A 461373-nucleotide genomic window follows, 5' to 3' on the forward strand; every position below is an offset into this window, starting at 1 on the left:
AAAAAGCTTATCTCGCCAATACAATGCTCCTTTCTTGTTTGAAACGAATGTTGGCGCGGGATTGCCAATTATCGATACAGTAAAAAATCTGATTGCATCTGGCGATAAAGTGCACAAAATACAAGCGGTTTTATCTGGAAGTTTGAACTTTATTTTCAACAATTTTGACGAAAACAATTCTTTCCACGATGTGGTAAAAGAAGCTGGAGTTCAAGGATTCACAGAACCAGATCCAAAAATTGACTTAAGCGGAATCGACGTAGCGCGTAAAATCCTAATTTTAATTCGCGAAAGTGGTTATGAAATGGATATTGACGCCATCGCAAACGAATCGTTCCTGCCAGCAGAATGTTTAGCAACAACAAACAACGAAGATTTCTTCGCATCGTTAATCAAACACGTCGCTCATTTTGAAGATATTTATAAAGAAGCTTTAGCCAAAGATTCAAGATTGAAATACGTAGCGCAATTCGAAAATGGAAAAGCAAGCGTAGGTCTACAATTCATTCCAAAAGATCATCCTTTCTACAATTTAGAAGGAAAAGACAATATCGTGCTTTTCTACACAGATCGTTACGTAGATCAGCCTTTATTGATCAAAGGAGCTGGAGCTGGAGCAGCAGTAACAGCATCAGGAATTTTTGCAGACGTTATTCGTATAGGAAATATTTAAAGGTGCTAAGGTTCTAAGATGCTAAGGTTCTGAGTTTTTTTTTAAAACTAATCTTAGCCTCTTAGAATCTCGAAACCTTAGAAACTAAAAATAAAAAGTTGCTACAGAAACCTTAGAATCTTAGCATCTTAGAACCTCAGAACCTTAAAAATGGAAATTAAACTATTTTGCCCAGCTACAATTGCCAACCTCTCATGCGGATTTGACGTACTTGGACTTTGCTTAGACAATGCGGGCGATGAAATGATTGTTCGAAAAGTCGATCAAAAAGGAGTTCGAATCACTAAAATTGTCGGTGCCGATTTGCCTTTAGAAACCGAGAAAAACGTTTCTGGAGTTGCGGCTTTAGCGATGTTGGAAACTTTGGACAAACTAGACTTCGGATTCGAAATCGAAATTTATAAACATATCAAAGCTGGAAGCGGAATCGGAAGTAGTGCTTGCAAGTTCTGCTGGAGCGGTTTTCGGAATTAATGAATTATTAGGAAGACCTTATTCTCGTAAAGATTTAGTTCAGTTTGCGATGCAGGGCGAGAAATTAGCCAGCGGAAACGCGCATGCCGACAACGTTGCTCCTGCCCTTTTAGGCGGATTTACTTTGGTAAGAAGCTACGCGCCACTTGATATAATCAGAATTGATAGTCCAGAAGAATTGTACGCAACGGTGGTTCACCCGCAAATTGAGTTGAAAACTTCTGACGCTCGTTCGGTTTTAAAACAAAACGTTTCCTTAAAAAGCGCCATCATGCAATGGGGAAATGTAGGCGGATTGGTTGCAGGTCTTTACACCAAAGATTACGAATTAATCGGACGTTCGCTTCATGACGAAATCGTTGAGCCTTTAAGAAGTGTTTTAATTCCAGGTTTCGATCAAATCAAACAAACGGCTTACGAAAACGGCGCTTTAGGTTCTGGAATTTCAGGTTCTGGCCCATCAATTTTCGCTTTAAGCAGAGGAAAAGAAACCGCTGACCAAATCGCAAAAGCCATGAGTGACGTTTACGAAAAAATGAATTTACCGTATGAAATTCACGTTTCAAAGATAAATCCTGATGGTGTCCGCATTTTGTAAAATGTGAGATGTATTAAGTAAGAAGAATTAAATATTAAAAGTTATACATAACGTTTGTCAGGCTGAGCGGAGTCGAAGCCCCGCAAAGTATGGCCCGCAAAGTATAACCGCACAGTTTGTCATCCTGAGGAACGAAGGATCACACAAAGAGTAGACACAAAACATAACCATGCAGTTTGTCATTTCGACGTAAGGAGAAATCTCCACGAGAAGCTCGACAAAGATTGGAATAACGTTACGGAGTTACTTGCGAAGATTTCTCCTTACGTCGAAATGACAAAAATGCTTAAAAATAACTATTGAATAAAAAATATAACCACAAAGCTTTGCGAACTCTGCGTTTTCAAAAGAAACCAATTCCTTGCGTGCTTTGTGGTTAAATAAAAAACAACCAATGAAATACTACAGTTTAAACCATAATGCCCCAAAAGTTTCTTTTCAAGAAGCTGTTATACAAGGATTAGCAACTGACAAAGGATTATATTTCCCAGAAAGCATTACACCGCTTGATCCTTCTTTTTTTGAAAAAATTGAAAGTTTAAGCCACGAAGAAATTGCTTTTGAAGCGATTAAACAATTTGTTGGCGACGAAATCCCTGCAGAAAAGCTAAAAGAAATCATTGCCGAAACTTTAGTTTTTGATTTTCCTGTTGTGAAAGTCGAAGACGGAATCTATTCGTTAGAATTATTTCACGGGCCAACAATGGCTTTTAAAGACGTTGGAGCGCGTTTTATGTCACGTTGTTTGGGCTATTTCAATAAAGACAAAAAAGACGCTAAAAACACGGTTTTAGTAGCTACTTCTGGAGATACAGGCGGAGCCGTTGCAAGCGGATTTCTAGGCGTTGACGGCGTTGATGTTGTCATTTTATATCCGTCTGGAAAAGTGAGCGATATTCAGGAAAAACAATTGACTACTTTGGGGCAAAACATTAAAGCGCTTGAAGTTGACGGTGTTTTTGACGATTGTCAGGATATGGTGAAAAAAGCGTTTTTAGATGAAACTTTGGCGCATAAAAACCTGACCTCAGCAAACTCGATTAATATTGCGCGCTGGTTACCGCAAATGTTTTATTTCTTCTTTGCTTACAAAGCGTTGAAAAGCCAAAACAAACCTTTAGTTTTCTCTTGCCCAAGCGGAAACTTCGGAAATATCTGCGCTGGAATTATGGCAAAGAAATTAGGTTTGCCAATTGAACATTTTGTTGCGTCTACAAACGTAAACGATACCGTGCCAAGATTCTTAGAAAACGGAAAATACGACCCGAAACCTTCTCAAGCAACAATCTCTAACGCCATGGACGTTGGAAACCCAAGTAACTTTATTAGAATTCAGGAACTGTACAATAACGACTTAAAAGCTTTCGAAAAAGACTTTTCTTCTTATAGTTATACTGACGAAGAAACGCTTGAAGCTTTAAAGAAAATCTACAACACAGACGGTTATATCGCAGAACCTCACGGTGCTGTTGGGTATTTAGGTTTGAAAAAAGAACTTGAAAAACACCCTAATGCAATTGGTATTTTCTTAGAAACGGCGCATCCTATTAAATTTTTAGATGTTGTTGAACCTGCTTTAGGAATTACGCTTCCTCTTCCTGCTCAAATTGAGAGTGTTATTAATGAGGAAAAAGTTAGTGTGAAGATTGGGACTTATGAGGAGTTGAAGGCTTTTTTGGGGTAAACAGTTTCTTATAAAAAATTAAAAGCCAAGAACTAGTGAACATAATTCTTGGCTTTTTTTTTTATAAAAAGACTAAAGAAAATTAAGCATCTCTATCTTTAATTTCTTTTATTAATTCTTCCGATTCCCCTATTAATTCCTTAACTAAAAGATGAATTAAAGTGCAAGGATTATGAATAGCATAATTTTCACAGGTATGTGTTGCTATCAACTTTTCAGCCCATTTTATCGCTTGAGTTTGATTACCATATTTTTCCAAAATATTATACATTTCTGTACTATTCTTTTTGTACTCAAACTTTTTTGGCTTCTTGCTTTTTGATTCTTTTGCGATTCTAGCATTTATCTCATCTTCAATCGCTTTTCTATAATCTTCTCTTGACATTGAAGTATTTCTATATTGAAAATGCAATAAATACCAAAGCTCGAAAGCTTCATTAGACCATCCTACTTTAATATCTTGACTATTTGCTAATTGAATTGCTCCGTTAAAATTATCCGGACTAAAACTATCTCGATCAAAAACAGTCCAAACTCTATCATATTTTTGACTTGAGTTTTCTCTTGCCTTAATAGTTCTTTTGACTAAATCTTTTGTATTTGATCCTTCACCTTGTGTATCTATTGTATAAACAAATGACTTTACATTTGATTTGAATGATTTAAAATAATTCGGCTCAGTCTTTTCTCCTTCACAAACTATTAAAAAATAGACCCGTACTTCTTTAGTGTTCTGTTTTCGTTTTTTTCTGTTCTTTTTTGCCTCTTAAGAACAGCATTGTCAATTTTAATAATATTTGCCATATTATATCTCTTGAAAGTTTGAAATATAAGGAATACCGCCGTAACGCCCCATTATATAATCTTTTTCAAAGCTTCTATCTTTTCTTATTGTATTTCCATCTTCATCTTTAAATTCCAATAAAGAATACAAATCAGTAGCTTCACAATTATCTTTTTCCGTAAACCAAATTTGATCTCTTCTAAAAAGTTTTGCACCAAGCAAATTGGTATCATGAGTAGTAAAAACTAGTTGAGCATCATTAGGATTTGTTTCTGGATTATTGAATAATTTAATAATTTCTTGAGTTAAAATGGGGTGCAATTTTGCATCTAATTCATCAATAAACAAATGCAATCCAAGCGAAAGTGCAAAAGCAATATGACCCGAAATATCAAATACCTTATTAGTTCCAGAAGATTCATGTTCAACTAATTTAAATTCACGTTCCCCAACTATTTTTCCATTATCATCAAAAATATTATGAATAGTCTTAATTCGTTTTTTAAAAGTTTCATTAGAGCCCGTTTCAAGATGAAAAGATCGAAAACCTAAATTTAAACTATTTATTAGTTTTTCCACTGTTTCTTGATAAGTGTCAGTCTGATGCATCAAAGAGGTCATAGTAATAGACTTTTCATGCTCTACACCAGATTGTATAAAAATATAAGAGAAAGATCCCATTATTTGCTTACCTATTTCAATATTTAACTGATCTAACAAAGATATAAACAAGCTATTCTCTTTTGTATTTTCAATAAACATTTTTGCCTCCTCGAAAACATCAGCGACCCCGATTCCATCAATATTTCTAATAAAATATAGAGTTTCTTTTTTTGACTTCTCATTTAATATATATAGCCATTCTTCATGAATTCTTTCATTATCAAGCTCGAAACCATACCTATATCTTTTTCCGTATTTAGTGAATAAAATTTCAAAATGACTTGGTAAATTAACTGTTTTATCACTGAGTAAAAAAGGTTTCGCATTTAATTTATCCGTTGAATTTAATTTTGAGGAGTTTCTAACTGTTTCAACCATAAACTCTAGAGCTTTAATAAAATTACTTTTACCACTAGAATTCGCTCCATAAATAACAGCTGAACGTAGTATTTTATATTTCCCTTTTTGTACAACATTATCTTTATATTCCGTAATACTGGAAGCTTCTAAAGTAAATGTTTTTTTTCTTTAAATGACAAAAAATTCCCAACTGTGAATTCTAACAACATAATAGAGGTTTTAATTTGAGAAAATTTCTCAATTTTAAAACAAATGTAATTATTATGATTTAATTACAAACTTATTTTAACAAAACATTCTTCCGATCATTTAAAGAAAGACTTATAATAATGATTGTAACAAATTAGTTCTTTTATCATCTCTCCAAAAACAAATAAAATTTATAGTAGATTTAGATTTTATTGTTCCTAACACAAACATCTCTCTTGTAAACACAAACAAAAAGAGACCTCATTCAAAAGGTCTCTTCTCAATTTAATATATCTTAAAAACGGTTATTTCCCATTCAATAATTTCTCCAAATACTCAACTTTATCTTTTTCAGCTTGCACCAAACGTTCGTAAAGTTCAACCACTTTATCTAAAGGATTAAAAGTACAGTTAGAATTGTAATCACCTGAAGCAATTGCACTATGATCTTGAAAAGTATTTCCAATAATATTAAAAACAGCTTCTTCCGAAAAGTTTTTAATTGCTTCAACAGAAACTCCAAGGGCTTTTGCAATCTCAATTAATCTTTGCTCGTCAACCGTTTCGCTGTTTTCAATATTCGAAACCATCTGCTGACTTATTCCTAAAGCCAATGCTAGTGCATCCTGCTTCATATCTTTAAGCTCTCTGATACGGCTTATATTTCTGCCGATATGTTTTGGTTTTGTTGCTGTACTCATAATTCAAAGATATTTAAAATTCTTAAACAAAAATAAATTCCTGTAAAAAACAAAGTTGTTTTTGTAAGATACTTTTTTCATAATTTATATATTAGCAATCTCGAGAGTAATTACCAATTATTAATCTTATCGTAAAATGGCAGTTTGGCAATATCTTTTAATCGTAGTTCCTAAAAATTCAATCGATAATAATTACGAATGCATTTTTAAAAACAACAAAACAAAATATTTACCAGAGACTGATTCTTTTTGGAAAAATTTTGGTGGTGATATTCCTTCAATCATTTCTGAAATGGATCAAATTATTCCGAAAGCGAATTGGGGAAATGACACTTGTCTAAACTGGAAAGGAAATGGAAATACAGACGAAGATAATGACGCTTGTATTTGTTTAAGCGATAATAAATCGAAAATTGAAAGTTTTCAATTTCGAATTGATTTAAGAAAAGCTTGCAATATTACAGCAGTTTTACAATCAATTCTAAATCTCTGCGAAAAAAATCAATTGGTTTTAATTGATTTAAAAGGTGAAATTTTTCAACCAAATTTAGAGGATATTTTAAAAAGTATTAAAGCCTCAAATGCTACACGATTTTTAAGTGATCCAATACAATTTTTCGAAGATTTAAGTAAAAATAGTTCAGATGAAACCAGAGCATAAACTTATCCTTGAGTTAATAGAATCTTATTTGGAAAAGTATCCAAGTGAGAGATTTGGACAGGCATTGTTCAATCTTAATATTAATGAATTTCAGAAAACAACTGACCCAAGAAATCCAAATTATAATATAAGAGATATTCATGGTGACAATGATTTAGATATTATTGAACGAATTCAAAATCGTTTAGATTTGATTCAATCACGGAAAAACAATTAGTTTCCCCTTCTAGCGCAAGCGTCCCGTTCGTGAACACAAAGAAAAATCAAAAGCCAATCAAAATGAAAAAAAATGTTTATTATGTTTTAGTGTTATTTACAATTAGTTTTTCGAGTATTGCTCAACATTCTTTAAATAGAATTTGGATAACCGATAGTATTTTGCCCGTTCCTGAATCGGTATTATTAGATAAAACAGATCAGATTTTATATACCTCTTTAATGGATGGTTCGCCGGCTGAACGTGACGGAAAAGGAAGCATAGGAAAATTAACTGTCGATGGAAAAATCATTAATTTAAATTGGATATCAGGTTTAAATGCCCCAAAAGGAATGGCAAAATTCAAGAATAAGTTATTTGTAGCCGACCTTACAGAAATTGTAATTATAGATATCAAACAACAAAAAATACTGAAAAAAATAACCGTTGATGCGACCAAAATATTAAACGATGTAACTGTAGATAAAAAAGGAGTTGTTTATGTTTCTGATCCAAAAGTGGGTAAGATTTTCAAATTAGAAAATGATATTGCGACTGTTTACTTAGAAAACCTAAACAAACCTAATGGCCTAAAAGCTATTGATACTGATTTGTATTTTTTAGACAGTGGATCATTATACAAAATGGATCCTAAAAAGAATAAACAACTTTTGGCAGAAGGCATGGATGAAAATACAGATGGAATTGAGCCAATAACAGACAATGCTTTTATTGTGAGCTGTTGGACTGGAATTATTTATTATGTAAATAAAGATGGCTCAAAAGAAATCCTTTCAGATACCAGAAAAGAAGAATATTACACAGCCGATATAGGACTCGACAAGGAGAAAAAAATAATCTATGTCCCTTCTCTTTTCAAGAAAACCATAGCAAGCATATTCGCTTAAATAAAACAATAATAAAAGGCTGTATTTCCTTTTTAAATTATCAATTTTAGAAGCCCAATGAATAATTGAACATGTTTATGACTAATAAACTTTAAAATATTACAAAAAATCTAAATTTTCAATTGCCTCCAGCTTTAGCTGGAGGTTTACTTTTTGAACAAGCTTCGGCTTTAGCCAAAAAACTCAAAAGATTAGGCTAAAGCCATTTTCTAATGTAATTTTGCTTCTCCAGCTAAAGCTGGAGGCAATTCAAATATTTTTCCATTTAAAACTGGAAACCATTTATATTCATAATACGATCAGCTTAACATGATTACAAAAGCAACAATAGAAGACATTCCAGCATTAACTATCTTAATAAACTCAGCATATAGAGGTGAAACTTCTAAAAAAGGCTGGACAACCGAAGCGCATTTACTAGAAGGAAAAAGAACCGACGAACAAGAAATGACCGAAATCTTTCTTGATCCAAAAAATACAATTCTGAAATTTACAGAAAATGACAAAATCATCGGTTCGGTTTTATTGGTTGAAAAAGCTCATCAATTGTATTTAGGAATGCTAACCGTTTCGCCAGAACTTCAAAACAGCGGAATCGGGAAAAAGCTTTTGGCTGAAGCCGAAAATCATGCAAAATCTCTAGGATTGTCAAGTATTATTATGACAGTAATTTCAGTTCGTGAAGAGCTTGTCGCGTGGTATAAACGTCATGGTTATGTAGATACAGGAAAACGTGAAGCTTTCCCTGAGAGTGAAATTCATACGACAGTTTCTGCTGAACCTTTGGAGTTTATTTATTTGGAGAAAAGTATTTAAGTTTTTTTTGCCACGAAGGCGCGAAGACACGAAGTTTTTTAATCTCGCAGAGCCGCAAAGTTTTTTCGATAAAGCTCTCCATACAGTTTGTCTTCCTGAGCGGAGTCGAAGGACCGCCAAGCTATTCAGCAAAGTTTTTCTTCTTTGTCGAGCTACTTATGATCCTTCGACTTCGCTCAGGAGGACAAAAAAAGAGAATAAAATTATTAAAATATTCAATAAATGAACATACAGCTTTTCTCTAAAAAAAACACGAAACCCTCTATTTGGAGTGGCGGATTGACATATGAATATATGATCTATCCAAAAACCGCAATTTATGCCCATAGAGATTTCGCATTTAGAATAAGCAGTGCTACAATTGAAGAAGTACCTTCAGAGTTTACCAAATTTAAAGGCTATCACCGATACTTAGTTATGCTTGATAACATCTTAGAGGTTGAGGTAAACAAAGAAAAAAAGGAATATGGGAAGTATGAAATCATGGAATTTAATTCGAATGATGAGGTAACTTCTTTCACCAAAGGCTCTGATTTTAATTGGATGGTTTCTGAAAAAATATCCTATCATAAACTGGAAATAGCCAATAATAATCAGAATTATAATGCTGAAGTAGCGATTGTATTTTCTTTAGATACAACCGTTATTACAATCAATGAGAAGCCGTACCATTTAGAACCTTATGATTTATTGGTTATTGAAAATCAAAAAAAGGAAAATATAAGCTTTCATTTTTCTAATGAATGCCTTTTTGGGATGTTGGATTTTTAATCGAGTTTTTTTGCCGCGAAGACGCGAAGACTCGAAGTTTTTATATAAAGTTCCCATGCAGTTTGTCATTTCGACGAAGGAGAAATCTTCGCAAGTGGCTCCGCAAAGTATTTCGCCAATCTTTGTAGAGCTTCTCGCGAAGATTTCTCCTTCGTCGAAATGACAAAAATGAGATTAGTGTATTAATCTCTATAAAATCTGCGTGAAATAAAAACTTAGAATCTCAGAATCTTAGCACCTTAGCATCTCCTTTTTATCTTCGATAAAAACTCATGCGAAACACCCAAATACGAAGACAAATTCTTGTTGTTTATCGAAGTTACTTTTTGTGGATAACGTTCTTTAAAATCCAAATAACGTTGTTTTGAGGTTTTATGAAGAACATCCAGAAGTCTTTGCTGAATGGCAACATTGGCACGTTCAATCATGAGAACATGAAACTTAATGAGTTTTGGGATAACGGCAAACAAATACGCTTTTTGCATTTTATTAATGACCACTACTTCGCTGTCTTCAATGGCTTTAATGTTGTACGTGGTCGGCTTTTGATGGTAAAAACTTTCCAGATCGCAAATCCATTCGTTTTCGAACGAGAAGAAAATTACGGTTTCTGTTCCATTTTCATTTACAATGTAGGTTTTGAACGATCCTTTTAAAATAAATCCTTCGTAACTGCTGTTTGAATTCTGGATTTGCAGAAATTGATTCTTTTTGAGTTTGATAATCTCTGCTTTCGAAACAATTATGTCCCATTCTTCATCTGTGAGCGGAATTTTCCTTTCAATGTTTTTTCTTAGTAGGTTGTACATTTTTGTGGTTTTTGTTTAAGGAATAAGTTTGTTTATCGATTCATCATTAATTAGGGGCTTAACCAATGTAATCGATTACGTAAAAATAAGCTATTTGTGCATTTTTGTAAATTTACAAGTGTTAAAAAAATACATTTCGTAGATTTTTTTGTAAAAGTTTGAACTTGTTCAACTTTTTTCCTACAAATAATATTGAGTTTTGCGTTGTCAAACTTTTATAAATAACCAAACTTAATTATGAACTTAAAATCAAAACTTTCAATGTTCGCAGCAAGCATTGATTCTCGGATTTACGGCATGTAATTCTGAAGAAATCGCTTCAAACACAGAAGCAAGTATTCAACCAACAAACGAAACAGCGATTGATGCTTCAGCAACCAATACTACGGCAAAAGTTGGAAATTGCGCTGAGGTTCCAGGATGGGCCTCGCAAAATGGTGGAACAACTGGTGGCGGGTCTTCTGCCGAAACTACAGTTACCACTTACGCTCAGCTGAAATCGGCGATTGAAAACACTTCTGTAAAAGTGATTAAAGTTTCTGGAACAATTACCATTACTACTAGATTGTCTTTTCAAGATCAAACCGGAAAAACAATTTATGGTGCTAGCGGTGCAAAATTGGTTTCAACGAATCAAACTAAAGACGGTTCTGGAATCATAAACATTAAAAGATGTAAAAACATCATTATTAGAAACTTGATTTTTGAAGGTCCAGGTGCTTACGATACAGATGGTTGGGATAATGCAATTTTAGATGACTGCCAAAACGTTTGGGTAGACCATTGCGAATTTAGAGACGGTGTTGACGGAAACTTCGACATCAAAAACAAATCAGATTATATTTCTGTTACATACACTAAATTCCACTATCTAAAAGCGCCAAAAGCCGGAGGTTCTGGCGGAACTGATGATCACCGTTTCTCTAACTTAATTGGTTCTAGCGATGGTGCAACTGCCGACCGCGGTAAATTAAGAATCACTTTTGCAAGATGCTGGTGGGCTCCTGGATGTAAAGAAAGAATGCCTAGAGTTCGTTTTGGACAAGTGCATATTGTAAACAGTTTCTTTAATAGCACTGTAAGCAATAAATGTATTGCGGCGAGGATTTGAAGCAAATATTCGCGTAGAAAGCAATGTTTTTGAAGGGGTAAAAAATCCAATCGATTTAATGACGGGTTATACTGCTGTTACAGCTACTGATAACGTATTTACAAGTGTAACGGGAACTCAGGCTGGAAGCGGTACTGCTTTTACTCCGCCATACTCTATCGTAAAATTGGCTAAAACTGCGGTTAAAGCTGATATTTCTGCAAATGCAGGACCTACTTTAGGAGGTAATGTTTGCGGTTCTTTTTAATTGAATTAGAATAAATAGTAAGTTAGTTTTTAGTTAGAACCACGGATTGCAGTAAATGCAGTTCGTGGTTTTTTATTTTTTATTTTTTATTTTGCCTCGAAAACGCAAAGGCGCAAAGTTTTTCATTTCATATAGTATACCCAAAATTGTCATTTCGACGAAGGAGAAATCTTCTCGAGAAGCTCGACAAAGATTGGCGATATACTTTGTGGAGTTACTTGTGAAGATTTCTCCTTCGTCGAAATGACAAAGTGTATGGAAACTTTATCAAAAAATTTTGCGCCTCTGCGCCTTTGCGATATTTCTTAAAGAATGTCAAACGCACTGCTATGCGCCTCAACAAAAAACTTAGAATCTTAGCATCTTAGAACCTTAGCTACTTTTTAAAGCACCAACTCCTCAAACAATCTCTGAATCGTTTTCTCCAAATCCTGGCTAAAACCTGGATGAGGTCTCGAGGTTTGAATTGCTGAACTTCTAATGGCTGTTAACCATCTAAAACGTTCTGGAATTTCAAATTCGGCGATTGGACCGCCGTCTTTGGCTCCTTTGGCGATTTTTTCTAATGAAGTTAAATTACATTCTAACTGTTCGATGTCGAAATCGGCAGAAAGGGCTTGTATTTTTTCTTTATTTAAATGAAAAAGAACCTTTATAAATCTAGCTTTTTTGCAAAACAAAATGATTCCGATATTCAGGAATTCTTCGCGCTCTACCCTTGGCACAACACGAATCACAGCATATTCGTATAAGTGATTATCTTGCATTTTGCGCCTGATTTACAAATATTTCTGAATTCTCTATTCTTGTCTTTAAAAACTGCAAATAAACATTTCGCAATCCTTCTGGAGTTTCGTCTGCATCTTCCCACTGCAACCAGTCTAGCGGAATCGTATTGACAATTTCTTCTAAAATTTCTGGTGTAAGAATCGCTTTAAACTCAGTATCAACTTCTTTTAACATTGAAGCCTGAGGCAGTAAAACGTGATCTTTAATTAATGCAAACGGACTTTTAGCATGTTGTTCCCAATTGCTCCAAGAATGATGAAAGTACAAACACGCACCATGATCAATCAGCCATAATTCTTTATGCCAAATCAACATATTGGTGTTTCTGAAAGTTCGGTCGACATTGGTTATATAAGCATCTAGCCAAACAATTTGTGATGCTAATTTAGCATCGACAGTTGTTACAACTGGATCAAAAGTAATTGCGCCAGATAAAAAGTGAAGTGCTAAGTTTAAGCCCTGACTTCCTTGCAGTAAATCTTGGATTTCTTCGTCGCCTTCTGTTCTTCCGAAAGCTTCGTCGAGATTTGCGAATACTAATTCTGGCAATTGCAATTTTAAAGCTTTTGCGATTTGTCCGCCAACTAATTCGGCTATTAAAGCTTTTACGCCGTGTCCGGCTCCTCTAAATTTTAATACGTATTTAAAATCGTCATCAGCTTCTGCTAATGCGGGTAAAGAACCGCCTTCGCGCAGTGGCGTGATATAACGCATGACGTTTACTGTTCTAAGATCGAAGTTTTTCATGTTACAAACTTAATGATTTTAACCGCAAAGAGCGCAAAGGTTTACGCAAGGTTCGTAGAGTTTTTTTAATCTCGCAAAGGCGCGAAGTCGCAAAGAATATAAAAACTTTACGGCTTCGCGCCTTTACGAGCAAATTCTTTATCATGTAAAACAATCCTCGCGTTCTTTGCGTAAACCTTTGCGAACTTTGCGGTTAAACTAAACTCAAAAAAGCTTTCCCTAAATACTTAATAATCGTAGAAGCCGTAAAAGATTCATAACCTGTTTTTGGCAAAGCCAGATCTGCTGTTAATCCGTGGAGGTAAACGCCCATTTTGGAAGCATATTTGGGTTCGTAACCTTGTGCTAAAAGACTTGTGAGAATTCGGTTAAGACATCTCCGCTTCCTGCGGTCGCAAGTGCGGCGTTTCCGCTTGTATTTTCGTAAACAGAAGTTCTGTTTATAATGAATGTTGGTGCGCCTTTCATGACGATAATCACTTTGTATTTTTCTGAAAAAGCAATTGTTTTCTGGAATTTCTCGGCTTCTGAATTCCACTTTCCTATCAAACGTTCTAATTCTTTTGGATGAGGTGTTAGAATTGTGTCTTCTGGAACCAATTCTAGCCATGATAAATTTTCTGAGATAATATTTAATGCGTCTGCATCGATAACTAAAGGCGCTTTATTTATTCGCAGAAATTCAAATAAGGCTTTTTGTGTTCCTAGCTCCTTTCCTATTCCTGGACCTATTCCAACGGCTTGCGGGATTAGCGGTAAATGAATGTTGGTAATAAAATTTGTGTTTTCGTCGGTTACGGTCATGACTTCTGGAATAGAGATCTGAAGGATTTGATAACCGCACTTTGGTATAAAAGTCGTTACGAGTCCGCAGCCAGATTTTAGACAAGATTTTGAAGCTAAAACTCCTGCTCCTATTTTGCCATAACTTCCGGCAATAATCACCGCATGACCTTGTGTTCCTTTATGAGTTTTAGGATTTATAGGTTTGTATAATTTTAGAATTTCTTCTTTTGTAATTAAATACGATGATTTCATCTAGACGATTTTATACAATAAAATTACATAAAAAATTGAAATCAAAACTCGTCTTTTGAAACTGATAGTCCTAGCCCTGATAGTAGCGGCATCCTTTTTGTTTTTTCTTTAAAAACAAAAAGATATAGCGGATAGCAGGAAATAGCTCCAAATTATTGCGAAATTTATAATTTAAGGTATTCGAAATCGATATTTTTTGAATAGATTTGCAAAACAATTTTATAAAACAACACAATGAAAAATACTGCGCTTACGCACATACACGAAGGTTTAGGAGCAAAAATGCTTCCTTTTGCTGGTTATAATATGCCTATTACTTATGAAGGGGTTAATGCTGAACACGAAACAGTTCGTAACGGCGTGGGAGTTTTTGACGTTTCGCACATGGGTGAATTTTTGTTAACGGGTCCAAATGCTTTGGCTCTGATTCAAAAAGTGACTTCAAATGATGCTTCTACTTTGACAATTGGAAGAGCGCAATATTCTTGTCTTCCAAATAACGAAGGCGGAATTGTTGACGATTTGATTATTTATAAAATGAAAGAAGAAGAGTATTTACTAGTTGTAAATGCTTCGAATATTGAAAAAGACTGGAACTGGATTTCATCTCACAATGATTTAGGAGTTGACATGAAGAATCTTTCTGATGAATATTCTTTACTAGCGATTCAAGGACCAAAAGCAGTTGAAGCTATGCAGTCTTTGACTTCTGTTGATTTGTCAGCGATTACATATTATCATTTTGAAGTAGCTGATTTTGCTGGATTTAGTGACGTAATTATTTCTGCTACTGGTTATACTGGTTCTGGCGGATTTGAAATCTACTGCAAAAATGCAGATGCTGAAGCAATCTGGAATAAAGTTTTTGAAGCAGGAGCTTCTTTTGGCATTAAGCCGATTGGTCTTGCTGCGCGCGATACTTTACGTTTAGAAATGGGATTCTGCCTTTACGGAAATGATATCAACGACACTACTTCTCCTCTTGAAGCTGGTTTAGGATGGATTACAAAATTTACTAAAGATTTTACGAATTCTGAAGCGCTTAAAAAACAAAAAGAAGCTGGTGTTGCAAGAAAATTAGTTGCTTTTGAAATGCAGGAGCGCGCGGTACCAAGACACGATTATGAAATTGTTGATGGTTCTGGAGCGGTAATCGGAATTGTAACTTCTGGAACAATGTCTCCTTCTATGAATAAAGGAATTGGTTTAGGTTACGTTACAACTGCTAATAGCGCAGTTGACAGCGATATTTTTATTAGAATTAGAAAAAATGATGTTCCTGCTAAAGTGGTAAAATTGCCATTCTACAAGAAATAATTTTTATAGAAATAAATTAAAAAATGCGTTACCAATGTAACGCATTTTTTGTTTGTATAAAAGACTGTTTTAGCCAATGTTCTTCTACTGTTTGTTCGTTTAACGGTTAAATACTTTTAGTTGTCGATATTTCGAAAAAAATACTACAATTTGTAAAAAAATTAGTGTAACTTTAATGATGAACCATGAATTTCATTTATGAAAAAAATTTCACTACTCCTTTTTTTGCTAACATCAACTATATCTATTGGTCAGAACAGCGCAGAAACTTGTGAAATATTAAACAAAATAAATGCGCTCATTCAAGCGGAACATTTAAGACCTAAACCTGTTGATGACAGCCTCTCTGTGTTTGTTTTTGACAATCTTATTAACGAACTGGATCCTTCTCGCAATATTTTTTATAAGAGCGAATACGACGAATTGGCTCAAAAATATCGCTACAATCTTGACGATTTAATCTTAAAAAACGATTGCAGTTTTCTTACTGATATAAAAGCTACTTACATAAATGGTCTTATACGCACTAAGAAAGTTTTAGAAAAAATTCAGACCATGCCAATTGATTATTCTAAAAAAGATACTATACGTTTTTATAAAAAATCTTTTGCTTTTTATTTAAAGAAAGAAGACTTAGAAAAGGTTTGGGTAAAAAAACTGCGTTATCAAATCTTAGACGATATTGCCGAAACAAGTGATAATCTGGATTCTTTAAGAACCAATTTCAAATCGATTGAACAAATTTCTAAAAATCAAATTCTTACAAATGAAATTTGCCGTTTTAGCACCCTAATAGAATCTAATACCAAACAGGAAGAAAAACTATATAATTTCTTCTGCACATACTTTGATCCGCATACGGCTTATTTTAGCGATGATTCTAAAACAAGTTTTGTTGCTTCCTTATCAAAAGAACATTTGTCGCTTGGAATGACAGTAAACCTCAACGAGAAAAACGAAATCATTATTGATGAGGTAGATCCAAACGGTCCTGCGTATCAAACTGGGCAGATAAAAAAAGGCGATCAGATTATTTCTATTTCCAACCAAAAAGAAACGCTTCAGGTTTCTTGCGCTTCATTAGAGTCTATTTCTTCAATGATTTTATCAGAAAACAACAAACAGATTACACTTACTTTAAAACGCAATTCTGGTAAAAGTTTTGATGTTTATATTGAAAAGAAAATGATGAAAGATGAAGAAAATTCTGTTTTTAGTTTCATCATTGGCAAAGACAGCAAAATTGGATATGTTAAAATTCCAAGCTTTTATGCCGACCTTGATGGCACTAGCAGAAAAGGATGTGCAGATGATGTTGCCCGCGAAGTTATAAAACTGCGGCGAGACGACATAAAAGGGCTTGTTATTGATCTTATCGATAATGGCGGCGGTTCTATGGAAGAAGCCATAAAACTTGCTGGAATGTTTGTAGATTATGGTCCGCTTTCGATAGTCGTTGACAATAAAAAAGAGAAATCTGTAATTAATGATCCTTTCAAAGGTGTTATTTACAGAGGACCAATTGTAGTACTAGTTAATAGTAACACGGCTTCGGCAAGCGAATTCTTTTCTTCTATTATGCAAGATTATAATCGAGCTCTTTTGTTAGGAAGCTCTACGCTAGGAAAAGCTACAATGCAGACTATTCTTCCGCTTGACGAGGAAAAAAATACCGATTTCTTAAAAATTACTATTAATAAGTTTTACAGAATTACAGGTAAAAGCCACCAATATATAGGCGTAAAACCAGATGTTGTACTTCCTGAATTTTACGAAGACATCTATCAAAAAGAAAGCGATTTTCCGACCGCTATGAAAAACGATAGTATCGAGCCTTTCTTAAAATACAAAACTTACGTAAAGCGAAATCTAATAGATAAAATTGCAAAAAACAGCGCGCAGAGATTATCTGATAATTACTTTTTTAACAATATCAAAAAGATCAATATTAAAATAGATCAGCTTGTAAATGCTCCAAAATCTGAAATTCCGTTGACATTGGATGCGGTTTTTACACAAAAAAAGACATTAGGTGCACTTTGGACAGAGATCAATACTTTTAATGACGAAAATAATCCGCTTGATGTTTACAATTCTAGTGTTAATCAGTTTCTTTTAGGCGCTTATCCAAATGATAAAACGATTAATCAAGATCAAATGGATAACCTTAAAATAAATCCATACCTCAACGAAGCTGTAAACATCATTAACGAATTTAACGGAGGCATGAAATAGTTTTTTTTTAGATTCTAAGATACTAAGTCTGCTAAGGTTCTAAGTTTTTTTTTACTGCAATCCCGATTGCTATTGTTTATGCGGGATTCACAAAGTTTTTTATATAAAGCTTTGCGTTTTGCAAACCTCACTTTAAAAATAATGTCTTTGCGCATTTTGCGGTTACATTCTACTTAAGCCATTCAACTTGAAATCTGAAACTTGAATCTTAAAAAATCTCAAAAACATTCTATAAAAAAGAATTGTTTTGTTTTTGTAAAAATTTGGAAAACCTTATTTTTGCATCACAAAACTAAAAATTAGAAATGGGAAGAGCGTTCGAATTTAGAAAAGGAAGAAAAATGAAACGTTGGTCTGCAATGGCCAAAACATTTACCAGAATTGGTAAAGATATCGTAATGGCTGTTAAAGAAGGTGGACCAAACCCAGATGCCAATTCTAGATTAAGAGCCGTTATACAAAATGCGAAAGCTGCAAACATGCCTAAAGACAATGTTGAGCGCGCTATTAAAAATGCAAGTAATAAAGACACTGCTAACTATAAAGAAATTTTGTTTGAAGGATACGCTCCTCACGGAATTGCAATCTTAATTGAAACTGCTTCTGATAACAATAACAGAACTGTAGCTAACATTCGTAGTTATTTCAACAAATGCAACGGTACTATGGGAACTCAAGGTTCTGTTGAGTTTATGTTTGACCACACTTGCAACTTCAGAATTGCGAAAGATGGTATCGATGCTGAAGAGTTAGAATTAGAATTAATTGATTTTGGTGCTGAGGAAGTTTTTGAAGACGAAGACGGAATCTTAATCTACGCTCCTTTTGGAAGTTTTGGTGCTTTACAAAAAGAATTAGAAAACAGAGGTCTTGAAATCCTTTCTTCTGGTTTTGAGCGTATTCCGCAAATCACTAAAGAATTAACTGAAGCTCAAATCGCTGACGTTGAGAAATTAATCGAAAAAATAGAAGAAGATGATGACGTAATGAACGTTTATCATACAATGAAAGAAGAATAGTCTTTCTATAAAATATATTTTAAAGCTCTGGATTCTTCGGAGCTTTTTTTTACCATAAACACAAATTCTTAGAAATAATGAATTCTTATTTTAGCAAATTTCAGAATGGAATATTCGCTGTCGTAAAATTAGATGGCAAACTATCTCTTTATTTTGGAGAAAACTCATGGTGGCTTTTAGACGATTGGGAAAATGACATTCTTAATGATAATTATTTTCAAGAAATAGAATCTTTAAAAATTGAATTTGAAAGTATACACAATGCATTTAAAACTGAATATTCCGATTTAGATAAAAGCACTTATCTTCCTAGTTTGTATATCGACTTTGACCATAAGGAACTTTATAATAACTTTTTTGACCAAGCTTTAGAAAATAGAATTATTGAAGGCTGGAAAGGTATTTTTATAGAAAATCAGAATCAATTTTTAGAAATGATTCCTGAAAATTGCAGGTACTGGAAAATATAAAAATTGGAGTTTTTAAAACTTTTTTGTTTCAATTTATTTTGGTTTTAGTTTCAAATAAAAAATTATATTTGCTAATATCAGATGTAAAACCACTTAAATCTTCATTATGCAATCATCAAAATTTATGAAATTTGCTGTAATAGCGCTTGTAATCTTATTTATTGTCATTAGTATTATTAGCTAAAAAAATATAAGTCTTTTGGTTTTCAAAAGACTTTTTTATTTAAACAAATTCTCTAAATGAAACTAATAGAAAACTTCTATTGCATACAATCTGTAAATTTCGCCGACGATACTGAAGGAATAAGTTCAATCAAAACAGAATTAGTAAGACCTTCTATAAAATTATTAGATGTAGAATATTCTGAAAAAAAGACCTCTACAAAAAATTTAGTTGCTAAATCATGTGGAGCTTCTGATGAAGATTTTACTTTAGATGAATTATTGTTTTTATCAAAAACATACGGATTCGAAATTGAAGAAGACGATAATTTAAAAGGATATTATAAAAGCGTTTTAAAAATTCATAAACTGTATGACTGCCCTGGCTATATCACTTTAATGGAACTAGACGGAAAAGAATATTTAAAGATTGAATTCCTTCGTTGGCAATTTGACTGTCAACCTAGAGGCGCGGGAGAAGATATGCTGGGAGAAGATATGCTGGGAGAAGATATGCTGGGAGAAGATATCACCTACATTCTTGGCATTTGGGAATCGCCATTACTGACAGATGAAATAGTTTCTAAAATTAAAGCAAGTAACTAAAAATGATAAAAGTATTAGAAAAAGATTGGGAAATTTTACATAAAAACTTCAGAATAAGGAGAGAAGAATTGTTTCTCATTTTTCCTTACAGAGCAAATTTTGAAGAGATGAAACAGTTACTTCTGGAATCAAAAACAGATTCTGTATTCAATAATCGATTTAATGCAATATTATGGAGATTTCCAATTTCTATGTCTGATAATGAATTTATGAAATTATTGCAATTCTTTTTATTAGAGAATTGGCATCATGATCATGAATTCATAATTAGTTCTTTTCAGGATACTTTTTATGACGATAAAGAGAACATCAAAATTTTAATGCAAGCCTTTTCTTCGCTTCCTGAGTTTTATAAATATGACGAGGCTCTTAAATATCCCTACATCCGTAAAATCATATACGCTATTGGTGCACAACCTGAGCCATACAATATTGAAGCATTAGAAACTATTTCGCAATCTGAAGACGAAGAAATAAAAGCATTAGCATTGCATCAAATTGAAAAGAGAAAACGATTGGGCAGATGGGAAGCAGAAAATGATCAATAATTTTTCATTAGAATTTCAATTGACCTTTTTTAGAATTAAATCATGATGCAGCTCAAAAAGATTACTAGTTTAAACGACTTCAAAATAGAAAACAAAAAAATTGAATTTGTTTATAAAGGCTGGGAAGAACCTAATAGAGGTCAGGAACTTGTCTATTATGCTTTACTGATTGATGGAATAGATAAAACCAAAGAGTTGTTTTCATCAGATACAATTCGATGTGTCTTCAATAAAAAAATTGAAACAGAACATCCTACAAAAAATTTTGCATTTATTCCAAACAACGATTTTCTTTTATTGAATACTTTGGACCTTACTAAAACTAACTTAAAAGTATATTTTAGAGAAAACAGAAACACATTTCAGGACAGTTTGGTCGGAAGTTTCTTTTACCCAGAAAATCATTTATTAATCAATAAAAGAAGTTTGGTTTTGACTGATCTTAGCACTTTAGAAAGTAAAAAAATAAAGTTTAAAGAAGATATAAGTATCGAATGGGCTTTTTTGATTAATGCTACTCAAATTCAAATCATTGAGGCTTTTTCAAACAACTGTTTTGTTTATGATTTAAAAGAAGAGAAAATTATTATGAAAAGAAATATTGTGAATGGATCTCTTTATCCTAATATCTTTAGATGGATTTACAGAGGACAAGAATACCAATCCAATCAATTACAAATGGAACTGATTCAAAAAAAGAGGATAAATCTATTAGTACTTATTTCAAAAATGAATGATATATTAGACAAAATAACATTTCATTACTGAAAATAGATGAAGAATTATTAAAAAAGGACGGATTGTGGACGTCATTAATAGAAGATATTGAGTTTGGTATTGTTGGCTAAAAAATCAAATAATGGGAATATATGCGCATATAATTAAAGATTGGCAGAAACATGATCCTGAAAAAGTTTTTATGGACGCAACAAAAGTGTGTTACACTATAAATGCAATGTTCAATTTTGGCAATGTAAAGATGTTTTTTCCTGATGGAAAACTAAAACACACCTCTGTAGGCATAATTGATGATAAAGTTTCAAGCTCGAAGGCCAATGAAAATCAATTTATATTTAATATTCAAGGTGTTAATGATGAAGATATCGAACTTGGATTAGACAAAGATCTCGATTATTTAGTGCCTAATAAAAGATTATGCAGTCTTGCTTATATTGAAAAAGTAAGAGACAGTAATACAGAATTGATTTTCCGTTTTGCTTATGAATATCTAAAATTAAATCAAGACGAATATTTTTGGTTCGAATGGGATTATGCTTTTAGTTGGAACGATATGATAAAGCTTAAAAAACTTCCTTTCAATAAAAATTGGTGCTTTATAAATCCTGATACTCTTTGATTTAAATTGTATCTTAACAAACACAGAATTATAATGGCACTAAATAATATTGAATTTGAACAATTTAAACAAACTCTGAAAAAAGCAAGTGAGGAGTTGGGAACAAAAGAAATAGTATATTTTTCTGAATGGGCTTATTTTCTTCCAAGTCACACGCTTAAAATGAACGAGGTATCTCTTCCTGAAAAATATGATATTCCAACTGCCTGGGACGGCTTTGGAATTGATGATCTTGATAAATTAGAAAAAATCGGATTTCTAGTAAAGACCTTTGAATGGGAAGAAGAGTCGTTTACGTTCGAAAAAATTATAAAATACCTCATCATAGCACAATGAATTTTAAAAACGAATTAGAAAACTTCAAGTATCTTTTTTTGACGGTTTAAAATTGCATAAAGTAAACGATCAATATAATGATTGGTTAAGTTCTGATGATTATGCTATTTGGAGTAATTCGTATGTCGAATTAAATAATAAAAGAATTTATCTTATTCAGGAAAATGTGAAGGTATTATCTAGCTTAAGATTCTATACTAAGGAAGAGCTCGAATTATTATCTTCAAAATACAATTTTCAAATAAAAGAAAAAGATGGTGTTTATTATGCTTTTACAGAAACTCAAAATTTGAGACAATTTGAAATTTCAGAAAACGATGATCTAATTGTTATTTACTGCACTCATGGAAGTTATGGCCCTGAAAGCATTTTTATTTATGGTGTTTACGAAAAATAGAAAACATCTTATGCATTTTATTTGAACTCATTTTAAACTAAACTTAAATAGCTTAAAAAATCACATTTCGATTATATTTGCAACACCTCAAATTTAAATTAAAATTAAAAATGCAAACATCAAAAATTACCCGAATTGCTGTCGTAGCACTCGTTCTTTTGTTCTTGGTATTGAGTATAATTAGCTGCAGTACACATACTCAAACTTATACACCTGCGCCATCTGGCAAAAAAATACCACCAGGACAAGCTAAAAAAATGAATGGAGATAAAAGTGCCAAAGCTTATGCTCCAGGACAGCAGAAAAAGAGATAAAAACAGACCTTCTGAATTTCAGAAGGTTTTTTTATATGAAAATAATTTTAACTTAGCATTAATGAGAAAACTGTTAGCCTACATTACATTAGTCTTTGCTATTGGTGGATTAATTTCTGAATTAACACATAATTTCAGGGATCTCAAATTAATATATTATAATTTGGATCCAGCCAAATATTATGAAGAAGATAAATTATACATTTATAAGATAGAGAATAATAATTCTTCCAATTCTAGCGGATCTAATTCTTGGTATTATGGTGTTTTAGAAAAGCAAAAAATAAATGAAAATATATACTATTCTAGTTCTTATTTAATGGAAAATACCCTATTAGATAAAAAGGGACAATATTTAAAAGTGTGGTATTGCAAAAATGCAAACAAAACTATATTACGAGACACAAATAAACTACAACCTACAATTTATGTTAATGGCATAATTATTTACATACTGATTTTACTTATAATTCCATGTATGATCTCTGTGCTAAAAAAAAAAGTAAAAATTAATTTTTTCACTCTTGCTTCTGTTTTTTCAATAGCGAAATTCTCAAAACGAAAATGAAGGTACTTCATTAACTATAACAAGATATTTATGCAAACGTGATGATTATTTTTTAGAACCATTTGTAACTTTAATCAAATACGTTCCTTCGGGTAAATCAGTGATATTTGAGCCGTTTGAATCCATTATTTTTCTTCCCTGAGAAAAAACCTCAATATTCTTCCCTCCTCTAGTGTCTATAGATGAAACAGCAACAGGAGACGTAGTTTTTGCAGAAGCACTACCAGTCTTTTTCACAGCACTCGAAACTGGCATTGTTTCAGTTACAGGAGGCGTCGCTGCAGAAGCTTTAGAACTATTATAGGCTTCCAAAACCTGTTCGTCTGTCATGGCTACACTATACAATCTTAAATCATCAATATCTGCATTAATGCTTGTTGAGGTATTTAATCTCCCAAGATTCAAAATATATCCTTTTGCCGAGCGTTGAATTCCTTCAACAGATTTTAATAGCTCACCGTTTCGGTAAATTTTCGAAACATTTCCGTCATATGTAATACTATAAAAATACCAAGTTTCTTTTGCTAATGGCACCGAAACGACAATATTATTTGTATCTCCCCAACCAACCAGACTCACATCTGAATTACCAGAAACTACAGGTTGCTGTATTAACCCAAAATATTGTCCATTTGCCGCTGTACCATACCCAAAAATATAATGAGGAATATTTACTGCATTAAATTTTACCCAAACCGACATTGTTTTTGGTTTATTATCCTGAGGAAGATCTCCTACTACTGTTTGATAAGCTTTATTTGTAAGTCGTAAAGCACTTTTAGGACTTCCCATTCTATCATTTACAAAAAGCGGTGCTCCTAAGAATGAAATAGTATTATCGGTACTGTATAAATTTCCGTTGAAATTAAACTCTTGCACCGGATTTTGTGCATTCGCAGTTAAAAAATTTACAAACATTAAAGTGAGTAATATTTTTTTCATAGTCGTAGCTTTTATCAGAATAGTTTTTAAGGCAAATAGTAAGTACTTGTAAAATCTAAATGTTTTGATTTCACTAGTTTGAAACTTTAGTTTATTATTTTTACAAATTTTGTTAAAACTATAATTAAAATTCAGCATATCCAAACAATTCCTACATACAAATATATAATTCTCACAAAAACACTTTTAAATTTCAAACAGGATATGCTTTTAGAATATTTCATGTTTAAGCCAGTTCAAATTTTTCTGTAGATACCAAATATGACTTGTCATTGAACTTTTTTCATTGAACTGTCATTTGTTTAAAATTATGATAATAAGCAAAAAAAAGTAGCTTTTAAAGATGAGTATGTTTTCCATTAAAAAAAGCCTTCTGAACACAGAAAGCCTTTCTTACTATTCCAAAAACCCAATTGCTTGCGCAATAAAAAACTAACTAACATTTAAAAATAAAGTAAAAAACTATTTATTATTTTGAAGTAATTTTTTTTGACGGAGTACTGGTAATTTTTAATAAATAAGTTCCTTCTGGAAGATCGCTAATATTAGCTGCATTACTTCCTGCAATTTTTTGTCCTTGCGAGTATACTTCAACTGTCTTGATTGCCCCATTAATATCGCTTGAAGTAATAATCGTTTCATTACCTGCTTTTGTTTTTACGGCAGGTTTTATCGTTTTAACTTCTGTAGGTTTTACAACCAATAAATTAACCGCTTTTTCATTCTCATACAATTCTTTTACTTGATCTGGAGATAATGCTACATTATAAATCTTTAAATCGTCTATATCTGCATTGATGCCTATCATAGTATTAATTTCACCTAATCTGAAAATATTACCATTAGTAGATCTTGTCATGCCCTCTAGATACTTCAATAATTTACCATCGCGATACATCTTAGAAGTAGCTCCTTCATAAGTAATAGTGTAATTGTACCAAACGCTCTTTTCAAGAGGTGTAGATACTATAATATCATTAGAAGCGCCCCAAGCCGCCAAACTCAAATCTGAGTTAGAAGTTGTTGTACCTTGCTGTAATAAGCCACAATATTGTGCATTAAAAGCATTTCCGTAACCCCAAATATAATTTGCGTTTGAAATATCATTGAATTTTACCCAAATACTAATTGTTCTAGCACTTTTTCCTTGAGGAAGATTATCAATTACAGCTTCCAAAGCTTTATTATTTAATCGTTGAGCTCCTTTTATAACTCCTGCTCTATCAGTCACAAAATTATCTGAACCAATAAATGAAGTTGTATTTGCGGTATTGTTTAAAGTGCCATTAAAGTTAAATTCCTGAATCGGTGTTTGAGCATTCACATTCAAATAACTTACAAACAACACTGTTAGTAGTAATTTTTTCATAATAGTAGATTTTAGGGATTAAACAACTAGGTTATTTTAATACCGCTAAACTATATTATTACCATATGGAGCTAAAATATTTCCGACAACTTACCTAAATACTCGTTAAAATAACGTTTTTTATGCATTTTGTAGACGAAAAGCATTTTTTAAAATTCATAAATACTCCTAAAAAAATAAAATAAAATCATTACAACCACTAATTTCTTACGTATAAATACGGTATTTTTAATAAAATTAAAAAATTTAACTTTTAAAACAAAGCTCTTAAATACAATGAAAAAAAATGGATATAAAAAAAACTCCATTCGTAAATTTCGAATGGAGTTTCTATATTTTGAAAAGTATTATATTACTTTACGAATTCAATTTTTTGTGCTTCTTCTTCATTAACACTATCAAAGAAACCTTGCTCGTTCATCCAGTCATCGCTGAATACTTTACTCATGTAACGAGAACCATGATCTGGGAAAATAGCAATAATATTACTGTCTTTTGTAAATTCGCCTTCTTCTGCATATTGTTTAATAGCTTGCATTACTGCTCCAGAAGTATATCCAACAAATAAACCTTCTTTTCTAGTGATTTCTCTCGCTGAGTGAGCACTTTCTTCGTCGGTTACTTTCATGAATTTATCAATAATATCAAAATCTGTAGCAGAAGGGATTAAGTTTTTACCAAGACCTTCTATACGATAAGGATAAATTTCTTTGCTATCGAATTCTTTTGTCTCATGGTATTTTTTCAATACAGATCCAAAAGCATCAACTCCTAAGATTCTAATATTTGGATTTTTTTCTTTTAAGAATTTTGCAGTTCCAGAGATAGTTCCTCCTGTTCCGCTGCAAGCAACTAAGTGCGTAATTTGTCCTTTTGTTTGTTCCCAAATCTCTGGACCTGTAGTGTTGTAGTGAGCATCAATATTTAACTGGTTGAAATATTGATTAATGTAGACTGAGCCTTTTGTCTCTTCATGCAAACGTTTTGCTACATTATAATAAGATCTTTCATCATCTGCTGAAACGTGAGCCGGACACACATACACTTTGGCGCCTAAACTTCTCAACATGTCAATTTTATCTTTAGATGATTTTGAGCTCACAGCCAAAATACAATTGTAACCTTTAATAATGCTTACCATTGCTAAACTAAATCCTGTATTACCAGATGTTGTTTCGATAATGGTATCTCCTGGAGATAGAATTCCTTTTCTTTCGGCTTCTTCAATAATATATAGTGCTATTCTATCTTTTGAGGAATGACCTGGGTTGAAAGCTTCTACCTTTGCGTAGAAATTTCCTTCTAACTCTTCGGTAATTTTATTTAGCTTAATAAGAGGGGTGTTTCCTATTAATTCTAAAACATTATTATAAGCAGTTATTTCTTCTTTCATAAAAAAATAGTTAATCAAAGGTCTTTTTTAAATTAACCTTGATAGGTTGCAAATTTAACAAAAAATTTCTAATTAGCTTTTAATTTTTTCTAAATCTAATAAAAAACTAAATTCTTTTGCTAAGTCTTTTAAAGCTTCAAAACGTCCTGAAGCCCCGCCATGACCTGCATCCATGTTTGTATCTAAAAACAAAAGTTTATTATTTGTTTTTAAATCTCGCAATTTTGCTACCCATTTAGCTGGCTCCCAATATTGTACCTGCGAATCGTGCAGACCAGTAGATACATACATGTTTGGATATTCCTGTGCTTTTACGTTATCATAAGGCGAATACGATAACATATAATCGTAATATTTTTTATTGTTTGGGTTCCCCCATTCGTCATATTCTCCAGTTGTAAGCGGAATACTGTCATCCAACATCGTGGTAATTACGTCTACAAAAGGCACCTGAGCGATAACGCCATTATACAATTCAGGAGCTTCATTTACAATCACTCCCATTAAAAGTCCTCCAGCAGATCCTCCCTCCGCATAAAGATGCTCTGGAGAAGTATACTTTTGGTCAATTACAAATTTAGAGCAATCGATGAAATCTGTAAAGGTATTTTTCTTTTTTAACAGTTTTCCATCTTCATACCATTGTCTTCCTAGATCCTCTCCTCCTCTAATATGGGCGATTGCGTAAACAAATCCGCGATCTAAGAGCGATAATCTTGTCGAAGAAAAATAAGTATCCATTGTAATTCCGTACGAACCATATGCGTATAATAACAAAGGATTTTTACCATTTTTCTCTAATCCCTTTCTATAAACCATAGAAATAGGCACTTTTACGCCATCTCTTGCTGTTGCCCAAACTCGTTCTTCTACATAATTGTTTTTATCAAACTTTCCGCCCAAAACCTCTTGCTCTTTTAATATTTCTTTGGTTTTAGTCTTCATATTAAAATCAATTACAGAGGAAGGTGTTGCCAATGATTGGTAACTGTAACGTAAAATATCGGTATCAAAATCAACATTTGTTGTTGTGTACGCATTATACGTTTCACTGCCAAAAGGAAGATAATAATCTGGCTCATCATTCCAAGGCATAATTCTAATATGATTTAATCCGTTTGAGCGCTCTTCAATAACTAAATAGTTTTTAAAAATCTCAATATCTTCCAACAAAACATCTTCTCTGTGCGGAATAAGATCTACCCAATTTTTCTTTCCTGTCTTGTCTTCTGGCGTTTTCATTAACTTAAAATTCGTCGCCTTGTCTTTATTGGTTAAAATATAAAATGAATCTTCATAATGAGAAATACTATATTCTAATCCGCGAACACGTGGCTGAAAAACAGCAAATTCTCCATCTGGATTATTAGAATTCAGAATTCTATATTCGGTAGTTAATGTACTTCCAGAACCAATAACAATATATTTTCTTGATTTTTCTTTACTGATCGATACATTAAAAGTGTCATCTGTTTCATCATAAACCAAAACATCATTTTCTGAACTGGTATTTAATTTATGTCTAAAAACTTTATCTGCTCTTAATGTCACTTCATCCTGTCTCACATAAAATATAGTATTGTTATCGTTTGCCCAAACAGAAGCTCCCGTAACATTTTCTATTTTATCAGCCAAAATTTCTCCGGTTTCTAAGTTTTTAATCTGAATAGTGTAAATTCTTCTTCCTACAATATCTACTCCAAAGCTGGCAAATTTATTATCTGGACTAATGCTTAAACCTCCTAATTTAAAATAAGCATGTCCTTTTGCCATTTCATTACAGTTAAAAAGGATTTCTTCTTCAGCAGAAAGACTTCCTTTTTTTCTTGCAAAAATTGGATAATCCTGACCCGTTTCAAAACGTGTAATATAAAAATAGCCATTGTAGAAATAAGGAACAGAAGAGTCATCTTCCTTAATTCTCCCTTTCATTTCTTCAAATAGACTATCTTTTAAATTTTGTGTATGAGAAGTCATGCTTTCGTAATAAGCATTCTCCTTATTTAAGTAATCGATAACCTCAGAATCTTCTCTGTTGTTAAGCCAGAAATAGTTGTCAATTCTGGTTTCTTTATGTTTTTTTAATGTCTTTGGTATTATTTTAGCCTTTGGGGCCGATATATCATTTTGCATTTATTAAGCATTAATTTTTAAATATGAAGACGCAAAAATAGCACAAACCCAACAGAAGAGAATTAATTTTTTCTTAAATTATTCTATTGAATTAACACAGCAATATACTAATTTTGTCTGGAATAATTTAAAAAATCAAGAAAAATGGACTTAATGGGAATGATGGGCAAACTTAAAGAAACCCAGCAAAAAATTGAAGATACAAAAAAGCGTTTAGATACTGTTTTGATTGATGAACAAAGCGCTGACGGATTATTAAAAGTTACGATTACTGCAAGCAGAAAAATAAAATCACTTTCTATTGATGATTCTCTATTAGAAGACAAAGAACAATTAGAAGATTACTTAATTGTAACATTAAATAAAGCAATAGAAAAAGCCACAAGTGTAAACGAAAGAGAATTAGATGCCGTAGCTAGAATGGATATGCCTTCTATTCCTGGAATGGATAATTTGTTTAAATAAGATTCTAAGATACTAAGGTTCTAAGTTTCTGAGTTTTCTTCTATTGTGAAGGCTTAGAATCTTAGAATCTTAGTTCCTTAGCAACTTTCTCTAAAACTTCGAAAGTGTCTCCAACACATAAGTATGCATCACTTCTTTATAATCTAGATGCGTTACAATTCTGAGCTTATTATGCCCTAAAGAGCTTATTAGTATATTTTTCTGTTTTAATTTCTCAATCAATAATTGATCGCTATAACCTTCTGCCAGCGAAAAAATTAAAATATTAGTTTCTACAGGTTCAATAGCCGCAATCCAAGGTTTTGTGCTTAAGATTTTTGCTATTTCCTTTGCGCGGCGATGATCTTCTGCTAATCTTTCGATATTATGAGCCAAAGCATACAATCCCGCAGCGGCTAAATATCCAACTTGACGCATTCCTCCACCCAATATCTTCCTGATTCTCAACGCTCTGTGAATATCAGCTTTACTTCCAAGCAGTACAGAACCAATTGGGGCGCCTAATCCTTTAGACAAACAAACCGAAATAGTATCGAAAATAGCCCCAAATTCTCTGGGATTCTGTCTTTTAGCTACTAATGCATTCCAAATTCTAGCGCCATCTAAATGAAACTTTAAATTATGAGCATCGCAAACTTTTTTTATTTCTCTTAAATCGTCTAATTCATAACAGGCTCCGCCACCTTTATTGGTTGTATTTTCAACACAAACTAAACTCGTTAACGGGCTATGATAAAACTCTGGATCATTTATTGCCGCTTTTACTTGCGCAGCAGTTATCATTCCGCGGTTTCCGTCTACTAAACAGCAAGAAACACCGCTGTTAAAAGAAACCCCTCCTCCTTCATAATGATAAACGTGTGCATATTTATCAGCAATCAACTGTTCTCCAGGTTGCGTGTGCAGTTTAATTGCAGTCTGATTTGCCATAGTTCCAGACGGAAAGAAAAGACCAGCTTCCATACCAAAAAACTCTGCTGTCCTGTTTTCCAATTCAATCACCGTTGGGTCCTGTTTGTATACATCATCGCCAACATGGGCGTTAAACATATACTGCAGCATTTCATAAGTAGGCTTTGTTATGGTATCGCTGATTAAATTTATTTCCATATTCTAAAAACTATATCTTATTTTTGTATGCAAAATTACGTATTACTTATAGTTATTCTCAGCAAGTTTTGGTAAAATTTAACTCGCTGGTTTCTCTAGACCAAATTAACGTAATAATTCTAAAAAACATATAAAAACCTATTAATTAATTTATGACAACAGCCGAACAAGTAAAAGGTATTGTGGAGCGCCTTGGTGCGTTGAGGAGGTATCTTTGACGTCGATGCTAAACTAATCGAGATTGCAAACGAAGAAGAAAAAACATTCGCTCCAGACTTTTGGAACAATCCAAAAGAAGCAGAAAACATTGTAAAAAATCTTCGAAATAAGAAAAAATGGATTGAAGATTATGATAAAGCAGTAGCACTTACAGAAGAATTACAGCTTGCTTATGATTTTTACAAAGAAGGCGAACTTTCTGTAGATGAATTAGATGAACAATATGAAGCCGCACAAGCACATATTGAAAATATCGAATTCAAAAACATGCTTTCTGACGAAGGTGACAGTTTAAGTGCTGTGGTTCAGATTACAGCAGGTGCTGGAGGAACAGAAAGCTGTGACTGGGCAGGAATGTTAATGCGTATGTACATGATGTGGGGAGAAAGTTATGGTTACAAAATCAAAGAACTTAACTTTCAAGAAGGTGACGTTGCCGGAATTAAAACCGTAACTTTAGAGTTCGAAGGAGATTATTCGTTCGGATATTTAAAAGGAGAAAACGGAGTTCACCGCTTGGTTCGTATTTCACCTTTCGACAGTAACGCTAAACGTCATACTTCTTTCGTGTCAGTTTACGTTTATCCATTAGTTGATGATAGTATCGAAATCGACATTAATCCTGCCGATATCGAAATCACAACCTCTCGTTCTAGTGGGGCGGGTGGACAAAACGTAAATAAAGTGGAGACGAAAGTTCAGTTAGTTCACAAACCTACTGGCATTCAGATTCAATGTTCTGAAACTCGTTCTCAACAAGACAACAGACAGCGTGCCATGCAAATGCTTCGTTCTCAATTGTACGAAATCGAATTAAAGAAACAGCAAGCGCAGCGTGCTGATATTGAGGCTGGAAAAATGAAAATCGAATGGGGTTCGCAAATTCGTAATTATGTAATGCAACCTTATAAATTAGTAAAAGACGTTCGTACAGGTTACGAAACCAGCGATGTTGATGGTGTAATGAACGGAAATATCGATCCTTTCCTTAAAGCCTATCTAATGATGATGGGACAGAAAGAGGAAGAATAATATCAAGTCTCCAGTTTTTTTTTAGTGTCCAGTTTTCTTTCTCAGTCACAATAAACTTGAAACCTGATACTTTAAACTTTAAAACAAAAAAGTTATGATAAAATGGGCAGATGTAATTCATTTTACAAATAAAGGAAATCCAACTCCAGATAAAAGAGTGGAAAAAACGGAAGAAGAATGGAAACAAATTCTAACTCCGGAAGAATTTCAGGTAACACGTTTAAAAGGAACTGAAAGGTCTTTTAGCTCAGAAATGTGCAGTTTATTTGAACCAGGAATTTACGAATGTAAATGTTGTGGCACTTTGTTATTTGATGCCAGCGAAAAGTTCGAATCTGGAACAGGATGGCCATCTTTTACACAACCTGTAAAAGAAAATGCAGTCGGATACCACGCGGATAGATCTCACGGAATGATCCGTGTTGAAGTAACCTGCAATGTCTGCGATTCGCATTTAGGTCACATTTTTCCTGATGGCCCACCTCCTAGTGGGTTACGTTACTGCATTAACGCAGTTTCTTTATCAAAAATTAAAGAATAAAACATAAAAAAGCGGTTCATTAAAATGAATCGCTTTTTTTAAAACCCTAACTATAAATGATTTAACAAAAAAAATGTAAGCTATAACCTAACAATTAAATTATTTGTTTTCTCCACTTAATTTTCAATTATTACAGACAAAAACCCAAGCCATTATTACTCAATTTATTAAAAAACTATCATTAAATTAATACAGTGAGTGTTAATTTTGTAAAAATCAACACCTTATTTTAAATATTTATTAAGAAATGTAAAAAAATAATTAGGTAATTAAAATCTAATTCATTTTATTTGGCAAAAAATAACCTTTTAGTCGATTAAAATTTGTCAATGAGATCCTATTCAATTCAAGAAATTAGTGAAGTTATTAATGGCGTAATTTACGGCAGTACTTCACAAAGCGTAACTGCTACAGAACAATTAGAAAAAGCAACAACTTCGGAAATCTCATTTATCGGAAATAAAAAATACGAAAAATACTGGTCGACATCTAATGCTTCCATTGCAGTTGTAAACGAAGATATTTCAATAGAGCCTGGAGAGAATCGCGCTTTTATAAAAGTAAAAAATGCCGATTTGGCAATGTCACAAATCCTTGCCCTTTTTGCTCCCCCTGCCCCAATCTTTCATAACAATATTCATAAAACAGCCACTATAGACGAAACCGCTATAATTGGTGAAGGTGCTAAAATTGGTGCTGGTCGCTACATTGGCCCAAAAGTAGAAATTGGCGCTAATACCGTAGTTTATCCTAACGTGACCATTTTAGACGAATGCACAATTGGAAGAAACACGATTATCTGGTCTGGAACTGTTATTCGCGAACGTTGTCATATTGGAAGCGAATGCATCATTCATCCAAACGCCACAATTGGTGCAGATGGTTTTGGATTTCGTCCTTGTACAGAAAAAGGATTGGTAAAGATTCCGCAAATTGGAAATGTTATCATAGGAAATGGAGTTGAAATTGGCGCAAATTCTTGTGTTGACCGAGGAAAATTCAGCTCTACAATTCTGGGAGATGGTTGTAAAATTGACAATTTGGTCCAAATTGGACATAATAGCAAATTAGGTAAATTCTGTATTATGGCCGGAAACAGTGGTTTAGCAGGTTCTGTAACCCTAGGAAACGGAGTTATTATTGGCGGAAGCGCTTCTATAAAAGACCACACTACAATTGGAGATGGTGCAATAATTGGTGCCGGATCTGGCGTTACTGGAGATGTTCCTGCAGGAAAAACAATGCTTGGGTACCCTGCCGTTGAAGCTCGTGATGCTTTAAAACAATGGGCTTTGCTTAAACAAATGGTTTGTATTCCTAAAAAAATAATTCAATTCTATTTATAAAAAAACATCCGCTTTTGCGGATGTTTTTTGTTTTATAAAGCTTCACATTCAAAGCCAATAACTTTCATCAGGAAAATTACTTTTTCGATAATACCATCTTTACATTCAAATCTGAGAATATTATCGCAATCTTCAAGATCAAAATTCCATTTTGAATCTGGAAACAAGCGATTCAGTTTTGGCGTAACTTTCTTCACTTTCGAAATGCTGTTAACATTTGTTTTGAATACAAAAATCATGATTTTACTAGTTTTTAATCTTACTTAAAATTTTAGAATCAATATAAAAAGTACCAAAGGGAATTATACAAGCTAAAAGCACTTTCCATGTTGTAGTTGCAAACTTCCAATTCTGCTCTACTCCAACGCTTATTGTATTAAATATAAAAAGTAGAAATAATGCTCCATGAATGGTTCCTATTGGCCTAGTCAGAAATGGCATTTCAAAAATATATTTCATGGGCATTGCTATAAAAAGCAAAATCAAAAGTGAAGTTCCTTCGAGAAATCCAATAATTCGTAAACGTCCAGTATTGGTCTGAAATAAATTTTTCATAATTATCTAAAATAAGGTCGGTTAGCAAGAGGTGAAAATGGCCACGGAATGGCAATAAAAATGATTGTTAAAGCGATAGAAAACCAAATAAGCATGGTTTTAAACTTCTCTTTGTCAGAAAGTTTTCTTTTGGCTAGAGCAGATCCAATTGTTATAAAAATGATCGCTATAAGCATTAATGTAATATGAATAATCCCGAAGAAAGAAGCATCCATATTTTGAACAGCCTCTTTATAATTTCTCCAGAAATATTTCACAATCGGACTTTGCACATATACCAATATGCCGAAAAGAAGCTGAATATGAGCAATTGTGGCCGTCCAGTGCCTGAGGAGATTATCCTTTTTTGTAAAAGGAAGTTTCTGAGAATAGCCTTTGTAAGCAGTAAAAATAGAATACAACAAGCTTACTAATACAAGCCATCTCACAAATGAATGGCCTTCTAAAAGTGTTTGATACATTGTTTTTTGATTTAGACAATGCAAATATATTTAAAAACATACTAACTAGTATGTTTTTAAGAATTAATTTTCTTTCAACCCATTTAAATAACCTTTAAGTCCTTTTAAATAAACCATATATGGAGAACTATCGTTCTGAAGTTTTCCGAAATTTCGTATTCCCCAGTAACCAGATAAGATAAAAAATGCTACTTGTTCGCCAACAACATCTTTACGAATCAAACCTGATTCTTTTCCTTTTTCAATTGAATTGATAATGGTTGCCTTCCACAAATCAACCAATTCAGCTAAAGCCTCACTGAATTTAGTATTCCATGGTGTCATTTCCTGGGTAAGATTTCCGACAGGACAGCCATACTTTACTTGCAGAAAAGGATCTTCGAGCAACAAATACGAAATCATATTATAAAAATCTTCAATTGGATTTTGCGAAACTTCAGTTGGTTTTATAAAGTACTCCTGCATAGTTGGCTTCAGAATTTCTTCAATAATTGCAACTCCCATTTCGTCCTTGGTTTTAAAATGGTAGTAGAAAGCCCCTTTTGTTACTTGAGTTGTCGCAATAATTTCATCAATACTAGTGGTCTGATACCCTTTGGTATAAATCAATTCAAATGCTTTATGTAGAATTGTAAGTCGTGTATTTGTCGCTTTTGACATAAAAATACTAATTAGTATGAAATAGCAAATTAAAGAAAAATAATTGGTGTAAATTAATTTTACAACATAGAAACATAGGGTGGCAAGATTAAAAAAGGCGTTTAATTGTTTAAAACAAAAATAGTTAGGTCATGTGTGAGAAAGGAGTTCCTTTTTACTATTTTTTATTGTATATCATATCCCATATTTCTATTTATTTAAATAAAAAATCAGAATTATAAACTTTTTCTTAATTCACAAAGCAATCGGTTTATTTCAATTGATTTTGTAAATTAGCCAACACTATTTTACAAAATCAATACTATATCATGGATTTAAACTTCAATAAAAACGAAGATCACAATAAATTACTTCTTTCAGAACTAAAACAAAAATTTGCCAAAGTAAAATTAGGCGGAGGCGAAAAGAGAATCGAAAAACTGCATTCGGAAGGAAAAATGACAGCTCGTGAAAGAATTGCTTATTTATTGGATGAAAATTCAAAAAGTATTGAAATTGGAGGTTTTGCTGGCGAAGGAATGTATCCAGAACACGGCGGATGCCCTTCGGGAGGTGTTGTGGTGAAAATTGGCTACATCAAAGGAAAACAATGCATTGTTGTTGCTAATGATGCAACAGTAAAAGCTGGAGCATGGTTTCCTATAACAGGAAAGAAAAATCTTCGCGCGCAAGAAATTGCGATGGAAAACAGGCTTCCAATTATTTATCTTGTAGACAGTGCAGGAGTTTATCTACCAATGCAAGATGAAATTTTTCCAGATAAAGAGCATTTCGGACGTATTTTTAGAAATAATGCGCAAATGAGCAGTATGGGAATTACTCAAATCGCGGCCGTTATGGGAAGCTGTGTTGCCGGCGGCGCTTATCTTCCCATTATGAGTGACGAAGCCTTAATCGTTGATAAAACAGGAAGTATTTTCCTTGCTGGAAGCTATTTAGTAAAAGCTCGCTATTGGAGAAACAATAGACAATGAAACTTTAGGTGGCGCAACAACACATTGTGAAATTTCAGGCGTGACCGATTATAAAGCGAAAGATGATAAAGACGCTTTAGATAAAATAAAAAATATTGTAGATAAAATTGGTGATTTTGATAAAGCTGGTTACAGCCGAATCAAAACAGAAAAACCTGCTTTAGAACCAAATGATATTTACGGAATCCTTCCAAAAGCGAGAAGCGAACAATACGATATGATGGAAATCATCAAACGTTTGGTTGATAATTCAGAATTTGAAGCTTATAAAGAAGGTTACGGACAATCTCTAATTACAGGTTATGCTAGAATTGATGGTTGGGCTGTCGGAATTATTGCCAACCAAAGGAAAGTTGTTAAAACCAAAAAGGGTGAAATGCAGTTTGGCGGTGTTATTTATTCTGATAGTGCAGATAAGGCAACTCGTTTTATTGCCAATTGCAACCAGAAAAAAATTCCGTTGGTATTTTTGCAGGATGTTACTGGTTTTATGGTAGGTTCAAAATCTGAACATGGCGGAATTATTAAAGACGGAGCTAAAATGGTAAATGCGGTAAGTAATTCAGTTGTTCCTAAATTTACTGTTATAGTCGGAAATTCATACGGAGCAGGAAATTATGCTATGTGTGGAAAAGCTTATGATCCTCGATTAATATTTGCTTGGCCAAGTGCAGAACTCGCTGTAATGGGCGGAACTCAAGCCGCAAAAGTCTTATCTCAAATTGAAGCTTCTTCGCTTAAAGCGAAAGGAGAAAAAGTTGATGAAGCAAAAGAAACAGAATTATTCAATAAAATAAAAGCGCGTTATGATGAGCAGACTTCTCCTTATTATGTTGCTTCAAGATTATGGACAGATGCAATCATTGATCCATTAGAAACTCGTAATTGGATTTCGATGGGAATCGAAGTCGCAAACCACGCTCCTATTCAAAAACCATTTAATCTAGGAGTCATTCAGGTCTAACGATTTAAGAATTCTCAACAATACGTTAAATAAAAAGCAAAAAACTTATTTTCAAGGAGTTAAAAATAAATATCTGATTAAAAATTAGTAACTTAGTATATAATTTTTAATCACACAACATCATGGAAAATGTAAAAAGTTTGAATAAATGGGCAAATTCGCACACTTATTTACCAGTTGATTTAGTACGTATTGTTTTGGGTGGATTCTTATTTATGAAAGGTGTCTCTTTCGTCACCAATATTCAATACCTGCATGATTTGATTTCCCCTATTGATAAGTATGGCGGAGGTATGTTTATGCTACATTACATTGCTCCAGCCCATATGATTGGTGGTATAATGATTATTTTTGGACTTTTAACCAGATGGGCTATTGCAAGCACAATTACCAATCTTATTTGGTGCAGTTCTCATTAACTTTATGGGAAAAATGCACTCTGAAAGTTTAGTTTTAGCATTAATCGTTTTATTTGTCTGCATCTTTTTCCTATTCTACGGAAGCGGTAAACACTCGGCAGATTACTATTTTAAAATGCAACAATAACGCCTTAAGTCCTCATTTTATTGAGGACTTTTTTTGAGTGTTAATTAATTCTATAAAATTTCTTTAATTGCGTTTTATGACTTAAATTCGCCGACATGAATTGGATTCGTAAAACCATTGTTTTAATTACGCTTTTGTTAGCAGGATTGTTTGCCTATCAAGCAGACCAAGCTTCTACGCGTATAATTGAAACAGAAAAATCCGATACCAACTTCTGTAAAGACATTCCCGATTCGTCAGCATTTATTCAGCCTCAGGGGAGTTACCAGTTTGCGGCAAATATCAAAACAAATCCTACCGGAATAATTAAATGTTTTGACACGCTTTTACCGCTAATACCACAACATCAAACCGTTACTTATACTACAGCATACACTAAACTCTTTACTACTCAATGTAAAAAGGTTTCAGTCATACTCTATGCTTTCCATTTTTTCTGGTAAATAAATATTTGATTTTCCCTTAGAGAATTTATTCTTCAAGCACTTACGTAGCTGTTTTCAAACCGAAAACTGCTTTGAATATCATTTATTTATTTCATTAAAAACATTATGGAAACTACTACCACAATAATGGGTATTGTGATTTTAATTATTGTTGCAATCCCTGTATATTTTTCTGCACGTTCATCTGCGGCAAGTAAATCAAGAATTTTAAATATCAAGAAACGATTCAACCCAAATCATCCAGAAGATTTTGATTTGACAGAATCAATCAATAATAAGACTTTGACAATTGATCAAAAAAACAATAAGTTCATTTTAATGAATTTCAATCCAAATCAGCAAGAATCAACATATGTCGATTTAAATACAATTGCCTCAAGCAAATTAATTCCGACAACAGACGCTGGTTCAGATACAATTATCAAAATTGATTTTGAATTTCAAGAAAAAGAAACATCTAAAAAAATATTAATTCCATTCTATGATTTTGATGATGACCGCATCAAACAAATTAGCGTCTATCAAGATCATCAGTTTGCGAAAAAATGGCTTAAAATCATCCAAGATTCTATATCACGTTAATTATTTAATTCAATAAAGAGGCTCAATTTTGAGTCTCTTTTTTTTACAGTTTTTATGATATTTGTCATTTTATGTCTTCGCCTTAATCTTTAATTTTGATATAAACTAAATCCGTTATTATGAAAATTTCTTTGACTCAAAAGTACAATGTCCCAGGTCCAAGATATACTAGTTATCCAACGGTTCCATATTGGAATGAATCTGATTTTACTTCAGAAAAATGGATTACTACTTTACAAAAATCATTCATAGAAAGCAATTCAAAGAACGGAATCAGTTTATATATCCACCTACCATTTTGCGAAAGCATGTGCACTTTCTGCGGATGCAACAAACGTATTACCAAAAATCATTCAGTAGAAGAAAAATACATTCAGGCAGTTCTTAAAGAATGGAAAATGTATTGTGATTTACTTCCTGAAAAACCTGTAATTAAAGAAATACATTTAGGCGGAGGAACGCCAACATTCTTCTCAAAAGAAAACCTGGAGAGCCTTATAAATGGGATTTTTAAGAATGCTGTAAAAGCAGACAAATCATGAATTTAGTTTTGAAGGGCATCCAAATAACACAACATACGAACAGCTTAAAAAATTATATGATTTAGGCTTCCGCCGAGTAAGTTTTGGAGTTCAAGATTACTCTGCCACTGTTCAAAAAGCTATAAATAGAATTCAGCCATTTCACAATGTTGCTAAAGTGACTTTTTGGGCAAAAGAAATTGGTTATACTTCAATCGGACATGATATTATCTTTGGACTTCCGTTTCAAACCATCGAAGATGTGATTGATACAGTAGAAAAAACAAATTCATTAAAACCTGATAGACTAGCATTTTACAGCTATGCACATGTGCCTTGGATAAAAGGAAACGGACAACGTGGTTTTAATGATGAAAATCTTCCAAAAGATTCTGAAAAGAGAAAATTATATGAAATAGGAAAAAAACTTCTAATTCAAAATGGTTATCATGAAATTGGCATGGATCATTTTGCATTAGAAGACGATAGTTTGTACAAAGTCAGCTCATAATAGAAAACTTCATCGAAACTTTATGGGCTATAGCGCTTCTAAAACACAAGTTATGATTGGACTTGGCGTATCTTCTATTAGCGATAGCTGGTACAGTTTTGCACAAAATACTAAAAGCCTTGAAGAATATTATGAAATTATAGAATCTGATAGACTTCCTGTTGTAAAAGGTCATATTTTGAACAATGAAGACCTTATCATTAGAAAACATATTCTGAACTTAACCTGCGAATTGGAAACATCCTGGACTGCAGAATCTTTAAACTTTGCTGAACTTCCTGAGGTTTTAATTGCTTTAAAAGAAATCGAAAATGATAATTTAATTGTTATTAAAAACAACAAAATCAAAATTACAGAAGAAGGAAGACCTTTTGTACGTAATATTTGTATGGCTTTCGATTTGCATCTAAAAAGAAAGTCACCGGAAACAAATCTGTTTTCGATGACTGTATAAAATCTTTTAAATATATTTCTCTTAGTGGCAGTTTGGAGTCTGCTGCACAAATAAACTCATGTTTGAAGGAGAAATATACGGAATTCCTAATCCTAGTCCTCTAAGGATAAATAAAACTCCAATGATAACTGCAACATAAGGAATTGCCTTTTGAATTTTATTTCGAAATGGCAATTTCAATAATGTATTGACATAAACCACAATAGTCATTAACGGAATTGTTCCTATTCCAAACAAAAGCATGTAAAGAACGCCATAAGTGGCACTTTGCATAGCAATTGCCCCAAATAAAGCAACATAAACCATTCCGCATGGTAAAAATCCATTTAGAAGACCAATTGTAAAAAGAGATTTGTAGCTCTTATTTTTAAACTGACTTCCAAGATTGGCTTTAACTTTTGAAATGATTTTATAAACTGGTTTAGAAAAGTTGTATTGAGCAAATTTTTTCTCAGGAATACAAACTACAATAATCATTATTACACCAATAATAATTGACATTTTCTGCTTGCAATCCTGCTAAGAAAAAGCCTCTTCCCAGTAATCCAAAAATCAATCCGATTGTGGCGTAAGCTGTTAATCGACCAAAATGATAGGTCATAATCTGCGTTACCTTTTTAGCTTCATTTTGCCTGTCTACGGGAAGCATCATGGCAATTGGCCCGCACATTCCAACACAATGCAGGCTGCTGATCAAACCTAAAAAGAAAGCTGAGAATAACATTTTTGATTTAGTTTACGTAAATAACTTCTTTAGTGAGATATTTTTTGCCTTCATACTGCCATTCCATATTCACATCCCAGCGTCCTTTTATTAATTTTTTCTGCGGAATAATGATTTCTGAATTAGTTAAGGCAATTTGAGTATTAAAGTCGAATTTTTTGTTTGAAGGTCTATATAATTGAATATTTCCTTTCACTTTACTGCTTTCAAATCCTACTGGAAAAATAACAGCGACACCGTCTCCAGTATATTTTATTGATGGCTTATCGCTGCAAATCATGCGCATTTTGAATTCTCGCCATTTCTTCCTGAAAATGTGTATCATGTTTGTAATATTCTTCGACAACCAAATCATTATCGTACTTAGAATTTGACTGCACTTCAAACACAAAATATAAAATAAAGGTCATAAACAATGCGAATGCAATGACGATTCCAGTTCCCCAATTTAATTTCATAATAGTATATTTTTAATTAAAACTTCGTGGTCCTAAGAAATTTGTAGTTGTTGTTTCCAGGAGTTCAGAACCATTGTAAACCCCTATTTTTACTTTTGTTTTATCACTTTCCAATAAAACTTCATCAATTTCAATGAATAATGTTCCTTGAGAAATTCCTTCTTTTGCAACTTTAAAATGTCTTTTTCCAACATTCTTAATTTCTCCTTTTTGATCGATTAATTCGAAATGAATATCATTGTAATCTTTCATTGTTTTGTTTACAATTTTATACGTGTAAACATTACTGATTTTTTCTCCATTATGCTGGAATAACTGACCTGGTAAACGTAAAACTACTGCTTGTACATCTGTTCTTAAAAACAGCATTCCAACAAAAATACTCAATAAAATAAAGAGGACAGCTGTGTATCCTTTCATTCTTGAAGTAAATTTAAAAGGTTCTTTTTTGGCAATTTCATCTTCAGAAGCATAACGAATAAGACCTTTTGGCAATCCTACTGATTCCATAATATGATCACATTCATCTATACAAGCTGTACAGTTGGTACATTCTAACTGTGTACCGTTTCGGATGTCAATTCCCATAGGGCAAACGTGAACACATTGAAGACAATCTATACAATCTCCTTTTCCCGTTAATGCTCTATCTTCATTTTTTTTGAATTTTGCGCGTCCTTCTTCTTTTTCACCTCTAACAAAATCGTAGGCAACATTAATAGATTTATTGTCTAAAAGTACACCTTGCAATCTTCCATAAGGGCAAGCAATGATACAAACCTGTTCACGAAACCATACAAAAACGAAATAGAAAATACCCGTAAATATAAGCAACGCGATAAAATTGCTAGCTTGTACAACTGGTCCTTGCTCAATCATTAAGAATAAAGTATCACTACCTACTAGATAAGCCAAGAATATATTTGCTATAAGGAAAGAGATTAAAAAGAAAATAGTCCATTTGATTAGTCTTTTTCTAATTTTTTCACTATTCCATTCTTGCTTTGCTAAACGAGATTGTGCACCACGATCTCCATCAATCCAATATTCAATTCGACGGAAAACCATTTCAAGGAAAATAGTTTGCGGGCAGATCCAGCCACAAAATATTCTTCCGAAAACAACGGTAAATAAAATTATAAATACAACGCCAACAAGCATTGAGATTACGAAGAGATAAAAATCCTGTGGCCAAAAAGGAAATCCAAAAATATTAAAACGACGTTCCAAGATATTGAACATCATAAACTGGTTTCCATTTATTTTGATAAACGGATTTATGAATAAAATTGCCAATAAAACGTAGCTGACAATTTTTCTATAATCATAAAATTTACCAGACGGTTTTTTAGGAAATATAAATTTTCGTTTGCCACCTTCATCTATTGTTCCAATGGTATCTCTAAAAGCTTCGTCTGGTAAATTTGACATGATATTCTAATTATTTTTTAACTTCTGTGGTATCTTTTGCAGTTGCAGCTGCATCGGTTTTAGGAGCGCTATCGTCTACCCAAACTTCTCCTTCTGGTTCTTTTGGATCTTTAGGATTGCTTCCTTGCAAAGACAAGATATAACTTGCAACTTTTTGTATTTCTTTTGGTTTAAGGGTTCCTTTCCAGGCAATCATCCCTTTACCATCTCTACCTCCATTTGTAATGGTATGGAATAAGTTTTTAATTCCTCCTCCTAAAATCCATTTATCATCTGTAAGGTTTGGTCCAATCTGACCTCCTGCATCGGCACGGTGACAAGCTGCACAGTTTGTTGTAAAGATTTCTTTTCCTGCTTGCTAAACTTGGTTCGTCAGTTAATAAAACAACCGTTTTTTCGTCCATCAAATCTGGAGCAGTTTTCATATATTCTTCAACGTCAATTTTTGCCTGCGCCATTTCTTTCTTCAATTCCATTTCCTGATCATCCGCTCCTAAAACATCGTAACGAACTACATAAATAACTCCGAAAATGATACAGATGTAGAATAAATACACCCACCATGGTGGCAAATTATTATCCAACTCTTTGATTCCGTCATAATCATGATCCATCAATAAGTCGGCTTCTTTTTCAATTGGTTCTGTTTTAGTCAATTTGTGCATTAGGTTTTTTAAACCAAGTGCTTTCTTTGAAACTTAAACTTTCTTCAAGTTCTTTTTGCGCTTTTTCTTCTGGCGATAGCAATTGATACATCACTCTATTTACAGCACTAAGTGTAATTTCGATGGCAATCAGAATAAACAAAAAGACAAATAAAAAGAGCGAAACCATAGGGAATTTTACAAAAGCTGGCTTATCGCCTGAGTCTATAAAATATTCCATCAAAGCAAATACGATGAAGAAAATCAACGGTACTCTAACATATACTGGGAAAAACTTTTTCATTTTTATCTATCTTTTGTGATTACACTAAGTCCTTCATCTAAAGGTATATTACTCATTTCTTGAATTTTTTCTTTTCTATAAGAGAATACCCAAATACCTAATCCTACAAAAAAGAAGAAGAAAATCAAGAGGGAAATAATCGGGTATAATTCTACACCCGATATTGTTTCCATATTGTGTTTTATTTGTTCAAACATAATGCTGTTATTTAGTTTCTTTTACTTTAATATCAGTACCAAGTCTTTGAATATAAGCAATCAAAGCAACGATTTCTCTTTCATCCATCGGAATGAATTTCTCACCTTTTGCGACAGCTTTTTTGCGGCTGTCTTCATAACTCTTAACAAAATCAGGATCGCTTTCTAAGCTTTTTTCTATCTTAACTGCCTGCTCTCTTAAAGTTTTTTGTGCATTAGCAACTTCTTCTGGAGAATATGGCACACCTAATGAAATCATTGCCTGCATTTTCTTTTGCGTCAATGAAATGTCCATTGGTTTATTATCAAATAACCACTTATATCCTGGCATAATTGATCCTGCAGATGTACTTTGCGGGTTCCACATGTGGTTAAAGTGCCAATTGTCATTATACTTACCACCTACTCTTAATAAATCTGGACCTGTACGTTTTGATCCCCATAAGAATGGATGGTCGTAAACAAACTCTCCTGCTTTTGATTGAACTCCGTAACGTTCAACCTCACTTCTAAATGGACGAACTGACTGTGAATGACATCCAACACAACCTTCTCTGATATATAAATCACGTCCTTCAAGCTCTAAAGGTGTGTATGGTTTTACACTTGAAATAGTTGGTATATTTGATTTTACCATTATTGTTGGCACAATCTGAATAATACCTCCAATTAAAATTGCAATAGTTGCTAAAATGGTTAACTGAATTGGTTTTCTTTCTAACCATGAGTGGAATTTCTCTCCACTTAATCTACTGCTTTTTATTGTTTGTAAAGCTGGAGCCTGAGCCAATTCATCTTCAATTGCATTACCCGCTTTTACTGTCATGATAATGTTGTAAACTAATGTCAACATACCTATTAAGTAAAGAGACCCTCCGATAGCTCTCATCCAATACATTGGCATAATCGCTGTAACTGTTTCTAGGAAGTTACCATAAGTTAAAGTTCCGTCTGGGTTAAATTGTTTCCACATAGACGCTTGTTGGAAACCAGCCACATATAATGGAATTGTATAAACGATAATACCTAAAGTTCCAATCCAGAAATGGAAATTTGCCAATTTCTTAGAGAATAATTCTGATTTTGTCATTCTTGGAATTAACCAATAAATAATACCAAATGACATGAAACCATTCCAAGCTAAAGCTCCTACGTGTACGTGTGCTACGATCCAGTCTGTGTAGTGCGCAATAGCATTTACATTTTTTAAAGATAACATCGGACCTTCAAAAGTCGCCATACCGTAACCAGTAATCGCTACAACGAAGAATTTTAAAACTGGTTCTTCACGAACTTTATCCCAAGCTCCTCTTAATGTTAAAAGACCATTGATCATACCTCCCCAAGATGGCGCAATTAACATTACTGAGAATGCAACCCCAAGATTCTGAGCCCAGTTTGGCAATGCAGAATATAATAAGTGGTGTGGTCCTGCCCAGATATAGATAAAGATTAAAGACCAAAAGTGAATAATAGATAATCTATATGAGTAAACAGGTCTGTTTGCAATTTTTGGAACGAAATAATACATTAATCCCAAGAATGGAGTTGTAAGGAAGAATGCCACCGCATTGTGTCCATACCACCATTGCACTAGGGCATCCTGAACACCTGCATACACAGAGTAGCTTTTTAAAGCAGAAACCGGAATTTCGATGTTGTTAAAGATATGCAGTACGGCTACCGTTACAAATGTTGCTAAGTAAAACCAGATTGCAACATATAAGTGACGCTCTCTACGACGGAGCATTGTACCAATCATATTGATACCCATAACAACCCAAATTAAAGCAATTGCAATGTCAATTGGCCACTCTAGCTCTGCATATTCTTTAGAAGAAGTATAACCTAACGGAAGTGTAATTGCTGCGGCTACAATAATTAACTGCCATCCCCAGAAATGAAGGTTACTTAAAAAATCACTAAACATTCTGGCTTTTAGCAATCTTTGCAGCGAGTAGTACATACCGGCGAAAAATGCATTACCCACAAAGGCAAAAATAACTGCATTAGTGTGCAATGGTCTTAATCGGCCGTAACTCAGCCACGAAATCCCATCTGTCATGTTGGGAAAAAGGTACATTACCGCTAAGGTAAGTCCCACTAACATACCCACAACTCCAAAAAGTATTGTGGCGTAAATGAATTTTTTTACAATTTTGTTGTCGTAATAAAACTGTTCCATTTCCATAATTATACTTGTTTTTCTTCGATTGGTGAATTATTATTTTGGGAATTAATTTTGGTTTCGTCATCAAAAAGAATTCTGACTGAGGGGGTATAATCATCATCGTATTGCCCAGTTTTGACAGCCACGATAAAGGCAATAAAGAAACAGATTGCCACAAAAATACTTACTGAAATTAATAGATAAATAACACTCATACCTTAGATTTATATTAACAAAATTACTTCGTTAAGGGCGCATAAAATATGATAATTATCATAGAGAAAAAGAATATGTTAAATTTAATAAAATATATTCTTTAATAATTTATAATCATTCTAAATTTCTGTTACTGAAATAGTTAGACATAAAAGTAACAAAACTTACAATCGTAATCGTGCTCAATGGCATGATGATAGCGACAACTAACGGAAGCAGGTTTCCTGTGACCGCAAATGCAAGTCCAATAACGTTGTACAGCAATGACAAGCCAAAACTCATTTTTATAATCGAAATTGCTTTATGTGAAAGCTTCAAAAAGTAATTGAGACGTGAAAACTCCGATGCATCAAGAATTGCATCACATGCAGGAGAAAAAACGTTCACATTTTCAGAAATAGAAATCCCGACATTACTTTGTGCCAATGCTCCCGCATCATTTAACCCATCACCAACCATCATTACATTTTGTCCTTTTTCTTGAAGTTTCTTTATGTATTCAAGTTTTTGCTCTGGTTTTTGATTGAATATCAACTCAGTACCTTTTGGCAGAATGGCTTCTAAGTTTGCCCTTTCGCCATCATTGTCACCAGAAAGTACTTTAATTTGATACTCTTTACTCAAGTTTGCAAAAAGTTTTTCTAGGCCTTCGCGATATTGATTCTGGAAAGTATATTTTCCAAAATAGATCTCTCCTATTTTAATATGTAATGCCGTTTTTTCAATTTCTGAACCATCTGCAACTATATCATTTACAAATTGTCCAGAACCAATTTTAATTTCTTTTCCCTCAATAGTTGCTAAAATCCCCTTACCTGTAATTTCCTGAAATTCTTCTATAGCAATACGCTTGGCATCTGGCAGAAAATCGTAAAGCATTCGGCTTAATGGGTGGTTTGAACCACGCAATACGCTCTTAATCAATACAACATCTGAATCTAAAATAGGTTTTCCTTCATATACTATATTCGATTTTTTGTTGGTAGTAATTGTTCCTGTTTTATCAAAAACAATCGTATCAACTTTTGCGAGCTGCTCGATTACAATGGCATTTTTTAAATAAAATTTCTTTTTACCTAAAATTCGCAATACGTTTCCAAAAGTAAACGGAGCAGTAAGCGCCAACGCGCAAGGACAAGCTACGATTAGCACCGCCGTAAAAACATTAAAAGCTGTATTAGCATCTATAAAAATCCAATAACCAAAACCAGCAAATGCAATGAGCAATAATATGGGGGTAAAATATCGGCTTATTGCATCTGTTATGGTTTTGTGTTTCTGATCTACTTTTTTCTGAAAAATTTCGTTACTCCATAACTGCGTCAAATAACTCTGTGAAACTGAATGCAATACTTCCATTTCTATTACTTTCCCAATCTGTTTTCCTCCCGCAAATACTTTATCACCAGATTTTTTAGTAATTGGAACAGCTTCTCCTGTAACGAAACTATAATCTATCTCTGCACTTTCACTAATTAAAATTCCATCTACAGGAATAAGTTCTTGATTTCTAATCAACAATCGATCTCCTTTCAAAACATCATAAATAGCAACATTATCTTCAGATGCATCTTTATTAATTTTAGTAACAGCAATCGGGAAATAGGATTTAAAATCTCTTTCAAAGCTTAGGAAACTATAGGTTTTAGTTTGAAACATTTTACCAAGAAGCATAAAAAATACTAAACTCGCTAAACTGTCAAAAAAACCGGGACCGTGATCCATTAGCATATCATAAGTACTGCGAATAAACATCACGATAATACCTAATGCAATCGGAATATCAATGTTAAGCATTCTGGTTCTAATACTGTGGTGAGCAGAAATATAATATCCGCTTGCTGAATATAAGAAACTTGGCAATGCTAAAAGAAAAATCAGTAATCTGAAAAACGGTTTGTAACTATCCAACCAGAATTCTTTCATTTCGAAATATTCTGGAAATGAAAGCAACATAATATTTCCGAAACAAAAGAATGCAACGCCTAATTTATAGGTTAAACTTCGGTCTACTTTTACTTCTGCTGTTCCATAATTTTCTAAACTAATATAAGGCTCATAACCTATTGAGTTTAAAAGATATGCAATTTCTTTTAAAGAAACCACATCAGAATTGAAGGTAATTCTAACCTTTTTTTCGTGGAAATTAACTTGAGATATACTTATTCCAGGCTGAAGACGATTTAGATTTTCTAGAATCCAGATACAAGAACTGCAGTGAATATGTGGAATATTCAGCGAAACAATTGACGTGTTCCCTTCCTGAAATTCTAAAACCTTTGCGAGTATGGTTTCATTTTCTAAAAAATCATATTTTCCTTTGATGTCTTGCGGTGTGGCTCCCGGAGACTTTTCAAAATCATAATAAGATGTTAGGTCATTGATGCTGAAAATTTCGTAAACTGTTTTACAGCCTGTGCAACAAAACTTCTTATCATCAAAATCAATTTCTTCATTTTGTTCAATAGTTAAACCACAATGAAAACAACTTTGCTCCCTCATAAACTTGTTTTTATATGCCACAAATTTCCAATTAAAGCACAATTATTAAGATGATAATTGTCATGTAATCTTGAAATTGAATTCTAATTTAATAAAATAAAACAGTCTAAATTAAGCTCTACCGTAATTTATTATATTTTTACCATATAATAGTCAATTATACCCTTAAATATCCTTATTTTTGCTGCAAACAAATATTGTCATGAATAAATGTGATCAATGCATTGTACGCCAGCTAAGCTCATTAAAAGCCCTTAACAAAGAAGAAGTTATAAAATTAGCCAGCAGTAAAACCTCTTACAAGATTAAAAAAGGTGAAGCCATTTTTGAAGAAGGCGAAGTAACCAATGGGGTTTTTTGTATAAAAGATGGTGTTGGTAAACTTTCAAAATTGAGTGCAAACGGAAAAGATCAAATTGTAAAATTGGTAAAATCTGGAGAACTTCTTGGACAACGCTCTATGATTAGTAATGAGCCGGCAAACTTGACTGCAAAAGCAATTGCCGACATGGAAGTTTGTTTTATTCCTAAAACCGAAATCATCAATTTTTTTAATAATAACAATCAGTTTTCTTTAAATCTGATGCAATCTGTATGTGAAGATTTGAAAGAATCTGAGAATGAAAAAATTGCCTTAGTTCAAAAAACAGTTAAGCAGAGACTTGCTGAAACTTTATTGCAACTGCATGATGAATTTGGAGAAGATACCGACAAAACCCTTAAAGTTCAACTAACAAGAGAAGAACTTGCGGGCATCATTGGTACCGCAACAGAAAGCTGCATTCGTTTATTATCTGATTTTAATAAATTAGGATTAATAGAATTAGTCGGCAAAAAAATTATGCTTAAAGATGTTCGTGCTTTAAAAAAATTAGCCGATAACTAAAGTTTTTTAGCTTCATTCCAGAAAACATCCATTTCTGTAAGCGTCATATCCATTAATGGTTTGCCTAATTCGTTTGCTTTACTTTCTAAGTATTGAAAACGCTTTATAAACTTTTTATTGGTTCTTTCTAAAGCATCTTCTGGATTTACATTTAAGAATCTTGCATAATTAATCATAGAAAACAAAACGTCGCCAAACTCGTCTTCAATTTTATCTTGATTTCCAGTTTTTACTTCGTCTTGTAATTCTTGTAATTCCTCTTGCACTTTATCCCAAACTTGATGCGGCTCTTCCCAGTCAAAACCTACACCTTTTACTTTATCTTGAATTCTACTTGCTTTAACCAGTGCAGGAAGGCTTCTTGGCACGCCCTCTAAAACTGATTTTTTTCCTTCTTTCAGTTTCAGTTTTTCCCAATTCTGTTTTACTTCTTCTTCATTTTTTACTTTCACATCTCCATAAATATGCGGATGACGATGAATTAGTTTCTCGCAGATTTCATTACAGACATCAGCAATATCAAAATCATTGGTTTCACTACCTATTTTAGCGTAAAAAACAATATGAAGCATCAAATCTCCCAATTCCTTTTTGACTTCATTTAAATCGTTGTCCAAAATAGCATCTCCCAACTCATACGTTTCTTCGATTGTTAGATGTCTTAATGTTTGCAGGGTTTGTTTTTTATCCCACGGACATTGTTCACGAAGTTCATCCATGATATTTAATAATCTTTCAAATGCTTTTAACTGATTTTCTCTGCTCATTTTGAAGTTTTCTATTGATTTAAACTCGATTTCTGTAAAATTAAAAAATCCTGTCAAGAAAACATCTTAACAGGATTATTTTATGATTAAAGAAAAACTACTATTCTTCTTTTTTAGCTTTTGCTTTTTTTGCTGCTGGAGCTTTTTTTGGTTTTTCTTCAGCAACTGGAGCTTCTTCTTTTGGTTCTTCAGCTGCAGGAGCCAAATCTGTAACCAAACCTTTAGCTTGAAGCGTGTTGTACCAGTTTAATACTTTTTTGATATCTGATGGATAAACTCTCTCTTCGTCATAATCTGGAAGAATTTGTTTGAAATAAGCAGACAAAGTAGCATTGTCTTCTTTATGAGAAATCGCTTGTCCTTTATTTTCTTTAACGGCAATCTGCTTGCATTACTTCAGTTAACGGTTTTTCGCCTTCATAAGTATAAATCGAAATTTCAGACAATAAACTTACATTGCTTTTTAGATTTACAGTAATCTTCTTCCCATCAATTAATGATTCCGCCACAAAACCTGTACGAGTTTGTACTTTTAATTCGTATAAACCTGGTTTTCCTGAAATGGCTAAAATTTTCGTTAAATTCATTTTTATTAAAATTAGTATTAAGAATTTGATTTATTTTTTTGTTTCCAATTATTTAGAAAACTTATCTTGCTTTTTTAGCTGCAAAAAATTTCATTCTATATTCCTGAGACGTTTTTCCCTCAGTAATATTTTTCAATTTCTTTTGGATTAAACGTTTCTTTAGAGATGAGATTTTATCTGTAAACAATATTCCTTCAATATGGTCGTATTCGTGTTGAATAACTCTTGCGATTAATCCGTCGAATACTTCCGTTTTCATAACGAAATCTTCTTCACAATATTCGATTGTAACAGTTGGTTTTCTGTAAACGTCTTCACGCACATCAGGAATACTCAAACAACCTTCATTAAATCCCCACTCTTCTCCTTCTTCTTTAACGATTTTAGCGTTGATAAAAGTCTTTTTAAAACCTTTCAAATCTTTTTGTTCCTCTGAAGGAAGATCCTCATCATCACTAAAAGGCGTTGTGTCAATGACAAACAAACGAATTGGCAGTCCAACTTGCGGTGCTGCAAGTCCAACCCCATACGCATTGTACATGGTCTCGTACATATTTGCGATCGTTTCTTTTAGATTTGGATATTCTGATGTAATATCCTGCCCTACTTTTCTTAAAACAGGATCACCGTATCCTACAATTGGTAAAATCATTTGTTTTTATTTATGTTTTTATGTCTTTGCAAAAACAGAATTAAAGTTCTGATATTTCAGCTGGCAAAAATAGTAAAAAATAGTCAAGAATGATTCTAATAATCTATTATATCGTATTTTTTACAAGCTGTTAAAAATCTCATCCATAATTATGCCAAAATCACTACTACAATTCTTACCTTTGCTAGTAAACCTCTCTTTATGATTGATAAGATTTCGAAATTTACAAACAGCACTTCCTTTCTCAATGCCTCTAAAGTAACTATCGCTTCTGTTGTTCCTGTTTTGGTTTTAAATTTTCTAGGTCATTTTGAAATTGGTTTCACGATTGCATTAGGTGCTTTCTATACTTATCCCAGCGATATTCCGAGTTCACTTGGTCATAAAATAAAAGGGTTAATTCTTGCTTCTTTTATTGTTTCGGGCGTTAATCTACTGGTAAATCTCGTTTATCCGTATCCGCTTCTTTTTTATATATTTTTAGGCTTCCTGTTGTTTTTATGTTCTATGATTTCGGTTTATGGACAGCGAGCAACGTTAATTTCTTTCTCTGCCTTATTATCTATTTCTCTTTCTTTTGGGCATTTGCATGAAGGTTGGGCTGCTTTTGAATATTCTGGTTTTATTTTTATTGGAGGAATTTTATACCTTATAGTTTCTCTTGTTTTTCATTTTGTACAGCCATATAAATATGTCGAATTACAAATTGCAGAAGGAATAAAACTTACTGCTAAATATCTAAAATTAAGAGGTGATTTATGGAGCCCAGAAGCTAACAGGCAAGCAATTATTGAAAAACAGTTGGCAGTTCAAGTAGAACTAAATCTAATTCATGAAGATTTAAGAAAAATGCTAATCGGAAACCAGAATGCATCTGGAATAACGAGCCAGAACCGAAAAATGCTTTTGGTTTTTATCACTTTAGTCGAAATTCAAGAATTGGCGCTTTACACTTCTTTTGACCATAGTAAACTTCATCAGAAATTTGCCAAACATCCTGATGTTTTAAGGACCTATCAAAATGTGGCTTATAAACTGGCTTCAACCCTCAAAAAACTCTCCAAAAATGTCAATCATATCAGTGTTTATGTCGATAAGCATGATTTGAAAAATGAATTGGATGCACTTGAATTTGCCATTTTTGACTATGAAAAAACATTAGGAAAAGAAGAAGTCGCAGAAGGTGTTTTAATGCTGACCAATATGCTGAAATATGCTAAAAATCAGGTTGGAAAAATTAAAACTATTCAGCGTGCGCTTTCTTTGGCAATGCAATCTTATAAACTGAAAGATCAAGACAAAGAGCTAGAAAAATTCTTAACTCCGCAATATTATCCGTTACGAACTTTAATTGAGAATTTAAGTTATTCTTCTTCGATTTTCAGGCATTCGATAAGATTAACGATCACTATTTTGATTGGTTTTTTCCTCGGACAAGTTTTGCCTTTTCAAAACGTCTATTGGATTCTGCTGACCATTGTAGTAATCATGCGCCCAGGCTATGGTTTAACAAAAGAACGATCATACAACAGAATATTCGGAACTGTTTTAGGAGGAATTTTAGCTTTCGGAATTGTATCTGTTATTCAGAATCACGTTGCACTGAGCATTTTTTCAATTGTATGTATGCTTCTCGGAATTTCATTTACGCAAATCAACTATAAAATAAGCGCAACATTTGTTACAATGTATGTAGTTTTCATCTACGGAATTTTAACACCTGACATTAACGAAGTAATTCAATACAGAATATTAGATTCACTTGCGGGAGCAATTTTAGCTTTCATTGCCAATCAGTTTTTATGGCCAGCTTGGGAATTCATCAATACGCCAATTCATATTGAAAACACAATTCGGGCGAATAGGAATTATCTAAAAGAAATTGCTGATTTTTATAATAAAAAAGGAGAAGTTCCAACTTCGTATCGTTTAGCACGAAAAAATGCTTTTGTTGAAATAGGAAATTTAATGACTTCTTTTCAACGTATGATGCAGGAACCTAAATCAAAACAAAAAACAATGCCTTTGGTAAATAAATTAGTGGTTTTAAATCATTCTTTATTATCTGCTTTAGCGTCATTGTCAACTTATATTCAATCGCATCAAACGACTTCTGCTTCTGACTCTTTTAATTATATCATCAAGACTATTCTAGCCAATTTAGATCACTCGATTTCTATTTTACGAAATGAAGTTATAATACAAGATACTTTTTTTGAAAAAGAAGATGTGACATTACAGTTTGAGGAATTAAAACGAAAACATTTTACACGCTTAGCTGAAGATGATGATTTGGATAAAGAAACGCGTCAAGCAAAAATGCAAGAAGCCCAAATGGTAATCGAGCAACTGATTTGGATGAGCAATCTAGCAGAAAAAATTCTAAAAAACACAACCGACCTAAAAGCAACAAATCCAGATTAATTCATCTGGATTTGTTTTTTATATTTCAATAATGAGAAGCTTTAATTTAATTTTAAAACTTCTGCAGTTTGTTTTCTAAGCTGTTCTAAAAGTTCTGGCTTATCATTTAAAGTCTGACCGTAAGAAGGAATCATTGTTTTTAATTTTGCTTGCCATTCTGGTGTTTTAATTTGATGCGTAAAACATCTGCTAACCAAATCAACCATAATTGCTACGGCAGTAGAAGCTCCTGGAGAAGCACCTAATAAAACTGCCAAACTTCCGTCGTGCGTATTAATTACTTCAGTACCAAATTCTAAAACCCCACCTTCTTTTTCATCTTTTTTGATAACCTGAACACGTTGTCCCGCTTTTTCCAATTTCCAATCTTTAGAACGTGCTGTTGGCAGATATTCGCGTAAAGCTTTCATTCTGTCTTTTGGAGACTGACGAACTTGCTCAATCAAATATTTCGTTAATGGAATATTATGATATCCCGCGGCCAACATCGGGATTAAATTGTTAGACTTAATAGATAACGGCAAATCTAAATAAGAACCATTTTTCAAGAAACGAGTCGAGAATCCTGCAAATGGTCCAAAAAGAAGTGCTTTCTCTCCGTCAATTACACGAGTATCGATATGAGGAACAGACATTGGAGGAGCTCCAACACTTGCTTTTCCATAAACTTTTGCTTGATGTTTAGCAATTACCTCAGGATTTGTACATTTTAACCATTGTCCGCTTACAGGAAAACCCCCATATCCGTTTCCTTCTGGCACATTTGCTTTTTCTAATAAAGGAAGAGAACCTCCTCCTGCACCGATAAATACAAATTTAGTATAAGCTTTACGAGTGTTTCCGGTAGACAAATCTTTAATTTTAATTCTCCAAGATTTATCTTCACGCTGTCTTAGTTTTTTAACTTCATGATTGAAATACAAAGAAACACCGTCTAATTTTTCTAAGTAATTGAACATACTTCTTGTTAAAGCACCAAAGTTAACATCGGTACCAATTTCCATATGTGTTGCTGCCAATTTTTCATCAGCATTTCTGCCTTCCATTACCAATGGCATCCATTTTTGAAGTTGTTCAAAATCGGTGCTAAAAGTCATATCGGCAAAGATTGGGTTGCTTTGAAGCGCTTCGAATCTCTTTTTTAAATAATCTACGTTTTTATCTCCCCACACAAAACTCATATGAGGTACGCTTTTAATAAAATTATCCGGAGACGGCACTTTATTTTGCTGCACTAGGTAAGACCAAAACTGGCGAGAAATCTCAAACGATTCTGCAATGCTTATTGCTTTTTTAGGATCTATGCTTCCGTCTGCCTTTTCTGGAGTATAATTTAATTCACAAAAAGCAGAGTGTCCTGTTCCAGCATTATTCCAAGCATCAGAGCTTTCAGCAAGAAGCAACATCTAATCTTTCGTAAATTTCAATTTTTATATCTGGTTGTAATTCTTTCAAAATTACCCCAAGAGTGGCACTCATTATTCCAGCGCCAATGAGTACTACATCACTATTTGAACGTATGGTTTCGTCAGGCATAACAGTATTTTTATTTAAAGTGCAAAGGTACTTTTTTAATTGCAAAAAAAAACTAATTTTTAGATGATAAAAGTTAGGATTTTCTAAAAACCTTTAAATTATAAATAAAAAATACGACGAACAGCGTTATTTTTTTGCGGAAAGATAATCTTGAAGCATAATTGTAGCAGAAATTTCGTCTATTAATCCTTTATTCTGACGTTGTTTTTTACTTAAACCACTGTCGATCATGGTTTGAAATGCCATTTTTGAAGTAAAACGTTCATCGACACGAATCACTTTCATCTCTGGAAAAATATTCGAAAAATGAGTTGCAAAACCATTAATCACAGAAGCACTCTCAGAAGGCATTCCATTCATTTGTTTTGGTTCGCCAATTAAAACCGCTTCGACTTTTTCTTTCGCAAAATAATCTTTCAGAAAGTCGATCAAAGTATGTGTTGGAATCGTTGTTAAACCCGAAGCAATAATTTGCATTTCGTCTGTAACAGCAATCCCTGTACGCTTTTGTCCGTAATCTATCGAAAGAATTCTTGGCATGTTTTATTTTTTCAGCAAAAGTAAATATTTTTCCTATCCTTTCCCACAATAACCAGAAAATGCAATTTATATTTTTTTTTGTCAGAAAAAAACTTTTATTTTCATTAAAAAAATACTTTTGCGCAAAAAAAAATTTACTAAAAAAACAAGGCTTTTATTCTATCAGTACAAATGAGTAATTACAAAACGAATTTAATTTTATTTATAAATAGATTTATCCTAATTGTTGCGGTTTATCAAATCTGCAGAATTCTTTTTTACTGCGTCAATCTCGAATTATTTAATAACTTAAGCATAAGAGTTTTTTCTGGTGGTTTACTTTTTGACCTAGCTGCGGTTGCTTATATCAACATACCTTTTTTAATTGCACATCTTTTTCCTGGTAATTTTAAATACAGTCCGAAATACCAAAAGATTTTGCTTGTATCATTTTACGTAGTTAATCTTGCTTTTATTGCAACCAATTTTATTGATATTATTTACTATCGTTTTACTGGCCGAAGAAGCACCTACGCAATGATTACCGCAGACGGAATGGAGCATGATGTAATCCGATTAATTCCTTCTTTTTTAAAAGAGTTTTGGTATATCGCGATTCTCTTTATAATTACAGGTTTTGTTTTATGGAAACTACTTCCTAAAGCAAAAAGCCCTATTACGCCTAAAGAATTGAATAGACGAGATTATGTACAAAAAGCCATTTATACTGTTATTTCAATTTTTGTAGTTCTATTAATGATACGCGGAGGTGTACAAAAAAAACCTATTAAGATTGTTGACGGAATGCGATATGGAAATTTAAATACCTCTGCTTTGGTTTTAAATACTCCTTTCACTATTCTAAAAACCGCTTTTAAGAAAAAAGAACTTGAAAAAGTTCATTATTATAGCGATTCTGAATTAAAATCAATCTATAATCCTGTTCTTTCTATAAACCCTAAACTTCCTGCTGATAAAAAAAATGTAGTTGTAATTATTCTAGAAAGTTTTGGAAACGAAAACATTCATTGTGGTCAAACTCCTTTTTTAGATTCGTTAATTACAAAAGCTCATTATTTTAAAAACGGATTTGCTAACGGAAAAGTGTCTATCGATGCGGTTCCATCAACTATATCAAGCATTCCTAGTTTAATGAATAATTCTTTTATAACCTCAGGTTATGCTTTAAACAAAACAAAAAGTCTTCCGCAAATCTTGAAAAAGGAAGGTTATAATACTTCTTTTTTTCACGGCGCTTTTAACGGAAGTCAAAATTTTGATCAATATTGTAAAGTGGCAGGTTTTGATGAATATTATGGTAAAGACCAATATGTAGGAAGTCCAGCATTTGATGGAAAATGGGGGATTTTTGATGAAGAGTTTTTACAATTTTTCGCCGCAAAACTTACTTCTTTCAAACAGCCTTTCTTTAGTTCTATATTCACGATTTCATCACACAATCCTTACATAATTCCTGAAAAGTATAAAGGTAAATTCCCAAAAGGAAATACAGAAATCCAAGAAAGTATTGCCTATACAGATTTTGCGCTTCGAAAATTTTTCAAAAGTGCTAAAAAAGAAAAATGGTACAACAATACTCTTTTTGTAATAACAGCCGATCATACATCTTCTAGCGGAACTTCAGAAGCAGATAAGACAAATGTTGGTAAATTTAGAATTCCAATATTGTTCTTTGATCCTTCAAATCCAAGTTTCAATGTTGCTGATGAGAAGAACTTTCAACAAATCGATATTATGCCTAGCATACTTGATTACTTAAATATAAAAGCAGAAATAATATCTTTTGGAAAAAGCTTCAAATCTCAACAAAATTTTGCGGTTTATTACCTTCAAGACACTTACCACTGCATTGTCGATGACTATTATCTTGCTTTTGCAAACAATCGTACTATCGGTTTATACAATTGGAAAAAAGATACTTTATTGAAACATAATTTAATTGAAACGAATAAACCAAAAGCAAACGAGCTTGAACGTTTTTTAAAAGGTTACATTCAATCTTTCAACAATCGAGTAATAGACAATCAACTAAGTTTTGATTAATAATTAATAATTGATAAATAAAAAATCCGCCTTGAAAATATTTCAAGACGGATTTTTATCCAAATATTCAAACCTAAAAAATAACTCAATTTATCTTCCGAACAATCGGCCGAAAAAACCTCTGTGTTCTTCCTCTTCTCCTGCATCCTCTTCTTCTGAGTAATTAGCAAACTTAGATTGCGATTTTTCATGTTCGTAAATCAACTCCTTAATATATTCAACGTAAGTTCTCTTTTTCTCTTCTAAGAAACCAATTAAGTACTTTTCGCTAAATTCTACTCCACTTGCTGCTTCAATCTGCAACAACTTTTTGTACAAAGGCTCAATATGCATCGCAATTACTTCTTGCGGTACAGCCTGTCTTCTTCCGAAATAATTTACAATAACATCGTTTTCGTCGCGGGCAATTTCAAAATCTGTAATTACCCAATAGTATCTTCCAGACTTTGCAAGGTTTTTTACAATAGCATGAAAGTTTTTCCCGTTTTTAAGATTCTCCCAAAGCACTTTAAAAATAACTTTTGGCATATCCGGGTGGCGTATGATATTATGAGGCTGGCCCATTAATTCATAATCTTCGTAACCACAAACGTCTACAAATACTTCGTTGGCGTATTCTATAATTCCGTATGCGTTTGTTTTACTCATAATAACCTGAGTTTTATCCCAGCTTACTTCTTTGTCAATGATTACTCTGTTTTGAAGGTGATTTTCTTGATTCATATTTTACTGCTTATATGATTATTTATGGAATGGAATGTTGATCAACACTGCGAAATTAAAGCGAAGAAAAAGTACAAATCCTGACTTTTGTCATATTTTGATATAAAAAAAACTTTTAGCAGTAACGGTATTAATTAAAAACATATACAGCCTTTCTGATTTTACAAATAAGAAACAAAAAGTTAAATATGTAACATTTTCAAACCGTTTTGCTTTTTTGCATTTCTACAAATACTGTATCTTTGCCAAAAAATTAAACGTATGAATTCTTTACAGACTATAATTGAACAAGCTTGGGAAAACAGAGCTTTATTGCAAGAAACTACAACTACTGACGCCATTAGAGAAGTAATCGAATTGGTAGACGCAGGAAAATTACGTGTTGCTGAACCAGTTGGTGACAAATGGCAGGTAAACGAATGGGTTAAAAAAGCAGTTGTAATGTATTTCCCGATTCAAAAAATGGAAACATGGGAATCTGGTATTTTTGAATACCACGATAAAATGTTGCTAAAGAGAAATTATGCTGAAAAAGGAATTCGTGTGGTACCAAACGCTGTAGCTCGTTACGGTGCTTACATTTCAAGCGGTGTAATCTTAATGCCAAGTTACGTAAACATTGGAGCTTATGTAGACGAAGGAACAATGGTTGATACTTGGGCAACTGTAGGAAGCTGTGCTCAAATTGGTAAAAACGTACACTTAAGTGGTGGTGTTGGTATTGGTGGTGTTCTTGAGCCATTGCAAGCTGCTCCAGTTATTATCGAAGATGGCGCTTTTATTGGTTCTCGTTGTATCGTTGTTGAAGGTGTTCATGTTGGAAAAGAAGCAGTTCTTGGAGCTAACGTATGCTTAACAGCATCTACAAAAATTATCGATGTTACAGGTGATGAGCCAGTTGAAATGAAAGGTTATGTACCAGCTCGTTCTGTGGTTATTCCTGGAAGCTACACTAAGAAATTTGTTGCTGGCGAATTTCAAGTTCCTTGTGCCTTAATTATCGGAACTCGTAAACCATCTACAGATTTAAAAACTTCTTTAAACAATGCACTTCGCGAATACGATGTTGCGGTATAGGTTTTAAAAGATCTTAATATTAAAAATCCAAATTCCATTTTATTATTGGAATTTGGATTTTTTTTTGTCACTTCCTTTTTTGAAGTTTTATAAGCTTAGCATATTTCATATAAGAAAAAAAGGCCTGAATCATTGCAATTGTCAATCCATCAAGACCGTTAAAAATTCCTTTTTTAAAGAAATAGCAACGGATAAAGGCTACTGTTCCGTTCAAAACAGGCTTAAACGCATTTATTCTTTTTCCTTGATCAAATAATTGTTGGGCATGCCATCCTGAATATTGGTTCTTTTTTGCAATAATCTGATCAAAAGAATTCCATCCATAATGTAAAATATGCACTGCAACCTTTTTCTCATTTTGAGCAACAATTTTCTGATGTACTTTAGAATCTGAAGGATGAGCTGTTTGTTTATTAAAGAAACGAACTTTATGATCTGGATACCATCCAGAAAAATCTATTAATTTATCTGCCAGAAAGTTTTTTACTCTAAAACTTAAAGCATCATAGTTTCCTTCTAGATATTTTTTCTCCAGAATAAATTCCTCTGCATCCTTATCTAAAAATTCGTCTGCATCCAGATTTAAAATCCAGTCATTTTTACAAAAAGGCAATCCGTGCGTACGCTGCGGTCCATCTCCTAAAAATACTTGCTGAATAACCTGTGCTCCTTTTTCTTTAGCTATTTCTACTGTACGATCTTTACTAAAAGAGTCTACAATAATAACTTCATCACAAACTTTAAATAAGGCATCTATACATTTTCCAATGTTTTTCTCTTCATTGAAAGTAATAACCAAACCGCTAATTCCCATTGTCAATTTTAATTTGTTGAGCACAAAAATATGACTTTTTAATTTAGTTTAATCTTATTACCGCCATCACTTGTTCACTTCACAAAATAGTTTGTACTTTAGCTTTCAAATTGAACATAAAAACCAAATGAGAATATTAGTTATTCAGCAAAAAAGAATCGGAGACGTCTTAACAAGCACAATTATCTGCAACAATTTAAAAGCCAAGTTTCCAGATTCTACAATTGACTATATGTGTTATCCTAATTCGATTGATGTTCTTACAGAAAATCCGAATATTGATAACATTATTCCAGTAACTAATAAAATCAGAAAATCTACTTTTGGCTTCATTAAATTCATTTTTGAAATTCGAAGAAAAAAATATGATGCGGTAATCGATGTATACAGCAAATTGGGAACGAATTTGATTACGTTTTTTTCTGGAGCAAAATTTAAAGTTTCCTATCATAAATGGTATTCTAACATTTTTTACAACTACAGTTACGAGCGTTTTGATGCCATAAAATCAGAATATGGTTTAGCAATCGAAAACAGATTATTGCTTCTTAAGCCTTTTTTCACAGAAAAGATAACCAATGTAAAACCAAAGATTTATTTAAAAGAATCTGAAATTGCAGAAGCAAAAAATATTTTAAACAGCTACAATATTGATCCTGAAAAACCGCTAATTATGTTTGGAATTTTAGGAAGCGAGCACTACAAAACATATCCGCTAGACGGAATGGCAAAAATCATCGATTTTACAGTAGCCAAAACAAACGCTACTATTCTTTTTAATTATATTCCGAACCAGAAAGAGCAAGCTTTGGAGGTTTATAATCATTGTTCTGACGAAACAAAAAAGCATATTATCTTCGATTTGTACGCTACAGATTTACGTCAGTTTTTGGCAATACTTTCTCAATGCGAAATGCTTATTGGAAACGAAGGCGGCGCTGTAAATATGGCAAAAGCACTTGAAATTCCAACTTTCTCGATCTTTACTCCTTCTGTTAGAAAAGAAACTTGGCAGCTGTTTGAGAATGAAGCAAAAAATGTATCTGTTCATTTAAAAGACTTAAAACCTGAAATCTACGAGAAACATACAGAGCAATATATAAAAGAACATACTTTTGAATATTATGCTGAGTATCCATTAGAACTTATGCTGAAAAAATTAGAGACTTATTTTCAAGAATATAAAAATTGAAAAGTAAAGGATCAGCATGAATAGTGAAGGGCAAAAATTATCAGTATTGATTATTACGCTTAATGAAGAACAGCACATAAAATCGCTTCTTGAAGATATTGATTTTGCTGATGAAATAATTGTTGTTGATTCTTTTAGCACTGATAAAACAGTAAGCATTGTTGAGTCTTTTAACAATGTAAAATTAATTCAGAATGCATTTATTGATTATACTTCTCAACGAAATTTTGCGCTGGATCAAGCTCGAAATTCATGGGTTTTATTTATTGATGCAGACGAAAGATTAACACCTGAATTAAAATCTGAAATCGTTACTAAAATTAATTCCCAAAATGCTGCAAGCGCTTATTTTATCTATCGCATTTTTATGTTTAAAAACAGTAGACTAAATTTCAGCGGCTGGCAGACTGATAAGATTTTCAGGCTTTTTGATAAATCGAAATGTCGATACGATTCAGAAAGAACTGTTCACGAAAAGTTAATTGTAAATGGATCAATTTCTACTTTAAAACACAAACTCATACATTTTTCGTACTCTTCTTATGAAGATTACAAATCGAAAATGCACAATTACGGGATTCTTAAAGCCAACGAAAAATTTGTAAAAGGGATAAAACCATATTTATTAATGCAGTTGTTCCATCCTTTATACACTTTTTTATACCAACTTATTATCCGTTTTGGTTTTCTGGACGGACAAAAAGGCTTTACAATATGTTATTTGAATGCTTACAGCGTTTATATTCGCTACAAAGAATTAAGAAAGCTTATTTCTTCCAGAATTTAAGCTTCTTTTTCAGGCGTTTTTTTCTATAGAACTTCTCTTGAAAATCTGAAGTATCTTTCCATAGAGTTTCGAAAATCTTCTCTTCAGGCTGTTTAAGATAAAATTTAGCATATTCGTTACTCATCGTCGCCACCATTTCTTTTAACGGAGTTAAGCGGCATAAGTTTTTCATACGCATTTCAAAAGTCATTTCATTATGAAATTCCATTCTGTTCAAATCCACCAGAAAGAAATCATAATTTCCGCTTGCGTTCTTTTTTATTAAAGTATTTCCTGGCGAATGATCTAAAAATTCAATGCCTTTTTCGTGAAGATCGAAGCTAAATTTAGTAAACTGTCTCAAAATATTGTCGCGGTCTGGAAAATCAGGAATTTCTACCAATTCTCTATAGGTAAGATCACATTCAAGCTGTTCGCTTACATAAAAGCTTTTTTCTAAACCTATTATTGAAGAAAATTCAGCAAACGCAATAGGTTTTGGAGTTCCAACACCCAATTCCAACAATTTATTTGCAAACTCAAAAGAACGTTTAGCTTTTGATTTTCTGAAGTATTTGTAGGCGATTTTATTAATAAAGTGCGGAACTTTAAACGATTTTATGTTTATTTTTTTATCGTCTAAATCAAAAAGCTTTATCTGATTGCGCTGGCCAATTACAAAGTCTTCTCCTTTTGTATTAAAAAAACGAATATATTCAAGAAGAATATTTTCAAATTTTTCATATCCGCGATTTAATCTTAAAATCATAAAAATTGTTTCCGCAAATTTAGCTAGTTTTACCAACTAATAAAAACTATTTCGAAGATAATGTATATCACTCTTATAAGTTTAGACAACTGGGGACTTAACAAACATATAGCCGTAGACTTAGAAAAACAAGGACACACAGTTCGCCATATCGACTTCAATGCTTTTAAATACAAATACCCTTCTGTATTTCATAAAGTGTACAATGTTATATTAAAAGCATTTTTCAAAACGAATTTGAAGCATCAGCATTACGGAAAAGAAATTATCAATGAATTAAAAAAGAATAGCCAAACTCAAGATGTTATTTTGACCATAAAAGGTGACTTTATAACTCCTGAAAGTATTTTAGAATTTAAAAAATACACGAAAAAATCTATCGGATTCTTTAATGACAATACGTATCGCTGTCCCAAAATCAAACGAGTTCTTCATTGCTTTGATGATGTTTTTTCTTTTGAAAAAGAAGATTGTGCAAATTTCAATTTAAAATTTGCCTCAAATTGGATTTACAATTCAGAAAACGCAACAAATGAAAATCAATTTGAATATGATGTTTTCAATATCAGCTCAATTGACAAAAGGCTTCCAATATTAAAAAGAATTGCTGTCAATTTAGCTTCTCAGAATTCAAAATTTAAATTTATCATTTACGATAAAAAGCAAAAAGACAATGACGAAAACATTACCTATATAAAAAGTCACATGCCTTTAAGTGAAGTAAATGATTATATTAATCGTTCGAAAGTACTTTTGGACATTAATCGAATTGGCCAAAGCGGACTTACTTTTAGAGTTTTTGAAAGTTTGGGTCTAGAAAAAAAACTTATAACCACAAATGTCGATATTAAAAATTACGATTTTTATAATCCTAACAATATTTTAATAATCGACGAAAAGAATCCAATTATACCAATGGAATTTTTCGAAAATGAGTATGAAAAAATACCAGATTCAATTCTAGAAAAGTACACTCTAAAAGGTTGGACAAATCATGTAATTCTAAAAGACAACACATTATAACTTTTTGACTTTAAAAGTCAAACGTGTAGGATTCAATTTATTTAAGATAATTTTAACCGTAAAATTTTTGCATTCAAAACTCGTTTAGTATGTTTGCAAAAGTTTAAAAAATTAGTTAAAAACACCACAACAAAAAATTGTTTCCTCAAAAAATGATATTAACTTTTAGTATTTATTCAATCCTGATAGCGTTTGCTTTAATTTTTTCTGTACTGCTAACAAATAAATTAGTAAAAATAGAGGTACTTGATGTTCGCTATCCAGAAATAGATGGCTTAAGAGGTTATCTAGCATTTTTTGTTTTCTTGCATCATAGTTATATCTGGAGATTTTTTCTTCAAAGTGGCGAATGGAATGAACCTATTTCAAATCTATTTAACCATTTTGGACAAACAACAGTTGCTTTTTTCTTTGTAATTACTGCTTTTCTTTTTACTCTAAAATTAATAAATAGCAAAAACAAAGAAATTAACTGGTCAGCATATATCAGTGCTCGTTTATACAGACTTTTCCCAATGTATCTTTTTTCTGTTGGCATTATATTTTTTATTGCTGGTTATCTAACGAATTTTAAGTCAAAAGTTCCATTCTCAGAAAATATTGTGACCATACTGTCATGGATATTTTTCAATGTAAAAAAAGGATTAAATATCAACGGACTAGAAGATAGTTTTTTGTTAAATGCCGGCATCACTTGGACGCTGCCGTACGAATGGGTTTTCTACTTTTTATTGCCTCTTATTGCATTATTTTTCAAGATTAAAGTAAACTATAAAATCATTTTATCTTTTACTGTAGTAGCGGCTCTAATAATGATTATTAATGGTTCTTCTTTAAGACATTTCTTTCCATTTCTTGGAGGTATTATTGCGGCTTTGGTAATCAAAAAAAATATTTTTGGAACTGTTTTAAAGCAAAAAAAATATACTTTTCTTGCTATTTCTTTACTTGTGTGCTCGGTTTATTTTTTCGATAGCGGAAGAAGACCAATCCCAATCATTATCACTTCAATTGTATTTATAATAATTGCTTCCGGAAATAGCTTTTTTGGAATTTTATCAAGTGCCTTTTCAAGAAAATTTGGACAAATAACCTATAGCATTTACTTATTGCATGGCATTTTGTTATTTGTCATTTTCTATTTTGTTATCGGATTTGAAGAAGCAAAAAAAATGACTGATAATGAATTTTGGTCTGTTATTGCCTTATCCGTTTTTCCGTTAATTTTTATTAGTCAATTGACATTTAAGTACATCGAACATCCATTGATGGAATTAGCGAAAGTAAAATTAAAATCTTCTTCTGTAAAATCATAAACATTTAGCTTTTACAAAACGACTTCAAAACACAATAGATTTTCTATTTACAAATACTATAAAAAACAATTACAAGTAAAATTTATAACTTTGTAATCTTAAAATATAATTTGTAAAATGAACGAGGAAATCATCAACGCATACGAAGTAATTAAAAACGGTGGCATAATCTTATATCCAACAGATACTGTTTGGGGAATTGGCTGTGATGCTACAAATGCTGAAGCCGTTGCTAAAATATATAAATTAAAACAGCGCGCAGAAACACAAAGCATGATTGTTTTAATGAATGGCGAAAAGATGATGTATAACGTATTTAAAAACATTCCTGAAGTTGCTTGGCAAATCTGGGAGCTATCAGACAAACCAACTACTTTAATTCTTGATGACGCCAGAAACGTTGCTCCAAATATTATTGCTTGCCGACAAATCTCTTGGGGTAAGACTGGTAAAAGAGCCTTTTTGCTATAAATTGATGGAAAGAATGAAAAAACCATTGGTTTCGACCTCTGCAAATATTTCAGGACAACCTACGCCAATTGCTTTTAAGGATATTAGCCCAGAGATTATTAATGGCGTTGATTACGTAGTAAAATTAAATCAAGACAAAATAAACGGAAAATCTTCTACAATAATCAAATTAACAAACGATTCTCAAGTAAAAGTTATCCGCAAATAGCTTTTATTGAGAATCTAAATAGAGTATAAAAAAGTTCGCAAAGCTTTATCAAAATAAACTTTGCGAACTTTTTCATTTTAATGGTTTTAAAAGAATCTTAACGGATTTTGCGCAATTACTTAGCGCACTCCGCGTTTAAAAACTTAGAATCTCAGAACCTTAGTAGCTTAGATCGTTTTCAAACTCTCAACCAGCCAATCGATATCTTCTTTTGTATTATAATGGCTAAATGAAATTCGGAGATTTGGCAATTTTAAATCAGTCTCCGAAAGCATTTCGTTTAATACATGAGAAGGTTTTATACTTCCAGACTGGCAAGCGCTTCCTCTAGAAACTGCAATCCCTTTCATATCCAAACTAAAAAGCAACATCGAAGTCTTATCTGATGAAAAAGGTAAAATGACATTGATGAGATTATAGAAATCGTCTTTTTTTCCGTTGATTCTAAAATTAGGAAAATGAATTTCAAATTGCTCTATCAGATAATTTTTCAAACCTAAAATATAAGCTCTCTCTTCTTCTAGTTTTGCATACGAAATAGATAAAGCTTTTGCCATACCAGCAATTTGATGCACGGCCTCAGTTCCTGCGCGAAGACCTTTTTCTTGTTCTCCGCCAAAAAACAACGGCTGTAGACCAGAATTTTTTCGAATAAAAGCAAATCCGATACCTTTTGGCCCATGAAACTTATGCGCACTAGCCAAAATAAAATCAATAGGAGTCTTTTGCAAATCGATTTCAGTTTTCCCTATCGACTGAACTGTGTCTGAATGAAACGGAGCATTATATTGTTTGCAAATCAAACTTACACGATCTAAATCTAAAATAGTTCCAGTTTCGTTATTTACATGCATTAAACTCACCAAAGTCTTTTTTTCTTCGGCCAATAAATTGGATAAATGCGTTAAATCCAAACTTCCGTCTGCATTTACATTAACGTAGTCAACCTGAATATTATATTCTTCTTGAAGCGCCCAAACAGTATGCAAAACAGCATGGTGTTCAATTTTTGAAGTAATAATTCTCTCTACCTTCAAATCTTCAACAGAAGAGCGCAGAATCCAGTTGTTGGCTTCAGTACCTCCAGATGTAAAAATTATTTCTTGAGCAGTACAGTTTAAATGTTTTGCAATACTCTTTCTCGAAAGCTCTAATATTGTTTTAGCATTTCGCCCAAAACTGTGTGTAGACGACGGATTTCCGTAATCTTCAAGCATTATTTTAGTCATTTCCTGAATTACTTCAGGACGCATTGCAGTTGTTGAGGCATTATCTAGGTATACTTTTTTCATTACTGCAAAGTTAAGAAATATCAATTGTCAAATCTTAAATATCATTTGGCAATTTTTTCACTATTTTTGACACAAATAAATTTTACGATGAAAAAATATCTCGCCCTCCTATTATTTGCACTTTTCTTGAATGGATGTGATGATGGAGATTTAACTGTAGACAAAATAGACTTTTCGGATATTGAGGAATCTCAAGCCTGCGACCCTACTACTAATACCTTGATTTACAAGCTAAAAAATCAGGAAGCACTTTTATTGCAAATGCCAGAAGGAGCAATTGTTAATGATTCTTCAACTTACAGTTACACTATTAACTCGAGTACCTATCGTGTTGTTTACAGAGCTTATGATGGAGCCGTATCGAAAGATAACATTTGTGGTTTAATACCACCAAGCACACCAAAAGTAACTGAAGAATGGCTTGGAATAGGCGGTACAATTGAAATTGCAACTACTCAAAACGAAAAACCAAATACCACTGACGATGGTTCAAGAGTTACAGGATATACGCATAGCATTGTTTTTAAGAATATATCTTTTCAAAAACCTGCAGGTACGCAAACAGAACAGCCTGATTTTCAGTTTGGACTTTATACAACAACTGTAACACCGGCCAATTTAACTTTTAAAACAAACCCAAATGGCTTAGCCTATGAGTGTGATGAAGCTAGCAGAGTCTATAATTACAACAATTCATTCTATTTATCAATTGATGATATCGATCCAACATTGCTTGTTAATGACCCTACGCCTAGCGGGAAGCCAAGAACAAGTTTGATAACGGCTACTCAAAATAAAATCTTTTACAGAACTGCAAAAGCTGAAACAGGATCTATCACTCCAGCTTTTGTTTGTGCTAAAGTACAACCTGCTTCTCCTGTAATTGACGAAACATGGACAGGTAAACTTGGTGTAGCAAATCAGAGCGGAATTATTGAAGTAACCACTACTTTAACCGGACAAGTTTATGAGCACACAATTGTACTTAAAAATGTAATTCTACAAAAAGGAAATAGCCACTTTAAACTTGGAAGCAGTTTCCTTCTTGGAAAAATTGAACGAGTTGCTAACTAAAAGTATAGATTTCTAGAGAGAAATTCACAAAAATAATTCTTACAAAAAAAACGTCTGTTTTTTGTCCTGATTTAATCTTAAAATCATTTCAAAAAACAGACGTTTTTTTATACTTTGTAGTTATGTTTTTTTACTTCAAAAAAAGCTTTCTTATTTATTATTTTGTCTTATATAAACTTCAGTAGCTCCTAGACCATATTTTTGATAATTGGCATCCTGAAAGTCAATTCCGTCATAACGGCCGAGTAAAAAGTCAAGCTCAGCTTTCAAAATTCCTTCACCCACACCATGAATAAAAACAATTTTCGGAATGCGATTTCTAATCGCAAATTCGATATGTCTTTTTGCAGTTTCCGTTTGTAAAGTTAAAATATCATAGTTCGACATTCCGCGTTTATTTGGAACCAATTTTTCGATGTGCAAATCAAATTCTGGAACGCCCACATCACGTTTATCTTTCTTTTCTTTGACAAAACTTCGTGGTTTTGGCTCTGTTTTTTCTTTTGAAACTTCATCTAAATCTATTCTTTTAATAGAATTCATTAAATTACTGGTATCTTGAATCTTAAGTAATTCGTTGACTAAAAATGTCATCACAAATCCATCGTCAGTTTCAATTAAAACTTCGTTATTTTTAACCGAAACTACCGTTCCGTTTATGGCTTCATCAAGTACAGAAACCTTATCTCCTTTTGCAAGCATCCTACTCCTCTTTATCGTTATTTTTACTTGGCGTTTTTGCGCTCAATTGCATCATTCCAAACATAAAAACCACAATTGCAAGCAATCATGATATAGATGTTTTTTTCTTCTGAAACCTGCTCGTAAAACGCAACCGAAATAGCAAGAATCATTATTATAATTTTAAAAGTTTTCATCCTTTCTACATTTTAAGATTTCAAAAATAGGAAACTTTCAAGTACTACTCCTATACTGCTCGAAACGTTTGTCATATTTTTTTAGTAAAATTGCAAAAAGATCTGCCATGAGTTTAGAGAAATATATGATCCCTTGCCTGTTCAAAACTGTCTTTGGTTATGACTGTTTAGGATGTGGATTTCAACGCTCTTTATTCTTACTTTTTCAAGGTGATTTTTTGGTAGCTTTTAAAATGTATCCAGCCATTTTTACCTGCCTTTTATTATTCGTTTTTGCGACATTTCATTTCTTGGATAAATCCAGAAATTACAAAAAAATCATTTGGAACGTTGCTATCGTAAATTTCATTTTTATGCTCGGCGGATATTATTTCAAACACTTTTATTTCTGAGCTTTTTGCTTTCTTATTTCTTAATCTGATTCAAAATATCATTCATCATCTCGATTTGAACTTTCTGAATTTCGATTAATTCTTGCTCGCTGATGCATAATCAAATGATCAATTTTATCATGAATTAATCTAATCTCCAATTCCGATTTCAGATTGATCATATAATCTTTTTTAGCACGATTGCGATCTTTCTCTTCTTGACGATTTTGACTCATCATAATAACAGGTGCCTGCAAAGCGGCAACACAGGAAAGAATTAAGTTTAAGAGAATAAACGGATACGGATCAAAGCCTTTATTCAAGAAAATATAAACATTTGCGCCAATCCATAGCGTAATAAAAACCACAAAAGAAATGATAAAAGTCCAGCTTCCTCCAAAATCGGCTACTTTATCGGCTACTTTTTGTCCTAAACTTCTAATTTCTTCTTCGTCTTCAACAATACTAACAATCGATTTATCTTCTTTTAATGAAGAAATAACATTTTTCTCCATCGCAGAAAGCGCTCCGATTTCAGTAGAAAGGTAATTTGAAATATATTTTTGACGGTAAAGATTTAGTTCATTTACAGAAATGCAGTCTTCTGTACTGAAATCTGGGTATTCCTTTTTTATTAACCCCAAAATAGGATCGTGTATATCTTTACCCCAAATTTTCTCTTTCTCCTCAAAAGAAAGCCCCGAAACTGCACTTTTAAATGTTTGTTTGTTTTCCATTTTAATATATTTTGAAAGCTAATTTACGTAATTAACTTCTTAAGAATTGCATAAAAAAGAACAGCTTGCAATCTGCCTTTTATCACAAATCTAACTTTGTGAAGTAAATTTCTTTAGTTAAATCGTGATTTTATTTCCAAAAAACGCCTTACTTTTAACGTTCCAAAATTATTCATTCATTTTTACCATTGTGACAAAAGAAAATATCATACAAAATATAAGAGCTTTAAAAAGCCATTCACACATAAATTACGGCATTAAAACCAAAACAGAAGACTTTACAGAAAAGCTTTTTTATACTCTTTTTGATTCTAATGCGGCGCTAGACGAAAGCATTGACGAATTGGAATTTCGTTTTAAAGAAATTGCTGTTTTGGCCTGCAAAAAGCCCCAAAATTTATGTGAATCTATTTGGGATCGCTTTTTAGAAAAACTTCCGGGAGTTTTAGAAAAACTAAATCAGGATGCCGAATATATCCTTGAAAATGATCCCGCTTCAAACAGCATCGACGAAGTATACTTAGGCTATCCTGGATTTTATGCCATTGCAATTTACAGACTAAGCCACGAGTTATATCATCTTGATTTATTGCTTTTTTCTCGATTGATGAGCGAATACGCACATAGAATTACGGGTACAGATATTCATGCAGGGGCCGATATTGCATCGCCATTTTTCATCGATCACGCAACAGGTATCGTAATTGGTGAAACTACTGTAATCAAGAAACATGTAAAAATTTATCAGGGCGTTACGCTTGGTGCATTAAGTGTAAGCAAAGAGATGAAAAATGCAAAAAGACACCCAACTGTCGAGGCAAATGTTTGCATTTACGCCAATGCTACAATTCTTGGCGGAGAAACTATAATTGGAAAAAACAGTGTTGTTGGAGGAAATGCGTGGGTTACGAAATCAATTCCTGAAGATTCTATCGTTTTAAACACCACTACTACTGAAGTTAAAATAAAAGAAAAAAAATAACATGAATTCACATAAATTATTAAACCTAATTGGCAACACTCCACTTATGGAGACTGTCAATCTAGTTAAAAATAAAAATGTAAAACTTTTACTGAAACTGGAAGGAAATAATCCAGGAGGAAGTGTAAAAGATAGAGCAAGATACAACATGATCGCTGCAGCGTTGGAAAGAGGCGATATCAAAAAAGGAGATAAATTAATTGAGGCAACCAGCGGAAACACTGGAATTGCCCTTGCTATGATTGCTCAATTATTTGGTATCGAAATTGAATTGGTTTTACCAGAAGATTCTACAAAAGAACGCACTCAGACTATGCGTGCTTATGGTGCGACAGTTATTCTTACTCCTGCGAGCGAAGGAATTATTGGTTCTAGAGATTATGCTGATAAAAAAGTAGCACAAGGCGGTTATTTGATGCTAAACCAGTTTGCCAATGACGATAACTGGAAAGCACACTATAAAACAACTGGGCCTGAAATTTGGAACGATACTGACGGAACGGTTACTCATTTCGTATCGGCTATGGGAACAACAGGAACGATTATAGGAACTTCAACTTATTTGAAAGAAAAAAATCCGAACGTTCAGATTGTTGGCGCACAACCAAGCGATGGATCTCAGATTCCTGGTATCCGTAAATGGCCACAAGAATATCTTCCTAAAATATTTGATGCTTCTAAAGTTGATACGGTTATCGATGTGAGCGAAGAAGAAGCACGCGCAATGACCAAAAGACTAGCTCTAGAAGAAGGCGTTTTTGCAGGAATGAGCAGCGGGGGTTCTGTTGCTGTTGCCTTAAAAATTGCCGAACAATTAGAATCTGGAGTTGTGGTTGCCGTTATCTGCGATAGAGGAGATCGTTATTTATCTTCGGATTTATTTGATTAAAAAAGATACTAAGTTGCTAAGTTTTCAATAGCAAAAAAACTTTATATCTTAGAATATCAGCAACTTTAAAAAAACTTAGAATCTTAGCAACTCACAACCTTAGAATCTCAAAAAAAATGAACTACAGAAAACTAGGAAAAACAAACTTTAATATATCTGAAATTTCACTTGGCACTTGGCAAGTTGGCGGAAAAATGGGGATCGGGTTTTGATGACAAAATAGCCGATGAACTTTTGAATACTGCTATTGATAATGGCGTAAACTTTATCGATACTGCCGATGTTTATGAAAACGGATTAAGCGAAACTGCCGTTGGAAGAGTGGTTCGCTCTCGTTCTGAACGTATTTTTGTTGCTACAAAATGCGGACGCCAAATAAATCCGCATGTAAATGAAGGATATACGCCAAAAGTGCTTCAGAAATTTGTTGAAGACAGTTTAAAAAGAACGGGATTAGAAACACTTGATTTGATTCAGTTGCATTGTCCGCCAACTGAAGTTTACTATCGCCCAGAAATATTTGAACTTTTTGACAGACTAAAAGAACAAGGAAAAATTCTTAATCTTGGCGTAAGTGTTGAAAAAGTAGAAGAAGCTCTAAAAGCAATCGAATATTCTAATGTAACAACGGTTCAGATTATTTTCAATTTGTTTCGTCAGCGTCCTTCTGAGTTATTTTTCTCAGAAGCCAAAAGGAAAGATATCGGAATTATTGCTCGAGTTCCTTTAGCAAGTGGACTTTTAACAGGTAAATTTGATTCGAAAACAACTTTTAAACCTCAGGATCACCGAAATTTTAATCGTAACGGAGAAGCATTTGATAAAGGCGAAACTTTTTCTGGAATTGACTATGAATTAGGTTTAAAAGCAGTTGAACAATTAAAAGACTTATTTCCAGAGTCAAAAAATCTCGCCGCAATTGCCCTTCAATGGATTTTAAGTTTCGATGAAATAAGCTGTATTATTCCTGGAGCATCAAAAACAGAACACGTTTTATCGAATTTATCTGTTTATGATACTCCAAAATTAACTTCAGAGCAGATTGCTCGCAATGAATAAAATTTACAATAATCTTATCAAACCTTCTGTTCATCAGCTTTGGTAAATCATATATAAAACAAATTAAGATGCTGAAATTATAAAAGATTTCAGCATCTTAAAAAACCACAAAAACTTCTGAGAGAAAATTCCCTACAACTCTCACGCAACCTTTTCTTTATTAGCGCATCTAATAATAAAACTAATCATAAAACCATACTATGAAAAAACTAAGTTTTATATTATTTGCGACTTCGCTTATATGCTTTTCCTGCAGTAATGATGACAGTACAACACAAGAAGAAGACACTGCAAAGCTTGAAAGTTTGTATAACGACGTCATCACATACTCAAAAGTCAATACTGAATCTTGTTCTAATCCTGCAGAATGGGGTTTTGTAAAAATGACCGACAGTCCCTGTTCAGCAACTGGAGGATATATTTTATATTCGAAAAAAGCAACTTTATCTGTTCTAGAAAAGAAAATTGAACAGTATAATGCACACAAAGCATATATCAATAAAAAATGGGGATTCCTTGCAGATACGCCACCTTGCACACAGCACAACATCCCGTCAGGAGTAAAATGTGTTGATAACAAACCACAATTATCTTTTGAGAATGTTTTACATTAAAAATATAAAAGGCTGCCAAGAATTAAAATCTTAGCGACCTTTTTTTTAAATTTAGGCATCAAATTCAATTCTAAATTCTGCGCCTTTATTTTTTCCTTCACTCGAAGCAGTTAATCGCCCTTTGTTTCTTTCAATTATTTTTTTGCACAAATACAATCCGATCCCTGTAGAACCTTCGTTTGCAGTTCCTAGTCGGCTCATTTTTGTGAACTTTTTAAACAATTCTTCTATCTGGTATTTATCAAAGCCCATCCCGTTGTCTTTTACAGTAACAATCAGTTTGGCATTTTCAGAAAAGATTCTAACTTTAATTTCGCTGTCAAAGTAAGAAAACTTAACCGCGTTGCTAATTAGATTTACTAAAACTTGAATTAAAAGCCCCTCGTCTATTTTCAAATTTGCTTTCTCGCAATCTAAGACTAAATCTAACCTTACATTTTTATCCAACAAACGTTGCTCTACTTGTTCGTTAATAAAAGGAACGATATTAGAGAACAAAACCGTTTTAGCTTCTTGGCTTACTTTTACAATTTCGTCTTGTTCTTTTAGCAATTTGATAAAATTTTCGATGTATCGAAATTGTAATTCAGTCGATTCACAAATCAACTCAGCCAAATTTTTAACCGATTCCGATGGATTTTCACTAATAATTAGCTTGGCTAAACCTTGCGGATTTCCTGCAAAATTCTTCAAATCATGAGAAAGCATGTAGACCAAATCCTGCTTTTCGTTTATAAAAGTTTCCGCTTCATTAATAGATTCCTGTATATTACACAAAAGCAGTCCTGCTTCGTCTGTATATTCTGTTGGTAAAGCAGGCATTTTTCTTGAACCTCTATAATCATCTAATGCTTTTGAGGCTGTTGCAATTGGTTTTATCAGCTTATTTAGAACCCAAAGTGTTGCTGCTGTTGCGAGTAATGTCATAATTAAAGAAAAAATGAGAACCGAAGTTGGCGACACCTTATGTTCGAAAAATAAAATAAAAAACAAGATTCCGATTAGAGGAATATGAATACCGATAAAAGCAACGAACAAAAATTTGAAAGCATAACTTTTTTTAAGAAAGCTGATTTGTGAGAGTTTGCGATACAACTTCATAAAAAGATATAGATAGTAGGTTAATATGTAATTTTATTGGGCTTATTACAAAAACAAAATTAACTTTTATACCCAATTAAACTAATATTTTGAAGAATTTCTAAATTTTTTCTAAAATTAAATTTGTAAAAGTTTTCAAAGGCTTATTTTTGCGCTATGGGAAGAAAAAAATACAGACAAAATTGTCTTTCATCAAATTCAAGTTCTTGATGCTGGTGCAAAAGGAGTTTCAGTAGCTAAAGCACCTGACGGAAAAGTAATCTTTATTCCGAATGTCGTGCCTGGAGATGTTGTAGACGTGCAGACATTAAAAAAAGAAAGGCTTATTACGAAGGTAAAGCTGTAAAATTTCACGAATTATCTGAATATAGAGTAGAGCCAATCTGCGAACATTTTGGAGTATGTGGAGGTTGTAAATGGCAGAATATGAAATACAGCCAGCAGCTAGCATTTAAACAAAATGAAGTTAAAAATCACTTACAAAGAATAGGAAAAATCGAACTTCCAGAATTTGAAGATATCTTAGGTTCTGAGAAACAGTTTTTCTATAGAAATAAAATGGAATTTTCTTTTTCTAACAGCAGATGGCTTACAGAGAAAGAAATTGGAAGCACTGAAGATTTAGGCAACCGAAATGCTTTAGGATTCCATATTCCTAAAATGTGGGATAAAATTCTTGACATCAACAAATGTCATTTACAAGAAGATCCTTCAAATGCCATTCGTAACGAAATCCGAGCTTTTGCAAATGAGCATAATTTAGCTTTTTTCAATCCGAGAGAACATTCTGGATTATTAAGAACAGTTATGATTCGTACGGTTTCAACTGGCGAAATCATGGTTTTAATTCAGTTTTTTGAAGAAGACAAAGAAAATCGAGAATTAATTCTTGACCATTTATACGAGAAATTTCCAGAAATCACTTCGCTTCAGTATGTAGTAAATGGAAAACCAAACGATACAATTTACGATCAGGACGTTATTCTTTATAAAGGAAGAAATTACATTTTGGAAGAAATGGAAGGTTTAAAATTCAGTATTAATGCTAAATCTTTCTACCAAACCAATTCTGATCAAGCATATGAATTATATAAGATAACACGTGATTTTGCTGGCCTTACAGGAAATGAAGTAGTTTATGACTTATATACAGGAACTGGAACAATTGCACAATTCGTTTCTAAAAAAGCAAAAAAAGTAATTGGAGTAGAAAGTGTTCCTGAAGCGATTATTGATGCGAAAGCCAATGCTGAACGCAATAATATTACAAATTGCGAGTTTTTTGTTGGTGACATGAAAGTAGTATTTAATGAAGCTTTTATTGCACAACACGGAAAACCAGATGTTATTATTACAGATCCGCCTCGCGACGGAATGCATAAGGATGTAGTAGAACAAATCTTAAAAATTGCTCCAAAAAGAGTAGTTTACGTAAGCTGTAATTCTGCGACACAAGCACGTGATTTGGCTTTAATGGACGAAAAATACAAAGTAACACGTGTGCGACCTGTAGACATGTTTCCGCAGACACATCACGTTGAAAATGTTGTACTTTTAGAACTTCGATAAAAAATACATGAAAAAATTAATCTCTCTTTTACTGCTCTTTACTTTCGGCTTATCTAGTTGCGAGAAAGATGATATCTGTGATTCTAACACACCAACTACACCAAGATTGGTTATGACATTTTATGATATATCTAATCCGACAAAAACGAAAAATGTTACCAATCTAAAAGTTATTGGTGAAAATATGAAAGAGGGAATTGTTTTTAATGAAAGTCTTGCGGAAGATGATTCATTGAGATATGTGACCAGTGGAAGTTCAGTATCAATTCCTTTGAAGGTTAATGATACTACATCAACTTTCAAATTTATTTATAGTTCATTAAGCACAACTGCTATTAATACAGATATTATTAAATTTAGATACACTACAAAAAATGTGTATGTTTCAAGAGCTTGTGGTTTTAAAACCATTTTTGAATTAAAGAGCAGACCACCATTTATACAAACCGATCCAGACTCTGTTCTATGGATGACCGAAGTTGATCTAGTAAACCCTAACATTGAATCTGAAAATGAAACACACATTAACGTTTATTTCTAGTATTTCATTATTATTTTCAGTGTTTTTAGGTTATGCTCAGGACGTTCCTGAGATTTCTAAAAATTTGGACACAATAGTGACTAAAAAGCCAAAAATAGAAACTGTAAAAGCAGACAAAGCCACAAATTCAGGAAGCTCAAGCTCCAATAGATAGCGTTGTAAAAACAGATCGCTACGGACTTCGCGTTGGTGTTGATTTATACAAACTTACTCGCGGGATTTATGACAAAAATTATAAAGGAGTAGAATTTGTAGGAGACTGGCGATTAACAAAAAAATATTATTTAGCGGCAGAATTAGGTTACGAAGATAAAACTACCGAAGACGACCGTTTAACTTCGTCTGCTACTGGAACGTATATAAAAGCAGGTTTTGATTATAACTTTTACCAAAACTGGCTTGACATGGAAAACCTTATCACGATAGGATTACGTGGCGGTTTTAGTAGTTTTAACCAAGAATTATATAGTTACAAAATCTATAATCCAAATCCATATTGGGGAGAGTTACCTGCAATATCGACTAACGAAAAATATAGCGGACTTACAGCCACTTGGATTGAAGTTGCTTTAGGATTAAAAGCGCAAGTTGTTAAAAACGTTTTTGTTGGATTTGGTGTTCAGCTTAAACTTCTTACTACTAATAAAGAACCGAATAATTTCGAAAACCTTTATATTCCAGGATTTAACAGAACTTATGACGGAAGTTTCGGAATTGGTTTCAATTATACCGTTTCTTATTTTATTCCGATTTACAAGAAAAAAACAATGGCTTCTGAAGTTGCAAAAAAAGTAGAGCCTAAGAAGAAGAAATAGTTTTTTTCAAAGGTTCTTAGATGCTAAGACTCTAAGATACTAAGTTTAAAAAAAGCGGTAAATTCAAGTTGAATTTACCGCTTTTTTTTATGCTTTTAAGTTAACTTAGAACCTTAGTATCTTAGAATCTCAGCACCGTAAACTAAATTAACTGAAAATTAATTGCTTGCTTGCGTGTGTATTAAAGTGGTATCAAAAATTGGAACGTTTAAGTCGCCTTCTTTTATTACCAACGGAATTTCAGTACATCCTAAAATAATCCCTTCAGCTCCATTTTTAATCAATTCATTTGCAATTTCTAGATAACGCTTTTTTGTTTCTTCGGTTGCAATTCCTCTTCCAAGTTCTTCAAAAATGGTATAATGGATAAAATCTTTATCAGCTTCCGAATTTGGAATTATAGTTTCAATTCCTTTTTCAGCAAGTTTGTCTTTAAAGAAATCTAATTCCATAGTAAACTTTGTCCCTAACAAACCTACCTTTTTTATTTCTTTCTTTTGGATTTCAATTGCTGTTTCTTCTGCAATATGAATAAGAGGAATATCAATAGCTTGCTGTAATCTATCAGCAATTAAATGCATCGTATTGGCGCATAAAAGAATCGCTTCTGCCCCACCCGATTTTAATACTTCTGCAGCTTTAAAAAGCATATTAAAAGTAGAATCCCAATCGTTGGCATCGTTATTCTTTTTAATATCGGCATAATTAAAAGAGTAAATTAGACATTCAGAGAAATTCAGTCCACCGAGTTTTTCATTAATTCCTTTATTAATTAAAGTATAATAATCAGAAGTAGAAACCCAGCTGATTCCACCAATAAGCCCAATTTTCCTCATATAAGTTTTTTTTATATTATTGAATTTCTTTGATTCCTTTTACAAAAAGCCATTTCATAAAAAGCTTTTCACCATCTTTGGTTCTCACAGCTTGAAATTTAGGTCCAATAATAGTTCCAATTACAAACGCAGTCATCGGAATCCAAATTCCAGTTAATCCTGTGTAAGCCGCAATCAAATATCTAAATGCAAGAAAAAGGATTGCAAAAGCTCGCTAATTGATATAAAAAAGCTCGTAGTTGTAGTTTTGACATTTTTTTTATAGTTGCTAAGGTTCTGAGATGCTAAGATGCTAAGTTTTTCTCCTTGCCGCTTATAATCTTAGAAACTTAAATTTATTTTAAATTATATTTTTCATTTTACCAAAATTCTTAGCATCTCAGAATCTTAACATCTTAGAATCTTAGACCTGAAATTTTGTTCTTTTACTTCCTTCGTACATTTCGTATTTTACCAAACGAGCTTCAAGACTTGCATTAAAAAGTTTGATTTTTCTTGAAGGTTTTAATCCAACAAATTTTAACGCTTCTAGATTGGCTGTTATAAACCAAGCGTCTGTACCTGGATAATTTTTCTTCAAAGTATCTCCAATACTAGCATAAAATCTTTCCATGTGAATATCTAAACGCTCATCATAAGGCGGATTAAAAACGATATGAAGTTTACCTTCTGTTTCTTTTTCCGTGTCAAAGAAGTTCTCTTCAAAAACAGTTACATAATCCTCCAAATTGGCATTTCTGATATTGTCTTTGGCTTTGCTAACCGCACTTGGCGCTTTATCAAAACCTTTAATTGTAAAATGAAACTCTCTTGTCTTTTTCATTAAACTATCTACAATTGTATCAAATAGATCATTATCCCAATCTTTCCATTTTTCGAAAGCAAATTCTTTTCTGTTGATGTTTGCTGGAATATTGCAAGCAATCATAGCGGCTTCTGCCAAAAAAGTTCCAGAACCACACATTGGATCAAGGAAATGACTTTGTCCATCCCAACCCGATAATAAAAGAATTCCAGCAGCCAACACCTCATTAATAGGCGCAATATTGGTAGCAGTTCTATAGCCACGCTGATGAAGCGATGCTCCAGAAGTATCTAAAGCTACAGAAACCTGATCTCTATCAATATGAATATTAATACGCAAATCTGGATGCTGTTTATCAATACTCGGACGTTGTCCTGTTCTTTCTCTAAACTGATCTACAATCGCATCTTTACATTTCTGAGAAACAAATTCAGAATGATTGAAATAAGTAGAATGCACTGTAGTATCGATCACAAAAGTTTGATTAGCATTTAAATATTTAGACCAGTTTAACCCAGAAATTCCCTTGTACAAAGCTTGCTCATTATTAGCTCTAAAAAAATAAATTGGCTTTAAAACTTTAAGAGCTGTACGCAAAGACAAATTGGCTTTATACATAAAACCTTTATCACCTTTAAAGCTCACCATTCTCACACCTTTTTCAACATCCTGAGCGCCAAGTGTGCGTAATTCTTTTTCTAATATTTCTTCAAAGCCAAAAAAACATTTGGCAATCATTTTAAAATTTTCTTCCATTTCTTTTTTAATTAAAAAAAGCCAATCGCTATAACATTTTATTATACTGGTATAAACACGTATCGAAGCGAAATAGTTATTTTTCGGCAAAAATACACTAAATTTGCCGGACTTTTGAATTAATTGAAATAGAATAAATGTCTGAAAAACATAACGCACCAATCCAGAATCAAGAAGACGACAATCAAAACTGGTATTCTTCGTGGTTTGACACGCCATATTATCACATTCTTTATAAGGATCGTAATTATCGTGAAGCTCAGGTTTTCATGGACAATTTAACGCATTATCTTAATTTGCCTGAGAAAGCAAAAGTATTGGATTTAGCATGCGGAAAAGGCCGTCATTCTATTTATTTAAATCAATTGGGCTACGATGTTTTGGGAGCAGATTTGTCTGAAAATAGCATTGCCGAAGCTAGCAAAAACAGCAACGAAACACTTCATTTTAAAGTGCACGATATGCGCGAACCTTTTGAAGAAAAATTTGATGCTATTTTTAATCTTTTTACCAGTTTCGGTTACTTCGAAAGCGACGACGACAACCTAACAACTTTAAAAGCAATTAAAGAAAGTTTATCTGAATACGGCTTTGCAGTCATTGACTTTATGAACGTGCCAAACGTTATTGAAAATCTTGTTCCTGAAGAAATAAAAACGGTTGATGAAATAGATTTTCACATCAAAAGATATCTTGAAGATGGTCATATCTTTAAAGAAATTGATTTTGAAGACCAAGGCAGAAAATATCATTTTACAGAAAAAGTAAAAGCACTAACTTTGAAAGACTTTCAAGATTTAATGGACGAAGCTGGAATTTTCCTTCTAGACATTTTTGGAGACTATAAACTCAAAAAATTCCATAAAACCGAAAGCGAAAGATTAATCATGATTTTTAAGTAAATTGGTTAATCGTTTAATTGTTTAACCGTTTAACCGTTTAATCGCTAAACAAAAAAACAATTAACCGATTAAACGAATCAACGATTAAACAAAATAAAAATGAACTATTTATTACCCTTATTTTCTGTACTTTTAGGATATGGCATAGCTTTATTCATAAAACCAGAAAACAAAAATAATTTAAAATTACTACTCGCATTTAGCGGTTCTTTTTTATTGTCGTTAACCGTAATGCATCTTCTACCAGATGTTTACGAATCGCACAATCATAATATCGGAATCTTTATAATGGTCGGAATTTTATTTCAGATCGTACTCGAATTTTTCTCAAAAGGTGCCGAACACGGACACGTTCACGGACATGCAAAAATGTCTCAAATTCCGTGGCTTTTGTTTATCAGTCTTTGCATTCATGCCTTTTTAGAAGGTTTTCCGGTTAGTCATCATCATGGTTTAGCAGTCGGAATTGCCATTCACCATTTGCCAATTGCGGTTATTTTAACGACATTTTTCATTAATGCCGATTTAAATAAAAAAGCCATTTTTGTCTTCATGCTGACTTTTGCACTCATGACACCGTTAGGAACTGTAGCTTCAGAATATTTGCCTTTTTTAAGTAAATATTACACCGAAATAACAGCAATCGTAATCGGAATTTTATTCCATATTTCATCAACAATCATTTTTGAAAGCGGCGAAGGACATAAATTCAATGTTGCAAAAGTTTCTATGATTGTACTAGGAATTTTATTGGCATTCTTTTTAAAATAAATTGATTAGGCAATGAGTCAATTAGATACTTTAATAATTTTCTAATTGACTCATTATCTAATTATCAAATTTAGTTAGCTCTCTTTCTCTCCTCTTGATTTCCAAAATTACGCTCCTTCACGTTAATTTTTTTATTTCCGAAATTGTAAATCACAGACAAACGCACAAAACGATTGCTTTCATTTTGACTATAAACCTGTTTCACGCCATTTACAACCGAAGTAAAATCTTTTAAATAAGAAGTATTAAAAATATCATTGGCCAAGAATGCAATCTGAAGTGTTTTATTCAACAAATCCTGTTTGAAACCAATATCAAAACTTGAAACATAACCAACCTCATACAAACCACTTTTAAAAGGCGAACTATAATTAAAATCAACTTGAAGTTTCGTGTTTTTTCCTAAAACGAAAGTATTATTCGTTGTAAAATCAATTTGTAAACTGTTTGATGGCGTTGCATTAATATCTTTTATAAACTTTGTTTCTGAACCCAAAAAGTATAAGGTATTTTCACTTTGCCACCAATCTGCCAAAGTTGCCGAATAAGTTTCGCCTAAACCATAATTTAAGCCTTTATAATAGTTTTCGCGAGTTACAATCTGCGTATTCGTTTCTGGATTTGAAGTAAAAACAACCCCGTATCCGTTTGTAATAGCGTTTACAAAAATACTTGTTCTTAAAACCTCTTTATAAGAATGCGCCAATTCAAAATTATCACTAAATGAAGGCTTTAAAAACGGATTTCCTTCAGAATAACTATTGCTATTAATATAAACTCTAAACGGATTCAGCAAATCAAAACGCGGTCTATTGATTCTCTTTCCATAATTCAAACTAAAAGTATTGTTGTCATTCTTTTTGTACGAAGCATAAAAAGTTGGAAATAGCTTTAAATAATCATTTACATTTTCCTGATTCATCGTTTCAGAAAATCCGTTAGTCTGCGTATTTTCAAGTCTTAAACCCATTTGCAAACTCCACTTTTCATTTATTTTTTTATCTCCGTTAATATAAACAGCCTGATTATTCTCAGTGTATTTAAATCGATTTGACTGACTAAGATCTAATTCTGGTATTCCTGTAATTGTATTATAAAAAACCACATCGCTTATACTATTTGTAAAGCTCATTTTTGCTCCATAAGACAAATTAAAAGCTTGAAACGGATGTTCCATATCTGCCTTAAAACTCCAGTTATCAATATCTTGATTCGAAATATTTCGTCCTGCCTGATTGATATCGATAAATTCCATATCTGAATTATAATTGTTCGCTATAAAATCTCTATCGAATTTTGAATTATAATTGAAATAATCCACATCAAAAGATAATTTTCTATTTAAAGAATCTAATTTGGTAATCAAATGCGCATTATACGTTTGATTTTTAGAACCTTTATCTGTAAAACTTTTATTTAATGTTACATTCTGCAATTCGTTTTCTATATTATATTTTTCGATTCTAATATCCGATCCAAAATCAGGATTATTTCTGTCATTCATAAACTGAAAACCAATTGTTGTGCGTTTAGACAAATCGTAATCTAAAGCTAATTTTCCTGAAAAACTCTCGTTTTTAACTTTTGTATCGGCATCCATTTTTGAAAGACCGTCAGGAAAATACATATCTAGGTTTTCTATAGAATTTTTATATCCTGTTCTGCCATTCACACTTGCTGAAAATCTAAACTTATTTTTGCTGTAGAAGAAATTATCTCTCAAAGTATAAATTCCGTATTTATTCTGGTCGTAAGAAACTGTAGTCGAATTTTTCCATGAATCGCGAACTCCTTTTTTCATAATAATATTAATCAAACCTCCTGTTCCATCGGCTTCATATTTTGCAGGCGGATTGCTTATCACTTCAATATTTTTAATGTCAGCGACCGAAATAGATTTCAAGAAATTATTCAATTCTTCACCAGTCAATTCAATCAAACGTCCGTCGATCATAACACGCGAAGTTCCTTTTCCTAAAATGGTTATTACATCATTTTTAACTACAACTCCAGGCGCTGTATTAATGGCACTTAACGCATCTCCGCCAGTTGTTGTTACATTATTTTCTAGGTTGTAAACCAAACGATCTGTTTTCTGTTCGATAGTCTTCTTTTTAGACTGAACCACAACTTCGACCAATTTGGTTTCGTTCTCTTTGAGAACAATAGTTCCTAAATCTGTATTTTTTTCTAAAGAAATTTCTTTTTCATAAGCAGTAAAACCTAAAAGGCTAATTTCAATTTTATAAAATCCATTTTTAAGATTTACTTCAAAAGAGCCATCTTCTTTAGTTGTAGTTCCATCAATAATTTTTCCTTCCATATTTACTATCGAAATTTCGGCCCATTCTAAAGATTTGGTTTCGCTAGCTACTTTTCCTTTTAATGTTGATTGCGCTAAACAAAATAAAGGCAATAGTAATAAGATTAGGAGATTTAATTTTTTCATGATTTCTAATTTTAACTTGTTCGATTAATTTGAAGCAAAGTTGCCTTAGAAAATCTCCTTACGCGACCGACAAAAAAAAGTCGAACCATTTTCTCCCGTAGAAATTGGTTCGACTTTATGCGATAAGGCGTTCGACTTTTTACAAAGCCTTTATTTTCAACCTTTCCTGTACGCTGTCGGAGTTAAATTGGTATATTTTTTAAATGAAGTATTAAAAGAAGATTTGGAGTTAAAACCAACTTCGTACAATATTTCTAGAACCGTAAGCTGACTTTTGGTTTGATCTTTTAAAATATGCATCGCTTTTTGAATGCGATATTCATTCACAAAATCAAAAAAATGCTGATCGATATGATGATTAATTAAAATAGATAAATCGCGAACTGGAATATTTATTTGATTAGCCAATTCTTGAATGGTAAGCGACGGATCAAGAAAGGGTTCTTTCTCTGTCATATATTGTTTTAATGTAGCTATTTGAGTGCCGATCAAATCATTTTGTTTATTGACTGTTTCTGGCTTTTCTTCAATTTCTGGAAGAATATCTTTCGTTAATACTAATTTAGAATTTACACCTCTAAAAAGTTCTGGATGTTTCAATGCTTTCATTATAAACCAGCAAGTTATAAATAGCGCTATTGTTCCAACCAATACGTTTGCCCATAGAAAAATTTCTCTAAAACCGCTGTATCGCAGTACATTTTTTAAAGCTACAATAGAATGTGCGATTAGAAATACGCACGTCATTTGAAAAAGAAATTTATAAGCCGAAATACTTGGATTGGCGTAATTTTCCAGATAGATTTCTTTATATTTTTTTAGAATTAAAAATACACTTACAATATAAAAGACATATTGAAATTCGATTAAAATCTGAATAAAATAAATCTCAGACATTGAATTTAGTGGCCCAATAAAACTTCCTTCGTTTATACTTGAATATATTCTGGGTATAAAAATTAAATTAACAATTACAAAAGGAAGCACATGAACCAAATGTTTCCATTTTAGGCGAAAATCAGAATAACAAACCGCCAATACATACAAGTAGAACGATGGCATTCCTAATAAACAGAATGTCGATCTGAAAATTTCCAGATTTCGATGATCTTCTGTATATAAGTACATAAAAAATCCGCTGAGATCAATGGCTGAAAAAATAAAAAAGAAAGCAAATAAACGATTGGCTAATTTATTTTCAGTTTTTACCGTCAGCAAAAAAAATGCCATCAGCAAAGAAACAAAAACACAAATTCGGGCAATTCCCTCTAGCAAAACTAATTTATCCATCCATCTTTTAATATTAAACAAATATAATATTTTCGTTTTTGTAACAAAGCCTAATTAAAACCGTCTTTAAAGGGAAAAAATAGAAGAAAAAAAATGATTTTAAATCTCTGAGACTTTGCAAGATTGAGATAAATTATATTAATTTTGACGAGTCTAAATAACGATAAAATGACATTTACGAAAACCACTGAACAAGCCTCAAAATATGAACATTTAGAGAAGATGTCTGTTCATGAATTGTTATCCAATATAAATCAAGAAGACAAAACTGTGCCTTATGCAGTCGAAAAAGCTTTGCCCCAAATAGAAGCTTTGATTCCGCAAATAGTAGCAAAATTAAAGCTTGGCGGCAGATTGTTTTATATTGGAGCAGGAACTTCTGGCCGACTTGGTGTTGTTGATGCTTCAGAATGTCCGCCAACTTTTGGCGTTCCTTTTGATTTAGTAAATGGCATTATTGCAGGTGGCGACACAGCCATTAGACGTGCAGTAGAAAACGCTGAAGATAGTACAACAAATGCTTGGATCGATCTTCAAAATCATAATATCAATTCAAACGATGTGGTTATCGGAATTGCTCGCTTCTGGTACAACTCCATATGTTATTAGCGGTTTAGAAACTTGTAATGAGAATAATATTGTTACAGGATGTATTACTTGTAATGCTGGAAGTCCGTTGGCTTTGACAGCTCAATTTCCTATTGAAGTTGTAGTTGGACCAGAATTTGTAACTGGAAGTTCAAGAATGAAAGCTGGTACTGCGCAGAAATTGGTTTTAAATATGATTTCTACTGCGGCAATGATTCAGCTAGGAAAAGTAAGAGGCAATAAAATGGTCGACATGCAGTTAAGCAATGTGAAATTGGTTGACCGAGGCGTAAAAATGATTATGGACGAAATTTCAGTTTCGTACGACGAAGCTTCTGAATTATTGAAAAAATATGGCGACGTAAGAAATGCTGTTGATAATTATAAAAAATAAAAGGTTTTCTGTGTGGTCATTTAACCGAACAGTACACTAAGATTTATGCAAGGTTCGCAAGGTTTTTGTCCAAAACTTTGCGAACTTTGCCGTTATAAAAGCCTCGCATATAAAAAAACTTGGCGTACTTTGCGGTAAAATACAAGCCAACAACTTGAAACCTGAAACTTGAAACAAAAAACATGGCAACAAACAAACAATTATTAGGAAAAGGAATTAAATATTTGACAGGTGCATTGCCTTTGATGTTTCTTGGGCCATCGTTGATTTACAATGCTTTTCAAAATCAAGGCAACAATTGGCATTATCTGGTTTTAGGAATTGGAATTGCGACCTGTTTGAGTTCTATGGTTTTGATCTTTTTGGGATTGAAAATCATAATGAAAGGGATTTTTAATGACTAAATAATAAAACTAATTCAAACCTAACAGGTTTTAAAAACCTATTAGATTTAATATTTATAAAAAAATGGAAGGCATAATTCACATTCAGAAAACATTTGAGAAAATTGTTTATATCGATAAAAAAATAAACAATCGTGAGTTTGAAGATTGTGTCTTTAAAAACTGTGACTTTTCTAACAGTAATTTCAATTCTAACACTTTCCTCGACTGCGAATTTATTGATTGTAATCTCTCAATGACTAGCTTGGCTGGAACAAGTTTAAAAAACGTCACTTTTAAAAACTGCAAACTTTTAGGAATTGCATTTAACGAATGCGATGATTTTTTATTTCAAGTTTATTTTGATGAATGCGTTTTGGATTACGCGCTATTTTCTAATAAAAAAATGCCGAAAACCAAATTCATTAATTCTTCTGTTCGTGAAGTTACTTTCATCGGAACTAATTTAACAAGCTCTGTTTTTGACAACTGCAACCTTGACGGTGCAATATTCAACGAAACACAATTAGCATCGGTCAATTTTAAAACGGCATACAATTACAAAATTGATCCTGAATTTAATCCGATGAAAAAAGCACAATTTTCTACCGAAGGAATTGTCGGGTTATTAGATAAATACGATATTAAAATTGTGTAGCAAATTATTTTTCTATTGTTCGGAGCGCTTTTTTTATAATGTACAGCGTTTCTTTTACAGGGCTTTCGCGTTTCCATCTTTCACATAAATTCTTTACAAAATCTGGTCTTGTTTTACTGGCATCATTCAACCAGTTTCCAACACTATTCTGCACATATTTTGAAGAATCAGATTTTAGGGAATCTAAAATTTTCAAAGCTAATTCTGGTCTTTTCTTAAGTTCTTCAATATGTTCGCACCAAACTCCTCTTGGTCTTGTTGCTTCGGTTGCAAAGCGTCGAATATTTTCGTCTTTACTAGAAGTCCATTCAGATAAGATTTCAAGGCTTTTTTCTAAATTATTCAGAATATTGGAACGAATTGCCAACCAAGAAATTTCCCTTACACCAAAATGTTTGTCTGCCGCCAAAAACTGAATTTGTTCTAACACTTCTTCTATGTTTAATTCAGATTTTTTTCCAATTGTATAAGCAGACCAACATCGCACCAAATCAGATTTATGGTTTGAAATAGTTGAAATTATATCAGAATCATTATTAAGAATTGATTCTGTCAATATTCCTGTGCCAATTGTTTCATTTATGGTATTGACAGTTTGCTTTTTCAAATTTCTAATATCCATTAAAATAGGTTCCAGATATTCCATCCGATTAGACTCTCTCAAAACATTTTCTAAAAGCTTAGTTTGATTTACTGCTAGCCATTCTATAAGATTAGCAGTTTCAATTTCACCTTTATTAAGCTGTTCTAAAACTAAAACAGGAATATCTTTTATCGATCTTGCTCCTTTACGTTTTACTTCATTCATAGTTTTTAATTTGACTAGCGCAATGTTCTATCATGCTTTAAAAATTTGATTATTTTTGTAAATATCGGAAAGCTTGATAACACTGGCAATACCGCATATTTTTATCCCATAGAGATATAAAAGTCAATTTTATGCAAACAAAGGAACAAAGCACAGAAAATAAAATTTGTCCATTAGAAATTGCTGTAAATACCATCAGCGGAAAATGGAAAATCCCAATTGTATGGCAGATTAATGATGGCAAAAAAAGACCTAGTGAATTTTTACGTGGCATTGCAAAAGTAGATCGGCGTGTTTTAAATCAGCAATTGAATGAAATGGTCGAAGACGGGATATTGGTAAAACAATCTTTTAATGAACTTCCTCCCCGAGTTGAATATTCTTTGACCGAAACGGGAAAACAACTAGTAGAAATTCTCTGGAAATTAAATGATTGGGGGAAAATACTTATTCGGGAAAACAAAATTGAACTTCAATCTTAAAATAGCGAACCATGAAAGCTGATGAATCTTATTTAGAAAGCGTTAAAAAACAATTTTTATATTATAAAATACTTGGCGAAAAAGCAATCGATCAACTCGAACCAACACAGCTTTTTGTTTCGTTTAATGACGACACCAATAGCATTGCTACTATTGTAAAACATATTTCAGGAAATATGCTTTCACGCTGGACAGATTTTCTAACTTCTGACGGAGAAAAAGAATGGCGAAACCGTGATGCCGAATTTGAAAATGATTTACAATCGAAAGAAGAAGTTCTTGAACTTTGGAATAAAGGCTGGAATTGTTTAGAAAATGCTTTACAAAGTTTAAAACCAGAACAACTTTCAGACATTATTTACATCCGAAATGAGGGTCATACAGTTATAGAAGCCATAAATCGTCAATTGGCACATTATCCTTATCATGTTGGACAGATTGTTTTTTATGCCAAACAATTGAAAAACAGTTCATGGAATAGTTTGTCGATTCCGAAAAATAAATCAGGAAATTATAACGCTGAAAAGTTTGCCAAGGAAAAAGAAATCAAGAACTTTACAGACGAAGAATTAAAAAGATTGAAATGATAGAATATTATGCAAATTTTGGCGGGACATGTTGGTGGATCTTAATTAAATTCTGTAAAACAAACTTAACCGAAGAGCAGAGTTCTAAAAATAAAAAACGGAATTTACTTTTTTTGACTTTTATAACTCTTGTAATTTTCTTTTTTATTCTTTAATTAAAAAAGAACTTCTAAAAACCTAAGCCATAGCCCTGATGGAAGCGACATCCTTTTGTGGTGGGGTTCACCACAAAAGATACAGCGTACAGCAGGATTAGCTCCTAAAAAACAACTTATTCAAAATGAAAAAAATTATATTCTTATTTCCTTTTCTTGCTTTAGTATCTTGCTATAATGCAGAGCATAATTGCAAAGATTTTAAAACTGGAAAATTCAAATTTGAAACGGAAGTCAATGGCGAAAAAAAAACTACTTTTTTTGAACGTAAAGACGACATCGAAATTGAAACTTTTGAAGGAAAAACTGATACCGCAACCATTCGTTGGGTAAGCGATTGCGAATATGTTCTCCAGAAAAAACATCCAAAAAATATGGCTGAGGAAAAAGCAATCAGCATGAAAATTTTAACGACTTCTAAAGATTCTTATACTTTTGAATTTGGCTTGGTTGGTTCTGAAGAAAAACAGCGAGGCACCGTTTACAAAGTTGATTAAATAATTAAGCTTTTTTGCTACAAAGGCACAAAGACGCCAAGGACTTATTTCTTTGCGACTTTGTGCCTTTGTGGCAAATTATTATAATGTGTTTCTTTTACATTTCTATTTTAAATAGTACATTAGAACTTTAATCTAACCAAATGAAAAATACCATTTCGCAAAGGGTTGCTGATTTTTTAAAGAATTATCCGCCGTTTAATTTTCTTCATCAGAAAGACTTAGAAAAGCTATCTGAACAAATTTCTATTATTTATAAAGAAAAAGATGCTGTGATTTTTGCTGAAAATGACAAAACGCATGATTCTTTTTATGTGGTTCATAAAGGTGCCGTTGCTCTTAAAAAAGTACTAAAAATACAGTTTTAGACATGTGTGACGAAGGTGATATTTTTGGATTACGTCCGCTTTTAGCGCAAGAAAACTATATTATGGAGGCTGTCGCGCATGAAGAAAGCATTTTATATGCCATTCCGATTGCGGTTTTTAAACCTTATGCTCTAGAAAATAGAAATGTTGGTAATTTCTTGATTGAAAGTTATGCCTCTAACACACGAAATCCATATTCTGACATTCATAAAGATAAATTATATGGTGACGATGATCAGCTTCACGAAAATCTTCATTCCAGCAATCATTCTTTTGACTTAGCACCTATAAAATATTCTAAAAAAATTGTGACCTGCAGTCCATCAACTACAGTAAAGGATGTTGCAAAAATCATGAATAAAAAGAAAGTCGGTGCGATTTTAATTGTTGATGAAATGCTGCCAATTGGTATTTTGACTGATAAAGATCTTCGAAACAAAATCGTTACTGGAGATTTTCCTATTACAACAACCGCCGAAACGATAATGACAAAACCTGTTATTACATATCCAAAAAAAATGACAGTTACTGAGGCGCAAATGGCAATGATGAAAAGTAATATCAGCCATTTGTGTTTGACAAAAGATGGAACTGTAAACACCAAAGCGGTTGGAATTTTATCCAAACATGACGTAATGGTTGCACTCGGGAATAATCCTGCGGTTTTGATAAAGGCTTTGAAACGCACTAAAAAAATCAAAGAAATAAAGCCAATTCGCAACCGAATTATGCAATTACTTCAAGGTTATCTAGACCAAAATATTCCGATGACTTTGATTACAAAAATTATCACTGAACTTAATGAAGCTTGCACAAATCGCGTTATTGAAATTTGTCTAGAAAAAATGAGCAGTCCGCCACGGTAAAATTTTCGTGGCTTGCGCTTGGAAGCCAAGGACGCGGAGAACAAATGTTGCATACTGATCAAGATAATGCAATTGTATATGAAAATGTAAATGAAGTTTTTAGAGATGAAACTAAAGTGTATTTTCACAAATTTGCGGGACTTGTAAACAAAGGTCTTTTTGAAATTGGCTACGATTACTGTCCTGCCGAAATGATGGCTTCAAACCCAAAATGGTGTATGAGTTTAGACGAATGGAAAAGCCATGTACATCATTGGATTACAAATCCAGGTAAAAATGAGGTTTTATTGTCGTTTATTTTCTTTGATTACAGTTTAACTTATGGTGATACCGAAGTAGCAAACCAATTGTCTGATTATATTTTCGAAGATTTAAAAGCAAATCCTATTTTTTACATGCACTTGGTGAGTGGTGCTCTGCAAAGCCCATCTCCTACTGGTTTCTTTAGACAATTTTTGGTTGAACAAGATGGTGCAAACAAAGATAATTTTGATATCAAACGAAGAGCTTTAATGCCTTTAACAGATGCCGCTCGTGTTTTAATTTTATCTCATTCGGTTAAAGGAATCAGCAATACGGCAGAACGTTTTGAAAAATTAGCTGAATTAGAACCTAATAATAGAGAATTGTATTTATCGTGCTCTTATTCATTTAAAGCTTTATTAAAATTTAGAACTAAACAAGGTCTTCTACATCATGATTCTGGTCAGTTTATCGAATTGGAATCTCTAACCAAAATGGAAAAAATTAAGCTGAAACGTACTTTTAAAACTATTAAAGAACTTCAGGAACTTATTTCGGTTCGTTTTAATATCTCAAATCTGGTATAATAATGAGTTTATTCAATTTTTGGAAAAAGGAAGAAATTAATTTATTCGATGAAAATATTACGATCGAAGAAACTCATTTTGTGGTTTTAGATACCGAAACTACTGGATTTGATTATGAAAATGACCGTATTTTATGTATCGGCGCATTGGTTCTTCAAAACGGAATTATTAATGTTCAGGAAAGTTTTGAGGTTTATCTGGAACAAGATCATTATGACAAAACTACGGCACAAATTCATGGTATTTTAAAAGATCTGCTTGTTAAACGTCCGAGTGAGCTTGAAGCTTTACAACAATTTTTAGAATTTCTGGGCGATTCGATAATCATTGCACATCATACTATTTTTGATATCACAATGATCAATAAAGCTTTAGAAAGAAACGATCTTCCTTCTTTAACAAATAAAACCTTAGACACCGCTTATTTGTATAAAAAGACTTTAATTCAGTCGCATCTGTTTGAAAGAAAAGATCATTACACGCTGGACGATTTGGCCGATAAGTTTGATATTTCAAAAAAAGATCGCCATACTGCTTTAGGCGATGCCTATATTACAGCCATAGCATTTCTTAAGATTGTAAAGAAATTAAAAGAGAAAAAAGCAATTAATTTAAACCAATTATTTAAATAGAAAAGGCTTGAATTGAAATTCAATTCAAGCCTTTTAAAATTTTATTCATCAATAAAAATTCGATACGGAAACACATTTGAAGACCTGCTTTTCAGATTCTTCATAAAGCTATCGCATAAATACTCCCACTCCGAATCAGACAAATGCTGTTTCTCTTCAAGATTTGTCTTGATATATATATCTACGGTTCGGCTAAAACCAGCTTTTACAGAGATTTCTTTTCGTGTGCCTTTTTCTATTTTAATCTCTAGAATTGAATTTTTAAAATGATTAAATCCAAAGGCTTTAATATCTGCAAAAGTTACAATTCTACCGCGTGTGAGCAGCGCATTTCTATAAGCCAGAATTCTGTCTTTGTTGCTTTGTTTGTTTAAGCCTCCGGCTGTATTTGTCATTAAAGTTATACTATTGCTTACAAAAGTTAAATCTGAAGATTCTAAGACTGTCCCTGTTTTAACATCATTTCCTTCTTCTGCACAGGTTGACCAATAGTTAATTTGGAACGAATTTTCCATGTTTTTTTCAATCTTAGGCTTGATCATTAAATAGGGATCATTATTCTTCAAAAAGCTACTTTCTTTAGCCTGTTGTTCAACAGATGCTAAAAGCTGGCTGATTTGTGACAAGGAGCTGGTCATGAAATCTTTTCCTAAGCCTGAAAATGAAGATGTTTCATCCTTAAGCAGATCAAGCAAATTTTGAAGCAGTTCCGACGCAGTTCTCGAATCAAATCTAGAAACGCCACCTATTCTCAAAACAGCATTTCCTTCTTCTACAACTCCTTCTTTAAATTCTTTTATTTCGTAATGATTATTAAGAGGGTCTATTACCGATTCGATATCGAGATAAATATTATTTCCTGTTTCTAAAGCCACGTATGAAAGAAAATTACCTAAACCTATACCTAAAGAATGGCGCTTTTTATTTATTACTGGAAAACAATTTGCTGTAAAAGAAACATTCTCTATTATTTGAGGAACCACTGACTCTGGAAAAACGAGCTTTATCCAAATGATTGGCTTTGTCTGCATTGTTTGTAATTTCTTCTAAATATTTACACTCACTCGAATACTCTGAAATTTTTTTATACTTTAATCCTCCTTTTAACGTATAGAAATTATCAAAATAATATTCGTTAATTTCCTGCATAATCTCATTGAGATGCGAATAATTACGATTTATTATATTTTCAATATCTAAGCTATTTAAAGGTACATTATACCCTTCTTCAACCTTAATTTCAATATTGTCATAAAAACATTTTACCTGCTTTAAGTAATAGTGAAACATTTCTTTTTGATGAGTATTTTTAATATCTATGTAAAGCATTAAATCTTCCAATTCTACATTCTCATCATTTAACTCAATACCTAAAACGATTTCTCCTGCCGGCAAAGTATGCTTATAATCTTTAACAGCATCTTTATAAAAAAGATTCGAAATTTTAAACATATTTCTCTCGTAAGCTATGTAAGCAATGTTACAAGGTGCAAGTTTTACTTCGAGTGTTGGCGAGAGTACTATTTCTTTTATTATAGGTTCCAGAGGATTGTAAATATTATGAAGCCTCCGCTTTACAAGCATTTGATTTTGCAGAGAAGTTTTTCTATTATTCTCAGTTGGAAACGCATGTGCAACTGCCCTTGCAGGTTTTGCTCCCGAAACAACTTCTGGAAACATAATTTCTAAAACTCTTTCTACAATACGAGTTTTTGAATCTTCTAGTTCATGAGCTACTTTTTCAAGTTCATATGATAATGCATTTAGCATCATAGACACTACAGGATCAAACGATGTCTCCATTTCATGGGTCACCTCCAGGATACGTGGGATACGAGGCAGGAGGAGTATTAATAAACAAGATTAGACAAAAACCTTACTCGATTGTTTTATTTGATGAAATTGAAAAAGCACACCCTTCTGTTTTTGATATATTTCTTCAAATCATGGATGAAGGCAAACTACATGACCGTTTAGGAAAAGAAGGAGATTTCTCTAATGCAATTATTTTGTTTACATCAAACATTGGAGCAGATCATATTGCAAGCACTTTTAATGAAGGTAAAATTCCAGCATCAAGTACTTTAATGGAAATTATGGGGCAATATTTCAGACCAGAATTTTTAGGTCGTCTAACTGAAATTGTACCTTTTGCACCTATCAGTAAAGAAAATGCATTGAAAATCTTCGAGATTCATCTTAAAAAAGAATTTACCGATTTATTGAAAAACATCAATATTTCGGTCAATATTCCTATAGAAGCTAAACTTTATCTTGCCGAAAATGGCTATAATACCAAATTAGGTGCAAGGCCAATTAAAAATATTATAACAACTCATTTAAGAAGACCTTTAGCCAAAAAAATAATATCCGGAGAAGTACAAAACGGAGATACTATTTCTGTCTATATCGAAAACAATGAAGTAAAATGGATTAAACAAGAGTAGACATTTCTGAGAATTAAATCAATTATTAAAACACAAAAAAACGCTAAGAAATTAAATTCTTAGCGTTTTGTTTTTTTATTCTAAAACCAAACCTATTTGCCCATCGTCATCTAATTCTGTTTCTACAGGATCATCTTCTGAAATTTCAGGTTTTTCAGGAATTTCTTCGACTGGTTCTTCGTAAGGAAGCGGGTCTAATAAATTCACTTGTTTTAATTTATCTGTTGTTAATTGATTTCCTAAAGCTTTGAAACCTTTTACGGCTATAAAGTCTTCAACATCTATATGAAGATCTTCTTTTTGAACTCCTTTTACTTTTGCAAAAACCAATTGTGCTACAGGACGATAATCTGTAGAAACGATTTCTAACTGTGAATTTGGATGATCGGTAATAAAGCTTTCTTCTTTTCCTTCATTTTCTACAAGGAAACGTTTCAAGAAATAACGTTCTTTTTCTCCATCGTAATAAATAGCAGAAATTGGTTTTTTAGGTTTCCATTTTTCCAAAACAATCATATCTTCCTCAAAGTGAGTTGATAATTCCGGAATAATAACTTTTAATTTACCTGACTGACTGATAACTAAAATTTTATCGCTTGGTTTAAATTCGCCCAACAACTCTCCTCTCGCATCAACATTTAAACGTTTTACGGTATCATCAAACCAAACTTTTCTTGGTAATAAAGTCGAAATTCCTTTTTCTTTTAATTCGATTTTCTTGATTGGATATTTTGTAACCAAATTTCCTTTCGAACCACGTCCTTTAATCGCTAAATTAGCAAAATCAATATCGAATTTCAGCTTCTTAATCGTTCCAACCTGACGCAATAAGATAGTCACAACTTCAGCTTCTCCGTTTGGATTATGCGAAAAATAAACTACCTGAGAACCATTTGTTCCATTTGTTAAATCGTAGGCTTTATCACGTGTTACTCCAGTAACATTAAAACGCTTTATGTATGATGGACCTGATTTACCATCACGATACATCATGTTATAAATAGTTCGTTTATCATTTTTATCAAAAACGGTCGCGTGAATAATATCTTTTCCTATAAAAGTCTTAGAATCTACTTTTGTAATCATCAATGTTCCATCGCGCAAAAATACGATAACATCATCAATATCAGAACAATCACCTACGTATTCATCTTTCTTTAAACTTGTTCCCACAAAACCTTCTTCGCGGTTTACGTATAATTTTGTGTTACGTAAAACTACTTTTGTAGCCTCTACATTATCAAAAACTCGAAGCTCGGTTTTACGTTCACGTCCTTTTCCATATTTCTCTTTCAATTTGGTAAAATACCCAATCGCAAAATCTGTAAGATGCTCTAGATTGTATTCTACCTCTTTCATTTCTTCTTCTAATCTCGAAATCAATTCGTCTGCTTTATCAGAATCGAAACGCGTAATACGAATCATTGGAATTTGAGTCAAACGTTGTAAATCTTCATCATTGATTTCTCTTACGAATGATTTCTTGAAAGGCTCAAATCTATCATACAAGTATTTATATAATGATTCTCTGTCTCCATATAACTTGAAGTCAATGTACATTTCTTCGCGAATGAAGATTTTCTCCAAAGTAGAGAAATGCCATTTATTCTTTAATTCTTCTAATTGTATTTCAAGCTCTTGCTTAAGCGACTCAACCGTTCTTTCTGTCGAAATCCTCAACATTTGGGAAACACCAATAAACAGAGGCTTATTATCTTCAATAACGCATCCTAAAGGCGCTACAGAGGTTTCACAAGCTGTAAATGCAAATAATGCATCAATAGTTTTATCTGGTGAAACTCCTGGGAAAAGATGAATTAAAATCTCAACATCGGCTGCAGTATTGTCTTCAATTTTCTTGATTTTGATTTTGCCTTTTTCATTGGCTTTCAAAATACTGTCAATTAAACTCGAGGTATTGGTAGAAAACGGAATCTGAGTAATCACCAATGTATTTTTGTCTAACTGCGAAATTTTAGCACGTACGCGTACACGTCCGCCACGCATTCCGTCGTTATAATTCGAAACGTCGGCAATACCCTGCGTCATAAAATCAGGATAAAGCGTAAACGGTTTTCCTTTTAAGATTTTAATCGAAGCATCAATTAATTCATTAAAATTATGAGGTAAAACTTTTGTTGACAAACCTACTGCAATACCTTCTGCTCCTTGTGCTAAAAGCAATGGGAATTTTACAGGAAGATTAATTGGTTCGGCTTTTCTACCATCATATGATAATCCCCAGTCTGTAATTTTTGGAGAATATAAAACCTCCAAAGCAAATTTAGATAAACGTGCTTCAATATAACGCGAAGCTGCTGCTCCATCACCTGTTAAGATATTTCCCCAGTTTCCTTGGCAGTCTATCAATAAATCTTTTTGTCCAATTTGCACCATTGCATCACCAATACTTGCATCTCCGTGTGGGTGATACTGCATGGTGTGCCCTACTACATTGGCAACCTTATTATAACGGCCGTCATCTAGCTCTTTTAAAGAGTGCATAATACGACGTTGAACAGGCTTAAATCCGTCTTCGATAGCAGGAACTGCACGTTCCAAAATTACGTACGAAGCGTAATCCAAGAACCAGTCTTTGTACATTCCGGTTACTTTTGTTATAACGTCTTCGCCTTCTTCTTCCTGATTTTCGTAAAAATGCTGTCCTACAAATTGTTTAGCATCTACGTCGATAATCTCATCGTCATCTCCATTTTGATTGTCATCAAACTGGTTTTCATCCTGATTATTCTCGTCGTCGTTTGGAATTATGTTATCGTCTTCTTCGTCTTTCATATATTTTGTTCAGTATAACTACTAAAAAATTCTTCTACTTTAATTTTAAGCTTCCTCAAGCTCATCAATTTCAACCTTCAGATTCTTGATAATGAACTCTTGTCTATCTGGGGTGTTTTTTCCCATATAGAAAGACAATAATTGCTCAATTGAAGTATGTTTGTCCATCATAACGGGATCAAGACGGATGGTATCTCCAATAAAGTTTTTAAACTCGTCTGGAGAAATCTCTCCCAAACCTTTAAATCGGGTGATTTCTGGTTTTGGTTTTAGTTTTTCAATCGCGTCTTTTCTTTCTTCTTCAGAATAACAATAAATCGTTTCTTTTTTATTACGAACTCTGAAAAGTGGTGTCTGTAAAATATACAAATGCCCTTCTTTGATTAATTCTGGGAAAAACTGAAGAAAAAATGTAATCAAAAGCAAACGAATGTGCATTCCGTCGACATCAGCATCAGTTGCGATTACGATATTGTTGTAACGTAATTTTTCTAATCCATCTTCAATATCAAGTGCTGCTTGCAATAAATTGAATTCCTCATTTTCATACACGATTTTCTTAGTCATCCCGTATGAATTCAAAGGCTTACCACGTAAACTGAAAACGGCTTGTGTGTTTACATCACGCGATTTTGTAATCGATCCAGAAGCCGAATCTCCCTCGGTAATAAAAAGCGTGCTTTCTAAGTTTCTTGGGTTTTTGGTATCAGGAAGATGTGCACGGCAATCTCTTAATTTTTTATTATGTAGATTGGCTTTTTTAGCACGATCTGTCGCTAATTTTCTAATTCCTGATAATTCTTTACGCTCACGTTCTGCCTGAAGAATTTTACGCAATAAAGCATCTGCAGTTGTTGGATTTTTATGCAGGTAGTTATCTAATTTCGTTTTGATGAAATCGTTAACGAAAGTACGAACAGAAACTGCTGGTGTTCCATCATCAGAGCCCATATCGGTAGAACCTAATTTTGTTTTGGTCTGTGACTCAAAAACCGGTTCCATTACTTTAATGCTAATAGCACTTACAATTGATTTACGAACATCTGATGCTTCGAAATTTTTATTATAAAATTCACGAATGGTTTTTACAACTGCCTCACGATAAGCCGCTAAGTGCGTTCCTCCTTGAGTTGTGTTCTGACCATTTACGAAAGAGTGATATTCTTCACTGTATTGCGTTTTACTATGTGTCAGCGCAACCTCTATATCATGCTCTTTTAAGTGAATAATCGGGTATTCTAGATCTTCTTCTTTAATTGTTTCTTCTAATAAATCGCGAAGTCCATTTTCTGAATAATATTTTTCCCCATTGAAAATAATAGTCAAACCATTGTTCAAATAACAATAATTTTTGACCATTTTGATTACATATTCTAAACGAAATTTATAATTTTTAAAGATTGTTTCGTCTGGCGTAAAAATTACTTTTGTTCCCTTACGTTTCGTCGTATCGATAATATCTTCTTCCTGAACCAGATTTCCAGCTGAGAATTCTGCAGATTTTTGTTTATCATCACGAACAGATTCTACACGGAAATAATTAGATAAAGCATTAACCGCTTTCGTTCCGACACCATTCAAACCAACTGATTTTTGGAAAGCTTTAGAATCGTATTTTCCTCCGGTATTCATTTTCGAAACTACGTCGACCACTTTACCCAACGGAATTCCACGTCCATAATCACGAACAGAAACTGTTTTGTCTTTAATACTTACCTCGATAGTTTTTCCGGCACCCATAACGAACTCATCGATACAGTTGTCTAAAACTTCTTTTAAAAGAATATAAATACCATCATCTGGTGATGATCCGTCCCCTAATTTCCCGATGTACATACCCGGACGCATACGAATATGTTCCTTCCAATCGAGTGAACGAATATTATCTTCGTTGTATTGATTTTGCTCTAGCATAAATGAATTTAGGATTTTTGGCTAATTTACCATTTATCAACAAAAAATGAAAGCGTATTTCTTTTTTGTTATGAATAATAACAGTTCAAAATCTATTTAAATTGATTTTAAAATAAAATGGACATTAAAATTATAAAAAACTGCTTTTTCAGCAAAAAAATACTATTTGATTCCGAGTACTTCTTTTGCCAATGCAATCATTTCGGGCGTTCCTGTATTTTTGTTCTTTTCGTCTGAAAGTTTGACCACTCCTTGCCAATGTACATTATCGGGCTTTGTATCGGTTAGTTTTATAACCATATTCATAGCCGGAAGTCCAACATCGTTAGTGAAATTTGTTCCGATTCCGAAAGACATTTTTATTTTGTCCTGACAGAAATCGACAATCTTTTTTACCTTATCGTAATTTAAAGAATCTGAAAAAACAATAACTTTTGATTTTGGGTCGATTCCCATTTTATTATAGTGGGCAATCACTTTTTGAGCAAACTCAATTGGATCGCCACTGTCATGTCGAACACCGTCAAAAAGTTTAGAATATTTTTTATCAAATTGATTGAAGAATATTTCTGTTGTATAAGTATCTGTTAAAGCGATTCCGAGATCACCGCCATAAACCTTTGTCCAATTTTCGAGACTTATAAAATTTGCCACCTGAAAACCATATTGCGCAGCATGAAACATAAACCATTCGTGAGCATGCGTCCCTAAAGGTCTTCTATTGTTAACCATTGCAAAATGCACATTACTTGTTCCAATAAAACTGTTTCCGCCGTAGGTTCTTAAAGTTTCATTGACTAAATCATGAACATCGTAAGAATGACGTCTTCTTGTTCCAAATTCTAAAATCGAAACTCCTAATTTATTATAATTATCGATTTTCTCTTTTGTTAGCTCTTTTATGGCTTCATCATTTAAACGAATTAAATGATTTGATTTATAAAAAAGCTCCGAAATAAGCGCCATTAAAGGAACTTCCCATAAAATAGTCCTATACCAATAACCTTCTACTGTTACTGAAATTTCTGAACCTTCCTGACTAATCTCAACCTCAGACGGATCAAAACTATAACCTTGCAGAAAATCTAAATAAGTAGGATCAAGATAAGGACAATAATGGGCTAAATAACTTTTTTCTTCTTTTGTTAAATGAAGCTCAGATAATGCATCAACAGATTTTCGAAGTAAATCTGCAAATCCTTCTGGGAAGACATGTTTACCTCGATTTATAAATCCATAACGAACTTTTGCTTTTGGAAAAAGTTTAATTACAGCATGCTGCATTGTAAATTTATAGAAATCATTGTCTAAAATTGATTTCAAAAAAGTATTTTCCATAGCACTCAAGTTCTTTTCATTCCTTGCTAAGATACGCTAATTTCAGAAAACACAAAAATTGTAGATTTCTTAATTTCTACTAAACAATTTTAAAAGAAACAATGCTTTCTGTGTCTATAAAAATCGTGATGTAATCTCCGATATTTTTATCAATTAGAATTTGAAATTCTAAACTTCCGCGCTTTTCTTTCGGATTAAGAACTTTAACTGGCTGATTCTTTCTGTTTAAATAAAAAACCTGGCTTGATTTGGAAACATTTTTAATCTCGACCGTGATTTTATCGCCATTCTTAGCTTCGATTATTCCCAAATTTGGAGTTTTTATTTTATAATCGTTTTCTATGGTTTTATTATAAATTAAAGGTCCATCTAAGAAATCACTTTTACTGATTCTGTCTCCAAGAAAAGTTCCCGAATCTGGATAATGCTTTGCAAAGAAATACTCGGGATTAGTATCAAAATATACAGGATTAAAATCGTTAACCATCCTTCCTTTACTGATATCATAATATCCTTGTCCCCAAGTAACATCTACAAGACGCCATTTTTTATCAATTAAAACAACATTCCAAGCGTGGTTTGATGAAGTCGCTTTACGGCCAATATCTCTCAAATTTGTTTTTGAATCGCCTCGAATTATTTCGCATTTCAAGTTTACAAGCTCTGCTAAATGCTGATACAAAGCTGTAAAACCTTCACAAACTGCTTTTTTAGATTTAAAAGCTTTCTGAATTAGATTATCATTCAGTTGTTTTATTTTTCGCTGTTTTTCGGCTTCTGAAGAATAATTGAAACCTTGCACTCTTGGAGGATTCAAATACGCATTGTAATCATATCTTATATTGAAAGCAATCCAGCTGTAAATAGCACGAGCACGATCATAATCCGAATCAAAATCTTTTTCGATTTTGTCAGCTAATTTCTCTGTGCTATCAAAGCTTTTTGGGTATTTTGCAACTATTTTATCAACTTCGCTAATCTTCTGAGAAAAAGCAAAATTGATAAAAATACTATTTAATAAAAGGAAAATAAGGGCAATCTTTTTTTGTGGCATTTAAAAATTTGATTTAATAATATCTTTCAATTCCTGATCCAATTCTGGATTAGAGATTTTATTTTCTTGTAAATCAAAATTCGAGCCAAATGCTGGCAATGAAAAACTTCCTTTAATTTCTGCTCCATAGCGAGGAAAGAGATTCTGTGCAATTCCTAAAACAGATGCGCCTCCTCTACCGCCTGGAGAAGTTGCCAATAATAACATTGGTTTATGCTGAAAAACATCTTTTTCGATTCTTGAACTCCAATCGAAAACATTTTTGAAAGCAACAGAATAATTTCCGTTATTTTCTGCCATTGAAACTACTAAAATATCAGCTTCTTTCAATTTGTTTAAGAATGCTTGTGCAACTTTATGCTGACCAACTTCTTTTTCAAGATCAACACTAAAAACTGGCATTGCAAAATCATTCAAATCTAAAACTTCAACGTCTGCATTTTCAAATAAACTTGATGCATAAGTAGCTAAACGTTTATTGATTGAGTGCTTACTGTTACTTCCTCCAAAGGCTATTATTTTCATATTTGTGGTATTTGTTTTTTCAACCACATAAGTAATATAAGTTCATTTAAAAAACTTTGTCTTTTAATTTAAAGAAGCCAAACTTAAATTTTCTTATATTACTTATATGGTCTAATATTAATTTTCTATTTCAAAAATCTCTTTTTGTATTTCTACAGAATAATCATTTGGCGAAATACTTCCACCGAAAGCTTTGGCATAAACTTTTGTAAATTCTGCTCCAAAATATAAAATAATAGCCGAATAATATACCCAAACCAAAATTATAATTACAGAACCCGCTGCGCCGTAAACACTTGCAACTGTTGAGTTTCCTAAGTAAACTCCTATGGCAAATTTACCTATCATGAACAAAATTGCAGTGCAAGAGGCCCCTATAAAAGCATCTTTCCACTTAATCACTCCATCTGGTAAAGTTCGGAATATAATTGCAAAAAGCAATGTAATACTGGCAAAAACAATCACTAGATTCACAACATAAAAAAGATATATTGTTGTGTCTGGAAAATAAAGTTTTAAACGGGCATTTAAAACGTCGAGTGTAGCATTGAGCATTAAACTGACCAACATTAAAAATCCAACAGAAACGATCATCGAAAATGACATCAATCTGTTTTGTATAAATTTTTTCAAGCCTTTATTTGGTTTTGCACGAAGCCCCCAAATGTAGTTGATCGAACTCTGAATTTCAGCAAAGACTCCTGATGCACCAACTAATAGCATCACAACTCCAAATACGGTTACAAAGACATTACTGTCTGATAATTGAACATTTTTGATTGCCTCCTGAATCTGTACAGCAAGCATTATTCCCGACCAATCGATTTATCTGACCATATAATTGTCCTGTGACTGCCTCTTCCCCAAAAAAGAAGCCACAAATGGTAATTATAATAATCAACAAAGGAGGCAAAGCAAAAATGGTATAATAAGATAACGCTGCGCTTAACTTTATCGCATTGTCATCGTTAAATTCTAAAAATGTTGTTTTTAATAAATACCAAGTTTTCGAAAAGATATTATGATTTTTCATTTGCTGATTTTTTGATATTCACTCAAATTTAAGCAATAATGAAAATTCCTTACTTCTTGGATTTTCGTTGAGTTTTACATTTTTCCCACTACCTACGAAATATTCATAACGGAATATTTTTTTATCTATTATTTATAATGACAAAAAATCCCTTTATCATAAACAGTCCATAAACTCGCTTTTTGATTGGCTGCTTTTAGGGCATTATTGGCCCAAGTATTGCAAGTATAAAAAAGGCTGTAACTTCCTTTGGCTTCATAGAAAGCATCTTTTCTTCCGTAACTATGCCCTTCAATCCATTGTGGATGAACTGAATCACTAAAACTGTTTGAAATATAATTGACTAATTTTTGATAATTTTCTTTTGAAATCAAAATGCGTTTGCAGTCATCTCCTTCTCTTAATTGCTTGAAAAATGTAGCATGTACAGCAGATGAACTAATCCCGAAAGCGACTTTAAAGGCTGTGCTTGCTTTTAAATCTGACCATTCTGGTGTTTCAAGATAAAATCCTTTGTCTCCCCAACCAAAAGCAATATAATTCATTAACGAATCTTTTGATTGAGTTTGACTGAATTGAATTTCGTTTCGCCAGTCTTTGATTTCATTTTTTATAGGAACAACAATATCAGTATGAACTCCATTAGAAAGAATGTAAATGGGAACGGCATCTTGTTCTTCGACTTTTGCAATATCAGAATTGACTGTAATTTTTGAAATAATTAAAACAGAAGAAATGTACAAAGCAAGAAAACTAAAGATTCCGAAAAGTGTCCAGCCTAGGATTTTGAATGTTTTTTTTAGCATTTTGATTGGTTGATTTTAGATTAGTAATTGGTTATTTTTTCTGTAACCAATTTTTGAGCCAAAAATTTTTCAGTTGCTAAAATGGGACGCGGATTTTACAGATTCGCTTTCGCGAAAGCGCGGATTTAAACGGATTTAATTTTCATTTTAAACATAAAAAAACTGCTGAATTTCTCCAGCAGTTTAGTCTATTCTCTTTGTTCTTTGTTCTTTCTTTTTTCCTCTAAAAAAGACTAAACGTTAAAACGGAAATGCATTACATCACCATCTTTCACGATATATTCTTTTCCTTCAACTCTGAATTTTCCAGCTTCTTTTGCTTTTGCCTCAGAACCATAATGAACGTAATCGTCATATGAAATTACTTCTGCACGAATAAATCCTTTTTCAAAATCTGTATGAATAACTCCTGCTGCTTGTGGCGCAGTTGCTCCAATGTTGATTGTCCAAGCGCGAACTTCTTTCACACCAGCTGTAAAATAAGTTTGCTGTTTTAACAATTTGTAAGTCGCACGAATTAAAACTGATGCTCCTGGCTCTTCTAATCCCATATCTTCTAAGAAAACCTGACGCTCTTCGTAGCTTTCTAATTCTGTGATATCTGCCTCTGCACCTACAGAAAGTACAATAACTTCAGCTTCTTCGTCTTTTACTAATTCACGAACTTGATCAACATATTTGTTTCCGTTTACTGCTGAACTTTCGTCAACGTTACAAACATATAAAACTGGTTTTGCTGTAATTAATTGAAAAGCTTCCATCAAAACTTCTTCATCATTGTTTTGAGGAATAATTGTTCTTGCAGATTTTGCCTGTAAAAGAGCTTCTCTAATTCTGTTTAATAAAGCTTCTTCTGCCTGAGCTTCTTTATTTCCGGTTTTTGCAAGACGTTTTACTTTTTCTAAACGTTTTTCAACAGTTTCTAAGTCTTTTAACTGCAATTCGATGTCGATAGTTTCTTTGTCACGAATTGGATTTACGTTTCCGTCAACGTGCACAATATTATCATTATCAAAACAACGTAAAACGTGAATAATAGCATTACACTCTCTAATGTTTCCTAAAAACTGGTTTCCAAGACCTTCACCTTTACTTGCTCCTTTTACCAAACCTGCAATATCTACGATATCTACAGTTGCCATTTGAACGCGCTCTGGTTTAACCAATTCTTCCAATTTATTGATTCTTGGATCTGGAACGTTTACAACACCAATATTAGGTTCGATTGTACAAAACGGAAAGTTAGCACTTTGCGCTTTTGCATTAGATAAACAATTAAATAATGTTGATTTTCCAACATTTGGCAATCCTACAATTCCTGCTTTCATCTGTTTGTTTCTATATTATTTTAATCGGTCTTTAATTTCTTAGACCTGTTATGCTTTTTAAAAATTGACAAAATGCTCTTTTTGGGCATTAAAATTTTGCAAATATAAGATTTAATAACTCTTTCGCGAATTAAATATTTGTATTAATAAAATTTAAGAAACAGTTCTTTTTACTTCTCAGATTTATTATTCTACTTTTCTTTTAAAATTTTTCTTTTTTCAATAAAAAAAATCCTGAACAATAAAGCCCAGGATTTCTTCTTTCCATTTATTAATTACAATTTAAACTCTAACGATGCAATAATTGCCTTTTCTTGATCTGTTGCCGTAAATCCCGAAATATCCCAATAATTAGTCAAGATTTTATTTTTCTTATTAAAGAGCGATTTTTCCTTGAAAACATCACTTTCATTATAGGTGAAATTTTGTTTATTAAAACCTGTTGTGATAAAACTATTTCTTACTTGCACATTTTTAGTTTTATCTTTTAGAACAACATTATAGCCAATTTCTTCATTAGAACTCAATAAATAATAATCATTTCCGTCCCATCTGTAGTTTACTTTAACAAACGATTTTGTAATATTTTTATCACCCTCTTTTGTCTTTTCAACCACTTTATCGAGACTTGTAGGCGTAACCGAAATGGTAAATTCTACTATAATTTTTTTCTCAGGATCGTAAATAATTTCAAAATTATCAATTGCTTCTTTGGCTTTATCCAAAGGAACAACTGACATTATGTAGTAATCTTTGTTTTTTGAATGTCCTTTGGTTGTAAAATCATATTCCTTTTTGGCTTTTGGATCTAATAATGGTTCTAAGTATTTGAAATTTGAGTAATTCTCCATTATATTATTCAAATTATACCCTTTCAAATCAGCACTTACATCTTCTTCTAATAATCCATAAGAACGATTTTGTTCAACCAATAAAGTAGTTGCATTATTATTTTTATCAAATTGAAAATTTACCAATCCATCATTATAATACGTATACTGATTGTCGAGCATAAAAAACTCTCTCACATATACTTTCTGTCTATGGGATATACTAATTTTCTTTGTAGAATTGTTAACCAATTTCTGCAGTATTTTTTCTGGAGATTCTTTAGATAAAACTACTTCATCTAATTTATTGTTTTTACTCTTTAAATAAACAACAAATTTTTGATCTCCATTTAAAGAAGTCCAGCGTACGGTCAAATCTTCGTAATTAGTTTCAGAAACCTGAACATTAGATCCACCAGTCAGCATAAAAGTAACTTTTCCTTCTTCATTGCTCAATAAAATCTGCTGGGTTTTCATTATTTTAACTGTAGCATTTTGTATTGGCTCCATAGTCTCTATATCCTTAACAATAATAGAATACTCTTCGTTTTGCGCCAAAACACTTACATAGTTAAATAAAACAACAAATAAAAGTAGCATTTTCTTCATAGGCATTGTTATTTTTTCAACTAAAGTATTAATTTTTTAACAATAAATCAACACTCAAAAATTTAAAACATTAATTATCAAAAAACTAACTTTTAAAAATACCTGAAATCAGGATAAAAAAAATCCTGAGTTTTCCAACTCAGGATTCTATAATTTATCAAACAATTATTCTTACTCGTTATGTAAGAAAGCTTGCCTTTCTAGTAGAGTTTCTTCGTCCTCAACGTGATTGTCATCAGGTACACAACAGTCAACAGGACAAACAGCAAGCACACTGCGGTTCATCATGAAAACCTTTACATTCTGTACATTTTCCAGGTACAATATAATAGATTTCATCAGAAATTGGAGTTTGCGCATCATCAGCGTCTACTTCAGTTCCGTCAGGTAAAACAATTTTTCCAGAAAGACTAGTTCCGTCTTTATATCTCCAATCATCTGCTCCTTCATATATTGCTGTATTTGGGCACTCTGGTTCGCAAGCCCCGCAATTGATGCATTCGTCAGTTATAATAATTGCCATCTTTTTATTTTTCTTAAAGTTAAAAGTCGTATAGTCTCATCGTCCGAAAAAAGTACACAAAAGACATTCTTTGCTTTTGACTTGATGACTTTTGACTTTCGACTTAATTATGCTTATTTTTGTGCAAAATTACAATCAAAACAATTCATAAACAAACATTATGACATTAGAAACAAAAAAAAGTGTTTTTGTTGAATTAGGAAAATTTTTAAGTCAGTTTTCTGAAGGCGCTTCTGCGCAAAAATCTGACGTCTTATATAATGATCTCTTTTTTGATGATTTCAATAACCTGATTCATTTATCGCAATCTCATAATGGATGGTATACTCCTGAACAGGTTTATTTCTCTATACAATCTTGGGCTGAAGCTTTGACAAAAGAAAATATTGACAAATGGCTTTCTGTTTATAAAATTGAAGAAAATAATGAGAATCCAAAAACTATTGCTTTGATTTTAGCAGGAAATATTCCCTTAGTAGGTTTTCATGATTTCTTATCGGTTTTAATTACAGGCAACAAAGCTTTAATCAAAACTTCTTCAAACGACCAGCATTTATTACCATTTTTAGCTAAATATTTAATTGCTGTTGATGAAGATTTCAAAAACAAAATCACTTTCGTAGAAGGAAAACTAGAAAACTTCGACGCTGTAATCGCTACAGGAAGCAACAATACTTCTCGTTATTTTGAATATTATTTTAAAGACAAACCTTCAATCATTCGTAAAAACAGAAATTCGGCGACGATTTTAACCGGAAAAGAAACCAACGAAGATTTAGAAGCATTGGGCGAAGATATTTTTAGATATTTTGGTTTAGGATGTCGAAATGTTTCCAAGCTTTTTATTCCAAAAGGCTATACTTTTGATGCTTTTTTCCAAGCCATGTTCAAATATCAAGACGTTATTCATTATGAAAAATACGCTAATAATTATGATTATAACAAAGCTGTATTTTTAATGAGTAATTTCAAATTACTAGACAACGGATTCTTGACTTTAAAAGAAGATTCAAGCTACGCTTCGCCTATTTCTAGTGTTTTTTATGAATACTACGAAAACCTTGAAGATCTAGAAAAACGCCTTCAGGAAGACACAGATCAAATTCAATGTATTGTTAGCAGTAATTTAACTACAAATAGTATTGCATTTGGCGAAACGCAAAAACCGCAATTGTGGGATTACGCAGATAATGTCGATACTATAACGTTTTTGTTAACAACAAAGTAATAAATTGTTTAATTATTTCGAATATTTTAACGCTTTTTCGGCTCTTATTACCGAAATTTGCGTCTTTAAAATTTTCGACTATTAACAACAACCATGAAAAAACACAACTACAGCGCAGGACCAAGTATTTTACCTCAGGAAGTTTTTGAGAAGGCATCAAAAGCAATTTTAAATTTTAATGATTCAGGGTTATCTATTCTTGAAATCTCGCACCGAAGCAAAGATTTCGTTGCAGTTATGGAGGAGGCTCGTTCCCTTGCTTTAGAATTATTAGGACTTCAAGGAAAAGGTTATCAGGCTTTATTTTTACAAGGTGGTGCCAGCACAGCATTCTTAATGGCTCCATACAACTTAATGAAAGAAAACGGAAAAGCAGACTTATTTAGATTCGGGAACGTGGGCAACTGCAGCAATCAAAGAAGCAAAACTTTTCGGTGATACTGTTGTCGTAGCTTCTTCAAAAGAAGACAATTATACTTATGTTCCAAAAGGTTACGAAATTCCAGCTGATGCTGATTATTTCCACTGCACAAGCAACAATACTATCTTTGGAACTCAAATGAAAGATTTTCCAGCAACAAACGTACCTGTTGTTTGCGATATGAGTTCTGATATTTTTTCACGTGAATTAGATTTTTCTAAATTCGACTTAATCTATGCTGGAGCTCAAAAAAATATGGGACCTGCTGGAACTACATTGGTAGTAGTTAAAGAAGAAATCTTAGGCAAAAACGGAAGAACAATTCCTAGTATGCTAGATTACGCTAAACACATTAAAGGAGAAAGTATGTACAATACTCCACCTGTATTTGCTGTTTACGTTTCTCTTTTAACTTTACAATGGATTAAAGAAAAAGGCGGAATCGCTGCTGTTGAAAAATTAAACAACGCTAAAGCAGAATTACTTTACGCTGAAATCGACAGAAACCCGTTATTCAAAGGTGCTGCTGCAGTAGAAGATCGTTCAAATATGAACGTAACTTTCTTATTGAACAATCCTGAACACACGGAAACTTTTGATGCTTTATGGAAAGTCGCAAATATTTCTGGATTGCCAGGACACCGTTCTGTAGGTGGTTACAGAGCTTCTATCTACAACGCTATGCCAATTGAAAGCGTTCAGGTTTTAGTTGATGTAATGAAAGCTTTGGAAGCTAAAGTTTAATTTTTTTCGGTTAATCGTTAATTTGTTTAACTGTTTAATCGTAAAAACATTTCCTTTAGAAAAATATCAAAAAAGAAAAAATTAAAAATTGGTTTATCGATTAAACAAATTAACGGTTCACCAAATAAACAATAAACACACAATGAAAGTATTAGCAAATGACGGAATTTCTAAAAGCGGAATTCTAGCCTTAGAAAAAGGTGGATTTGAAGTTATAACTACAAAAGTAGCTCAAGAACAAGTAGCTAACTATATCAATGAAAATAATGTTGACGTAATTTTAGTTCGTAGTGCAACTAAAGTTCGTAAAGATATAATCGACGCTTGTCCTGGTATCAAAATCATCGGTCGTGGTGGTGTTGGTATGGATAATATCGATGTGGATTATGCTAAAAGCAAAGGAATTCATGTAATTAATACTCCAGCTTCATCTTCAGAATCTGTTGCTGAATTAGTTTTCGGTCACTTATTCAATGGTGTACGTTTTTTGCATGATTCTAACAGAAATATGCCTCTAGAAGGAGATTCAAACTTTGACGGTTTGAAAAAAGCATATGCTAACGGAACTGAATTAAGAGGAAAAACTTTAGGTATTGTTGGTATTGGTCGTATCGGACAAGCTACTGCAAAAATGGCTCTTGGTTTAGGAATGAAAGTTATTGCGACTGATAGTTTTATTCCTCAAGTTGATGTAAAAGTTGAATTTTTCGACGGACAATCAATTACAACTACAATCGTTTCTCAATCTTTAGAGTCTTTATTTAAAGAAGCTGATTTCATTACATTGCACGTTCCTGCTCAAAATGGTTATATCATTGGAGAAAAAGAACTTGAAATCATGAAAGATGGTGTTGGAATCGTGAATTGTGCTCGTGGTGGTGTTATTGATGAAGTAGCTTTGGTAAAAGCTTTAGATTCAGGAAAAGTTGCTTTTGCTGGTTTAGATGTTTTCGAAAACGAACCAAAACCAGAAATGGCAATCTTAATGCACTCTAAAATTTCATTAACTCCACACATTGGAGCTGCGACTGGAGAAGCACAAGACAGAATTGGTACTGAATTAGCATCACAAATTATTACTTTGTTAAGCTAATCACTTATAATTAAATTACTTGCAAAGGGATTTATTAACATTGTTTAATAAATCCCTTTCTTTTTTTGTTTAAATTTGAGTTCTAATCTAAATCCTAAAAATCATGTTTGAACAATTAACTCAATTAGTGCAACAATATGGAGGTGATGCAGTTGTAAACAATAACGCTATCCCAAATGAACATAACGAAGCTGTTATTAGCGAAACCAGCAATTCTATTTTTGAAGGATTAAAAAAGATTGTTTCTGAAGGCGGAACTGATCAAATTGCTGGATTATTCAATGGAAGTTCAGCCATTGACAGCTCAAATCCGGTAGTGCAACAAATTCAGCAACAACTAAGTGGAAATCTTGGCGAAAAATTCGGTTTAAGCAGTGCCGATTCAAATGGAGTTGCTTCCAATTTAATTCCACAGATTTTAGGTTCTCTAGTGAATAAAGCAAAAGATCCGAACGATAGCAGTTTTCAAATTTCAGATATTATAAATTCAATTTCAGGAAACAGCGGACAAGCTTCGGGAATAATGGACACCATTTCTAAATACGGAATGCAATTTGGCCTTGACCAAAACAACGACGGAAAAGTTGACGTTGCAGATGTTCTTGTAGTGACCAAAAGCAAAGGAGGAATCGCAGGTTTTATTGGAAAGTTGTTTGGAAGCAAATAACTCTTTAAGGCCCAAAGTTACATAGGTTCAAAGCGACAAAGGCTTTTAAAAAACTCAAAAAAAGGATTACAAAATTGTAATCCTTTTTTTGAGTTTTTTAGCAAGAAGTTAAACCTTTGTTACTTTGAACCTTTGCCTCTCTGAACCTAACAAAAATATTCGTAAATTTAAGACATGAAAAAGTGCATTTCCATATTAATTGTTTTATTTACCATTATTGCGTGTTCATCGGCTTCTAAGAATATCGCCAGTACAGATACTGCTACACCAAACAAAAAAGTAAATGATACCGTTAGAATTGCAAATGATTCATTAGAATACGAAGTTATCATCATTGATAATGGATTCTCTACTTGGCTCGCTTCTAGAGCCTATCCACGAAACTATTATTCATTGCAATATCTTGAAAACAAAAACAATCTGTACGTAACCGAATGGAACAATCGTGTTTTACAACCACAGCGTTACAATCCAAATTTATACGAAATGTCTATTGATTATCGCCCAGATATTCATTATGGCTACGAAGTAAATTACTTAATTTACAATTACATGATTTATTTTCAAAATACTTACAAACAAAAGCTTTGGGGTTATGTTCCCTCAAGATAATATACTATATTTGTAATCATTACAAATAGCAATGAACAGATTAAAAAAACGCTGGGGAATCACCTCCAATTTACAAGCCATAATTATATTTATCGTTTTTGCCATCACAGGATCGGCATCTGCGTGGCTGTCTAAACCATTCTGCGTTTGGCTGGGAATTACTAAAGAAGATTTTGGAGGCTGGTTTACACTCATTCGCCTTATAATTATCTTTCCAATTTACCAAGTTTTATTAGTTGCGATCGGAACTATTTTTGGGCAATTTAAATTCTTTTGGAACTTCGAAAAGAAAATGCTTAAAAACATGGGACTTGGTTTTTTATTTAAGGATTAGTTCCTTTCTATAGCTCTTAACTTTTTTATTTTTTCTGGAAGAAATAAGTATAAATCCAAGTAAGAGTAAAAGACGGAATAACATCAGTAAAAGGCAATATTTCCTCCAGAAAAGTCAAGACTCCTGCCACTTTCCCTACTCTTCCTTTATACATTCTTGACATAATTAGAGCAGCAATCGGCGCCCAAATTACATCTGAAAACTCCCCTAGAAACGGAATCGAAAAAGAAATCATACCAATTCCGTCCAAAACCAATCCAATGAGTAGTTTCGACATTCTGTCATCTTCTGCAACTTCTAAATCTTGCATAACACATTCATTTTTAAGTTAATCGAAATTAAAAATTATTCTCGAAATACTATTATTTCTTTTCTAAATTTAATTTTCAATATTCCCATATCAATTTACGTACCGATTTTAAATTTTAGATTTTATAAAATCAACTCGCTCTTTTTGGAATTTGGGATTTTACATATTGTAATTTGATTTTGAGCATAATCTTCGTTTCTTTGTAAAAACAGTTTCATCAAATGATACACGCAAAAAACATTCATAAATTCTACGACAAACTTGAAGTATTAAAAGGTGTCGATTTACATATTAAAAAAGGCGAAATTGTTTCTATCGTTGGTGCTTCGGGTGCTGGAAAAACAACTTTGTTACAAATTCTAGGAACTTTAGATAAACCCGATCATAATCCAGATTCATCTCTAACTATTAACGGAAAAAATGTTTTGGAACTGCAAAACATCAAAAATGACAACTCAAACCAAGAAAAAGCATTCAAAATCATTACTTGGTTAGGAGCTTTTTACTTTGTTTTATTAGCAGTTTTTGTATTATTTTTTAGAAGTAAAATAGAAAATGATATTTTCGGTTATGGCACATGGGCAGTGATACTTGCACCTACTCTATTATTGTTTTTTTATTACAGCCGATATTTCAAAAAGAAAAGCAAACAAGACAAAGTTTTATCCGATTTTAGAAATTTAAATTTAGGATTCATTTTTCAATTCCATCAGCTTTTGCCTGAGTTTACAGCCTTAGAAAATGTCTGCATTCCAGCTCATATTGCAGGCAAAAAAACAGCCGAAACAGAAGAAGAAGCAAAAAAATTATTGAATTATCTTGGGCTTTCGCACAGAATTAATCATAAACCAAGCGAACTCTCTGGCGGAGAACAACAGCGTGTTGCCGTTGCGAGAGCTTTAATCAATAAACCAGATGTCATTTTTGCCGATGAACCTTCTGGAAATCTAGATACTCATTCTGCAGAAAACCTGCATCAGCTATTTTTCAAGCTTCGTGATGAGTTCGGACAAACTTTTGTTATTGTAACACATAACGAAGAATTAGCCAACATGGCTGATAGAAAATTAGTTATGGTTGACGGCCAAATCAGTAATTAGAATAATCAGGAGCTATTTCCTGCTGTCCTTCCAATCTTTTATGCCGAACCCCGGCATAAAAGGATTTTCCCTCCCATCAGGGCTAGGGCACTCGAACACATAAGAAGATTTCATTTCAATATGAACCAAAAAGAACTCAAAGAATTTCTAGACGAAAAAGTCATTCAATATAACAATCAGGATTTCATCGAAAGTGACCCTGTTCAAATTCCGCATCTCTTTACTCAAAAAGAAGATATTGAAATTGCAGGCTTCTTAAGCGCTTCTATTGCTTGGGGAAATCGTAAAATGATTATCAAGAATTCGCATAAAATGATGGAATTAATGGGCAATACGCCATATGATTTTGTTATGTCACATTCAGATGAGGACTTGGCAAGATTGGAAACATTCGTCCATAGAACTTTTAACGGACATGATTTTGCGGGTTTCATAAAAGGTTTAAATAACATTTACAAAAATCACAACGGATTAGAATCTGTTTTTGCTAAAAATCAGGAAAAAGATAGTTTGCAGAAAAGTATCAGCGAATTCAAAAAAATATTTTTCGAAACAGATCATTTAGCTCGAACCCAAAAACACATTTCAGATCCGTTAAACAATTCGGCAACCAAGAGAATCAACATGTACCTGCGATGGATGGTGCGTCAAGATGCAAAAGGAGTCGATTTAGGAATCTGGAAAAGCATTTCACCATCTGTTTTATCTTGCCCGTTAGATGTTCATTCTGGAAATGTTGCCCGCAAACTTGGTATTCTTTCGCGAAAGCAAAATGATGCCAAAGCTCTATTGGAATTAGACACCAAATTGAGAGAAATGGATGCAAAAGATCCTGTAAAATATGATTTTGCTTTATTTGGATTGGGTGTTTTTGAAGGTTTTTAAACTTTTTAAAATCTAAAAATATCCAACTGTCAGGCTGAGCGAAGTCGAAGCCCGCGTTCCAATCGTTACGCTCTTCGACTTCGCTCAGAGTGACATTCAAAGTGATAATACGACATCAAAAATTACAAATTCAACAAAAAACCATGAATTTAACGTACATTTGCACAAAATTTAAAGCAAATGAGCACTTTCGAAAAATTTAATCTTCCAAAATCATTACAAAAAGCAGTTGACGAATTAGGATTTGTTACGCCTACTCCTATTCAAGAAAAATCTTTTTCTGTAATCATGTCTGGACGTGATATGATGGGAATTGCACAAACTGGAACTGGTAAAACATTTGCTTATTTACTGCCTCTTTTAAAGCTGTATAAATTCACTCATACCAATACACCAAAGATTGTAATTCTTGTTCCAACTCGTGAATTAGTAGTTCAGGTTGTAGAAGAAGTAGAGAAACTGACTACATACATGTCGGTTAAAACTTTAGGTATTTACGGTGGTGTAAACATAAATACTCAAAAAAAAGCCGTTTATGAAGGTGTCGACATTTTAGTTGGAACTCCTGGACGTACTATGGATTTAGCGCTTGACGCGGTAGTTCGTTTTGACGAAACACAAAAATTAGTAATTGACGAGTTTGACGAAATGCTGAATTTAGGTTTCAGACCACAGCTTACTTCGCTTTTTGCAATGATGAAAACTAAACGTCAAAATATTCTGTTCTCTGCAACAATGACAGATGAAGTTGATGATTTGTTAAATGATTATTTTGATTTTCCTGAAGAGGTGACATTAGCTCCATCAGGAACTCCACTAGAAAAAATTACACAACTTACTTATAACGTTCCGAATTTTAATACCAAAGTAAACCTTTTAAAACATTTACTGGAAACTGACGAAAGCATGAGCCGTATTCTAGTTTTCGTAAATAACAAAAAGATTTCGGATATGCTTTTCAATCGTATCGACGAGCTTTTTGATGGACAATTTGGTGTAATTCACTCTAATAAATCTCAAAATTATCGTTTGAGCACAATGGCCGAATTTCAAGAAGGAAATCTTCGCGGTTTAATTACAACCGACGTTATGGCAAGAGGTTTGGATATTTCGAATATTACTCACGTAATTAACTTCGAACTTCCAGAAGAACCAGAATTGTATATGCACAGAATTGGTCGTACGGGTCGTGCAGACGCAACGGGAACAGCAATTAGTTTTGTTACTCCAAGAGAAGAAGAATTTAAAATAGAAACGGAACTTTTAATGGATCAAGAGCTTGAAATCGCCGATTTTCCTGAAGAAGTTGAAATTTCAGAAAAGTTAATTGAAGCTGAAAAAGATAAATTACCTAGAAAGTTTCTACTGAAAAAACCAAAACTAGAAGGTGACGGTGCTTTCCATGAAAAATCTAAAAAGAACCAAAAAGTCAATCTTGGTGGTCCTTCAAAAACCAAAAAGAAAACGCATGGTTCTGTTAACAGAAATATGTTGAAGACAAGAAATGAGAAGAAGAAAAAAAATAACTTTTTTTAGATGCTAAGCTACTAAGTTGCTAAGGTTCTAAGTTTTTTATATAACACTAAAAAAGGGTAAAGATTCAAAGAATCTTTACCCTTTTTTAACCTTAGAAGCTTAGCATCTCAGCACCTTAGAATCTTTTTTACTAAATCTTCGTAAAAACCAATCCAACTGGCGAACACAACTGGATTCTTCTGCCAGTATCTGTAAGTTTTCCTGTTGCTATATCTCTTTTAAAAATAACTATATCATTAGTATATTGATGACCTACTAAAAGGTAATTTCCTGTAGGATCGATAGCAAAATCTCTTGGACCTTTTCCTAATGTGCTTTGTTGTTCTACCAATTCTAAAGCTCCTGTTTTAAGAATTTTGTAAACCGAAATTGCATTTGCATCTACACGATCGGTAACATATAAAAAGTTTCCGTCTGGCGAAAGTTTAATTGCAGCCGCTCCTGTTCCTCCTTTAAAGTCTTTTGGAAGAATACTTGTTTCTGCTACAACTTTTAAAACTCCAGTTTTATCCCAGCTTAAAGTCGTCAAAGTTCCATCTAGCTCTTGAACTAAATACACAAATTTTCCATCTTTACTAAAAGTCAAATGTCTTGGCCCACTTCCTGGTTTTACATCAACACTTCCTTTCAATGTCAAAATTTCGTTTTTAGCCGTTGAATTGTATTTATATATAAACACTTTATCTAACCCCAAATCATTAGAAATCACGAACTTTTTGTCTGGAGAAAAAACCACCATGTGTACGTGAGCTTTTTCCTGACGCGCCGCATTTGGCCCTTTCCCTTCGTGCTGAATCAATTGTTGTGCTTCTGTAATGCTCCCATCAGCATTCTTTTTAAAAACTGCAATGCTTCCGCCAGAATAATTAGCCGCGATGACATGTTTATCATCATTTATCAAATGGCAAGGATCTGCTCCTAAAGCATCATTTTTATTCAAAAGATTAATTTTTCCAGACTGCGAATCATAAGAAAAAGAGCTTACAGTACTTTGAGTTCCATTTTCGTTTACGGCATAAATAAACTTATTATCTGCTGATACAGATAAATAACTCGGACTTACAACATTTTCAGAAGAACTTTTTAGCTTATATTCGCCATTAGAAGCATCAAATTCATACACATAAACACCATTGCTTTGGCAAGTATTCGTGTAAGTTCCAACCAATAAATTGAATTTATTTTGAGCTTTAACAGCTGTAATTGATAAAGCTGAAAATAAGACTAGATATATTTTTTTCATAATTTGTTTTTTTTGATTAGCTAAAATAAACAATATATCCATTTGAAACAGTCCCTTTATTGCAAGAAATTACAAAAGTTACATTTTTTTTTGCCACGTAAGTTCATCACAGTTATAAGTCTTACATTCTACTTTTAAGTTTACTTACAATCTCTTACACGAACTTATATGGTTTAATAAATTTTTAATTTGTATTTTTGACCAGCATCTTCGCGAAAAACAAAACGTAGTGAAGTAAATCGAAGCCAGAATGCATTTTAAACATCCCGAAATTCTATACTTTCTGTTTTTATTGATCGTTCCAATTTTGGTTCACTTATTTCAATTAAGACGATTTAAAACTTCCTATTTCACAAACGTTCGATTCTTAAAAGAGCTTGCTATTCAGACTCGTAAGAGTTCTAAAATCAAAAAACGTCTTTTATTAGCTACACGATTATTATTGCTTGCTTGCGCAATTATTGCATTTGCACAGCCTTTTTTTGCGACTGCTGATAGCAAAAACGCTTCAAATGAAATGTATATTGTTCTAGACAATTCTTTTAGCATGCAGGCAAAAGGAAAAAAAGGCGAATTACTAAAAAGGGCCGTTCAAGAATTACTTGAAAATACTCCAGAAAACACTCAATTTTCGCTTTTAACAAACACCGAAAATTTTTGGAATACTGATATTAAATCATCAAAAAATGCTTTACAAAATCTAAAATATAGCGCAACCTCTTTTGATCTTGCAACAATTACAGCCAAAATAAAAGCTCACAAATCGGCTCATAAAAAAGATATTGTCATTATTACAGATGCTGTTGGTTTAAAAGAAGCGGCTATTAAGAATCTAGATTTTGAAGAAAAGCCGTATTTCATAGTTCCAAAAGCAGAACAAAAAAACAATGTGTCAATTGACAGCGTTTACATCAATCAGACTTTAGAAAATTTTTATGAAATCGGAATTAATTTATCCGCTTATAGCGAAGATTTTAAACCTGTTTCAACGGCACTTTACAATCAAAACAAATTGATTGCCAAAACGATTGTAAATTTTGATGCAAAGAAAAAGAAAATCAATTTCACGATTCCAAAAGAAGCTTTTCATGGTTACGTGGCAATTGAAGATAACGGCCTGACTTATGACAACAAATTGTTTTTTAGCATTTCTAAAAACAAAAAAACAAACGTTATTAGTATTGGTGAACCAGAAAAAGCAATTTCTTATCGAGAATATATACTTCTGGCGAATTTAACTACAACAATTATTCTATCAGTGCTTTAGATTACAATAGTTTAGAAAAACAAAATACTATTATTTTAAACGAGTTGATTGATATTCCGCAAGCCTTACAAACCACTTTAAAAGCTTTTGTTTCTAAAGGCGGAAATTTGGTTATCATTCCTTCTGACAAAACTTCTCTTTCAAGCTTAAATGCATTGCTGGGGAATTTTGGAAAAATTCAATTTGGGAATTTAGAGACCAACAGTAAATTAATCACTAAAATTAATTTTGACCATCCTTTATTTTCAGGTGTTTTTGAAAATAAAATAACGAATTTCCAATATCCAAAAGTAAACAGTTCATTTGCTGTTTCTAGTCCTTATCCAGTCTGCTCTTTCATTTGAAGACCAGACTACTTTTGTTACTTCTGTTCAAAACCCAGTTTCTGGAATAACCGTTTTTACAGCACCAATAAATAGCGCCAATTCAAATTTTCAGCAATCGCCTTTAATTGTTCCGTTATTTTATAAAATCGCGCAAAATAATCAGAAAACTGGCGTAAATGCTTTGACAATTGGAAACAATCAGCCTTATTTTGTTGATGTTTTATTGACTAAAGATGCTATTTTGGAAGTGAAAGGAACCGACGATTCGTTTATCCCAATTCAGCAGATTCTAAACAATAAAGTCAAATTAACTTTTAATGATTTTCCAGAAACCGCTGGAAACTACAGTATTTTTGACAAAAAAGAATGGGTTGAGAATATCAGTTTTAATTACAAAAGAACCGAAAGCGATTTGAGTCAGATAAACACGAACGTGGTCTCTGATTTTAAAACTGCTGATACAATTTCGACTATTTTTAATACGTTACAAACAGAACGAACTGACAGCCAAATTTGGAAATGGTTTGTTATCTTTGCACTGTTATTTTTAGCATTAGAAATGGCAATTATAAAATTTGTAAAATAGAATTCGCATTTGTTTGAAAGGCCTTTTACTTTTACAAAAATCATTTTACGACAAAAAATTATCTACATATGAAACTAATCATCAAAAGCGCCAAAATTATCGACTCCAAAAGTCCGTTTCACAATCAGACCGTTGATCTTTTAATTGCAGATGGTGTAATAGAAAAAATAGGAGTTTCTCTTCCTAATGACGATGCAGAAGTGGTACGATTTGACGATCTTCATGTTTCTCAAGGATGGTTTGACAGTAGTGTTTCTCTTGGAGAACCTGGTTACGAAGACAGAGAAACTATCTCAAACGGATTGAATGTTGCCGCAAAAAGCGGTTTTACAGCAATTGCCTTACAGCCAAATTCATTACCTATTATTGACAACCAATCTCAGGTAAATTTTGTAAAAAATAAAGCAAATGGTTTTGCAACAGAAATTTTCCCAATAGGTGCTTTAACTAAAGCTAGTGAAGGAAAAGACATGGCCGAACTTTTTGATATGAAAAACTCGGGAGCAATCGCTTTTGGAGATTACAATAAAAGTATCGACAATGCCAATATCTTGAAAATCGCTTTACAGTATGTCCAAGATTTTGACGGATTAGTTATCGCTTATTCGCAAGATCCTAACATTAAAGGAAACGGAGTTGTAAACGAAGGTATTGTTTCTACAAGATTAGGTTTAAAGGGAATTCCGAATTTGGCTGAAGAACTTCAAATTTCAAGAAACTTATTTTTATTAGAATATACTGGCGGAAAACTTCATATTCCGACTATTTCTACTGCAAAATCGGTAGAATTAATTCGAGAAGCTAAAGCTAAAGGTTTAAACGTAACTTGTAGCGCATCTGTTCATCATTTGGTTTTAACTGATGAAAAACTGGACGGATTTGATACTCGTTTTAAAGTAACACCTCCGTTAAGAACCGAAGTTGACAGACAAGCTTTATTGAACGGAATTGCTGATGGAACAATCGATATGATTACTTCAGACCATAATCCGATTGATATCGAATTCAAAAAAATGGAATTTGATACTGCTAAAAACGGAACTATTGGTTTAGAAAGTGCTTTTGGAGCTTTATTGACCGTTTTACCTGTAGAAACAATTGTAGCAAAACTAACTGCTGCCAGAAAGGTTTTTGATTTGGAAAGTCATATAATTGAAGAAGGCGCAAAAGCAAACATCACGTTATTTTCAACAGAAGGAAAATCAACTTTTACGAAAGAAAACATTCTTTCAAAATCTAAAAATTCTGCTTTTTTAGGAACCGAAATTAAAGGTTCTATTTACGGAATTTTAAATCAAAATCAATTAGTTACAAAATAATACAAATGAATAATTCAGTCGAAGAAGGAAAACCGATCGCTATCACAAGTTATATTCTAATCATTGGCGTTTTGATTGCCATGAGTATGAATTCTGAAAACAAAAATAGTTTTGCTTCTTTTCACATCCGTCAGTCTTTAGGCTTGTCTTTAACTTTTATCTCCTTCGGAGCAATAATCAGTAATTTTGATAGTTTTTTTATCACTTTCCCAATGTGGATTTGTATTTCAATTCTGTGGACTTTCGGTATTTTTAATGCTATTCAAGGACAAATGAGACCGATTCCTTTAGTTGGAGAATTGTTTCAAAAATGGTTTAAGAAAATCGGATAAATTTTTCAAAATTCAATTAAAAAATTCGAAATTCCAAAGTTGGAAAATTCACAATTCACAACTTACAACTCACAATTAAAAAATGAATCTATCTTTAGAATATAAAATAAGAGAACCAAAAGTAATTTTAGATAAAAATCCGTTATTGCTTTTATTGCACGGATATGGAAGTAATGAGGCCGATTTATTCTCTTTTGCTTCTGAGCTTCCAGATAACTATTATATCATTTCTGCAAGAGCTCCTTACGATTTACAGTATGGCGCTTACGCTTGGTACGCGATCAACTTTGATGCAGATCAGAATAAATTTTCAGATAATGAACAAGCCAAAACTTCAAGAGATTTAATTGCAAAGTTTATTGATGAACTAACAGCAAATTATCCAATTGATGCTAATAATGTAACTTTAATCGGATTCAGCCAAGGATCTATTTTAAGTTATGCAACCGCACTTTCTTATCCAGAAAAAATTCAAAGAGTTGTGGCAATGAGTGGTTATTTTAATGAAGAAATCATCAAAGAAGGTTTTAAAAACAATGATTTCAAAAATTTAAAGTTTTTTGCTTCACACGGAACTGTAGATCAAGTTATTCCGATTGAATGGGCGAGAAAAACACCTGCTGCTTTAGAAAAATTAAATATTCCGCTTACTTATAAAGAATATCCTGTTGGGCATGGAGTTGCTCCTCAAAATTTCTTTGATTTTAGGAATTGGTCTGCTTAGTTAGTATTCAGTCATAGTTTAAGGTCGTAGTTTTTACTAATAATTTATTTTATGGCAACAGATTGGTATCGAAGAAAATCTTGGTCAAAAACAGATGAAGAAGAATTCTTTGCGAAACTTTCTCGTGCCAGAAAAGATGGAAGAGCTCAATATCTTAAAGTTCAAGCAATAGAATTAGTTGACACTAAAAAACCCAAGCTTTTACAAGTTGCGAAGGAATTATTAAGCAAAGTTCTAAATGAATATCCAGACGACAACTTCAACAAAGGTTCTGTTTATCATACTTTTGGAAATATTTTTCAACTTGAAAACAATACAGAGAAAGCACTTGAATATTTTAAAAAAGCTGTTGATTTTGAAAAGACATTTCCAAATGTAATTACTCAATCGTATTTAGATTATGCTGAAATTGTAGTTAAAAATCAATTCAAAGATTTATATCCAGTAGCTGAAGAAATGCTAGAAAATAAAATTTCAAGATTGTTATTTCCTAATGAAAAATATATTGCTTTCTCTTTACTTGCAATAATAAACTTTTACAATTCTAAAGCAGAGATTGGCAAAAAATATGCTGAAATGGCAAATGAAAATGCAAACGCAGAAACCTCTGGCTTGAGATATCATAAATACTTAGGAATAGTCTCCTCACGAGATAGTCTACTAGACAAAGTAACTAAATCATTTTTAAAACCTTACTCGAAATGAATTCAAAACTTAATAATCCCGCATTAATTTTAATTGATATTCAAAAAGGTTTTCATGACGTTGCTTATTGGGGCGGAGACCGTAATAATGTTACGGCAGAAGAAAAAGCTGGCGAACTTCTAAAGATCTGGCGAAGCAAAAAACTTCCCATTTTTCACGTACAGCATTGTTCTTCAAATCCAAATTCGATTTTAAACGAAACAAATCTAGGTAATGAATTTCAAGATATTGTAAAACCTCTTGAAGGAGAAACAATCATCAAAAAGAATGTCAATAGTGCTTTTATTGGAACGAATTTAAAAGAGCTAATTGACACTGCCAAAATCACAAATCTTGTAATTGTAGGTTTAACTACAGATCATTGCGTTTCTACCACAACAAGAATGGCAGGAAATTTTGGTTACAATGTTTACGTAGTTTCTGACGCAACAGCTACTTTCAATAAAAAAGGCGTAAACGGAGAAAATTTCTCTGCCGAATTAATACATCAAACCGCTTTAGCAAGTTTAAACGATGAATTTGCTCAAGTAGTAACTTCTAAATTTATTAAAACGAATATTTAGTCTTTGTTTTATCTGTCATGTTTTCAGTTTCTACAGAGTAAAAATTAAAAACATAACAGAAAACTAAAATTTTCCTTCTCATAAAAAAGATGTCTTTTGAGTAAACTACTTATTTATAAGTTTTTAGTTCATCTTCAAAATCGAGAAAATCTTCATGAAGTCCAGATATAATTTTTTCGGTTAAGTTACCTTCTTTATCTGTTTTTACCAGTACCCAGCCTATTTCGCCGTCAGAATTGCAATTGCCATAATCCAACAAATCAATGACATTGCTTATTATTCCCTTTGAAAAAGTCTTTAAAAAATCTGATAATTTTTCTTCCCCAACTAATTTTTGAATATCTAAATATTTCTCTTCTACCTCTTCATCAAAATCATATGCCAAAGAAATGTTTTCCTCAGGTGATTTTATAATATCAAAAAGACCTTTTAAAACCAAAAAGCGTCCAGCTTGCGGAATACCTTCTTTAATTTCACTAAAGGCCCAACCCAAAGGATCCAATGCTCCTGCTTCTTCAAGTTGTAATGCCAATCTTTCAAAATCATTTAATTCTGATTTACTAAATCCTTTGATGGCATGACGATAATATTTTTGCTCTTTTGAGCCCAAAATAAGTCTTTCAATTTCTTCCATGCTCTTAATAATTAGCAATAAACATCTTTATTCCCCTGTATAAAGAATCTTTTCTCCTTTCTTCAAAACATATCCTTTCCACGGAATTAATTGCCAATCACCATTAACCCAAGAATCACCTTCAGATTTTCTTTCTAAAATGATAGATTCTTTTTGAGTATCCAGAAAAAGTTCTGCTTTATTTCCGTCAAAAATTACATAGGAAACTGTAGAATACGTTTTTCCATCTTCTGCATGATTCAGCCTTGTGCTATTTTCAAAAACTCTGATACACTCTTTTTTCAAAACCGACCAAGTATAACCAGCTGAAGCCTTACAGCCATGAGAATCAGAATCTCCGCCAACGACAGTTTCTTTTTTCGGTTCTTTTGGAGTTGTACTTACATTTTCTTGAGAAACTTTTTTCCCACACGAAATTGTACTAGCAATAATCAAAAACAAAAACATCTTTTTCATAATCCTATTTATTTAAAGGCCAAAAAAATAGGATTATAAAATCCTATTTTTGATATAACCAAGTTTGATTTACTTCAAAGGTAATATTATCATCGTTATCAACAAAATATTTTAACAAGACTTCTCCCCATAATTCTCCATTGCTATAATCTGCAATAATCCATCTGTGGTTTAAAATTTTCACTTTATTAATGATAAATTTAGTTGGCCCAATCTGGTCTTGCCCTGTATATGGATTCCCTTTTGGATTTGAATTGAAATCTAATAGCTTTTCTGTTACAACCGGAATTAGTTTTTCATACAAAATCACTTTTCCTCCAGAGGCGCTATTATCAAAGTAATTTTGAGCATTTTCGTTATGCTCTAAAGAAAAATAATCAGCTTCAGCCAATTTGTTTTTCATGAGGCTAATGCTGTCTCTTAATTTCTTAGTTGTTTTATCATATCGGTCTTGTCCAAATTTTACTTCTCCGCTGTAAAATGCATACGTAAAGACATTCATTAAAATGGCAAGAATAAAAAGATAAAGCATTAAGGATTTTTTCATTGTGTGGTATATAATTAAATTGTAATTTCTAAATTGTCGTAAGCCAAGAAAACATTATCTGGAAGTGTTTTCTGCACTTCTTCGTGAAACCCTAAAACGTGGCTAATATGAGTTAAATAAGCTCTTTCAGGTTTAACAAGATTAATAAAATCAAGTGCTTCTTGTAGATTAAAATGCGTATTGTGAGGTTCGACACGCAGAGCATTGACTACTAAAACTTTCAAACCTTTTAGCTTTTCAACCTCAACTTGCTCGACTGTTTTTACATCTGTTAGATAGGCAAAATCATCTATTCTGTACCCAAAAACCTGAAGATCTCCATGCATTACATTTATCGGAATTGCTGTTTTATCTCCAACAGCAAAAGGTGCATTATTTTGCACTTCTATTGTTTTTACGCTTGGAGCTCCTGGATATTTGTTTACCGTTTCAAACACATAATCAAAACGGCGTCTTAAATTATCTAGAACGCGTTTATGTCCATAAATCGGAATTTCACCCTGTCTAAAATTAAATGGGCGTATATCGTCTAAACCAGCAGTGTGATCTGCATGCTCATGAGTAAAGAGAATTGCATCCAGTTTCTGGCATCCGCAAGAAAGCATTTGCTGTCTAAAATCGGGGCCACAATCTACAACATACGAATGATCGTCCCATGTTATCCAAATGGATACACGAAGCCTTTTATCCTTAGCATCAGTGCTTTTGCAAACAGGATGATCGATTCCTATAATTGGAATGCCTTGAGAAGTACCTGTACCTAAAAAATAAACCTTCAATTGAACTTAATTTTTTTACAAAAATAGGATTATTTCTCTTTCATTAGAAGCCTAATTTACTAACTTTGTAACAAATCTATTTAAAACAAAATGGGTACAGAAATAAAACTCAAGGGTGACAAGGTCATCGAACAGATTCCTTCTATAAAAGACAAAGCGTTACGCATTAATTTAAACGAAAATATTTACGGAACATTTGCTGAGATAGGCGCTGGACAAGAGACAGTTAGACACTTTTTCAGATCAGGAGGTTCGTCGGGAACTATTGCAAAAGCGATGTCTGCCTATGATAAAGATTTTAGTGATGCCATTTATGGAACTGAAAGTGACGGAAGATATGTTACTGAAGAACGATTAAAAAAAATGCTTACTCATGAAGGACAAATCATTGAAGAGCGTTTAAGTCGTGAAAAACACCCTACAAAACTTTTTTTAGCTACGCCAACACTGTTGCCACAATAGATTTTGCTAAACAATTTAAAGGTCACGGCTGGGTCGGAATTAGATATCAAATTGAACCCGACGAAGCTTATAACGAAATTATCCTGCATATTCGTTTTAAAGAGACTGATGCTAGATTACAACAAGAAACACTTGGTATTTTAGGAGTTAACTTAATTTACGGTGCTTTTTACAAATACAACGATCCAAAACGATTACTTCGTTACTTATATGATCACCTAGATAAAGATCAATTAGAGATCGATACTATCAACTTTTCTGGACCTCGTTTTGCTGATGTAGACAATCGTTTGATGAGTTTACAATTGGTTAAAAACGGAATGACAGATGCCGTAATGTTTAACCCTGAAGGTAAAAACATTCTTCCTGCGCCTATTTTATACAAAAAGAACCTTTTAGCTTTAAGAGGAAGCTTCCGTCCTGTTACAAAAGTAAATATGGACATGTATGAAAAGTCGTTAGAAATGTTTCTCAAAGAAAACAAGGTTGAAGAAAAGAATACTCTTGTAATTTTTGAAATTACGCTTTCGAATTTACGCTCTGATGGAGAAATTGACGAAAGAGACTTTATGGACAGAGCCGAATTGCTATGTTCTCTTGGTCAAACGGTTATGATTTCTAATTTCCAAGAATATTATAAAGTTGTAGAATACTTTGCAAATTATACCAAAGCCCGTATGGGATTGGCAATGGGCGTAAATAACCTTGTTGATATTTTTGATGAGAAATACTACCGCCATTTAAGTGGTGGAATTCTTGAAGCTTTCGGAAAATTATTCTACCGTGATATGAAAGTATTCTTATATCCAATGTTAGATGAAGATGGCTCATTAATGAACTCGAATAACTTAAAAGTTCATCCTAGAATGAAAGAATTGTATAAATTCTTTAAATTCAACGGAAAAGTGGTTGATATTGAAGATTACGATCCGAATATCTTGGATGTTTTCTCTAGAGAAATCTTAAAAATGATCAATCAAGGTAAAACCGGATGGGAACCAATGCTTCCTCCAGGAATTCCTGAAATTATAAAAGAACATCATCTTTTTGGATATCATCCGCAGAAAGAATTAGAACAAAATACATAATAAAAAAAGTCCCTTTTTCAGGGACTTTTTTTTCAAGTTTCAAGTTATTCTCGGAACGATATTTTTTTAACGCAAAGCACGCTAAGTTTTTTTTACTTAAGCTTGTGCTAAAAAACGCAAAGTTCGCAAAGCTTTATGTAAATTCAGCTTTGCGAACTTTGCGGGTTTATTAGGTTTGGCTCATAAAAAAAACTTAGCGTGCTTTACGTTAAAACTTAACATTAAGTAAAGCAACTTGAAACCTGAAACAAAGAAAACCTGAAACAAAAATCTCTATTTCAAAATCTGCGAAGCGTGTTCTTTTGTTTTTACTTTTTCGATTACTTCTTCTATAATTCCTTTTTCGTCGATTACGAAAGTTGTTCTGTGAATTCCATCATATTCTTTACCCATAAATTTCTTTGGTCCCCAAACTCCAAATGCGTTGATAACCGATTTGTCTTCGTCTGCAATTAAAGGAAATGGCAATTCGTATTTTTCTTTGAATTTTACTTGTGCTTTTTGGCTATCAGCGCTTACTCCAAGAAGTTCGTAATTATTGGCTTGAAAACGGTGATAATTATCTCTCAAATCGCAAGCCTCAGCTGTACAGCCAGGCGTACTTGCTTTCGGATAAAAGAAAACAACCAGTTTTTTTCCAGCGTAATCTGCCCGTTTATGTGTTTTTCCGTCTTGATCTGTACCTGAAAAATTTGGCGCTTTATCTCCTGCTTTTAGTGTTGTCATGTGTCTTTTATTTTAGATTGTTGATTTCAGATTTTAGATTAAAAGCAAAGATAACTTATAACTAATAATTCTTTATTTTTACAGGCATTAAAATCACCGAAATGAATAAAGAAGCTCGCGTACAATTTGTTATTGATAAATTAAAAGAACTCTACCCTACTATACCAGTTCCGCTTGACCACAAAGATCCTTATACACTTTTAATTGCTGTTTTATTATCAGCTCAATGTACCGACGTTCGTGTGAACCAAATTACGCCACTTTTGTTTGCAAAAGCTGATAATCCGTATGATATGGTTAAAATGTCGATAGAAGAAATTAAGGAAATTATTCGTCCGTGTGGTTTATCTCCTATGAAATCTAAAGGAATTCATGGTTTATCTGAAATTTTGATTGAGAAACATAATGGCGAAGTTCCACAGAGTTTTGAAGCGCTTGAAGCTTTGCCTGCTGTTGGACACAAAACGGCAAGTGTGGTAATGTCTCAGGCTTTTGGCGTTCCAGCTTTTCCTGTAGACACGCATATTCACCGATTGATGTACAGATGGAATTTGTCTAATGGAAAAAATGTCGCTCAAACTGAAAAAGATGCAAAACGATTGTTTCCTAGAGATTTATGGAATGATTTACATTTGCAGATTATTTGGTACGGACGTGAATATTCGCCTGCAAGAGGCTGGAGTCTTGAAAAAGATATTATAACGAAAACCGTTGGAAAGAAATCTCTTATTGAAGAGCTTGAAAAGACAGTTTCAAAAAAATAAAGGTGCAAAGATAAAAACCTTTACACCTTTGTTACTTTGCACCTTTAGAAAATTACATTCCTGCTTTTAAAGCATTGTATTCTGAATTCATATCAAGAGACCTGTAAACACCCAATAATGTTTTGGTTGCATCTGGATTTTTTGGTTCAAGAACAAGCACTTTCTTAAGATATGGAATTGCACTTCTGGCAATATCATCTTTTTGTGCATTTAGTTTATCGTATTTCTTCATCTCTGCTGGCGTAGTTCCTAATGATGATATTTCTTCTGCCAAATCCTTTTTCATTTGCAGTTTCAAATAAGCCAAGTTAATATAAGCATCAATATAATTCGGATCTAATTCTAAAACATAGTTATAAACTGATTCTGCTCTTGCATAATCTTTCTTTTCAAGATAAGCATAAGCCAAATTATTGTTTATTTCTATTTTTTTAGAAGGCACAGATTCTGTTCTTGGCTTTTCGTAAAGACCTTGCTGTATAGCAGACTCTCTAGCTTTTGGAGAAATAAAAGCATCTTCTTCTTTTGTTTTTTTGTTGGTAGCAAAATATCGAACTCCTTTTCCAGAAAAATTAATCTTTTTCAAAAGTTCGTAATAGGTCACAGCAGCGTTGTAATCTTTTCCGTTTATAGACGAAGCCGCAGCATTACACAAGTTTATAGTATCTTTTTTATCGAACAAATATACCTTATAACTCTTTTCTGCGCTTTCTTTGAATTTTCCGTCTTTAAAATCTGCCATTGCACCATTTACAAGGCTGGCTTTCATATCTTTTAAAGCTATGTTAGCTTTAACTGTCCATTTAAATTTTCCTGATTCATTTTCGTATAAAAATACATCTTGATACGATTGCGATGCCAATGTGAAATTATTGGTCGCATCTATATTTTTTACGGCCAAATCTTTTAAAACATTTCCTTTTAAGAAGTAATAATCAGATTTGTCTTCATCAGATGCATTAAGAATAAGATATTCTGTTTTAGTTAAAATTGCCAAAGCTTCCTGGCTATTTCCTTTGTCAAATAAAGATTGTGCTTCTTTAATTTTGTCTTTTTGGGCAAATGCGCCAATACTTATCATCAATAAGCATGACAACATCTTAATGTTCTCTTTCATTTTGCGGTTAAGTTTTGGTGGTTAAATAATTTTCTAAGTTTCTTTTGAAATATAGTAAGAGGATAATTAAACTGGTCTAAAAATTGTCTTTCTCACTATTTTATTGAATAAACATTTGCTGGTTCAAATATTTTTTCAAAATCAAATAAGCAATAAACTTAACGCAATAAAGTTGGGTAGTTTTTCTTCATAAATAATTTGGGTTTTGGTTAAATATTTAATTTTTAAAATATTATGTTTCTAGTTTTTAATCAAACGAACTTCCTAATACGAATAACGCTTAAGAAAAGCATATTTATCAAATAAAAAAGTAGTTTTTTAACTAAAATAGAATTAAAAACCAAATAAACACATAAATTCCGATCAAAATATTAAATTTTAACAAAACAAGAGAAAAATGCTGTAAAAAACTTATATTTTTAATTCGGAAAAAAGAAGAAATAAAAAAACTCACTACTTGTACATAAAATATACAAATAGTGAGCTCTTAAACCAAAACGACCATTTGGTTTCTTTTTTATAAACATCCGACAGGAGCAGTGGGCTGTTTAGTTAGCTATAATCTCAAAATTTTTATCTTCAATCTTAACTACTGTCAAGGCTTTAGAATAATTCAATAAAAAAGAAACGACTTCTTTTTTAGGTTTAAGATTTTTAGAAGCTAATGCTTTTTTTGAGTAAATTTTCCCCATACTATCAAAAATGTTTTATAGTAGTATAACGGACTAATTATCAAAATAGTATTAGTTGGTTAAAATAATTTGATGTTTTTCTATAATTTTTCTCAAATTCATTAACGCATAGCGCATTCTTCCTAATGCTGTGTTGATGCTTACGCCAGTAACTTCAGAGATTTCTTTGAAACTCATGTCTTGATACATACGCATAACCAATACTTCTTTTTGATCATCTGGAAGCTCTCCTATTAATTTTTTTAAATCAAGTTCGACTTGATCTACGATCATTTTGCCTTCAATTGTCAATGCGTCGTCAGACATGATAGAGAAAATAGAAAACTCTTCTGTTTCTCTGTACATTGGCATTTTCTTTGTTTTTCTAAAATGATCTACAATTAGATTATGAGAAATACGCATTACCCAAGGCAGAAATTTACCTTCTTCGTTATAAGAATTACTTTTTAAAGTTTTAATTACTTTAATAAATGTGTCTTGAAAAATATCATTTGAAATATCTCTATCAGCAATCTTAGAATATATGAATCCATATATTTTAGACTCATGCCTCTTTATTAATGTTGCAAGTGCAGCTTCACTACCGTCAACATAATTTTTTACTAATAGAGCGTCTGGAGTATGCAGATCAGCCATAATAACTACTTTTTTTAGTTTTAAAATTTAAAATTTGGAGTATTTTCTAAAAAGTAGTTTTTTTATATAGGCGTTTCTTTTTTATTGGGTTATGTTAATATTTTGACCAAATTTAACAAATATTTATTTTAAAAAGCAAACAAAAGCAATAATAATTAATAATAAATCGTTAAGTTTTTTACTGCAAAGTTTGATTTTAATAAAAATAGCTAAAAAAAATGAATTCTGATGATTTTTTTTACTTAAATAAAAAACAGATGTAAATAACTTACAATTAACATTTTAAATCATTTTCATCTGTCTTATTTTTTAGTTTATACTGTCAATATATTACTGATAAACGCGTACATAATCAACGTAATATTTTTGCGGTAAAACAGAATCGTCTACCTCTGGTCCTCCAAAATTACCTCCAATTGCCAAATTTACAATGATATAAAATGGTTTGTCAAATGGCCATGTATCTTCGTTTTTAACTTCGGGATTAAAAGTATAAACTAGTTTTGTATCAACAAAAAAATCAATTTTGTCTTTGTTCCATTCGATAGCGTAAACATGATAACCTTCTTCAATATTTGGAAATTCAGTTCGTTTTGTATTGATCGTATTTCCATGACTGTCCTGCGTATGAAGCGTTGTGTATACCATATGAGGATCTCTTCCGATATATTCTAGAATATCAATTTCACCCGTTTTTGGCCATTTTACCTCATCAATATTGGCGCCAAGCATCCAAAACGCAGGCCATAAACCATGTCCGATAGGGAGTTTTGCCCTAGCTTCGATTCGGCCGTATTTAAACTCTTTTTTTCCTTTTGTTGTAATTTTAGTCGAAGTATATTTATCTCCTTCTTTTCTGGCTTCAATAATTAGATTTCCGTCTTTAAATTCGTGGTTTGTTTTTGTATAAATCTGTCTTTCATTATTTCCATAACCACATAAATTTGGACAACCGTCTCCCAATTCAAAATTCCATACCGATTCGTTTAAGCTTTTTTTATTAAAATTTTCTTCCCAAACAAGTTTTCTTTTCGCCTCTTGGGCAAAGCCAAAACTAGTTATGAGTAATACTAAAATTATTTTCTTCATCGTATTCTTGTATTAAAAAAAGAAGGCCAGTAACCAACTGGCCTTCAAAATTACTAATTAATCAACCTATTGATAAACTCTAACATAATCAATCTCCATTGTAGATTGAGTGAAAGCAGGATCAATATTGCCTCCCATATTACCTCCCATAGCAAAATTTAAAATCAAGAAAAATTCGCTGTTAAAAGGTAAAGAACTTGTATTTGCTAATGTATGGATCAACACATCGTCTGCGTAAAGCTGAATAGTTTCTGCACTCCAAACTGCTTTGTAAACATGAAACTCTGTTGAAACATTTGGAATAGTTTTAGAAGCCGTATTGGCATTTCCGCCTGAACGACCAGGATAATGAAAAGTTCCATGAACTAAATTCTGGCTGTTTCCAACGTGCTCCATAATATCAATTTCACCACATTCTGGCCATTCTTTAGTTGCATAATTTTGTCCAAGCATCCAGATTGCAGGCCAAGTTCCTCCACCTGATGGCAATTTAGCTCGAACCTCAACTTTACCATATTTAAAAGCATATTTCCCATCCGATTTTAATCTTGCAGATGAATATTCTGCACCGCCAGAATTTTCTTTTTTAGCCGTGATTTTCAAAAACCCACCTTCAACTACAATATTTGAAGCTGAGTTGGTATAGTTTTGTTTTTCATTATTTCCCCAGCCATTATTTCCACGTCCTAAATCGTAGGTCCATTTTGTTGGATCTGGTGCTCCATCTTTATCAAAATTATCTTCGAAAACCAGTTTTGTATAATCAATAGATGGTTCTGGATTTGGATTTGGTGGTGTAGTTGTAAAAGTATGATACCAAGCTAATGAAGGGTTTCCTCCCATTACAGCTCTAACTACCATTCTATTGGCTGTAAGCGATAAAATTTCATAAGAGCTTTGACCAATATAATAGCCCATAAATCCGTTATCAGAGAAGTTCATTGTTGTTCCTCTTGTTTGTTCTGCATGGTCTGGATTATTCATTACAACAGATTCTGAAGGGCTTAATGAAACTATTTTTGCAAGCACCAGTATTATAGCTTAAACACATATCTTCTGATAGACCTGATGCTCCAGCAACGCTTCCAAAATCTTTATTGAAGAATGTTGCACCACCGTTATCCAATTGGAATTTAAGCACTTCACCATCAAGAGAGAATGTTAATACATTATCATACAAACAGCTGCTGTTTGGAGAACCTGCTTTTTCAAATGGTCCTGCTTTATAATAATTAGGGAAGAAGTTATTCGCTGCATCACCATCGTTCTGTCCTACACCAAGATGTGCTGGTTCTGCTGCTGCCCAATACCATTTTTTAGAAGAACCGCCTGTAAGCAATTGAACTGCTTCATCGTCGCTGAAATCACTTTGCACCTCAACATCGATTGTGGTATTTGTAGCCACTCCTCCTGCTCCTGTTGCTAGAACAGTTACTGTATAGGTATTAACTCCAGTTTTGGTAAATCTTTTAGTGATTTTCCCACTTGGAGCATTATCTGAAGATCCATCTGGATAAACATATTTATACGAAATGGCATTATCTGCTGTTGCTACAAACTTTACTATTCCAGATCCGTCTCCATAAGGAGCATCGGCTGTTTTACCCACAATTTCGGCTGTTACCTTTAAATTAGATGGCGTAGTAATTGATCCGAATGTATAATCGTCTTTCTGACAACCCGTCATCAAGAGAATCGTAAATAAGGATACTATCTTTATAATTAATTTTTTGCTCATGATTTCTTGTTTTAATTGGATTGTTTTATATCATCAAAGTAATACGTTTCTCCTGTTCCTGTTGTTCCAAAATCTGGAAACAAAATTACTCTGTCGTATTTTATAGTGCTATTGAAAGAAGCTTCAGTTGTAAGATCAAATGTCAATACTTCCCAGCCATTAGCAACCGTTGTCGGCACCTCTACCTGCACAAAAACAGTTGGATTTCCATTACCGTCTTTTGGTGACGTAGAAAGCTCCATTTTGTATAATATTTTTGCTCCTGCTTTTGGCGACCAAACTGTTACTTTTACTTTAGTTCCTTTTGAAGCGTCAAATGAATTTTCAAGATTTAAACTTGCTCCTCCCCAGGTTTCTGCTCCTATCTTTTTGTCTAATTTGACTACTTTATCAGAAACATTTAGTCCGGTTTTATTAGGATTTGCAACGACAGAAGCATCTACACTTCCAAATCCGCCCCAAGCGTAAGTTAAACTCGTAGATTCGAAATCAATTGGCAACCCTATTGATTGAGAAGCTGTTTTATAGAAATAAATATTATCGATATAAATATTCTTACCTGGTGTTGGATCTGAGTCTAATTTTAATTGGTAAATATCTGTAACTGTAAAACCAGTCTGACTTGTAAAGTCCGAAATTGGAATATCAATACTTGTCCATTGTTTTGCCGTAAGATCTTTTACAACCTTTCTTTCTCCATTTGGTTTATTTTGACTAATAAGGAATATGGCCAATTTATCTAAATCTGCTGTCCATATGTCCATGTGAATGTATTCCATTTCTGAAACATCTATAGTTACACCGTCTGCCAAACCAATTCCTTGATAGTTTAGGTTATTATAGTTCAACATTTTATCTCCGTCTAAATCAAATTCAGCAAACGTTGTTGATTGTCCCCATCCTGGATTAAAATTAGTTCCTGCAAGGTCTGTATATTTAGAACTGAAAATAGAAATAACATCTCCCGCTTGTCTACCTGGCTGCGCAGGTGCAGATGTTGTTGGGTTTAACACCAATTTTGCGGTAACTTCTTCTGTATGTTCAGTTGTTTTAATAGCCGCACTTTTAGAAACTACTCTAATCGTATAAACTCCTGGTGCCTGATAAGTATATGAAGCTGGCTCTCCATTATTAGCCGAAATTGGATCAGGATGTCCTGCTTCTCCAAAATACACATCGTAAAACAAGGCAAAATCTGCAGTTGCTGTAACGGTTACTTTATTAGAAACTAATTTATCATTTGTTACTACAACTTTTAAATTTTCTGGAGCTCTAAAAGAAACCACTACTTCTTTTTCTATTTCGGCTGTTTTTCCGTTAAGTCCAGATGCAATAATTTTAGACTTATAAACACCTTCTTTATAAATATGAGAAATAGTCGATCCAACTCCTGCATAATCAGAGTCAGGTGTTCCGTCGCCAAAACTAATTTTGTACTGTGATGCACCTTCACCTTTTGGCAGGAAAGTAACTTTTCCAGTATTATCCTGCGTAACTGTTGTTAAAACCGAAATATTTGTTGGTGCGGCTATTCCGTCTAAATCAATATCTAAGTCATCGTTTGCACAGCCTATGAGTACTGCCAAAACGAAAAAATTTATAATAAAATGTATTTTTTTCATAATTGATGTTTTTTAGTATCCAGGATTTTGTGCCCAGTTTCCGTTTGCAAACTGAATTTCTTCAATTGGAATTGGAAATAATTCGTTTTTATTTGCTTTAAAGCCAGGAATAGTTCCTGCGGCTTTACCAGTTCTTACTAAGTCAAAGAAACGATGTCCTTCTCCAAAAAGCTCAAGTCTTCTTTCGTCTAAAATATTATCTGTAAGGGCCGCGCCAGAAGTTGCAATGTCATGATTTGTATCTCCAAATGCACGTCTTCTCACCTCATTTAAATACGTTCTTGCTTTTCCATCATCAATTCCGCCTCTATTATAAGCCTCAGCAGCCATTAACAATACATCTGCATAACGAATTGCTCTGTAGTTGTTTGGATTTGTTAAATTCAAATCTCCTGCTGCATCTTTACTTCTTTTTCTTGGCAGATATTTTCTATTGAAGAAACCTGTATCTTCATTTCCTTTTCCGAATGTAATACCGTTTCCATTGTCGTAAGAAGCATTAGCCAAAGCCCATGCGTTGATATCTAAGATGGCAACGTCTTTACGTTTATCTCCAGTTTTAAAGGCATCAAACGAATCTTGAGTTGGAATATTAAAACTGTACCCAGAAGAAAATAAAGGACCTGAATAGTTACGAATACCGTTAAAACCAACTGCTACGTTTCCTTCACTACACTGCAAACATCCAAATCCTGCTCCTTCAACATCTGTATACTGAACTTCAAAAATAGATTCTGTTCCGTTTTCTCCTTCTGCTTCAAACATTGAGTTGTAATCTGTTACCAATTTGTATTTTCCAGAAGTAATAACAGCGTCAAGCGAAGCTGCAGCCTGAGCAAATTTATTTTGGTATAAATATGCTTTTCCTAATAATGCCTGAGCTGCACCTTTTGTAATACGCCCTTGCTGTGCTGCGTTTGGAGATAGATTAGCAGATGCGAAAATTAAATCGGCTTCTATAGAAGCGTAAACTTCTTCAACAGACGATCGGGGAATTGTCTTTTCATCGCCAATTTTAAATCTCGCATCGCCTTTCATTGGGATACCTCCAAACCATTTAACTAACTCAAACTGATAGTACGCTCTTAAAAAACGTGCTTCTGCAATAACTTGGGCTTTTCCCGGAAAATCTGTTTTGTTTTGAAATTCAAGAATATAATTGGCTCTTTGAACACCAGCAAACATCCAATTCCAGATGTCTCTTAAATTGCTATTTACAGGTGTATGAATCATATCATCGATCTGCTGAAAACCAATTACATCGGTTGGACTTTCTCCTCCACAAAGTGTATTATCTGAAGCAATTTCTCCTAATAAAACATTTACATAAGAAGACTGCAGTAAATCGTAAGTCGCAATTAATGCATTGTCATATTCTTCTTTAGAATTAAAATAATTCTCTGAGTCGATAGAATATTCTGGTTTTGGATCTACAAACTCATCCGAACATGATGTTAGTACGGTCGAGAAAAAAACCAGTGTTATAGTGGATATAAATAAATACTTTTTCATTTTAACTGAAATTAAAAATTAATGTTTAAGCCCATTAAATATGTTCTTGGAATTGGATAGAAACCATAATCGATTCCAGCTCCAATAGGAGACTGTGAAGTATTGTCTCTATTAGTAGGGCCAAAAGAAGCACCTGGATCAAAACCTTTGTATTTTGTAAAGGTGTAAAGATTATTTACTCCTGCATAAAGTCTTAATTTAGAAACTCCTGCTCTTTTTGATATTTCCGAATTAAGTGTATAACCAAGTTGTACATTTTGAATTCTTAAATAAGAAGCATCTTCTACAAAATAATCAGAGAATACATTATTAGATGTTGCTCCTGTTGTTACTCTTGGTGTAGAATTACTTGTACCTGGTCCTGTCCATCTGTCTAAAACATAATTAATACGATTAGCATCAGAAAGTGTTCTTTCGTAGTTACGAACCATATCGTTTCCTATTGATGCAAATGTAAATACCGCAAAATCAAGAGCTTTGTAATTTAATTGCAAATTGAAACCCATTGTAGCATCTGGAATTGGATCTCCAATATTGGTTTTATCTTTTGTATCAATTACACCGTCTCCGTTTAAGTCAACATAACGAATGTCTCCAGGCGCAGCATTTGCTCCTAAAGCTAACTGTGATGGATGTGCATCAACTTCGGCTTGGCTTTGAAAAATTCCATCGGTTTTATATCCATAAAAATATCCCATTGGTCTACCTACTTCCATTCTTGAAGGAGCTGGCTGTCCGACACCAAAAGCACCGCCTTCAATAAATCCTGTTCCGTTATTTACTTCAGTAACTTTGTTTTTCAGGAAAGTCACATTGTAACCTATACTGAAAGTAAAATCATCAGAAAATTTATCTTTATAATCGATCGCAAATTCAAAACCAGAATTTTTAACTGTTCCTGCGTTTAAAGTTGGCGCGCTAGCACCTGGAGCTCGGTACCGTTAATACCTGAAACTGGAATATTAGGAATCAATAAATCTTTTCTGATATCTGAAAAATAATCTGCTTGCGATAAATATTTTATCATTTAATATTTTTAAATCTAAACCAACATCAAACTTTTGAGCTTGTTCCCATTTTAAATTTGGATTTGGCACTTGCCCGTTTGCTGTTCCGTTTACTAAAGTACCATCAAATACATAGGTTGCCTCTCCATTTAAAAGTCCTAAATAGCCAAGATTAGGAATCTGGTCATTTCCTAAAGTTCCATAACTTGCTCTAAATTTCAAGAAGTTTACAAATTTTGACTCTCCAAAGAAACTCTCATCAGAAACTACCCATCCTGCCGTTACAGAAGGAAAATAACCTACTTTATTACCAGGGCCAAATTTTGTAGAAGAATCACGTCTAATTATCGCAGAAAGTAAATATCTTCCTTTGAAATCGTATTGTAATCTTCCAAAATAAGAAAGTCTTCTTTGATCATACACATAAGCACTGTTTGTAAGTGTATTTGAAATTCCTTTTGTTAAAGAGATATCTGCATTTTCCCATGCATTATTTGGTACATCAAAACCAGTTGCATATAATCCGTTACCCCATTCTTTATAAATTGTTGTTCCTAAAGTTCCGGTAATATTATGTGCTTCTGCAATTTTTGTATTGTATGTTCCAAAAAGGTCAAATGAATAATTGTTATCATTTACAGCTCCTTGAGTAACAGAACTTCTCTGTACATCAAAAACTTTTCCGCCATAACTAATTTGTTTATTAAACGTTTTTGATTCGCTGTTTGAAGTATTAAAACCTATAGAACTTGATAAGGTAAATCCTTTAAAGATTTTATAATCTAAACCAAAATTTCCGTTTAATTTTTTGTAGTTATAATCATTGTACGTATTTGCAATTTGTGCTAACGGGTTAATAATTTCTGTTCCTAAACCTGTTGTACTAGGTACTAGACTAAAATCACCATTTGCATCGTACGGACTTAAGGTTGCTGGAACGTTTAAAGCATTAAAAAGTACAGAACCCAGACCATTTTCATTTAATGTATTTCTCGTAAAATACGTATAAATAACATTCGTCTTTAATTTGATTTTATCACTTAAATCAGCACCAAGAGCAATTCTGGCTGTATTTCTTAAAAAGCCAGATTTATCTCCGCCAACAATACCTTCCTGATCTAAATGAGAACCACTGATAGAATAAGTAATTTTATCTGATCCTCCAGAAATTGTCAAATCGTTATTAATAATTGGAGCATTTTGAAAAACTTCATCCTGCCAATCTGTTCCTTTTCCTAACCCACTTACATTAGGATAAGGGATTGGTTTTCCACCGTTTGCATAACTTTCATTTAAAAGCAAAGCATATTCTGTAGCATTTAAAGTTGGCATTTTTCTTGAAGTCTGCTGAAAACCAGCATAACTATTAAAAGAAACTCTAGTTTTAGAATTCTTTTTCCCCATTTTAGTAGTAACCAAAATGATTCCGTTTGCTCCAAGAACCCCATAAATAGCTGCCTGCGAATCTTTTAAAACCGTAATTGTTTCAATGTCGTTAGGATTCAAAAAGTCCTAAATCACCAACATATCCATCAATAATAGTGGCAGGTTTGTTTTCACCATTTGTAGCTATACCACGAATACGGATATCAAGCGGTGCTCCTGGCGCTCCTGACTGCGTTGTGACATTCACACCCGAAATTGTTCCTTGTAGAGCTTGTTCGATTCTTGCTGGTTTCAAGACATCTAGTGTTTTACTGTCTACAACAGCTACAGCTCCAGTAACCTCTCTTTTCTTTTGAGTACCGTAACCAATAACAACGACTTCGTCAAGTGACTTGGTATCGTCGTTCATTCTAATCGTCATTTTAGTTCCAGAAACAGCAACTTCTTGCGTTCTGTAACCAATATAACTTACAACAATTGTGGTTCCTTTTGGAACATCAGTCAGTTTAAAAGATCCGTCAAAGTCTGTGGTTGTACTTTTAGACGAATTTTTAACCTTTACGTTTACGCCTGGCAATGATAATCCAGAAGCATCAAGTACCGTTCCTGATACATCTAAGTTTTGCGAAAATGCAAAAGATGTAAACAGTAATAATACTGGCAGTAATAATTTAGATTTCATAATTAGTTAGTTTTTATTGAAAGCTAAATTTATTTGTTCCGTTTATGAAAACGATAAAATTAACCTCAACAAAAAACATACATCACAAAAAAATATACTGCAAAATCAGGATATAATAAAAAATACCGTTGTATAACTATAATTTATCAATGTTAATTTTCTTAACATTTAGCGCGCAATTTCCCAACAAAAGCTTAATGTTGAGGTAATGTATAGTTATTTAGAGTCGTTTTTTAAAATACTATACAGCCAAAATATATTCAACTAAACCGTTTTCGTGCTGTAAATCCATTTTTTTTCTCAAACGGTATCTTTTTATTTCAACGCTTCTCACTGAAATATTAAACATTGGAGCTATTTCTTTTGATGAAAGATTTAGTCTCAAATAGGCACATAAACGCAGGTCGTTAGGCGTTAAGGCGGGATGCATTTGTTTAATCCTTTTCAAGAAATCTTTGTCGGCGTTATCAAATGCTTCCTTAAATACATTCCAAGAATCTTCTTCGGTAATATTTTTATTTATGGTGCTAATTACAGATTTGATATTTGAACTATCGTTTTGAGCAGTTTTTTTCAAATCTTCCTTAATAAAAGCCAATAATTCGTTTTTACTATTCAAACTCATGGTCGAAACTGCCAATTCGCGGTTTTTATTATCAACATCCTGCGAAAGCTGTTCGTTGCGAAGTTTCATTAACTGCTGTTCGTTTTCAAGCTCTTTGATTTCTAACAAAAGATTATTTTCTTCTATTAGTTTTTCTTTTTGCTTTTGATAATAATTTCGATATGCCTTATTAATAAAATAAGCCATTGTTAGCAGTAAGAGGAAATAAATAAAGTAAGCCAGATTTGTTAAATACCAAGGTTTTAAAACTACAAATGTATACGAAGCCGTATTCTGCAAAATGGTATTCGCATATTTGGCTCTTACTCTAAAGGTATATTTTCCTGGAGGTAGATTTTTAAAATTTACAGTTGCTTTTGTACTCCATTCGCTCCATTCATTCTGAAAACCTTCTAATAAATATTGGTATTCAGAATTAATGTACTTATTATATTCTGGAACTGTATAATTGAGCGTTATATTATTTTCATCAGATTTGAAGCTTCCTTCACTTAAAATACCCACATTTTTAAAAGTTTCATTTTGCTTATTGATGGTAATATCTGTAATAAAAACATTGTAGTTTTTAAAACTTAAGTCGTCAATATTTAATGTATAATACCCGTCTGTAGTTCCTATTAAATAAGTAGATTTAGAAATCTGCGTGATATTCTCATAACCTAGCATCGAGTTGGTCAAAGAAGAAGGTATCGGAATTAAATTTTCTTTTAATTGATTACTTAGTTTACTTGCCGAGAAATAATGAATGTAGTTTTTGGAGAAAAGCCAGATTTTATTAGAATTATCAACTATTAATTTACCAGATGTATATTCGTCTTTTTCAAAAATGGAACTTAATACGCTGTCTTTTACAAATTGTCTTGTCTTAGCATTCAATTTAAAAATGCCGCCTTTATAAGCATAGTAAATCGAATTGTTGAATTTTGTTAAACTGGCATATTTACCTTTATCTGGACTTTTGTAAGCAAAAAAGTCTTGTGTTTTTAATAATGATTTATCAAGTTTTAATCTAAAAATCCCTTTGTATTCATGGCTTACATAAACATCAAAATCGTTTCCTATTTCAAAATATCGAGAAGAATAATCAAAACCCTGAATTTTATTTCTAAAAACCCATTGATTGTTTATTTTTTCTAAAACCGAAATGCCATAATAATTTCCTTGAAGTAACTGATTTTTGTTTCCTGGAATATGCTCGAATTTCCAAGTTCCAGAAGCCGAAAATATACTCTTGGCGCTTTCATTTACCACAATAAAAGTTCCCGAATCATGTCCGCAGAAAAGCGTATTATCATAAACAAATAAAGACCATACCTGCCCTTTTGTTCCATTTATAAACTTAAATTCCGAATTACTTTGATTAGGCTTGCAAAACAATCCCTGATTGGTTCCTATATATAGCATTCCGTTATGAATGGCAGATGCATAAACCGTTCCTAAAACTCCCGTATCATCTGTAAAACTATGCACTGGCGATTGCATATTGATGCAGTTGATTCCGTTATCAAGTCCCGTCCATAAATTTTGGTCTTTATCTTCAAAAAGCGATAAAGCAGTGTTATTACTTAAACCTTTACTCTGCGTAAGATGGTATTTGAGCTTTCCTTTATCAGATAAAATAAAAATTCCGTTTGATACAGTTCCTAAAGCAAAACTTCCGTCCTGCAAGCGCTGGCTGCTGTATACAAAACTTGATTTTAATTCAGCATCAACATCAGTAACAACATGGGTTAAAGAATTTCCCGAAAGTTTGTAAATACCATCTAATTGCGTTTGAAGCAATAAACCATCATCTATCGTAAAAATATTGGCAACTGTAAACTTTTTTAAAATCGGATCATCTGAAATTAGTTTTGCTCTACCGCTTTCAATTTCAAAAAGCCCTTCTTTAGAAGTCTGAAAATAAATTGCATTTGTCGAGGCAAACGATTTTACAACACCATTTTTGGGCGCAATTATTTTAAACTTTCCCGTTTTGGTATCGTAAATATAAATTCGGTTTAAAGACTGAAATAAAATCCAATGATCATATTTAAGAATATTCCAAAACTGTTCATCGTCTAAGATCTTATTTTTTATACCGTCGCTTAGCGAAGTATATTTAAGTTTTCCATCTTCCTTTCTGGTCCAAAAACCAAAATTCATATAACTTCCTGTATAAATTTTATTGCCAATTACTTTTACAGAACGAATAATAGTTTCGTTTGGCCCTGGATATAATTGCCAACTAGTTCCGTTATATTCTAATAATCCGTCGTTATTGGCGAAATACAAATAATTATTATGATCCTGCGAAATCATCCAGCTTTGATTTCCAGCTCCATAAACAGAAGGAGAATATTTAATGATTGGCGGAAATTCCTGAGAAAACAACAGGGAATTTATTAAAAAAAGTAAGGTAGTTAGTGTAGTTTTCAAAATTTGGTCAGGATATTAAAATAATACTAAAACAGTTCTAAAGTAGGGTATTTTAATATGAAATAACAAATTTTGCCGAAAAAAAATCCCCATAAAATCAAAAACATATGTCGTAATTCTGTTAAGATTTGGAACAATATCCTTAACAAAACTCTACTCAAAATTGATTACTTTTGTAAAAATTGACTTTTTTATGCAAATTGACCTTTCTAAAATAGATCCAAAATCAAATATTATAATTAAAGGAGCACAAGTACATAATTTAAAAAATGTAGATGTGGTTATTCCGAGAAATAAACTGGTTGTTATTACAGGTCTTTCAGGATCAGGAAAATCGAGTTTAGCTTTTGACACTTTATATGCAGAAGGACAAAGACGTTATGTAGAAAGTCTATCTTCTTATGCACGTCAGTTTTTGGGCCGTTTAGACAAACCAAAAGTAGAATATATTAAAGGTATTGCTCCAGCAATTGCCATAGAGCAAAAAGTTAACACAACCAATGCTCGTTCAACCGTTGGAACTTCTACTGAAATTTACGACTATATCAAACTTCTGTTTGCTAGAATTGGGCGTACCTATTCTCCTATTTCTGGACAAGAAGTCAAAAAAAATACCGTTACAGATGTAATCTCTGATGTTAAGAGTCTTCCTCTTGACAGCAGGTGGCTATTACTTGCTCCTATTCATCTTGAAGAAGGCAGACTTTTAGAAGACAAACTGAAAGTGCTTTTGCAACAAGGTTTTGCTCGTATTTTAGTGGATAACGAAATGGTTCGTTTAGACGAATTTTCTGCTTCAGACTTACATCAACTTGACAATAAAGACATTTTATTGATTATTGATCGTATCGTTGTAAAAGAAGAAGAAGAATTCTTCAATCGTCTTGCTGATGCTGTTCAAACTGCTTTTTTTGAAGGAAAAGGAATTTGCTATCTGCAAGAATTAAATGCTGAAAAGAGATTTTCTTATTCTAATAATTTTGAGCTTGACGGAATGACTTTTCTAGAGCCAAATGTTCACTTGTTCAGTTTTAATAATCCGTATGGAGCTTGTCCAGTCTGTGAAGGTTATGGAAACATAATCGGCATTGATGCTGATTTAGTTGTTCCAAATACTTCATTATCGATTTACGAAAGTGCCATATATCCATGGCGTGGCGACAGCATGAGCTGGTATAAAGACGAATTGGTAAAACACGCTTACAAATTTGATTTTCCAATTCACAAACCTTATTTCCAATTAACTGATGAACAAAAAGATTTAATTTGGACTGGAAATCAGTATTTTCAAGGACTTAATGATTTCTTTAGAGAACTAGAAGAGAAAAACTATAAGATACAAAACCGAGTAATGCTCTCGCGCTATCGTGGTAAAACAAAATGCCATACTTGTAAAGGAAAACGCTTACGAGAAGAAGCATCTTATGTAAAAATCAACGGAAAAACAGTTTCTGATCTGGTTGATTTACCAATTAAACATTTGGTTACTTTCTTTAAAAACATCGAATTAAATCAATACGAACAGCAGATTGCTAAACGTTTAATGGTCGAAATCAATAATCGTTTGTCATTTTTAACAGAAGTTGGTTTAGATTATCTTACTTTAAATAGAAATTCTGCCACTCTTTCTGGAGGAGAATCACAACGTATCAATCTAGCAACTTCTCTTGGAAGCAGACTTGGTTGGATCAATGTATATTCTTGATGAGCCAAGTATTGGTCTTCATCCAAAAGATTCTGAAAGATTAATTAAAGTTTTGCTTTCTCTACGCGATCTAGGTAACACTGTAATTGTGGTTGAACACGATGAAGATATCATGAAAGCTGCCGATATGATTATTGACATTGGTCCAGAAGCTGGAACTTTTGGAGGAAAGTTGGTTGCACAAGGAACTTATGACGAAATCCTAAAATCGGATTCTTTAACCGCAAAATATTTAAATGGAGATTTAGAGATTTCTGTACCTAAGAAGAGAAGAAAATTCAAGAATCATATCGACATAATTGGCGCGCGCGAAAACAACTTAAAAAATATTAACGTTACTTTTCCTTTAGATGTTTTAACCGTAGTTACAGGTGTTTCTGGAAGTGGAAAAAGTACTTTAATTAAGAAAATCTTATTTCCTGCGGTACAAAAAAAATTGGAAAGTGCTTGCCGAAAAAGCTGGACAATTCACTGAAATTTCAGGTTCTTTTTCGCAGATTAAACATATTGAATATGTAGACCAAAATCCGATTGGAAGAAGTTCAAGATCAAATCCTGTCACCTATATCAAGGCTTATGATGATATTCGTGATTTATATGCGAAAGAAAAATTATCAAAAATAAGAGGCTATCAAGCTAAACATTTCTCTTTTAATGTCGATGGAGGCCGATGCGAAACTTGTAAAGGAGAAGGCTCTATAAATGTTGAAATGGTTTTTATGGCCGATGTTTCGCTTCCTTGTGAAACTTGTGGTGGAAAACGATTTAAAAAAGAGATCCTAGAAGTTACTTTTGACAACCAAAACATCAATGACATTCTAACCATGACAATTGATGATGCGATTGCTTTTTTCGAAAAAAATAAGCAGTCAAAAATCACTCAAAAATTACAGCCTCTTCAAGATGTCGGTTTAGGCTATGTTCAATTAGGACAATCTTCTTCTACGCTTTCTGGTGGAGAGGCACAGCGTATTAAACTAGCTTCCTTTCTGGTTAAAGGAGCAACAAAAGATAAAGCTTTGTTTGTTTTTGACGAACCTACAACTGGTCTTCATTTTCATGATATTAAAAAGCTTTTAGCTTCGTTTGATGCTTTAATAGAAAAAGGACATTCGATAATTGTAATCGAACATAATCTTGATTTAATAAAATGTGCTGACTGGATACTTGATTTAGGTCCTGAAGGTGGAGAAAATGGAGGTTATTTACTTGCTTCTGGAACTCCAGAAGATATTGTAAAAGTAAAAGAATCTGTTACTGGAGTCTACTTAAAAGACAAACTATAAAAGTTACCTTATTTCAAATAATAAAGCCATAAATACAATTGATTAGTTTGTATTTATGGCTTTATATTTTATTTCTCTTTTTTTAATGTTACTAGGCTACCAAACATCTTTCCTCAAAAGGAAATCCATCTTCGTCTATAGCTACTAAAATCTTTTTCTGTTTTGAAGCCTCAAGGGTGAGATAAAGCCACGCAAATGACCATAAACCTAGAGTTAAACAAAAAATCAGAAAATTTAAACTGTGATTAACTACTTTTCCTCCTTTAGATAAGACCGCGAAAAGCAACTCATCATTTCTCTCTTCTAAAGTAAATCCATTATGAACCTTGTTTGAAATCATATTAGAAAATACTTGCATGCTTTGTTCCTGGCTGAGATGATTGTTTTTCATAATTAACTTTAATCTACAATTAATCCAATAACTTTTTATTCGTCCACAATTTCTTGCAAAATTATTTAACCTGAAAAAATAAAACAATACCTGTAATTAGGTATTTTGTTAGAAATATTTTTGCAATTTCTTCAAAGTAATGCTAAACTTTCATGTTAAAGTTAATTTTAATTCGATTAATTACAAAATATTCAAGTGTTAAATTTTTAAATTTAATCACACGTTATCAATAATTTAACCTTTATTTTTAATATTAAAAACAGGAGATTCATAATCTTCTTTTAAATAATTTGGCGGAATCGTTGTGGTGTTTCCATCACGCAAAGCACCGTAATGTGGCGACATGATCTCAATTCCTGCCGCATTAAAAGAATCCTGAATATTCTGATGAAGCGATGAATAAATTCGTGGTTGCTTTGTTGGCTCTTTGGTATAAACGTTAATCTGATAGGAAACATAAAAATCGTCTAAACTGGTTTGAAGCACAAACGGTTTAGGTTCTTTTTCTATCATATCAGTATTTAAAGCAGCGTGTATCAAAGCGGCATGTATGTCTTTCCAAGGCACATCATACCCAATTGTAACTGTGGTATGGATTAATAATCCGTTTGTGGACTGATTTGTGTTTGCCGAATAATTAGTAGAAGTGCTTGATAAAACAGTAGCATTTGGAATCGTAATATCTTCAAATTTTGGCGTTCTGATTCTGGTAACTAAAGCCGTTTTTTCAATTACTTCTCCACTTACATCTCCAATTTTTATATAATCCCCAATTTTAAACGGACGCATATAGGTAATTACCAAACCCGCTACCATATTAGCAATAGCATTAGAGGAACCTAGTGAAAATAAAACTCCAACAAAAACCGAAACTCCTTTAAAAATAGGCGAATCTGACCCAGGCAAATACGGAAAAATGATTACCAGCATGAAAGCATACATCAGCAATCTAATCACATTAAATGTCGGCAAGGCCCAGTCGCTGTAAAAGCCATCAATTTTAATGTTTTCTGATTTTATTTCATCAAAGAAAAATTTAATAACCTTAAGCGAATATTTAAAAATAATGATAATTACAATTATAGTAAACAAACTTGGAAGAAAGCTTACGAATCCCATAACCGCAGATTTTGCTGGTGTCAAGATCCATTTGAGCAATGTAGTAGTATAGTCTTTTGTAGCAGGGAAAATACTAAATAAAACAGGAAGCGAAAGATATACAATTAAAATAAGCGTGATTATTTTTATGATTCCAAAAAAACGGAGCGCCAAAAACTGTTGTTTCTCTGGAGATAATATTTTTATGGAATTATAACTTACTCCTTTAAAATATTTTGCTCTATTCTTTACAATATATTTTCTTATATAATTGAAAATTCTCGCTGTTAAAAATAAAACCAACCCAATTATAAGGGTTAGTAATGCTGTATAACCAATTCGTTTAGGAAGTTGCGAATAATTTTCATTCTGATATATTATAGCACTTTTAATTTTAGCCAGATTGCGATTAGCAATAGCCTTTATCGTAGTATTTTCCGCTTTTGCATCGGCTTCCAAAACAGACATTATTACCAAATCGCTTTGGTACACAATATCCATAGAAACATCTGAAGGAATAATTTTTATAGAATCTTTCTCGAAAAACGATTCATTGTACAGCCTTTTAATCTTATTCGTTATGTATTGCGCCCTCTCTTTTGCAGAAAAGGAACCAACATTATGATAAACAAAAAAAAGCGTGTCGTTAAAAGGTTTTACTGGATAACCTTTTAATTTTACTGTTACAGGTTCTTTTTCAAGGCTTTTCAGATTATTTTTCTGAGCAATTACCGAAAAAGAAAACAAGACAAAAAAGAAAGCTAATAACCTAAGTACTTTTATTTTCATATTCAATTAGAAATAAGTCAGTTATCCTTTCTAACAAATATAAAACAAAAAAGCTATGATTTTTAAATTACTTTCTTTTTTACAGAAAAATCAGATCAAATTTTAAAACCTAATTTCTTAAAAATAGAATCAATAACATTATTGATATCAGATGAAATTTTGAATTTATAATTCAAATACACATACGCTATCGTCACTAAAATAGATTTTAGAGCAATACTAATCAATTGGAAAAATGGAAACTCCCAGAAAACAAAAACCAAAAACAATACAAAAGTTAAAAGTATCGAATGAATAGTTTGTTTTGTAAAAGGATACAAATCCAGCTTTTTAACCACAAAAAGCAATTTCGCCAAACTATATAAGGTAATTGAAAGAAGTGTTGCAAAAGCAGAACCAAAAATTCCTAAAATAGGGATAAAAATAACATTTAAAATTACCGTTAGAACAACCAACATTAATCCTAAATAAAGTACCATTCGGTAATATTTTGTATTGAAAATAATAGCATTATTATTTCCTAAAATCAAATCGAAATACTTCGAAAGACCAATCATAAAAACTACTGGGATTCCGCCACTATATTCTGCAGGAACTAATTCATACAGCTGATGAATATTTACAAAGATGCAAAGCATTACAAATCCGCCCACTATCTGCAAGTTAATAGACGTCTTTTTGTAAAGTCTATTTAACTCATCATGCTTGTTTTCATGCATTAATTTAGCCGTAATTGGATACACAATTTGGTGCATTGCGCGGCTCGGAACTGAAATTACTAAAGCGATATAAGTAGCAACCGAATAATATGCAATATTTTCAATTTTCATGTACTGATTCAAAATCAGTTTATCTCCATCTAAAAGCAAATTGGCAACACTTCCTGAAAGAATAATGTAAAAAGTATATTCCATTACCGCTTTTACATTCTCTGGAATACTAATTTGGAAATTCGGTTTTTTGATATAAAAGGCATAAAACATCGTAATCAAAAATGCAAAAAAATAGATTCCTGCCGTTATATAAACGAATTCAACCAGCGAAATCCAATTGAAATATAATCCGACTAAGGCAATTGTAGAAAGCAATCGCAAGCCAACTTCTTTAATAAAGTTTCCAAAAACAGAATGCATATGCACTCTCGCCCACGCGTAAAAAATCTCAAAATAAGCCATGCAGATTCCGATAAACGGAATTAGAAGCATAAATTCGCGAACTACAGGATTTTCTTTAGAAACAAAATCGGTTATATCATCATAAAAGAAGATTCCGATAAGTCCTAACGGAATACACATTAAAACAGGAAATAACGCTGTAAAAGACAAAAACTGCTCTCTTTCTTCTTCTGTTTTATATTGCGAATAAAACTTTACAAGCGTATTCTGCATTCCAATTGCAAACAAAGGCATGATTACATTTGCGGCAGATGTAATATAATTGGTTAAAGCATAATATGTTGCCCCAAGAAAAACGGGATAAAGATATAATGTATTAATGGCTCCGATACCAAAACCAATGTATGTAATTATAGTGTTTTTAAAAGACTGATTTAAGACAATACCCATTTCTTGAGTTTAGATTGTATTTGATGTTTAATGATTATCCTTTAATCAGCTGTGCCAATTGTTTGGTTAGGTTTTTCTTGAATATTGCTGTAAACCAATTCCATGCGATTGCAGACTTCCCTTCCAAAAACTGATTAAAAAAGTCCAAAATTACACTTTTTAACTTCGCTTTCTCAGAATAATCAAAAAATACTCCAGTATTGGTCTGCGTTACGATATCGGCAAAGTCAGAACCTTGAGGTCCAATTGCAACAATTGGACGGTTTGAAACCATGTATTCGAACAATTTCCCTGGAATGATACTTTTCGTATCTTCAGAATTAATTTCTATTAAAAGTAAAACTTGAGATTTTCTTTGATGCGCAACAGCTTCTTTGTGAGAAACGTAACCCACTAAATTTAAATATTCTTTCAGCTGATTTTCTTCTATCGCATCTAAAACTTCCTGACTTACCGCTCCAATTAATTTAATTTCTAAATGAGATTTAAATTCTGGAACTTCTTTCAGCAATTCAACCAAAACCTCCCATAAAAATGGCGGATTTCTATCAGACAAGAAAGATCCAATATGAGCCAAAGTAAATTTCGTGTCTAAAGTTTGTTTTTCGACTGTTTCTACATCGTAACCATTTGTAATTACCGTAATTGGCTTATTGGTAATAGCCTCAAATTCAGTTTTAGTAGTTTTACTTGTTACAATGATTTCATCTGCAGCATTAAGCACTTTATGCTCTAAACTTTTATGTTTTTTTTCAGCATAAGAAGACAAACGAAGCGCTTTATGATAGCCTATTGTTGTCCAAGGATCGCGAAAATCGGCAAACCATTTTACGTTTAATTTCTGCTGTAATTCTAGACCAATTAAGTGCAAACTATGTGGTGGTCCAGAAGTTACAATCGTATCAATATTATTGTCTTGAATGTATTTTTCTAAATAAGAAACAGATGGTTTTACCCAAAAAACACGTGCATCTGGAATAAAAAGATTTCCTCGAACCCAAAGAAATGTTTTATCCAAAAAAGTTTGTTTTTTCTTTTGCGGAAAAATACCTGAACTAATTTTCTTGGTTTTATTTTTCGAAAAAATGGAAGCCAATTGGTAAGGCTCCCAAATCTTATTTTTTAAAACAATTACTTTATCTGATATTTCATTTACTAACCCCTCATCAACAATTGGATAAGTTGGGTTTTCTGGAACATAAACTATTGGCTGCACATCAAATTCTGGCAAATATTTTACAAATTTCAGCCAACGCTGTACACCAGGCCCACCCGCAGGCGGGAAATAATAGGTAATTATTAAAAGTTTTTTTTGTTCCAATGGAAATCAGTTTTCTATTTTAAAGTGCAAATTTAGAGTTTAGAAGTTCTAGGCCTCTTTTTTCTTGCTAGAATTTTTACCCTCAAAATAAATTCCCCCAGCTAAAAGCAACAACATTCCAATTGAACTTATTAAAGTAATTGTTCCTCCAGTTTTAATAATTTGAGGCTCAAATTTAAATTCAATGGTGTGTTTTCCAGCAGGAACTTCCATTGCTCTTAGAACATAATCAACAGGGAAATGATCTGTTAGTTTACCATCTATATAAGCGTTCCAACCATTTTTATAATACATTTCAGAGAAAACAGCTAAACCGTCTCCATTATTTTCTGATTTATATTTGATATAATTTGGCTTGTAAGTAACAACTTTAATAGTTCCTGTTGTGTCAAAAGCTTTCTTTAATCTTGCATTTTGAAATTTGCTTTCATGCTCGTGAACATTGAAAACTGCTACTTTCTTAGTGTCTAGAGTATTCAACGCTTTCATTACGTCATCTGGTTTATTTACCAGTTTTACTGCACCTACAAACCAAGCATTTCCGTTAGCGTCTGGATTAACAGCAGGAATTTGGTTTCCGTCTTTATCCACTTGAATTACATACTTAACATTAAGCATATTAAGCACTTCTAAATTGTTTTTAGCAATTTGATAATCGTACAATTCGTTGCATTCTTCTCGGTCTTACAGCACTATAACCTCCAATAGTTTTATGGAAGTATGAAGATCTACCTTGCAATTGTCCTTGAAGATCAAATACGCGGTAAACAGAAGTATCTTTTAATATTTGAGCATCTGCAGGTGTTTCTTGAAAAGGCGCTGTAATTTGGACTGGGCTAACAAAATCTTTAGCAGAAACGTATTTTTTATCCACAAAAAACAAATCAAAAATCATTACAATCCCAATAACGATTAAAGTTGTAGTTTGAGAAAATCTGTTTTTAATAAACATCCATAACACTACAAATGTAACTACGATTAAGAACCCAGATCGTAATAAATCTGCATAATACATCGTCATTCTATCTTCTCTCAAAGCATCGACAAAACCTGGCCCGTAGCTTTCCAAATAAGCATTATCGTTCATTCCTGTAAAATGGAAGAAACTTTTAGCAATTAATAAAATAACAAGAATTCCTAAACCAAAAACTCCTGTTTGCAATAATGCTTTTTCTTGCAATTTTGGTTCGTCTTTAGCTTTAAAGAATGATTGTAATCCCATAACAGCTAAAACAGGGAAACATAATTCTAAAATAACTTGAATCGAAGATACTGCTCTAAATTTATCGTATAAAGGAACATATTCAATAAAGAAGTTTGTCAATAAAGAGAAGTTTTTACCCCAAGAAAGCACTAAAGTGAAAAGCGCTCCAGCAAGGAAAACATATTTGATTTTTCTTTCGTCTATAAATAGCGCTAAAACAGCCAAAAAGAAAACTACTGCTCCAATATAAGCTGGCGCAGAAACAATTGGCTGATCTCCCCAATACGTTGGCATTCCCGAAACAAAATCCTGAGCTTGAGAAGCAGGAACTCCTTGCTCAACCATAAACGCATACATACGGCTGTCTGTACCAACGTTTTCATGGCTTGAACCTCCAAAAATTCTTGGAGCAATTAAATTTAAACTTTCTGCAATACCATAACTATATTCAGTAATATAATCTGTGGTCATAGAAGCAGTGGTTTCATTTTTAGATCCATCTGGATTAAAAGTCAACTCGCTTTTATCTCTGATACTGTATTTAGCATATTCATTTGTTGCCATTAAATTACCTGCATTTGCTCCTAAAGCAAAAATTCCAGCAACTAGCAAAACGCCACAAGAAATTAAAAGTCCTTTAAAATCTTTTTCTTTGATAAAATTGTAAGCATAATAACCTGAAAGAATCAATAAGAAAATCAATAAATAATAGGTCATTTGGAAGTGATTGGCACTAATTTCTAATGCCACTGCAAACATGGTGAGCAGACCTCCCTTAATATACTTCTTCTGAAAGACGAGTATAAACCCAGCAATTACCAAAGGCATATAGGCAATAGCATGTGCTTTGGCGTTATGACCAACTCCTAAAATGATGATCATGTAAGTTGAAAAACCAAAAGCAATAGAGCCAATGAAAGCTTTCAAAGGATCTGTTTTTAAAACCAATAATAAGCCATAAAAACCAAGGAAATATAAAAATAAGTAATCTGCAGGACGCGGAAGAAAACGTAAAACGTCATCGACTTTACCAATAAAATCGTTCGGATAATTTGCTCCCAGCTGATATGTCGGCATACCTCCAAAAGCGGAGTTTGTCCAATAAGGTTCAGCATTTTCCATTGCTCTAAAGTCATTTTGCTCTTTTGCCATTCCGGTGTATTGAGCAATATCAGACTGGAATATCTGTTTTCCTTGTAGAACTGGATAAAAATAAATTAACGAAACAAAAATAAAGCCCAAGATAACAAGGGCATGCGGATAGAACTTATTTACTATTTTCAATTTTGGCTAGTTTGGGTTAAAATGAATCCTAAATTTTCAGGACACAAATCTAATCTATTTCTTCGTAATCGACATACTCTCCCACTTTTTTGGTTTCGCGCGGATTTTTAGCATTAGCAGTATTAATGATTATTTCATCATTATTATTTGTATTGCGATTGTTCTGATATGTATTGCCTTGATTATACTGCTGTTGTTGTCTTTGAAAATTTTCACTAGCATTTTCTACTGCCTTTTTAACCAATACTGGCAAAAAGATTCTAGCTAAAAATTTAAAAATGTAATAAAAAGCTATAACCCACATGATGGTCTTAAACAAACCTGAAAATGATGCTTCTTGCATAACTATATATTTTTTTCCAAAATTAATAAATCCATTTCTTAAAAATAAAATATGAATCTTAAATAAATAATAAAATATGTACATTTGAAATGCGTTATTATTTTTTAACCCAAAAAAATTTATATGTTCAAAATTAAAAACTTACTTGCCCGGTACTTTTTTTTATTCCACAACTGTTTTTTGCGCAATATACTGACGTTATTAATTCCAATCGCCCAGGAGAAACCATGTCGGCATATGCTGTTGGAAAATCTGTAATTCAGGCCGAACTTGGCGTTTATGGCATTAAAGAAAAACACGATTTATTAGGATATGATGCAAGCGGATTTGGCACAGATCTTACCATTCGTTATGGAGCTTTTCTCGAACAATTAGAATTTATTGCTGACTTACAATACCAAACAGAAAGCTTTGACACTCCGTACATTAGCTACAAAAAAAATAACTTTAGACAAACGGTTTTAGGAGCTAAATACCTTATTTATGATCCTTATAAAAATTATAAAAGAGAAGTAAACATTTACAGCTATAAAGCCAATCGTAATTTTCAATGGCGCGAGTTAATTCCAGCTGTTTCTGTTTTCGCAGGTGCTAATTTTGTTGGAGCAAATAATCCTTATTACTTTTCTCCTGATGGTGCTATTTCTCCAAAGGTTTCGTTGATTACTCAAAATTTATTGGGAGGCGGCGCTTGGGTTTTTGTAACCAATATTATTGCAGATTATATTGGAACAGACTATCCAAGTTACGGATATGTATTAACTTTGACGCACGGATTTAACGACAGATGGTCTGGTTTTGTTGAAAATCAAGGATATAAAAGCGATTTCTATAGCGATTCAATTCTTCGCGGAGGAGCTGCTTTCCTTCTTTCTTCCAACATGCAAGTTGATGCGTCGATAAGTACTAATTTTAAAAATACGCCATCTATTTTATATGGAGGTGTAGGTGTATCATGGCGTTATGACGGATGGTACAAAGAAAAACAAATTGAAAATAAAGCTGCAGACAGAGCTAAAAAGAATCCTGATAACGACAAAAAAGTTGATTATCAGGAAAAAGAAAGAAAACGTAAAGCAAAATACGAATAAAGCGTAAAATAACCCAGAGTCTTTTTATTAAAAACTCTCAATACCACCTTAATGATTACAATTAAAGAAGCCAAAAGCAAGAAAGAATTAACCGAATACATCAAATTTCCTTTTTCATTATACAAGGATAATCCGTATTGGGTGCCACCCATTATTTCAGACGAATTGGAATCTTTTGATAAAACCAAAAATCCAGCATTTGATAATGCTGAAGCTTATTTTTATTTAGCTTATAAGGACAATAAAATTGTTGGACGTATTACTGCTATTATCAATTGGGCTGAAGTTAACAATCAGCATAAGAGAAAAGTGCGTTTTGGATGGTTTGATGTAATTGATGATATTGAGGTTACAAAAGCATTGCTTGAAAAAGTTTTTGAATTAGGAAGAAAACATAATTTAGAGCATGCTGAAGGACCAATGGGCTTCTCTAATTTAGATAAAGTAGGAGTTCTGACAGAAGGGTATGATCAAATTGGGACTATGATTACATGGTACAACCACGCTTATTATGTAACACATTTAGAACAATTAGGATTTCAGATTGAAAAACAATTTATCGAAAGTATATTTCCTTTCTCAAATGTAAAACCAGAGTTTTTTCAAAAAGCTCAAGAACTAATCAAAAAACGCTACGGATTAAAATCTCTTACGTTTACCAAAACAAAAGACATTATGCCTTATGTAGACGAAATGTTTGATTTGTTCAATGAATCTTACGAAAAACTGGCTTCATTTGTAGCAATTTCAGATGTTCAAAAAGAATATTTTAAAAAGAAATACATTAGCTTTATCAATCCAGAATACATTAAATTCGTTTTAGACAAAGACGATAAGCTAGTAGCTTTTAGTATTGTAATGCCGAGTTTTGTAGAAGCGTTGCAAAAAATAAGAGGTAAATTATTTCCGTTTGGTTTTCTGCAATTACTAAAGGCTAAAAAACATAGTAAAGATGTTGTTTTTTACCTCATCGGAGTTCATCCTGAATATCAGAATAAAGGTGTAACCGCTATTATTTTTGATGAATATTACAAGACTTTTTCTGCCAAAGGAATTCAGACTTGCATTAGAACTCCAGAGTTATTAGAAAATAATGCCATCCATTTACTTTGGAAAAACTTTGACCCAATTATTCACTGTCAGAGAAAGACTTATTTGAAGAACCTTTAAATTTAGTTTTCAGTCGCAGTCTCAGTTTTCAGTTATTATGGACTTAAATAAATCTTCAATAATAGTTTGCGACGAATGTCGTAGCGAATTTTACGTAGATTCATCTGTCATGAAAAACCTATGTCCAGAATGTGCGCATTATATTTATGGATATGAAAATTGCAAACACGAATTTAACAATGATCGTTGCTCAAAATGTTACTGGAACGGAAATTCTAGCGATTATATAAATAGACTTAAGTCTACAGATAAATCATAATTTCAAAAATAAAAAAATCCATTCGCCCCCAAACGAATGGATTTTTCAATTTATAAAACACATCATTACTCTACTTTGCAATCTACTTTAACCAAAGTATTTTTAGCATCAAATTTTAGTTTTGATTTATCTTTAAAAGAAACTTTATTATTTGCTTCTACAACATCTCCGTATCCTTCAATAAAAGTTCCGTCTTTTTGTAGAAAAACAACTTCTCTTACAGAAGAAACTCCTTCTGAATTAAAAGTATAATCGGCAACTAAAGTATCACCTTTCATATTTCCTATTAAAGTTCCTTCGTTTTTATCTTTTCCAACCAAATTATAACTTAGTTTTCCGTTTACTTCCTGATGGGAATTAACATTAAAACTCATTTCTATTACGCTTCCATTAGATTTCCAAGCGTAGCATTGATCTCCAGCTGGTTCTAAAATTTCAGCTTCTTTTGGCGGACTTGGTGTAATTTGTACTGGCTCTGTTTTTGTTGTTTCTTTTTTACAAGAAGCAAAAATTGACAAGACAAGTACTGCTGTTAGTGTTAGTACTTTTTTCATAATTCCTCATTTTTATTTTGTGATTATGATATAAAGTTACCTCAAATAAAAAAAAATCCATTCGTAGAACAAATGGATTTTTTTACATAATTCCCATTTAAGAGAATCTATTTTTAGTGAAATTTACGAAACATCTACAGTTGTACGCTCAGCAATTTCTTTATAAGTTCCGTTAGTCAATTTCTCACGAATTGCCTCGAAAGCTGTTAAAGTCTCTTCGATATCTTCTAATGTGTGAGAAGCTGTAGGGATCATTCTTAATAAAATAATTCCTTTTGGAATAACTGGATAAACCACGATAGAAAGGAAAATACCATAATTTTCTCTTAAATCGTTTACCATCACCATTGCCTCAGGAATACTTCCTTCTAAGTAAACTGGTGTAATACAAGTATTTGTATCTCCAATATTAAATCCTTTTTCTTTAAGACCGTTTTGCAATGCATTTACGTTTTCCCAAAGTTTATCTTTAATTGCAGAAGATTTACGTAATAACTCTAAACGTTTCAAAGAACCAATTGTTTGAATCATTGGTAAAGCTTTAGCAAACATTTGAGAACGTAAGTTGTATTTCAAATAATCGATAACCGTTTTATCAGTTGCTACGAAAGCTCCAATATTAGCCATAGATTTTGCAAAAGTAGAGAAATAAACATCGATTTCATCTTGAACTCCTTGCTCCTCACCTGCTCCAGCACCAGTTTTACCTAATGTACCAAATCCGTGGGCATCATCTACTAAAAGTCTGAAATTGTATTTTTCCTTTAAAGCAACGATTTCTTTTAATTTTCCTTGCTGTCCACGCATTCCGAAAACACCTTCAGTAATAAATAAAATACCTCCGCCTGTTTCTTCTGCCATTTTAGTAGCACGCCGCAAGTTTTTCTCCATACTTTCCAAATCATTGTGTTTGTATGTAAAACGTTTACCCATGTGTAAACGAACACCATCAATAATACAAGCATGTGAATCTACATCATAAACAATAATATCATTTTTAGTAACCAAAGCATCAATAATAGACACCATTCCTTGGTAACCAAAATTCAATAAATAAGCAGATTCTTTCATTACGAATTCAGCCAATTCATTTTCTAATTGTTCGTGGTACGTAGTGTGTCCAGACATCATACGAGCTCCCATCGGATAAGCTGCACCAAACTGAATTGCTGCATCTGTATCTGCCTGACGAACTTCTGGATGATTAGCTAAACCTAAATAATCATTTAAACTCCAGTTTAAAATATTTTTTCCGTGAAATTGCATTCTAGGACCCAACTCTCCTTCTAACTTTGGGAAAACATAATAACCTTCTGCTTGAGAAGCCCATTTTCCTAAAGGTCCTTTATTGTCCTGAATTCTTTCGAATAAATCTTTTACCATAATATATGTAGTAATTTTTTTTACTTTATCAGCGAGCAAAAATAATCAATATTAATTTAAAATGAAGAGCCTCAATTATTTTTATTGAAAAATATTATGCTATCATAAAATAGTAAGATTTTACATATATTAAATTAATACCCAAAAAGTCTTTAGCTCTGTAATGATGTAAAAACATGATTAATATCATAATAAAGGACAAATAAGTCTTTTATTTTTGTTTAGAAATTTAACCCAAAAAAATCTAAACATATCATGAAAAGAACTAACAAAACCGGATTAAAACAAGCGTTCTTATCTGCTCGTTATTTATGCTGTTAATTTTAGCAAGTTGTAAAAAAGAAGAAGCTAAAAATTATGCAAACATTATGACTGAAGGTGAAATGGATGCTGAACTTACATCGCCCCCTCACGTTCCAAAACCAGTCGGAAACAGAACGGCGATGAAACTGAAACTAAACATGGAAATTAAGGAACAAGAAGGTACAATGACTGATGGTGTAAAATATACCTATTGGACATTTGGAGGTTCTGTTCCAGGGAGCTTTATTAGAACACGTGTTGGTGATGAAGTTGAATTTCACTTAAAAAACCATCCTGATAATAAATTACCTCATAATATAGATTTACATGCCGTAACTGGACCAGGTGGTGGAGCAACCTCATCTCTTGTAGCGCCAGGACATGAAAAAGTATTTAGTTTCAAAGTTATAAATCCTGGATTGTATGTATATCACTGTGCAACAGCTCCCGTGGGAATGCACATTGCAAATGGTATGTACGGATTGATTTTGGTTGAACCAGAAGGCGGACTTCCTCCTGTTGATAAAGAATATTATGTAATGCAGGGTGATTTTTACACTCAAGGCGAATATGGCGCAAAAGGTCTTCAGCCGTTTGATATGAACAAAGCCGTAAAAGAAACTCCTGATTATGTTGTTTTTAACGGAAAAGTAGGTTCTTTAACTAATGGAAATGAATTAACAGCAAAAGTTGGAGAAACTGTTCGTCTGTTTGTTGGAAACGGAGGACCAAATCTAGTTTCTTCTTTTCACGTGATTGGAGAAATATTTGATAATGTGCATGTTGAAGGCGGAAGCACAGTAAATAAAAATGTACAAACGACTTTGATTCCTGCTGGAGGCGCCGCAATTGTAGATTTTAAAGTAGAAACTCCAGGAACTTTTATCTTGGTTGATCACTCTATTTTTAGAGCATTTAATAAAGGTGCGTTGGGAATGTTGAAAGTGGAAGGGAAAGAAGATAAAAACATCTATTCTGGAACTATTCAGGAAGGTATTTATTTGCCTGAAGGTGGAACAATCCAAAAAATGCCAGGCGCTACAGCTACTAAAACAACAGTTCCGAAACGTACTGTTGAAGAAAAAGTGAAAATCGGAAAAGAAATCTTCGGAACAACTTGTTTTGCTTGTCATCAATCTGAAGGGCAAGGAATTCCTAGCACTTTCCCTCCTTTGGCAAAATCAGATTATTTAAATGCCGATTCTAAACGCGCTATTAAAACGATCTTACACGGTTTAACTGGAGAAGTAACTGTTAACGGTAAAAAATACAACAACGTAATGCCTGCTCAGAATTTATCTGATGATGAAATCGCAAATGTATTGACATACATTTACAACAGTTGGGGCAACAACAAAACCGAAGTTACTCCAGAAATGGTAAAAGCTTTAAGATAACAGCAAAACTTCTAGCATGAAAAAACACCTTTTCATACTTACAATTCTCTTTTTCTCTGCAGTTAGTGTCATGAAAGCTCAAGAAAAAGGAATGGTTTTCATAAAAGAGGGATCTTTTGTCCCTCTTTATGGAGCCGTTTCTAAAAATCCTGTAACGGTAAATTCTTTTTACATAGACATTTATCCTGTAACAAATAGTGAGTTTTTAGAATTTGTCAAAAAGAATCCATCGTATCAAAAATCAAAGATTAAAGGAATTTTTGCTGATAAAAGTTATCTCTCATACTGGACAAATGATTTTGATTTTGGAAATGCAAAGCCTAAATCGCCAGTAACAAGCGTTTCTTGGTTTGCCGCAAAAAAATACTGCGAATGTCAAGGAAAACGTTTGGCAACAATGGACGAATGGGAATATGTGGCAATGGCAGACACTAAAAAAATAGATGCTAGAACCAAAAAAGAATTCAACGAATACATTTTGTCCTGGTACGAGAAATCAAGAACGTATGAAAATGAAATTGGAAAAACTTTCAAAAATTACTGGGGAGTTTACGACATGCACGGTTTAGTTTGGGAATGGACATCTGATTTCAACAGTATTTTTTTATCAGGAGAATCTAGAAAAGACAAGAGCACTGACAAAAATCTTTTCTGCGGAAGCGGATCAGTTAATGCTTCCGATTTAATGGATTATGCTTAGCTTTTATGCGTTACGCATTCAGAGGAAGCTTGAAAGCGCAATATTCAACACGAAATCTTGGTTTTAGATGTGCTAGCACAACAAAACCAAAAATCTAATTTAAAATTAGTTTACAATGAAAAAAATAGCAATTGCTTTTCTTCTCTTATTCTCTTTTTACAGCTGTAAAGAATCTGATAAAAAAGAGGTTACGACAGAAACAAAAAAAGAAATCAGCGATTTATCAATTTATAATCTACCATCAAAATGGACAACACAAGATGGAAAAGACATTGAATTAAAATCGCTCAGAGGAAATGTTCTCGTAATGGTAATGATTTACACCAGCTGTAAAGCGGCCTGCCCTAGATTAGTTGCCGATATGCGCGATATTGAATCAAAACTGGAGAAAAAAACCAAACAGCATGTCAAATTGATTTTAGTCAGTATAGATCCGAAAACAGATACTCCCGAAAAATTAAAATCGTTTGCAATCGAAAATAAAATGAATCAAGATCCTTGGATTTTCCTTCGTTCATCTGAAGAAAACACGAGGGAGTTTGCGACCGTTTTAGCTGTTAATTACAAACAAATTTCTCCAATAGATTTTTCACACTCTAATATTATTAGTGTTTTTAATCCAGAAGGAGAATTGGTTTTTCAGCAAGAAGGTTTAGGAGTTAATAATGAAAAAACAATTGAAACAATAAATCTAGAAGCGACAAAAATATAGATATTTAAATAGGTTAATTAGTAAGGAACAAGAGCAAGTTTAGAAATAAAGTTGACTCTTGTTTTTTATTTATCTAAAAAGCTAAGTTAAGCTTCGGAGAAGCGAAATATTTATAGAAAAATCTAAATCACCCACATAGAAAGCTCCAGCGGAGCGAAATATTTATCAGGTTAACAAATTACAATCCTAATATATGATTCTATAAATATGTCGCTCCGCTGGAGCTTTTTATCTTCGCCAAACGTTTTCTATACATATTTCGCTTCTCCGAAGCTTTATAATATTATCATCCCTCTTCTATAAATATATCATTTCTCCGGAACTTATTTATTGAAATTATTGGAATGAAAATTTACTAGTGATGCCATTATTAAAACCAATCCCAAAACCAAAAGAATACTCAATATCAAAATACTTTGAAAATATCCTGGAATTGCTCCTTCTCCAAAAAAGAAAAACCAGCCTTGAAGAAACAATAAAACTTCTGTAAAAACATATCCTGAAATAAAACACTTCACTCCTATTTTTAATATTGAAGAATCAGCAGAAAGCATTTTATTTTGCAATAAAATTCCAAACAAAAATCCTGTTATAATTCCCAAAGTGGTTAAATGAATAAAACCAATTACAAAATTTCGGATTTGATGTGAAACTTCTGCCAGATTAGGAAAAAGAGTCAGCAATTGAATTCCTACTTTCAAAAAGAAAGAACACAAAGCCAAACCGTAAACCATTTTTGTAATTTTATCTAAAGAATTTTTGAAATGATTTATTTGTGGTTGCAACATTTTATAGAAATAAATAAAAGCGCACAATTGAATTATAACTCCACAAATATTGATATAACTCAAAATATCATTTTCTATAAACCAGCGAACTGGAAAACAAACTGTTAATAGCGTAGAAACAACCATTAGAAAATAAAACTTCTTAAACTTTACCTCATCAATTTTATTTTGAAATTGTTTTAAAAACAAAGCTAAAATTGCCAATATAAACCAGCCATTAAATTGAAAATGAAGAAAAAACTGAATCGCTATCTGATAAAAAGCACTTTGTTTTCCTAATGTGCTTACAGCTGGACCAAGACACCAAACGCCTAAAGTCGATAAAACCATAAATAAAACCGAAACCGACAAAAGTCTTTGTGATGGAGATTTATCTCTTAAACAATCTTTCCAAACCAAACGGCAAAAAACATAGCTCAGCAAAATATGCATAGTTGAAAATACAATCGAAAACAAAGCATATCCTTGAATTGGAAAAGCAATCATCATTCCGATTACTGAAAATTCTGTCAGCCAAAATAGACGGTTATAAATTGGTTTCTGGCTTTTTTCTTTCGGAATAAAAAAATGAACCACCAAAACATATACGATCATATAAACCCAGCCTAACATGGCAACATGCGAATGCGCATGAAGCAGAAAACTATAGTTTAAAAAATCTAAAGGAAACAGATACATAAACCGCATTAATAATCCAAAAACACAGGCAATCAGAAAATTAAAAAAACAGCAAAGTATCCAAGCTTTTTGAGAATTCATATTGCAACTTTTAAACCTATAAAATTATTAAACCATATAAGTAATATAAGAAAAATTATAAGTCTGTTTTAAATGAACTTATATTACTTATATGGTTTAAAATAAAAACACCGATAATTATCATTTTAGAGGATTATTACCGATGTTTTCGAACTATTAAAATTAACCTTTATTCTACTTCAACAAAGTCTTTTTCTAGTGTCACAGCTTTTGGAAATAAGATATTATTTTCCAAATGAATGTGCTTGTGTAAATCAGCTTCAAACTCTTTCAGCATAGCAAAAGTCACTCTGTAAGTCGTGCAAGCATCTGCTGGCGGAGTATAATTATCGGTCAACGCGACGATTTCTCTAAAACGTTCGCCTTCATTATCGTGTTCGTGCATCATCATCGCAATCGGATTGGAAACGGTTCCAAAAGATGGCTGAGATAAAATCCCGTCTGATTCTTTGGTTTTAACCATTCTTTTTACAAATGGAAATAAAATCAATTCTTCTTTTTTCATGTGCTGAGATAATTCTCCTGCACAGCCAATAAACAATTCATTGATTTTAAATAACTCAGGATGATTTGCTCCATGCACCTTGCATAATTTATCCAAAAAAGGTAGTAAAATATTCGTTTTTTCTTCTACATAACGATGATGTGTTTTCTCAATATAATCTGCCAATAAATCCAACGGCCATGAATTAAAATCAATACTTCCGCTATTTTCTGATTGTACAACTTGCAATACATTTTCTAGTAAAGCATCTGCATCGATATTTTGTTTTTCGCATACTTCGGTTACTGTTCGGTTTCCTTTGCAGCAAAAATCTATTCTATATTTTGAAAAAACTGCAGACAGTTCTAAAATCCTCAGCCACAAAAGATCCTATTGTTTTGTTTTTTAAATTTTCCATGATAATCAATTTATTTTTGTGTTTTATTTTTTGTTTTTTAATGTCAGTTCAAATACAAACCAGGCCATTGTTATAAACCCGATTCCGAAAATTGAATCTCCAATTGCTCGAAGCCATTTTAAAGTAATCATTGCTGGCTGCTGCATTAATTCTGATGAACGAGCGTACCACATTCCGTGACTAATACTTTCAATTGCCTGCCAAACTCCAATTGGAAGAAGACTTAAGATTGCCATTAGAAATAAACCAATATTTAAAGACCAAAAAGTAATTTTAAGCAATTTGGTATTCCAGCTTACATTTCGGTATAAACTTCTCAGTACAAATAATACCAAACCAATTCCTAGCATTCCGTACACTCCGAACAATGCCGTATGTCCATGTAAAGGTGTTGTATTTAATCCTTGAACATAATACAAGGCAATTGGCGGATTAATAATGAATCCGAAGATTCCCGCTCCAAGGAAATTCCAAAAAGCTACAGAAATCATAAAGTAAATTGGCCATTTATAATCGACAATCCATTGTGTTGATTTTGAGATTTTATAGTTTTGATACGCTTCAAACCCGATTAAAGTCAGCGGAACCACTTCTAAAGCGCTAAATGTTGCTCCTAAAGCCATAATTGCAGTTGGCGTTCCTGAGAAATACAAGTGATGAAATGTTCCTAAAATACCTCCAGACATGAAAATAATAGTTGCAAAAAGCACATTTAAAGTCGCTGTTTTCGTTTTCAATAATCCCAAACGAACAAACAGAAAGGCAATTACAACTGTTGCAAAAACTTCAAAGAATCCTTCAACCCAAAGGTGAACTACCCACCATCTCCAATATTCAGCAATAGCTAAATTAGTTTGTCTTCCCCACATTAATCCAGCTCCATAAAACATGGCAATTGCAGTACAAGAAACTAAAAACAAGATGATTAGGTTTTTCTCTTCTGTTTTTTTCTTTAAAACTGGAAGTAACGGACGAATCATTAAAGCCAACCATAAAAACAGTCCAACTAAAAGGAAAATCTGCCAGAAACGACCTAAATCAACATATTCATAACCTTGATGTCCGAACCAGAAATTTTGAACTAAATTTAATTTCTGCATTACTCCAAACCATTGTCCAGCCATAGAACCTAAAACAATAATCAATAGTGCAACAAACAAGAAGTTGACACCAAAACATTGAAATTTAGGATCTTTACCCGAAACTGCTGGAGCGATATACAATCCTGTTGCCAGCCAAGCTGTAGCAATCCAGAAAATAGCCAATTGCGTGTGCCATGTACGCGTTACAGCATAAGGAAGAATTTTATCAATCGGGATTCCGTATAAACCATTTCCTTCCACTCCATAATGCGCTGTTATGATTCCGAAAACCATTTGCAGAACCATCAGCAAGCTCACAATCCAGAAATATTTGGTCACCAAGCCCATAGATTTGGTTTTGCTTTGCTTGATCAATGGATCTTCTTTTGGAAGCGGAAATTCTTCTTCTTCACCTGATTTTGCATGATAGAAAACTAAGATTCCGACACTCAAAATCAGTAAAATTATACTTACTCCAGACCAAGCTAAAAGTTCGGTTGTAGCTGTATTTCCTACCAATTCATCTGAAGGCCAGTTGTGCGTGTACGAAATATCTCCATTAGGACGATTGGTAACTGTTGCCCAAGTTGCCCAAAAGAAAAAGGCATTCATTTTATGCATTCTCTCCTCATCTTTAATCGAGTTTTTCGGAATCGCATATTCTTCTCTCAACTTATCAAATTGAGGATCATTCGTAAAAAGACCTTTATAATATTCGCTTAAATACTCAATTGCGGCCAAACGATTTTCCGAAATGGTGAGCACTCCTGTCTCAGCATCGTATCGATTGGTTCTTAAATCTTTCTGCAAACGAACCTTAAGAGCCGATTGTTTTTCGGCGTCTAATTCATCATATTTTTGATTAAAATCTTTCTTAGCATAAATATCCAATATAAAAACGGCTTCTCTATGCAACCAATCTGCGGTCCAGTCTGGGGCCACATAAGCGCCGTGTCCCCAGATAGATCCCACTTCCTGGCCACCTATACTTTGCCAGATATTTTGTCCGTCTTTAATTTCGCTTCCGCTAAAAACGGCTTTACCAGAATCGGTTACAATTTCTTTCGGAACTGGTGGTGCCTGCTGATAGATTTCGTAACCATAATAACCCAGCACTGCAAATGATATACTCATTACCAATGCAAAAACCAGCCATAATTTTTTTCTCTTTTCATTCTTTTCTCATTCAATAAAAGACATTTTTATCCTTTATCAGTTTTTAAAAAAACTCCAAAGCCAGTTACAGCATTTGGAGCTTTTGATTATTTACTCAACAATTAATACACCTTTCATCATGGCTACGTGACCAGGGAAAGAACAAATAAATGGATATGATCCTTTTTTATCAATTGTAAACTCGATTGTATCTTCTTCTCCACCACCAATTAATTTAGTGTGCGCAATGATTGAAGCTTTTTCAGATTCTGGAATATAATCAGTTGCTTTGGCATCATTTGCTTTTAACGCAAAAGCTCGCTTGGTCTGTTCCTTCTTGCAAAATCACTAAATTATGTCCCATTGCTTCTTTCGGGATTTTACCAACGTGTTTCAAAGTCAATTTGATTGGTTTTCCGGCAACAGCTTTCAATTCATTTACATTAAATTGCATTTGGTCATTTCCTTCAATAACTAAAACATTTTCTTCTGTGGCTGCAGCCGCTGGAGCTTGTTCGCCTTCAGTAGAAGTTTCGGTTGTTTCTGTCGGTTCAGCTGGAGTAGTTTCTTTTTTACCGCAAGAAGTAACTGCTAAAAATCCCATTAGGATTAGTACTGAAATTTTGGTTTTTGTATTCATTTTTAAGATATTTAATAATATTAATTGTTCGCATTTGTCGCTTTAAGAAAGAAATCTCCCGATTTCACATCAGAAGCTAACTGTTCTAAAGTTGTATTTTTAAGCATTTCTAACAGCAGTCCTCTTATTTTCTTAAACTCGTGATGAACTGGGCAAGGATGTTCTTCTGAGCATTCTTTCAATCCTATTCCACAACCGCTGTATATTTTATTTCCGTCAATAGCATCTACAATCTGAATTAACTTTATTTTTTTCGATGCTTCTGGCGAAACTTCAAATCCGCCCCCAACTCCTTTTGTTGAATGAATTATGCTGCTTTTGGTTAAAACCTGCATAATCTTGGCTGTAAATGGTTCTGGCGAATCAATTTCTTTCGCAACATCTTTTATTCCAACCCTAATCCCTTTAGAAGATTTGGTTGCAATAAATATTGAAGCTCTTATTCCGTACTCACACGCTTTTGAAAACATACATCCCTAATTAATTCTAGACAAAGATATACAGGTTTTAAATAAAAGACAAATTTATCTTTAATTATTTTTCTAAAGATCAAATATTATTTATAATGAAACTAATTAGTGCCAATAATTACACATATTCATCATTCAATTCTGATAAAACCCAATTTTAATTTTAACTTTGAGAGTATTAAATTTTAAATATTTAACAAATGCCTTTAAGCAATTCAAAAGATTTAAAACTGGCAGTCCTTATTGATGCAGACAATGTGCCATATAGCAATGTAAAAGGCATGATGGAAGAAATTGCAAAACTTGGAACGCCAACTACAAAAAGGATTTATGCCGATTGGACAAAACCAAACGCAAATGGCTGGAAAGGTGTTTTATTAGAACATGCTATTACTCCTATTCAACAATATAGTTACACGGTGGGAAAAAACTCATCAGATTCTGCTCTAATTATTGATGCAATGGATTTGCTTTATTCTGGAAAATTAGATGGTTTTTGCATTGTTTCCAGCGACAGCGATTTTACACGTCTTGCCATTCGGCTTCGTGAATCGGGTATGAAAGTAATTGGCATTGGAGAAAAGAAAACGCCAAACTCGTTTATTGTGGCCTGCGACCGATTTATTTATATTGAGGTTTTGGATGGAGCTATTCAAAAGAAAAAACCTAAAACAACCACTACCGATACCAAAAAGCCAATTGAAAAACCTGCCGAGAAAGCACTTCATAAAATTGACAAACAAACCATTGAACTTATTGAGGCTACAATCGAAGATATTGAAGATGACGATGGTTGGGCATTTCTTGGTGATGTCGGGAATCTGATCGTCAAGAAAAAACCCGAATTTGACCCTCGAAACTATGGTTTCTCTAAATTGACTCCGATGCTTAAATCATTGACTGATATTCTGGAAATTGACGAAAGAGAGTCAGACAAAAAAGGAATCAAACACGTTTATGTACGTCTAAGATTCAACTAATTATCACATTTATTACCTATTTAATTTTTTAAAAACATGAGAAAAAAATTCTTTATTTACGGATTCTTATTGTTTCTAATTGTTGCTCGCAATTTATTACTATACTGGACGAGGTTATTTGCTCGTATTTATTATTCCAATCTTACTAATTGTAGGAGTTTATAATGCATCTCAAGAAAAACACGCTATTTTAAGAAACTTTCCTGTTCTAGGTTATTTCAGATATTTATTTGAAATGATCGCGCCTGAGATTCAGCAATATTTTATTGAAAGATCTACAGACGGAAAACCTTTTTCTAGAAATCAGCGTTCTTTAGTGTATCAAAGAGCTAAAAATATTGATTCGAGCACTCCATTTGGAACACAATTAAACTTAAATACTGAAAACTACGAAGGAATCAAGCATTCTATTTTTCCTGCAAAAGTAAACGAAGAATTACCTCGTGTATTAGTTGGAGGAAAAGATTGCAAACAACCTTATTCTGCTTCTTTATTTAACGTTTCGGCAATGAGTTTCGGTTCACTGAGCGAACATGCAGTTCGCGCCATTAATATTGGAGCAAAAAAAGGAAATTTCTACCAAAACACAGGAGAAGGTGGATTAACTGAATTTCACCTTGCCGGAGGCGGAGATATTACTTGGCAGATTGGTACAGGATATTTTGGCTGTCGTGATGCCGAAGGAAATTTTAGTCCTGAAAATTTCTCAGAAAAAGCAAATCTTCCAAATGTAAAGATGATCGAGATTAAAATTTCTCAAGGTGCAAAACCAGGTCATGGAGGTGTGTTGCCTGCAGCTAAAAACACAGAACAGATTGCTAAAATTAGAGGGGTTGTACCACATACGATGATTCTTTCTCCTCCAGGCCATCATGCTTTTTCTGATGCTAATGGATTAATTAAGTTTATTAAACAATTACGCGAGTTATCTAACGGAAAACCAATCGGATTTAAATTATGTATTGGCAATACTGAGGAGTTTGAAGCAATCTGCCAAGAGATGATCAATGAAGACACTTATCCCGATTTCATTACCGTTGATGGTGCAGAAGGTGGAACTGGAGCTGCTCCGCTTGAATTCGCAGATGGTGTTGGAATGCCTTTTGAACCTGCATTGATCTTTGTAAATAAAACTTTAGTGCGCTTAGGTATTCGTGATAAAATGCGCATTATTGGAAGTGGAAAAATCATTTCGGGTTATTCTATTTTACATGCCATTGCACTTGGAGCAGATATGTGTAACAGCGCAAGAGGATTTATGTTTTCTTTAGGTTGCATTCAAGCTTTACGTTGTCATAATAACGAATGTCCAACGGGAGTCGCAACACAAAACAAAATGCTAATGAAAGGTTTGGTTGTTACTGATAAATCTGAAAGAGTGTATCACTTCCATAAAAATACGCTTCATGCCGCAAATGAACTTTTGGCTGCAGACTGGAAAAACATCATTTGCAGATGTTGATATTAATATTTTTATGAGAGGAGATGAGTTTACCAACTTGTCAGAACTTTATTTCCCTGATAATTTGAAAAACGTTACTCAGTTCTCATAAAAAAATCCTCTTCAAATGAAGAGGATTTTTTTTTATGCATAATATTCAATTATAATTTTGCCGTTTCTTTTCCTGCTTTTGCAGTTCCTTCTAAAACCGCTAACTCATCTTGATCTACTACTTCTTGGGCTAAAATAGCATTATTATAAGCTAAAAAATAGACGTCGAATTTTACTCCTTCAGCAATAAGAGAAGAAGAAATCTGATCATTCTTAATCATCTCTTTTAATAAGTCTGGAAATGATTCTTTGTAGGCTAGTTTATTTGCATCGTTTTCTTCTAAATTGGTTTCAATTCTAATTTCGATTTTATTGTCATTTAGAAACGCTTTTGCTGATGTACTCGTAATTCCGCTTCCTTTTATAGAGACAGAATTATTGTAATTACTTACATGTTCCTGTATTTTTTGCTTGGTATTTTTACAGCTTACCAAGAATAATGCAAAGGCGAATGCGAATGCGATTTGGGTAATTTTTTTCATAATTTTTTGGTTTAATAGTTATTTTTTAACTCAAACATAATTAATTCATAACACAAAAACAATATTCAATTACAAAAATCACATACACAATTCTTTGAATACAAACCAATTACCTGCTTAAAAAGAGGGATATTTGTAAGAATAAAACGTTTATTCTACACTTAACTTTTAGTCGTAAACATAAAAAAGTCTCTTTAAAATTTATTTAAAGAGACTTTCAATATGTAAGAATTAAAATAATTTGTATTTCTACAAAACTCCATTTATTATTTCAAAAAATCTTTAAGCGATTCGCCCGTTAGTGTTTCTTTATCTAAAACAGTATTATCATCTGCTAGAAAATAAACATCAAATTGAACCCCTTCTTCTATTAATTGTCTTGGAATCTCGTCTTTATCAATCATCAATTTTATTAATTTTGAAAAAGAAATAACAGCTGCCGACTTATTTGCTTCATTTTGTTCCAAATCGGTTTCAAAACGCAACTCTATTTTATCATCATTAATATAACCTCTTGCTGTAGTAAGTGTTACATTTTCAGCTCTAAAACTTGGCGCAATAGTTTTGTTGTAGGTTACAACATACTCTTGAAGTTTTTGTTTGGTATTTTTACAGCTCGCAAGCATTAATACCATCATTATTGCAAAGGCAATTTGGCTTATTTTCTTTAGCATAATATTCTATTTTAATTTTTGAAGTCTTAATAATGCCTCAAGATAATAATAATCTGCGTAATTTATAGAACAATCGATCTCACTGTTTGCTGGTTTATGTCCTGTTGAATGCAATAAAAATGCTGAATTAACATCATGACTCTGATAATGATCTGAAAGCGAAACGATCATCTTTTTAGCTTTTGTCAAATATTCAGCTTTTAAATTCTTGTCTTTTGTGTACGAACTTAATTCTAAAAGTGCAGACGAAACAATAGCCGCCGCCGAAGCATCTCGAGGCTCATTTGGAATGTTTGGCGCATTAAAATCCCAATACGGAATTAAATCTTCTGTTGTTAATTTATCTAAATAAACACGGGCTAATTTATGTGCAAAATCTAAAAACTTAGTATCTTTTGTTTCTCTATAGGTCATTGTAAAACCATAAATAGCCCATGCTTGGCCACGCGCCCACATACTATCATCACTATATCCTTGGGCTGTTCTTCCTTTTATCTTTTTTCCCGTTTCGAAATCGTAAATGATTACGTGATAAGAAGTATTATCTGGTCTAAAATGATTTGCCATTGTGGTTTCGGCATGCTTTACAGCTATGTCGTATAAATTTTTACTTCCGCCATTTTTTGAAGCCCAAAACAAAAGCTCTAAATTCATCATATTGTCTATAATCGTATTATGCCCACCCATTTTATTATGTGGCCAAGATTGTATTGTTCCCACTTTCGGATTAAAAAGTGTAGCAAGCGTATCGGCAGTTTTTAGAATGATTTCTTTGTATTCCTTATTTTTGGTCAATCGATATCCGTTTCCGAAACTATTGAAAACCTGAAAACCTAAATCATGATCTGCAGCTTTTGTAATCGATAAAGGCGTTAAGAAACGAGTAAATTTATCGGCTTCTTTTTCCCATTTTTTATCTTTTGTCGCTTCATATAAAAACCATAATTCTCCGGCCAAAATCCGCTTGTCCAATCTTTATAGTCAACAAATTTCCATTCTTTACTTCCGTTTGAAACTGTTCTTGGCGAAGTTCCGTCATTCGGAATTACTTGTAACGTTTTTGAAGCTTGTTCTGCACAGTAATCTAACTGTTTTTTAATATTAAATGTTTTGTCTTTTTGAGAATAACCTTGATTTCCTAGAATAAACAATGAGGCAATCAGAGTGAAAATTTTTGCATTCATGTGGTAGATAGTTTGTTTAATCGATAAATTTATGAAATAAAAAATTTCTAATAGAGTTTTGTATTTTTTGACACCTAAAAATGTATTATTGATTACCTCATTCTACAAACCTTTGATCTAGTTTGTCATTCCAGAATAACGAGACTTAATCTCTTTTAAAAATTTCATATAAATTTGTTGCACCTAAAGTAATCTCAACTTGAACAAAACCAGAATATACTATTTCGCAATTTTTCTAAGTATCATTTTCCTCGGAATCCTTTCTAGAAAAATCCCTTTTATCCCTTTATGGATTGGCGATTTTCTTTATGCAGTAATGATTTACTTTTTAGTTAGAATATTTCTCCCGTTCAAAAACGCATTTTTGATATTCTTTCTTTCGCTGTTAATTTGTTATTGCATTGAATTTCTTCAATTGTATCAAGCGGAATGGATCATTGAATTAAGAAAAACTCTTTTTGGAAGATACGTTCTAGGTCAAGGTTTTTTATGGTCGGATATTCTGGCTTACACTTTTGGAATTTTTTCAGCTTTTATCTCAGAAAAAATCATTCTAAAATTTTTCACTCAAAAGTCTGAGTAATTTTATCAATATTCAAGCTGTTAGCCATTGCCATAAATATTTGGTAATAAGTTCCTTTATTATCGTATAGTTCGTCGTGAGTTCCTTTTTCTACACATCTTCCTTTTTCTAAAACAATGATATTGGAAGCATCAATAATCTGAGAAATACTATGCGATATTATAATAACAGTTCTGTCTTTTTTAATTGCATCCAAAGATTTCTTAATTTGCTCTGTTGCAATTGCATCTAAACTTGCCGTTGGTTCGTCAAGAAAAATTATAGGAGGATTTTTCAAAAACAACCTTGCAATTGCAATTCGTTGCTGCTGACCGCCAGAAAGCAAATGCGCATCAGAATCGTAGCTTTTTGGCAATTGGATCACTTGTTCATGAATATACGCCTGTTTTGCGGCTTCGATTACTTCTTCTTGAGAAGCTTCGGGATTTCCGTATAAAATGTTTTCGGCAATTGTTCCTTTAAAAATATGATTCTTCTGAAGCACTAATCCAATGTTTTTACGCAGAAAATCGGTATTGTAATCTATTAAATCTACTCCATCTAAAAAGATTTGTCCTGATGATGGCAGATAAAACTTATCTAATAAATTAATAATAGTACTTTTTCCCGCACCACTTAATCCTACCAGAGCCGATGTCTCATTTGGTTTAACTGTAAAATTAATATCGTAAAGCGCCTGTGTTCCGTTTGGATAAACAAAATCGACATTTTTAACCTCAATTAATCCAACAATTTTTTCTGGAATATAATTGCCGCTGGTTTCTACTTCCTGTTCTGATTCTAAAATATCAAAAAAGCCTTCTGAATAAATCAGCGCATCATTTACCTCGTCATAAATACGATGCAATTGCCTAATTGGCGACGAAACGTTATTAAAAAGCATAATATGAAACATAATCGCTCCAATTGTCATTTGATTATTCAAAACAAAATAAGCAGTCAAAATGATAATAATTACCACTCCTATCTGTTCGACAAAGCTTTTAATGCTTTCAAAAATAAAGCTAGTCTTTCTCGTTTGGAGCTGATTTTCGGTCATCTCAAACTGAATCTTTTCATGCCGATCTGCTTCTGTCGACTCACGCACAAAGGATTTAATTACTGTTATGGATTCAATTAAACTAATGATTCCGTTATTTTTAGTCTCACGGTAATTTCGCATTCTTCGTCTGAATCCGCTCAATTTAGTTGCTTGTAACTGACTAATATAAAAGTAAATCGGGATAATACACAAACTTACCAAACCCACATAAACATTGGCATAAAACATAATTACTAAAGCCACAAAAGCATTGGCAAATAAAGGCAGAATATCAATAAAAAAGTTCTGAACTAATCTCGTCAAACTGCTAATTCCGGCATCAATTCTAGTTTGAAGTTTTCCGCTTTCATTTTCATCAGAAGTGTAAAATTCCATTCTATAGCTCAGAATTTTTTCGACAATAGTTTGCGAAATATCTCGAGTAATGAAAATACGGAGTTTTTCTCCATAAAATTTTTGTCCAAACTGCACAACAGAATTTACCAATTCTTTAGTCAACAACACCACACTAATAATGCCTAACAAATGGAATCCTTTAGATAATGGTTCATGGGCAACCATCAGGTTGTTTATAGTATCTACAGTATATTTTAGAATAACGGCATTTACTTGTGCTTGCAAACGAACCTAAAAAAGTTAGAAGTAAAGTTGCGGCTACCATTTTTCTGTATGGCTTAACAAAAGGTAGGATTTTTTTATATAATACAGATAATTGCATTTATTTCATTTTTAAGCCACATATCAAATATAAGAATTCTAAATTTGTGTTGAAAATCATTTAAAACTTTAATTCTATGAAACTTGTTTTCGCTTCCAATAACAAAAATAAAATCGCAGAAATTCAGAGTATGCTTCCAGAGAGTATCAAAATATTAAGCTTAGAGGATATTAATTGTTTGGAAGATATTCCAGAAACCGCCGATACAATTGAAGGAAATGCAATTTTAAAAGCTGATTACGTAACTCAAAAATATGGTTATGATTGTTTTGCAGATGATACAGGTTTAGAAGTTCTTGCTTTAAATGGTGAACCAGGAGTATATTCAGCTCGATACGCCGGAGAACAAAAAAATGCAGATGATAACATGAATAAGCTTTTGGAGGCTCTAAAAAATGAAAAAAATCGAGATGCGCAGTTCAAAACCGTTATTACTTTAAACTTAGAAGGAAAACAATATCTATTTACCGGAATTGCGAAAGGAGAAATTACAAATACAAAAACCGGAACAAACGGATTTGGTTATGATCCTATTTTTAAGCCCGAAAATTTTGACAAAACCTTTGCAGAATTACCCTTAGAGACCAAAAACACTATAGGTCACCGCGGAAAAGCTGTTAAGCAACTGATTGATTTTCTGAACACCACAAAATAATTGTTTAAAATACAACATTTTAGATGCTAAATTTTAGATTTTGAGACGTGTTTTTCGGCATATTTCTTCATTTAACACGAAAATTTATTTCAACAAAAACGTAACTTTTTGATAATCAATTCTTAACAAATACATAATTCTTAAAATTGCATTAGTTTATCTGAATAATTAGCAGTAATTTTGCACCCTATTTTAAAACACATATGAATAAATTTGAACAATTAGGATTGAATGAATCGTTACTGAAGGCGATTTTAGATCTAGGATTTGAAAATCCGTCAGAGGTACAGGAAAAGGCGATTCCCCTATTATTGGAAAAAGACACGGATATGGTTGCGTTGGCTCAAACAGGGACAGGGAAAACGGCAGCTTTCGGTTTTCCGCTAATTCAAAAAATTGATGCCGACAACAGAAATACACAAGCATTAGTTTTATCGCCAACACGCGAGTTATGTTTACAGATTACTAACGAACTTAAAAACTACTCAAAATACGAAAAAGGTATTAATGTGGTAGCAGTTTACGGAGGAGCTAGTATAACAGAGCAAGCAAGAGAAATAAAGAGAGGTGCACAAATTATTGTGGCAACTCCAGGAAGAATGCAAGACATGATTAACAGAGGTCTAGTAAACATTAAAAATATAGATTACTGTATTTTGGATGAGGCTGACGAAATGTTAAACATGGGATTCTATGAGGATATCGTATCTATTTTATCAGATACTCCAGACGAAAAAAGTACATGGTTGTTCTCTGCGACTATGCCGCAAGAGGTTGCTAGAATTGCAAAACAATTTATGAGCGAACCAGTTGAGATTACTGTTGGTGCTAAAAACTCAGGTTCATCTACAGTTTCTCACGAATTTTATTTAGTTAATGCTCGTGACCGTTACGAAGCATTAAAACGTTTAGCCGATGCTAATCCAGACATTTTCTCAGTAGTCTTCTGTCGTACAAAAAGAGACACGCAAGCTATTGCTGAGAAATTAATTGAAGATGGATATAGCGCCGCTGCGTTACACGGAGATTTATCTCAAGCGCAACGTGATGGTGTAATGAAATCGTTCCGTGGAAGACAAATTCAGATGCTTGTTGCTACTGACGTTGCTGCACGTGGTATTGACGTTGATAACGTAACTCACGTTGTGAACTACCAATTACCTGACGAAATCGAAACTTACAACCACCGTTCTGGCCGTACAGGTAGAGCTGGAAAATTAGGTACTTCTATTGTAATTGTTACAAAAAGTGAGTTACGTAAAATTTCTTCTATCGAGAGAATCATCAAACAAAAATTCGAAGAAAAAACTATTCCATCTGGAATTGAAATCTGCGAAATTCAGTTATTACACTTAGCTAACAAAATTAAAGACACTGAGGTTGATCACGAAATTGACAACTATTTACCAGCAATCAACAATGTTCTTGAAGATTTATCTAAAGAAGAATTGATCAAGAAAATGGTTTCAGTAGAATTTAATCGTTTCATTACTTATTACAAGAAAAACAGAGATATTTCTGTTCAATCTGGTGAAAGACGTGAAAGAGGTGATTCTGAACCAAGAGAATTCAGCAATAATGGAGCAGTTCGTTATTTTGTAAACATCGGTTCTAGAGACAACTTCGATTGGATGTCATTAAAAGATTACTTGAAAGAAACATTAGATTTAGGTCGTGATGATATCTTTAAAGTAGATGTTAAAGAAGGATTCTCTTTCTTCAACACAGATCCACAGCATACAGACAAAGTAATGGACGTTTTAAACAACTTACAATTAGAAGGTCGTCGTATCAATGTTGAGATTTCTAAAAATGACGGTGGCGGAAGACGTGATCACAACAACCGTGGTGGCGGACGTAATTCTGGCGGACCAAGAAGAGAAGGAAACTTTGCTCCTAGACGTGAAGGCGGATTCAGAAGCGATAGAAATTCTTCAAGAGACGGTGGATCACGCGAAGGCGGATCTCGTGACGGAGGTTTTAGAGGCGATAGAAACTCAGCTCCTAGAAGAGATGGTGGTTTTAGAAGCTCTGCTCCAAGAAGCGAAGGTGGTTCAGATAGAGCTCCAAGACGTTCAGAAAACTTCGGCGATAGCTCAAGACCAAGAAGATCTAGAAGAGATTAATCATTTAAGATCTTAAAATATAAATCCCAAATTCCTATTTTATATGGAATTTGGGATTTTTTCTTATATCTAATAATCTTATCAATGTCTTTGTTAATTTTCTTATAATTAAATTCCAAGACTGCGAGATATTTAATCCCGATTTACTACTTTTAGTGCTTTAAATCAGGATATGAAATATTTCGCAGTTTTCTTTTTTACACTTATCGCTAACCTTGGTTTCGCGCAAGATACACAAGATGCACAGCCAACAGTTCCACAAAGAGTTTCAGGTTATGTTATTAACGACGACAGCAAACAACCGCTTGCTGGCGTAAATATCATTAACACCAACAAGGTGCGTGGTGCAAAATCTGACGAAAAAGGGTATTTTGAAATTGATGTGCAAGTCAATGACACGCTTCATTTTTCTATTCTAGGATTTCAATCGCTAAGAATTAGAGTTACAAACGACTGGATTAAGAATAAAGTAACTAGAATTCAGCTTACAGAAAAAGCGATTGCTTTGGAAGAAGTGGTTATTGCACCTTTTTCCCTAACAGGTTATCTTGAAATTGACTCTAAATTAATTCCAACAAAAGAAAACTATCGTTATAGCATTTCAGGTTTAACGCAAGGTTACGAAGCCGGAGAATATGCTCCAAATGCTTTCGGAAAAGTTCTCGGTTCGATTTTTAACCCTGCCGACATGCTCTATAATTTCTTTGGAAAGAACGGAAAAGAGCTCAAGAAGCTAAAGGAAATGAAAAAAGACGATACCGTACGAACACTTTTAGAGTCCAAATACGATCGCGAAACGGTTGCAGTATTATTAGGCATCAGCAAAGATGAAATTCCTGAAATTATGCATCGTTGCAATTATTCTGATTCTTTCATTCAATCTGCAAACGATCTTCAAATTATGGATGCAATCAGTGCTTGTTACGAACAGTATAAAGTTTTGAAAAGAAATTAATATTTTCTCATAAAAAAATCCCCAATTTTTCAATTGGGGATTTTTTTAGTCGCAGTTTTAAGTCTCAGTTTACAGTTTTATCGAACTGAATACTGCGACTGAAAACTATTTTTATTTAACTGGAATATTCTCTAAAATCTCTAGTACAAATTTCCAATATTTCTGTGCAGAAGAAATACTTGCTCTTTCGTCTGGAGAATGCGCTCCGTGAATTGTTGGACCAAAAGAAATCATATCCATATCTGGATAATTTGTTCCTAAAATTCCGCACTCTAAACCAGCGTGACAAGCCACTACTTTTGGTTGTTCTCCATTTTGTTTTTCGTAAATATCTTTTAAAACTTCTAAGATTTCAGAGTTTACATTTGGTGTCCAACCTGGATAAGAACCAGAAAGTTCTACTTCGCATCCAACTAATTCAAACGCAGAACGTAACGAATTAGCTAAATCAAATTTTGAAGATTCTACAGAAGAACGCGTTAAACATCCAACTAAAATTTCACCGTCTTTAATTACTACACGAGCAATATTATTTGAAGTTTCAACTAAATCGGCCATATCAGCACTCATTTTATAAACTCCATTCTGCGCCGCGTAAATCGCTCTGATGATTCCTTCTTGAACACCAAGTTCCATTACTTTTTCCGGTAAATCACCTTTTACGATTTCAATTGATAAGTTTGGTTCAGTTGTTTTGTACTCAGCTTTGATATCAGAAATGATTTCCTGCATATCATAAACATAAGCCTCATCAAACATTTGAGAAATGATTACTTTGGCAACGCTTTCTCTCGGAATTGCATTTCTAAGACTTCCTCCATTAATTTCAACAATCTGCAAACCAAAGTTTTCGAATGCATCAAATAATAAACGATTCATGATTTTATTTGCATTTCCTAGACCTTTATGAATATCCATTCCTGAATGCCCACCGTTTAAGCCTTTTACTGTAATAGTATAACCAACAGAACCTTCTGGAACTTCTTCTTCATGATATGCTCTTGTAGCAGTTACATCAATTCCACCAGCACATCCAATATCAATTTCATCATCCTCTTCAGTATCCAAATTCAATAAAATCTGACCTTGCAAAATTCCGCCTTTTAGATTTAAAGCTCCCGTCATTCCTGTTTCTTCATCAATTGTAAATAAAGCTTCGATTGCAGGATGCGGAATATCTTTGCTTTCTAGAATTGCCATAATAGTCGCCACTCCTAACCCATTATCAGCTCCAAGTGTTGTACCGCGTGCGCGAACCCAGTCACCATCAACATACATATCGATTCCTTGTGTATCAAAATCAAAAACAGTATCGGCATTTTTTTGATGTACCATATCTAAATGTCCTTGCATTACGATTGGTTTACGGTTTTCCATTCCTGGAGTTGCAGGTTTTCTGATAATTACGTTTCTGATTTCATCTTCGAAAGTTTCTAAACCTAAGCTGTTTCCAAAGTTTTTCATAAACTCAATTACACGCTCTTCTTTCTTCGATGGACGAGGAACAGCATTTAGATCTGCAAATTTGTTCCAAAGTGCTTTTGGTTCCAGATTTCTTATTTCTTGACTCATTATATTTTGTTTGATGTTTAACAATTAAGAGCTTCAAAGTTACAAAGTTTAATTGCTTTTTTTGCCACGAATTACACTAATTAGCGCAAATTAAAACGGATCTAAAATTGAATAAATCAATAATTAACGAAAATTCGCAGAATTCATGACGAACTTTTTTTAATCATTCGATATTGTATTTATATTTACGTATCTAAAATTTACCTTGTGAAATCAAAATACGTTTTACCTTTATTTCTAATAGTTCAAATCATTTTTTATAAAATCCTTCCATACTTCCCTGATTTTGTTGAAGGTTTTTACAGTAAAAATTTATTTGCTAGGATTTCACATTTTTCTAGAACAGTTTTAGGTAATATTCCGTTTTCTGTCGGCGACATTATTTATGCTATTTTGATGATTTCTATAATTAGCTGGTTTTGGAAAATAAGAGGGACATGGAAGACGAATTGGAAAGATCATCTTTTAAAAATAATAGGCAAAATTTCTGTTTTTTACTTTTTCTTCCATTTGCTTTGGGCTTTCAATTATTATCGCAAACCTCTTTTTGAAAAAATGGAAATCAAAAGAGAATATACCGATGCTGATCTTTTGGCTTTCACTAAAAGATTAATTGCAAAGACGAATGAAGTTCAGTTTCAAATCACAAAAAATAAAAGCTCTAAAATTGTCTTTCCATATTCACAGAAAGAGTCATTTAACATGATTTTAAACGGTTATGATAATTTAGCAAAAGAACATCCTTATTTTGAATACAAAACCTTAAGCGTAAAAAAATCATTGTTCAGCCTTCCTTTAACTTATATGGGATTTGGTGGTTATTTAAATCCATTTACAAACGAAGCGCAAATTAACGACTTATTGCCAATGTACACTTTTCCGCTAACCACATCTCACGAAATGGCACACCAGATTGGTTTTGCAAGTGAAAGTGAATGCAATTTTATTGGCCTTTTGGCTTCTGTCAAAAATGACAATTTATATTATCAATATGCAGGATATAGTTTTGCATTACGTTATTGTCTCGGAATCTGGCAGTTTAAAAACGAGAAAATTTTTGAAATATTAAAGAAACAAGTAAATACGGGAATTTTAAAAAACTATCAAGAAGACCAAGATTTCTGGAAAAAATATGACACATTTATAGACGAAGGTTTTCATTTTCTATGGGATAGTTTTTTAAAAACAAATAACCAAAAAGATGGAATGAAAAGCTATAGTAAGTTTATCGATTTGACGATTAATTACTATAAAACAAGAGAACTATAAAGTTTGCCACGAATTACACAAATTAGCACAAATTTTAAAAAACTCAACTTTAATCTATTCTGTTTTAGAAGTAATTCGAGAAATTTGTGTAATTCGTGGCAAAAATAAAACACCAACTGTAACAAAAATGATTTCATAACTACTAATACATTATGAGCGAAAATCTAGAACAGTCATTTGTTGCGCAGCTGCAGGCAAATCAGAATATAATCCACAAGATTTGTAGATTATATACTGCTGGTGAAGATGCTCATAAAGATCTGTTTCAAGAGATTACCATTCAGCTTTGGAAAGCTTATCCAAAATTTAGAGGCGACAGTAAATTTTCGACTTGGACATATCGTGTTGCCTTAAACACAGCGATTACCTTATACCGCAAAACCAAAAGAACTATATCGACCGTAGATTATGAAAACCACCAACATTTTGTAAAAGATGTTGACTACAATTATGAAGAAGAAGAACAGATTAAACTGATGTATAAAGCAGTTTATCAATTAAATGACATCGAAAAGGCATTAGTTTTTATGTATTTAGAAGACAAAGATTATCAAGAAATAGCTGAAACCTTAGGAATCAGCGAAGTGAATGCGCGCGTGAAAATGAACAGAATTAAGGGGAAACTTAAAAAAATACTAAATCCTTAAAAATTATTATGAAAGAACTGGATTTACTAAAAAAAGACTGGCAAAAGAACTCAGGTTCTTTTCAACAAATTTCTGAAAACGAAATCTACAAGATGATTCATAGAAAGTCATCTTCTATTGTAAAGTGGATTTTAATTATCAGTATTTTAGAGATTTCCTTTTGGACTTTTTCGAACTTATTCATCAATACAGATGATGTACTGCGAAAGATGAATCATCCTGAAATTGTAACAGCTTTAGAGTTTCTAACGTATTTCAATTATGTTGTCGTTTTAATTTTCGTTTACATTTTTTATAAAAACTACAAAACAATTTCGACCACAATAGCCACAAAATCTCTAATGAGTGCTATTTTAAGAACTCGTAAAACGGTACAATATTATGTTTGGTACAATTTAGGAATGATTGTAATTACAGCCATTTTGAGCTTCTTTATTGCTTTTGTCTACAATCCAGATATGGAGTTCCTTAGAAACAAATTAGCAATGAACGGAAAAGCCATGTTTGTAACAATAGGCATTCTATTCTTAGTAATCTTAGGTTTCTTTGGATTGTTCTGGTGTTTCTACAGAATTATCTACGGAACGCTTTTAAGAAGATTGTATGCTAATTATAAGGAGTTGAAGAAAATAGATTTCTGAAAAAGGTTCTAAGGTTCTGAGACGCTAAGGTTCTAAGTTTTTCTACTTGAAACCTAAAACCACAAACACAAAAGCCTGATAAAAAATCGATTCGTCACCCTGAGCGATCCCGAGGCTTCGGGAGAAGGGTACAAAGTTAGGCTTTGACTTCGCTCAGCCAGACAAAGCAAACTTGAAACCTTAAACTTGAAACAAAATAAAACTAACTTTTAATAATCCCAACGTCTTAATTTATTCAGTTCTTCTTGTACTTTAATTTCTTCGGCAGGAATAACTTTTAAAAATGATGGATGTTGTTCAATTGCGTATTCTACTTTTTCTACAATTTGTTCGATTGTATCATTTTCATAATCAATATCTAGAGGTTCTTTGATGATGAAAGATTGCAGAATTCCTTTTTTCTTCATTCGAAGTCCTTTTTTATCAAATGATCTGCGGAAACCATCAATTACAATTGGAATAACGATTGGTTTGTGCTGTTTGATAATATGTGCAGTTCCTTTACGAACAGGCTTAAATGATTTTGTAGTTCCTTGAGGAAAAGTAATTACCCAACCATCTTCAAGAGCAATTCTAATATTTTCAGTATCGTTTGGGTTCACTTCACGTTTTTCGGTAACATCAACACCTTTTGCGCGCCATGTTCGTTCAACGGTAATTGCACCGACATAAGCCAAAATTCTCGGTAGCAAACCAGCTTGCATAGTCTCTTTTGCCGCAACATAATAAATGTTCATTTTAGGTTGCCACAGATAACCAATATTTTTAATTGTATCCTGACGTCCAGATAAACTCGCATTAAACACATGAAACATCGCTACCACATCTGCAAAATAAGTCTGGTGATTGGATATAAACAAAACATTATTATCTGGAAGCGTTTTAATAATCTCAGATCCTTCAATCTGTAATTCATTAAAACCTCTATATCTTCTATGAGTCATGGCTCCCAAAATACGGATTAACCATTTCTTGATGAATAATATATGCCCAAAAGGATTTCGTTTAAACAATCCCATAACTAATTTATCTTATTTTTTTGTTAGGTCGCAAACATACAAAAATTATTCTTTTAGCAACAGTATAAAACAATTTCTCCAATTAAGAGTTATCCAAATGAATATCAAATCATTAAATAAACTTTATCAAATTTCTTTTGCAATAACTGCTTGCAAAACATCTCTCAATTCACTCAAAATCATCGCCGTGGCTCCCCAAACAATATGGTTCTGAATATTAAAGGCTGGAACTAAAATATTTGCCCCATAAGAAGTTGATAATCTGGCTTCGATAATAATATCATCATTTAAAAAAACAGACAAAGGCAATTCTATAATTCCGGCTACCTCTCTTATATCAGGGTAAAAAGAAAGTTCTTCTGTTGCAATTCCTAAAAACGGATGCACCAAAAAATTACTTGGCGGAATATACATTGGAGAAAAACGCTTAACTATATTTATTTTGTCACTAGTAATTCCTACTTCCTCATGTGTTTCTCTAAGTGCTGTGGTTTCAAAATCTAAATCTTCCTTTTCATACTTGCCTCCCGGAAATGCAATCTGAGCCGAATGAACACCATCATAAGCGTTTCTAACAATCAAAACAAGATGCGTTTTTTCTTGTTTTGGATAAAAGAGCATCATTACTCCAGCCATTCTTGCATTTAACGCTTCGATATCAAGATTTTTTAATCCTTCTATACGTTCTTTGGGTGCCATTTTTAAATGTGAGGTTACTGCTGGCAGCTCTACAGGAATTATATTGGGAACATATTTCAAAAAGTCTTGAAAATTCATAATCAAAGCTTATTTTTGTACTTTCAAATAAAACATAAATATACTCCAGAAAACGCAGTACCACAAGTTTTCTATTATTAAAGCCTAAAAAAATGTACAGCAAAGAAGAATCGCAAAGAATAAAAAGAGAATTTTGGGTAGCTTTTGCCGAAAAATATCCTCGTAAATGGGTGCTTTATGATACAAAGATCAAAGACTTTTCTTTTAAGTTTTATGTTGACAACAAAAAGGCTCAGGTTCTAATTGACATTGAACACCGAAGCGATGAAAAACGTATTGCTTATTTTGAAAAACTGGAAGCTTTAAAAAATATTTTAGAAGAAGAATTTATTAAAGATTTAGTCTTTGAGAAAAACCATACTTTAGAAAGTGGTAAAACCATCAGCAGAATCTGGGTTGAAAAACTTGGCGTTGGTTTCAGCAATAAAAATACTTGGGATACTATTTTTGATTTTTTCAACGAAAATATGCACGCTCTAGAAATGTTCTATTTAGAATATGATGAGTTTATTAAGGATATTGATTCTTTGTAATCTAAGACGCTAAGTTTCTAAGTCTCTGAGATACTAAGTTTATATAGTAAACCCGACAGATTTTAAAACCTGTCGGGTTTATTATTTTTAATTAAATCTGAAATACTTATAATCTAAAAAAACTTAGTCCCTCAGAACCTTAGCATCTTAGAAGCTTATTTTTAAACTGTAATAATATTATAGACAATAATACGATTGTCATAATTAATGTATAATTGTTTTCTGTAATCTTGCTTTTTTCGGGTGATAATTGACAGTTTGCATTCTTTTCCGTCATTATCTTTACACATAAAAGAATAAACAATATCGGTATCATTTTCTTCTCTTTCAATATAATCTAAGATATTGTACAACTGAATTTCCTGAGAATATACTACAATCCTGTGTTTATTGGTATCTAAAACCACCGAAAGATTTACCAGATCAAGATTAGACCATTCTCCCCACTTACCTCTTTCATTTTTCTCTAGAACACTAAATCCTGATGTTTTAAAATGATAAGACTGACTCTGAACCTGTTGCAATCCAAAAACTAAAAATAGTAACAATATGTAGGGGCGTAGGGAATTCATAAAATATTTCTTGCAGGTAATTAAAACTCAAAAGTACTCTTTTCTTTGGATGCGACTTCAAATTCGGCAATCATTTGTTGAACAATTTGCTCAACTGGTAAAATTTCATGAATCAGACCTGCTACTTGTCCAATTTCCAATTCTCCCTCATCCAAATCTCCTTCAAACATTCCTTTTTTTGCTCTAGCCCTTCCTAAAAGCTGAACCAATTCTTCTTTGGATGGACATTTTTGATACAAATCCTGAACATCCTGATAAAATTTATTTTTTATTAATCGAACAGGTGCTAATTCTTTCAAAGTCAATTGCGTACCTCCTTCTATAGTACTAACTATAGTTTCTTTAAAATTATTGTGTGAAGAAGATTCTATAGATGCCGCAAAACGGCTTCCAACTTGAACACCATCTGCTCCAAGAACCATTGCGAGCAAGCATTCCTCTTCCTGTAGCAATTCCTCCAGCTGCGATCAACGGAATCTGGATTTTTTCTTTTACCATCGGAATCAAAGTCAATGTCGTGGTTTCTTCACGTCCGTTATGACCGCCAGCTTCAAAACCTTCGGCTACGACCGCATCCACACCAGCATCTTGTGCTTTTAAAGCAAAAACGCTACTGCTAACCACGTGAACAACTGTAATACCTCTTTCTTTCAAAAAAGAAGTCCAAGTTTTAGGATTTCCAGCGGAAGTAAAAACAATTTTAACGCCTTCTTCAACCACAATATTCATGATTTCTTCGATATTAGGATATAACATCGGAATATTGACACCAAAAGGTTTGTCAGTTGCTTTTTTACATTTTTGAATGTGCTCTCTTAAAACTTCTGGATACATAGAACCTGCACCAATAAGCCCAAGTCCGCCTGCATTACTAACTGCTGATGCTAATTTATAACCACTGTTCCAAATCATTCCGCCTTGAATGATTGGATATTTTATATTGAAAAGTTGGGTGATTTTATTCATTAAGAAAATTATTGCTTGATTATCTTTCCTGTCTTATGCAGTTTATTGGCATCAAAACTATAAAAATAAAGTCCGCTTTGTAAAGATTGCAAAGACAGAACGGGATTTAAATTACTAATTTTTTCTTCAATTAACTTCTGTCCTAAAACAGAATAAATAGTTACTGATGCTGTATTGTCTTCGTTTAAAAAAGAAAAAGTAATCGATTTTTGAGTTGGGTTTGGATAAACCGAAAAAGCAGTTTCGGCAATAAAATCATCAACACTCAAAGTTGCTCCAAAATTTGGTATTCCATATCCATAATTATTATCTGGATTGGCATATCTATCAGCAGATTTTACAATCATTTGCCTGATTTCTTTATTGGTTTTAGTTGGAAAAGCCTGCCATAAAGAAGCCGCCATTCCTGCCATTATCGGACATGAAAATGACGTTCCGCTTGCTGTGCCAATATTGCCATTTGCATCAGAAACTACCGCCGATGCCCCTTGTGCCATAACATCTGGTTTTATTCTTCCATCATAAGTTGGTCCGATAGAACTGGAACTAGCTCTTACTTTAGAGGCATTAACAGAACCAACTGTCAATACTGAAACCGCATCTGCAGGCGAACCAATATGTTTTTCTACTTGAGTTCCTTCATTTCCAGCAGATGCCAAAACCAAAATTCCTTTGCTAAAAGCAATTTCGGCACCACGAGAAATAAAAGTCGTGATTCCGTTCATCTCGCTATACGTATGATTGTATCTGATTTCGTCTCTATCCAGAAAATATCCTAATGAAGTAGTAATTATATCGACTCCTAAAGCATCTGCCTTTTCTGCGGCTTCTACCCACAGCGACTCTTCTAATGGAATCTCTTGAGCTTGAATTTCTGTAATAAAAAGATAATATGAGGCATTTGGAGCAGTTCCAACTAAAGAATTTGCTTTAAAACCTCCCATTGTTGAAAGCACCGAAGTCCCATGAGAATCGCCCGTATAGAAATTGCTATTTCTGGTAGTATAATCATAACCGCCTAGAATTTTATTATTATTTCTAAGATTTTCAAATGGTTGTGCAGTATTAACGCCAGGAAAACCGCCGTCCATAACGGCTATAATTTTTCCTTCTCCAGTAAAATTCTGCTGATGCAGAACTTGCCCGTTTAACATCTGAATTTGATTCGCAGAATTTCCGTAAGAATAATCAATTGTAGTTTTTAACTGTTCGTGAACTTGGTTTGCCGAAGCTTCAGAAACTCTTTTCCCTGTAGTATTTAAAGTTCTATCTGCAAACTCTACCCTAGAAACAAAAGACAGTGATTTTAAGGCGTTAATGTTCGATTGAGTTCCCTGAATATGAAGTGCATTCAGCCATTTTGATTGCGCTTTTACCGTAATTCCTGCACTTGATGTAATTTGATTTACATACGAAGTTTCCAAAGGAGCATCAGTAATATCTAAAGCAATATTCTGGCTAGTTCTTCGATCCAAGGATCTTTGTGAAAGCTCGCTTAGCGGATTGTCATAAAAAGCTTGTGCATTAGGTTTACCATTAAAATAAACCCACGCATCTTCTTGTGAAAATACTGTAAACGAAAGAAGTAATAAAAGAAAAGTAAAGCTACATCTCATCAATTTATACCTTAAAGGGATTTACTCCCAAATAAAGTATAAAGCTAAGAAATTACTCCCGAACCAACTAATTCATTTTCTAAATACCAAGCAACAAATTGTCCTTCTGTAATAGCAGACTGCGGTTCTTCAAACTCCACATACATTCCGTCTTCAAATTGATATAAAACAGCTTTTTGCAAAGGCTGACGGTAACGAATTCTCGCCATTACTTCCATTTTTTCACCAGCTTTCAGAGTCATGTCTTCTCTAATCCAGTGTACTTCAGATTCTCCAACAAAAAGTGCTTTTTTAAACAAACCTGGATGCTGGCTTGACATACCTGTATAAATAGTATTGGTTTCAACATCTGTAGCAATTACAAACAAAGGATCTGTTGTACCTCCAACATTTAGACCTTTTCTTTGTCCAACTGTAAAATAATGAGCACCTTGGTGTTTTCCAACTACTTTCCCCATTGTTGGAAGATATTCTACTTTTTGAGACTCTAATTTTAGTCTTTCTTCCAAAGAAAGTTCAGTCGATTTCTCAACAGTATAAATCGGATCATTTTTATCAATCTGAACAATTTTGCCATCTTTTGGCTGTAGTTTTTGCTGTAAAAATTCTGGAAGACGAACTTTCCCAATAAAACACAAACCTTGCGAATCTTTCTTTTCAGCTGTAACTAATTCCATTTCAGCGAGCAATTTCGCGCACTTCTGGTTTTGTTAAAGCTCCAATAGGAAACAAAGCTTTTGACAATTGTTCTTGAGACAATTGGCATAAAAAATACGATTGATCTTTGTTAACGTCATTTCCAGCAATTAATTGATAAACCGGTTTTCCGTCCACTTCAATTTCGCTTTTTTGGCAATAATGTCCTGTTGCTACATAATCTGCACCAAGACTTAAAGCGATTTTCATAAACACATCAAATTTGATTTCGCGGTTACAAAGCACGTCAGGATTTGGAGTTCTTCCTTTTTCATATTCGTTGAACATGTAATCAACGATTTTTTCTTTGTATTCTTCGCTTAAATCAACAGTTTGAAACGGTATTCCAAGTTTTTCAGCAACAAGCAAAGCATCGTTGCTGTCCTCAAGCCACGGACATTCGTTAGAAATAGTAACCGAATCATCGTGCCAGTTCTTCATGAAAAGGCCTATAACTTCGTATCCCTGCTGCTGCAATAAATATGCTGTAACACTAGAATCTACCCCACCTGAAAGTCCAACAACTACTCGTTTCATTTTGAAATGTTTAATTTTTTAAGGTTGCAAAGGTACACCAAATAATAGAAAATTTCACCATGGTTTTCATTAGTTTAAGCAATCCCGCAGTAGATAAAACTTATTCTATTTTTGCTCGTTGAACGAAATCGAATAATTAATAGAATAAAAATCAAATTTGATCTGCTAAAATCTTTTAAAATCTGCGTGAAATACTTTTTTCGATCGATAACTTTCACGCAGATTTATACAGATTAAAGCAGATTTGCAAAGATTTAAATTTAATTGGATAATGTAAAATTGACAAAAACAATTTCACCCAATGAGTTCTTTTTTTAATTACATTTAATCATCTATTTGTATTATATGAAAAAATTCATTTACAGCTTATTTTTCCTTTTCATCTTAACCTCTCTAAGTGCACAGCGATTTAGCGCGTCCCTGCCAAATTATGAAGCTTACAAGGCATTTAGAGGAAAACCTTTGTCTGATAAATTTTCGAATATTGAATCAGTGAAGGTAATTTATGATATGCGAAAACAGAAAATGTATTATTTCAACAGTAACCTTATTTTGCTTCACTATGATTTCGTTGTTAATTATTTAGGCTACAGCCAAGATCTTGAAGTATTCAACAATGAAAATTACAGCGATACAGAAAAAAACAGAGACTTTCTTCTCGGAAATTTAAACCACATAAAAGGAACAGATAAGTGGATTTTCGAACTTGCTGCATCCGATCATATGCCAGTTCCATTAATTGAACGTTTTTTTGGTATGGTTAAAAATTCCACATTTATTGGCGAAAAACTAAAATTCTATTTGAACAATCCCGATATGATGCAATGGTATCAAGAACAGAAATTCAAAATTCCGTGTGTTAAATCAGATTATATTTTTGGCGAAATCAAATATCAAGAAGTTGTTCGAGGAACTAATATTGGAATTCTAAAAAAATACAAAATCAAGGAATTGGAATCCACAAAGCCTAATTCTGACGAAATCATTATTTTGGATGGAACACCTGATATTCTTCCAAATGTGCGAGGAATCATTGTAAATGAACTCCAGACGCCTTTAAGCCATTTGGTACTTCTAGGAAAAAACAGAAAGATTCCGATTATGGCTTATACCAATATTGAAAAAGATAACAATATCAAAAAACTGCTTTCTAAAAAAGTAGAATTAAAGATAGAAGTCGATACTTTCTTCATCAAAGAAACAACCAAAAAGATTCCAGTAAAAACATCTGGAAAAAAGAAAAAGCTCATTATTGATAATAGCATTACCGAATTAGTGAACTTGGCTGAAATTCCAAAAAAGGGAGTTAATTATATTGGTTCAAAAGCACAAAACATGGCGTATTTAATAGCTATTTCAAAAGAAATTCCATTTAAAGTACCCGAAAATGCGCATGCTATTCCGTTTTACTATTATACAAAGCATATTCAGAATCCTGCTATTTCTCCATTAATTGCTGAACTTTTAACTTTTCCCAAAAAAGATTCTACAATTTGGATCAATAAACAGCTTAAAAAAATTAGAGACGCTATTAAAAAAGAACCTATTGATCCTCAATTAATTTCAAAATTGAACACCGCTTTTAAAGATGCAAAATTCAAAAATTTCAGATTTCGTTCTTCTACAAACGCAGAAGATTTGGATGATTTTAATGGCGCTGGATTGTACGATTCAAAAACTGGAATTATAGGTGATTCTATCAAAACTTTCGAAAAAGCCATAAAACAAGTTTGGGCAAGTGTTTGGAATGAAGCTTCGTATAACGAAAGAGAACTTTTTGGAATTGATCAGCAAAATATTGCTATGGGCGTTTTAGTTCATCGTTCGTTTCCTGACGAGTTAGCAAATGGCGTAATTATTACCAAAAATATATTTAGAGAAAACTTTCCTGGAATTACGGTTAATGTTCAAAAAGGAGAAAATTCGGTTGTTAAACCCGAAAAAGGAGAAATCTGCGAACAATTTGTCGCTTATCATTTTAATGACGGAAAAGACGAAACCGATTTTGATATCGATTATACTTCCAATTCCAATTTAAACAATAATCAGCCTTTATTGATCAGAAAAGAAATGAGTAATCTGTATGATGTCAGCAAAAAAATTGAAACCAAAATGTATCGATATTGGCGTAAAAACCAATTTCATCCTGTAGATATTGAGTTTAAAATTGTCGGCGAAAAAAGAGATTTATACATCAAACAAGTTCGCCCTTTCAACGATTAATAGAATACTAATAAATCTATTTCGTTGTTTGCAGTATTGATTAGTACAATTCTAAAATCAAAATCTTCAATCTTAATTTTCTCTTGAATTGATTTTCTAATTATCTCTGTCTTTAAAGAAAAATTATCGTCAAGAGGAATTTTCATGTCAACGGAATTTAGATATTTTGACGCTTTCTTATTGACAATAATTGAAGCCGCGATGTAAAATCCGATGATAATAATTTGAAAAAAGAGCAACAATTCAATCTTTTCAAACGGATACATAATGTCTAAAATAGACAATGTGATTGTTGCAAATAGAAAGATGATTGCATTTACTGTAAAGGATTGTGTCCTAAAACGGAGTATTGAAAAAATGGCAAATAATCCAAACCCTATTCCGACACCAATTTCGATTTTAGTAAAAAGATAACAAAGAGAAAAAGTACAAAGTCCTACAATAACCATTAGTGGATTTATAGTAGCATTATCTTTTCTGTTGGAGAAAAAATACAAGATCAAAATCGAAAAAAACAACAACAAAAATCTTCCTAGAAGCTCTTTTAAATCCATTTTATAAAAATATTAGCAAATTAAAATTAGATCTTTTTATTACTTAAAACCCCATTTATAATTTTTAGACCATTCATAAAAATCATCAAGTTTATTCTGATTTTTTTTATGCCATTTTACAACATCATCTGTTTCAGCATCAACATACGCAATATAAGCAAAAGGCTCTATTAGCTTTTTATTTTTCATTTCTATAAAATAAGGCGCCAAAAAATTCCAATAAAAACCTTGATTTTCTTTTTTCCCTTCATCTAATGAAGCACAAATCACTTCAATTTTTCGAATAAAATTCTCTACTTCAGTTTTTTTGATATTCTTTTTATCAAAATCTAAACTAGCGGTTATAGAAAGTATTAAATCTGTACTAGAAAAATCATTTTCTTTTTTTACTCCTGTAGAATCTGGAAGCGTTGATGAATCGATATTAATGGTTATTGCTTTTTCGCCGGTTTGTGTTACCCCTTTCATCAAGAGACCTTTTAGGTTTTCAAAATTCTTCTTCGATCTATTGGTTTGCGGCTCTACAATTAAAAATCTTGAAAAAGCCAGAACAGCAGGAATCCTATTAGAATTTGATTCTAATATACCAATAGCGTTTAATGAACCAGGATGTTTTGGATTTATAGCCAGAGACCTTTGAAAACATGAAATAGCTTCAGAACTATTATTTAGATTTGCATAACAAATTCCTTTATTAAAATACAATTGATAATAATCTGGAAACTTTCGTATTCCTTCTTCGTAGATTTTTAATGCTTCTTCCGTTTTATTTAAATGATCTAGTGCATTTCCATAATTTACATAAATATTTTGCAGTCCGCTATTGGGATGCGTTGCAATAGCATGTTTTGAAATAGTAATAACTTCATCAAACTTCTTTATTGAGTTTAAGGTTAATGATTTCTCGATTAATGCAAACAAATTATCTTTATCAAGACTTAATGCGTTATCATAAATTTTGATAGCACCTTCATAATCGCCCTTATCATGAAGAACAATTCCTTCTTCAACTAATTTATCTGCATCAGCTTGATTTTGTGCATAAACACCTGTAAACAACAAGAGAAATAGCAAAGTTTTTACTTTCATAAACGTTAAAATTTAAGTTATAAACTTACTATATTTTACTTATATAAAAACAAATTTTACAAGAAAACAGTTGCAAAAAAAATGGACTCAAAAATTCATTTAAGTCCATTGATTCGTTTATTAATTAAATTTCTAAAATTGAAATCAAAATTATTTCTTTGAAGTTCCTACTTTTTCAGAAGCTTTATTCGTGTTTTTAGGATCGCTCATATTCACTTCTTTCACTAATTTTCCTTTCTGATAAAACTGCCACATTCCAGCTTTTTTACCATTCACAAATTTACCTTTAGAAGCAACCGATTTGTCTGAATCATAAAAAACGGCATCTCCATTATATTCGTTATCTTTAAAGTTAGATTCTTCCAAGAGTGTTCCGTCTACTCCCATTTTCTTATATGCTCCTTCTTTTAAACCATTTTTGTACATCATCTCTTCAGCAATTTGAGCATTTGGGTAATAAATAGTTTTTAAGCCTTCTAATTTTCCATTTTTATAATTCTCAACTGTCATTAAAACTTTAGAAGCTTTGTGATAATATTTCCATTCTCCATCACGTACTTTTCCCACTTCTTTTCCTTCGCTTACCTTATTTTTATTTTGATCAAAAAAAATAGTGTACGAACTTCCATCATTTGCACTAAAATCTCTTGTAGCGATAACGTCTCCTTTTTTTGTATCATCAAAAAATTTAAAAACACCCGTTTCTTTTCCGTGATCAAAAGTTCCTTCGTAACGTGGGCGTTTAGATTCGGCGTAAGTTCCTTTCCAAAGTCCATCTTTTTTTCCAGCCGCATCTAGCTTGTTACTTTCTGTCTGCGCATTCAAAATTAATGTTATTAGGAATAATACCCCAGATATGATATTTTTTGAGATCATAATAAATTCTATTTTTTAAGCTTAACGAAAATCTTAATTATAAAGTATAATGGTATAAAAAAATCCCGATAAATCGAGATTTTTTTTATTTAGAATTATTTCTTCTTTTTATTCTGTGCTTGAGCTTTTGTCTGCTTCTTGCTGTTCCATTACATCTTGAAGACGCTGTTGGAACTTACTTGGCTTTTTAGGCTCTCTTTGTTTGTTTTCTTGAATTTGAGCGTGAATTTTATCACTGTCTACAATATAATTCTTGATAACAAACATAATTCCGATTGTAATTAAGTTTGAAATAAAGTTATACAAACTCAATCCTGATCCGTAATTATTGAAGAAAATCAACATCATTAATGGCGAAACATAAATCATGATTTTCATCATTTTTGCCATATCTGGCATACCTTCTTGCTGAGGAGCTGCCATTTGTTGGTCTCCTGAAGTCATTTTCATGTAGAAGAAAATCGCAATTGCCGCCAAGATTGGGAACAAACTGATGTGATCTCCGTACATTGGAATATTGAATGGTAATTTTACCACCGAGTCAAAAGAAGATAAATCGTCTGCCCAAAGGAAGCTTTTTTGTCTTAATTCAAATGCTGCAGGGAAAAACTGGAACGATGCATACATGAAAGGCAACTGAATCAATGCCGGAATACATCCTGCCATTGGGTTTACACCTGCTTTGTTGTACAGTTTCATTGTTTCCTGTTGTTTCTTCATTGGGTCTTTTTTGAATTTTTCTCCCAACTCTGCAATATCAGGTCTTAAAACTTTCATTTTAGCCTGAGACAAGAATGACTTATAGGTAATTGGCGACATGGCCAATTTGATGATAATTGTAAAGATAATAATCGCAATACCTAATGATAAACCGATTGTTGAACTTAAGAATCCGAATAACGGAATGAAAATCCATTTGTTGATCCATCCAAAAATTCCCCATCCTAATGGAATAATCTTTTCGAAGTTTTTATCGTAAGCTTTTAATGTTTTGTAATCTGCAGGACCCATATACAAATTCATTTTGTAATCGATCTCTCCATTTGAAAACGCTAAAGGTAAATTAGCTCTAAACTGTTTTGTGAAAACAGTATCAATTTTATCATCTTTAACTAAATCGTCAGATTGTAATTTTGAAGTTTCAAAAGGTTTATCTGTAGATAAAATTGTAGTAAAGAAATGCTGTTTGAACGCTACATAACTAACTTTTGTAGGAGTTTCTTCTTTACCTTGTCCGTGCGAACTTACGTTGTTGTATTTTGATTCTTCGTATTTGTAATCAATTTGTGCATAACGGTTTTCATACGCAACGCTTTTTTCGTTTCTGTATGTTTTTAAATCCCATTGCAAATCAACTGGTTTAGCAGAATTTAAAACTCTGTTTAAACCTTGAGAACGAATATCAAAACCAACTAAATAATCGTTTGGTTTAAGAATGTATTTATATTCTAAAAATTCATTAGCTCCAGCTTTCAAACGCATAGAAAGAACTTGGTCTGCACCAATTTTTTCTAATGTTGGCTCAAAATATAAATCTTTAGAATTTAATGTTCTATTATCTGTAGTAAGAAGCTGTAAATTTAAGTTTGAGTTATTATTTTTAATTAACTCAACTAACTCACCAGAACCTTTTTTTAATCTTTCGAATTCTTTTAAAGTAGCTTCAACAATATATCCTCCTTTATTAGCAATCTTCAATCTTAATTTTTCGTTTTCGATTGTAGTAAAAGCTTCTTTTGCAGAAGGAAGTGTTGCAGAATAAGCAAATCCTCCTAAAGTTTTTTGCAATTGCGCCAATTGAACTGTATCTCCAGGAGTTACAGCTGCAGCTGGTAATGATGCCGTTTTTGCTTTATCTGCTTTTGCTTGTGCTTCTTGTTTAGCAACTAATTCTTTCTTGGCTTTTTCAGCGGCGATTTCTTTTTCAGAAGGCTGATTTTGATACATAATCCAAATCAAAATTCCAAAGATCAATACAAAACCAATGATTGAATTGAGGTCTAATTTTTTTCTTCCATTATAATTTAAAAAAGTTATTCATTGAAGCTTATTAGTAATGAGTTTGTCTCAAAAGTTACAAGTTTCTCAAAATATTAATTACTGTTTTTTATGCGCATTTACTGCAGCTGCCACAAAGTTCACAAAGATTGGATGCGGATTTGCAACTGTACTCTTGTATTCTGGGTGGTATTGTACACCAATGAAAAACGGGTGGTTTTCAAGCTCTACGATTTCTACTAAACCTGTATCAGGGTTAACTCCAGAAGCTTTTAAACCAGCTTTTTGCAATTCATCAGCATATTTATTGTTGTACTCATAACGGTGGCGGTGACGCTCCGAAATAGTTTTTTCTCCGTAAATTTTATACGCTAAAGTGTCTGGTTTAATATCGCATTTCCAAGCACCTAAACGCATTGTTCCTCCTTTATCGGTTACATTTTTCTGTTCTTCCATTAAACTCACAACCGGATGAGACGTTTTATCGTTCATCTCTGTAGAGTTTGCTTCTGCATAACCTAAAATATTTCTAGAATATTCGATAACAGACATTTGCATTCCTAAACAAATTCCGAAGAAAGGAATGTTGTTTTCACGTACAAAACGAACTGCTTCGATTTTTCCTTCAATACCTCTTTCACCAAAACCTGGAGCAACTAAAACTCCGTCTAGAGAGCCTAATTTCTCTTCTACGTTATCAGCATTGATATGCTCTGAGTGAATAGAAATTACGTTTACTTTTGTTTCGTTTGCAGCTCCTGCATGAATGAACGCCTCTAAAATAGATTTGTAGCAATCCTGCATTTCTACATATTTCCCAACCAAACCAATGTTTACTGTTTGTTTTGGGCTTTTTAATCTTTTTAAGAAAGTATTCCAGTTTTTAAGATCTGGAGATGCTTTTTTAGGTAAATCTAATTTCTTTAAAGCTACAACGTCTAATCCTTCTTCAAGCATTAAGTTTGGAACTTCATATATAGTAGAAGCATCAATTGACTGAATAACCGCTTCTTTCTTCACATTACAGAATAAAGCTAATTTCTGGCGTAATTCCTGAGACAATTCATGCTCTGTTCTACAAACCAAAATATCTGCTTTAATACCGCTCTCCATTAAAGTTTTAACAGAGTGCTGTGTTGGTTTTGTTTTCAACTCACCTGCAGCAGCCAAGTAAGGAACTAATGTCAAGTGAATAACAATTCCGTTATTTTCACCTAACTCCCAAACTAATTGACGAACAGATTCTATATAAGGTAGAGATTCGATATCACCAACCGTTCCACCAATTTCAGTAATTACAATATCATAATCGCCAGATTTACCTAGCAATTGCATTCTGTCTTTGATCTCGTTTGTGATATGAGGAACAACCTGAACTGTTTTTCCTAAAAATTCTCCTCTTCTTTCTTTTTCAATAACCGAAAGATAAACTCTTCCTGTAGTAACATTATTAGCCTGAGAAGTAGGAACGTTCAAGAAACGCTCGTAGTGCCCTAAGTCTAAGTCCGTTTCAGCTCCATCATCTGTCACATAACATTCTCCGTGCTCGTACGGGTTTAGTGTCCCCGGATCTACGTTAATATATGGATCAAATTTCTGAATTGTAGTGCGGTATCCTCTTCCTTGTAACAATTTTGCCAAAGATGCCGCGATAATCCCTTTTCCTAATGAAGAGGTCACACCTCCTGTAACAAAAATATATTTTGTTTGATTCATTCTGTTGTTTGTTTGTAAGTAGTTGTGTAAAAAACTTGGCAAAAGTACAAATTTAATTAGACAATTTATCAATTCCAGAATGAGATAATTTTTAAAATTTTAAGCACATTTTATTTTATATACTTCCCTATCAATTATATTATCAAAATGAATGCTTTTTATCATTATTAGCTAAAAATTCATAACTAAAACTAAAAAACACAATGTAATTAATTTCTAATAAGGGAGTATTAAATTATAAAAACAAAAAAGGAAAGAAATTGCACTTATAGATACATCAAAAATTAATACTTTTTTGAATATGGAAAAAGAAATGATCCAATTGATCAAAAATCTAGCTGTAAGCTGAAAGAAAAAGAAACAAAAAATTTTTATAGAAAATGGATTGTAAGCAATCGCTTCTTGAAAATGAAATCGAAGGATTTGAGAAAAAGCTCTTGTAAGTCCGCGGCTTTTACAGTATGCCAAAGGCAATCCTTCACAGGATGATTGCAAACCAAAATTTAAATAGGGAAGAAAAAAGCAATAAAAAAAGACAAACATAATTAGGAAAGCCAGAATTACGTTTATCTTTTTATAAGAATCAATTTCTTGGGAAAGAAACATTTATTCAAGAAATTATTTTACAGTAGTTTCTATTGTAGTAGAATCTACCTGTACTTTTACATTTAAAGAATCATCTGTTTCTATTTTTTCTATTTTGACAGAATCTAAAGCTCTCTTAATTTCATCTTTGTGTTCTAAAGCCATAGAACCTACTGAGCCTACAAAAATAGCAACCCAGATAATAACAAAAACTGTTGTCGCGATTCCTAAATAAAGACCCGCTTTCGGCAAAGACGTCGATGCATTTTCTTTTTTTGCTTGATTTAAAGCAATAGCTCCAAACACAATCGCAAGGACGCCAAATATTACAGCTATAAAACCAAAGCAAGGGATAAATGCTGCCAATACACCTATAATACCAAAAATTAAAGCGATAATACCTAGCGACTGACCAGCATTTGAAGAAGGTAAATTGTTTTCCATAAAAAATTGTTTTGTTAGTTCAGACAAAAATAGAAAACGACTAACACAAACTATAACTATAGAATCTAAGTTATTAACAATTAAATTAACCTTCTTTTTCTGAATTAAGGTTTTGGATATTGTTTTTTGATATTTCGAATCAATTCTTCCAATCCGTTCAATTTCAACTCATAAATTAATTGTAACTGCTGTCCTAATTCTCCTTTTGGAAATCCTTTGTTATGATACCAAACCACATAATATTCAGGTAAATCTATCAAATATTTTCCTTCGTATTTTCCGAAAGGCATTTTGGTGTGGGCTAATTTTATGAGCTGTTTTTTGTCTTGATCCATAGTTTTTAAGAAGAAAGAAGCAAGAAGAAAGATTTTATAGATTTTCTGCTTATTTCATTTTATACAAAACTACCATTTATTTTTTCTTTTGCCACAGATTAAAAGGATTCTCACAGATTATAACTTAGCTTCTCAGCAACTCAGCAACTTAGAATCTAAACAAAAAAAGAAGCAAGAAAAAAGAACCTATTTTCGTTCCCTCTTCCTGCTTCAAAAATATTATTTAAGCTTTATTACTAATTTTCTAAAAGACTAAAAAAAACTTAGAATCTCAAAACCTTAGCAACTTAGAATCTTAATAGTGCCATCTCACAAAAGCCTCCATTGCGACGATAAGTCGCAAGACCTAATTGGTGGTACAATTCTGCTGTTTCACGGTTTCTGTCTTCTGCTCTCTGCCAGAACTCTCTTGCGTCTGTTCCTTGAAAAACAACACCGTCTTTTTGAGATTGGTGTTTGAAAATTCCGTGACGTTTTGCCAAAACCTGATCAGGGCTCATTGGAACCGCCATTTCAACTTCGTCAATTCCCCACTCTTGCCAAGCTCCACGGTATAACCATAACCAGCAGTCGTTCATGAATTCTTTTGGTTTTAAAACTTTTACCGCTTCAAAAATAGCATCTAAACAAACTTTGTGCGTTCCGTGTGGATCTGCTAAATCTCCAGTCGCATAAATTTGGTGTGGTTTAATTTTTTCAATTAAATCTACTGTCAATTGAATATCTTCTGGTCCGATTGGTTTTTTCTCGATTGTTCCTGTTTCATAGAAAGGCAATTCCATAAAGTGAATCTGAGAATCTGGAAGACCAACAAAATGACTTGTAGCTCTCGCCTCTCCTTTTCTAATTAAACCTTTAATATAACGAACTTCTGGAATATCAATTTCGCTGTTCTTTTTGTTCTGTAAGAATGCTTCAGCTTTTTTGTAGATATTATCTGCCTCTTCGCTTTTGATTCCGAATTTTTCGTTGTAATCAATTACGAATCTTGCGAAACGTAAAGCTTCATCATCAGCAACTGCAATGTTTCCAGATGTTTGGTAAGCTACGTGCACTTCGTGCCCTTGCTCTTGTAAACGCATAAAAGTTCCTCCCATACTGATAATATCGTCATCAGGATGCGGACTGAAAATCAATACACGTTTTTTTGCCGGTTCTGCTCTTTCAGGACGATTTGTATCATCTGCATTTGGTTTTCCACCTGGCCAACCCGTAATTGTATTTTGTAATTTATTAAATATCTTAATGTTAGTATCGTAAGCTGGACCTGAATCTGCTAACAAATCACTCATACCGTTTTCGATATAATCAGCATCTGTAAGCATTAAAATTGGTTTTTTAAGATCCAATGCCAATCCTAAAACTGCTTTACGAGTTAATTTGTCTGTCCAAACGATTTTTTCAACCAACCAAGGCTTGTTGATTCTCGTTAATTTTGAAGAAGCTTCTTTGTCTAAAACAAAAACTGCGTTGTTATGCTCTTGCAAGAATGAAGCAGGAACTCTATTTGTAACTTCATCTTCAACAGATTTTTTTACAATGTTTGCTTTTCCTTCTCCCCAAGCCAATAAGATCACTCTTTTTGCTTCCATGATTTTTTTAACACCAAGCGTAATTGCAGTTCTTGGCGTATTATTTAAACCAAAGAAATCTTTACTTGCAAGCAACTCTTGTAATATGATCCAAAGCCACCAAACGAGTTTTAGAGTTTTGAAGCGAACCTGACTCATTAAATCCGATGTGTCCGTTTCCTCCAATTCCAAGAATCTGAAGATCAATCCCTCCTAAAGCTTCAATTTTAGCTTCATATTCGTGGCAGTAATCTGCAATTTGTTCTTTAGTTAAAAGTCCGTCTGGAACGTGAGCATTTTCAGGTAAAATATCGACATGATCAAACAAAAGTTCTTTCATGAAACGAACATAACTGTTGATTGAATTTGGTTCCATTGGATAATACTCATCCAAGTTAAAACTGATTACGTTTTTGAAACTCAAACCTTCTTCTTTATGAAGACGCACTAATTCAGCATACAAACCTTTTGGAGAAGAACCGGTAGCTAATCCTAAAATACAAGGTTTTCCTTCTTTTTGTTTTTCTTTGATTAAAGACGCAATTTCCTGCGCTACTTCTTTTGAAGCGTCCGTTGAATTTTCAAAAACAACTGTGTTAATGTTTTCGAATCGTTTTTCGAAACCTGTTGCTTTGTCGATTTTACTTTTTAACATGATATATTAATTTTTATTTTTTGTTCAACTATTCCATTTCCTGTATTTATGCCCTTTTACAGCATAAAACAAAATCATTGCATAAGAAGGCAGTAACATTAAGTAAGCTAATTGATTTCCGCTTTTCGAAACCTCTTGCATATTTTTTGCAACATTTGCAGAATTGATACTTTCGGTGATCATTCCATAAAAAAGTGGAAAAACTGCTCCACCGATAATTCCCATAATCAAAATAGCACTTCCAATCTTTGTATAACCTCCTAAATCCTGCAGAGCCATTGGCCATATTGCTGGCCAGCATAATGCATTTGCGAGTCCCAAAAGCGCTACTAAAAGTATCACCAATGGTATATTTGGAGTTCCAGGCAATGCAATCATTATCTTTGGAGAAATCAAAACAATTGCCGTAACCAACACCAAACCAAGCAATCCAGACACTTTTAAAGCAGTGACTTGCGAAACATATTTAGGAATCAAAACTATACCAAGAATATAGCCGATCACCATTGCTGACATGGTAAATGAGGTTAATTTGAGATAAAAATTCCCTTCTTCACCATAAACTCCCAACTGTTTTCCGAAAGCTCCGATCGAATCTCCCGCCAAAACTTCGGCAGATAAATACAACATTAGAGTTATTACTCCTAAAACCAATTGCGGGTGCTGAAAAGCATTTTTAATTTGTTTAAAAACACTTAATTCTGACACATTTCCATCTTCGCCCAAATCAATTTCTGGAAGAGGAGAAAATTTCACCATTAAAGCTAAAACTGTAATAATCAACCCCATATAAAGATACGGTGTTTGTAATTGCAAAGCAAGAGAATTTAATGCGCTAGTTTTTGCGACTTCATCCATCAAGGCAATTTTGTCTGCGGTAAAGTCCTGCATATTAGACAAAATCAAAATAGTAAGCACAATTGGCGCAACAAAACCTGCCAATTTATTTGCAATTCCTAAAACACTGATTCTTGCGAAAGCACTTTCTCTTGGGCCAATTACAACAACATACGGATTTGAAGCTGTCTGCAAAACTGCCAAACCAGTTCCCATGATAAATAAAGCTAATAAAAACAAGAGAAATGTACGACTTGAAGCCGCTGGATAAAACATAAATGCTCCCGCGGCGATAATCAATAATCCTAAAGAAATTCCGTTTTTATATCCCACTTTTTCAATAATATAAGAAGAAGGAACTGCCATTACGAAGTAGGCAATATAAAATGCGAAAGTCACAAAATAGGCTTGCGAAGAAGTTAGTTCGCAAGCTAATTCAAAAAACGGAATTAGTGGTCCGTTAAGCCAGGTTACAAATCCTAGAATAAAAAACAATAAAGTTAAAATTACCATCGGAACAATGGTACTTTTTTTCTCCAGCTGTAATGTACTTTGAATGTTTGTCATAATTTTTGGTTGATTTAGTTATAGATTTATTTAATTCAAAATCTAAATTAGAATCAACTCTCACATTATTGATTGCGTAATTTATGCAAATATCTGCATTTTTTTTGCAAAACAAAAGTACTACATTAAATTTCCTTATTCTCTAATTTAGATATGAAAGTTTTGTTAATTTTTATTATTCCAATTTAAATCAGGATAATATTTTGCCAAATATGTTTTTACTTCGGCAATATCTTCTTTAGCAGTCAGGTCAGGAACGTGCTCAGAAAACGGAATTCCGATCGTTGTATTCGGATTTTCCTTAACGGAGTTCAAAAGAACCGTCGGAAGCTCCTTTTCATCACGCTCTGGATGAACAGGACAATTTTTAAGATGTATATATAAAGTCTTGCCGTTAAACTTAAAAGCATTCATACTAACACGTATTTTTCCTTCTGCATCTTTATATTGCTCCAAATCTTCTTCTGTAGGCTTTTCTAAAATATCCAACAACTGATTATTCTGGTCCAATTTTGCAATTGCAAAACGGGAAATACGCTCTAGCGGAAAATCCATTGCATCGCGATCATAACTAATAAAAGCATTCGGACTTTCGGTTTCCCTTAAAGCACGCAATGCTTCAGCCGAATACAAATTATCGCTATTGCAAACCGAATAAAACTGCGAATTTAGCTCTGGATATTGCTCTACAGCTTGAAACAGAGCATCTGCAGTTCCAAAAGGCTTTACTCTTCCTTCAGGAATATACTGAACAGCAAATGAAATATTGAGTCCGTGAAAATCGTTATCCTTCATTTTACTTCCATAAAACTCTTTAAATAATTCTCCTTGTTCTCCTATTATAATATAGATATTTTTATAGCCTGCTTTTTTCGCATTCCATAAAAGATAATCCAAAAGAGGTCTTCCGCTTGAACCAACACCTATTAAACCTTTACTTCTTTCGTTGGCCTGCGCAATTTCTTCTGGAGATAAATTATCTGTAACCGCTTCTTTCTTCATACGAGAAGAAGCTCCGCCGGCTAGAATTACTAAACTGTCATGCATTTTATTTTAAATTTCAATATTATTAATAATTCGTACTCCTGGATCAACATTTACCGCGTAAGCTTCTTGGGCTCCAGCATCTAAAATCGCTTTTATAACTGCGTCTTCGTTTTTAGGATCGGCAATTACAACAATACTTCCGCCACCGCCAGAGCCCACAATTTTTGCTCCATATGCTCCTGCTTTTAATGCCGCGTTAACCATTGCATCAATTCTTGGGACAGTAATTTTCAGTAAATCGCGCAAAACTTCATGATGTCCATTCATTAATGCTCCAATTTTTTTAAGATCTAAAACTGGTTTTTCGAATTCCTTTAACGCTTCTTTGGTATAATGGTAATTCTTGATTGCCGCTTCAAAAAACGGAATCATACGATCTGGAAGGCAATTTCTGTATTTATCCAAATCCTCTATTTCAGCAAGCATTTAAATCAAACTGTGGATAATTCTGTTTTACAAGATCAATTGCCATTAAAGCATTGCCTTTTAATTCGCCAAGCAAACCAATAGTTTCCTTTGGAACACCCGAAACTCCTGTAATCAATCCTTTTAATTCTGTTCCTATTACATCAAAAGAAAACGGTTTTTTTGTATTGATATAAACGATATTTCCAACGCCAATGCTAAAATGATCCATCATTCCGCCAGGTTCTCCGTGTTCCAAAACTTCAGATTCATAACCTAATTTAGAAAGAAATTCGGGCGTAACTTCATGATCTATTCCAAAAGCTTCTATCAGAAAACGAATCCAAGCCATCAGCAAAGCCGACGAACTCGATGTTCCCGAATTAATCGGAATGTCTCCGGTAATTGTAATATCATAACCAGATGTAGGCTTACAGCCGTGTCTGCGCAATACGCGCAATGAGGAAGCAAAATAATCTCTTGATTCTAATTTTTCGAAAGCCTCGTGTATATCAATAACTCTAATTTCATTAATATCAACCATATTCAGAACAAATGTCTCGGTCTGATTTTCTGTTGCAATCAATTTAATATTTCGATCTATCGCACAGGCTATAACAGGCAACCCTAAATAATCTTGATGATCTCCAAAAAGACAGGTTCGGCCAGGAGCTAATGACGTAATTTTTTTCACTTAAACACTTTGTGTTAAAACACTTTATTTCAATAAATTAAAGTGCTGTTTGGTTATAGATTTATTTTAGTTTTTTGGTTTTGATTTCACGAAACTAGAGATTATATTTTTATAAAACAAGAAAAAATATAAAAATGTGCTCGAACACACTATTTTTATGTTCTCGAGCACATTTATTAATTCTTACAGAAAAAATGCGTTTATTAAATCAAAGTTTTTATATTTGTCTATATGGATAAAAAGTACACAATTAAGGATATTGCGCAAATGGCTGGAGTTTCTAAAGGAACTGTAGACCGTGTTCTGCACAACAGAGGAAAAGTCTCTCCTGCTGCACTCGAAAAGATCAATGAGGTTTTGAATGTTATTGATTATGAACCCAACTTAATTGCGCGAAATTTAAAAAGCACAAAAGTGTACCGCATTTGCGTTTTACTTCCAGATCCTGTATTTGATCCTTACTGGCTTCCTTGCGTTAACGGAATCCAAGATGCGATTACAGAATTTAAAGCTTATAATGTTGTTATAGAAATACATTATTTTAATCCAGAAAGCACCAAATCTTTTTTAAAGACCAACGAAGCGATTATTTCCCAATCACCTGATGCCGTTTTATTGACTCCGCTTTTCCATAAAGAAACCATCGAAATTATAAATCAATATGATGAACTGGGAATTATGGTTAATACTTTTAACAACCAGGTCGAATCTTCTTCTATCAAAAGTTTTGTGGGACAAGATTTGTACAAAAGCGGTCGTGTCGCCGCGAGTTTAATGAATTTGATTCTTCAGAAAGGCCAAATTGCGATTATTCATATTGATGAAAGTCTGAAAAATGCCGTTCACATGCAGGAAAAGGAACGAGGTTTTAGAAGTTATTTTGACGAAAAAAATCTTCCTGATTACTCTTTAACCACATTAAAACTGAAATATTCCAACATAGAAAATAAGCTCACTGCTTTTTTAGATGAAAATCCAGATTTAAGCGGAATTTTTATTACAACTTCCAAAGCATACCAAATCGCCTCTATTTTATCATCAATTACAGACAAAAAGATTGCTTTGATTGGCTACGATTTAATTGATAAAAATGTTAGCTTTTTAAACCAAGGCTTGGTTCATTTCTTAATTCATCAAAATCAAAAAAGGCAGGCTTATTTAGGCGTAAGCACTTTGGCTGATCATTTTATCTTCAGAAAAGACATTCCGGAAACCATTTTGCTTCCTATCGATATTATAAATGTAGAAAATGCTTCTTTTTACGTTAGTTAAGGAGTTTCTTACGCTAAGACGCTAAGGCACCAAGTTTTTTTTAAACTTTTACCAATTTAATTCTCGCAAAAGCACTAAGACTCAAAGTTTTTTAACTTTCAAATTATAACCTCAGTTGCCTCCAGCTAAAGCTTGAGGCAATTGAAATTTCTTTTTCCTTTAAAAAACTTTGAGTCTTCGTGCCTTTGTGGCAAATTACTTCATCAAAACAAATTTACCAAAAGAAGAAGCAATATGAAAATTCGGTTCTGCTGTATTTGGATTTATCCAAGAAATCCATGTTGGTTCATAATTTCCGTCTTCAGCTTTAGAGAATTTAGCTCGGTAAACTCCAATTTCCACAATATTATCATGGATCAAATCTAATTCTTCTAGTGAAGCAATACTGATTCTACCCACAACAGTAAAAGAATTTTGTTCTTTTACCGATTGTATTTCTAACTGTTTTTCTGGCCATTTCCAATTGTAATCAAAATTCCAGTTCGGATAAGCTTCAAAATCCAAAATACGTGCATCTACATCCATTTCCAAACAATAATAGGGACTTAGTTTTTCATCTTTTCTAAAAAACAGCTCTACTCTATCTGAATTACAAATACTATCTGTAGAATTGTCTTTTCGATCAATATAAACCTCTGAATCAAAAACTTGAAAATTAAAATACAGATAATCTAAATCCCAAAGCGCACGAAATTCAATTTTCAGAACTGGATCATTATTCCATGGCGAAGTAAAATCAGTTAAACAATTTGCTTTTTCCCAAAAAAAAGAATCTAAAATCTGAGTTACATTCTTTTCATTTTTATCGATTATTTCTACGTGGTATTCTTTCAAAATTCTTCTTCTTAAAATCTGTTAATTTTTCATTTTCAAAAAAAGTCAAAATGACCATTAATTCATTTCGCGATTTCGGCTTTTTTCTCCATGACCAATATAGTTCAAAAATTGAATTAAAAAACAAACCGAATTCATAATAAAAACCAAAAATTCTCTTCATTTCCGCATAAGAAAAGACTGCTTAATTTTTACGTTTTTCATTTAGTGATTGCGAAATTCATAAGTTTTTAATAAATCCTTATTTAAAATTTAAAAAACAACACATTTCGCAGGTGCTGCTTTTTCTAAAATATTTTAAAAATATCACATCTTTTTAAGTGTAAAAAAATGTATTGTATAATTTTATGTGCTCGAGAACATAGATTTTGTGTGTTCGAGCACATTTTTTGTGTTTTTTCTTGTTTTATAAAAATATAATCTCTAGTTTCGTCAGAGATTAATCTTAAAACTAAGTTAATTATGCAAAAATTAAGGTGATTTTTAATCTTTAAAAAACAAGAAAACAGAACTAAACAAGCCGTGTTTAGAGCAAAAACAAAACCTCTTATTTGTATAGAAAACGACTTAATCAACACATAACTAAAAAAAGTAAAATGAATTCCACGATCAAAAAAGAAATCTAAAACCTACAAACAAGAAAAAAACAATTAAACATTAACCAAAACCAATTTAAAGTATGAAATTATTAACCCAAAAAAAGCCAAGAGATTTTCGGATTAAAAATTTATCCAGCAAAGAAATCGGAATAACGGTTCTCTCGTTATTAGTTTTTACATGTCAAGCCTCTGCAGCTTCTTCTATAAATATTTCGGATAAGAACAAAACGGCGTTGTTTTTTGAAAAAACAGTAAAAGGTACTGTAACAGATCAAAATGGCATGCCTCTTCCTGGTGCGAATGTTACGGTTAAAGGCTCGTCTAAAGGTGTTCAAACGGATGTAGATGGAAGCTTTGTTATTACAGTTCCTGATAATGCTACAAAACTTGTGATTACTTACATTGGTATGGAAGATCAAGAAGTAGCTATTGGAACTACTCCTTTAAAAATTGCCATGAAAGAAGCAGGGCAAAAACTAGAAGAAGTAGTAATTGGATACGGAAAAGCAAAGAAAAAAGACATTACTGGTTCTGTTGCTTCTGTTGGAAAAGACAACTTAAACTTAGGTGGTACTGTTTCAAACGTTGGACAGGCATTACAAGGACGTGCTTCTGGAGTTCAAGTTCAACAGAACAGTTATGCTCCTGGAACATCTCCTACTATAGTTGTTAGAGGAGGAAACTCTATTACAACATCAAATGCTCCATTATATGTAGTTGATGGTTTTATTACAAGTACTGGTGCATCTATTAGTCCAAATGACATAGAAAGCATTCAGATTCTTAAAGATGCTTGCTTCTACTGCCATTTATGGTTCAAGAGGAGGAAATGGTGTTATCATGATTACTACTAAAAAAGGAAAATCTGGAAAAATGCAGATTGAAGGTGAAATTTCTGATGGTTTCCAAAACATTATTCAGGAACCATCTCTTTTAACAGGTCAACAATATGCTTCTATTCAGAATGCTATTGCTTGCTGAAAATGGCAGACCTGCAGTTTTCCCTTCAAGTTTTCCAATTGCCAACACAAATTGGTTTGAAGCGACAACTCGTCCAGGCGAAGTTCTTAATAGAACGTTGACTTTTAGCGGAAGCGATAAAACATCTAAATTTTTCTTATCTGGAAATTACTTAAAACAAACTGGAGCAATACAAAACACTGATTTCACAAGATATAGTGTTCGTATTGGTACAGAGAAAAAATTTACAGACAAATTAACTGTAGGAGCCAATGTTTATGGAGCTGCAAGTGAAGGACATAATAGTGATTTTGGCGATAATATCTTATCTCCTATGTTTTCTATTCAAACTGCTCCTCCGGCAATTCCAATTTATAATGCAGATGGTTCATACTACAAATATCAAGGAAAAGATAATGCTTTAGCGCTTTTATTAGAACCAACTGATCATACTATTAACAGATTGGTTAATGGAAACATGTTTATGGATTATGAAATCATGAAAGGCTTAACATATCATTTTGGAGCTGGTGCAGAGTGGCAGGAAAATATTCAAGGTAAATATACTCCACGTACACTTGTTGCAGGAGCTGCCTTAAATGGTTCTGGATCTGAAGAAAACAAAACCTATTTCAGATGGAGTACAGAACAATATTTAACCTATAAATTTAATATCAAAGAGCAGCATGCATTTACTGCAATGATTGGAACATCAAACCAAAAAGATACTTACGAAAGAATGAAAGCTTCTGGTTCTGGTTTTGCAAATGATGTATTAACGTATTACAATCTAGAAAGTGCTTCTGTTTATCTAAAGCCTGAAACCCAAAAAACAGAAACAAAATTGACTTCTTATTTTGGTAGGTTAACTTATGCTTTTGACGATAAATATTTAGCTTCATTTACATATAGACTAGATGGTTCTTCTCGTTTTGGTCCAAATAACCAATATGGTAAATTCCCTTCGGGAGCAGTTGCATGGAGAATTTCAAAAGAGGCATTTATGCAAAATTTGGAAACCGTTTCTGAACTAAAATTAAGAGTTAGTTACGGTATTACAGGTAATGATGGAATTCCTGATTATTTATATCTAGCTAATCTTGCTCCTTGGAATGTCACCATTTCTGATGGTTCTTTTGTAGGCGGTACTGAACCAAAAAATTTATCAAATCCTGATCTAAAATGGGAACAGCAAGCTCAAGCTAATATTGGTCTGGATATGGGATTCTTTAATGATCGATTGACTGCTACAATTGATGTTTACAAAAAGAAAACAACAGATGCTCTTTTGAATGTTCCTGTTGGAGGATGGTGGGGTTTTAATACTCAAACACTTAACTCAGGAACTATAGAAAATAAGGGAATTGAACTTGGTATTAGCAGTGAGAATTTCAAAAATGATAAATTTTACTGGAGAACTTCACTAAATCTTGCCTATAATAAACAAGAGGTTGTTTCATTGGCAGAGAATGTTAAAATAATTAGTTACAATACTTCTAATCCAAGCGGTACGGTTTCTGGTCGTGAATTTACAAGATTAGAACCTGGAAAAGAAATGGGTGTATTATATGGATTTAAATATGCTGGAGTAATAAAAACAGGTGAAACTTATGCTTGCGCAACCTGGTTCTAAACCTGGAGATCCTAAATACGAAGATTTAGATGGCGATGGATTGATTACGGCTAAAGACAGAACTTATTTAGGAAATTCTACTCCTCACTACATTGTTGGTTTTAATAATGATTTTAGATTCGGAGATTTTGATGTGAATCTGTTTTTCCAAGGCGCTCTTGATTACTCTGTTTATAACATGACCAGAATGGTTGGAGAATCAAGCACAAGTACTGATGCTTTGAATCGTTGGGTTGCTGGTACAAATGAAAATACTGATATTCCAAGAGATGGTTATTACAAAAGTGCTTATGGTAGTTATGTAAACTCAAGGTTTGTTGAAGATGCTTCTTACATACGTCTTAAAAATCTATCTATCGGATATTCTATCCCAGAAAGCCTTTTAAAACCAACCAAATTTATTGATAATATAAGACTATATGCAATAGGGCAAAATTTATTGACAATTACAAAGTATTCTGGAAACGATCCTGAAATAAATGGACACACTACTACTGCTACAGCGCAAAATCTTGGTGGAGGAATTGATTTTAACTCATTCCCAGCTTCTAGAACGTTTATATTAGGGATCAAAATAGCAATTCATTAATAGCTTTTTCAATAACATTAAACTTATCAAAATGAAAAAATATACAATTTTATTGCTTTTACTTGCTGCTGGACTTCAATATTCCTGCAATGAGGATCTTGATCCTACAGTATATAGCAGTTTGACTACTACTAATGGATATCAAACCAAATCAGATGCTATTGCCGCAGTTAATTCTATTTACGGCAGACTAAAAGGACCATCTGTGGGTGATAACTTTTCGTATTGGGCTACAAGACACTTCGCATTAACTGATATTGCGACAGATTTAGGACATTGCCAATTTGGAGGAGATCCTGGCCAATTGTCTTTAGGAACATGGAATTCTGCAAATGGCTTACTTTTAGAAGATTGGAATGCAATGTATAAATTAATTTCCAATGCTAACAATGCTATTTATTATATCGGAAAGATGTCTTCTGTATCAGATATTGAAAAAGCACAGTTTATTTCTGAGGCAAAATTTTTAAGAGCATCTGCTTATATGGATTTGACTGACTCTTGGGGGCCTGTTGTTTTAATGACCGAAGAAAACATAGCAAATCCAAGTTACTTAGCGCAGACACCTCCATCATCTGTAGAAGAAATTGACGCTTTCATTATTAAAGACCTTACAGAAATTGTCGCTATTTTGCCTGTAAACTATAAAGAAAATGCAATTTATGGCAGTAATGATGTTGGCCGCGCTACAAAAGGTGCTGCCCTTACTTTACTAGCAAAATTATACTTACGCAATCACGATTGGCAAAAAGTAGTTACACTTACTCAGCAGGTAATAGATCTAAACGAATATCGTCTTTATCCTTCTTACTTAGGTTTGTTTAAAGAAAGTAACAAATGGTGTAGCGAAAATATCTTCTCTTCTTTAAGTGATGCTAATACAAACGGAACAGAATTATTAAACCACTTTGGTCCTGTTGATCACCCTGTAGTTCAAAACAGATGGCAGTATTATACTGTAAACTGGGATTTCTATAACACTTTTGGTGATGAAGATGAAAGAAAACAATGTTTCTTCCCTGAATTTGAAGGGACAGACGGGTTGCTTCACAAACAAGCGCCTTCATTAGGAGCTCAGCCACCAGCTGGTGAATTTTATATGCCAGACGTTTCTACTAGAAAATATGCCGATGATGAAACTACAACATATTACGATGGGCATAGTGTAAATATCCTTCGTTATGCTGATGTTTTATTAAGCCGAGCTGAAGCCTTAAACGAAATAAGCGGTCCAACTCAAGAAGCGATAGATCTAATCAATCAAGTAAAAGGAAGGTCGCATGCAAAACTTTTGGTTTTATCGGCTCTTACGCAAACTAGTTTAAGAGATGCTATTTTACAAGAGAGAGGATGGGAACTTTTCTACGAAGGAAAACGTCGCGCCGATTTGATCAGAATGAACAAATATGATGTTCTGGTAAACGCATATCATCTTAGAGTTGGTGAAGCGACTTTAATCAAAATGCCGCAAAACAAATATTACACTTATCCGCAAAGTCAGGTTGACCTTAATCCAAATTTAAGCAACGCCGACAGACAATAAAAAAATAATCAGGAACAGACAGTAAAACAGTCTGTCTGTTCTTGTTTTTTTATATAAAAAAGTATTTTTCTGTTTCACAAAAGAAGCTTTTCAAATGATCAAAAAATTAATATTAAAAGGAAGTTTTATTTTAGTTCTCCTTGCACTGGCAAGCTGCTCTAAAAGCCAAATTATCTCCAATATCAATATTGGCACTCATAGCAACAACGAATTGAAAATTCAAATCGATGTTACTACGAATGACCAAGCTCAGGTATATGCAGAATATTGGTCTGACAAAAAAGGAATTGAAAATAAAATAACCTCTCCTATTTCAAATACTGGTTTAAAACATTCCTTGGTACTTTGCAACATAATTCCAGAAACCGATTATAGTTTTCAATTAATTACAGTTCAAGACGGAAATAAACAAACTAGTAAAGTTTATACTTTCAAATCTAGAAAACTTCCAGAATGGCTACAGAAACAATTCAAAGCCAATTGTCCGAAACCAGAATTATTGCCTGAAAATTTCAAAAAAGGCTTTATGCTTTTAGCTAAAAGAGAAACTCCAGGAACAGCTTATATTGTTGATTACAAAGGAAACTTAAGATGGTATCATACTATTGAAGGAACTGGATTTAAAGTTACTCATTTTACAAAAGAGCAAACCATTCTTTCTATTTTAGGCACAAATGACGAACCAACAAGCTACGGAAGTGAAATTCTAGAAATAAATCTTCAAGGCGATACTTTAACCCACATCAAAAAAGGAGAGGGCGATTTGAAGCAGGTTCTTCATCACGAAATCATAAAAAAATCGGCTGACGAAATTGTCGCTTTAACTGTTGAGCAAAAAATAATCGATTTGACTTCTATTGGAGGGAAAAAACAAGATACCATCAACGGAGACGGAATTATAATTTTAAATAAAAAAGGAAAACAGCTTTGGAAATGGAGTGTTTTTGATGATTTAGATCCGTTTAAAGATAAAGATTTACTAAAAACCAAAAAGGATTGGACGCATGCCAACAGTTTGAGTTACGATAAAGATGGAAACTTTTTAATTTCTTTCTACAACAATGGCCAGATTTGGAAAATCAATTCTAAAACTGGAAAAGTAATCTGGAAATTAGGGAAAGGCGGAACTATGAAAATGGCTCCAGATGCTAATTTCTCCCAGGCTCATGCCGCACATATCGATCAAGAAGGCAGTTTATTATTTTTTGATAATGGAGTCGACATCAAACAATCTTCTGTTTTTGCCTTAAAAGTAGACGAAAAAAACAATGATGTAAAACTTGATTTTCATATCAAATTACCAAAAGATATTTACAATGACCGAATGGGAAGCGCTTACATGATCAATAAAGACCTCTTTTTGGTTTGTTGTTCTAAAAGACATATTACAGTTTTGACAAATAAAAAAGGAATACTTATTTGGGCATTAGAATCTGAAATTCCTCCATACAGAACGATCTTTATTCCTGAAGAAAAACTAAAACCTTTTCTTCTAAATTAAAAAAATAGTACCCATGAAAAAAACAATTCTTATCGGACTTTTTTCAGCATTGTCAATCGCTGTTTTCAATTCCTGCACCAAAACCAATTCACAGACTTTAGCATCAAATACAATCGAAGAAGGAGAAGAAGATGAAGGTTACATCACAATTGATACTTCCCAAATTCCAGACGATCAATTTGGAGAATCGGTTCGTTATGGAAGAGAATTAATGATGAAAACCGCTTATTACATTGGCCCAAACGGAAAAAAAGGACAATATTTAGGCAATAAAATGAACTGCACGAACTGTCATCAAGATGCAGGAACAAAACCTCATGCATTCAATTTAATGTCTTCGCATGACAATTATCCACAATATCGCGGACGCGAAAACAAAGTACTTACTTTAGCAGAAAGAGTTAATAACTGCATTATGCGTCCGCATTCTGGAAAACCGCTTCCGTTGGACAGCAAAGAAATGGTGGCGTTTTTATCGTACTTTAAATGGATCAGTAAATTTGTTCCAAAAGATGGTAATTTTAAAGGAGCCAAAAATTTAGAAATCGAATTTCCAGATGTTGCCGCAAGTCCAGAAAGAGGAAAAGTTTTATTTGCTGAAAACTGCGCAAGATGTCACGGAAATAATGGCGAGGGAGTTTACAATGCCGACAAATCGGGTTACACCTACCCTCCACTTTGGGGACAATACGGTTATCAGCCTGGTTCAAGCATGCATCGCGTAATCAAACAAGCACAATGGCTAAAAAGCAATATGCCTTATGATAAAGTTCAACTAGGAAAACCGTATCTTACAGACAAAGAAGCACTTGACATTGCGGCTTATGTAAACGACGATTCTGTACATACAAGACCAAACCCAAAAACATTGGATTATCCAGACAAAATGGGCAAACCGATTGATTATGCACACAGTCCGTTTAATGATAATTTTACTGAAGAACAGCATAAATACGGCCCTTATAAACCTATTATAGCTTATTGGAAAAAACAAGGATGGAAAGCCGTTTACTAAACTCAAAATATACTATTTAACCTGATTATACAATACAATGAAACTAAACCTAAACAACACAACGCTTTTAAGAAGAATATTGATAATGTGTTTTATCACGATCAGTATTCCTCTAACTGCACAAATTAAATATTCAGACGGAAATGACAGCTGGAATCCGAATCAATTAGGGAATCACCGTGCTGTAGTTGCTTTTTCTGGTTCAGGAAATGTTGCTAAAACAACGATCGAATGGCGAAGAAGAGACACGAATCCAGAACTTAAAAAGATTATTGTTCAAGATGCATCTGGAAAAGATATTCAGAACATAAAAACCGAAAATATCAATAGAGAAAACGGAACTATTTTCTTTGAACCTATTTCGGGAAAAGGAACTTACTACGTTTATTATATGCCTTATGTTGATGAAGGAACTGCTAATTATCCAAAAGGAATTTATCAGAAACCTGAAGACAAAGCCGATGCAAAATGGCTTTCTAATATAAAGGCAAACTTAAAAGACAATGCGGCTGTAACAGAAATTCAGAGCGTAAATGCTTTCAATAGTTTTTACCCAATGGAAGTAATTGCGACAGCTGCTGAAACTTCGGCTCTTGTGGCAAAAAACAGCGGAAATTCTTTCTTAGTTTTTCCGGAAGACAGAGAACATTCGATCAAATTAAAATCAGATTTGCCACAAAGATGGATTCAAAAAGGCGTTCAAAACAGCTTTTCTGATACGGCAATGAAAGGTGAATATTTAGCTTTTCAATTAGGCGTTTATGCTCTTGAAGATTTAAAAAACATAAAAGTAACTTTTACCAATTTAGTAAGTACAACTGGCGCAACAATCGAAGCGAAAGATATCAGCTGTATCAACACTGACGGAACGAAATATGACGGTAATCCTTTCACCAATACGGTTTCTGTTTCAAAAGGAAAAATTCAAGCAATGTGGTGCGGTATCGATGTTCCGCAAACAGCTGCTGCTGGAACGTATAACGGAAAAGCAACTGTTATTGCTGATGGAAAGTCAAAAGAAATCAATCTACAAATTACGGTTTCTAACCAAGTAACGAAAAACGGAGGCATTGACAGTCCAGAAAAAATGACACGTCTAAAATGGTTAAACTCAACTTTAGCGCAAGAAAATACGGTTATTGCTCCTTATACTCCATTAACAGTAAACAATTCTGAAATTGCTTTATTAGGAAGAAAATTAATTTTAGCTCCAAACGGATTCCCTGCGCAAATTCAGACTTTCTTTACTCCAGAAATGACTTCTGTAACAGCAAAAGCAAATGACGTTTTAAGCTCACCAATTGATTTTCATTTTATTGACGCATCAGGAAAAGAAGTACAATGGAAAAACAACGGTGTAAAATTCACTAAAAAAGAAGCTGGAACAGTTTCTTGGGAAAGTACTTCTACCTCAAAATCGGTTCAAATGGATGTGAACGCTTCAGTTGAATTTGATGGTTTCGTACATTATATCGTGAAAGTTACAGCTCTTGAAGACGTTACCTTTAACGACATTAATTTCCAAATGCCAATGCAGCCAACATCTGCAAAATACATGATGGGATTAGGTCAAAAAGGTGGTGATCGTCCTGCAACTTTCGATTGGAAATGGGATGTAGCGCATAAAAATCAAGACGGAGCTTGGATTGGTGCTGTAAATTCTGGATTGCAGTTTTCTTTGAGAGATGAAAAATATAGCCGCCCTTTAAATACTAATTTCTATTTACAAAAACCTTTATTGTCGCCTACTTCATGGGGTAACGAAAATAAGGGCGGTATTACCATCACGCCAAACCAAAAATCGGTTCTAGTAAATGCGTACAGCGGTGCTAGAACAATGAAAAAAGGCGATGTTTTGTATTACAACTTCAACTTATTGATTACGCCTTTCCATACGATCAATACAGATTTTCAATGGGATACAAAATTTTACCACAAATACAGCCCAATTGATTCAATAGCTAAAACTGGTGCAACAGTAATTAATATTCACCACGCAAATGCAATCAATCCATATATCAATTATCCTTTTATCGAATTTAAAAAGATGAAATCATATATCGATGAAGCGCACGAAAAAGGATTAAAAGTAAAAATCTACAACACAGTTAGAGAGGTTTCTAACAAGGCTTATGAGACTTTCGCTCTTAGAAGTTTAGGTCACGAAATCTATTCTCCAGGAAAAGGTGGCGGATTCTCTTGGTTGCAAGAACATGTTGGTGACGATTATATCGCTGCTTGGTTTGTTCCTGAAATTAAAGATGCTTGCGATTGTAAATAGTGGCATGAACCGTTGGCATAATTATTATGTGGAAGGAATGAATTGGCTGACTCAAAATGTTGGTATTGACGGAATTTATCTTGACGACGTTGCTTTCGACAGAATCACGATGAAACGTATCAAAAGAGTTTTGACTAAAGATGGGCATCCGGGAATTATCGATTTACATAGTGCGAATCAATACAATAAAAGCGACGGATTTAATAACAGTGCCAACTTATACATGGAGCACTTCCCGTACATCAATAAATTATGGTTTGGAGAATATTTTGATTATGAGAAAAATCAACCTGACTTTTTCTTAACTGAAGTAAGCGGAATTCCGTTTGGATTAATGGGAGAAATGCTTCAAGATGGTGGAAATCCGTGGAGAGGAATGGTTTACGGAATGACGAACAGATTGCCTTGGAGCGACGGTGCAGACCCAAGAAACATCTGGAAAGTTTGGGATTCTTTCGGAATTAAAGGTTCTGAAATGATCGGATATTGGAGCGAAAACTGTCCTGTAAAAACAAACAACGACAAAGTTCTAGCAACGGTTTATAAAAAGAATGGAACGGCTTTAATTTCAATCGCAAGTTGGGCAGATGCTGATGTAAATGTGAAATTGAATATTGACTGGAAAAAACTAGGAATCAATCCTGCAAAAGCAACTATTACGGCTCCAGAAGTTACCAATTTCCAACCTGCAAAAACGTTCACAACAAAAGACGAAATAACTGTTCCTAAAGGAAAAGGATGGTTATTGATTGTTAAGTAATTAAACGCAACATCAATTACCTCGTCTTGCTTGTCATTTCGACGAAGGAGAAATCTCCACAAGAAACTCTACAAAGATTGGTTTTTCGTTGCGGAGCTACTTACGAAGATTTCTCCTTCGTCGAAATGACAAAAATGCGGAAAACTATGTAACTAAAAATTTAATGCCACAGATTTCACAGATTAACACAGATTAAAAAAAAATCCTTTTAATCTGTGTAATCTGTGGCAAAAAAAAACAACCACAAAAAACTAGCTCTCCACCATGAAATTTAGACCATTACTATCCTTTTTACTCCTTGGAAGCCTTTTTGTCACAGCACAAAACAAACCCACTATAAAAGAATACAAAAAAGTATTTACGACATATCCATTCTCAGATCCTGATCCGATTCCGAAACCAGATACCAAGTTTTATCCGTATTTCCGTTTTGACGGTTTTACTGATAAACCCGTTCAAAAAGAATGGAAAGTAATAGAAATTGAAAACGATTATATTAAACTGATGATTTTGCCAGAAATTGGTGGAAAAGTTTGGTCTGCTATAGAAAAATCTACAGGAAAAGACATAGTTTACAATAATCATGTTGTAAAATTCAGAGACATTGCTATGCGCGGACCGTGGACAAGCGGCGGTGTTGAAGGCAATTACGGAATTATCGGCCACACGCCAAACTGCGCCACTCCTGTCGATTACAAAATCATAAACAGAGAAGACGGAAGCATTAGCTGTGTGATTGGGGTTTTAGATTTATTGACAAGAACTTCTTGGAAATTAGATATCAATCTGCCAAAAGATAAAGCGTATTTTACCACAAATTCGTTTTGGTCTAATACAACCGAATTCGAACAGCCTTATTATACTTGGATGAATACGGGAATTAAAGCGACCGAAAATCTACAGTTTATTTATCCAGGACAGACTTATATTGGTCATAACGGAGATTACCATCCATGGCCAATTGACAAAGAAAACGGCAAAGATTTATCTTTCTACAAAAACAACAATTTTGGCGGTTACAAATCGTACCATGTATTCGGAAAATACGATGATTTCTTTGGCGGATATTATCATGACGAAGATTTCGGAATGGGAAGATACGGCAATCACGACGATAAACCGGGCAAAAAAATCTGGATTTGGGGATTGTCTCAGCAAGGAATGATTTGGGAAAAATTATTAACCGATACTGACGGGCAATACGTAGAAGTACAAAGCGGAAGATTGTTCAATCAAGCGAGTGAAGGCAGTAATCTGACGCCTTTCAAACAGCGCTCATTTGCGCCTTATCAAACCGATACTTGGACTGAATATTGGTTTCCTGTAAAGCAGACGAAAGGTTTTGTAAAAGCTAATAATTACGGTTCTGTCAATATTAAAAACGAAAACGGCTGGCTGAAAATCTATTTTTCTCCGCTTCAAAAATTAAATGAAAAAATTGAAATTTTTGAAAACGAAAAAAAAGTGTATTCTAAAGATATTGCTTTAAATACATTGCAAACTTTCAAAGATTCAATTCAGGTAAAAGTTGATTCTAATAAATTGAAATTTGTTTTGGGAGGCAATAAATTGGTATGGAATTCTGCTCCACAAGACGGAAACATCAATCGTCCTGTAGAAATACCTAAAGATTTTGATCATAATTCGGTTTATGGATTGTATTTGCAGGGTAAAAATTACATCAGTTTTAAAGATTATGTACTTGCCGAAGAAAAATTAAATGCCTGTTTAAAATTAGATGCTAACTACGCTCCTGCTCTTTCTGCATTGGCTTCTTTACAAATCAGAAAATTAGATTACAAAGCTGCTGTAAATTCGGCAAGCAAAGCTTTATCGATAGACACTTATGGCCCTGTGGGTAATTATTTTTATGCTTTGGCTAATTTCCATTTAGGAAATAATACCGATGCAAAAGATGGTTTTGATATTGCTGCCGCAAGTGTCGAATTCCGCAGTCCAGCTTATACCGCTTTAAGCAAAATTTATTTGGCCGAAAACGATCTTTCAAAAGCGATTGAATATGCTGAAAAAAGCTTGATATTCAATCAATACAACATAGAAGGTTTACAGGTTTTAGCGGTTTTATATCGTCTTCAGAATAATTCCGATAAAGCAAATTCAGTTTTAAAAACCATTACAAAACTGGATCCGCTGAATCATTTTGCTGATTTTGAAAAATACCTTTTGAACAATTCAAACGATTCAAAAAATGCTTTTGTTGCTTGCCATTCAAAACGAAATGCCAGAACAAACTTTCCTTGAATTAGGAATCTGGTATAATAATTTAAGCCGAAAAGAAGAAGCTTTAAAAGTGTTTTCTATTGCAGAACCAAGTGCTGAAATTATCTATTGGAAAGCCTTTTTAGAAAACAAACCTGTTGATGTAAGCAAAATCAAACCTGGAACTAGTTTTCCTTTTAGAAATGAAACCGCTGAAATCTTGAAATCATTAATTAAAACAAATGATCAATACCAATTAAAATATCATTTAGGTTTAATTGAATGGAATCGTAACAGCATCTCAGAAGCTAAAAGATTGTTTTCAGAATGCGGTTCAAAACCAATCGATCCTGCTTTTTATGGCGCAAAAGCTTCTTTATTCAAAGACGATGCTTCAATAGTATTGGCAAGTCTTCAGCAGGCAATAAAATTGGATCCGCAAGGCTGGAGATACCATAAAATGCTTGCAGAACATTACATCGCTCAAAAACAATTTGATAAAGCGCTTACAACGGCTGAATCTTTCTATAAAAAACATCAAGACAATTATTTGATTGGAATGCTTTACGCTAAAACTTTATTGCTAAATAAAAAATACCGCGAAGCCGATTCGTTCTTAACCAAATTGCAAATCCTTCCATTTGAAGGCGCAACAGCAGGAAGACAATTGTATCACGAAGCTAAATTGATGCAAGCTTTAGCAGAAATCAAAAACAAACAGTACAAAAAAGCATTACAATTTATTGCAGATGCCAAACTATTTCCAGAAAATTTAGGCGTTGGAAAACCGTATGACGAAAACATAGACGAAAGATTAGAAAACTGGCTGGATTATCAATGTTATAGCAATTTAGGAAACAAAGAAATGGCTTCTAAATCTTTAGATAAAATCGTCGCTTTCCGTCCTGTAGTAGATAATACGGTTATGAACTTCCTTCCGGCAAACAATCTTGTTTCGGCTTGGGCGATAGAAAAAACGTCTTCTTCACAAGAGGCCGAAAAATGGATTAAAACTCAGGCAGATTTATATCCGACAAATAAAATAGTGCACTGGACTTTATTGTCTTACACCAAAAAACCATCGAATATTTTGAGTGAAGATGAAAAAGACGGCGAAGTCAGAATTATCGAAAAATTGTAAAGAACTTTCAAAAACAATAAAATGAAAAACCATTTTTTAAAATATACTTTTTTGGGTCTTGTCGTTTTGATGAGTCCAAAAATTGAGGCACAAAACAAAGCAGAAAAGGTTGATGAATTATCCATTTACCGCGCTACTCCTTTAAAAACACACGATTTAATTCATACTAAATTGGAAGTTTCTTTCGATTACGGAAAACGTTATTTGTATGGAAAAGAATGGATTACTTTAAAACCTCATTTCTACGAAACTGATTCGCTTAAGTTGGATGCAAAAGGAATGGATTTTAAAGAAATTGCTATTATTGACGGAAAAAAAAGTATTCCGTTGCAATACAAATACGATAACGAAGAACTTTCAATCGCTTTAAACAGAAAATATAAAAGCACAGAAAAGTACACAATTTTTATCAATTACACCGCAAAACCAGCAGAACTGAAAAGCAAAGCTGGCGAATCGATTACCAACTCAAACGGATTATATTTTATTAATCCTGATGGGAAAGGTGACAAACCAACGCAAATTTGGACGCAAGGCGAAACAGAAGCTTCTTCTTGTTGGTTCCCAACAATCGACAAACCAAATCAGAAAACAACTTCTGAACTTGCGATGACTGTTGAGGCAAAATATACTACGCTTTCAAACGGTAAATTAACCTCGCAAAAAGTAAATAAAGACGGGACAAGAACGGATATCTGGAAAATGGAACAGCCAAATGCACCTTATTTGTTTATGATGGCCGTTGGTGATTTTAAAATCTATAAAGATTCATATAACGGTAAAGAAGTCAGCTATTATTTAGAGCCGAAATATGCGCCATATGCCAAACAGATTTTTTATAAAACGCCAGATATGATGAATTTTTACAGCAAAATGCTTGGCGTAGAATATCCTTGGGCAAAGTATTCGCAAATTGTAGTGAAAGACTATTTTGGAGGTGCTATGGAAAATACTTCTGCAACCGTTCATGGCGAATATGTACAAAAAACAGAACGAGAATTATTAGATGATAATCAAGAAAGCACCATTGCTCACGAGCTTTTCCACCAATGGTTTGGAGATTATGTAACGGCTGAATCGTGGTCGAACTTAACCATGAATGAATCGTTTGCCACTTTTGGAGAAGTTTTATGGCATGGTCATGATGCTGGACAAGATGGTGAAGACAGATCACGTTATGAAAAATTGCAGAATTATTTACGTTCTCAAAAAAATGGTGACAGCCCTATTTTAGCACGTTTTCATTACAGAAACGCAGATGATATGTTTGATAATATCAGCTATTCTAAAGGTTCAATTATTTTATATGCCATGAAAAATCAAATGGGTGATGAAGCCTTTTTTAAAGGACTAAATCATTATTTAACAACAAATGCATATAAATCTGGAGAACCACACCAACTGCGTTTGTCTATGGAAGAAGTGACTGGAAAAGACTGGCTGCCTTATTTTGAACAATGGTATTACAATGCTGGAAGTCCGATTCTGGATGTAACTTACAAATATGCAAATGGAAAAGTTACCATTACAGTAAGTCAATCTCAAGATAGTTCGGTGCAAACCTTTACACTGCCTTTAAAAGTTGATTTTTACGTAAACGGAACTAAAATCAGAAAGGATATTTTAATTGATAAAAGACAACAAAGTTTCAGTTTTGATCTTCCTTCAAAACCTGAATTTATCGACTTAGATCCAGATAAAATCTTAGTTGGAGAAGTGAATGTCGATAAAAAAACGGTCGCTGATTATCTTTTTCAGTATAAAAATGCGCCATCGTATTATAACCGAATTGAAGCTATAAAATTTGCTTCAAAAGACAGAAGTCAGGAGTCACAGCTTATTTTACTAGAAGGCTTAAAAGATCCTCAAGAAGACTTAAGAGTATTGAGTATCAAAGCAATTGATTTAAATGAAAAACAAAACAAAGATCAAGTTTTAAAAATGCTTCTTGATATTGCTAAAAACGACAAAAAAACAATCGCAAGAGCAAATGCTATTGTAAAATTAGCTTCTACAGGCGATGCTTCTTATAAAGCATTGATGGACGAAAGCATTAAAGAACAATCATACAACGTAATTGCTGCGGGATTAACAGGATTAACAAAATATGCACCAGCCGAAGCAGATAAAGCATTGGCTTCATTAGATGACGATACCAAAAAACATGTAACGCCATTAATGAAAAGATTTAGTAGTCAAAAATAATTATAGGAATTCTTAGAATCTGTTTTGTTTTTGAAAACCTCTCTAATTTGGTTCATTAGAGAGGTTATTTTAAAAAATTATCTAACAATAATCACTCATGAAAATTAGCTTCTTAAAACCTATAACAATCCTTTTTCTTTTGTTCGGATGGACAATTGCATCCGCGCAAATGATTAAGACTAAAACTCCTGCACGTGCAAAAGGACAGCAAGATGTATTGAGAATGGCCGCAGATCCAATTCCAACCGTTCGTGTTGCTTTCATCGGACTTGGAATGCGTGGGCCTGGCGCGGTAGAACGTATGACACATATTCCGGGTGTAGAAATTGTAGCGTTGTGCGACATGACTCAAGAAAATACTGCAAAGTCGAATGAGATTTTAACGAAAGCTGGTTTTCCAAAAGCACAAGAATTCTACGGTGACGAAAATGCTTGGAGAAAAGTAACGGTCTTGCCAAACGTAGATTTAGTATACGTTGCTACAGACTGGAAACATCACGCTCTAATTGGAGTTCAGGCTATGAAAGACGGAAAACATGTTGCAATAGAAGTTCCTGGCGCTTTGACCATGAAAGAAATTTGGGAACTGATCGACACTTCTGAAAAAACGAGAAAACATTGTATGCAATTGGAAAACTGCGTTTATGATTTCTTTGAATTAACAACATTAAACATGGCACAACAAGGTGTTTTTGGCGAAATTCTACATGCTGAAGGTTCTTATATTCATGGTTTACAGCCATTTTGGGGAGAATACTGGAACAACTGGAGAATGGACTACAACATCAAACACCGCGGTGATGTTTATGCGACACACGGTATGGGGCCTGCGTGTCAGGCACTAAATATTCACCGTGGTGACAAAATGAATTTCTTGGTTTCTATGGATACAAAAGCCGTAGGAAATCCTGCTTACATTAAAGAAAAATCAGGACAAGAAATTAAAGATTTTAGAAATGGTGATCATACCATGACGATGATTCGTACCGAAAACGGAAAAACAATCCAAATTCAGCACGATGTGACGTCTCCTCGTCCCTACAGCAGAATGTATCAGTTAAGTGGTACAAAAGGTTTTGCTAACAAATATCCATTGGAAGGTTATGCTTTGGATGGAAAAGAATTAGGTGATGATGTAAAACCAAATCACGAAAAATTAAGTGCTCATTCTTTTGTTCCTGAAGAAGTAAAAAAAGCATTAATGGAAAAATACAAACACCCAATTGCTAAAGGAATTGAAGAACAAGCCAAAAAAGTAGGCGGTCACGGCGGAATGGATTTTATTATGGATTATCGTTTAATTCACTGCCTTCAAAAAGGACTTCCGCTAGACATGGACGTTTACGATTTAGCCGAATGGTCTTGTTTAGGTCCTTTAACAGAAATCTCGCTTGATAACGGTTCTGCTCCTGTAGAAATCCCGGATTTTACCCGCGGAGGCTGGAATAAATTGAAAAAATTAGAGTTTTCAGAGTAATAAATATTTTGGTGGTTAGTTATTGCAGAAAAGGGTGCTCTTTGTTAAGAGCACCCTTTTCTATTAATTTATAAATTCCTTAGGAACTATTTATGTTGTAGCAACGGATTTCAATCCGTTGAAAAAATGATATATCACAATTCAGGAGTTCCGTAGGAATGATTCATATTATAATTTTATAAAATGGATCGAACAGATGGTTCTTTTTCCTTTCTATTTCTTTTAAACTGGATTAAAATCCAGCCCTACAATATGGATCGAGCCTAATGGCTCTTTTTTACTTCCAGTTGAAGGTAATTTTCTTTTCGATTTCACTGCTTAAACTTAAAAATACTGGGCAAGTCATTGCAAGCACGTTCTAAAATAGTTTTACTTTTTTCGTCAGCGTTGCTTTTCATTTGAAATACAATTTCGATTGCTCCAATTCTTCTAGGTTCTGCATTCATAATTTTAGTTACTTCTGCTGTAGATCCAACAAAATCAACTTCTAAATCACGAGCTTTGATTCCCATAATTGTCATCATGCAACTTGCTAATGCGTTCGCTACAGTATCTGTTGGAGAAAATGCTTCTCCTTTTCCGTTATTATCTAATGGTGCGTCAGAAATGATTTCGCTTCCTGATTGCACGTGAATTGAACTTGTTCTTAAATCTCCTAAATAGGTTACTTTTGATGTCATTAATTTGCTACTTTTAAAGTTAAGTCACTATCATAATATAAGATGTAAACGCCTTTATTAGCGTGTCCGCCATCTTCTTTTCTATAATATTGAAATTTATTATCTACTTGCTGAGTCGTCATCATATCAGCAGTTTCTTGGAATGTTTTTCCTTGAGACAAACGCATCATCGTGTCAAATGTAACGTCAAATCCTCTTGTTGCATAAGTTGTCGGATTTGCTTTGTTTTTTAGACGATACTGCTTTTCATAAATTAAAACGGGTTGTTCATCACTTTCACGAGTTACAGAAGGATACATTAATTTCAATTTTACCAAATTATCAAAACTAATTTCGTCTGTATCTAATGTGCTGTTTGGTTCCAAAATTACCAATTGAACTTGGCATGTTTTCTGAGAATCAAGTAAAGCTTTTATAGTGGCTTTAACCATTGCAGTATTACCTGTTTCCATTACCACATAATTCAATCGATTAGGAATCAATAAGCTTTTTAAATTAGCTACATCCAAACCACCAGTTTCTGTTAAAGAAGCAAATGCAACTCCTTTTTGGTTTTGTTTGATGTAATTAATAACCGATTCTTTTTTCTTATCTACTACCGCAACAATATTACCGTTTTTAGAACGCATATAATCAAAAATAGAATTTCTGATCACGTCATTTGAAGGTATTGTTTGATACAAATTGTCAATCGGATTGGCGCTATCTTTTGATAAAGGCGAAATTACCGGAACATCGTATGAACGCAACATGTTTGCTGTCGTTTCTGCATTACTTTGGTAAAATGGCCCAATTACAGCATCTGCATCTTGCAATTTCGGAGTTAAGCCTACAACATTAGAAGTTGTTTTAGTTTCTTGCGAATCGTAAATAGCAACATCAATTGGAAGTTTCAATGTTTTTGCAGAATCAATCGCCATCATAGCTCCAGCATAAAAATCTAGAGTCATGTTTAAGAACTTATCGTTTTTAATTCTGTTCGCTGTTCCAGAAGTATCACTTTGAACTTTAGCCAAATTAAACGGAAGCAATAGAACTACTTTTTTACGCTCATTAAGCCCTTTCTTTTTGGTCAATTCTACAATTTCTACGTTTTCATTTTCAGTCGATTTTACTTTATCAACAATTTTAATTCCTCCTCCCGTATTTTCAACCGGTTTGTACACTGAAGAATCAGCTGGTTTATCCGGTACTTGAGCCGCAACAATTGGAACTGGAGCAATATATCCAGCAGGAACTTTCAAAACCATTCCTTCTTTTACACCTTCAGAAAGTGACGGATTTAAGGCTACTAATTCATCTTGTGTTAAATGAAAAACCCTTCCCAAACTATAAAAAGTTTCTTTTGGCTTTACTTGATATTCCATGTAAGTAACTGCTTTTTTAGAAGTCTCAGCAGACTTTTTACTTTCTACAGCTTTTGCAGGTTCTGCAGGAGTAGATTCTGTTTTAGGAGCTGTTCCTTTTATGGTTAATCTGTAGCCAACTGGCAAGCTATTAACAATATCTGGATTTCTTTTTTCCAATTCATCAACAGTTATATTGTACTGTTTTGCAATACCAAATTTTGTTTCTTTTGGCTGTACATCGTGATATACATATTTTTCAGCACCTTTTTCTTTAACTGGTTTTTCTGCTGTTTTTGGCGTAGAGCCTTTTGCAGGAATAACCAATTTTTGTCCGATTTGAACACCCGTTTTTTCTAAAAATGGATTTGCCGCTTTTAAAGCTTCATCTGAAATTCCGTACTTATGCTCAATGCTGTAAAAGGTTTCTTTAGGTTGCACTTCATGGATTATTTCTTTTCCTGAAGCTGTAGGAGTTTTAGTTTCAGAAACTTCTTTTTTTGCTTCCCCTGTTTTTGTTGGAATCAACAGCACAGAGTTTGGCACCAATCCTGTTCTAGCATCTGGATTGAGCTGGTAAATATCGTAAGGTGTTACCTTAAATTTTTGTGCAATCTGATTAATTGTCTCACCGCTTGACACTTTATACTTAACCACTTTTTCTTGCGAAAATGCGCTTGAAGTTATAAAAAATACAAGAGACAATACTGTTAAATAATATTTCATAATAAGGCTTAAAACAATTTAATTTCTAATTCTAAAATAAGTTACAATTTTACTAAAAGCAAAATTCACGCCGTTTGTTTATTGCTGTAAAAATTACCTCAAATCGATTTCTACTTTAGCAATAATGATTTCTTTATATAACTCATCTTCTTCTTTTTTCTTGCATTTATAAAGCACTTCTTCCATGTTTTCGAACTTATCGGCATAAACATAGTACGAAAGACTATTGATATTGAAAAAGAAACTAGCGTTAAATTCGCCAGAATCAATGAGTTTCATTATGAGCTTATCGCGGTCAACTGCGTCTGTAAATATACCTAAAACTAAGTAATACCCGTTTGAAACTTCTCTAAGATTATCATAAACTTCTACTTTTACAGTTTTGTCAGTTCTTAAAGGATTGTCTTTCAATTCCTGTTTCATTTCTTCTAATGAAATTATTTTTGAATTTTCAGCGGTATTATTTTTCTTCTGTTTTTTAACCGCTTCGTCTTGGTATTTCTTTAATTTCACCAAAGCCAGTTTATCATCAAATTTTCTCGCTTCCATACTATAATAAGAGGCTTTGCTGATATGTCTTTTTACTTCAATTTTTTTCTGAGTATCCAAAGAATCTATTTTTGCAATCAAAAGCTGATTTTGCTTATCTCCCTGCTCCTGCTCTATTTTATATTTTTTTATTTCTTCTAAAGATAAACGCTGCTGCAGAGATGTTGTATTATTATTTTTTTCGCTTTCGCGGATTTTCTTCTTATACTCCTGATTTTCCTCAACTGCAATTTTTTCTACTTTATTCATCAAACCAGCATAAACTTTTCTATTTTCAGCCAATTCTTTTTTCAGCTGAGACGATAATTCATTTGTTTTACTGATGCCTTCAGAAGATTGTTTTTCTAATCTTTTAGATTCTTCAACATTCAAAATATCCATTCGCTTCAATTCTTTCAAATCGTTGTTCATAGCAACAACAAGCGAATCTAATTTTGCCATTAAAATATCCTGTACATTTTTATTGGCTTCTAAAACCAAACGCAATTTTTCAACCGAGTTTTCTTTAGAACCATTCATATCATTCAGGTTTACTTTCAAATCATTAATTTTTATAATTTTCTGATTCATTTCTTTCTGAACAACCAAACGGTCTTTCAAATCTTCAATTTCTACTGTTTTCGCTTTTGTTTTTTCAACCACAACCTGTTTTTCAGCCAAAGCGAGCATTAACTCTTCGCTTTCATTTACTGGTTTAATTGCTCGCGGTATTAATGGCTAATTTGTTCCCGACAATTAATCCGTTTACAATTTCTGGATTTTGAGATTCTAATTGATCAATTGAAATTCCGTATTTCTTTGCAATCGAAAATTTGGTTTCTTTTGGTTCAACGACATGGAAAACCGTTTCCTGATTGATGACACGAACTCTTCCGTCTAACGTTTTTCTTTTGTTTGGAATTGAAATGGTCTGTCCAATTTGCAATCCGTTAATTAAAATATCCTTATTTAGGTTTTCTAAATCCTCAACCGAAACATTGTATTGTCTTGCAATGCTAAATAAAGATTCTTTGGCTACAACTTGATGTGTACTTTTTGAAGAAACCGCAACTTCAGATTTGGTCGCACTATCTGAATTTTGAGGAATTATTAACTCTTGACCGATTTGAAGTCCGCCTGCCAAAATTTCCTGATTAGCATTCTGAAGTGCTTCAACTGAAACATGATATTGTTTTGACAAACCAAACAATGTTTCTTTCGGTGCAACAATATGGGTTTGCTCGCTTTGAAGTTGTGTTTTCTGAGTGGTGAATTGGAATCTTTAAAACCTGATTGTCTTTGATTCCGTTTTGTGATTCGGGGTTGAGTTTGTAAATCTCCTCGATAGAAACCTTATACTTTTGGGCAATAAAATAAGCGGTTTCACCTTTTTGAATCTTGTGCTCGATAATTGAATCTTGCGCAGTTATTTTGTTAAAAGACAAAATAAACACAAGAGAAATTGTTAAAAGTTCTCTCATAAATAGTAGGTTATAAAAAATTAAGGCCTTACAAATGTAAGACCTTAATTTTAAATTATGCTACTATTCCCACTCAATTGTTGCAGGTGGTTTTGAACTAATATCGTAAACTACACGATTCACGCCTTTTACTTTATTGATGATATCATTTGACACTTTCATCAAGAAATCGTAAGGTAAATGAACCCAGTCAGCAGTCATACCGTCTGTCGATTCTACAGCTCTAAGCGCTACTACTTTTTCGTAAGTACGCTCATCACCCATAACACCAACACTGTTTACAGGAAGCAAAATTGCTCCAGCCTGCCAAACTTTATCGTATAATCCCCAAGATTTTAATCCTTCGATAAATACAGAATCTACATCTTGTAAAATCTGTACTTTCTCTGGAGTAATATCTCCTAAAATTCTAATTGATAATCCTGGTCCTGGGAAAGGGTGTCTTCCTAATAATTCAGGATCTATTCCTAATGTAGCTCCTACTCTTCTCACTTCGTCTTTGAAAAGCATTCTAAGCGGTTCTACAATTTTTAATTTCATATAATCTGGCAATCCACCAACGTTGTGGTGAGATTTAATAGTTGCAGATGGTCCTTTTACCGAAACAGACTCGATAACGTCTGGGTAAATAGTTCCTTGTGCTAACCATTTTACGTCTTCTAATAAGTGTGATTCATCATCAAAAACTTCGATAAATACACGACCGATTGTTTTACGTTTTGTTTCTGGATCACTAATTCCAGCTAATTCGCCAAGGAAACGATCTCCAGCATCTACACCTTTTACGTTCAATCCCATTCCTTTGTATTGATCTAATACATTTTGGAATTCGTTTTTACGAAGTAAACCGTTATTAACGAAGATGCAATATAAATTTTGTCCGATTGCTTTGTTTAATAAAACTGCTCGCTACAGTAGAATCTACTCCTCCAGATAAACCAAGAACTACTTTGTCGTTTCCTAATTTCTCTTTTAATTCTGCTACCATTTCGTCAACGAAAGCATTTGGAGTAAAGTTTTGAGGAACTTCAGCAATTTTAACTAAGAAGTTTTCCAGCATTTTCTTTCCATCTGTTGAATGGTAAACCTCTGGATGGTATTGAATTGCATAAGTAGTTTCGCCTTCAATTTTGTAAGTCGCAAATTCTACATCATGTGTGCTTGCAAGCTTTACAGCATTTGTTGGAAGCGCTTTGATACTATCGCTATGGCTCATCCAAACTTGGCTATTTTCTGAAACTCCTTCAAAGAAAGTTTCGCCTTCTTTAATATAAGACAAGTTTGCTCTACCGTATTCTCTTGTGTTTGAAGCGACAACTTCTCCACCACTAAAGTGTGCTAAATATTGTGCTCCGTAACAAACAGCAAGTAAAGGCATTTTACCTCTAATTTGCGATAAATCAGGATGCGGTGCATCTTCTCCTCTAACAGAGAAAGGACTTCCTCCTAAAATTACGGCTTTATAACTTGATAAATCACTTGGAATGTGATTGTAAGGAAAAATTTCGCAGAATATATTTAATTCGCGAACTCTACGCGCAATAAGCTGAGTATATTGCGACCCGAAATCTAAAATAAGTACGTTGTGTTGCATGCGCAAAAGTACTTTTTATATTTGAAATTGAAAAATTGATTTTTGATTTTTTTTCTGAAAGATCTTCAACCTGCAAAACATCTAAAAAAATATCGAAAATTGCATTCCTCATTCGATAAAAACATTAAGTTTTCTTTTCAATTTATTTAAGATTAAAATGGGATATAGCTCGTTTAAAGTGTTAAAATAATTGCTATATTTGATATGGTTATTCGTTTTAGCTACCAATATTATGGATAACAAACCCAATCCCACCTTTAAATCAAATTCTTAATACGCTTAAAGCATTTTATTATCTTAAGTCTCAGGTTATAATTTATTTTTTTTAATTTAAATTAAATTCAAGTATGAGGTCATTTATGATAAATACTTTAAAGGTAATTTTGATTTTTCAGTGCGTGCAGATTACAGCACAAACAACTGAACAAAACCAATTGCCTGAAGTATGGAATCTTGAACAATGTATTGCTTATGCAAAGCGACAGAAACATTCAAATTAATACCTTACGGCTCACTACTAAATCGACAGAACAGGATTTACTATTGTCGAAAGTCGCAAAGTTTCCTAATCTTTTAGGAAATGCTTCGCAAACTTTTAATAATGCAAAAAATGCTGATTTAGTAGTAGGAGGTTTTCAGTCCCAATCAAGTTTTGCGGGCAATTACTCATTAGGGTCATCTATGGTGCTGTATAATGGTGGTTATTTAAATAATGACATAAAACAGAAAGATCTCTATATCAAATCTGCGCAATTTAATGCCGAAGTCTGCCGAAAATGATATTACCATTCAAATTACACAAGCTTATCTAACCATTTTGTTAGCAAAGGAAAACAGTGTGTACCTAAACGAGATTCTCGAAACTTCGAAAGCGCAACTGAAACTAGGAGAATTAAAATACAATGCAGGAAGTATTGCTAAGAAAGATTATGTTTTACTAAAAGCACAATTGGCAACAGATAATTTTAATCTGATTACCTCGCAAAATACCGAACGTCAAAATGTTTTAACCCTAAAGCAATTATTGCGAGCTTCCGTCAGGATATGAGTTAAACATCAAAAAACCAGAAGTTCTGGACGCTACCCTACCCGTAGTTAACCTTGAAGAAGCTCAAAAAATAGCCTTAGAACAAAGACCAGAAGTAAAAAGCAGTTTGATAGAAAAAGAAGTCGCCGATCTGCAATTACAAAAATCTAAAGCTAGTTTTCTGCCTACACTTAGTGCAAGCGGAACTTTGGCTTCAGGGTATTCAGACAATCAAAAAACACCATATCCGACTCAAATAGACAACAACTTTTATCAGCGTTTGGGGCTTTCTTTAACAGTTCCAATATTCAATAACCGAATAGCGAAAACAGGAATCGAAAAATCAAAAATTGCTATCGATCAGTCCAAACTTAATGTTACCAATACAGAAACAGTATTATCGCAAAAAGTAGAACAGGCTTATATTAATGTACTCAATGCACAATCTCAATATACAGCAGACACAGGAACAACTTGATGCCAATACCGAAAATTATCGAATTGCAAACGAACAATTGCGATTAGGAGGCATTAGCACTGTAGATTATTTGCTCGAAAAAAATTTATATGTTCAGGCATTTCAAAATTTCATTCAGGCAAAATACAATTCTGTTGTAAGCTTAAAAATATACGATTTCTATAAAGGTGATCCAATCAAACTATAAAAAGAGCAAAATGAAAAAAAGTAAATTAGCAATTCTCATCATCATTGGAGTTTTACTCGTAGGATCTATAGCATATTTTATTTTTCATAAAGATGGTAATAAAGTAGAACTGATTACAGAAAAACCGCATTACGGAGATATCGCAACAAGTGTAACCGCAACTGGAAAAATACAGCCTGTAGATACCGTTGCAGTAGGAACGCAAGTTTCGGGAACCATCCAAAAAGTATTTGTTGATTTTAATTCAGTTGTAAAGAAAGGACAGCTGTTGGCGCAAATAGACCAGTCTCTTTTTCTAGCCCAGGTACAGCAAATTGCTTGCTAATTTGCAATTATCAAAAAACAACCTTGGTTACCAGCAATCCAATTTCAACAGACAAAATGAATTGTATAAAGCAGGTGGAATTAGTAGGGCTGATTATGAAACCGCAAAAAACCTTTATGACGTTGCGAAAGACAATGTAAACAGTGTCGCAGCGCAATTGCGTTCTGCAGAAAAGAACCTTTCGTACACCAATATTTATTCACCTATTGATGGAACTGTTTTATCTAGAAAAGTAAGCGAAGGGCAAACCGTTGCGGCGAGTCTTAATACGCCTACCTTATTTAGCATTGCTAAAGATCTAAGCAAAATGCAGGTTCGGGCATCTGTCGATGAAGCCGATGTCGGCAATGTAAAAGTGGGAGAAAATGCCACTTTTACCGTAGATGCTTTTCCCGATGATGTCTTTAAAGGAACTGTAATCGAAATACGTTTGGAACCCACTATTTCGTCAAATGTTGTTACGTATACTACCATTATCAATGCTCCAAATGATGATTTAAAATTAAAACCTGGAATGACAGCTAATATTATTATTTATACCAATGAAGTAAAAAACACCTTGCTTATTCCAGCAAAAGCCATTGCTTTCCAGCCTGATTCTACATTAGAAAAACAGTTTAAAATAAGGAAACTGTCTTTACGAAATCACAAAGGCGAACACAAAGGCAAAAATGGAAATAAATATGGTGGTAATTCAGGATTAAATAATAAAACTCTCGACACTATTGACCATAAAAAAGCAATTGTATGGAAAAAAGTAGGCGATTCGATAATTCCAAAACATATACGAATAGGATTAGATGATGATATTAATGTTCAAGTCATTAGAGGATTAACAGCTCAAGATGAAATCATTACGGGAGTAAATGCATTAAAACAAACTAAAGGCGCTAAATCAACAGAATCAAGTCCGTTTATGCCAAAACGAGGCGGCGGCGGAGGAAGAAGACAATAGCAACAAACCACACAAAAGCAATTGTAATGAAAAAAAAGATTCTTGAAATACAAGACCTTAAAAGAGAATTCACCATGGGATCTGAAACCGTAAGAGCTTTAAAAGGCGTTTCTTTTGATGTCATGGAAGGTGAATTTATTACCATTATGGGAAGCAGTGGTTCTGGAAAAACAACTATGCTTAATATTTTGGGATGTTTGGACAAACCATCAGACGGGAATTATATACTCGATGGAGTCAATGTCAAATCATTATCCAAAACTGAACTGGCGGCTTTACGAAACACTAAAATTGGTTTTATTTTTCAGTCCTATAATCTTTTAGCACGCACTTCGGCAATAGAGAATGTTGAATTGCCATTATTATATAATTCTAAAGTCTCTGCAAAAGAAAGGCGAGAAAGAGCTATAAATGCTTTAGAAGCTGTAAAGTTAGCTGATCGATTAGATCACTTTCCAAATCAGCTTTCGGGCGGACAACAGCAGCGTGTTGCCATTGCCAGAGCTCTAGTAAATGACCCAGTGATGATACTTGCAGATGAAGCTACAGGAAACCTCGACACCAGAACTTCATACGAAATCATGGCGCTAATTCAAGAATTGAATTCGAAAGGAAAAACGATAATTTTTGTAACTCATGAACCCGATATCGCGGCCTTTAGCAGTAGAACTGTAACACTTCGCGACGGAAGGATAACGAAAGACTTTAATAACCAAAACATAAAATCGGCCGTACAAATGCTAGCCGATTTTCATGTAGACGAAGATTATAAATATGAAAATAGCTAATCTTTTTCTAATCGCCTTAAAAGCGCTTCGACGCAATAAACTTCGTGCATTATTAACCATGCTCGGAATTATTATTGGTGTTGGCTCTGTAATTGCAATGGTTGCAATTGGTCAGGGATCAAAAAAAGCATTCAGGATCAGTTGTCTAGTATGGGATCTAATATGATTACCATTAGACCAAATAGCAATGTATCGGCAGGAGCACGTTTAGATATTTCGAGCGTTCAGACCTTGACACTTAGTGATGTTGAAGCACTTAAAAAAGAGTCAAAACATTTAAATGCAATTTCTCCTGCAGTTTCCAGCAAAGGTCAGGCAATTAATGGTGCGCTAAACTGGCCAACGAGTATGCAAGGCGTGAGTGTTGATTATCTTAAAATTAGAGACTGGCCACTTAAGGAAGGAATTATTTTTAGAGAATCTGATATTCATACCGCAAATAAAGTCTGCTTAATTGGACAAACCGTTGTAGACAATATATTTCCGTATGGAGTAAATCCTATTGGGCAAATCATTCGGTTTAATAAAATTCCGTTTCGAATTATTGGAGTTTTACAATCAAAAGGAGAAAATGCATTTGGGCAGGATCAAGACGATATTATTATTGCGCCTTATACCACAGTACAAAAAAGAATAACAAACTCTATTTATCTCCAAAATATTTATGCATCAACAACAGACGAAAGTCAAACACAATTGGCAACAGATGAAATCGAGCAAATTATGCGCACAGCACATCGATTAAAAGCCAATGACGACGATGATTTCTCTGTACGAACACAAGCGGAATTAATCAACACTTTTAGTTCAACAAGTCAACTACTAACAGTATTGTTAACTGCAATATCGGGAATTTCGCTCTTGATTGGAGGAATAGGCATTATGAATATTATGTATGTTTCGGTTACAGAACGAACCAAAGAAATCGGTTTGCGTATGTCTATTGGTGCAAACGGAAGAGATATTTTATTACAATTTTTAGTGGAAGCAATTTTAATCAGCTTAACTGGAGGATTAATTGGAATAGTTTTAGGAATTATAGCGTCAGAATTGATACAATACTTTCTACAATGGCCTACTCTAATTTCCGAATCTTCTGTAATACTTTCATTTTTAGTTTGTGCTATCACAGGTATTTTCTTTGGTTATTATCCTGCATTAAAAGCGTCAAAATTAGATCCAATAGAAGCATTGCATTATGAATAGTTTTTTTTTAAGTTGCTAAGATTCTAAGCTACTAAGTTTTTTTTCTGATCTTAGGGAAAAACTTAGTGAATTAATACCTTCGCAAAAAATCCAAGCGTTACAAAAAATCGTATCTACACAAAACCATTTTAATTTAACTATGAAATCAAAATTTATTGCCTTGACCGTTTTTTTGTCAATTTTATTTTCTTCTTGTAATACTGTAGATGACTTATTGACTTTTACTATTTCGAATAATGCTTCGATTAAAATTCAAAGCACCACTCCAATTAATCTTCCTTTAGAAATTATTACGCCAGAAGTCACAACCAATTCTTCAGCTGAATTTCAAAATAATAAAACAAAAGCAAGTTTAGTAAAAGATGTTAAAATCAAATCATTAAAACTAACAATTACAGATCCTTCAGACAAAACTTTTACGTTTTTAAAATCAATTCATCTGTATATTTCAACAGCCAATTCAGATGAAATAGAATTAGCTTACCAAGACAATATCAACGTCTCAAGCAATACAATCGATTTGATTTGTACAGATAAGAGATTGGATGAATACATAAAAGCAGATAGCTACAAAATAAGAACACAGGTAACATTAAAAGAGACTTTAACAAAAGATGTAACGGTAAAAGCAGATGTGAAATTTAAAGTTACTGCAGATCCATTTTAATCTAAGACGCTAAGTTTATGAGTGACTAAGTGCATAAAATTTTAAATATAAAAAGAGAGGTTCTAAAAATATTAGGATCTCTCTTTTTATATTTTCACAAAATGAATAACTTAACACCTTAGCGACTTAGTTTCTTAACACCTTTAAAAGAAAACCAATTCTTTTCCTTAATTTTATAAGGCCCTTTACATCATTGCTTGATTTATATTAAAATATAATTATTAAGAAAGTTAATCATAACCAATGTATACTTCTGAATATTAATTTTAAAAATATAACACATGAGTAAAATAGTTGCCGAACAATTAGTCGACATGTTGGTAGAAGCCGGAGTAAAACGCGTTTATGCAGTTACCGGAGACAGTTTAAATCATTTTAATGATGCCATACGCAGAAATGGAAAAATAAAGTGGATTCATGTACGCCATGAAGAAGTTGGAGCGTATGCCGCTGCCGCTGAAGCCGAACTCGACGGATTTGCTGTTTGCGCCGGAAGCTGTGGTCCAGGACATGTTCATCTAATTAATGGCTTGTACGATGCACATCGTTCTCACGTGCCTTTGCTTGCCATTGCTTCTACAATTAATACTGGCGAAATGGGTATGGATTATTTTCAGGAAACCAATACTATCAAACTTTTTGATGATTGCGGCTATTACAATCAAATGATTATGACAGCTGAGCAAGCGCCTCGCATTATTCAAACTGCTATACAACATGCTTTAGGAAAAAAAGGTGTTGCAGTTATTGGTTTACCAGGTGATGTTTCTCAATTAAAAGCCGTAGAAAGCAACATCTCAACTCAGTTTTTTCATTGCAATCCTATAATCCGACCTTCTGATACTGAATTACAGCAATTGGCAAAAGCCATTAACGAAAGCACAAAAATAACTTTATTCTGCGGTATTGGAGCCGAAAAAGCTCATGATCAAGTCGTACAATTATCACAGCATATTAAAGCTCCCGTAGGATATTCTTTCCGCGGAAAAATGAGCATTCAACCCAACAACCCAAACGAAATAGGGATGACAGGTTTATTAGGGCTTCCGTCTGCTTACCATAGCATGCACGAATCCCATTTGGTTTTATTGTTAGGAACAGATTTTCCTTATGATAAATTCATGCCTTCTGATAATAAAATTATTCAAATTGATACAAGTTCTGAGCGTTTAGGCCGAAGAGCCAACCTTTATATGGGATTATGCGGCGACGTTGCCGATACTATAGAAGCTTTACTTCCGCTCCTAGAAACCAAAACCGATGATAGTTTTTTAAACGCTCAATTAAAATTCTACAACACTGTAAAAGAAAACATGAATACTTATGTCAATGATAATGGCGGAGAAGACACAATTCAACCTGAATATGTAGCGCACATTATTGACAAATTAGCTTCTAAAGATGCGATTTTTACTGTTGATACTGGAATGTCGTGTGTTTGGGGTGCTCGTTTTATTAAAGGAACTGGCGAACGAAAAATGCTAGGTTCTTTTAATCATGGATCAATGGCTAATGCAATGCCAATGGCAATTGGCGCAGCTCTTGCTCATCCCGAAAAACAAGTTATTGCTATGTGTGGTGACGGAGGTTTATCAATGCTACTGGGCGATTTGGCTACGATACATCAATACGATATTCCTGTTAAAATTATTGTATTCAATAATCGCGCTTTAGGAATGGTCAAACTAGAAATGGAAGTTAATGGTCTACCTGATAACGAAACCAATATGGTTAATCCAGATTTTGGTTTAATTGCTCAAGCAATGGGTTTTCAGGGCATAAATGTTCATAAACCCGAAGAAGTTGAGGCAGCAATTCAAAATGCTTTTACCCATAATGGCCCTGTATTATTGAATGTATTTACAAATCCGAATGCTTTGGCAATGCCTCCAAAAATAGAATGGGAACAAGTTGTAGGTATGGCAAAATCAATGACAAAATTAATGCTTGGAGGGAAAATGGAAGAAGTTTTTGATACCATAAAATCTAATTACAAGCACCTTAAAGAAGGTTTGTAAAATTGTACTAATTTAAAAAGAGGCATCTTATGGATACAAACAGTACAAAATCGTACACCAAATATTATGTCATTGCTTGGGTATTTGGTCTTATTTTTTATTTTTTAGATTATGTAATACGTTCTGCTCCAGCAGTAATGCTTCCAGAACTTTCGCAGACTTTCTCGGTAAATGAAATTAGATTAGTTACCATTATTGGTACGTATTATTACACGTATTCTACCTGCAGTTTAATTGCCGGAATCGCACTCGATAGATTTGGAGCCAAATATTCTCTCTTTGCAGGAGCTTTCATTTTAGGAATTGGCTGTTTATTATTTATGATTTCGAGTCAGTTTTCGGGTGTTGCTGGCCGATTGCTTCAAGGTGCCGGATGTGCTTTTGCTTTTCCGGGCTGTGTATATCTTGCCAGTAAAGGATTTTCGGCAAAATCGTTGGCAACAGCAATTGGATTTACACAATGTCTCGGAATGCTCGGAGGTTCTGCTGGGCAATTTGTGGTTGGGCCTTGGATAGAAGAAGGAATGCACATAGACATTTTCTGGCTTTCAATCGGAATTTTTACCATAATTGTTGCTTTCGGCCTTTGGTTTATAACTCCAGCCGATATAACAGAGAAAAAAACAGAAAGTGTAGTAAAAAAACAAGGTATTTTAGAACCTTACAAAATCGTTTTTAGCAATCCGCAATCTTGGTTCTGCGGCATAATATCGGGATTATTATTTGCTCCAACTACAATATTTGCAATGACTTGGGCTGTAGATTTTTTTCAGAAAGATCGTGCTTTAGATTTTCATACCGCAACCATATCAAGTGCAATGGTAGCTTTTGGCTGGGTATTTGGATGTCCGCTCTTAGGATATATTACAGACAAGCTAAAAAGGCGAAAACCAGTTTTAGTAGCTGGCGCCTTATTGATGATTATAACCTTAATCCAGTTACTGTATTTTCCAGATATTCTGACCACTAAATACAGTATGTTCTTATTGGGTGTAGCTTCTGGAGCAGCCATGATTCCTTATTCAATAATAAAAGAAGCAAATCCAGATAATGTAAAAGGAAGTGCCACAGGAGCCATTAATTTTATAACTTTTGGCGTAACAACACTTTTAAGCCCATTATTTAGTCGCCTATTTGGTCAAACTTTAAATAATACTCTCAATAAAGCGCTACATTTTCAGCAAGCTGGTTTGTTTTGGATTATTGGCATTACGATAGCTATTTTGATAAGTTTTCTTTTGAAAGAAACAGGTGAAGGAAAACACGCAAATTCTACTAAGGTAGTTATCTAAAAAAAAATAAGATAAGATCAAAAATGGTCTTATCTTATTTTTTTATATTCTTTTTTATTCCTCTTTTGTAACAACAATCGACGCTTTAAAACCTGCGGCGAGATTATCCCAATAATCATTTGTTACCAAATTACCCTTATCGTCGTATACTTGTATTTCTGCAGTATTACCTCCTAGCGTACCAATATTTAGAGCTTCAAAATCTAATTTGTTAAAACCTTGCCCAAGATTAATTTTTACTTGTTGGAAACTAGCATCTAATAAAATTCGGTCTCTTATAACTGCTCCATTGCAAGATACCTTCACTAAATCGCCATCAATTGCTCCAAAATCTCGAAACTTCACTATAAAATATTCTGATTTCGTTTTAAAGTCTCCCAACGAAATGTTTTTCTTTACTAAGACGCCTCTTCCTTCTCTTAAACCAGCATCTTTTAGACTTTTATCCAAATCCTTTTCCATTTTTGCTACATAACGATCGCCAGGATTAGCAAAATCGGTTTCTGTAGACATGGTAAATTTGCTTTTTTCTTCTCCAATCTGAAATTTTGATTTTGGAGTTATAGTTGTATTTTCAAAAACATTTGGCGTTTTAATACTTGGTATATCAAGTTCATTTGCCTGCGGATCTTTCACATCAGGAATCGGAGTCTTTTTAGGCTTTGCCGTAAACTTTCCCCCAGGAATTGCTTTGAATTTAGTATTAAATTCGACTTGGGCAGATACTGACATTGCAGTAAAAAATAATATGAAAAATAAAATGTGCTTCATTGAAAAAAGTATTATCGAATCGGCTTTTATAATTAATATAAACCAAAAGTCTAGCATCACAAAAATAGTATAATTTCGTTAGTTGCTACAACTTTAGGAGTTTTATAACATTAAATTAAGCTAATTTTTGGAATCAAAAAACCTGCCAAACTGATTTTTTAATTTGTAAAAATAAATTCCGCCTCTCAAATTCCAAATTCTCAAAAACCCTTTTTAAGAACACTTCTTTTTTCTCTCAAACCAAACTCAGCATTTTGATTATTAACAACTTATTCTTACCTTCAAGTCTTTATTTACCATTTATAAAATAATAACAAAATGGATTATATAGATTATTACAAAGTACTAGATGTTACCAAATCGGCTACAGAGGCAGACATCAAAAAAGCATATAGAAAACTGGCGCGAAAATATCATCCAGATTTGAATCCGAATGATAAAGAAGCCGAAAAAAAATTCAAAGAAATTAATGAAGCCAACGAAGTTTTAAGCAATCCAGAAAACAGAAAAAAATACGATAAGTACGGAAAAGACTGGAAACATGCCGACGAATTTGAAAAAGCAGGTTACGATCCTAATCAGCGACAAAGTAGACAGCAGGGCGGTTATCAATATTCTGAAGGCGATTTCTCCGGTTTTGGAGGTGGAGACTTTTCTGGAAGTGATTTTTCGGAATTCTTCAATTCTATGTACGGCAGTGGCGGAAGAAGCAGATCACAATCTAAATACAGAGGTCAAGATTTTAATGCAGAACTAGAATTAGATCTGGCAGAAGCTTACACAACGCATAAGCGAAACTTGTCTGTAAACGGAAAAAACATTCGAATTACAATTCCTGCTGGTGTTGAAAACGGGCAAATAATAAAAATTCCAAACCATGGCGGACCTGGTGTAAATGGCGGTCCAAATGGCGATTTGTACATCACTTTTGTAATTTCTAACAATTCAGATTTTAAACGTGAAGGAAATAATCTGTATGCTGAAGCGCCGATTGATTTGTATACAGCAGTTTTAGGAGGAGAAACATACATTAATACTTTTGATGGAAAGGTAAAAATTAAAGTTCCTGCAGAAACACAACCAGGAACAAAAGTAAAACTGAAAGGAAAAGGTTTTCCCGTTTATAAAAAAGAGAATCAATTTGGCGATTTATACATCACATACACTATAAAAATTCCAACAAAACTGTCGGATAAAGAAAAAGAATTATTTGAAGAATTAGCAAAACTAAGAAAGTCATGAAAAATAAAAACTTAATCCAGATCAAACAGTTTTGTATTTATCACGAAATTGAAAATACGTTTATAACCGAACTTCATAATTACGGACTCATTCATATTATTACCCAAGAAAACGATGAATTTTTGGAACCTGAGCAGCTTCCAACAGTAGAAAAAATGATTCGAATGCATTATGATCTCAAAATTAATCTAGAAGGAATTGATGCCATTGCCAACCTTCTGAATAAAATTGAAACCTTACAGCAAAATTTAAAAACGGTCCAAAATAAGCTTCGCCTTTACGAAGAAAAGCAAACCGAATAACGATTAAATATCACAAAAAAGCTTGATTTCTGAATTGATTTCAAGCTTTTTTTAATAGCTGTAAAAAGCATAATTCCTAAATTGCAAGCAACTTTAATTAACCTGAATTTGCTTTTAAAACCATACAGACAAATTCGCAAAAATTATAAAAAATGAAAAGAGAAAACATCTTAACTGGATCTCCGTGGGAAGACAAAATGGGATATTGCCGAGCAGTAAGAATTGGCAACATCATTGAAGTTTCTGGAACTGTAGCCATTGTTGACGGCGAAAAAGTAAAAGCTGATGACGCTTATGCTCAAACCTATAATATTTTAGAGCGAGTTGAAAAAGTTTTAGAAGATTTAAATGTAGGAATGAAAGATGTTATCAGAACTAGAATTTTCACTACAAATGTTTCTACTTTCGAAGAAGTGGCGAGAGCACATTCTGCTTTCTTTAAAGATATAAAACCAACAACAGGATTTTATGAAATAAGTAAACTGGTTGCTCCAGAATATTTGGTTGAAATAGAATTTACTGCTGTAGTATAATATTTTTTTTTAGCCACGAATTTCACTAATTATTTTTCCTATGCCACTCCCGATAGCTATCGGGATAATGGATTTAAAATGATTTTTTTCCTTTTAATTCGTGAAAATTGGCGAAATTCGTGGCAAACTTTTAGAATTCATTAATGACTTCCTTAAATCTAAAACAATTCCTGCTTTCTCTTCCAAAATGGATTCTTATCTGTGCTTTAATCGGAATACTTTCCGGATCGGCTTCAGCATTTTTCTTAGTTTCTTTAGAATGGGTTACGCAGTTTCGAATTCAGCATGACTGGATTGTATGGCTTTTGCCTTTCGGCGGATTTCTGGTTGGATTGAGTTACTATTATTGGGGAGAATCTGTTGCAAAAGGAAATAATCTTTTATTGGAAGAATACGAAAATCCTAAAAAAGTCATTCCGTTTAAAATGGCTCCTCTAGTACTTTTAGGAACCTTGCTCACTCATTTATTTGGAGGATCTGCAGGACGAGAAGGAACCGCAGTGCAAATGGGAGGCGCAATTGCAGATCAGTTTACAAAATTTTTTAAACTAGACAATTCAGAACGTAAAATTTTAATCATTCTAGGAATCAGCGCGGGTTTTGCTTCTGTTTTCGGAACTCCTTTGGCTGGTGCAATTTTCGCTTTAGAGGTTTTATATTTCAGTAAAATCAATTTCAAAAGTATTCTACTCTCTTTCCTTGTTGCATACGCAGCTTATTTCACAGTAGAATTTTGGGAAATAAAACATACTCATTATAGCATTCCAACAATTCCAGAACTTAGTTTAAATAACGTTTTATATACAATAATCGTTGGAGTTTTATCTGGATTTGTTGCTTTATTATTTTCGAGAAGCACCCATTTTTGGGGTTCGCTTTTTCAAAAAACATAAAATATCCACCGCTTCGTCCCGTAATTGGCGGAGTTGTTTTGGCTATTGCAATTGCAGGCTTAGGATTTACCAAATTCTCTGGATTGGGAGTTCCTGTAATTGTCGATTCATTTTCAAATCCAAATCAATGGTATGATTTTCTGCTTAAAATTTTATTTACTGGATTTACTTTAGGAGCAGGATTTAAAGGTGGCGAAGTAACGCCATTATTCTTTGTTGGAGCTACTTTAGGAAGTGCTTTATCAACTGTAATTCCGATGCCAATTGCTCTTTTAGCAGGACTAGGATTTGTTGCTGTTTTCTCTGGCGCAACCCACACTCCTATCGCCTGCACAATTATGGGAATGGAATTATTCGGAATTGCTCCTGGAATTTTCATTGCAATTGCCTGTACAATTGCGTATTTTTCTTCTGGTTCTGTCGGAATCTACAAATCGCAAATTGTAAAAGGCGCGAAATATAAACTGTATCAAAAGTTTCAGAAAAAAGAACTTGAGAATCTTTGAATAATAAAATAAAAAAAGAGACGAAGTACCAAACATTCTCAAGAGAAACAAAAATCCCTAGATTATTTCTAGGGATTTCTATCTGTTATTAATTATTTATTTGACTTTTTTATAAATTTTATATAATAAATAAGATAATACTATCAAAAACCAATACAAAAAAAATTGCTAATCCATTAACCAAGTAATCATAATCTTCGATAAGTAAATTTATAGATGGAAATTTTCAATTTCTTCGTTTTAAGAAATTCAAGATTAAAAAAACTAAACTGCCTATTAGCAATACAAGTAATGGAATATAAAAATAACTCACAATGAAATATGTATCTGAAATGCAAAAAATGAAACTATATTCTACGAAGTAGAAGAAGATCAACAACAAGACACAAACCGCAAAAAACATTAAAAATTTATTTTTCATTTTCTCGCATTATTAAATTATTAAAAAAAGCGTTAAACATATTGAAATAGCCAAAGTCTGCTTCTTGAAAACTTATATCTTCCATAACATAGTTAAGCATTTTATCAGGAAATTTATTGTAATATAATTTTTCTTCAACAATGTTTTCAAGTTTTAAGATAATTTCTTTTAGCTTTCTTTGCTCAAAATTAGTCGCCTCTAACTCAGCTATTCTATCTTTAGAAAAAACCAGCTCAATAATATTCTTTTGACATTTAATAATATAATAAGGAGCTAAGACACTAATCAGTAGTGATACTGTATATAACTCTCCATCTTCTATAATACCAAAATTAAAAGTCAGGCATTTATCGCCGAATTCGAATAATGTATGGTCTTGAAAATTTTTCAATGTATAATCATCTTCAAATTGTTCAAGGATATTTTTTGAACAAACTTCTTTGAAATCTGACTCAAAAGTTTTTAAAGTCTGATTCAATCTACGATACTGATCACTTACAAAATACTTTTCTTGTTCCCTTTCAAATGAGATATTTCTAGGATAAAAAATGTAAATTAAATTTTTTAAAACTTTTTCAATCATAATATATTTTTTATTGACAATTATCTGGCAACATAAAAGTTGTCTCGTAATCAGTTATCGGTAATTTTTCTGATGCAGTCCAATTTACCCTCCCTCCTGATGTAATCAAAGGATAATTATATATTAATCTTTCTTTAAAATATTGCTCAACAACCATTGGAGACACTTTTACTCTACCGTACATTTGAACCACTTCTCTTATCGTGATTTGAAGAGCTTTTGCTGATAATTCTGCGACTAATCCTTGACTGATATTTGCTCCTCCTACCAAATGATTTGTTGGCATTCCAAAAGATATTGCCTGAGTAAACTTAGCGGAATGTATAAAATGGATACCTTTATCACTAAGCAATATTATCTTAAAACTAACATTTTTCACCAACGCTACTTGCCAAAGTGATGTTGTTTTTTTAAAATTAAAACTTTGACAACTAGGTGGTGCAATTTCCACACTGGCTGTATCACTATTTCCATTAGAACCACCGCCTGTAGGAGTATTCGGATTGCCATTTGAGCCTCCATCACCAAATGCCCCCGCAATGGTAAAATCTCTCGGAGCAGGGGCGGGAGATTTTTGTGTAACAATGACATTATTTAATGGAATTGCGGCGGTTCCGCCTTTCTGCAGTGTGTCGTCACGCTCTGAACCATAATTAGAACTGTCGTCAAACATTTCTATCATCTTAGCTGTTGCGACATTTTCATCAAGAAACGTCATAACAGCTGTTACATCTGCAATAACAAGACCATCTTTTAATCTAGCTCCTTTTAGAAAGCCATCTTTTAGATCCCAATTAATGATATAACCGCTAAACAAAGATAAATCACCAAACCCTAGTTTTTTCTGTTCATCAGTAATTTTCTCTTTTGACTCCGGAAAAATCTCCTGTAATATCGCTTGATACTTTGAATCAGATTCACGCAAATATAACATTTTCTGCCCTTTGTACTCAGAGGCTTCTGGATTGTCTTTAACTGGCACAGCAATTCCCGTAGAACTATCTTCCAATTTAGTCACTTTTGCATTTTCCCAATAATAATCAAGATTTTCAAAAGCTTTACTAAATTCTCCTTCCTCAGATTTGCCAGTTGCTGAATCTGATTTATAGCTTTCAAACCATTCTTTAGCCTGAGTTATTTTAGGGTCTTCCCTTACTAATTGCCCATTGCCAATTTCTTCATTAGCACAATTAGTCGTTAACATAGAAGTGCCTAAAACTAAAAAAACAATTAGCATCTTTTTCATTCTTTTCATAATAAAATAATTTTCTGGTTAATATTTTGTTAAATTAACCTTTGATTATTTTATTGAAGGGATAAAAAAGTCATTTTAGTATCAAAATAAGACACTTTTTCAAGAAGATAAACTATAAAGATTTATTACCTTTTGATATAGGAAACTTGAAAGAATCTTAAAAATGAGAATTAAATTAAGACCGAATATTTTCAACCAAGACTGAACACTAAATTATTTTCAGCATTACATTAAAAAATGTAAATTCGCACACTATGAAAATACAAGATATTCAAGCGATTCAATTATTACTCGCCACCCCAAAAAAAATCGTCATAATTCCGCACAGAGGACCAGATGGCGACGCAATGGGATCAACATTGGGTTTGTACCATTTTTTAATAAAAAACAATCATCAGGCAACAGTAATTGCTCCGAACGATTTTCCTGATTTTTTAGCTTGGCTTCCAGGATCTGAAACAGTAAAAATATTCGAAAAAGAAACTGAAATCTGCACACAGCTTTTAGAAGAAGCTGAAATTATTTTTACGCTTGATTTTAATGCTTTTCACCGTACTGGCGAAATGATGGGGCAAGCTTTAGAAAAATTGAAAGCAACTTTCATTATGATCGATCATCATCAAAAACCTGATGATTATGTTGCTTATACTTATTCAGATACTTCATACGGATCTACTTGCGAAATGGTTTATAACTTTATCTCTTTCTTAAATAAAAAAGAAGATATCGATAAAACCATTGCAACTTGTATTTATACTGGAATTTTAACCGATTCTGGTTCATTCCGTTTTCCAGGAACAACAGGAAACACGCACAGAATTATTGCCGAATTAATTGATTTGGGAGTTGAAAATACTCAGATTCCAGTATTGCTTTTCGACAATAGCTCTTTCAGCAGATTGCAATTATTAGGACGCGCTTTACAAAATATGAAGATACTTGAAGATCATAAAACTTCTTATATGACGTTAACACAAGAAGAGTTAGATTCTTTTAATTATGTTAAAGGTGATACAGAAGGAATTGTTAATTATGGTTTAAGTATAAAAGATATTGTTTTTACTGCTATTTTTATCGAAAATAAAGATGAAGGCATTATCAAGATTTCATTCCGTTCACAAGGAGGCTTTGATGTAAATCAATTTGCACGAGATCATTTCAATGGTGGCGGACATAGCAATGCAGCTGGCGGAAGATCTGAAGTTTCAATGGAAGAAACAGTTAATAAATTTGAAGATTTAGTAAAGAAATTAAAATTATAGTCCAAATCATGAACTACCTAAAACTTAGCATTTACACTTTGCTTTTTACAGTTTTATTAAGCGACTGTAAACATCATGAAGAAGCCAGAAGACCTATTTCTAGAGCGTCGGGAACATTCATGAAAAAATCGGCTGACCGAAACAAAAAATTAGTGGCAAATGAAGAAGAGGTCATTAAGAAAATAATTAAAAGCAATCCGAAAGTAAAATATTACGCTACTCCAAAAGGCTATTGGTTTTATTATGACGAAAGAAATACAAACGAAACCGCAGCTCCAAGAAAAGGTGATATCGCTTACTTTAATATGGAAGTAAAAGACATTAAAGGTAATACTATCTATTCTGAGTCAGATCTTGGGCCACAGACTTATTATGTAGACAAACAAGACATCATGATGGGACTTCGCGACGGAATCAAAAGAATGCATAAAAATGAAACTGTTACGTTTCTATTTCCATCGCACATGGCATACGGATATCACGGAGACAATAAAAAAATTGGTACAAACGAATCTCTAATTGTTACTATTACGCTTAGAAATTTTGTTCCAGATCCTGCGGCACAAATAGCAAAACCTGCTACCCAACCTTCAGCCGCAACGCCAAAAGCAGCAGTTGCAAAACCTGCTCCATCAGCAAAAAAAGACACATTAACTCAATAAAAACAATATCTCAAAATGAAAAAGAGTATCTTATTATTATTAATAGCCGTAAGCTCATTTTATTCTTGTAAAGACGATCACAATAATCTTCCTGATGGTTTATACGCTGATATCGAAACAAACAAAGGGCATATTATTGTAGAACTTGATTACAAAAAAGCTCCTATAACAGTGGCTAATTTTGTGACTTTAGCCGAAGGTAAAAACGAGTTTGTAACGCACGAAGAATTAAAAAAGAAACCTTTTTTTGATGGTTTAAAATTCCATAGAGTTATTGAAAATTTCATGATTCAAAGCGGTGATCCATTAGGAACTGGTTCTGGAGATACTGGATATAAATTTAAAGATGAATTCTCAGATTTAAAATTTGACAAAGCTGGTATTTTGGCAATGGCAAACAACGGTCCTGGAACAAATAGCGACCAGTTTTTTATCACTCACGTTGAAACTCCTTGGCTAGACAACTTACACACTATTTTTGGTCATGTTGTAAGTGCAAAAGATCAAGAAGTAGTAAATAAAGTTGTTCAAGGCGACAATATCGTTTCTGTAACTATTATCAGAAATGGTGAGGCGACAAAAAAATTCGATGCTGTAAAAGTATTTCACGACTATTTTGCTGACATCGCAAAAGAACAGCAGAAATATGCTGGAGCTCAAAAAGAAAAAGTAGAATCTTATCGTTGCTTTAAAAGCAAAAGCTACTAAAACTACAAGTGGTTTAGAATATGTAATTACAGAAAAAGGAAGTGGTAAAAAACCTGTTGCAGGAAATCAAATCTATATTAAATACGCTGGTTTCCTTGAGAACGGAACTCTTTTTGACACTAGCATTGAGGAAGTTGCAAAAGAATTCGGGAAATTTGATCCTGCAAGAGCGCAACAGAACGGATATCAACCAATTCAATTTCAAGCTGGTAAAAAAGACGGTTTAATCCCTGGTTTTATCGAAGGAGTTGAACAATTATCTTATGGAGACAAAGCTGTTCTTTTCATTCCATCTCACTTGGCATATGGAGCTACTGGTGCAGGAGGTGTAATTCCGCCAAACGCTAATATTATTTTCGAAATCCAGATTTCAGAAAAACCATAATTAAATTATAGACTTAAAATTTAAAAGCAATGAAATTTAAATTTCTATTTTTATTTTGCCTAGCAATAGTAAATATACAAGCTCAAACTAAAAAGCCTGCGGCAAAACCAGCGACAAAACCTACAAGTACAGCAGTTGCATCAACAAACTCTGATGAAGGAATTTTTGCAACAATTTCTACTACAAAAGGAGACATTGTCCTTTCTTTAGAATATGTAAAAGCTCCTGTAACTGTTGCCAACTTTATTACTTTGGCAGAAGGCACAAACCCGAACGTTAAAGCATCTCTTAAAGGAAAACCATTTTATAACGGATTAAAATTTCATAGAGTTATTAATGATTTCATGATTCAAGGTGGTGATCCTGACGGAAATGGTTCTGGAGGTCCAGGATATTCATTTAAAGATGAATTTGTTGACGATTTAAAATTTGAAAAAGGCGGTGTTCTTGCAATGGCAAATTCTGGTCCTGCAACAAACGGAAGCCAGTTTTTTATTACGCATAAAGATACTCCTTGGCTAAACGGAAAACATACGATTTTTGGTCACGTAGTTTCTGGAATGGATAACGTAAATAAAATTGTTCAAGACGATGTAATGACAAAAATTGTTATTACACGCAAAGGTGCAGTTGCAAAGAAATTTGATGCTCTAAAGGTTTTAAGCGATGATGTTAAAAAAGAAGTCGCTAAAAAAGAGGAAGCAAAAAAAGTAGTTACAGCTAAAGCGGCTTATTTTAAAGATGCAAAAGCAAAAGCAACAGCGACTGCTTCTGGTTTAAAATATGTAATTACTCAAAAAGGTACTGGCGTTAAAGGTGCTGAAGGTTCTACAATCTACTTTCACTACGCAGGATATTTTGAAGACGGTAATTTGTTTGACAGCAGTATGGCTCAGGTAGCAAAAGCATACGGAAAATACGATGCTAACAGAGACACGCAAGGCGGTTACAAAGCTTTTCCTTTTACAGTTGGTAAAAAAGACGGAATGATTCCTGGATTTCTTGAAGCTCTTGATATGATGACAGACGGAGAAAAAGCAATTTTCTTCTTGCCTTCAAACTTAGCTTACGGAGAAAAAGGTGCTGGAGGCGTAATTCCACCAAATGCAACTTTAATTTTCGAAATCGAAACTTATCAAAACCAGCCTAACTAATTATTAGAGAGTACATTTATTCTTTACAAATAAAAAGCCATCAGGATTATTCTTGATGGCTTTTCTCTTTTTTTATTATTTTCTTTTTTTGAATAATTCTTAATTCAAGACTTCAAAACCGATTTATTTTGTCATTAAATTACTATTTTCAACATAGTACGATAAAATCCTAAACAAAATAACTTACCTTTGCCGGCTTAATTTTTTAAAACAGATAATTTATGACGTCGCAAAATAATGTATTAAAAGGTGTTTTTCTTGTTGCTCTAGGAGCAACTACTTACGGAATGTTGGCTACTTTTGTAAAAATGGCCTATTCTGAAGGATACACAACTGCAGAAGTAACGACATCACAGTTTATATACGGAATTTTAGGTATTCTTATAATCAATCTATTTCAGCGCGTTAAAAATAAGAATTCGGCTGTAAAAGCATCTCCAAAAAATATTTTCAATTTAATGCTTGCAGGAACTTCATTAGGAATGACCAGCTTATTTTATTACTTGGCTGTAAAATACATTCCTGTTTCTATTGGAATTGTTTTATTGATGCAAACCGTTTGGATGGGGGTTTTGCTCGAAATGTTTTTAGAAAAAAAGTTACCTTCCAAACAAAAAGTAATTGCTGTTTTCATAGTCCTTTTCGGAACTGTTTTAGCTACAAATCTTATACATAATGATATCGAACTAGACTGGAGAGGTTTAGGTTGGGGAATGCTGGCTGCTGCTTCTTTTACAACAACTATGTTTACTGCTAATCGTGTTGCTACAGAAATTTCTTCAGCTCAAAGAAGCCTTTATATGCTTCTTGGTGGTGCTATTATTGTTTTTTCGTTTGCTTTTGCAACACAAGTAACAACTTTCAATCTTGACATTTTCTTAAAATGGGGAATTGTCTTATCTTTGTTTGGAACCATTATTCCGCCACTTTTAATGACTGCAGGTTTTCCTCTAACAGGAATTGGATTAGGAAGTATTGTTTCTGCACTTGAACTTCCCGTTTCTGTAACAATGGCCTATGTATTATTAGATGAGAAAGTGATCTTCTCTCAATGGGTTGGTATTGTCTTGATTATACTTGCCATAATTATTATGAATGTAAATTTTAAGTCAAAAAAATAACTCAAAATATGCATTGTTAAAAAAATCATATCTGTAATGCAATAATTGTTAATTTTTTTATAAATTCGTGATAAACAACTAAATATCATGAACTTACCTTGGCATTTATATTTAATGGCTTCCTTATATATTCTTGCTGGGATAAATCATTTTAGAAAACCTGGGATGTATATAAAAATCATTCCGCCCGCATTTAAAAACCCCAAATTAATAAATATTTTAAGTGGTGCCGCTGAGATTATTCTAGGCATCTTTCTAATCCTGCCTTTTACTACATATTTTGCCGCCTGGGGAATTATAATGCTATTAATTGCTGTTTTTCCTGCCAATTTGTACATGCTTCAAAATAAAAAAGCAGGCTCTGGTTTACCAAAATGGATTTTATTTGTACGTTTGCCCTTACAAGTTATTTTAATTTATTGGGCTTACCAATATACATTCTAACATTAACCATTTAAATTATTTTATTATGAAAAAATTATTTGCAGAGTTTTTTGGAACTTATTGGCTTGTTTTTGGCGGATGCGGAAGCGCTCTTTTTGCGAGCAGGAATTCCAAATTTAGGAATCGGATTTGCAGGTGTTGCACTAGCTTTTGGTTTAACTGTACTTACAATGGCATATGCTGTTGGCCATATTTCTGGCGGTCATTTTAATCCTGCTGTTTCTTTTGGTTTATGGGCAGGCGGAAGATTCTCTGCTAAAGATCTTATTCCGTACATCATTGCACAATGTGTTGGAGCTGCTGCTGCTGCAGGAACTTTATACACTATAGCCTCTGGAAAAGCTGGTTTTGCAATTGATAGTACAAAAGCGGGAGCCTTTGCTTCTAATGGTTTTGGGGCTTTTTCTCCTGATGGTTATTCGTTACAAGCTTGTTTCATCGCCGAATTTGTGCTTACCCTATTCTTCTTATTAGTGATTTTAGGAGCAACTGATAAATTTGCAAACGGAAGATTTGCAGGAATCGCAATCGGTCTGGCTTTAACCTTAATCCATTTAATCAGTATTCCAATTACCAACACTTCTGTAAATCCAGCGAGATCTTTGTCTCAAGCAATTTTTGTGGGCGGAGAACCATTATCTCAAGTTTGGCTATTTTGGGTCGCTCCTATTCTTGGTGCATTAGCAGCTGGTTTCCTTTATAAAACATTACTACAAAATCATAACGAAGCTTAATATTGCTTTAAATAATCATAACCTTAAATTTAAAAAATTAAATATGGCGTTTTTATATTTCTTACTTATTGGTGCAATTTCTGGCTGGCTAGCTGGTCAAATATGGAAAGGTGCAGGTTTCGGATTAATTGGTAATATTATTGTTGGAATCATTGGCGGATTCATTGGCGGATGGATTGCAGGCAAACTCGGTATTGGCGGCGGCGGGCTTCTTTGGCAGATTATAATTGCTGTAGGAGGTGCTTGGGTTTTATTATTTATAATAAGCCTCATCAAAAAATAATACCATAAATAATAATTTCTAAAGAGAAAATCGGATATATTTATATTTGGTTTTCTCTTTTTTTTGAATAAAACCGAAAGAAAGTTTTAATTAATTCAAATATTTGTGTACCATGAATGACATTATTAATTATTTTTCTACAATTCCTTCTTTGCATAGAAGTTTGATTTTGGTTGGTGGAATTACCATTTTCTGGCTCATCGAAAACAGTTTTCCTTTGTTTAAAATGCAGTACAAAAAATGGCCTCATGCAGGAATTAATTTCTTCTTCACGTTTACCACAATTGTCGTCAATTTTATTCTGGCTTTTATTTTGATAAGAACCGCCGCATGGACCATCGACCATAATTTTGGAATTCTGCAGTGGTTACCTCAAATGCCAATTTGGCTTTATACCATAATTGGATTATTGCTCTTGGATTTAATTGGTGCTTATTTAGCGCATTTGGTTGAACACAAGGTAAAAATTCTGTGGCAATTTCATTTAATACATCATACAGACACTTGGATCGATACTACAACAGCAAACAGACACCATCCGGGAGAGAGTGTAGTTCGTTTTGTTTTTACTACTTTGGGTGTTTTGATTGTAGGCGCTCCAATGTGGATGGTTTTTCTTTATCAGTCATTGTCTGTTATTGCTTCACAATTTAATCATGCCAATATTTCACTTCCGGAAAAACTGGATGTTTTTTTGAGTTATTTTATTGTTTCTCCAAATATGCATAAAGTGCATCATCATTATGTTTTGCCCTATACAGATAGTAATTATGGAAATATTTTTTCTGTTTGGGATCGCCTTTTTGGAACCTTTACCTATTTACCCAAAGATCAGCTCATTTATGGCGTAGATACTCACATGTTGCCCGAAGAAAACAATGAATTAAAGAATCTGTTAAAAATTCCATTTCAAAAATCAAGATCCTTCAAAAACAGTTAAAATCATTAAAAAAATTGAACTTTACTGAACCAACTTATTATTTTTTTTTTAATATTGATACAGAAATTGAAAATCAATCTATTAATAATTAACACCCTATTTTGAATTAATTTTCACGAGATGAAAAAGAGTAGCCGCAAAGAATTAACTCCGGAACAAATTGAAAGACTTGTTTCGCTAGCTTTAGAAGAAAGAAATCCATTTGAAATTATAAAGAAAGAATTTGGATTGGCAGAAAAAGAAGTCCTAGACATCATGAAAAAGAAAATGCCTCTTGAAAAATTTGAGATGTGGAAAAAGAAGGCAATTGCAAATAAACCAAAACCAAAACCAGTAAAAATAGATGATTTTGATGAAGATTTGGATGGAAAGTATTATATCAAGAATAAATTAGACTAACATAAAGCTCCTGTTTTTCAGGAGTTTTTTTTTATTTTTTAAATTAATGTGATTTTTTAGTAACTTTTCTAGACTTTTTGTGTCAAATATAATTAACTAAACATATACAAATGAAAAAAATACTTTACACCTTAGCTCTAGCGGTCACTTTTTGGAGCTGTAAAACAGGGAGCACAGGAGCCGCGAAAAGCAATATAGTTGAAGTTAATATCAATCTAACTGATGTTAAAGACGATAAAGTTTTAGTAACAGTTACACCACCAGCCATTAAAACCGATGAAATTGTTTATAGTATTCCGAAAACAGTTCCTGGTACATATTCAACAGATAATTACGGAAAATATTCAGAAGATTTCAAAGCATTTGATGCTAAAGGAAATCCACTTACTGTAAAAAGATTAGACGATAATTCTTGGTCTATTTCAAACGCAAAAACATTAAAGAAAATTACTTATCTAGTAAACGATACTTTTGATACAGAAAAAGGAACCGGATTTGGAAATGATGACGTTTTTTCTCCAGCTGGAACAAACATCGATGCTGGAAAAAATTTCATGGTTAACACTCATGGTTTTGTAGGGTATTTTAAAGATAAATTAGATATTCCGTACAAAGTTACTATTACACATCCTGAGACGCTTTGGGGAGCTACTTCTATGACAGATCAAGATGCAAGCAATACTTCTGATGTGTTTACAACTTCTCGTTATGCTGTTTTGGTAGAAAACCCAATTATGTATTCTAAACCTGATTACACTACTTTTAATGTAAACGGAATGGATATCTTAATTGCAGTTTACTCTCCTACTGGAAAATACACTGCTGAAAGCATTACTCCAGAAATGAAAACTATGATGACAGCTCAGAAAAACTTTTTAGGAAAAGTCAATTCTACTAAAAAGTATACTGTGTTATTGTATTTATCTAGCATGGCAAAGGATGATGCTCACGGTTTTGGAGCATTAGAGCACCCAACGGCTACAACTGTAGTTTTACCTGAGTCTATGCCAAAAGAAAAATTGGTAGAATCTATGAAAGATGTAGTTTCTCACGAATTCTTTCATATCGTTACTCCTTTAACCATTCACTCAAAAGAAATTCAGTATTTTGATTACAATGCGCCACAAATGTCTGAGCACTTATGGATGTACGAAGGTGTAACAGAATATTTTGCTAATCTTTTCCAAATTAACCAAGGTTTAATTGACGAAGCTGAATTCTATTCTCGTATTGCTGATAAAATTGAACAGTCTAAAAGTTTAGACGATACAATGTCATTTACTGTAATGAGTAAAAATGTTTTAGAACAACCATACAAAGACCAATACTTAAATGTATACCAAAAAGGAGCTTTAATTGGTATGTGTATTGACATTATCATTAGAGAAAAAAGTAATGGCGAAAGAGGAATTTTAGATTTGATGCACAAATTATCTGATGAATATGGTATTGAAAAACCTTTTAATGACGATGAATTATTCGCAAAAATCACTTCTTTAACTTATCCTGAAGTTGGTGACTTTTTGAATAAATATGTTGCTGGAACAACTCCAATTCCTTACGATTTTTATTTAGCTAAAGTTGGCGTTACAAAATCAACTGAGAAAAAAGCTGGAAATCCGTTTATTAAAGGTCAAACTCCATACATCACAATTGACAAAGCAACAAAAGAAATTGCTGTTCGTCCTGATTCAGAATCAATTGCATTCTTTAAAAATTTGAATTTAAAAGGTGGAGATAAAATTTTAGCTGTAAACAATAAATCATACAACTTAGATAACATTTATGATTTAATTACTGAAAGTGAAAACTGGAAAGAAAATGATCCAATTACTCTTAAAGTAAAACGCGGTACAAAAGAAGAAACTATCAAAGGAACTGTAAAACTACCTTTTGAAGAATCTGAAACTTTTAAAGCAACTGATGCTTCAAAAGAAAAACTTAAAAATGCATGGTTAAAAGGATAATTTCATTTTACTATATAAAAAAAACCGACAAGTGATTGTCGGTTTTTTTATTGTCTTCTAAGAACTTTGTCAAAGTTTAAAACTTTGACAAAGTTTTCGATGTGCTATTTCTTCACAGGAAATTTCCAGTCAAATTCGTCTTTACTATTAATGATTGCTCCAATTTCGAACTTTACAACCTCATCATATTCTGTTTGAAGAATAAACCAATTATCTTCGTTGAAGTAATTTTCGAAAGTATCAAAAGTTTCTTGATTGTATTTTGTAATTCCTTTTGCTCGCAAAATCTTTCTTTACATCAGCAATTTTTCTTCCTATTAATTTGAATCCGAAAACTTCTAAATCATTACTTGAAGCTACTAAATAACCTAATTTCAAGTCTTCTTCCTCATAAAATGTCAATCTGATTTTGTGCGCATTATAAACAAAAATCACATTATCGTCTTCGTCTTTATAGTTTTTATCAGGTTTTCCTAAAACAGCTGTTACGTCATTCTGCTTCATTCCAAAAAGCAATTTATCAATTCCTGATTTTAGATTTATTTTCATATCTAGTTTTCTTTATTTGAAGTGCAAATTTCGTGAAGTTTTTTGTTGTTTCGCCAAGAATTGCACAAATTTTCACGAATTAAAATATTCTCATTTGTCAGGCTGAGCGGAGTCGAAGCCCTTTTAAGCTAGAAAGCCCTTCGACTCCGCTCAGGGTGACAGACGTAAAACTAATTTTGATATTGCTTCTTATTAGGTTTACTGCTCATATAAAACGTAATCTTTCCTCCATTTATAACATCTGCATGTTTTAAAAACGGCCTTTCTAATTGTTTACCGTTCAGTAAAACTTTATTCACAAATACATTTTTATCAGATTGATTTACGGTTTTTACTTCAAAAGTTTTTCCATTTTCCAAATTTAAAATGGCATTTTTCAGCAAGGGACTTCCTAGCGCATATTCATCAGAACCTGGAGCAACTGGATAAAATCCTAAACTGCTAAAAATATACCAAGCACTCATTTGACCAAAATCGTCATTTCCGCCTAAACCATCAGCGCCATTTCTGTACATTTTTTTCAAAATCATTCTAATTTTATCTTGCGCTTTCCAAGGCGAATCTGTCCAATTGTATAAGTAGACAACATGATGCGAAGGCTCATTTCCGTGAACATAATTCCCTATGATTCCGTCTCTTGTAATATCTTCTGTATTTTCAAAATATTTATCAGGAAGATGCATATTGAACAATGAATCTAAACGAACTTTAAATTTCTCATTTCCTCCCATCAATTGAATCATATCAGCTGGATCTTGCGGAACGTACAAACTATAATTCCAAGAATTTCCTTCAATAAAACCTTGTCCGTGCGTATCTAATGGGTCAAATTCTTTCTTGAAAGTCCCATCATTCAATTTTGGACGCATGAAACCTGTTTTTTCGTCATACACATTTTTATAATTTTTCGATCTTCCAATGAATTCATTATAAACATCTGTTTTTCCAAGTTTTTTAGTCGCTTGCGCGATTGCCCAGTCATCATAAGCATATTCTAAAGTTTTAGAAACCGAAGCACCGTTTTTATCTTCTGGAACATATCCTTTATTCATATAAAATTCTAATCCATCATAATAAGGTACTTTTGCAGTATTCACACAAGCTTGAAGTGCTTTCTCGGCATCAAAACTAATATTGCCTTTTACAATAGCATCTGCCACAACCGAAACCGAATGGTACCCAATCATACACCAGTTTTCGTTGGCATAATGCGACCATATTGGAAGCATTTTATGAACACTCTGATCTGAATGCGCCAGCATCGAACTCACCATATCGGCGTTTCTTTTTGGCTGGACAATATTAAATAAAGGATGTAAAGCACGATAAGTATCCCAAAGCGAATAACTGGTATAATTGGTAAAGTTTTCGGCTTTATGCACATTCATATCAAGACCTTTATAGTTTCGATCTAAATCCATGTATTCTGTGGGACCTAAAAATGCGTGATACATTGCAGTATAAAAATTAACCAAATCTTCTTTTTGAATGGTTTCCACCTGAACTTTATTCAATTCTTTATTCCAAACTTCCTGACTTTGTTTTTTTACTTTTTCGAAATCCCAATCTGGAGTTTCTTTTTTCATGTTTTCTAATGCTCCAGCAGAACTTACAGGCGAAAGAGCCATTTTGATTTTAATTTTTTCACCTTCATTCGTATCAAAATCAAAAAATAGTTTTAAGTTTTGACCTGCCATTTCTGGGAAGTTTTTCGTTTGATCGAATTTTCCCCAAAAACCTCTGTAAACACTTTTTCTTGAACAGCTTGTCCGTAGCTTTTAATAGGTTTATTGAAAGACATGGCAAAATAAACTGTTCTGGTTCTCGCCCATCCGTTTGTCTGACGATATCCTGTTATTAAAGTATCGTTTTCTACACGAACAAATGTCCAAACATTCTTTTTATCGTAATTGTAAATTCCTGAAGTTAAATCTAAAATAATATGTGCATCATTAGATTTTGGAAAAGTATACTGATGCATTCCAACACGAGTTGTGGCTGTCAATTCTGCTTTAATTTTATGATCTTCTAGAAAAACGCTGTAATAAGCTGGCTCTGCTTTTTCTGTTGCATGCGAAAATGCCGATCTATAACCAGATAATGGTTTAGACGCCACACCAGGATTTAATTGCAGTTTTCCCGTTGTTGGCATAATTAAGAAATCACCTAAATCTGAATGTCCAGTTCCGCTAAAATGAGTATGGCTGAAACCTACAATCGTTTTATCTTCATATTGATAACCGGCGCAGTATTTATAAACTTCTCCATTATATTTTCCGTTTAAGCTATAAGCAATTGTATCGGTTTCTGGGCTCAATTGTACGCTTCCAAAAGGGACTGTTGGGCCTGGGTAAGTGTGTCCCATTTTTGCTGTTCCAATCATTGGATCAACATATTGAATAAGATTTAACTTTTCGGTCGCCTTCTTTTGTCCTTTTATATGATTACTCGAAAGCATTAAAGCCAATACTCCGAAAAGAAAATTACAGCATTTTGTTTTAATCATTTTTTATTGTTTTTCTTTGAAATCTTTGTTGTTGTTTTAATGTAGAAAAGTACAACAAAATCTATTTTTAAAAAACATAAATTTAGCAGAACTCGAAAGGTTTAAATATCTTTGATGTACAAAAAGTCTAGCGAAAACATGAAAAAATATATTTTAATTCTACTTTCTTTTTATTCCTCTTTTATTTTTTCTCAAAAAGCAGAAAGCCACAGATTAAACAAACAAGAAATTTCTGAACGCGAACTTGAAAACACAACCAATTTCCCTATTTATAGAGCATTTGAATTTAGCGATAAAAGCGGAGTTTACGAATTGGTTTTAGGCGAAAATCAAAAAGTAATTTCTAAAAAGGATACTTTAAACACAAAAATACAAGCTGTTTGTGTAATTAATGACCACGGCGGACTTTTAGATCAATGGAAAATTAATGATTTGCTTGAAGATACTCTGCCAAAAGAAACAAACATTTGGTTTTGGACAAAATATTGCAGTACAAAAAGATATTGATGGAGACGGTTATATTGAACCTATTATTGTTTATGGAACTCGCAACGAAGATGGCTATATAAGACGCGTAAAAATTATTACGGTTTATAAAAAGAAAAAATATGTTATTCGCGCAATTGAATGTGATTTTGATAATTGCAGAAGTTTTGAAAAAGATCAAAATTGGAATACGCTTCCGCAGAAAATAAAATTATACGTTAATCAATTGACTGAAAAAATGAGAAAAGAACAGGATGTGCTTTTAAAAAATGGGTAATTTTAATGGTGAATTGTAAATTGTTAATGATTGATGTTGATTCTTAATTAATAATTAACAATTTACAATTCACCATTAACAATTATCTATTCATTCATTTCATCATAACGTTCTGGAACTTGCGGATCGTAAAGCGGACATTTGAATTCTTCCATGATATCTACTAATTTATTCATGGTTTTTCCTTCTGTTCCGTAGCAGTCAATTTTTACGCTTTGAGGCGTTGTAATAACTTGAAATGCACCTTTTCCTTTTGGATTTTTCCAGCTGTCTTCATCCACTCTTTCCCATTCAGAAAAGACTGAATTAATTCTGTTTACGATTACTTCAATTTGAAGTGCAGCCAGACCTTCAACTTCTTGTTTTTCTACAAGAGCTTCATAAACTTCCTGATTGTTCAGGTAAATTTCATCTAGGTATCTCCAAAAAAGTAATTCGTACATAGTTAAATATTTTTAAACCATATGAGTGATATAAGAAAATATAAATTTTTTCTGAGTGAAATCGAAAGCTGTCATTAATAAGGCTTCGACTTTGCTCAGCCTGACAATCTAACTTAAAATGAACTTATATCACTTATATGGTTATTTTTTTTAATAATTAAATGTTCCGTATTCGCTAGTAATTGTAAGCTTTTTAGAATCTGAAGCTTCTACTCTACCTACAATCTGCGCATCAACATTAAATGATTTCGAAATTTCGATAATATCTTGTGCAATATTTTCTGGAACGTAAAGCTCCATTCTGTGACCGCAGTTGAAAACCTGATACATTTCTTTCCAATCTGTTTTTGATTGTTCTTGAATTAATTTGAACAATGGCGGCACCGGAAACAAATTGTCTTTTATAACATGTAAGTCTTTTACAAAATGTAAAATTTTAGTTTGTGCACCACCACTGCAATGTACCATTCCGTGAATATCTTCTGGAGTATATTTATCTAAAATTTTCTTTATAATTGGTGCGTAAGTTCTTGTTGGAGAAAGCACTAATTGTCCGGCATTGATTGGACTGTTTTCTACTTCATCTGTCAAGTTTACTTGTCCTGAATAAATTAATTCTTCTGGAACGGCAGCATCGTAACTTTCTGGATATTTCTTAGCCAAATATTTTCCGAAAACATCATGACGTGCAGAAGTAAGTCCGTTACTTCCCATCCCTCCATTATATCCTTTTTCGTAAGTTGCTTGTCCGAAAGAAGCCAAACCAACAATTACATCTCCAGCTTTAATATTTGCATTGTCTACAACATCACTACGTTTCATACGAGCTGTTACAGTAGAATCTACAATAATGGTACGAACTACATCGCCAACATCTGCTGTTTCTCCTCCTGTTGAATGAATGGTAACTCCAAATGATTTTAATTCGTTGATTAGTTCCTCTGTTCCGTTGATAATTGCAGAAATTACCTCAGCTGGAATTAGGTTTTTGTTTCTTCCAATTGTCGAAGAAAGTAAGATATTATCTGTTGCGCCAACACACAATAAATCGTCAATATTCATGATTAAGGCATCTTGAGCAATTCCTTTCCAAACAGAAAGATCTCCAGTTTCTTTCCAATACATGTATGCTAAAGACGACTTTGTACCCGCTCCGTCAGCATGCATAATTAGGCAGTGATCATTGTCCTGAGTTAAATAATCAGGAACAATTTTACAGAATGCCTGCGGAAATAAACCTTTGTCAATATTTTTTATAGCGTTATGTACGTCTTCTTTTGATGCCGAAACACCTCTTTGTGCATATCTTTTGCTAGAATCTGAACTCATGAAAATTAGTTTGTGTTGATGTGCTGCAAAGATAATCCCTTTTTTTAATTCTTTGCCTTATTCGATTATTTGATTGATAAAAAAATCGGCAGAAGTTTATATTCTGCCGATCTCCCGAAATAAAATTGGTTATGAAACTTTGGCTTGATGCTTTTATTCCCAGTCGGGCATTGAAGCTCCTGTAAATAAGATTACTCTAGAATTTGCAACTCCTATTCCGCATTTAACGATATTTTTTACTGAAATTCCATCATTTGAAGTGTTCATAAAGATTAGCTCGGCTTCATTTGGTGAATACCTAACATCCAAGTCATTTGATCCTGAAGGCTTTTCTGTAGTAATTTCATATGAATTACCTAAAAGAAAACTATATTCAAAAATTTTAGAATCTAATTGACGATAATTATTGTTTTCAAATCCTGAAACATCTCTAGTATAAACTAATTTCAAGCCAGAAACTGAAAAACTCAAACCGCTAACAGCACCTGGTAAGCTAGCCAATATTGGAGTTACAACTACTCCCGACGGATTTATAACATAAATTTCTACGCCATAGCCATTTATATCATTTACTTTTAAAGCTATTTTACTTCCATCTGCACTCCAATCACATTCTGAAATAAATTTACCGTTTGGGGTCTGGAATATTTTGGCGACTCCACTTCCATCGCTTTTTATCCTATATAATTTATCAAAGTTCGGATAAATAAATTCGCTTCCAGAAGCATTCCACGAATACCCTATATAATTTGCATTAAACCCAGCAATAGGAATAGAACTTGTTACTTTTTTTATGTTTGTTCCGTCAAAATTCATCGTATAAATATCATTTTGCGAACCTGTTGTTCCTATAAATGCTATTTTTTGAGCCTGATTATTTCGTCTTGGTCGCCAATAATTTTTATCAGAACTTGTTAATTGGTATTGTTTTCCCGTATCATCTGCTGTAAAAATTACGTTGTTTCCATTTATGGTTTTCACAAATAAATGCCTTGTTGCTGGAAATGCAATTGTAGAAAATGCGCTTATTGTGCTTAAAACTGGTGCATTTACTCCATCACTTACAGAAACTTGCCAATAATATTTTGTGCCATACATTAAATTTGTCAGTGCCAGTTTTTTGTCTTTTATATCTGTAAAAACCGCGATATCGCTATTTTTATCATTTCTCAGATTTATCGTGTATGTCATCGTATCATTATCAGGATCGGCAACAGTCCAACTGAGTTCTAAATTTATAGGCTGACTTGTGCTATTATCTGTTGGAGCAACCAAAACCGGAACTGTTGGAGGTTTGTTATTTGCTGTCGATTTGCTTAATTCGAATACAATTTCAGAAGTGTTATTGGCTGTTACAGTAACCGCTTCGAACTTTGCTGTAAAACCATCCTTTTGGGCTTGAAAAGAATATTCGCCCACTTTTACATTCGAAACCGTAAATTTTCCTTCAGCATCTGTAAAAACAGTGCTAGTTGTTGGACTTGATAATATTTTTACATTTTCCATTGGTTCAAAAGTATCACTATTGACTACTTTTCCGGTTACAGTTCCAAACTGAGATTCTCCAATTTTCTCTTCGCTGCAGGAAACCAGACCTAATAAAAAAAGTACACTTGCTATTTTATATAAATACTTCATTATTACCTTACTTTTAAAATTTAAACTTCTTTCTTACATCTTCGAAATGACCGATTTACTTTTTCTTTTTCTTCACAAAATAATAAGTCAGTCCTAATCCAAATTTATAATAGTAATCATCTCGGGTTCCAGCAACTATATAATCGATATTATCACTGAAATTGATATTTTGCTCCGCAAATAATTTTATTCCTATTCTATCTGAAGCCAAATATTCAAGACCTCCTCCATATTGGACTTTGCCATATGTATTTTCAAATTTCCTATTCATTCCATATCCGCCACCTACATATAAATAAGGCGTAAGACGGTCTTTAGGAAGTATGACCCATTCCATATTAAGATCGTATGTAATGTATCCGACATCGACTAAATTTTTATTGGCAAGATTTACCACATTTGTAGAAGCGCTGATATTAAAACTTGGAGTAATAAAGAATTTTAAAGCTCCGCGTCCAAAAGGTCTTAAAAGCGGATCTTGATAATCTCCATCCATTAAAGTAGCTCCACCAGAAAGTTCTATAGCAAACTGGCTTCTTCTATTTTCTAAGACCCTATCATAAAGTCCTGTAACATCTGCCGTTTTGGTTTCTTCTGCGTATGCTTTTAATAAATTGTCAACCTGCCATTTTGGTGCATCGGCTTCCCAGATATTGTCTTTTATTCCTTCTAAAACCAATGATTCTACCGCTTTTTCTATCGCTTCTGTTACAGCCATGTGTACGGGTTCATTAGTTGTATATCCGGTTTCTACTTCCAAAAGCCTTTTAAAATTTACATATCTAAAAAGACTCTCGTCGATAGCCTGAGACAAAATAGTTTTTGAGATATAAACAGATTTTAGAATTTTTCCGTTTGAAGTAGAAATCATTCTTAAGTATATTGTAACACGATCCTGGCGATATTTCACAGAAGCTCCAGCTCCAAAATATCGAGCACCAAATCCGCCTGTAATAATATTGGAATCATAGGAAACTATACCTCCTTCTAACAAAACTCCTGCATACAATAATGGAGTTAACTGGGGTTCGTTCGGATTTGCATTTTTTACATATTCCTGTCTCGTGGCTCGAATAAGATTTCGCTCCTGCAATAAGTTTCCAATATTTTCGCGCTCAATTGGCACAAACCATTTTGAGTCTTCTAGCGCTTTTATTAGAATAGACGTTGCGCCCTGAGTTACAGCAGTACTAAAACTGCTTCCGTTTTCCTGAGGTTTATATTGTCCAGTCTGGTCTCTAAATTTATAGACACCAACTACAACTTGCTCTTTAGGTTTTGGTAAATCTTTTAATAATGAAGTCGCAGGCGTTCCTTCTCCCAAAACAGCTTTTTGTACTCCTGTGGGTTGATTATAATAAGCGCCGCAACCAGTAAAAAGAAATCCAAATACAATAAATAAATAGTAATGGAATCGCATATTATTGATTTGGGATGATTACTTGGGTTTGTTCTCCTGTATTGGTATCTAGGATATTTAAAGTTAATCCGTCAGAAGATGGATAGACATCTACTGAATAACTTCCGAATGTATAAGAGCCTTCTTTGATACCATCTGTACCAAATTGCTGTTTATAAAGAGAACTAGAAATCTGACTTAGCAATTGTGAGTTTAAATTGGCTTTAAATCGTTCTAAATCAGTTTGGGGTTTGGTTTCTGCTGTTTTGTCCTTTTGTTTATTTTGCGCTTCTGCACTACTTAGAAGCCACTGATAGTTAAAAGTATCTCCTCCAAAAGCTGGATTTACAGGTTTGTAAACTAAAGCTTGAGCATTTATAAATGGAGAAATAAGCAGAAAAACTGCAAGGATTAAAATAAATTTCATGTCGCTAATAATAAAATTAATACTGAGTGAAATATTTGCGTTGTTTTTCTTTTTCTTTCAAATAAGTAAAAGTGGTATTTACAGCTTCCTCTGCAACTGCATCTAAAAACTCATCATCAGGCCTTACTAAAAAATCATAGATAACCTCATTATCTATAGTTATAGATATTGCTGTATTTCTGGCAAAACTGTATTCTTCACTTATTGTAACTATTTTTTCGGCATTTATCCCAATATCATTGTATTTGTAATAATATCTGTCGTAAAAATCTTTTCCCATTTTTGTTTTGGTATCATCGGTAATGATACCTCTCAAAACAAATCCGTCAACAGGAAGAACTATTACATCGTCTTTTTTTTCTTCGCCCAAAACGACACGATCTTTCGCTATAATTTGCTTGTCTTCATCGTAAAACAAAAGCAAAATGATTACCTCATCATCTGCTGTCAAATTAATTTGCGATGTAGACAATTTCTGAATTTCGTTGGGTTGCAAAGTAAAAACACCAACTTGGTCATTATTAGACTGATTATTACTTTTATTATTATTTTTTATAACAGACAAGCGATAAGTCGCACTTCGAATTACTTCTGTTAAGTTTTCGGCAGTACCAGTAATTTTTACACTGTTTTCTACTCTTTCAATTTCGATTTTGGCTTTTATCTTATCCTGTGGAACTTGCCCATAAACAAGAAAAGAAAAAAACAATAGAAAGATTATGATATGTCTGTTTATAAAATACATCTTTATTTTATTTGTTTATAAGAATAATAGAAGCGCCATTTCCTGTCTGTGTAATTTTCATGTTTTTTGACAACGAATTGGTTCCTATATTTTGAATGCTTTGATTATCTCCCTTTTGAATCATTTCCATATTAACATTGTAATTGGTATGCAATGTAAAATCGGAAATTTTGTTGTTATCGCCTTGCTGAATAACACTTTGAGTAATTGTTTTTGCACTTTTATCTAATGCTAACGCATTATTATCACCATTTTGATCTATTGCAACTTTTGTATCATTCGATTTTAAAGAAGCATAAATTTTATTAAAATCGCCAACCTGCTGAATTTGCACTCCAGATTGGATTCTTGAATTTAAATCGCTTTGTTCTTTTTTACTCAAATTGGAAACAATGCTAAAAGCTTTCTCTTTTGAATTAAAAAGCGATGAACTGTAATTTTTAAATTCTGAACCTTCTTCTTTTTCCTGAGCATAAAATACAGGACTGTAAAAGAATATTAATAGTATATATAAAATGAAAGATTTCATCTTGATTCTGTTTTAAATTAAAAAAATGCGATAGTCGTTTTACGACTATCACATTTTTATCTTTTCAATTAGTTACTTTGAGTAACACTAATTATGTTTGAGTTTCCTAGAGAGAAATTAATGCTACTGTGCGCTGCACCTGTTTGAGTAACTGTAGCTTTGTTTAAGTTACCAATTTGCAATGTATCTTCTCTCAACTTAGTACCATTTTGAACAGATGTAGCTTCGTTTTTATCTCCATATTGATAGTGATATGACTTGTTGCCGTCTGATGCTGAAGTACCACCTGGAGAAGTTTGTGTTTGAGAAGATTTGTTTTGAACACCACCTTGGCTTGCATAAGCAAGATTATTATCTCCATTTTGTGTTTGAGTAGCTTCGTTTTGGCTGTGTGGTCCAAATGGCACAGCAACTAATGCTACTTGACTTAATTGAGTAGGATTAAAAGGAAGTCCTGTCGGTTTTTCATTACCAGTTGTACCTTGATCAATAGTAGCGGTATTATTATTTCCTTTTTGAGTTTGAGTTGCAACATCTTTACCTCCAAGTGCTGATGGGATTGTAGATTCTACAATTTGGTCTTGCCAAATAGTTGCTTTATTCCAGTTTCCTGTCTGACTTTGTGTTGCTTTGTTGTCATGGTTACTTTGAGAAATAAAAGCCCCGTTGTTGTCTCCTTTTTGTTTTACATCTGCCATGTTACTTTTGGCATTGTAAGTTGCTGGTTGAATTCCTTGATAAACTTCTGATTTGTTTGTGTTTCCTAATTGATCAATCTTTGAATCATTCGTTTGACCATTTTGATTAACAATACCTTGATCAGAATCTCCAACTTGGTTTACTGATGAAGTGTTTCCTTGAGCGATTGCCGCTACTCCTACAAACAGCATCGCTGAGATGCTTAAAATTACTTTTTTCATAATAAATATATTTAATTGGTTATTAATACAACTTATTATGTAGGTAATTTGCAGATTCGAAATTTGGGGGAAAAGACGGGGACTTTACAACGCCATTTGAAAACAAATTTTAATTTATTTTCTCAACTTCATGACCAAAATTATAAAACTTCTCCAAAACAAGATTCAGTATAAATACCTATTTTACAAGATATTAACCTCTTTTCGACAAACTGTAAAACTATCTCGATGAACTGCCAAAAAGCTTATAAATTTTCATAGGAAAAAAGGTACTTATTACAATTTGTTTACATTTAAAGCATCTGTAACAAAGAAAATATCAATTAAATAGGGGCTTTATTACTATTTAAGCAAAAAAAGCCTGTCTTAGAAGACAGGCTTTAACAAATTGTTTCTTAATTATTTAGTAAACAATAATTCTCTGTATTTGGTTAATGTCCAACTTTCGTCATCTACCAATAATTCCAATTTATCGCAGTGATTACGAATCTCGTCAAAATATGGTTTTACGTTATTGCAATACGCCTCTGCCATTTTTTGAGCATCAGTTAATTGATTTGCTTTCTTTCTTTCATTAGTCATTGCCAATACCTTAGAATTGATTCCTTCGATATGGCCTGAAATTTCTTTAATCAAAACAATCTGCTCTTTTGCTAATGCATCAAATTCTTTTGCAAAAATTTCTTTTAATCCTTTTACATTTTCAATTAATGTATTCTGATAACGAATTGCAGTCGGAATAACATGGTTTCTTGCAATATCTCCTAAAACACGACCTTCAATCTGGATTTTTTTAGTGTATTCTTCCAATTCAATTTCGTAACGTGCTTCGGCTTCTACATGATTAAAGATTCCTAATTCTTCAAACAATTCCAAAGCTTGTTTCGAAACTTTTGCTTTTATCGCTTCTGGAGTTGTTTTAAAATTACTCAATCCTCTTTTTGCGCCTTCTTTTTCCCAAGCTTCGCTATAACCGTCACCTTCAAAAAGAATCTTTTTAGATTGTTTGATGTATTCTCTTAGAACATTAAAAATAGCATCGTCCTTTTTCATGTCTTTCGACTCGATTAGGTTTTCTACTTCATTTTTAAAGTCAATTAACTGTTTTGCCACAATTGCATTCAAAGTTGTCATTGCATTTGAGCAGTTCGAGTTTGAACCCACAGCTCTAAACTCAAATTTATTTCCTGTAAAAGCAAAAGGCGAAGTTCTATTTCTGTCTGTATTGTCTAATAATACATCTGGAATTTTACCAACAACATTCAATTTAAGATCTGTTTTTTCTTCTGGCGAAAGTTTTCCTGTAGTTACACTTTCTAATTCAGATAACACTTTTGTCAATTGTGCTCCGATAAATACAGACATAATTGCTGGCGGCGCTTCATTTGCTCCTAACCTATGGTCGTTACTTGCCGTTGCGATAGAAGCTCTTAATAAAGTTTCGTTATCGTTTACCGCTTTGATTGTATTAATAAAGAAAGTCAAAAACTGTAAATTGCTCATTGGCGTTTTGCTCGGACTTAATAAATTAACCCCTGTATCTGTTGCCAACGACCAGTTATTGTGTTTTCCAGAACCATTTACTCCTTTAAAAGGCTTTTCGTGAAATAATACTTTAAAGTCATGACGTTCTGCAACTTTCTGCATAACGTCCATTAATAAAGAGTTATGATCAACCGCTAAATTCGTTTCCTCAAAAATAGGCGCTAACTCAAACTGATTTGGCGCAACCTCATTATGACGCGTTTTTACCGGAATACCCAATAACATACATTCCTGCTCTAAATCTCTCATATAAGTAAGAGCACGAGTTGGAATAGATCCGAAATAATGATCGTCTAATTGTCGCCCTTTTGCAGAAGTATGTCCTAATAAGGTTCTTCCTGTCATCATTAAGTCTGGACGAGAATTTGCCAAAGCTTTGTCAATCAAGAAATATTCTTGCTCCCAGCCTAAAGTTGCTGTTACCTTTTTTACGTTTTTGTCAAAATATTTACAAACTTCTGTAGCCGCTTCGTCAATTGCAGATAATGCTCTTAATAAAGGTATCTTATTGTCTAAAGCCTCACCTGTATAAGCAATAAATACTGTTGGTATACATAAAGTTGTACCATATATAAAAGCTGGTGAAGTCGGATCCCAGGCTGTATATCCTCTTGCTTCAAATGTATTTCTGATTCCGCCATTCGGGAAACTAGATGCATCTGGCTCTTGCTGTACCAATTGTGCACCTCCAAATTTTTCTACAGATTCATTTCCATCATAAGAAGTTTCAAAAAAAGCATCGTGTTTTTCTGCTGTTGTTCCTGTAAGTGGCTGAAACCAATGTGTATAATGTGTTACACCTTTAGAAAGAGCCCATTCTTTCATTCCCATAGCAATATAATCAGCTAGTTTTCTGTCGATTTTAGTTCCGTGTTGGATAGCATCTCTTACTCCTTTAAATGCATCTGAAGTTAAATATTGCTTCATTGCCTTTTCATTAAACACATTTGCCCCAAAAAGATTTGATTTTCGGCCAATTTCTTCAAAATGCACCGGCTTTCTGTTAGAAGCTTGTTGTAAAGCTTGGAAACGTAATGTTGACATGGTTATGTATGTTTTAAATTCGTACTAATTTTCATTAAAAAATGATCAGCAAATATAAACAAATAAAGAACCTATTTAAAATATAAATTTTAGATTTTTGAAATAGAATTTCTCAACATAAAACGCTTTTTTCAAAGAATAATGAATTCAAATCACAGAAATATAACAAAACTGTACGGTAATATTGATTAAATAAACATTTTTTCATAATTCCTTAACTCAGAAATTCAAAAATGTTCCTTAATTATTACGAATTTGTTTTTTTAAGGTTATTAAAATTGCTTTTTTTAAAATATACCCCTATCAAAATTGCGCTTATCCAAAAAATTATAGTTCATAAAACAAAACAGCCCCCTAATTTTTGGGACTGAAAAAATAAATCTATATTTGACCCAACGAAAAAAAACAAAAAAATTAATTTATATTATTATGGCTAAAATTAAGTTAGAGTACATTTGGTTAGATGGATATGAACCAACTCAAAATCTTAGAAGTAAAACTAAAGTTGAAGAACACGAAAACTTCAAAGGAACATTAGAGGAGCTTGGAAACTGGTCATTTGATGGATCATCTACAAGACAAGCCGAAGGAGGTTCTTCTGACTGTTTATTAGTTCCAGTTGCAATCTATCCAGATCCAACTCGTATCAACGGATGGTTAGTAATGTGCGAAGTTATGTATGCTGACGGAACACCACACCCTTCTAACGGTAGAGCTACAATTGATGATGATAATGATGATTTTTGGTTTGGATTCGAACAAGAGTATTTCATTATGGATACTAAAACACAACTTCCACTTGGTTTCCCAGTTGGAGGATACCCTGCTCCACAAGGGATGTACTACTGTTCTGTAGGTGGAAAAAACACACACGGTAGAAAATTAGTTGAAGAGCATGCTGATTTATGTATCGCTGCTGGAATCAACTTTGAAGGAATCAACCAAGAGGTTGCTTGCGGACAATGGGAATTCCAATTATTCGCTAAAGGAGCTAAAAAAGCTGGAGACGAAATCTGGGTTGCTCGTTACCTATTAGACCGTTTGACTGAGAAATATGGTTACTATATCGAATATCACCCAAAACCTCTAGGAGATACTGACTGGAACGGTTCTGGTATGCACGCCAACTTCTCTAACACAGTTCTTAGAACATGTGGTTCTCAAGAAGTTTACGAGAAAATCTGTGAAGCTTTCCGTCCTGTTACTGCTGAGCACATTGCAGTTTACGGAGCTTACAACGATCAGCGTTTAACTGGTAAGCACGAAACTGCTTCTATCCACGATTTCTCTTATGGAGTTTCAGACAGAGGATGTTCTATCAGAATTCCTTTAATGACTGTTCAAAAAGGTTGGAAAGGATGGTTGGAAGACAGAAGACCAGCTTCAAACGGAGACCCTTACAAAATTGTCGCTAGAATTATCAAAACTGTTAACTCAGCAATATAATTTAAAGCTTACAATATATTTTACAAAGTGCCATCGTAATTGTTGGCACTTTTTTTATGCATTAACCCGACAGGTTTTAAAAACTTGTTGGGCTAAACAAGAAAAAAACCTCATAACTTTATAATACTTAACATTTTACAAGTAACAAATATTACTTAATTTTAAGATTAAATTTAATTTTTAAGTTAAAGTTCAAAACTTATCTTTGTATATCATTAAAAAAAATAATTTATGATAGTCTGGTCTCTCTTTTTACTTGCTGTAATTTTTATTCTTGCTTTAGACCTTGGTGTCTTTAACAAAACACCACATATTATTAGTACTAAAGAAGCCAGCAAATGGACTCTTATTTGGGTTACTTTATCCTTCCTGTTTTCGGGAGTAATTTACTGGCTGTATACCACAGATTATATCGCGAACCCAGATAAGTTAAAACCTGCAGTCGCTTCAATGAAATTCATTACCGGATATTTAATTGAGCTTTCGCTAAGTGTTGACAACATCTTTGTTATTGCTATTATTTTTGCTTCGTTCAAAATTCCGCAAAAATACCAGCACCGCGTTTTATTTTGGGGAATTCTAGGAGCAATTGTTTTCCGTGGTTTGATGATTTTCTTTGGCGTAATGCTAATTAGCAAATTTACTTGGACAACCTATGTCTTTGGTATTTTCTTGATTTTTACTGCTATAAAAATGTTATTTTCTGGCGAAGATGAAGATTTTCATCCAAAAGATTCGTTTGTATACAAAACATTAGGAAAAATTATTCCGATTACATCAGAAATGGATGGCGAAAAATTCTTTATCTCAACCAAGACTGCAAAAAAAGTCGCAACTCCATTATTCGTTGCTTTGATTGTAATTGAGGTTATGGATGTGCTATTTGCTGTAGATAGTGTTCCTGCAATTTTAGCCATTACAAAAGATCCTTTTCTAGTATTTAGCTCTAACATTTTTGCCATTTTAGGATTACGTTCTATGTATTTCTTCTTAGCAAATATGTTGGCAAAATTCAGTTATCTAGAATACAGCTTAGTAGCTATTTTAGCTTTTGTTGGATTAAAAATGTTACTACACGATTACATTGAAGTTCCAGAATGGGCTTCTTTAGGATTTATTGCTTTATCACTTTTAGTTGGAATTCTAGTTTCTCTTAAATTCGGACCAGAAAAGGTTTTAAATGATTCGTCAAGCGAAGAATAATTAGCTTTAAAAACATATATTCTCAAAAGAGAGGAAATCGTAAGGTTTCCTCTCTTTTTTACAACTATTTGTAATTTTTTACTACTTTTCCTATAATTTAACATTTAAAATTAAAGAATTTACGTATAAATATTTATTTTAGACTTTTAATTTAAATTATAATCATGAAAAAAAATTACTTATTTCTCATTGCAACATTAATGCTCAATACATTAATATTTGCACAAACCGTTACCTTAACTCCTACTGCCGTAAATAGTACCAACGTTAATTCTGGACCAATCAATTTAGCCTCTATTCCAAATTCAACTATCTCATTGAACGTTAAAGTTGATATTCCAAGTAATGTTGCTGTTAGTGATTACGGAACATTAAAAATATATTATTCTAATTCGAATGTATTAAATGCCAATATTGCACTTGGCGGAGATACAGGAACTTTGTTTTTTGGTGGCGGAAGAACTGCCAGTAGAAGCATTGTAATAAACTTGCTCTGGAGTGATTTCTCAACTTCTGGCGGATTCATTTTTGCCGAATACAAAAATCCTGCAGGAACAGCTTACAGAAGTTCGAATATTGCTGTAATTAAAAATTCAAGCATGAATTCAGGAACTACTTTAAACCCTCCTGCAGATGCTCCAAACCCTACAAAAATTCCCAATACATTGTGTTGTAACCAAACTGTGCGATTAGGAGACAAACCACAACTTATAACAGGCTCTAAGTTTTTAAATCCGTATGCAAAAGAACCTTATGGTATTGGTGAAAAATGGGAAACAAAAGGAAATCCAAATACAAATATAAAAGCAGATTTTATCAATCAAACCCTAAGTATAGACTATATAACATCACCTGAAAGTTTTACAGTAACAAGAAGCCTGGGATATGTTTATGGAAATGAATATCCTAATAAAAGTAACCCAATAAATATTACTGTAATCAAGTCTCCATTTTCTGAAAATATAATTTCAATTGATGCGCCATTTGATTCAAATGGTTTTGCAGAAACAATTTCTACAAATTCAAAAAGCATTCTTGGGGCAAGAGTCAAAATAAACTTAACAATTTTACAAAATCCAAATCAAACAGAACAAAGAGGAGATGATGTTGTCAATGTTGATAGATATGAATGGGAATATACAAAAACAAATTTAAAAGATTGGAAGATTATACAAAATGAAAATTCAGTAGAATTAGAAAACTTTACACCTAGCGATCTTAATTTTAATGAAGATAACTACTATTTAGTGAGACGAATTGCAGTATATCAAAATTTTAAAAGAGTAAGTAATGAACTAAAAATATTAATTAGGACAATTCGAAACAATAATACCATATGCTGTGATCAAGATTTAAAAATTTCATCTTCCTCTCAAATTGAATTTCCAGAACCTATAAGTGGTTCATCTATAACTTCTGATCCAAATATAGTTGTAATCCACCAGAACTACATCACATACCAATGGCAACTTCAAGTAAATGGCGGCGACATTGCCAATAATACGTGGCAGAACATATCTGGAGCGACAAATAAGGATTACACACCAATACAACCATTAGAAATTATTGTACGACGAGGAGAATCGTTAACATTAAAAAACAATTACAAATACAGAAGAATTGCCGAAGTCACCTACAGCGGTTATGACCAAAATAACAAATGGATTTCTGGAAAATCAAAAAGTTACAGCAATGAAGTATCATTAACTGGAAGCAGTACCCCATCTAACATCAAAATATATCCAAATCCGGCCACTTCGATTATAAACATAGAAAACACAAGTACAAGATCGTACAATGGAAGTAATTTAAGTAATTCTATAATAAACATTGTAAATGTCATGGGAGTTCCAGTAATTTCAAATAATTTTTCAATTATAAACGCTAATTTAGTAAGTGTGAATATTTCAAACTTATCTGCAGGAATTTATTTCATAAACATTCAATCCGTAGAAGGAGAAACAATTCAAAAGTTTACATTTATTAAAAATTAATCATATTCAAATAAAAAAGGAAATCTTAACGATTTCCTTTTTTTATGCATTTATTCGAATTGAATCTTAGTTTAACTTCTTCACGTTACTGTCATCAATATTGTATTTTGCAATAACAGCATTATAATCTGAATAATCAGCTTTATTAACTGACTTCGCTGTTCCTGCCAATTTTTCTCCAGGAACAATAACAATTCTAAATACCTGATTTTGAGTCCAATCAGTTGACAAGGTATTTAATGGAAAATCTGCTGCAAGCCAAATACTTACATCATTTATCGTAAAATCATAATTAAAATCCAATGCACCACCATCACTCATATAATATGTTTGAGGAAGTAATCTCCAAACCGCATTCCCATTATTTATTTCATATCTATGATAAACTAATACAACATCGTACGGATAAATCTGCAAACCGTAAGGAATTAATACAGAGTAATCAGGGGAGTTAAAATTCACCGTTTTCTGAATAACCTGACCGATTATCCCATCTGGTCCCTGAGGTCCTGGAGGCCCTTCTGGTCCTTCACAGCTAGAAAATGCAATTAAACCGATAACTGCAAATAAGGTAAGTATCTTTTTCATAATTATTTTTTTTAAGGATTATACTATAAAGGTATTCCAAAAATTAAACCAAAAAAAATGATTTGGCTTATTTTAAAATTAAAATTCCTTTATTTTTTTGCAGTAACCTGATTCTTAGATAGTATTTTATTGAAAAATAACACATGATACGGAAGCGAATTTTCCCAATAATCCCAAGTATGAGCTCCTGGCCTTTCGGTATAATCGTGGTCAACTTTATTATAAACCAATCTTCTGTGTAATTCTCGGTTTGGTTCAATTAGAAAATCGTCTACTCCGCAATCTATTATTAGCGGCAATTTATTTGTTTTTAATTTATCAGCCATTCTTAAAACAGAATTCTGCTCATACAATTCTGTATTTCCGCTTTTGTCTCCAAAAACTGGTCGCATTAATTTTACAATCTGAGCCGATGAATCTCTATTCAACATTGTACTCATATCTACCGCACCGCTCATACTTCCTGCCGCACAAAACAAATCAGGATGTCTAGCAGATAAATATAAAGCGCCATGTCCGCCCATAGAAAGCCCCGTGATTACTCTTCCGCTTCTATTACTAATTGTACGGTACGTTTTATCTACTTTCTGAATTACTTCTTGCGTAATAAAAGTTTCAAATTGGCTTTCTTTATTTACAGGACTATCAATATAAAAACTAAACGTCTCTCCTTCTGGCATTACAATAATCATATTGTATTGGTCTGCCAGATTGTGAACCAGTTTTTTGTTTGGAGTATTTTTAAGCCAATCGCTAAAATGTCCGTATGCACCATGCAAAAGATACATTACAGGATAAGTTGTTTTGCTTTTAGCATAAGAATTTGGCAAAACTACAGCAGCCTTATAAGTTTTACCCATTGCGGTACTTGCAACTTGAAGTGTGTCTACTTTTGCAGCATATGTCATGGTGGTAAGACAAAGCAAAAATGCAGACAATAGCATTTTAAGTTTCTTCATTTTGATATTTTTTTCTGATTAGGGTTTGTAAATATAACTTTTTTCAGAATAAAATATATGAAAAATCCGACTGGTTTTGGATGCCACGAATTACACGAATTTTCACTAATTAATTTAAATACTCTCTTGGCAAAATGCAAAATAGTTCGTAAATCTAAAAGATAAAAAAACCGATCAGCTTTTGACTGATCGGTTTTTGAATTTCTTTTACAAATTATAAAATTTAATTCGTGCCAATTCGTGTAATTCGTGGCAAAAAAATCAACTAATAATAATCTTATGCTCATGTCGGTATTGCGAAGCGCTTTTACCAGTGTATTGTTTAAATGATTTACTAAAGTGACTGAAATTATTAAAACCGCTTTCGTAACAAACTTCGTTAATACTCATAGGCTGTTCTGCCAAAAGCTTAGAAGCGTGAACTAAACGATATTCATTTACAAACTCGGTAAATGTTTTATTCGAAATCTTTTTGAAATAACGGCAAAACGAAGGCGTAGTCATACTTACCAGACTCGAAACCTCATCTATAGAAATAGATTCCTGAAAATGATCTTTCACAAAATTGAAAACCACATTCATACGATCGTTGTCTTGTGTTTGCAGTTCCATCGAAAACCCATCAGCATTTAAGATGGTATATTCTTCAGCCGATTCCAATTCGTCTAAAACACTCAAAAGCGTTATAAGTCTTTGAAATGGCGGTTCATTTTCCATCATTTCAATTTTACTTCCGATACGTTTTTTTGTTTCACCACCAAAAGCGATTCCGCCCTTAGCCTGTTTCAAAATATTTTGCACCCTTTTCATTTCAGGAGCAACAAAAAAATCGCTTCCTAAAAATTCAGGTTTTATATGAATTACGGTTTCCGTTGTATTTCCTGTTTGTTCATTTGTAAAACCGCAATGTGGCAAATTAGCTCCTATTAAAAGTAAACTACCATTGGTATAATAAGAAACATGGCTTCCTATTTGTCTTTTTCCAGCCCCGCCATTTATATAAACCAACTCAATTTCTGGATGATAGTGCCATAAATGAGCTTTACTATTGGTCTTTTCGGCGTGTTTAGTGTAGGTAAAAGAACTTCCGTATGAGTTAGTTATCACTTCAAGAGCTGGGGCAATAGTCTTCATGATAATTTCTTTAAAAAATAATAGCAAATTTAACAAAAACACCTAAAATAATTTAAATTTTAACCTACAACGGTTTCGTAAATGCGAATTTTACATTAAAATAACGTTCTTAACACTGCAAATTTCACATCGAAATCGGCTTTTTTTTAGAGTCTTATTTTTTTCCCGACTTTTTTTTTATTTATCCTATTTAAAACTTGATTTTATATAGATATGCTAAAAATTGTAAGAAAAACGGAAATTTTATGAAGTATTTAGTTTTTGAAAAACTTTGAAGAAAAACAATCAAATTAACAAAAACACAACATTAAAGTCAAATTTTAACATATAACGGTTTCGTAAATGAGAATATAGCATAGAAATCGGAAAATATAGATGTTAAAATACCACACATGCTCGCTATAACTTTGCATCAGAGAAATGAACGAAAAAAATTTAATACTATAGAATATGAAAAAGATTATGAAATTAAGTTTAGTATGTGCAGTACTTCTAACAGGAATGAGTACTTATGCAATTGATGGTAATGAAGCATTAAATCTTCATGTATTAAAAGGAAATGGCAAGGTAATTGCTTTTGGAATTAATCAATTACAAAAAGCTGTTATTAGTATATATGATACAAATGGTAACTTAATCTATACTGAAAACGCTTCTGGTAAAACTGGAATCTTAAGAACTTTCAGTTTAGAAGAATTTCCACAAGGAAAATATATTTTAGAAGTTGCTGATAGCTTCAAAAAAGTAAAATACGATATTACTGTAGATGCAAATAGTTCTACTTTGTCTTCAAAAGGAACTACTTCATTGAACTAAGAAAATATTAAGGTTAAGTGCAATTCTTCACGGCACTTAAAATTTTATACTCTAATACAGTATAAAAAGTGAGGTTAGATAGTTAGTAAGTTAAAAACTTTCAAAAGTTTTAAAAACAGCTCTTTGTGGTTACTGAGCTGTTTTTTTTTTGCTCTTTACTTTTTTGAGTTATAAAATTTTACTGCATTTTTTTTTACCGCAAAGGCCACAAAGATTTACGCAAAGTTCGCAAAGGTTTTTTATCAAAGATCTTGCATATAAATGCAAAGTTCGCAAAGCTATATTAGGATAAAGCTTTGCGAACTTTTTTATTTTATAAAATTTACTCAAAAAAATCTTTATAAACTTTGCGTAAATCTTGTGGTTACTAGGCTGTTTTTTTTGCTCTTTACTTTTTGAGTTATAAAAATTCTACCGCAAAATTTTTTTAAACGCAAAGTTCACAAAGTTTTACGCAAAGTTCACAAAGTTTTTTCATCAAAAATCTTGCATATAAATGCAAAGTTCTCAAAGCTATATTAGGATAAAGCTTTGCAAACTTTTTTATTTTATAAAATTTACTCAAAAAAACCTTTGTGAACTTTGCGTAACCTCTGCGCCCTTTGCGTTACATTACACAATCTAAATAAAAACTTAGAACCTCAGCATCTTAGCACCTCAGCCCCTTTCTTCTTCCTACATTTTTTAAAGAAATCTTTATCGCAATGTAAATTTAAAATCATCAAAAACGTTGAAAAATAATAAGTGTTTTAGCAAAAATGATAAATATAATTCAAATTTTAACCTATAACGGTTTCGTAAATGAGAATATAGCATCGAAATCGGAGAATATAGTATTGTTTTTTTACTTACAACTGAAGTAATTTAGCATCAGAGAATTAGAACTATTAATTTAAAACTAAATACCATGAAAAAGATTGTTAGATTGAGTTTAGTAGCAAGCATTGCTTTTCACAGGAATTAGCACATATGCAATTGATGGAGTAGCAGATTTTAATCTGCATGTACTTAAAGCTAATGGCAAATCGATCACTTTTGGTCTTAACCAAACGCAAAAAGCCAACTTAGCAATTTACGACAAAGAAGGAAATCTAATTTATTCTGAAAGTGCTTCAGGTAAAGATGGAATTTTAAGAACTTTCAGTCTAGAAGAATTTCCAGAAGGAACTTACTTCTTAGAAGTAGAAGACAATACAAAAAAAGCAAAATACGAAATCACAATAACTGATGATTCTACTGTTTTATCTAAAAACGCAGTTTCTTCGGTTTACAAACCAGGTTTTGCTAAAAATACAAGTGTGGCAACACGCTAAAAAAGTTTATGCTTTCATAAAGTATAAAAGTGAGGTTAGATAGTTAGTAAGTTTAAAAACTTTCAAAAGTTTTAAAAACAGCTCTTTGTGGTTATTGGGCTGTTTTTTTTTGCTCTAAGTTTTTTTACCGCAAAGGCACAAAGAATTACGCAAAGTTCGCAAAGCTTTTTTCACAAAGCTCTGCGAACTTTGCGTTTTTATAAACCTCTTGCATAATAATTCTTAGCGTCTTTTTGAATAAATCTTTGCGCACTTTGCGGTTAAACATACCATTCTATATGTAAATAAATTCTTAGCTCATTGTAAATTCAAAATCAAGCAAAACATTGAAAAATAATAACCGAATTAACAAAAAAGTTAAAAATAATTCATGTTTTAACCTATAACGGTTTCGTAAATGAGAATATAGCATAGAAATCGGAAAATACAGTTGCGCATTTTCATGTATTACATAAGTAATTTAGCATCAGAGAATTAGAACTAATAATTTAAAAACTAAGTACCATGAAAAAGATTGCAAAAATGAGTTTAGTAGCTGCGTTGCTTTTCACAGGAATTAGCACTTACGCAATTGATGGAACGTCGGAGTTTAATCTTCACGTAATGAAAGCTAATGGAAAACTGATTACTTTCGCACTTAACAAAGTACAGAAAGCCAACTTAGCAATTTATGACAAGGACGGAACACTTATTTACTCTGAAACTGCTTCAGGTAAAGAAGGAATTTTGAGAACTTTTAGTCTAGAAGAATTTCCAGAAGGAACTTACTTCTTAGAAGTTGAAGACAGCGTAAAAAAAGCGAAATATGAGATCACAATTGGTGATACTGCCTCTCTATCTAGAAATGCAGTTTCTTATGCTTACAAAGCTGGTTTCGCTAAAAATTCGAGTGTTGTCGCACGCTAATTTTTATACTCCAAAAAGGTATAAAATAAGGTTAGAAAAAATTAAAAATTACATTTTTATTGTTTAAGAAACAGCTCTTGGTTGGTTACAGAGCTGTTTTTTTTTGCTTTATACTTACTTTATTTTTTTCTATCGCAAAGTTCGCAAAGGTTTTTTGTTTAAGATTTCGCAAGCTCAAAGTTCACAAAGTTTTATCCTTATAGCTTTGCGAACTTTTTTATTTTATAAAATTACTCAAAAAAAACTTAGTGTGCTTTGCGAAAATCTTAGCGCACTTTGCGTTAAATTAATATATCATTTTTACTTACAGAGCTGTTTTTTTATTTCTAAAATTGATAAAAAATAAATTTCAGTCTGATTTAAGAAAAGTATTCTTATTAATAAAATAAGTGGCTTTAAAACACTTAAAAAAATATTAAAATTTAAAAAACCGCGAGCCCAGTAATTACGTACATAGTTCAAACAAAATACAGAAATAGTTTCAATTCAGCAAGTTAACAGTTAAAAAATGCCAATTTATTGCTAAAAATTAAATTTGTATTTGTAGTTTTACGCGTTCCACATTTAGTAATTAACAATTTAAAAAAAACATGACAAAATTTACCAAAGCTGGTTTAGTTGTCGCCTTTTTTTAGCGACTGTGTTTACCTATGCCATTGATGGAAAAGGTGATTACATTTTAAATATCAAAACAGGAAACGGAAAAGTAGTTAGCTTTACTTTAGACACTGTAGAAAATGCATCTTTCTCTATTTATGACGAGAATCACAACTTACTTTATGCGGGAGAATCTGCAGCAGACAAATTAGAGGTTTCAAAAACAATTAGTTTAGAAAGTTTTCCTGCTGGAACTTATGTTCTTGAAGTGAAAGCAAACGACAAAGTTGCGAAACACGAAATTAAAGTTGTCGCTAAAAAAGTAAAGACTGTAAAGTTAGACGAATCTGTTAACCAGAGTCCATCTTTTCGTCGTTAATTTTTTGCCCCCTAAGAATTAGAAAGCAGACTCGTACCAGGAGTCGCTTTTTTTTTATCATAGCATTTTATGCTTTTAAATTATCTGGAAGAGAATCAAAAGACGTCTGAAAAGCAAAGTCTCCTATTATGACTCCTTGCGCCAACAACAAATGGCCATTAGGGCTGGCAAATTCAGAATCTCCAACAGAAATGTTATGAATCACTCCTTTATAAGTTCCAATTGAAATCATGTGAATAAACACAGGTTTGCCTTGCCAATCAACAAGCTCTTGTCCTGGTCCTAATTTTGAACCTATAGTGTATTTGCCATTTGCAAGTAAAAAAGGTTGGTCTGAAGTGCAGATAATTTCTTTGTCATATCCTAAAGTAATATAAAGTGCAGTAATATACCATTCAGGAGTGCCTTGACTAAAAGTAACTTTCGTTTCTGATGAAGATAGTTCAAGTTTGCCCGATTCTACTTTTGCAGAAAATGCCAAAACTGAGTCTCCTCTTTGCAAATTACTGATAGCTCTTTCTCCTGAAGGAGTAGCAATTTTAGTGTCCCCTGCCGTACATTTAAGGGTTAAATCATTTAATAGTTGATTAGAATCTGGTTCCATAGTTTTATGTTTTTAAGTCCCATCCAAAATACATCATTAAAAACACTTCGTTTAAAGTATAAATACCTGTTTTTAAAGCAACAAGCAATACAATACTATTTAAATATCAGGCAATTGTTTTCTTAAGTTTGAACCTATTTTTACGAGTTTCCAAAAAAAATCAGTTTCTGATGTCAATATTATTTTTTGAGATTCTTTAAAAACATAAGAATGTGCAAAAGCATAAATATAGTCCAGTAAATCGATCAATCTTAAACTTTGCCTGTATTCTGGCCTCACTTCTATGCTGTTGGCAAAACAAACATTCTCAGATTCTTGATCTCCTATAAAAAATAATCCTAAATGATCTGAAAACATTTTTATTACTTCAGTATTTACAGTTGTACATTCTTGAGTTTGTTTATTCAATAAAAAATCAAGAGTAAAAGACAGATCGCTATTACGTCCTTTTATTTTTTGAGTACAAAGCTCTAGATCGTCAAAATCTGAAAATGTAGTCTTTGATTCTTCATCTTGCAAAACCTCTATTTTATTTAAATATAGCTGTACTATCATCTTGAAAATCTTAATTGATATAAAATTATTTTTTTTATAAATAAAATGTAAAACACATAGAAATCAATTATTTTAAAGAACGAAATATAATCGATAAAATCAAAAAAACATCGTTAAAAAACAACTTATATTACTGATTTACATATATTTGTACAACATAAATAACATTACGCATAAAATAAGAAGCCAAAATTGACGTTTGATTATTGATTAATGCTGTTTTTTTGACAGCAAAACTATTTTCAAAAACAATTTAAAATACGAATGCCTGAACCAAACTAAAACCTATGCAAAAAAAACTTGTTATTTTAGTATTGTTAATCGTATTTTCGTTTCGTGCAACTGCACAAACTGAAACTTTTTATAAAACAGACAAAATCGGCGAAAAATATGCTTATGTCGATGTTATAAGAACCTACGAAAAGGTTGCTTGCAAAGGGCTACAAGTCTGTAGATTTATTTCAGAAACTAGGAAATTCTTCTTATTCGAATTGCGAACTAGAAAAAGCCGCCGAATGGTACAGCGAACTCTTTGCTCTAACCACAGATTTAGATCCTGTTTATTATTACCGATACGCAGAATCGTTACGTTCCATTTCTGAAAATGAAAAAGCCGATGCGCTTATCGAAAAATTAAAACATAAACCAAAAACTTCGATAAAAAAGAAAGTCTAATTTCTTGAAGCTGATATAAAAAAACCTCTCATTTCTGAGAGGTTTTTTATTTAAATAACAATCTGTAAAAGTTTTATTTTTTAAGATATGGAACTATCATTTTATTTTAAAATTATATTGAAATTCATTTCCCTCCGGAGGATGACCAGCATTCCATTCAAGGGTAATAATATTAGATGCATATTCTTCCATATTATCAAAACAATGCAATAAAATTGCCGAACCATTATCTTGTTTCACAATTGCTTCAATTGCTTTAAAGGAATACTCATAACCTTCATCATCTAATGCTCCAAGATCAAATACTATATCTTTTGTTTTTGAAAGAGCCGCATATAAGGTCAACAACTTTTTGGGTGTACCTGGAATTTTTTCCAATCTTGTTTCAGGAGCTATCCATTTCCATTTATCTTCAAATATTTTTTGAGATAATGGACTCTTAGCATTGGCATTTCTTCTAAGGTAACTTTTTACTGTCGTTAAAGGAAAAAACGTATCCCTTAAATACGATCTTTTTAAATCCTCAGCAAAGGTCATTTTTCTATGCAAAGTCACATTTTCATGCTTGATTTTACCACAAAAAATATTCCTGAGAAAAATCTCCGCATCGTATAAATGTTTTCCATTATATAAATACAAAACGATTATTTCACCTTCATACAAAGTAAAAGGCGGTATATAATAAGTATCTGTTTTAATGCCTTTATTTTCTAATACTATTTTCAATAATTGGAAAGTTTTAAAATGAGAAAAGCACCCGCCGTGGCAGATGCTTTTTATTTCTATTCAATTACTATTTCTGATTTAGCAATTTTTCTAAATATTCTATTTTGTCTTTTTCTGATTGAAGCAAACGCTCGTAAAGCTTTTTATTTTCTTCTACCGTTTCCATTAATTTATCTAATGGATTGAAAGTACAATGATTATTATTTCCAAAATGACTATTATGAACCGCTTCATTAAAACTATTGAAATAATTAATTGCCGCTTCGTCTGAGAAATTCTTGATAGCTTCAACCGTTACACCAAGCGCTTTTGCAACCTCAACAAGTTTTTCGTCATCAATGGTTTCGCTATTTTCCATAGCCGAAATCGCTTGTTGATTTGTTCCTAAAGCTTGCGCCAAAGCTTCCTGCTTCATATCTCGAAGTTCACGAATACGGCTTATTTTTCGCCCTATATGATTTGGTTTTGTTAGTGTGCTCATAATTCAAAGATAATAATAAAGTGTCAAAATTGGTAAAATGTAAAAAACAGATTTTTTTGCCGTGCGATACAGTAAAAAATGATTTCGTACAGCAAAATCTATTTCTTCCTTCGCCGAATCAAACAAAAGTACAATTTTTCTTATACAAATTTTATAAAAGTCAAATTGCAAATCATTTAAAATATGCGCCTTATGGAAACGAACCAAACAGAAAAGCTACAAAAACTGCAAAAATTAACCGCTCAGTATTTTACAACGCTACAACCAACCAATGAAGCCAATTCTTATATCGCACAATTTAAAGTGGTCAATTATTTAGAACTCGGTCTGCCTTATTACCGATTTGCTGAAATTATGCATTCTAGCACTTGATAATGACATGCATAATTTTTCTAAAAAAGATAAAAGTGCAACTATTAATGTGAGTCTGATTTTGGAAACGATTCTACATTTGTTTCCTATGGATGAAATGGAGTTTTTGGGGTATGTTGGAGAGGTTGTTGAATAGTTATATTTCAACCCAATTAGCACACAATCTTGTCATTTCGACCGAAGGGAGAAATCTCCACGAGAAACTCGACAAAGATTGGCGACATTCTGTATGAAGCTACTTGTGGAGATTTCTCCTTACGTCGAAATGACAAACTTTATGGAATTTTGTTGTTTTGCTGGCGCGAGCGTCTCGCTCGTGCATTACTTTGCGTTCACGAGCGAGACGCTCGCGCTAGCAGGAGGGAGATGGTTGAATAGTTATATTAACCCCAATTAACACGCAATCTTGTCATTTCGACGTAAGGAGAAATCTTCACGAGAAACTCGACAAAGATTGGCGACATTCTATATGGAGCTACTTGTGGAGATTTCTCCTTACGTCGAAACGACAAACTTTATGGAATTTTGTTGTTTTTGCTGGCGCGAGCGTCTCGCTCGTGCATTACTTTGCGTTCACGAGCGAGACGCTCGCGCTAGCAGGAGATTTTCTTTGTCGAGTTTCTAGTGTGATTTCTCCCTTCGGTCGAAATGACAAAACTGGAGAGGATAAGTTTTTCATTCACATGTGAGACATTCGCGCCAGCGAAGGAAAGCCTTCAAGCCTATTAAAAATCAATCTTAATAAAATGAAAGTTTTTTAATACACGAAAGATAGTTGTCCTACAAAAAACACACTATATTTGAAATTCATATTCACGCAAAATAATAATATTAAAAAATGCAGTTAAGACAATTTAGCAATCTAATTTTTAAACTTTCAGGTCTATTTATAATCTATGGTTTGCTCTTCAAATATACAATAGGAGCTGTGTTTGACATCAATAAAAGCAGTATAAGTGATAGTCCTTTTGGCGGATATTCTTTAAATTGGAATGTCGTCTTTATTAGTATTTTATGCTTTGTAATTTTAATTAAAAACTCAAATTTTCTGACTTATCTTTTTTATCGAAAAAATTACGTTGTTGAATTAAATGAGGTAAATCAATATCGAATTTTAAAAATTATTTTTATAACATTTATTTTTTTTCAGTTTATTACTAATTTACTCATTCCAAGAGGAGAAATCAGCTTTTGGAGCGTGTTATTCTCTAATAATCCAATTATACTTTTTGTTTTAATTTTATGTCACAGGATTATCATAAAATTTATGATTAAGCAAATTAATTCTTATTCTGAAAAACAATCAAATCATATTTTTATCTTTTCGATGATTTCAATTCTTTTGTATTTTTATTTTTTCTGGGATTATGGATTTGTTTCGATAAATCCTTTTCAATTTACTTTTCGTATTATCATCTTACTTATTACTTTAAACTCTCCTTTTGTTTTTAGATTATTATTAGAAAAAGACATATCAATTAAGAATAATCATTTTATTTTCATCTTGTTTTGCTGGACATTATTTCTATTTAATTTACAAGAATTTTCATTTAAATTTCCTAATTATGAAAGAGATAATATGTATCTCATTAAAAATTTATCTCTTCATGTGATACTTCCTTTATTTCTTCTAATTCTCCATTCTTTCTTTGCGAAAATTAAAAGCATTTCAATTTTACAATTTGCCTTTATTATAATTGGGACTTTATCAATTTTCTGTTTCATTTTAAAACATTTACATGGATACCAATATGCAACTAAAGTATATTTAATAAGTGGTATCATAGCAATTGCCTTGTCTACAAGAACTGGTATACTAGATAAAAAACTTGAAAAGTTAAAGTTTACAAATAGGGCGAGATCTGTAGAACCATCTTTACAAAATAGTTCTTCATTTTTATTTATAGCACTAATATTTCTTACAGTTTCAAAGCCTATTATTATGCTTTTTGATTACAACTCAAGTTTTACTATTGATGAATTAGCATCTTTTAGTATTGTAATAATTCAATTAGCCATTATTCTAATAATCATATCAAAAAAAATTTAAAATTAGATAATATAGATAGTTTTATAAATTCAACTCTAACGTTCTTTTTAACATTAGTATTCTGCCATAATCACTTGTGGCTTCTTAGCCGTATACTTTTTTATAGAAATAATACCTTTTTTAATGTTAGCATTATTGACATTATATATTACGTAGTTTTACTACTGGCAATACTTTTTTCATCTTATTTGGCAAAGCTCATAAAAGTTATGTTCCCTAAAAGTTATTTTAAAAGCTTTTATAACTAGCCTTTCGTTTCTCCAGCGAAACTACCACAAAATAAAACTAACAAAATAGATACAAAAAAACCTCCCAATAATCTTGAGAGGTTTTCCATATCATAAAAAAAAATCCTTACATATTCCTTCTATATTGATTTAACCTAATTTCATTAGCATTAAACGATATTTAGTCAACATATAGTCAACATAATCAAAAAAGTATTTGTTTTTCATCCAAGAAATTCTTTGATTTTAGCACTTATATTTTTTAAATTGTGCGTATACGCATTGATTACATAAAAATGTTTTTCAGTTATAATTTCCATATCAAGGAACGCTGAATTAACATCATTTCCAATATCATTTACTTCTATGGCATCTAAATCTTCTGGCACATATTGGTAAGCTATAGAAGTCAGAGGAATAACAAATTCCTTATTTAATTTAGCTCTATCTTTTAGACCTGTACCATCAATTATTGAATCGTCATTTGAAACCTTGTCTATTAATTCTGAGTATCTTATAATAAACTCATCATCAACTCTAAATTTCCATTTTTTTGTATTGCCATCTTCAGAAAGCTCAACCTCAGCTCTATTATGACAAATTGAAAAATATTTAGTGTAAAAAAGTTGGCGATATTGATAAAATTTACCTTCGTGATAGTTATATTTTTTCATATAAGTTCTAAACTCATCTCTTAAAGATTCCCTGAAATCATACAGCGTATATAACAATGTCATTAAATTATTTATCTTTTTTATGGCTTCAGTATTTGAAAACCCTATCTTTCTGTACAAGTGCTTTATATCTATAAATTGTAAAAAATCTACCTGTATATCAGGATGAAATACTAATGTAAAATCTCTATTATTATTATAATTTTGTAAAGCTATAATCTGCATTTCAATTGAGCTATTTAATTCAACAAGACTGTTTTTAAAAAGCTCTACTTCAGAGTTTTGAATTTCTAAATCTTCTAGATTTTTATCTGCCTTTTCTTTTTGATATACTTTTTCAGCAAGTTTAAAAGCAAAATAAATACTTAAACCACTTACTAGTAAAGAGCTTATTAATGAGAACCAATCAAACCAATTAGGTGTGCTTTGAGTAAAATTTCCAAATTGTAAGTTTAAAAAAGAGTTCATAAGTTTATTTTATAATGTAAATTCCACCTTCGAAATAATTTAAATCATTTTTTCTATAAATAATTTTATTTCGGTGTTTTAACCATTCTCTTATAATGTCAAATAGAAAATTAACTGCGATTAAGCCTAATATCTCAATCTTTTATCGTATAGTATAATGTTATTGTGACATATTTTTATGCAGGATTTGCTATTATAAAATTCTCAACACCCATTATCATAAGTTTCACTTCTGATTCGGTATAATCATCATATTTACCGTGAGCAGAATTATTTCGTATGGCTAACCAAGCAGTAATCTGTTTTTGATTTGCTAATGAATAAGCTTCTTCTTTCGTTAAATCGGTATTCATCCTTTCAGAATTCTTATAGGCGATTTTCCCATTACCTTTATCTAATTCAATTTCAATACTATATTTAACGCATAGTTTTCTTAAATGTGATTCTAAGGTGGAACCAATTATTACAGCTGATGAGTCTTTGTATCCGTTTTCTAATAAATGTCTAGAAATTTCAATATAATCACTAAAAATTTCTGAATGCAATAATTCAGAATATGATTTTAAATAATCATTTTCCAAATCTTCTTTTAAAGCAATGATACTACCAATAACGTAGCTTAAATTTGTACCTAAGCCTAAATTTCTTTGATTTAAAGCTGACAGAATATCTTTATAATATTCTGACTTTTCTCCGACAACTCGTACTACAAATGATTTAGATTTAGTTATTAATCGAGTCAATAGCTCTTCACTTAAGTCAGATAAATCAATATATTTAGCTCTACTTTTCGTTAAATTATACTCATTTATAATTTCTTGTGCTTGTTTAATAAAATATTCATTATTCATTATTTTTGCTGTTTTTGATAATAATCGCTATAACGTTTCGCCGATTTCTGAGTTAACTGATATCTATTTGTACCAAATCATGTCTGCATATCCTTTCAAAAGTTTTCCAAGCCTTGTATAGCGTCGAAGTATTGAGGAATACATTTCTTCTGACATTGTTGGGTTATTTTCTAATTCATTAACTAATGCTTTCATTTCTTCAACAATCGCTTTATAATTTTCTTCTGGGGTAACAGGATAATCTGACATTTTTTTTATGTTTTTATTTGATAAATTGATTAATAATTTAAGCACGAGAATACCATTAAAGAATTATGATAGAAAACTGATGTTTATTCTTAATTTAACTGAAGAATAAATTTAAGTCTAATACCTCTTCCCAAAATAACTTATTCGAAATCTTAAGGGGTGCATTATATTCTTCTTCATATTTTTCATAAAACTCAGAAGATAAATCTTTTTCCATATAAATTGAGAGTTTATCAAGTAATGATTCAATTTTTGCCATCTTTGTAGTTTGACTAAAATCCGCTTCTAATTCTTCATTTATATAATCATTCGCTAATGCTTCGTCCACGTAATCTGAATACGCTTGAGCATTAATAGTAATTTTTTCTTTATTTGAATATGTTTTAAAGATGATGCCTCTTATTATTGGATGGAAAGAAGTTAGAGCATCACATACTTTTTGTGTTAATTCCTCAAAATCATCAAATTCACTTGTATCTGAGTACTGTTTCACAATTTCTTTTACTTCACTTTTGTCTTTTGCTTTCTTTAAATCCTCAATTAAATTTTCTAATTTAATTTTTTCTTCAATTAGATTAGTTAACGTGGTCTCTAAATCATTTTTCTCTAAAATTAATTCTTCAAATTCTTCTCTGTCTAATGGCTTATTAAAAGGATTATTTTTTAAATATGCTTTTGTTTTCAAAATGAATTCCTTCTTTTTAGCTGTCCATCTATCACTCTTTATTAAATTGTTGGGTATTTCAAGACTTTCTTGAAGTATATCTCTAATTCTGTCAAGGCTTTTTTCGTCTAGTAATTTTTCGATTTGAATTGGCTGTTGAATAACTCCTACGGTCTTGTAATTTATTGGTTCAATAATAAGAGGAATTACCTTTGCTGATGTGACCCATGCAGCCCCCATTTCATTCATACATACTTCACTTTCTTTATAGTTGGGAGATATAAACAAGAAATTAATTTTTGCTTCCTGTAAAGCCTTTAAAATTGAGTCCCTCCAATCAGTTCCCGACTTTATTTTAGTACCATCAGTGCTTGAACAAAAAATTCTATCGACAGTAACATTTAAAGCATTCTGCAATATTAAGTCTATAAAGTCATCAACTATTTGTCTATCTTTTCCTGAATGACTAATAAATATATCTTGTTTTTTTTTCATCCTATATTTCTCATTATTGTTAAGAGCTATTTTTTTATTAAACTAATGTGTCGATTCTCTCAGTTGTTAATTCGTCATTAATCCATAAAAACACCAGATTCATGGCCTTGTCTACCGTTTCTTTTGTCAAAAACAAAGCAATTACGAGCTCTGGAATTTTTTTTTCATTATCTAAAGATATATCGTCCAACCATGCTGAAATTAAGAAAGTTTCATTCTCTTCCAGTGTAGTTTTAATTATAGAAATATCATCTTGAATAATTCTAATAGCTTTAGTTTTATTGTCGTTTATGAAAGTGAAAATTGGATTTGCATCATAAATTTTCTTACCCCTTGCGTCAGAATTTTTAAATATTTCTGATTCTTTAGTTAATTTTATTTTAAGTCTTGATTGTAATTTTCTTTTCCAGTAACCTTGATTAAGATTGTAGATTCTTTTATCTTCCGAATATTTATCAAATAATATCTTTTGAGCCATAATTTATCAATATTTATGGGTTATCAACAAATGCAACCCCTGCATTTACTTCTATATCAACTCTTATTTTTCTATTTCTAAAATCATCATAATAAGATTTTTTCATTTGTGCAGAAACTCCACAACTTGGTGTTGTCAAAATACGATTTTTACACTGCTGTAAAGCATTTCTCCTTAAAGCTAATTCAGGATTTGTTAATTGATTCTCTAAATCATCAACACTCATTATTCCCATCTGTTTATGATGGTCTGTGTTTAAAGACCAGGCTTCTGATTTTTCTGTTCCACCTCCTTGTGCTTGTATTCTTCCTCTATTCATTTTATTTGATATCTGTTAAAATTGCATTTAACTTATTTACGAATGAAAGATTAAATCTAATTTTCGTTGACTTTATCCCATCACTGTAATTTGGTAAATGCTAATATAGAAATATAATACTACAAAACTTAAAAAGTTCTTTTTATTTATATTTCTATTTTTTTGTTCACTATTGTTCATTAATAAAACCGTGAACATCGTGAACATAAGCACTTTATTTTTTTAGATATTTGTTCACAGCTCCTAGAGAAATACATAATTCTATCGCAATTTCTCTTTGTGTTTTACCATTACTACTTAGCTCCTTAACCTTCTCAATTAGTCCATCTTTATCAGTTTTCTTGAACTCTTTTAGATGAATTCTTTCTTCTGCATAATTTATAAACTCAAATTCCAGAAAATTTTCAGGCTTTGAAATTTGGCAAACGCAGACATTTTCTGAATCATAAATTTGTTCTGTATTTCGCTGTTTTAATTGTTTCAAATATCTCAAACTTGAATCTGAAGAACTCTGTCCAATTGCAAATGCGCTGTCACAAAAATTACTCAACATTTTACTTCCAGCAATGTCATTAATACTTAAAGGTTTTGACAAATCTCTTTTAGGTGTATGTCCAAGAACCAGTATTGATAGTTCATGTTTGCTTTTTAGCGCCTTCAATTGTTTCATTAACGGCAATGCATCCTTAGCCGACTCATTTCCATTTTTAAGAAAAGTAATGTTATCAATAATAATTATTTTTGCATTCGTCGAAATAATTGAACGTTCTAAAGAATCACAGAGATAATCTTCAAAATCTTGACCATCTGGCACCTCAGCATCACTGTTAATTTCTATTCTTATAAAATTGTCATCAAAATCATAATGTTCACTATAGTCTTTGGAATATCTATTTTCAAATTGCTTTATTGAGAGTTCGAAATCAAAATATAAAATAGGCTGTTTTGGTGAATCTAATTTAAAAGGAACTATGGCTTCATTTTTACTTATACTATTTCCAATCTGAACAGCTAGAATAGATTTACCTAAATTCGTATCTGCAAAAAGAATACATAATTCACCCTCAAACCAAAACTCCCCAAAAAGCATTTTCGGTACTGGTTTGTTCTTGGCTTCTTCCATCCACTTAGTTGCGCTTTTAATGGTGAATAAACCAATATTTTCATTTTGCATTAATACCTCTTCTTTCACAGCAATATCAATTGAATTAGCACACATTTCCACTTCGTTATACATATTTACCATTGCTTATGAATTAATAGGTTTAACAGCTTCTAATACCTCATGACGCTTATAGTAAACACGATTACCTATACCATAACTTTTTAATTTTCCACTTTTAGTATGTTTCCATAAACTTGTCTTATTAAAAGAAAGAAGTTCACATACCTCATCTCTTGTTAATAATTCATTTTGAGCATTCGATTTTTCTGGAGCTTTTTCAAACATTAATGCTTTCAATGCTTCTGCTAGTTGTTCTATTGTAATACCGTTTAATAAGATTTGATTATTCATTTTTATCATGTTTAAGATTATGATGCAAATGAAGATTAGGGTATTTTTAGGGATTCCCTAATTCGTACAACTCAATCAAAAAAACAAATAACTAACTGACTTTCAAACAATAAAAAAAGCCACTTTAAATCAAAGTAGCTTTCTTTTTATATTTTAAATAAAAGATTATTTATTCGAAGATGGTTGCAATTCGAAATTAAATAACTCTTGTAATGGCACATCTAAAGTACGAGCTATTTTAAATATGGTACTGATAGTAGGATTTATTCTAACAGTCTCAATTCTAGCAATTTGAGATAATGTCAATTCGGAACGATAGGCAAGTTCTTCTTGTGAAATACCTTTTTCTGAGCGTATTTCTTTAAGTCGCCTTGCTAGCAACTCTAAACCTTCTTGGTCGAAGATTAGTTTTCTGATTTTAGTTTCATCTTTTTTCACTTCATCAAAATGAAGATATAAACATCAAAATCATTATAGCACTTGTGCTATAATTTATATATTTGTAAAAAATAACACCGAAAAATCTTAAAACCAAATCACAACAAATGAAAAAAAAGGATTCAATTTTTATCTTCTCATTTTTTATTGTATTGCTTTTTTCAGCTTGCAAAAACATGGAAAATCATTACGACAACGACTTGATAAGGGCTAAACTAAAAGGAAAAGTAAAATCCATCTCAACCAGAGACAGTAATGGATACTTTTATAGTAACATAACCTATAATCTTAATGGATATGAAATTGAGACAGATATCAAAGAATCTGATTTTCCAAAACAATCTCGATATAAGCGAGATGAAAAAAATAATATTATTGAAAAAGAAGAAACAGGCAGTAGTGAGGGGAATTCATACAAAACCCTAACCGTGTACAAACTTGACCTTAAAAATAATGTGATAGAAACAAAGGAATATAATCTAAACGGCGGATTAGAATATGCTATTTCCTATAAATACGATGATAAAAACAACCTTCTAGAAGAAAATATGACCTATAATAATTCAGGAAGCTCTCTTATAAGCAGAAAATACCAATACAAATATGATGAAAAAAACAATGTCATAGAAAAATTGGATGTCAATGCACTTGATTATAATCCAAGTAAAACAACCTACAAATATGATTCTAATAATAATGTGATTTTCCAACAGCAAACGCAAAAAGACGGTAAAAGAAAAACTACGGAAATTTTTAAATACGATGAAAGAAACAACAAAATCCAAGAAGGCAAATGCTATGATTTAAAAGCAAATCAATTTCAAATGAATTATTTCGTATACGACGAAAACGATAATTTAATCCAAGAGAGTGCCAAAAATCTGGATGGTTCTGAGTATTACAAAATCAATTATAAGTATGAATTTGATAATTACGGCAATTGGATTAGGAGAACAAGCGACAACAATGCAGATTATCCTGGTTACATCGTAGAGCGCACTATTGAATATTACGGGGATAATGACACAGGGACTGCACAACAAAAGGTTTCAAAAATCGACACATTATCCCAATCCCAGCCAAAGACTCCAGAGGTTTGGAACGGACAGGAATTAGGGGCTAATGAAAAGATAATAACCCTGCAATGGGATAATAAGACCAAAACGGGGATGTGGAAAAGGAACAATATGGTCGGCAATATCAATAGATGGTGTTCAGATGAAATAACTGTCCCATATGGTAAAATATGGGTCTTATTGTATGGCACTTTAGATGAACAAATGCATGAAGGGGATGATATTAAAGAGTATTATGGCGCACAGATTAAAATTGACAATGGAAGAAACGAACCGCAGATATATGAACTTTATGAACAGGACATTGATATTCCGTTTGCAGAAGCAAAGGACAGGAAAATGAGGATTTATGCGGGGTCAAAAGTCACAGGATTTATTCCGGGAATAGAAGGGAAATTCTTTTACGTAAAGGGAAATGTTTATTTCTTAGAAATTGATGCAAATTAAAAATAAAACATTCAAAATAAATGCAAATGAGAAAAGCACTTTTAGAAAAAACAAATCAATTAGTAAATCATAATAATATGTTTTATAGATTTTTAATAATCCTAACAGTTTCAACTTGGTTTATAAGCTGTAGTGACCTTCCTGCTGATTTGCAGGCAAGAAAGACCGCTTGCATCAAAAAGTATGACGAGCTCATAATACGAGAAGATACAATGACCAGAAATTGGGAATATGACCAATTAATTGTGGATTATACCAAATTGAGCAATGACGTAATAAGTTACACATCAGACTGCAACAAAAGAGGTATTAAAAAAAATAATGATGAAATGCTTAAGGGGATTAATTATAGAATTTCGACCTTCAAAAAAAAGCTAGCAGAAATGGAAGAAAAACCGTCAAGCTACGGTTCCTCATCAGGGAGCACCACATATTCAGCAGACAAGACCTGCTCATGGTGTGGAAAATCATTCAGTGGAAGCCATTATACCCATTTAGGAAAGATGTCTGATTGCTATAGTACAAATTCGACAACATCAATAGGCTATTACTGCTCGCTGAAATGTTGCAGTGAAGCACGAAGGAGTTCATGTCCAACTTGCAGATAGTATAAGAACACTCAATATTTGAGATAAGTAAAAACATCCTTTTTAGGATGTTTTTTTTGCTTTTAAAGCACTTTTATCTAAAAAAAGATTGGTATTTCTCTTTAAAAGAGCACGTATCTCACCTATGAGACATTTCAAGCTTTCCCAATGCACACCTGCTCCTTACCCTCTCCTTTCTTGTCTTTCGTGACAAAATCTATCAAAATTTACAATCTAGTTACTTTTCTTATATTATGAAAAATGTACATAACTCAGTAATTCCTATGATGATGCAAACAAATTTTTGGAAAATTTTCTAGATTTTAGGTATTACTGTATCAATTTGACACAGAGATTAGACCTTCAAAAAAAATATTTTTCAAAAAAAAGTCCCAATAAGCTACACTTTCACATTTTCTACAGTATTTATTGTTACGGATGCTTGATTAACCACCTTGTATAGAGTTCTTGTATTTAAATAATAATAAAAAAGATAATAGATTAATAATGAGATTTGAAAATATAATAGAATTTAAAAACACCACAAAAGCAAGTAAAAGTAAAATATACAGATTTTATAAAAAAAATGAGGAATTATTCTCAAGTACAATATTAAAGAATGGTAAACGGTTATTCCCAATAGACCACGCCAGATATTTTGATAGCGAAATAATGTTTGATGACAATAAAATTTTAAGACAAGAAAATCAATCAATGAGAAATTTAATTGACTGTCTTGTCGATAAAGATAGTTTGCAATACAGATTGTGGCAATTAGATTGGTCATACTTCTTTACGGTTGCATACAAACTTGACCGAAAAAAGAATAGTTGTTTTAAACAAATGCACGGAGTTTACGATTATTTGCTCAAAAAATATGGAAGTGAAACAGATTTAAGAGTCTTCTTTACGACCGAACCATTTAATAACCGAGTAGGCTATCACAATCATTTTGCCATATATATTGAAGACAAAAGACTGCATGAACAAATTATAGCCGATATTAAACATTATTTTAGCTATGACCGAATTGACTTCGGAATATATGACCGTTATAAAGCAGGATTATTTTACATGTCAAAAGAGGGGCTTAACGGAGAAGATTGGGATTTCATTGATAATAATTTTAAAAATCTGGAAGTATGCGAATAAAACTATCCTTATCTCAATTAAAAAAGATTCTAGAAAAAGAAGAACTAAAATTTCCAATAATTTTTAAACAGTCAAATTTTACTAGCAAAGAGTTCAATGAACTCTCAAAATTATTGCAGAATAAAAAGCAAACTGATTTCAAAAGTCAATCTTAAATATTATGTGTTCACACTGTTCACGTTTTTAATTATGAACACCGTGAACAAAATTCCAAATCTTTTAATGGCTAAAAGTTTCACTTCTAATAATAGTGAAACTTTTTATTTTAGCTAAACCCTTGCTAGTAAAGGGCTAACAGAGTTTTAATAAATTTAATAATTTAAAAAGTTTCACTTTTAATAAATTTTTATTGTTTTTGAAACTTTTATTATTATCTTTACAGTATTAAATTAAGCAAATCCATGAGCCTTAAAAATTCAATCACTACTAGCGACTATCTAAATTTTGATTCAACATTGAACAAAGCAATGAAAATCATCAAAACGGATAAGAACTATAAATTGGGATTTTTAATAGTTTTTGGAATAAATGCTGGATTGCGAATTTCAGATATATTGGAATTGAAGCATGAAGATTTAGAAAATGATTCTATTTCTTTAGTAGAATCAAAAACCAATAAAAAAAGAGTTATAAGATTAAATGATAATATTAAGAATGCTTATTCTTCATTAAAAGAAAGATGTTCAGAAACTAAAGGATATGTATTTACCTCAAACCAAAATACAGTTTTTAGCTCTCAGTATGTTAATCGTAAATTAAAAGAAATCTTAGGCTCTAAAAATCTAGCAATTTCTACTCACAGTCTTAGAAAAACTTTTGGTCGCCAAGTATGGTCAAACAACAATGAGACAGATAAAGCACTTTTATTTCTCAGCGAGCTATTTAACCATTCATCACCAGCAATTACCAAAAGATATCTAGGAATTAGACAAGAGGAATTAGATGATATTTATATGAATTTGTAAGGCTATTCAATAAAAATATATACTTTTACTAAAAAAGTAAATTTGAATAGTTATAAGCTTTACGATAAAAAGATATTTTGGATAATTAGAGAAAAGAAAAGACAAATTAAATTAAGGTTTAATATCTTTAAATTTCAAACAACTCAAAAATTTGATTTCGAGAAAGAAAATCTTTCATATAGTCGTTTTTATTTATTTGCATTTTTAAAGAATATAACCCGTGCAATTATTTATGTAGTATTCTTATTTACAGTTGAGTATTTTACACAATTACTTTATAATAAAAATGCCTCTGCCCTTCCCATAGAAGTTATAAAAATTATTACATTACTACCAAAACCATCTTATCCAGATAGTAACGACTCTGTTATTCAATTCATTTCATTAATTGCGAGCGTATCTGGTGTATTACTTGCATTATTTTATCCAATTTTAGCTACTATTGCAAGTACTGGATATGCAAAAGTCAATTCAAGCATTAGAAACTTAATTTTCATAGAGCCTGTCACTCAAAACTATCTTAGAAAATTAGCATTTTTAACTTCTTATTCAATACTTACTCTTTTGTTAATAACATTTGGTTATACTCCTGGAAACCTTGTTCTTTTAGTTCTTCTTTTTCTAAGTTTAATCAGCCTATTTTCTCTATTAAGATTAGGAGCTGGAGTTTACAATCTATTTGAACCTGACACATTATTAAATATTGTTGACAAAGAGATACGGGAAGACATCAAAAATGTAACTATCAAAAGTGCCTATTGGAACAATCCTAACTTTCAAAATCATTTTAGAGGAAAAGCCGAAAGAAACATTGATAAAATAAGATTAATTATAGAGTTAAGTTTTGATGCTGTATTAATAAACAAACAATCATTTTTAAACACAATTTCACAAACATATTCAATCTTAAATTATTATTCCCTACAAAAAAATGGAATACCAGTAAAAAGTAAATGGTTTAAAAACAAAGAATACCACAAGTCATTTTTTGAAACTAATAACCATATAAGACAAGCATCTATTAACTCAAGGACTTATGTTCAAAGTTTAACTAATGCAAATCTTTTGTGGTTCGAAGAAGAAATTTTTGAAATATTAAATGAGCTTGGCAAAAAACTAATTATTACTTCAAATTACGAAATAACTAGTGACTATCTATCAAAGTCAATTAATACTCTTAAATATTATGGATATAATTTTGAATTTAGGCTTGCCGACAAATTACTTATCGAAAATTTACTTGTTACTGAAAATTCGCTTTTAGAAATTAAAAATAATTCCTATAAAGAATCTAAAGCTAATCTAGTATTGGCTGAAAATTTTACTCGCTCGCTAGGAAATTTTCAAATTTCCTTTTCAATGCAATAGAGAAAATAAGTGTCGAAAATTTTAACAATGAGATTAAAAAAATTAATTGGAGCAAAAAAGAATCCATTTATGAATCAAAGCTTCCAAAGCATTTATATACGCTTCTAGAACAATATCACATCAATATAGAAAATGAAATTTCTATTGAAGGCAAAAAAATAACACCTGATTGGTATATAATTCAACATTGCAGTGCCGAATATCTAATCTTGATTGAAAAAGAGTTCAACCAGATATTAACTCAGACAGACAAATTTATTAATCCGCTAATTATCAAATGTAAAGAAAAAAAGGATTTTTTAACCGTGTCTTTTCTTTGCCATTTAACATTGGAGCTAATAAGCAAAATTGAATTTCGAATTAACAGAATCGTAACATTACTTGATAGTTTTGATAAAAATAATATATATAAAAGAAATTTTCATTGGAGTAAAATCGACACTTCTAAAATTAAAGAAAAAATACATTTAATTAAAGAGACAATAATTTTTGAAACAAGTAATACCATTGAGAAAATAAACTCTGTTGATTGGAATGAAGAGTATCCTGATATATTTGGTCATTCATTTTCAACTTTAGCAGAAGAATTAAACAATTGCTTAATTGAGAAAGATTTAGCAAAATTTAAAAAACTTTTTACACCATTTTTAAAAAGCTCCTTACCAGCCTTCTATTCCTTACATTCAAGATACAAGGGCAAATACATACATCATTTAGAAATAGCTTACCAGATTCACATTGAATTGTTTCAAATTACAGGCTTGTGCTATGTCTACAGTGAATTAACAGGAATACCTTTTTGGGATACAGCAATCGAAATTTGGAATGAAAGTAATTTCTCTAAAACTCAAATCCAAATTCTTATTTCTTCTTACGCCTTTTATAAAGATGATAAGGTTGGTGTTGGGCACAATTTTCATGAAAACAATAACCGTTCAAAAAATGTCACCGAATTTATAAAAACCAATCAAATTAATACTAGTGCTTACAAAAAGAGCATAATATCAAAATACATTACAAACGATGGTTATAGAAAAAAAGACTACGAAGAGATATTTTTAGAATTTTATCTTTTAACATTTATAGATGCAAAAGATAGCGCAACATATCTTTCACAGATTAATCAAAGAAACCTGTTCAATAGGATTTTACGCATCGTAGAAAAATAAATATGGAAGAAGAAACAAATCAAATATCTATAGAATTTAGATATCCTTATGATTATCATCATAAAGAAGCCACATACTTTCATTATAGTATGTTAATGGATGATTTAAGCTTTGACACCTTTCAACATAGAAAAGGTTTAATAACTTTTACCTTGGAAACACAGAACTCAAATGCAGTACTTGATGAAATCATCAATATTTTTGAACTACATCCTGATACATGGCAAGGAATTAGCACGGAAGTGGTTCTAATTGAATTATTTCTTTTAATTACTAATAAACTTACAAGAGACGGAATATGTTGCTTTGAAAAAAACTCATCAATTGCAAATAATACTCTACTGAACATTAAATTAATAGACGGCGATATAAAAAGAAAATGGAATTTTCTAAAACAAAGTGTACCAAAAGACATAGAAAATAAATCAGTAAAAATACCGATAGATAAATGTTTCATTATAGAATTTCCACATCAACTATGTACAACAAAGCAATATTCTTCATTAATTAAGACTATAAAAGAGATTGATTCAAAAGATTCTCCAATGTTATCAATATTAAACCCTTCTAAATTAACTAAAATAAAGGGGTATGATACTTTAGCACATCATAACTATATAGAATTAATAACATGGCGGTTAACCAAAGATATTTCATGGCACCATCGAAGTCAATTTTCTCAAAAAGAAATTTTTTCAAGTTATTACCTGACTTTAAGAGATTTAAAATTTAAAAGGACAAAACTTTTAATCATGTATCATGTCTTTAAGTTCATGGAAAATATGATTGAAGAAGTTTTTAATGATGTAAAGCTAAAAATCAGCTATATAAAAAACATTGATGATATAGATATTTTAATTGATAATTTTGAAAAAGGAAATTTTAGTCACGAAGATTATATGCAAGCTATTAGAGATTATCATTAACAAAAAAGATAATTCACAAGATTCTCTAATAATATGAAATACTATAATATGAAAAAATGCTATAATTGCGGAGTTCCATTCTCTGAGCTTAATAAAATTGAAAGAACAAAAGAACATATTCCTGCTAGAACTCTTTTTGAAGGATATCCAAAAGAATACCTAATTAATAGAAAAACAGTTCCAGCCTGTTTAAAATGCAACCAAGAATATTCTAGAATTGATGATGAAATTAGAGATTTAATTGGTGTAACTAACGAATCTGATGATGAAAAAAAAGAGTTAACAGCTAAGACAATCAGAAAAATATTTGGCAACAAAAAAGATTTAAATAAGAGAATGTCAATAGGTAAAGACAGCATCTACTTTAATTTTAATATGACTACTATTGACAAAATACATTTTAAAAACTTCAAAGGAATCTATTACACAATTACCAAACAACCCTTAAACGAGATTTACAGCCTTGATGTTTATTCACTTGGACAAGATGAGAAAAAACTTGAATTAGGCGAAAAATTTATAAAAGAAATAGAACTTATAGAAAATTGGGATGTGTCTGGTCACGAAAATGTTTTTAAATTTAAAATGGCTAGTGTTGATATTAATTCCCTACAACTTCTCGAATTAAGCGAGAAAAACCTAAATTTGGAATCTGAAGTTTTAATTTGCGCAATGAAGTATAATTCAACTGTAGTTGCTTTAGTAGTCGCTATGAAAGAAAGTATGAGAAATTGGGAATAATTTTTACGTATTTTTCCTTTAGAATTTTCACATAATAAAGAAAGCAATGTTTTACTCCAAATTTTAAAAAATCATATAAAATCATTAAAAAATTATGAACTTATTCCACGTCTCAAGTAGAGAATATACTGTTGGGCAAATTATTAAAGCAGAAGATTTTGAAAATACGGAATATTATCAAAATGCAATTACTCAAAATAAAAATTGGATTGATGATTATTTAGATAATCATAAACCTGCAAATGCTCCAGAAAGAAAAAAGACAATTTATGCTTTTGATTGTCCTGAAAATTGCATAGCTTTTAATGATAACGAAGGTAATTTTTACTATAGAGTAAAAATGATTAATCCTGTTGCGTGTCCAATGTGCCTAACGGATGAATTGCAAGAAAACAATAGTGATAAAAATATCAGTATTGCTAATGAGTATTGGAACCCTTCTCTTTCTTGGAAATTTTTAGAATATTTAAGCCCTGAAATGGAAATTCTTGAAATTATTTCACCCCCTGATAAATACAAAAAAATTAAAGGAAGAATGAATTACGATGCAGACCATCTTACAAAACAAAATATATAATCCTTTTTTTAAAAGCATTATTTATATCAGATTATTAAACATAGATTATTAGCATACTATTGTTTAAAATTAAAACCGATTTTGGCAAGTTTAATCTCAACCGTATCAACACCTTTTTTTGAATTCATTGGATTATTCTTGCCACTTACATCGTCACGTAGCATTGGATTTATCATAGATTGAATTGTCGATGCCTTCGTTCCTGTAATTGCACTCAGTACCGTAGCCATGCTATTAACCGATGTATTAAATGGTTGCTTAGCTCTCAGAAAATCAATGATTCCTAGCTTTTCCAAAAAAACTATTTTTCCCGTACTTGTAGTATCACTTAAATCAACTATTACTTCACTAAACTCTGCCTCATTACCATTATGTGAATACCAATCAAAATCACCCTCCTCAATGTCACTAAAATAAAAATCAAATTTATCATTATTTCTTTGTCTCGCATTTTTTGGCAAGTCACTTATCTTCCTTCTAACTAAATCATAAACAATTTCTAAATTTTTTTTACTCTCAATCTCCACTTCATCTATATCAGTTTGTTTATTATTTTTTAAATGAGTATCAATATACTTATTTCGTCTTTGAATTATATCCGTTTTACGTTCTCCATTAAGGTGACTTGTTATAAAAATATCAGGAACATCTATACCTTTATCTAGTTTTATTTTTTGTACTAAAGAAACAGTATACCTCCTATATTCATCAATTAAGTCACTCAATAAATCAATATCTAAATTATTTGTTAAGTCGTAAATTTTTCTTCTTACTTCAAAATCAGTAAGCCTATTTGTTTCATTAAAAAACGATATTAATTTTGAATCGCTCATTTTTTACAGGTATATTGTTTTATTTTTTATCTAACGGCACTAATTTATCAAAATATTCCAACATTTGAAAAGCATTATCATAAGTCGTTTTGCCAATATATTTTAAAAACATTTGCTCTGTTCCATGACCAGTTATTCCCATCAAAACTGAAGTTGGAATATGACCATAAAAATTAGTAGCGAAAGAACGTCTACAAACATGTGAGCTAACAACTTGCCATTTTTCATATACTCCAAAGGTTAATGTTCTTTTATCATCAATCCGCATTTTGCCTTTTACCTTAGTATTAATTTTAGCTTCTTTACATACTTCTTTGCTGTAATGATTAAAATGTTCTAAGTTTATTTTATACGGCAATCCATTTTCAATTATTTCTAATGCCTTTGGAAGTAATGGAATAACCACCAATTTACCTGTTTTCTGTTGTCTTAATTCTATAATTTTAGAACCTTTTATAATCTTAATATTTTTCTCTGTAATATTAAGCAAATCACCTGCTCTTTGTCCAATTAAACAGCCTAGCAATAGCCATTTTCTAGCGTTGATGTGAGCTTCACGCACTAATTCTACATTCTTTATAAGTTCTTGTTCTGCTTCTGTCAATATTATAATCTCCTCAGATTCTTTGACTTCTTTTATAGATTTGATTTGTTTAAACTGTGGATGCGTTACAATCCCATTTAATGATGCCTTATTAATAACTGCTCGCAATATTGAAATATAAGTACCTATGTAATTAACAGAGCGACCTTTAGCTTTATGATATTTTTTAAATGTATCGATAAAATCCAAACCAACATCTCTAATAATCACTGGCTTACCTTTTAAATTATCAACTTCATAATTAGTAATAAATTTTTTCAGGTTTTCTAAATTTTTGATAGAACCTCTAGTTAAATTATCTCCACTATCTATATAAGAATCTATAGAATTAGTTAGTACATCTAAGTCAACAACAGCAACTTTATTATTGAATAAGTCTATTTGATATTGTAACCATTCACCTGTGAATATTATTCCTTTATCAACATCATTGTTATAAGCTTCATTAATAAAAAGAGACAATTTATCCAACTTAAACTTAATTGCTTTCAATTCTTGATTTTTTAATATTGGCTGACCTCTATCTTTATTCCAATCATTTGGATTAACTACAAAACCAGTCTTACGTTTCCAAACAGATTCTCTATTCAATGAATAACGAACATAAATGTTGGCATTTTGATTTCTGCTTTGAATTAAATATTTAATAGTTGCCATCTTTATTTTTTTTGAAATCAAATGTAAATAAAAAAATACACTTTTAGCCAACAATTAGTCAACCAAAAGTGTATTCCGATAAATTCATTAAAACCTAAACAATAATAAAATCATTGAAAACACTAGGTTTTTATTCGTTTTGATTTAGGCAAATTATTTATTTTACATATTCCTTCTATATTGCCCACCAACCTCAAACAACGCCGAAGTAATCTGACCTAAAGAACAAACCTTTGTAGCTTCCATTAAATGGTCGAATAAATTTTCGTTTTTAATAGCCGCTTGCTGTAACGTATTTAAATGCTCGTTTACTTTTGCTTCGTGGAAATTATGCAAGTTATCCAACATTGTAATTTGATATTGTTTTTCTTCTTCTGTAGCACGAATAACTTCTGCCGGAATTACCGTTGGTGAACCTTTAGAACTCAAGAAAGTATTTACACCCACAATTGGGAAATCGCCGTTGTGTTTTAAAGTTTCGTAATATAAACTTTCTTCCTGAATTTTAGATCTTTGGTACATCGTTTCCATTGCGCCAAGAACTCCGCCACGTTCTGTGATTCTGTCGAATTCCTGAAGAACCGCAGCTTCAACTAAATCGGTTAATTCTTCAATGATGAACGAACCTTGAATTGGGTTTTCGTTTTTCGCTAAACCTAATTCTTTATTAATAATCAGCTGAATCGCCATTGCACGACGTACAGATTCTTCTGTTGGTGTTGTAATCGCTTCGTCGTAAGCATTTGTGTGCAATGAATTACAGTTGTCATAAATCGCATACAGAGCCTGTAAAGTCGTTCTAATATCATTAAAATCAATTTCCTGTGCGTGTAACGAACGTCCAGATGTCTGAATATGATATTTCAGCATTTGCGCTCTTTCGTTGGCTCCGTATTTGTTTTTCATGGCTTTTGCCCAAATTTTACGTGCCACACGTCCAATTACTGAATATTCAGGATCTACTCCGTTTGAGAAAAAGAAAGATAAATTTGGTCCAAAATCGTTAATGTTCATGCCACGGCTCAAATAATATTCCACGTAAGTGAAACCATTTGAAAGCGTAAATGCCAATTGCGTAATTGGATTTGCTCCTGCCTCTGCAATATGATATCCAGAAATTGAAACCGAATAGAAATTACGAACGTTTTTAGTAATAAAATATTCCTGAACGTCACCCATTAAACGCAAAGCAAATTCGGTTGAGAAAATACAAGTATTCTGCGCCTGATCTTCTTTTAAAATATCGGCCTGAACCGTTCCACGAACTTGAGCTAACGTTTTTACTTTTATTTCGTTATACACTTCCAAAGGTAAAACCTGATCTCCCGTAACCCCCAAAAGCATTAATCCTAAACCGTTGTTTCCGGCAGGAAGTTCGCCTTGATATTTCGGTCTTTCGATTCCTTTGTCTTTATATAATTTGTTGATTTTAGCTTCAACTTCTTTTTCTAATTCATTTGCCTTGATGTAAATCTCACATTGCTGATCGATTGCCGCATTCATAAAGAAACCTAACAACATTGGCGCAGGCCCATTAATTGTCATACTTACCGAAGTTAAAGCATGAACCAAATCGAAACCTGAGTATAGTTTTTTAGCATCATCTAAACAGCAGATTGAAACTCCTGCATTTCCAATTTTTCCATAAATATCTGGACGTAAATCTGGATCGTTTCCGTATAAAGTAACACTGTCAAAAGCTGTCGAAAGACGTTTTGCAGGCATTCCCGCGCTTACATAATGGAAACGTTTGTTGGTTCTTTCTGGTCCACCCTCGCCCGCAAACATTCTTGACGGATCTTCGCCTTCACGTTTAAACGGATATAATCCAGAAGCAAAAGGAAATTCTCCAGGAACATTTTCCTGTAAATTCCAACGCAAAATATCGCCCCAGCCTTCATATTTAGGCAAAGCAATTTTCGGAATCTGCAAATGTGATAAACTTTCAGAATGCGTTGCAATCTTGATTTCTTTATCACGAACTTTAAACGAGTAAACTGGATTTTTGTATTTCGCTACTTTTTCATCCCAATTTAGGATAATTTCCCAATTGTACGGATCTAAGTCCATTTTTACTTTATCGAATTGATTTAGCAAAAGATTTAAAAAGATTCTGTTTTCGTCGTGCTCAGCAATTCCGCTTGGCAAAACAGTTGAATCGTCGATTCCTGCTTTATTGATTTGCGGCACTTTTCCAGAAACCGATTCTATGGTTTTGAAAATTCCGTATAATTTCTGAGCTACTTTTTCGTTGCGAAAGTGCAGTTTCATCATAACTTCTATTATTCTCTGCAATTTCAGATAAATAACGCGTTCTGTGTGGCGGAATTACGAAGATTTTCTCGCTCATTTCTTTTGTGATTTCAAAAGTCGATTTCAAATCAGAAGCCGTTTTTTCTACCACTTTATCCATAATCGCTTTGTAAAGCGTGTTCATTCCCGGATCGTTAAACTGCGAAGCAATCGTTCCGAAAACTGGCATTTCGTCTGGGCTTTTATCCCAAAGACTATGGTTTCTTTGATATTGTTTTTTTACATCGCGTAAAGCATCTAAAGCGCCGCGTTTATCAAATTTGTTTAAAGCCACTAAATCGGCAAAATCAAGCATGTCGATTTTTTCCAATTGTGTTGCGGCTCCAAACTCTGGTGTCATCACGTATAAAGAAACATCAGAATGATCCATAATTTCTGTATCAGACTGACCGATTCCTGAAGTTTCTAAAATAATCAAATCGTATTTTGTCGCTTTTAAAACCTGAATCGCTTCGGCTACATATTTAGATAAAGCCAAATTCGACTGACGTGTTGCCAGCGAACGCATGTAAACACGAGGATTATTAATCGCATTCATACGGATTCTGTCTCCTAAAAGCGCTCCTCCCGTTTTTCTCTTAGAAGGATCGACAGAAACTAATCCGATTGTTTTTTCTGGAAAATCAATTAAAAATCGGCGAACCAATTCGTCAACCAAAGAAGATTTTCCTGCACCACCCGTTCCTGTAATTCCTAAAACTGGAATTTTTGAAGTGGCATTGCTTTCGTGAATTTTATCAAAAACTGGTTTTGCAATTTCTGGGAAGTTTTCGGTTGCAGAAATTAAACGTGCAATTGCCGTTGGAATTTTATTTTCGATATGATCGATTTCTCCGTTCAGTTTATCTCCAATAGGAAAATCAGCTCGCTGAACCAAATCATTAATCATTCCTTGAAGTCCTAAAGAACGGCCGTCATCTGGAGAATAAATTCTTGTAATACCATATTCGTGTAATTCTTCAATTTCGCTAGGAAGGATTACTCCGCCTCCACCTCCGAAGATTTTAATATGTCCTGCTCCTTTTTCGCGAAGCAAATCATACATATATTTAAAGTATTCGTTGTGTCCGCCTTGGTACGAAGTCATTGCAATAGCATTGGCATCTTCTTGAATTGCGGTATTTACCACTTCTTCAACACTTCTGTCGTGACCTAAGTGAATTACCTCAACGCCCGTAGACTGTATTATACGACGCATGATATTGATGGCAGCATCATGTCCGTCAAAAAGCGAAGCAGCAGTAACAATTCTTACTTTATTTTTAGGAATATATGGTATTTGTTGTTCCATTTTATGAATATGATAATTTTATGCGACCAATGTACAAAATATTTTAATATTTGATTAAGACAATAGCTTTATGTTAACAAAAATAAATCGATTTCGTAAACCGATAAGGTAACAATTTACGTAATTAATTGATATAGTTAAAGAAAGCTTAAAAACATGGCAATTTCGCAACATTTAAATAAAATCAGGAAACATGTTTTGAGTACTCCAATAGTAATTTAGCAGTGTAGAAAAGCCCCAAATTTTTACCTATGACTTACATAGAAAAGTAATAACGTAAAAATTAAAAAAATGAGAACATTTTATTCATTCACCGTAATTTTAGGTTTGAGTTTTTTTGTATTTTCTTTTAGTAAACTTGAAAGCACTAATACTACATATACAAAAACTTCAAACAACACAATCGTTTACCATAACAATCATGATGTAAACGAAATTTCGAACGACTTCTTTAAAAGATATTCTGATTTGAAAAAATATAAATCTGATGTGATGTCGTTGTACAAAAACAGAACTCTTGGAACGATTTGGTTTGATGAAGACGAAATCAGCGAATTTGGAACTGTTTTGTATGAAAAAGCAAAAAAAACAAATGATTTGGTGATTCCTTATCAAAAAGAAATTGATCAATTGTTTAGCTCTTCATCAGACAAAAGCACTCTTTCTCAAACTGATGCAGACATGTTATTAAGTTCCTTGTATGTTTTATACACCAAAAAAAATAACGCAGATAAGAAAAAACTAGCTTACAATGAAATGCTGAAAGATTTCTTGAACTATAGCACAATCGAAGAAACAGCTACAGTTGATGCTAATGCAAAAGTGGAGTATGATCAATATTACAAATTGCAAGATATTCTAAAAAAATACAAAAGATTAGAAAATTCTAGCAAATGGAAACCAATTGTTCCTGCTGAAACTCCATACAAAGATTTACGTCCAGATGCGGTTTCAAATACTATTGCACAGGTTAGAACTCGTTTGTACTTATTAGGAGATTTAAAAAATGATTCTAAAAGTGATGTTTATGATCGTGAATTGATGGATGCCGTAATGAAATACAAAGTTCGTAATGGTTTTAAACCTAATTATATTTTAGCAGAAGAACATATTAAAGAAATGAATGTTCCGCTTGAAGATAAAGTTGCGACTTTAAAACTTAATATGGAAAGATGTCGTGAAATTTCGGCTTTAATTGCTGCTAGCGATGAGTATGTATTGGTAAATGTGCCTTCTTATGAATTGATTTATGTGAAAAACGGAAAAGTTCAATTGACTTCGCCTGTATTTGTGGGAGCGCCTTTAACCAAAACAACCATTTTTAATGGTGAAATTGACAGAATTGTTTTTAGCCCTTATTGGACAGTTCCGCAAAGCATTGTACAAAATGAATTAAGATCTAAAATTGCATCAGATCCAAATTATCTTGCAGAGAAAAACATGGAAATGATTAACGGACAAGTAAGACAAAAACCAGGACCAGACAATTCTTTAGGATTAGTAAAATTTATGTTTCCAAATCCAGATGATATTTATATGCACGATACGCCATCTAAAACTTTATTCGATTTTGAAAAAAGAACTTTCAGCCACGGATGCATTAATGTGAAAATGGCTAAAGAATTAGCTGTTGCAATGCTGAAAGATTATCCTGAATGGACTCAAGAAAAAATAGATAAAGCTATGGCTGGCAAAGTAGAAAACAGTTTTAAACTGACAAAAAAAGTACCTATTTATATTACTTATTTTACTTCATTGGTAAATGAAAAAGGTGAAGTTGGTTTCTTTCAAGATGTTTATGAAAAAGATGGCAACTCTACAAATACGGAAACATCTATTACTGTAAATTAATTCTATTTAGAATTAACATAAAATCGGAAGCTCATAATGTGGGCTTCCGATTTTTTTTGTCAATAAAAAAAACTTAATGTGTTGTTTTTAAAACTTTTAGGTCTAAAAATATATTTAATCGCTCTATACCTTTGTCTCATATTAATACCACTAATTTTTATTGATCATGAAAACTGAAAACATTGAGGGATTAACACTTTTTGAAATTAATTTGTTGATACAACAAGGCGGAAGATTTGTAATGTTTCCTAATATAATGTCTAAACTTAAAAGCATTTATTTTGTTCGCCCTAAAGAAAAAATATTCAAATATGCCTTAAAGCATTTTTTTAAAAATATCTCGAATGGATGGCGAGACTTTCCTTTAAGACCATTTTATATTTCAAAATCTTTATTTTATCTGGCAATAGGCGGTAAAGATTATACAAGTAAAGTATTGGCCGATTTAAACCGAATCAATCCCATTTACAATCCAAATTTATATTGCCTACAATACGTTTAAAGCCCTTTTTTGTCCCAAACAAATTATAATTTTTCAAGACAAAAAAGCAATTTAAAAGCACAATTGAACAAACGAATTGCTTTTTGCTCTTGAAAAAATTACAATCTGAAATCATTTTATTCACTTTGCAAGATGCCTTTTTTACTCAACAGAAAACATAAAAATTTACTATTAGTATATTAGAAATAACGTAAAATGTTATTCTTAAATCTTTTAAGGGCAATGTTATTTTAACTTTTTTCTTCTTTTGCTTTATTGTTTAGCCACATTTTTTTTATAACCGTTTAAAAATTAAACCATTATGAAAACAAATAATATAGAAGGTCTTACGCCATTTGAAATAAATCTTTTAATTCAGCAAGGAGGAAAGTTTATCATTTTTCCATTTATTATTTCTAAAATGGTAAAAAGGATTAAAGAAACTAATATCTATTTTATTCGACCAAATGAAAGTACATTCAAATATGCTATTAAACACTTTTTTTGAATTTATCGCTAAGCTTGCGCATTTTTCCTTTGGCTCCAATTTATATTATAATGTCATTTTTTTATTTAATGAAAGGCGGAAAAGATTATACAGAAACTATGTTAGAAGATTTAAACACCAATAGCCCAATTTACAAGCCTCAATCTAAATTATCATACTAATAAAGTCTCAAAAAAAAAACTTAAAATCATCTCATTTTTTTATGAGATGATTTTTTTTCAAATTCATACAAAAACCAATTCTAATAAAGATCTAAAAATCAATAGTTTTAATTTAAAAACATGAAATACATAAGATTTTATCCTTATTTTAGCTTCTGTTATTTTCACCTAAAAACTCAACTTTATGGAAGATTCAAACGAGTTAGTACAAAAACAAAGCTGGCTAAACCGAAACTGGAAATGGCTTATTCCTAGCGGATGTTTAACTCTTTTAGTATTAGTCGCTTTATTTATTGGAGGAGTTTTCTATGAAGTAACTTCAGTACTTAAAGATTCTGAAGCTTATAAAGAATCTATGATAGCCGTAGAAAATAACAAACTTGTAGTTGAAAAACTCGGATCTCCTGTAGAAACAGACGGAATGGTTTCTGGAACTGTGACTTCGCATAATAACATACGAACTTGCGATGTACAAGTTCCACTTAAAGGTCCAAAAGGCAAAGGAACTTTATTTGTTGTAGGCGAAAAAAGAGGTACATGGAAATACAGCGAAATGTCGGTCTACATTGAGAAAACAAATGAGAAAATTGATCTTTTGAAAAAGTAATTTTATGGAGAAATATTTTTTCCTTTTGTTTTTAGTCTGTTTTATTTCATGCAATAAAATTGAAACTCAATCAAGCTTAAATAAAAAAGATCTAAATTTTATAAAAAGTTTGAATCTACTTGACAAAGACGAAACTATCTACAAATTTTATAGTGAAAACACCAAAGAAACAGCTGGTAACTTTTTCACTAATAAAAGAGTTGCCTCTTACTGGATTGATAAACGAAAAATGGAAAGAAATGAAGTAGTTTTTGCATTTTATAATGATATTATAAAAATTGACACAGTAAATTATGCAGGTGTAACTTATTGTCCTTATGCGCTTATTACAAAAAAGGACAAAAGTACATTTAAAGTTAGTGTTGATGGAAAAAAAACAGAAGTAAAATCTTTTTTTGAAGATTTGCTTTTCCAATGGAAAAAGAACTCAAAAAATATTTAAAATCTATTTCTGCTTGTAATTTTTCTCTCGTTTTTAAACAATTGTAATTTGTGTTAGTTATCAAACAAAATCTTTCTTCTCTCTTAATAAAATTGTGGCGTTGTTTTTGAATAAGTAGTACTTTTGAAACTTAAATAAAACCCCATAATGAAAAAGATTTTACTATTAGCCGTTACGTTTTCGCTTACTTCTTGCGCACAGGTACAACAGACTTTAAATCAATTGCCTCAAATATCTTCTCAGCTTCCGGGAGTTGGAGGAGTTGATATTGCTTCTGGTTTAAAAGAAGCGTTAAACAAAGGAATTACAGAACAAGTAAGCAAATTAACCGCAGTAGATGGATTTTACAAGAATGAAGCTGTAAAAATTTTAATGCCAGAAGAGCTTCAAAAAGTAGATGCAACCCTTCGTAAAGTGGGATTAAGCTCTCTTGCAGATGAAGGAATCAAAATGATGAATCGCGCTGCAGAAGATGCTGTAAAAGAAGCAACCCCGATCTTTGTTTCTGCTGTAAAAAACATGTCATTTACTGATGCTAAGAACATTCTTTTAGGAAATGATAGTGCGGCAACAACTTATTTGCAAGGCAGTACAACAACTGCATTATATGCCAAATTTAATCCCGTAATTAAAAGCTCTTTCGAAAAAGTAGGCGCAGATGCCGTTTGGAAAAACATCATAACGAAATACAACACTATTCCGCTAGTAAAAAAAGTAAATCCAGATTTAACTGATTATACAACCAATCAAGCTTTATCTGGTGTTTTTAAAATGATTGCCGTAGAAGAAAAGGAAATTAGAAATAATATCTCTGCAAGAACAACGCCTTTATTAAAAAGTGTTTTTGCTCTTCAGGACGGAAAATAATTTTTTTAAGGCTCAAAGAAATAGAGCTACAAAGGTTCAAAGTTTTTTACTAATGAATCTTGATAATTAACTGAAAAATCAAAAACAAAACGACCAAAATGCAAAAAATAACGATACTTATTCACTGCAAAGATCAAAAAGGAATTATTGCTTGCAGTGACTACTTTTATTGCTAAGGTAGAAGGAAACATTACCTACATTGACCAGCATGTCGATGTAGAGCAAAATGTATTTTTCATGCGTTTAGAATGTGAATTTACCAATCAGAGCAGTAATATTGACCACATAAAAGAAAAATTCAGCAAGACTATTGCTGCCGATTTCAATATGTCTTGGGATTTGTACAATCAGGAACAAAAACCTAAAATGGCTTTGTTTGTTTCTAAATATGATCATTGTTTATTTGACATTTTAGGCCGTTACAGCGCAGATGAATTAGGAGTCGAAATTCCTATGATTATAAGCAATCATAATGATTTACGTTCAATTGCAGAGCGTTTTGATATTCCGTTTCACTATGTTCCTTTTACAAAAGACAATAAAGAAGAAGGTGAAGCTAGACAGATAGAACTTTTAAAAAGATATCAAATCAATTTTATCGTTTTGGCGCGTTACATGCAGATTGTTACTCCAAAAGTGATTTCGCTTTACGAAAATAAAATTATTAATATCCACCATTCGTTCTTACCAGCTTTTCCAGGTGCAAAACCTTATCATTCGGCTTTTAAACGCGGTGTAAAAATTATTGGTGCAACAAGCCACTACGTAACAGAAGAATTGGATGAAGGTCCGATTATCGAACAAGATATCGCAAGAGTTTCTCATATTCACTCTGTAGAAGATTTTATCATGAAAGGTCGTGATTTGGAACGCATTGTTTTAGCAAGAGCTATTAAATTGCATGCCGAAAGAAAAACTATGGTTTATAGCAATAAAACTGTTGTTTTTTCTTAAGGTTCAAAATTACTAAGACTCTAAGATTTTCTAATCTTTGAATATAATTTAACCCGATAGGTTTTAAATCCTGTCGGGTTGTTTTTTTTCACAATCTTTCCATATTAGGAGTTTCAGCATCTAAACACTTAAAAACGTAATCAGGATAGCAAAATGGTCTTTGTCAAATTTCTAAATAACACTAAGAATTAGTAAATTTTGATAAATTGAAATTATTTAGCACTGCAGAAAGCTCAAAACGACGATCTAAAAAATCTTAACGTATGCTCAACAAAGTAATAACAAAACCTTAACAGCATAAGATTGATATATGTCGGACATTTGTAGTGTAATAAACTGGTTATTTATTATTTTGGTTTTGGTTAGTTAAATGATGCCGGCTTCTTCGAGATGCCGGCATTCTTTTTTTATCATCATTTGGTTTCATGTTTTGGGTTTTCTTAATTTCAAGTTTACCTTATTTTCTTCTTGGTTTACTTACCAAAAGCGTACATTTTCTGTATTGCAAACTTTTTCAAAATATACATTAACTTATTTTCAACAAAGTAATAACAAGACCTTAACAGCATAAGGTTTATTTATTTCGGACATTTGTAGTGTAATAAACTGGTTATTTATTATTTTGGTTTTGGTTAGTTAAATAATGCCGGCGTCTTCGAGATACCGGCATTTTTTATTTCAAGCTTTTTGTTGCTTGTTGCTTTACTTTGAACTTATTTTAACCGCAAAGAGCGCAAGGTCTTTTGCAAGGTTTTTAAATAAAACGCAAAGTTCACAAAGCAATAAAAAAAGCTTTGCGAACTTTGCGTATAACTTAGCATAGTTTGCGTTTAAGTTTCTAAAAACCTGAAACAAACAAAAACTAATTCTTTAATCTTTCGTGAAGTAATTTAAAATATTGAAATGCTTTTAACAATCTACTGCCATGCCAGGAAAACATTTCGCCATCGACAAAAATGGTTTTGGCATGATGCGTAAATCTTCCAATTTCAAAAGCATCTTCTTCTTTAAAAGGATAAGGTTCTGAAGAAAGAAAAACAATATCAGGATCGCCTTCAATACGCATTTTCTTTAATTCGATTTCGGGATAACGTCCTTTGTCTTCGTAAATATTTTTAAAATGATTCAGTTTAAGCAGTTCATTTATATAGGTATCCTTTCCTGCAACCATATATGGATTTTTCCAAATAAAATAAGCCGCTTTCTTTTCTTTTATATTCTGAATATAATTTTTGAAATCGCTCAAGGCGAAAGCCAACTTATCATTCCATTTTTGCGCTTCGGTTCTACAGTTGAATAATTGTCCGAAATCTGAAATCATCTGGAAATTATCTTCAATAGAAACGATATTTGTTACCCAAACTGGGCAGATTGCGCTTAACTGCTCTACAATTTCTTGCGTGTTTTCTTCTTTATTGCAAATGATAATATCTGGCTCAAGAATCTTTATTTTCTCGAAATGAATTTTCTTAGTACCGCCAACAGTCTTTTTGGTAGATTTAAAATGAAACGGATGAACACAGAACTTCGTTATTCCGATAATTTTTTCTTCCAAACCTAAATCATATAATAATTCGGTTTGAGAAGGTACAAGCGAAATAATACGTTTTGGAGCAGTTTCAAAAGAATGTAAAGTACCTAGCTGGTCTTTTATTTGCTTCATAATTGTTGGTGTGTGTGTTTTAACGCAAAGTGCGCTAAGTTTTTCGCAAAGTGCACAAAGAAATTATCTGTAATCTTGTAAAAAGTCTTTTAAGTTCTCAAAGAAAAATTTAAGTATTGCTTTATCTAAGCTTTGAGAACTTAAAAAAACTTTAATTCAAAAAGATAAAACAGCGCGAACTTTGCGAAAAACCTTTGTGCACTTTGCGTTAAAACTATGTTCAAAGCTAACTTTAAACCTAAGACTTAGAATCAATAATCTCAGCCATTTCCTGCTGTACTTTCAAAGCTTCTTCTCTAGCCTTCTCTGCAAAATCGGTTCCTTTTGAAGCGTAGATGATAGCTCTTGCCGAATTTACCAAAAGTCCCACTTTATCATTCATTCCGTATTTGCATACTTCGGATAAACTTCCGCCTTGAGCGCCAATTCCGGGAACCAATAAGAAACTGTCTGGAACAATTTTTCTAATTTCTGCAAAATATTCTGCTTTTGTTGCACCAACAACATACATTAAATTTCCGCTGTTTTTCCAAGTTTTAGAAGTCTCTAAAACTTTTTTGTACAATTCTTTTCCACCAGTATCTAAAGTCTGAAAATCGAAAGCGCCTTCGTTAGACGTTAAAGCCAACATAATAGTATGTTTATTTTCGAATGCTAGAAAAGGCTCAATAGAATCTTTGCCCATATATGGAGCAACCGTTACACTATCAAAATTTAGATCTTCAAAAAAAGCTTTTGCATACATGCTAGAAGTATTTCCTATATCTCCGCGTTTTGCATCTGCAATCGTAAAAATATCAGGATAATTTTCGTTGATATAATTGATTGTTTTTTGCAAAGACATCCAGCCTTTTATTCCATATGCTTCAAAAAAAGCTGTATTTGGTTTGTATCCAACGGTTAAATCGTGAGTTGCATCGATTATAGCTTTATTAAACTCAAAAATAGGATCTTCTGTTTCTAATAAATGCTTGCGGTATTTTTGTCAAATCAGGATCTAAGCCAACGCATAAAAATGATTTTTTTTGAAGAATTTGTTCGTGTAGTTGTTGTGTTGTCATATTGTATTTTGCTAGTGCGGCAAAATTACAAATTATAATTGTGAATTGTAAATGGTTAATTGCAAATGGCCGAAATGGCACCAAAGAGTAAATTATTTAATTGTTCGGTTTCCTATACTATTTAACTAACGCATTGAATTTCTGCAATATCTATACAAAATTATGTAATAAAAAGGTTGAATTTGAAAGTAACTTTGAAATAAACCCTTTAAAAAGACAGTTATGAACCCAAATATCGGAATTACACCAAAGAACCTAAAAAAGAGTGCCTCTATGCTGGCTACGATTTTGTCTAATGAAATGACATTGTACGTAAAAACAAGAAAATTTCACTGGAATATTTCTGGAAATAGTTTTATGGAACTGCATAAATTGTTTGAAGAGCAATATCGTGTGCTTGAGGCTAATATTGATGAAGTTGCAGAACGCATTAATCAGTTGGGAGAAAAAACGATTGGAACAATGAAAGAGTTTATAGATAACTCTACCTTAAAAGAATCTCCAAAAGAATATGCTTCGCAAAAAAATATGCTGTCTGAACTTTTAGAAAACCATGAACAATTGGTAACAGAATTTAGAGGCTATATTCCGATTTTTGAGAGTGAAAATAATGATATAGGTTCTGCCGATTTTGTGACAGGATTACTGCAAGAACACGAAAAAATGGCTTGGATTCTGAGACGATATCAGGAATAACACGCATAAAAAATGAAAATTATGCAACAGTCCAAAAAATAAATGTAACAAAATGTTGTTTGAGAAGTTGCAATTTTACAATACAATAAATGACAAAAAAGAGATACCATGAATACTACAGAAATAAAAGGAAACTGGAATGAGCTGAAAGGTAAACTGAAACAAAAGTTTGCAACTCTAACAGATGATGATTTGATGTTTGCTGAAGGAAAAGAAGACGAAATGTACGGAAGACTTCAGAAAAAACTGGGAAAAACAAAAGAGGAATTTCATCAAATCCTGTCAGAATTGTAAATCCTTACAACTCAATCAGGGAAATACCGTCTAGTAAAAATATTAGGCGGTATTTTTTTGAAAAATTTATTTTAAAATCACATTTTCATGTAATTCTATGCTATTTAAAAGCAAAAACACCAAATAAAATAAGTATCTTTAACCAAATTTCTATAAAATGAAACTATTTATAAAGTTCGATATCAATACCATTTGCTCTCTTTATTTAAAACAAAACTTAGAAGAAAACAATGTAAATTTTACAACTCTAGGATTTGGAGAAATTGAGATTGAAGACAATCTTGATGCCGAAGCATTGGAGAAATTAAAAACTAAATTGGCTCCTTGCGGTTTTGAAGTAGTTGAAAATCAAAAAAGTGTACTTGTCCAAAAAATAAAAGATGCGATTATTGAGCTTGTATTTATGGATGATAGCAATAATTACAAAAGTTCTGTGTTTTTGGCAGAGAAGCTAAACCACAGCTACGGATATTTATCTAATGTTTTCTCAGAAGTAACATACTCTTCTATAGAAAATTTTATTATTTTACAGAAAATTGAAAGAGCAAAACAGCTAATCATTATCAATGAAATGAGTTTGACTGAAATTGCTTTTTTACTAAATTATTCTAGTGTTGCGCATTTGAGTACACAGTTTAAAAATACAACTGGTATTACTCCATCTGCTTTTCAGAGAATTATTAAGAAACGAAGAGAAAATTTAAAATAAAACCCAAATACCACAATCAAAATGCAAAAAAACGCATTACACATTTTATTGGCCGATGATGATGAAGATGACCGTCTTTTCTTTAAAGATGCATTTGAAGAAATAAAAATACAGACAAATGTAAATTTTGTCCACGACGGAATGCAGTTAATGGATCATTTAATGAATACAGACAATAAACTTCCTGATATTTTGTTTCTAGATTTAAACATGCCTAAAAAAACAGGTAAAGAATGTTTAATTGAAATTAAAAAAACGGACCACTTAAAAGATATAATTATTGCCATTTACTCTACTTCTTCGTCTGAAGAAGATATTGAAGACACATTTATTCAAGGCGCTAATATTTACATCAAAAAGCCTAGCGATTTCAATACGCTGAAAAAAATAATTAATGAAGTCGTAACTGTAAACTGGCACTATCATACCTCTGGGTTAAACCGTGATAATTTCTTGCTGCGACTAAAATAGAGCATACCAATGAAATGGATACCAAATTTTAATTCTTCAAACTCTTTGAGAGTTATTTTTGTAATCGCAGTTTTCATTCTGTTATTTCTTTCTTCAATTGCTTACAAACATAATCAAGACTTGAACGAATCGAGTAAATTGGTTATGCATACCTACGAAATCAACATACAGCTCGAACGCTTAATGTCGGCTATAAAAGATGCAGAAACGGGCCAGCGAGGATATATCATCACTCGCAATGCCCGTTTTCTAACTCCTTACATTTATTCGAGAGATAAGGTAAATACTTCTTTTATTACCTTAAAAAAACTAACTGCTGATAATGAGTCGCAACAGGAAAATCTTCAGAAGCTTTTCAAACTCATTACCCAACGCTTTGTTTCTTTTGAGAACTGTTTAAAATACAGCGATCCAAAAACATACGACAAAAGAAAACTCGACAATCACATGTTTGGCGGAAGGATCTTAATGGAAAACATTCGCTTTAAGGTCGACGAAATGAACGATATTGAAAAAACATATCTCAAAAAAAGGCTTAAAATTTACGATGCCGAAATCTCATTAAGTCCGCTTTTTTCTATTTCGCTATTCTTGGTTGCTTTAAGCTTCATTTTATTATCTTACAGACAAATTAGCCGCGATTTTGAGCGCTTGAAAGTATTCAATAAAAAGCTTTTAATCTCAAGCGGATTAATTTCTGAATCTGAAAATATCGGTAAATTCAGCACTTGGCAATGGGATTTGGATTCTGACAAAATAGATTTCTCAGACAATCAGTTTCGATTATTAGGCCTTGAGCCAAAATCTTTTGCTCCCAATAAAGCAACACTTTTAAAATACGTGCATCCAGATGATAAAGAATCTGTTGCAAAGGCAATTGACGGAATTATAGAAAAGAAACATCTTCCGTTTGTATACTACAAAATTGTACGTCCCGATTTTGAAGTTCGTTATTTTAAAACTACGGGCAAACTCGTAACCGACCAACAAGGAAGCAAAATTTTACTTGGAATTAATTTTGATATTACAGACGAACATCTTCTTAATATTGAACTTCAGGAAAGAAATAAAGAGTTGGAGAAAAGCAACAAAGAGTTGGCTTCATTTAATCATGTGGCAAGTCACGATTTGCAGGAACCACTGAGAAAAATACAAACTTTTATTTCGAGAGTTTCTGATGCCGATAAAAAAGTCATGTCTGAAAGCGGCAAAAATTACATCACTAAAATTGAAAGTTCAGCAAAAAGAATGCGTGTTTTAATAGACGATCTTCTTTTGTTTTCGAGAACGAATACCACGAAAAAAGAGTTCATCAAAACAAGCCTTAATGACCTTTTAAGCAATGCAGAATCTGAATTGGCAGAAATAATCGAAGAAAAGAAAGCAGTGATTAAGGTTTCAAAACTTCCAAAACTTTCTGTAATTCCATATCAGATCGAGCGACTATTTATTAACTTAATTGGAAATTCATTAAAATACAGTAAGCCTGATATTGAACCAGAGATATCAATTTCTAGCGAAAAAGTAAATTCTTCCGAGTATCCAGAAATATTAGAACAGTCTATAAAGAAATTTCATAAAATTACTTTTACAGATAACGGAATGGGATTTGATCCTCAGTTTAAAGAAACTATTTTTATTCTTTTTCAGCGTCTTCATTCTAAAACAGACTATCCAGGAACCGGAATCGGATTGGCAATCTGCAAGAAGATTGTAGAAAATCATAAAGGCCATATTACAGCCGATAGTACTTTGGGCAAAGGCTCTGTATTTACCGTATTCCTGCCCGATTAAAATTTTATTTTAATTTGTAAGAAAAAAATCGCTACATTATACTAAGAGCAAAAAAAGAAATTATAGATTTTTCTATAATTTCTTTTTTTTACACCAAACTTAAACTTCACAAACCTTTGATTTTAAAAGGATAAAACCCAAAAATAATTCTGTTATGGGAATTATATAACGATTCATTTTTATGCTGTAAAGGAAAATCTTTCATTCGTTAGCATCTTTGTAATGTAATACTTTAGGAACTAATAATGAAAGCAATTTCCCCATTAAAAGCTACTTATCTTAAAGTCTTTTTCTTATTTGTATTAGTGGTCTGCATCACGTCATGCAGAAAAATTAATCCGATTGAAAATACTTTGAAAAATCAAGCTTTTGCAAAAAATGACAGAGAAGAAACAGAAGTCTTCTTTTTTATTTCAGCGGCGAATATTAGCAAATCTATTATTTCAAAAAGTCAAATTGCACAACAAAAAAGTTCAGATGTAATTGTTCAGGAATTAAGCAAAAGAATAGAAATTGAAGAGAATCAGTTGCTACAAGAAGTAACCAAAATGGCCACATCTAAGCTCATTGTCATTACTGAAATAAACGCCATGCACAAACGAGACCTGTACAACCTCATTGATGCTAGCAACAAAGATTTTAACAGCATCTATCTCGACGCCACAACAGAAGCTTTATGTGATCAAATTGAATTACTTGAAAAGATTTCTAAGGAAACAAATGATAAACAAATTTTGGAACTGGTTCTCCGTTTTTTGCCCGAACAATACAAACTCTTACGAGAGACTGAAAGAATAAAAAAACAAAATGAATAAACGCCTATTATCTATCTATTAACTAAATTTTTTACTATGAAATTACAAGCCAATTTTTTATGCGCCTTAACACTTTTTTTATCAGCTTCGTTTGGAATGCTGCACGCTCAGGACAATAATGTAAATACCGAATTTGGTGTAAAAGGAGGATTCAACATGTCTAATCTTTACGGCAGCGGAGATGATGTAGATGACAACAATGTTTTATACGGATTTAATGCCGGAGTTTATGCTACACTTCCTATTTCAGATTTTGTAGCAATTCAGCCAGAACTTTTGTTTACCACAAAAGGGGCAAAATTAGAATACAACAACGCTCTTGCTAGTGGGGATGCAAAATTTAGACTTAATTATATCGAGCTTCCGCTTTTAGTGCGAGTTAATGTGACAAAAAACTTTAACATTCACGCCGGTGGTTACGCTTCTTATCTAGTAAGCTCTAAAGTAAGCGGAAACGGAAGTATTGATTTTGACCAAGATATTGACACAGATGATCTTGCCAAATTTGACGCAGGTATTTCTGCTGGTGTTGGAGTAGATTTTAACCCAATTAGCGTAGGATTACGTTACAATTACGGTTTAACCACTGTAGGTAAAGAAAGAACCGTTGCAGGAACAACATATACATTTCCTGACGCAAAAAACAGCAACTTGACTTTATATCTTTCTTATAAGTTAAATTAAAAGAATTGATTATTAACCATTAAAATAAAAAACCATGTCAAACTTATTATATACAATCGCAGTGATTCTGGTGATACTTTGGGCTCTTGGGTTCTTTGTTTACAGTTTCGGAAGCATTATTCATATTCTTCTTGTAATTGCCATTATTGCCGTATTGCTTCGACTAATTAAAGGTCGAGAAGTATAAAATCACACTTTTTATTAAATCAACAAATTATTAAATATTAATCCATTAAAATTAATTTATTATGAAAACTAGTAGCACAATTTTAGGAATTTTAGGAGCCGCAGCGGCGGGAGCATTCATAGGTGTTTTATTTGCACCAGACAAAGGGTCAAACACAAGAAAAAAAATCAAAGATAAATCAAAAGATTACGGTGATAATCTAAAAACAAAATTTGATGGTATTGTAAACACAATCACTTCAAACGGTAAAGAAATTATCGAAGAAGGAAAATCTAAACTTAACCAAGTTAAAGAAGATTACAATACGCTGAAAGACGACGTTAAAACAGTAAAATCAAACTATTAATCGAGATATTAATTAGTGAAATTTTCAAACCATAAAACCCTATATCATGGAACCAAATGCAACAACAAACGAGGACTTAAATCTTTATGAAAAAGCTGAAAACTATGCTAAAACAAGTTTAGAATTACTAAAACTGAAAACAGTATGTTCAGTTGCTGACGGTGCTTCATCATTGGCTTCAAAGATAGCGATTGGTATTGTTGTTGCATTTTTTACTTTGTTTCTAAATATTGGCATTAGTTTATGGATTGGAAAAGAACTTGGAGAGTACTACTATGGCTTTTTTATCATGGCATTATTTTATCTTATTGTAGTGATTGTGGTTGTGAAATCGCATCATAAATTGATAAAAACTCCTATTGGTAATACGATCATTTCAAGTATACTGAAAGAAACCAATAAATGATTTAATTATTAATAAACATAAAAAGACTATGGAGGCTATTTACAATATTGATCAGTTAAATCAAAAAATTGAGGAATTAGAAATTCGCCAAGATAAAGAATGGTGCGATATAAAAGACGAAATCGACGAGATTAAGAACAATTTAAAACCTATTAATCTAATTAGAAATACAGTGGAGGAAATTAACGAAACTGTTGGTTTTAAAAGTCATATTGCTCAGTCGGCAATTAGTATCGGAATTGGTTATCTGGCAAAAAGATTTATTGTCGGCAAAGGCGATTCGATGTTCAAAGGTGTTTTGGGCTCAATCGTTCAGCTTATCGTAACAAATCTGGTTTCGAAACCTCATCATGAATCTTCCGAAGAAGAAGAATCATCACAATACGAACCGTCTAGAGAGTAATTTGTTTAACTTAATTTTAATTATTATGGAAAAGTTTAGCGAAATAATGATAAAAAACGGTGTATACGTTTACTCGAATCTATATAAATGTTTTGAATACACAAGGATATTTCTAGGTGTCTAATTCCATCATACGTTTTTGGGGAAACAAGTGATGGAAAAGGACCTTAATTATATATTTAAGGTGCTAAGTTGCTAAGATTCTAAGGTTCTAAGTTTTATACTTCGATTTTTTTAATCTTGCTTACTGATCTTAAAAATAAAAAACCGCAACTACTTTGTAGTTGCGGTTTTTTTTATGTCTTCAATTTCATAAACTCAGAACCTTAGAAACTCAGAACCTTAGAATCTTAGCATCTCAGAACCTCTACCTATAATCCTGATAAATCGGTAATTTCAAACCTGCGTAAATGTTACAGCCTTTTGAAGTGTTTGAAAACAGATTGGTAAATAGAGTTCCAGAACCAATAAATAATGGACCTGCTCTAAAACCAGCTCCTATTTGCGTTCCGCTGTATTGCATATACGTTACAGGAACATAAAAGCTAAATTGTCTTGTTTCGTATCTTGGCGAAAAAGTTACCGAATTGGCAATTGCAGTTCCGTTTACTTTTTTGGCATCTACTAAACTGAAATCCCCACTTAAATTCAAATAAAATCTTTGATTGATATTCCAATCAAAATTGGTGTGCAAAGCCGTTGGTAAATTTGCTTTCACTCCTTTTCTAGAAGATATTTTAGTATAGTTAGCGTCAAAAAATTCAAAAATATCATCTGCATCCTCAATATCTTGCTTGCGTTACTCTTCCTGTTATATTATAAGTATTCTCTACAATATTTTTATAGTTTAGTTTTCCAATATCGGTTATAGAAGCTGCTGCTTTAAACTTATATCGGTTTCCTGCGCAAGAATGACAATTTGTACGATATTCATAAGTAAAACCTAAATCTACTCCTACTCCTGCCGATCCCATATCAAACTTTGGATCATTTCCGTTGGCATAATCATAACTCGCCGCTGTTTTTATTGTTCCTGTCGAATAATATTCGCTCAACGAAGGATTTGCTTCATTTTTAGTAAAAGCTACGTTCAAATCATTTCCGTTAATATAACCGTTTACGCCCGCCATTAAGTATTTTAAAGTAATTCCGCCTTTTACAAAATGATCATCACGATCGAACAAAACCGTCGCATAACTCGCTCCAATTTCAGCCCAAGAATTCGAAACACCATTCGGATTTCCGCCTGCAATTAAAAAATTATCAGAAGCATTTACATCTTTATTAACCTCATCAATAAGCTGTCCGTTTATGCCAACTAGATTTGTAACACTACGCACACGCGTAAAAAGTGCAACGCTATGCAAAGGCGTAATATTAAACATAACAGACGGCCCCATAATATCAGCATTAAAATTCCCCCTATTATTCGATTTGAAATTCCTGCTCGCTTGAGTATCCAGATCGTAACCGCCGTCTAATATATTGGCAAAATTAACTCCGTATAAATCATTTTGCCCAGTTCCGCTTACAGATACAAACGTAACGTCGGCTTTATACTTCGAATCCACAATATTAGAAGGATTAAACAATGCCGACTGAATTCCAGCAAAATTATCATCTCTAAATCCGAAATACGATTGCGATCGCGCATAAAAAAAGCTTCCAAAGAAGCAAAATAGAAGTAAAGTTCTCTTCATAAATTAGATTGGTTTTGGTTGGTTTAGTATTCTTTTTGGGTATAAAAGCATGACAAATATGAGATAAAAAATTCAGCAAAAAAAGCTAGTTTTCTTTAGGTTCTAAGATGCTAAGATTCTAAGAAACTAAGTTTTACGCACTAGTCTTATAAATCTTACTTCGCAATATTCTTCTGTAGTATTGGTCTTAATTTATGACACTCTTTTTAAAGAAATAAAGCCTTAAAAATCTAAAATTCCGAACATTAAATTTTCATTAAAAAAGCGATGCTAATTTTTATCCATAAAAAAGCCGAACATTTGTTCGGCTTTTTTTTTATTCCTCTATGTATTCGTATGTCATTGAATCATCTTCACTTAACATCTTCGTTAGATAACCGTCCGGTGTATATTCAAACGTTCTATCCCAATAAACAGAATACTCTCCATTCATATCTGTGTAACCGCTATGTGTAAAATTCATATACAGAAAAGGATTTAAAATCAACTCTTGCGAGATCAAAAAAGGTTTACGATCACTCTCGTAAATACTTACTTCTGTATCACGGAATGATTGTGCCGAATCCGTAACAACACTTGTCAATTTATTTTTTTCATAAGTATAAGTTATTATGTCAAAAAAACTTGTACCTGTACCTGTTTTGCCAAACGCTTTACTAAGTCTTCCCTGATTATCGTACTCATAGATATATATCCTAACTTGATTAGTACTCGAAACACTTGTAGCTTTAGTTATAAAATTGTTCTCATATTCATAACTTATTTTAGTATAATTTCCATTATCATTCGTAACAGTTTTTTCTATTAATCTCGAACCATCATATTTATAATCAGTAGTTAAAACCGAAGGCTTTAAAGTAACTTGATCTTTATAATTGCGAATTGACTTTATTAAAAGAGTATCTGCATAAGTGTATTCAACAACATAATCTAAATCGCTCACATTCTTTGATGTATAGATTACTTTCGAAACCAGTTTTGCAATTTTGTTTTGAGAAGATTCAGATATATCAAACTTATAAGAACCACCCGAAAAACTAATTACAACATTTGCAGCAGTTGAATCTGTTTTTGCTGAAATTGTACAAGTATACGCCACATTGTTGATTTGAAAACTATAAATAGTCTTTAATGCCTCTTTAACAATATTAGTTACTTTGTATTCCACCGTACTATTATCAAAAATATTGGAGAACCCGATAGTTTGAGTTCTTGGATAGAAAATAACCGAAACAGGTTTTATAGTTTCAGTGCCAGAGCCTACTTCAGCAGTTTTTGATGCCTGTCCTGTAGATTTTGTGATTTTAGCTCCATAATAAGCCTTATATTTTGACTGCGTTGGTTTTACGTCAGCATAAACAACTTCTGGTTGCGAATTATCATCCTGCGAATCATTAGAACACGATGTTAGTCCTAAAGCAAGAACAAAAAGTAAAATTATTTTCTTCATATATTTTGTTAATAAATCCCGTTTATCATGTCGGGTAATAGCATGTTTTAAATTTAACTTAATATTTTTCTTATAAACGCGCCGAAAATACATTTTTTTTCTTAAAAATACTAAGATGCCTCGAAACAAAATATTAAGTTTTTTCTCAAATATTACAACCTTCTAATTCTAAGGTTTTTCACAAAAAAAAAGCCGAACAAATGTTCGGCTTAATATTATTACAAAGTCCTAAAAGAAAACTTAGAATCTAAGCATCTTAGTATCTTAGCATCTCAGAAATTTAGTAAACTTCCGAAGCTTCCTTCAATTTCTCCATGTTGTTAACCAACTGAAGCTCAGAAACGATTTTCTGAATATCACCATTCATGATATTTCCTAAATCGTAAAGCGTTAAACCAATACGGTGATCAGTTACACGACCTTGCGCATAGTTATACGTACGGATTTTTGCCGAACGGTCTCCAGAACTTACCTGAGAACTACGTTTTTTAGCATCTTCCTCCTGCTTTTTAGCCAATTCCATTTCGTACAAACGAGAACGTAATACCATCAAAGCTTTATCTTTATTCTTATGTTGTGATTTCTCATCCTGACATTGCGCCACCAATCCTGTTGGAATGTGCGTTAAACGTACAGCCGATTTCGTAGTATTTACCGATTGTCCTCCAGGTCCAGACGAACAGAAGAAATCTACACGAACATCGTTCATATCTACCTGAACATCAAACTCCTCTGCTTCTGGCAAAACCATAACCGTTGCAGCCGATGTATGCACACGTCCTTGAGTTTCTGTCTGCGGAACACGTTGTACACGGTGAACACCCGCTTCAAACTTCAAAGTTCCGTATACATCTTCTCCAGTAACTTCAAAAATAACCTCTTTGAAACCTCCAGAAGTACCCTCGTTCATATCTACAACAGATGATCTCCATCCCATAGATTCGCAATATTTCGTGTACATTCTAAACAAGTCACCAGCAAAAATACTCGCTTCGTCCCCACCCGTTCCGGCGCGGATCTCCACCATAACGTTTTTCGCGTCTTCAGGATCTTTAGGAATAAGCATAAATTTGATTTCCTCCTCCAATTCTGGCAGACGTTCTTTTGCTTCATCCAATTGCATTTTGGCCATTTCCACCATTTCAGCATCGCTTCCGTCAGCAATAATTTCGTTTGCTTCGTCGATGTTTGCTAAAACTATGATGTACTCTTCTCTCTTTTCAACAAGCGCTTTAATACCTTTATATTCTTGGTTAAGTCGCTTATAACGTTTTTGATCAGAAATAACATCCGGCTGAATAATCAAATCCGAAATCTCATCGAAACAGCCGCTTTACATATTGAAGTCTATCTAACATTTTCTAATTCCTTTTATTGGACGGCAAAATTACAAAATTTTTATCGAAAATTCTAGTGTTCATTTTTTGAACATTTTAAGTTGAATATTTAGTGGAATTGTAATGATTTTTAGGAGCTGCTTCCTGCTATCCGCTATATCTTTTTAGGCTGAAGGTTTACGGTTTAATAAGCTCTTTTTCGTTTGCCTAAAAAGGATGCCGCTTCTATCAGGGCTAAGGCTTTGGTTTTCATAATTGTCTTTACGGTTTTCCGTAATGTATTTAGATTTTATGTTCTTAGTTTTGAAAACTAACTAACAACCACAACTTAAAAAATGAAAAAACTATTTGCTTTATTTTTATTGCTCTGTGCAATAACACAAATTTATTCTCAAGACAAGAATTCTAAAGCCCGACAGTTTATCGAAAACGCAGAAATCATGCAAGTAAATAAAGATTGGAATAAAAAAGCCGAATTTACGACTGGATTAAAAGAGGTTTTAGTTTTCTTTCCTGTTGAAGCAATTGATTTAAAATCAAACAAAAAAATAAAAGCATTGCAAGTGGAAATGGCATTAGCCGAAAATTATTTTAAATCTTCTTGGATTGATTTGAATGAAGTTGATGAATTTATATTATTTATTGAACAATATGTTATTCCCAATCTTAAAGACAAAACTCAAAAAAACCAATCAACCACATATATATTTAATTCTAAAGAAATAACATTTAGTTTTCATATTCAAAATACTTCTAGAAGAATCTCAATATATCTTAAAGATAATGGCATTACAGATTATAGACGTTATTTCTGGACAGAAACGCAAGTAGGTAAAATTCCTGAATTGCTTATAATGCTGAAGGAAATTAAATAATTAAAAAAAGGTTTATGAAATATTTTCTATTCATAATTTTAATTGGAATCAATTTAAATGCACAAGATTGTCCGACGAGAATTGGCGACTTTGAGATAAATTCTACAAAAACTTCTGATCTAGAATGGATATTACCTTCATATTCGTCATATATGACAATAATAGAAGACTTAAACGAATATCAAAATAATGTAGTTAATTATGAAGATCTCAATGAAAAATACTCAGGAGGAACATTAGCTTATAGATTAAAACCAGACTATAATAATGTAAAAAGTTGGTATAATCTAGAAGTTGCCTCAGTAAATGATTCTACAGAAGTAATATTCATTCCAAGTTACGAAACTAACAATATTGTTATTAAAAATGTTTTACTCAAATTTTATAATGATAAATTATATTTTATAAGGGCAAGCTTAAATAAAAATTATACTGATATTATTCTTGAAAAATATAAAGGAAAGGGATTTAAGTCGGAAGAAAAGAAAACCCCGAATGCTTGCAAAAATGTAAAATTCAAAAAATATTTGAATACATTGTCTCAATATTTTTTTGCTTCTGAAGAAAATAAAATTCGAGCAATGTTAACTTTTGATTTTAAAATCAATAAATATTGTGAAAATGTAATTAATGATAGAATAGAAATATTTGACTTTGACATTTACATTAGAGAAAATAAAAAAATTCAATTCAATATGGAAAACATGCAAATGATGGAAGATGATAGAAAAAAACTTGAAAAGGAAGAAAAACTTAAAAGATTTTAAAATGTCTCTTATAGACCCGATAGCAGATTTCTAAACAAGACTATAAACTTTTTATATAAATGATAAAAACATCTGATAAACCATCACACGAAGATATTTATCAAAAAATATCTTCTCTTTTTAATATCAAGTTCAAATCACAATTAAAGGATAGTCCAATTGTCTTTGATAATTTTTTACAAATAAAAAATGTTGTTTTAGGGAATGAGTATTATGTAGTTCTATTTGAAACTGGAAATGAAATTCTTAAATTTAAAAACAGAGAAGAATTCATAGATAACTTTATCAGTTTTATTGATGTAAAAATTATAGAACTGAATAATGAATTTGAAGATTTACAAAAGTTTGAAAGAATGTCAATGGGAATTAAATATGATGAAAATGAAGTTTATATGCGCCATGAATTTATTGGGCACGGAACTATAAAATTGAATCAAATTCGAAATAAATTATTAAGCTTAAAATAAAAACATTTTTTTTCCTACTACAAACCGCTAACTAATGGAAGAATTTAAAGAAATCAAAAGCATAATTAATCTTACAAAATCTAGAATCGATGCACATCTAAAATTCAAGCAAGAATACGATAAGCAACTAGCATTTGACTTTAGTTTGTTTCAGTTTTTTTCTATGGGAGAAAATAAGATTACCCAAATTTTAGCTTATTTCTTAGATGAAAAACAAAATCATGGGCAAGGCAATATTTTTTTAAATGAATTTATTAAAACATTCTGCAACAAAGAAGTTGATATCCTTAATTCTATAAATATCTGTGAAAAAATAATTACTAACAATCGAAGAATAGATCTTTATATAGAAGTTGATGATTTAATTATTGCCATAGAAAATAAAATCTGGGCTGACGACCAAACAAATCAATTAAGAGACTATGCTAACTTTTTAGAAAATAAATCAAAGGGTAATTATTTATTGTTTTATCTAAATCCTTATGGCTTAGAGCCATCATCCAAAAGCATGGATGATAGTTGCAGAAATAAATTAATTGAACAACAAAAACTTAAAGTAATTAGTTACAAATATGATATTGTAAATTTAATTAATAGCTGGTTGCTTATTTGCGAGGCAGATAATGTTTCTCATTTCTTAAAAGAATTCAAAAAATATATTGAAATAAAATTCCTTGGTAAAAATACTCTAAATATGTCAAAAGAATTAAGAAGCATTATTTATGACAATGAACGTGAAGTTCGAGAATTGGTTAATGAATATAAGCAAATTGAAAATGAAGTAATAAATACACTAAATAATATAGGCAAAGAATTAGGTAAAATTAATACTGAATTACCTTTAGGAGTCACTTTAACCAAAAGTGGGGTATTCAATTGGGAAGGGGCACGTGTATATAAGTTTTCGGTCTCAAAAAATGGAAATAAAATTTGGATTCAATTTGTAAAAGAAAACATTCATCTTTATTCAAATTATTATTTACAAGAAGGAACTGACATGATTTTCAAGGAAATTCTAACAGAATTAAATATAAACAATCACGTCAGCCTCAATTATAAATTACCAAAATCTGAATTAATAAATATTTTTCTAAACCAGGTTAAAATTGCAATTCAGAGTTTTGATATTTATGATGTCCGAATGGAAAATTCTACAGATTTAAACAATGATAATGTTTAATTTCGTTTAATACTGAAATAAAAAACTACCCCGCTAGCGCGAGCGCCTCTTCCGCTCGTGTCTGCAAAGTTTTTAAAATTGATTTAGATTGCGTTCACGAGCGGGACGCTCGCGCCAGCAGAGGATAACACGAATGTAATAGCTAAATACAAAATCAATAGAATTTGCATTTTAAGGCTAAAGTAACTTATAATATGTTAAAAAAATTAAAATATGCACATAGTAAACAGTTTTGAAGAATTAAAAAAAGTAATTGGATATTCTTTCAAATATGATAAGAATGAATCAAAAATTGTGGGGTTGTTATTTGCTCAACCCGATAGCTTTACAGAAGATGAAATATTAAAAAAAGTTGATTATTATAATAATCGCTCGAGAGAAACAATTGATTTTTTTTGCATTGGTTACCAACCTAAAATGTTTGAACCTGCTCTTTCAGTTGTAACTAAAGTTAACAATGAAGACTGGACTTTTAACCCTGAAAATTTTAATAATTTAAGAATTGAAATTGAAAGAAAAACAAAATGGAAATATTCTGGAAGTGTAGAGCTCGTTTTATTTAATGCATACATAGATAATGAAGATGAAGTAAAATTTGATTTTTCAGACGCACTTTCAATTGATTTAATAAAAGCAAAAAACGAGCAATTAATATACAGTGTTGGAGAAATGTTTGAAAAAATTTTTAGTATATCGGAAACAATAACTACTGATAACCCAACGAAAGAAATGAGCCTAAAATTGATAGGAAATTCAGGTAAAAAATCTTTCGTGGATATTCTTTTCAATCTTTTACCAGAAGCAATTAGAAAAGACACTAAAAGAATCTATTTATACGGAACAAGTAACTACGAAAAATGAAAAATCCGATAGCGCGGATTTTTGTATTAATTTTTAAATCCCCATACTGCTTTGAGTATCCTGCTCCTAGCAACTATCAAGCTAAAATCAAAAAATAATTCACGCTAATGCAAATAAAAAAATATAAATTATCCAACATTGGAGAGAATTTTGGATCAAATTTAATCGCCTCACTTTTTGATGGTGAAATTCAACGCGAAACTTTAAGTGGTGAAGGATCAGCAGCACTGGACTTTCAACTAAAGTATAAAAATTTTTTTGATATTAGCGTAAAACAAATTGGTGTTCAAATAAAAACGGGAAATTCTTATACTGAATGGCTAAAAACTAAGAAGTGCTATTCTCTTAGAAACATCGATCCAGAGCATATTGAAAAATGGAAAAAAAATAATCAAAGTGTTATTATATTATGGGTCAATCCAAAGAAAAAAATTGAAGTCTATTGGAAATTTATAAAACCTACGAGTTCTTCTGATTTTTTATATCTAACAAATAATAATTTACTTCGTCCACATTCTATTTTTGAAATCGATAGATTATTTACATTATCACAAAAAAAGAGTAAAAATGGAATTCCCTTAATTACCCTAAAACAATTTACAACTTTAGCAGATGTAAAAAAATGGTCTAAAAAAGAATACTCCAGAATTAAAGGTGAAGTTTCAACTCCTTTTGGAATAATTAGTCTTAGTGGGTATGCATGGAAGCATTTAATTCGAAAAAATCGAAATGTAACTCATATATTTGACAGTCTTTTACTATTGAGAAATGTCAAAACTATTTTAAATTTCTATCCAGATCAAATCCAGACAATTTCTCCTGACAATAATCCTGAAAATCTTAATAAGCATAATAATAACATTTTAAGCCAAAAAAGGGTTTTGTTTATTTATAGAAACGTTAATTTCAATGATAAAAAGGGGTGTACAGTTTATATTAGGATGAAAGAAACTATAATTTATCCCAAAAATTGGAGAGAAAACTTTTTTGCAAAAGATAAATTACAATACAAATTGACTTTAGAAAGCATTTATAGAAAAACCTAAAAGGTCATACAATTCTCTCTTCACAACCTTACAAATTATTTATATTGATAAAATATAAATAGAGAGTATAAACATTCACATGTTTTTAAATGTGCGCGAGAATGAAATGCACAACCTTATATTATCTACAAATATAAAAATATTTACTAATTTAAATACCAAAGCTCCTTCATAAAAATTCTAATAAAAAAGTTTTACAATTATCTTCAACTTTACCTTCTTTTATACACTAAGCATCAACTCCCAACCTTATAAACCTCATCCAACAACTCCATTTCATCTTCTGGCAATAACTGCAAGGCAATTTCAAGCAAAGTCATAACATTGACATTATTATCTTTTGTAAAACTCGACAAACTGTTTGCATCTGGATTAAGCAAAATAATACTTGCTTTTAGCAAATCTGAAACCATTAGATTTAATTCGTTATAAGAAGAAACTTTTAGCGGTATTGTATACGAGTTGGTCTCTTTTGGAACTGGTTTTAGTTTGCTGAAGTAGCTTCCTTTATTTATTAATTCTAACAATTCTTCGGCTCTTTCTTTATTTTCTATTTCTATTTTCATATAAGATTTAATTTACAATTTAAACAAATATATAAAATATCGGTTGAAAACAATCGATTTTTAACAATCATATCGAAACAATCTATTACTTGTAATTTCATTTCTATGAAAAGAGAAAGAAAAAGTGAAATTCCCGAAGTTGTAAAAGAACTGGGAATTAAGATAAAAGATGTGATTGAGGATAATAAATTAAAGACAAGAGAAGTTGCCCATGACGCTGAGATGGATGTGGAAAATTTAAGAAAATACCTTAAAGGTTCACAAGAAATGAAAGTAAGCACTTTATTTAAAATTGCTCAAGCTTTAAAAATTCACCCAAGCGAATTAATTAAGGATTTGTAATATTTTGTTGTTGCTTTATTGCTAAATTATTTTTTCGTATTGAGACGTATATGCCTAATTCTCTCATACATCTTAGCACAGTTGTATGTGATAAAAAATACCCTGATTTTTGTAGTTCTATAACAATACGATGGCAACCATAAGTTTCTTTAGAAGCAGAAAAAATAGACTTAATTTCATTTTTTAAGTTTATACGCCATTTTTGAGTTTCTGTAAGCAAACCTCGTTTCCATGTGCGGTAGGTACCTCTATTTACATCTAATGTTCTGCACATTAATTTTATTGAATATTTTTTTTCATTTTCTGCCATAAAATGAAAAATGAAAGGTTTTCCGAGGCAAATATATTTACTGGCATTTCTAATGATTTCAAACTTTAAATCCACATCTTTAATTTGTTTTTCGAGATAGTAAATTTTCTTCTCTTCAGAAGTTAAAGTTAGATTCCCATACCCAGGAAAACATCCTGTTCCATGTTTTTTATACTCTTTTCGCCAAAGAGAAAGAAGATTTTTATCTATTTGCAAATCTCTCGCCGTTTGAGCCGAATTTCGATTTTCATAACTTAAGAAGACTGCCTTTAATTTGAAATCGCGGTCATAATTTGCTCTGGTCTTTTTCATAAATTATAATTATTAAATTCCTCGATTGTCTTGTAATTAAGGCTGGAATGTATTCTTTTTTTATTATACCAGTTTTCTATATATTCAAGTATAACGATTTTCAATTCACCTGTTGTTAGTAATCTCTTCTGTTTATAAATTACTTCTCTCTTTAAAGTATTAAAAAAACTTTCCATAACAGCATTATCTAAACTGTCTGCTGTTCTGTTCATACTAGGTTTGCAATTATATTCAGCTAATTTATTAGTAAACAATTTACTCGCATACTGAGATCCTTTATCAGAATGGAATATTAATCCGTCTCTAATAGGACGATTAATTATTGCTTTTTCAAAAGCAGGTAAAGTTGTAACCTTAGTAGAAAGTTCACAACTCAAATGCCATCCTACTATTTTTCTATCATACAAATCCATAACAACAGTGAGATATGAAAACCTTCTCTTTATTTGAATATAAGTAATATCTGAAACCCAAACTTTACAAGGTTCATCTACTTTAAACTGTCTTTTTAATAAGTTGGAAGCAATACATAAATTATGCTTTGAATCAGTTGTAACTTTGAATTTCTTTTTTACTTTACTCCTCAAACCAAGCTCTTTCATCCAAAACGATACCTGTGCTTCAGAAATTTTAAATCCTCGATTATTAAGTTCTCTTGTAATTAATATAACTCCTTTATACTGCTTGAATTCAAAAAATATAGAATCTATTTCTTTTTTAAGCAGATTAACGCGGATTTCTCTTTTTGAAAAAGGTTGTTTTGTCCATAAATAATAGGTTGAATGTGAAGCTCCTAAGACCTCAAACATTGTATATAAAGGATATTTATCTCTATTCTGATGTATGAAATTACAAATTACATGTTTGCCTTGATTCATATATTTAAGACCTTTCTCCAGTATTTCTAACCGCAGTTGAGAATCTGCAAGCTTTTTTTCTAATTCATAGATTTCCTTGTTTTCGTAATATACTCTTTTAATACCTACTCCTAGAAAACTCCCTTTACCAAACTTTAGGTAAGCGCTACGCCATTTAGAAAGCATTTTAGGATTAATGCCTAATTCTTCTGCAGTTTCTGAAACGGTCTTTCTTATATAGCTTAATAGAACTGCATTCTCTTTGAAGATTGGGTCGTAATGTCTAACATTTTCATTCATATTAAGAAGTTTTATTATTAATTTCATTTATATAAAAAAAATAATAATCTAATTTACAACAAATTAGAACACAATCTCCATAGAACTACTTGCGGAGATTTCTCCTTACGTCGAAATGACAATACTGTGTGGTTACTACGAGGATAAGCTGGCGAGAGACAAACTAAACAAAAACCAACACTCATTAAATCAGTATTTTAGCAATAAATTTATATATTTGGTTATACCAAAAACAAATTTACTATCTAAAACCACTATTAATGAAAGGACTTATTAAACTCGGCCGTTTATTTTACGGTATCGGCATTATTGCTTTGGGAGTACATCAGCTTATTATTAAAGATTTTCGATCAGAAATTTTATCACCTTTTCCCGCTTGGGCGCATCAATATCCTGCGTTTTCTATCCTTACCGGAATTGTTTTAATATTGGCAGGAATTATTATTTCGGGAATTGTTACCATTAAATTTATCGATACTAGAAAAGTCTGTCTTTATTTAGGTTTTGCTTTTCTTGTCGCTTTTGTTGTTTCGCATCTTCCGTTTATTTTCATTTTTAATACCGACAAAACCAACGCCACACAAATCTGGATCAACGCCATTGAGGAACTAACGTATAGCGGCGGAGCGTTTGTATTGGCGGGTTCGTATAGTGCGAACAAAAGCGAAAGCAAATTCGACAAATTTCTAGAAAAACTTATTCCTGTTGGGCGAATTTTCTATTCGCTTTTAATGCTTTTGTTTGGATTAAGCCATTTTCTTTTTGCTGAGTTTGTGTCTACAATGGTTCCGAAATGGTTGCCTGGAACTATGTTTTGGACTTATTTTGTAGGCGTTGCACTTATTTGTTCGGGCATTTCGATAATTTTCAAGCTTTGGATAAAACCTATTTCGCTTCTTTTGGCTTTAATGCTTTTACTTTTTGTACTTTTCTTCCATATTCAAGATGCGGTTGCAAACCCAACTATAGGGGGCGGAAATGAAATTGTACGCGCCATTATCGCTTTACTTTTCTGCGGCATTGCATTGGTAATTGCATTAACAAATGATTCTAAAAAAGAGCTTTTAACTTCAGAAGCAATTTAAACTCAAATAAAAAAACATCCCGCAAAGAGATCTTCTTTTTGGGATGTTTTTTATTTAAAGCAAAAATTAGTTTACACCTCTTGTACTTTAAGAATCTCTAGTTTCAGATTCCCTTTTTTAGCAGGCCATTCGATAATATCGCCTTCTTTGTAGCCTACCATTGCAATTCCTTCGTCTGAAAGAACAGAAATTTTGTTTTTACTTACTTTTACATTTTCTGGACCAACTAAAAGAATTGTTTTTTCTTCATTTTTATTGTGGTCTTTGTATGTAACTCTTCGGTTTATCGAAACAATATCTTCCGGCAAGTTTTTTCGCAATACTTGAGAAGCGTTTTTTAATTGATTCAATAACAATTCTTCTTCCTCTATTGTTACTTTTTTTCTTCTAATATGGTCTTTAATTAAATCGTATGTTCCTGTTGTTAAAATTATATTTTGTGACATGACTTTCTTGTTTACTTCAATTTAAGTAAAAGCATGATACAACTCTATTACCAAATACCACATAAAGTGATAACTCAGTATTATCATATCCTGAAAAATTGAAGATTAAATAAATAGATTAAAATCGTAAAAGATTCCCCTGCCTAGAGTTGTGACAGGGTAAAAGAAATAAACTCTTTTGAACTTTTTAAGAAAGTATCGTCATGCAAATACAGCAATGTGCACATTAAGCACATCAAAGAACTGTTTATTAAATAAAAATTTGCAGTGATCATTATAATATCAAATTATTTTAGCAATATACGCCTTTTTTATCTTACAAAAAAATAAAGAGTCTACGGAACTCGATTTTGAACTTCTAGTGCAGTTCTAAAGAATAGACAAAATAATATGGCATCTTCTTTTTTCCTGTTTTTTTAATATTATAAAAATAGATTCTCAATACATTTACTCTATCTGTTTATCATTCATCAATCACCAAAAACAAACTAAACATGGTTAAAAATCCGTTTCCTTGGATCGAATAGAAACATTTTCTACAGCTTTTTTCTGAAATAAAAGCTAGAGGAAATATCTTATATTTGCTAGAAATAAAATCACTTATCTTGAAAAAGTAAAGCCATAATTAAAACCAAAACATGTCAATAACAACTACCATTATACTAGGTCTGTGTATTACTTTTATAATTATATACATTACAATTAATATAGATAAATTTAAACCTAAAAAAAGATCTGAACATCAAGATCTTATTGATAGTATTCATGCAAAAATTGCTAAAGCAAATGGAGCTTCGATAGAACAATACTCACTTGAAAATTTGTCCATTGAAAATACAAAAAAACAAGATTTTTATGCCGAAGTCGAATTTGTAAATAAAAATTGTACAAATCTAGAGGACTTTATTATTAATGACGAAATTAACGAATTTGATTTGTTGAAGCTTGCTGATTTAAATGGAATTGACTTACAGATTCGATCAGGATGGTTTCCTTTAGTTATTGAACTTATTAAAAAATTAAATGCTTACGGTTGGAATAAAAAAGTGACTTGCATAAAAGAAAAATATGCAGGCCTTAGATTTCATGCCGAATGTGTTTATGGTGATGCTATTTCAAATATTGTTGAAAAGTACGAAAACAAATCTCAAAATGTTTGCGAAACTTGTGGCGAACCAGGAGAAATTAGATCTAATTCTGGTTGGGATTATGTCGCGTGCAGAAAACACTATTTAGAGAATCGCGGCAAAATAACGATTGTAGAATCTGGTTTTAATTTGAATGACAATTTCTTTCCTTGGAAAGAAATTAAAAATGCAAATTTTGAAGATTTAATGGGAACTGATAAATATAATTTTCTGAATATCGAATTCAACAATGCAACAGTTAGACATGCTGGTTGGGAAGATCGAAAATTATACGTTTCAAAATATGTTATGGGATTTGGCAATTTTTTAAATCATTTACCAAAATCTATTAATAACCTAGATTATAGCTACATAGAAAATTTTAAAAGTTTAGAAAATTGTGAAATATGTGGCTATCAGGCAGTTTATTTTGACGAATGTGAATGTTGTGAAAATGAAACCTGGAACAGCTACATAAAAACTTGGCGAGTAAAGAACGAAGAAATAGAAGAAAAAAAGCTTTCTCACTATCATTACAAGCAATTGAACTGGGCTATGCATAAAAATGATGTTTTTGAAAGCACACAAAATAATTATCCAAAAAATCCTGATCATAAAATACTTTATACGGAAAAAGAATTAGAGGAACGTCTTGAATATTTTGAATCTTAAAATTTGAGCTTAATTTTCAAATATTTAGTACAAAAAAGAACTAAAAACAGTTTACTATGGAAAATTTCGATTGGACTTCTTTTACAAAGAAAATAGCCGTAAGAGCCGAACTGTCTGACATTTACAATGCTTGGACAAAAGCTGAAGAACTTGAAAAATGGTTTCTTGAAAAGGTATCTTTTTTTGATGGTAATCAAGAACCTTTAAGCAAAGGCAAAAATGCAGAAAAAGATAATATGTATGAATGGCTTTGGTATTTGTATGATGATTCTATGAAAGGAAAAATCGTATCTGCCAACGGAAAAGATCAATTGCAATTTACGTTTGAAGGAAATTGTCTTGTAGACATCAATTTAAGCGAAAAAGAAGATTATACGATTGTAGAACTTCGCCATCATAATATTCCAACAGATGATTCTTCTAAACAATACATTAGATTAGGCTGTTCAAACGGCTGGCATTTTTATCTCACTAATCTTAAATCGGTTTACGAAGGTGGATTGGATTTGAGAAATAAGGACAGTAATTTGAATCCAATGATTAATAATTAAGCATATGATATCACAAATTGATATTAGCGAATTCCGAAAAAGACTTAAAACCAATACCAAACAAGGCAATCCAAAAATTAGTGGTACTCCTTTTCATGCTTTTAATTTGATTGGAGACAAAGACAAACTTTTTTTTGGCATAGTAAATCAAAACGATTTTAGAATAACCCAAAATGCTATACTTCATCCTATTCCATTTATTTTAAAAGGAAAATTTAAATCAAAAAATGAAAATCAAACAGAGATTTCATATGAAATGATTCCAATTAAGTTTGGCTATTATTGGATTCGTTATTTTCCTTTTGTTGCATTTTTATTATTCAATACAATATTTATTGTTAAAAAGGCGCCATTGACAGTATACATAATTTTCAATTCGTTTCTTTTAATAACTAGTTTGATTTCTAGAACAATCACCAGCTACAAAAAAAGAAAATTTATAAACAATTTTAGAAAAACATTTGAAATAATAGACAATGAATAAAAAAATAATCCGCCAAAATCCAACCAATTAACCGCTATGAAAGTACTAATTACATTTTTTCTCTTAGTTTTCAATCTAACTTTATTTGCACAATCCAATCAATTTGCTGGCGAATATTCTCGTTCACTTTCTGAGAAAGAAAAACATACAATCGAATATAAATTAACTTTAAATCCAGACGGAACTTTTGTATTTCATTCGTATTCAAAATTACAAGACGGAAATCCAACGGAAGACAATAAATATGGAAAAGGAAAATGGAGTGCAAAAGACAATCTGATTACTTTTTCGGCAAACAAAAAAGAAGATTTAGACTCAAAATATACTCTAGATTTTAATAATTCGACAGCTCGATTTATTACCAAAAATTCGAGAGATAAAAGTGATAAAGTTGTTAAAACAAAACTTCAGTTTTTAAAATCAGAAATTTTCTGGATGAATAGCATAGACGTTTTTAAATTGTAAATGAATGAAAAAAGTACTTGTTTTAAGTTTTATGTTTCTATCAATCGTTGCGTTTTCACAAAACAAAAAAGAAAACTCAATAGATGCCCTAGAATCAAAATGTCTTAATAAAGAAAATATTTCTAATACAGACATGTGCAATTGTACTATTCAAGCTCGCGAATCTTGGGACAAAGAATTGAATAAATATTATAATTTACTAAAAACGAAACTTCCAAAAGAAGCTTTTGAAACTTTAAAGGAGTCTCAAAAACAATGGCTTGCTTATCGCGATAAAGAATATGCTTTTATTTCAAAATACTTTTACGAAGTACAACAAGGAACCATGTGGTATGCCGTTGCCGAAAACAGAAAGAAAGATATTGTAAAAACGAGAGCGCGAGAAATGGAAGAATATTATAAAATGTTTGAGTATTAAAAATATAGATTTTATAAAAAAAGCTGCAAGAATGATTTCTTACAGCTTTTTGTTTTATACTATCTCGTTTTTAGAATGAACTTACAAAAGTCGCAGAAGCATCTTTTAAATTCTTCCATTTCTCATTTGCGTAATCTACATCATCTACGGCTATTTGAAGAGTAGGACTATTAGATTTAAAAGTTCCATAAGTAAATTTTACATTACTTCCATTTTTCAAATTTAATGTACTTAAGAGATTATTGTCACAAAACAAATAATCACTACCTATAGTTGCAATTAGAGGATTATTAGAAAGATCTAAAGTAGCAATCTTATTATAAGAAATGCTTAAGCCTATTAATTTTGAATTTTTGCTCACATCTAAACTTGTTAGCATATTATTTCCACAAGTTATTCTCACTAACTCACTACATTTACTGATATTGATTGAAGTTAATTTATTATACGAACACGAAATACCAGTTAAAGCAGTATTCGTGGTCAGATCTAAAGATGTTAAAGCATTTTCATGACACATTAAATCTTTTAAAGCTGTATTTTTAGTAAGATCCAAAGTAGTTAACTGGTTGTTATTAACCCATAAAACTTCTAAAGCTGTATTTCTAGAGATATCTAAGCTTCTTAATTTACCATCATTAGCATATAAATTTGTCAATGCTGTGTTTTTATAAAGGTCTATAGAAGTTATACTAACTCCAAATGATAGCTGTGTTAATGCTATATTTTTGGTAACGTCTAAGGTACTGAGAGGATTTCTGTCACAATATAATACCTTCAAAGCTTTATTATTAGAAACATCTATATTAGTTATTAAATTAGAACTAAACTCGCAGACTTTCTAAAGCAGTATTTTTAGAGATATCTAAAACAGCTATCTTATTAAATGAAACATCAAGGAATTTTAATGCTGTGTTTTTCGACACATCTATTGAGGTTAGTTTTATAACCGAAGTACCATATATATTAGAACATGAGAAACGTTCCAAAGCTTTGAAATCCTGAAGTCCTGTTAAATCCGCTACACCAGAATCATTTAAATTTAAATTCTTAACTGATACAATTTTATACGTTGGGACACTTCCGTTAACAGGACCAGCATCATATCCTAATTTTATAAGTATCTCTTCAAATTTAGCATCTGGTATAAATGTCAAAGTCGTATCATCACCAGTCAAAATAATTGGTATATGAATTGTTTTACCAGCTTCAACAACAATCTGAGTAGTTTTACTTGCATGTAACGGAAAAGAAGCAACAAGAACAACATTGCCAGGAGGAATATTTTCGAAGACAAAAGTTCCATCAGTTCCAACAACTGTATTTATATCTTCCCTCTCTGTTTGTTTTAAAATTATTGTAGCGCCAGCAAGAATCGCATTATCATCTTTTACCGTTCCTGTAACTGTACCAATAGCCTTATCTGGTAATGTTGGCGCAGTAGAAGTATCATCATCTTTACTGCATGACGAAAATAAAAAGGTTAAAGCAAAAAATAAGAATAAAATTTTCTTTGCTTTTTTTAACTCCAAAAATTCAATGATAAAATAGGTCTTCATAAAATTCATTTATTATAATTAAATTCTTACAAAATAACATATAAAAACAATCAAAACCAATATATTAACAAGAAAATTATCTGTTTTAATTATTTTATAAATTAAAAACTTTTGGAGGTGTCAAGTAGGAATTTTTCTAACTGAAAAATCAAACTTTGTTTTCTTATCTTCCCGAATAACTAGCCCTCCAAAAAAAATCGTTATTTTCGCTCTTCAATAAGAAAAGGAAAAAATGAAGGTCTGTATTGCTGAGAAACCAAGTGTAGCACGTGAAATCGCATCTGTTTTGGGCGCTAATACCAAACATGACGGATATTATGAAGGCAATGGCTACGCCGTGACTTACACTTTTGGGCATTTATGCACCTTAAAAGAACCCAACGATTATAAACCCCACTGGAAAAGCTGGGATTTAAACAATCTGCCGATGCTTCCTGAAAAGTTTGAAACCAAAGTCGTTCAAAATTCTGGAATTCAAAAACAGTTTAAGATCATTAAAAGTCTTTTTGAGAAAGCCGACGTGGTTATAAACTGCGGGGATGCTGGACAAGAAGGAGAATTGATTCAGCGTTGGGTAATGAACGAAGCACATTACAAAGGTGAAATTCAGCGATTATGGATTTCATCTCTTACTACAGAAGCGATTAAAGAAGGTTTTGAAAACTTAAAACCCTCTTCGAATTACGATAATTTATTTTATGCTGGATTTTCTAGAGCTATTGGAGATTGGCTTTTAGGAATGAATGCTACACGTTTGTACACCGTAAAACATGGTGGCTACAAACAAGTTTTGTCTATCGGACGCGTACAGACACCAACATTGGCAATGGTTGTAGAGCGTTTTAGAGAAATCGAAAACTTTAAACCTCAGCCGTATTGGGAATTGCAGACTTTGTATAGAGAAACACTTTTTAGTTATGAAGAAGGCCGTTTTCTAAACCAAGAAGATGGACAAATTATAGCAAGCAAAAGTCAAGGAAAGTGATTTCGAAATTGTTTCTGTTGAGAAAAAGAACGGAAACGAATATGCTCCAAAACTTTTCGATTTAACAGGTTTGCAGGTATATTGCAATCAAAAATTTGGCTTTTCGGCCGAAGAAACATTGAAAATTGCACAGACTTTATATGAACAAAAAGTAATTACGTATCCCAGAGTTGATACGACTTTTTTACCAGGAGACATTTATCCGAAAGTACCTGGAATTCTCCAGAAATTAACCAATTATGCTGAATTGACTCAGCCTATTTTGGAGAAAAAAATCAAAAAATCGCCAAAGGTTTTCAATGATAAAAAAGTAACCGATCACCATGCGATTATTCCAACTGGAATTCAGAACAATTTACCGCATAATCAACAGCAGGTTTACGATATTATTACGCGACGTTTTATTGCTGTTTTTTATGATGATTGTTTGGTTGCAAATACGACAGTAATTGGAAAAGCTGCCGATGTGACTTTTAAAGCAACTGGAAAAGAAATCTTGAAAAAAGGTTTCCGTGTTGTTTTTGAAGACCCGAATGCGAAGGAAAAAGAACCCGATTTATTGCCGAGTTTTACTGTGGGCGAAAAAGGTCCTCATGAACCTTCGTTTCTTCAAAAAGAAACCAAACCACCTAATCAATTTACTGAAGCGACTTTACTGCGCGCTATGGAAACTGCAGGAAAACAGGTTGATGATGAAGATTTACGTGAATTGATGAAAGAAAACGGAATCGGTCGCCCGTCAACTCGAGCGAATATTATCGAAACGCTTTTCAAACGTCAATATATCGTTAGAAACAAAAAGCAAGTTTTACCAACTTTAACTGGAATTCAGTTGATCGATACTATTCAGAACGAATTGGTAAAATCAGCCGAGCTTACCGGAACTTGGGAAAAGCAATTGAAAGATATTGAAAAAGGAACTTTTACCGCTGCTGCATTCATTAGAAACATGAAACGCATGGTTGAAGCTTTAGTCTACGAAGTGCGAAGCGAGACCAAACATGCTAATATTTCGCATGCTTGCAATGATTCAAAAACCTGTTGTAAAAGCCGAAAAAGAGAAGAAAAAATCCTCTGGAATTTCAGCAGAAACTTGTCCGAAATGCCAAAAAGGAAACCTGATTAAAGGAAAATCTGCTTTTGGATGCAGCGAATATAAAGCAGGTTGTGACTTTGTATTGCCTTTTGTTTTTCAAGATAAAAAAATCACCGAAAGCCAATATTTACGATTGGTTCAAAAAGGTTCAACAGTAAACATTAAAGGTTTCAAAACCGAATCTGGAACTGTTGAAGGTTTAATTCGTTTTGAAGAAAACTACAAACTGAAATTAGAACCAAAGAAAACAGATAAAAAAGCAGAACCGAAAGAAAGTTCCGATGCTTTAATGTGTCCTAAATGCAAAAAGGGAACTATTCTAAAAGGCAAAACAGCTTATGGCTGTGCCGAATATAAATCAGGTTGCGATTTTAAAGTTACTTTTGATGAAGTGCGTGCAAAACTAGAAAACCAAAAACCTACTAAGGAATTGGTTTATTCTATCTTGAGCGCTAGCGTTTGATTTTTTTTGCCACGAATTTCCACGAATTTCCACGAATTATTTTTTGAAAATTACTGTGTTTATATTATTTGCCACAGATTAAAATGATTCTTTACTCTGTGTATTTTACCAATAATTGCACAAATTTTTTCCCGCAGATTTAGCAGATTTTACAGATTTTTATAATGTAGAGTATAAAATAAATCTGCTGAATCTGCTAAATCTACGTGAGACAAAATCATTTTAATCCTTTTAATCTGTGGCAGATATAAAAAAAGAAATTCGCCAGAATTCGTGAAATTTGTGGCAAACATTTTTTTCATACATTAGTGCTATCAAAAACCTTATAAATATGTTTCAGAAAATTACTCTTTTAGCTCTTGTAATAGCTTCGGTTTCTTGCCAAAAAAAGAAACCATTGAAAAAGACAAAATCAAAAAAGCCGACTGGTTAATCGGGAATTGGGAAAATACTTCTCAAGAAGGTGTTTTGTCTGAAAACTGGCAAAAGTTAAACGACAGTACTTTTAGCGCTTCTTCTTATTTTATTAAAGGAAAAGACACGCTTCATTTTGAAACTATTGTTTTGGCGCAAATAGGCGAAACACTTACTTACAAAGCAACAGTAAAAGGTCAAAACGAAGATCAGCCTGTTTTCTTTCCTTCTACTTCTGAATCAGATAAACAATTTGTTTTCGAAAATCCGAAACACGATTATCCTCAAAAAATTACTTATACAAAAGGCACGAACAATACTTTGACGGCAGAGATTTCTGGAAATTTGAATGGAAAACCGAGTTCTGAGAAGTTTGTTATGACGAAGAAATAAAATGAATTTGGGCTAAAACCTACCGATAGTTTTCCTCTTACTAAAATTATAAAACACAATGAATCATGAAATTAAACAGCATTTTATTTCCGACACTTATAACTTTAGTAATGTTCTCTTCTTGCAAAAAGAAGTCAAAACCGAAACTCCTGTAAAAACCTACCCTAAACTTGCAAAAGCAAAATGGTTTATTGGAGAATGGGGAAATAAATCGGCTGAAGGCGAACTTACCGAACGCTGGAAAAAAGAAAATGATTCGGTTTATTTAGGAGAATCTTATTTTGTGGTGGGACAAAACGACACCGTTTTTTCAGAACATGTTCGTCTTGAAGAAACCAATGGAAAATTGTCTTACATAGTAACAGTTCCTGGTCAGAATAAAGAATTGCCTGTTAGCTTTGAAATGACCTCAACGACAGATAATCAAATAACTTTTGAAAACCCAAAACACGATTATCCGAATAAAATCATTTACAATCTGGTAGAAAAAGACTCCTTAATCGCAGAAATTTCAGGACTGAAAAATGGCAAACCCAATACTGAAAGATTTATTATGGCAAAGAAATAATTGTTTTTGAATGTTTACAATTGTCCTTTCTTTTTTCGGTATTATTATCGTAGTGAATCTCTTTTTGTATATAAAGTATTCAATTATTCCAAAATCATTTATACCTCTTGAAAGCAAAATAGTTCGCTTTGAAGAAAGGATAAAATGGCGCGATGCTACAGGAAGTCCAAGCAATCCAGAAGTATCACCTACTTACTTTGTGCCAATTATAGAATATACTTTTAATGATAAAAAATATATCTATGAGGGTAAGCTTCCGATAACGTTTGCAACTTATAATTTCAATCGCAAAATAGCATTATACATCAATCCCAAAAAACCATCTGATGTCAGACATAAAATTAAATACTATTGGGAGTGAATTATGGAATGGCTACAGCAAGCACAATGAAACTAGAGCTTTTTTAATCCACTTAATTGAAAGCGGAATTACTTCTTTTATTTTTAAATACAATCGAATAGAAAAATCAATGTACACCACGTTTGATTTTAGGCTTTATTGCATAGAAAATCAAGTCGAAAAAGAACTATTCTATGTTAATTGCGGCTCTACCAGAAAGACTTTGCTTTCTTTCTTGCAAATCCTGAATCATATTAATGAAAACTATAAAATTGATTTGGTAAATGAATTTGCTAATGATGGTTATTTTTACGATGCCAAAAAGCTAGAAATTGTACGATATATATACCCTTAATTTTCAAGGAAAAAGAACTAAATATAAAAACCTTAGAATCTTAGTACCTAAAAAAAATTATTCATTCTCCCCGATCTTATTCACCATAAAAATCATTAGAATTCCAAGAAGCGCCATAATAAGAAATGCCCATTTCATACTTAGATATTCGGAAATAAAACCAACCATTGGCGGAACCAGCAAAAATCCTAAATAACCAATTGTTGATATTGAAGTTAAGGCAGAACCACTACTTAAATTTGAAGATCTTCCAGCAATGCTAAACACTAGCGGAACTACACAAGAAACCCCAAATCCGATTAAAACGTAACCGAAAATAGTTGGGTAAGCATAAGGCAAAATAAAACAAAGTCCAAAACCAGCTGTTATTAATATTCCGCTGTAAAGCAGGATTTTTTTAGTTCCAAATTTCATTACACCATAATCCCCAAAAATACGTCCTAACGTAACTGCAGAAGCGAAAAATACAAATGCGGCGCTGGTTAATTTTGGAGAAGCTTTTAATATGTTTTCGAAATAAATTCCACTCCAATCGTACATGGTGTTTTCGCAAGCCATAGAAACAAAGCAAATCAGTGAAAATTTTACTAGATTTTTTTCTGGCATCGAGAAAAACTTCTTCTTAACCGGAACAGGTTCGTTGTGAATACTCATTGGGTAAAAACAAGCCGTAAGCGCAAGCATAAAAATACTCACTCCCAATAAATGATGTGACGGTGCAATGTGCTGTGTTACCATTACATACCCCAATCCTGCTCCCGAAAAAACAGCAATACTCCAAACAGCATGAAAACGTGTTATAATAGACTTTGGATACAATTTCTGGACTTCCAGAGACTGCGCATTTATAGATAAATTGAAAATATTACGAGAAGCTCCAAAAAATAAAAGTATAATTACCAACTGCCAGACAAATGCTTGCCAAACCTGGCAAAGAAAGCGCAACATTAAACATAACCGCACCAAGAAGCATTATATAACGGCTGCTGTATTTATTCAATAATTTTCCTGTAAAAGGCATTGTTAGCATTAAACCGATCGGAAAAGCAAATAAAACCGCTCCAAATTCGGCTTCAGACAAATGCAATTGGGCTTGTATATGTGGAATTCTTGAAACCCAAGAAGAGTAGCCGAAACCTGAGAGAAAGAAAAAAACAGTGTTGGCAATACGATATCCTCTAGGCGTATTTTGAATCTTTTTAAAGAATGGTAAAATCATGAAGTCATTTTTCAGACAGCAAAATTAAGGCTTTTTAAAGTTTATCCCACCACAATTTCGAATAAGAATTTTGATTAATCGCTCTAGAATAAACATTTAACAATTTAACCTGCAAATGGCAGAAATAAAAATTGTTAAAGTTATTTTAATTTTTACATTTGCATTGTTTTTATTTATTCTAAATAAAATTTAATTATAAACCAATTAAAAATTAGCAATGAATTACCTCAGTTTGAAAACTTCGCGTTTTCTATTTTCTATCAGTTTTTTATTTTCGTTCTTATCAATTTTTGCTCAACAAAATCACGGAAAAATTAAAGGAACCATAACTACCTCAGACGGCGATGTTGCGGCGGGAGTAAATATTATTCTTAAAAACACAAAATATGGCACCGTTTCTAATGATGATGGTACTTTTGATTTTAATAAAGTAAAAGCCAATTCTTATACATTACAAGTATCTTTAACTGGTTATGAAACTCTAGAAACTGAAATTACAGTTACTGAAAACGAAACCTCAACAGTCAATTTACAACTAAAAGTTTCTAATAAAGAATTAAAAGAAGTTGTTATTAGCAGTCCGAAAAGCATTATGTCTAAAAAAACAGACTACGTTGCCAGAATGCCTCTTAAAAATCTTGAAAATCCGCAAGTATATAGTGTAATCCATAAAGAACTTTTGTTAGATCAAGTTGCTGTAGATGTTAGAAGTGCAGTACAAAACTCTCCTGGCGCAGTTCCTGTTACTTATCCTTCTGGTGGAGTTGGCGTAACTTTTAGAGGTTTTACTACAGGAATTAATGCTAGAAACGGAATGGAAACTGCTACAAATCGTTCTTCTACAGACCTTGCCAATGTCGAAAGAATTGAAGTTCTAAAAGGTCCATCAGGAACTTTATTTGGATCAACTATTTCATCTTTTGGAGGTGTAGTGAACTTGGTAACTAAAAAACCTTTTGAAACCGCAGCCACAGAAGTTTCTTATACTATGGGAAGCTATAACTTAAATCGTTTTACTGCAGATATCAATACGCCTTTAAAGAAAGATAAAAGTGTTTTATTTCGACTAAATGCAGCAGTTAACAGAGAAAAAAGTTTCTTAGATTTTGGCTTCAATAATACTTTTGCCTTCACACCAAGTTTAACTTATAAGGCAAGCGACAAACTTACTTTCAATATTGACGCAGAATATATTAGCTCAAACAACACAAGACGTACTTATCATAGATACGATCCTAAATCAGGAATTACAAATCCTGGAGATTTGATGGTAGGCTACAGAAAATCATTATTTTATGATGACAATGATGCTAAAACTTCGGCAAATAAAGTTTTCACTCAAGCAGAATATCAAATATCTGAAAAACTGGAAATCGACTACTCTATTCTCTTTTATGGGAGAAAATGTAGAACGCGACTACCAAACTTATACTCTTTGGCTAACTCCATACTTAGCGGCAAGAAGAGTTGGTAACTGGGGACCTATTTACAATAACTACACTAATATTCAGGAAAATATAAACGGTCAATTTAAAACAGGAAGCATCAAACATAAACTTTTGGTAGGTGTAAATTACAGTTTTAATAAAAACAGCTTCTCTTCTGGAATTACAGCTTATATTGATACGGTTGATGTTAGAATGCCTTTTGATCCGATGAGAAGAAAAACGGTTGATGCAACATTAAAACAAACTGCTTATCCTACTGATGGCGACCAGACTTTTAGCATTTATGCTTCTGATGTAGTTAATTTTACGGATAGATTATCTGCAATGTTAAGTTTACGTATGGACAATTATAAACGTAAAGAAGTTGAAGGTACTGAAGCTTATAACCAGACTGCATGGTCTCCAAAATTAGGTTTGGTTTATCAGGTTGTAAAAGATCAAGTTTCTCTTTTTGCAAATTACATGAACGGATTCCAAAATTCACCTCCTGCAACACAGCCAGATGCAACAAAATTGATTTTAGATCCTGTTTATGCTGTACAATATGAAGCAGGTGTAAAAGCAGAAGCATTTAATAAAAAATTAAGTGCTACTTTAAGCTATTATAATATTACTATTGATAATGCAATTCGATACGATTCAAATGGTTTTGCATTTCAAGATGGAGTTCAAAAAAGCAAAGGTTTAGATTTTGAGTTAATAGCCAATCCAATAAACGGATTAAATATTATTGGAGGATATGCATACAATGAAAATCGCATCGAAGAGTCAGGAGCAATAGCACCTGGAGCTCCAAAAAATGTAGCTAACTTTTGGGCAACTTATGCTTTGCAAAATACGGTTAAAGGTTTAGGTGCTGGTTTTGGGTTAAATTATGTTGGAAAAAGCTATCTATTTGAAGACAATATTTTCTACATGCCATCTTATACAACAGCAAATGCAACAGTTTTTTACGATCAACCGACTTGGAGAATTGGTTTAAAATTCAACAACATTTCTAGTGAAAGATATTGGGATTTTTACGGAAATTCTCAAGCATTGTCAAACTTCTTAGTGAATCTAACATTGAAATTCTAAAGTCATTTATTTTCAAAAAACACCTCTGTACTATCTGCAGAGGTGTTTTCTATTTTAACACCTATCTTATTTAACCTTTTACAATGACTTTTAAAAAGCTACTATTAAAAATACATTTATGGCTAGGTTTATCATCAGGACTTATCGTAGTTATACTAGGAATTACAGGCTGTTTATACGTTTTTGAAGAAGAACTGCGTCCTATAATTCATGACTATTATTATGTTGATCAGGTTAAAGATAAAAAACTGCCTATTAGCCATTTAATAAAGATTGCGCAAGAAGCAAACAAAAAGATCCATCCAAAGCAGACATTTTCTGGATGCAGGACATTTAGTGATGATCGACGTACTATTGTTGCTTGGTTTTATGAAGAATTGGACAATGATGCGATCTGGTATTGGAATCAGTATCAGACAAACTATGTTTACTTAGATCCCTACACAGGAAATGTTACAAAAATAGAAGACTATAATTTTGAGTTTTTTGTTTTTGTACGAATGCTTGCATCAAACACTTTGCTTAAACAGTAAAATTGGCGATCCTATTACAGGTACAGCAACCATTATATTCATAATTTCCTTAATTACAGGTTTAATTCTATGGTGGCCTAAAAATAAAAGTGCGGCAAAACAACGCTTTTGGTTTCAATGGAAAAACACTACAAAATGGAAACGTAAAAACTACGATTTGCATAATATTCTAGGATTTTACATGATGATTTTCACTTTGATCATTGCCTTAACCGGATTAGTATGGGCTTTTGAATGCTACGATAAAGGAATTCAATGGTTATTTAATGGCGGAAAAACATTTGCCAAAGAAGAAAGAATCGTTTCTGATACTACAAAATATACTCCAATCAGTGCTACTGATAAGATATATAATGCTACTCTAAAAGCACATCCTAAAGCCATAAGCTACTTTTTATTTACACCTGCAGAAAATGATTCTTTGGCGACTGTTCAAACATTTATTCGATACGAAAATCGTTTTGATGATACATCAATGTTATTTGACCAATACAGCGGAAAGAATCTTAAAGTTACCACTTATAAAGACAAAAATAATGGCGAGAAATTCAGATTTATAAATTACGATCTGCATGTTGGAAGTATTCTCGGATTTCCAGGAAAAGTTCTTGCTTTTTTTGCCAGTCTAGTTGCTCGCAAGTTTACCTCTAACCGGCTTCTTAATTTGGTGGGGACGAAATAAAAAAAGAAAAAAACGAGCGACTAGTACTTTCTCCCTAATTTATTGGTCTTTTTTATGATTTTTATTTTTAATTATTCTAAATAAGACTTATGTTTGTAAAAAATATCATTCTAATAATTTAAACTTGATCTTATGAAATCAAATACTTTAAAAACATTAAGCTTTTTATTTCTAATGCTTTTTGCCGCACCACAGCTTTTTGCCCATGCTCTTTGGATCGAAACTAAAGCAACAGGAACAAAAGGAAAAGCTCAAGAAATTTCTGTTTATTTTGGAGAATTCTCTGATAACGATATTACAAAAGCTGATAAATGGTTTTCTGATTTAAAAGATTTTTCATTGGTAGTAATTTCTCCTTCAAAAAAAGAAACAAAACTGACTGCAAAAGCTTTAGATAATAAATACCAAGCATTCTTTACACCAGAAGAAGACGGAGTTTATACCATTGTAATGCATCATACAGTTGGAGACGTCTACGGGACAATGAAATTAGATTATAACTCTAGTGCAACTGTAGTTGTTGGAAATAAATCTGCAGGAAATGTCGCTACAGCTAACAATAATAAAATTAGCGTATTCTCTGAAAATGCTGATATCGCGAAAAAAAATACAGTAATCAACGTCTCTGCTTTATATGAAGGAGCTATTGCAAAATCTCAAAAAATTAAAGTAATCGCTCCAAACGGATGGGAAAAAGAATTATGGACAAATGATAAAGGAGAAATCACTTTTACTCCTATCTGGTCTGGAAATTATATGGTTGAGTTTGCTTATACTGAAAAATCTGCAGGTGAACATAACGGTAAAAAATACGACGAAATCTGGAAAATGGCTACATACCAAATTGCAGTAAAATAATTTAAGAAAATTTCATTCTTAGAGTTTAATTTCAATTTAAAAAAACCTTGTTTAACGGCAAGGTTTTTTTGTTGCTATTTATACTAAATTAAAATAATATTAGAAAATTCTTAAGACAATCTTAAGAAAACAATAAGAAAGGTTTAAGTAAGAAAACGCCCCATAAATTTCATTAACACAATCATGCCATTGTATATTTGCGGCGATCTATTTTTATTGAATCTAAATAAACAACATGAAATATAATTTACTATTTGCATTAGGCTTATTAAGTTTTGCCTCTTACGCTCAAGACTATTCAAGCACTGAATCTACTTCATCTATAAACGATACAGTTAAGAATAAAAAAGGGGAAATTTTAAATGAAGTAGTTGTTACTAAAACCAAAGAACCAAAACCAGTAACAGCAGTTCGCTCTGGATTAAAACCAATGGATAATCCACAAAGCATACAAGTTATTGGTTCTGAAGTTATCGAACAGCAGCAAGCTATTAGATTAAGCGAGGTTCTTAAAAATGCTAACGGTGTTTACGTTGGTTCTGCTCGTGGTGGTGCTCAAGAATCTTTTTTCTCTAGAGGTTATGACATGTCTACAAACAATATGTTTAAAAACGGATTCCGTTATAATGCAGGGTCAATTCCTGATGTTTCTGGACTAGATAAAGTAGAATTTCTTAAAGGAGGTTCAGCTTTATTATTTGGAAACGTAGCACCTGGAGGAATTCTAAATTTAGTAACTAAAACACCTCAATTTAAAAGCGGTGGAGAAGTTTCAATGCAAATTGGAAGTTACTCTTATTACAAGCCAGCATTTGATTTGTATGGAGGTCTTACTAAATCAATTGCCTTTAGAATCAACGGTTCTTACGAAAACTCAGAAAGCTTTAGAGATGTCGTAAAAAATAAACGTGTATATGTAAATCCATCGTTGCTTTTTATCATTAATCCTAAAACTCAAATTACAATTCAAGGAGATTATTTAAGCGCAGATTGGACACCAGATTTTGGAACTGGAATTATTGGCACACAAATTCTTGATTTGCCTAGAAATGCTTTTTATGGATCTCTTTGGTCTAATGGTAATACAAAATCTGCTAGTGCGTCTGTATTGTTAAATCATGATTTCAATAAAAATTGGAAGCTTAATTTCAATAGCTCTTACCAAACTTATGACAGAGCTTCAAAATCTACAGCACAATTATCTTCTGTTAAAGAAAACGGAGACTGGACAAGACCTTTAGTTCAAAACGATAACTCAGAACAAATTTTAGGAGATCAATTAAGTCTTCAAGGAAACTTTAATACAGGATCAATAAAACACCAAATATTTACTGGTGCAGACTGGGAAAACTCATTTGCAACGGCTTATACTTTTGCATTTAATCCTGCAAATTATGATACAATCAATCTTTTCAACTTTGATCCGTCAACACAAAGAAATGATATTCCAGATGCGAGAGCAACTCAAATTGCAAAAACAGAAACCAATCGTTTTGGTGTCTATTTTCAAGATTTAATCTCAATTACAGAGAAATTCAAAGTATTGGCAGGTGTACGTTGGTCATGGCAAGAAGCTGAAGTTACAACTTATAAAGAAACAGCAACTGGTGCAGGAAACCCAGAAAATGCAATACCAACAGTTGGTGACAAAAAACTTGATAATGCATTTTCTCCAAAATTTGGATTAATTTACCAACCTAGAAAAGAGGTTTCTATCTTTGGTAGCTATTCTACTTCATTTACACCAAACACAGGAACTACAGCAGATTTAAAACCAATTGAACCTTCTATTATTGATCAATACGAGGCTGGTATTAAAACTGATTTCTTAAAAGGATTATTAAGCACAAATGTTACAGTTTATCAAATTACCAACAGCAACTTAGCTCAAACTGCCGAATTTAAAGCTGATGGAAGTTTAAACACGGATGCAAACGTAAAAGTTTTAAGTGGTGAAACTAAAAGTAAAGGTGTTGAAGTTGATGTTACGGCAAGACCAATTGACGGACTTAGCATTATTGCAGGATACAGCTACAATGATATGCGTTATACTAAAACATCTGGTTTAAACGGAAGTTTTATTGAAGGTGATCGTCTTGTTAGAACTCCAGCAAACACAGCAAACTTAAGTTTCTATTACACTGTACAAGAAGGTCTATTAAAAAATTTATCTGTTGGAGCAATTGGAAATTACATTGGTGATCGTTTAGGAGGTTGGAATGACCAATACAACACAGATACAGTTAAATATCCTGACGGAATCTACCATAGAGAAATTCCTTTGGAAGGTTATGTTACTATTGATGCATCTGTTGGATATGCTTGGAGAAAATTCTCGATTCTTTGCAAATTATCAAACATCACAAACGAATTAAATTATACTGTTCACGAGAACTATAGTGTAAACCCAATCGCTCCTCGTCAAGTTATGACAAGCTTGCGTTACAAGTTCTAAAATATTGAATTAGAGTTTTGATTTTATCCCAAGATTTTTAAGTAAAACTAAAAATCTTGAGATTTTTAGTTTTATTACAAAAGTAATACAAAACTTACTTTTATTTTATTTTTTAATAAAATGCACTATTTTTGCATTTAACAATATGAAACATGAATTACAACTTATCATTTCAGGAAAGAGCAAAGTTAAGCATGGAACAATTATCCAAGCAGCAGCCAGTTACCTTAGAAGAAGCCAAAGCTCAAGTAAAATGGCTGAAGGGTTCAAGCATTTCAAAAAACAAGAAAAAGAGACCTTAGAAAGGTTTATAGAATTAAATAGTCTTTGGATTTTAGATATTAATCTTGAAGATTATCTTTCTGAAGGAGCAGAGCAAAAAGTCTATTTAAAAGACGGAAAACATGTAATCAAACTTAATGATTCTATTTATTACAATTCTTGGATAGATTACTTCAACAATTTATTATTAAATAACTTCTTTTTTCCAGATACAGCATACAATTTATTAGGCTTTTTCAAAAACGAAGATATTATATATGCAGTTGTTGAACAGCCTTTCGTAAAAGCAACTGAACCAACAGACTTAGAAGTTGTAAAGAAGTTTATGCTTGTAAACGGTTTTCTAAATACCAAAAACAACGATTACTATAATCCTGACTTAGGAATTATTCTTGAAGATCTTCACGACGAAAATGTATTAACAGAAAATGGCATACTTCAATTTATAGACACTGTTTTCTATATTAAAGATAATTTCTACGAAAATTAAAATTTTGCGATTCAAAGTGCCTCGGAATGATACAAGATAAAAAAAGCTGTCCACTTTGGACAGCTTTTTTATTTTAAATCAATCTGATTCTTATTTCAAACCAGCCAAACTCTGCTCAATTGTAGCAATTTTTGCTAAAGCATCAGCTTGTTTTTGTTTTTCTAAATTAAGAACTTTCTCTGGAGCTCCGTTTACGAATTTCTCGTTTGAAAGTTTCGCTTCTACAGATTTCAAGAATCCTTTTGTATAATTTAATTCTTCTGTCAGTTTTGCAATCTCAGCTTCAATATCGATATTTCCTGTAATCGGGATGAAGTATTCATTCGATTTTACACGGAAAGACAGTGCGCCGTCTACTTTTTCAGAAACATATTCGAAAGCAGAAACGTTTCCTAATTTCGTTATGATTGAATCAAAATAAGTAGAAACATTTTCGCTGTTGATTCCTTTTAATTCAATTGCATCTTTAAACGGAATATTTTTATCTTTTCTGATTGTTCTAATTCCCGAAATTACTTCAATTGAGTTTTCAAAATCTAAAATCAATTTTGCATCAAACGGTTTTACTTCTGGCCAAGTTGAAACAATTAAAGCTTCTTCTGGAGTTCTTTCAGCGATTAATTGCCAGATTTCCTCTGTCAAGAAAGGCATAAACGGGTGCAATAACTTCAAGTTGTTTTCTAACATTTCGATCGCTTTCGCGAAAGTTACGCTGTCAATTGGCTGTTGGTATGCAGGTTTAATCATTTCTAAGAACCAAGAACAGAAATCATCCCAAACCAATTTATAAATTGCCATAAGAGAATCTGAAATTCTGTATTTCTCAAAATTATCTTCGATGTCAACTAAAGTCTGCTGTAATTTCGCTTCATACCATTCGATTGCCACTTTTGATGATTCTGGCTGTGCGATAGTTTCAGAAACTTCCCATCCTTTAATCAATTTGAAGGCATTCCAGATTTTATTTGAAAACGCTTTTCCTTGACTGCATAATTCTTCATCAAACATAATATCGTTTCCTGCAGAAGCACTTAAAAGTAATCCCACACGAACACCATCAGCTCCAAAAGCATCGATCAAATCTAAAGGATCAGGAGAATTTCCTAATGATTTAGACATCTTACGACGTTGTTTGTCACGAACCAAACCAGTCAAATATACATTTGTAAATGGTTTTTCGCCTGCATATTCGTAACCTGCAATGATCATTCTCGCCACCCAGAAAAATAAAATATCCGGACCAGTTACCAAGTCATTTGTTGGGTAATAGTATTTAAAATCTGGACTTTCTGGATCCATGATTCCGCCAAAAACTGACATTGGCCATAACCAAGAAGAAAACCATGTGTCTAACGCGTCAACATCTTGTTTTAAGTCAGATGTTGTAAGTGAGTTGTTAGATGTTTTTTCTTTTGCTAAAGCTAAAGCGTCTTCGATGTTTTCAGCAACTACGAAATCTTCTTTTCCGTCTCCATAATAATACGCTGGAATTTGTTGTCCCCACCATAATTGACGAGAAATATTCCAATCGCGAATGTTGTTTAACCAATGCGCATAAGTATTTTCGAAACGTTTTGGATGTAATTTAATTTCTCCTGTTTCTAAAACCGACTTAATTGCAGGTTTTACTAATTCTTCCATTTTCAAGAACCATTGGTCAGATAATCTTGGTTCGATTACTGCTTTTGTTCTTTCAGAAGTTCCAACTTTATTTAAGTGAGTTTCTGTTTTTGCTAAAGCTCCAATTTCTTCCAGTTCTTTTGCAATTTCAGTACGAACCACAAAACGGTCTTTTCCTTGATAATGTAATCCGAAACTATTTAAAGTTGCATCTTCATTAAAAATATCAACGATTTCTAGGTTGTGTTTTTCTCCTAAAGTTTTATCGTTCATATCGTGAGCAGGCGTTACTTTCAAACATCCTGTTCCGAATTCTACATCTACATATTCGTCTTCAATAATTGGGATTACTCTTCCGCAAATAGGAACGATCGCTTTTTTACCTTTTAAATGTGCAAAACGCTCATCATTAGGATTAATACAAATTGCAGTATCTCCAAAAATAGTTTCTGGACGAGTTGTAGCAATCGTTAAGAAGTCTTCTGAACCTTCAATTTTATATTTTAAGAAAAATAATTTTCCTTGTTGTTCTTCGTAAATTACTTCTTCGTCAGAAAGAGTAGTTTTTGCTTCCGGATCCCAGTTTACCATGCGGTATCCTCTGTAGATTAATCCTTTGTTGTATAAATCTACAAACGATTTAATTACAGATGCAGACATATCTGGATCCATAGTAAATTTAGTGCGTTCCCAATCGCAAGAAGCACCTAATTTCTTAAGTTGTTCTAAGATTGTTCCACCATATTTATCTGTCCATTCCCAAGCATGTTTTAGGAATTCTTCACGGGTCAAATCGTTTTTATTGATTCCTTCTGCTTTTAATTTCGCTACCACTTTTGCTTCAGTTGCAATAGAAGCGTGATCTGTTCCCGGAACCCAACAAGCGTTGAATCCTTTAAGACGTGCACGGCGAATTAAAACATCCTGAATCGTATTATTCAACATATGTCCCATGTGAAGGACTCCAGTGACGTTTGGCGGCGGAATTACAATGGTGTACGGTGTTCTATGATCTGGTTCTGAATGAAAATAATTGTTTTTCATCCAGTAATCATACCATTTACTCTCAATCGTCTTAGCGTCAAATTGTGCTGGAATTGTCATTTACTAGGGTTGTTTAATCGTTAATTTGTTTAACCGCTTAATCGGTTTTGATCATCGAATTTCAAATTGATTTGTTTTCTTATTTCTGTTTTAAAAAATCATTTATAAATCAATCTCAACGATTAAACAAATAAACGATTAAACAGTTAAACAAAAAAACTGGTTCAATTTTTGTATTTATAACTGACAGCAAAAGTAAATAATTAAGTAGACTATAAAAAGAGAAATAATAATTTGTGTGTTAATTAAAAGAATGTATATTTACTTACAATAAAAAAAGATTTCATATGAAAAATACAGCCTCTTTTATTGCAGTCTTATTGTTTAGCGCAATAAGTTTTGCACAAAACGGCCCAAAAATTGAATTTGCGACCTCAGACAATACAATTGATTATGGAAAAATTTCTAAAGGCGACAATGGGCTTCGTTCCTTTGAATTTACAAATACTGGTGATGCTCCATTATTAATTACAGGTGCAGAATCTACAGTAAGTTCTATCATTGTAACAAAACCTGCGGCAGCAATTTTGCCAGGCAAAAAAGGAAAAATTGATGTAAAATATAATATGGTAGCAGGACCTATTCGTAAAACAATTACTGTTGAAACAAACGCAGTAAACTATCCTGACGGAAGAGTAGCTCTTAAAATTAAGGGTGAAGTTCAATAAGAATTAAAAAACTTCTAAATAATAAAAAGCCGTTTCTAAATCTAGAAACGGCTTTTTACTTTTACAGAGAAATATCTTCCTTCTAAAATCTTTTCTCATTATCTACATAGAGAAACATCTTGCTTCTCAAATCTTTCTTCTTTATTACTTCGCAAGACATTCTACTGAGTCAAATTTATATTTTACGCTGTCAAAATCAATCGGTTTATCTTTTACCAAATAAGTTACTCCCATTGTTGTCTGCATAGTTCCGTTACCCAAAATAAGCTGATTGTTACGTTTTAAAAATGCCATAGGATTTTTGAAGGTTTTAGCGTCCTCATTAACTTTAAAAGTGTAGTCTACAAATAAAGTATCTCCGTGGAATTCACCTGCAACTTCTCCTTTTCTAACAGTTGAAGGTGCTACATTCATAACCATATCTCCCGTTAATTTTCCGTTCTTTAACGTATTCAGTTTTAAATCTATTGTATCCTTTTCGTAAATTGCTTTATAGCATGCAGTACTTACGACTGCTTCACCTTCTGCTTTTACAGCTTCAGCGGCTTTTTGTTTTTCTTCATTTTTACAGCTTTGCAATCCAATAAAGGATAGAAGCAAACAAGATAAGGTTAGATTTCTCATATTTTTTCTATTTTGTTGATACTATTATAAAATTAAAGAAAAAAAGGCTTTCTTCTTTCAATAATTTTATAAATTTTTAATTACAAATTCAGATCTTCTATTCAATTCGTGTTCTTCTTCTGAGCAAGATTCATCTGTTTTGCATTTTATAATTGGAACCGATTCGCCATAACCTTTTGCTACAACTCGCTTAGAATCTATGCCAGATTGTATGATAAACTCTCGCGTTGAATTGGCTCTTTTTTGAGATAAATCAGCATTGTATTTTTCATTTCCTCGTGAATCGGTATGCGATCCGATTTCGATTTTCATGTCTGGATATTTCTTCATCAATTCTACAACTCGTCCTAAAATCACTTTCGATTCTTTACGGATATACCACAAATCGTAATCAAAATAAATAGGATCTGTTTTTATGATTAAACGTTCTTTATCCTTGACAATATCTTTTTCTTTTTCTAAAATTTCTTTTACTTTTTCGTTCTTTCGAATTTCAGCGACTACAATTGCCGCTTCTTTGGCTTTTTTGTCTTTCTCTTTTAATTCAATTGTCGCCAAGGCTTCTTTTTTCTTGTTTTCTTCTTCAATAATAATTTCCTGTTTTCTCTTGTTTTCAGCAATTTGTTTTTCTTCTTTTTGAATTGCTTCTAAAGATCTTAGTGCCAAAGAACCATCATTAACTTTATCTCTTGTTTTGTCTAATGTCAATATTTTAGAAGCATTAGTATAATTTTCTTTGAAAGCACTAATTTTATACGAAGCCTCGCAAGCAACAGTAAAACTGAATTTTCCGTCAGCCGAAGTTGTAATAGTATTTAAAGTCTTATTTTCTGAATCTTGCAATAATACCGTTGCATTTTCTAAAGCCAATTGTGTATCAAGATCTGTAATGGTTCCAGCAATAAACTGTTTGCAATCTTCAACAATCAAATCTTTTATTTCTTTGAATTGGTAAATATCATCGCTTCCTTTACCTCCTTCTCTATTCGAAGCAAAAAATCCTTCTTTAGTGTTCGAATCAATATTAAATGCAAAATCATCTAAATTAGAGTTTAATGGAAGTCCGACATTTACGGGTTTTAAATACTCGTTTCCATTTATTTCAGAGACAAAAACATCTAAAGATCCATAACCTAAATGTCCGTCTGATGAAAAATAAAGCTTATTATCTGCAGAAGCAAAAGGAAACTGTTCTCTTTTGTCTGTATTAATTTCTGAACCTAAATTTTTCGGTGTATCAAATGCCCCTTTATTGATGTTAACCGAATAAATGTCAAAAGAGCCGATAGATCCTGGCATATCAGAAGCAAAATACAAGACTTTTTCATCTGGACTTAAAGCGGGATGTTCAACAGAATAATTTGGACTATTAAATGGAAGCGACGTAACATTTGTCCATTTTCCTTCTACCAATTCTGCTTTAAAAATCTGAAGATTAGAGATTTTTTTATCGTCTTTTTCTTCTTTCCGTTTTTAGAATTGTTTCGGGTAAAATACATTGTTTTGCCATCTTTTGTAAAAACAGCATTCGATTCGTGCATTCCGGTTTTTAATTCTTTAGCAAAATAATGGATAATGGAATCTGCAGAATTAATGTTTTTAAGCGGAATCGTAACCAAATTTAAATAGGTTTCATTATCCCATTTGTATCTTTTGTCAAACAAACCTGGTTTCAATTTTACTCCTGCAAAAACTAGATTGTCTTTGTATTTTACAGCTCCAAATTCAGAATTTGGCGTATTTATCGCAAGATTTTTAATTTCAAAACGTTTACCAATTGCGGTGACATTTTCTAAAGTTTTCAATTCTTTTTCAAAATTGACCATATCTTCTGCATTTGCAGATTTAGAATAATATTCCTTTAAATTGGCATTTGCATCATCGTTACTATTTGTTGCTTTTAGAGTTTGTGCATATCTAAAATAATATTCTCGGTCTAAATTATTGCTGTAATTGCCAATCAAGAGACGATAATAGCGTTGCGCTTTAATCAATTCATTGGTATAGAAATAAGAATCGGCAAGATTTTTAATGACTTCTTGAGAAGGTCTTTCGTCTGCTAATTTTTGATATAAAATAATGGCTTCGCTGTAATACGTTTTATCAAAAAAACGTTTTGCTCTGGCTAATTCCTGATCTTGTGCATTTATAAACTGTATTGAAAATACGAATACAATAACGAGTAATTTTTTCATATTTTTCATTTTAGAAGAATCTTGGAGATTTATCAAATCCTTTTCCTAACAAGTCCAAATCAAACAAAAGCATAATTTCGTGTGTTCCTGAATTAAACTGTCCGAAGTTTGTAAGTGTGTAATCATAGGCATAACCTATTCTCAGCGTTGGCGTAACATTTATATTAAATAGAGCACTTACCGAATCATCAATTCTGTATGCTGCTCCAAATTCGAATTTTTCATTGTACAAAACATTAGCAGTAACATCTAAACTAATTGGTGCACCTTTTACAAATTTTGACATAAACGCTGGTTTCAATTTCACTTTATCATTAACCTGAAAAACATAACCCGCTGTCAAAAAAGTATGTATTTCTTCTGAACCGAAAGCATTAACTCCTGACTTTTCTTCGATATATTTTGACTTTAGTAAATTCGGTGCAGACAATCCAACGTATAGATTATCTCTAAAATAATAAGCTCCAACTCCAATATTAGGTTTTGTTGCATTTATGTTTTCTGAAAAAGCTAAATCTGTTTGAGGATCTGTAAATCTGAATCCGTTAAAATTAGTTTGCATAGACGAAAATCCAGCTTTTAAACCTAACGATAATTTATTTTTTCCGCCTAATTTTAAAACATAGGCAAAGTCAGCATAAACGTTGTTTTCCTTTTTTGCACCGTCACCAATATCATCAGAAATAAATGAGATTCCTGCTTCTATTTTGTCATTAATTGCGGTATGTCCAAAAAATGTAAATGTTTTAGGCGCACCGTAAGCGCCAACCCACTGCGTTCTGTATAATCCGCCAAAATTCATCATGGCGGGAACTCCAGTTGCATAAGCAGGATTTACAACGCTCATATTATACATATAATGCGTATACTCAGGATCTTGCTGGGCAGAAATGGATAAACAGAAAAGGAAATTTATAAGGAGTATTATTTTTTTCATTTGAAAATTATATTAAAAATATAAAAGAGATTATCGATTTAAGTAAAGACGGCCTTGTTGTGGCGGTTTATTGTCTTTATTAAAATGCGACACATAAAAATAAACTCCATTGGGTGCAACGCCTCCAGCGATACCGCTTTTCTCGTAATTCTTGCCATCCCAAGCTGGTTTACTATTATCTCCTTTATACATTCCGTTGCCGTACCTGTTATAAATTTCAAGTGTATAGTTTGGATATAAAAATTCAATATCTTTTATCACAAATGAATCGTTTACACCGTCTCCGTTTGGAGAAAATCCGTCAGGAACAAAGAAATCGTACTGAGCAACTTCACAATCTCGTAAAGAGACTTTCACTTCTTTATAATTTTCAGATAGACATCTTGTTGTTTCATTTAAATCGTATCCGTAATAAATTGCATTGTGCACCAATAATGTGGTTGAAGGCAATAAATTTCCGTCTACAGAATCATACCAAGCTACCGTTGACGGAACATTTGTCTTACTGGATAAATCGCTTATTTTCGGATTTGCTAAACCGCAAAAATCTGCCGTTTCGTTCATTTCTGGTGCTGGCGTATCATTTATCACTACCGAAACTTTTGCGGGTTCTGAAATACAACCTTCAGCAGAGGTTTCTGTAACGTAATAATCTTCTGTTTTTAAAACATAATCAACGGCGAGTGGCGTTGTTGCTGTTGCAGAATTATACCATTTGTACTGAGTTCCTTTTGGTTCTAAATTGGCAATTACCGCCTCGTCTACTTTACAAAAGTTCTGATCTAAAACAGTTGGTGCAGGCGGAATCGGATTTATAATGAAATCGTCTGTAATGTTGATTAAATCGACATCACAATTTGTAACCGTATTAGTTAAATTCAATAATGTAATTTTTGTTGAACCTGTATTTAAAAGCAATTCGGCAGGAATTACAAAATCTAACTTACCATTTTGCACTGTATTACTAATAGTCTGTATTCCCGAAATATTACTTTCTGACAATTGATAAGAAATACTAACATTGGTTAAAGTTTCCAACCCAGAAATTTCAACAGTAACAGGTGCATTCAAGCAATAATCTTTAACTGCCGCAATTACAGTTAATGCATTTGGCAACGGATTTACATATAGATTTCCTGCAACATTTGCTGTATTGGTACATTGTGGTGAAGGATTTGTAATATTGGTTATATTATAAATTGTAATTACCGACAATCCGCTTCTTTTACTCAGGTTTCCCGAATTGTAAAAGATGCTTTTCCGCCAACAGATTGTATTTCTGCTGTTTCGCCCATAGCTAGATTATCTCCATTTATATTGTAAGAAATACGATAAGTACCATCAAGCAATTGAGGTGCAATAATATCAATTGTCGCTATATCATTTTGGCAAACAGGAAGCGCTGTTAGCGTAGCATTAGTTAAAAGCGGTAACGGATAAATTGTTAAAACACTCGAAAACGGATTGAAAATGTCTACGCATTTTCTTCTACTTGTTGTAGACACTATACCTGTAACCGTTATCGTATACTCACCTACTTCTTTAAAATAAGATGATTGTATTGGAAAATTAAATTCTCCATTCACAAAATCCCCTCTTACATTATCAGATGCTGATACTCCTGGCCCAACAATAGTAAAGCTTACATCATATTTCCCATTAGGAATATTATCTTGCCCTTGGGTAATTTTTGCCGAATAAGTCGCTGTCGCAATTTCAGATTCGCAAATATCTTTGCTTACTTCAATTTTAGATCCTGTAAAATCAAGTCTTTTTTCGAGAGTTATATTTACAGTAGCACTTTTATTAGCACATATATTACTATTAGGAAGCGCCAAAACAGTGTAGGTATAAGGGTATACGCCAGGTCCATTTGCATCAAACAATTCTTGAAGATTAATGTTATGATCTGTAGCAGAAGTCAATCCCATACCTGTCCAAGTACCTCCTTTATCCCCTTCACCTATCCGGTCAAATAAATCTAAATCGGTGTAGGCCGCCAAATCTGTAGTCCCGCATAATTCCAAATCTTGTGGTTCTCCAATTTTAGGAGCTATAAAAATAGTCACCTGCACATTGGTTGACTTTGTATCAGGAGAACACGCCAGCACTGCCGGTACAGTATATATAAAGTTAAGCGTAGTTTTGGTTGTATATTGTCCAATTGGTATTGTACGCGGTACAGGCTGCCCTTTATCGGTAGTAAAACTTCCGTTTACATGTGGCCCCATAACCTTACTGTCAAAAGCTGTAAAAAGATTAAAAAAATTATTTTCGTTACAAACTGTTGCTTCAGATCCCACGCCCACGTATGCGCCTATGGTAATCGTGACTACAGCTTTGTTATTTGTACACCCCGAAGTCGCTGGAGCTGTATAGGTATAGTGATATTCTCCTCCGCTAAGGATAAATTGAGCATTTAAAATACCAGTAGAAGGATCTAAACCTTGTAGATTATTATCATCTGTCCATGTTCCACCTGGAATTGGAGAACCTCCTAACAAAGAAAATAAATTTACTGATTGATAAATGGGATTAGTGACATCGCAAATTAATTCATTTACATTGTCAGTACCAGCACATTGTGCCGTTAGTTTTGAAGGAATTAAGGAAAAAAATAAAAAACAATACAAAATGTAGGTAGTTAATGTAGTTTTTTGCCATAGATTAATTTTTTGTTAAACATAAGAAATTATCTAACTAAAAAGCTAATTTTTAGTAAACTTATTTTCACAAAAAAAAGGCACACCTACATTACAATAGCTTAAAATGGGGTTTTTAAAGAAATCAACCCAAAATTAAAATTCTACTTTTTTACAACTCATCTTCTAATTTAAACCTAAATTTAAGCACCAAACTATTTCGTTCTACCTCAAGATTAATCCATACATCATCTTCAGATTTCAAAAGATTATTTATTTGTTGAAGAGTGTATTTATATGGCTGATTTTTATTGATACTAACTATAATATCACCTTTTCGTAATCCACATTTTTCAGCAACGAGAATTCTCACGCACATTTACTATTTCGTAAACTGGCTTAAGAGCAAATTTATACTTGAAGTTATTTTCGTTTTTGTCTTTTTCTTGCAATTCATCCATTGTAGAAGCAACTCTTACAGTCTCTAAATGTACTGTTTCTTGCACCCATTGAAGTCCGTTGTGCTGAATCGTAATTCCGCTCTTATTATAAGTAAAAGGTTCTCCAAATTTGCTGTTTCTTTTTAAGTACAGTTTTTTTTCTTTATAATCTAAAACTAAGGTAAATCGTTTCAAAACTTCTCCACCAACAGAACCGATACGTCCTGGAACCATCTTAACGTTACGAATTGATGCAGAATCAGGAAAAGAGACAATAGGTTTTTTAAAATCAAATTCGTCTATAGAGAATTTATCAATTTTAGCGCGATGTCCTTCAATGTCACCGCTAAAACCTTTTCCTAAAAAATCAGGAAAGTTTTTGTTCGGGAGTTTTATTTTATCATTTTCAAAAATCCAGAAAGCATCACTATTTCCAATATCAATTAAAAGCTTTGCCGGAATTTCTTGATCATTAACTGTAGCTTTTGTAATTATATAAGGTTTTGACTTTTCAACCGTTATCGGAACCATTTTAAACTGTTTATCAAGTTTTCCCTGATATCTATCGCTCTTAGCATGAACTATTATTTTCTTTTTCTGGTAATTAATTTCAACAAGATTGTTTCTAAAGAATTTATGACCGATAATTCCATTAACAGGAATTCCAATATGAGAAGACAAATTAAAACTTTGATCTAGGATAATAAAAACCATATGGTCACTTGATTTCAGACCATGCGTTTCTAGAATATTCTTTGTCGATTTCAAGCCTTCTATCTCTTCTTCGCTTCCTAATCCACGGAGTTTGATTTTCTCAACATTGTTAAAACTAACTTCTTGTTTATCTTCCATACTAAACAAAAGTGTTTCTTCAACACCAGAATCAAGAAGAAAATTCAACTCTACTCCATTCACTTTTATAGGAATAAAAACGAGGTTATTAATCAATTTAAAAGGGATCGTAGCCTTTGTTGCATTGTTTTCCAATATGAAATCGCCTTGTCCAAAAAGCAAAAAAGGTAAGAATAACCCAAAAAACAATACTATATATTTTTTCATTGACAATATTTTATTATAAAATTAGTAAATATATTTATTATTGTTACATTTTTGGAAGTACCCTTATTGTTTACGTTAAATTCGAAAAAAATATGCAAATTTGCACTTCAATAATTTATACTCATGCCGACAATTTCACTCAAGGGAAGAAACATGCCCGAATCTCCGATACGCAAGCTGGCTCCTTTTGCTGATTTAGCAAAGAAAAAGGGACACAAGGTGTATCACTTAAACATTGGTCAACCGGATATCAAGACACCGGAAGTGGCCATCGAGGCGGTAAAAAATATTGATTTGAGTATTATAGAATACAGTCCGTCTGCCGGATATGAAAGCTATAGAAAAAAATTAGCTCATTTTTACCAGCGCCAAAATGTAAACGTTAACACAGAAGACATCATTGTAACAACTGGTGGCTCTGAAGCCTTACTTTTTGCACTGGCCACAATTACAGATCCAGGAGATGAAATCATTATCCCGGAACCTTTTTATGCTAATTATCATGCCTTTGCTTCTTCTACAAGTGCAACTGTAGTGCCTCTAGTTTCTACTATCGAAACTGGATTTGCTTTGCCAAGTATTGATGAAGTAGAAAAATTAATAACACCAAAAACAAAAGCCATTCTGATTTGCAACCCTGGAAATCCGACTGGATATTTATATTCTGAAACAGAAATTAAACAGCTTGCCAGCTTAATTAAAAAACATGATTTATACTTAATCGCTGATGAAGTATATCGTGAATTTTTATATGATGGCGACGATGTGCACTTTTCTGTAATGAATCTTGAAGATGTACAGCAAAACGTAATCATGGTCGATTCTGTTTCTAAACGTTACAGTATGTGCGGAGCAAGAATTGGATGCTTGGTAACTAAAAACAAAGATGTTTTGGCAACAGTAATGAAGTTTGCTCAAGCACGTTTAAGTCCGCCAACTATTGAACAGATTGCGTGTGAAGCCGCAATTGACACACCTCAAAGTTATTTTGACGAAGTAATCGGCGAATACAAAGAACGCCGTAACACTTTAATCGCTGAATTAAATAAAATTGATGGTGTTATTGTAACTAAACCAAAAGGTGCCTTTTATTGCATTGCAGAGCTTCCTATAAAAGATTCAGACGATTTTGCACAATGGTTACTTGAAAGTTATAACTTAAATGGCGAAACAGTAATGATTGCTCCTGCTAAAGGTTTTTATTCGACACCTGGAATGGGACTAAATCAAGTTCGTATTGCCTATGTTTTAAACAAAAAAGATTTGATTACAGCCGTAAACATTTTAAAGGAGGCTTTACTAGTTTACAACAACAGATAATCAATTCATTATAATACAATTTAAAAAGACAATAACGTTTTTCGTTGTTGTCTTTTTTATTTTTAATAATAGTATTTATCTTCAAATTTTAAATTATATCCAAAAAGCGACAATTAAATCCTAAAAACCATAGAATAGGTTTCCTATTTATTAATTATCTTTACCGCCTTAAAAAGATATACCACATTATAATAGTAGTTCTTAATGATAAATAACGAAGATTTTTTAGACGAAATAGGTGACAGTCACTTCAGCAGTAATGCAAAAAACCCTTTAAGAGAGGATGCTTTTGACATCACTGATGAAGAAAAAATAGAAAAAATTAAAAAAGATGTCGAAAGCATTCTACAAACATTAGGAATGGATTTGACAGATGACAGCATTAAAGGAACTCCAAACCGAGTTGCAAAAATGTTTGTAAAAGAAATTTTTGGTGGTCTTAACCCAGCAAAACAGCCGAAAGCTTCTACTTTTGACAATAATTACAAATATGGCGAAATGCTTGTAGAAAAAAACATTACAGTTTATTCTACTTGCGAGCATCACTTACTGCCAATTATCGGGCGTGCTCATGTTGCTTATATCTCAAGCGGACGCGTGATTGGTTTATCAAAAATGAACCGTATTGTTGAGTATTATGCAAAAAGACCTCAAGTACAAGAGCGTCTAACTATGCAGATTGTTCAAGAACTTCAAAAAGCTTTAGGAACAGAAGATGTTGCCTGTGTGATTGATGCAAAACACCTTTGCGTAAACTCTCGCGGAATTAAAGATATCGAAAGCAAGCACAGTAACTTCTGAGTTTGGTGGAAAATTCAAAGATCCTCAAACGAAAAGAGAATTCTTAGATTATATCAAACTAGACACTCAATTCTAAATATTTGGGTTAATCGTTTATTTGTTTAATCGTTTAATCGAAAAAAACAGTTGAACAAATAAACGGTTAAACGATTAAACAAATAAACATGTACATTTTTTCTTTTGAGAAACTTGAAGTGTGGCAAAATGCAAGAATGTTCATTTTGGATATTTATAAATTGACTAGTAAATTTCCATCAAATGAATTATTCGGAATAACATCTCAAATAAAAAGAAGCGCATCTTCGATTGCAACAAATATTGCTGAAGGAACTTCAAGAAATACAAGTAAGGACAAAGCTCATTTTTTAACGATTTCTTACTCATCTGCAATGGAAACTTTAAATCATTTAATCATTTCAAAAGATTTAAATTATGTTTCAGAAACAGATTATGTAGCATCAAGAGAAAAAATTGAAAAAATTTGTAATCAAATAAATAATCTAAAAAAATATTATCTTTCACAACAATAAATCCGATAATCCGAATTAAACAAAATTAACGGTTAAACGATTAAACGATTAAACAAAAATACTATGCCACTATATAGCAGTCAACCTCTAAAAATATACAATTCACTTTCGGGTGAAAAAGAAGATTTCAAACCAATCCATGAAGGAAACGTTGGAATGTATGTTTGTGGACCTACCGTATATAGTAATGTCCATTTAGGAAACGTGAGAACTTTTATGTCTTTTGATGTAATTTTTAGATATTTTCTTCATTTGGATTATAAAGTTCGTTATGTTCGAAATATCACCGATGTTGGACATATCGTAGACGATGTGGATGAAGGTGAAGATAAAATTGCCAAAAAAGCGCGTTTAGAACAATTAGAACCAATGGAAGTAGTACAACGCTACACTGTTGACTTTCACAACATTCTAAAAGCTTTCAATTTTTTACCTCCAAGCATCGAGCCTACAGCAACAGGACACATTATTGAGCAAATTGAAATTATTAAAAAAATAATCGATAAAGGCATTGCATATGTTGCTAATGGTTCAGTATATTTTGATGTTGTAAAATATAACGAAACCAATAATTACGGTATCTTAAGCGGTAGAAATATCGATGATATGTTAGCTAACACCCGTGATCTTGATGGACAGTCGGACAAGAGAAATCCTCAGGATTTTGCCTTATGGAAAAAAGCAGAACCAGAACATATCATGAGATGGCCTTCTCCTTGGAGCGATGGTTTCCCAGGATGGCATTTGGAATGTACTGCAATGAGCACCAAATATCTTGGAAATCATTTTGACATTCACGGAGGTGGAATGGATTTAAAATTCCCGCACCACGAATGTGAAATTGCCCAAAATGAAGCTTGCACAGGTCAGGCACCAGTAAATTACTGGATGCACGCCAACATGCTTACCCTAAACGGAAAGAAAATGGCAAAATCGACTGGAAATAATATTCTTCCAGGCGAGATTCTTAGCGGAGATAATAATATCTTGAGCAAACCTTTTTCTGCTTCTGTAACTCGTTTTTTCATGCTTCAAGCACATTATAGAAGTATTTTAGACTTTTCTGATGATGCTATTGTTGCGACCGAAAAAGGATACAAAAGATTAATGGAAGCACTTGATGCTTTGCCAAATATTACGGCAGGAAATTCTAGCTCTATAGATTTTGCGGCTTGGAAACAGCTTTGCTACGATGCCATGAACGACGATTTCAATACGCCAATTCTAATTGCACAATTGTTTGAAGCGGTTCGCTATATCAACTTATTAAAAGATGGCAAAGAAACTATTTCTGCGAATGATTTAGCTGATTTTAAAACAGCAGTAAATGCTTTTGTATATGATGTTTTAGGTCTTAACGACGACAAGGCTGCAGATGGCGATAGCGACAAACTAGATGGCGTAGTAAACATGCTTATCGAAATGAGAAATCAGGCAAGAGCAGATAAAAACTTTGCACTTTCTGACCAGATTCGCGATCAGTTAATCGCTTTAGGAATTCAGCTTAAAGACGGAAAAGAAGGAACTACGTTTAGCATACAATAAAAAAAGTGATCAGTGTTCAGTTTTTTAGTATTCAGTTTCAAACTTTATACTGACTGAACACTGAATACTAAACTAACTGATACAAAAAAATATGTTTTCAAAAATTTTAATATATCCGTTTGTATTGTTAGTCCGTTTTTATCAGACTGCTATTTCGCCGTTTACGCCAGCTGCCTGCAGATTTGAGCCGACTTGTTCGACTTACATGATTCAAGCGCCGCAAATTCACGGATTGTTCTATGGCGGTTTTTTAGGCATTAAACGCATCTTAAGCTGTCACCCTTGGGGAAGAAGCGGTTACGATCCTGTTCCTGAAAAAAAATGCAATCACAAACATTAACCTTTTAGAAAGCGGCACTTTACATTAAATATTTATTTTTACAGCTATATAAAACATTTATACATGACACACGCCTTAAATTTAGTTTGGAATCCTTCTGAGGGAATCAACTTAGGATTTTTTATGATTCGCTATTACAGCTTAATGTTTGTAATTGCTTTTGGTTTAGGATGGTTCCTAATGAAAAAGATTTTCGAAAGAGAAAACGAATCGATTGAAAAACTAGATTCTTTATTTGTTTGGACAGTTCTTGCAACTTTAATTGGAGCGCGTTTAGGTCATGTCTTCTTTTACGATTGGGAATATTTTAGAAATCACATTTTAGAAATTTTCCTTCCGTTTAAATTCGAACCTGAATTTCAATTTACAGGTTTCCAAGGATTAGCAAGTCATGGGGCTGCAATTGCGATTATTATTGCAATGTATTACTACAGCAAAAAAATACTAAAACGTTCTTTACTATGGATCTTAGACCGCGTTGTAATACCTGTTGCAAGTGGCGCTATTTTTGTACGTTTAGGAAATTTCTTTAATTCTGAAATTATAGGTCACGAAACTTCATCTGCTTTTGGAATCCGTTTTCTTCACGATACATTTAGCAAAGCCGAAGCAGTACAAAAAACAGGTATTGCCGATCCCAAAGAAGCTTACAATGCAATTGCAACAGATCCAAAATTTGCAACATTATTAGCAGAAGTTCCTTCAAGACATCCTACACAATTATATGAAGCATTCTGTTATGTTTTTGTATTTGCTATTTTATTCTTTTTATACTGGAGAACAAATGCAAGACTTAAATCTGGTCTTTTATTCGGATTATTTTTAGTGCTTTTATTTGTTGTTCGTTTCGTTGTCGAATTTGTAAAAGAAAGCCAAGGCGGTTTCGAAAGCGAATTAGGCTTATTCTCAACAGGACAATGGTTAAGTATACCTTTTATCATTATAGGGCTTTTCTTTATCATTAGAGCGCAAAGAAATCCTTTAGCAGAGTCATAAATTTTCAATATAAATAAAGAATGCCTAATATCACGTATTGGGCATTTTCTTTTTATAGCTGACAGGAAATACCAAATTCGATATTCTTTGTATTATATCCTGCATTACTGCTTCCTAATCCAGCATTAGAAACATGTCTTACACTAGGACGAATATCAAACTTAAATTTATCATAGCTTGCGGCAAAACCAACTGCTAAAACATCAGCAAAAGCAAAACCTTTAGACATTCGCTCGGTTTCTGTATCTGTAATCATCGGACCAATACTTCCCAAAACATAAAACGAACATGTTTTACCAATAGGTTTACGCACTAGAAAACCACAATTAAGCACATATTCGCGAATATCTTTTAATCGTGTAAATTCGTCTCTTTTTTGCTGATAATTGGGCGTATCAGGTTTAACAAAATAAAAGTTCAATAGTTGATGTTCAGCAAAATTAATCTCAGGCTGAACTAAAATCTGATATTGAAAGTGCTTTGTTTCTTTTAATCTATAATATAGCTGAACTTTGTAAAATTGATTGGTAAACATGTAGTTTCTATTACTGAATTCACTTCCAAAACCATAATTAAAACCTAAGGAAAAATTTGATTCACCTTTCTGTGCGTTCATTTCTACAGCCATAAGAAACAATAAGACTAAAAGTAATTTTCTTGTCATAAATCATTCTAAAATTCTTTTAAATATAGCACAAAAAAAAGATCCAGCTTTCACTGGATCTTTTCATATAACTAGAGCAATAATTATGCTTTATTGTGTTTGTCTTCGATTGTGTGTTTCTCATCACTAGAAATCGTATCAACCAATACTGGCGTAGCGATAAATAATGAAGAGTAAGTACCCACAATAATACCGATTAACATTGCGAAGATAAATCCTCTGATAGACTCTCCACCGAAGATAAACATCGTTAATAATACGATAATCATCATTAATGAAGTATTCAATGTTCTAGATAATGTAGTATTAATAGAAGCGTTTACGATATCTTCGAAACTTCCTTTACGGTTTCCGATGATAAACTCTCTCACCCTGTCAAATACGATTACAGTATCGTTCATAGAGTAACCAATTACTGTTAAGATCGCAGCGATAAAGTGCTGATCCATTTCCATGTGGAATGGCATGAATTTGTAACATAATGAATAAATTCCTAATACAAAGATTACGTCGTGAGCAACAGCTGCAATCGCACCTAAAGAATATTGCCATTTACGGAAAGATACCATTAAGTATAAGAAAATAACTGCCATTGCACCAAGAACCGCCCAGTAAGAGTTAGTTTTAATATCCTCTGAGATAGAAGCACCAACTTTAGAAGCTTGTAAAACACCAACTTTCTTACCATCAAATGAGTTGATGAATTTATCGTAAGATGTATTTGGGAAGTATTTCTGTAATCCAGCATATAATTTCTGATTTACTTCTTCATCAATAGCTACTCCATCTTCTTTAATTTTGTATTTAGTTGTGATTTTCAATTGATCATCATCACCTAAAATTTTAGCTTCAACAGGAGTACCGAAAGCAGCAGATAATTCATCTGAAACTGCAGTTGCATCAACTGGTTTTTCGAATTTAACTTGGAAAGTTCTTCCTCCAACAAAATCAACACCTTCATCTAATCCGTTAACGAAGAAGATAGAAACTAAACTTACTACTGTTACAATAGAAGAGAAGATATAAGTGAATTTCTTAACTTTAATAAAGTCAAAGTGGAAGTTCGTAAACCAGTTTTTAGTAATATTTGTGCAGAAAGTTAAATCAGCTTTTCCAGCAATATTTCTGTCAATAAAGATTCTAGCAATAAAGATAGAAGTAAACAATGAAGTTACGATACCAATTAATAATGTTAAAGCGAAACCTTTAATAGGACCTGTTCCGAAAATAAATAAGATCGCTCCAGTTAAAACGTGAGTAACGTTTGCGTCAATAATAGAACGCATTGCACCGTGCCATCCGTAAGAAGCTTGAACTGCTTCAGAAAGAGATTTTCCTTCACGTAATTCCTCTTTTGCTCTTTCGTAGATAATAATATTAGCATCTACCGCTGTACCCAATGTTAATACGATACCTGCAATACCTGGCAATGTTAATACAAAACCAAAACTTGCCATAATTCCGAATAAGAATAGTAAGTTTAATAATAAAGCAAGGTTTGCATACCAACCAGCTTTACCGTAATAGAATACCATCCAAACACAAACTAATAAGAAACCTAATACAGAAGAAATTGTACCTGCATCAATAGCCGCTTGTCCTAAAGATGGACCAACAACCGTTGACTGAATAATATCTGCAGAAGCTGGTAATTTACCTGCATTTAATACGTTAGCTAAATCTTTAGTTTCAGCTACATCAAATGAACCTGTAATCTCAGATCTTCCTCCAGCAATAGGACCGCTTGTTACACCTGGAGCAGAATATACGATATCATCTAATACAATAGCAATGTAACTTTTTTGAGCAAATGCTCTTCCTGTCAATTCTTCCCAAACTTTAGCACCTTGGCTGTTCATTTGCATAGAAACTGCTGGTTTACCCATTTGGTCAAAAGTATCTTTTGCATCAGTTACAACACCTCCGCTCATTGCTGGAGTATTGTCTCTGTTTCCTTTTAAAGCGTATAATTCTACAACTTCAACATCAGCTGCGCTTTTTACATCTTTAGCTTTTGGATCTTTTATAGTTGTTGGCTTACTCCATACAAATTTTGCATAGTGTTGGTCAGCAGCCAATAATACTCTAATTTCTGGTCTTTTGAAATAATCATTGATAGCAGACTGTATCTTTAGGAGCAAAATAACCTAAAACTGGCCCACCACCATTACTAACTATTTTATCAAATAAAGGATTGTTTCCTTTTTTAACATCTGAAGAATCTTTAGCATCTGTTAATAATGCATTTAATGAATCTTTAGCAACTGTTTTAGTTTCAGTTTTCTTAACTTCAGTTTTCTTTAAAGCTTCGTTAGCTGATACTAAGAAATTACCGATTTCTTCAATTTTATAAGTTTCCCAAAACTCTAATTGAGCTTTTCCACCTAATAATTTTTTAATTCTATCAACATCCTTAGCACCTGGAAGCTCTACTAAGATTCTTCCTGTTTCTCCTAATTTCTGGATGTTTGGCTGTGTAACACCAAATTTGTCAATACGCTCTCTTAATACTTTAAAAGCACTTTCTACAGACTCATCAACTTTTCTTTTGATAACTTTTTGAACCTGCGCGTCAGACATTTGAAAATCTACACCACCATCACCTTGAAGGCTTCTGTTAGCGAAAATATCTGGAGACGCTAATTTCACAGATCCTTTTGAATTTGCTTCAAAAGCTTCAAAAAACTTATTTAAATACGTTTTGTTTCCTTCTAAATTTGCAGATGCATCAGCTAATGATTTATTAAAAACTGGATTTTTAGAATTATTAGCCAAACCTTTTAATACATCTTTAATAGAAATTTGAAGAATTACGTTGATTCCCCCTTCTAAGTCAAGACCTTTATTAAGTTGTTTGTTTTTCACTTCATTGTAAGTGAAATCAGTAAAACCAAGATTTAATACTTTTTCTTTACCAATAGAATCTAAATATTTCAGCTCCTTATCAGGATTATCTCCTGCAAAAGCTTTGGCTTCACTTTTGACACCATTTGCCACAAAAGTGAATGATAGTTGGTAAATACTTACCAATGCAAATAGAATTGCGAAAAATTTAATAAGTCCTTTATTCTGCATTATTACTAAAAATTAATTATGTTTTATTTTTGTTTTTGTTTTAAAGTCCCATAAAATAAGCCCTGACATGATTTTTTAAAACAAAAATACGAGATCACGAATTACCAATTTTTTTTAAACCGAGCAAATATATAATTAACGAAAATATTAACCAATTTATTTATTAATTAATCTCAAAAAAAAGCCGCAAAAGTGCGACTTCTTTTCTTTTTTGCCGTTTTTATTATACTAAAATCGTTTTTAGGGCATCATTCATACTACGAACTGCATCTGCACTTTTCGCAAATAAAGCCTTTTCCTGATCGTTTAAGTTTATATCTAGAATTTCTTCTACACCGTTTTTACCAATTATACAAGGCACTCCTATACAGATATCATTTTGACCATATTCTCCTTCTACAAAAACAGAACATGCAATCATTTTTTTCTGATCGTTCAAAATACTATCAACTAAATATGCCACAGAAGCTCCTGGCGCGTACCAAGCAGAAGTCCCTAGAAGACCTGTAAGCGTCGCTCCTCCTACCATTGTATCTGCGGCAACTTTTTGCAATACTTCTTCTGAAAGAAACTGCGATACCGGAATACCGTTATAAGAAGCTAAACGTGTTAACGGAATCATAGTAGTATCTCCATGACCCCCAATTACCATTGCCGAAATATCATTTGCTGGTTTGTCTAAAGCTAATGACAGGTACGTTCTAAAACGAGAACTATCTAAAGCTCCACCCATACCTATAATTCTGTTTTTTGGAAGACCTGTAGCTTTTAAAGCTAAATAGGTCATAGTATCCATTGGGTTGGAAACTACGACAATAATCGTATCTGGAGAATACTTCAATACATTCTCAGCAACTGTTTTCACAATTCCTGCATTGATGCCGATTAATTCTTCTCTTGTCATTCCTGGCTTTCTCGGAATTCCTGATGTAATTACAACCACATCACTTCCTGCAGTTTTAGAATAATCGTTGGTAACGCCAGATACTTTAGTATTAAAACCAGTATTTGTCGCACATTGTGTAATATCCAATGCTTTACCTTCGGCAAAACCTTCTTTAATATCCAACAATACTACTTCGCTAGCAATTCCTCTATAAGAAATAACATCTGCACATGTAGCTCCAACATTTCCTGCTCCTACAATGGTAACTTTCATATTTTTTACTTTATCGGTTATTAATTTTGTCTATTCTTTAAAAAAGACAATTCGTTTAATTGTCTAGTAAATTTAAACAATTAAACGAATTGAAATTATTAATTTTTCATTTTATGCATCAATATTTGCATAAACTGCATTTTTCTCGATAAACTCTCTACGAGGCGGCACTTCATCCCCCATTAACATAGAGAAAACTTGATCAGCTTCAGCAAGACTATCAATATTTACTTGACGTAAAGTTCTGAAATTCGGATCCATTGTAGTTTCCCATAATTGCTCCGCGTTCATCTCTCCAAGACCTTTATAACGTTGAATATTAGCACTTCCTCCCATTCTTTCGTTGGCTTGATCACGCTGAACATCATTCCAAGCATATTCTTTCTTGTTTCCTTTTTTAACTAAGTATAAAGGCGGTGCTTGCAATATAAACGTGACCTTCTTCAATAAGTTCTTTCATGAAACGGAAGAAGAACGTTAATATTAAGGTAGAAATGTGGCTACCATCGACATCGGCATCACACATGATGATTACTTTATGATATCTAAGTTTTTCTAAATTTAACGCTTTACTATCTTCTGCAGTTCCAACTGTTACTCCAAGAGCAGTAAAGATATTTCTAATCTCTTCGTTTTCGAATACTTTATGGTGCATCGCTTTTTCAACGTTCAAGATTTTACCACGTAATGGCAGAATCGCCTGAAAGTTACGATCACGTCCTTGTTTTGCTGTTCCACCAGCCGAATCTCCCTCGACAAGGTAAACCTCACATCTTGCTGGATCTTGTTCAGAGCAATCAGATAACTTACCTGGCAATCCTCCACCGCCCATAACGGTTTTACGCTGTACCATTTCACGCGCTTTTTTCGCCGCGTGACGTGCCTGAGCTCGCTAGGATTACTTTTTGGATAATTAATTTCGCATCATTTGGATTTTCTTCCAAATAATTTTCTAGCATTTCTCCAACAGCTTGAGAAACTGGAGAAACTACCTCTCTATTTCCAAGTTTAGTTTTTGTCTGACCTTCGAACTGAGGTTCAGCTACTTTTACCGAAATAATCGCTGTTAATCCTTCACGGAAGTCATCTCCAGCAATTTCGAATTTTAATTTATCTAATAAACCAGAAGCGTCAGCATATTTTTTAAGCGTTCTTGTTAAACCACTTCTAAAACCTTGTAAGTGCGTTCCTCCTTCGTGCGTATTGATATTATTTACGTAAGAGAAAATGTTCTCTGTATAACTTGTATTGTAGATTAAGGCAACCTCAACTGGGATTTCACCTTTATCATTATCCATACTGATAACATGAGAAACAATTGGCTCACGGTTACCATCTAAGTAACGAATGTATTCTTTAAGACCTTCCTGAGAATGAAAAACTTCACTTCTGAATTCTCCTTTTTCATCTACTTCTCTCTTATCTGTAAACGTGATTGTAATTCCTTTATTCAAGAAAGAAAGTTCACGCATACGCGCTGAAAGCGTATCATATGAAAACTCAGTAGTCTGAGTAAAGATTGTATCATCTGGATAAAAAGTCTGGCGCGTACCTCTTTTATCTGTTTCTCCAATTTGTTTTACTGGATATAATGATTTTCCTCTTTCATACTCTTGCTCATAGATTTTTCCTTCTCTAAAAACAGTCGATTTCATATGAACCGAAAGTGCATTTACTACAGAAACCCCAACACCGTGAAGTCCTCCAGAAACTTTATAAGAGTCTTTATCAAATTTACCTCCGGCACCAATTTTAGTCATTACAACCTCAAGTGCAGAAACTCCTTCTTTTTTATGTAAATCAACAGGAATACCACGACCGTTATCTTCAACTGTTACCGAACCATCTTCGTTTATTGCGACACTAATAGTATCACAATGTCCTCCCATCGCCTCATCAATAGAGTTATCAACAACCTCGTAAACCAAATGGTGTAGTCCTCGAACCCCTACATCACCAATATACATCGACGGACGCATTCTTACGTGCTCCATCCCTTCTAATGCCTGAATACTATCTGCTGAATAATTGTTCTTCTTGATTTCTTCGCTCATATAATTTATTCTAAAAAATGTAATTAATGTCTAACACGCAAATATATAAAAACGCGAGCTATATACCCAGTAAATTACGACTTAAAGCACTTAAGTTATCAACACAATTGTCTGAAAAACTAAAAAATAAACCCAAAAATGAATTTAAATTCATTTTTTTTGAAAATTCCAAAATTTTAAATACCAAATTCCAATTTTGAAAATCTCAAACTCCAAATCCCAAATCTGAAATACCGAATCAAAATTTTAAAATTTGCCTAAGACATTAAAATTAAAAAACCGAAATACATTTAATGCATTTCGGTTTTCTATAACGGAATCCAACTTGGAATTTGGAATTTAAAAATTTTGGAATTTCATCTTTTAAGCGATAACAGTAGTTTTTACAGGTTCAAAATTTCCATTTAAATGAGCTGCATTTGCTCGTCCGCTTGGATCGAGGTTTTCTTGCCATTTCGGAATCCATTTACGAACCGTTTGCGCCGCGCTGACCTGTGGATAGTATTTATGAAAAATTGATCGATATAAGTACGCTTCTTTCGTCGTTGGCGAGTTGTATGGAAATTCTGCACTTGCTCCAGCTAATTGCTCATCTGTAACTTGCGAAGCACAATATTCGATTAATTCATCTACCCATTTATATCCTACTCCATCAGAAAATTGCTCTTTTTGCCTCCATAAAACTTCTGAAGGCAAATAAGCATCTTCAGTATCAAAAGCTTTTCTTAGAATGTATTTCTCAACGCCATCATAAGTTTTTGGCTGTTTTTCTTCTGTTTTAATTCGAATGGCAACATCTAAAAATTCTGTATCCAAAAATGGAATACGAACTTCTAATCCATTTGCCATTGTCGTTTTATCTGCACGAAGCAAATCAGCTGTAAATAACTTTTGAACTCTTTCTATCGTTTCATCTTGAAATTCTTCTTCTGATGGTGCATTTCTAAAATACAAATGCCCTCCAAAAACCTCATCGGCTCCTTCGCCCGACAAGATCACTTTTATTCCTTGACTTGCAATTGCTTTAGAAAGCAAAAACATTGGAACACCAGAACGTACAGAAATAATATCATAAGTTTCGATATGATAAATTACTTTTTCTAAAACTTTCACTCCTTCTTCTACAGAAAAATGAATCTCGTGATGTTCTGTTCCTAAAAATTCTGCGGCTTTTCTTGCTCGCTATATTATCTGGCGCTTCGGCATCTAATCCGATAGAAAACGAATGGAGTTTTTGTCCTTTTTCTTTAAGCAATCGAGAAGCAATAGAAGAAATCAACGAAGTGTCTAAACCTCCTGACAAAACAGTCCCTAAAGGCACATTGCCTAATAATCGTTTATTTGTAGCTTGAATCAAACTTTCACGAATCAAACCTAAATCTAATGCATGAGTTGCGTTTTTATGATCTTCGTATTCTGGACGATAGTATTTTACAAAACCTGTTTTTGCTGTATAGTAATGTCCTGGAGGAAAAGTAGAAAACGACTTGCACTGGTCTGCAATAGACTTCATTTCTGACGAAAAATAAATTCGTCCTCTTTCATCCAAACCATAATACAAAGGTTTTACTCCAATCGGGTCACGACCTGCAATATATTTATCGCCATCTACAACCACAAAAGCAAAATCTCCATCCAATTTATTGCAAAAATCATATCCGAATTCTTCATAAAGATGTACAATTACTTCAGAATCAGATTCTGTTCTAAAAGTATGATTCTTTAAAACCGTGTCTTTAAGTTCTTGATAATTATAAATTTCACCATCATGTACCATCCATGCTTTATCAGTCCCTTGAATTGGCTGTTTTCCCGAATTAAGATCAATTATAGAAAGGCTTTCATGACAAAGTATACTGCCATTTTCCATAATATGAATATCGCTCTCATCAGGTCCGCGATGTGACATTCTCTCAGAAAGTTCTTTTACAAGCTTGGGGTCTTTTCCTTTGCCAATAACGGCTAACAATCCAGACATACTATTTTATTTTTTATTTTTTATTCTGATGTACCAGCCTCAAATAAGCTGTACATTAAAAAATCATTAAAATTTCCGCTTAAAAGCAAAACTAAATATTATTTTCTGCTTTCCTACATTTTACATCCTAAAATTTCAGTGTTTAACTTTTATTTCAACGAAAGTCAAATTGGAAATAAATTTTAATCGATTACCAAAACTTTTAATTTTAATCTATTGAAAAACAGAAACTTTTTTAGACAAGAAAGACGCTCTCATAAAAGAACGTCTTTCGGCAATATATATACTAATTCTAAAAATTAAACTCTTAATTATTTAACATAAGCATCATCGTGAACATTTGCTACTGCTCTTCCTGATGGATCGTTTAAGTTTTTGAATGCCTCATCCCACTCCAAAGCAATTTTAGTACTACAAGCTACACTTGCCTCCTGAGGAACGCATAATGCTTGCAAGCATCACTTGGGAAATGTTCTGTAAAAATTGAACGATAGTAATACTCTTCTTTTGAAGTTGGAGTTTGCAATGGGAATTTGAATCTAGCATTTGCCAATTGCTCATCTGAAACTTCTCTAGCTACCACTTCTTTCAAAGTATCAATCCAGCTATATCCTACTCCATCAGAAAATTGCTCTTTTTGTCTCCAAGCAACACTTTCTGGAAGCATATCTTCAAAAGCTTTACGAACAACCCATTTTTCCATCGGATGTTCTTTGTTGATCATTTTATCTTGCGGGTTAATGCGCATTGCAACATCCATAAATTCTTTATCTAAGAATGGCACACGACCTTCGATTCCCCAAGTCGCTAAACTTTTGTTTGCACGTAAACAATCGTACATATGAAGTTTTCCTAATTTACGAACGTTTTCTTCGTGAAATTCTTTAGCATTTGGCGCTTTGTGGAAGTATAAATATCCTCCGAATAACTCATCTGCTCCTTCTCCTGAAAGAACCATTTTAATTCCCATAGATTTGATCACTCTCGCCATTAACCACATTGGAGTCGAAGCTCTAACTGTAGTTACATCATACGTTTCTAAGTTGTATATTACATCACGAACTGCATCTAAACCTTCTTGGATTGTAAACTTAATTTCGTGGTGAATAGTTCCGATATGATCTGCCACCTTTCTTGCCGCGCTAAATCTGGAGAACCTTCCAATCCAACAGAGAAAGAGTGCAACTGCGGATACCAAGCATCTGTAGTATCATCTGACTCGATTCTTTTTTGAGCAAATTTTTTAGCCACAGCTGAAGTAATAGAAGAATCTAAACCTCCAGAAAGTAAAACTCCGTAAGGAACGTCACTCATTAATTGTCTGTGAACTGCGGCTTCCAATGCTTTTCTGATTTCTGGAATGCTAGTTTCGTTATCTTTTACTGCATCATATTCTGTCCAGTCTCTTTTGTACCATTGTACAAATTCACCGTCTTTGCTTGATAAATAATGTCCTGGAGGGAATAATTCGATTTTTGTACAATATCCTTCCAAAGCTTTTAACTCAGAAGCTACATAGAAAGTTCCGTGCTGATCCCATCCAATATATAATGGAATAATTCCCATGTGGTCACGAGCTACGAAATACTCGTCTTTATCAACATCATAAATTGCGAAACCGAAGATTCCGTTTAATTCATCAACAAAGCTTACTCCTTTTTCTCTGTAAAGTGCTAAAATAACTTCACAGTCACTTTCAGTTTGAAAGTTATATTTTCCTTCAAATTGTTTACGCAAATCTCTGTGGTTGTAAATCTCACCATTTGCGCCTAAAACTAGTTTTTTATCTTCTGTAAATAAAGGCTGTTTTCCTGAAGCTGGATCTACAATTGCCAAACGCTCATGAGAAAGAATCGCTTTATCATTGCTGTAAATTCCGCTCCAGTCTGGTCCGCGGTGACGAATGATTTTTGACATTTCTAATACTTGAGGTCTTAACGCTTCGGCTTTTTGTTTAAGATCAAAGGCACATACAATTCCACACATAATTTTATATTTTAATTCTTTAAATTTTAATTTGATAGGGCAAAGATGTGATATTAGTTACAATTGAAAAACACAATTATGTATTTCAATTACAATTTAAAACCATAATTTTATTTTTACATATAAAATGTAAAATTTAGAAGTAAAAATAAGCTCAAAACTTGAAAATTTTAATTTGGACTATAAAACTGGTTGAAAATTGAAACTTTAAACCAGTTTTTTGAATTAATTTTTGAGTTATTTCATTACTAATGAAAGATTCGTAAAGAAGAGTTAGAAAGTTGTTCTTGTATTATTGTTTACACAATAATACAAGACATTATCAAGAAGCTCTACAAAGATTGGCGACACACGTTGCGGAGTTACTTGCGAAGATTTCTCGTTCCTCGAAATGACAAACTGTATGGAATTACTTTATGTCTGATCTTTAGAAAACTTTGTCAAAGTTTGAAACTTTGACAAAGTTGTTCATAGACGAATACATTATTCAACGCTTTGAATCGTATAATGTGTCTTATTAATCTCAAATTGAAATCCAGCTTTATTACCCATTAAATGATTTCCCAAAGGAGATTGTGGAGAAAGTGCAATGACATTGATTCCGTCAATTGTAATTTTAGGAAGTGCAACACTTACATAGAGATAGATTCCGTTTGCTTTTACCAAACTTCCTAAAACAATATTTTCTGTCGTTTTTAGCGGATCTATCTTGTCTAAAATTGCTTTTTGCTCTAAAGCTTCTTTTAATTTATTTGTCAATTTTTCTTGCTCGATATGCATCATTGACAAAGCCGTTTCATGCTTATCGCCTGCAGAACCTTTGGCATCATTTTTTGAATCTTCTGTCAAACCCGAAATCATGTCTTTAAAAACATCAATTCGATCTTGAACCATTTGAGTGTAGTGAGAATATATTTTTTCTTTGAAAGTCATTTTTTTTAAAGGTACTGAGGTTTTAAGGGACAAAGGTGCAAAGGTTTTTTTTCTTGGTCTAAATTTTATTCGAAAAAAGCTTTTGGGTATACTACTTCTCCGCTTACCCCTTTTAAACCATCTTCTGCTAACGCAATAACCATACAGTTTTCAGTGGGAACATCAAACGGCATTTTGATATTGTATTTTTCACAAAGCTCATATCCAAATTTTGGATAATAATCTTGATGCCCTAATAAAATAACCGATTTATAACCTAAGCTTTTTGCAATTTCATGTCCATGCAAAATGAGTTTAGAGCCTACTCCTTTTCCTTGAAATTCAGGCAAAACCGAAACTGGAGCAAGTGCTAGTGAAGGAAAAGTTTGAGATTCATTTTTTATCTCCAGTTTGGTAAATAAAATATGACCTATAATATGATTATCAATTTCGGCAACAATAGACAGTTCTGGAATAAAAGCATCCGATTTTCTTAATCTTTCTACCAAAAACTGTTCTTTATGATCGCTGTATTCTTCCTTTTCGAAAGCTTTTTCAATCAAATGAAAAACACTTTCAAAATCGTTTTTATTTTCTTGACGTAATTTAATTTCCATTTTATAAAATTAAAAAAAACAGCCACGAATTCACGAATCTACTCCAAAAAATTCATGAGTTCATGGCTGAAAAAAAAAGGCACATTCATTTAAAATGTTTTTGTGCCTAAGTATCTTTATGGCAAAGATCTCTTAAAAATCAAATTTATAATTTGCGCCTCCTAAAACCTGGAATCCTTGTACAGGATAATTCAACCATTTTTCGTAAGCTTGATTTCCGATATTATTTAATTTCAAGAAAAACGTTAATCTTTCGTTGAATTTATAACCTACATGCGCATTCGCATCAAAATAGCTTTTTAAAGTAATTGGCGTAGCATCGATTCCTAAAGAAGTATTTGTCTGCATATCTTTTCTTTCTCCAACATAAAATACATTCAATCCTGCATACCACTGCTTAGTAATATTAACGTCTAAAGTCGAACTTAATTTCATTGTTGGCAAATTCCACGCTTCAACCGCATTATCTGTGTTATAACTATTAAAAGTTCCATTGATTCCGAAAGTTACATTTTGAGAGAAATCGGCTTTTAGTTCTGCATACAAACGGAACGTTCTAATATCTTCATAAACTACTCCAAATGAGTTCCCGAAAGCATAATCTTCGTTTGTAACAACTTCTGTGTAATCATTCGCTTTAAACAATGCTTTATTTTTCTCATTCAAATAAGAACCTGTCAAGTTATAATTTACATTGTTAGCCAATTTTCCTTTCAAACCAGCAAAAACATTGTATTGCGTGCTTGATGGACGCATGTTTAAAGTTGGAGATAAAAACGGATTATCTGTCACAAAATCTGCATAAGAGTTTTGGTTTAAAGCTCCATTTACTCCAGTATAGAAAATCATTAAATCGCCAACCAATTTATAAGACGCATTCACTTTTGGATAGAAATAAAATTTATTACCGCTGTTTTCAGAATCCGCGCTGTAATAAATTCCAGCTCCTAATTCTAGAGTCCACTCGTTTTCATTGACCACAAAACTTGGCTCGACTCCAACGTTTGTAAAGCTATATTTTAAAGCTTCTGTATTGTCTTGTAAATAATTATTCTTGAAAGAACCGCTTACGTGATCTACAATAACGTTTGTTTTAATTGCCTGATCCATTACATCAACTGTAAAAGTTGGCTTTACATAAAATCTATTTTCTGATGAAGAATAACTGTCTGAAAAGTGTGTAAATCTTGCTGAAAGCTTACTAAAAATACTTTCTGTAAATTCTGCATTTCCACCAAGTGAAATTGTGTTGTACGAATGATCTGGATTAATGCTGTTTACCAAATCGTAACGCTGATCTGGAATTGTCGAACCAAAATCTGACGGAAGTCCGTACCAATTATAAATCTGGTTTTGGTAACCTAAATCAATGTTCCAGTTATTATCTCTGTTATTTTGACCGTAACCAATATTTATTGCTGTATCATAAAATTCATCATTCAATTCTACATCTTTGATTCCACCTTGAGAAGAGTGATGGCGAAACATTCCCGCCACATAATCATTGTTTCCTAAATCTTGATTTACAAATAACTCAGCGTTTAAAGTGCTATAATTACCAACACCTACAGTCGCATAATTATTAAACAATCTTTCTTTTTTTGCTTTTTCTACGCCCTCCGCTTTTCCTTTAGAAGGTGTAAAAGTCGATGCCACAGGAACAGACAAAATACTGTATTTAATAACTTCTTTTGGCTGATTACCGCTATCGTCAAGCGAAGGCGTTTCTTTCACTTTAAAAGCATCTGAAATAGTCGGCGAATAAGGTTTTACTACGTTTACAGTTTCAGTCCCGATCGTTTCATTTTTCTTTTGCGCAATCGAAAACTGAGCTGACAAATAATACTAACAAAATGATTATTTTATGTCGGCAGTTTAATTTCATATTTATATTATTGTGTAAAATGTTGTTTGCAAAATGTAAAATGTGTTTTCAACCAATATTCTCTTTTCACATTTACATCTTTCTTTTCACATTTCACTTTTTACATTATCTAATTTTCTAATTATCTCAATTATCTAATTTCTAAGCTTCCCATTCTCCTTTGGCCACAAACTGAGCTTTTCCTCCTATTCTAATATCGAACTGTTCCCCGTTTAGTTTTCCATTAAAATAGATCTCAGACGGACGCCCGATGTAATCTCCTTGATGATTTGTCAATTCAAATTCAGGTTTATGATATTTTAATAAAAAAGCCTGTAAACAGGTACTTGCGCTTCCTGTTGCAGCATCTTCTACCAATTGATTATGCTCAATACACAACATTCTGCTGAACAATTTTTCTCCTTCTAAATAATAAAAGTATAAACCTCTGTGGTCTGTTTTACAGTGCTGTTTCATCCATTCATCAGCTTTGTCTTTATCCAAAACCAAATTTTCCAAAGCTCTTTTACTGCTTAATCCAACCATTACAAAAGCACTTCCTGTTGTGACTTCCTGAATTGGAAACTGATTTTCGAAATCACTTACTTTCAAGTTGCTGAAAAAAGTAAAATCTATTTTTGAAAAAGTATCCCAAAACTTTGGCTGAGCCGCTTTTAACCAAATCAAATCGTCTGATTTATTGATTGAAATTGGTCCAATTGGCACTTCTAATTTTATTTCATTAGGAGCATTTTCAAAGATTTTGTTCATCAAAACCCAAGAAGTTCCAATAATCGGATGTCCCGCAAACTGCATTTCGTGCGCTGGCGTAAAAATTCTAATTTCTGCTTTATTATTGGCTTTATCCAGTTTGGTGACAAATGTGCTTTCTGCAAAATTAATCTCGCGTGCCATCTGCTGCATTTGTGCTGTACTTAGATTTTCTGCATCCATAAAAACCGCCAGCTGATTTCCAGCATATTTTTTATTGGCAAAAACATCAACTATATAAAAAGGTAAACTCATTGTTTTTTCTTGTAAAATGTAATTTGTGAGATGTAAAATGTTTTTCGTTATTTTCTATTTCACAGAAAACATTTCACTTTTCACTACTTAAACTATCTATTAATCGACGAATTTGTTTTTGATTCTTCCGATTTAATTCGTCGCTAATTCTTTTTTCGCTTCTTCGACAACATCTGGATAATCTGTAAAGTTGTTAATTACGTTATCCAAAATATAAGTTGCTTGATAGCTGTCTTTCAATCCGTAGAAGTTTTTCGCCATTAACACCAAACCTTTCGCTCCATAATATTTATAAGCAGAATAGCTTTTTGCCAGTTTTTGAACTGCCGTATTCGAAGCTTCATATTTTCCTTCTTTTGTTTTGAAATACGCATCATAATACAAAGCTTCTGCCGCTAATTCTCCTTTTGAAGTAGCTGAAAGTTTTGCATAAGCCGCTTTTGCTTTATCTTCATTTCCTGTTTGCATTGCTGCACGTGCTACAATAATTTGCGCATCTGCTTTTACGCCTGCATCCGATTTAGGATTTTCTAATACTTTTTCAGCAAACAACTACAGAACGGTCATAATCTTTTTTGTCGTAATAACATTTCATTAAGTTAGCTTGTGCAAAAGTTTTATTCTGAGGATAATCGGCTTCACTTTCTAATCTTGTTAGAACCGGAATTGCTTTATCACAATCTTTTGTTTTCAAATAAATCTGAGCCAATCTGTTTAAAGCTTGCTCTGTAAACTCGTTTCTAGGCTGATCAATTACAAACTGATAATTTGCAATAGACTTAGTTTCAGAACCTTCTGCATAAGTAAGCTGAGCCAGATAGAAATTTGCTTCAAGCGCATGCATTCCGTTCGGGAATTTAGAAACGTAACCCGCGAAACCAGTAATTGCTTGTTTCGAATTATTTTGACTGTATTGTTTAAAAGCTGCATCGTAAGTATCATTATCCAATTCTGCATCTGTAACGGCAACGAAATCTAATGTACGAACCCAAGTTGCATATTCGTCTACTTTTCCAGAGTCTACATAAATTAATCGTGCTGTAGCTACTGCTTCTAAAGCTTCTGGAGTTTTCGGGAATTCGGCGACAACTTTTTTAAATTTTGTTAAAGCCTGTTGATCACGATCTGAATTATAATAAATCAAACCTTGTTTCAAAATTGCTTTTGAAGTAAAAGATCCGTTATTAAATTCAGAAATCAATTGATCATAAGTTTTAATTGCTTGATCGTTTTTCTTTTCAGCAACATAAGTATTTCCTAATTCAAACAAAGCATCGTCACGGTAAGATGACTTTTTGTACATCTGAAGGAAATTATTTAACTCATCGACTTTCTTATCATTTTTAGACATAAATCCGTAAGAAAGTGCTTTTTGGAATTGAGCATAATCTGCGTCTACACCTTTTGCGGCCAATTGCTTTTGCGTAAGCTTCGTTTGCTGCGCTATATTTTGAAGTTACAAAACGGCAATCTCCCAAACGTAAATAAGAATCGTTTAAACGAACTTTGTCTGAAGGCGAATTATCAATCTGAGCCTGAAAAGAATTTGTCTGCCTGATCATAATCTTTCAGTTTAAAGTACGTGTAACCAATATTATAATTAATGTTCTTATATTCGTCTGTAGATTTTGCGGCAAGCCATTCCAGCAAACTGTTTATACGTTAGAAGAGCATTTTGCATATCATCATTTAGATATTCTGTTTCTGCTTTCCAGAAAGTGGCACGCGCTGTAAACTCAGGAGTTTTTTGTTCACTGATAGCACTTTTGAACATTTTACCCGCTTCTTGGTAATTATTTTCGTTGTACAATTCTAATCCGCGGTAAAAAGCACTTTTTGGTATGTCGCTTTATTTTCTGCACTTCTATTTTTTTCTAATAAAACTAAAGCCTCTTTATAGTTTTTAGAAGAAATATAAGAATCAACCAATAGTTTTTCTACTTCTGAACGACTTGAATTGTTTGGATATTTTTTAAGGAAATCTAATAAAATACCAGGAACAGCCTGATAAGCGTTTCCGATATCATAACTCAATTTAGCATAATTTAAAGCCGCATCTTCTTGAATTTGAGTATTAAAATCCATTTCAGAAGCATTTTTAAAGGCGTTTAAAGCTTCTTGCTTTTTACCTGTATTTAAATAGCTTAAACCTAAATGATAATAGGCATTCTGAGCCACAAAATCTTTTCCTTCAATAATTTTATTGAACTGAGAAATCGCTTTCTCATACTCTTTTTGCTCATAATACGCATAACCTAATTGGTAGAAATCGGTATTGTTCCATTTTCCTTTTTTACCCGCATATTGTTCTAAATACGGAATTGCTTTTCCGTATTGTTTTAAGTTGAAATAACTTTCTCCGATGATTTTATTCAGTTCCGATTTTTCAATATCGTTCGATTTGTTCATGGCTACCAATCCTAAATCAATCGCTTTTTGGAAATTTCCTAACTTGAAATTCATATCAGCCTGATAATAAGAAAGCTTTTCTTTGTATTTTTCTTCACCCGAAACCTCATCAAAATACTTCGTTGCTTCTTTGTAATCGTCACCTTCATAAGCCATAAATCCTAAATAATATTTGGCTTGAGAACCATATTCTTTAGAGTTTACTACTTTATTAAAATAGTTAGTTGCTTCTTTTTTCTTTTTAGCATTAAAATAGCTATAGCCTTTCATGAAGTTAAACTTATCCGATTCTGTTTTACTCATATAGCTTTCGTCAACTTTATCAAACCACTGCAAAGCTTTTGGATAATTTCCTTGTTCGAAGAAATATTGTGCGACCTCAATATAAGCCTGATTCTGTTTGGTACTAGTCGGATAATCATTTACAAATTGCTCTACCAAAGCATCGGCATTTGCTTTATTGGTTCTAATGGCAGAATTAGCAATATAGAAAGCACAGTCAGACTGTACTTCTTCATTTGTTGTATTGTTTTTTACTTTTTCAAAAATCAATTGTGCCGAAGCATATTGTTTGTCGTTATATAAAGCCAGTGCTTTGTCAAAATCCTTTAATTCGTACGTATAAATAGCCGATTTTTGTGCCGAAGCTATAGACGAGGCAAGGAAAATTTGGAATAAAAAGAACCTGGAAAGTTTACGCATTTTAGTAATATTTAGTATTCAAATGTATCATTTTATACGGGTTATAACGAAACGTTTTGAGGTTTTATTATGAACAAATTACGAAACTGCTCGCTATTTTACGCTTTAAAAAACTTCAAATTATTGGTTCTCAAACTTTCTAAAACAAATAATAAAAACCTACTAAACACCATTGGATATTTTAAGCGTAAGAAAACTTTCCTGCTATTTATCAAATGAACTTATATTGATTATACAGTTTGGTTTTTAAACTTTTTCCTAAGAAATGATTCAAAATTATTTTGAATACAAGCGTTATCTTATTACTTTTACCATTCAAACCAATTTTATTATGTCACAAACCGTACTATCTCTTAAAGAAGTCACTATATATCAAGAAGGAAGAAAAATTATATCTCACATTAACTTAGATGTTAATCATGGTGAGTTCATCTACATTATCGGGAAAACCGGTTCTGGAAAAAGTAGTTTTCTTAAAACTTTATATGCTGATCTACCGTTAATTGAAGGCGAAGGGCATATTGTTGAATTTGATTTGGCAACTTTAAAAGAAAACGACATTCCTTATTTAAGACGTAAAATTGGTATTGTATTCCAAGACTTCAAACTGCTTCCAGACCGTTCTATTAAAGACAACATGCTTTTTGTTTTGAGAGCTACAGGATGGACTGAAAAAGAAGCTATGCAACACAAAATTGATGAAGTTTTGGACAAAGTAGGAATGAAAGATTTTATGAACAAAATGCCTCATCAACTTTCTGGAGGAGAACAGCAGCGTGTTGCAATTGCAAGAGCGCTTCTTAATGATCCAGAATTTATTTTAGCCGATGAGCCAACAGGAAATCTTGATCCTCAAACTAGTTCTGAAGTTTTAGAAGTTTTAAAAGCGATCAATGCCGCAGGTAAAACTGTGATTATGGCGACTCATGATTATGCTTTATTGATGAAATTTCCATCTAAAACCTTAAAATGCGAAGATGAAAGAATCTTCGAAGTGGTGCAAAAGAAGCGTATAATCTAAACTCTACTTTTTCAAAAATCAGGATATCCTGAAAATCGTGCAAACCTTTCTGTGATTGGCCTGCCCATGTTCCGTATATCTTATTTTCTAATTTTAGACTGCTATTTTTAAGCATTTGAGCAAGAAATTCTTCTTTGAAAGCAATATTCGCTGATGTAACTTTTTCACTCATAAGCCTATATCCTTCTCTTCCATAAGAAAAACAAAAACTTTTATTTACATTCGAAATATAGTTTTCATTTTCATCATTGTAGAGAAAAAAGTAGATAGACATCTGCCTCCTGGTTTCAAAACTCGGTAAATTTCATTTAGATAATTTTGGACTTCCTTTGGTTGCATGTGTGTAAAAACTGAAAACAAGAAAACGCTGTCAAAAGAATTGTCTTCATAAGGAAATATGAAATCTTCTGCTTTTTGATCTGTTAAAGAGTACAAATCATTATTCAACGAAACATGCTTAAATGTGAAGTTTGGAAAATCTGTGGTGATCTGATTTTGGCACCAGTCAATTCCTTTTTTTACAACGTCAAAACCCTCATAACTTCCCTCTTTTGACAAATATTGCGTCAATGCAACTGCAGCACGACCAATTCCACAACCTACATCAAGCACTGTATCGTCAGGCTTTAACGAAATATATTCTTTTAAAAGCCGCAAATGGTGTTTTCCTTGCAAAATAAAATCGCCTGAACCTATAAAAATATCTCCTTTTTTAGGAACATATTTGTTTTTTTTGCCCTTTATTATATCCCAAAAATCTGCTGGAGCGTAATAAATTTTACGAACAAGTAATCTTGAATTTGGCGAAATAGAATAATAAAGCGACCTTAAATTCATTTTAAATTTATCTTTTTTAAAATTTAATCAACTTAATAGAATAGTAAAATAAAAAGCATTTCCTTTACAAATATATTTTAAAAAGGTTATTAATGCTTTCCATTTTAATTCCAATTTACAATTATAATGTTTTACCGCTTGTAAGCGAGCTCGTAAAGCAATGCACTTCTTGTGGGATTATTTTTGAAATTCTTTGCTTTGACGATGCCTCAAGTCTTTTTACAATTGAAAATCAAAAAATTGATCAATTTCAAAATTGCTCTTTTGTTGTTTTAGAGAAAAATATTGGAAGAAGTGCTATTCGAAATTTATTAGCCAAAAAAGCCTTTTACGAAAATTTACTTTTTCTGGATGCCGATACGATGCCAATAGGAAAAGATTTTATTTCAAACTACATTTCTTATATCGATAATGAAGAAAAAATAGTCTACGGAGGAATTTTATATGAAAGTTCTAAACCTTTAAAAAGTGAACTTTTAAGATGGTTTTACGGAAAAGAAAGAGAAGCTCTACCCGTTTCTGAGCGCATAAAAAATCCGTATCTTTCTTTCTTGACTTTAAACTTTCTCATTAAAAAAAGCATTTTTTCTAAAGTAAGATTTAACGAAGAAATTCCAAATCTGAGACACGAAGACACCTTGTTCTCTTTTGATCTAAAACAAAATCAAATTAAGATTATTCATATTGATAATCCGGTTTTTCATCTTGGTTTAGAAGACAGCAAAACATTTTTGAGAAAATCTGAAGAAGCTATCTTAGGTTTAAAAAATTTAGTCGATTCGAATTTAATTTCACCAGATTACATTAAACTGTCTCATTATTTTCAAATCATTAAAAAATATCATCTTACAGCTTTAATCGCTGTCGGTTTTAAGATTTTTAGACCTTTATTGGAAAAACAATTATTAAGTAAAAAGCCTTCGCTTTTTCTTTTTGATATTTATCGTCTTGGATACTATTCTACTTTAAATTAGTTTTTACAATTTCTTCAAAGAAATTTTTCCATTGTTGCATTATAATATCAATATCATACTTTTGAACACTTTCTTGGGCTTTTACTCCCATTTTTTTCGTAACATTTCGTCTTCGATTAATAAACTTAATTTTTCAATGAAAGACGTTTCATCATCTTCTTCAATAAGAAAACCATTCTCATTATTTCTAATAATGGCTTTTGGACCTACAGGGCAATCATAAGCCACACAAGGAAGACCAATAGCCATAGCTTCAATTAACACCATTGGCAACGCTTCATTTCGAGAAGTCATTACCAATATTGAAGCCGATTTATAGATTTCCTGAATATTATGCACCGGATTAGAGAATGTAATATTTTTATCACTCTGCTGCTTTTCAAGCTGAAGTGTTTTATTTGATTTTCCAAAAATTTCCAATTTCCATTCTGGATATTTCTGTACTATCAATGGCCACATTTTCAATATTCTGTCAATTCCTTTTTCATAAGAATGTCTGGCAACCATTATAATTTTCTTTTCTTCCAATTCTGCAGTTTGGATCATTTTAAACCATAACGGATTAGAAATTACTCTTCCGTTTTTAATAGACCATTCTTCTAAACTTTCTTTTGATAATGCAACGAAAAATAAAAATTTAGAAGCACAGTAGTTCCGATATTCATATTTTAATTTACCCGTAAATCTCCCAAAAAATGTTTTTCTATATTCATTAAATCTTGAGCCATGAGCTTCAAATATAATAGGAACGTCTGTTTTTAAAAATAATGGAATTGAAAATGATTTTAATGCAAAGTCAGAGATGATTATGCAATCAGGTTGTAATAGACTAATGTATTTTTGAAGTTGTTTTTTATATTCAATCAAATTCAAAAGTTTACCTTTTTTTAATGAAATATCGTAAAAACTTATTGCTTTATTAAATTCGAAAAACACATCTGAATCCCCATCATTCTGCGTGATGATAGAAATTTGATAATTCCATTTTTTTATTAAATAATCTGTTTTTACAGAAAGTACGCGCTGAACCCCTCCTTCTTCATTAATTCTTTGGGTGATGTATAATAACCTCATTTTTTAAACATCAAAAATTTGTCATAATCTCTTATGTAATCATCTTCATCAAAAACATCTGATGCTAAAACAAGACATACAGCTCCAGAAGAAAAATCTTCAAGTTCACGCCACAATCCATTGACTAAATGCAATCCCACATCTGGCTTATTTAGTAAAATTTTAGTTTTTTGAAAACCATCATCCAATGTAACATAAAAACTGCCACTAAGCGCCACTAAAATTTCATGCTGTTCTATATGCGAATGGCCTCCTCGAAAAGCATTGCTCGGGATATCAAAAAGGTAATAAATTCGCTTAAACTCAAAAGGTAAAATATCATTTTGTATAAAAGCCAAATTACCTCTAACATCCTCTACTACCGGAAATTTTATGTATTGAATATCATTAATTGTCGTTTCCATATTACTATTTTAAAACATTCCTCAAAATGCTTGTTAATGATATATGCCTTTAGATCGCAAATATTAATTATTGATTTCTTAATTTCGTATCAAATATAACATTAATGAGGGTTTTACTTGTTGGCGAATACAGTCTTTTGCATAATTCTTTAAAAGAAGGATTGCTTGAACTTGGTCATGAAGTTGTTTTAATTGGAAATAAAGACGGCTTTAGAAAATATCCTCTTGATTATAATTACGAACCTAAGTATCTTAATTTTAAGGTTCTTACTATTCCTCGAAAAATAATTTATCGCTTATTTAAATTTGATTTTGCTGGATTAGAAACTGGATTTCGTTTTTTTCTTTTTCTACCCAAATTACAAAACTTTGATGTAGTTCAGTTTATTAATGAAGCTTCTGTAAAGACGACTTCAGGTTTTGAGCTTTATCTTATGAAAAAGCTTTGTTCTGCAAACAAAAAAGCTTTCATGCTGTCTACTGGAATTGATTACTCTACACTCACATATTACATTGAAAATCCATCTAAAAAATCAATTCTTCAGCCTTATTTTACGAATCCTAAAGAAGACAAAGAATTTAAAGCTTTCTATGCTTATCTTAGCAAAAGCCATTCTAAAATACACGATTTTATTAAAGCAAAATTTAATGGAATCATTGCAACTGATTTTGATTACGTTGAGGCAAATAGTAAAAATCCAAAATACTCAGGATTTATTCCCTGTCCTGTCAATATCAAAAAACTAATTTCTGAAGAACTTGTTATAGCCAGAAAGATTATTATTTTTCTCGGCATAAGCAAATGGAGTTACCATCAAAAAGGCATTCTGTTTTTTGAAAAGGCTTTAGATATAATTCAAAAAAAGTACTCTGACAAAGTCGAAATAATAATCGCAAATACAATTCCTTATCCTGTTTATATTGAACTCTATAACAAAGCACATATCTTATTAGATCAAGCTTATTCCTGTGATCAAGGATATAATGCACTCGAAGCAATGGCAAAAGGCAAAGTAGTGTTTACAGGTGCTGAATCTGAATTTATGGAGTATTACAAAATATCCGAAAGAGTGTGTATTAATGCACTTCCTGATGTTGATTATCTTGTTGACGAACTATCTTTTCTTATAGAAAATCCGACTGAGATTACGGCAATAGGAAAACGCGCAAGAGCGTTTATTGAAAAGGAACATGATTATATCAAAGTTGCACAGCAATATCTTGATGTCTGGAAAAATTTCTAACTCTATTTTAACCTTAGACAAATTTGAGCGACCTAAAAATCATTGTTTAAAAACAGATCTAAAGTAGAAAAACAATACAAGAAAGTAAATAAAATTATCTAATGCATACCCTATAACAACTCCTTCAATTCCATAAATTCGAATAAAGTACAAACTAAAAAAGTACAATATTACAAGCGAAAACAACTCACTTAAAATGAATGCAGAAGTCTTTTTTTGGCAAACAATTGATAACCTAAAATAAGCGAAGCAATTTTAAAAATATCTCCTAACAGCTGCCAGAAAAACAAATCGGTAACGGGCAAAAATTCTTTTGTAAAAAGAAGTCGAATAATAAAAAATCTCGTTAGATAAATCACCGTTAATCCACAAACAAAAACAGGTAAAATGTATTTATAATACTGCAAGAAAATGTTTTTGGTTTCTAAACCATTTTGAGCTTTAGATAATTTCGGCAAAAAATAAACACTTAAAATTGTACTGGCAAACATCAAATAATAAGTAGAAATTCTTGTCATAGTTTCCCAATATCCTGCTTGTTCTATTCCTAAATCATGAATAATATGATTTCGAATAGATAGAAATACAAAAGGTCCAAAAACAGATGAAACCACAGCCATTAAGGAATAAGACGAAAGGTTTTTTAGAATTCGGAAATCGAACAAATGAAATCTTATGATTTGAAAAAACTGAATCTCTTTCTGAATCAGATAAAAAGTGACAAAAAATAATAATGCAGGAGTAATTACAATTGACATTAAAGCTCCAATAGTTTTAAACTGCGTAATCAGAAAAAGAGAGGCCATTAAACCCATAATATTTCCGACAATATTAATTGAGATTACTTTTTTGAATTTACCCAAGCCATTAATTATTGCTATAAAAAAAACAGAAAGTCCATATCCGGGTAAAACCAATGCCAAAACTTTAAAAACAATAAGATATTCTAGATTGTCTCCAAAAATTTTATTATTCCAATAAGAAGCTGTTAGAAATAAGAAAATGCTTAAAAGCCCCGCAATAAGCAATAGAGTGATAAAAACGGTTGTGATTATCTTTTGAAGTTCTATCCTACTCTTTTCGTTTTCGGCTGTATATTTTACAATTCCGTTTTGAAAACCTAAAACAGAAATGGTCTCCAGAGAAGTTAAAAAATTACGAAGATTTCCAACCAACGCCATTCCGTTTGGGCCTACAAAAACAGCCAATATTTTTGACGTAATCAATCCGATTCCTATTTTCAGCGCAACGCTTAAACTGTTCAAAGAAGTAACCTTAAACAAACCCGTTTGAACTATTTTTTTATAAAAATTCAAATTAGTATCGATTTAGAGTTTCTACAATAAAATCAACCTCAGCGTGCGTTAAAACTGGACTCATCGGCAGACTCAGAACTTCATTATGAATTTTCTCGGTAATTGGAAACGAAAGATTATTCAACTCAGAAAAAGCTTTTTGCTTATGTGGCGGAATTGGATAATGAATGACGGTTTGAATAGTATGTTGAGCTAGATATTCTTGCAAATGTGCTCTATTTTCTGTTCGAATGACAAATAAGTGAAAAACATGATTGGCTGAAAAATCCCAAAACGGAAGCACTATCTTATCGTTTTTAATTTCTGAAAGATATCGTTTTGCAATGGTTCTTCTTTTCTCATTATCCGAATTTAAATTGGGTAATTTGAGATTTAAAAAACCAGCCTGTATTTCATCCAATCGTGAATTCAAACCTACATAATCATTATAATATTTTGTCTCCGAACCATAATTTCGAAGCGAAAAAAGCACTTTTGCCAGCGTTGCATTATTTGTAGTAATAGCTCCACCATCGCCTAAACATCCTAAGTTTTTTCCTGGATAAAAGCTGTAAGCGCAAGCCGAATTTAGATTATTATTTGTTAAGTATTGGTTGTCAATTGATCCGTGCGATTGTGCGCAATCTTCTACAATAACCAAATTATGCTTTTCTGCAATTTTCGTTATTCTTTCCATTTCAGCTATTTGTCCGTATAAATGAACAGCCAAAATAGCTCTAGTTTTTGGAGTTATTTTCTCCTCGATCAAATCTGGATTTATATTATAAGTATCCAATCTTGGTTCAACCAAAACAGGAACTAAATCTGCTTGCAAAATGGCTAAAATACTTGCAATATAGGTATTTGCAGGAACAATAACTTCGTCTCCTTTTTTGAGTTTCTTGAGTTCGATATAACCTTTAAAAATAAGAACCAAAGCATCAAATCCGTTTCCTACTCCAACACAATATTTAGATTGGCAATATTCAGCAAAAGCCTTTTCAAATGTTTCTACTTCTTTCCCTAAAATATACCAGCCATTTTCTAAAACCGATTTCAGTTTTTCTTGAAAAGCAGTTTCATAAGGTTCGTTTATTTTTTTAAGATCAAGAAAAGATATCATCGATGTTCTATTTTTAAATAAGAATGTCTTCTAGTTTAGTATAATTGGCGGTGTTAACTTCATAAAAATCATGTACAATAGTACTTGCGCCAAAACTTTCCTTCCAATAAGCTAGTCCTTCGTTTAGTTTTTTTCCTTGATTTTCATTTGAAATTCCAAAATCAAAAAAGCGTTTTTCAGAAAAACGTTCATGAATCAGATAATGAAAAAGATAATCTAAACTTCCTAAATCTTCTTGGTCTGTTTTTTTTGAAATATACTGGCAATGCGCCACATTTTTTGTTTCAAAAATCGTTGTTCCGCCTACAATCTCATCATTTTTGTAAACATTAAATTGATGAATGTTTTCCGGAAAAAGCGATTTCAGTTTATTTATTTCCTCAATTGAATGAACAGGTATGGCATCATGTGTTTTTTCTAAATTCGGAATAAGAATTTTGCTCCAAAACAATTCAAAATCATTATCTTCTTTAATAATCAATTTATTGGAAATTGCTTTTTTAAGTCCTCTTTTTCTAATTTTCGACATTGTTTTCTCCTGCTGTAAATCAATTACAGAAAGAGAGTCTCTTCTAACCAGCTTTGCTTCTGCCAAAAACAAACCATATAAAATTTCCTCAGCCGGTTTTAGCTGATAAATTGAAGGGAGGGTTTTAAGATGTAATGTATCAAAATTATTTTCATTCAGAAAAAACAATATATCTCTCAGTATTTCAATAACTGCTTTTTGTTTGGTTTGCTCATTATAAACAAGTCCGCCATAAGTTAAACCTTGATGAGAATATAGTGCTTTTCCTTTTTTATTGGCTGGAAGAATAGCATACAATTTTTCATCTTCAAATACTAAAAGCGAAAAATCTTCGAATCGATCTTTATGGTATTCCATAAAATCGCGATGAAATAAAAACGTGGCATTTTTGGCCTGAGCGACAAAATCGTTCCAAACTAAATAATCATTCTGATCGTATTTTTTAATGGTAAATTTCGTCATACTTAATTACATATGATCAAATGCCTTTAAATGCCATTTGTATTTTACTGCCAACAATCTAATCACAATAATAACAAGAGATGTAACCAGATATAAGATATCGTCATTGAGATTTAGTTTTCGTAATCCAAAAAATACAAGTCCACCAAAAATACAGATCGTTGCATAGATTTCCTCTCTAAAAACGTTTGGAATTTCGTTACACAAAATATCACGAATTACACCACCAAAGCAGGCAGTCATTGTTCCTAATGCAATACAAATTGCAGGATGAAGTCCTGTTATAAGGCCTCTTTCGAGTCCTATTAAAGTAAAAACTCCGAGCCCGATTGTATCAAAAAGAAACAATGAGGTACGAAGTTTATCGAAACTTTTTCTGAAAAGAATTGCTAGAAAAAATCCTAAAATGATCACATATACGTATTGCATGTCACGCATCCAGCCAACAGGAGTTCTTCCAATTAAGACATCACGAAGCGTTCCGCCTCCAACCGCGGTTACAAATGCAATAATAAAAACTCCAAACGGATCTAATTTTTTATGCATTGCAGTTAGGGCGCCAGACATGGCAAATGCCATTGTCCCAATAATATCAAGTAAGTGAAACATTTTTTTTGAGTTACAAAGATGCAAAGCGTCAAAGTTACAAAGTTGTAAGGAATAATCTTAGCAAATGTAACTCCTAAAAACATTTATCATTTTTTTACGTAAATAGGACTTCTCTTCAATAAATAGGAAATAGAATCCATCCATCCGTCTTTTACCGCCAACAAAGGTTTACGGGTTTGAGAATAGATTTTATCTGTATTTCTGTACATGTCAAAATAAACCGTATAGTAATAATACTTTTGGTCATTTGCTGTTGTTGTAGAAATATCGTTTGTTGTTACTTTTTTATTGTTATTGCTCACTTTTGCATTTCCGCTGTTGTAAGTCGTAGCGGTAGTTCCTGTTCCAATTGTATAAGAAACTTTTGCAGCAACAATATTATCAACTCCAAGTATTTTTTCAAGATCTTCTATTGGTGTTTCATCAATATTATTGTGGTCAATGCCTGCTTTGTGCAATAAACTGTTTGTTGTTCTTAAATCTTGAACTGTTAACGGAAAAATATTTGATGATTTATCTAACAGCTTGTTGTACAAATCGTTTTGTGCAAATTTTGCCATATCTTCAGAACCTTGCTGATTGTCTGCATTTATGTAAGGAATTGGCAATACGGCAATTGTATTGTGCTGTTTATCTGCAATTGCTATGTTTTGAGATGATGCACTTTGAGCGTTATTATTTGCGTTTGAAGAAACGTCAAAAGTTTGAGATCTCCCGCTTGCAAAATCGATTTTGGCAATTTGCGAAACGTCTAATGAAATCTGGATTGTCTCGCCTGGAAGCGAATATTCTACGGTTTTATCAGACATTTTAGAAATCGTACATTCTATTATCTGATAATCTCTTTTTATAATTTTATCTAATTTTTTTCCGCTTTGGGCAAAACTTACACAAGCAGATAATAGCATTAACAATACGAGAAAAGGCTTTGTAATTTTCATTTGTTTGGAAATTTATGAATTAATTATCTATATATAAATTTACGAAGAAATTTTAAAAAATTATCATTAAAACTCAGAAAACCCCATTAATTATTCAAAGAAAAAAAACTACATATTTTGTGTGTAAAAATTATAATCTTTTAAAATCACACGAATAAAATCACTATTATTTCCAGATTGATTTTTAATTCCAGTTACGCTTTCGATTTTAGATACCAATTTGTAAATAACCTCATGATCGTTTTTAGTCGCAGCTTTTTGATAAGTTTCTTTAATAATACGCATATCATTGTCTGAAAGCTTAATCACCAAAGGATATGTAGGTACATAAGCCTCACCAATTTCTTCTAAAATGGTATGGCTTATATTAATTTTATTCTTCAAAGTAATTACTGCTGTTCCTGCTGCCATGTCTCCCAATCTTTGAGATTTCTGACTGGTAATAACCGAAATGAGTCCAGGAAGTCCGAAAAAAGTAAAAAAGTCAATTACTCTAAAAAACCATCGAATTAAATAATCTCCAAAACCTGCTTGATAGCCATCAATTTTTACGACTTTAATTTTCAGTATTTTTTTGCCAAGTGACTGTCCTTCAAAAACACTTTCTAAAACCAATGAGTAAATTATGACCGGAGAATATAACATTAAAAAAATAGCGCCGCGTGACCAGCCATCCAAATTTACCATCAATCGATCTAGCTGCAGACCAATCAAAAAGAACTATAGAAAGAACTGTTATATAGCAGATTACAATAAACAAATCGATAAAAAAAGCACCTAGTCTTTCGCCTACAGAAGCTGCGATAAAATTTATTTTGACATTTTGTGTCGTATTAATAGATAATTCTGACATATTTCATATTTTAGCCTACAATGAGAGAAATCGCCTTTATAAAACAAAACAGAGAAAAATGGCTCGAGTTTGAGCTGGCAATTTTTGGTAAAGCTAAAAAAAATCCTGATGAATTAGCTAATTTGTACATTCAAATGATGAATGATTTGTCGTATGCTCAAACGTATTATCCTAAAAGTAAAACGGTTGTTTACCTTAATCATCTTGCTTCTCAGATTTATCAAAAGATTTACAAAACAAAACGCACAGACCAGAATCGAGTTGTAGATTTCTTTAAAATTGAAATTCCGTTATTGGTTTACGAGTACAGAAGATATTTGGCTTACGCATTTATTTTATTTTTTGTTACTGTTTCAATTGGCGTTCTTTCTGCTCGTTACGATCGTGATTTTGTTCGGCTAATTTTAGGCGACGAATACGTAAATATGACTTTAGAAAATATTAAAAAAGGCAATCCGATGGCCGTATATGGTTCGGGAAGCAACTGGGGAAGTTTTATAGGCATTACTGTAAATAACCTCTTTGTGGGCGCCAAATGTTATTTCTACGGTATTTTTGCGGAATCGGAACTTTCAATGTTTTTCTTCAAAACTGCATTATGTTGGGCTCTTTCCAATATTTCTTCTACGAACAAGGTGTTTTCTGGAAAAGCGTGCGAGGAATCTGGATTCATGGTTCTATGGAAATTTTTGCAATTGTAATCGAAACAACTGCTGGATTCATTCTTGGCGCTTCTATCCTATTTCCTAAAACGTTCTCAAGATTAAATTCTTTTAAAATTGGCTTCAAGAACAGCTTCAAGATATTCTTAAGCACTTTTCCCTTCACAATTAGTGCAGGATTTTTAGAAGGTTTTATTACACGATATTCTATCGATATGCCCAATTGGTTAAGCAGTTTTATAATCTTATTTACGCTTTCAATAATTTCGTTTTATTACTTGGTATATCCTTTTATTGTACACAAAAAATTAACTTCAAAATCAATTAATTTATAATGTTTGAGCTTTATAAAAAAAGACAATTAGGCGATAATCTAGGTGACACTTTTACTTTTTTCAAAGACTTCGGAAAAAACTTTTTTAAGATCTTTTTTATCGTAAATGGAGCTTTTTTACTTCTATTGGCAATTATAATTTACACTTTAATTAAAGTTAATTTTGATGCTATAAAAAATTCTGGTTTAGAAAACAATCAGTTAAAGAGCGACCTTATAGGTTATTTCGATAATAACGAAGGACTTACATTAACTTTAGTATTAATCTGCGTTGTTCTATTTTTGATTTTCTCTTTGTTCAACTATGCTTACCCTGTTCTGTATTTAAAAATGCTAGAAAATGGTAAAAAGGACTTTGATCTAAATGCTGTATTGTCTAGCTTTTTTAAGGTTTTCTTTAAACTAATAAAATTTAGCATAGGAGCCTTGATTATTGTTTTTCCGGTTCTATTAATTGCATTAATAATCATGTTTTTTCTATGCTTTATAATTATCGGAATTCCATTAATTCTGGTTGCAATTCCAACCTTTTTTACTTTTTTCAATCTTTGGTTTTATAGTTATCTAACAGATGGAAAACGTTTTTTTGAATCGTTACAACATGCCTATTACCTAACAAAAGAAGATTTTTGGAATACAATTGGAACAACATTTATTATGATGATCATCATGCAGTTTATTCAGGTCTGCCATAACAATATTTTTTTATTTTGTGGGGATATTTATCTCGATTGCTTACTTTATAGGAAACTCTGATTCAAATGGTCCAAAATCACTAGAACCTTCACCTCTTTTAATAGGTTTTATTACGGTTATTGTACTTTCGCTTATTATATTAGGCAATATTTTTAATAATGTAATTGTAATTAATCAAGGAATGATTTATTATAGTTTAGAGTCAGGAAATAGACAGGAATCCAAATCAATTGATTTAATCGGAGATCATACCAATGAATAGATTTTTAATTATTTTATATTTTATTTCCTGCTTGAGCATAGCAAATGCTCAAGATACTTTGGTTAAAGAAGATCCTCCAAAAATTACTACCATTAAATATACTGAAAAAAACATTCAAGTAGATTCTGGAACGGTAGAAGCTAAACATTTTGAAAAGGATTTCAAGACAAAATATACCGACAAAGAATTTGTCTATGAATACAAAGCTCCCGAAAAAAACTGGTGGGATAATTTTAAGAATTGGCTGGCTAGGCAGATTTTTAATTTATTCAATTTCAGCAGTGTAAAAACGTCTTTCGACTTTATTTCTTTTTTATTTAGAATAATTGCGGTTTTGGTCGTTGTTGTTTTAATTTATTTTATTGCAAAAGCTTTAATCAAAAAAGAAGGAAGATGGATTTTTGGAAAAAATGCCAATAAAGGCACCTTATTTTATTCTGATGCCGAGAAAAATATTCACCTTTTAGATTTTGAAAAACTTATTAAAGAAAGTATCGAAACTGGCGAAAGAAGAATCGCTGTTCGATATTATTATTTATGGCTTTTAAAAGTAATGGCACAACATCATTATATTGAATGGGACATCGAAAAAACAAACTCCGATTATTTGTACGAATTGCACAATCCTATTCATAAAGAAGAGTTTACCTATCTTTCATACCTGTACAATTATATTTGGTACGGCGAATTTGAAATTGATGATGCAACATTCAGAAAGACTGAAAACAGATTTAAAAAAGCATTAAAAACTTTTGGTAATGGATAATAAAGTAAAAATATACATTGCTGTTCTGGTTTTAATTTTCGGAATAACATTATTAGTAGACAAAGGACAGCCAAAACCTATTGACTGGACTCCCACGTATTCTGTTGATGATAAAATACCATTTGGATTATACATTTTTGATCACGAAGCAGATCGTCTCTTTCATGAGAAAGTAGAACGAATTTCAACGCAGACTCCTTACGAATATCTGGATTCTCAATATGATTCAAGAGAGAATATAGAAACCTATAAAATTAAAGGAACTTTTATCAATATTTCTGAGGTAAACAATATTGATGATTCATCGATGAAAGAGATTTTATATTTTGTCTCTCACGGCAATAATGCTTTTTTAAGTATGAAGGTATTCCCTAAAGTATTGCTGGATTCTTTAAAAATTGAATTAAACACCGATTTTTTGCCAAATGACAGCATTACAGCTTGGATGGCAAATAAAAAAGTAAGTTTAAAAAAATATACTTTAGGCACTGGATTAAGTGATTATTTTTCAAAAATAGACACTTTAAATACAAAAGTTCTAGGATATCAAACCAGTCGTAAAAATAAAAGACAAATCAATTTTATTGAAGTTCCTTATAAAAACGGCCATCTCTATCTGCACACGCAGCCAGTAGCTTTTACCAATTATAATTTGCTTAAAAAAGATCATTATCAGTACGCCGAAAACTTGGTTTCTTATATACCAAAAGGAAACATTTTTTGGTACAATAAAATTTTTAACGACCAACGTATTTCAAGTTCTCCAATGCGATATATCTTTAATCAGCCTGCTTTAAAATCGGCTTGGTATTTAGGTTTATTAGGAATTTTGATTTTTATGATCTTCAATGCAAAAAGAAAACAGCGCATTGTACCAATCATAAAACCTTTGCAGAATTTAACGGTTGAATTTACCAAAACAGTTGGAAATTTATATTATCAGGAAGGAGATCACACCAACATTATCGATAAAAAAGATCATTTACTTTTTAGAAAAAATAAGAACAGATTATTTATTGGATACCAGCAAACTAGATGACGATTTTATAAACAAATTGCACTATAAAACAGGAAAAGACAAAAAAGATATTAGCGACTTAGTTCAATTAATTAATGATCATCGCAAAAGTTATCACGGAAGTCTAGAAGAAGACCTCATCAAAATAAATACAGCAATAGAAAAGATTTTACATTAACTAAATATTTGCCACAGATTAAAAGGATTAAAATGATTTTATAAAAAATAATCTGTGTTAATCCTTTTAATCTGTGGCAAAAAAAACATACCAAATTATGGACGATATCAATACAACATCAGGAGAAATCACAAATGAAAATGTGAATTTTGAGACAAGAATTAATTTAACGCCTCTTTTAGATCATGTAAATACGATTAAGAAAGAGATTGAAACGGTAATTGTAGGGCAACACAAAATGGTTGATCAGCTTTTGGTAGCTATTTTATCAAACGGTCACGTTCTTTTAGAAGGTGTTCCTGGAGTTGCCAAAACAATTTCAGCTAAATTATTGGCCAAAACTTTAAATATTGGTTTCAGCAGAATTCAGTTTACACCAGATTTAATGCCTTCTGATATTTTAGGAACCTCAATTTTTAATTTGAAGAATTCAGAATTTGAGTTTAAAAAAGGTCCCATTTTCTCCAATTTGATTTTGATTGATGAGATTAACCGTGCTCCTGCAAAAACACAAGCCGCGCTTTTTGAAGTAATGGAAGAACGTCAAATTACAATAGATGGTACTGCTTATCAATTAGAGGCTCCATTTTTAGTTATTGCAACACAAAATCCAGTGGAGCAAGAAGGAACATATCGTTTGCCTGAAGCACAATTGGATCGTTTTCTTTTTAAAATCACAATTGATTATCCAAAATTGAATGAAGAGATTTTAATCATCCAAAGAGAACATACATTACAAGATCATGGAAAATTAGATGCTATTCAAACTATTCTTTCTGCTGAAGAAATCAAAGAATATCAAGGTCTGGTAAAACAAATTAGAGTAGAACAAAACTTATTAGAATACATTGCCAGAATCGTAGTAAATACGCGCGAAAATGCTTTTTTATATTTAGGCGCTTCTCCTCGTGCTTCAATCGCCATTTTGAATGCTTCGAAGGGTTTTGTCGCAATACGCGGACGCGATTTTGTTACTCCAGAAGATATTAAAGAAGTCTGCAATTCCTGTTTTACAACACCGTGTTATTGTAGCACCAGAACGCGAAATGGAAGGAATTACAAGTTCAGAAATCATTAAACAGATTATCGAAACCGTGGAAATTCCTAGATAAGCTTACAGTCGCAGTTACTTTGAGACTGAAAACTGAGACTGAGACTGTAAACCGAGACTGAGACTGTAAACCGAGACTGAAAACTAAAAAAACATGAAATTCATAAAAAGTCTATACCTCAACAATTTCTTTTTCTATGTGCTTATAGGCATTATAGGATTGTTTGTCTGTGCCTTTATTTTTCCGAATATGTACAATGCAGTTTGGTCGCTTGTTTTAGGTTTAGTTACTTTTTTAGTGCTTGACATTTTGCTTTTGTATTTTGCTCGAACAGGTCTAGAAGCAGAAAGAATTACACCAGAAAAGTTGTCAAACGGAGATTTAAATCCAATAAAACTACATCTCAAAAATCATTATACTTTTCCTATTTCAGTTAAGATTATTGATGAGATTCCGTTTCAATTTCAGGTTCGCGATTTTAAAATCGTAAAAACAGTAAAAGCAAGCTTCACAAAAAGAAATTGGCTACGATCTTCGTCCAACAGAACGCGGAGAATACCATTTTGGATCTCTAAACATTTATGTTTCTTCTCCGTTACGACTTATTTCGAGAAGATTTTCTTTTGATAATGATCAAATGGTTCCAACATATCCTTCTTTTATTCAGTTAAGAAAATATGATTTGATTGCTTTTTCAAACAATTTATTTCAATACGGAATCAAAAAAATACGCCGAATTGGTCACACAATGGAATTTGAGCAGATAAAAGAGTATGTTCAAGGCGATGATTTGAGAACGCTGAATTGGAAAGCGACTGCAAAAAGAAACTCTTTGATGGTCAATCAGTTTCAGGACGAAAAATCACAGTCGGTTTATATGGCAATCGACAAAGGGCGCGTAATGCAAATGCCTTTTGATGGATTAAGTTTGCTGGATTACGCCATTAATTCGGCTTTGGTTTTATCTAATGTGATTTTGAAAAAACAAGATAAAGCAGGTCTTTTTTCTTTTTCTAAAAAAGTAGAAAACAGAGTTTTTGCAGAAAGAAGAGGTTCGCAGATGCAAAAAATCTTAGAAGCTTTATACAATGTAAAAACAGATTTTTTTGAAAGCGATTATAGCAGATTGTATGTTGATATTAAAAAGAACATCAATCAGAGAAGTTTGATTATTCTGTATACCAATTTTGAAACTATGGATGGTTTAAATCGTCAATTACCTTATTTAAAAGGAATTGCAAAAAGCCATTTGTTGGTCGTTGTTTTCTTTAGTAATACCGAATTAAACAGTATTATCAATAAAAAAACAACTACCATTCAAGAAGTTTACGACAAAGTTATTGCTGAGAAATTCATGTTCGAAAAACGACTAATTGTAAACGAATTAAAGAAATACGGAATACATTCTGTCTTAACACAGCCCGAAAATCTGACTTTAGATGCCATTAACAAATATCTAGAAATTAAGTCTAGAGGGATTTTATAAAAGTTGTAAAATTTAAACCGATTAATTACCGCTCATTTTAATCAGCTCGTTTTTTTTCTTCTATTAATTTATAGTTACGTTACGTCATTCCGTAAAAATTGATTAATTAAATTAATTAGTTTTGAAGCAATTAATGTAATTTCAAATTAATAGAAAATGAAAAAGCGATCTTAATTCTGTTCATTTTATTAAGCATTCAAACTCAAGCTCAAAAAACAGAAAATATCATCATAATTACTACAGATGGTTTTAGGTGGCAGGAAGTTTTTAAAGGAATCGATCCTGCGATTGCCAATGACAAAAAATTCAATCAAGGAGACAGCGCTTATATTTATAAGAAGTATGCAGATTCTGACACCAAAGAAGCACGCAAAAAACTAATGCCTTTTTTCTGGTCTGAAATTGCTACTAAAGGTCAAATTTATGGCAATAGAGATTTAGGAAACAAAGTTGATGTTGCCAATCCGTATTGGTTTAGCTATCCAGGTTATAGCGAAATCATGACTGGAAATATTGATCTAAAAGTCAATTCAAATGGCTATAAAGCCAATCCGAATGTAAATGTTTTGGAATTCCTAAATCAGCAGTCTAAACTAAAAGGAAAAGTTGTCGCTTTTGGCGCTTGGGATGCTTTTGACAGAATTTTAAACGAAGAACGAAGCGGTTTTCCTGTCATTTCTGCTTTTGATAAAGTTGGAGGAAACAAACCAACAGCATCTCAAAAATTGCTTAATGAAATGCGTGATAATTCATTTAAACCTTTTCATGAAGATGAATGTCTTGATGTTTTTACACATTACCAAGCCATGGATGAGTTGAAAACTAAAAAGCCAAAAGTACTTTACATTGCTTACGGAGAAACCGACGAATGGGCACATCATGCGCAATATCGTTCGTATTTAGATGCTGCAAATCAAGTTGACAAATGGATTCAGGAAGTTTGGAACTTTGTTCAAAATGATCCGCAATACAAAAACAAAACAACTTTATTTATAACAGTCGATCACGGACGTGGCGATAAAGTAAAAGCACAATGGACAGATCATGGCGCCGATGTTCCTGGAGCATCTGAAATTTGGTTTGCTGTAATGGGACCAGAAATTGCTTCAAAAGGAGAAATCAAAACCGAATCTCAATTTTATCAAAAACAATTTGCTCAAACTCTAGCAAAAATTATGGGTTACGATTTTAAAACGTCGCATCCTGTTGAAAAAGAAATTTCAGAATTATTTCAAAGTAACCAAAAACCATAAATATTAACATTAAACCAAAACCAACCCAAATGAAAAAAACTGTTTTATTTCTTTTATTATGGACGATTTCAATTACCAAAATGATCGCCCACGAACCTGATACTCTCAACGCTTATTACGACAAAATTGAAAAATCTTTTAACTACGAATCTGGAAAAATTAAACTTACCCAAGGTGAAGGAACTTTAAATGTTCCAAAAGGATTTAAATTTTTAAATGGAGAACAAACCCAAAATGTCTTAAGTAATTTATGGGGAAATCCAGAAGATAAATCGATTCTGGGTTCGCTTGTTCCAGACGGAAAAGGTGTTACACATTCAAACAGCTGGATGTTTGTTATAAGCTATCAAGGAGATGGTTATGTAAAAGATAACGATGCTGGCGATATTGATTATGATGATCTTCTTAAAACCATGAAAGAAGATGTTAAAGCTGAAAACGCAGAAAGAAAAAAAGCAGGATATTCTGAAGTTCAACTAATTGGATGGGCTTCTACTCCATTCTATGACAATAATTTAAAAGTACTGCATTGGGCAAAAGAGTTGCAGTTTGGTCAAGATAAAGAACACACATTAAATTACGATTTAAGAGTTTTAGGAAGAAAAGGAATGTACAATATTTCTGCTGTTGCTGGCATAGATCAGTTAGAAGAAGTTAAAGCGAGTATTCCAGGAATCATTAAAAGCGTAGAATTTAACGAAGGCCACAAATACCTAGATTTTGATGCTGATACCGATACCGTTGCCGCATGGACAATTGGCGGATTAGTTGCTGGAAAAGTATTGGCAAAAGTTGGTTTCTTTGCTATTTTAGCAAAATTTGGAAAGTTTATCGTAATAGGAATTATAGCCGCTTTTGCAGCCGTAAAGAAATTTCTATTTGGAGACAAAAACCAAATAGTGACCAAACCTGCCGAAGAAACAGCGCTTTTAGAAGAAAACAATTCTACTGAAGAATAAAGGTTTTTATTTGCCACGAATTTCACAAATTTTCACGAATTGTTTTTCTTTTTTACTGTGTGGAAAAATTCTTGAAAATTGGTAAAATTCGTGGCAAACCTTTTTTAGTAAAGGTTTTAAAACCCTTGCAGGAAGAAAAAAACTCAGTACCTTAGCGCCTTAGAATCTTAGTCGCTTAAAAAAATGAAACAAATCACTTCAATTCAAAATCCGTTTATCAAATCTTTGGTTTTACTTCAAGAAAAATCCAAAGCCAGAAAACAAACCGGAACATTTTTGATTGAAGGTTTAAGAGAGATTTCATTAGCCATAAAAGGAGGTTACGAAATCGAAACGGTTTTATTTTTACCAGAATTAGTTTCAGAATCAGAAATTAATAAACTGATTCAAAATCCTTTTCAAATCATTGAAATCAATAAAGAGGTTTACCAAAAATTGGCGTATCGCGATACTACAGAAGGAATTCTAGCCGTTGCCAAAAGCAAATCTCTAAAATTATCTGATTTAAAATTATCTGAAAACCCATTAATTCTAGTTGTAGAATCTCTAGAAAAACCTGGAAATATTGGCGCCGTTTTACGTACAGCAGATGCTTGCAAATTTGGATGCCGTTTTGATTGCTAACCCGAAAAGCGATTTATACAACCCAAATATTGTACGATCGAGCGTTGGCTGTTTGTTTACTAACCAAATTGCTACAGGAACAACATCAGAAATCATTTCGTTTTTAAAAGAAAACAAAATCAATTTCTACAGCGCTACTTTACAAAATTCAACTTCATATCATACTCAAAACTTCACTACTCCAACAGCTTTAGTAGTTGGCACAGAAGCAACGGGATTAACACAAGAATGGCGAGAGGCTGCAACTCAAAACATCATTATTCCGATGCAGGGAGAAATTGACAGCATGAATGTTTCTGTCGCTGCCGCGATTTTAATTTTTGAAGCTAAAAGACAAAGAGGTTTCTGATTTTAGATTTTAGATTTTCTAAAGTCGCTTTGCTTCTTTTTGGAATTTGGGATTTAAAAATTGTAATTTATTTTTAATCCCCTTTTCGCTTGTCAGGCTGAGCGAAGTCGAAGCCCTTTTTTACAAGCAAAAATCTAAAAATTACACCCTAAAAAATCTAAAATCTGCACCCTTAAATCTACAATGGCAAAGCCTTGCGTATGTTCAAACTAATTCTTATTTTTAGTACTTGAACTATGCCGTTATGACAGAAATAGATATTGAAAAAGAAAATAAAGCTATTGCGCAGGAATACAAAGAATTACTACGAATAAGTTATCAAACTTTAAGCCCAACTGACAAAAAATTAATTCGAAAAGCATTTGATGTTGCAGTTGATGCTCATAAAGAACAGAGACGTAAATCGGGCGAAGCGTATATCTTTCATCCTATTGCAGTTGCAAAAATTGTTGCCTCAGAGATTGGTCTGGGAGCGACCTCTATCGCCGCGGCCTTATTACACGATGTTGTTGAAGACACTCCGATTACAGTAGAAGATATTGAACGCTTGTTTAATCCAAAAGTGGCACAATTAGTCGAAGGTCTTACCAAGATTTCGCTAGTTCAAAAAGACTTAAATGCTTCAATGCAGGCGGAGAATTTCAGAAAAATGATTCTGACACTGAATGATGACGTTCGTGTAATTTTGATCAAATTGGCCGACCGTTTGCATAATATGCAAACCATGGATTCGATGGCCGAATACAAACAAACCAAAATTGCGTCTGAAACTCTGTACATTTATGCTCCTCTAGCCCACCGTTTAGGACTTTACAACATTAAAACCAAACTCGAAGATTTAGGATTAAAATATACTGAACCTGCTGTTTACAATGACATTGTAAGTAAAATTCGTGAAACTAAAGAACAGCAAGATGCTTACATCAAAGATATTTCAGATGTTTTAAAGAAATCTTTAGACAGCGAAGGGATCGATTATATCATCAAAGGACGTCCAAAATCTATTTATTCTATTCGTCGAAAAATGCGTGCGCAAAACGTAACTTTTGATGAAGTTTATGACAAGTTCGCTCTTCGAATTGTATACAAAGCCGATCCGCATGAAGAAAAATTCATCGCGTGGAAAATATATTCTATCGTAACTGATCATTATCGCCCAAGTCCAAGCCGTCTGCGTGACTGGATTTCATCGCCTAAATCGACTGGTTATGAAGCTTTGCATATTACTGTTATGGGACCAAAAGGTCGTTGGGTCGAAGTTCAGGTTCGAAGCGAACGTATGGATGAAATTGCAGAAAAAGGTTATCTCGCACATTACAAATACAAAAATGGCGCAAGCGAAGAAAGTGGTTTAGATGTTTGGTTGAATTTACTTCGTGAAGCATTAGAAAATCCAGAAACTAATGCAGTTGATTTTGTGGAAGATTTCAAAATGAATTTGTACTCTAAAGAAATCTTCATCTTTACACCAAAAGGAGAAATCAAATCGCTGCCAAAAGGCGCCACTTCTCTTGATTTTGCTTTCAGCATTCACTCTGAAATCGGAATTAAAACACGTGGTACTCGTGTAAATGGACGATTAGTTCCTTTAAATTATGAATTAAAAAGCGGTGACCAAGTTGAAGTTATTACCTCTCCAAACCAGAAACCAACTGTAAACTGGTTGGAATATGTAACGACTTCAAGAGCAAAAAATAAAATTAAAAACGTTCTTAACGAGAACACTAAAAAAATTGCAGAAGAAGGAAAAGAATTACTTGTTAGAAAATTAAAACACCTAAAAGTTACTTTTAACGAACAGGTTACAAATGAGTTAGTTAATTTCTTTAAACTAAAAACAAGTTTAGATTTATTTTACAGAGTTGGAATTGGTGCAATTGAGAATCAGCAACTAAAAGATTTTGCTAGCCAGAAAAGCAATTCGTTTATCAATTTCTTCAAAAAATAAAATCAAACGAACTAAAGATACTGCTGATGAAGACATTCATAAACCAGTCATTAGCGACAACTATGACATGCTGGTTTTTGGAACCGAACATGACAAGTTAGATTATAAGCTTTCGCAATGTTGCAATCCAATTCCTGGTGACGATGTTTTTGGTTTTGTTACCATTAACGAAGGAATTAAAGTGCATAAAAAAGATTGTCCGAACGCGATCGGAATGCAATCGAATTATGCATATCGAATTATGAGTGCAAAATGGATTGACTCTTCTCAAGAAGAATTCAAAGCCATTATCAATATTACCGGAATGGATGTTTTAGGGCTTACCAACCAATTGACAAAAGTGATTTCAAACAATATGAGCGTTAATATACAAAGCATTTCGCTTAGCACCGATGCTGGAATTTTTCATGGGCAAGTTGCAGTAATCGTTAAAAACAATACCATTTTGAAAAAAATGATTAGCGCCATCAAGAAAATAGACGGAGTTGATAAGGTTACTAGAGAGTATAGAACTTAAACTAATTCATAAATTTAATCATGGAAAATCAATCCTTAGAAATTCCCAAAGTAATATTTGATGAAAATGGAGAACTTTTAATTACTGCATCTGAATCTTCATCAAAAGACGATTTTGATTTTTTTCAAGGAAAATCTGTTATTCGTAACAGAAAATTAAAATCCAGATTAACGAATTGCGATGAGTGGATTGAATTTCCTTCGACACAGGAAATGTACAAGATTCTAAACGGAATTGGAAATATTGATAATTTTCTAGCCACTTTCGATGGAGAACCTTTTGAAGGCATGACAGTAAGATTATTTAATCCGATAACAAAATTGTGGAGCATTTACTGGTCTGATTCTAACACAGGAACATTAGACAAACCTGTGGTTGGTTCTTTTGAAAGCAAAGTTGGGCATTTTTTTCTAAAGATGTTTTTGATGAAAAACCAGTTATTCAAGTATTCCGATGGGATGCCCGAGACGAAAAGAATCCTGTTTGGAGCCAGGCAATGTCTGATGACAAAGGAAAAACTTGGGAATGGAACTGGTACATGTATATGTCGAAATCAAGTTAACCATTGTTAGTTTTATCATAAATAAAAAAAAATATGTTAATTAAGCTAAATTAAGCTTTCAAAATATTTTTAGCGTAAAAGCCTGTATTTAGTGCATTATAACTAACCAAAAACAAGTTTAAACGTTAAACTTTAAACCCGAAACTTTTATTCATTAAAAATAAAAAATTATCTTTGCCAGATATGACACTTATTTCAACTGACAACACTAAGAATCAAGAAATTGTAAAAAATGTTTTTACACTATATCTTGAACAAAAAGGGCATCGCAAAACTCCTGAGCGTTATGCTATACTTCAGGAAATTTACGATAGCGAGGAGCATTTTGATATAGAAAACCTTTATATCAAAATGAAAAACAAAAACTATCGTGTAAGTAGAGCTACTTTATACAACACGATCGAGTTATTGTTGGACTGCGCTTTGGTTAGAAAACATCAATTTGGGCAAAATCAGGCTTACTACGAAAAATCATATTTTGATAAACAGCACGATCACATCATTATGACAGATTCTGGTGAGGTAATCGAATTTTGTGATCCAAGAATTCAAACCATCAAAAAGACTATCGAAGAAATTTTTGATATCGAAATTACAAATCACTCGCTTTATTTCTACGGAAACAAAAAGCAAAACTCAAATTCATAGTCTTTTCAAATTAGACTTTTCAAAAAATAAAAAAAAGAAAATTAACTACATAATCAGTAGGGCAACTTAGATTGTCTCAACGCAAATTAAAACAGAATGACCGTAGATTTATTACTAGGATTACAATGGGGAGATGAAGGTAAAGGAAAAATTGTTGACGTACTTACCTCAAATTACGATATTATTGCACGTTTCCAAGGAGGACCGAATGCAGGACATACATTAGAATTTGACGGAATTAAGCACGTACTAAGAACTATTCCTTCTGGAATTTTTCATAAAAACTCAGTAAATATCATCGGAAATGGAGTTGTAATTGATCCTGTAGTTTTTCAAAAAGAAATTGAAGGTTTAGAGAAATTTAACCTTGATATTAAAAGTAAATTAATCATTTCAAGAAAAGCGCACTTAATTTTACCAACGCACCGTTTGCTTGACGCAGCTTCTGAAGCTTCTAAAGGAAAAGCAAAAATTGGTTCTACTCTTAAAGGAATTGGACCAACTTACATGGATAAAACAGGTAGAAATGGTTTACGTGTTGGAGATATCGAATTAGAAGATTTCAAAGAACGTTACAGAGCTTTAGCAGACAAACATGAAGCAATGATTGCTTTTTATGATGTTGCTATTCAATACAATTTAGCTGAATTAGAAAAAGAATTCTTTGAAGCTATTGAAGAATTGAAAAAATTAGATTTTATTGACAGTGAAGAATACATGCACCAAGCTCAAAAAGCTGGAAAATCTATTCTTTGCGAAGGTGCTCAAGGATCTTTATTAGATGTTGATTTCGGAACTTATCCGTTCGTAACTTCATCAAACACTACTGCTGCTGGAGCTTGTACAGGTTTAGGAATTGCTCCTAACAAAATTAAAGAGGTTTACGGAATTTTCAAAGCTTACGTTACACGTGTAGGTAGCGGACCTTTCCCAACTGAACTTTTTGACGAAGTTGGTGCTACAATGGCAAAAGTAGGTAACGAATTTGGTTCTGTAACAGGAAGACAAAGACGTTGCGGATGGTTAGACCTTGTTGCTTTAAAATATGCAGTTCAAGTTAACGGAGTTACTCAGTTAATGATGATGAAAGGTGATGTTCTTTCTGGTTTCGAAACTTTAAAAGTTTGTACAGAGTACAACTACAAAGGACAAAACATTTCTCATTTCCCTTACAACATTGAACCAGAAAACGTTACTCCGGTTTACAAAGAGTTTAAAGGATGGAAACAAGATTTAACTGGATTAACAACTTACGATCAGTTGCCAATTGAGCTAAAAGAATATATTGAGTTTATTGAAAAAGAAATCGAAGTGCCAATCAAAATCGTATCGGTTGGACCAGATAGAAAACAAACAATAACAAAATAATACATTTAAACGCTCTGATAATCAGAGCGTTTTTTTTTTGAAAAATAGTTTTATGAGAAAAAACCCTGAAATTGAAATAACAGAAACCAAATTACTATCTGATAATTGGTATCTGCTAAACAAAGTAACTTTTAATTATAAAAAAGAAAATCAGCTTGTTGAATCGCACATCCGTGAAGTATACGATCGCGGAAATGGCGCTGGAATATTATTATACAATACTGCTAAGAAAACAGTTGTACTAACAAGACAATTTCGTTTGCCGACTTATCTTAACGGAAATAAATCTGGAATGATGATTGAAGTTTGCGCTGGACTTTTAGACAAAGACAATGCAGAGCAAGCTATAATTCGCGAAACAGAAGAAGAAACTGGTTATCGTTTAAGCAAAGTCCAAAAAGTAATCGAAACTTATATGTCGCCAGGTTCTGTAACAGAAATTCTATATCTTTTTGTTGGCGAATACGACGAAAACATGAAAGTAAGCGAAGGCGGCGGACTTGATGCTGAACAAGAAAATATTGAGGTTTTAGAATTTACTTTTGACCAAGCTTACGCCATGATCGAATCTGGAGAGATTTCAGATGCAAAAACGATTATGCTGTTACAACACGCTAAAATAAAAGGGTTGATATAAATAATTTTAGACCCAGTGAAAATGAAAATCCCGAAACCAATTCAAAAAATTATGTAACCCTTTTCAGCTATCAGATGTATAACTTTATATTCATAAAAATTCGACGTATGAAAAAGTTATATTACACAGCAAACGTACTACTAATCTTGATGTTGGTTTTATTAGGTTCTTGCAAAAAAACCGATACCATCACGCTGACTGAAAATAAAAAAGAGAAAAAGAAGGTAATTGAATATAAAAAACCGGAAACGGTTTCTTATCAAATCGAGAAAACCAAAGATTGGCTCAAACTTAATGAAGCTGACAGTTCTAAAATGGATATTGTTTATGCTTTGAATAGAACCGATAAAGCCAATTTTAAAAAACTGGATTCAGTTGTAATTCCAGCAGATTTTAGCGGAGATTTGGTTTACTATCTTCCTTTTCCATTGCATGTTTCGGCTTTAGAAGAAGTTTCAAAAATTATCCTTTTTTCATATCCAACGCAAGCTTTTGTCGCTTACGAAAACGGTGAATTGGTTCGTACAGGTCCAACCAATATGGGAAGAAAAAAAGACCCTACTCCTACTGGATTGTTTTTCACCAATTGGAAAGCTGAACAAACTACAAGTACATTTAATGACGAATGGGATTTAAAATGGAATTTTAATATTGAAAATAAATTAGGAGTTGGTTTTCACGAATATGCATTGCCTGGATATCCTGCATCACATTCTTGCTTACGACTATTAGAAAAAGACGCTAAATATCTTTATAAATTTGCTGATGAATGGATTTTGAAGGATAAAGAAAACGTAAAAGTAAAAGGAACTCCTGTGGTTGTTTTTGGAAGTTATAATTTTGATGAACCAAAACCATGGCTTAAACTAGCTTCAGATCCAGAAGCTTTAAATATTTCTGAAGGCGATATTGAAAACACAGTAACCCCCTACTTAAAAGAAATCTTAGAAAATCAGAACCTAAGAGAAGCCGAGCCAACGAAAACTCTGTAAAAATATATTCTAAATATATAATCAGCTGAAATGATACAATATCGTTTCAGCTTTTTTTTGTTTGATTTTAAACATAAAATTTGGTTAAAGCCCTTCTCTTTGTCCTTTTTTCAACCTCCTGCTAAAGCTGGAGACAATCCTTTTCCAAACCTTAAAACCTTTGTCTCTTTGAACTTAAAAAACTCAGAATCTCAGAACCTTAGAATCTTAGAACCTTTAAAAAAACATAAATAAGCGATCGTTCATTTATTATTTTTTGTATCTTTGTACCATAATCACGTAAAATTATGAGAACTAGAGATATCAATAAAGAGGAAATTGTAAAACAAAAAGCAATTGAAATGATTGTTACACAAGGCATAGAAGGTTTTGGAATGAATCGTCTTGCTAAAGAATGCGGTATTTCTGTTGCGACACTTTATATCTATTATTCAGACAAAGAAGACTTAATTAAAAAAATCGGAATTGAAATTGGTAAAAACTTCTTCGAAAAGATGTTTGATGGATTTTCTGCAGATATGTCTTTCAAAGATGGATTGCGCAATCAATGGGAGAATCGTATCTATTTCAATATAAACTTTACACAGCAAGCAACTTGCCTAGAGCTTTTAAAACATTCTACTTATGGAGATGCGATTATCGCAGAAATAACAGGTGATTATAAACAAATGATGACAGAATTTATGCTTGCCGCAATTGAGAGAAATGAACTTATTTCTATTCCTTACGAAATTTTTTGGAGTATTGTTTATGGTCCGCTTTATTCTCTTCTAGAGTTTCATAGAGAAGGAAAATCGATGTCTGGAAAACCCTTTGCTCTTACAGATGAAATAAAAGACAGCGCTTTTAATCTCGTTCTAAAAGCACTTACTCCTTGAGGATAAATTCAATTTTAAAACCATATCAACAACAAAATTTAAATACAATATAATTTCAATAAAATGAAAACTTCGATTATAGAAAATAAAAAGATCGCCATTATTGGCGGTGGACCAGTTGGATTAACAACTGCAAGAATCTTACAAATTAATGGCGCCAATGTTACGGTTTACGAAAGAGATCTTAACTCACAAGCAAGAACATCTGGCGGAACTTTAGACATTCATTCCGACTCAGGGCAATATGCAATTCAGAAAGCTGGATTAATGGATGAATTCTATAAATACGCACGCCCAACTGGCGAAAAAATGGCTGATATAGACGGAAATATTACTTCTGACGAAATGCCTGATGAAACCAATGCTTTTTCTCGCCCAGAAATTGATCGCAATGATTTAAGAAAAATTATGTTAGAGAATCTTAAAGAAAACACTGTTGTTTGGGATAGTCAATTAATCAATATTGATAAATCTGAAAATCAATATATTTTAGAATTCAAAAACGGTACTACAACAACCGCCGATTTTGTAATTGTCGCAAATGGAGGAAGATCAAATGCACGAAAATTTGTAAGCGATCAAGAACCTCAACTTTCTGGAACTTATATTATTCAAGGCGAAATTGCAAATCCAGATCAAGATTATCCTGAATTTAAACCAAAATACGGAAACGGAAACGTGATGGCAATGGGCGAACATAAAATGTTTTACACGCACACTATGCGTGATGGTTCTGTTCACTTTGGAGTTTCTTTTAAAGCAGATGAAGACTGGATTTCAAATCACGGAATTAACTTTGAAGACGATCAATCTGTTATTTCTTTTTTGAATGAAACTTTCAAAAATTGGAATGACGATTATAAAAAATTCTTCACTATTTCAACCGAATTTTCTGGTTTGCCTTTGCGTTTATTTTCTTTAGAAGAATCTTGGAAAGAACATTCAAATATTACACTTGTTGGCGATGCAAGCACATTTAATGCCTCCATTTGCAGGAGAAGGTGTAAATATGGGATTATTCGATGCTTTTCATCTAACCGAAAATTTAACCAACGGAAAATTTGAAACCATTGACGAAGCAATTGCCAATTACGAGAAAAAAATGTTTGGCTACGCATTAGAAGCACAACGCATGACAAAGAAAATGGAAGATTTATTGCACTCTGATATTGTTGCTGAAGATATTTTAAACAGTAGATTTTAAATTTCAATTAGAAATTAGATAAAGCCTCAGCAGGCAAAATACTTATAGTATTTCATTAACAAATTGGAAAAAAGCTCCAGCAGAGCGACATATATCATATCTAAGATAATATGTCGCTCCGCTGGAGCTTTATATTGTAAACATCTCATTTTCTCTATAAATATTTCGCTTCTCCGAAGCTTATAAAAAAAGGAGTTGTCTTTTTGAGACAACTCCTTTTTGTTTATGATACACCCTAAATTATCTAGAATAATTTGGAGCTTCTTTTGTAATTGTTACGTTGTGAGGATGACTTTCAGTGATTCCGCTAGAAGTGATTCTCACGAAACGCCCTGTTTCCTGTAAAGTAGGAATATCTTTTGAACCACAGTATCCCATACCTGCACGAAGACCTCCAATAAACTGAAGCATACTTTCGTTTAATTCTCCTTTGTAAGGAACACGTCCAACAATTCCTTCTGGAACTAATTTTTTAACGTCGTCTTCAACATCTTGGAAATAACGATCTTTAGAACCAGTTTGCATTGCTTCAACAGATCCCATTCCGCGGTAAGATTTGAATTTTCTTCCTTCAAAAATGATTGTTTCTCCTGGAGACTCTTTTGTTCCTGCTAATAATGAACCTAACATTACACAGTCAGCACCTGCAGCGATAGCTTTAGGAATATCTCCTGTATAACGAATTCCACCATCGGCGATAACAGGAACTCCAGTTCCTTTGATAGTCGCGGCAACTTCCAAAACTGCCGAAAATTGAGGAAAACCAACACCTGCAACGATACGAGTTGTACAGATAGAACCAGGTCCGATTCCAACTTTTACTCCATCCGCACCATTTTCTACTAAATATTTAGCAGCCTTCTGGAGTTGCAATGTTTCCAACAATTACATCTATTTGAGGGAATTTTGATTTTACTTCTTTTAAAGTATTCACAACACCTTCTGTATGTCCGTGAGCAGTATCGATAATGATTGCATCTACACCAGCAGCAACTAAAGCTTCAGCTCTTAGAACTGCATCTCCAGTAACTCCAATTGCAGCAAGCAACTCTTAAACGACCAAAAGAATCTTTATTAGCGATTGGTTTTTGAGTCAGTTTTGTAATATCTCTAAACGTAATTAAACCAACTAATTCATTTTGAGCATTTACAACTGGTAATTTTTCGATTTTATGACCTTGCAAAACTACTTCTGCTTGTTCTAAAGAAGTTCCTTCTGCAACTGTTACTAAGTTTTGACTTGTCATAACCTCAGCAATTGGTCTTGCACCGTTTTTCTCAAAACGCAAATCACGGTTTGTAACGATACCTTTTAGGATTTTATTTTCGTCTACGATTGGAATACCACCGATTCCGAATTCTTTCATAGCGTTTTTTGCATCTGCAATAGTAGAGTTCATTGGTAATGTTACCGGATCGATAATCATACCTGCTTCTGCGCGTTTTACTTTTCGAACTTTTCCTGCTTGTTGTTCGATAGTCATATTTTTATGTAAAACACCAATACCTCCTTCTTGTGCCATAGCGATTGCCATTGCACTTTCTGTAACTGTATCCATAGCAGCAGATACAATTGGAACGTTTAATGTAATGTTTCTTGAGAATTTTGATTTAATGCTCACTTCGCGAGGAAGCACATTCGAGTAGTTAGGTACTAATAATACATCGTCGTAAGTTAAACCTTCGCCGATAATCTTGGAGTTGTGTGCTATCATGGTGCAATTTCTAGTTGAATTGCGTGCAAATATAGTGAATAAATTGGTAACTTGAATACTAAGTTATTCATAAATTTGCATTTACACGAATTATCTTATAAAACAATACACCCAAGCCCAGATGGAAATGGAGAGCCCCGAAAAGCCAAAAAGCTTTTTTTCTGATTTAAAAAAGCGACTACTAATAATATAAATAAAATTAATCTTCTCTGTCTTGAAAAACGAAATTGATTCCGAGTTGGAAAGCGGCACTACTGGCTTTGGAAATGTCTTTATATTCTAAAACATTATTGACTAAAGCATAAATATTTACTGGGCCAATTGCCCCTGAAAGGCCTAAACCAATATTTTTATTCGAAAAAGTATCTAAGGTATAAGTTGCTTTAAGATCTAATTTTCTAAATATATTTCTTCTGTAAAAAGCGGTCAAAGCAACCAAAGGTTCGCGAGGAGCAGACATTCCGAAAACCTGAAGTCCAGCGGCATTTTTATAAAATTTTTCAACATTGCCATGACAATTACACTCATCTAAACGTTTCTCTCCGAAAGAGTATTGAATAGAAGAATAAATTTTTGTTGGACGCCAAGTAGTATATTTATTATGAAGTGTATCTCTTGGTATTGCACGATCAAATTCGTCAAAGACATTTTCTGGATCATCTGAACCTAAAAAGTCAGGATTTGCCCCATTGTATTGGTAAGTTCCTTTATAGGTAAGCGTTTCAATGTCTTTGGTCTGTCTCACAAAACCTAAATCGACAACGCTTGCTGTAAACTGCAAATTGTCTTTTATATAATAGGTAATTCCTGCATCTACACCAAAACCAAGACTTCCATTAAAAAAGGTATTATGGGCAATGTCACGAATTACATTTCCTTCGTATTCATCTTTTGTAAAACGGGCTAGTCCAGAAGTTTTTAATTCTAAATTGGAAGAAATGATCTGGTTATAAAGATTTGGAGTTCCTGGCTGCTCACCTGTATAAATGTAACCTGAGTTTTTGGTAGAAGTTGCATTTGCACCGCTTGAATAAATTTTGGCACGTCCTCCATAAACAAATTTATCATTTACTTTTTTATGAAAACCAACATGAAAAACAGAAAGCACTTCGGCTTTCATATTTAAATCACCTAGATTAAACGATTTTCCGATATAATCTCGATTTCCGTTTAAAGCCAGTAAAGCCAGATCTTTTGGAATAAACATGAAGAAATCAAATTCCTGATACAATCCAAACGAAATGTAAGAACGACTTTCTCTACCTCCAACTCTAAATCCGCCAGAAAATATCTCTAACTGTTGGTTGGTCACTACCTTGTCTTTACTAGAAGATTTATTGATAACATCTCTAACTTTTTGATTAAAATCGACCCCATCATTTGAAAATAAATCATAGGCCGAAAAACTGCTAGAACCCACATTGGCTGAAATTCCAGATAAGACCGGAAATCCAAAGTAATATTTATACGAAACATCGGCCCCGGATTTACAAGCGAAGACTGCGGAATTGAAGTGAAATTATACAACAGCTCTCTGTTTTGAGCAAAACAAGAAAGATGAAAAAACAAACAAAGGATTAGCGTTTTTCTCATTCGATTACTAAATAAGCCGTTGCACTGGATCTCAATCTTAAATTTCCTTCACTGTTAGCATTTAAAGGAGGTCCAGCAGCAATTAATACAACAAAACCAATTTTTTGGGTTTGTTTTAAAAGGTCTAATCGTGTGTTTTCAAAAACTTCTGTGGGATATTTTATAACATTTGGCGTTCCTTTATAGGATGGAACATTAAAAGATATTCTTTCTAAGACTTGATTGTCTTTGTCAAGCAAAAGCATATTTAAGACAAAAGTACGCTCGATATTATTTTCGACTTCAAAATCAAATTCGGCTTTCTTAAGGCGTTCTGTAAAAAATTTATTTTTAAAAACATCAAAATCTCTTACGTCATATATAATATTGGTTCCGCCATCATCTATAAGTCTATTTGCAGGAACATTAAAATATGCTAAGTTGGCAACAAAAACAGGCTCAATCTTAAAATCGTTCACCTGATCGAAATTTAAATCGCTAGAGCAGGAAAATAATAAAAAAACTGAAAATAGTAAGCTTAAAATTTTACTTAATAATCTTGATCTCATGATAATAATTATATCAATAATAAATGTAACGCATTATTTCTGCAATCATTATCTAAAGTAAGAAAATATAACTATTTTTTAATGAAACTTTCCAAACAATTTCGAAGCTTCATTATATGCACTTTCAAAACTAAGAGAATTAAGTCCTGTTATTTTTTTATTGGCAGTAAAATAAGAAACCAATTTTTCTGTTGGCATATTTCCTGTTAGCTTATCGGTCGCCATTGGGCAGCCGCCAAAACCTTGAATAGCTCCATCAAAACGAATACAGCCTGCTTTTGCGGCAAGCATCAATTTTTTCGAACCAGCTTTCTGGTGTTGTATGAAGATGAGCACCAAACTCAATTTGAGGATATTTCGGAATTAAATCTGAAAACAAATAGGTTATTACTTCCGGCGTAGAAGTTCCGACTGTATCTGAAAGTGATAGAATTTTTACTCCCATTCCGGCCAATTTCTCAGTCCATTCGGCTACTATTTCAACATTCCATGGATCTCCATACGGATTTCCGAATCCCATTGAAAGATACGTTACAACTTCTTTGTTTTTCTTATTGGCAACTTCTAGAATTTCTTCTAAAGTGACCAAAGATTCTGCGATAGTTTTGTGCGTGTTACGCATCTGAAAGTTCTCTGAAATGGAAAAAGGAAAACCTAAATATTGAATCTGCTCATATTCTGAAGCCGTGATTGCACCTTGCGTATTGGCAATAATAGATAACAATTTGCTTGTTGTTTGAGATAAATCAAGCTGTTCTAAAACGGCGGCAGTATCCTGCATTTGCGGAATAGCTTTTGGAGAAACAAAACTTCCAAAATCGATGGTATCAAAGCCAACTCGCAACAAAGCTTGTATGTAAGTAACTTTATTTTTTGTTGGAATAAAATCCTTAATGCCTTGCATGGCATCTCGAGGGCATTCGATGATTTTGATTTCTTTGTTCAAAGCGTATTCTTTTCTAAAGGCTAAGTTAGTTTCTTTTTTAATGAAATAAAAGAGAATTTTATGTGAAGTCTATTATTACACAAAACAATCATACATTAAAAAATTACCGAAAAACGTAATAATATAAAATATTACCAAAAAACGTAATAATTATTTTTATTACGTATATTTGTAATAGAAAGTTTATAATTTTTTAATTATATTTGATTTATGACTAGTGTAATTACAGGTGATATAATTGGTTCAAGACAACAGAAATCAGAACATTGGGTTGAAGATTTAAAAAAAATCTTGGCTCCATTTGGTCATACGCCAAGTCAGTGGGAAATTTATCGTGGAGATGAGTTTCAAGTTGAAGTAACTAATCTTGAAGATGCATTACTAACTGCTGTTTTAATAAAAGCTCATTTACGATCTATAAAATCTGACGCCCGTATGAGTATTGGTTTTGGAGATAAAACACATCAAGCTGAACGAATTTCTGAAAGCAATGGTTCTGCTTTTATACACTCGGGAGAACTTTTTGAAACTTTAAAAAAACAGAAAGTCACCTTAGCGCTTCGAACTGGAAATAGTGATTTTGACGAAAAATTGAATTTAATGCCGCAATTGGCATTAACTTTCATGGATAGCTGGCTAGTGCAATCGGCAGAATTTGTCGCTGTCGCCATTGAAAATCCGACTTTGTCTCAAGAAGAATTAGGACAAAAATTAGGCATTAACCAAGCTGCTGTCAGCCGAAGACAAAAACGCGCTCAGTTTGATTTGGTCATAAATTTAGACAGATACTTTAGAAAACAAATAAAACAATTTATAGCCCCATGATTTTATTTATAAAACTGTTTCTCGCTCATTTGTTAGGTGATTTTATATGGCAGCCCAATTCTTGGGTCGCCGACAAAGAAATTAAAAAACACAAAAGTATTTACCTGTATATCCATATTTTACTGCATGGAGTTTTAGCAAGCAATCTTAGTGGGAGAAATAAGTTTTATTCCTTATACTGTTTTAATTGCTGTTACACACGGCATTATCGATTTAATCAAACTGAATTTTCAGAAAAAGAAAACCAAAAGAACTTGGTTTGTTGTCGATCAAATTGCGCATATTCTTGTTTTAATTGGCGTAGTGTTACTTTATGAAAATAAAACCATAATTAACTTTTGGCAGAATAATGCATTCTGGATTCTCATTACCGGAATTTTATTGCTAACTAAACCTACCTCAATTTTTATAAAAACCATAATTTCAATATGGGCTCCTGAAAGCAGAAACAGCCATCAGGATAATTCTCTGATAGCTGCTGGAAATTATATTGGTATTTTAGAACGTTTGTTTGTTTTCGGTTTTATTTTAACTGGACATTTTGAGGCGATCGGGTTTCTATTGGCCGCCAAATCTATTTTCAGATTCGGAGATTTAAAAGAAGCCAAAGACAGAAAATTGACCGAATATGTAATGATCGGAACTTTAATTAGTTTTGGTATTGCAATACTTGCAGGCCTTTTAGTTCAAACACTTCTTTTACAACTGCCCTAAAACCTTTTTGTTAATTGCTTTTATCAAAGCTGGGCCTTCGTAAATAAAACCTGTATACAATTGCACTAAGCTTGCCCCTGCATTTAGTTTTTCAATCGCATCATCTGCAGAATGAATTCCGCCTACCCCAATAATTGGGAATGCTTTATTGCTTTTTTCTGAAAGAAAACGAATTACTTCTGTTGAACGTTTTGTTAAAGGTTTTCCAGATAAACCTCCTGTCTCTGTTTGGTTTTCAGATTGCAAGCCTTCTCTAGAAATAGTTGTATTTGTTGCAATAACTCCTGCAATTTGAGTTGTTTTTACAATATCAATAATATCCAACAACTGCTCATCTGTTAAGTCTGGTGCAATTTTTAAAAGAATTGGTTTTACTTTTTGAGTGCTTGTTTTTTGCTTTTCAACATTTCTGTTTTGCAAAGTTTGCGAGCAAAGCCGTTAATGGTTCTTTATCTTGTAGAGCTCTCAAATTTGGTGTATTTGGTGAACTTACATTCACAACAAAATAGTCTACATGATTGTAAAGCGCATCAAAACAAATAATATAATCTTTTACAGCATCTTCATTATCTGTCACTTTATTTTTTCCGATATTTCCTCCAATCAAAACACCTGAATTCTTTTTCAAACGCTCTACAGCTTCTAGAACACCGCCATTATTAAAACCCATTCGGTTAATAATAGCTTGATCTTCTTTTAAACGGAACAAACGTTTCTTCGGATTTCCTTCTTGTCCAACTGGTGTTACAGTTCCAATTTCGATAAAACCAAAACCAAAATCGCCTAGTTCTTTGTACAGCTTTGCATCTTTATCAAAACCAGCCGCAAGTCCAACTGGATTTTTAAATTTAATTCCGAAAACTTCTCTTTCTAATCGAGCATCTTTTACTTCATAAATTGATCTAATAATTGCCGAAACTCCTGGGATTTTTGAAATGAATTTTACAAAAGAAAAAGTAAAATAATGCACTTTTTCGGGATCAAAACAAAAAAGTATCGGGCGAATTATCAATTTATACATAAGAGTTGTGTTGTTGTTATTTTGGTCGCAAATTTAAATATTATAGTTTAAAAAGGTGTCTTTTTGCGAAAACAAATCATTTTCTTTTTGTTTGATTTTTCCGCTCATAAATAAAACTATTCTTAAAACATACAGCGTCCATTGTTCTAAAACTTGTTTTTTATGTTGCAAATTATAAAATGAAACCACTTAAATCTATTCAAAATGCCCTTCCAAGCTTAGAATATCTAAATTTGAGAGATTACATTTTAAAAACTATAAGCCAGTAAAAATATTTCAATTCAGAGAAGACTAAAATTCGATTTTTTTTAGATTATTTTTTATACCCAAAAGTTCAACAAAGTGCCTCGGACAAGATCAATAATAATTAATAACTTAAATCATGAAAGTCAGCAAACAATTCATTCTGAAAAGTATTTTCACACTACTATTTTGCCTTTCATTAGGCTTAACCTCAAAATTAGTCGCACAAGCTGATCCTCAACAGGTAACCAAAGAAACCTTTAAAGGAAAAATAGCATTAGATGTACGTGATTCAAAAGAAGACTGGGCACCATATTCTCCTAAAAAAGCTCCTGCAGGATCTCCAAACATCTTATTTATTTTATATGACGATACCGGACTTGCTGCTTGGTCACCTTATGGTGGAGCTATCAATATGCCTACCATGCAAAGACTAGCCGATAACGGAATCACCTATTCACAATGGCATACTACAGCCTTGTGTTCTCCAACAAGATCGACATTGCTAACAGGAAGAAATCATCATCTTAATGGTATGGCAGCGATTACAGAAGCTGCCGCTGGTTTTCCTGGCGGAAGCGGACGACTGCCTAAACAAGTTGCTACAATTGGGCAAATTCTACAAGATAACGGCTGGAGTACTTTCTGGATAGGAAAAGATCATAATGTTCCTGAGCAGGATGTAGCTTCAGGGGGAGATCGAAGCACTTGGCCTTTGCAAATGGGATTTGATCGTTTTTATGGTTTCCTTGGCGGAGAAACCAATCAATGGTATCCAGACTTAGTAGAAGACAACCATTTTGTTGAACCTCCGAAAACTCCAGAAGAAGGCTATCATTTATCTCAGGACTTAGCTGATCATGCATTAGAGTTCCTTAAAGACCAAAAAGCGACAAACCCTTCTAAACCTTGGTACATGTGGTATTGTCCAGGTGCCAATCATGCTCCGCATCAAGCTCCTGAGGAATATATTGCAAAATACAAAGGTAAATTTGATGAAGGTTATGATGCTTACCGCAAATGGGCATTGCCAAGAATGATTGCAAAAGGAGTAATCCCGAAAGGAACTACTTACGCAAATTTCAATCCGCTTCCTCCTGGCGTTGCAAATCCAGGTGACGAAGTATTAGATTGGAATAAATTAAGCGCTGATGAGAAAAAATTATTCTCTAGATTAGCTGAAGTATATGCTGGTTTCTCTGAATATACAGATGCTCAGGTTGGCCGTATAATTGATTATTTAGAGCAAACTGGCCAATTAGAAAATACTGTTGTTATTTATGCTCGCCGATAATGGCGCTTCTGGCGAAGGTTCTCCAACAGGATCTGTAAACGAGAATAAATTCTTTAACGGCTATCCTGATGAATTAAAAGAGAACTTAAAATATATTGACAAATTAGGAAGCCCGGATACTTACGAGCATTATCCTACTGGTTGGGCTGCAGCGTTTTCTACTCCTTTTAAAATGTTTAAAAGATATAGTGAATATGCTGGAGGAACTTGCGATCCTTTAGTGATTTCATGGCCAAAAGGAATAAAAGCAAAAGGAGTTGTTCGTGACCAATTTCATCATTCAACTGATATTGTCCCTACAATATTGGACATTTGTGGTCTAGAAATGCCAAAAACATATAGAGGCGTTCCACAGTATCCATTATCAGGAGTTTCTATGCGCTACACATTTGATGCTTGCTCCGAATACAAAAACACAAAAACATATTCAGTACTTCGCTATGCTAGGAAGCCGAGCTTTATGGAAAGATGGCTGGAAAGCTGTTGCTTTGCATACTCCATTGGTAGGAAAAGGCAACTTTGACAAGGACGAATGGGAATTATACAATACGGATATTGACCGAGCAGAAGTAAATAATTTAGCTAAAAAATATCCGGATAAATTAAAAGAACTAATTAAAGATTGGAATGACGAAGCGACTAAAAATTTAGTATTGCCTCTTGATGACCGTTCCGCAATCGAAGTTTTAGGAATTGAAAGACCTTCTTCTGAAGCACCTCGCGATCTTTATAAATATTACCCTAAAACATCACCTGTACCAGAAGGAGTTGCTGTGAATGTTCGCGGACGTTCTTATAAAATTTTAGCAGACGTTGACATAAAAGACGCAAATGCTTCTGGAGTACTTTTTGCGCATGGTTCTCGTTTTGGAGGTCACACGCTATTTGTTAAAGACAAAAAATTAAATTATGTCTACAATTTCTTAGGAATTGCTCCTGAACAAAAATTCACTTCAAATGTGCCTATCACAACAGGAAAACATGTTTTTGGAATGGAATTCACACGTGAAAAAGCAGGACCAAATGGCGAATCTCTTGGAACAATGAAATTGTATATAGACGGAAAAGAAGTAGCATCTGGACCAATGAGAACACAATCTGGTAAATTTACACTTGCCGGAGACGGACTTTGTGTTGGATTTGACAGCGGAGATTCTGTAAGCAAAGAATACAAAACTCCAGGTACTTTTAAAGGCGGCGAAATCATTGGTGTTGGCGTTAGTGTTGGAAAAATTGAATATACTGACTTAAACAACGAAGCAAAAAGAGCTTTAGGAAGAGATTAATAAATTAAAGAGAAATTTAAAAGAGGTATCTAATGAACATAATAATGGACAGTAATACCTCTTTTTCCTTTATAATTAATGCAAGGCAATAAAAGAATGTTTCTTTAAGAGTAAATCAAAATGTTCGATAACAATTATTATAAAAAAAGCTTTCTTGTAATTCTAATTTCTTTAATCAGTTGCTTTTTTTCGACTAAAATTAAAGCTCAAGAACATGAGGAAAAGACTTTTAGCCCGCACCATCAAATCGGAATTTCTATTAATCATGTTCATGTTTTTGAAGGTCGAGATGAAGAAGGAAATCGTGAAACGTTAACCCTTCCGGCGTGGGGAATTGATTATACTTATCAATTCCACGAAAAATGGGCAATTGGCCTACATACCGATTTTATTGTTGAGAAATTCAAAGTAGAAAAAGTGTATGAAAGCGGAAATGACAAAGAAACCGTAGAAAGAAGTTATCCTATTGCTCCTGCTCTAATGGGAATTTATAAACCTAACGAGCATTGGAGTTTTCTTTTAGGATTTGGAGGTGAATTTGCCAAAGAAGAAGATTTTTTCCTAACACGTGCCGGAGTCGAATATGGATACGAACTCCCTAAAGGATGGGAAATTTTTGGCACTACAAGCTACGATTTCAAATGGAATGCTTATGACAGCTGGGGAATTGGTTTAGGAATCGCAAAAAACTTTGGAGGAAAATAATTTATACCAACCTATTGATCTTATGTACAGCACAAATAAACCAAATCGCATTTCTAAATATTCCCTCTTAGTTTTTCTTTTACTAATTGGTTTCAAAGGATTTTCGCGACAGAAGAAAAGGACACTACCAAACTAATGAATGTTCGTTATGGCAGTAAAGGAATTGAATTAGAAACTCGAGACAAAAAATTTCTATTCCAATTGGCAAGCCGACTTCAATTTCGTTTTTCAACACCAAATGACACAGACCCTTTAACTTATGATGATTATAGTCAAGATGCTAAAACGACTTTTAAAATAAATCGTGCCAGATTAAAAATTGGCGGTCATGCTTTTGAACCTTGGCTTAAATATTACTGGGAGTATGAATTAAGTCAGTCCAATTTATTGGATTTTAGAATTATGATCGAGAAATGGGATTTTCTGAGCTTTAAAGTTGGACAATGGAAAACGGAATTTACGCGAGAACGCTTTATTAGCAGCGGTGAACAGCAAATGGTAGATCGTTCACTAATTAACCGTCCCTTTACTGTAGACCGACAATTAGGAGTTGAAGTTTATGGGCATTTAAAAGGCGCTGGAATTGCAGACTTTAACTATTGGGCCGCAGCTTTGACAGGTACAGGACGAGGAAGCACTGCTAATGACGATAATCATTTAATGTATTTTGGAAGAGCACAATGGAATTTCCTAGGTAGATTCCTTGATTTTGAAGGCTGTGATTTAGAATTTCATGAAAAACCAACTCCAATTATTGCCTTTTCTGCCATTACAAACCGAAGCCCTTACACTCGTTTCTCGCAAGCCGGAGGAGGTTCTTTAGACGGATTTGAAGATGGTTTGCCAGGACAATACAGAGTCAATCAATGGAATTTAGAAAGTGCTTTTATGTATCGAGGTTTTTCTTGGCAGAGCGAATGGCATACCAAAGAAATTATAGACAAATACAATAATAATGATATGACTGTAATGAAAGGCTATTATGTTCAAGCTGGATATTTCTTCCATAATGTTTTTGACTGGTGGCCAAAACATTTAGAAATGGCTGGACGGCATGCCGCCTATAGACCTGATAATTCTATTAGAGAAAATAGACAAGACGAGTCTACATTGGCATTTAATTGGTTTTTCAAAGGACATAAAAACAAACTAACTTCAGAAGTAAGTTATTTTAGTTTTCAAGATAAAACACTTCCTTTACAAGAAGGGTGGCGCTTTAGAATACAATGGGATATTTCATTGTAATTTAAACTTTTAGCTCATTAACACAAATCAAACATTTTTTTTCATAACTTTAAATCACATAAATTATTGAATATGAAAAACATATCCAAAACAGTAAAAAGACCATCTCTTTTAGCTTTCGTAATCGGAACCCTTTTCTTTATTTCAATTGATAGTTTAGCGCAACGTCATGGAGGCGGAGTTCGCGGAGGAGGAGCAGCACGCGGAGGCGGTGGAGCAACTCATACTAGACAAGCAAGACCTGCAACTCAATCTAGACCAAATGTAACAAGGCCAAGTACAACTAGACCTGCAGCGACGACTAGACCTTCAACAACTAGACCTGGAGCCAACAAATCTGGGACTCAAATTACAAGGCCGTCAAATAATTCCAATAGAAATAATACTGCTAACAGAAATAACACAGTAAATAGAAATAATACTGTAAACAAAAACAATGTTGGCAACAGAAACACTAACATAAGTGGCAATACTGTTAACAGAAACAGAAATAATATCAATGTTAATAATAACATTTATGTACAGAACAATCGTAACACTGTAGTAAGACCTGGGCCTCGCCCATACGTGCGCCCACCGTATGCTTATGGGGGCTACAGATACAATTGTTATCATCCGTATTATCCGCGTCCTTATGTACCTTTTTACTGGGGACCAGTTTGGCATCCTTGGGGATTTTTTGTAGCCACTTTAGCTGTTACGGCAATTGTTGTTAGTGTAGAAAGCACACAGTATCATTACGATCAGGGAGTTTGGTATACCTCATCCAACGGTGGCTATACGGCAGTTCCCGCACCAGTCGGCGGCACTGTAAACAATATTCCAAGCGGAGCTGAAACCGTAAATACTGGAACCGTAAATAATTACTATTATGGCGGAACATATTATGAAAAAGATGGAGGAAAATACACTGTCGTTGCTCCTACTGCCGGAACAATAGTAGAAAATCTGCCTGAAGGCGGAGAAGAAGTGACAATAGGCGACGCTAAATATGTAAAATTTGGTGAAACTTATTATCAGCCCGTGCAAATTGATGGAAAAAATAAATATGAGGTAGTTCAGGTTGAAAAAGAATAATTAAATTTTATTAATTCTATAAAATTACTATAACTTTAAAAGTTATTTTGTCTAATTTTATGCCCACTATTGACAACCATTATAAGCTCAAAAATAATAAACCATGAAAAACAAAACCTTTTGGATCTTTACGTTACTCGTATTATCCATTATTTCAATTGCTTACAGTTACACTAAATTCACAAATGATAAAGTAGAAAAAACAGTTGCTGAATGTCACGAAACTCCCACTAATCTAGAATCTGAATTTAAACCAACTGTAGAAAATAAATTTAAACCTGCTGAAAAAACACCAAAAGGCATGGTCTGGATTCCTGGTGGCGAATTCTCAATGGGAACCAATGTTGAAGATGAAAGTTTATGCAGTATTAAAGGCGTGACCAAAGATGCTTGCACCTATACACAGAGTGTATGTAGATGGTTATTATATGGATGAAACTGAAGTAACCAACGAAGAATTTGAAAAGTTTGTAAAAGCAACTGGTTATGTTACTGTTGCTGAACAGAAACCAACAAAAGAAGAATTTCCAACCGCAAATGAGGAAGATTTAGTTACTGGTTCTGTGGTCTTTACTCCTACTCCTTCTGCAGTAAATCTAAACAATTTCTTACAGTGGTGGCGTTACGAACCAGGTGCTGATTGGAGACACCCTGAAGGCCCGCAAAGTACCATTATAGGAAAAGAAAAATATCCTGTTGTTCACGTTGTTTACGAAGACGCTGAAGCTTATGCAAAATGGGCAGGAAAAAGACTTCCAACAGAAGCAGAATGGGAGTTTGTTGCACGAGGTGGTAAAACTGGAAATCTTTATGCTTGGGGAAATGATTTAAAACCAAAAGGAAAATTTCAAGCAAATATATACCAAGGACACTTTCCAATTAAAGATGGAGATACTGGAGAAGATGGTTTTAAAGGAATTGCTCCAACAAAACAATACGCTCCAAATCCATACGGCTTGTATGATATTGCAGGAAATGTATGGGAATGGGTACATGATTGGTACAGTGTAGATTACTACAAATCATTAGCAGAAAGCGGAAAAGTAACCAGAAATCCTCAAGGACCAGATGCTTATTATGATCCAAGCGATCCATCTGAAATAAAACGTGTGCATCGTGGTGGTTCATTTTTATGCACCGATCAATATTGCACTAGATACATGGTTGGAACAAGAGGAAAAGGCGAAATTAGATCAGTCTGCAAATCACGTTGGTTTTAGATGTGTAAAAAGCAAATAACAAACCTAAAATACCAGAAAGGGATTCAATTTAGAATCCCTTTTTTTATTAATTCAGATATTGAAAGCTAAATTTCTTAGCAGAAAAAATTTTCTATATTTGCTAAAAATTCAAAAAAATGCAACATATCATAGATCGCTTTATCAGTTATATAACAATTGATACCGAATCGGATCCAAATTCACAAACAACGCCAAGTACGCAGAAACAATGGAATCTTGCCAATAAATTAGTTGACGAACTAAAAGCAATTGGCCTAGAAGATGTAACTATAGATGACAAAGCTTATATCATGGCAACGCTTCCTAGCAATGTTGATCATGAAGTGCCAACAATTGGTTTTGTTTCTCATTTTGATACTTCTCCAGATTTTAGCGGAGCAAATGTAAAACCGCAAATCGTTGAAAACTACGATGGGAAAGATATTATTTTGAATGCTGAAAAAAACATCATTTTATCTCCAGACTACTTTAAAGATTTATTATTATATAAAGGTCAAACCATCATTACAACTGACGGAACGACTTTATTAGGAGCTGATGACAAAGCTGGAATTACAGAAATCGTTTCAGCAATGGAATATCTGATTCAGCATCCTGAAATCAAACACGGAAAAATCAGAATCGGCTTTACTCCAGATGAAGAAATCGGACGTGGCGCACATCATTTTGATGTTGAAAAATTCGGAGCACAATGGGCTTATACTATGGACGGAAGCCAAATTGGTGAATTAGAATATGAAAATTTTAATGCCGCTGGAGCTAAAATCATTTTTAAAGGAAAAAGCGTTCACCCAGGTTATGCTAAAGGAAAAATGATCAATTCTATGCTTTTGGCAAATGATTTTATCAATGAACTTCCGAAAGGCGAAACTCCACAGGAAACTAGAGGTTATGAAGGCTTCTTTCACGTTCACCACATAAAAGGGAATATCGAAGAAACCGTTTTAGAATTAATTATTCGCGATCATAACAGAAAGAAATTCGAAAAAAGAAAAGAATTGATTCATAAATTAGCGAAACAATTCAATAAAAAATTCGCAAAGAAATTTGGCGAAGATATTGTAATTGCCGAAGTAAAAGATCAATATTACAATATGAAAGAAAAAGTTCTTCCTGTAAAATACATTGTAGATATTGCTGAAAAAGCGATGAGAGAATTGAACATCAAACCGATCATTAAACCAATTCGTGGCGGAACTGATGGTTCTCAATTATCATTTATGGGATTACCTTGTCCGAACATTTTTGCAGGCGGACATAATTTCCACGGAAAATACGAATATGTTCCAGCAGAAAGCATTCAGAAAGCTACTGATGTTATTGTGAAAATTGCTGAATTAACAGCAATTCCTGGAATTTTTGATACACCCGAAAAATCTAAAAGAAAAAGATAAAGTGGAACCGAATTCTGACAAAAAACACGTTTGGGACAAAGTCAATCAATGGGAAGAAGAACTCCTTTTTCTTAAATCAATTATTGACAAAACAGAACTGGTCGAAACCATAAAATGGGGAGGACCTATTTATGTTTACAACAAAAAAAATGTTATCGGAATTGGAGGCTTCAAAAATTATTTTGCCATTTGGTTTTTAAATGGTGTTTTCTTGAAAGATGAAAAAAAGAGACTAATTAACGCTCAAGAAGACAAAACAAAATCGATGCGTCAATGGCGTTTTACTTCTAAAGAGGAAGTAGACGAAAAGGAAGTTTTAGAATACATATACGAAGCGATTGAAAACGAAAAGCAAGGAAAAGTTATTAAACCTTCTAAAAAAGAAGCTATTGTATCTGAACTTTTAGAAAAAGAAATGACTCAAAATCCAGCTTTAAAAGAAGCTTTTGAAAAGTTTTCTCCTTACAAACAATATGAGTTTTTAGAATATATTGAAACAGCTAAACAGGAAAAAACTAAGATCTCTAGAATCGAAAAAGTGATTCCGATGATTTTGGCAAATGTTGGACTGAATGATAAATACAGGTAATTTAATTTTAAATTTTAAATTCCAAATTCCAATCCATACAAAGAAACCTTTGTCAAAGTTTAAAACTTTGACAAAGGTTTTCTTTTTTTGTCATCCTGACGAAGAAAAGATCAGAAGATTCCTTTATAGAGTTTGTTTGTCATTTCGAGGAACGAGACCCGAGCGATAGCGAATAGGCGAAGCAAATCTCCGCAAGAGACTCTACAAAGATTTTCCTTCATGCTTTGAGGAGCTATTTGCGAAGATTTCTCGTTCCTCGAAATGACAATACAAGGCAAAAAAAATCCCAAACTCCTATTTGGAATTTGGGATTTTGAATATTGTAATTTAGAAAATTAAGCTTTCTTATTCAAAGCAGCGCTCAATTCTAAAGAAATAGCAGAACGCTCTAATTTTAATTTTCCAGACATAGTTTCGATTACAACAGTAGTTTCTGCTAATTCAGCGATTTTACCGTGGAAACCACTTTTTGTAACTATTTTGTCGCCTACTTTTAGGTCGCTTTCAAATTCTTTTTCGTTTTTAGCTCTTTTTTGTTGTGGTCTAATCATGAAGAAATAGATTACCACGAACATTAAAAGGAATGGCGCAAATTGAGATAATTGTCCCATAATTTAAATTTGTTTTTGATTTATATTTAATATTCTTTTTTTAGCTCTTCGACTTCGCTCAGAGAGACAAAGCAGTTGGAATTTGAAATTTTAAAATTGCTTATTTCAAACTTTTACATTAATCCTCTTCCAACTTTTACCATTTTTTTATTGGCAGTAAGTTCCTTAACAAGATTATCTAAAATTCCGTTGATAAAAATACTACTTTTTGGTGTAGAATACTCTTTTGCAATTTCTAAATATTCGTTAAGAGTTACTTTTACTGGAATTGAAGGGAATTTAACAAACTCGCAAATTGCCATTTTTAAGATAATAGTATCAATTTCTGCAATACGATCACTATCCCAATTTGGCGTTTTATCTTCGTATTCTTTTGCAAAAGCCGTTTCGTTTAGAATTGTTCTTCTAAATAAATCTTTTGCAAAATCCTTGTCTTCAACATCTTTATACAATTTTGGCACTCTAAAATCATCCGGATCTTCCGTTTTGATTGCTTTCAATTGTTTTACAATATGAGTATTTACAACCGGAATATCATCAACCCACGTTAATTTATCATCCTCTAAATACTCGTATAATTTTTCATTAGGAACAATAACATTTTCAAACAAATCAATAATAAATTGTCTGTCTTCTTCAAACGTATTTACGTTATTACTCATGTATTTTTTGTAAATATCGCTTGCTTTAACATCATTTAAAAGCAAAATGATATAATCGTCGTTTAAAGACCAGTTATTGATTTTACGATTTTCTAAAGCGATACTAAGAGAATTGCTTTCGGCAAGAAGTTGAAAAATTTTGTTTTTAATAAATTTTTCATTTGGATTACGTTCTGCTGCAGTAGCAAGGTGTTTTTTACTAGAAAGATGTAAATAGACAGCTTCTTTTTTACAAATTTCTATCAATGAAGAAAGCATTATAAGGTATAAGTCCTGAATATTATCAATGCTATAAAAAAGGAATTTCTCCTCTTTTTCCATGTTATCAGAACCGCTTTGATGCATTGCATAAATGGATTGCATTACTTTAACGCGTATGTGTCTTCTATTTACCACCGTGTAAGAACATTTAAAAATTAGTCTGCAAAAGTAAAACTTTTGATGCGTATTTTAAAATTAATTCGCAAAAAAGTGACAGTTTTTGGTCTCATTTTTATTTAGTTCTCAGTTCCAATCACAGTTTTCAGCATTAAGCAAAAACAAAAAGTCTCAGTTTCCAGTAGATCTGAAAACTGAGACTGAGACTGTAAACTTAAAAATTACTTAGAAGCGTTCTCGATTCTTCTTTGATCGATACGATTTTGAGCAATTGTAAGCGCCGCTTTATGAGTTGTAATATTATTTTTAGCGACGAAATCTATAATTTCTAAAGTTGTATTGTAGATATTTTCTGTTTTAGTCATGATTTCAGCTTTACCATAGTTAGCTAATTCAGCATAAACATTGATAATTCCACCAGCGTTGATTAAGAAATCTGGAGCATATAAAATTCCTCTTTCTTGTAATCTCGCACCATGAACATTCTCATCTGCTAATTGATTATTTGCAGCACCTGCAATAACTTTAGCTTTAATTTTATCTACTGTATTATCATTAATTGTTGCTCCCATCGCACATGGCGCATAGATATCAACATCTGCAGTATACAAATCTTCACCAGTATAAATTGCGGCATTATATTTTGAAGCTACTTGATATAATTTTTCTTCATTAATATCAGTAATAGTCACCTGTGCTCCTTCTTTAGTCAAATAATCAACCAAAGTTTCACCGACGTGTCCAATTCCTTGTACCAAAACTTTTTTACCATCCAAAACATCAGTTCCAAACTGACTTTTAGCAACCGCTTTCATACCAAGATAAACTCCGTAAGCAGTTACAGGCGAAGGATTTCCAGAACCACCTCTTTCTTCAGAAATACCCGTAACATAAGGCGTTACATCTCTTACAGTGTCCATGTCTTTAGTTTCCATTCCGACATCTTCTGCAGTGATATATCTTCCGCTTAAAGAGTGAACGAATTCACCAAACTTACGCATTAACTCAGGAGTTTTTTGTGTTTTAGCATCACCAATAATTACTGCTTTACCTCCACCAATATTAAGTCCAGTAATGGCAGATTTAAACGTCATACCTCTCGAAAGACGTAAAACATCATTTAAAGCTTCCCATTCTGTGTTATAATTCCACATTCTGGTTCCTCCCAAAGCTGGTCCCATAACCGAATTATGAATACCAATAATTGCTTTTAAACCTGTATCTTTGTCATTGCAAAATACAATTTGTTCGTGATCGTCAAAAGATAACTGTCCAAAAACAGGATCCATTTTTTGAAGTTCCTTTCCAGTTGCGAAAGTTGCATCCATAGCGCTAGTATTAATTAGGTTAAAATTATGAATTCGTCAAAAAGACTTCTCAAACATAATTAAAAAATACATATGTGCTAATTTTTTATCTTTAAAATAACAATTTTACAATATAATTGTTTTGATTAAATCGCAGATTATTATAATTTTATTTAATAATAATTCTTAAATACAAATCAATTCAATATTAGATTTCTTAAAAAAATGAAAGAATTAAGCTATTTAAATAAATATTTCATCAAATATAAATATAGTTTTTCAGCAGGTATTTTAATAACCATAATCGCACAAATATTTTCTTTATTTACTCCAAAGCTCATCAGTAAGTCTTTAAATGCTATTGAAAACTTTGACAAACTTTCTGTTGCTGAACAAAAATCGGAAATAGTAATCGCAACTTTTCGTCAGGACCTCATTCATAATGTACTGCTAATCATAGGAACTACGATTGTTGCTGGATTTTTGACGTTTTTAATGCGCCAAACTTTAATTGTTATGTCGCGCCATATTGAGTTTGATTTAAAAAATGAAGTTTTCAGACAATATGAGAATCTTTCTCAGAACTTTTATAAACAAAATAGAACTGGCGACTTAATGAATCGCATTAGCGAAGACGTTTCTAAAGTTCGCATGTATGTTGGGCCAGCTGTAATGTATACTATTAATACAGCTATTCGTTTTGCGATCGTTATAATATATATGTATAATGTATCGCCGTTGCTTACTTTATATACGATATTACCATTGCCAATTCTTTCGTATTGTATTTTTAAGTTAAGTTCTGAAATCAATAAACGAAGCACCACTTTTCAGCAATATCTTTCTAAAGTCTCGAGTTTTACTCAGGAAATTTTTTCGGGTATTCGAGTTATAAAAGCGTATTCTCTAGAGAATCAGCACCAAAATAACATGGTTGATTTGGCTGAAGAAAGTAAACGTAAAAGTTTAAGTCTTGCAAGAGTACAATCTTTATTCGGCCCGTTGATGATTGCCCTTATCGGAATCAGTAACTTGGTTGTAATTTATTTTGGAGGTGTAATGTATATTAATGGCAGCATTCCAAATATCGGAACCATTGCCGAGTTTATATTATATGTAAACATGCTAACTTGGCCAGTTGCTTCTTTGGGCTGGGTTTCTTCGATGGTTCAGGAAGCAGAAGCTTCTCAAAAACGTTTGAACGAATTTTTGAAAATTGAACCAGAAATTAAAAACAACAACGAAAACCCATCTGATATCGAAGGAAATATTACTTTCAATAATGTTTCTTTTACCTATCAAGACACCAATATTGAAGCATTAAAAAATGTTTCATTTACAGTAAAAAAAGGAGAGACTTTAGCCATTTTAGGAAAAACGGGTTCTGGAAAATCAACCATCCTTTCTTTGATTTCAAGACTTTATGACACTACACAAGGTGAGATTAAAATTGATGAAAACGAAATCAGTACTTTAAACTTAAATGATCTTCGAAATAATATAGGAATCGTTCCTCAAGATGCTTTCTTGTTTTCGGATACTATTAAAAACAATATCAAATTCGGAAATCAAAACGCAACGGATGAAGAGGTAATCGAAGTCGCTAAAAATGCTGTTGTTCACGACAATATTATAGCATTTAACAAACAGTACGACACCGTTTTAGGAGAAAGAGGAATCACACTTTCGGGCGGACAAAAACAGCGTGTTTCTATTGCAAGAGCCATTATCAAAAATCCAGCAATCTTACTTTTTGACGATTGTTTATCTGCGGTTGATACTGAAACAGAAGAGTTGATTTTGAATAATTTATTTGAGATTTCTAAAGATAAAACAACCATAATTGTAAGTCATCGAGTATCATCTGCCAAGAATGCAGATAAAATTATTATACTCGAAGACGGTAAGATAATTCAACAAGGCTCTCATAATCAATTAATAAATCAAGAGGGTTATTATGCATCGTTATATTTAAAACAACTTTCGGAAAAAGAATTACTTTAATTGTTGCGTAATAGATAATTTTTTATGATTTTTGAGTACTATTAATTCCAAAAATGATAGAACGTATTATGAGAGAAAATGACATGTTAGAAAAAGAAGAGATTTTTTCTAAAGTATTACGAGCAGGAAGAAGAACTTATTTCTTTGATGTGAGAGCTACCAAAGCTGATGATTATTACATTACTATTACCGAAAGCAAAAAGTTTACTGAGGAAGATGGTTCTTTTCACTTCAAAAAACACAAAATTTACTTATATAAAGAAGATTTTAGTGCTTTCGCCGAAATATTAGAGGAAATGACTTCTTATGTTTTGAACCACAAAGGCGAAGAAGTAATTTCTGAAAGACATCAAAAAGATTTTAAGAAAGAATACAGTTCTGAAAAAACTGAAAGCCAAAGATCTAGCTTCACAGATATTGATTTTGACGATATTTAATCAAAATCATCTATATAAAGTAGGAGTCCAATTTGTTCTGCATTTTGGACTTTTTTTATATATTTATATTTGAGATGTGAATTGTAAAATGTGAGACGTACGATTCAGATATCTTTAACTTCTAACTTTTTCACAAATTACACTTTACTATTAACTCACAAAAAATGAAAAAACTAATTCTTCTTTTAAGTTTCGTTTTCTTTGGAATTTCCATTTCCGCACAGAATACAGAATATGAAACGAAAAACAACATTCAATATTATAACGTCGCTACAAATAAATCTGATAAATATATCAGCGAAAGATGTGTTTTAGATATTTATTATCCAAAAAACAAAACTGGTTTTGCAACAATCGTTTGGTTTCATGGTGGCGGATTAACTGGCGGAAATAAAGAAATACCGGAAGCTTTAAAAAATAAAGGTTTTGCTATTATTGGTGTAAACTACAGATTATCGCCAAAAGCAAAAGCTGAAAAAGCTATTGAAGATGCAGCTGCGGCAGTATCTTGGGCTTTTAATAATATTTCAAATTACGGAGGAGATAAATCTCAAATTTTTGTTTCTGGGCATTCTGCTGGTGGATATTTAGCTTTAATGATAGGGCTTAATAAAAAATACCTTCAAAAAGAAAATATTGATGCAAATCAAATTGCTGGATTAATTCCTTTTAGCGGACAATGTATTACGCATTTTGAAATTAGAAGAGAAAACGGAATTCCAGAAAAACAGCCAACAATTGACGAATTTGCTCCTTTATATCACGTTCGCGCCGATGCTCCACCATTATTATTAATTACTGGAGATCGCGAACTTGAAATGTTGGGACGTTATGAAGAAAACGCATACATGGCTAGAATGATGAAGTTGGTTGGTCACACACAAACTAAATTATATGAATTAGACGGTTATGGTCACGGAATGACAGAACCTGGTTTCCCTCTTTTAGTAAATGAAGTAAACCGAATTTTAAAAGAACGCAAAAAATAATCACTAAATAAAATTCCACGGCAATGGAGACACAACTATTAATCATACCAGGACTTGGAGATTCTGGAGAAAAACACTGGCAAACTTTTTGGCATAAAAAATTCGGAAATTCCATTCGCGTTGTACAAGACAACTGGGACGAACCTATTCGCGAAGAATGGCTTGAAAGATTAAATGAGAATATTTCAAAACTTAACAAACCAACTATTTTAGTAGCGCATAGTTTGGCAGTTTCGTTGGTTCTGCATTGGGCAGAAAAATATAATAATTCAAATATAATTGGCGCTTTTCTGGTTGCACCTGCTGATGTAGATTCACCTCAACACACACCAGAATGCACGAGAAACTTCTCGCCTATTCCGCTTTATAAATTACCTTTTCCGTCTGTAGTCGTTGCGAGCGAAAATGATCCCTATGCTTCTTTTGAAAGAAAAAAACTCTTCGCTGAAAAATGGGGAAGTGATTTTGTAAACATCGGACAGCAAGGACATATCAATTCTGATTCTGATTTAAAATATTGGGAGGAAGGACAGGAGATACTACAGAAGTTAATTAAAAAGACAAACCTTTAATTTAACCGCAAAGAGCGCAAAGATCTACGCAAAGAACGCAAGCTTTATGCGAAGTTTTCACCAATTAAAGTTCGCAAAGCTTTGCGCTATTAACTTTACGAACCTTGCGTAAAGCTTTGCGAACTTTGCGGTTAGAACTATCCAATACGTAGTCCATTAGGAATCTTGAAATCGGGAGCCAATAAAATCACGTCTCCCTCCTCGCCTACAGCACCAAGCACCAAACATTCACTCATAAATTTTCCAATTTGCTTTCTAGGAAAATTTACAACCGCAACAATTTGACGATTTACTAAATCTTCTTTCTGGTATCTTTTAGTAATTTGTGCAGATGACTTTCTAATTCCTATTTCCGAGCCAAAATCTATTGTTAGCTGAAAAGCCGGTTTTCTAGCTTCAGGAAAATCATTTACTTCTATAATAGTTCCAACACGCATGTCGGTTCTTTCAAATTCATTCCAAGTTAAATCCATTTTAATTTCTTTTAATTACAAACCTATAAATTTTGTAATTAATGAGCCTAATTCTATAACCCATTTCTTTTTCTTTAAATCTAATTTTACGAGAAGAAAAAATGAAAATACTCACGTAAAAAGATATAACATGGAACATACTGAACCAAATGCATGCATGTCAATCAAAGATTTTGAATCTAATTTAAAACAGGTTCATACTGATAAATATATAGAAACTGCACAAAACGTAAGGCTGTACGTTAAGGATTATGGTCAAGGAAAACCTGTTATCCTGATTCACGGCTGGCCTCTTTCTAATGAAATGTGGGAATACCAAATAGACCATTTAGTACAAAATAATTATCGTGTTATTGCATATGATCGTCGCGGATTCGGAAAATCTTCTCAGCCTTGGGACGGTTACGATTACGACACTTTAACAGATGATCTTAAGGAAATTATCGAACAATTAGAGTTAGAAAATGTAACGCTTGTTGGTTTCTCAATGGGCGGTGGCGAAGTAGTTCGTTATTTTAGCCGTCATGGCGGAAAAGGCGTAACCAAAGTCGCTTTGATTTCTTCAATTATTCCTTTTCTTCTAAAAACTCATGATAATCCTGACGGTCATCCAAAAGAAAAAAGCGATAATACGGCAATGGCAATCAAAGAAGATCGAATCGGATTTATTGATAATTTTGGAAAAACGTTTTTTGGCGTTAATATTATCAACAAACCTTTAAGTACACCTTTACTAGAATATTACAGAAATTTATGTTCTGTAGCTTCTCCAAGAGCTACTTTAAAATGTGCTGAATCTTTCTCTTATACTGATTTTAGAGATGAAATAGATTTCATTAAAGTTCCAACTTTAATTATTCACGGAGACGACGATAAAATCGTACCAATTGATCTTACTTCAAGAAAAGCGGCAAAATCTATAGCAAACAATACTTATATCGAATATGAAGGTGCGCCACACGGACTTTTTTATACGGATAGAGAAAAACTAAATGAAGATTTATTGGATTTTTTGAATTCATAAAAACTTAAAAAAGTATCCAAAGAAGCAAGCTGTTGCAGACTAACTGCTTTCTTTGGATATTTTTATTCTTGTGCTCTTTTATTTACAGAATTTTAAAGCTATTTTTGAAATTCAAATTTCAAATAAAATGGCACGAACAGAATCAACAATGCTTCCATTAGGAACAATTGCTCCTGATTTTTATTTAAAAGACACCAATTCTAATGATACTTTTTCTTTTAAAGACTTAAAAGGTTCAAAAGGAACTTTGGTGATGTTTATCTGCAACCATTGTCCGTTTGTGCATCATGTTATTAAAGAAGTGGTAATGATTGCCAACGATTACCGCGTGCAGGGACTTGGAGTAATTGCTATTTCGAGTAATGATGCTGTAAAATATCCGCAAGACGGACCAGAATTAATGGCTGACTTTGCAATGGAAAACAAAATTGATTTTCCTTATCTGTATGATGAGAGCCAAGAAACAGCAAAAACATATCAGGCGGCTTGCACTCCTGACTTTTATTTATTTGACAATCAAGACAAATTATTCTATCGCGGACAATTGGACGATTCAAGACCTGGCAACGGAATTCCTCTTAGCGGAAGCGATCTTAGAGGTGCCATAGATGCCTTAATTTATAACCGAAGTTTGAAAGAAACACAGAAGCCAAGTCTTGGTTGTGGCATAAAATGGAAGTAAATACGCACTAAATCCAAAAAGATTACGTATCTTTGCCGTTCAATTTAACATCCTTATGGGAAATACAACACTACTTACAGCCTCTATAAAGTCGTTTTGCATTGCAAAACCGCTTCATGCTGTAATTATTTCGCATAATAAGGCCTTTATTTTTTAGGCCTCCGTCTACTTCACTTTTTCTTCTTTTTGACGGAGGATTTTTATCAGATTTTTTAATTCGTTTTTTTATTTGAAAGAGCATTGCTCTATCAGATGATTTTTCGTTTTTCTATCAATTTAAAAATTCAGTTCAAGAATTGAAAAAGTATACAATTACTATAATTTTTAAAATAACAATGAATAAATAATTTTTAATAATATAAATGAATACGATTATGAAACCAATACCAACATTTAGCTCATCAGATTATAAATTACTGAGAGAATTAATTTTACAAAACAAGAATAATACTAATGCCAAAGAAGCAGGACAGCTTTCTCAAGAACTGGATCGCGCTGTAGTTAGCAAAGGAGATCTTGACGAATCTGTTATTCGTATAAATTCGACAGTAACAATTGAAGACGTCAAGGCAAAAAAACAAATGAAAATTCAAATTGTACTTCCATCTGCAGCAGATTTAAAGCAATCAAAAATTTCTATTCTAGCACCTTTAAGTGTTGCTATAATTGGTTTTAAAGAAAATGACGAAGTTGACTGGGAACTTCCTGCAGGAATTAAAACATTAAAAGTAGTTTCAGTAGACAATTCAAACGTACTGCATTCTTAACTTTATAAACACCTCATTCTGTGACGGTGTTTTTTTGTACCTCATCCAAATAAAAAAAAGCATCCCAATTTCCTTGAAATGCTTTTTATCTTTTTATAGCTGAGAATCAATATAATTCGTAATCGAAGCCATCTGAGTATCATCTAACTTCGCTTTCTTACCCATTTTTACCAAAATCGGTGTCCATTCTTCTTTTGTAAACTTTTTCGGTTCAAACAATTTATGGCATTTTGCACAATTGTTTTCATACAAACTTTTACCTGCTTCTAATTCAGGTGTTAAAGCTACCGCTTTTGTGGTTTCGTTAGCTGATGCTACTGGAGCTGCTTTCTTACTTCCGCAAGAAACCATAAATAATGCAAGTCCTGCAAGGATTAATATATTTTTCATTGGCTTTGTTTTTTTAGTAAATATAAAAAAATCCCATATGCAGTAACATATGGGATTTCTATTTATAACAATACTAAATTGCTAATGAAGTCTTATTTTACGTCCATTAATTCAACATCGAAAATTAAAGTAGCGTTTGGTGGAATAACTCCTCCTGCTCCAGATGGTCCGTAAGCTAAATCAGATGGAATTACAAAACGAGCTTTGTCACCAACTTGCAATAAAGCAATACCTTCGTCCCATCCTTCAATAACTTGTCCAATTCCTAATTTGAATTCGATTGGTTTTTTACGTGGGTAAGAAGAATCAAAAACTTTTCCGTTTTCTAAAGAACCTTCGTAGTGAACAGAAACTGTTTTTCCCGCTTCAGCTCTTTTTCCTTCACCTTTTTGAATCATTTTATAACGTAAACCACTTTCTGTTTTATCAAAACCAGCGACTAATTGTTCCATTTTTGCTTCAGATTCTGCTTTTAAAGTCGCTTCTCTTTTTAGACGAGCACCTTTTAAACCAATAAAAGCTTCAATAGCATTCCATTTTTGAGCTTCATCACCAACTCTGATAATTTCTACAGACTCTAAATTATCACCTTGAGCAACAGCATCAACGATATCTTGTCCTTCAACAACATATCCAAAAACACTGTGTTTTCCGTCTAACCAAGGAGTTGGGACGTGAGTGATAAAAAATTGAGAACCATTGCTTCCAGGACCAGAGTTTGCCATAGATAAAACTCCTGGGCGATCGTGTTTTAAAGTTGGGTGAAATTCATCATCAAATTTATAACCTGGATCTCCAGTTCCAGTTCCTTTTGGGCAACCACCTTGAATCATGAAATCTGCAATTACTCTGTGAAAAGTTAATCCATCATAGAATTTTTGTCCTTGAGGTTTCACTTTATTTTCCATATTTCCTTCTGCAAGCGCAACAAAGTTACCTACAGTTCCTGGTGTCAAATCGTGTGTCAATTTTACTAAAATTGAACCTTTGCTAGTATTGAATTTAGCGTATATTCCGTTTTCCATGTTATTTTTTTTAATTTGAACGCAAATTTACAAATTAATTTCTTAATCAATTTGCGCTTTCGCTTTTTTAGATTTTGATTTATAAGTAAGTCCGTAAATCGTTAATGATATTAGAGATAGAGCCATACAACCGATAGTTACAGCAGGCCATCCGCCCAATTTCCATAACAATAAACCGTACGCAGATCCAGCAGCCGTCCCTAGAAAAGTAAGCGACATAAATACCGTATTTAATCTGTTTCTAGCTTCTGGCAATAACGAATATACTCGCGTTTGATTTGAAATGTGAACGCCTTGAATTCCAATATCAATAAATACAATTCCGATTGCAATTCCGATTACACTTTCAATCGCAAAATAAAAAGTTAAAAAACTGATTAGAATCAATAAACAGCCATAACCAACTGCAATTCTCGAGTTTCCTTTATCTCCCAGTTTTCCAACCAAAGGCGCTGCTAAAGCCCCAGAAGCTCCAACAATTCCGAATAAACCGATTGTCGCACTATTGAAATGAAATGGTTCTCCCGAAAGCAATAAAACCATTGTAGTCCAGAAAGCTCCAAATTGAGCAAAACAAAAAACATTGATTGCTGTTGCCTCACGTAAAACAGGTTGTGTTTTTATGAGTGTAAATAAAGACTTGATTAATTGACCATAAGTCCCTTGAAACTGTGGTTTGTTCTGCGGAAATTTACTTTGAATCACAAAAAAGATCAAAAGACAAATTCCTGCTGCGATATAAAACATTGATCTCCAACCTAAAACTTGGCCAATAAACCCGCTTAATGTTCGCGAAAGCAAAATCCCGACTAAAAGTCCGCTCATAATAGTTCCTACAACCTTTCCTCGTTCTTCAGGCGCGCTCAAAGAAGCGGCTAAAGGAAGAATAAGCCGCGGTACAATGGATGTGATTCCGATTAACAGGGAAGCAATTTGTAAAATAAGAAAACTTTGTGCTGTTGCCGCAATTAACAAAGCAATTACAGTAGCAAAAGTGGTCATTAAAATTTGCTTTTTTCGTTCTAATTTATCGCCAAGCGGCACCATAAAAAACAGTCCGATTGCATAACCTGCTTGAGTGAGATAGGTTATTGTTCCGGCGCTGGCTTCAGGAATTTTAAATTCGTTGGCAATTAAAACAATCAAAGGCTGGCAGTAATAAAGATTTGCAACTATAAGACCAGTGCAAACTGCCATAAACAGTACATTAGTTTTTGATAAATTCATGTTGCAAAAATACCATCAATATTTAATCTAAACTTATATTTTAAGTTATTTTTATAATAAAATCTGCGTAAATCTGTGTCTTCGCGATAGCGAATCCGTTTAATCTTTAACTGTTTCTAGAACGCAGATAACACAGATTTGCTATCGCAAAAAAACGAATATCAACTGATTTTCTTTATTGAATTTACTTCAAAAAGTCTTCTCTTGCAGGACCAAAAACGTCAGTTAGCATTCCTGTTTCCAAACAAACAACTCCATGAATTGCGTGCGGCGGAATATAAAAACTATCGCCTTCTTTTAATGTTTCTGTTACGCCATTTATTGTAACATCAAACTTCCCGCTCGCTACATATGTAACCTGAGTATGATAATGCTCATGCAAGATGCCTATTCCTCCCTTTTCAAAATGCACATTTACAAGCATCACCCTTTCGTCAAAAGCTAAAATTTTACGTTTGATGCCTTCTCCAACTACTTCCCACTCGATCTCGTCGCCTTTTATAAATTCTTTGCTCGTTCCTAAACTCATAATCTTTTATTTTTATTGAATGTTTTTAAGGTCTTTTTCCATTAATTCAAAACCGCTTGTTAATTTGTTATCCTTAAAATATTTTTCCAGTTCTTTTAACCTTTTTACGTTATCGTACTTAAGTCCCGAATTTAGTTTTCTCTGACAATTTGAACATAATCTCAATGTATGTTCATCTGTTTCAGATAAACTATTTGTCCCATTCATTGCACAATTAGCATCAATACAATGGTGAAGTCCAAACATATGTCCAATTTCATGAGAACAAATTTTTAATAACCTTTCTAGACACAAGTTAAAATCTTTATTCTGCAACCTTTCATCATGCAATCTATAAATTGAACTTACTGCAATTCTATCTCTATAAGACGCTAAACCAAAAACAAAACTCCACTCTGGTTTTGGATATAAATCTACTTCGGTCAACGCCATTAATCCAATTCCTTTTTGAGGCTTTTCTTTCTTTAAAACACTATCCAAAATAAATCCTGCTAGAAATTGTTCATTTTGATCTGGACCAATTCTTCTAGCATGTTTCGGAATAATATCATTTGAAACATCTTTTAAAGTTTCGGTTTTTAACTGAAAAAATATTTCTAGATATTCCCTAGTCAATTCAATCTGCTTAACCTGCAACGAATTAAATTTGCCTATTGGTCGCAAATAAATAATGTTATTCTCTTTTGTAGGAACTAAATGTTTTGAATTAATAAATTGCTCAAAAGTCTGCCCTTTTTCTCTGTAAGAATATAACCAATCTCCAGGTTTAGGAGGAAAAAGCTTTATATCATTTTCCGAAATATCTTTAAAATAATCATTCTTTTCACTTTTGGAATTACAGGAAAAAAGAATAATAAAAACCAGAAAAAGAAATCTCCTCATAAACGGAATGTACTAGATTAAATTTTTCGAAATAAAATCACAACTTGTTTTAATCGAATCAAAAGAATTTGAAGCAAAATTATTTTCTTGCTCTACAAAGAAATGAACCATTCCCGATTGTTTTGTCTGCTGCAAATAATGGTTTGAAATCTATTGTTCCAGAACCTACTTCGGTATTTAAATCATTATTATTTTTATCCTTATCTTTTACATGCCACATTTTAAATCGGCCAGGATTTTCTTTGAACAATTGCAAAGGATCATTTCCAGAATGAACAACCCAGTACAAATCCAGTTCAAAAAAGACTAAATCTTTGTCTGTTTCTTTTAATAAAATTTCAAAACCTGTAATACCATCGTGCTTTTGAAATTCAAAATCATGATTATGATAAGCCAGTTTTAAACCTGCTTTTTGCACATTATTGCTCGCTTCATTTATACGAGCTACAATCTTTTTATAATCTTCGATATTTCTTCTAAAAGGTTCATCAACCCAAGGAACAGTTAGAAATTCGCTTTTTAGAATTTTAGCCGCTTCAATTGCCGCAATTAATTCTGTAGTGTTCCCATCATATAAAAAGTCGCCTAAATTATAATGTCCGCTAACCGCTTTCAATCCATTAGCATCCAAAATCTTTTTCAATTCTTTTGGCGTTAATCCCCAAAACCGATCTTTAACAGAAAAGCCATATGTCTCGACTGTTGTATAACCAGCCTTAGCTACTTTTTCTAAAGTTCCTTTTACGTCTTTCGGAAGTTCTTCACGAAGCGTATATAACTGTAAACCTATTTCTTTTTTATTCATATAAAATGCAAATGATGGTGAAGCCAAAACTGCTGTAGTGGCAAGACCTGTGGTTAGGATGAAATTTCTTCTGCTAATCATTTTATAATATAAAATTCAGAAAGTAAATATATTATAAAAATTGATTCTTAAAGTTTTTTGCAAAATTTTGAAGTGCATTTGCCGTCTGTTCTGATACAATTTCTCCTTCAGCATTAACTTTTCCCCGAACTCCCTGAATAAGAATCTGCGTGTTATCATTAAATTTTGCTTCTAATGTTTTCATTACCAGCAAAAGCTGTTCATGCCCCATTTCTCCAGAAGCAGAAGCGGTAATCAGACCTGTATTTTTGTTTGAAAAGATAGTGGTAGAAACACACCATTCTAAGGCGTTTTTTAAACTTCCTGGAAGACTAAACACATATTCGGGCGTACAAATAATAACACCATCAACATTTGTTATTTTACTTCTAAAAACACTAATTTCTTTCGGAGGATTTTCTGTATCTAAATCAGGATTAAAATGAGGAAGGCTTTCTAAATCTTCAAAAAATTCTACCTCAAAATCTGGTTGCAAACAGTTTGAAACGTATTTCAGAATTTTGAAATTACTGGAATTACTTCTTGTACTTCCAGATATAGCAAGGATTTTTATTTTGGGTGAAGTCATTAAATGAACAATTCGTATTTATAAATTAAATTTAAAAATACGAATTGTTTAAAAACATATAAGAAAAAATTTACTTAGAAGTCAATAAACCTAGTCCTTCCATTTTTATCGAATCAATTGCTTGTGGCGGATAATTTTGTTTTTCTTGTCGCGTTGATGTGACTTTACCATCTTTGCTTATATATACGTAATTATAATGCCAATAATGCGATCCTGCCAATCGCGTTCCTTTTTTAGAAAAAACCTGATCTGCATAAACAAAAATTTCTCCATCTTGTTTATTATCTAGTGTCATTACTGGACTGCCCAAAGTTTTTAGCACTTTCGATTTGGTTTCTCCTACAGCAACGGTTGTCGAATTGGCACTCGCGCAGGATATAAAAAACGCAAATACTACAGAAACTAATAGTGTTTTTTTCATAATTAACTGTTCGAATTTTAAGTTTCGCTTGGTTCGTATAACTTGATAATAAGGAGCGTAATGGTAATTAAAGTTAGCTTATTAAAATTTACACCATTCAAAAAGTGTGTTATATAATTATTACTAAAAGACTCAAGGGCATTATTTGTATCTTTGCCAGCAAGAAAATTATCGAATAAAGATGCGAATTGACATTATAACTCTTTTACCTGAATTACTAAGAAGCCCATTTGAAGCTTCAATTATGAAACGCGCCATTGATAAAGGCTTGGTTGAAGTGCACTTTCACAACCTACGTGATTATAGCACCAACAGACAAAAAAGCGTAGATGATTATCCTTTTGGAGGAGGTGCAGGAATGGTAATGACGATTCAGCCTATCGATGATTGTATCACACATTTAAAAAGTCAACGCGAATACGACGAAGTAATTTATATGTCACCAGATGGGGAAACTTTAGATCAAAAAATGGCCAACAAAATGTCAATGTATGAAAACATTATCATTTTATGCGGGCATTATAAAGGCGTTGATCAAAGAGTTCGAGATCATTTTATTACAAAAGAAATTTCAATTGGCGATTACGTTTTATCTGGTGGAGAATTGGGCGCAATAGTTTTATCTGATGCCTTAATCCGATTAATTCCAGGTGTTTTGAGCGACGAAACTTCAGCATTAACGGATAGTTTTCAGGACAATTTATTATCAGGTCCAATCTATACAAGACCGGCAGATTACAAAGGATGGAAAGTACCTGAAGTTTTAACCAGCGGGCATCTCGCCAAAATAGATAAATGGCGAGAAGATATGGCATACGAACATACTAAAAATAGACGTCCAGATTTATTGGAAGGAAACTAGAATTTAGTTTCAAGTTTAAGGTTATTTTTGTTTCAAGTTAAAACTCTCGATAGCAACAACTTGAAACCTGAAACTTGAAACAAAACAAACTAAAAATAATTTACAATTTATAATTCATAATTTATAATTATTTTTTACATTTGCACCCGAATTTGACCAACCTCTGGCGAGATCCGTGAATGTTGTTCTAATATAAAAACCATAATTTAAATTATCATGGCAGATTTATTAAAATTCGTTCAAGACGAATTCGTTGCTAAAAAAGATTTCCCAGATTTCGGAGCTGGAGACACAATCACTGTTTTCTACGAAATTAAAGAGGGTGAAAAAACAAGAACTCAGTTCTTTAAAGGAGTTGTGATTCAAAGAAGAGGTTCTGGTAACACAGAAACTTTTACTATCCGTAAAATGTCTGGATCTGTTGGTGTTGAGCGTATCTTCCCAGTAAACTTACCAGCTTTACAAAAAATCGAAGTTAACAAGAAAGGTGCTGTACGTAGAGCTAGAATTTTCTACTTCAGACAACTTACTGGTAAAAAAGCTAAGATTAAAGATAAAAGAAGATAATCATTTATCAAAATGTTATAAAAAACTCGTTTCATATTGGTTGAAACGAGTTTTTTTTATGTTCTATTTTCATCACTAACAAAACCGTAATTTTTTAATATCAAAATCATCGATTTAGCAATTTAACGAGTCCTAAATAACAATCTGTTAATTTCGTCTTTTCTCATCAAAACTCAACCGTTTTCGTTGTGATTTTATTATATTTGCTCCGCTCATTTTGAGCCGAATATATCTTTTACATCGTTAACTCCTGACGATACGATTATAAAAAAAAAGAAAATGAATAAATCAAAAATTTTTTACACCTTAACTGATGAGGCGCCTCTATTGGCAACTTACTCTTTGTTACCAATTGTTCAAGCTTTTACAGCAACAGCTGGAATTGAAATCGAAACCAGAGATATTTCGCTGGCAGGAAGAATTTTATCAAATTTCCCAGAATCTTTGACTGATGCTCAAAAAACTGGAGATGCATTGGCAGAATTAGGTCAATTAGCAACTCAGCCAGAAGCTAACATCATTAAATTACCAAACATTTCTGCATCTGTACCGCAATTAAAAGCGGCTATTGCTGAATTACAATCGCACGGATACAACGTACCAAATTTCCCAGAAGATCCACAAAACGATGCTGAAAAGGAAATTAAAGCAAAATATGCTAAAGTTTTAGGTTCTGCTGTAAACCCAGTTTTACGTGAAGGAAACTCTGACCGTAGAGCTCCAAGAGCAGTTAAAAACTTTGCAAAAGCAAACCCTCACTCTATGGGTGCTTGGTCTGCTGACTCAAAAACTAAAGTGGCTTCTATGTCAAGTGGCGATTTTTACGGAAGTGAAAAATCTGTTACTGTAAACGAAGCTAACGATGTAAAAATCGAATTTGTTGCTAAAGACGGAACTTCAACTGTTCTTAAAGCAAGTACTCCATTAAAAGCTGGAGAAATTATTGACAGCTCTGTTTTAAGCGTAAGCAAATTAAAAGCTTTTGCTCGCTGATGTAATTGCTGAAGCTAAAGCTGCAGGAGTTTTACTTTCTGTACACTTAAAAGCTACAATGATGAAAGTTTCTGACCCAATTATCTTTGGCGCTATCGTTGAAGTATATTTTGCAGATGTTTTCAAAAAATACGCTTCTTTATTTGCTGAATTAAACGTTGATACAAGAAACGGTTTAGGCGATATCTACGCTAAAATTGCCGGAAGACCTGAGCAAGCTGAAGTTGAAGTCGCTATTGATCAAGCAATCGCAAACGGACCTGCTTTGGCAATGGTTAATTCTGATAAAGGAATTACAAACTTACACGTTCCATCTGATGTAATTGTTGATGCTTCTATGCCAGCAATGATCCGTACTTCTGGACAAATGTGGAACAAAGAAGGAAAAGCACAAGATACATTTGCTGTTATTCCAGATCGTTCTTACGCTGGAGTTTATACTGCAACTATCGATTTCTGTAAAAAACACGGTGCTTTTGATCCAAAAACAATGGGAAGTGTTCCTAACGTTGGATTAATGGCTCAAAAAGCTGAGGAATACGGATCTCACGACAAAACTTTCCAAATGAAAGCTGATGGTGTTGTTCGTGTTGTTGATGCAAACGGAAATGTTTTAATGGAGCAAAACGTTGAAGCTAATGACATTTTCAGAATGTGTCAGGCAAAAGACGCTCCAATTCAAGACTGGGTTAAATTGGCTGTAAACAGAGCTCGTTTATCTAGCACTCCTGCTGTTTTCTGGTTAGACGAAAACAGAGCACACGATAGAGAATTAATCGTAAAAGTCCAAAAATACCTTAAAGACTACGATACTACAAACTTAGATATCCGTATTTTAAACCCAATTGCTCGCTACTGAATTTACTTTAGACAGAATCATCAAAGGTTTAGATACTATCTCTGTAACAGGAAACGTTTTACGTGACTACTTAACAGATTTATTCCCAATCTTAGAATTAGGAACTTCTGCAAAAATGTTATCTATCGTTCCATTAATGAATGGTGGTGGATTGTTTGAAACTGGTGCTGGAGGTTCTGCTCCTAAACACGTTGAGCAATTTACAGAAGAAGGATATTTACGTTGGGATTCATTAGGAGAGTTTTTAGCTCTTGGTGCTTCTTTAGAACATTTAGGACAAACTTTAGACAATTCTAAAGCGCTTGTTTTATCTGAGACTTTAGATCAAGCTAATGACAAATTCTTGGCTAACGATAAATCTCCAGCTCGTAAAGTAGGTCAAATCGATAACCGTGGATCTCACTTTTATTTAGCATTCTATTGGGCTCAAGCTTTGGTCGCTCAAACTAAAGATGCTGAATTAAAAGCTATCTTTACTCCAATTGCCGCTGAATTTGAAGCTAACGAAGCTAAAATCGATGCTGAATTAATTGGTGCTCAAGGTAAACCACAAAACATAGGAGGTTACTACCAACCAACTCCAGAATTAGTAAGCAAAGCAATGCGTCCAAGTGAAGCTTTCAACGCTATTGTTGCTAAAATTAAATAATTCAGAATACATTTTGTATTTTAAATAACAAAAGGACAACTCACAAGGTTGTCCTTTTTTATTTTAAAGAAATAGACAAAGCAGAATATTTTTTAGGTTTCATTCCTATATGTTTTTCAAATATTCTGGAAAAGTGACTTAAATTAGAAAATCCTAATCGATAACCTGTTTCAGAAACTGATAATTTTTCTTCCCGAATTAAATAAGTCGCCTCATTCATTCGAAGCACCTGATAATAATTATAAATACTATTTCCAAATATTTGTTTGAACAACTTATTCATTTTACTTTCGCTCATATTCCAAAAAGAAGCCAGATTTACCAAATCAGGAGGATTGCTTAAATCAGTACTTAAAGAATCTTTTATTGCATACATTGTTTTTACATCAGACACATTTAAAGGATAATTTGTCACGCTTTCTCTTTTTGATAATTCAGACAAAAAAAGATAAATCATTTCTTCCGCTTTTAACTTCAGATAAAAATGACTCAATTGCTCCTTTTCATCTTTCAAAGCAATTTTATTAGCTAACTGCTGAATTTCATTCGAAATAATATGATCATACAAATAAGGTTTATCTCTTAAGGTTATACTCGCTAGAAATTTGTTTTCATCTTGAGCATTAATCCAAGTCTTTAATAAATCCATGTGGATTGTGATTACAATTGTATTGATTTTTGTCTCTTTCGGAATAAGAATCTCAATATCAATGTCTCCCGCAGATACTTGCACAGAAGGAATTATAACACCCTGATTAACCTGTTTCTTATAATCTTGCTGGAACAAATTTCTAAAGCTAAAAGTGATCTCATCTTTTCTAGAATCTCCACCAGTTCGTTTGATCGTCATTTCTTCTTTAAACTCACACTGACTGATCATCATATTCATTTGAGAAGAAAAATTAAACGATCTTATCGAACCTTTACCATAACTTTCAGGTAAAACAAACAGTCCATTATCGGATTTGGTTTTGGTAAATGTCTGCGAGTTTTTCTATTAAGCCCATTTTAATTTTTTAATTAAAAATACTATTTACGACTATTTTTAAAACAAAAATAGCTATTTTATCACTTTAACGTATTTTAATTTTGCTAAAACAAAAATTTAATAATTATGTCAAAAGCATTATTCCTAAGTATTCCATCTCATGGACACATGAATCCAATGATGGGTTTAGCAGACGAAT

The 461373-nt window shown here is 32.6% G+C and carries 396 protein-coding genes and 68 pseudogenes (2 of these 464 only partly in view); 251 read left to right on the top strand and 213 right to left on the bottom strand.

What is annotated here, in order from left to right; all coding sequences use genetic code 11:
* The 3 genes and pseudogenes from thrA to thrC form a co-directional block, all read left to right on the top strand.
* Positions 1–673, top strand: partial view of a bifunctional aspartate kinase/homoserine dehydrogenase I gene (gene thrA / locus P5P87_RS07670; protein ID WP_278022144.1) — the end only. The gene continues 1775 nt to the left of window position 1, outside the view; 673 of the gene's 2448 nt are visible here — the last part of the coding sequence; the start codon falls outside the window, past its left edge; it ends in the stop codon at positions 671–673.
* Positions 674–823: 150 nt separating this feature from the next.
* A pseudogene (locus P5P87_RS07675) lies at positions 824–1745 on the top strand (homoserine kinase).
* 394 nt (positions 1746–2139) lie between these two features.
* On the top strand, positions 2140–3429 hold the full coding sequence (gene thrC, locus P5P87_RS07680; RefSeq protein ID WP_278022145.1) for a threonine synthase: 1290 nt from the start codon (positions 2140–2142) through the stop codon (positions 3427–3429).
* 82 nt (positions 3430–3511) lie between these two features.
* Here the strand turns inward: thrC and P5P87_RS07685 are convergent, their stop codons facing one another.
* The 3 genes from P5P87_RS07685 to P5P87_RS07695 form a co-directional block, all read right to left on the bottom strand.
* Positions 3512–4132, bottom strand: coding sequence for an RloB family protein (locus P5P87_RS07685; RefSeq protein ID WP_278022775.1), 621 nt, complete (start codon positions 4130–4132; stop codon positions 3512–3514).
* 102 nt (positions 4133–4234) lie between these two features.
* Complete coding sequence (locus P5P87_RS07690; RefSeq protein WP_278022146.1) at positions 4235–5254, bottom strand: AAA family ATPase; 1020 nt, start codon at positions 5252–5254, stop codon at positions 4235–4237.
* A 476-nt stretch (positions 5255–5730) separates the two neighbouring features.
* Positions 5731–6126: a helix-turn-helix domain-containing protein gene (locus P5P87_RS07695; protein ID WP_278022147.1), complete on the bottom strand. Its 396-nt coding sequence runs from the start codon at positions 6124–6126 to the stop codon at positions 5731–5733.
* Positions 6127–6262: 136 nt separating this feature from the next.
* On the opposite strand from P5P87_RS07695, the gene P5P87_RS07700 reads away from it, so the two are divergent.
* The 5 genes from P5P87_RS07700 (at position 6263) to P5P87_RS07720 (ending at position 9478) form a co-directional block, all read left to right on the top strand.
* On the top strand, positions 6263–6787 hold the full coding sequence (locus P5P87_RS07700; protein ID WP_278022148.1) for a hypothetical protein: 525 nt from the start codon (positions 6263–6265) through the stop codon (positions 6785–6787).
* Positions 6771–7004 carry a hypothetical protein gene (locus P5P87_RS07705; protein WP_278022149.1) on the top strand — a complete coding sequence of 78 codons (234 nt, stop codon included), beginning with the start codon at positions 6771–6773 and terminating at the stop codon, positions 7002–7004. The genes P5P87_RS07700 and P5P87_RS07705 overlap by 17 nt, the downstream gene beginning before the upstream one ends.
* Positions 7005–7066: 62 nt before the next feature.
* Positions 7067–7891 carry an SMP-30/gluconolactonase/LRE family protein gene (locus tag P5P87_RS07710; protein WP_278022150.1) on the top strand — a complete coding sequence of 275 codons (825 nt, stop codon included), beginning with the start codon at positions 7067–7069 and terminating at the stop codon, positions 7889–7891.
* Between the two features lie 309 nt (positions 7892–8200).
* On the top strand, positions 8201–8707 hold the full coding sequence (locus P5P87_RS07715) for a GNAT family N-acetyltransferase (RefSeq protein WP_278022151.1): 507 nt from the start codon (positions 8201–8203) through the stop codon (positions 8705–8707).
* A 222-nt stretch (positions 8708–8929) separates the two neighbouring features.
* Complete coding sequence (locus P5P87_RS07720) at positions 8930–9478, top strand: HutD family protein (RefSeq protein ID WP_278022152.1); 549 nt, start codon at positions 8930–8932, stop codon at positions 9476–9478.
* A gap of 239 nt (positions 9479–9717) precedes the next feature.
* On the opposite strand, the gene P5P87_RS07725 is transcribed toward P5P87_RS07720, so the two are convergent.
* Complete coding sequence (locus P5P87_RS07725; RefSeq protein ID WP_278022153.1) at positions 9718–10287, bottom strand: Crp/Fnr family transcriptional regulator; 570 nt, start codon at positions 10285–10287, stop codon at positions 9718–9720.
* A 237-nt stretch (positions 10288–10524) separates the two neighbouring features.
* On the opposite strand from P5P87_RS07725, the pseudogene P5P87_RS07730 reads away from it, so the two are divergent.
* Positions 10525–11645 (top strand): annotated as a pseudogene (locus P5P87_RS07730) (pectate lyase family protein).
* A gap of 383 nt (positions 11646–12028) precedes the next feature.
* Here P5P87_RS07730 and P5P87_RS07740 read toward each other — a convergent pair.
* The 3 genes and pseudogenes from P5P87_RS07740 to P5P87_RS07750 form a co-directional block, all read right to left on the bottom strand.
* On the bottom strand, positions 12029–12412 hold the full coding sequence (locus P5P87_RS07740; RefSeq protein ID WP_278022156.1) for a DUF3037 domain-containing protein: 384 nt from the start codon (positions 12410–12412) through the stop codon (positions 12029–12031).
* Positions 12402–13181 (bottom strand): HipA family kinase, encoded by a 780-nt coding sequence (locus P5P87_RS07745; protein WP_278022157.1) that lies wholly within the window; start codon positions 13179–13181, stop codon positions 12402–12404. The genes P5P87_RS07740 and P5P87_RS07745 overlap by 11 nt, the downstream gene beginning before the upstream one ends.
* A 193-nt stretch (positions 13182–13374) precedes the next feature.
* Positions 13375–14219, bottom strand: a pseudogene (locus tag P5P87_RS07750) (NAD(P)H-hydrate dehydratase).
* Between the two features lie 234 nt (positions 14220–14453).
* Here P5P87_RS07750 and gcvT point away from each other — a divergent pair.
* The 12 genes from gcvT to P5P87_RS07810 all read left to right on the top strand — a co-directional run bounded on the left by gcvT (position 14454) and on the right by P5P87_RS07810 (position 23548).
* Positions 14454–15536 (top strand): glycine cleavage system aminomethyltransferase GcvT, encoded by a 1083-nt coding sequence (gene gcvT / locus P5P87_RS07755; RefSeq protein WP_198857177.1) that lies wholly within the window; start codon positions 14454–14456, stop codon positions 15534–15536.
* A 198-nt stretch (positions 15537–15734) separates the two neighbouring features.
* Entirely contained in the window at positions 15735–17771 is a 2037-nt protein-coding gene (locus P5P87_RS07760; RefSeq protein ID WP_278022158.1) for a carboxy terminal-processing peptidase, read from the top strand.
* A gap of 305 nt (positions 17772–18076) precedes the next feature.
* Complete coding sequence (locus P5P87_RS07765; RefSeq protein ID WP_012024626.1) at positions 18077–18790, top strand: YebC/PmpR family DNA-binding transcriptional regulator; 714 nt, start codon at positions 18077–18079, stop codon at positions 18788–18790.
* A 77-nt stretch (positions 18791–18867) separates the two neighbouring features.
* Positions 18868–19260, top strand: a complete 393-nt coding sequence (locus P5P87_RS07770) for a hypothetical protein (RefSeq protein WP_278022159.1) — start codon at positions 18868–18870, stop codon at positions 19258–19260.
* 240 nt (positions 19261–19500) lie between these two features.
* Positions 19501–20028: a hypothetical protein gene (locus P5P87_RS07775; RefSeq protein ID WP_278022160.1), complete on the top strand. Its 528-nt coding sequence runs from the start codon at positions 19501–19503 to the stop codon at positions 20026–20028.
* A 2-nt stretch (positions 20029–20030) separates the two neighbouring features.
* Entirely contained in the window at positions 20031–20576 is a 546-nt protein-coding gene (locus P5P87_RS07780) for a hypothetical protein (protein WP_198857173.1), read from the top strand.
* A 42-nt stretch (positions 20577–20618) separates the two neighbouring features.
* Positions 20619–21344, top strand: a complete 726-nt coding sequence (locus tag P5P87_RS07785) for a hypothetical protein (protein ID WP_278022161.1) — start codon at positions 20619–20621, stop codon at positions 21342–21344.
* A 91-nt stretch (positions 21345–21435) separates the two neighbouring features.
* On the top strand, positions 21436–21933 hold the full coding sequence (locus P5P87_RS07790) for a hypothetical protein (RefSeq protein WP_278022162.1): 498 nt from the start codon (positions 21436–21438) through the stop codon (positions 21931–21933).
* Positions 21934–21966: 33 nt separating this feature from the next.
* Positions 21967–22269 (top strand): hypothetical protein, encoded by a 303-nt coding sequence (locus P5P87_RS07795; protein WP_198857170.1) that lies wholly within the window; start codon positions 21967–21969, stop codon positions 22267–22269.
* A gap of 52 nt (positions 22270–22321) precedes the next feature.
* Positions 22322–22666 carry a hypothetical protein gene (locus tag P5P87_RS07800; protein ID WP_278022163.1) on the top strand — a complete coding sequence of 115 codons (345 nt, stop codon included), beginning with the start codon at positions 22322–22324 and terminating at the stop codon, positions 22664–22666.
* 110 nt (positions 22667–22776) lie between these two features.
* On the top strand, positions 22777–22980 hold the full coding sequence (locus tag P5P87_RS07805; protein ID WP_278022164.1) for a hypothetical protein: 204 nt from the start codon (positions 22777–22779) through the stop codon (positions 22978–22980).
* The gene (locus P5P87_RS07810; RefSeq protein WP_278022165.1) at positions 22952–23548 is read left to right on the top strand and encodes a hypothetical protein; all 597 of its coding nucleotides are present in this window, start codon (positions 22952–22954) and stop codon (positions 23546–23548) included. Before P5P87_RS07805 ends, P5P87_RS07810 begins: the two co-directional genes overlap by 29 nt.
* Before the next feature lie 45 nt (positions 23549–23593).
* Here P5P87_RS07810 and P5P87_RS07815 read toward each other — a convergent pair whose 3' ends face one another.
* From P5P87_RS07815 to P5P87_RS07830, 4 genes are all read right to left on the bottom strand, one after another.
* Positions 23594–24490 (bottom strand): LamG domain-containing protein, encoded by an 897-nt coding sequence (locus tag P5P87_RS07815; RefSeq protein ID WP_278022166.1) that lies wholly within the window; start codon positions 24488–24490, stop codon positions 23594–23596.
* Positions 24491–24959: 469 nt separating this feature from the next.
* Positions 24960–25859 carry a LamG domain-containing protein gene (locus tag P5P87_RS07820; RefSeq protein WP_198857165.1) on the bottom strand — a complete coding sequence of 300 codons (900 nt, stop codon included), beginning with the start codon at positions 25857–25859 and terminating at the stop codon, positions 24960–24962.
* Between the two features lie 352 nt (positions 25860–26211).
* Entirely contained in the window at positions 26212–27252 is a 1041-nt protein-coding gene (gene capA / locus P5P87_RS07825) for a cysteate synthase (RefSeq protein ID WP_008462690.1), read from the bottom strand.
* Positions 27253–27324: 72 nt separating this feature from the next.
* Entirely contained in the window at positions 27325–29385 is a 2061-nt protein-coding gene (locus P5P87_RS07830) for a S9 family peptidase (protein ID WP_278022167.1), read from the bottom strand.
* Positions 29386–29529: 144 nt separating this feature from the next.
* Between P5P87_RS07830 and P5P87_RS07835 the strand changes: the two genes are divergently transcribed.
* On the top strand, positions 29530–29850 hold the full coding sequence (locus tag P5P87_RS07835; RefSeq protein ID WP_008462685.1) for a YbaB/EbfC family nucleoid-associated protein: 321 nt from the start codon (positions 29530–29532) through the stop codon (positions 29848–29850).
* Positions 29851–29940: 90 nt separating this feature from the next.
* Here the strand turns inward: P5P87_RS07835 and P5P87_RS07840 are convergent, their stop codons facing one another.
* Entirely contained in the window at positions 29941–30960 is a 1020-nt protein-coding gene (locus tag P5P87_RS07840; protein WP_278022168.1) for a threonine aldolase family protein, read from the bottom strand.
* Between the two features lie 152 nt (positions 30961–31112).
* On the opposite strand from P5P87_RS07840, the gene prfB reads away from it, so the two are divergent.
* The 3 genes from prfB to lpxD all read left to right on the top strand — a co-directional run bounded on the left by prfB (position 31113) and on the right by lpxD (position 34098).
* A protein-coding gene (gene prfB, locus P5P87_RS07845) for a peptide chain release factor 2 (RefSeq protein WP_198857162.1) occupies positions 31113–32211 on the top strand; the annotation gives its coding sequence in 2 pieces (ribosomal slippage) (positions 31113–31175 and positions 31177–32211; 1098 coding nt in all).
* Between the two features lie 94 nt (positions 32212–32305).
* Positions 32306–32752, top strand: a complete 447-nt coding sequence (gene msrB, locus P5P87_RS07850) for a peptide-methionine (R)-S-oxide reductase MsrB (protein ID WP_278022169.1) — start codon at positions 32306–32308, stop codon at positions 32750–32752.
* A gap of 329 nt (positions 32753–33081) precedes the next feature.
* Entirely contained in the window at positions 33082–34098 is a 1017-nt protein-coding gene (gene lpxD, locus P5P87_RS07855; protein WP_278022170.1) for a UDP-3-O-(3-hydroxymyristoyl)glucosamine N-acyltransferase, read from the top strand.
* Positions 34099–34130: 32 nt separating this feature from the next.
* On the opposite strand, the gene P5P87_RS07860 is transcribed toward lpxD, so the two are convergent.
* From P5P87_RS07860 to P5P87_RS07875, 4 genes are all read right to left on the bottom strand, one after another.
* Positions 34131–34337: a hypothetical protein gene (locus tag P5P87_RS07860; RefSeq protein WP_198857159.1), complete on the bottom strand. Its 207-nt coding sequence runs from the start codon at positions 34335–34337 to the stop codon at positions 34131–34133.
* Positions 34338–34344: 7 nt separating this feature from the next.
* On the bottom strand, positions 34345–34653 hold the full coding sequence (locus P5P87_RS07865) for a DUF3817 domain-containing protein (RefSeq protein ID WP_198857158.1): 309 nt from the start codon (positions 34651–34653) through the stop codon (positions 34345–34347).
* Positions 34654–34655: 2 nt separating this feature from the next.
* The gene (locus tag P5P87_RS07870) at positions 34656–35114 is read right to left on the bottom strand and encodes a hypothetical protein (protein WP_278022171.1); all 459 of its coding nucleotides are present in this window, start codon (positions 35112–35114) and stop codon (positions 34656–34658) included.
* A 63-nt stretch (positions 35115–35177) separates the two neighbouring features.
* Positions 35178–35774, bottom strand: a complete 597-nt coding sequence (locus P5P87_RS07875) for a TetR/AcrR family transcriptional regulator (RefSeq protein ID WP_278022172.1) — start codon at positions 35772–35774, stop codon at positions 35178–35180.
* Positions 35775–36082: 308 nt separating this feature from the next.
* Between P5P87_RS07875 and P5P87_RS07880 the strand changes: the two are divergent.
* From P5P87_RS07880 to hemN, 5 genes and pseudogenes are all read left to right on the top strand, one after another.
* Positions 36083–37712 (top strand): annotated as a pseudogene (locus P5P87_RS07880) (acyl-CoA carboxylase subunit beta).
* A gap of 122 nt (positions 37713–37834) precedes the next feature.
* A pseudogene (locus P5P87_RS07885) lies at positions 37835–38258 on the top strand (DoxX family protein).
* 95 nt (positions 38259–38353) lie between these two features.
* Positions 38354–38701: a hypothetical protein gene (locus P5P87_RS07890; RefSeq protein WP_278022173.1), complete on the top strand. Its 348-nt coding sequence runs from the start codon at positions 38354–38356 to the stop codon at positions 38699–38701.
* A gap of 108 nt (positions 38702–38809) precedes the next feature.
* Positions 38810–39286 carry a hypothetical protein gene (locus P5P87_RS07895; RefSeq protein ID WP_095930909.1) on the top strand — a complete coding sequence of 159 codons (477 nt, stop codon included), beginning with the start codon at positions 38810–38812 and terminating at the stop codon, positions 39284–39286.
* 119 nt (positions 39287–39405) lie between these two features.
* A pseudogene (hemN, locus tag P5P87_RS07900) lies at positions 39406–40772 on the top strand (oxygen-independent coproporphyrinogen III oxidase).
* Between the two features lie 21 nt (positions 40773–40793).
* On the opposite strand, the pseudogene P5P87_RS07905 reads toward hemN, so the two are convergent.
* The 9 genes and pseudogenes from P5P87_RS07905 to P5P87_RS07940 form a co-directional block, all read right to left on the bottom strand.
* Positions 40794–41496: pseudogene (locus P5P87_RS07905) on the bottom strand (sulfite exporter TauE/SafE family protein).
* Between the two features lie 7 nt (positions 41497–41503).
* The gene (locus P5P87_RS25850) at positions 41504–41776 is read right to left on the bottom strand and encodes a FixH family protein (RefSeq protein ID WP_340696665.1); all 273 of its coding nucleotides are present in this window, start codon (positions 41774–41776) and stop codon (positions 41504–41506) included.
* Positions 41760–41954 carry a FixH family protein gene (locus P5P87_RS25855; RefSeq protein WP_340696666.1) on the bottom strand — a complete coding sequence of 65 codons (195 nt, stop codon included), beginning with the start codon at positions 41952–41954 and terminating at the stop codon, positions 41760–41762. Before P5P87_RS25855 ends, P5P87_RS25850 begins: the two co-directional genes overlap by 17 nt.
* A gap of 12 nt (positions 41955–41966) precedes the next feature.
* Positions 41967–43385: a cytochrome c oxidase accessory protein CcoG gene (gene ccoG, locus P5P87_RS07915; RefSeq protein WP_198857148.1), complete on the bottom strand. Its 1419-nt coding sequence runs from the start codon at positions 43383–43385 to the stop codon at positions 41967–41969.
* Positions 43386–43395: 10 nt separating this feature from the next.
* Positions 43396–44333, bottom strand: a pseudogene (locus P5P87_RS07920) (cbb3-type cytochrome c oxidase N-terminal domain-containing protein).
* A gap of 2 nt (positions 44334–44335) precedes the next feature.
* Positions 44336–44530 carry a CcoQ/FixQ family Cbb3-type cytochrome c oxidase assembly chaperone gene (locus P5P87_RS07925; protein WP_111378528.1) on the bottom strand — a complete coding sequence of 65 codons (195 nt, stop codon included), beginning with the start codon at positions 44528–44530 and terminating at the stop codon, positions 44336–44338.
* Positions 44531–44537: 7 nt separating this feature from the next.
* The gene (gene ccoN / locus P5P87_RS07930) at positions 44538–46721 is read right to left on the bottom strand and encodes a cytochrome-c oxidase, cbb3-type subunit I (protein ID WP_278022174.1); all 2184 of its coding nucleotides are present in this window, start codon (positions 46719–46721) and stop codon (positions 44538–44540) included.
* A 2-nt stretch (positions 46722–46723) separates the two neighbouring features.
* Positions 46724–46915 (bottom strand): cbb3-type cytochrome oxidase assembly protein CcoS, encoded by a 192-nt coding sequence (ccoS, locus tag P5P87_RS07935; RefSeq protein ID WP_198857145.1) that lies wholly within the window; start codon positions 46913–46915, stop codon positions 46724–46726.
* Between the two features lie 115 nt (positions 46916–47030).
* Positions 47031–49418: a heavy metal translocating P-type ATPase gene (locus P5P87_RS07940; protein ID WP_278022175.1), complete on the bottom strand. Its 2388-nt coding sequence runs from the start codon at positions 49416–49418 to the stop codon at positions 47031–47033.
* Positions 49419–49620: 202 nt separating this feature from the next.
* Here P5P87_RS07940 and P5P87_RS07945 point away from each other — a divergent pair, with 202 nt between their 5' ends.
* The gene (locus P5P87_RS07945) at positions 49621–50304 is read left to right on the top strand and encodes a Crp/Fnr family transcriptional regulator (protein ID WP_198857143.1); all 684 of its coding nucleotides are present in this window, start codon (positions 49621–49623) and stop codon (positions 50302–50304) included.
* On the opposite strand, the gene mazG is transcribed toward P5P87_RS07945, so the two are convergent.
* The 3 genes and pseudogenes from mazG to def all read right to left on the bottom strand — a co-directional run bounded on the left by mazG (position 50301) and on the right by def (position 52310).
* Positions 50301–51071: a nucleoside triphosphate pyrophosphohydrolase gene (gene mazG / locus P5P87_RS07950; RefSeq protein ID WP_278022176.1), complete on the bottom strand. Its 771-nt coding sequence runs from the start codon at positions 51069–51071 to the stop codon at positions 50301–50303. The two genes, P5P87_RS07945 and mazG, sit on opposite strands and share 4 nt — an antisense overlap.
* 100 nt (positions 51072–51171) lie before the next feature.
* A pseudogene (locus P5P87_RS07955) lies at positions 51172–51658 on the bottom strand (DUF5606 family protein).
* Between the two features lie 61 nt (positions 51659–51719).
* On the bottom strand, positions 51720–52310 hold the full coding sequence (gene def, locus P5P87_RS07960; protein ID WP_278022177.1) for a peptide deformylase: 591 nt from the start codon (positions 52308–52310) through the stop codon (positions 51720–51722).
* 201 nt (positions 52311–52511) lie between these two features.
* Between def and P5P87_RS07965 the strand changes: the two genes are divergently transcribed.
* Positions 52512–54734 (top strand): FUSC family protein, encoded by a 2223-nt coding sequence (locus P5P87_RS07965; protein WP_278022178.1) that lies wholly within the window; start codon positions 52512–52514, stop codon positions 54732–54734.
* A gap of 41 nt (positions 54735–54775) precedes the next feature.
* Here the strand turns inward: P5P87_RS07965 and P5P87_RS07970 are convergent.
* Positions 54776–56270: pseudogene (locus P5P87_RS07970) on the bottom strand (malate:quinone oxidoreductase).
* Between the two features lie 126 nt (positions 56271–56396).
* Positions 56397–56810, bottom strand: coding sequence for a Holliday junction resolvase RuvX (gene ruvX / locus P5P87_RS07975; protein ID WP_198857139.1), 414 nt, complete (start codon positions 56808–56810; stop codon positions 56397–56399).
* A 417-nt stretch (positions 56811–57227) separates the two neighbouring features.
* Here ruvX and P5P87_RS07980 point away from each other — a divergent pair, with 417 nt between their 5' ends.
* On the top strand, positions 57228–58853 hold the full coding sequence (locus P5P87_RS07980; protein ID WP_278022179.1) for an LTA synthase family protein: 1626 nt from the start codon (positions 57228–57230) through the stop codon (positions 58851–58853).
* 90 nt (positions 58854–58943) lie between these two features.
* On the opposite strand, the gene P5P87_RS07985 is transcribed toward P5P87_RS07980, so the two are convergent.
* A complete protein-coding gene (locus P5P87_RS07985) occupies positions 58944–59576 on the bottom strand; it encodes a PAS domain-containing protein (protein ID WP_198857137.1) in 633 nt (210 codons plus the stop codon).
* Between the two features lie 261 nt (positions 59577–59837).
* Here P5P87_RS07985 and P5P87_RS07990 point away from each other — a divergent pair, with 261 nt between their 5' ends.
* On the top strand, positions 59838–60653 hold the full coding sequence (locus tag P5P87_RS07990) for a 2,3,4,5-tetrahydropyridine-2,6-dicarboxylate N-succinyltransferase (RefSeq protein WP_278022180.1): 816 nt from the start codon (positions 59838–59840) through the stop codon (positions 60651–60653).
* A 67-nt stretch (positions 60654–60720) separates the two neighbouring features.
* Here P5P87_RS07990 and P5P87_RS07995 read toward each other — a convergent pair whose 3' ends face one another.
* A complete protein-coding gene (locus P5P87_RS07995) occupies positions 60721–61467 on the bottom strand; it encodes a glycosyltransferase family 2 protein (protein ID WP_278022776.1) in 747 nt (248 codons plus the stop codon).
* A gap of 127 nt (positions 61468–61594) precedes the next feature.
* On the opposite strand from P5P87_RS07995, the gene P5P87_RS08000 reads away from it, so the two are divergent.
* Together P5P87_RS08000 and P5P87_RS08005 are read left to right on the top strand one after the other, a co-directional pair.
* Positions 61595–62659, top strand: a complete 1065-nt coding sequence (locus tag P5P87_RS08000; protein ID WP_278022181.1) for a glycosyltransferase family 9 protein — start codon at positions 61595–61597, stop codon at positions 62657–62659.
* Positions 62660–62675: 16 nt separating this feature from the next.
* Entirely contained in the window at positions 62676–63446 is a 771-nt protein-coding gene (locus tag P5P87_RS08005; RefSeq protein ID WP_278022182.1) for a glycosyltransferase family 2 protein, read from the top strand.
* On the opposite strand, the gene P5P87_RS08010 is transcribed toward P5P87_RS08005, so the two are convergent.
* Complete coding sequence (locus P5P87_RS08010) at positions 63427–64194, bottom strand: lipopolysaccharide kinase InaA family protein (protein WP_198857134.1); 768 nt, start codon at positions 64192–64194, stop codon at positions 63427–63429. The two genes, P5P87_RS08005 and P5P87_RS08010, sit on opposite strands and share 20 nt — an antisense overlap.
* Before the next feature lie 60 nt (positions 64195–64254).
* On the opposite strand from P5P87_RS08010, the gene P5P87_RS08015 reads away from it, so the two are divergent.
* The 3 genes and pseudogenes from P5P87_RS08015 to P5P87_RS08025 all read left to right on the top strand — a co-directional run bounded on the left by P5P87_RS08015 (position 64255) and on the right by P5P87_RS08025 (position 67212).
* The gene (locus P5P87_RS08015) at positions 64255–65217 is read left to right on the top strand and encodes a WaaS/CpsH family glycosyltransferase (RefSeq protein ID WP_278022183.1); all 963 of its coding nucleotides are present in this window, start codon (positions 64255–64257) and stop codon (positions 65215–65217) included.
* A 152-nt stretch (positions 65218–65369) separates the two neighbouring features.
* Positions 65370–66533, top strand: coding sequence for an acyltransferase family protein (locus P5P87_RS08020; RefSeq protein WP_278022184.1), 1164 nt, complete (start codon positions 65370–65372; stop codon positions 66531–66533).
* A 117-nt stretch (positions 66534–66650) separates the two neighbouring features.
* Positions 66651–67212 (top strand): annotated as a pseudogene (locus P5P87_RS08025) (L-threonylcarbamoyladenylate synthase).
* A gap of 167 nt (positions 67213–67379) precedes the next feature.
* Here the strand turns inward: P5P87_RS08025 and P5P87_RS08030 are convergent.
* Positions 67380–68504, bottom strand: a complete 1125-nt coding sequence (locus P5P87_RS08030) for a cysteine desulfurase family protein (protein ID WP_278022185.1) — start codon at positions 68502–68504, stop codon at positions 67380–67382.
* Between the two features lie 87 nt (positions 68505–68591).
* On the opposite strand from P5P87_RS08030, the gene P5P87_RS08035 reads away from it, so the two are divergent.
* Positions 68592–69578 carry a hypothetical protein gene (locus P5P87_RS08035; protein ID WP_278022186.1) on the top strand — a complete coding sequence of 329 codons (987 nt, stop codon included), beginning with the start codon at positions 68592–68594 and terminating at the stop codon, positions 69576–69578.
* A gap of 150 nt (positions 69579–69728) precedes the next feature.
* Here P5P87_RS08035 and P5P87_RS08040 read toward each other — a convergent pair whose 3' ends face one another.
* The gene (locus tag P5P87_RS08040; RefSeq protein ID WP_198857128.1) at positions 69729–70280 is read right to left on the bottom strand and encodes a Smr/MutS family protein; all 552 of its coding nucleotides are present in this window, start codon (positions 70278–70280) and stop codon (positions 69729–69731) included.
* Between the two features lie 23 nt (positions 70281–70303).
* Positions 70304–70456 carry a hypothetical protein gene (locus P5P87_RS08045; protein WP_278022187.1) on the bottom strand — a complete coding sequence of 51 codons (153 nt, stop codon included), beginning with the start codon at positions 70454–70456 and terminating at the stop codon, positions 70304–70306.
* A 125-nt stretch (positions 70457–70581) separates the two neighbouring features.
* Between P5P87_RS08045 and P5P87_RS08050 the strand changes: the two genes are divergently transcribed.
* On the top strand, positions 70582–70848 hold the full coding sequence (locus P5P87_RS08050; protein WP_278022777.1) for a DUF2752 domain-containing protein: 267 nt from the start codon (positions 70582–70584) through the stop codon (positions 70846–70848).
* 13 nt (positions 70849–70861) lie between these two features.
* Here P5P87_RS08050 and P5P87_RS08055 read toward each other — a convergent pair.
* Positions 70862–71564: pseudogene (locus P5P87_RS08055) on the bottom strand (DUF1003 domain-containing protein).
* 190 nt (positions 71565–71754) lie between these two features.
* Between P5P87_RS08055 and epsC the strand changes: the two are divergent.
* The 4 genes from epsC to P5P87_RS08075 all read left to right on the top strand — a co-directional run bounded on the left by epsC (position 71755) and on the right by P5P87_RS08075 (position 75108).
* The gene (epsC, locus tag P5P87_RS08060) at positions 71755–72546 is read left to right on the top strand and encodes a serine O-acetyltransferase EpsC (protein WP_198857234.1); all 792 of its coding nucleotides are present in this window, start codon (positions 71755–71757) and stop codon (positions 72544–72546) included.
* A 1-nt stretch (position 72547) separates the two neighbouring features.
* Complete coding sequence (cysM, locus tag P5P87_RS08065) at positions 72548–73435, top strand: cysteine synthase CysM (RefSeq protein WP_278022188.1); 888 nt, start codon at positions 72548–72550, stop codon at positions 73433–73435.
* Between the two features lie 168 nt (positions 73436–73603).
* Positions 73604–74494 carry an aldo/keto reductase gene (locus P5P87_RS08070; RefSeq protein WP_278022189.1) on the top strand — a complete coding sequence of 297 codons (891 nt, stop codon included), beginning with the start codon at positions 73604–73606 and terminating at the stop codon, positions 74492–74494.
* Positions 74495–74694: 200 nt separating this feature from the next.
* Entirely contained in the window at positions 74695–75108 is a 414-nt protein-coding gene (locus tag P5P87_RS08075) for a hypothetical protein (protein ID WP_278022190.1), read from the top strand.
* A 51-nt stretch (positions 75109–75159) separates the two neighbouring features.
* Here P5P87_RS08075 and P5P87_RS08080 read toward each other — a convergent pair whose 3' ends face one another.
* A complete protein-coding gene (locus P5P87_RS08080) occupies positions 75160–76035 on the bottom strand; it encodes a sensor histidine kinase (RefSeq protein WP_233074131.1) in 876 nt (291 codons plus the stop codon).
* 319 nt (positions 76036–76354) lie between these two features.
* On the opposite strand from P5P87_RS08080, the pseudogene rlmD reads away from it, so the two are divergent.
* From rlmD to P5P87_RS08095, 4 genes and pseudogenes are all read left to right on the top strand, one after another.
* Positions 76355–77778 (top strand): annotated as a pseudogene (rlmD, locus tag P5P87_RS08085) (23S rRNA (uracil(1939)-C(5))-methyltransferase RlmD).
* Positions 77779–77785: 7 nt separating this feature from the next.
* Positions 77786–78319, top strand: a complete 534-nt coding sequence (locus tag P5P87_RS08090) for a DUF6452 family protein (RefSeq protein ID WP_198857119.1) — start codon at positions 77786–77788, stop codon at positions 78317–78319.
* Positions 78291–78473 carry a hypothetical protein gene (locus tag P5P87_RS25860; protein WP_340696667.1) on the top strand — a complete coding sequence of 61 codons (183 nt, stop codon included), beginning with the start codon at positions 78291–78293 and terminating at the stop codon, positions 78471–78473. Before P5P87_RS08090 ends, P5P87_RS25860 begins: the two co-directional genes overlap by 29 nt.
* Positions 78466–79134 (top strand): DUF6048 family protein, encoded by a 669-nt coding sequence (locus tag P5P87_RS08095; RefSeq protein WP_340696689.1) that lies wholly within the window; start codon positions 78466–78468, stop codon positions 79132–79134. Before P5P87_RS25860 ends, P5P87_RS08095 begins: the two co-directional genes overlap by 8 nt.
* A gap of 158 nt (positions 79135–79292) precedes the next feature.
* Here P5P87_RS08095 and P5P87_RS08100 read toward each other — a convergent pair whose 3' ends face one another.
* From P5P87_RS08100 to P5P87_RS08110, 3 genes and pseudogenes are all read right to left on the bottom strand, one after another.
* Positions 79293–79970 (bottom strand): aspartate/glutamate racemase family protein, encoded by a 678-nt coding sequence (locus tag P5P87_RS08100; RefSeq protein ID WP_278022191.1) that lies wholly within the window; start codon positions 79968–79970, stop codon positions 79293–79295.
* Positions 79971–79986: 16 nt separating this feature from the next.
* Positions 79987–80224: pseudogene (locus P5P87_RS08105) on the bottom strand (hypothetical protein).
* Positions 80225–80373: 149 nt separating this feature from the next.
* Positions 80374–81531 carry a THUMP domain-containing class I SAM-dependent RNA methyltransferase gene (locus P5P87_RS08110; protein ID WP_278022192.1) on the bottom strand — a complete coding sequence of 386 codons (1158 nt, stop codon included), beginning with the start codon at positions 81529–81531 and terminating at the stop codon, positions 80374–80376.
* A gap of 137 nt (positions 81532–81668) precedes the next feature.
* Between P5P87_RS08110 and P5P87_RS08115 the strand changes: the two genes are divergently transcribed.
* Together P5P87_RS08115 and P5P87_RS08120 are read left to right on the top strand one after the other, a co-directional pair.
* On the top strand, positions 81669–82433 hold the full coding sequence (locus P5P87_RS08115; protein ID WP_278022193.1) for a class I SAM-dependent methyltransferase: 765 nt from the start codon (positions 81669–81671) through the stop codon (positions 82431–82433).
* A gap of 99 nt (positions 82434–82532) precedes the next feature.
* Entirely contained in the window at positions 82533–83204 is a 672-nt protein-coding gene (locus P5P87_RS08120) for a ZIP family metal transporter (protein ID WP_278022194.1), read from the top strand.
* A gap of 70 nt (positions 83205–83274) precedes the next feature.
* Here the strand turns inward: P5P87_RS08120 and P5P87_RS08125 are convergent, their stop codons facing one another.
* Positions 83275–85653, bottom strand: coding sequence for a TonB-dependent receptor (locus tag P5P87_RS08125; protein ID WP_278022195.1), 2379 nt, complete (start codon positions 85651–85653; stop codon positions 83275–83277).
* Between the two features lie 156 nt (positions 85654–85809).
* The gene (locus P5P87_RS08130) at positions 85810–86781 is read right to left on the bottom strand and encodes a helix-turn-helix domain-containing protein (protein WP_233074130.1); all 972 of its coding nucleotides are present in this window, start codon (positions 86779–86781) and stop codon (positions 85810–85812) included.
* Between the two features lie 19 nt (positions 86782–86800).
* On the opposite strand from P5P87_RS08130, the gene P5P87_RS08135 reads away from it, so the two are divergent.
* From P5P87_RS08135 to P5P87_RS08150, 4 genes and pseudogenes are all read left to right on the top strand, one after another.
* Positions 86801–87001, top strand: a complete 201-nt coding sequence (locus P5P87_RS08135; RefSeq protein WP_233074129.1) for a hypothetical protein — start codon at positions 86801–86803, stop codon at positions 86999–87001.
* 110 nt (positions 87002–87111) lie between these two features.
* Positions 87112–87925: pseudogene (gene murQ / locus P5P87_RS08140) on the top strand (N-acetylmuramic acid 6-phosphate etherase).
* A gap of 182 nt (positions 87926–88107) precedes the next feature.
* Entirely contained in the window at positions 88108–88329 is a 222-nt protein-coding gene (locus tag P5P87_RS08145; protein WP_278022196.1) for a DUF6095 family protein, read from the top strand.
* 64 nt (positions 88330–88393) lie between these two features.
* Positions 88394–88966, top strand: coding sequence for a pentapeptide repeat-containing protein (locus P5P87_RS08150; protein WP_198857108.1), 573 nt, complete (start codon positions 88394–88396; stop codon positions 88964–88966).
* Positions 88967–88970: 4 nt separating this feature from the next.
* Here P5P87_RS08150 and P5P87_RS08155 read toward each other — a convergent pair whose 3' ends face one another.
* Positions 88971–89774, bottom strand: a complete 804-nt coding sequence (locus P5P87_RS08155; RefSeq protein WP_278022197.1) for a DNA alkylation repair protein — start codon at positions 89772–89774, stop codon at positions 88971–88973.
* A 131-nt stretch (positions 89775–89905) separates the two neighbouring features.
* Here P5P87_RS08155 and P5P87_RS08160 point away from each other — a divergent pair, with 131 nt between their 5' ends.
* From P5P87_RS08160 to P5P87_RS08180, 5 genes and pseudogenes are all read left to right on the top strand, one after another.
* On the top strand, positions 89906–90256 hold the full coding sequence (locus P5P87_RS08160) for a winged helix-turn-helix transcriptional regulator (RefSeq protein WP_278022198.1): 351 nt from the start codon (positions 89906–89908) through the stop codon (positions 90254–90256).
* 11 nt (positions 90257–90267) lie between these two features.
* Positions 90268–90843, top strand: a complete 576-nt coding sequence (locus P5P87_RS08165; protein ID WP_278022199.1) for a DUF1572 family protein — start codon at positions 90268–90270, stop codon at positions 90841–90843.
* A gap of 280 nt (positions 90844–91123) precedes the next feature.
* Positions 91124–91495 (top strand): DNA topoisomerase IV, encoded by a 372-nt coding sequence (locus P5P87_RS08170; RefSeq protein ID WP_198857104.1) that lies wholly within the window; start codon positions 91124–91126, stop codon positions 91493–91495.
* 143 nt (positions 91496–91638) lie between these two features.
* Positions 91639–93559: pseudogene (locus P5P87_RS08175) on the top strand (DUF294 nucleotidyltransferase-like domain-containing protein).
* A gap of 2 nt (positions 93560–93561) precedes the next feature.
* Entirely contained in the window at positions 93562–94191 is a 630-nt protein-coding gene (locus tag P5P87_RS08180; protein ID WP_278022200.1) for a 3'-5' exonuclease, read from the top strand.
* A 41-nt stretch (positions 94192–94232) separates the two neighbouring features.
* Here the strand turns inward: P5P87_RS08180 and P5P87_RS08185 are convergent, their stop codons facing one another.
* Together P5P87_RS08185 and P5P87_RS08190 are read right to left on the bottom strand one after the other, a co-directional pair.
* On the bottom strand, positions 94233–95222 hold the full coding sequence (locus P5P87_RS08185) for a hypothetical protein (RefSeq protein WP_278022201.1): 990 nt from the start codon (positions 95220–95222) through the stop codon (positions 94233–94235).
* Positions 95113–95964, bottom strand: coding sequence for a type VI secretion system baseplate subunit TssF (locus P5P87_RS08190; protein ID WP_278022202.1), 852 nt, complete (start codon positions 95962–95964; stop codon positions 95113–95115). Before P5P87_RS08190 ends, P5P87_RS08185 begins: the two co-directional genes overlap by 110 nt.
* Before the next feature lie 8 nt (positions 95965–95972).
* Between P5P87_RS08190 and P5P87_RS08195 the strand changes: the two are divergent.
* Positions 95973–96638: pseudogene (locus tag P5P87_RS08195) on the top strand (AAA family ATPase); the annotation flags it as partial.
* 75 nt (positions 96639–96713) lie between these two features.
* On the opposite strand, the gene P5P87_RS08200 reads toward P5P87_RS08195, so the two are convergent.
* The 10 genes and pseudogenes from P5P87_RS08200 to P5P87_RS08250 form a co-directional block, all read right to left on the bottom strand.
* The gene (locus tag P5P87_RS08200) at positions 96714–99434 is read right to left on the bottom strand and encodes a DNA gyrase/topoisomerase IV subunit A (RefSeq protein ID WP_278022203.1); all 2721 of its coding nucleotides are present in this window, start codon (positions 99432–99434) and stop codon (positions 96714–96716) included.
* A gap of 45 nt (positions 99435–99479) precedes the next feature.
* Positions 99480–101348 (bottom strand): DNA topoisomerase IV subunit B, encoded by a 1869-nt coding sequence (locus P5P87_RS08205; RefSeq protein ID WP_278022204.1) that lies wholly within the window; start codon positions 101346–101348, stop codon positions 99480–99482.
* 162 nt (positions 101349–101510) lie between these two features.
* The gene (pncB, locus tag P5P87_RS08210) at positions 101511–102686 is read right to left on the bottom strand and encodes a nicotinate phosphoribosyltransferase (protein WP_278022205.1); all 1176 of its coding nucleotides are present in this window, start codon (positions 102684–102686) and stop codon (positions 101511–101513) included.
* A 79-nt stretch (positions 102687–102765) separates the two neighbouring features.
* Positions 102766–103740 (bottom strand): transglutaminase domain-containing protein, encoded by a 975-nt coding sequence (locus tag P5P87_RS08215; protein WP_278022206.1) that lies wholly within the window; start codon positions 103738–103740, stop codon positions 102766–102768.
* Entirely contained in the window at positions 103741–104265 is a 525-nt protein-coding gene (locus tag P5P87_RS08220; RefSeq protein WP_198857097.1) for an NADPH-dependent FMN reductase, read from the bottom strand.
* A 117-nt stretch (positions 104266–104382) separates the two neighbouring features.
* Positions 104383–105298, bottom strand: a pseudogene (locus tag P5P87_RS08225) (YihY/virulence factor BrkB family protein).
* A gap of 128 nt (positions 105299–105426) precedes the next feature.
* Positions 105427–106104, bottom strand: a complete 678-nt coding sequence (locus P5P87_RS08235) for a TIGR02117 family protein (protein ID WP_278022209.1) — start codon at positions 106102–106104, stop codon at positions 105427–105429.
* Positions 106105–106337: 233 nt separating this feature from the next.
* A complete protein-coding gene (gene ychF, locus P5P87_RS08240; RefSeq protein ID WP_278022210.1) occupies positions 106338–107432 on the bottom strand; it encodes a redox-regulated ATPase YchF in 1095 nt (364 codons plus the stop codon).
* A gap of 275 nt (positions 107433–107707) precedes the next feature.
* The gene (locus P5P87_RS08245; protein WP_278022211.1) at positions 107708–108871 is read right to left on the bottom strand and encodes a hypothetical protein; all 1164 of its coding nucleotides are present in this window, start codon (positions 108869–108871) and stop codon (positions 107708–107710) included.
* Positions 108872–109042: 171 nt separating this feature from the next.
* A pseudogene (locus P5P87_RS08250) lies at positions 109043–109394 on the bottom strand (4Fe-4S dicluster domain-containing protein).
* Positions 109395–109554: 160 nt separating this feature from the next.
* Between P5P87_RS08250 and P5P87_RS08255 the strand changes: the two are divergent.
* From P5P87_RS08255 to P5P87_RS08280, 6 genes and pseudogenes are all read left to right on the top strand, one after another.
* A complete protein-coding gene (locus tag P5P87_RS08255) occupies positions 109555–110622 on the top strand; it encodes an acyl-CoA reductase (RefSeq protein WP_278022212.1) in 1068 nt (355 codons plus the stop codon).
* Positions 110623–110715: 93 nt separating this feature from the next.
* Positions 110716–111787 (top strand): annotated as a pseudogene (gene serC / locus P5P87_RS08260) (3-phosphoserine/phosphohydroxythreonine transaminase).
* Positions 111788–111929: 142 nt separating this feature from the next.
* A complete protein-coding gene (locus P5P87_RS08265) occupies positions 111930–112880 on the top strand; it encodes a D-2-hydroxyacid dehydrogenase (RefSeq protein ID WP_278022213.1) in 951 nt (316 codons plus the stop codon).
* A 103-nt stretch (positions 112881–112983) separates the two neighbouring features.
* Positions 112984–113547: a DUF937 domain-containing protein gene (locus P5P87_RS08270; protein WP_198857089.1), complete on the top strand. Its 564-nt coding sequence runs from the start codon at positions 112984–112986 to the stop codon at positions 113545–113547.
* Between the two features lie 174 nt (positions 113548–113721).
* Positions 113722–114159, top strand: coding sequence for a DUF6146 family protein (locus P5P87_RS08275; protein WP_198857088.1), 438 nt, complete (start codon positions 113722–113724; stop codon positions 114157–114159).
* A 31-nt stretch (positions 114160–114190) separates the two neighbouring features.
* Complete coding sequence (locus P5P87_RS08280) at positions 114191–114493, top strand: DUF6787 family protein (RefSeq protein ID WP_111366773.1); 303 nt, start codon at positions 114191–114193, stop codon at positions 114491–114493.
* Between the two features lie 25 nt (positions 114494–114518).
* On the opposite strand, the gene P5P87_RS08285 is transcribed toward P5P87_RS08280, so the two are convergent.
* Positions 114519–114803: a hypothetical protein gene (locus P5P87_RS08285; protein WP_198857087.1), complete on the bottom strand. Its 285-nt coding sequence runs from the start codon at positions 114801–114803 to the stop codon at positions 114519–114521.
* A gap of 221 nt (positions 114804–115024) precedes the next feature.
* Between P5P87_RS08285 and P5P87_RS08290 the strand changes: the two are divergent.
* The 4 genes and pseudogenes from P5P87_RS08290 to P5P87_RS08305 all read left to right on the top strand — a co-directional run.
* Positions 115025–115237, top strand: a pseudogene (locus tag P5P87_RS08290) (ATP-binding cassette domain-containing protein); the annotation flags it as partial.
* A gap of 216 nt (positions 115238–115453) precedes the next feature.
* Positions 115454–115903, top strand: a pseudogene (locus P5P87_RS08295) (ABC transporter ATP-binding protein); the annotation flags it as partial.
* 120 nt (positions 115904–116023) lie between these two features.
* The gene (locus tag P5P87_RS08300) at positions 116024–116788 is read left to right on the top strand and encodes a TIGR02757 family protein (protein ID WP_278022214.1); all 765 of its coding nucleotides are present in this window, start codon (positions 116024–116026) and stop codon (positions 116786–116788) included.
* A gap of 180 nt (positions 116789–116968) precedes the next feature.
* Positions 116969–118324, top strand: coding sequence for a DEAD/DEAH box helicase (locus P5P87_RS08305; RefSeq protein WP_278022215.1), 1356 nt, complete (start codon positions 116969–116971; stop codon positions 118322–118324).
* 130 nt (positions 118325–118454) lie between these two features.
* Here the strand turns inward: P5P87_RS08305 and P5P87_RS08310 are convergent, their stop codons facing one another.
* Positions 118455–119567, bottom strand: coding sequence for a lactonase family protein (locus P5P87_RS08310; RefSeq protein WP_278022216.1), 1113 nt, complete (start codon positions 119565–119567; stop codon positions 118455–118457).
* A 250-nt stretch (positions 119568–119817) separates the two neighbouring features.
* Between P5P87_RS08310 and P5P87_RS08315 the strand changes: the two are divergent.
* The 6 genes and pseudogenes from P5P87_RS08315 (at position 119818) to P5P87_RS08340 (ending at position 125389) form a co-directional block, all read left to right on the top strand.
* A pseudogene (locus tag P5P87_RS08315) lies at positions 119818–121746 on the top strand (BatA domain-containing protein).
* A gap of 68 nt (positions 121747–121814) precedes the next feature.
* On the top strand, positions 121815–123065 hold the full coding sequence (locus P5P87_RS08320) for a dihydroorotase (protein WP_278022217.1): 1251 nt from the start codon (positions 121815–121817) through the stop codon (positions 123063–123065).
* Positions 123066–123070: 5 nt separating this feature from the next.
* The gene (locus P5P87_RS08325) at positions 123071–123397 is read left to right on the top strand and encodes a hypothetical protein (RefSeq protein ID WP_111366791.1); all 327 of its coding nucleotides are present in this window, start codon (positions 123071–123073) and stop codon (positions 123395–123397) included.
* An 82-nt stretch (positions 123398–123479) separates the two neighbouring features.
* Positions 123480–124121, top strand: coding sequence for an alpha/beta hydrolase (locus P5P87_RS08330; RefSeq protein ID WP_278022218.1), 642 nt, complete (start codon positions 123480–123482; stop codon positions 124119–124121).
* Positions 124122–124172: 51 nt separating this feature from the next.
* Positions 124173–124826 carry a hypothetical protein gene (locus P5P87_RS08335; protein ID WP_278022219.1) on the top strand — a complete coding sequence of 218 codons (654 nt, stop codon included), beginning with the start codon at positions 124173–124175 and terminating at the stop codon, positions 124824–124826.
* On the top strand, positions 124823–125389 hold the full coding sequence (locus P5P87_RS08340; protein WP_278022220.1) for a cysteine hydrolase family protein: 567 nt from the start codon (positions 124823–124825) through the stop codon (positions 125387–125389). Before P5P87_RS08335 ends, P5P87_RS08340 begins: the two co-directional genes overlap by 4 nt.
* A 109-nt stretch (positions 125390–125498) precedes the next feature.
* On the opposite strand, the gene P5P87_RS08345 is transcribed toward P5P87_RS08340, so the two are convergent.
* The 4 genes from P5P87_RS08345 to P5P87_RS08360 are packed head-to-tail and all read right to left on the bottom strand — an operon-like array spanning position 125499 to position 127805.
* A complete protein-coding gene (locus tag P5P87_RS08345) occupies positions 125499–126023 on the bottom strand; it encodes a hypothetical protein (protein ID WP_198857077.1) in 525 nt (174 codons plus the stop codon).
* A gap of 27 nt (positions 126024–126050) precedes the next feature.
* The gene (locus tag P5P87_RS08350) at positions 126051–126479 is read right to left on the bottom strand and encodes a hypothetical protein (RefSeq protein WP_278022221.1); all 429 of its coding nucleotides are present in this window, start codon (positions 126477–126479) and stop codon (positions 126051–126053) included.
* 43 nt (positions 126480–126522) lie between these two features.
* The gene (locus P5P87_RS08355) at positions 126523–127026 is read right to left on the bottom strand and encodes a hypothetical protein (protein ID WP_198857076.1); all 504 of its coding nucleotides are present in this window, start codon (positions 127024–127026) and stop codon (positions 126523–126525) included.
* A gap of 14 nt (positions 127027–127040) precedes the next feature.
* A complete protein-coding gene (locus P5P87_RS08360; protein WP_198857075.1) occupies positions 127041–127805 on the bottom strand; it encodes an MBL fold metallo-hydrolase in 765 nt (254 codons plus the stop codon).
* Positions 127806–127895: 90 nt separating this feature from the next.
* Between P5P87_RS08360 and P5P87_RS08365 the strand changes: the two are divergent.
* Positions 127896–129355 (top strand): annotated as a pseudogene (locus tag P5P87_RS08365) (TonB-dependent receptor).
* A gap of 273 nt (positions 129356–129628) precedes the next feature.
* On the opposite strand, the gene bcp reads toward P5P87_RS08365, so the two are convergent.
* Positions 129629–130081 (bottom strand): thioredoxin-dependent thiol peroxidase, encoded by a 453-nt coding sequence (bcp, locus tag P5P87_RS08370; RefSeq protein ID WP_278022222.1) that lies wholly within the window; start codon positions 130079–130081, stop codon positions 129629–129631.
* 101 nt (positions 130082–130182) lie between these two features.
* On the opposite strand from bcp, the gene P5P87_RS08375 reads away from it, so the two are divergent.
* Entirely contained in the window at positions 130183–130845 is a 663-nt protein-coding gene (locus P5P87_RS08375; RefSeq protein WP_198857072.1) for an endonuclease III domain-containing protein, read from the top strand.
* 52 nt (positions 130846–130897) lie between these two features.
* On the opposite strand, the gene P5P87_RS08380 is transcribed toward P5P87_RS08375, so the two are convergent.
* From P5P87_RS08380 to P5P87_RS08420, 10 genes and pseudogenes are all read right to left on the bottom strand, one after another.
* Positions 130898–131962: a tetratricopeptide repeat protein gene (locus P5P87_RS08380; protein WP_278022223.1), complete on the bottom strand. Its 1065-nt coding sequence runs from the start codon at positions 131960–131962 to the stop codon at positions 130898–130900.
* 548 nt (positions 131963–132510) lie between these two features.
* Positions 132511–132654 (bottom strand): hypothetical protein, encoded by a 144-nt coding sequence (locus P5P87_RS08385; RefSeq protein WP_198857070.1) that lies wholly within the window; start codon positions 132652–132654, stop codon positions 132511–132513.
* 51 nt (positions 132655–132705) lie between these two features.
* Positions 132706–133290: an RNA polymerase sigma factor gene (locus P5P87_RS08390; protein WP_198857069.1), complete on the bottom strand. Its 585-nt coding sequence runs from the start codon at positions 133288–133290 to the stop codon at positions 132706–132708.
* Positions 133291–133620: 330 nt separating this feature from the next.
* Positions 133621–134379, bottom strand: a complete 759-nt coding sequence (locus P5P87_RS08395) for a glycoside hydrolase family 16 protein (protein WP_198857068.1) — start codon at positions 134377–134379, stop codon at positions 133621–133623.
* A 66-nt stretch (positions 134380–134445) separates the two neighbouring features.
* Positions 134446–135408 carry a glycoside hydrolase family 16 protein gene (locus P5P87_RS25865; RefSeq protein ID WP_340696668.1) on the bottom strand — a complete coding sequence of 321 codons (963 nt, stop codon included), beginning with the start codon at positions 135406–135408 and terminating at the stop codon, positions 134446–134448.
* Positions 135356–136117, bottom strand: a complete 762-nt coding sequence (locus tag P5P87_RS25870; protein WP_340696669.1) for a hypothetical protein — start codon at positions 136115–136117, stop codon at positions 135356–135358. The genes P5P87_RS25865 and P5P87_RS25870 overlap by 53 nt, the downstream gene beginning before the upstream one ends.
* A gap of 11 nt (positions 136118–136128) precedes the next feature.
* Positions 136129–137739 (bottom strand): hypothetical protein, encoded by a 1611-nt coding sequence (locus P5P87_RS08405; protein ID WP_278022224.1) that lies wholly within the window; start codon positions 137737–137739, stop codon positions 136129–136131.
* Between the two features lie 12 nt (positions 137740–137751).
* Complete coding sequence (locus P5P87_RS08410) at positions 137752–139251, bottom strand: RagB/SusD family nutrient uptake outer membrane protein (protein ID WP_278022225.1); 1500 nt, start codon at positions 139249–139251, stop codon at positions 137752–137754.
* 11 nt (positions 139252–139262) lie between these two features.
* Positions 139263–142326, bottom strand: a pseudogene (locus P5P87_RS08415) (SusC/RagA family TonB-linked outer membrane protein).
* 241 nt (positions 142327–142567) lie between these two features.
* The gene (locus P5P87_RS08420) at positions 142568–145369 is read right to left on the bottom strand and encodes a helix-turn-helix and ligand-binding sensor domain-containing protein (RefSeq protein WP_278022226.1); all 2802 of its coding nucleotides are present in this window, start codon (positions 145367–145369) and stop codon (positions 142568–142570) included.
* Positions 145370–145562: 193 nt separating this feature from the next.
* Between P5P87_RS08420 and uvrA the strand changes: the two are divergent.
* Positions 145563–148360: pseudogene (gene uvrA / locus P5P87_RS08425) on the top strand (excinuclease ABC subunit UvrA).
* A 91-nt stretch (positions 148361–148451) separates the two neighbouring features.
* Here the strand turns inward: uvrA and P5P87_RS08430 are convergent.
* From P5P87_RS08430 to P5P87_RS08455, 6 genes and pseudogenes are all read right to left on the bottom strand, one after another.
* The gene (locus P5P87_RS08430; RefSeq protein ID WP_198857062.1) at positions 148452–148751 is read right to left on the bottom strand and encodes a hypothetical protein; all 300 of its coding nucleotides are present in this window, start codon (positions 148749–148751) and stop codon (positions 148452–148454) included.
* Between the two features lie 234 nt (positions 148752–148985).
* Complete coding sequence (locus P5P87_RS08435; protein ID WP_198857061.1) at positions 148986–150638, bottom strand: mechanosensitive ion channel family protein; 1653 nt, start codon at positions 150636–150638, stop codon at positions 148986–148988.
* A 95-nt stretch (positions 150639–150733) separates the two neighbouring features.
* Positions 150734–152203, bottom strand: a complete 1470-nt coding sequence (locus tag P5P87_RS08440) for a lipopolysaccharide biosynthesis protein (RefSeq protein ID WP_198857060.1) — start codon at positions 152201–152203, stop codon at positions 150734–150736.
* Between the two features lie 34 nt (positions 152204–152237).
* Positions 152238–153524 (bottom strand): annotated as a pseudogene (locus P5P87_RS08445) (glycosyltransferase family 4 protein).
* 48 nt (positions 153525–153572) lie between these two features.
* A pseudogene (locus P5P87_RS08450) lies at positions 153573–156012 on the bottom strand (YfhO family protein).
* A gap of 49 nt (positions 156013–156061) precedes the next feature.
* The gene (locus P5P87_RS08455) at positions 156062–156355 is read right to left on the bottom strand and encodes a DUF4834 family protein (RefSeq protein ID WP_111378714.1); all 294 of its coding nucleotides are present in this window, start codon (positions 156353–156355) and stop codon (positions 156062–156064) included.
* A gap of 227 nt (positions 156356–156582) precedes the next feature.
* Between P5P87_RS08455 and P5P87_RS08460 the strand changes: the two genes are divergently transcribed.
* Positions 156583–157446: a transporter gene (locus P5P87_RS08460; RefSeq protein ID WP_278022228.1), complete on the top strand. Its 864-nt coding sequence runs from the start codon at positions 156583–156585 to the stop codon at positions 157444–157446.
* A 51-nt stretch (positions 157447–157497) separates the two neighbouring features.
* Positions 157498–158616: a GTP cyclohydrolase gene (locus P5P87_RS08465; protein ID WP_278022229.1), complete on the top strand. Its 1119-nt coding sequence runs from the start codon at positions 157498–157500 to the stop codon at positions 158614–158616.
* 324 nt (positions 158617–158940) lie between these two features.
* On the opposite strand, the gene P5P87_RS08470 is transcribed toward P5P87_RS08465, so the two are convergent.
* Both P5P87_RS08470 and capB read right to left on the bottom strand, forming a co-directional pair.
* Entirely contained in the window at positions 158941–159429 is a 489-nt protein-coding gene (locus tag P5P87_RS08470; protein WP_198857055.1) for a hypothetical protein, read from the bottom strand.
* Between the two features lie 123 nt (positions 159430–159552).
* Entirely contained in the window at positions 159553–160812 is a 1260-nt protein-coding gene (capB, locus tag P5P87_RS08475; protein WP_278022778.1) for a cysteate-C-fatty acyltransferase, read from the bottom strand.
* Between the two features lie 368 nt (positions 160813–161180).
* Between capB and nirK the strand changes: the two genes are divergently transcribed.
* The 3 genes and pseudogenes from nirK to P5P87_RS08490 all read left to right on the top strand — a co-directional run bounded on the left by nirK (position 161181) and on the right by P5P87_RS08490 (position 163924).
* Positions 161181–162512, top strand: a complete 1332-nt coding sequence (gene nirK, locus P5P87_RS08480; protein WP_422854095.1) for a copper-containing nitrite reductase — start codon at positions 161181–161183, stop codon at positions 162510–162512.
* 16 nt (positions 162513–162528) lie between these two features.
* Positions 162529–163310 (top strand): annotated as a pseudogene (locus P5P87_RS08485) (formylglycine-generating enzyme family protein).
* A 17-nt stretch (positions 163311–163327) separates the two neighbouring features.
* Complete coding sequence (locus tag P5P87_RS08490) at positions 163328–163924, top strand: SCO family protein (protein WP_278022231.1); 597 nt, start codon at positions 163328–163330, stop codon at positions 163922–163924.
* Between the two features lie 323 nt (positions 163925–164247).
* Here the strand turns inward: P5P87_RS08490 and P5P87_RS08495 are convergent, their stop codons facing one another.
* From P5P87_RS08495 to P5P87_RS08520, 6 genes and pseudogenes are all read right to left on the bottom strand, one after another.
* Positions 164248–165471 (bottom strand): hypothetical protein, encoded by a 1224-nt coding sequence (locus P5P87_RS08495; RefSeq protein WP_278022232.1) that lies wholly within the window; start codon positions 165469–165471, stop codon positions 164248–164250.
* Positions 165472–165640: 169 nt separating this feature from the next.
* Positions 165641–166373: pseudogene (gene ric, locus P5P87_RS08500) on the bottom strand (iron-sulfur cluster repair di-iron protein).
* A 23-nt stretch (positions 166374–166396) separates the two neighbouring features.
* A complete protein-coding gene (locus P5P87_RS08505) occupies positions 166397–168589 on the bottom strand; it encodes a nitric-oxide reductase large subunit (protein WP_278022233.1) in 2193 nt (730 codons plus the stop codon).
* Positions 168590–168721: 132 nt separating this feature from the next.
* The gene (locus P5P87_RS08510; RefSeq protein ID WP_340696690.1) at positions 168722–168886 is read right to left on the bottom strand and encodes a plastocyanin/azurin family copper-binding protein; all 165 of its coding nucleotides are present in this window, start codon (positions 168884–168886) and stop codon (positions 168722–168724) included.
* A 19-nt stretch (positions 168887–168905) separates the two neighbouring features.
* Positions 168906–169250, bottom strand: a complete 345-nt coding sequence (locus tag P5P87_RS08515; RefSeq protein ID WP_278022234.1) for a cupredoxin domain-containing protein — start codon at positions 169248–169250, stop codon at positions 168906–168908.
* Between the two features lie 20 nt (positions 169251–169270).
* Positions 169271–169720 (bottom strand): RrF2 family transcriptional regulator, encoded by a 450-nt coding sequence (locus P5P87_RS08520; RefSeq protein ID WP_278022235.1) that lies wholly within the window; start codon positions 169718–169720, stop codon positions 169271–169273.
* A gap of 200 nt (positions 169721–169920) precedes the next feature.
* On the opposite strand from P5P87_RS08520, the gene P5P87_RS08525 reads away from it, so the two are divergent.
* Together P5P87_RS08525 and P5P87_RS08530 are read left to right on the top strand one after the other, a co-directional pair.
* Positions 169921–170700, top strand: coding sequence for an NYN domain-containing protein (locus P5P87_RS08525; protein ID WP_198857046.1), 780 nt, complete (start codon positions 169921–169923; stop codon positions 170698–170700).
* 36 nt (positions 170701–170736) lie between these two features.
* Positions 170737–172253 (top strand): annotated as a pseudogene (locus P5P87_RS08530) (FMN-binding glutamate synthase family protein).
* A gap of 49 nt (positions 172254–172302) precedes the next feature.
* Here P5P87_RS08530 and P5P87_RS08535 read toward each other — a convergent pair.
* The 4 genes from P5P87_RS08535 to P5P87_RS08550 form a co-directional block, all read right to left on the bottom strand.
* Entirely contained in the window at positions 172303–172734 is a 432-nt protein-coding gene (locus P5P87_RS08535) for a hypothetical protein (protein WP_198857044.1), read from the bottom strand.
* A 266-nt stretch (positions 172735–173000) separates the two neighbouring features.
* Positions 173001–173408, bottom strand: a complete 408-nt coding sequence (locus tag P5P87_RS08540; protein ID WP_278022236.1) for a hypothetical protein — start codon at positions 173406–173408, stop codon at positions 173001–173003.
* A 6-nt stretch (positions 173409–173414) separates the two neighbouring features.
* Complete coding sequence (locus tag P5P87_RS08545) at positions 173415–174365, bottom strand: glycoside hydrolase family 88 protein (RefSeq protein WP_278022237.1); 951 nt, start codon at positions 174363–174365, stop codon at positions 173415–173417.
* Positions 174281–174592 carry a hypothetical protein gene (locus tag P5P87_RS08550; RefSeq protein ID WP_278022238.1) on the bottom strand — a complete coding sequence of 104 codons (312 nt, stop codon included), beginning with the start codon at positions 174590–174592 and terminating at the stop codon, positions 174281–174283. Before P5P87_RS08550 ends, P5P87_RS08545 begins: the two co-directional genes overlap by 85 nt.
* Before the next feature lie 316 nt (positions 174593–174908).
* Here P5P87_RS08550 and P5P87_RS08555 point away from each other — a divergent pair, with 316 nt between their 5' ends.
* Positions 174909–175175 carry a ribosomal maturation YjgA family protein gene (locus tag P5P87_RS08555; protein WP_278022780.1) on the top strand — a complete coding sequence of 89 codons (267 nt, stop codon included), beginning with the start codon at positions 174909–174911 and terminating at the stop codon, positions 175173–175175.
* On the opposite strand, the pseudogene P5P87_RS08560 reads toward P5P87_RS08555, so the two are convergent.
* Positions 175156–176935: pseudogene (locus P5P87_RS08560) on the bottom strand (ABC transporter ATP-binding protein). The gene P5P87_RS08555 and the pseudogene P5P87_RS08560 sit on opposite strands and share 20 nt — an antisense overlap.
* A gap of 76 nt (positions 176936–177011) precedes the next feature.
* Here P5P87_RS08560 and P5P87_RS08565 point away from each other — a divergent pair.
* The 3 genes from P5P87_RS08565 (at position 177012) to P5P87_RS08575 (ending at position 180671) form a co-directional block, all read left to right on the top strand.
* Positions 177012–177590, top strand: a complete 579-nt coding sequence (locus P5P87_RS08565; protein WP_198857037.1) for a non-canonical purine NTP diphosphatase — start codon at positions 177012–177014, stop codon at positions 177588–177590.
* 203 nt (positions 177591–177793) lie between these two features.
* The gene (locus P5P87_RS08570) at positions 177794–179716 is read left to right on the top strand and encodes a DEAD/DEAH box helicase (RefSeq protein WP_278022239.1); all 1923 of its coding nucleotides are present in this window, start codon (positions 177794–177796) and stop codon (positions 179714–179716) included.
* 172 nt (positions 179717–179888) lie between these two features.
* On the top strand, positions 179889–180671 hold the full coding sequence (locus tag P5P87_RS08575; protein WP_198857035.1) for a carboxypeptidase-like regulatory domain-containing protein: 783 nt from the start codon (positions 179889–179891) through the stop codon (positions 180669–180671).
* A 111-nt stretch (positions 180672–180782) separates the two neighbouring features.
* Here the strand turns inward: P5P87_RS08575 and P5P87_RS08580 are convergent, their stop codons facing one another.
* Positions 180783–182243 (bottom strand): aminoacyl-histidine dipeptidase, encoded by a 1461-nt coding sequence (locus tag P5P87_RS08580; protein ID WP_278022240.1) that lies wholly within the window; start codon positions 182241–182243, stop codon positions 180783–180785.
* Between the two features lie 207 nt (positions 182244–182450).
* Here P5P87_RS08580 and P5P87_RS08585 point away from each other — a divergent pair, with 207 nt between their 5' ends.
* From P5P87_RS08585 to P5P87_RS08595, 3 genes are all read left to right on the top strand, one after another.
* The gene (locus tag P5P87_RS08585; protein WP_278022241.1) at positions 182451–183512 is read left to right on the top strand and encodes a DUF3810 domain-containing protein; all 1062 of its coding nucleotides are present in this window, start codon (positions 182451–182453) and stop codon (positions 183510–183512) included.
* Positions 183513–183664: 152 nt separating this feature from the next.
* Positions 183665–184159 (top strand): RNA polymerase sigma factor, encoded by a 495-nt coding sequence (locus P5P87_RS08590; RefSeq protein ID WP_008462500.1) that lies wholly within the window; start codon positions 183665–183667, stop codon positions 184157–184159.
* Positions 184160–184167: 8 nt separating this feature from the next.
* A complete protein-coding gene (locus tag P5P87_RS08595) occupies positions 184168–184800 on the top strand; it encodes a hypothetical protein (RefSeq protein ID WP_278022242.1) in 633 nt (210 codons plus the stop codon).
* Positions 184801–185009: 209 nt separating this feature from the next.
* On the opposite strand, the gene P5P87_RS08600 is transcribed toward P5P87_RS08595, so the two are convergent.
* Together P5P87_RS08600 and P5P87_RS08605 are read right to left on the bottom strand one after the other, a co-directional pair.
* Entirely contained in the window at positions 185010–185819 is an 810-nt protein-coding gene (locus tag P5P87_RS08600; RefSeq protein ID WP_177210259.1) for a lysophospholipid acyltransferase family protein, read from the bottom strand.
* A 126-nt stretch (positions 185820–185945) separates the two neighbouring features.
* Positions 185946–186596, bottom strand: a complete 651-nt coding sequence (locus P5P87_RS08605) for an NUDIX hydrolase (protein WP_278022243.1) — start codon at positions 186594–186596, stop codon at positions 185946–185948.
* 92 nt (positions 186597–186688) lie between these two features.
* Between P5P87_RS08605 and P5P87_RS08610 the strand changes: the two genes are divergently transcribed.
* Positions 186689–187129 (top strand): DUF4268 domain-containing protein, encoded by a 441-nt coding sequence (locus tag P5P87_RS08610; protein WP_278022244.1) that lies wholly within the window; start codon positions 186689–186691, stop codon positions 187127–187129.
* A 161-nt stretch (positions 187130–187290) separates the two neighbouring features.
* Here the strand turns inward: P5P87_RS08610 and P5P87_RS08615 are convergent, their stop codons facing one another.
* From P5P87_RS08615 to mnmA, 4 genes and pseudogenes are all read right to left on the bottom strand, one after another.
* Positions 187291–187701: a hypothetical protein gene (locus tag P5P87_RS08615; RefSeq protein ID WP_278022245.1), complete on the bottom strand. Its 411-nt coding sequence runs from the start codon at positions 187699–187701 to the stop codon at positions 187291–187293.
* 20 nt (positions 187702–187721) lie between these two features.
* Positions 187722–188667: pseudogene (locus P5P87_RS08620) on the bottom strand (NAD(P)H-dependent flavin oxidoreductase).
* Between the two features lie 8 nt (positions 188668–188675).
* Complete coding sequence (locus tag P5P87_RS08625; protein ID WP_278022246.1) at positions 188676–190283, bottom strand: S8 family serine peptidase; 1608 nt, start codon at positions 190281–190283, stop codon at positions 188676–188678.
* Between the two features lie 44 nt (positions 190284–190327).
* A pseudogene (gene mnmA, locus P5P87_RS08630) lies at positions 190328–191516 on the bottom strand (tRNA 2-thiouridine(34) synthase MnmA).
* A gap of 345 nt (positions 191517–191861) precedes the next feature.
* Here mnmA and P5P87_RS08635 point away from each other — a divergent pair.
* Positions 191862–193739, top strand: coding sequence for a PEP/pyruvate-binding domain-containing protein (locus P5P87_RS08635; protein WP_278022247.1), 1878 nt, complete (start codon positions 191862–191864; stop codon positions 193737–193739).
* On the opposite strand, the gene P5P87_RS08640 is transcribed toward P5P87_RS08635, so the two are convergent.
* From P5P87_RS08640 to P5P87_RS08695, 13 genes and pseudogenes are all read right to left on the bottom strand, one after another.
* Positions 193736–194293 carry a DUF4956 domain-containing protein gene (locus tag P5P87_RS08640; protein ID WP_278022248.1) on the bottom strand — a complete coding sequence of 186 codons (558 nt, stop codon included), beginning with the start codon at positions 194291–194293 and terminating at the stop codon, positions 193736–193738. The genes P5P87_RS08635 and P5P87_RS08640 overlap by 4 nt on opposite strands.
* A gap of 39 nt (positions 194294–194332) precedes the next feature.
* On the bottom strand, positions 194333–195382 hold the full coding sequence (locus P5P87_RS08645) for a tetratricopeptide repeat protein (protein ID WP_278022249.1): 1050 nt from the start codon (positions 195380–195382) through the stop codon (positions 194333–194335).
* Positions 195383–195532: 150 nt separating this feature from the next.
* Positions 195533–196258: a toxin-antitoxin system YwqK family antitoxin gene (locus tag P5P87_RS08650; RefSeq protein ID WP_278022250.1), complete on the bottom strand. Its 726-nt coding sequence runs from the start codon at positions 196256–196258 to the stop codon at positions 195533–195535.
* Positions 196259–196366: 108 nt separating this feature from the next.
* Complete coding sequence (gene yidC, locus P5P87_RS08655) at positions 196367–198295, bottom strand: membrane protein insertase YidC (protein WP_278022781.1); 1929 nt, start codon at positions 198293–198295, stop codon at positions 196367–196369.
* A gap of 60 nt (positions 198296–198355) precedes the next feature.
* Positions 198356–199972, bottom strand: a complete 1617-nt coding sequence (locus tag P5P87_RS08660) for a CTP synthase (RefSeq protein ID WP_278022251.1) — start codon at positions 199970–199972, stop codon at positions 198356–198358.
* Positions 199973–200188: 216 nt separating this feature from the next.
* Positions 200189–200578, bottom strand: a complete 390-nt coding sequence (locus P5P87_RS26105) for a DUF2752 domain-containing protein (protein WP_422854089.1) — start codon at positions 200576–200578, stop codon at positions 200189–200191.
* A 12-nt stretch (positions 200579–200590) separates the two neighbouring features.
* Complete coding sequence (locus P5P87_RS08665) at positions 200591–201001, bottom strand: DUF4190 domain-containing protein (RefSeq protein ID WP_278022252.1); 411 nt, start codon at positions 200999–201001, stop codon at positions 200591–200593.
* Positions 201002–201105: 104 nt separating this feature from the next.
* The gene (locus P5P87_RS08670; RefSeq protein ID WP_008462478.1) at positions 201106–201336 is read right to left on the bottom strand and encodes a DUF3820 family protein; all 231 of its coding nucleotides are present in this window, start codon (positions 201334–201336) and stop codon (positions 201106–201108) included.
* A 295-nt stretch (positions 201337–201631) separates the two neighbouring features.
* A pseudogene (gene nagB / locus P5P87_RS08675) lies at positions 201632–203562 on the bottom strand (glucosamine-6-phosphate deaminase).
* A 24-nt stretch (positions 203563–203586) separates the two neighbouring features.
* Positions 203587–204966 carry a sugar MFS transporter gene (locus P5P87_RS08680; RefSeq protein ID WP_278022253.1) on the bottom strand — a complete coding sequence of 460 codons (1380 nt, stop codon included), beginning with the start codon at positions 204964–204966 and terminating at the stop codon, positions 203587–203589.
* A 165-nt stretch (positions 204967–205131) separates the two neighbouring features.
* Entirely contained in the window at positions 205132–206013 is an 882-nt protein-coding gene (locus tag P5P87_RS08685; protein WP_278022254.1) for a sugar phosphate nucleotidyltransferase, read from the bottom strand.
* 6 nt (positions 206014–206019) lie between these two features.
* The gene (locus tag P5P87_RS08690; protein ID WP_278022255.1) at positions 206020–206439 is read right to left on the bottom strand and encodes a hypothetical protein; all 420 of its coding nucleotides are present in this window, start codon (positions 206437–206439) and stop codon (positions 206020–206022) included.
* Positions 206429–207112, bottom strand: a complete 684-nt coding sequence (locus P5P87_RS08695; RefSeq protein WP_278022256.1) for a GHMP family kinase ATP-binding protein — start codon at positions 207110–207112, stop codon at positions 206429–206431. Before P5P87_RS08695 ends, P5P87_RS08690 begins: the two co-directional genes overlap by 11 nt.
* 231 nt (positions 207113–207343) lie before the next feature.
* Between P5P87_RS08695 and P5P87_RS08700 the strand changes: the two genes are divergently transcribed.
* Positions 207344–208384, top strand: a complete 1041-nt coding sequence (locus P5P87_RS08700) for a LacI family DNA-binding transcriptional regulator (RefSeq protein WP_198857015.1) — start codon at positions 207344–207346, stop codon at positions 208382–208384.
* A gap of 195 nt (positions 208385–208579) precedes the next feature.
* Here the strand turns inward: P5P87_RS08700 and P5P87_RS08705 are convergent, their stop codons facing one another.
* Positions 208580–209218 (bottom strand): sugar-binding protein, encoded by a 639-nt coding sequence (locus tag P5P87_RS08705; protein ID WP_278022257.1) that lies wholly within the window; start codon positions 209216–209218, stop codon positions 208580–208582.
* A gap of 679 nt (positions 209219–209897) precedes the next feature.
* Between P5P87_RS08705 and P5P87_RS08710 the strand changes: the two genes are divergently transcribed.
* The 13 genes from P5P87_RS08710 (at position 209898) to P5P87_RS08770 (ending at position 227142) form a co-directional block, all read left to right on the top strand.
* Entirely contained in the window at positions 209898–210671 is a 774-nt protein-coding gene (locus P5P87_RS08710) for a carboxypeptidase-like regulatory domain-containing protein (RefSeq protein ID WP_278022258.1), read from the top strand.
* Positions 210607–210798 carry a hypothetical protein gene (locus P5P87_RS08715; protein WP_278022259.1) on the top strand — a complete coding sequence of 64 codons (192 nt, stop codon included), beginning with the start codon at positions 210607–210609 and terminating at the stop codon, positions 210796–210798. Before P5P87_RS08710 ends, P5P87_RS08715 begins: the two co-directional genes overlap by 65 nt.
* A complete protein-coding gene (locus tag P5P87_RS08720; RefSeq protein WP_278022260.1) occupies positions 210767–212410 on the top strand; it encodes a SusC/RagA family TonB-linked outer membrane protein in 1644 nt (547 codons plus the stop codon). Before P5P87_RS08715 ends, P5P87_RS08720 begins: the two co-directional genes overlap by 32 nt.
* Complete coding sequence (locus P5P87_RS08725; RefSeq protein WP_278022261.1) at positions 212388–212999, top strand: hypothetical protein; 612 nt, start codon at positions 212388–212390, stop codon at positions 212997–212999. Before P5P87_RS08720 ends, P5P87_RS08725 begins: the two co-directional genes overlap by 23 nt.
* Positions 213000–213030: 31 nt before the next feature.
* On the top strand, positions 213031–214542 hold the full coding sequence (locus tag P5P87_RS08730; protein WP_278022262.1) for a RagB/SusD family nutrient uptake outer membrane protein: 1512 nt from the start codon (positions 213031–213033) through the stop codon (positions 214540–214542).
* A gap of 94 nt (positions 214543–214636) precedes the next feature.
* Positions 214637–216043 carry an aryl-sulfate sulfotransferase gene (locus tag P5P87_RS08735; protein WP_278022263.1) on the top strand — a complete coding sequence of 469 codons (1407 nt, stop codon included), beginning with the start codon at positions 214637–214639 and terminating at the stop codon, positions 216041–216043.
* A gap of 13 nt (positions 216044–216056) precedes the next feature.
* Positions 216057–217058, top strand: a complete 1002-nt coding sequence (locus tag P5P87_RS08740; RefSeq protein WP_278022264.1) for a c-type cytochrome — start codon at positions 216057–216059, stop codon at positions 217056–217058.
* Positions 217059–217095: 37 nt separating this feature from the next.
* Positions 217096–219339: a glycoside hydrolase domain-containing protein gene (locus tag P5P87_RS08745; RefSeq protein ID WP_278022265.1), complete on the top strand. Its 2244-nt coding sequence runs from the start codon at positions 217096–217098 to the stop codon at positions 219337–219339.
* Positions 219320–220099, top strand: coding sequence for a glycoside hydrolase domain-containing protein (locus P5P87_RS08750; protein WP_278022266.1), 780 nt, complete (start codon positions 219320–219322; stop codon positions 220097–220099). The genes P5P87_RS08745 and P5P87_RS08750 overlap by 20 nt, the downstream gene beginning before the upstream one ends.
* A 264-nt stretch (positions 220100–220363) precedes the next feature.
* Positions 220364–222361: a DUF5107 domain-containing protein gene (locus P5P87_RS08755; RefSeq protein ID WP_278022267.1), complete on the top strand. Its 1998-nt coding sequence runs from the start codon at positions 220364–220366 to the stop codon at positions 222359–222361.
* A complete protein-coding gene (locus tag P5P87_RS08760) occupies positions 222318–223460 on the top strand; it encodes a hypothetical protein (RefSeq protein WP_278022268.1) in 1143 nt (380 codons plus the stop codon). Before P5P87_RS08755 ends, P5P87_RS08760 begins: the two co-directional genes overlap by 44 nt.
* Positions 223461–223481: 21 nt before the next feature.
* Positions 223482–225665 (top strand): M1 family metallopeptidase, encoded by a 2184-nt coding sequence (locus P5P87_RS08765; RefSeq protein ID WP_278022269.1) that lies wholly within the window; start codon positions 223482–223484, stop codon positions 225663–225665.
* A gap of 97 nt (positions 225666–225762) precedes the next feature.
* Positions 225763–227142 (top strand): Gfo/Idh/MocA family protein, encoded by a 1380-nt coding sequence (locus P5P87_RS08770; protein WP_278022270.1) that lies wholly within the window; start codon positions 225763–225765, stop codon positions 227140–227142.
* Between the two features lie 277 nt (positions 227143–227419).
* Here P5P87_RS08770 and P5P87_RS08775 read toward each other — a convergent pair.
* The 6 genes and pseudogenes from P5P87_RS08775 to guaA form a co-directional block, all read right to left on the bottom strand.
* Positions 227420–227822, bottom strand: a pseudogene (locus P5P87_RS08775) (OsmC family protein).
* Positions 227822–229894 (bottom strand): PBP1 and LysM peptidoglycan-binding domain-containing protein, encoded by a 2073-nt coding sequence (locus tag P5P87_RS08780; RefSeq protein WP_278022271.1) that lies wholly within the window; start codon positions 229892–229894, stop codon positions 227822–227824. The pseudogene P5P87_RS08775 and the gene P5P87_RS08780 overlap by 1 nt, the downstream one beginning before the upstream one ends.
* A gap of 93 nt (positions 229895–229987) precedes the next feature.
* Complete coding sequence (locus P5P87_RS08785) at positions 229988–231112, bottom strand: ATP-binding protein (protein ID WP_278022272.1); 1125 nt, start codon at positions 231110–231112, stop codon at positions 229988–229990.
* Positions 231113–231137: 25 nt separating this feature from the next.
* Positions 231138–231623 (bottom strand): lytic transglycosylase, encoded by a 486-nt coding sequence (locus P5P87_RS08790; RefSeq protein WP_278022273.1) that lies wholly within the window; start codon positions 231621–231623, stop codon positions 231138–231140.
* On the bottom strand, positions 231595–231903 hold the full coding sequence (locus tag P5P87_RS08795) for a LysM peptidoglycan-binding domain-containing protein (RefSeq protein WP_278022274.1): 309 nt from the start codon (positions 231901–231903) through the stop codon (positions 231595–231597). The genes P5P87_RS08790 and P5P87_RS08795 overlap by 29 nt, the downstream gene beginning before the upstream one ends.
* Positions 231904–231966: 63 nt before the next feature.
* Positions 231967–233497 (bottom strand): annotated as a pseudogene (gene guaA / locus P5P87_RS08800) (glutamine-hydrolyzing GMP synthase).
* A 471-nt stretch (positions 233498–233968) separates the two neighbouring features.
* Here guaA and P5P87_RS08805 point away from each other — a divergent pair.
* From P5P87_RS08805 to P5P87_RS08855, 11 genes and pseudogenes are all read left to right on the top strand, one after another.
* Positions 233969–234277 (top strand): TolC family protein, encoded by a 309-nt coding sequence (locus P5P87_RS08805; RefSeq protein WP_278022275.1) that lies wholly within the window; start codon positions 233969–233971, stop codon positions 234275–234277.
* Entirely contained in the window at positions 234255–234545 is a 291-nt protein-coding gene (locus P5P87_RS08810; RefSeq protein WP_278022276.1) for a TolC family protein, read from the top strand. The genes P5P87_RS08805 and P5P87_RS08810 overlap by 23 nt, the downstream gene beginning before the upstream one ends.
* Before the next feature lie 106 nt (positions 234546–234651).
* The gene (locus P5P87_RS08815) at positions 234652–235002 is read left to right on the top strand and encodes a TolC family protein (RefSeq protein WP_278022277.1); all 351 of its coding nucleotides are present in this window, start codon (positions 234652–234654) and stop codon (positions 235000–235002) included.
* On the top strand, positions 234962–235189 hold the full coding sequence (locus P5P87_RS08820; protein WP_278022278.1) for a TolC family protein: 228 nt from the start codon (positions 234962–234964) through the stop codon (positions 235187–235189). The genes P5P87_RS08815 and P5P87_RS08820 overlap by 41 nt, the downstream gene beginning before the upstream one ends.
* Positions 235190–235199: 10 nt before the next feature.
* Positions 235200–235514, top strand: coding sequence for a biotin/lipoyl-binding protein (locus P5P87_RS08825; protein WP_278022279.1), 315 nt, complete (start codon positions 235200–235202; stop codon positions 235512–235514).
* Positions 235504–236469 carry an efflux RND transporter periplasmic adaptor subunit gene (locus P5P87_RS08830; protein ID WP_278022280.1) on the top strand — a complete coding sequence of 322 codons (966 nt, stop codon included), beginning with the start codon at positions 235504–235506 and terminating at the stop codon, positions 236467–236469. Before P5P87_RS08825 ends, P5P87_RS08830 begins: the two co-directional genes overlap by 11 nt.
* A gap of 26 nt (positions 236470–236495) precedes the next feature.
* Positions 236496–237257 carry an ABC transporter ATP-binding protein gene (locus tag P5P87_RS08835; RefSeq protein WP_177210289.1) on the top strand — a complete coding sequence of 254 codons (762 nt, stop codon included), beginning with the start codon at positions 236496–236498 and terminating at the stop codon, positions 237255–237257.
* Positions 237244–238463 (top strand): annotated as a pseudogene (locus tag P5P87_RS08840) (ABC transporter permease). The gene P5P87_RS08835 and the pseudogene P5P87_RS08840 overlap by 14 nt, the downstream one beginning before the upstream one ends.
* A gap of 139 nt (positions 238464–238602) precedes the next feature.
* On the top strand, positions 238603–239130 hold the full coding sequence (locus P5P87_RS08845) for a hypothetical protein (RefSeq protein ID WP_278022281.1): 528 nt from the start codon (positions 238603–238605) through the stop codon (positions 239128–239130).
* Positions 239131–239411: 281 nt separating this feature from the next.
* A complete protein-coding gene (locus tag P5P87_RS08850) occupies positions 239412–241148 on the top strand; it encodes a thiamine pyrophosphate-dependent enzyme (protein ID WP_278022282.1) in 1737 nt (578 codons plus the stop codon).
* Between the two features lie 29 nt (positions 241149–241177).
* Positions 241178–242440 (top strand): MFS transporter, encoded by a 1263-nt coding sequence (locus tag P5P87_RS08855; protein ID WP_198856998.1) that lies wholly within the window; start codon positions 241178–241180, stop codon positions 242438–242440.
* 54 nt (positions 242441–242494) lie between these two features.
* Here P5P87_RS08855 and P5P87_RS08860 read toward each other — a convergent pair whose 3' ends face one another.
* Positions 242495–243172, bottom strand: a complete 678-nt coding sequence (locus tag P5P87_RS08860; RefSeq protein WP_233074122.1) for a hypothetical protein — start codon at positions 243170–243172, stop codon at positions 242495–242497.
* 357 nt (positions 243173–243529) lie between these two features.
* On the opposite strand from P5P87_RS08860, the gene P5P87_RS08865 reads away from it, so the two are divergent.
* From P5P87_RS08865 to P5P87_RS08880, 4 genes and pseudogenes are all read left to right on the top strand, one after another.
* Complete coding sequence (locus tag P5P87_RS08865; protein ID WP_278022283.1) at positions 243530–244453, top strand: J domain-containing protein; 924 nt, start codon at positions 243530–243532, stop codon at positions 244451–244453.
* Positions 244450–244755 carry a chaperone modulator CbpM gene (locus P5P87_RS08870; protein ID WP_198856995.1) on the top strand — a complete coding sequence of 102 codons (306 nt, stop codon included), beginning with the start codon at positions 244450–244452 and terminating at the stop codon, positions 244753–244755. The genes P5P87_RS08865 and P5P87_RS08870 overlap by 4 nt, the downstream gene beginning before the upstream one ends.
* 152 nt (positions 244756–244907) lie before the next feature.
* Positions 244908–245288, top strand: a complete 381-nt coding sequence (locus P5P87_RS08875) for a RidA family protein (RefSeq protein WP_278022284.1) — start codon at positions 244908–244910, stop codon at positions 245286–245288.
* Positions 245289–245431: 143 nt separating this feature from the next.
* Positions 245432–246687: pseudogene (locus P5P87_RS08880) on the top strand (voltage-gated chloride channel family protein).
* 410 nt (positions 246688–247097) lie between these two features.
* On the opposite strand, the gene P5P87_RS08885 reads toward P5P87_RS08880, so the two are convergent.
* Positions 247098–247691 carry a hypothetical protein gene (locus tag P5P87_RS08885; RefSeq protein WP_278022285.1) on the bottom strand — a complete coding sequence of 198 codons (594 nt, stop codon included), beginning with the start codon at positions 247689–247691 and terminating at the stop codon, positions 247098–247100.
* Between the two features lie 10 nt (positions 247692–247701).
* Positions 247702–248946: a hypothetical protein gene (locus P5P87_RS08890; RefSeq protein WP_278022286.1), complete on the bottom strand. Its 1245-nt coding sequence runs from the start codon at positions 248944–248946 to the stop codon at positions 247702–247704.
* Positions 248947–249200: 254 nt separating this feature from the next.
* Between P5P87_RS08890 and P5P87_RS08895 the strand changes: the two genes are divergently transcribed.
* The 11 genes and pseudogenes from P5P87_RS08895 to P5P87_RS08945 all read left to right on the top strand — a co-directional run bounded on the left by P5P87_RS08895 (position 249201) and on the right by P5P87_RS08945 (position 259005).
* Positions 249201–250208 (top strand): DHH family phosphoesterase, encoded by a 1008-nt coding sequence (locus tag P5P87_RS08895; protein WP_278022287.1) that lies wholly within the window; start codon positions 249201–249203, stop codon positions 250206–250208.
* 8 nt (positions 250209–250216) lie between these two features.
* Entirely contained in the window at positions 250217–250870 is a 654-nt protein-coding gene (gene gldI / locus P5P87_RS08900; protein WP_278022288.1) for a gliding motility-associated peptidyl-prolyl isomerase GldI, read from the top strand.
* Positions 250871–250885: 15 nt separating this feature from the next.
* Positions 250886–251963: pseudogene (locus P5P87_RS08905) on the top strand (peptidylprolyl isomerase).
* A 29-nt stretch (positions 251964–251992) separates the two neighbouring features.
* The gene (locus tag P5P87_RS08910; RefSeq protein ID WP_278022289.1) at positions 251993–253117 is read left to right on the top strand and encodes a peptidylprolyl isomerase; all 1125 of its coding nucleotides are present in this window, start codon (positions 251993–251995) and stop codon (positions 253115–253117) included.
* Positions 253118–253338: 221 nt separating this feature from the next.
* Positions 253339–254238, top strand: coding sequence for an EamA family transporter (locus P5P87_RS08915; protein WP_278022290.1), 900 nt, complete (start codon positions 253339–253341; stop codon positions 254236–254238).
* An 87-nt stretch (positions 254239–254325) separates the two neighbouring features.
* Positions 254326–254682 carry a DoxX family protein gene (locus P5P87_RS08920; protein ID WP_278022291.1) on the top strand — a complete coding sequence of 119 codons (357 nt, stop codon included), beginning with the start codon at positions 254326–254328 and terminating at the stop codon, positions 254680–254682.
* A 25-nt stretch (positions 254683–254707) separates the two neighbouring features.
* Positions 254708–255416, top strand: a pseudogene (gene aqpZ, locus P5P87_RS08925) (aquaporin Z).
* A 43-nt stretch (positions 255417–255459) separates the two neighbouring features.
* Positions 255460–255699, top strand: coding sequence for a GlsB/YeaQ/YmgE family stress response membrane protein (locus P5P87_RS08930; RefSeq protein ID WP_198856983.1), 240 nt, complete (start codon positions 255460–255462; stop codon positions 255697–255699).
* 112 nt (positions 255700–255811) lie between these two features.
* Positions 255812–256639, top strand: a complete 828-nt coding sequence (locus tag P5P87_RS08935) for a sterol desaturase family protein (RefSeq protein ID WP_278022292.1) — start codon at positions 255812–255814, stop codon at positions 256637–256639.
* A 120-nt stretch (positions 256640–256759) separates the two neighbouring features.
* On the top strand, positions 256760–257038 hold the full coding sequence (locus P5P87_RS08940; RefSeq protein WP_095929894.1) for a DUF2805 domain-containing protein: 279 nt from the start codon (positions 256760–256762) through the stop codon (positions 257036–257038).
* Between the two features lie 110 nt (positions 257039–257148).
* Positions 257149–259005, top strand: a complete 1857-nt coding sequence (locus tag P5P87_RS08945) for a M61 family metallopeptidase (protein ID WP_198856981.1) — start codon at positions 257149–257151, stop codon at positions 259003–259005.
* 104 nt (positions 259006–259109) lie between these two features.
* Here P5P87_RS08945 and P5P87_RS08950 read toward each other — a convergent pair.
* Both P5P87_RS08950 and P5P87_RS08955 read right to left on the bottom strand, forming a co-directional pair.
* Positions 259110–259554, bottom strand: a pseudogene (locus tag P5P87_RS08950) (hypothetical protein).
* A gap of 170 nt (positions 259555–259724) precedes the next feature.
* Positions 259725–262012: pseudogene (locus P5P87_RS08955) on the bottom strand (GH92 family glycosyl hydrolase).
* Positions 262013–262198: 186 nt separating this feature from the next.
* On the opposite strand from P5P87_RS08955, the pseudogene P5P87_RS26110 reads away from it, so the two are divergent.
* Positions 262199–262823: pseudogene (locus tag P5P87_RS26110) on the top strand (M949_RS01915 family surface polysaccharide biosynthesis protein).
* A gap of 86 nt (positions 262824–262909) precedes the next feature.
* On the opposite strand, the gene P5P87_RS08970 reads toward P5P87_RS26110, so the two are convergent.
* From P5P87_RS08970 to P5P87_RS09010, 9 genes are all read right to left on the bottom strand, one after another.
* Positions 262910–263266: a hypothetical protein gene (locus P5P87_RS08970; protein ID WP_278022295.1), complete on the bottom strand. Its 357-nt coding sequence runs from the start codon at positions 263264–263266 to the stop codon at positions 262910–262912.
* 150 nt (positions 263267–263416) lie between these two features.
* On the bottom strand, positions 263417–264595 hold the full coding sequence (locus P5P87_RS08975; RefSeq protein ID WP_198856976.1) for an AIR synthase related protein: 1179 nt from the start codon (positions 264593–264595) through the stop codon (positions 263417–263419).
* A 153-nt stretch (positions 264596–264748) separates the two neighbouring features.
* The gene (locus P5P87_RS08980; RefSeq protein ID WP_278022296.1) at positions 264749–266233 is read right to left on the bottom strand and encodes a carboxypeptidase regulatory-like domain-containing protein; all 1485 of its coding nucleotides are present in this window, start codon (positions 266231–266233) and stop codon (positions 264749–264751) included.
* 55 nt (positions 266234–266288) lie between these two features.
* Positions 266289–267653, bottom strand: a complete 1365-nt coding sequence (locus P5P87_RS08985) for a CsgG/HfaB family protein (protein WP_198856974.1) — start codon at positions 267651–267653, stop codon at positions 266289–266291.
* A 1-nt stretch (position 267654) separates the two neighbouring features.
* Positions 267655–268059, bottom strand: coding sequence for a curli production assembly/transport component CsgF (locus P5P87_RS08990; protein WP_198856973.1), 405 nt, complete (start codon positions 268057–268059; stop codon positions 267655–267657).
* A gap of 16 nt (positions 268060–268075) precedes the next feature.
* Positions 268076–268804 carry a curli-like amyloid fiber formation chaperone CsgH gene (gene csgH / locus P5P87_RS08995; RefSeq protein WP_278022297.1) on the bottom strand — a complete coding sequence of 243 codons (729 nt, stop codon included), beginning with the start codon at positions 268802–268804 and terminating at the stop codon, positions 268076–268078.
* 7 nt (positions 268805–268811) lie between these two features.
* Entirely contained in the window at positions 268812–269333 is a 522-nt protein-coding gene (locus P5P87_RS09000; RefSeq protein ID WP_198856970.1) for a hypothetical protein, read from the bottom strand.
* A gap of 68 nt (positions 269334–269401) precedes the next feature.
* Positions 269402–270253: a hypothetical protein gene (locus tag P5P87_RS09005; RefSeq protein ID WP_198856969.1), complete on the bottom strand. Its 852-nt coding sequence runs from the start codon at positions 270251–270253 to the stop codon at positions 269402–269404.
* 399 nt (positions 270254–270652) lie between these two features.
* The gene (locus P5P87_RS09010; protein ID WP_278022298.1) at positions 270653–272842 is read right to left on the bottom strand and encodes a glutamine synthetase III family protein; all 2190 of its coding nucleotides are present in this window, start codon (positions 272840–272842) and stop codon (positions 270653–270655) included.
* Between the two features lie 429 nt (positions 272843–273271).
* Here P5P87_RS09010 and P5P87_RS09015 point away from each other — a divergent pair, with 429 nt between their 5' ends.
* The 3 genes from P5P87_RS09015 to P5P87_RS09025 all read left to right on the top strand — a co-directional run bounded on the left by P5P87_RS09015 (position 273272) and on the right by P5P87_RS09025 (position 277485).
* Complete coding sequence (locus tag P5P87_RS09015) at positions 273272–274288, top strand: glutamine synthetase beta-grasp domain-containing protein (RefSeq protein ID WP_278022299.1); 1017 nt, start codon at positions 273272–273274, stop codon at positions 274286–274288.
* Between the two features lie 231 nt (positions 274289–274519).
* A complete protein-coding gene (locus tag P5P87_RS09020; RefSeq protein ID WP_278022300.1) occupies positions 274520–275491 on the top strand; it encodes a TerC family protein in 972 nt (323 codons plus the stop codon).
* Between the two features lie 164 nt (positions 275492–275655).
* A complete protein-coding gene (locus P5P87_RS09025; protein WP_278022301.1) occupies positions 275656–277485 on the top strand; it encodes a T9SS type A sorting domain-containing protein in 1830 nt (609 codons plus the stop codon).
* 66 nt (positions 277486–277551) lie between these two features.
* On the opposite strand, the gene P5P87_RS09030 is transcribed toward P5P87_RS09025, so the two are convergent.
* The 3 genes from P5P87_RS09030 to P5P87_RS09040 all read right to left on the bottom strand — a co-directional run bounded on the left by P5P87_RS09030 (position 277552) and on the right by P5P87_RS09040 (position 280166).
* Positions 277552–278073 carry a hypothetical protein gene (locus tag P5P87_RS09030; RefSeq protein ID WP_278022302.1) on the bottom strand — a complete coding sequence of 174 codons (522 nt, stop codon included), beginning with the start codon at positions 278071–278073 and terminating at the stop codon, positions 277552–277554.
* Between the two features lie 89 nt (positions 278074–278162).
* Positions 278163–279032 carry an alpha/beta hydrolase gene (locus P5P87_RS09035; protein WP_278022303.1) on the bottom strand — a complete coding sequence of 290 codons (870 nt, stop codon included), beginning with the start codon at positions 279030–279032 and terminating at the stop codon, positions 278163–278165.
* A gap of 261 nt (positions 279033–279293) precedes the next feature.
* Complete coding sequence (locus P5P87_RS09040; RefSeq protein WP_198856964.1) at positions 279294–280166, bottom strand: AraC family transcriptional regulator; 873 nt, start codon at positions 280164–280166, stop codon at positions 279294–279296.
* Between the two features lie 450 nt (positions 280167–280616).
* Between P5P87_RS09040 and P5P87_RS09045 the strand changes: the two genes are divergently transcribed.
* The 4 genes and pseudogenes from P5P87_RS09045 (at position 280617) to P5P87_RS09060 (ending at position 284177) form a co-directional block, all read left to right on the top strand.
* Positions 280617–280982, top strand: a complete 366-nt coding sequence (locus tag P5P87_RS09045; protein WP_198856963.1) for a T9SS type A sorting domain-containing protein — start codon at positions 280617–280619, stop codon at positions 280980–280982.
* Positions 280983–281889: 907 nt separating this feature from the next.
* Positions 281890–282295: pseudogene (locus P5P87_RS09050) on the top strand (T9SS type A sorting domain-containing protein).
* A 504-nt stretch (positions 282296–282799) separates the two neighbouring features.
* Positions 282800–283201, top strand: a complete 402-nt coding sequence (locus tag P5P87_RS09055) for a secretion protein (protein WP_278022304.1) — start codon at positions 282800–282802, stop codon at positions 283199–283201.
* Positions 283202–283841: 640 nt separating this feature from the next.
* The gene (locus P5P87_RS09060; protein WP_278022305.1) at positions 283842–284177 is read left to right on the top strand and encodes a secretion protein; all 336 of its coding nucleotides are present in this window, start codon (positions 283842–283844) and stop codon (positions 284175–284177) included.
* 67 nt (positions 284178–284244) lie between these two features.
* Here P5P87_RS09060 and P5P87_RS09065 read toward each other — a convergent pair whose 3' ends face one another.
* Positions 284245–284781 carry a Hint domain-containing protein gene (locus P5P87_RS09065; protein ID WP_198856959.1) on the bottom strand — a complete coding sequence of 179 codons (537 nt, stop codon included), beginning with the start codon at positions 284779–284781 and terminating at the stop codon, positions 284245–284247.
* Between the two features lie 99 nt (positions 284782–284880).
* A complete protein-coding gene (locus P5P87_RS09070) occupies positions 284881–285336 on the bottom strand; it encodes a hypothetical protein (RefSeq protein ID WP_278022306.1) in 456 nt (151 codons plus the stop codon).
* 426 nt (positions 285337–285762) lie between these two features.
* On the opposite strand from P5P87_RS09070, the gene P5P87_RS09075 reads away from it, so the two are divergent.
* A complete protein-coding gene (locus tag P5P87_RS09075) occupies positions 285763–286011 on the top strand; it encodes a hypothetical protein (RefSeq protein WP_278022307.1) in 249 nt (82 codons plus the stop codon).
* Between the two features lie 96 nt (positions 286012–286107).
* On the opposite strand, the gene P5P87_RS09080 is transcribed toward P5P87_RS09075, so the two are convergent.
* Both P5P87_RS09080 and P5P87_RS09085 read right to left on the bottom strand, forming a co-directional pair.
* On the bottom strand, positions 286108–286737 hold the full coding sequence (locus P5P87_RS09080) for a hypothetical protein (protein WP_278022308.1): 630 nt from the start codon (positions 286735–286737) through the stop codon (positions 286108–286110).
* Positions 286738–286804: 67 nt separating this feature from the next.
* Positions 286805–287218, bottom strand: coding sequence for a helix-turn-helix domain-containing protein (locus P5P87_RS09085; protein WP_278022309.1), 414 nt, complete (start codon positions 287216–287218; stop codon positions 286805–286807).
* Positions 287219–287410: 192 nt separating this feature from the next.
* Between P5P87_RS09085 and P5P87_RS09090 the strand changes: the two genes are divergently transcribed.
* From P5P87_RS09090 to P5P87_RS09100, 3 genes are all read left to right on the top strand, one after another.
* A complete protein-coding gene (locus tag P5P87_RS09090) occupies positions 287411–287590 on the top strand; it encodes a hypothetical protein (RefSeq protein ID WP_278022310.1) in 180 nt (59 codons plus the stop codon).
* Positions 287591–287597: 7 nt separating this feature from the next.
* On the top strand, positions 287598–287726 hold the full coding sequence (locus P5P87_RS09095; RefSeq protein ID WP_278022311.1) for a hypothetical protein: 129 nt from the start codon (positions 287598–287600) through the stop codon (positions 287724–287726).
* A 702-nt stretch (positions 287727–288428) separates the two neighbouring features.
* Positions 288429–289640, top strand: a complete 1212-nt coding sequence (locus P5P87_RS09100; protein ID WP_278022312.1) for a hypothetical protein — start codon at positions 288429–288431, stop codon at positions 289638–289640.
* Between the two features lie 451 nt (positions 289641–290091).
* On the opposite strand, the gene P5P87_RS09105 is transcribed toward P5P87_RS09100, so the two are convergent.
* From P5P87_RS09105 to P5P87_RS09145, 9 genes are all read right to left on the bottom strand, one after another.
* Positions 290092–291009, bottom strand: coding sequence for a hypothetical protein (locus P5P87_RS09105; protein ID WP_278022313.1), 918 nt, complete (start codon positions 291007–291009; stop codon positions 290092–290094).
* Positions 291010–291185: 176 nt separating this feature from the next.
* The gene (locus P5P87_RS09110) at positions 291186–291860 is read right to left on the bottom strand and encodes a hypothetical protein (protein WP_278022314.1); all 675 of its coding nucleotides are present in this window, start codon (positions 291858–291860) and stop codon (positions 291186–291188) included.
* A 63-nt stretch (positions 291861–291923) separates the two neighbouring features.
* On the bottom strand, positions 291924–292109 hold the full coding sequence (locus P5P87_RS09115) for a hypothetical protein (protein ID WP_278022315.1): 186 nt from the start codon (positions 292107–292109) through the stop codon (positions 291924–291926).
* Positions 292110–292203: 94 nt separating this feature from the next.
* Positions 292204–293268: a toll/interleukin-1 receptor domain-containing protein gene (locus P5P87_RS09120; RefSeq protein WP_278022316.1), complete on the bottom strand. Its 1065-nt coding sequence runs from the start codon at positions 293266–293268 to the stop codon at positions 292204–292206.
* Between the two features lie 37 nt (positions 293269–293305).
* Positions 293306–293746, bottom strand: a complete 441-nt coding sequence (locus P5P87_RS09125; RefSeq protein WP_278022317.1) for a hypothetical protein — start codon at positions 293744–293746, stop codon at positions 293306–293308.
* Positions 293747–293759: 13 nt separating this feature from the next.
* Positions 293760–294065, bottom strand: a complete 306-nt coding sequence (locus tag P5P87_RS09130; RefSeq protein WP_278022318.1) for a hypothetical protein — start codon at positions 294063–294065, stop codon at positions 293760–293762.
* 214 nt (positions 294066–294279) lie between these two features.
* On the bottom strand, positions 294280–295302 hold the full coding sequence (locus P5P87_RS09135; protein WP_278022319.1) for an AAA family ATPase: 1023 nt from the start codon (positions 295300–295302) through the stop codon (positions 294280–294282).
* Between the two features lie 12 nt (positions 295303–295314).
* Positions 295315–295581 carry a helix-turn-helix domain-containing protein gene (locus P5P87_RS09140; protein WP_278022320.1) on the bottom strand — a complete coding sequence of 89 codons (267 nt, stop codon included), beginning with the start codon at positions 295579–295581 and terminating at the stop codon, positions 295315–295317.
* Positions 295582–295746: 165 nt separating this feature from the next.
* Positions 295747–296019, bottom strand: coding sequence for a helix-turn-helix transcriptional regulator (locus tag P5P87_RS09145; protein WP_278022321.1), 273 nt, complete (start codon positions 296017–296019; stop codon positions 295747–295749).
* A gap of 107 nt (positions 296020–296126) precedes the next feature.
* Between P5P87_RS09145 and P5P87_RS09150 the strand changes: the two genes are divergently transcribed.
* The 9 genes from P5P87_RS09150 to P5P87_RS09190 all read left to right on the top strand — a co-directional run bounded on the left by P5P87_RS09150 (position 296127) and on the right by P5P87_RS09190 (position 305027).
* A complete protein-coding gene (locus tag P5P87_RS09150; RefSeq protein ID WP_278022322.1) occupies positions 296127–297542 on the top strand; it encodes an RHS repeat domain-containing protein in 1416 nt (471 codons plus the stop codon).
* A 26-nt stretch (positions 297543–297568) separates the two neighbouring features.
* Complete coding sequence (locus P5P87_RS09155) at positions 297569–298150, top strand: hypothetical protein (RefSeq protein ID WP_278022323.1); 582 nt, start codon at positions 297569–297571, stop codon at positions 298148–298150.
* Between the two features lie 693 nt (positions 298151–298843).
* Positions 298844–299281 carry a hypothetical protein gene (locus tag P5P87_RS09160; protein WP_278022324.1) on the top strand — a complete coding sequence of 146 codons (438 nt, stop codon included), beginning with the start codon at positions 298844–298846 and terminating at the stop codon, positions 299279–299281.
* Positions 299282–299682: 401 nt separating this feature from the next.
* Positions 299683–300246, top strand: coding sequence for a tyrosine-type recombinase/integrase (locus tag P5P87_RS09165; protein ID WP_278022325.1), 564 nt, complete (start codon positions 299683–299685; stop codon positions 300244–300246).
* A 42-nt stretch (positions 300247–300288) separates the two neighbouring features.
* Positions 300289–301614, top strand: a complete 1326-nt coding sequence (locus P5P87_RS09170; protein WP_278022326.1) for a hypothetical protein — start codon at positions 300289–300291, stop codon at positions 301612–301614.
* A 209-nt stretch (positions 301615–301823) separates the two neighbouring features.
* Positions 301824–302783, top strand: a complete 960-nt coding sequence (locus P5P87_RS09175; RefSeq protein ID WP_278022327.1) for a hypothetical protein — start codon at positions 301824–301826, stop codon at positions 302781–302783.
* A gap of 2 nt (positions 302784–302785) precedes the next feature.
* The gene (locus P5P87_RS09180) at positions 302786–303709 is read left to right on the top strand and encodes a hypothetical protein (protein ID WP_278022328.1); all 924 of its coding nucleotides are present in this window, start codon (positions 302786–302788) and stop codon (positions 303707–303709) included.
* A 48-nt stretch (positions 303710–303757) separates the two neighbouring features.
* Positions 303758–304450, top strand: a complete 693-nt coding sequence (locus P5P87_RS09185) for a hypothetical protein (RefSeq protein WP_278022329.1) — start codon at positions 303758–303760, stop codon at positions 304448–304450.
* Positions 304451–304544: 94 nt separating this feature from the next.
* Positions 304545–305027, top strand: a complete 483-nt coding sequence (locus P5P87_RS09190) for a hypothetical protein (protein ID WP_278022330.1) — start codon at positions 304545–304547, stop codon at positions 305025–305027.
* Between the two features lie 56 nt (positions 305028–305083).
* Here the strand turns inward: P5P87_RS09190 and P5P87_RS09195 are convergent, their stop codons facing one another.
* The 3 genes and pseudogenes from P5P87_RS09195 to P5P87_RS09205 form a co-directional block, all read right to left on the bottom strand.
* Entirely contained in the window at positions 305084–305860 is a 777-nt protein-coding gene (locus tag P5P87_RS09195; protein WP_278022331.1) for a hypothetical protein, read from the bottom strand.
* A 19-nt stretch (positions 305861–305879) separates the two neighbouring features.
* A complete protein-coding gene (locus P5P87_RS09200; protein ID WP_278022332.1) occupies positions 305880–307121 on the bottom strand; it encodes a tyrosine-type recombinase/integrase in 1242 nt (413 codons plus the stop codon).
* Between the two features lie 162 nt (positions 307122–307283).
* Positions 307284–310725, bottom strand: a pseudogene (locus P5P87_RS09205) (methylmalonyl-CoA mutase family protein).
* Positions 310726–311016: 291 nt separating this feature from the next.
* Between P5P87_RS09205 and P5P87_RS09210 the strand changes: the two are divergent.
* The 7 genes and pseudogenes from P5P87_RS09210 to purU all read left to right on the top strand — a co-directional run bounded on the left by P5P87_RS09210 (position 311017) and on the right by purU (position 316596).
* Positions 311017–312576, top strand: a complete 1560-nt coding sequence (locus P5P87_RS09210; RefSeq protein WP_278022333.1) for a L,D-transpeptidase family protein — start codon at positions 311017–311019, stop codon at positions 312574–312576.
* Positions 312577–312742: 166 nt separating this feature from the next.
* On the top strand, positions 312743–313078 hold the full coding sequence (locus P5P87_RS09215; RefSeq protein ID WP_278022334.1) for a hypothetical protein: 336 nt from the start codon (positions 312743–312745) through the stop codon (positions 313076–313078).
* Between the two features lie 301 nt (positions 313079–313379).
* Positions 313380–313565, top strand: coding sequence for a hypothetical protein (locus P5P87_RS09220; protein WP_278022335.1), 186 nt, complete (start codon positions 313380–313382; stop codon positions 313563–313565).
* Between the two features lie 345 nt (positions 313566–313910).
* On the top strand, positions 313911–314333 hold the full coding sequence (locus P5P87_RS09225; RefSeq protein ID WP_198856949.1) for a cytochrome c oxidase assembly factor Coa1 family protein: 423 nt from the start codon (positions 313911–313913) through the stop codon (positions 314331–314333).
* 109 nt (positions 314334–314442) lie between these two features.
* Positions 314443–314775 (top strand): hypothetical protein, encoded by a 333-nt coding sequence (locus tag P5P87_RS09230; protein ID WP_198856948.1) that lies wholly within the window; start codon positions 314443–314445, stop codon positions 314773–314775.
* A 147-nt stretch (positions 314776–314922) separates the two neighbouring features.
* Positions 314923–315642: a DUF4197 domain-containing protein gene (locus P5P87_RS09235; RefSeq protein ID WP_198856947.1), complete on the top strand. Its 720-nt coding sequence runs from the start codon at positions 314923–314925 to the stop codon at positions 315640–315642.
* A gap of 98 nt (positions 315643–315740) precedes the next feature.
* A pseudogene (purU, locus tag P5P87_RS09240) lies at positions 315741–316596 on the top strand (formyltetrahydrofolate deformylase).
* An 862-nt stretch (positions 316597–317458) separates the two neighbouring features.
* On the opposite strand, the gene P5P87_RS09245 reads toward purU, so the two are convergent.
* Both P5P87_RS09245 and pyrF read right to left on the bottom strand, forming a co-directional pair.
* On the bottom strand, positions 317459–318259 hold the full coding sequence (locus tag P5P87_RS09245) for an ABC transporter substrate-binding protein (protein ID WP_278022336.1): 801 nt from the start codon (positions 318257–318259) through the stop codon (positions 317459–317461).
* Positions 318260–318497: 238 nt separating this feature from the next.
* Positions 318498–319320 (bottom strand): annotated as a pseudogene (pyrF, locus tag P5P87_RS09250) (orotidine-5'-phosphate decarboxylase).
* 222 nt (positions 319321–319542) lie between these two features.
* Between pyrF and P5P87_RS09255 the strand changes: the two are divergent.
* The 11 genes from P5P87_RS09255 to P5P87_RS09305 all read left to right on the top strand — a co-directional run bounded on the left by P5P87_RS09255 (position 319543) and on the right by P5P87_RS09305 (position 326125).
* Positions 319543–320016, top strand: coding sequence for a Dps family protein (locus P5P87_RS09255; protein WP_278022337.1), 474 nt, complete (start codon positions 319543–319545; stop codon positions 320014–320016).
* Positions 320017–320124: 108 nt separating this feature from the next.
* Entirely contained in the window at positions 320125–320310 is a 186-nt protein-coding gene (locus P5P87_RS09260) for a CsbD family protein (RefSeq protein WP_198856942.1), read from the top strand.
* 157 nt (positions 320311–320467) lie between these two features.
* The gene (locus P5P87_RS09265) at positions 320468–321019 is read left to right on the top strand and encodes a helix-turn-helix domain-containing protein (RefSeq protein ID WP_278022338.1); all 552 of its coding nucleotides are present in this window, start codon (positions 320468–320470) and stop codon (positions 321017–321019) included.
* A 21-nt stretch (positions 321020–321040) separates the two neighbouring features.
* Positions 321041–321490, top strand: a complete 450-nt coding sequence (locus tag P5P87_RS09270; RefSeq protein WP_198856940.1) for a response regulator — start codon at positions 321041–321043, stop codon at positions 321488–321490.
* A 9-nt stretch (positions 321491–321499) separates the two neighbouring features.
* Positions 321500–323284, top strand: a complete 1785-nt coding sequence (locus P5P87_RS09275) for a CHASE3 domain-containing protein (RefSeq protein ID WP_278022339.1) — start codon at positions 321500–321502, stop codon at positions 323282–323284.
* Positions 323285–323529: 245 nt separating this feature from the next.
* Positions 323530–324099, top strand: coding sequence for a DUF4142 domain-containing protein (locus P5P87_RS09280; protein ID WP_198856938.1), 570 nt, complete (start codon positions 323530–323532; stop codon positions 324097–324099).
* Positions 324100–324135: 36 nt separating this feature from the next.
* Entirely contained in the window at positions 324136–324783 is a 648-nt protein-coding gene (locus P5P87_RS09285) for a porin family protein (RefSeq protein WP_198856937.1), read from the top strand.
* A gap of 34 nt (positions 324784–324817) precedes the next feature.
* Positions 324818–324970 carry a lmo0937 family membrane protein gene (locus P5P87_RS09290; RefSeq protein ID WP_111365189.1) on the top strand — a complete coding sequence of 51 codons (153 nt, stop codon included), beginning with the start codon at positions 324818–324820 and terminating at the stop codon, positions 324968–324970.
* 61 nt (positions 324971–325031) lie between these two features.
* On the top strand, positions 325032–325316 hold the full coding sequence (locus P5P87_RS09295; RefSeq protein ID WP_198856936.1) for a YtxH domain-containing protein: 285 nt from the start codon (positions 325032–325034) through the stop codon (positions 325314–325316).
* 46 nt (positions 325317–325362) lie between these two features.
* Positions 325363–325722, top strand: a complete 360-nt coding sequence (locus P5P87_RS09300; protein WP_198856935.1) for a hypothetical protein — start codon at positions 325363–325365, stop codon at positions 325720–325722.
* A 28-nt stretch (positions 325723–325750) separates the two neighbouring features.
* Positions 325751–326125, top strand: coding sequence for a hypothetical protein (locus tag P5P87_RS09305; RefSeq protein WP_198856934.1), 375 nt, complete (start codon positions 325751–325753; stop codon positions 326123–326125).
* Positions 326126–326492: 367 nt separating this feature from the next.
* Here P5P87_RS09305 and P5P87_RS09310 read toward each other — a convergent pair whose 3' ends face one another.
* The 4 genes and pseudogenes from P5P87_RS09310 to prfA all read right to left on the bottom strand — a co-directional run bounded on the left by P5P87_RS09310 (position 326493) and on the right by prfA (position 330633).
* A complete protein-coding gene (locus P5P87_RS09310) occupies positions 326493–326912 on the bottom strand; it encodes a DUF5723 family protein (protein ID WP_340696691.1) in 420 nt (139 codons plus the stop codon).
* Positions 326908–327825 carry a DUF5723 family protein gene (locus P5P87_RS09315; RefSeq protein WP_278022340.1) on the bottom strand — a complete coding sequence of 306 codons (918 nt, stop codon included), beginning with the start codon at positions 327823–327825 and terminating at the stop codon, positions 326908–326910. The genes P5P87_RS09310 and P5P87_RS09315 overlap by 5 nt, the downstream gene beginning before the upstream one ends.
* A 316-nt stretch (positions 327826–328141) precedes the next feature.
* On the bottom strand, positions 328142–329275 hold the full coding sequence (locus P5P87_RS09320) for a lipoprotein (RefSeq protein WP_278022341.1): 1134 nt from the start codon (positions 329273–329275) through the stop codon (positions 328142–328144).
* 280 nt (positions 329276–329555) lie between these two features.
* Positions 329556–330633, bottom strand: a pseudogene (prfA, locus tag P5P87_RS09325) (peptide chain release factor 1).
* Between the two features lie 314 nt (positions 330634–330947).
* Between prfA and P5P87_RS09330 the strand changes: the two are divergent.
* The 6 genes from P5P87_RS09330 (at position 330948) to P5P87_RS09355 (ending at position 335808) form a co-directional block, all read left to right on the top strand.
* Positions 330948–331487 (top strand): hypothetical protein, encoded by a 540-nt coding sequence (locus P5P87_RS09330; RefSeq protein ID WP_278022342.1) that lies wholly within the window; start codon positions 330948–330950, stop codon positions 331485–331487.
* A gap of 14 nt (positions 331488–331501) precedes the next feature.
* Positions 331502–332254 carry a hypothetical protein gene (locus P5P87_RS09335; protein ID WP_278022343.1) on the top strand — a complete coding sequence of 251 codons (753 nt, stop codon included), beginning with the start codon at positions 331502–331504 and terminating at the stop codon, positions 332252–332254.
* A gap of 59 nt (positions 332255–332313) precedes the next feature.
* Positions 332314–332721 carry a hypothetical protein gene (locus P5P87_RS09340; RefSeq protein WP_278022344.1) on the top strand — a complete coding sequence of 136 codons (408 nt, stop codon included), beginning with the start codon at positions 332314–332316 and terminating at the stop codon, positions 332719–332721.
* A gap of 34 nt (positions 332722–332755) precedes the next feature.
* Positions 332756–333901, top strand: coding sequence for a PDDEXK-like family protein (locus P5P87_RS09345; RefSeq protein WP_278022345.1), 1146 nt, complete (start codon positions 332756–332758; stop codon positions 333899–333901).
* 300 nt (positions 333902–334201) lie between these two features.
* Entirely contained in the window at positions 334202–334762 is a 561-nt protein-coding gene (locus tag P5P87_RS09350) for a hypothetical protein (RefSeq protein WP_278022346.1), read from the top strand.
* A gap of 107 nt (positions 334763–334869) precedes the next feature.
* Entirely contained in the window at positions 334870–335808 is a 939-nt protein-coding gene (locus P5P87_RS09355) for a DUF4365 domain-containing protein (protein ID WP_278022347.1), read from the top strand.
* Positions 335809–336044: 236 nt separating this feature from the next.
* Here P5P87_RS09355 and P5P87_RS09360 read toward each other — a convergent pair whose 3' ends face one another.
* The gene (locus P5P87_RS09360; protein WP_278022348.1) at positions 336045–336374 is read right to left on the bottom strand and encodes a hypothetical protein; all 330 of its coding nucleotides are present in this window, start codon (positions 336372–336374) and stop codon (positions 336045–336047) included.
* Between the two features lie 105 nt (positions 336375–336479).
* Here P5P87_RS09360 and P5P87_RS09365 point away from each other — a divergent pair, with 105 nt between their 5' ends.
* Complete coding sequence (locus P5P87_RS09365; RefSeq protein ID WP_198856927.1) at positions 336480–336716, top strand: helix-turn-helix domain-containing protein; 237 nt, start codon at positions 336480–336482, stop codon at positions 336714–336716.
* On the opposite strand, the gene P5P87_RS09370 is transcribed toward P5P87_RS09365, so the two are convergent.
* Together P5P87_RS09370 and P5P87_RS09375 are read right to left on the bottom strand one after the other, a co-directional pair.
* A complete protein-coding gene (locus P5P87_RS09370; protein ID WP_278022349.1) occupies positions 336703–337338 on the bottom strand; it encodes a transposase in 636 nt (211 codons plus the stop codon). The two genes, P5P87_RS09365 and P5P87_RS09370, sit on opposite strands and share 14 nt — an antisense overlap.
* Positions 337335–338495, bottom strand: a complete 1161-nt coding sequence (locus P5P87_RS09375) for an IS3 family transposase (RefSeq protein WP_278022350.1) — start codon at positions 338493–338495, stop codon at positions 337335–337337. Before P5P87_RS09375 ends, P5P87_RS09370 begins: the two co-directional genes overlap by 4 nt.
* 260 nt (positions 338496–338755) lie before the next feature.
* On the opposite strand from P5P87_RS09375, the gene P5P87_RS09380 reads away from it, so the two are divergent.
* The gene (locus P5P87_RS09380) at positions 338756–339580 is read left to right on the top strand and encodes a DoxX family membrane protein (protein ID WP_278022351.1); all 825 of its coding nucleotides are present in this window, start codon (positions 338756–338758) and stop codon (positions 339578–339580) included.
* A gap of 71 nt (positions 339581–339651) precedes the next feature.
* Here the strand turns inward: P5P87_RS09380 and P5P87_RS09385 are convergent, their stop codons facing one another.
* Positions 339652–340026, bottom strand: a complete 375-nt coding sequence (locus tag P5P87_RS09385; RefSeq protein ID WP_198856923.1) for a GreA/GreB family elongation factor — start codon at positions 340024–340026, stop codon at positions 339652–339654.
* 638 nt (positions 340027–340664) lie between these two features.
* Between P5P87_RS09385 and P5P87_RS09390 the strand changes: the two genes are divergently transcribed.
* Genes P5P87_RS09390 through P5P87_RS09410 form a run of 5 tightly spaced genes read left to right on the top strand, consistent with a single transcriptional unit; the run spans position 340665 to position 343743 of the window.
* A complete protein-coding gene (locus tag P5P87_RS09390; protein ID WP_198856922.1) occupies positions 340665–341825 on the top strand; it encodes a hypothetical protein in 1161 nt (386 codons plus the stop codon).
* 56 nt (positions 341826–341881) lie between these two features.
* Positions 341882–342376 (top strand): SRPBCC family protein, encoded by a 495-nt coding sequence (locus P5P87_RS09395; protein WP_278022352.1) that lies wholly within the window; start codon positions 341882–341884, stop codon positions 342374–342376.
* Between the two features lie 4 nt (positions 342377–342380).
* Positions 342381–342860 carry a hypothetical protein gene (locus P5P87_RS09400; RefSeq protein WP_278022353.1) on the top strand — a complete coding sequence of 160 codons (480 nt, stop codon included), beginning with the start codon at positions 342381–342383 and terminating at the stop codon, positions 342858–342860.
* A 36-nt stretch (positions 342861–342896) separates the two neighbouring features.
* On the top strand, positions 342897–343325 hold the full coding sequence (locus P5P87_RS09405; RefSeq protein ID WP_278022354.1) for a copper resistance protein NlpE N-terminal domain-containing protein: 429 nt from the start codon (positions 342897–342899) through the stop codon (positions 343323–343325).
* A gap of 4 nt (positions 343326–343329) precedes the next feature.
* Positions 343330–343743 (top strand): lysozyme inhibitor LprI family protein, encoded by a 414-nt coding sequence (locus tag P5P87_RS09410; RefSeq protein WP_278022355.1) that lies wholly within the window; start codon positions 343330–343332, stop codon positions 343741–343743.
* A gap of 70 nt (positions 343744–343813) precedes the next feature.
* Here P5P87_RS09410 and P5P87_RS09415 read toward each other — a convergent pair whose 3' ends face one another.
* The gene (locus tag P5P87_RS09415) at positions 343814–344524 is read right to left on the bottom strand and encodes a leucine-rich repeat domain-containing protein (protein WP_278022356.1); all 711 of its coding nucleotides are present in this window, start codon (positions 344522–344524) and stop codon (positions 343814–343816) included.
* Positions 344525–344567: 43 nt separating this feature from the next.
* Entirely contained in the window at positions 344568–345302 is a 735-nt protein-coding gene (locus P5P87_RS09420) for a carboxypeptidase-like regulatory domain-containing protein (RefSeq protein ID WP_278022357.1), read from the bottom strand.
* Between the two features lie 232 nt (positions 345303–345534).
* Here P5P87_RS09420 and P5P87_RS09425 point away from each other — a divergent pair.
* The 5 genes and pseudogenes from P5P87_RS09425 (at position 345535) to P5P87_RS09445 (ending at position 349916) form a co-directional block, all read left to right on the top strand.
* Positions 345535–347846, top strand: a pseudogene (locus P5P87_RS09425) (type IA DNA topoisomerase).
* A 378-nt stretch (positions 347847–348224) separates the two neighbouring features.
* Positions 348225–348653, top strand: a complete 429-nt coding sequence (locus P5P87_RS09430) for a DUF6265 family protein (RefSeq protein WP_278022358.1) — start codon at positions 348225–348227, stop codon at positions 348651–348653.
* A gap of 58 nt (positions 348654–348711) precedes the next feature.
* On the top strand, positions 348712–349221 hold the full coding sequence (locus P5P87_RS09435) for a DUF6265 family protein (protein WP_278022359.1): 510 nt from the start codon (positions 348712–348714) through the stop codon (positions 349219–349221).
* 10 nt (positions 349222–349231) lie between these two features.
* Positions 349232–349582: a hypothetical protein gene (locus P5P87_RS09440; RefSeq protein ID WP_198856914.1), complete on the top strand. Its 351-nt coding sequence runs from the start codon at positions 349232–349234 to the stop codon at positions 349580–349582.
* Complete coding sequence (locus P5P87_RS09445; RefSeq protein WP_278022360.1) at positions 349548–349916, top strand: hypothetical protein; 369 nt, start codon at positions 349548–349550, stop codon at positions 349914–349916. The genes P5P87_RS09440 and P5P87_RS09445 overlap by 35 nt, the downstream gene beginning before the upstream one ends.
* Positions 349917–349973: 57 nt before the next feature.
* Here the strand turns inward: P5P87_RS09445 and P5P87_RS09450 are convergent, their stop codons facing one another.
* Both P5P87_RS09450 and P5P87_RS09455 read right to left on the bottom strand, forming a co-directional pair.
* Entirely contained in the window at positions 349974–350819 is an 846-nt protein-coding gene (locus P5P87_RS09450) for an MFS transporter (RefSeq protein ID WP_278022361.1), read from the bottom strand.
* On the bottom strand, positions 350782–351135 hold the full coding sequence (locus P5P87_RS09455; protein WP_278022362.1) for an MFS transporter: 354 nt from the start codon (positions 351133–351135) through the stop codon (positions 350782–350784). The genes P5P87_RS09450 and P5P87_RS09455 overlap by 38 nt, the downstream gene beginning before the upstream one ends.
* A 217-nt stretch (positions 351136–351352) precedes the next feature.
* Between P5P87_RS09455 and P5P87_RS09460 the strand changes: the two genes are divergently transcribed.
* The 6 genes and pseudogenes from P5P87_RS09460 to P5P87_RS09485 all read left to right on the top strand — a co-directional run bounded on the left by P5P87_RS09460 (position 351353) and on the right by P5P87_RS09485 (position 358960).
* Entirely contained in the window at positions 351353–352609 is a 1257-nt protein-coding gene (locus P5P87_RS09460; protein ID WP_278022363.1) for a TonB-dependent receptor, read from the top strand.
* A complete protein-coding gene (locus tag P5P87_RS09465) occupies positions 352494–353660 on the top strand; it encodes a TonB-dependent siderophore receptor (protein ID WP_278022783.1) in 1167 nt (388 codons plus the stop codon). The genes P5P87_RS09460 and P5P87_RS09465 overlap by 116 nt, the downstream gene beginning before the upstream one ends.
* Before the next feature lie 83 nt (positions 353661–353743).
* Positions 353744–354875: pseudogene (locus P5P87_RS09470) on the top strand (PepSY-associated TM helix domain-containing protein).
* 132 nt (positions 354876–355007) lie between these two features.
* Positions 355008–355733 (top strand): DUF4198 domain-containing protein, encoded by a 726-nt coding sequence (locus P5P87_RS09475; protein WP_198856909.1) that lies wholly within the window; start codon positions 355008–355010, stop codon positions 355731–355733.
* A gap of 235 nt (positions 355734–355968) precedes the next feature.
* Positions 355969–358188 (top strand): TonB-dependent siderophore receptor, encoded by a 2220-nt coding sequence (locus tag P5P87_RS09480; protein ID WP_278022364.1) that lies wholly within the window; start codon positions 355969–355971, stop codon positions 358186–358188.
* Between the two features lie 145 nt (positions 358189–358333).
* A complete protein-coding gene (locus tag P5P87_RS09485) occupies positions 358334–358960 on the top strand; it encodes a putative polyvalent protein kinase domain-containing protein (RefSeq protein ID WP_198856907.1) in 627 nt (208 codons plus the stop codon).
* A gap of 90 nt (positions 358961–359050) precedes the next feature.
* Here P5P87_RS09485 and P5P87_RS09490 read toward each other — a convergent pair whose 3' ends face one another.
* Positions 359051–361684, bottom strand: coding sequence for a valine--tRNA ligase (locus P5P87_RS09490; protein ID WP_278022365.1), 2634 nt, complete (start codon positions 361682–361684; stop codon positions 359051–359053).
* 287 nt (positions 361685–361971) lie between these two features.
* Here P5P87_RS09490 and P5P87_RS09495 point away from each other — a divergent pair, with 287 nt between their 5' ends.
* Positions 361972–362352, top strand: a complete 381-nt coding sequence (locus tag P5P87_RS09495; protein WP_278022366.1) for a DUF1573 domain-containing protein — start codon at positions 361972–361974, stop codon at positions 362350–362352.
* Between the two features lie 144 nt (positions 362353–362496).
* Here P5P87_RS09495 and P5P87_RS09500 read toward each other — a convergent pair whose 3' ends face one another.
* The 8 genes from P5P87_RS09500 to P5P87_RS09535 form a co-directional block, all read right to left on the bottom strand.
* Positions 362497–362976, bottom strand: a complete 480-nt coding sequence (locus P5P87_RS09500) for a hypothetical protein (RefSeq protein WP_278022367.1) — start codon at positions 362974–362976, stop codon at positions 362497–362499.
* Positions 362977–363042: 66 nt separating this feature from the next.
* Positions 363043–364389 carry an OmpA family protein gene (locus P5P87_RS09505; protein ID WP_278022368.1) on the bottom strand — a complete coding sequence of 449 codons (1347 nt, stop codon included), beginning with the start codon at positions 364387–364389 and terminating at the stop codon, positions 363043–363045.
* Positions 364383–365171 carry a tetratricopeptide repeat protein gene (locus P5P87_RS09510; RefSeq protein WP_278022369.1) on the bottom strand — a complete coding sequence of 263 codons (789 nt, stop codon included), beginning with the start codon at positions 365169–365171 and terminating at the stop codon, positions 364383–364385. The genes P5P87_RS09505 and P5P87_RS09510 overlap by 7 nt, the downstream gene beginning before the upstream one ends.
* Positions 365172–365181: 10 nt before the next feature.
* Positions 365182–366108, bottom strand: coding sequence for a PorP/SprF family type IX secretion system membrane protein (locus tag P5P87_RS09515; RefSeq protein WP_278022370.1), 927 nt, complete (start codon positions 366106–366108; stop codon positions 365182–365184).
* Between the two features lie 30 nt (positions 366109–366138).
* Positions 366139–367323, bottom strand: a complete 1185-nt coding sequence (locus tag P5P87_RS09520) for a T9SS type B sorting domain-containing protein (protein ID WP_278022371.1) — start codon at positions 367321–367323, stop codon at positions 366139–366141.
* A 14-nt stretch (positions 367324–367337) separates the two neighbouring features.
* Positions 367338–368741, bottom strand: a complete 1404-nt coding sequence (locus tag P5P87_RS09525; RefSeq protein ID WP_278022372.1) for a hypothetical protein — start codon at positions 368739–368741, stop codon at positions 367338–367340.
* A 181-nt stretch (positions 368742–368922) separates the two neighbouring features.
* Positions 368923–369129 carry a PDZ domain-containing protein gene (locus P5P87_RS09530; RefSeq protein WP_278022373.1) on the bottom strand — a complete coding sequence of 69 codons (207 nt, stop codon included), beginning with the start codon at positions 369127–369129 and terminating at the stop codon, positions 368923–368925.
* Entirely contained in the window at positions 369104–370249 is a 1146-nt protein-coding gene (locus P5P87_RS09535; protein WP_278022374.1) for a pepsin/retropepsin-like aspartic protease family protein, read from the bottom strand. Before P5P87_RS09535 ends, P5P87_RS09530 begins: the two co-directional genes overlap by 26 nt.
* Before the next feature lie 123 nt (positions 370250–370372).
* On the opposite strand from P5P87_RS09535, the gene P5P87_RS09540 reads away from it, so the two are divergent.
* The 6 genes and pseudogenes from P5P87_RS09540 (at position 370373) to lgt (ending at position 375781) form a co-directional block, all read left to right on the top strand.
* Positions 370373–371569, top strand: a complete 1197-nt coding sequence (locus P5P87_RS09540) for a pyridoxal phosphate-dependent aminotransferase (protein ID WP_198856899.1) — start codon at positions 370373–370375, stop codon at positions 371567–371569.
* A gap of 204 nt (positions 371570–371773) precedes the next feature.
* Positions 371774–372446 (top strand): annotated as a pseudogene (gene folE, locus P5P87_RS09545) (GTP cyclohydrolase I FolE).
* An 88-nt stretch (positions 372447–372534) separates the two neighbouring features.
* Positions 372535–372900 carry a four helix bundle protein gene (locus P5P87_RS09550; protein WP_111365246.1) on the top strand — a complete coding sequence of 122 codons (366 nt, stop codon included), beginning with the start codon at positions 372535–372537 and terminating at the stop codon, positions 372898–372900.
* Positions 372901–372963: 63 nt separating this feature from the next.
* Positions 372964–374445 carry a cysteine--tRNA ligase gene (gene cysS, locus P5P87_RS09555; RefSeq protein ID WP_278022375.1) on the top strand — a complete coding sequence of 494 codons (1482 nt, stop codon included), beginning with the start codon at positions 372964–372966 and terminating at the stop codon, positions 374443–374445.
* A gap of 91 nt (positions 374446–374536) precedes the next feature.
* Positions 374537–374785, top strand: a complete 249-nt coding sequence (gene yidD, locus P5P87_RS09560) for a membrane protein insertion efficiency factor YidD (protein ID WP_278022376.1) — start codon at positions 374537–374539, stop codon at positions 374783–374785.
* A gap of 63 nt (positions 374786–374848) precedes the next feature.
* Entirely contained in the window at positions 374849–375781 is a 933-nt protein-coding gene (lgt, locus tag P5P87_RS09565; protein ID WP_198856896.1) for a prolipoprotein diacylglyceryl transferase, read from the top strand.
* Between the two features lie 52 nt (positions 375782–375833).
* On the opposite strand, the gene P5P87_RS09570 is transcribed toward lgt, so the two are convergent.
* The 11 genes and pseudogenes from P5P87_RS09570 to P5P87_RS09620 form a co-directional block, all read right to left on the bottom strand.
* Entirely contained in the window at positions 375834–376445 is a 612-nt protein-coding gene (locus P5P87_RS09570; protein WP_198856895.1) for an acyloxyacyl hydrolase, read from the bottom strand.
* A gap of 83 nt (positions 376446–376528) precedes the next feature.
* A pseudogene (gene secDF / locus P5P87_RS09575) lies at positions 376529–379520 on the bottom strand (protein translocase subunit SecDF).
* Positions 379521–379743: 223 nt separating this feature from the next.
* Positions 379744–380679: a malate dehydrogenase gene (gene mdh / locus P5P87_RS09580; RefSeq protein ID WP_278022377.1), complete on the bottom strand. Its 936-nt coding sequence runs from the start codon at positions 380677–380679 to the stop codon at positions 379744–379746.
* 111 nt (positions 380680–380790) lie between these two features.
* Positions 380791–382733: pseudogene (gene gyrB, locus P5P87_RS09585) on the bottom strand (DNA topoisomerase (ATP-hydrolyzing) subunit B).
* A 363-nt stretch (positions 382734–383096) separates the two neighbouring features.
* Positions 383097–384711 (bottom strand): annotated as a pseudogene (asnB, locus tag P5P87_RS09590) (asparagine synthase B).
* A gap of 311 nt (positions 384712–385022) precedes the next feature.
* Positions 385023–386697 (bottom strand): annotated as a pseudogene (gene asnB / locus P5P87_RS09595) (asparagine synthase B).
* A 483-nt stretch (positions 386698–387180) separates the two neighbouring features.
* A complete protein-coding gene (locus tag P5P87_RS09600) occupies positions 387181–387630 on the bottom strand; it encodes a hypothetical protein (protein WP_198856890.1) in 450 nt (149 codons plus the stop codon).
* A gap of 65 nt (positions 387631–387695) precedes the next feature.
* Positions 387696–388226, bottom strand: a complete 531-nt coding sequence (locus tag P5P87_RS09605; RefSeq protein WP_278022378.1) for a GNAT family N-acetyltransferase — start codon at positions 388224–388226, stop codon at positions 387696–387698.
* A gap of 132 nt (positions 388227–388358) precedes the next feature.
* The gene (locus P5P87_RS09610; RefSeq protein WP_422854090.1) at positions 388359–390065 is read right to left on the bottom strand and encodes a TonB-dependent receptor; all 1707 of its coding nucleotides are present in this window, start codon (positions 390063–390065) and stop codon (positions 388359–388361) included.
* Between the two features lie 187 nt (positions 390066–390252).
* Positions 390253–391116 (bottom strand): PhzF family phenazine biosynthesis protein, encoded by an 864-nt coding sequence (locus P5P87_RS09615; protein ID WP_278022379.1) that lies wholly within the window; start codon positions 391114–391116, stop codon positions 390253–390255.
* A gap of 92 nt (positions 391117–391208) precedes the next feature.
* Positions 391209–394227: pseudogene (locus tag P5P87_RS09620) on the bottom strand (tetratricopeptide repeat protein).
* A 331-nt stretch (positions 394228–394558) separates the two neighbouring features.
* Here P5P87_RS09620 and P5P87_RS09625 point away from each other — a divergent pair.
* A complete protein-coding gene (locus tag P5P87_RS09625) occupies positions 394559–395248 on the top strand; it encodes a cell division ATP-binding protein FtsE (RefSeq protein ID WP_278022784.1) in 690 nt (229 codons plus the stop codon).
* Between the two features lie 216 nt (positions 395249–395464).
* On the opposite strand, the gene P5P87_RS09630 is transcribed toward P5P87_RS09625, so the two are convergent.
* Complete coding sequence (locus tag P5P87_RS09630) at positions 395465–396085, bottom strand: class I SAM-dependent methyltransferase (RefSeq protein ID WP_278022380.1); 621 nt, start codon at positions 396083–396085, stop codon at positions 395465–395467.
* A gap of 92 nt (positions 396086–396177) precedes the next feature.
* On the opposite strand from P5P87_RS09630, the gene P5P87_RS09635 reads away from it, so the two are divergent.
* Entirely contained in the window at positions 396178–397059 is an 882-nt protein-coding gene (locus P5P87_RS09635) for a glycosyltransferase family 2 protein (protein ID WP_278022381.1), read from the top strand.
* An 81-nt stretch (positions 397060–397140) separates the two neighbouring features.
* On the opposite strand, the gene P5P87_RS09640 is transcribed toward P5P87_RS09635, so the two are convergent.
* Positions 397141–398133, bottom strand: a complete 993-nt coding sequence (locus P5P87_RS09640; RefSeq protein WP_278022382.1) for a glycosyltransferase — start codon at positions 398131–398133, stop codon at positions 397141–397143.
* Positions 398130–398537, bottom strand: coding sequence for a sugar 3,4-ketoisomerase (locus P5P87_RS09645; protein WP_198856883.1), 408 nt, complete (start codon positions 398535–398537; stop codon positions 398130–398132). The genes P5P87_RS09640 and P5P87_RS09645 overlap by 4 nt, the downstream gene beginning before the upstream one ends.
* 104 nt (positions 398538–398641) lie before the next feature.
* Between P5P87_RS09645 and P5P87_RS09650 the strand changes: the two genes are divergently transcribed.
* On the top strand, positions 398642–399781 hold the full coding sequence (locus tag P5P87_RS09650) for a glycosyltransferase (protein WP_278022383.1): 1140 nt from the start codon (positions 398642–398644) through the stop codon (positions 399779–399781).
* Positions 399782–399972: 191 nt separating this feature from the next.
* On the opposite strand, the gene P5P87_RS09655 is transcribed toward P5P87_RS09650, so the two are convergent.
* The 6 genes and pseudogenes from P5P87_RS09655 to P5P87_RS09680 all read right to left on the bottom strand — a co-directional run bounded on the left by P5P87_RS09655 (position 399973) and on the right by P5P87_RS09680 (position 405593).
* Entirely contained in the window at positions 399973–401097 is a 1125-nt protein-coding gene (locus tag P5P87_RS09655) for an O-antigen translocase (RefSeq protein WP_278022384.1), read from the bottom strand.
* Between the two features lies 1 nt (position 401098).
* Positions 401099–402199 carry a DegT/DnrJ/EryC1/StrS family aminotransferase gene (locus tag P5P87_RS09660; protein WP_278022385.1) on the bottom strand — a complete coding sequence of 367 codons (1101 nt, stop codon included), beginning with the start codon at positions 402197–402199 and terminating at the stop codon, positions 401099–401101.
* 13 nt (positions 402200–402212) lie between these two features.
* A complete protein-coding gene (locus P5P87_RS09665) occupies positions 402213–403190 on the bottom strand; it encodes a GNAT family N-acetyltransferase (protein WP_278022386.1) in 978 nt (325 codons plus the stop codon).
* Between the two features lie 6 nt (positions 403191–403196).
* Positions 403197–403799: a trimeric intracellular cation channel family protein gene (locus P5P87_RS09670; RefSeq protein WP_198856879.1), complete on the bottom strand. Its 603-nt coding sequence runs from the start codon at positions 403797–403799 to the stop codon at positions 403197–403199.
* A gap of 86 nt (positions 403800–403885) precedes the next feature.
* Positions 403886–404740, bottom strand: a complete 855-nt coding sequence (locus tag P5P87_RS09675; protein WP_198856878.1) for a hypothetical protein — start codon at positions 404738–404740, stop codon at positions 403886–403888.
* A 108-nt stretch (positions 404741–404848) separates the two neighbouring features.
* A pseudogene (locus P5P87_RS09680) lies at positions 404849–405593 on the bottom strand (RDD family protein).
* A gap of 20 nt (positions 405594–405613) precedes the next feature.
* Between P5P87_RS09680 and P5P87_RS09685 the strand changes: the two are divergent.
* The 19 genes and pseudogenes from P5P87_RS09685 to P5P87_RS09775 all read left to right on the top strand — a co-directional run bounded on the left by P5P87_RS09685 (position 405614) and on the right by P5P87_RS09775 (position 423986).
* Positions 405614–406590, top strand: a pseudogene (locus P5P87_RS09685) (stage II sporulation protein M).
* A 711-nt stretch (positions 406591–407301) separates the two neighbouring features.
* A complete protein-coding gene (locus tag P5P87_RS09690) occupies positions 407302–407547 on the top strand; it encodes a hypothetical protein (protein WP_278022387.1) in 246 nt (81 codons plus the stop codon).
* Positions 407540–408313, top strand: coding sequence for a DUF4129 domain-containing protein (locus tag P5P87_RS09695; protein ID WP_278022388.1), 774 nt, complete (start codon positions 407540–407542; stop codon positions 408311–408313). Before P5P87_RS09690 ends, P5P87_RS09695 begins: the two co-directional genes overlap by 8 nt.
* Positions 408306–409352 (top strand): DUF4350 domain-containing protein, encoded by a 1047-nt coding sequence (locus tag P5P87_RS09700; RefSeq protein ID WP_278022389.1) that lies wholly within the window; start codon positions 408306–408308, stop codon positions 409350–409352. The genes P5P87_RS09695 and P5P87_RS09700 overlap by 8 nt, the downstream gene beginning before the upstream one ends.
* The gene (locus P5P87_RS09705; RefSeq protein ID WP_278022390.1) at positions 409330–409509 is read left to right on the top strand and encodes a hypothetical protein; all 180 of its coding nucleotides are present in this window, start codon (positions 409330–409332) and stop codon (positions 409507–409509) included. The genes P5P87_RS09700 and P5P87_RS09705 overlap by 23 nt, the downstream gene beginning before the upstream one ends.
* A 97-nt stretch (positions 409510–409606) precedes the next feature.
* A pseudogene (locus P5P87_RS09710) lies at positions 409607–410621 on the top strand (AAA family ATPase).
* Between the two features lie 93 nt (positions 410622–410714).
* Positions 410715–412047, top strand: a pseudogene (locus P5P87_RS09715) (DUF58 domain-containing protein).
* 380 nt (positions 412048–412427) lie between these two features.
* The gene (locus tag P5P87_RS09720; protein WP_278022391.1) at positions 412428–413300 is read left to right on the top strand and encodes an alkaline phosphatase family protein; all 873 of its coding nucleotides are present in this window, start codon (positions 412428–412430) and stop codon (positions 413298–413300) included.
* Between the two features lie 29 nt (positions 413301–413329).
* On the top strand, positions 413330–414259 hold the full coding sequence (locus P5P87_RS09725) for a DUF2167 domain-containing protein (RefSeq protein WP_278022392.1): 930 nt from the start codon (positions 413330–413332) through the stop codon (positions 414257–414259).
* A 183-nt stretch (positions 414260–414442) separates the two neighbouring features.
* Positions 414443–415232 (top strand): annotated as a pseudogene (locus tag P5P87_RS09730) (TrmH family RNA methyltransferase).
* 244 nt (positions 415233–415476) lie between these two features.
* A pseudogene (locus tag P5P87_RS09735) lies at positions 415477–417697 on the top strand (RelA/SpoT family protein).
* A 20-nt stretch (positions 417698–417717) separates the two neighbouring features.
* The gene (locus P5P87_RS09740) at positions 417718–418269 is read left to right on the top strand and encodes a hypothetical protein (RefSeq protein ID WP_278022393.1); all 552 of its coding nucleotides are present in this window, start codon (positions 417718–417720) and stop codon (positions 418267–418269) included.
* Between the two features lie 173 nt (positions 418270–418442).
* On the top strand, positions 418443–418907 hold the full coding sequence (locus P5P87_RS09745; RefSeq protein WP_008462215.1) for a Fur family transcriptional regulator: 465 nt from the start codon (positions 418443–418445) through the stop codon (positions 418905–418907).
* Between the two features lie 96 nt (positions 418908–419003).
* Positions 419004–420275, top strand: coding sequence for an adenylosuccinate synthase (locus P5P87_RS09750; RefSeq protein ID WP_198856865.1), 1272 nt, complete (start codon positions 419004–419006; stop codon positions 420273–420275).
* A gap of 52 nt (positions 420276–420327) precedes the next feature.
* Complete coding sequence (locus P5P87_RS09755) at positions 420328–420912, top strand: NUDIX domain-containing protein (protein ID WP_278022394.1); 585 nt, start codon at positions 420328–420330, stop codon at positions 420910–420912.
* Between the two features lie 107 nt (positions 420913–421019).
* Positions 421020–421904, top strand: coding sequence for a L,D-transpeptidase (locus P5P87_RS09760; protein WP_278022395.1), 885 nt, complete (start codon positions 421020–421022; stop codon positions 421902–421904).
* 287 nt (positions 421905–422191) lie between these two features.
* On the top strand, positions 422192–422782 hold the full coding sequence (locus P5P87_RS09765) for a TetR/AcrR family transcriptional regulator (RefSeq protein ID WP_278022396.1): 591 nt from the start codon (positions 422192–422194) through the stop codon (positions 422780–422782).
* A gap of 63 nt (positions 422783–422845) precedes the next feature.
* Positions 422846–423847, top strand: a complete 1002-nt coding sequence (locus P5P87_RS09770) for an FAD-dependent oxidoreductase (protein WP_278022397.1) — start codon at positions 422846–422848, stop codon at positions 423845–423847.
* The gene (locus P5P87_RS09775) at positions 423792–423986 is read left to right on the top strand and encodes a hypothetical protein (protein WP_278022398.1); all 195 of its coding nucleotides are present in this window, start codon (positions 423792–423794) and stop codon (positions 423984–423986) included. The genes P5P87_RS09770 and P5P87_RS09775 overlap by 56 nt, the downstream gene beginning before the upstream one ends.
* A 240-nt stretch (positions 423987–424226) precedes the next feature.
* Here P5P87_RS09775 and guaB read toward each other — a convergent pair.
* The 4 genes and pseudogenes from guaB to P5P87_RS09795 form a co-directional block, all read right to left on the bottom strand.
* A pseudogene (guaB, locus tag P5P87_RS09780) lies at positions 424227–425701 on the bottom strand (IMP dehydrogenase).
* Positions 425702–425900: 199 nt separating this feature from the next.
* Positions 425901–427121 (bottom strand): DUF5723 family protein, encoded by a 1221-nt coding sequence (locus P5P87_RS09785; protein WP_278022399.1) that lies wholly within the window; start codon positions 427119–427121, stop codon positions 425901–425903.
* Positions 427122–427290: 169 nt separating this feature from the next.
* Positions 427291–427752, bottom strand: coding sequence for a hypothetical protein (locus P5P87_RS09790; protein ID WP_278022400.1), 462 nt, complete (start codon positions 427750–427752; stop codon positions 427291–427293).
* A gap of 168 nt (positions 427753–427920) precedes the next feature.
* Positions 427921–428788, bottom strand: a pseudogene (locus P5P87_RS09795) (beta/alpha barrel domain-containing protein).
* 210 nt (positions 428789–428998) lie between these two features.
* Here P5P87_RS09795 and P5P87_RS09800 point away from each other — a divergent pair.
* Positions 428999–429613, top strand: coding sequence for a hypothetical protein (locus P5P87_RS09800; RefSeq protein ID WP_278022401.1), 615 nt, complete (start codon positions 428999–429001; stop codon positions 429611–429613).
* Positions 429610–430327: pseudogene (locus P5P87_RS09805) on the top strand (DUF3307 domain-containing protein). The gene P5P87_RS09800 and the pseudogene P5P87_RS09805 overlap by 4 nt, the downstream one beginning before the upstream one ends.
* Here the strand turns inward: P5P87_RS09805 and P5P87_RS09810 are convergent.
* Positions 430313–431348: pseudogene (locus tag P5P87_RS09810) on the bottom strand (quinone-dependent dihydroorotate dehydrogenase). The pseudogenes P5P87_RS09805 and P5P87_RS09810 sit on opposite strands and share 15 nt — an antisense overlap.
* 382 nt (positions 431349–431730) lie before the next feature.
* Here P5P87_RS09810 and P5P87_RS09815 point away from each other — a divergent pair.
* The 10 genes from P5P87_RS09815 (at position 431731) to P5P87_RS09860 (ending at position 440422) form a co-directional block, all read left to right on the top strand.
* Complete coding sequence (locus P5P87_RS09815) at positions 431731–432885, top strand: sulfatase-like hydrolase/transferase (RefSeq protein ID WP_278022402.1); 1155 nt, start codon at positions 431731–431733, stop codon at positions 432883–432885.
* On the top strand, positions 432872–433408 hold the full coding sequence (locus tag P5P87_RS09820; protein WP_278022403.1) for a sulfatase/phosphatase domain-containing protein: 537 nt from the start codon (positions 432872–432874) through the stop codon (positions 433406–433408). Before P5P87_RS09815 ends, P5P87_RS09820 begins: the two co-directional genes overlap by 14 nt.
* Positions 433326–434171, top strand: coding sequence for a hypothetical protein (locus tag P5P87_RS09825; RefSeq protein ID WP_278022404.1), 846 nt, complete (start codon positions 433326–433328; stop codon positions 434169–434171). The genes P5P87_RS09820 and P5P87_RS09825 overlap by 83 nt, the downstream gene beginning before the upstream one ends.
* Positions 434172–434291: 120 nt before the next feature.
* The gene (locus P5P87_RS09830) at positions 434292–434876 is read left to right on the top strand and encodes a hypothetical protein (protein ID WP_278022405.1); all 585 of its coding nucleotides are present in this window, start codon (positions 434292–434294) and stop codon (positions 434874–434876) included.
* A 135-nt stretch (positions 434877–435011) separates the two neighbouring features.
* Positions 435012–436121, top strand: coding sequence for an OprO/OprP family phosphate-selective porin (locus tag P5P87_RS09835; protein ID WP_278022406.1), 1110 nt, complete (start codon positions 435012–435014; stop codon positions 436119–436121).
* Between the two features lie 72 nt (positions 436122–436193).
* On the top strand, positions 436194–437198 hold the full coding sequence (locus P5P87_RS09840; RefSeq protein ID WP_278022407.1) for a DUF6515 family protein: 1005 nt from the start codon (positions 436194–436196) through the stop codon (positions 437196–437198).
* Between the two features lie 103 nt (positions 437199–437301).
* A complete protein-coding gene (locus P5P87_RS09845) occupies positions 437302–437634 on the top strand; it encodes a hypothetical protein (RefSeq protein ID WP_278022408.1) in 333 nt (110 codons plus the stop codon).
* Entirely contained in the window at positions 437585–438418 is an 834-nt protein-coding gene (locus P5P87_RS09850; RefSeq protein WP_278022409.1) for an SUMF1/EgtB/PvdO family nonheme iron enzyme, read from the top strand. The genes P5P87_RS09845 and P5P87_RS09850 overlap by 50 nt, the downstream gene beginning before the upstream one ends.
* Positions 438419–438555: 137 nt before the next feature.
* Positions 438556–439833, top strand: a complete 1278-nt coding sequence (gene pepT / locus P5P87_RS09855) for a peptidase T (RefSeq protein ID WP_278022410.1) — start codon at positions 438556–438558, stop codon at positions 439831–439833.
* 1 nt (position 439834) lies between these two features.
* Positions 439835–440422 carry a YdeI/OmpD-associated family protein gene (locus tag P5P87_RS09860; protein ID WP_198856846.1) on the top strand — a complete coding sequence of 196 codons (588 nt, stop codon included), beginning with the start codon at positions 439835–439837 and terminating at the stop codon, positions 440420–440422.
* A 335-nt stretch (positions 440423–440757) separates the two neighbouring features.
* Here P5P87_RS09860 and yajC read toward each other — a convergent pair whose 3' ends face one another.
* The 3 genes from yajC to P5P87_RS09875 all read right to left on the bottom strand — a co-directional run bounded on the left by yajC (position 440758) and on the right by P5P87_RS09875 (position 443401).
* Positions 440758–441033, bottom strand: coding sequence for a preprotein translocase subunit YajC (gene yajC / locus P5P87_RS09865; RefSeq protein WP_278022411.1), 276 nt, complete (start codon positions 441031–441033; stop codon positions 440758–440760).
* 113 nt (positions 441034–441146) lie between these two features.
* Positions 441147–442058, bottom strand: a complete 912-nt coding sequence (gene nusB / locus P5P87_RS09870; RefSeq protein WP_198856845.1) for a transcription antitermination factor NusB — start codon at positions 442056–442058, stop codon at positions 441147–441149.
* Positions 442059–442294: 236 nt separating this feature from the next.
* Positions 442295–443401 carry a Glu/Leu/Phe/Val family dehydrogenase gene (locus P5P87_RS09875; RefSeq protein WP_278022412.1) on the bottom strand — a complete coding sequence of 369 codons (1107 nt, stop codon included), beginning with the start codon at positions 443399–443401 and terminating at the stop codon, positions 442295–442297.
* Between the two features lie 204 nt (positions 443402–443605).
* Between P5P87_RS09875 and P5P87_RS09880 the strand changes: the two genes are divergently transcribed.
* The 4 genes from P5P87_RS09880 to P5P87_RS09895 all read left to right on the top strand — a co-directional run bounded on the left by P5P87_RS09880 (position 443606) and on the right by P5P87_RS09895 (position 447382).
* Positions 443606–445384, top strand: coding sequence for an ABC transporter ATP-binding protein (locus tag P5P87_RS09880; protein WP_278022413.1), 1779 nt, complete (start codon positions 443606–443608; stop codon positions 445382–445384).
* Positions 445385–445452: 68 nt separating this feature from the next.
* Positions 445453–445821 (top strand): PUR family DNA/RNA-binding protein, encoded by a 369-nt coding sequence (locus P5P87_RS09885; protein WP_095931384.1) that lies wholly within the window; start codon positions 445453–445455, stop codon positions 445819–445821.
* Between the two features lie 164 nt (positions 445822–445985).
* A complete protein-coding gene (locus P5P87_RS09890) occupies positions 445986–446810 on the top strand; it encodes an alpha/beta hydrolase (RefSeq protein WP_278022414.1) in 825 nt (274 codons plus the stop codon).
* Between the two features lie 23 nt (positions 446811–446833).
* On the top strand, positions 446834–447382 hold the full coding sequence (locus P5P87_RS09895) for an RBBP9/YdeN family alpha/beta hydrolase (RefSeq protein WP_198856842.1): 549 nt from the start codon (positions 446834–446836) through the stop codon (positions 447380–447382).
* A 137-nt stretch (positions 447383–447519) separates the two neighbouring features.
* Here P5P87_RS09895 and P5P87_RS09900 read toward each other — a convergent pair whose 3' ends face one another.
* Positions 447520–447855, bottom strand: a complete 336-nt coding sequence (locus P5P87_RS09900; RefSeq protein WP_278022415.1) for a tRNA-binding protein — start codon at positions 447853–447855, stop codon at positions 447520–447522.
* A gap of 130 nt (positions 447856–447985) precedes the next feature.
* On the opposite strand from P5P87_RS09900, the gene P5P87_RS09905 reads away from it, so the two are divergent.
* The 3 genes from P5P87_RS09905 (at position 447986) to P5P87_RS09915 (ending at position 450328) form a co-directional block, all read left to right on the top strand.
* Positions 447986–448879: an alpha/beta fold hydrolase gene (locus tag P5P87_RS09905; protein ID WP_278022416.1), complete on the top strand. Its 894-nt coding sequence runs from the start codon at positions 447986–447988 to the stop codon at positions 448877–448879.
* A gap of 127 nt (positions 448880–449006) precedes the next feature.
* Positions 449007–449561, top strand: coding sequence for a thioredoxin family protein (locus P5P87_RS09910; protein ID WP_278022417.1), 555 nt, complete (start codon positions 449007–449009; stop codon positions 449559–449561).
* A gap of 374 nt (positions 449562–449935) precedes the next feature.
* Positions 449936–450328 carry a GreA/GreB family elongation factor gene (locus tag P5P87_RS09915; RefSeq protein WP_278022418.1) on the top strand — a complete coding sequence of 131 codons (393 nt, stop codon included), beginning with the start codon at positions 449936–449938 and terminating at the stop codon, positions 450326–450328.
* Positions 450329–450421: 93 nt separating this feature from the next.
* Here the strand turns inward: P5P87_RS09915 and P5P87_RS09920 are convergent, their stop codons facing one another.
* The 8 genes from P5P87_RS09920 to P5P87_RS09955 form a co-directional block, all read right to left on the bottom strand.
* Positions 450422–450718 carry a c-type cytochrome gene (locus P5P87_RS09920; RefSeq protein ID WP_198856837.1) on the bottom strand — a complete coding sequence of 99 codons (297 nt, stop codon included), beginning with the start codon at positions 450716–450718 and terminating at the stop codon, positions 450422–450424.
* A 92-nt stretch (positions 450719–450810) separates the two neighbouring features.
* Positions 450811–451743 carry a peptidylprolyl isomerase gene (locus P5P87_RS09925; protein WP_278022419.1) on the bottom strand — a complete coding sequence of 311 codons (933 nt, stop codon included), beginning with the start codon at positions 451741–451743 and terminating at the stop codon, positions 450811–450813.
* 42 nt (positions 451744–451785) lie between these two features.
* Positions 451786–452940: an MFS transporter gene (locus P5P87_RS09930; RefSeq protein ID WP_278022420.1), complete on the bottom strand. Its 1155-nt coding sequence runs from the start codon at positions 452938–452940 to the stop codon at positions 451786–451788.
* Positions 452941–453154: 214 nt separating this feature from the next.
* Positions 453155–453502 carry a cupin domain-containing protein gene (locus tag P5P87_RS09935; RefSeq protein WP_198857226.1) on the bottom strand — a complete coding sequence of 116 codons (348 nt, stop codon included), beginning with the start codon at positions 453500–453502 and terminating at the stop codon, positions 453155–453157.
* A 9-nt stretch (positions 453503–453511) separates the two neighbouring features.
* Positions 453512–454381, bottom strand: coding sequence for an archaemetzincin (locus P5P87_RS09940; protein WP_278022421.1), 870 nt, complete (start codon positions 454379–454381; stop codon positions 453512–453514).
* Positions 454382–454460: 79 nt separating this feature from the next.
* Positions 454461–455267 (bottom strand): sugar phosphate isomerase/epimerase family protein, encoded by an 807-nt coding sequence (locus tag P5P87_RS09945; protein ID WP_278022422.1) that lies wholly within the window; start codon positions 455265–455267, stop codon positions 454461–454463.
* A 31-nt stretch (positions 455268–455298) separates the two neighbouring features.
* A complete protein-coding gene (locus P5P87_RS09950; protein WP_278022423.1) occupies positions 455299–455835 on the bottom strand; it encodes an NADPH-dependent FMN reductase in 537 nt (178 codons plus the stop codon).
* Positions 455836–455905: 70 nt separating this feature from the next.
* Positions 455906–456256 (bottom strand): hypothetical protein, encoded by a 351-nt coding sequence (locus tag P5P87_RS09955; RefSeq protein ID WP_198856832.1) that lies wholly within the window; start codon positions 456254–456256, stop codon positions 455906–455908.
* Between the two features lie 181 nt (positions 456257–456437).
* Between P5P87_RS09955 and trmD the strand changes: the two genes are divergently transcribed.
* The 3 genes and pseudogenes from trmD (at position 456438) to P5P87_RS09970 (ending at position 460186) form a co-directional block, all read left to right on the top strand.
* Positions 456438–457118, top strand: coding sequence for a tRNA (guanosine(37)-N1)-methyltransferase TrmD (gene trmD / locus P5P87_RS09960; protein WP_278022424.1), 681 nt, complete (start codon positions 456438–456440; stop codon positions 457116–457118).
* A 216-nt stretch (positions 457119–457334) separates the two neighbouring features.
* Entirely contained in the window at positions 457335–457685 is a 351-nt protein-coding gene (gene rplS / locus P5P87_RS09965; RefSeq protein ID WP_144214894.1) for a 50S ribosomal protein L19, read from the top strand.
* Positions 457686–457964: 279 nt separating this feature from the next.
* Positions 457965–460186: pseudogene (locus P5P87_RS09970) on the top strand (NADP-dependent isocitrate dehydrogenase).
* A 58-nt stretch (positions 460187–460244) separates the two neighbouring features.
* Here P5P87_RS09970 and P5P87_RS09975 read toward each other — a convergent pair.
* Positions 460245–461069 (bottom strand): helix-turn-helix transcriptional regulator, encoded by an 825-nt coding sequence (locus tag P5P87_RS09975; protein WP_278022425.1) that lies wholly within the window; start codon positions 461067–461069, stop codon positions 460245–460247.
* A gap of 231 nt (positions 461070–461300) precedes the next feature.
* On the opposite strand from P5P87_RS09975, the gene P5P87_RS09980 reads away from it, so the two are divergent.
* Positions 461301–461373, top strand: partial view of a macrolide family glycosyltransferase gene (locus P5P87_RS09980; RefSeq protein WP_278022426.1) — the start only. It continues 1151 nt past the right edge of the window; 73 of the gene's 1224 nt are visible here — the first part of the coding sequence; it begins with the start codon at positions 461301–461303; its stop codon lies beyond the right edge, outside the window.

The organism is Flavobacterium ginsengisoli, assembly GCF_029625315.1.
Lineage (GTDB): Bacteria > Bacteroidota > Bacteroidia > Flavobacteriales > Flavobacteriaceae > Flavobacterium > Flavobacterium ginsengisoli.

Coding starts and splice junctions, on each gene's coding strand:
- thrC (WP_278022145.1), top strand. CDS start 2,140: ATGAAATACTACAGTTTAAACCATAATGCCCCAAAAGTTTCTTTTCAA.
- P5P87_RS07690 (WP_278022146.1), bottom strand. CDS start 5,254: ATGGTTGAAACAGTTAGAAACTCCTCAAAATTAAATTCAACGGATAAA.
- P5P87_RS07695 (WP_278022147.1), bottom strand. CDS start 6,126: ATGAGTACAGCAACAAAACCAAAACATATCGGCAGAAATATAAGCCGT.
- P5P87_RS07700 (WP_278022148.1), top strand. CDS start 6,263: ATGGCAGTTTGGCAATATCTTTTAATCGTAGTTCCTAAAAATTCAATC.
- P5P87_RS07705 (WP_278022149.1), top strand. CDS start 6,771: ATGAAACCAGAGCATAAACTTATCCTTGAGTTAATAGAATCTTATTTG.
- P5P87_RS07710 (WP_278022150.1), top strand. CDS start 7,067: ATGAAAAAAAATGTTTATTATGTTTTAGTGTTATTTACAATTAGTTTT.
- P5P87_RS07715 (WP_278022151.1), top strand. CDS start 8,201: ATGATTACAAAAGCAACAATAGAAGACATTCCAGCATTAACTATCTTA.
- P5P87_RS07720 (WP_278022152.1), top strand. CDS start 8,930: ATGAACATACAGCTTTTCTCTAAAAAAAACACGAAACCCTCTATTTGG.
- P5P87_RS07725 (WP_278022153.1), bottom strand. CDS start 10,287: ATGTACAACCTACTAAGAAAAAACATTGAAAGGAAAATTCCGCTCACA.
- P5P87_RS07740 (WP_278022156.1), bottom strand. CDS start 12,412: ATGCAAGATAATCACTTATACGAATATGCTGTGATTCGTGTTGTGCCA.
- P5P87_RS07745 (WP_278022157.1), bottom strand. CDS start 13,181: ATGAAAAACTTCGATCTTAGAACAGTAAACGTCATGCGTTATATCACG.
- gcvT (WP_198857177.1), top strand. CDS start 14,454: ATGAAAAATACTGCGCTTACGCACATACACGAAGGTTTAGGAGCAAAA.
- P5P87_RS07760 (WP_278022158.1), top strand. CDS start 15,735: ATGAAAAAAATTTCACTACTCCTTTTTTTGCTAACATCAACTATATCT.
- P5P87_RS07765 (WP_012024626.1), top strand. CDS start 18,077: ATGGGAAGAGCGTTCGAATTTAGAAAAGGAAGAAAAATGAAACGTTGG.
- P5P87_RS07770 (WP_278022159.1), top strand. CDS start 18,868: ATGAATTCTTATTTTAGCAAATTTCAGAATGGAATATTCGCTGTCGTA.
- P5P87_RS07775 (WP_278022160.1), top strand. CDS start 19,501: ATGAAACTAATAGAAAACTTCTATTGCATACAATCTGTAAATTTCGCC.
- P5P87_RS07780 (WP_198857173.1), top strand. CDS start 20,031: ATGATAAAAGTATTAGAAAAAGATTGGGAAATTTTACATAAAAACTTC.
- P5P87_RS07785 (WP_278022161.1), top strand. CDS start 20,619: ATGATGCAGCTCAAAAAGATTACTAGTTTAAACGACTTCAAAATAGAA.
- P5P87_RS07790 (WP_278022162.1), top strand. CDS start 21,436: ATGGGAATATATGCGCATATAATTAAAGATTGGCAGAAACATGATCCT.
- P5P87_RS07795 (WP_198857170.1), top strand. CDS start 21,967: ATGGCACTAAATAATATTGAATTTGAACAATTTAAACAAACTCTGAAA.
- P5P87_RS07805 (WP_278022164.1), top strand. CDS start 22,777: ATGCAAACATCAAAAATTACCCGAATTGCTGTCGTAGCACTCGTTCTT.
- P5P87_RS07810 (WP_278022165.1), top strand. CDS start 22,952: ATGCTCCAGGACAGCAGAAAAAGAGATAAAAACAGACCTTCTGAATTT.
- P5P87_RS07815 (WP_278022166.1), bottom strand. CDS start 24,490: ATGAAAAAAATATTACTCACTTTAATGTTTGTAAATTTTTTAACTGCG.
- P5P87_RS07820 (WP_198857165.1), bottom strand. CDS start 25,859: ATGAAAAAATTACTACTAACAGTGTTGTTTGTAAGTTATTTGAATGTG.
- capA (WP_008462690.1), bottom strand. CDS start 27,252: ATGAAAGAAGAAATAACTGCTTATAATAATGTTTTAGAATTAATAGGA.
- P5P87_RS07830 (WP_278022167.1), bottom strand. CDS start 29,385: ATGCAAAATGATATATCGGCCCCAAAGGCTAAAATAATACCAAAGACA.
- P5P87_RS07835 (WP_008462685.1), top strand. CDS start 29,530: ATGGACTTAATGGGAATGATGGGCAAACTTAAAGAAACCCAGCAAAAA.
- P5P87_RS07840 (WP_278022168.1), bottom strand. CDS start 30,960: ATGGAAATAAATTTAATCAGCGATACCATAACAAAGCCTACTTATGAA.
- msrB (WP_278022169.1), top strand. CDS start 32,306: ATGATAAAATGGGCAGATGTAATTCATTTTACAAATAAAGGAAATCCA.
- lpxD (WP_278022170.1), top strand. CDS start 33,082: ATGAGATCCTATTCAATTCAAGAAATTAGTGAAGTTATTAATGGCGTA.
- P5P87_RS07860 (WP_198857159.1), bottom strand. CDS start 34,337: ATGATTTTTGTATTCAAAACAAATGTTAACAGCATTTCGAAAGTGAAG.
- P5P87_RS07865 (WP_198857158.1), bottom strand. CDS start 34,653: ATGAAAAATTTATTTCAGACCAATACTGGACGTTTACGAATTATTGGA.
- P5P87_RS07870 (WP_278022171.1), bottom strand. CDS start 35,114: ATGTATCAAACACTTTTAGAAGGCCATTCATTTGTGAGATGGCTTGTA.
- P5P87_RS07875 (WP_278022172.1), bottom strand. CDS start 35,774: ATGTCAAAAGCGACAAATACACGACTTACAATTCTACATAAAGCATTT.
- P5P87_RS07890 (WP_278022173.1), top strand. CDS start 38,354: ATGAATTGGATTCGTAAAACCATTGTTTTAATTACGCTTTTGTTAGCA.
- P5P87_RS07895 (WP_095930909.1), top strand. CDS start 38,810: ATGGAAACTACTACCACAATAATGGGTATTGTGATTTTAATTATTGTT.
- P5P87_RS25850 (WP_340696665.1), bottom strand. CDS start 41,776: ATGATTTGCAGCGATAAGCCATCAATAAAATATACTGGAGACGGTGTC.
- P5P87_RS25855 (WP_340696666.1), bottom strand. CDS start 41,954: ATGAAATTAAATTGGGGAACTGGAATCGTCATTGCATTCGCATTGTTT.
- ccoG (WP_198857148.1), bottom strand. CDS start 43,385: ATGTCAAATTTACCAGACGAAGCTTTTAGAGATACCATTGGAACAATA.
- P5P87_RS07925 (WP_111378528.1), bottom strand. CDS start 44,530: ATGTTTGAACAAATAAAACACAATATGGAAACAATATCGGGTGTAGAA.
- ccoN (WP_278022174.1), bottom strand. CDS start 46,721: ATGGAAATGGAACAGTTTTATTACGACAACAAAATTGTAAAAAAATTC.
- ccoS (WP_198857145.1), bottom strand. CDS start 46,915: ATGAGTGTTATTTATCTATTAATTTCAGTAAGTATTTTTGTGGCAATC.
- P5P87_RS07940 (WP_278022175.1), bottom strand. CDS start 49,418: ATGAGGGAGCAAAGTTGTTTTCATTGTGGTTTAACTATTGAACAAAAT.
- P5P87_RS07945 (WP_198857143.1), top strand. CDS start 49,621: ATGAATAAATGTGATCAATGCATTGTACGCCAGCTAAGCTCATTAAAA.
- mazG (WP_278022176.1), bottom strand. CDS start 51,071: ATGAGCAGAGAAAATCAGTTAAAAGCATTTGAAAGATTATTAAATATC.
- def (WP_278022177.1), bottom strand. CDS start 52,310: ATGATTTTACCAATTGTAGGATACGGTGATCCTGTTTTAAGAAAAGTA.
- P5P87_RS07965 (WP_278022178.1), top strand. CDS start 52,512: ATGATTGATAAGATTTCGAAATTTACAAACAGCACTTCCTTTCTCAAT.
- ruvX (WP_198857139.1), bottom strand. CDS start 56,810: ATGCCAAGAATTCTTTCGATAGATTACGGACAAAAGCGTACAGGGATT.
- P5P87_RS07985 (WP_198857137.1), bottom strand. CDS start 59,576: ATGAATCAAGAAAATCACCTTCAAAACAGAGTAATCATTGACAAAGAA.
- P5P87_RS07990 (WP_278022180.1), top strand. CDS start 59,838: ATGAATTCTTTACAGACTATAATTGAACAAGCTTGGGAAAACAGAGCT.
- P5P87_RS07995 (WP_278022776.1), bottom strand. CDS start 61,467: ATGGGAATTAGCGGTTTGGTTATTACTTTCAATGAAGAGAAAAACATT.
- P5P87_RS08000 (WP_278022181.1), top strand. CDS start 61,595: ATGAGAATATTAGTTATTCAGCAAAAAAGAATCGGAGACGTCTTAACA.
- P5P87_RS08005 (WP_278022182.1), top strand. CDS start 62,676: ATGAATAGTGAAGGGCAAAAATTATCAGTATTGATTATTACGCTTAAT.
- P5P87_RS08010 (WP_198857134.1), bottom strand. CDS start 64,194: ATGATTTTAAGATTAAATCGCGGATATGAAAAATTTGAAAATATTCTT.
- P5P87_RS08015 (WP_278022183.1), top strand. CDS start 64,255: ATGTATATCACTCTTATAAGTTTAGACAACTGGGGACTTAACAAACAT.
- P5P87_RS08020 (WP_278022184.1), top strand. CDS start 65,370: ATGATATTAACTTTTAGTATTTATTCAATCCTGATAGCGTTTGCTTTA.
- P5P87_RS08030 (WP_278022185.1), bottom strand. CDS start 68,504: ATGAAAAAAGTATACCTAGATAATGCCTCAACAACTGCAATGCGTCCT.
- P5P87_RS08035 (WP_278022186.1), top strand. CDS start 68,592: ATGAAAAAATATCTCGCCCTCCTATTATTTGCACTTTTCTTGAATGGA.
- P5P87_RS08040 (WP_198857128.1), bottom strand. CDS start 70,280: ATGCTTGCAAAAGGAGATAAGGTTTCTGTACTTGATGAAGCCATAAAC.
- P5P87_RS08045 (WP_278022187.1), bottom strand. CDS start 70,456: ATGAAAACTTTTAAAATTATAATAATGATTCTTGCTATTTCGGTTGCG.
- P5P87_RS08050 (WP_278022777.1), top strand. CDS start 70,582: ATGATCCCTTGCCTGTTCAAAACTGTCTTTGGTTATGACTGTTTAGGA.
- cysM (WP_278022188.1), top strand. CDS start 72,548: ATGAATTCACATAAATTATTAAACCTAATTGGCAACACTCCACTTATG.
- P5P87_RS08075 (WP_278022190.1), top strand. CDS start 74,695: ATGAAAAAACTAAGTTTTATATTATTTGCGACTTCGCTTATATGCTTT.
- P5P87_RS08080 (WP_233074131.1), bottom strand. CDS start 76,035: ATGACATTACTCGCAACAGCAGCAACACTTTGGGTTCTAAATAAGCTG.
- P5P87_RS08090 (WP_198857119.1), top strand. CDS start 77,786: ATGAAAAAATTAATCTCTCTTTTACTGCTCTTTACTTTCGGCTTATCT.
- P5P87_RS25860 (WP_340696667.1), top strand. CDS start 78,291: ATGAAACACACATTAACGTTTATTTCTAGTATTTCATTATTATTTTCA.
- P5P87_RS08100 (WP_278022191.1), bottom strand. CDS start 79,970: ATGAGGAAAATTGGGCTTATTGGTGGAATCAGCTGGGTTTCTACTTCT.
- P5P87_RS08110 (WP_278022192.1), bottom strand. CDS start 81,531: ATGGAAGAAAATTTTAAAATGATTGCCAAATGTTTTTTTGGCTTTGAA.
- P5P87_RS08115 (WP_278022193.1), top strand. CDS start 81,669: ATGTCTGAAAAACATAACGCACCAATCCAGAATCAAGAAGACGACAAT.
- P5P87_RS08120 (WP_278022194.1), top strand. CDS start 82,533: ATGAACTATTTATTACCCTTATTTTCTGTACTTTTAGGATATGGCATA.
- P5P87_RS08125 (WP_278022195.1), bottom strand. CDS start 85,653: ATGAAAAAATTAAATCTCCTAATCTTATTACTATTGCCTTTATTTTGT.
- P5P87_RS08130 (WP_233074130.1), bottom strand. CDS start 86,781: ATGTACTTATATACAGAAGATCATCGAAATCTGGAAATTTTCAGATCG.
- P5P87_RS08135 (WP_233074129.1), top strand. CDS start 86,801: ATGGCTGAAAAAATAAAAAAGAAAGCAAATAAACGATTGGCTAATTTA.
- P5P87_RS08145 (WP_278022196.1), top strand. CDS start 88,108: ATGGCAACAAACAAACAATTATTAGGAAAAGGAATTAAATATTTGACA.
- P5P87_RS08150 (WP_198857108.1), top strand. CDS start 88,394: ATGGAAGGCATAATTCACATTCAGAAAACATTTGAGAAAATTGTTTAT.
- P5P87_RS08155 (WP_278022197.1), bottom strand. CDS start 89,774: ATGAATGAAGTAAAACGTAAAGGAGCAAGATCGATAAAAGATATTCCT.
- P5P87_RS08160 (WP_278022198.1), top strand. CDS start 89,906: ATGCAAACAAAGGAACAAAGCACAGAAAATAAAATTTGTCCATTAGAA.
- P5P87_RS08165 (WP_278022199.1), top strand. CDS start 90,268: ATGAAAGCTGATGAATCTTATTTAGAAAGCGTTAAAAAACAATTTTTA.
- P5P87_RS08170 (WP_198857104.1), top strand. CDS start 91,124: ATGAAAAAAATTATATTCTTATTTCCTTTTCTTGCTTTAGTATCTTGC.
- P5P87_RS08180 (WP_278022200.1), top strand. CDS start 93,562: ATGAGTTTATTCAATTTTTGGAAAAAGGAAGAAATTAATTTATTCGAT.
- P5P87_RS08185 (WP_278022201.1), bottom strand. CDS start 95,222: ATGCAGACAAAGCCAATCATTTGGATAAAGCTCGTTTTTCCAGAGTCA.
- P5P87_RS08190 (WP_278022202.1), bottom strand. CDS start 95,964: ATGATGCTAAATGCATTATCATATGAACTTGAAAAAGTAGCTCATGAA.
- P5P87_RS08200 (WP_278022203.1), bottom strand. CDS start 99,434: ATGAAAGACGAAGAAGACGATAACATAATTCCAAACGACGACGAGAAT.
- P5P87_RS08205 (WP_278022204.1), bottom strand. CDS start 101,348: ATGCTAGAGCAAAATCAATACAACGAAGATAATATTCGTTCACTCGAT.
- pncB (WP_278022205.1), bottom strand. CDS start 102,686: ATGGAAAATACTTTTTTGAAATCAATTTTAGACAATGATTTCTATAAA.
- P5P87_RS08215 (WP_278022206.1), bottom strand. CDS start 103,740: ATGCCACAAAAAAAGATTGCCCTTATTTTCCTTTTATTAAATAGTATT.
- P5P87_RS08220 (WP_198857097.1), bottom strand. CDS start 104,265: ATGAAAATAATAGCCTTTGGAGGAAGTAACAGTAAGCACTCAATCAAT.
- P5P87_RS08235 (WP_278022209.1), bottom strand. CDS start 106,104: ATGCTAAAAAAAACATTCAAAATCCTAGGCTGGACACTTTTCGGAATC.
- ychF (WP_278022210.1), bottom strand. CDS start 107,432: ATGAAAGCAGGAATTGTAGGATTGCCAAATGTTGGAAAATCAACATTA.
- P5P87_RS08245 (WP_278022211.1), bottom strand. CDS start 108,871: ATGAAGAAAATGCTACTTTTATTTGTTGTTTTATTTAACTATGTAAGT.
- P5P87_RS08255 (WP_278022212.1), top strand. CDS start 109,555: ATGACATTAGAAACAAAAAAAAGTGTTTTTGTTGAATTAGGAAAATTT.
- P5P87_RS08265 (WP_278022213.1), top strand. CDS start 111,930: ATGAAAGTATTAGCAAATGACGGAATTTCTAAAAGCGGAATTCTAGCC.
- P5P87_RS08270 (WP_198857089.1), top strand. CDS start 112,984: ATGTTTGAACAATTAACTCAATTAGTGCAACAATATGGAGGTGATGCA.
- P5P87_RS08275 (WP_198857088.1), top strand. CDS start 113,722: ATGAAAAAGTGCATTTCCATATTAATTGTTTTATTTACCATTATTGCG.
- P5P87_RS08280 (WP_111366773.1), top strand. CDS start 114,191: ATGAACAGATTAAAAAAACGCTGGGGAATCACCTCCAATTTACAAGCC.
- P5P87_RS08285 (WP_198857087.1), bottom strand. CDS start 114,803: ATGCAAGATTTAGAAGTTGCAGAAGATGACAGAATGTCGAAACTACTC.
- P5P87_RS08300 (WP_278022214.1), top strand. CDS start 116,024: ATGAACCAAAAAGAACTCAAAGAATTTCTAGACGAAAAAGTCATTCAA.
- P5P87_RS08305 (WP_278022215.1), top strand. CDS start 116,969: ATGAGCACTTTCGAAAAATTTAATCTTCCAAAATCATTACAAAAAGCA.
- P5P87_RS08310 (WP_278022216.1), bottom strand. CDS start 119,567: ATGAAAAAAATATATCTAGTCTTATTTTCAGCTTTATCAATTACAGCT.
- P5P87_RS08320 (WP_278022217.1), top strand. CDS start 121,815: ATGAAACTAATCATCAAAAGCGCCAAAATTATCGACTCCAAAAGTCCG.
- P5P87_RS08325 (WP_111366791.1), top strand. CDS start 123,071: ATGAATAATTCAGTCGAAGAAGGAAAACCGATCGCTATCACAAGTTAT.
- P5P87_RS08330 (WP_278022218.1), top strand. CDS start 123,480: ATGAATCTATCTTTAGAATATAAAATAAGAGAACCAAAAGTAATTTTA.
- P5P87_RS08335 (WP_278022219.1), top strand. CDS start 124,173: ATGGCAACAGATTGGTATCGAAGAAAATCTTGGTCAAAAACAGATGAA.
- P5P87_RS08340 (WP_278022220.1), top strand. CDS start 124,823: ATGAATTCAAAACTTAATAATCCCGCATTAATTTTAATTGATATTCAA.
- P5P87_RS08345 (WP_198857077.1), bottom strand. CDS start 126,023: ATGGAAGAAATTGAAAGACTTATTTTGGGCTCAAAAGAGCAAAAATAT.
- P5P87_RS08350 (WP_278022221.1), bottom strand. CDS start 126,479: ATGAAAAAGATGTTTTTGTTTTTGATTATTGCTAGTACAATTTCGTGT.
- P5P87_RS08355 (WP_198857076.1), bottom strand. CDS start 127,026: ATGAAAAAATCCTTAATGCTTTATCTTTTTATTCTTGCCATTTTAATG.
- bcp (WP_278022222.1), bottom strand. CDS start 130,081: ATGACAACACTAAAAGCAGGAGATAAAGCGCCAAATTTTTCAGGTACA.
- P5P87_RS08375 (WP_198857072.1), top strand. CDS start 130,183: ATGAATAAAGAAGCTCGCGTACAATTTGTTATTGATAAATTAAAAGAA.
- P5P87_RS08380 (WP_278022223.1), bottom strand. CDS start 131,962: ATGAAAGAGAACATTAAGATGTTGTCATGCTTATTGATGATAAGTATT.
- P5P87_RS08385 (WP_198857070.1), bottom strand. CDS start 132,654: ATGGGGAAAATTTACTCAAAAAAAGCATTAGCTTCTAAAAATCTTAAA.
- P5P87_RS08390 (WP_198857069.1), bottom strand. CDS start 133,290: ATGGCTGATCTGCATACTCCAGACGCTCTATTAGTAAAAAATTATGTT.
- P5P87_RS08395 (WP_198857068.1), bottom strand. CDS start 134,379: ATGAAGAAAATAATTTTAGTATTACTCATAACTAGTTTTGGCTTTGCC.
- P5P87_RS25870 (WP_340696669.1), bottom strand. CDS start 136,117: ATGAGCAAAAAATTAATTATAAAGATAGTATCCTTATTTACGATTCTC.
- P5P87_RS08405 (WP_278022224.1), bottom strand. CDS start 137,739: ATGAAAAAAATACATTTTATTATAAATTTTTTCGTTTTGGCAGTACTC.
- P5P87_RS08410 (WP_278022225.1), bottom strand. CDS start 139,251: ATGAAAAAGTATTTATTTATATCCACTATAACACTGGTTTTTTTCTCG.
- P5P87_RS08430 (WP_198857062.1), bottom strand. CDS start 148,751: ATGAAAAACAATCATCTCAGCCAGGAACAAAGCATGCAAGTATTTTCT.
- P5P87_RS08435 (WP_198857061.1), bottom strand. CDS start 150,638: ATGAAAATAAAAGTACTTAGGTTATTAGCTTTCTTTTTTGTCTTGTTT.
- P5P87_RS08440 (WP_198857060.1), bottom strand. CDS start 152,203: ATGGGTATTGTCTTAAATCAGTCTTTTAAAAACACTATAATTACATAC.
- P5P87_RS08455 (WP_111378714.1), bottom strand. CDS start 156,355: ATGCAAGAAGCATCATTTTCAGGTTTGTTTAAGACCATCATGTGGGTT.
- P5P87_RS08460 (WP_278022228.1), top strand. CDS start 156,583: ATGTCGGCATATGCTGTTGGAAAATCTGTAATTCAGGCCGAACTTGGC.
- P5P87_RS08465 (WP_278022229.1), top strand. CDS start 157,498: ATGATTACAATTAAAGAAGCCAAAAGCAAGAAAGAATTAACCGAATAC.
- P5P87_RS08470 (WP_198857055.1), bottom strand. CDS start 159,429: ATGAAAAAAGTACTAACACTAACAGCAGTACTTGTCTTGTCAATTTTT.
- capB (WP_278022778.1), bottom strand. CDS start 160,812: ATGGTAAAAGATTTATTCGAAAGAATTCAGGACAATAAAGGACCTTTA.
- nirK (WP_422854095.1), top strand. CDS start 161,181: ATGACTGAAGGTGAAATGGATGCTGAACTTACATCGCCCCCTCACGTT.
- P5P87_RS08490 (WP_278022231.1), top strand. CDS start 163,328: ATGAAAAAAATAGCAATTGCTTTTCTTCTCTTATTCTCTTTTTACAGC.
- P5P87_RS08495 (WP_278022232.1), bottom strand. CDS start 165,471: ATGAATTCTCAAAAAGCTTGGATACTTTGCTGTTTTTTTAATTTTCTG.
- P5P87_RS08505 (WP_278022233.1), bottom strand. CDS start 168,589: ATGAGTATATCATTTGCAGTGCTGGGTTATTATGGTTACGAAATCTAT.
- P5P87_RS08515 (WP_278022234.1), bottom strand. CDS start 169,250: ATGAATACAAAAACCAAAATTTCAGTACTAATCCTAATGGGATTTTTA.
- P5P87_RS08520 (WP_278022235.1), bottom strand. CDS start 169,720: ATGTTTTCAAAAGCGTGTGAGTACGGAATAAGAGCTTCAATATTTATT.
- P5P87_RS08525 (WP_198857046.1), top strand. CDS start 169,921: ATGCCTTTAAGCAATTCAAAAGATTTAAAACTGGCAGTCCTTATTGAT.
- P5P87_RS08535 (WP_198857044.1), bottom strand. CDS start 172,734: ATGAAAAAAATTACCCAAATCGCATTCGCATTCGCCTTTGCATTATTC.
- P5P87_RS08540 (WP_278022236.1), bottom strand. CDS start 173,408: ATGCTAAAGAAAATAAGCCAAATTGCCTTTGCAATAATGATGGTATTA.
- P5P87_RS08550 (WP_278022238.1), bottom strand. CDS start 174,592: ATGAATGCAAAAATTTTCACTCTGATTGCCTCATTGTTTATTCTAGGA.
- P5P87_RS08555 (WP_278022780.1), top strand. CDS start 174,909: ATGATTTACTTTTTAGTTAGAATATTTCTCCCGTTCAAAAACGCATTT.
- P5P87_RS08565 (WP_198857037.1), top strand. CDS start 177,012: ATGAAACTTGTTTTCGCTTCCAATAACAAAAATAAAATCGCAGAAATT.
- P5P87_RS08570 (WP_278022239.1), top strand. CDS start 177,794: ATGAATAAATTTGAACAATTAGGATTGAATGAATCGTTACTGAAGGCG.
- P5P87_RS08575 (WP_198857035.1), top strand. CDS start 179,889: ATGAAATATTTCGCAGTTTTCTTTTTTACACTTATCGCTAACCTTGGT.
- P5P87_RS08580 (WP_278022240.1), bottom strand. CDS start 182,243: ATGAGTCAAGAAATAAGAAATCTGGAACCAAAAGCACTTTGGAACAAA.
- P5P87_RS08590 (WP_008462500.1), top strand. CDS start 183,665: ATGAGCGAAAATCTAGAACAGTCATTTGTTGCGCAGCTGCAGGCAAAT.
- P5P87_RS08595 (WP_278022242.1), top strand. CDS start 184,168: ATGAAAGAACTGGATTTACTAAAAAAAGACTGGCAAAAGAACTCAGGT.
- P5P87_RS08600 (WP_177210259.1), bottom strand. CDS start 185,819: ATGGGATTGTTTAAACGAAATCCTTTTGGGCATATATTATTCATCAAG.
- P5P87_RS08605 (WP_278022243.1), bottom strand. CDS start 186,596: ATGAATTTTCAAGACTTTTTGAAATATGTTCCCAATATAATTCCTGTA.
- P5P87_RS08610 (WP_278022244.1), top strand. CDS start 186,689: ATGTACAGCAAAGAAGAATCGCAAAGAATAAAAAGAGAATTTTGGGTA.
- P5P87_RS08615 (WP_278022245.1), bottom strand. CDS start 187,701: ATGAATTCCCTACGCCCCTACATATTGTTACTATTTTTAGTTTTTGGA.
- P5P87_RS08625 (WP_278022246.1), bottom strand. CDS start 190,283: ATGAGATGTAGCTTTACTTTTCTTTTATTACTTCTTTCGTTTACAGTA.
- P5P87_RS08635 (WP_278022247.1), top strand. CDS start 191,862: ATGAAAAAATTCATTTACAGCTTATTTTTCCTTTTCATCTTAACCTCT.
- P5P87_RS08640 (WP_278022248.1), bottom strand. CDS start 194,293: ATGGATTTAAAAGAGCTTCTAGGAAGATTTTTGTTGTTGTTTTTTTCG.
- P5P87_RS08645 (WP_278022249.1), bottom strand. CDS start 195,382: ATGAAAGTAAAAACTTTGCTATTTCTCTTGTTGTTTACAGGTGTTTAT.
- P5P87_RS08650 (WP_278022250.1), bottom strand. CDS start 196,258: ATGATCTCAAAAAATATCATATCTGGGGTATTATTCCTAATAACATTA.
- P5P87_RS08660 (WP_278022251.1), bottom strand. CDS start 199,972: ATGAATCAAACAAAATATATTTTTGTTACAGGAGGTGTGACCTCTTCA.
- P5P87_RS26105 (WP_422854089.1), bottom strand. CDS start 200,578: ATGTTTCTTTCCCAAGAAATTGATTCTTATAAAAAGATAAACGTAATT.
- P5P87_RS08665 (WP_278022252.1), bottom strand. CDS start 201,001: ATGGAAAACAATTTACCTTCTTCAAATGCTGGTCAGTCGCTAGGTATT.
- P5P87_RS08670 (WP_008462478.1), bottom strand. CDS start 201,336: ATGGATCAAGACAAAAAACAGCTCATAAAATTAGCCCACACCAAAATG.
- P5P87_RS08680 (WP_278022253.1), bottom strand. CDS start 204,966: ATGACAAACATTCAAAGTACATTACAGCTGGAGAAAAAAAGTACCATT.
- P5P87_RS08685 (WP_278022254.1), bottom strand. CDS start 206,013: ATGCATGACAGTTTAGTAATTCTAGCCGGCGGAGCTTCTTCTCGTATG.
- P5P87_RS08690 (WP_278022255.1), bottom strand. CDS start 206,439: ATGCTTGCTGAAATAGAGGATTTGGATAAATACAGAAATTGCCTTCCA.
- P5P87_RS08700 (WP_198857015.1), top strand. CDS start 207,344: ATGGATAAAAAGTACACAATTAAGGATATTGCGCAAATGGCTGGAGTT.
- P5P87_RS08710 (WP_278022258.1), top strand. CDS start 209,898: ATGAAATTATTAACCCAAAAAAAGCCAAGAGATTTTCGGATTAAAAAT.
- P5P87_RS08715 (WP_278022259.1), top strand. CDS start 210,607: ATGCTTGCTTCTACTGCCATTTATGGTTCAAGAGGAGGAAATGGTGTT.
- P5P87_RS08720 (WP_278022260.1), top strand. CDS start 210,767: ATGCTTCTATTCAGAATGCTATTGCTTGCTGAAAATGGCAGACCTGCA.
- P5P87_RS08725 (WP_278022261.1), top strand. CDS start 212,388: ATGCTTGCGCAACCTGGTTCTAAACCTGGAGATCCTAAATACGAAGAT.
- P5P87_RS08730 (WP_278022262.1), top strand. CDS start 213,031: ATGAAAAAATATACAATTTTATTGCTTTTACTTGCTGCTGGACTTCAA.
- P5P87_RS08735 (WP_278022263.1), top strand. CDS start 214,637: ATGATCAAAAAATTAATATTAAAAGGAAGTTTTATTTTAGTTCTCCTT.
- P5P87_RS08740 (WP_278022264.1), top strand. CDS start 216,057: ATGAAAAAAACAATTCTTATCGGACTTTTTTCAGCATTGTCAATCGCT.
- P5P87_RS08745 (WP_278022265.1), top strand. CDS start 217,096: ATGAAACTAAACCTAAACAACACAACGCTTTTAAGAAGAATATTGATA.
- P5P87_RS08750 (WP_278022266.1), top strand. CDS start 219,320: ATGCTTGCGATTGTAAATAGTGGCATGAACCGTTGGCATAATTATTAT.
- P5P87_RS08755 (WP_278022267.1), top strand. CDS start 220,364: ATGAAATTTAGACCATTACTATCCTTTTTACTCCTTGGAAGCCTTTTT.
- P5P87_RS08765 (WP_278022269.1), top strand. CDS start 223,482: ATGAAAAACCATTTTTTAAAATATACTTTTTTGGGTCTTGTCGTTTTG.
- P5P87_RS08770 (WP_278022270.1), top strand. CDS start 225,763: ATGAAAATTAGCTTCTTAAAACCTATAACAATCCTTTTTCTTTTGTTC.
- P5P87_RS08780 (WP_278022271.1), bottom strand. CDS start 229,894: ATGAAATATTATTTAACAGTATTGTCTCTTGTATTTTTTATAACTTCA.
- P5P87_RS08785 (WP_278022272.1), bottom strand. CDS start 231,112: ATGCTCGCTTTGGCTGAAAAACAGGTTGTGGTTGAAAAAACAAAAGCG.
- P5P87_RS08795 (WP_278022274.1), bottom strand. CDS start 231,903: ATGAGAGAACTTTTAACAATTTCTCTTGTGTTTATTTTGTCTTTTAAC.
- P5P87_RS08805 (WP_278022275.1), top strand. CDS start 233,969: ATGCAAAGCGACAGAAACATTCAAATTAATACCTTACGGCTCACTACT.
- P5P87_RS08810 (WP_278022276.1), top strand. CDS start 234,255: ATGCCGAAGTCTGCCGAAAATGATATTACCATTCAAATTACACAAGCT.
- P5P87_RS08820 (WP_278022278.1), top strand. CDS start 234,962: ATGCACAATCTCAATATACAGCAGACACAGGAACAACTTGATGCCAAT.
- P5P87_RS08825 (WP_278022279.1), top strand. CDS start 235,200: ATGAAAAAAAGTAAATTAGCAATTCTCATCATCATTGGAGTTTTACTC.
- P5P87_RS08835 (WP_177210289.1), top strand. CDS start 236,496: ATGAAAAAAAAGATTCTTGAAATACAAGACCTTAAAAGAGAATTCACC.
- P5P87_RS08845 (WP_278022281.1), top strand. CDS start 238,603: ATGAAATCAAAATTTATTGCCTTGACCGTTTTTTTGTCAATTTTATTT.
- P5P87_RS08850 (WP_278022282.1), top strand. CDS start 239,412: ATGAGTAAAATAGTTGCCGAACAATTAGTCGACATGTTGGTAGAAGCC.
- P5P87_RS08855 (WP_198856998.1), top strand. CDS start 241,178: ATGGATACAAACAGTACAAAATCGTACACCAAATATTATGTCATTGCT.
- P5P87_RS08860 (WP_233074122.1), bottom strand. CDS start 243,172: ATGTCAGTATCTGCCCAAGTCGAATTTAATACTAAATTCAAAGCAATT.
- P5P87_RS08865 (WP_278022283.1), top strand. CDS start 243,530: ATGGATTATATAGATTATTACAAAGTACTAGATGTTACCAAATCGGCT.
- P5P87_RS08870 (WP_198856995.1), top strand. CDS start 244,450: ATGAAAAATAAAAACTTAATCCAGATCAAACAGTTTTGTATTTATCAC.
- P5P87_RS08875 (WP_278022284.1), top strand. CDS start 244,908: ATGAAAAGAGAAAACATCTTAACTGGATCTCCGTGGGAAGACAAAATG.
- P5P87_RS08885 (WP_278022285.1), bottom strand. CDS start 247,691: ATGATTGAAAAAGTTTTAAAAAATTTAATTTACATTTTTTATCCTAGA.
- P5P87_RS08890 (WP_278022286.1), bottom strand. CDS start 248,946: ATGAAAAGAATGAAAAAGATGCTAATTGTTTTTTTAGTTTTAGGCACT.
- P5P87_RS08895 (WP_278022287.1), top strand. CDS start 249,201: ATGAAAATACAAGATATTCAAGCGATTCAATTATTACTCGCCACCCCA.
- gldI (WP_278022288.1), top strand. CDS start 250,217: ATGAACTACCTAAAACTTAGCATTTACACTTTGCTTTTTACAGTTTTA.
- P5P87_RS08910 (WP_278022289.1), top strand. CDS start 251,993: ATGAAATTTAAATTTCTATTTTTATTTTGCCTAGCAATAGTAAATATA.
- P5P87_RS08915 (WP_278022290.1), top strand. CDS start 253,339: ATGACGTCGCAAAATAATGTATTAAAAGGTGTTTTTCTTGTTGCTCTA.
- P5P87_RS08920 (WP_278022291.1), top strand. CDS start 254,326: ATGAACTTACCTTGGCATTTATATTTAATGGCTTCCTTATATATTCTT.
- P5P87_RS08930 (WP_198856983.1), top strand. CDS start 255,460: ATGGCGTTTTTATATTTCTTACTTATTGGTGCAATTTCTGGCTGGCTA.
- P5P87_RS08935 (WP_278022292.1), top strand. CDS start 255,812: ATGAATGACATTATTAATTATTTTTCTACAATTCCTTCTTTGCATAGA.
- P5P87_RS08940 (WP_095929894.1), top strand. CDS start 256,760: ATGAAAAAGAGTAGCCGCAAAGAATTAACTCCGGAACAAATTGAAAGA.
- P5P87_RS08945 (WP_198856981.1), top strand. CDS start 257,149: ATGAAAAAAATACTTTACACCTTAGCTCTAGCGGTCACTTTTTGGAGC.
- P5P87_RS08970 (WP_278022295.1), bottom strand. CDS start 263,266: ATGTACGAATTACTTTTTTGGAGATACCTAGATGAAATTTACCTGAAC.
- P5P87_RS08975 (WP_198856976.1), bottom strand. CDS start 264,595: ATGAGTTCAGATTCTAGCAAAAGATATGCACAAAGAGGTGTTTCGGCA.
- P5P87_RS08980 (WP_278022296.1), bottom strand. CDS start 266,233: ATGAAGTATTTATATAAAATAGCAAGTGTACTTTTTTTATTAGGTCTG.
- P5P87_RS08985 (WP_198856974.1), bottom strand. CDS start 267,653: ATGCGATTCCATTACTATTTATTTATTGTATTTGGATTTCTTTTTACT.
- P5P87_RS08990 (WP_198856973.1), bottom strand. CDS start 268,059: ATGAAATTTATTTTAATCCTTGCAGTTTTTCTGCTTATTTCTCCATTT.
- csgH (WP_278022297.1), bottom strand. CDS start 268,804: ATGTATTTTATAAACAGACATATCATAATCTTTCTATTGTTTTTTTCT.
- P5P87_RS09000 (WP_198856970.1), bottom strand. CDS start 269,333: ATGAAATCTTTCATTTTATATATACTATTAATATTCTTTTACAGTCCT.
- P5P87_RS09005 (WP_198856969.1), bottom strand. CDS start 270,253: ATGAAAAAAGTAATTTTAAGCATCTCAGCGATGCTGTTTGTAGGAGTA.
- P5P87_RS09010 (WP_278022298.1), bottom strand. CDS start 272,842: ATGTCAACATTACGTTTCCAAGCTTTACAACAAGCTTCTAACAGAAAG.
- P5P87_RS09015 (WP_278022299.1), top strand. CDS start 273,272: ATGGCTAAAATTAAGTTAGAGTACATTTGGTTAGATGGATATGAACCA.
- P5P87_RS09020 (WP_278022300.1), top strand. CDS start 274,520: ATGATAGTCTGGTCTCTCTTTTTACTTGCTGTAATTTTTATTCTTGCT.
- P5P87_RS09025 (WP_278022301.1), top strand. CDS start 275,656: ATGAAAAAAAATTACTTATTTCTCATTGCAACATTAATGCTCAATACA.
- P5P87_RS09030 (WP_278022302.1), bottom strand. CDS start 278,073: ATGAAAAAGATACTTACCTTATTTGCAGTTATCGGTTTAATTGCATTT.
- P5P87_RS09035 (WP_278022303.1), bottom strand. CDS start 279,032: ATGAAGAAACTTAAAATGCTATTGTCTGCATTTTTGCTTTGTCTTACC.
- P5P87_RS09040 (WP_198856964.1), bottom strand. CDS start 280,166: ATGAAGACTATTGCCCCAGCTCTTGAAGTGATAACTAACTCATACGGA.
- P5P87_RS09045 (WP_198856963.1), top strand. CDS start 280,617: ATGAAAAAGATTATGAAATTAAGTTTAGTATGTGCAGTACTTCTAACA.
- P5P87_RS09055 (WP_278022304.1), top strand. CDS start 282,800: ATGAAAAAGATTGCAAAAATGAGTTTAGTAGCTGCGTTGCTTTTCACA.
- P5P87_RS09065 (WP_198856959.1), bottom strand. CDS start 284,781: ATGGAACCAGATTCTAATCAACTATTAAATGATTTAACCCTTAAATGT.
- P5P87_RS09070 (WP_278022306.1), bottom strand. CDS start 285,336: ATGATAGTACAGCTATATTTAAATAAAATAGAGGTTTTGCAAGATGAA.
- P5P87_RS09085 (WP_278022309.1), bottom strand. CDS start 287,218: ATGAGCACACTAACAAAACCAAATCATATAGGGCGAAAAATAAGCCGT.
- P5P87_RS09090 (WP_278022310.1), top strand. CDS start 287,411: ATGGAAACGAACCAAACAGAAAAGCTACAAAAACTGCAAAAATTAACC.
- P5P87_RS09095 (WP_278022311.1), top strand. CDS start 287,598: ATGCATAATTTTTCTAAAAAAGATAAAAGTGCAACTATTAATGTGAGT.
- P5P87_RS09100 (WP_278022312.1), top strand. CDS start 288,429: ATGCAGTTAAGACAATTTAGCAATCTAATTTTTAAACTTTCAGGTCTA.
- P5P87_RS09105 (WP_278022313.1), bottom strand. CDS start 291,009: ATGAACTCTTTTTTAAACTTACAATTTGGAAATTTTACTCAAAGCACA.
- P5P87_RS09110 (WP_278022314.1), bottom strand. CDS start 291,860: ATGAATAATGAATATTTTATTAAACAAGCACAAGAAATTATAAATGAG.
- P5P87_RS09115 (WP_278022315.1), bottom strand. CDS start 292,109: ATGTCAGATTATCCTGTTACCCCAGAAGAAAATTATAAAGCGATTGTT.
- P5P87_RS09120 (WP_278022316.1), bottom strand. CDS start 293,268: ATGAAAAAAAAACAAGATATATTTATTAGTCATTCAGGAAAAGATAGA.
- P5P87_RS09125 (WP_278022317.1), bottom strand. CDS start 293,746: ATGGCTCAAAAGATATTATTTGATAAATATTCGGAAGATAAAAGAATC.
- P5P87_RS09130 (WP_278022318.1), bottom strand. CDS start 294,065: ATGAATAGAGGAAGAATACAAGCACAAGGAGGTGGAACAGAAAAATCA.
- P5P87_RS09135 (WP_278022319.1), bottom strand. CDS start 295,302: ATGTATAACGAAGTGGAAATGTGTGCTAATTCAATTGATATTGCTGTG.
- P5P87_RS09140 (WP_278022320.1), bottom strand. CDS start 295,581: ATGAATAATCAAATCTTATTAAACGGTATTACAATAGAACAACTAGCA.
- P5P87_RS09150 (WP_278022322.1), top strand. CDS start 296,127: ATGAAAAAAAAGGATTCAATTTTTATCTTCTCATTTTTTATTGTATTG.
- P5P87_RS09155 (WP_278022323.1), top strand. CDS start 297,569: ATGAGAAAAGCACTTTTAGAAAAAACAAATCAATTAGTAAATCATAAT.
- P5P87_RS09160 (WP_278022324.1), top strand. CDS start 298,844: ATGAGAAATTTAATTGACTGTCTTGTCGATAAAGATAGTTTGCAATAC.
- P5P87_RS09165 (WP_278022325.1), top strand. CDS start 299,683: ATGAGCCTTAAAAATTCAATCACTACTAGCGACTATCTAAATTTTGAT.
- P5P87_RS09180 (WP_278022328.1), top strand. CDS start 302,786: ATGGAAGAAGAAACAAATCAAATATCTATAGAATTTAGATATCCTTAT.
- P5P87_RS09185 (WP_278022329.1), top strand. CDS start 303,758: ATGAAAAAATGCTATAATTGCGGAGTTCCATTCTCTGAGCTTAATAAA.
- P5P87_RS09190 (WP_278022330.1), top strand. CDS start 304,545: ATGAACTTATTCCACGTCTCAAGTAGAGAATATACTGTTGGGCAAATT.
- P5P87_RS09195 (WP_278022331.1), bottom strand. CDS start 305,860: ATGAGCGATTCAAAATTAATATCGTTTTTTAATGAAACAAATAGGCTT.
- P5P87_RS09200 (WP_278022332.1), bottom strand. CDS start 307,121: ATGGCAACTATTAAATATTTAATTCAAAGCAGAAATCAAAATGCCAAC.
- P5P87_RS09210 (WP_278022333.1), top strand. CDS start 311,017: ATGAGAACATTTTATTCATTCACCGTAATTTTAGGTTTGAGTTTTTTT.
- P5P87_RS09215 (WP_278022334.1), top strand. CDS start 312,743: ATGAAAACTGAAAACATTGAGGGATTAACACTTTTTGAAATTAATTTG.
- P5P87_RS09220 (WP_278022335.1), top strand. CDS start 313,380: ATGAAAACAAATAATATAGAAGGTCTTACGCCATTTGAAATAAATCTT.
- P5P87_RS09225 (WP_198856949.1), top strand. CDS start 313,911: ATGGAAGATTCAAACGAGTTAGTACAAAAACAAAGCTGGCTAAACCGA.
- P5P87_RS09235 (WP_198856947.1), top strand. CDS start 314,923: ATGAAAAAGATTTTACTATTAGCCGTTACGTTTTCGCTTACTTCTTGC.
- P5P87_RS09245 (WP_278022336.1), bottom strand. CDS start 318,259: ATGAAGCAAATAAAAGACCAGCTAGGTACTTTACATTCTTTTGAAACT.
- P5P87_RS09255 (WP_278022337.1), top strand. CDS start 319,543: ATGAACCCAAATATCGGAATTACACCAAAGAACCTAAAAAAGAGTGCC.
- P5P87_RS09260 (WP_198856942.1), top strand. CDS start 320,125: ATGAATACTACAGAAATAAAAGGAAACTGGAATGAGCTGAAAGGTAAA.
- P5P87_RS09265 (WP_278022338.1), top strand. CDS start 320,468: ATGAAACTATTTATAAAGTTCGATATCAATACCATTTGCTCTCTTTAT.
- P5P87_RS09270 (WP_198856940.1), top strand. CDS start 321,041: ATGCAAAAAAACGCATTACACATTTTATTGGCCGATGATGATGAAGAT.
- P5P87_RS09275 (WP_278022339.1), top strand. CDS start 321,500: ATGAAATGGATACCAAATTTTAATTCTTCAAACTCTTTGAGAGTTATT.
- P5P87_RS09280 (WP_198856938.1), top strand. CDS start 323,530: ATGAAAGCAATTTCCCCATTAAAAGCTACTTATCTTAAAGTCTTTTTC.
- P5P87_RS09285 (WP_198856937.1), top strand. CDS start 324,136: ATGAAATTACAAGCCAATTTTTTATGCGCCTTAACACTTTTTTTATCA.
- P5P87_RS09290 (WP_111365189.1), top strand. CDS start 324,818: ATGTCAAACTTATTATATACAATCGCAGTGATTCTGGTGATACTTTGG.
- P5P87_RS09295 (WP_198856936.1), top strand. CDS start 325,032: ATGAAAACTAGTAGCACAATTTTAGGAATTTTAGGAGCCGCAGCGGCG.
- P5P87_RS09300 (WP_198856935.1), top strand. CDS start 325,363: ATGGAACCAAATGCAACAACAAACGAGGACTTAAATCTTTATGAAAAA.
- P5P87_RS09305 (WP_198856934.1), top strand. CDS start 325,751: ATGGAGGCTATTTACAATATTGATCAGTTAAATCAAAAAATTGAGGAA.
- P5P87_RS09315 (WP_278022340.1), bottom strand. CDS start 327,825: ATGAAGAGAACTTTACTTCTATTTTGCTTCTTTGGAAGCTTTTTTTAT.
- P5P87_RS09320 (WP_278022341.1), bottom strand. CDS start 329,275: ATGAAGAAAATAATTTTACTTTTTGTTCTTGCTTTAGGACTAACATCG.
- P5P87_RS09330 (WP_278022342.1), top strand. CDS start 330,948: ATGAAAAAACTATTTGCTTTATTTTTATTGCTCTGTGCAATAACACAA.
- P5P87_RS09335 (WP_278022343.1), top strand. CDS start 331,502: ATGAAATATTTTCTATTCATAATTTTAATTGGAATCAATTTAAATGCA.
- P5P87_RS09340 (WP_278022344.1), top strand. CDS start 332,314: ATGATAAAAACATCTGATAAACCATCACACGAAGATATTTATCAAAAA.
- P5P87_RS09345 (WP_278022345.1), top strand. CDS start 332,756: ATGGAAGAATTTAAAGAAATCAAAAGCATAATTAATCTTACAAAATCT.
- P5P87_RS09355 (WP_278022347.1), top strand. CDS start 334,870: ATGCAAATAAAAAAATATAAATTATCCAACATTGGAGAGAATTTTGGA.
- P5P87_RS09360 (WP_278022348.1), bottom strand. CDS start 336,374: ATGAAAATAGAAATAGAAAATAAAGAAAGAGCCGAAGAATTGTTAGAA.
- P5P87_RS09365 (WP_198856927.1), top strand. CDS start 336,480: ATGAAAAGAGAAAGAAAAAGTGAAATTCCCGAAGTTGTAAAAGAACTG.
- P5P87_RS09370 (WP_278022349.1), bottom strand. CDS start 337,338: ATGAAAAAGACCAGAGCAAATTATGACCGCGATTTCAAATTAAAGGCA.
- P5P87_RS09375 (WP_278022350.1), bottom strand. CDS start 338,495: ATGAATGAAAATGTTAGACATTACGACCCAATCTTCAAAGAGAATGCA.
- P5P87_RS09380 (WP_278022351.1), top strand. CDS start 338,756: ATGAAAGGACTTATTAAACTCGGCCGTTTATTTTACGGTATCGGCATT.
- P5P87_RS09385 (WP_198856923.1), bottom strand. CDS start 340,026: ATGTCACAAAATATAATTTTAACAACAGGAACATACGATTTAATTAAA.
- P5P87_RS09390 (WP_198856922.1), top strand. CDS start 340,665: ATGTCAATAACAACTACCATTATACTAGGTCTGTGTATTACTTTTATA.
- P5P87_RS09395 (WP_278022352.1), top strand. CDS start 341,882: ATGGAAAATTTCGATTGGACTTCTTTTACAAAGAAAATAGCCGTAAGA.
- P5P87_RS09400 (WP_278022353.1), top strand. CDS start 342,381: ATGATATCACAAATTGATATTAGCGAATTCCGAAAAAGACTTAAAACC.
- P5P87_RS09405 (WP_278022354.1), top strand. CDS start 342,897: ATGAAAGTACTAATTACATTTTTTCTCTTAGTTTTCAATCTAACTTTA.
- P5P87_RS09410 (WP_278022355.1), top strand. CDS start 343,330: ATGAAAAAAGTACTTGTTTTAAGTTTTATGTTTCTATCAATCGTTGCG.
- P5P87_RS09420 (WP_278022357.1), bottom strand. CDS start 345,302: ATGAAGACCTATTTTATCATTGAATTTTTGGAGTTAAAAAAAGCAAAG.
- P5P87_RS09435 (WP_278022359.1), top strand. CDS start 348,712: ATGAATCATGAAATTAAACAGCATTTTATTTCCGACACTTATAACTTT.
- P5P87_RS09440 (WP_198856914.1), top strand. CDS start 349,232: ATGTTTACAATTGTCCTTTCTTTTTTCGGTATTATTATCGTAGTGAAT.
- P5P87_RS09445 (WP_278022360.1), top strand. CDS start 349,548: ATGTCAGACATAAAATTAAATACTATTGGGAGTGAATTATGGAATGGC.
- P5P87_RS09455 (WP_278022362.1), bottom strand. CDS start 351,135: ATGATTTTACCATTCTTTAAAAAGATTCAAAATACGCCTAGAGGATAT.
- P5P87_RS09460 (WP_278022363.1), top strand. CDS start 351,353: ATGAATTACCTCAGTTTGAAAACTTCGCGTTTTCTATTTTCTATCAGT.
- P5P87_RS09475 (WP_198856909.1), top strand. CDS start 355,008: ATGAAATCAAATACTTTAAAAACATTAAGCTTTTTATTTCTAATGCTT.
- P5P87_RS09480 (WP_278022364.1), top strand. CDS start 355,969: ATGAAATATAATTTACTATTTGCATTAGGCTTATTAAGTTTTGCCTCT.
- P5P87_RS09485 (WP_198856907.1), top strand. CDS start 358,334: ATGAAACATGAATTACAACTTATCATTTCAGGAAAGAGCAAAGTTAAG.
- P5P87_RS09490 (WP_278022365.1), bottom strand. CDS start 361,684: ATGACAATTCCAGCACAATTTGACGCTAAGACGATTGAGAGTAAATGG.
- P5P87_RS09495 (WP_278022366.1), top strand. CDS start 361,972: ATGAAAAATACAGCCTCTTTTATTGCAGTCTTATTGTTTAGCGCAATA.
- P5P87_RS09500 (WP_278022367.1), bottom strand. CDS start 362,976: ATGAGAAATCTAACCTTATCTTGTTTGCTTCTATCCTTTATTGGATTG.
- P5P87_RS09510 (WP_278022369.1), bottom strand. CDS start 365,171: ATGAAAAAATTACTCGTTATTGTATTCGTATTTTCAATACAGTTTATA.
- P5P87_RS09515 (WP_278022370.1), bottom strand. CDS start 366,108: ATGAAAAAAATAATACTCCTTATAAATTTCCTTTTCTGTTTATCCATT.
- P5P87_RS09530 (WP_278022373.1), bottom strand. CDS start 369,129: ATGTGCGTGAGAATTCTCGTTGCTGAAAAATGTGGATTACGAAAAGGT.
- P5P87_RS09535 (WP_278022374.1), bottom strand. CDS start 370,249: ATGAAAAAATATATAGTATTGTTTTTTGGGTTATTCTTACCTTTTTTG.
- P5P87_RS09540 (WP_198856899.1), top strand. CDS start 370,373: ATGCCGACAATTTCACTCAAGGGAAGAAACATGCCCGAATCTCCGATA.
- P5P87_RS09550 (WP_111365246.1), top strand. CDS start 372,535: ATGTACATTTTTTCTTTTGAGAAACTTGAAGTGTGGCAAAATGCAAGA.
- cysS (WP_278022375.1), top strand. CDS start 372,964: ATGCCACTATATAGCAGTCAACCTCTAAAAATATACAATTCACTTTCG.
- yidD (WP_278022376.1), top strand. CDS start 374,537: ATGTTTTCAAAAATTTTAATATATCCGTTTGTATTGTTAGTCCGTTTT.
- lgt (WP_198856896.1), top strand. CDS start 374,849: ATGACACACGCCTTAAATTTAGTTTGGAATCCTTCTGAGGGAATCAAC.
- P5P87_RS09570 (WP_198856895.1), bottom strand. CDS start 376,445: ATGACAAGAAAATTACTTTTAGTCTTATTGTTTCTTATGGCTGTAGAA.
- mdh (WP_278022377.1), bottom strand. CDS start 380,679: ATGAAAGTTACCATTGTAGGAGCAGGAAATGTTGGAGCTACATGTGCA.
- P5P87_RS09600 (WP_198856890.1), bottom strand. CDS start 387,630: ATGACTTTCAAAGAAAAAATATATTCTCACTACACTCAAATGGTTCAA.
- P5P87_RS09605 (WP_278022378.1), bottom strand. CDS start 388,226: ATGGAAATTAAATTACGTCAAGAAAATAAAAACGATTTTGAAAGTGTT.
- P5P87_RS09615 (WP_278022379.1), bottom strand. CDS start 391,116: ATGAGTTTACCTTTTTATATAGTTGATGTTTTTGCCAATAAAAAATAT.
- P5P87_RS09625 (WP_278022784.1), top strand. CDS start 394,559: ATGTCACAAACCGTACTATCTCTTAAAGAAGTCACTATATATCAAGAA.
- P5P87_RS09630 (WP_278022380.1), bottom strand. CDS start 396,085: ATGAATTTAAGGTCGCTTTATTATTCTATTTCGCCAAATTCAAGATTA.
- P5P87_RS09635 (WP_278022381.1), top strand. CDS start 396,178: ATGCTTTCCATTTTAATTCCAATTTACAATTATAATGTTTTACCGCTT.
- P5P87_RS09640 (WP_278022382.1), bottom strand. CDS start 398,133: ATGAGGTTATTATACATCACCCAAAGAATTAATGAAGAAGGAGGGGTT.
- P5P87_RS09645 (WP_198856883.1), bottom strand. CDS start 398,537: ATGGAAACGACAATTAATGATATTCAATACATAAAATTTCCGGTAGTA.
- P5P87_RS09650 (WP_278022383.1), top strand. CDS start 398,642: ATGAGGGTTTTACTTGTTGGCGAATACAGTCTTTTGCATAATTCTTTA.
- P5P87_RS09660 (WP_278022385.1), bottom strand. CDS start 402,199: ATGATATCTTTTCTTGATCTTAAAAAAATAAACGAACCTTATGAAACT.
- P5P87_RS09665 (WP_278022386.1), bottom strand. CDS start 403,190: ATGACGAAATTTACCATTAAAAAATACGATCAGAATGATTATTTAGTT.
- P5P87_RS09670 (WP_198856879.1), bottom strand. CDS start 403,799: ATGTTTCACTTACTTGATATTATTGGGACAATGGCATTTGCCATGTCT.
- P5P87_RS09675 (WP_198856878.1), bottom strand. CDS start 404,740: ATGAAAATTACAAAGCCTTTTCTCGTATTGTTAATGCTATTATCTGCT.
- P5P87_RS09695 (WP_278022388.1), top strand. CDS start 407,540: ATGAATAGATTTTTAATTATTTTATATTTTATTTCCTGCTTGAGCATA.
- P5P87_RS09700 (WP_278022389.1), top strand. CDS start 408,306: ATGGATAATAAAGTAAAAATATACATTGCTGTTCTGGTTTTAATTTTC.
- P5P87_RS09720 (WP_278022391.1), top strand. CDS start 412,428: ATGCCTTTTTTCTGGTCTGAAATTGCTACTAAAGGTCAAATTTATGGC.
- P5P87_RS09725 (WP_278022392.1), top strand. CDS start 413,330: ATGAAAAAAACTGTTTTATTTCTTTTATTATGGACGATTTCAATTACC.
- P5P87_RS09740 (WP_278022393.1), top strand. CDS start 417,718: ATGGAAAATCAATCCTTAGAAATTCCCAAAGTAATATTTGATGAAAAT.
- P5P87_RS09745 (WP_008462215.1), top strand. CDS start 418,443: ATGACACTTATTTCAACTGACAACACTAAGAATCAAGAAATTGTAAAA.
- P5P87_RS09750 (WP_198856865.1), top strand. CDS start 419,004: ATGACCGTAGATTTATTACTAGGATTACAATGGGGAGATGAAGGTAAA.
- P5P87_RS09755 (WP_278022394.1), top strand. CDS start 420,328: ATGAGAAAAAACCCTGAAATTGAAATAACAGAAACCAAATTACTATCT.
- P5P87_RS09760 (WP_278022395.1), top strand. CDS start 421,020: ATGAAAAAGTTATATTACACAGCAAACGTACTACTAATCTTGATGTTG.
- P5P87_RS09765 (WP_278022396.1), top strand. CDS start 422,192: ATGAGAACTAGAGATATCAATAAAGAGGAAATTGTAAAACAAAAAGCA.
- P5P87_RS09770 (WP_278022397.1), top strand. CDS start 422,846: ATGAAAACTTCGATTATAGAAAATAAAAAGATCGCCATTATTGGCGGT.
- P5P87_RS09775 (WP_278022398.1), top strand. CDS start 423,792: ATGGGATTATTCGATGCTTTTCATCTAACCGAAAATTTAACCAACGGA.
- P5P87_RS09800 (WP_278022401.1), top strand. CDS start 428,999: ATGACTAGTGTAATTACAGGTGATATAATTGGTTCAAGACAACAGAAA.
- P5P87_RS09815 (WP_278022402.1), top strand. CDS start 431,731: ATGAAAGTCAGCAAACAATTCATTCTGAAAAGTATTTTCACACTACTA.
- P5P87_RS09820 (WP_278022403.1), top strand. CDS start 432,872: ATGCTCGCCGATAATGGCGCTTCTGGCGAAGGTTCTCCAACAGGATCT.
- P5P87_RS09825 (WP_278022404.1), top strand. CDS start 433,326: ATGCTAGGAAGCCGAGCTTTATGGAAAGATGGCTGGAAAGCTGTTGCT.
- P5P87_RS09830 (WP_278022405.1), top strand. CDS start 434,292: ATGTTCGATAACAATTATTATAAAAAAAGCTTTCTTGTAATTCTAATT.
- P5P87_RS09835 (WP_278022406.1), top strand. CDS start 435,012: ATGAATGTTCGTTATGGCAGTAAAGGAATTGAATTAGAAACTCGAGAC.
- P5P87_RS09840 (WP_278022407.1), top strand. CDS start 436,194: ATGAAAAACATATCCAAAACAGTAAAAAGACCATCTCTTTTAGCTTTC.
- P5P87_RS09845 (WP_278022408.1), top strand. CDS start 437,302: ATGAAAAACAAAACCTTTTGGATCTTTACGTTACTCGTATTATCCATT.
- P5P87_RS09850 (WP_278022409.1), top strand. CDS start 437,585: ATGCTTGCACCTATACACAGAGTGTATGTAGATGGTTATTATATGGAT.
- pepT (WP_278022410.1), top strand. CDS start 438,556: ATGCAACATATCATAGATCGCTTTATCAGTTATATAACAATTGATACC.
- yajC (WP_278022411.1), bottom strand. CDS start 441,033: ATGGGACAATTATCTCAATTTGCGCCATTCCTTTTAATGTTCGTGGTA.
- nusB (WP_198856845.1), bottom strand. CDS start 442,058: ATGCAATCCATTTATGCAATGCATCAAAGCGGTTCTGATAACATGGAA.
- P5P87_RS09875 (WP_278022412.1), bottom strand. CDS start 443,401: ATGGATGCAACTTTCGCAACTGGAAAGGAACTTCAAAAAATGGATCCT.
- P5P87_RS09880 (WP_278022413.1), top strand. CDS start 443,606: ATGAAAGAATTAAGCTATTTAAATAAATATTTCATCAAATATAAATAT.
- P5P87_RS09885 (WP_095931384.1), top strand. CDS start 445,453: ATGAGAGAAAATGACATGTTAGAAAAAGAAGAGATTTTTTCTAAAGTA.
- P5P87_RS09890 (WP_278022414.1), top strand. CDS start 445,986: ATGAAAAAACTAATTCTTCTTTTAAGTTTCGTTTTCTTTGGAATTTCC.
- P5P87_RS09895 (WP_198856842.1), top strand. CDS start 446,834: ATGGAGACACAACTATTAATCATACCAGGACTTGGAGATTCTGGAGAA.
- P5P87_RS09900 (WP_278022415.1), bottom strand. CDS start 447,855: ATGGATTTAACTTGGAATGAATTTGAAAGAACCGACATGCGTGTTGGA.
- P5P87_RS09905 (WP_278022416.1), top strand. CDS start 447,986: ATGGAACATACTGAACCAAATGCATGCATGTCAATCAAAGATTTTGAA.
- P5P87_RS09910 (WP_278022417.1), top strand. CDS start 449,007: ATGGCACGAACAGAATCAACAATGCTTCCATTAGGAACAATTGCTCCT.
- P5P87_RS09915 (WP_278022418.1), top strand. CDS start 449,936: ATGAAACCAATACCAACATTTAGCTCATCAGATTATAAATTACTGAGA.
- P5P87_RS09920 (WP_198856837.1), bottom strand. CDS start 450,718: ATGAAAAATATATTAATCCTTGCAGGACTTGCATTATTTATGGTTTCT.
- P5P87_RS09925 (WP_278022419.1), bottom strand. CDS start 451,743: ATGGAAAACGGAATATACGCTAAATTCAATACTAGCAAAGGTTCAATT.
- P5P87_RS09930 (WP_278022420.1), bottom strand. CDS start 452,940: ATGGCAGTTTGCACTGGTCTTATAGTTGCAAATCTTTATTACTGCCAG.
- P5P87_RS09940 (WP_278022421.1), bottom strand. CDS start 454,381: ATGAGGAGATTTCTTTTTCTGGTTTTTATTATTCTTTTTTCCTGTAAT.
- P5P87_RS09945 (WP_278022422.1), bottom strand. CDS start 455,267: ATGATTAGCAGAAGAAATTTCATCCTAACCACAGGTCTTGCCACTACA.
- P5P87_RS09950 (WP_278022423.1), bottom strand. CDS start 455,835: ATGACTTCACCCAAAATAAAAATCCTTGCTATATCTGGAAGTACAAGA.
- P5P87_RS09955 (WP_198856832.1), bottom strand. CDS start 456,256: ATGAAAAAAACACTATTAGTTTCTGTAGTATTTGCGTTTTTTATATCC.
- trmD (WP_278022424.1), top strand. CDS start 456,438: ATGCGAATTGACATTATAACTCTTTTACCTGAATTACTAAGAAGCCCA.
- rplS (WP_144214894.1), top strand. CDS start 457,335: ATGGCAGATTTATTAAAATTCGTTCAAGACGAATTCGTTGCTAAAAAA.
- P5P87_RS09975 (WP_278022425.1), bottom strand. CDS start 461,069: ATGATGATCAGTCAGTGTGAGTTTAAAGAAGAAATGACGATCAAACGA.